The organism is Sphingopyxis sp. PET50 (genome assembly GCF_025244705.1).
Lineage (GTDB): Bacteria > Pseudomonadota > Alphaproteobacteria > Sphingomonadales > Sphingomonadaceae > Sphingopyxis.
In genome coordinates this window covers 3,254,533-3,680,000 of sequence record NZ_CP104207.1, presented here as the reverse complement: position 1 = coordinate 3,680,000, position 425,468 = coordinate 3,254,533, and the positions used below count along the sequence as shown (strand labels likewise).

The window sequence follows — 425,468 nt, the reverse complement described above, 5'->3', positions numbered from 1 at the left end:
TCGGCATGGTGCCCTATGTGCAGATATTGGCGCTCGCGCTGCTGGTGATGACGGTGCAGATTCTCTTCGCCCCCGTCACCAACGCGCTCGGCCGCCCGGCGATCGCGATGAAGGCGTCGCTCTGCGGCGCGATTCTCTTTCCGGTCAGCTTCCTGATCGGCGTCCAGTTCGGGCTGATCGGCCTCGCCTGGGCGTGGCTGGTGGCGATGCCGCTGCTGCTGATCGTCACCGCCAGGCTGTCGGCGCCGGTCATCGGCGTGACCCTCGCCGATATCGGCCGCGCCGTCCTGCCCGGACTGGCGCCGGCGCTGGTCATGGCGGTCGCGGTCGGCCTGATCGAACGCGCGCTGCCCGCGGGCCTTGTCGCGCCGCTGCGGCTCGCGATTCTCGTCGGCGCGGGCGGGCTGATCTACCCCGCCCTGCTCTGGCTGCTCGAAAAGGAAGCGATCGCCGAGATAAAGCGCCTCATATTGCGCCGCCCGGCACCCGCGACTCAGGACGCGATATAGTCACGCATCGCCGCGGCCTCGGCTTCGATCCGGTCGATTCGATATTTGACGAGGTCGCCGATCGACACGAATCCGACCAGCTGGTCGCCATCGACCACGGGCAGGTGGCGGATGCGCTTTTGCGTCATCTGCGACAGCGCGCCCATCACCGCGGTTTTCGATTCGCAGGTCACCGGCGATTTGGTCATCACCTCTTCGAGGCTGCGGTCGAGCGCCTCGGTGCCGTAGGAGGACAGCAGGCGGACAAGATCGCGCTCCGAAAAGATGCCGACGATGACATCATTCTCCATCACCGGCACCGCGCCGATCCGGTTCTGCGCGAGCAGATCGACCACCGCGCGCACGCTGTCTTCCTTGCTCGCCGAAATCACCGCGCCCGTCCGTCCGTGGAGAATCGCTCCGATCGTCATGCCTTGCCGCTCCCCATGTCGCTATTGTCGAGAAAACAATCTATCATGATTCGCGCGCCAAGCGAAACATCCTGCCGCGGCGCATTGCCGCTTGGTCTTGGCGCCGGGCTGGTCCATGGAAGCCGCCATGGTCAAACCCTCGCCGCTCGACAACCGCGATACGTCCAGAATCGCCTGGGGCCGCTACCGCTGCAGCTGATGCTCGGCATGGCGCTGGTGTCGACGCTCGCGGTGATCGGGGCGCTGCTCTATCTGCATTTCAGCCTGCCGCACGGCCTGACCATCCACATGATCATCGCCACCGCCGCGGGGGTCGGGCTGTCGGTGATGCTCGGCGCCGCGCTGATGGGACTCGTCTTCCTGTCGAGCGGCAGCGGCCACGACGAATCGATCGAGGATCCGTTCGAGAATGATCCGGATATGAACCATGACCGATAAGCATCACGACCCCATCCTGCGCGTCGTTCCGGCGCCGGCCGACATCAACAGCAACGGCCATATCTTCGGCGGCTGGGTCCTGTCGCAGATGGACATCGCCGGCGGCATCGTCGCGGCGCGAATCGCGCAGGGGCCGACCGCGACGGTCGCGATCGAGGCGATGGAGTTCATCGCGCCGATCCTGCTGCGCGACATCATCTCGGTCTATGCGCATCTCGAACGGCGCGGCCGCACCTCGATGGGCATCCGCATCGAGGTCGTCGCGAGCCGCGGCCGCGGAGAAGAGCAGGTCAAGGTCACCGAAGGCCTGTTCACCTTCGTCGCGCTCGACGAGAATCACCGGCCGCGGGCGCTGCCGCCGGCCTGACCCGCGTCATCGCCCCCCGTTCGTTCAGTCGCGCTTTTCGCGAAACCGCTCCACCCTGCTGCTATTCGCCGCGACCCTCACGCGCCACACGCGATTCGCGCCGCGCCGCTCGATCCCGCCGGGCTCGGGGTCGAGCGCGAAGGGGATCAGCAATTCGACCTCCGCCGGAGTGTCGCGGTCGTTGGTGACCGTCACCTCCCAGTCGCGCGGCGCCCGGCCCTTCGCGGCCCCGGCGACGACCTTGTATCGCACGCCATTGCTCGGCGCCGAGATCGAAGTCGATCCGCTCATCGATCGCCCTGTCCGCAGCAAAGGCCTCGCCGACCAGCAAGCGCTGCACGCCGGCATTTTCGAACAGCGCGACTTGGCCCGCGGGCAAGGCGAGCCCCAGCCCGTCCGACTTGCGGTTCCACAGCCGTATCACCACGCTGGTCGGCTTCGAACCCGGGATCGCTCCATTCGCTGACCTCGACCGAATAGAGCTGCTCATAGGTTACGCGGTCCTGCACGAGCATAGCCACCTGCTTCTGTTGCTTGGCGGCGACGTCGGTGCGGAACGGGATGCGATAATATTTCAGGTCGCCCAGATTTTCCGACTCGGCCAGATAATCGGCGCTGACCGCCGCGATCGCCAGCGGCACATCCTGCAGCGACTCGCGGCGACGCTGCGCGGTGACGATGATCTCGCCGGCACCGTCATAATAGCCGCCCTCCGACCCGCGAACCGGGATGATCGGCGGCAGGGACCACAGCGGATGCGTGCTGGTGATGTCCATCGGCCAGCATTTTAGCACCAGCGGCCCCGCGTCGTCCTCGGGCGCGCCCATGCTGTCCTGTTTCTCGAGCCGCCCCGCGACGACATTCAGCTGCGCGTCCGGAAAGCCGGTGACGCCGCCGTTGGCGACGGTGATCCACCCGGTCATCGCCAGCGTCTCGCCCTGCTCGCCGCGCTCGGCGACATAGCTCGCCGCCCAGTCGAACCCCTCGGCGAGATAGAGCAGCTGGATCGTCACCGTCCGCGCGACGTCGCTTTCGACCAGCACCGACAGCGTCGGTTTCGCCGACAGGTCCTTCGGCACGCCGCCATAGGTCATGCGCTCGGGCAGCCCCGAACATCCCAGCGCCTCATAACCCTCGGCGGTTTTGAGCAGCACCCCGCCGTTCGGCCCCGCCTGGATGATCGCATCCTGCCGCCGCACCCTGCCCGTCGCGCGGTCGGTGCGCTGCAACGTCACGCTGCGCTTGAGATAGGCGTCGACCAGCCCCGCCGAGCGACAGGATCCGCGCATCGCGATTCTTCTCGATCACCCCGTCGGGAAGCCCGGCTATCACGGCCGTCTCGGGGAGCAGCCCCTCGGCCACGCCCTCGAAGCGTAGCGCGGCGACCCCGGCGGGCAGCGCGACGGTGCGCGTCTCGGCGATGAAGGCGAACCCTTCGGGCCATTCGGAATCAATGCCGCCCGACGATCGTTCGGGCGCGCGATAGACGGTGACCGCGACCTCGTCGATCGCCCGCGAGGGAATGACGGGAATATCGGGCTGCGCCGACGCGGGCGCGCCGCCAGCCGCCAGTGCCAGCGCAAGGAAGAACGCCGTGCCGCGACCCGTCCCCATGGCCGCCTAGCCGCTCTTCAATTTCTGCCGGAAGCTTTGCACGACGCTGTCGTTCGCGGGCACGCGTACCCGCCACACCCAGCTCGATCCGCGACGTTCCCATGCCGCGGGTTCGGGATCGATTGCAAAGGGGATCAGCATCTCGACCTCGGCATCGAAGGGCCGCGCGTTGGTCAGCGTGACCTGCCATGTCTGATATTCGCCCTTGGCGTCGCGCTCGGTGATGACGCTGCCGAACTGCACCGCCGGACTTTGACCGATGTCATAGTCGACGCGCTCGCCGACGGCCTTGTCGCCGATCGCCGCCTCGCCGACGAGCAGGCGGCGGCCCGCCAGCGTCTCGAACACCGCCGCCATGCCCGACGGCAGCGCGAGGCCGAGCCCGTCCTCGCTGCGGTTCTGCATCCGCAGCCGGGTGACCAACGGCTGGGGCGCACTGTTGTAGGATTGATAGAGGGTGCCGAAATAGAGCTGCTCGACCGCGACCTTGTCCTTGATGAGCAGCGCGACCTGCTTCTGCCCCTTCGCCGAAACGTCGACGCGGAACGGCACGCGATAGAATTTGAGGTCGCCCAGATCCTCGGCGGGCGGCGGCGGGGCCGGCAGCCGGCGCGGGAGCGATCATCGCCGACGGCGGGGCCAGGACATGGAGCTTGTCGCCGAGGCGCGCCGCCGTGACCATCACTTCCTCTTCATAGTCGACGGTCGGCTCGATGACCGGCGGCAATTCCCAGAAGGGGTGCGTACTGGTGATGTCCATCGGCCAGCATTTCAGCACCAGCGCCCCCGGCGGGGTGCGCGGCAGCGGCGCGCGATAGCCCTTGTTGAGCCGCCCCGCGATGACGTTGAGTTGCGCCCCCGGAAAGCTCGTCACCCCGCCATTGGCGACGGTGATCCAGCCGGTGATGCCCAGCGCCTTGCCGCCCTCCGCCCGGTCGACGACATAGTTCGCCGCCCAGTCGAAGCCTTCGGACAGATAGACGAGCTGCAAGGTGACCGTGCGCGCCCGCGCGCTCTCGACCAGGATCGACAGCGTCGGTTTCGCCGACAGATCCCTGGGCACGCGGCTGTAGAGCATCCGCTCGGGCAGCCCCGCGCAGCCCAAGGCCTCATATCCCGCGGCGGTCTGCAATATCACGCCGCCGTTCGGCCCCGCCTGGATGATCGCCTGCTGCTCGCGCACCTTGCCCGTCTTGCGGTCGGTGCGGCGCAGGGTGACGCTGCGCTTCAGAAAGGCGTCGACCAGCCCCGCTGGCGACAGCAGCCGCGCGTCGCGATTCTTCTCGCGCACCCCGTCGGGCATCCCCGACACCACCGCCGTCTCGGGCAGCAGCCCTTCGGAAACCCCCTCGAAACGCAGCACCGCCGTGCCCGCGGGCAGCGTCACGACGCGCGTCTCGGTGACCAGCGCGAAACCCTGCGGCCAGTTCGGGTTGATCGGCCCCGCCCCGCGATTGGGCGCGCGATAGACGGTGACCGCGACGTCCTTCAGCGCCGACGACACCACCACCGGGGCATCGGATGGCCGCGCGCCCTGCTGCGCCGCGAGCGGCGGCGCGGCCAGTACGGCCAGTACGGCCGGGATCAGGTGCGCCCAGCGCATGACCCCGGTCTCAGTAGCGCGAATCGAAGGTGGCGGTGACTTCGGTCTTGCCGTTCGCGGGAACCGGAACCTGCCATTCGACGCGGTCGGCGGAAACGCGGTTACTCTTCAGGCTCTCGTCGGTGATCCGCACGTCGCCCCACAGCCCCGATTGCGCGAGGTCGACCGTCACCGCGCCGGGCCGCGCGTTGCTGACGACATATTTCATTTTGGTCAGCCAGCGCGAATCGCCCTTGCGGGTGCGCGACACCACGGTCGACTGTACCTTGACGTCGAAGGCGTCGCCGGTGCGCAGCGTCATCGACGACCCCATCGGGGTATGGCCGATGCTGTTCTCGCCGATGAACTGCGGGTCGCCGCGCGCGTCGCGCATATAGACGCGGATCGTCCCCGCGGGCAGCTGGTCGCCCAGCCCGCCCTTCGCCGAGGTCGAAAAGCGCAGCACGCTCGCCGCGCTCACCGGTTCGGTGGTGCTGCCCAGCCAGCCGTTGACATATTCATAGGTCGAGCGCGCCGGCGCGCCCTTCACATCGAGGAAGCTCACCTGCTTCTGCTGCGCATTGGCGATCGTCGTGCGCTCGGCCAGCGGATAGAGATAATAGTCGCCCAGCCGCTCGCGCGTGCTCGTCTCGGTCCCCGCCTCGTCGAGCGCGCCGGTCAACTGCGAAAATCCGCCCCCGCCGCCCGGACTGCCCGCGACGAGCAACGTACGCGCATTGGAGAAGGTGGTGCCGGTCGAATTGGTCAGCGTCACCCACCCCTGCATGTCCATCGCGCCCTTGGCGGCGTCGAACAAGGCGACATAGTCGGCGGTCCAGCCGAGATTGGGGGTGAGATAGGACAGCCGCGCCGGCACCGTGCCCGCCTGCGCCGCCTGCACCGTCACCGACAGCGTCGGGCGCGCGCGCAGATTGGGGGGCAGCCGGTCGAACACCGCGCGCACCGGCAGGCCGTCGTCGCGCAGCACCTCGATCCGCCCGCCGACGTCGAGCACGATGCCGCCGTTCGCCGCCAGCACCTTGGCGCGCTCGCTGCGTTCGGCGCCCGTCGCGGGATTGGTCCGGACGAGGGTGATCGACTGGCCGACCGCCTTGTCCATCAGCTTGTCGGGGGTGAGCAGGTCGAAGTCGAAATTCTGCTCGACGATCGCCAGGCCGGGCCCCGACAGCGTCACCGTCTCGGGCCGGATGCGCGCCGACACGTCGGGAAATTCGATGCGGTTGCGCCCGGCGCTCACGCCAAGCTGGCGGTCGTCCTGCACCAGCGACTGGCCATTGTTGTAGATGGTGACCGCGACATCGCCCTGCGCCGTGGCGTCGGGGTCCGACTGCGCCGCCGCGGGGACCGCGATCAAGGGAACGGCGGCCGCCCCCAAAAGCCAAGCCCCGGTCCGCCAAGCCTTTGCCAAAGCGCGCATAATCGCTCTCCCCCACATGATTGTGCGGGGAGGCTATGCCATGTCAGGACGCTTGGCTAGGGCGAAATAAGTCATGCGGCGCGTAACGGCTGATGAAACACCGCAGAGCGGCGTGCGTTTAATCTGCAACGCCCCTTGCCCGTTCGTGTCGAGCGAAGTCGAGACACCCATCGGGTTGGCGCAAGGCAGATGGGTGTCTCGACTTCGACCGCAGGTCGAAGTTTATCCTGAGCGCCTGCAAGGCAGTCGAAGGGCTCGACACGAACGGGACGGTGGGTCAGATCTAGGGCTCAGGGCTACGGTCTGAAAGACCTGCTTCGCCAATTATTCGGCGGCTTCGACCCCGGAGTCGCGCGGTGCCAGCGTGCGGCGGGCGCGGCGCGGTTTCGGCGCGGCTTCGGCGGCCTCGTCCGCCTCGTCGTCGGCGACCGGTGCGGGCGCCGGACGGCCGATCGCGGGCGGCAGCACCGCGCTGTCGATCCCGGCGCCGCCTTCGTCCTCGTCGCGCGGGCGGCGCGGGCTGCGGCGCGCGGCGCGGGTCGGCTTCGCCTCTTCGACGGCGACCTCTTCGCTCGCCGCCTCGGTCTCGGCGCGGTCGCGCACCGGCTGGCGGTTGCCGCGATTGTCGTCATTCTCGTCGCGGTCGCGGCGGTTGCCGCGGTCCCGGTTGCGATCGCCGCGATCGTTGCGCTCGTTCCGGTCGCCGCGTTCGTTGCGATTCTCGCGATTGCCGTCCTCGCGGCCCTCGTCCTGCTCGCCCTGGCCCTCGTCGAGGTCGGTCTCGTCATGCGCGTCGAAATCCTCGACGCCGCGGACTTCGCGGTGGCGGTCGTTGCGGTCGTGCTGGCCGCCGTTGCGTTCTTCCTGGCGGGCGCGGAAATCGCTGTGGACGCGGAAATAATGGTCGGCGAACTGCAGATAATATTCGGTCTGCACCCGGTCGCCCGACAACTGCGCGTCGCGCGCCATATTCTTGTATTTCTCGATCATCTGCGCCGCGTTGCCGCGCGCGCGGCTGTCGATGCGATTGGCCTGGTCGGTACCGCCACGGCCGCCGCCCGACTGGGCGCGATTGTTGTTATTGTTGTTGCGGCCGCGACGGCGGCCGTTCTGCCGGTTGTTCATGTTCAACTGAGACATCCTGTCGAAAAGCTCTAAGCTATGCCAACCCCTTATGGCCGACCGCGCTCTTGCGCGTCGTGCCCGCGCTCCCTTGCGCGGCTCTTCCTGTTACAGCTTGCGCCGGACGTTTCGTCCCGCACCAGCATCGCAATTGGGAAGCAGACCCGCCGGACCAGTATCGATGCGCTGCACCGCCAAAGGGACCCTGATCAGGCCTGTGCCCAAGCCCCTAGCCCGCTTTGGGCGCGAAACCAAGCAATTTCTTGGTCGGTTCAGCGCGCGCCGGTCAACAGCAGGGCGCGGTCGCGGCCGCCGAGGTCTTTGCGGCAGCGGACGGCGAAACCGGCATCTTCGGCCAGCTTCGATACAGAGATAAGCTGCGTCGCCCCGATTTCAAGCACCGCCAGCCCATCGGGCGCCAGCAGGCGCGGCAGATCGGGGATGATCCGCCGGTAATCGTCGAGCCCGTCGGCGCCCGCGAACAGGGCTTCCGCCGGTTCGTGATCGGCCACATCGGGCATCAGCATTTCGTCGTCGGCGATATAGGGCGGATTGCAGAGGATCAGGTCGAATTGTTCATCGACACCTTCGCCCCAGTCGCCCGACCGGAACACCGTGCGGCCGGCCAGACCCAGCTCCTCCGCATTGTCGCGCGCATAGGCGAGCGCGAACTCGGATGCATCGACGCCGAGCCCCGTGGCTTGCGGAAACTCGCTCAGCACCGCGAGCAGCAGCGTGCCCGGTCCCGTCCCGAGATCGAGAACCCGCTTCGGCCACCCCGCCTCCCGCTCGCGCCGCGCGAAGTCCAGACACGCTTCCACCAGGGTTTCGCTGTCGGGCCGCGGGATCAGCACCCCCGGCCCCACCTCGATCCGCAGCGTCCAGAAATCGCGATAGCCGAGGATATAGGCCATCGGCGCCTGCCCCATCCGCCGCGCGACGAGGTTCGCATAATGCTCGGGCACCGCGTAGCGCCCCGGATCGAGCAGCAGCGCCTGCCGCTCGATCCCCAGCGCATGCGCCATCAGCAATTCGGCATCGAGCCGCGGCGTATCGCTGGTCGCGGCGAGCAGGTTGGCCGCGGTGCGGATATTGTCGGCAACCTCGCTCACGCCCGTTCACCCACCTGCAATTCCGTTCGTGTCGAGCGAAGTCGAGACACCCACCGGGACAGCGCCCGGCCGAGAGGCATCTCGACTTCGCTCGATGCGAACGGGTTCAAAGGGCCCAGGCTCCTCAGTTCAGTCACCCAGCCCCGCCAGCCGCTGCGCCTGGTCCTCGGCGATCAGCGCGTCGATCAGCTCGTCCATCGCGCCTTCCAAAATCTCGGGCAGGCGGTGGAGCGTCAGGTTGATCCGGTGGTCGGTCACGCGGCCCTGCGGGAAATTATAGGTGCGGATGCGTTCGGACCGGTCGCCCGACCCGACCATCGACCGCCGCGCCGACGCCTCGGCGCTGTGGATCTTCTCACGCTCCAGATCGTAAAGCCGCGCGCGCAGCACCTGCAGCGCCTTGGCCTTGTTCTTGTGCTGGCTGCGCTGGTCCTGCTGGATCACGACAAGGCCGGTCGGGATATGCGTGATGCGGATCGCGCTGTCGGTCGTGTTGACATGCTGCCCGTCGGCGCCGGACGCGCGATAGATGTCGATCTTCAGGTCGCCGTCGGCGATCGCGACATCGACCTCCTCGGCCTCGGGCAGCACCGCGACGGTCGCGGCGCTGGTGTGGATGCGCCCGCCGCTTTCGGTCACCGGCACCCGCTGGACGCGATGCACGCCGCTCTCGAACTTCAGCTTCGCGAACACGCCCTGCCCGCTGACCGACGCGACGACCTCCTTGTAGCCGCCGACCTCGGCCTCGTTCGCCGAGATGATCTCGACCTTCCACCCCTGCGTGTCGGCATAGCGGCTGTACATGCGCAGCAGGTCGCCCGCGAACAGCGCCGCCTCGTCGCCGCCGGTCCCGGCACGGATTTCCAGCATCGCGGCGCGCTCGTCGGCGACGTCCTTGGGAAGCAATTTGACCGCCAGGTCATGCTCGGCGGCGGGCAGCGCCGCCTCGACCGCCGCGAGTTCCTCGGCCGCCATCGCCTTCATCTCGGGATCGGCAAGCATCTCGCCCAGCGCCACCACTTCGCCGCGCAGCCGCACGACCTCGGCCGCCGCCTTGGCGACGGGTTCGAGCTCGGCAAACTCCTTCGACGCCGCGACGAAGTCGGCGGGCGCCATATCCCCCGTCGCCATCCGCGCCTGCAAGGCCGCGTGGCGTTCGATGATGGCGTCGATCTGACGGGCGGAAACGGAGGTCATCAGAGCGCGCGAATGATCGCGCTGATCGTAATCGTCAGTTCACTGTCACCACGAATGTTCGTGTATGATTGGCCGTCGCGCGAACCGATCGCAATGAGGGCGCGCGCCGGAATCTTCCCGGCCTTGTCAAAGCGTTTGCGCGGCGAACCGGTAGCAACGATTTCAGTTGCAAGCCCCTTGCCCCGCATCGCCGCGAGAGTTTTCATCGCGTAAGGAAGCAGCCCGTCGTCTTCGACCGCGATCACCAAGTCGAGCCGGTTGTCGACGGCATCGTCCGCCACCAGCATCGCCAGCCGCTCGATCCCCGCCGCCCAGCCGACCGCCGCGGTCGGCGGGCCGCCGAGCGCCTCGATCAGCCCGTCGTAGCGCCCGCCGCCCAGCACCGTGCCCTGCGCACCGAGCCGGTCGGTGACGAATTCGAACGCGGTGTGGCGGTAATAGTCGAGCCCGCGCACCAGCCGCGCATTGCGCTCCCACGCGACCCCCGCCGCGTCGAGCCCCGCGGTCACCGCGCCGAAGAAATCCTGCGCCTCGCTCGTCAGATACGCGTCGATATCGGGCGCGCTGTCGGCGACCGGCCGGTCGCGCGGGTCCTTGCTGTCGAGGATGCGCAGCGGATTCTTGTCGAGCCGTTCGAGGCTGTCCTCCGACAAATCGCCCTTGTGCCCCTCGAAATGCGCGACCAGCGCCGCGCGCCAGGCATCGCGGCTCGCCGCATCGCCCAGCGTGTTGAGCGTCAGCGTCACGCCTTCCGCGATCCCGAGCTCGCGCAGGAGCTGGTCGGCGAACACCAGCAGCTCGGCATCGGCGAGCGGGCTGTCGCTGCCCAGCACTTCCGCATCCAATTGATGAAACTGGCGGTAACGCCCCTTCTGCGGCCGCTCGTAGCGGAACAGCGGCCCGTGCGTCGCGACCTTCAGCGGCGCATACTGCTGCCAGCCGTTCGTGATATAGGCCCGCGCGATCCCCGCGGTGAACTCGGGGCGCAGCGTCACCGATTCGCCGCCGCGATCCTCGAACGAATACATTTCCTTCGACACCACGTCGGTGGTCTCGCCCAGCGAGCGCGCGAACACCGCGGTCGGCTCGATCACCGGCACCTCGACGCGCTTGTAGCCATAGAGCCGCCGCACACGGTCGAAGCGATCGACGACATGCTGGAACCGGTCGGCGAAGTCGCCGAGCATGTCCTGCGTGCCGCGCACCGGCTGCGGCGTGGCGATCCTGGCGGATTTGTCCTTGCTCATGGCGGCGGCGTCTAGTCGATTTTGCATATTGCGCAAAGTCCCCTCTCCCCTTGCGGGGGCATCGGGTCGGGCATGTCCCCGGCATGCCCTGAACAGCGCGGGGCGCTGTTCGCCCGATGCCGGTTGCGCAGACTTGGCAGCTTGCTGCCTAGTCGAAGCTGGGTGAGGGGTTGCGAGCCCTCGGCTCGCGCGGTCGCCGAGCGACCGCAACCCCTCATCCAACTGCGCCTAGCCACTTCGTGGCAAGGCTTCGTATCCTTCTCCCGCAAGGGGAGAAGGAGTTGTGGGATCGACGATTTCCCGGCAGAAAGCCGTCATGAAAAAAACACGCTTCGTCGCAGCCGCCCTGATCGCCGCTCCGCTCCTTCCGGCCGCCTCCGCCGTCCATGCACAGGAGGGCAACAGCCGCCCGCAGCCCGTGGTGCAGCCGCTCACCATCCCGCTCCCCGCCGACCGGCCGTTTCCGGGCACGATGCTGCTGCGCGTCGATGCGACCGATTTTGCCCGCGGCATCTTCCGCGTCCGCCAGACGATCCCGGTGCCCAGGGCGGGTAAATTCACCCTCCTCTATCCCGAATGGCTGCCCGGCAAGCACGCCCCGCGCGGGGCGATCGCCGAGGTCGCGGGGTTCCGCGCCAGCGCGGGCGGCAAGCCGCTCGTCTGGACGCGCCAGCCGACCGACGTCTACGCCTTCGACATCGAGGTGCCGCAGGGGGTGAAGAGCATCGACATCGCCTTCGACTTCCTGTCGCCGACGCGCACCGCCGAAGGCCGCGTCGTCGTCACCCCGGCGATGATGAACATCCAGTGGGAACAGGTGAGCTTCTATCCCGCTGGCTGGTTCACCCGCCAGATCCCCGTGCAGCCCGAGGTCGTCCTGCCCGACGGCTGGACCGGCGCCGCCGCGCTCGACGGGCTCCAGGTGTCGCGCGGCCGCTACAGCTTCGGCGTCACCAGCTACGAAAATCTGATCGACAGCCCGATGTTCGCGGGCAGATATTTCCGCGCCTGGTCGCTCGGCAACGGCGTGACGCTCAACGTCGTCGCCGACGAGGAGAAATATCTCGCCGCCAGCCCCGACCATATCGCGCGCCACGCCGCGCTGGTGTCCGAAGCCGTCGCGCTGTTCGGCATGCGCCACTACGACCGCTATGAATTTCTGCTCGCGCTTTCCGACGAACTCGGCGGCATCGGGCTCGAGCATCACCGGTCGAGCGAGAACAGCCGCAACCCCGATTATTTCACCAAATGGGACGAGAATGACAGCGAGCGCGGGCTGCTCCCGCATGAATTCGTGCACAGCTGGAACGGCAAATACCGCCGCCCCGACAAGCTCTGGACCCCCGATTTCCGCACCCCGATGCAGGACAATCTGCTCTGGGTCTACGAAGGCCAGACCAGCTTCTGGGACCTCGTGCTCGCTCGACCGCTCGGGCATGCAGTCGAAGGAGATGATCCTCGCCGAATGGGCGACCAACGCCGGCTTCTACAGCGTCCAGCCGGGCCGCGCCTGGCGCTCGGTCGAGGATACGACGCTCGATCCCGTGATCGCGGGCCGCAAGCAACGCGCCTTCCCCAGCGCGACGCGCACCGAGGATTATTACAACGAGGGCTCGCTGATGTGGCTCGAGGCCGACATGCTGATCCGCCAGGCCACGAACAACGCCAAGAGCCTCGACGATTTCGCGCACGCCTTCTTCGGCGGCCGCGAAGGCGACTGGGGCCAGTCGACCTATGATTTCGACGATGTCGTCGCGGCGCTGAACGCGGTCCACCCCTACGACTGGGCGAAATTCCTCCGCGACCGGATGCAGGCGCCCGGCCGCCCCGCCCCGACCGCGGGCATCGAGGCCGCGGGCTACCGCCTCGTCTGGCGCGACGCCCCCAACGTCTACGACCGCGACCGCATGGCGCAGGCGAAGAATGCCGACCTCACCCACAGTCTCGGCCTGGTCATCGACAAGGACGGCGTCGCGGGCAGCATCCTGTGGGACGGGCCCGCGTTCAAAGCCGACATCCTCAATGGCACCAAGATCCTCGCGGTCGACGGGGTGAGCTACAGCCGCGAGCGTATCGAGACCGCGATCCGCGCCGCGACCGACGGCAAGACGCCGGTCCGCCTGCTCGTCGAACGCGGCGGCCGCTATCGCAATGTCGAGATCGCCTACCATGCCGGCCTGCGCTGGCCGCATCTGGAAAAGGCCGGCACCGGACCCGACGCCTTCGACGCGCTCCTCGCCCCGAAACGCGCGCTCTGACCTTATACGCCCTCCCCTTCAGGGGAGGGCAGCGAGACTTGCCAGCTTGCTGGTTAGTCGCAGCGGGTGGGGGCCCGAAGCCTTGCGCAAGGCTTCGGGCCCCCACCCCAACCCCCTCCCCTGAAGGGGAGGGGCTTTAATCGCGCCCCTCCCGCCTTCCCTCCCCCGCCCCCAGCGGCTAAGGCGCGCGCGAATCAATAACCAAAAGGACTGCATCTCCCATGCGCATCGACCTGATCCCGGCCGGCGACAGCCCGCCCGACAGCCTCAACGTGCTGATCGAAGTGCCGATCGGCGGCGAGCCGGTGAAATATGAGTTCGACAAGGCGTCGGGCGCGCTCTTCGTCGACCGCTTCCTGCACACCCCGATGCGCTATCCCGCCAATTACGGTTTCGTGCCGCACACGCTGGGCGAGGACGGCGATCCGCTCGACGCGCTCGTCGTCGCGCGTTCGCCGATCGTCGCGGGCGCGGTGGTCAAATGCCGCCCGATCGGCGTGCTCCTGATGGAGGACGACAGCCAGGCGGCGACGAGAAGCTGCTCTGCGTCCCCGTCAACAAGACCTTCCCCTATTACAAGGATGTCGCCAGCTACACCGACATGCCGCCGATCGTGCTGCAGCAGATCGAGCATTTCTTCACCCACTACAAGGACCTCGAACCCGGCAAATGGGCGAAGCTCAACGGCTGGGGCGACGTCGATGAGGCAAAGCGCATCATCATCGAATGCGTCGAGCGCGCGAAGAAGGTGGGGTTTTAAGTCTCGACGAATGGATCGACCCTCACCCTTCCCACCGGCTCCGTCGGCGGGCCCCTTCCCTCTCCCGCCGGGAGAGGGGAGGGAGGCGCGAAGCGCCGGAAGGGTGAGGGCGGCCTGCCGATAACAAGCGACGGCATCAGGACGAGCGAGACTCGCCCTCCTCCGCCAGCACCCGCACCTCGGTCCGCGGATAGGGAATCCGGATCCCCGCTTCCTTGAACCGGTCCCAGATCGCCAGGAACACCTCGCCCTGGATATTGCCCAGCCCCGCCTCGGGGTCCGAAATCCAGTAGCGCAGCTCATGCTCGACCGCGCGTTCCCCGAATGATGTGATCCACACCACCGGCTCGGGGTCGGACAGGATGCGCGGGTTCGCCTTCGCGGCCTCGACCATGATCGCCTGCGCCAGCCGCAGGTCGCAGTCATAGGCGACCGGGACGCGCATCCGCACCCGCACGTCGCGGCTCGAATAGCTCCAGTTCTCGACCGGCTGGGTCATGAGGAGTTCGTTCGGGATCAGATGCTTCTTGCCGTCGCGCGTCACGACATTGACCGCGCGCACCCCGATCTTGGCGACGCGTCCGACGTTGGGGATCGCCCCCGGCCCCGTCGCGCCGCCCATGCTGCTGCCGTCGCCGACGACGATGACATCGCCGGGCTGGATCGAGCGGTCCATCAGCAGGATGATGCCCGCGATCAGATTGCCGACGGTCTTCTGCAGCCCGAAGCCGATGGCGAGACCCGCGGCGCCCGAAAAGACCGCGAGCGCGGTCAGGTCGATGCCGAGCAGGTCGATGCCGAACAGCATCGCAAAGACGAACAGCGCGATCGCGATCAGCTTCTCGGTCAATATGCGCTGCGCCGCGTCGATCTTGCCGTTGCGGCGCAGCACCCATTTGATCGCGCGCATCGCAAGCCTGACACCCAGATAGAGCAGCACCGCGACGACAATCGTCGATGCCACGCTGTACAGCGACAGGCGGTACTGGCCGACGTCGATGCCGATCGCCCGCATCGTCGCGGCGATGCCCTCGGCGCCCTCGCGCAGGTCGGCCCGGACGCTCATCCCGCCATCGCCGCGAACCCGCGCGCCAGGTCGGCGATCAGATCGGCGGGGTCCTCCAGCCCGATCGACAGCCGCAGCAGCGGATCGGGGTCGGTCCACGGGCAAGCGGTGCGGATGCCCGCGGGATTGCTCGGCACTACCAGACTTTCATAGCCGCCCCAGCTGAAGCCGATGCCGAAATGGTCGAGCGCCTCGATGAAGCGCGTGCGTCCCGCCTCGTCGGCGCCCTTCAGCGTGAAGCCGAACAGCCCGCTCGCGCCCTTGAAGTCGCGGCGCCAGATATCATGCCCTGCATCGCCCGCCAGCGCCGGATGCAGCACGCGCCCGACCTCGGGCCGGCCCGCCAGCCACTCCGCCACCGCGAGCGCATTCGCCTGATGCCGCGCCAGCCGAACGTCGAGCGTGCGCAGGCCGCGCAGGACAGCCGCGCAATCGTCGGGCGAAACCGCCTGCCCCAGCTGGTATGCCGCGCTGCGCAGCTTCGGCCACACCGCCTTCGTCGCGGTCAGCGATCCCATCATCGCGTCGCTGTGTCCGCCGACATATTTGGTCAGGCTCATCATCGCCACGTCGACCCCCCGCGCCAGCGCCGGGAACAGCAAAGGCGTCGCCCAGGTATTGTCGAGCATCGTCAGCACGCCCTTCTCGCGCGCCACCGCGGTGATCGCGGGAATATCCTGCACCTCGAAGGTCAGGCTGCCCGGCGACTCCAGAAAGATCAGCTTCGTCTCGGGCCGGATCAGCTCCGCAATCCCCGCCCCCACCAGCGGATCGTAAAAGCTCGTCTCGACCCCGTATCGCTTGAGCAACCCGCCCACGAAGGCGCGCGTCGGTTCATAGGCGCTGTCGACCATCAGCAGGTGATCGCCCGGCGCCAGCAGCGCGAGCATCCCCGCCGAATTGGCCGCGACCCCCGACGGATAGAGCAGGGTCCCCTCGGCCCCCGGCTCCATGTCGGTCAGCGCATCGGCCAGCGCCCACACCGTCGGCGTCCCGCGCCTAGCCGTAATAAAGCTGGTCGTGCGTCGCGTGCCCGCGCGCCTTCAGGTCGGCGATCGTGTCGTAAAGGATCGTCGAGGCGCGCCACACCGGCGGATTGACGATGCTCCCGCCCAGCCGCGGGTCGCCGGTCCATTCGGGCCGCCGCCCGCCCTGCACCAGTTTCGTCGCGGGGCGGAGGCTGTCATCGTCGCTCTTGCTCATCCGCCCCTGTTAGCGGCGCGCCGGGCAAAATCCAGTGGCGGGGCTATGACCGCCCGCGCAGCGGGCCATTCTTCATCTCACACAAAGACACAAAGAGGGCAGTTCATTCGCGAACGTTGGGCGCGAGAACTGCCCTCTTTGTGTCTTTGTGTGAGTCAAAATGGCGCTCCGCGCGATTTCTAGATCAAATTGCGTGGAATCTGAATCACTCCGCCTCCCCGAGCGAAGACGAGGGGCTCGTTCGAGCGAAGCGAGAACCTGCTCACTGCCTCGACTTCGCTCGGCATAGCCCCTCGTCTTCGCTCGGGGAGGCGGTTCAGGTTTAACGCACTATGCTCTATACCAACGCCGGCAAAGGCCCGCCCGGACCGATCAGCAACCCCAGCACCGAGCAGATCGCCAGCATCGTTATGATCCCCAGCTTGAAGCGGAACAGCAGCACCGCCGCGAGCAGCGCAAGCAGCACCGCCGCCCAGTCGACCGACCCCGGCACCGGCAGATCGAAGCCCCAGCCGCTCGGCGCCAGCCGCCGGAACAGCACATGCAGCGCGAACCACAGCGACAGGTTGGCGATCACGCCCACCACCGCCGCGGTCACCGCCGCCAGCGCGCCCTTCAGCCCCGCCGCGCGTTCGAGCCGGTCGATCCACGGCGCAAAGGCGAAGATCCACAGGAAACAGGGCGCAAAGGTCACCCACAAGGTCAGCCCCGCGCCGAGCAAGGCCGCGACGAAGGGCGTGAACGGCGCCGCGTCGCGGTACGCCGCCAGGAAGCCGACGAACTGCGTCACCAGGATCAGCGGCCCCGGCGTCGTCTCGGCCAGCCCCAGCCCGTCGGCCATCTCGCCCGGCCGCAGCCAGCCGAACCCCGACACCGCCTCCTGCGCCATATAGGCCAGCACCGCATAGGCGCCGCCGAAGGTCACCACCGCGAGCTGCGAAAAGAACGCGCCAATGTCCCACAGCACATGGTCCTTCCCCAGCGTGGCGAGGATCAGCAGCATCGGCGCCGCCCAGATCGCTCCCCACGTCAGCACCGCCGAAACGCTCTGCCGCCACGCCGAGCGCGCGGGCGCCGCGGGGACCGATGGCACCGGTGCCAGCTTCAGCCACTCCGGCCGCCAGCGCCCCGCCGCCCAGCCGGTCAGCAACGCCGCCAGAATCACGAGCGGAAAGGGCAGCGTCAGGATCGCGATGGCGACGAAGGAGGCGATGGCGATACCGCGCTGGAGCGGCGTCTTGAGCGCGCGCCCCGCGATGCGCAGCAGCGCCTGCACGACGATCGCCAGCACCGCCGCCTTGATGCCGAGGAACAGCGCCGCGAACCAGTCGAGCCCCGCCGCCATCACATAGAGCGCCGACAGGCCGAGCATGACCAGCGCGCCGGGGATGATGAACAGCAGCCCCGCGACCAGCCCGCCCTTGAACCCGTGCAGCCGCCAGCCGATCCACGTCGCGAGCTGCTGCGCCTCGGGCCCGGGCAGCAGGTGGCAGAAATTGAGCGCGTGGAGGAAGGCCGCTTCGTCGACCCAGCGCCTCTCGTCGACGAATTCGCGGTGCATCAGCGCGATCTGCCCGGCGGGGCCGCCGAAGCCCAGGCAGCCGACGCGGGCATAGGCGCGCACCGCTTCGGCGAAGGTGGGGCGAAGGGAAAGCGAAAGGTCGGTCATCGTCACGCTTCTCCAGTCGGCAAAGCCGGGTGAAAAAGCAACGCTTGGGCGAACGCCTGACCGGGAGGTTGCCTCGCCCCGATACGACCGGATTACCGCCGCGCGCCCGGAGCGGGCAAGCAAGAAAAAACTGCAAGCCCGGAAAGCCGCGCTTGCACTGACCGCTCGCGCAGCGAGCCAATAAAATCTCACACAAAGACACAAAGACACAAAGATGCCGGCCTTGCACTTCATCGGCGCGCATCGGCTGCCCTCTTCGTGTCTTTGTGTGAGTCCAAAAACACGACCGATCGGCGCAACGCCCACATCGGCATTCAAAATATCTCGCGCAAAGGCGCAAAGAGCCTATAACCTCTTCGCGCCTTTGCGTCTTTGCGCGAAATTTCAGACGCGCTGCGCGCGGAGCCATGCCCCGCGCTTGGGGCTCACGCCGCGCCGGTCGCCTTCGGCGTCGCCGGGTCGGCGCCCCATTCGGTCCAGCTGCCGTCATAGACCGCGACATCCTCCTTGCCGAGCAGGTGCGCGCCGAACGCGACGACGGTCGCGGTCATGCCGCTGCCGCAGGTGGTGACGAGCGGCTTGTCGAGATCGACCCCGGCGGCGTCGAACGCCGCCTGCAAGGCGTCGCCGCGCTTCCAGGTGCCGTCGGCGTTGAACAATTCGCCAAAGGGCAGGCTCTTCGACCCCGGGATATGGCCGGGCGCGACGCCCGGACGCGGGTCGCGGTCCTCGCCGGTGAAGCGCGCCGCCGAGCGCGCGTCGACCAGCTGCTCGGCGCCGCTGTCGATATTCGCCAGCACCTCATCCTTGGTCCGCACCGCCTTGGCGTCGCGCCACACGGTGAAGTGGCGGTGGCGCAAGGTCTGCTTGCCCATCTCCAGCGGACGCCCCTCGGCCTTCCACTTGGCAAGCCCGCCGTCGAGCAGCGCGACGTCGTGCGCGCCGAACAATTTCAGCAGCCACCAGGCACGCGCCGCGCTCTTCAGCGGGCTGTCGTCATAGAGCACGATGCGGCTGCCGTCGCCGAGGCCGAGCGACTGCATGCGGCTCGCGAATTTCTCCGCCGGGGGCGCCATATTGTCGATGCTGCTGTTCGCGTCGGTCAGGTCGGCCAGGTCCATGAACACCGCGCCGGGGATGTGGCCCGCTTCATATTCGGCGCGCGCGTCGCGGTCGGCCTCGATGAATTTCGTCGCATCGACGACCCGCAGGTCCGATGCCCCCAGTTCGCGTTCCAGCCAGTCGGTTGAGACCAAGGCGTCCATGTCATGCTCCTGTTGCGACCCGGCGGCGGACCTGTGCCTGTCCCCTCGTCGGCCATCCTGCACCTTTCCGGGGAACGGCAAGCCTATGCCCCCACCGGCGCCTTTTCAAGCGCCGAGGCGTCCTGCCCCAGTCGATGCTGCACCGCAACAGAAAAGGAGGCGCGCGATGCGCTTATTGGCTCCGCCGCACCGCGGTCGCGCGCGCGCCGGGCCGGTCGACGGCATAGGAGGCGCGATCGAGCGGCAGCGGCGCCAGCTTGTCCCCGCCGCCCGTCCCCGACTCGCGGCCGAGCACGAAGGTCCCCGCATTCTGGCCGAAGGCGTCGGCATCGCCCTCCCAATGATAGGTCACGTCGACCGCCATGACGGGCACCAGCATCGGCTTGCCGCCGATCATCAGCGGTTCGATGACCTGGCGCGGCAGCATCGCCTCGGTGGTCAGCGCCTCGCCCGCGCCGGTCTTCAATTCCATATCGTCGCGCAGCACGCTGCCCCCCGCGCCGTCGAAGAAGCGCGCCAGCACGGGCTCGGTCATCGCCGACCCCTGGTTGAGCGCGACGCGCACCATCAGCCCGGTCGCGTCGGCCGAACCCTGATTCACGATATTGAGCGCAAAGGCGACCGCGACATGCTCGGGCGTGACCCGGATCGCCTTGATCTCGAGCGCCAGCGCGATCACCGGCCGCCGTTCGGCGGCGGGACGGGTGACGAGCGGCGAGGGCGCGCGCCGCGAGGCATCGCCGGCGCCCGTCGCGGGCAGCACCGGTGCCCTGGACGCCGGAGCGGGGGCGGGTGCGGGAACCGGCGCGGCGCGCGGAGCCGGCGGCGGCGAAGGCGTCGCGCGCGGCGCGGCGGGAACCGCGCTGCGCTCGGCCGGCGCATCGCCCGCCGGCACGGGGCGGCGGCGCCAGTACCAGAAACCGGCCGCGCCCGCCGCGAGCAGCGCCAGCAGCCAGGCCCAGATCGGCGTGCCGCTGCCTTGGCCCGGCGCGGCGGCCGGCGCCGCGCCGTCGTCGGCGGGCGCCGCCACGGGATCGTCGGTCGCCGGAACCGCGCCGGTCTCGGGCGCGAAGCCCGGCGCCGCATCGGTCGCCGCAGGCGTCGAAGCGGACGTATCGCCGTCACCCCGTGCCGGGGCCTCCGTCGATGCCGTTGGGGCGGTCGGCGCGGCGGACGCGGCCGGCGCCGCGCGGCGCGTCGTCGCGCCCGTGCCCGCGGGTCCCGCCGCCGGCTGTCCGGGCGCCGCCGGCTGCGTCGGCGTCACGCGCGGCGGGGCGGGCGTCGGCGCGGGGGTCGGGGTCGGGGCCGGCCGCGTCTCGCCCGGCCCGATCGGCGCGATGCCGTTGTTCGCCGGTCCCTGCACGCCGGGCGAACGGCCGTCATTCTCGGGCGGGGGCAGCCGGAAATCGATCGGACGGCCCGTCGACGGGGCGGGTGCCGGCTGTCTCGGCCTGCTGCGCGGCGGCGGGCACGGCGATGCCCGCCGCCAGCGCGGCCGCCAGCGCGATCCGCGCGCCGCCCGTCATCCCGAAGTGCCTGTCCGTCATTCCCGTTACGCGATCCCGAAGTGCCTGTTTCGCGCGCCATCCGCTGAATTGGCGCTGAATGGCCGCCGTCATCGACGGATGACAGGGGCCGCGCGGCTCCCTAGATGGTTTCCATGTCCGATTCCACCCCTCCGCGCCTCGCGCCCAAACATCTCGGCCAGCCGAGCGAACTGCCTGCCTCACCCGGGGCCGCGACCCTCGACTATGTCCCCAACCCGCGCGCGGGCGAGCTCTATCTCGTGCGCTTCGCGGCGCCCGAATTCACCTCGCTCTGCCCGGTGACCGGCCAGCCCGATTTCGCGCATCTCGTCATCGACTATGCCCCCGGCGAGACGATCGTCGAATCGAAGAGCCTCAAGCTCTTCCTCGCCAGCTTCCGCAACCACGCCGGCTTCCACGAGGATTGCACCGTCGGCATCGGCCGCCGCCTGTTCGACGAGATGCAGCCGCAATGGCTGCGCATCGGCGGCTACTGGTATCCGCGCGGCGGCATCCCGATCGACGTCTTCTGGCAATCGGGCCCGCCGCCCGCCGACCTGTGGCTCCCCGACCAGGGCGTCGCCCCCTATCGCGGGCGGGGGTAGCCCGTCAGGACGGATCGGCCGACCGCTCGCCGAGCCTTTCCTCAATACGGGCAGCGAGCCGACGCTGGTGCCGTTCAATCGCTACGATCAGATAGAGGAACATCACCGCCATGAAGGCGAGGAACCACTGCCCGCCCGAAACCAGGGCGCCTTTGCCTTCGGCCTTGCGCTCCAGCGTCGCGGCACGCTGTTCCGCTGCTGCGACCGCCTTGCGCTCGATATCGGCAGCGGCAGTTTCCGCATAGCGCGACACCAGCTCGCCATAAAGGGCGACGGGCCGCTTCAACCTGTCGGGCAGGCGCATCGCACAGGCCCGCGTCGGCGTCGGTTCGCTGATCGAGCGCGTCACCGAACAACCATAGGGATATTCGTACCAATAGGCGCAATCCATGGAATTGCTGTCCCACACCTGGATCTGCTTGGCTACGCGAGACGATTTTGGTCTCGCAGACCTCGACCTTGGACGCGCGCTTATAGGCGCCGAGCTGGCGTTTTATGGCGGGCGCGGCGGCGGCGGCGTCGAGCGCTGTGATGAGCGAGTCAGACAGCCCGCCAAATGTCGCGAGCGGATTGCCCTCCGCGTCGGCCATGCGGCGGATCGGCAAGACATCCAGTGCTTCGATCCGCGTGTCGGGAAAGGCCAGCTCGAAGAACCGATCGCGCGACAGCATCTCTTCGTCGCTCCGGCGCGACGGTTCGAACTTGTCCCTGTAGAGGGTGTAAAACCGCTGCTGCTGCGCCGCACTGAACCTCTGCTTCCATAACGGCACCGGCTTGCCTTCAGCCTTCGGCTTGGCGGCGGCCGTCTCCTTCGGCGCTTCGGGCGGGATCAGGTCATCAAGCGCGACGGTGGCCAGTTCCGGCTGGACATCGCTCGATCCGATCTGCTTCACCGCCCCCATCACGACAAATATTGTGGCTCCGATCAGCAATATCGTTGCCAATGCAAGGCTCGAAACGCGAAGCAGGCCCAGATATCGCGATTCGGCACCTTTCGTCGTACTGTGAATATGCGGTGACCATCGCGCATATATCTGTTTCCAGCGTCCCGGACGGTCCGGGTCGATTTCCACATCATCGTTCATGATTTCTCTCCCCCATGGGCAAGACTATGCCGCCCGGCGAAAAGCGCAATATCTTGTTCGTGAAAGTTCGCCCTGGAGACTGATGCCGAAATCCGCGCCGAGACGGTCCGCTCCGCCGATAATTCTATCGAAACGCTCGATATTTCATCTTTCCGTCACGAACTGTTGACATTAGTGTCAACGATATGACCAGCGCCTCTCTCCCGCACGATCACGCCATCGCCGTCGGCGCCGACCAGATCGACTTCATGGGGCACGTCAACAACGCCCATTATCTCAGCTGGGTGCAGGAGGCGGTGCTGTCGCACTGGCGCCATATCGCGCCGCCCGACGCGGTCGCGGCGCATCTGTGGGTCGCGCTGAAGCACGAGATCACCTATCGCCGCCCCGCCTTCCTCGATGATCAGGTCATCGCGACGGTGATCCTCGAAAAGGTGCAGGGCGCGCGCGCCTTTTACGAAACGATCATCAAGCGCGGCGAGGAGGTGCTCGCCGAGGTCAAGTCGAGCTGGTGCTGCATCGACGCCGAAACGCTGCGCCCCGCGCGCCTCGCGAGCGAGGTCGTCGCGAAATTCTTCCCGGGCGAGAAGGGCTGAAGCCCTAGCTCGCCCCCTCGAGCATCGTATCGACGAGCGTTTCGAGGAATGTGCAGCTTTCGTCGATATCCTGGACCTGCCGGATCATGTCGGGGTCGTCGGGATGTTCGGCGATCCGCGCGAATTTGCCCATCTGCGCGTCGAAGTCGGTCTGGATCTGCGCCTTGTCGTCATCGGCGAGCACGGTCGCGATCGCGAGGAACTTGGTCCCCGATTCGACCATCTTCGGGTCCTCGGCCTCGCCCCCGCTGCCCAGTCCCGCCATGATGCCGAAATAGGCCATGCACTGGATGCTGCTGTCGTAAAGCTCGCGTTCGTCGGCGTCGATCGTCATCGCGGTGGCGGAAGAGGCGGTGCTTAGGCCAGAAGGAGAGCGGTAGCCAGGGTCGGATATTTCATGGTTTCCCCCAAATATCGACCCGGTCCCGCCTTGGCATGGCGCCGCCAAATCGCAAAGCCGAAAGTTGGCGGCGGAAGGCGGCTTTGGGGCGGGGAGCGGACAATCGGCCTCGATTCGCGCCAAAAACGCCGCCAGACCCCCCAGCCCTCACTCATAACTCAGATGCGTCGCCTTCCCCCGGAAGATCCAGTGCGCCAGGATCGAATATCCCAGAATCACCGGCAGCACGAACAGCGCCCCGATCAGGATGATGCTCAGCGCCTCGGGCGACGCCGCTGCCTGCCAGATGTCGATGCGGTCGGCGACCAGATAGGGGTAGAAGCTGTACGCGATGCCGACGAAGCCCAGCGCGAACAATATGCCCGCGGTCGCCAGCGGCACCCACGACAGTTCGTCCTTGTCGCGCAAGGGCTGGCGCAGGAAGATCGCGAGGCCCACGAACAGCGTCGCGGCGGCGATCGGGATCGGCAGCAGCGCGATGATCTCGGGCAGGCGGAACCAGCGCGCGAAAATACGCTCCGACAAGAGCGGCGTCGCGATCGAGATGATCGCCATCGCCAGCGCCGTCAGCCACAGCGTCACCTCGGCCCAGCGCACCGCGCGCTTCTGCAAATCGCCCTCGACCTTGTAGATCAGCCAGCAGGCGCCGACGAACAGATAGCCCGCGACGAGGCCGAGCGCCGCGAGCAGGCAGAAAAGCACCGAGGTGAAGCTCTGGTCGAACCCCAGCACATAGGCGCCGAGCATATAGCCCTGGCACAGCGCGGTGAGCAGCGAACCGAAGAAGAAGGCGGCATCCCAGCGATGCTTCTGCTCGGGCGGCGCCTTGGCGCGGAACTCGAAGCTGACCCCGCGCAGGATCAGCGCGATCAGCATCAGCGCGACGGGCAGATAAAGCTGGGTCAGGATGAAGCCGTGCGCGACCGGAAAGGCGACGAGCAACAGCCCGATGCCGAGCACCAGCCACGTCTCGTTCGCATCCCAGAACGGCCCGATCGAGGCGACCATCAGGTCGCGATTCTCGCCCCTTTCCAGCCGCGTCAGCATGCCGACCCCCAGGTCATAGCCGTCGAGGATGACATAGAGCAGGATCGACAGGCCCATCAGCCCGGCGAAGATCACCGGCAGCCACCACGGATCGATGAACGGCGTCATGGCTTCGCTCCCTCTGCCAGCGGCTCGGCGGGGCCCGGCGCGACGCCGGGGATCGGGAACATCGGCGTCGCCTCGGGCGCCGCCTTGCCGAGCCGGGCGAGGCGGTAGAGCACCGCGACATAGGCGGCGAGCAGCACCACATAGACCGCGAGATAGAGCGTCAGCGAACTCGCGACCATCGCGCTGCCGACCGGCCCGACCGCATCGGCGGTCTTCAGCACGCCGGTCACCAGCCACGGCTGGCGCCCGATCTCGGTCACATACCAGCCAGCGAGCGTCGCCGCCCAGCCCGAGAAGGTCATCGCGACCAGCGCGCGCGCCAACCAGCGCGGCATTCCCGCGACCCCGCGCCGCCGGATCGTCCACGCGGCAAACCACGACAGCGCCAGCATCAGCACGCCCAGCCCCACCATGATCCGGAAACCCCAGAACAGCGGGGCGACCGGCGGATGATTGCCCCGATAATCGTTGAGCCCCGGAACCACGCCCGCCGCCTCATGCTTCAGGATCAGGCTCGCGCCCGAGGGGATGGCCACTTCCAGATGGTTGGTGCGCACCTTCTCGTCGGGGATGGCGAACAGGATCAGCGGCGTGTGCGCCTGCGTCTCCCAATTGGCCTCCATCGCCGCGACCTTCTGCGGCTGATGCTCGAGCGTGTTGAGCCCGTGCTGGTCGCCGACGAAAATCTGCACCGGGATCAGCAGCGCGGCGGCATAGACCGCGGCCTTCAGCGTCCGCTGCACCCCTTCGCCGCCGCCGTCCTTCAGCCAGCGCCACGCCGACATGCCCGCGATCAGGAAGGACACGGTCAGCGCCGAGGCGAGCAGCATATGCGTCAGCCGGTACGGCATCGACGGGTTCAGCAGGATCGCGCCCCAGTCGGTCGCATGGACGACGCCGCCCCGGATCTCGTAGCCGGCGGGGGTCTGCATCCAGCTGTTGAGCACGATGATCCAGAAAGCCGACAGCGTCGTGCCCGCCGCGACGAGGAAGGTCGCCAGCGTGTGCACCCAGCCCGGCACCCGGTTGAAGCCGAACAGCATGATGCCGAGGAACACCGCCTCGAGGAAAAAGGCGGTCAGCACCTCATAGGCGAGCAGCGGGCCCGCGATATTGCCGACCTTTTCCATGAAGCCCGGCCAGTTGGTCCCGAACTGGAAACTCATCGTGATGCCCGACACCACGCCCATGGCAAAGCTCAGCGCGAACACCTTCACCCACAGGCGATAGGCGTCCATCCACGCTTCGTTTTTCGTCCGGTTGTACGCGAGCTTGAAACCCATCAGCGCCCAGCCGAGCGCGATGGTGATCGTCGGAAACAGGATGTGAAAGCTGATGTTCGCCGCGAACTGGATCTCGCGCGAGGATCAGCGGATCAATGGCGTCCATCGTCAGGCCTCCAACCTGTAAACCCGTTCGTGTCGAGCGAAGTCGAGACACCCATCAGGGCGGTGCAAGGCCGATGGGCATCTCGACTTCGCTCGATGCGAACGGAAGAGGGGGTAGGCGATCATGCCCGCTCTTCCAGCGACTGGCCCTTCCCGCGCCCCAGCATGCGGTCCTTGAACTCCAGCGCCTTTACCACACGCTCGCCGAGCCGCAAAAGCTGAAGCAGCCGCTCGGTGTCGAGCCGCCGCATCTCGGCATACCAGTCGGTCAGCAGCTCGATCTGTTCGTGCATCGCCGCGATGCGTTCCTGCGCGAAGCGGTCCGACGCGTCGGTCGCGGGTTCCATCAACAGGGTGCGCAGCGTCGTCAGCGTCGGGTCGATCTCGCGCTTCTTGCGCTCCTCGACGAGGGTGCGGAAGATCGCCCAGACGTCGCGCGGCGTCTCGTAATAGTCGCGCCGGTCGCCGGGCGCATGCCGCAGCTGCACGAGGTTCCAGCTTGCGAGTTCCTTCAGCCCCATCGACACGCTGCCGCGCGACAGGCTCAGCGCCTCGCTGATCTCCTCGGCATGGCGCGGCGCGTCGGCGAGGAACAGCATCGCATAGATCTGCCCCACCGTGCGGTTGATCCCCCAGCGGCTCCCCATCTCGCCGAAATGCAGGACGAACGCCTGCGCGAGCGGGGAGAGCCGGCGCGGCGGCGACGGGGAAGCTGCCGGGGAATCGGGGGCCGGGGACAGATCCATACCGCTTCTATAGCGTGAGTTTCTGAAGTTTCAATAATTATTGAAACTTCATTACAGGGATGGCGCCATGGGGAGCGGACGAGCCGATCCTCCCCCAAGGGGGAGGGGGACCACCCGAAGGGTGGTGGAGGGGCACAGGAGGTTTGCGTGACGCCGGACCGGCAAGTCCTTCCTTTCCGGCAACGTCGCCGTAGCGCACCACCTCTCCGTCAAGGCAAGCCGCCTGTGCCCCTCCACCAGCTTCGCTGGTCCCCCTCCCCGTGCCGGGGAGGATCGCTTCGCCCACTCCCATCCTTCCGCCACCCCCACGCCCATCATTTTCCGCTTTCCTAAAAAACACCCATATGGTTCATTCTGTTCGTTTCAGCCAACCACAGGAGCGACTCGATGGAAAACCAGACCCCAAACCCCGCCGACATCCCCGCACCCGGCAGCTACCACTGGACCCCGGCGCTCCAGCGCAGCTTCCTCGAACATCTCGCCGACAGCGGATCGGTCAAGATCGCCGCCATGCATGTGAAGATGACCTCCTCCGCCGCCTATCAGCTGCGCCAGCGGGCAGAGGGCGCGGCCTTCCGCATCGGCTGGGGCGCCGCGATCCTCATCGCGCGCCAACGCCTCGCCGACGAACTGCTCGACCGCGCGATCTGGGGCTATCAGGAAAGCAGCACGATCATGCGCGAGGACGACCGCAGCTTCGTCCGCCGCCAGCGCGTGGACTCGCGCCTCGGCCTCGCGATGCTCGCGCGGCTCGACCGCATGGTCGAGACCCGCGCGAGGGCGGGCGAGGAGATGCTGGCCCAGATCGTCGCCGGCGACTGGGCGGGTTTCCTGACGCTGTTCGACGCCGCCGAGGCCGCGCGCACCGCCGCGAAGGACGCGACCGGCGAAGCCGCGTCCGAGGCCGCGTCCGAAGAGACCCCCGAAAGCGGCATGGGCGCCGCCCTCGCGCTCTGGCTCGCGGGCCGCGACAACCGGACCAACCCCATCGCCGCGCTGTGGCGCGGCAGTGCGATCGCGAATGAAGTTGCGCAGTTTTCCGGGACTTTCGACACCGGCTTCGACGGGGAGCCCGAGGCCGAACCGACCCCCGAGGAGGAGGCCGAGGCGATGACCGTGTGGCATCATCATGAAACCGGCGAACTGCGCACCAATTTCCCGCCGCCCGCCGGCTTCATCGGCATCGAGGAAGGCCGGTTCGGCGACGAGGATTACGAACGCACCCTCGAACCCGAGGAGGAGGAAGCCTTCGAGGCCGCCATCGCCGAGGCCTGCGCCCCCTTGCGCAAGGCCGGCGAAGCCGCCCGCCGCGCCTTCTTCGGACTCCCCACCCCCGCGAACGACCGCGAGGCCGCGGCAGAAAAGGGTTCGCGCGAAGACGCGAAGACGCGAAGGGGGTGACGCTTGGAGGCCGGCTGTCGGGCGGCAGCGGGCAAGCGCGATCCTCCCCGGCACGGGGAGGGGGACCAGCGAAGCTGGTGGAGGGGCACAGGCGGCTTGCCTTGCCGATGAGGTCGTGCGCCACGGCTCGGTCCTTTGTATTGGGCAGGTGTAATGGGCAGGGCTTTCGGTCCAGTGTGGCGTAAACCGCCTGTGCCCCTCCACCACCCTTCGGGTGGTCCCCCTCCCCCGTTGGGGGAGGATCGGCAATTCCCGCCCTTCGCGCCCCCGAAACCGCCATCCGCGTCCCCGCGCCTCCCTCTTCGCGCCTTCGCGGCTTCGCGTGAACCAAATCGACGACCAAAGGAGACGGCTGCCCGTCGCGAACGACCGCAACGGTGAAGAAGAGAAGAATATCTCGCACAAAGGCACAAAGGCACAAAAGGGCACAAACCCGCGCCGTCAGGCGTCATAATCACTCCGGAAAAGGCGCACCGCATCAGGAGGAAAGCGCTTCGCGCGGGTTCCCCGCCTCCCTCTTCGTGCCTTTGTGCCTTTGTGCGAGAAAAATCAAAAACCGCCCGCGCCGCCCCGCACTCCGCCCAAAGGACAAGCCATGCCCGAACCCGGCCTCCCCCCACAACCCCCCCAGGGGCTTACCGTGTTGCGCCGCAACAGGGCATCTGCTACGGGCGCGACCGATCGCGATGCCCACGCATCGCCCCCTCCCATCAAGGCCCTTTTCCGCATGTCTCTGCGCAATATCGCCATCATCGCGCACGTCGATCATGGCAAGACCACCCTCGTCGACCAGCTGTTCCGCCAGTCGGGCACCTTCCGCGACAACCAGCGCGTCGAGGAGCGCGCGATGGACTCGAACGACCTCGAAAAGGAACGCGGGATCACCATCCTCGCGAAGTGCACCAGCGTCGAATGGGGTGAGGGCGCCGACCTGACGCGCATCAACATCGTCGACACGCCGGGCCACGCCGACTTCGGCGGCGAGGTCGAGCGCATCCTGTCGATGGTCGACGGCGTCATCCTGCTCGTCGACGCCGCCGAAGGCCCGATGCCGCAGACCAAGTTCGTCACCGGCAAGGCGCTGGCGCTCGGTCTGCGTCCGATCGTCGTCGTCAACAAGATCGACCGCAGCGACGCGCGCGCCGCCGAGGTGCTCGACGAGGTGTTCGAACTGTTCCTGACGCTCGAGGCCAATGACGAACAGCTCGACTTCCCGATCCTCTACGCCTCGGGCCGCGGCGGCTATGCCTCCGAAAATCCCGACGCGCGCGAAGGCGACCTGACGCCGCTGTTCGAGACCATCGTCCGCCACGTGCCCGCGCCGGGCCTGCCCGAGGACGCGCCCTTCACCTTCCTCGCGACCCTGCTCGACCGCGACAATTTCATCGGCCGCATCCTCACCGGGCGCGTCCAGTCGGGCACGGTCAAGGTCAACCAGCCGATCCACGCGATCGACATGGACGGCAAGGTCATCGAAACCGGCCGCGCCTCGAAACTGCTCGCCTTCCGCGGGCTCGACCGCGTCCCCGTCGACGAAGCCAGGGCGGGCGACATCGTCGCCATCGCGGGCCTCACCAACGCGACCGTCGCGAACACCATCGCCGACACCAGCGTCAGCGAACCGATCGCCGCGCAGCCGATCGACCCGCCAACGCTGTCGATGCGCTTCGCCGTCAACGACAGCCCGATGGCGGGCCGCGAGGGCAGCAAGGTCACGAGCCGCATGATCCGCGACCGCCTGCTGCGCGAGGCCGAGACCAATGTCGCGATCCGCATCACCGAAAGCGCCGACAAGGACAGCTTCGAGGTCGCGGGCCGCGGCGAGCTCCAGCTCGGCGTGCTGATCGAGACGATGCGCCGCGAAGGCTTCGAACTCGGCATCAGCCGCCCGCGCGTCCTCTATGGCGAGGACGAGGCCGGCAAGCGCACCGAACCCTATGAAACCGTCGTCATCGACGTCGACGACGAGCACAGCGGCACGGTCGTCGAGAAGATGCAGATCCGCAAGGCCGACCTCACCGACATGCGCCCGTCGGGCGGCGGCAAGACCCGCATCACCTTCAGCGGCCCCTCGCGCGGCCTGATCGGCTATCACGGCGAATTCCTGTCGGACACGCGCGGCACCGGCATCATGAACCGCCTGTTCGAAAAATACGGCCCCTACAAGGGCAATATCGCGGGCCGCCAGAACGGCGTCCTCATCTCGAACGGTGCGGGCGAGGCCGTCGCCTACGCGCTCGGCCCGCTCGAAGAGCGCGGCATCCTCTTCGTCTCGCCCGGCGAGGCGCTCTACGAGGGCATGATCATTGGCGAGAATGCGAAGCCCGACGACCTCGAAGTCAACCCGATGAAGTCGAAGCAGCTCACCAATTTCCGCTCGACGGGCAAGGACGACGCGATCCGCCTGACCCCGCCGCGCCGCATGACGCTCGAACAGGCGATCGCCTATATCGACGACGACGAGATGGTCGAGGTGACGCCCAAGAACATCCGCATCCGCAAGGCGATCCTCGACCCGCACGAGCGCAAGAAGGCCTCGCGCAAGAAGGAAATGGCGTAATCCGGACCGGCGGCCCCCAAAGGGCGGCCGCCGGTTCTTCCTTGGCGATGGCGCCGTCCTGCTGCGTCGCAGCATCGCGCTTGCATCACCCGCCGCTTTCGGGGAAGCTGCCGCCTCAGGTTTGAAGGAGGGCCCATGGCGATCGCGGTCGATACGGCACCCGGCGGCGGGGCGAAGGTCACCTTGCCCGCGCGGCCCGAACCGCTGATCGTCGACCCGGCGACCACCGCGGTCGTCGTGATCGACATGCAGAACGCCTATGCGTCGAAGGGCGGCTATGTCGACCTCGCCGGCTTCGACATTGCGGGCGCGGCGGGGGCGATCGGGCGGATCGCCCAGGTACTCACCGTCGCCCGCGGTGCGGGGATGCCGGTCGTCTATCTCCAGAACGGCTGGGACGCCGATTATGTCGAGGCGGGCGGGCCGGGCTCGCCCAACTGGCACAAGTCGAACGCGCTCAAGACGATGCGCGCGCGCCCCGAGCTGGCGGGGCAATTGCTCGCCCGCGGCGGGTGGGACTATGAGCTGGTCGAGGGACTCAGCCCCCAGCCGGGCGACATCCGCCTGCACAAGACGCGCTATTCGGCCTTCTTCAACTCGCAGCTCGACAGCGTGCTGCGATCGCGCGGCATCCGCACGATCGTCTTCGTCGGGATCGCGAGCAACGTCTGCGTCGAATCGACGCTGCGCGACGCCTTCCACCTCGAATATTTTTCGGTGATGCTGGAGGATGCGACGCACCACCTCGGTCCCGATTATGTGCGCGATGCGACGGTGTACAATGTCGAGAAATTCTTCGGCTGGGTTTCGACCGTGGCCGATTTTTGCGGATCGGTGGGCCAGCAGCCCGCCGACGAGATTCCCCACAGCCGTTCGCCCTGAGCTTGTCGAAGGGCCGTTCTTTCTTTCGGGCGTCGAAAAGAAGAACGGTCCTTCGACAAGCTCAGGACAAACGGAAAAAGAAAGAATGATCCGATGCCCTTCGAACCGATCAACCCGCCGCAATTCCCGGCCCCGATCGCGCCCTATTCGGCGGGCGCGAAGGCGGGAAACACGGTCTATGTCTCGGGCGTGCTGGCGCTCGGCGAGGGCGGTGCGGTGCTGCACGTCGGCGACGCGGCGGCGCAGACGCGGCACGTGCTGGACGTCATCCGGATCACGCTGGAAGCCGCGGGCGCGACGCTGGAGGACGTCGCGATGAACCATATCTTCCTCAAGGATTTCGCCGACTATGCGGCGTTCAACGCCGTCTATGCCGAATATTTCCCCGGTGCGAAGCCCGCGCGCTACTGCATCAAGGCCGAACTGGTGAAGCCCGACTGCCTCGTCGAGATCGCGAGCGTCGCGCACATTGGCTGAGGCGGCGGGCCTCTATTATGAAACCCACGGGCCGGAGGACGCGCCGCCGCTGATCCTGTCGTCGGGGCTGGGCGGATCGGCGAGTTACTGGGCGCCTAACCTTGCGGCCTTCGCGGAACATTTCCGCGTCATTTCCTATGATCATCGCGGCACGGGGCGCAGCGACCGCGCGCTGCCCGCGGAGACGTCGGTCGAGGATATGGCCGCCGATGTCGTCGCGCTGATGGATGCGCTGGGGATCGGCGAAGCCGGCTTCATCGGCCATGCGCTCGGCGGGATGATCGGGATCGAACTGGCGATCATGACGACGCGGATCGAGCGGCTCGTCGTGGTCAACGGCTGGCGCACGCTCGACCCGCACACGGCGCGCTGCTTCGACACGCGGCTCCACCTGCTCAGGGACAGCGGGCCCGAGGCTTTCCTCCATGCGCAGCCGCTGTTCCTCTATCCGCCCGACTGGATTTCGGCGCATGACGCCGACCTCGTGGCCGAGGCGGCGCAGCAGCTGGCGCATTTCCCCGGGGCGGCGACGGTCGAGAAGCGCATCGCGGCGGTGCGTGCCTATCGACCCGAACTGATCGACCTGGCCGCGACGCCGGCCTGGCTGGTGATGGCGACGCGCGACGATATGCTCGTGCCGCTCGCAAGCGCGCTCGATGTCGCGGCGCCGGTCGAATGGGCGAAAATCCATCTCTTCGACTGGGGCGGCCACGCCTGCAACGTCACCGATCCCGAAAACTTCAACCGCGTCGTCCTCGATTTCCTCAGGAGATAAGCCCATGCAAGTCGGCGTCTTTGTCCCCATCAACAACAATGGCTGGCTGATCAGCGAAAACGCGCCGCAGTACATGCCGAGTTTCGACCTGAACAAGGCGATCGCACAGGCGGCCGAGCGCCACGGGCTCGATTTCCTCCTGTCGATGATCAAGCTGCGCGGCTTCGGCGGCAAGACAGAATTCTGGGAATATGGTCTGGAGAGTTTCACGCTGATGGCGGGGCTCGCTGCGGTGACCGAGAAGATCAAGATCTACGCGACCTGCCCGACCCTCGTCATCCCGCCGGCGTTCGCGGCGCGCATGTGCAACACGATCGACAGCATCAGCCACGGGCGCTTCGGGCTCAACCTGATCACCGGCTGGCAGCGCCCCGAATACAGCCAGATGGGGCTGTGGCCCGGCGACGAACATTTCCGCAACCGCTACCGGATGCTCGACGAATATGCCCGCATCCTGCGCGAATTGTGGGAAACGGGGCGCAGCGATTTCAAGGGTGACTATTATACGATGGACGATTGCCTCGTCCGGCCCACTCCGCAAGGCGACATGAAGATCATCTGCGCCGGCTCGTCGGACGAGGGGCTCGCCTTCTCCGCCCGGTGGGCCGATTATGCCTTCTGCCTCGGCAAGGGGGTGAACACCCCGACCGCCTTCGCCTTCAACAACGACCGGCTCGCCGCGGCGACCGCGAAGACCGGACGCGACGTGTCGGTGTTCGTGCTGGTGATGATCATCGCCGCCGAAACCGACGAGGAAGCCTTCGCCAAATGGAAGTCGTACAACGACGGGGTCGATGTCGATGCGATCTCGTGGCTCATGGATCAGGGCGCCGCCGACAAGCATAATGCCACGACCAACGTCCGCCAGCTCGCCGCGCCCGAGGGTGCGGTGAACATCAACATGGGGACTTTGGTCGGCAGCTATGAAAATATCGCGCTGATGCTTGACCAGATGGCCGAGGTGCCGAACACCGGCGGCGTCCTACTGACCTTCGACGATTTCATCGAAGGGGTGGAGGCGTTCGGTACCCGCATCCAGCCCCTGATGAAAAGCCGCCGGTAGGGCCGCCGGTCAGAAGTCGATCGACGCCGATGCCTTGAAGGTGCGCGGCGCGCCCTGCAGCAGGTCGGGACTGAAGATTTCGAACGCCGACACCCAGTAGCGCTTGTTCGCGACATTATCGACGCCGAAGCGGAGCGTCAGCGGCTTGTCGGCGACCACCGCGACATAGCGCGCGCCGAGGTCGAAGCGTGTCCAGCTCGGCAATTCGAGCGTGTTCGCCTGGTTCGCCGCCTGCTCGCCGGTGTGGACAACGCGCCCGGTCAGCGTCAGGCCGGGGGCGAAGGGCAGGTCCCATTCGACGTTGGCGTTGATCAGATATTCGGGGACGCCCGGCGCGTCATTGCCCTGGTTCACCCCGTCGAGCGTGCGGCGCAGCTTGGCGTCGATGATCGAGCCGCCCGCGATGAGGCGCAGCCCCTTCGCCAGTTCGCCGTCGAAGCTGAGTTCGATGCCCTTGTTGCGCTGTTCGCCGTTCAGGCCATAGATGACTTGGCCGGGCGTCGCCGGGTCGGTCACGACGCCGGGGCGCGGACGGTCGATCTGGAAGGCGGCGAGCGAGGCGTTGAAGCGGCCGAAGCTGTATTTGGCGCCGAATTCATATTGCTTGGTCTTCACCGGCGCGAAGACCTCGCCAGCGTTGGTGACCGGCAAGGCGCCGACCGCGGCGGGCGCGGCGTCGGGTTTTTCGAACCCTTCCATGCGGTTGAGGTAGAAAGCGAGGCCGTCGGCCGGCTTGACGACCAGGCCGAACACCGGCGTCACCGCATCCTCGTCATAGGTGCCGGTCAGCCCACCGCCGAAATAGTCATAGCTCTTCGTCCGGATCGACTGGACGCGCAGCCCGGCGGTAAGCAGCACGCGGTCGTCCCAGAACCCGATCGTGTCCGAGGCGAAGGCGCTGAGCAGGCGCGTGCGGCTGATCGGAAACGGATTGTCGAGGTCGCCGCCGACCAGCGCCGACGCCGGGATCGGTACTTCGACCGCATTGTACAGATTGGTCGCGAAACCCGCGAAACCCGGGCCATAGAGGAAGTCATAGGCGTTGCGGTTGACCTGCCAGTTCATCGATCCGCCGAAGTTGATCTCATGCGTGATCGCACTGCCCAGCTTGACGCGCAGCCCCGCTTGCGCGGCTTCGTTGTTGTCGGTGCGCGGGACATAGAGCGCATTGCCGTTCGCGGCGCCGGTCGCGGCGTCGAGCACGGTGATGCCGCCATAGATGCCGTCCTCCATGCCGTCGCGCGCACCGAAGCTCGCATAGATCATCGCATTGTCGGCGATGTCATATTCGGCCTTCAGGATGCCGAAGACGTCGCGCATCTCGGTGTAGGTCCAGGGTTGCGAATAGTTCGCGTCGGCCTTGGGCACCTCGGGGATCGCGACGCCCGCAGCCAGCGCGACCTTGTGGCGCAGTCCGCGCACCTTGACGCGCTGATAGGCGAGGTCGAGCGACAGGCGGAAGGGGCCGTTATCATAATCGAACGCGCCGCCGAGCGTATAGGCGCTGCGATATTCGCCGTCGATCGACACATCGCCGGTACGCGCGACGCCGTTGATGCGGACGCCCCATTCGGCATTGTCGCCGAAGCGGCGCGCGGCGTCGAAGCTGCCGCCGAAATGCTCATCCGACGTATAGTTGACGGTGGCGCGGGTCAGGTCGCGTTTCGCGCGCTTGGGCAGCAGGTTGACGCTGCCGCCGAGGCCCGATCCGCCGGGCGCGGCACCGTTGATGAAGGCGCTCGACCCGTTGATGACCTGTACCGAGTCATAAAGCTCGGGCGCGATCAGCTGGCGCGGCGCGATGCCGTAAAGGCCGTCGAGCCCGACATCGTCGCCGGCGAGCGCGAAACCGCGAATGACGAACAGTTCGGCGGCATTGCCGAAGGCAAAGCCGGTGCGCACCGACGGGTCGTTCTCGAGCAGCTGGCCCAATGTCTGCGGCTGCTGGTTCAGGATCAGCGCCTCGTTGTAGCTCTTGATCGTGAAGGGCAGGTCCTCGGCCGCCTTGTCGCCGAACACGCCGCCGCTGCCGCCGCGGGTGACTTCGGTCTGGTTGTTGCGCTGCGCGGTGACGATGATCTCGTCGCTCCCAGCGTCGTCCTGGGCCGCGGCGGGTGCCGCGATGGCGAGCATCGCGGCGCTGGCGGACAGGCCGAGCATCGCGCGGGCGTTGAGAATGTTCACTTTTATTCCCCTTCTGGCGCGGCCCTGTGCCGCGCGTCGGATTCAGGTGCGGCGGGTCTTCATCGCCCAGCCCACGGCGAAAACGGGTATGGCGAGCGCGATCCACGACGCGGCGTCGCGGACGCCGTCGCCGGTGAGCGCGACGATCAGGCCGGCGATGCTGGCGAGCGCGAGCAGCAGCGGGATGGCGAAGACCGCGCGAAGGCCCCGGCGCCGCGTCATTCGGCCGGTGCCAGCGTGCCGCCGGTCTCGACCTCGCGGACCAGCGCATCGGTTCCCGAGCGGCGCTTGCCGAGCCAGAGATAGAGGCCCGACCCGAGGACGATCATCGTGAACAGCGTCAGGACCGCCCACAGGATCTTGAGCGGCAGCCCGCCATAGTCGCCGAAATGCAGCGGCTGCGAAAAGAGCAGCGCCTGCGCATACCAGGGCATCGGCCGCGCGTCGGTGAAGACGCCGGTCTCGGCATCGATCAGCGCCGGCACCAGCATCCGTTCGGTCAGCGGCGTGTCGCCCTGGAAGAAGACGGCATAATGATGCTTGCTGCTGAACGCGCCGCCGGGAAAGGCGATGAACTGCGGATTGTTGCCCGGAATCGCGGCGCGCGCCGATGCCATCGCCTTGTCGATCGAGCCGTAGCGGTCGGGCGGCACCGCGCCCTTTCCGTCATAGGCGCGCGTCATCTCGGCGAGTTCGCTCATTTGCCAGACCTGGATGATCGGCGTCGCGAGCGCGTTGATGACGCCGGTCGCGCCGACGACGGTCATCCAGGCGAGCGCGGTGATGCCGAGCAGATTATGATAGTCGAGCCATTTGACGCGCCGAGCTGCGCGACGTCCGAAGCGTCCCGAAATCGAGCTTCTTCATGAAGGGCGCGTAGAGGACGACGCCCGAGACGATCGCGATTACGAAGAACAGCCCCATCAGTCCCAGGAACAACATGCCGGGCAGGCCGAGGAACATGTCGGTGTGGAGCTGGAGCAGGAAATGCATCACGCCGCCGCCGTCCTCTTCGCCGGTCGTCCGGCCGGTCGAGCGGTCGAAGAGCTGGATCGTCATATCCTCGGCGGGCGAATCGGGGCGCGGCGCGGTGGTGATCGTCATCGACGGCTGGTCGTTGTCGAACGCCATGAACACCGGCACCTCGCCGGGGCGCGCCGCGAGTGCCTTCGCCAGCATCTCGTCGAGCGGCCGAAGGCCGGGCGCCTCGCCCGACGATCCGACCCCGGGCAGACCGAACTGCGGCGCTTCCTCGGTCAGTTCGTCGATTTCGTGGTGAAAGATCAGCGGCAGGCCGGTGATGCAGAGCATCAGCAGGAAGGCGGTGCAGACGATGCTGGTCCATTTGTGGACAAGGAACCAGACCCGGATGGTCGATCGTCGCATGAAGAAAGGCGGCCCTGCCTATTGCAAAATATTATCAATAGCACTCTATGGCTGCGCCGGTGCTTTAGCAACCCGTTTCGCAGCGCGGATCGCGGCGCCCAAGGCGACACAAGGGCTTGGCAAATTGCGGTTAACCCTCTTTTCACGGCGACGCCCTATGGCGGTGGATGAGGGACCACTCGACAGGGATGATCCCATGCATTTGGTCCACGAGATGCGGCGGCTGCGCGCCGAACATGCCGCCCTGACCACCCTCTCGGGCTTTCTGATGGACCTCCTCGCTGCGCCGGAGCTTCCCCGCCCGACCGAACTCGCGGCGGTGCGCAGCATGTTCCGCGACACGCTGGTGCGGCATCTCAAATGCGAGGACTGGATTCTCTATCCGCGGTTGAAGGCCAGCGGCGACGCCGAATTGTCGCGGCTGGCGCGTCAGTTCGTCGGCGAGATGGGACATCTCGCCGAAGATTTTGTCGCTTACGACGCGCGGTGGACCGAAGCGGAGATTGCGGGCGACTGGCCAGGCTTCTGCCGCGAAACCGAAGCAATACTCGATGCGATCGGAATGCGGATCGAGCGCGAGGAAAGCGATCTCTATCCCGCCGCCGAACAGCTCGACAGCTCGCTGGGCGAGATGGCGCGGCACTGACGGCCGGGGCGGCCCGGTTCTTCCGGCCCGGACCGGCTTTGCGGATATTCAGCGGTCGCGGTTGGTCACCAGCGTGAAGGGCGCCCAGCTCGCCGGATGCGCCCAATGCGGTTTCCAGCCCTCGACTGCCGATCCGTCGGCACGTCGGCCGGTACGCACCGCCTCCATCGCCATCGCCAGCGCGGTCGCGGGGGTGGCGTTCTTGTTCGCCAGCGCCTCGACGGTCAGCGCCGCGGTCGCGTCGTCGGCGACGCGCCAGTGGCTCGCGAGCAGATTGCCCGCACCGGCGTAAAGGAAGCTGCGCGCCAGGCTCGACAGCGATTCGCCGCTCGCCCCCGCCTCGGCACCCGGCGTCGCGGTGTTGCACGCCGACAGCACCACCCAGCGCGCCGACAGCGACAGTGCCGCCGCTTCGCTCGCGGTGAGCAGCCCGTCGTCGTCGGCGCTCGCCTTGCCCGGCGGGGTCAGGACGAGGCCGGGTTCGGAACCGGTGCCCATCTCGCCGGGCAACAGGCCGTGGGTCGCGAACACCACCGCGACCGCGCGCGGCAGTTCCTTGTCGGACTTGACCGCCGTTTCGGTCGCGTTGCGGCCGAGCCGGACGCCGCTGCCGCGCGCGATCGCCGCCGACAGCTTGGTGAGTTCGGTGACCGTGCCGGGCAACGGATCGAGTTTGCGCAGCTTGTCGACCGCGGCCATCGTCTTGTCCCCGCTGGCGAGCGTCAACCCGCCGCCGCGCACGCCGATGCCGCCGCGTCGGCGCAAGCTGCCGTCGGCGCTGCGCGCCGCAGCCTGGCCGCTGCCGCGCAGCACGGGCGCGCCATAGGCGACAAGGTCGGGGCGGCGCACGGTCGCCGCCGCCGTATCGTCGCGCCGTGCGAGCGCGAGTGCGCTGACCGAAGGCAAGGTGACGAAGCGATAATGGCTAGGCGAGCCAGTCGGTCGCGGCCAGGTCGGCCTCGGCGCCGCTTTCGGGATCGCCCGCGGGCGCGCTCGCAACGAGCGCGGCAAGCGGTAACCCGGCGACGGGTCCACTCGCGACGGTGTAGATACGGCCCTTCTCGGGCAGCGCGGCGGCGACGGGGGCGACAAGTTGCCGGTAGAGCCGCCACGCCGCGGCGCGGTCGTAGCGCGGATAGCGCTCGTCGATCGCGCTCTTGTCGCCGCGCGCCTCGGCATCGAGCAGCGCATTATAGTCGGGCAGCGAGCAGGTCGCCTCGTCGATCCGGCATTTGAGCCGCGCAACGTCGGCGGCGATGGGCGCGGCGCCGTCGTCGACGCGGTGCCACAGCGCCGCCGTCCGCGATATCGCAAAGGCATAGTGATGCCCTTCCGACGGCAGCAGCATCAGCACCGCCTCGTCGGCGTCGAGCAGGGCCTGTACGGTCGCGACGTCGACCGCCTTGGGAGCGACGAGCGTCGCATAATCGGGAAACTCGGCCGCGATGCGGGCGTCGAGCGGGGCGAGGCGCGCCGCCGCGGCATCGCGCTCGGCGCGCAGCGCGGCGGCTTTCGCTTCGTCGCGGCCGAGCGACTGGTCGCGATAGCGCTGGGTCAGCGACACGACCGCCTGCGCGGCATCCTGACGCTGCCGCACCAGTTCGCCGAGCGGGCCGGTGCCCGCGATCGCGCGCGCCGCCGCCTCGTTGATCGCATCGCCGGCATCGGTCAGCGTCAGATCCTGCGCCGCCAGAAAGGCCGGGTTCAGCGCGCCGGTCTTTCCGCCGCGCGCCGCCCAGCCCGCGAACATCACCATGTCGAACGCTCCCGATTGCGGGTTGCGGCGGGTGCCGCGCGCGACCGCCTTGGCGAGCGCCGCGACCGCGGGATTGGCGTCGTTGCTCGCCAGGCCCGCGTCGCGCTTGGCGCGCAGCCGGTCGGCGGCGTCGATCGCGGCGACCAGCCCGTCCTCCTCGCGCCCCTTCACCTGCGCGCGCGCGCGGGCGAGCGTGGTGAGCAGGATGATCGTGTCGGTCTTGGCATCATACCGGTTGCTGCCGCGCTCGACCGCGAGCTGCAGCGGCAGCGCCTCCTCGAAATAGGGCAGCGCCTCCTCGGCCTTGCCCTGGCCGAGCAGCGCGAGCGCGAAATTATAGCGCGACTTCTGCGTGCCGATGTCGTCGCGGCCGTCGAGCCGTTCGCTTTCGGTCATCGCGATGCGGCCCGGCCCCTCCGCCGCCGCGAACCGGCCGGCGACATTGCGATAATAGCTGATCTGGTTGTTCGCGAACTGGCGCTGGCCATCCGAATAACGGGGAGCCTCCATCATGGCGAGCAGTTCGTCGAAGACGCGGTCGGACTCCTCGTCGCGGCGCACGAGCGTCAGCGCCTCGGCATAGCGCAGCTGCAACTCCCAATTGTCGTTCCGGATTCCGGCGGCCTCGAGCTCGGCAAAGGTATCGTCGAGCGCGCGGGCGACCTCGGCGTACCGCCCCTGTTCGAGCAGGTCGCGGCCATATATTTCGAGCGATACGCGGGCACTTCGCGCCGCGCTGCTGTCCAGCTTGCCATATTCGGCGGCGCGGCGATGGAGCAGGCGTGCGTGCCCCAACCGCTGGTCGAAGGCCAGCCCGATGCCCATAAAGTCGAGGAAATAAAGCTCGCCGTCGATATCCTTGGCCGCCGCGGCGCGCGTGGCATATTCGCGCATCCTGTTCGTCAGCCGCTGATATTCGGCGTCGCCGGGTTCGCGGTCGCTACGGAAATATATCCAGATCGAGGTTTCGGTGTTGGAAAGGGTCCGTTCCGATAGCCGGGTGCGATATTGCGCGACCAGGTCGATTACGCCGAGTGCCGCCTGCACCTGCTCTTCGCCATCGAGCTTTTCGAAGCGGTCGGCCGCGGCGCGCACGATATCAGCGACCGCTTCGTCGCACGGACCGCTGCGGCATCGGGAGGACAGGGAGGCGCTTCGGTCGCAAAGGCGGGCAAGACAACGGTCGCCAGCAGCGCGGCGGAAAGGGCGAGGCTCGCCCGGCGTATCGTCATGACTTTAGTTCCCGATACGCGACCCGAATGCCTTATTGCCGCGCCAGGGGCCGAGCGCAAGAGCGGACGGCGCTTGATTTCGCGGGGCCGCTCGCCTAGCCGCGCGGGCAATAATCTGGAGATTTCAGCATGACCGACACCCCGCCCGACCATCTGTCGACCAATCCGCGCTCGCCCCATTTCGACATGGAGGTGCTGCAGCGCGGCATCGGCATCCGCTTCAAGGGCAAGGAGCGCACCGATGTCGAGGAATATTCGATTTCCGAAGGCTGGATCCGCGTCGCCGCCGGCAAGTCGAAGGACCGCTTCGGACAGCCGATGACGATCAAGCTGTCGGGTGAGGTCGAAGCCTGGTTCGAGGATATCGCCGCTGACGAGACGAAGCCGGAAAACTCCGAAGACTAATTTCCTTCGTCATTGCGAGCGTAGCGAAGCAATCCAGGGCGGTTCGCGCCTGCTCTGGATTGCTTCGCTACGCTCGCAATGACTTGGATTGGGGAACAAGCCCTTGAAGGCTTACTGGCCGAGCGAGGCGACGATCCGTTCGAGGTCGTTGCCCGGCTTCCAGTCGTTGCTGGCCCAGACGGGCGCTTCGAAGCTCGGCGCCTTGCGCGGGGTCGCGCCGCGGCCGGGATAGATGAAACCCTGTACCGGATTGGCGCGCAGGCCGAGGTCGCCGATCGGGGCGTACCAGACGCGGACCATGCTCCAGTCGCCGGCATTGCTGACATCGACGACGCGGACGTCGCGCTCGATCTGGCCACGGCGGCCGCCGATCGGCGACCAGTTGGCATGGTCGATCAGGATTTCGCGGTCGCTGACGATCTTCTTGACCACTGCGACATGGCCGATCGGCATGGCGCGCGTGCCGGCGAAGGCCATGACGGCGCCCTCGCGCGGCTCGCCGCCGCGGTCATATTGCCCCTCGGCCTGCGCCCACCAGGTCCCGGCATTGCCGCGGATCTCGACGCCCGATTCGGCGCGGGCAAAGGGAACGCATTGCAGATAGTCGCGCGCCACGGCGGGGGTAGCGGTCAGCGCGGCGGCGAGCGTCATCAGACATGCGGCAAAGGCTGCTGCGAAGCGGCTGGCTGACATGGAAAGCGACCCCCGTTTGGCTTGTGTTCAAGCGTTGGAGCCTGATTGCCATAACTTGTGCGCCGCAACACCCGCGGCGCGACGAATTGCATCGCGGACGGGGTGAACCGGGGAAGGTTTTGAAAACCCGATCCATTCGTCGATGGACAGGCTCGTTTCGCCGCTCAGGCTGCGGCGGTCACCTGCCCGGCGACGGGCCGGAACAAGGTCAGCACGTCGGCCGCGGGCATCGGCCTAGCCGTAATAATAGCCCTGGATGCTGCGGCAGCCGAGGCTGCGGATCGTCTCCACCTCGACCTCGGTTTCGGCGCCTTCGGCGGTGGTCGACATGCCGAGGCTGTCGGCGAGCGCGACGACGGCGCGGATGATGGCGATCGATTCGGTGACGCCCTTGGCGGCGCCGACGACGAAACTGCGGTCGACCTTGATCGTCGAGAATTGCGTCTTGCGGAGGTATCCGAGCGACGAATAGCCGGTGCCGAAATCATCGAGGCTGAGGCGGATGCCGAGCCCGATGAGCTGGTCGAGCAATTGCGCCGCGCCGCCGCCGTCGCGCAGGAAGACGCTTTCGGTGACCTCGATCTCCAGCCGCTGCGGTGGCAGCCCGCTCTGCGCCAGCGCCGAGACGACGACCGAGGCGAAGGCCGGGTCGGTGAGCTGTTCGGCGGAGACGTTGACCGCGACCTTCAGGTTCGACGGCCAGCGCATCGCCTCGTGGCACGCGGTGCGCAGCACCCATTCGCCGATCGGCGAGATCAGGCGGCTATCCTCGGCGAGCGGGATGAAACGGCCGGGCGAGACATTGCCGAGCTTCTGATTGTTCCAGCGGATCAGCGCCTCGAAACCGTTCAATGTGCCGTCGTCGGCGGTGACGACGGGCTGGTAATAGAGTTCGAACTCGCCGCGCTCGAGCGCGCCGCGCAGCTCCTGCTCCATCACGCGCCGTTCCTCGGCCTGCGCGTGGAGCGACGCGACATAGGCGGCGACGACATTGCCGCCCTTGTCCTTGGATTTATAGAGCGCCAGGTCGGCGTTGCGGGTCAGCGTCTCGACCGTCGCTCCGTCCTGCGGCCCCATGGCGTAACCGATGCTGGCGCCGACGAACAATTGGTGGTTGTCGACGACATAGGGGCGGCTGAGCGCGGCGATGACGCGCTCGGCCGAGCGCCTCGGCTTCTTCGGCGGACTGCACATTGTGGAGGATGATCGCGAATTCGTCGCCGCCCAGCTGGCCGCAGGTCATCCCGCGCTCCATCATGCCCTTCAGCCGGGCCGACACCTGCGCGAGCAATTTGTCGCCGACCGGATGTCCCAGCGTGTCGTTGACCGCCTTGAAGCGATCGAGGTCGAGCATCAGCATCGCGCAGCGCGTCTTGGCGTCGATCGCATGGGTGAGCGCGCGCTGGAGATCCTCATTGAGACTGAGACGGTTCGGCAACCCGGTCAGATTGTCGAAGCGTGCCATCTTGGCGATCTGCTCGGCCGAGGCGCGCTGTTCGGTCACGTCCGATCCGACGCCGCGAAAGCCCAGGAACTTGCCCGCTTCGTCGAGGCGCGGCGAGGCCGACAATTCCCACCAATGCGGCTTGCCGTCGATCGTGACCGGCACGATCAGGTTGGAAAAGCTCTCGCGCCGCTTCATCCGCTCGGCCATTTCGTGCAGGCTCTTGGGGAAATTGCCGGTCGCCCAAGCGTCGCCCGACAGCGCCTGGAGCAGCGGAATGCCCTCGAGTTGCTCGGCTGGCGCGCCGAGCGCGAAAGCGAGCCGCGGCGAGACATGGACCAGGCGGCGGCTGTTGTCGGTCTGCCACAGCCAGTCGGCCGAGGTTTCCTCGAATTCGCGCAGCAACAGGCTGACGGTCTCGGTCTTTTCGTGCAGCACCTCTTCGGAGCGGCGGAAGCGAATATGGCTTTGCGCGAAGCGGATGCAAAAGCCCGACAGCAGCACGCCCGCGGCGACCGCGATTCCGGCCTGCGCAGGCGCCCCTGCCACGACGAGTGCCACCGCCGCCGACAGGCTGACCGGCAGGATGAACAGCAGGCACGCCATCGGCAGCGTATGCACGACGATCGCCAGCGTCAGCATCATCAGCAGCGCGACGGTCCACATCGACAGGATATGGTCGAGCGACGGGTGCAGGCCCTGAAGCCAGAATGGCGCCGACCAGACCGCGGCCGAATAGATGGCGTGGCGATTGCAGAGACTGAATTCGGCGGCGCCCGAATGGTGAATTTCGCCGAGCGGCAGGCGCGAGACGACCATCCACGACCAGAGGCTGAACAGGATCGCAGCGGTGGCCCAGGCCGCGACGATGGTCATCGGCACCGCGCTCACCATGGTCAGCGCGGCGACGATCGTCATGCCGAGACCCATAACGAGCCTCAGCTTGCCGTGTCCGCGCAGCGGCGCGAGCTGAAGCTGCCGCAAGTCGCCGAGTTCCGTGTCGCGCGGCGTCAGTCCCAGCAGCGCGCGCGCCGGAATCCCGTCGGTCGGTATCGGATCGTTCGCCACCCTGGTCACCGGACCGGTCTAGCGACATGGGGTTACCCGAAAGTAACTATCCGGCTGGCGCGTCCGGCTTTTTTCGTCCCGGCGCGGGACGAAAATCAGGCGGCGATGGCAAAGGGTTGGATTTCCCCGGCCAGATATTGGGCGCGCGCCTTCGACCGGCTGAGCTTGCCCGAGCTGGTGCGCGGCAGCGTGCGCGGCGGGATCAGCTCGATCAGGCAGTTCATGCCGGTGATCGCGCGGACGCGCTCGCGGATCGTCTCGCGCAGCGCGGCGCGTTCATCCTCGTCGCTGGTGCGGCACTGGACGAGCACCGCCGGCGTCTCTTCACCGCCCGGCGCGGTGATCGCGAAGGCGGCGATGTCGCCCGACTTGAAGCCCGGCAATTGTTCGACCGCCCACTCGATGTCCTGCGGCCAGTGATTCTTGCCGTTGATGATGATCATGTCCTTGGCGCGGCCGACGATATAGATGTAACCGCCTGACAAATAACCCATATCGCCCGTGTCGAGCCAGCCGTCCTTCATGCAGGCGGCGGTCGCTTCGGGGTCGCGGTAATAGCCGGTCATCAGCGACGGGCCGGTGCACCACACCTTGCCGACGGTCTGGTCGGGCAGGACGTTGCCCGCTTCGTCGCGCACTTCGATGGTCATGTCGCGCGCGGCGCGGCCGCAGTTGACGATCGCACGGTAGCGCGTCGGGCGGCCCGCGTCGTTCGCGGCGCCCGACAATTCGGTTTCCTCGACCAGTTCGACGACGATACCCTCGCCCGGCGGCATGATGCTCACCGCGAGCGTCGCTTCGGCGAGGCCGTAGCTCGGCAGGAAGGCGCTCGCCTTGAAACCCGCATCGGCAAAGGCATCGACGAAATGCTGCATCACGTCGGGGCGGATCATGTCGGCGCCATTGCCCGCGACGCGCCAGCGCGACAGGTCGAAGCGGTCGGCGACATGCGTCTGGCTCGACACGCGGCGCGCGCAGATATCATAGCCGAAGGTCGGCGAATAGCTGAGCGTCGTGCCTTGGTTGCGGCTGATCAGGTCGAGCCAGGCGAGCGGGCGGCGCGCGAAATCCTCGGTCTTCAGATAGTCGACCGACACCTGGTTGGCGACCGGGGACAGCAGGCAGCCGACGAGGCCCATGTCGTGATACCAGGGCAGCCAGCTGACGCAGCGGTCGCTGTCCTGCACATGCATGCCGTGGCTGTGCGCGGCGAGATTGTTGAGCAGGGCGCCATGCGTCACGGCGACGCCGTGCGGGAAGCGCGTCGAGCCGCTGCTGTACTGGAGATAGCAGGTCTCGTCGGTCTTCTGCTCGGGCAGCTCGACCACCGGCGCGGGGCGCGTCTCGAATGCGCTCCAGTCCATCGGCACGACATTCTGCTTTTCGGCGGCCTCGGTCGCCATGGCGGCGATTTCGGGCGGGCAAAAGAGCATCGTCGGATCGCAGCTGGTCAGCTGGACGACAAGCTGGCCGACATAGGAGTCGCGCCCGCCGAAGCTGGTCGGCAACGGCAGCGGCACCGGCCAGGCAGCCGGCATAGATCGTGCCGAAGAACAGCGCGGCGAATTCGGGGCCGGTCTCGGCGATCAGCGCGATGCGGTCGCCGGGCTTCACCCCCGCGGCGATCAGCCGATAGGCGGTCGCGATCGCATCGGCCTTCAGCTCGCTATAGGGATAGGGACGCACCAGCTTCCCGCGCGGATCGTGGAAATTGAGCCCGCGGCTGCCGCTGGCGGCATAGTCGAGCGCTTCGCCGACGGTGGCGAAGTCCGAAAAACGGCGCGGCTGGAAACATTCGGTCGGCGTCGGCACGAGCGCGTCCGCCGCATCTTTGTTGGTATCGGTCATAGGGGCTCCGGCATCCCGCGATGCGGGCCGCGCGGCAACAAGCATGTCATCTTTCTGGGCCATACGTGCTGCGCGATCCCTTTATCGTTGGAACAAATCGCCTGTTTTCAGGCATTGATGCCCGATATGGCGGCGCTGGTCGTTCTCAATCGGGCCCGACTGTGGCATAAACATGGCATGGTCAAAAGCGCGGCGCGATCCGGCCGGGCCAGAAAGCCCCTCGATGCGGCGCGGCTCGACGAGCTGGCGCTGGCCTATGTCGCGCGCTTCGCGACCAGCCGGGCCAAATTGGCGCGCTATCTGGCACGCAAGCTCGGCGAATCCGATTGGACGGATCCGGCCGATCCAGCGACGGCGTGCGAAGCGGTCGTCGCGAAAATGGAACGGCTCGGCTTCGTCGACGACCGGCACTATGCGGCAATGCGGGGCGCCGCGATGACGCGGCGCGGGCTGGGCGTGCGGCGGGTCAAGGCGCAACTCTGGGTCGATGGTATCGACGCCGCCGATTCGGGCGAGGCTGTCGAGGCCGCCGAGGGTGCGGCGCTGTCCGCCGCGCTCGGCTTCGCGCGCCGCCGCCGATTCGGCCCCTATGCAGCCGCCGCGGCGACCGATCCCGCACAGCGCGAGCGGCAGGTTGCGGCCTTTGCCCGCGCCGGCCATTCGCTTGCCCTCGCGCGGCGAATCCTTGCGGCCGCGCCGGGCGATCTGGCCGCGCTGGACGAGGAGGCGGGGCTCGATTAGGAGCGGGCTTTCCGGGGCGGCGAAAGGATGTGGCCGATGCGTGCGTGGATGACCGCTGTCGCTCTTGCGATGGCATTGCCGGTCGCGAGTTGCGGCGATTCGGATGCCGCGCGCCCGGCGACGATTCCGGTCACGATCAAGGCGCCCGACAAGACCCATGTCTTTACCGTCGAGGTCGCGCGCACGCCCGAGGAGCAGGAAAAGGGACTGATGTTCCGCACCAGCCTGCCCGAAAAGGGCGGCATGCTCTTTCCCTTCGCCAAGCCCCGATACGCCAGCTTCTGGATGAAGAACACGCTGATCCCGCTCGACATGGTCTTCATCCGCACCGACGGCAGCATCGACCGCATCGCCGAGAATACCATCCCCGAAAACCTCGAGCCGGTGGTCAGCGGCGGCGAGGTGAGCGCGGTACTCGAACTCGCGGGCGGCACGGCGGCGAAGCTCGGCATCGACGAAAATGCGACCGTGACCTGGAATGACAAATGATCGGGCGCCCGCGCCGCCATTGGCGCTTGCGAAACGCGCCCCGATGCCTGTAAACGCGCGGCCATGGGCATTTTAGGCAAGATTTTCACTTGGTGGGACGGCGCGACCCTCGGCACGCTGCTGAACAGTTGGGCAAACGGCGAAAAGGTCGGCGAGGACGCTCTCGGTAACCGCTATTTCCGCGCGCGCAAGGGCAACCGCCGCTGGGTGCTCTACAACGGATCGAACGACGCCAGCCGGGTACCGCCCGAATGGCACGGCTGGCTGCACGGCACGCTCGACGAATTGCCCCAGGACGCCCTGCCCGCGCCGCGCGCGTGGGAGCGGGAAGCGACGGCGAACCTGACCGGTACCGGTGACGCCTATCGCCCGGAGGGGGCGCTCGAACGCGGCGGCCGACGCGCCGCCGCAACCGGCGATTACGAGGCGTGGCGCCCCGGCGCCGAGTAAGCTTCATGGCGCCCCGCCCGATTCCGACCGCGCTGATGGCGCTTCTGGCCGCGACGGCGCTGACCGCCTGCGACCGCGGGGCGAAAAAAGGCAATGGCAGCGCCACGGTGCAGACGGTCGCCAAGTCCGAACGCGTGCCGGCCGAAGTCGGCGGGATCGAGGGCGCGACCCCGATGGCCGAACGCATTGCCGTCGTCGGCCTGCTCAACAAGCGCAACGGGCTGGTCCGCGAGCTCGAGATGAAGCCCGGCGACACCGCGCGCGTCGGCCGCGCGATCGTGCGCCTGCGCGCCTGCGAACAGACCGCGCCGTGGGAGGACCCGCCCGAAACCGGCGCCTTCGTCCAGCTGACCGTGCAGGATCAGCGCGACGACAAATGGTATCGCGTCTTTTCGGGCTGGATCTTTCGCGAGCGGCCCGAGCGCAATATCATCCAGCACCCGATCTATGACGTGTTCGTCAAAAGCTGTGCGATGACATATCCGGGCGGCGAACCCGTCGCGCGCTCCGCGCCCAAGGCTGCGGCACTCAAGGCATCGAGCGCGCCCCAGTCGCCCGCGACGAACGGCGGCGAAGGCACGCCCGAAACGCCGGCGCCTGCCCCCAAGGCCGCACCGTCGGCGCCGCCACCCGACAACACCGAATAAAGCCGCGCCAGATAATCGCGCTGCGGGATTTCGATCGCCCCCAGGGATGCGAGATGCGGGGTGATGAACTGGCAGTCGAGCAGCCGCCAGCCGCCCGCGCGCAATCGCGCGACGAGATGCGCCAGCGCGACCTTCGATGCGTCGCGCGCCCGGCTGACCATCGATTCGCCGAAAAAGGCGCGGCCCAATGTCACACCATAAAGCCCGCCCACCAGCTCGCCCCGTTGCCAGCATTCGACGCTGTGCGCATGGCCGAGGCGGAACAGCCGGTCATAGCTCGCCTTGATGACCGGGTTGATCCAGGTCGTGGGCCGGTCGTCGGCGGGCTCGGCACACAGCGCGACCATATCGGCAAAGGCGCGGTCGGTGGTGACGTGGAACCGCTCGCCGACGATGATTTTTTTCAGGCTGCGCGACAGGTGGAAGCCGTCGAGCGGCAGAATCGCGCGCAGCCGCGGTTCGACCCAATGGACCGACGGGTCGTCCGCCGCGTCGGCCATCGGGAACAGCCCTTGGGCATAGGCGCTGAGCAGCAGCGCCGGGTCGATGGTCTCGATGTGTTTCAGAGCGCTGAGCTTCACGAATTTCAGCGTCATGCGATCCGATTCGCCGATCGCCAGATATTTGGCTCGGTCAACCTCGCCCTCGCGCAGGGAAGGCGGCAATGTCCAGACGCCCTTGGGATAATCCTTCGTATCTTTCGGGTTGGCATTGATTTCGCTCTTGTCGAGCCAGCTTGAAACCCGCCGCCTCGGCAAAGGCGATGATCGAGCTTTCCTTCATATAGCCCGATTTCTCCTCCTTCGCGGGGTCGTCACTCTCGTCCAGCCGATGTTCCTCGACGCCCAGCACGCCGCCGGGCTTGAGCATCGCATAAATCTGCCGGAAGGCGTCGGCGGTGTTGTCCTTGCCGTCGAAACGCCAGTTGTGGACGTTGCGAAAGGTCAGCACGACATCGGCGCTGCCGTCGGGGACCTTGGGATTGGTGCTAGGCGGCCGGGAATTCGGAGAATTTCAGCGCGCCATAGGTGGCGGCATCCGCCGCCTGCCTGTCCTTGACGCGATCGAGACCCTTGTCCCACGGCGCCGCGACATAGAGAGTGCCGCCGCCCGCCTTGCTGAGCGGGGCAAGGATTTCGGTGTACCAGCCGCCACCGGGCCACAGTTCAACGACCGTATCGCCCGGCTTCACGCCGAAAAAGGCGAGCGTCTCGGCGGGGTGGCGATATTGGTCGCGTGCGACATTGGCCGAGCGTGCGAGTGGGCGCCGCGACCGCGGCGGCGATCGCATCGCCGGGCCTGGCCGCGGCTTCGCCGGCGGTCGCGTCGGACGCAGGGGCGCTGCACGCGGCAACGGCGATCAGCGCTGCACTTGCAACCGCATGGAAATGACGCATATCGGGGCCTCTCTCGGGGATCGGGCCGGTCGGGCCTAGCCCGGTTGGGGGGACGGTCATAGTGCGAAGGGAATGGGTCGGATGCAAGTGTCCTTGCTGTCGGTGAGCATCGGCGCGGTCATCCTGTTCGCCGTCGCCGAATATGCCGGGTGGCGCCGCGACCACCGCCGCGACGTCGACAAGGTCGGTTTCATGCCCTGGCGCGGCATCGCGCTCGCGTCGGCGGGCGTGGCGCTCTTTGCCTTCGCTTTCTGGCTGCTGCGCGGATGATGCTGGCCGCGCGTCTGGATCAGGACGAATCGCTGGGAGACCGGGTGATCAAGGTCGACCATGCGGGCGAGCATGGTGCCATCTGCATCTATCGGGCGCAGCACTGGCTGGCCCGGTGGACGGCGCCCGCCATGCGTACCGAGCTTGACGAGTTCCTTGAGCATGAGCGCGGTCATCGCGCGCTGTTCGGGGCCGAACTGGAACGCCGCGGACGTCGGCGGTGCCGCAGCTATCATCTGTGCGGCATCGGTGGATTCGTACTCGGCACGCTGACGGGTCTGGCGGGAGCCGGCGCCATTGCCGCAACGACGGTGGCGATCGAACGCGTCGTACTGCGGCATATGCACCAGCAGATCGCCATGCTCGACGGCCGCGATGCGGCTGCCGTGGCGACTCTTCGCGCCATCGTTGCCGAGGAACAGGAACATCATGATCGGTCAGTCGATCAACTGGGGAAAAGCCGCGCCTGGTCGGCGGTGATCGCTCCGATCGTGTCCGCTTCGACCGAGGCGGTCATCTGGCTCGGGATGCGCCTGTGACATCGCTGCCCGTCATCGACATCGGCCCGCTGCTGGCGATGGACGATGCCGTCGCGGTGGAGCGCACTGCCGCCGCGATCGGTGCGGCGAGCGCCGAGTACGGTTTCTTCTACGCCGAGGGTCATGGCATCCCCGATGCGTTGTTCGCCCGGCTGGAGGCGGCGGGCCATGCCTTTTTCGCGCTGCCCGAGGCCGACAAGGCGGCGATCGCGATGGCGAAAGGCGGCACGGCCTGGCGCGGTTGGTTCCCGCTCGGCGGCGAGCTCACCTCGGGACGGCCCGACCGCAAGGAGGGGCTGTATCTCGGCGAGGAGTTGGGGCCGGACGATCCGCGCGTCGCGGCGGGCTGGCCGCTGCACGGCGCCAATCTGTGGCCCGGCGACCTGCCTGCGCTGCGCGGGGCGGTGGAGGATTATCTCGCGGCATCGGTCGCGGCGGCGGAGGCGCTGATGCGCGGCATGGCGCTCGCGCTCGGCTTGCCGGCCGACCATTTCGCGGCCGGCATCACCCGGCGCCCGACCTTGCTGTTCCGCATCTTCCACTATCCGCCGGATGGCGCGCCTGACGATCTCGGCGTCGGCGAGCATAGCGATTACGGGCTGCTCACCCTGCTCGGGCAGGATGCGCATGGCGGGCTGGAGGTCCGCGCCGCCGACGGGAGCTGGATCGCGGTGCCGCCGCGCGGCCATGCGCTCGTCGTCAATATCGGCGACATGTTCGAACGGCTGACACGCGGGCGTTTCCGCTCGGCGCCGCACCGGGTGATCAACGCTTCGGGGCGCGAGCGATTGTCGTGGCCGCTCTTCTACGATCCCGATTTCGCGGCATCGGTCGATCCGCTGCCTGTCCCGGCGACAACGCGGCTATTGCCGCGCTGGGACGGCGTCGACGTGCATCAGGCGGGCGGCACCTATGGCGATTATCTGCTCGGCAAGGTGGGCAAGGTGTTTCCCGGCCTCGCCGGGAAAGCACTCGGCGGCTTCGTTTAGAGGCAGGCCTCGAGGAAGGGCTGGTCGAAACCGAACTGGCGGGCCTTTTCCAGCGTATAGGGGCGCAGGCCCATCGCGCGATATTCGCCGATGATCTTGCCGTCCTTGTCCTCGTCCAGATATTCGAACTTGAACAATTCCTGGGTGACGATGACGTCGCCTTCCATGCCGATCACCTCGGTGACATTGGTGACGCGCCGCGAACCGTCGCGCAGGCGCTTGATCTGGACGATCAGGTCGACCGAATCGGCGATCTGCTTCGAGATCGCTTCCTTCGGAATCTTGATGTCGCCCATCAGCACCATATTCTCCATACGGCCGAGGCACTCGCGCGGGCTGTTCGAGTGGAGCGTGCACATCGACCCGTCGTGACCCGTGTTCATCGCGGCGAGGAGGTCGAAACATTCGGCGCCGCGGACCTCACCCATGATGATCCGGTCGGGACGCATACGCAGCGCGTTCTTCACAAGGTCGCCCATGTGGATCGCGCCATTGCCTTCCAGGTTCGCAGGGCGCGTTTCGAGCGGCAGCCAGTGCGGCTGCTGCAGACGCAGTTCGGCGGCGTCCTCGATGGTCAGCACGCGTTCGCCGGGGTCGATCATCTTCGACAGCGCGTTGAGCATGGTGGTCTTGCCCGAGCCTGTGCCGCCTGAGATGACGATATTGAAGCGGCTGGCGCCCGCGATCTTCAGCGCGGTGCACATCTTTTGGCTCATCGCGCCCCACTGGCACAGCATGTCGAGCGTGATCGGCTTGGCTGAGAATTTACGAATCGAGATGGCGGTCCCACGGAGGCTCAGCGGCGGCACGATCACGTTGACGCGGCTGCCGTCCTTCAAGCGGGCGTCGGCGAGCGGTGTGGTCTGGTCGACGCGGCGGCCGACCATGTTGCAGATGCGCTGCGCGATCTGGAACAGATGCTGTTCGTCGCGGAACTGGATCGGGGCGATGACCAGCTGCCCCTTCTTTTCGATATAGGTCTGGTAAGGGCCGTTGACCATGATGTCGCTGATGTCGGGATCGGCGAGAAGCTCTTCCAGCGGCCCGAAACCGAGCAGTTCGTCGACCAGCACCTTTTCGAGCGCGAACTGTTCGCGGCGGTTGAGCGTGATGCGCAGTTCGGCGAGCACTTCGAGGATGATCGGACGGAATTCCTCGGTCAGTTCGTCCTTCGACAGCGTCGCCGCGGCTTCGGGGTCGACGCGTTCGAGCAGGCGCGGCAGCACCTGTTCCTTGATCTTGTGGACGCTGGCTTCGAACCCTTGCGCCTTTTCGGGCTCCATCGCCTCGGCGGTCGAACGCTGGTTCAGCCGCTCCATTGCTTCCATTTCGGGGCTGAGCGGCAACGATGATTCGGGGAGCGGAGCGGTGTCGAGCGCGGGGAACTGACCACCCCCGGCCATCGTGCCGGGCCCGCCCTGCATCGGCTTCGCCACGCCAAAGGCGGGGCGTCCTGCGGTACCGGGTCGGCGTCCGAATGCGCTCATTGCTATATCCTGCTTCCGAATCATATCCATGGGTGTGTCGCAGCCGAAGCGGATGAACCCCCAATCGACAGGGTGAATAGATCGGAAACTTTGACATTCTCCTAATGCGGCGCAGCGCCGGGCCGCGCGCGTTTTAAGCTAGGTTCACGCGGAGGCGCGGAGACGCGGAGAAGAATGAATCGCGCAGAGGCGCAGAGAACGCCGAGATAAAAGAAGCGGCGACGCCGCGCCTGCTCATTTCTCTCCGCGCCTCCTCCTCTCCGCGTGAACCAGATTCTCGACGCCCTCTGCACCTCTGCGCGAATATTTCCCGTCACGACGCCAGACAGGAAAAGGGAGGCCGCGGCCCCCCTTTTGCCATTCGTCATTTGTAGGCGATTCAGCCGGCGGTCACATGCTCGGCGAGCACGGTCAGACCCTGCTCGTTGACCTCGGCAAAGCCGCCTTCGACCTCGACCGTCTCGGGCGCGGCGCCCTGCGAAGCGTAGATGGTCAGCGGGCCGTTGCGCAGCGTCGCCATGAAGGGCGCATGACCTTCGAGCACCGAGAAGTCGCCTTCGCTGCCCGGTACGGTGACCATATAGACGTCGCTCGACCTTTCGAGGCGGGCGGGGGTGACGAGTTCGAACTTCAGAGCCATGGGCTTCGTCCTAAAGCCTCTCCCCTTCAGGGGAGGGGTTGGGGTGGGGGCTGTCGAGCTTGCGCAAGGCCGCCGGCCCTACCCCGCTCGACTAAAGGCCCGGCTATGCCGGACCAAGTCTCTCTGCCCCTCCCCTGAAGGGGAGGGGGTACGCAATTACGCGTCTTCGGCCAGCTTCGCGGCCTTGGCGACCGCTTCGTCGATGCCGCCGACCATGTAGAAGGCCGCTTCGGGGAGGTGGTCATATTCGCCGTCGACGACCGCCTTGAACGACTTCACCGTGTCCTCGATCGCAACGAACTTGCCGGGGATGCCGGTGAAGACTTCGGCGACGTGGAACGGCTGCGACAGGAAGCGCTGGATCTTGCGCGCGCGGGCGACGACCAGCTTGTCCTCTTCCGACAGCTCGTCCATGCCGAGGATCGCGATGATGTCCTGCAGCGACTTGTACTTCTGCAGCGTTTCCTGAACGCGGCGGGCGGTCTCGTAATGCTCCTGGCCGACGGTCGCGGCGGTCAGCACGCGGCTGGTCGAATCGAGCGGATCGACCGCGGGGTAGATGCCGAGTTCCGAAATCGCGCGGCTCAGCGTCGTCGTCGCATCGAGGTGCGCGAAGGAGGTCGCCGGCGCCGGGTCGGTCAAGTCGTCCGCGGGAACGTAGATGGCCTGCACCGAGGTGATCGAGCCCTTGGTGGTCGAAGTGATGCGTTCCTGCAGCGCGCCCATGTCGGTCGACAGGGTCGGCTGATAACCCACCGCCGAGGGAATACGGCCGAGCAGCGCCGACACTTCCGAACCCGCCTGGGTGAAGCGGAAGATGTTGTCGACGAAGAAGAGCACGTCCTGGCCTTCCTGGTCGCGGAAATATTCGGCCATGGTCAGGCCCGAGAGCGCGACGCGGGCGCGGGCGCCCGGGGTTCGTTCATCTGGCCGAACACCAGCGCCACCTTCGAGCCCTCCGGGGTCGGGTTGCCGTCGGCGTCCTTGGCGATAACGCCGGCGTCGAGGAACTCGTGGTAGAGATCATTGCCTTCGCGGGTGCGTTCGCCGACGCCCGCGAACACCGACACGCCGCCGTGGCCCTTGGCGATGTTGTTGATCAGTTCCTGGATGAGAACGGTCTTGCCGACGCCGGCGCCGCCGAACAGGCCGATCTTGCCGCCCTTGGCGTAAGGCGCGATCAAGTCGATGACCTTGATGCCGGTGACGAGGATCGCGGCTTCGGTCGACTGGTCCACGAATTCGGGGGCCTTGGCATGGATCGGCGCGCGCAAGTCGGTGTTGACCGGACCGCGTTCGTCGATCGGCTCGCCGATGACGTTGAGGATGCGGCCGAGCGTCTGCGGGCCGACGGGGACCGAGATCTGCGCGCCGGTGTCGGTCACCGGTTGGCCGCGGGTCAGGCCGTCGGTCGCGTCCATCGCGATCGTGCGGACCGTGTTCTCGCCGAGGTGCTGCGCGACTTCGAGGACGAGGCGGTTGCCGTTATTGTCGGTTTCGAGCGCGTTCAGGATCGCCGGCAGTTCGCCGGTGAACTGGACGTCGACGACGGCGCCGATGACCTGCGCGACGCGGCCCGTCGCGGTGCTGGCCGTCGCGGCGGCCTTCGGAGCAGCAGCCTTCTTGGGCGCAGCGGCCTTTTTGGCCGGGGCCTTCTTCTCGGGGGCGGGAGCGGTTGCCATTGGTTTCTTCCTTGCTGGGATAGCTTACAGCGCTTCCGCGCCAGCGATGATTTCGATGAGTTCGGTGGTGATCGCCGCCTGGCGCGTGCGGTTATACACGATGGTCAGCTTGTTGATCAGGTCGCCCGCGTTGCGCGTCGCATTGTCCATCGCGGTCATCGACGCGCCCTGTTCGGACGCGGCGTTTTCCAGCAGACCCTTGAAGATCTGGATGGTGACGTTGCGCGGCAGCAGGTCGGCGAGGATCGCCTCCTCGTCGGGCTCATATTCGACCGCGGCGCCGCTCGATGCGGGGACGTCGGCGGGCGGCGGGACCGGGATCATCTGCTGGCCGGTCGCGATCTGCAGCAAAGCCGAGCGGAACTTCGAATAGAAGAGATGCGCGACGTCGAAGGCGCCGGCCTCGTAAAGCTCCATCACCTTCGCCGAGATGTCGCTCGCCTGCTCGAAGCCGATGTCGCGGATGCCGGTGGTCTCGTACTGCTCGATGATCTGGCCCGGAAAGAGACGGCTGATCACCGGACGGCCCTTGCGGCCGACGAGGTAGAAGAGAACCTTCTTGCCCTCGGCCTGCAGTTCGAGCGCCTTGTCGCGCGCCGCCTTGACGATGTTCGAGTTGAACGCGCCGGCGAGGCCGCGGTCGCTGTTGAGCACGACCAGCAGGTGCGTGTCGCTCTTGCCGGTGCCCGACAGCAGCTTCGGCGCCGAATCCGACGCGCCGACCTTCGACGCGAGGCTGGCGACGACGCCTTCGAGCCGCTCGGCGTAAGGGCGCGCGGCCTCGGCGGCCGCCTGCGCCTTGCGCAGCTTGGCGGCGGCGACCATCTTCTTGGCCTTGGTGATCTTCTGGGTCGATTTGACCGAGACGATCCGCCCTTTGAGTTCCTTGAGTGATGCCACTCTGTCGGTTCCTCTTTTTTGTCATTCCCGCGAAAGCGGGAACCTAGGGATAGCTTGCGCTGTGTCGCACTGGGTCCCCGCTTTCGCGGGGATGACAAGATAAGTGTTTACGCGAAAATCTTGCCGAAAGCGTCGAGCGCCGCGACCAGAGCCTTCTTGGCATCGTCGCCCAGGTCCTTGGTGTCGCGGATCGTCTTCAGCACGTCGCCATGGTCGCTGCGCAGATAGGCGAGCATCGCCGCTTCATAGCGCGACACATCGGTCGTCGCGACATCGTCGAGATAGCCGTTGGTGCCGGCGAAGATCGATGCGGTCTGTTCCTCGAACGGCATCGGCTGGAACTGCGGCTGCTTCAAGAGCTGCGTCAGGCGCGCGCCGCGGTTCAGCAGCTTCTGCGTCGACGCGTCGAGGTCCGAACCGAACTGCGCGAAGGCTTCCATCTCGCGATACTGCGCGAGCTCGAGCTTGATCGAGCCCGACACCTTCTTCATCGCCTTGGTCTGCGCGGCCGAGCCGACGCGCGACACCGACAGGCCGACGTTGATCGCAGGGCGGATACCGGCGTTGAACAGGTTGGTTTCGAGGAAGATCTGGCCATCGGTGATCGAAATCACGTTGGTCGGGATATAGGCCGACACGTCGCCCGCCTGCGTTTCGATGATCGGCAGCGCGGTGAGCGAGCCCGCGCCATTGTCCTCGTTCATCTTCGCGGCGCGCTCGAGCAAACGCGAGTGCAGATAGAAGACGTCGCCGGGATAGGCTTCGCGGCCCGGCGGGCGGCGGAGCAGCAGCGACATCTGGCGATAGGCGACGGCCTGCTTCGAAAGATCGTCATAGACGATCACGGCGTGCATGCCGTTGTCGCGGAAGAACTCGCCCATGGTGCAGCCGGTGTAGGGCGCGAGGAACTGCAGCGGAGCGGGCTCCGACGCGGTCGCGGCGACGACGATCGAATATTCCATCGCGCCATTTTCTTCGAGCTGGCGGACGATCTGCGCGACGGTCGAACGCTTCTGGCCGACGGCGACGTAGATGCAATAGAGCTTCTTCGATTCGTCGGTGCCGGCGTTCGCCTGCTTCTGGTTGATGAAGGTGTCGATCGCGACGGCGGTCTTGCCGGTCTGGCGGTCGCCGATGATCAGTTCGCGCTGGCCGCGGCCGACGGGGACCAGCGCGTCGAGCGCCTTGAGGCCGGTCTGGACGGGTTCGTGCACCGACGTACGCGGGATGATGCCCGGCGCCTTCACCTCGACGCGCATGCGCTTGTCGGCCTTGATCGGGCCCTTGCCGTCGATCGGATTGCCGAGGCCATCGACGACGCGGCCGAGCAGGCCCTTGCCGACGGGAACGTCGACGATCGTGCCGGTGCGCTTGACGGTGTCGCCTTCCTTGATCTCGGCGTCCGAGCCGAAGATCACGATACCGACGTTGTCGGCTTCGAGGTTGAGCGCCATGCCCTGCACGCCGTTGGCGAATTCGACCATTTCACCGGCCTGGACATTGTCGAGGCCGTGGACGCGGGCGATGCCGTCGCCGACCGAGAGCACCGAGCCGATTTCGCTGACCGTGGCGTCGGTCCCGAAATTGGCGATCTGGTCCTTGATGACCTTGCTGATTTCAGCGGCGCGGATTTCCATTATTCAGCCTTTCATCGCAGTCGCGAAGCTATTGAGACGGGTACGGATGCTGCCGTCGATCAGCTGGCTGCCCAGCTGGACGACGAGGCCGCCGAGGATGGCGGGATCGACGGTCGTCGCGACGGTCACGTCGCGCCCGACACGGGATTTGAGGTTCGCTGTCAGCGTCTTTAACTGATCGGCGGTGAGCGGGTGCGCGCTGGTGACCTTGGCGGTCACTTCGCCGCGATGGTCGGCGACGATCGCGTCATAGGCGTCGATCATCTTGGGCAGGTCGGCGAGGCGGCGGTTCTCTGCGAGCACGCCGAGGAATTTGGCCGTCAGCGAATCGAGTTTCATCGCCTCGGCGACGGCGGCGACCGCCTTGGCGGCATCGCCGCGCCCGACAACGGGGCTTGCGATCAGCGCCGACAGGTCGGCCGATTCGGCCAGGCCCGCACGCAGGTCCGACAGGCTTTTCTGGACGCTGTCGATCGCGTTCGATTCGCGGGCCAGATCGAACAAAGCGACCGCATAGCGGCCCGCGAGGCCCGCCGTGATGTTGCCCTGAATGCCGCCGGAATTCTCCACGCGCGAAAGTCCTTCTCTACGATCCCATGGGGGGATGGCTGCGCGGATTGCATGGCGTCCAGAGACACCCCCGCTGCAAAGTCGCGGCGCGCGTAGCAACGATTGTGACGCAATGCAAGGCGGGGGTGGGGTGAATCCTGCCCTGCTCCCGCTCCCGTTTGCCCCCCGCCTTCGCGGGGGCAGGCTCCGAGCTTGTCGGAGGGCCGTTCTTTCTCCAATGATCGCAAAGAAGAGCGGTGCTTCGACACGCTCTGCACGAACGGATGAGAGGAAGGTTCATGGGCGAGATGATCCGGATGATGATGGACGATGGCGCCGAAATCGCCGTCTATCATGTGCAGCCCGACGGCGAACGCCGCGGCGGGCTGGTGCTGATCCAGGAAATCTTCGGGGTCACCGACCATATCCGCGACCTCTGCGACGAATATGCCGCCGATGGTTATGAAGTGCTCGCCCCCGCGCTGTTCGACCGCGAGCATCCTGGGTTCGAATGCGACTATACCGGCCCCGAGTTCGAGCGCGCGGTCGACCTCGCTCGCAAGCTCCATCCCTTCGAGCAGAGCCTGAAAGACACGCAGACCTGCATCGACGCGCTCAAGGGGAAAGGCCCCGTCTTCATCACCGGCTATTGCTATGGCGGTTCGGTCGCCTGGCGGATGGCGCAGATCAGCCCCGACCTCGCCGCAGCGTCAGCCTATTACGGCAGCCTCGTCCCCACCCAGTTCGCCGACGAAGCGCCGCTATGCGCGACCATCGCCCATTTCGGCCGCTACGATGCTGGCATCCCGATGGAGGGTGTCGAGGCGCTGATCGCGAAGGAGCATCCGACCGCTCAGGTCTTCGTCTACGACGCCAACCACGGCTTCAACAGCGACCGCCGCAAGGATTATCACGAACCGTCGAGCGACCTCGCGCGCGAACGCACGCTGATGCTGTTCAAGGCGTGCGGGGGGTGACGATCCTGCGCGTCGCCCTGTTCGGCGCGCTTGTCATCGCGGCGTTCATCGCGGCTGCCGCCGCGCTGCTCTATTTCAACCAGCAAAGCCTCTTCTATCCCGTGCCGCGTGATTATCCGCGGGAGGCGTTGCCCGGTTACCGGGCGATCCGGACCGAAACGTCCGACGGCCTGCGGCTGTCCGCCCTGTACCGCGCGGCACAGCCGGGGCGGCGGACGGTCGTCTTCTTCCACGGCAATGGCGACAGTCTGGAGGGCGCGGCTCATGCGACGCGCGGGCTTGCCGCCGAAGACTATGGCGTGTTGCTCGTCGAATATCGCGGCTATGGCGGCAATCCGGGGTCGCCCGACGAGGACGGCCTCTATCGCGACGGCGAAGCGGCGCTGGGCTGGCTCGCACGGGAAGGGATCGCGCCGTCGCAGATCATCCTGTTCGGCAATTCGATCGGATCGGGCCCCGCGACCGAAATGGCGGCGCGCCATCCGGTCGCCGCGCTGATCCTCGTCTCGGGCTTTTCCAGCCTGCCCGATGTCGCGGCGAGCCATGTCCGCTGGCTGCCGGTGCGCCGGCTGGTGCGCGACCGGTTCGCCAATGCGGACAAGCTCGGCGCGGTCAGCGGTGCGGTGTTTCTGCTGCACGGCGACCGCGACCGGGTCGTGCCGGTCGCCAATGCGCGCCGGCTTCATGCGGCGCGCCCGGACGCGGCGCTGATGATCGTGCCGGGTGCTGGGCATGAACTGGTTTACGGCGACGCCACGCAGCGGCTGCTTGCCGAATGGGTGGCGACGCTGCCCTGAGCCGAAGCGATGCCGCCGGGCCGCCGGTTCAGGGCGCCGCCGCCGGAATGATCGCCGCGCCCTTCGCGACCTTCTGGCAGGAATAGACCAGCCGCTCGTTCGGCGACGGCGGCAGCACCGAGCGGATCGCATCCTGCTGCGTCGCCAGGGCCGCGAGCTGGTCGGGGGCGACGCTGCAGCCCTTGATCTCGACCCCGGCGCGTACCTGGCGCGCCTTCGCCATCGTCTCGGCGTCGAGCAAGTAGCGGTCGACGCGATAGTCGGTCCCGGCGCCGTCGATCGACGCGATCGTCACCGTCGCTTCCTCATTGGGCACCAGGATGCGCTGCCAGCGGCCGTCGCTGCCTTGCGCATATTGTGTGCGGCCGTTGATGCAGCCCTGTTTGCCGATCGTCACCGGCACGTCGGGGGTTTCCGACACGGTGATGCGGCTGCGGTCGGGGCGGATGGTGCAGAGCAGGTCGCCCTCGGCGAGCGCCGGGGGCAGGTCGGCATTGGCAACGCTTGCCTTGGCGTCGGCGGGCAGGTCGGCGTGTGCGCTGGGGCGGGTGACGAACAGGATCGCGGCGCCCAGAATCAGCGCCCCGCCCGCGCCGCCCGCGATCTTGGCGTTGCGCTCCTTCCTCTGGCCATGGAACATCAGTCCCGCGCCGCCGGCAAGCGCGCCGATCACGAACAGCACCCCGGCGAGCGCGATGCGATTCTCGCGCGCCGCCAGCGCTTCCTCGTCGGCGCGGGTTTCACGCAGCTCGCGGTCGAGCGCCGCCGCCTCGTCCTTCGCCGCATTGGCCTCCGCCTTGGCGCGCGCATCGGCGTCGAGCGCCGCGCGGTCGCGCGCATCGGCCTCGGCCAGCGACAGGCAGGGGGTGCCGATGCTGCTGTAATTCTGTCCGGCTTCGGTCAGGAAGCGCGTCAGCTCGCGGTTGGTGATCGCAAAGGAAAAGGGCGAATCGCCATCGTCGGCGCGCGTCATCGCATTGTTGATCCCGACGATGCGGCCGCAGCCATCGACCAGCGGTCCGCCCGAATTGCCGCGCGCGATCTTGGCGGTGTGGACGAGCATCGCGACCCCGTCGACGCCCTGCGTGTTCGACAGATTGCCTTCGCTGCGCACCGGGGTGCGCGGGGTGATATAATCGCCCGCGCCGCGCGCCGTCGCAGCGTCGACATTGCCCGGATAGCCCAATGCCACCACATCGGCGCCCGATTCGAAGGGCCCCGAATAGATGGCGGCGGCGGGAACGCGCCCCTCGGTCATCTCGATCAATGCCAGGTCGCGCTTGGTGTCGATCGCGATCAGCTTGGCGGCATAGCTTTTCTGTCCCTCCGACGGGACGACGCCGAGCGCGACATTGTCGGGATAGCGCGCCGCCGATTCCACGACATGCGCGTTGGTGACGATGCGGGTGGGCGAGATGGCGATGCCGCTGCCATGGCCGAAACCGACCACTTCGCCATCGACCATCGCGACGGTGACGACGCGCACGACGCTGCGCGACGCGGCGCTGATATCGTCGGCGGCGCGCGCGGACAGGCTGACGGAGAGAAGGGCGAGCAGCAGCGCGAGGAGGCGGGTCATGGCGCGGAACCTAGCCGCTGGCGATGCGAAGGCAAGCTAGAGATAGGGGCTCCACATGATCATCCATGCGCCCGCGCTGCCGGCTGAGGATGACGAGACCGCCGGCTGCATAGCAGCGCCGCGACGCCCTTTCTGGCGAGCGGCGTGCCGTGCGATCCAGCGCGCAGATAGAGCTCGGCGACGGCGAGCGGCAGCAGCGAATTGGCAAAGGCGAGGAACAGGTCGAACGGCCCGTCCATCGCCTTGCCGATGCCCGCGCCGCCGGTCGCGATGCCCCACGCCATATAACCGACGCGCATGAACCACACCGCGCTCGCGACGGCGAACAGCCGGATCGCCCAGCGGCGGTGCTCGGCGAAGCGCCGTTGGCGCGCGGCGCCCCATGCCATCGCCGCGAAACCGAGGATCAGCAGCGCGTCGAGCGTGATGCCGATCCCGCCCGTCAGGTTGAGCCAGGTGCCGCGCCCCCAGGTCATCCACAGCCCGCCGAGCGACAGGATCAGCGCGCTCAGCAGATAGAGCCGCCCGTTCCAACGATGCACGGCGGGCCAGCGGCTGCGGATCGCGGGGATCAGCTGGACCAGCCCGCCGAGCGTGATCGCCGCCGCCATCAGCACATGGACCGCGAAGAACAGGTTGCCGGCGATATCGCCCGGCACGAAGCCCTTGATCAGCGGCTTGTCGTTCCACCCCGCGAAATTGCCGGTCAGTGTCGCGGTGTAATAAAAGAGCAGGATGAAGGCGGTGAACAGCAACTGCCCCGCCGCGATCGTCAGGTAACAAAAGGTCCCGGCGCGGGCGAGCCAGTCGGTCCGGCGCGACGGCGATGTCGAAGAAAGACTTGCGTCGATGGTCGCCATGGTGCCGACTCCCGGTTTGGTGGTCAGTTTGCGGCATCGGCACAAGTGTGTCAATGTAATAATACAGTGATACGGCTTGTGGGGCGCGACGATGGGTTTCCAGCGTTGGCCGACATATCCGACCCGATCCCCCGGCGAAGGTCGGGGAACGGGTGATAGCAGTGCCGGAGAGCGTTGGGATCAGCGATAAATTCCGTTCGTGTCGAGCGAAGTCGAGACACCCCGAAGGTACGCATTACCGATGGGTGTCTCGACTTCGCTCGACACGAACGGAAAGAGAGGACGGTCTGCAATCCAACCCCGGACCGGCCGCTCCGCGCTTTGAACGCAAGCATCGGGACGCGCGCCGCATCGCGGCGTGGCAGGAGGCGCCTGGCCAAGAGAAAGGACGACCAAATGACGTACAAGATCACCGGACTCGACCCCGCGCCCTTCGCCCCGCTGTTCGCGCTGGGCGACGCAGACCTCGCGGCGCGCGGCGCCCGCCGCGTCATCGCCGGTGCCGACCGCGGCTTCCCCTGCCGCGTCAGCCTCGACGATGCGCGCGCGGGCGAGGAGCTGATCCTGTTCCACCATGTCAGCCACGACGTCGATACGCCCTATCGCAGTGCCTATGCCATCTATGTGCGGCAGGGTGTCGAAACCGCGACCTACACCGACAGGACTCCGCCGGTGTTCGAGGGCCGCCCGCTCGCGCTGCGCGCTTTCGACGCCGCGGGCATGCTGCAGGGCGCGCGGCTCGCGGGGCCGGGCGAGGCCGACGGCGCGATCCGCGACCTGTTCGCCGACCCGGCCATATCCTATATCGACGCGCATAATGCCGCGCATGGCTGCTTCGCCGCGCGCGTGACGAGGAATTGAGCCATGGACGCGTTCACCATGACCGACGACGAACGCTGGGACGCGGTGAAGCGCCGCGACAAGGCGCAGGACGGACGCTTCGTCACCGGCGTACTCACCACCGGCATCTATTGCCGCCCGAGCTGCGCCGCGCGCCATCCCAGGCGTGAAAATGTCCGTTTCTTCGCCGACGGCGCGGCGGCGCAGGCCACCGGGCTGCGCCCGTGCAAACGCTGCCTGCCCGACGATGTCGCGCGCGACGAAAGCGCAGTGCTCGCCGCGATCGCCGCGATCAAGGCGAGCGAGGAGCCGCTCGCACTCGCCGACCTTGCGGTGCGAACCGGCTATTCGCCGACGCATTTCCAGCGCGTCTTCACCCGCCACACCGGCCTCTCCCCCGCCGCCTACGCCCGCGCGCTGCGCGAGGAACGCGCGAGGGCTGCGCTGAGCGACGGCGGCCGGGTAACCGACGCGATCTACGACGCGGGCTTTTCGGGGCCGTCGCGTTTTTACGACAATATGGAGGGACGTATGGGCATGACGGCTTCGGTCTGGGTGAACGGCGGCAAGGGTGCGACGATCCACTGGGCGGTGGTGCCGACCAGCCTTGGCGACATGCTCGTCGCCGCGACCGGCAAGGGCGTGTGCCGCCTGAGCTTCGCCGAAGGGCGCGAGGCGCTCGAAAAGCGTTTTCCGGCGGCGACGCTGGTCGAGGGCGGCGCGGATTTCGCCGCACTGCTGAAACAGGTCGTCGATGCGGTCGAGGCGCCGACGGGCGGCTTCGACCATATCCCGCTCGACGTGAAGGGCACCGCCTTCCAGGAAGCCGTGTGGCGCGAATTGCGCAAGATTCCGGCGGGCGAGACGCGCAGCTATGCCGACATCGCCGCCGCGGTCGGCAAGCCCAGGGCGGTGCGTGCCGCGGGGAGCGCCAATGGCGCGAACAACGTCGCGGTGCTCATTCCGTGCCACAGGGTGCTGCGCAGCGACGGCTCGCTCGGCGGCTATGCCTATGGCCTGCCGATCAAGGAAGAATTGCTCAAGCGGGAGAGTGTGTGATGTCCGACAAGATTGCCCGATTCAAGGCGCTGCATGTTCCCGGCGACCCGCTGATCCTCGTCAACATCTGGGACGCGGGCAGCGCCAAAGCCGTTGGGGCCGCCGGTGCCAAAGCCATCGCGACGGGCAGCTATGGCGTTGCGGGCGCCCAGGGTCGGAATGACGGCGAGGATTTTCCGCTGGAGGATGCGCTGGAAAATCTGGCGCGCATCCTGTCGGTCACCGACCTGCCCGTCACGATCGACATGGAATCGGGCTATGGCGCCGATCCTACGGCGGTCGGCGCCTCGGTCGACCGCGCACGGGCCGCGGGCGCGGCGGGTATCAACATGGAGGACCGGCTGCCCGGCCAGACCGTGCTGCTTGCCATAGCGGAGGCGCAGGCGCGCTATCGCGCCGCCGCCGACACCGGCCTTTTCGTCAACGCGCGCTGCGACGTGTTTCGCGGCGCCGATATCGTGCGGGACGGCGAAGCGCTGGTCGCCGCGACGCTCGAACGCGCCCGCGCCTATGCCGATGCCGGGGCGGGGTCGCTCTTCGTGCCCTTCCTGCTCGATCCGAAATGCATCGGCGCGATCTGCGACGCCTCGCCGCTGCCGGTGAACATCTTGCGCGGCAAGGGCGGCCCGACACACAAGGAACTGGCGAGCCTCGGCGTGGCGCGGATCAGCCACGGGCACCAGCCCTGGGCGGCAGCGATGGCGTGGCTGACGGCGCAGGCCGGGCAGGTGCTTGGCGGCGAAGAGCCCGATTATTGAGCCTCAGTCACCGGCCGTTTCTTCGGCGTCGTCGGTGCCGTCGGGTCCGGGCGAAGGCGGTGTGCCGCTGCCGCCGCTCGCCAGCCAGGCGACGAGTTGCTGCGCGCGGCGCTGGGCGCCGCTCGGATGCGGGTCGCTGGCGAGCGGCATCAGCCGGCGCAGCGCACCGCCGAGGTCGCCCTTGCGGATCAAGGCCTCGGATGCCGCGAGGCGGATGCCGTCATTCTGCGGCGCGAGGTCGCTTGCGCGGATGAGCTGGTCGACAGTCGCACCGCCAGGCGCATTGCCAAGCCGCGCCGCGCCCTCGAACTGGCCATAGAGGACAGCGGGATCGTTCGGGGCGAGTTCGAGCGCCCTGTCGAGCGCGGCGCGCGCCTTGTCCTCGTCCGCCGCCTCGCCGTGCGCCAGTGCCAGTCCCTGCGCGAGATGCGCGCGGGCGAGCGCGGGATCGAACGCCACCGCGCGGCCGCAGCGGTTGCGGCGGACTTCGGCCAATCCTCGGCATCGGCATATTGTTCGGCGAGGAACAGTTGCACCGCGGCATCGTCCGGAAACCGCGCGGCTTCGGCTTCGGCGCGTGCGATAATGTCGGCGCGTTCCTTTTCGTCCATCCTCTGGTGCAAGGCTTCGATACGCTCGTCCATGATTGCCGCTTCGCCGGGCCGCAGCGCGCGCGATGACTGGATCGCCATGACCTCGGGCGGCAGCGGCGGCGCCTTGTAGGGAAAGCTGCGCCCGCGCAGATAGGCCCGCACCTCGCGTTCGAGTTCGTCGACGTCGCCGAACGCCTTCCACGCTTCCTCGTCGCTCGCGCCGCGCAGCACGGCCAGCAGATAGGCGCGCAGCTGCCCCGGCCTTTTGTCGGCCAGCGTCAGGTAATGGGCGAGCAGCCAGCTCTGCCCATAATAGGAGCCATAGTCGCGGTTGATGACGTCGCGGTCTTCCTTGCTGCGCCCGATCAGGCTGCGCAGCGGGATCCAGCGCAGATATTCGAGCTCGTTCTGGCGATGGCTCGCCGCCTTGCCGAAGGTGATCGTGCCCTTGCGCTCGAACGAGGCGGTCGAGATCAGCTCGGCCCAGCCTTCGACATACCAGGGCGGATAGGCGCCGGGCTGATATTGCAGCATGAAATGATGGGCATATTCGTGGAACAGCACCGCCTGCGGGTCGAGGCTGCCGCCGTCATTGTTGCGCGGCACGATCGCCGCCGAACCGCGGATCGACGGGATATAGATGCCCGCGACGCTGCTGTTCGGTTTGGCGTCGAGCACGCGGCGCAGTTCGTCGACCGAATAGACATAATAGACGTCGACCTTGTTGACCGGCTTGTCGTCCTTCATGCCGGTCGCGATCTTCATCAGATAATGGACTGCCTCCAGCCGCTCGGCATATTGGACGACGTCCTTTTCCTTGCCCTCGCTATAGATGCGGAAATGCGCGGTCTCGACCTCGCGCCATTCGGCCCGCGCCGTGCCCGCTGTACAAAGCGCCAGCAAGGTTGCGGCGCCCAGCCCCCATATCTTCAGCATCATCGCCCCCCGGCCAGCCATTCTGCCGGACCATGCTGCCAAGCCGTGGCTGCGCTGTAAAGTCCTGACCCGTCAGACGAAACTATAGGGGTCGATGTCGATCGCGAGCCGCGCCTTCGACGGCCAGTCGATACGCCCGACCCATTCGCGGATCGTACCCTGCAGGTCGAAGCTGCGCGGGGCATGAAGCAGCAGGCGGAAACGGTGGCGCCCGCGCAGCATCGCGAGCGGCGCGGGGGCGGGGCCATAGACGGCGAGCCCTTCCGCAACCGGCGCTTTCGCCCCCAGCCGCTGCGCGACGGCGCGCGCGACCTCGATATCTTCCGAAGAGATGATCAGCGCAGCGAAGCGGCCGTAAGGAGGCGCGCCCGCCCGGCGCCGTGCCGCGGCCTCGGCGGCGTAGAAACCGTCGCGGTCTTGTCCGACCAGCGCCGCCATCACCGGCGCTTCGGGTACGCGCGTCTGGATCAGCACCTCGCCCGGCTTTACCCCGCGCCCCGCGCGCCCGGCGACCTGCGCGATCTGCTGAAAGGTGCGCTCCGAGGCGCGCAGGTCGCCGCCGTCGAGGCCGAGGTCGGCGTCGACCACCCCGACGAGGGTCAGGTTCGGAAAATGATAGCCTTTGGTCACGAGCTGCGTCCCGATGATGATATCGACCAGCCCGCCCTCGACATTGCCGACGAACTCCGCCGCCTTCGCCGGCGACCACAGCGTGTCCGACGTGACGATCGCGGTGCGCGCGTCGGGGAAACGCAGCGCCACCTCGTCGGCGACGCGTTCGACACCGGGGCCGCAGGCGACGAGGCTGTCCTCGTCCTCGCATTCGGGACAGAGGCGCGGCGGCGGCATCACATGGCCGCAATGATGGCAGGCGAGGCGGTGGACGAGCCGGTGCTCGACCATCCAGGCGGTGCAGTTCGGGCACTGGATGCGGTGCCCGCACGTGCGGCACAAGGTCAGCGGCGCGAAGCCCCGGCGGTTGAGGAACAGCAGGCTCTGTTCGCCCTTGCGGAGCCGGTCGGCGAGCGCCGCGACCAGGGGCGGCGCGAGCCAGGTGCCGCGGTCGGGCGGGTCGTGCCGCATGTCGATCGCCGCCAGCCCCGGCAGCGTCGCGCCGCCGAAGCGCGCGGGCAGGCGGATATGGCGGTAGCGCCCCGCCTCGACCTGCGCGAGGCTTTCGAGCGCCGGGGTCGCGCTCGCCAGCACCACCGGCAGCCCCTCGAAAGACCCGCGCATCACCGCGACGTCGCGCGCGTGGTAATGGACGCCGTCCTCCTGCTTGAAGCTCGTCTCGTGCGCCTCGTCGACGACGATCAGGCCGAGCTTCGCATAGGGCAGGAACAGCGCGGAGCGCGCCCCGACGACGATCCGTGCCTCGCCCGCCGCGATCGCATGCCAGGCGCGGCGCCGCTCGGCCGAACGCAGCCCCGAATGCCACGCCACCGGCTCGCAGCCGAAGCGCGCGGCGAAGCGCGTCAGCATCGGTTCGGTGAGGGCGATCTCGGGGAGCAGCACCAGCGCCTGTTTTCCCGCGCGGACGGCGGCGGCGATCGCCTCCATATAGACTTCGGTCTTGCCCGACCCGGTGACTCCGTCGAGCAGCAGCGTTTCGAAAACCCCTGCCTCGACCGCCTCGGCCAGCTGCGCCGCCGCGGCGCGCTGTTCGTCGGACAGGTCGGGCGGCGCGAAGCCCGGGGCGGGGTCGGGATAGGGCGCGTCGGCCGACCCCGTCACCGCTTCCAGCGCGCCGGTCTGGACGAGACCCCGGATCACCGCTTCGCTGACCTCGGCGAGCGCGGCGAGTTCGCGCACCGTGCCCTGCGACGGCCCAATCATCTCCAGCGCCACCGTGCGCTGCGGCGTCATCCTTGCAGGCAGGGCGCCGGTGGCGCGATATTCGACGATCGGCCGCCGCGCGTCGGCAAAGGCGACGCCGGGCAGCACCATGCGCAGCACCGCGCCGGGCGGGCTGAGATAATAGTCGCTCGTCCATTCGACCAGCCGGCGCAGCGGCGCCTGCACCGGCGGCACCGGCACCACCTCGAACAGGTTGCGCAGCCGATTGTCGCCGACCGGTTCGGGCGCGCCGAAACTTTCATCCTCCCAGATCACCCCGCCCAGCCGGCGCGGGCCCAGCGGCGCGACGACGACGCTGCCAAGCCCGGCCTCCATGCCGTAGGGAACCCGGTAATCGAGCGGGCCGAGGGCGGCGGTCATAAGGAGGACACGGGCGCGGGTCATGGCGGGGGAGGATATAGGCGCGCGCGTATAATAGGAAAGCGGCGAAGGAAAAATGCGCGCAGAGGCGTAGAACGCGCGGAGGATTTTGGTTCACGCGGAGGCGCGGAGAAGAAGAGGGCATGATGGCGGCTTTGCCGCCTTTTCTTCTCTGCGCGCTCGGCGTCCTCTGCGCGAAATCATTGAAACCGGGCCGCGAAGGCCCTATGCACCTCCGCGTGAGCTTTATGACGCCGCGAGTGCCGCCTTCTTCGCGGGACGCTTCACCGGCTTCGGCCGCCTGAACCAGAAGCTCCAGACCGCGAAGCTGCCGAGCATCGTCATCGCAAGGCCCGAGATCGTCAGCAGGGTGCGCCACGCCCAGCCGCCGACCTTCGACGCGTGGATGGGAAAGGCCATGTTGAACGCCTGCGCGCCCGAAGCCAGCTTGAGCGCGTCGCGCGACCCGAGCACCTCGCCCGTCGCCGCATCGAACGCCAGCGTCGTTCGCCCGTTGGGCAGCCATTCGGCGGGCTGCTTCATGCGCAGGCTGATCGGGTCGCCGGGCTTGCGCGGCAGGCTGAGGATGCGGAATTCGGCGTCGGGGAAACGGCGCCGCGCCTCGGCTAGCATCGCGGTATAGCCGGGCTTCCCGGCGAGCGGCCCGCCCTTATATTTCGGCGGCTCGAGCGCCCTCGCGGTTTCGGCGGGCGATCCGAAGGGTGCGACCATGATCATCGCGAAGGGGCGAAAGATCATCATCGTGCCGGTGACGATCGAGATCAGCAGCAACGGCGCCGCGATGACGCCAAGGTCGCGGTGCTGCATGACGATCGCGGGGCGGCTCATCCGTTTCGGCCACAGGCGGAAGCGGAAGGTCTTTCGCGTGCGCCACCACAGGATGACGCCCGAAATCACGAAGAATAGGCCGGCGAGGCCCGCGATGCCAATCACCCATTCGCCGCTGTCGCCCGCGAAAAGATGATGGTGGAAATCGAAGATCCAGAGCTCGGGCCGCTCCCACTGGCTGGCCCAGCGGGTGACGATATCGCCCGACTGGCTGGCATAGGCGCCCGCCTCCTTGCCGATGCGCAGCTGGTGCAGCCCGAACCGCTCGTCGGCAAAGATGATGCCCTGCGCGCTGGGCGTCGCCATCAGCTTTTCGGTCGCCGCCGCGACGGTGGAAAGGTCGCGGCGCAGCGGGTCGCCCGTTCCCGGCACCCCGATCCACAGATGCTCGTGGAGCAGGATCGTGCCCGACAGCCCCATCAGCGCCAGCACGAGCCCGATCAGGCCGCCGGTCCAGCGGTGCAGCGTGTCGAGCAGTTTCATCATCCGGCTATCATCTCAAGGCATCGTCATTGCGAGCGAAGCGAAGCAATCCAGAGTGGCGTAACCCGCCCTGGATTGCTTCGCTTCGCTTCGCTCGCAATGACGGAGTGAGACATGCGGAAGCATAATCAGAATCGGTAATCCCACCCCAGCGTGAAGGTCCGCCCGCGTCCCGCGAAAAAGGCGAGATTGTCGGTCGGCAGCCGCGTGTCGCTCGAATAGTCGATGTAGAATTTGTCGAACAGATTCTGGACGGAAAGGCTCAGCCCGCCGATCCCCGTCTCGTAGCGCAGGCTCGCATCGGTGATCGTATAGCCGCCGAAATTGTTGCGCGGGTCGGGGTTCGCCTTGCCGTGATACGCCCGCGACAGGAAGACCTGCGTCTGCACCAGCGCCGAGATCGGCCCCTTGTTGTAGCTCGCGTTGAGGTTCAGCCGGTCGGGCGAGATGTTGGTGCCGTCGAGGTCGGTGTCGACGATCCCGTCGGGGTTGGCGCTGTCGCTGTCATATTTGCCCTGGATATGCGCATAGCCGACGCCGAGCTTCAGCCCGTCGACCGGCAGCGCGACGCGCAGGTTGACCTCGAGCCCCTCGATCTCGACGCGCTGGCGCTGGACGTCGAAGATGCGGTCGGGACGCGCGATCAGCAACTGCCCCTTGTCGCTCGACGACCAGAAATAGGTCGCGCTCGCGTCGAGCGGTCCGCGCTTCACCTCAAGGCCGATCTCGCGGTTGTTCGACACGATCGGCGAGATATCGAGGAAATTGTCGATGTCGATGCCGGTGTCCTTCACCGCGCGGGTGATGCGGCCGATGTCGGGAACGGTGAAGCCCTCGGCATAGCTGGCATAGGCGCGGATGCCGTCCCACGGCTCGACGATCACGCCGCCGTTGATCAGCAGGTCGTCGAACTTCGGCTTGCCGTCGGCGACATCGACGCCGCCATAGGTCGATACCCCGCAATTGGTCGTGACCGTCGCCGAACAGGCGACGAAGGTGGTCGAGGCGAGGGTGCGGAAATCGTCGATCTTGATCTGGACATTCTCCCAGCGCACCCCGCCGGCAAGGCGCACGAGCCCATCGAACAATTTGAGGTTCGCCTGGCCGAAGGGCGCGAGGCTGCGGAAATCGCTCGGCGGCACCCAGACGCGGCCCGTTGCGATCAGCGCCTGTTCGGTCCGGTCGACCAGCGCATCGAAGCCGATCGTCAGCGTCAGATCCTCGAAGCCGGGGAGGCCGCGCTCATAGCTGACCTTGGCGCCCAGCTTGCGGCTGCGATTCTGCGACTGGTCGAACAGGGTGCCCACCGGTGCGAGCGCGGGGTCCTGGAAGGTCGCCTGCACCGCGACCTCGCCGCCGAAGGTGTCGCGGCTGCGGTTGAAGAAGATCTGGCTGACGAAATTGCCGCCGCCCAGATCGGTGTCGGTCAGCGACAGGGCGACGCTTTCGGTGCGGTTCTGCGCCGATTCGCCCGGCGGGTTGCCGCGCACCGCACTGGTCGGCACGCCGGTCACGCGGTTGCCGGCAAGCGCGATATAGTCGCCGTCGCCCTTCAGCTCGAAACGGCTGGCAATCAGGTCGAGCCGCGCCGAATCCGACAATTCGTAGCCGAGCCGCGCAAAGAGCGAGAGCGTGTTCGAATCCTGCGTCTCGCCCTGCGTCAGGTTGAGGCCGATGCGGCGCCCCTGCCCGTCGTAAAAGGCGCCGCGCTTTTCGAAGGCCGCGCCGACGGTCGCGTCGAAGCGCCCGGCGCGATATTGGACGAGGCCCGCGATCTTGCCGCCGATCCCGTCCTTGCTGAACCCGTTGTCGGCGGTGCCCTGCAGCAGCGCGCGGCCGCTCAGCCCCTCTTCACGCGGCGCGCCGACGGTGACCTGGTTGACGATGCCGCCGGTGCCGCCGATCCCCTGCAAGGCGTTCGAGCCGTAGATCAGCTCGACCCGGTCGATGAAGAAACCGTCGATGGTGAAGCCGTCGCGGCTGCCGTCGCGCAGCGGCGTCGATTGGGGAATGCCGTTGATCGCATACAGCGGCGACCGCCCGCGCAGCGTCTCGCCCGCGCCCGACAATTTCTGCCGCGTGGGGGAGAAGCTGGGGGTCAGGCTCGACACCGCATCGGTGATCGATCCCGAAATCGCGATCTGCTGGTCGAGGCTGTCCTTGCCGATGATGTCGATCGTCAGCGGCAGCGCATTGGGCGGCAGCACCGTGCGCGCGGCGGTGACGACGATCGCCTCCTCGCCATTCTCCTCGTCGGCGGGGGCGCTGTCCTGTGCGAAGGCGGGGAAGGAAAGCGCACTCGAGAGCAGCGCCGCGACGATCCATTTGCGATTCATTCTCAACTCCTGTTGCGCTGTGCCGCTAGTGCGACACATTCGCAAATGCAAGGGGTTTTGGACGCGGGCCTGGCGGGGCGGGTTTCGGGTGGGAGCGGTCATGCGCGATCCTCCCCCAGCGGGGGAGGGGGACCACCCGAAGGGTGGTGGAGGGGCACAGGAGGCTTACGCGGCGCCGGACCGAAAGAACGCCGTTTTCCGGCAACCGGCCGCAAGCACGACCTCACCGGTAGGGTAAACCGCCTGTGCCCCTCCACCAGCTTCGCTGGTCCCCCTCCCCGTTCCGGGGAGGATCGGCAAGGTCCGCTCCCCACCCCCAAAGCTGAGATCACCCCCGCCAAAGGGTGACGCCGCCCCACAATCCGCGCTATCACCGCGCCCATGCGGGAAAAGGAACTGCGTTTCGCCCTGATTTGCTACGGCGGCATCAGCCTCGCCGTCTATATGCACGGCATCACCAAGGAGGTGTGGCGGCTCGCCGCGGCGTCGCGGGCCTTTCACGACGGCGGCCCGTTGAGCGGCGTCGGCACCGTCTACCGCGACCTGCTGGGCCGCATCGCCGAGCGCGGCAATGTCCGCCTCCGCGTCCTCGCCGATATCGTCGCGGGGGCGAGCGCGGGGGGGATCAATGGCATCTTCCTCGCGCGCGCGCTCGCCACCGGCCAGTCGCTCGACCCGCTGACCGACCTGTGGCTCGACGATGCCGATGTCGACCGGCTGATCGATCCCGACGCGCGGCCGCTGTCGGCGGCGACCAAATTCTGGGCGGTGCCGATCGCCGGCTGGATGATGAAGAAGCGCGGCAATGTCATCGACCGCACCGTGGGAGAGGCCGCGCAGGACGAGGTGCGCGCGAAGTTGTCGCGCTTCGTGCGGGCGCGCTGGTTCGAACCCCCCTTCGGCGGCGAGACCTTTTCGAACCTGCTGTTCGACGCGTTCGACGCGATGGACCGGGGGCCGCGCGGCCCTGTGCTGGTGCCCGCTCGGCCAGCCGGTCGACCTGTTCGTCTCGGTCACCGATTTCGCCGGGCATCGCATATCGCTGTCGCTCAACAGCCCGCCGCGCGTCGTCGAGGACGAGCATCGGCTGATCCTCCATTTTCGCGAGGACGACCGTGCCGGAAAGGCGCTCGACGACGTCCCGGGCCTCGCCGCCGCGGCGCGCGCAACCGCGAGCTTTCCTGGCGCCTTCCCGCCCTTCACGCTGCGCGAACTCGACCGGGTGCTGGGTCAGCGCGGGATCGCCTGGCCCGGCCGCGACGCCTTCATCCGCGCGCAGCTCCCCGCGGGGGGCGAGACCGATCCCGCCGACCGGGTGCTGATCGACGGCTCGGTGCTCGCCAACGCGCCCTTCCGCCCCGCGATCGCGGCGCTCAAGCAGCGCCCGGCGCGGCGCGAGATCGACCGCCGCTTCATCTATATCGACCCGAAACCCGATTATCGCGCGATCAGCTTCGGCAAGCCCGGCGAAAAGGATCGGGGCGACGCCCCGCACCTGCCCGGTTTCCTGCCGACGATCCTCGGCGCCCTGTCCGAAATTCCGCGCGAACAGCCGATCCGTGACAATGTCGAGGCGATCGAGGGCATGTCGCGCCGCATCCGCCGGATGCAGCTTATCGTCGACGCGATGAAGGTCGAGGTCGAGGAACAGGTCGCGGCGCTGTTCGGCACCACCTTCTTCCTCGACACGCCGACCACCGCCCGGCTCCAGAAATGGCGGGCGAAAGCGCAGGACCAGGCCGCCGAACGCGCGGGCTTCGCTTTCTCGCCCTATGGCCATCTCAAATTGTCGGCGATGGTCGAGGAGCTGGTCGCCATCGTCGACCGCCTCGCCCCGCCCGAGGGCGACATCCACCGCAGCATTCGCCGCCAGCACCTCTGGGACGAGGTGCGCGCGCGCGGGCTCGACCGTATTTCGAGCCGGCGCGGCGCGGGGGCGAGCGGCGACGCGGTGACCTTTTTCCGCACCCACGACCTCGGCTTTCGCGTCCGCCGCCTGCGCTTCCTCGCGCGCGAGCTCGACCGCGTGGTCGAGGCGAAGCGCGACGCGCGCGACCCGGCGTGCGACGCGATGCGCGACACCATCTACGCGGCGCTCGGCCTCTATCTCGAACGCGAGGGCGACAGCTGGTTCGCCGACCTCGACGTGCCGGCCGACGCCGACCCCGGGCAATGGATCGACGCGATCGCCGCGCGCCGCGACCTGATCGGTGCCGACGCCGCCGCCGACGCGCTGATCGCCGAGGGGCTGGGCGCCTTGCCGAAGGATGACCGGCGCGCGCTGCTGCTCGCCTATCTCGGCTATCCCTTCTACGACATCGCGACCTTGCCGCTGTTGCAGGGCGAGGGGTTCGACGAGTTCGACCCGATCAAGATCGACCGCATCTCGCCCTCGGACGCGACCGCGATCCGCACCGGCGGCGCGGCCGCGATGCTCAAGGGCATCGAGTTCAACAGCTTCGGCGCCTTCTTCAGCCGCGCCTATCGCGAGAATGACTATCTTTGGGGCCGGCTCCATGGCGCCGACCGGCTGATCGACATCGTGGCATCGAGCGTCACGGGCGACGCGGCGCTGCCCGCCGACGAACTGGTGGCGATCAAGCGCCGGGCGTTCCACGCGATACTGGACGAGGAAGAGGAGCGATTGCCGAAAGTGGCCACGCTGATTGCGGAATTGCGGACGGAGATCGGAACCAACTAACGCTCGTCATTGCGAGCGTAGCGAAGCAATCCAGGGCGGGCTTGCGCTGCTCTGGATTGCCGCGTCGCTTCGCTCCTCGCAATGACGAAGAGAGAAGCGACCAATCAATCGGTCAGATCGTCCCACATTTCCCTGATGCGGCCGAAAAAGCCCTGGCTGGCGGGGCATTCCTCGCCGGTCTCGGTCTCGCGGAATTCGCACAGCAATTCCTTTTGCCGCGCGGTAAGTCTGGTCGGCGTCTCGACGTCGATCTGGACGACGAGGTCGCCGTGCCCGCGCCCGTTGAGCACCGGCATGCCGGCGCCGCGCTGGCGGAGCTGCTTGCCCGACTGGATGCCGGCGGGAATGCGGATGTCGTGCCTGGCGCCGTCGAGGCCGGGAATGCTGATCTCGCCGCCCAGGGCCGCGGTGGTGAAGCTGATCGGCGCGCGGGTGAACAGCGTCGTGCCCTCGCGCTCGAAGACCTTGTGCCGCGCCATATGCAGGAAAATGTAGAGGTCGCCCGGCGCCGCGCCGCGCGCCCCGCTCTCGCCCTCGCCCGACAGGCGGATGCGCGTGCCCTCGTCGACCCCGGCGGGGATATTGACGGTCAGCGTCTTGCGCCGGTCGACGCGGCCTTCGCCGTGGCAGGTGCCGCACGGGTCGGCGATGACCTCGCCCGACCCCTGGCAATGCGGGCAGGTCCGCTCGACCATGAAGAAACCCTGCTGCGCGCGCACCTTGCCGTGGCCGAGCGCAGGTGGTGCAGCGGTGCGTGCTCGTGCCGGGCCTGGCGCCCGAACCGTCGCACGCGTCGCAGCGCGCCGCGACATCGACCTGGATATCGCGGCTGACCCCGGTGAAGGCGTCTTCCAGCCTTATTTCCATGTCGTAGCGCAGGTCGGCACCGCGCGCGGGCCCGCGCTGCTGGCGATTGCCGCCGAAGGCCGAGCCGAAGATCGATTCGAAGATGTCGCCGATGTCGCCGAAATCGGCGTTTCCGCCGAAGCCGCCCTGCGGCATGCTCTTGCCGAACTGGTCGTATGCCGCGCGCTTCTTCGGGTCCTTGAGCACGTCATAGGCTTCGTTGATCGCCTTGAAGCGCGCCTCGCTGTCGTGGCACCCCGGATTCTTGTCGGGGTGATATTTCATCGCCAGCTTGCGATAGCTCGCCTTCAGCGTCGCGTCGTCGGCGGTGCGCTCGCATTCGAGCAGTTCGTAATAATCCATGTCGAGCGACATAAAATAATAGCCCTCTCCCCTTCAGGGGGAGAGGGTTGGGAGAGGGGCCTGTCGCCAGGCTGGCCATCTCTCGTCCCCCTCTCCCCGGCCCTCTCCCCCGAAGGGGAGAGGGAGAAGGGTTCATTCCTTACTTCTTGTCGTCCTCGACTTCCGAGAATTCGGCGTCGACGACGTCTTCGTCGGCTTTCGCGGCCTCGCCATCGGCGCTGGGGGACGCCGCGGCCTGCTGTTCCTTCTCGTAGATCGCCTGCCCGAGCTTCATCGCGATCTGCGCGAGCGCCGCCGACTTTTCGGTCATCGCGGTGGCATCGCCGCCTTCGACCGCCGTCTTGGCTTCGGCGATCGCCGCCTCGATCTCGCCCTTCAGGCCCGCGTCGACCTTGTCGCCATGCTCGGCGATCTGACGCTCGGTCGAGTGGATCAGGCTTTCGGCGTTGTTCTTCGCCTCGGCCGCCTCGCGGCGCTTCTTGTCCTCCTCGGCGAACTGCTCGGCGTCCTTGACCATCTGGTCGATGTCCGCGTCGCTGAGCCCGCCACTGGCCTGGATCTTGATCTGCTGTTCCTTGCCGGTGCCCTTATCCTTGGCGTGGACCGACACGATGCCGTTGGCGTCAATGTCGAAGGTCACCTCGATCTGCGGCACGCCGCGCGGCGCCGGCGGGATGCCCACCAGGTCGAACTGGCCGAGCATCTTGTTGTCGGCGGCCATTTCACGCTCGCCCTGGAACACGCGGATCGTCACCGCCGACTGATTGTCGTCGGCGGTCGAATAGACCTGCGACTTCTTGGTCGGGATGGTGGTGTTGCGGTCGATCATACGCGTGAACACGCCGCCCAGCGTCTCGATGCCGAGGCTCAGCGGCGTGACGTCGAGCAGCAGCACGTCCTTGACGTCGCCCTGCAGCACGCCCGCCTGGATCGCCGCGCCGATCGCGACGACTTCGTCGGGGTTGACGCCGGTGTGCGGTTCCTTGCCGAAGAAATCCTTCACGACTTCGCGGACGCGCGGCATGCGCGTCATGCCGCCGACGAGGACGACCTCGTCGATGTCGCTGGCGCTGATGCCCGCGTCCTTGATCGCCTTCTTGCAGGGTTCAAGGGTGCGCTTGATGAGGTCTTCGACCAGCTTTTCGAGGTCCGAACGGGTGATCGTCTTGACGAGGTGCTTCGGCCCGTTGGCGTCGGCGGTGATGAAGGGCAGGTTGACCTCGGTCGTCGCGGCCGACGACAGCTCGATCTTCGCCTTCTCGGCGGCTTCCTTCAGCCGCTGGAGCGCGAGCTTGTCGCTGCGGAGATCAATGCCTTCGTCCTTCTTGAAGCCGTCGGCGAGATATTCGACGATCTTCGAGTCAAAGTCTTCACCGCCGAGGAAGGTGTCGCCGTTGGTCGACTTCACCTCGAACACGCCGTCGCCGACCTCGAGGATCGAGATGTCGAAAGTGCCGCCGCCAAGGTCATAGACGGCGATCGTCTTGTTCTCGGTCTTGTCGAGGCCATAGGCGAGCGCGGCCGCGGTCGGCTCGTTGATGATGCGCAGCACTTCGAGACCCGCGATCTTGCCGGCATCCTTGGTCGCCTGGCGCTGCGCGTCGTTGAAGTAAGCGGGAACGGTGATGACCGCCTGCTCGACCTTCTCGCCCAGATAGGCCTCGGCGGTTTCCTTCATCTTCTGAAGGATATAGGCCGAGATCTGCGAGGGCGAATAATCCTCGCCGCCCGCCTTGACCCAAGCGTCGCCATTGGTGCCCTTGGCGATGGTATAGGGGACGAGCTCCATGTCCTTCTTGGTCAGGGGGTCGTCGAAGCGGCGGCCGATCAGGCGCTTCACCGCGAAGATGGTGTTTTCGGGATTGGTGACCGCCTGGCGCTTCGCGGGCTGGCCGATCAGCCGCTCGCCGTCCTTGGCGAAGGCGACGATCGACGGTGTCGTGCGCGTGCCTTCCACATTTTCGATTACCTTGGGTTTGCCGGCTTCCATCACCGCCACGCAGCTGTTGGTGGTGCCGAGGTCGATCCCGATCACTTTGGCCATAGTCTTACACGTCCTTCATTGTGTCATTGGCGCCCTGAAAAGGCACGCCCGGATAGGTTTCTGGCCGCGATATAGGTGCGCTAATCCTTGGCACAAGGACTCATAGGGCTTATCGGGGACAGGAAAATTGCCCTGTTCATGGAGTCCTGCGATGAAGAGCTTCGCCCGCCGTTCCGTCCTTGCAACCGCGCTCGCCGCCACGGCGCTGACTCTGGCGGGCTGCGGGGAAAATCTGGGCAAGGGGCAGGTGCTCAATGTGGTCAGCGGCCATATCGTGATGGGCGCGACGCCGGATCGCCCCGCGGTCGGCTATTTCCGCGTCGAGGGCGGCCCCGTCCCGGTCGAACTCGTCGCGGTGACCGCCGACCTCGCCCAGCGCGTCGAGATGCACGAAAGCGTCAAGGAAGACGGCATGATGGTGATGAAGCCGCTGCTCCGCGCCGCGGTTCCGGCGAAGGGCGAGCTGGTCTTCAAGCAGGGCGGCAAGCATCTGATGATCTGGCACATCAACCCGGCCGCGGTGCGCGCGGGCAAGCTGCAGCTGGCGTTCGTCTTCACCAACAACAATAATGAGCGCATCCTGTTCGACATGCCGATCAAGGAAGCCGCCGCGGCGGGCGTCGATGGCAGCGCCGCGGCCGCTCCGGCGGCGATGGATCATGGCGCCGAACCGAAAAAGACCGCTGCCGCGGCACCGGCCAAGACGGCGGCCACGCCCGAGCCCGAAATGGACCATGCCGCCATGGGGCATGGCGAAGCCGGCGACACCGTCAAGAAATAAGCGGTGGCCTTCATCCTGGTCGTCATTGCGAGCGAAGCGGGCCGAAGGCGGCCGCAGGCCAACCAATCCAGGGCGGTTTACGCGCCTCTGGATTGCCGCGTCGCCTTCGGCTCCTCGCAATGACGGAGCGGCAATGACAAGGGGGATGTAATGAACCGCGACGGGCGCCAGCTGACCGAAGGCGAGGTCGCGCTCGCACGCAGCGTTTTCGGCGGTGCGATCGACTATGACGCGGTGCGCATCCGGCACCGCAAATGGATTTTCTTCCAGCCGCGCGGCATCGTGATGGCGCCGATGGGACATCTCCACTTCCACCCGCGCGGCGACGTCTATTGCGACGATTTCTCCTGCCCCGCCGGCGACGGCATGCGCGCGAAGGGCCTGTTCATCCACGAAATGACGCATGTGTGGCAGGCGCAGCAGCGCGGGCGCTGGTATCTCGTCTTCATGCGCCACCCCTTCGCGACCTATGATTACAGCCTGAAGCCCGGCTGGCCCCTCCACCGCTACGGGCTTGAGCAGCAAGCGGAGATCGTGCGCCACTACTGGATGCTGACGCAGGGCATGACGATCGGCGGCGCGCCCGATGTCGCCGCCTATCGTGCGATCCTTCCCTCCGAATGGCGGGCTATATGAGCGATTTCGAATTCGTCTTCGCGCTCTACAGCCTGCTGCTCGGCCTTTCGATGGTCGAGCTGCTCGGCGGGCTCGGCCGCGCGCTCGAGGCGCGCTTTGCGGCAGAGGCGGAGAAGGAACGGTTCGCCATCGGCTGGCTGACCCCGCTGCTCGCGATCTTCGTGATGCTCGACCTCCTGTCCTTCTGGGCATCGGCGTGGCGGGTGCGCGAAGACATCATCGTCTCGTCGACCACGCTGATGGCGGTGGTCGCCTTTGCCGGCGTCTATTTCCTCGCCGCGCGGCTGGTCTTTCCCTCGCATCCGGAGGGGTTCGCGAACCTCGACACCCATTATTTCCGGGTCCGACGGCTGGTGTTCGGGCTGCTGCTCGCGCTGCTCGCGGCGCAGATGGTCTATTATGCCGCGCATCCCGACCTGTCGAAACTTCTCGTCCAGCCGCGCCCGCTGATCATGACGTCGATCTTCGTCGTGCTGATCGCCGCGGCGATATGGGTGAAGGGACGGCGGGCGAGCATCGCCCTCCTGTCGCTGCTCATCGCGCGCTATGTGCTCGCCAATCTGCTATAGCGCCCCGCAAAGGAGCCCATGCCCATGCCCGAAATTCTCGACCGCTTCCGTTCCTCGACCTGGGGCTGGCTGCGCGGGACATTGCTCGGCTGGCTGACCCTGCTGCTCTGTCTCGTCGGCGTCGGCTTCATCATCATCGCCGCCGTCTGGGTGAACAATCTGATCGTCACCTATGAACTGACCCACGACCGGCTGATCCTGCGCAAGGGCATTTTCGTGAAGAGCATCGACGAGATCGAGCTTTATCGCGTCAAGGACGTCCGCATGGATTTCACCCTGATCAACCAGTGGGCGGGGATCGGCACGATCCGCATTGATTCATCGGACGAGACGACCAGGAACGGCGCGCTGGTCATGCCGCATATCGACCGCGCCGCCGAGCGCCGCGAGGAATTGCGCCGCCTCGTCGATACCGCGCGCCAGAAACGCCGCGTGCGCGAACTCGACGTCGCGAGCGACCTGTTCTGATTTTTGCGGCTAGCCAAGCGCGCGCTGTTCGATCTATGTTCCGCGCATGGACATGCCCTCGCTTCTGTTCGCCCTTGTCGCCCTCGCCCTCGGGGGGTTGATCGGCTGGCTCTTCGCGGGGCGGCAGGCGGGGGCGCTCAAGGCCGAACGCGACGGATTGTCCGAGCGGTTCAAGGCGGCGGTGACCGACCTTGCGGCGGAGGCCGAGGCGCGCAAGGCCGCCGACCGCCAGCTCGCCGCCACGCTTGCCGCGCAGGAGGAGCGCGACCGCGCGCACGACGCGCAGATCAAACAGCTTCAGGACGCGCAGGCCGCGCTCACCGCGCAGTTCCGCGAAGTGGGACAGACGATGCTCGGCGAGGCGCAAAAGGCCTTCCTCGAACGCGCCGACGCGCGCTTCCGCGAAAGCGAAGCGACGGCGGGACAGAATCTGAAGGCGCTGCTCCAGCCGGTGCACGAACGGCTCGAAAAATATGAAGTCGAGGTGAAGAAGGTCGAGGCCGAGCGCCAGAGCGCGTTTGGCCTGCTCCACGGCCAGATCGAATCGATGCGCGCGGGCACCGAGCGCGTGTCGAGCGAGGCGGCGAAGCTCGTCAACGCGCTGCGCAACGCCCCCAAGGCGCGCGGACGCTGGGGGGAGCAGCAACTGCGCAACGTTCTCGAAAGCTGCGGCCTGTCCGAACATGCCGATTTCCAGACCGAGGTCAGCGTGACCGACGGCGACGGCGGGCGGCTGCGCCCCGACGTCGTCGTGCGCGTGCCCGGCGGGCAGAATCTGGTGATCGACGCCAAGGTCTCGCTCAACGCCTATCAGGACGCCTTCGGCGCGGTCGACGAGGGCGAAAAGGCGCTGCACCTCGCCGCGCATGCCGCGGCGATGAAGGCGCATGTCAACACGCTCGGTGCCAAATCCTATTGGAACCAGTTCGACGATACCCCCGATTTCGTGGTGATGTTCGTCCCCGGCGAACATTTCCTGGCCGCCGCGCTCGACCAGGACCCGGCGCTGTGGGACCATGCCTTCGAGCGCAAGGTGCTGCTCGCCACCCCGACCAACCTGATCGCGATCGCGCGCACCGTCGCGGCGGTGTGGCGGCAGGAAAAGCTCGCCAACCAGGCGCGCGACATCGCCGCACTGGGCAAGGAACTCTATGCGCGCATGGCGACGATGGGCGCGCATATCGCGCGCGTCGGCAAGAATCTCGACCAGGCAACGGGGGCGTACAACAGCTTCGTCGGCAGCTTCGAATCGCAGGTGCTGACGCAGGCGCGGCGCTTCGAGGCGCTCGATATCGAAACCGGCGACAAGGAGATTCCGGTGCTGCCGGTCGCCGAACAATCGGCACGCCCGCTCGCCAAGCTGGCGAGCGCTCCGGCGGCGGTCAACGACGGGGAGTGAAGACCGTCGCCCCCGCGCAGGCGGGGGCCGCTATCGGCCTTTTTCCTTCAGCGCCGCGTAAACTGCCCGCGGCCCCCGCCTGCGCGGGGGCGACGTGTCAGATCACCCGCTTCAATACCGCCGTCTGCCCTTCCGCACCGGTCAGCACCAGCGTGCCGTCACTCGGAAAGTTCAGACCCACAGGCCCGCGCATCAGCGCAAAGAAAGCATTTTCCTGCGTCATACCGGCTCCCGGACAGGCCATCTTTGTCGCCATCAATGGCCCGGCGGTCAGGGTGCGGTTCTCGACCGTATAGCCGCCCGAAAAACGGTTGCACCCGGCGCTGCCGCTCATCCGGTCGCCCTCGAACGCCAGCGACGCGGGCCGGTCTCCCGCCACGGCGACGCCGCCGATCGAGACGAAGGTCCAGTTCGTGCCCGCGAGTTCCGTCGGCGGCAGCACCCCGCCGCCGCAGCCCTTCACCGTCTTGCCCTCGGCGGTCAGCGTCACCGTGTCGCGATAGCGCCGGTCGCTCATCCCGTCGCTGCATTCGGCGTGGGTTATGTCGATCGTCAGTCGCGGGGTGACATAGCGTTCGCCGTTGAAGCTCGGGCGCGCGCCGGGGTTGGCGACGACGATCTTGGTATCGCCATAATCGCCGTCGTAGTTGAGCATTCCGGGCGTGATCTCCAGCGTCCAGCCGGGTTCGGTACCGAGCGCGAAATAGCTCGCCGCGGGCGGCGTGCCGGATCCTTGCGGCGCCTCGGCGGTGGGCACGCAGCCCGCAAGGACGAGGGGCAGGGTGAGCAGGGATGTCAAACGGACCATGGCAAGCTCCTTGAACCCGCTCGTGTCGGGCGAAGTCGAGACACCTTCGGCATCGCGCAAGGTCGAGGGGCGTCTCGACTTCGCCCGATGCGAACGGGAATCAGGGGGCCAATAATAGCATAAGGCTGGCGTCAGGCTGAACGCCGACGCCGCCCGCGGTTCAGCTTCGCCGCTGGTTCAGCACCTCATAGGCCATCACCGCCGCCGCGACCGCGGCGTTCAGGCTGTCGGCCTTGCCCATCATCGGCATTCTCACGCGCACGTCGGCCGCCGCGGCATAGGCTTCGGGCATACCCTGCGATTCATTGCCGATCAGGATGAAGGTCGGCGCCTGATAGCGCACCGCCTGATAATCCTGCGTATCGTCCCCCAGCCAGGTCGCGACCAGTTGACCCGGCCCCGACCGCAGCCAGGGCAGGAACTCCTCCCACCGCGCCTGCACCAGCGCCTGCGTGAAGATCGCCCCCATGCTCGCGCGCACCGCCTCGACGCCATAGGGGTCGGTGCTCTCGTCGAGCAGGATCAGCCCGCCCGCCCCGACCGCATCGCCGGTGCGCAGCATGGTGCCGAGATTGCCCGGATCGCGCAGCCGCTCGGCGACCAGCCAGATCGGCGCCGCGCCGCGGTCGATGTCGGTCAGCGCGGTCTTCGGCTCCGCATAAATCGCGACGATCGCCTGCGCATTGTCCTTGCCCGACAGTTTCGACAGCACTGCGGGCGTCGTATCGATCACCTCGCCGCCGCCCGCCAGCGTCGCGTCGATCAGCGTCTTCGCGAGCGGATGTCCGGCGCCCTCTTCGGCGAGGAACAGCCATCGGGGCAGCACCCCCGCCTCGCGCGCCTCGGTCGCGATGCGCAGCCCTTCGGCGAGGAACAGCCCTTCGGCGCGCCGGTGCCTTTTCTCGCGCAACAGGCGCATCCGCTTGACCAGCGGGTTCGACAGGCTTTGGATGGTGGAGCGGCGGGCGTGATTCATGGGGGTGGGCGCCACGCCCTCAATCCTCGCCGAAGCTGTCCTTGACCAGCCCCACGAGCTTCAGCAGCGCGGCATCGGCGCCGTCGCCGCGCGTATGGATGGTGATCGAATCGCCCTTCGCGGCGCCGAGCATCATCAGCCCCATGATCGACGTGCCGTTGACCCGGCTGCCGCCCTTTTCGACCTCGACCGACACGGTTTCGGGCAGGCGGCTGACGAAGGTGACGAACTTGGCGCTCGCGCGCGCGTGCAGCCCGCGCTGGTTGGTGATTTCGACCGTCTCGCTCACTTCACTCATGGACCAACCCCCAGCATTTCGGATGCGACGGAGATATATTTCTGGCCCGCCTCTTTCGCGGCGATCACCGCCGGGCGGATGTCCATGGTCTTGCGCGCGCTTTCCAGGCGGATCAGCATCGGCAGATTGACCCCTGCGATCACCTCGGTCCGCCCCGCTTCGAGCAGGCTGATCGCAAGGTTCGACGGGGTGCCGCCGAACAGGTCGGTCAGCATGATGACGCCGCGGCCTTCGTCGACCTTCTCAATCGCGTCGGCGATTTCCTTGCGGCGCATTTCCATATTGTCGTTGGGGCCGATGCACACGGTAGCGATCGCGCGCTGCGGGCCGACGACATGCTCCATCGCGGTCACCATCTCCTCGGCGAAGCCGGCCATGGGTCACGAGAACCATCCCGAGGAGCGGCAGTGCTTTGTCAGTGGGCATGAAGCGCGAGACCCTTATGCTTGTGTGCCGCCGTTTGCGGGAGATGCGGGCGGAGGTTTGCCCTCAAGCCCGTCTTGCGGGGCAGAGTCAAGGTTGCGGTGGGTCACGGTCGGCGCATGACCCGCCGAGCGTAGCGTCCGGGCAACACGTTCGGCGACATGGACCGAGCGATGGCGCCCGCCGGTGCAGCCGAAGGCGATGGTGACATAGCTTTTCCCCTCGGCGCGGTAGCGCGGCAGCAGCGTCAGCAGCAATTGCTCGATCTGCGCGACCGTCGTCTCATAGGCGGGGTCGGCCATGACATAGGCGGAGACATCGGGGTCGAGCCCGGTGCCGGGCTTCAGCTTCGGATCCCAGTGCGGATTGCGCAGATAGCGCATGTCGAACACCAGGTCGGCGTTGCGCGGCAATCCGCGCGCGAAGCCGAAGCTCAGCACGCTCAGCACCGGCTCGTCCTCGCCGCCGTCGCCGAACCGCTGGCGGATTTCCTGCTGCAAGTCGTTGCTGCTGTAATTGGTGGTGTCGACGACATGCTCGGCCCAGCGGCGCAGCGGCTCCATCATCTCGCGCTCGCGCGCGATGCCGTCGGCGGCGGGGCGGTCCTCGGCGAGCGGGTGGCGCCGTCGCGTTTCGGAAAAGCGGCGTTCGAGCTCGGCGCCCGCGCAGTCGAGGAACAGCGTGTCGATGTCGCGTCCCCCCGCGGCGCGCAGCTCCTTCAACCTCCTGACCAGCGGGGCGGGCCTGAACCCGCGGCTGCGGCTGTCGATGCCGACCGCCAGCGGCCGCCCCTCGCGCCCGCGTCCCGCCGGGGCGTCGAGCAGCGCGTCGAACAGCGCGACGGGCAGGTTGTCGACCACCTCCCATCCCAGATCCTCAAGCACTTTGAGCACGGTCGACTTGCCGGCGCCCGACAGGCCGGTGACGAGCAGCAGGCGCGGGTCGCGCACGTCGTTCATGCGCCGGTCCCAAGCCGGTCGAGCGCCATCAATATCTTGATCGGCGCCGAGGCTTCGAAGCCCGAAATCAGCACCGAAGGCAGTTCGACCCCCGCGACGACCTCGACCTGGTTCGCGGGGGGCATGCGCTCGGGGCGCTCCGACAGGCGCACCGCGAGCGCGAGCGGCACCGGCCCGGTGAAGGGCTGCTCGACGATGCCGATCCCGCGCACCTCCAGCTTGCCGGCGAGGTTCGCGGGGGCGCGGCACCACAGCCGGCCGCGGTCGAACCACAGGTCGCAGCGGTCGTCGGCGACCAGCCGCGCGCCGCGGTCGATCAGCCGCAGCGCCAAATCGGACTTGCCCTGCCCCGAATGGCCCAGAATCAGGATGCCCCGGCTCCCCGCCGCGACGCAGCTCGCGTGGATATTGACGATGGCGGGAGCGGTCCGGCGCGGCAACATGGACCGCAGGCTTACCGGCGTGTCAGCGGTGGGGCAAGGCGCACCTTAATAAGCCCCTCCCCTTCAGGGGAGGGGTTGGGGTGGGGTCTCGCGGCGGGGCGCAAGGCGTCAGCCCCCACCCGCTGTGCCCCGGATCAAATCCGGGGCTCGCTGCCCTCCCTTTAAGGAAAGGAATGATCATTTGTCCCCATCCACCGCGTCCGCCGCGGGCAGGGTGATCAGCATGCTCGCGCCCGGCTGGCCGTCGTCGCGGTCGCGTGCCGCGATATGGCCGCTATGCCCCTCGACGATCGTCCGCGCGATCGCGAGGCCCAGCCCGCTGTGCCGCCCGAAGGCGCCCTCGGGGCGCTCGCTGTGGAAACGCCGGAAAATCGCCTCGCGCTGCGCCGGCTCGATGCCCGGACCGTCGTCGTCGACCCCGATATGCACCTCGTTGCCCAGCCGCGTCGCGCGCACGCACACCAGCCCGCCCGGGGGGAGAAGCTGATCGCATTGTCGATGACATTGTCGATCACGCGTTCGAGCCGGTGTCCGTCGCCCTTCACCAGCGTCGCGCCCTTGCGCGGGCGGGCGAAGGCGATGCGCGGACCCGGCGCGTCGCTGCCCTCCGCGCGCGCGGCGCGTGAGGCGAGCATCGATTCGATCATCAGCCCGATGTCGATCGCCTCGAAATTGGCGCGCGACAATTGCGCGTCGATGCGGCTCGCATCGCTGATGTCGGTGACCAGCCGGTCGAGCCGCCGCACATCCTCGTCGGCGATCGCCAGCAGTTGCGCCCGCTGCTCGTCGGTCTTGACGCGCCCCAGCCCCTCGATCGCCGAGCGCATCGAGGCGATCGGATTCTTGAGCTCGTGCGTCACGTCGGCGGCGAAATGCTCGCCCGCGTCGATGCGCTCGCGAAGAGCCTGCGTCATGTCGCTGAGCGCGCGCGCCAGCGTGCCGATCTCGTCGCGGCGGCTCGGCAGGCGCGGCACGACGACCTCGCGCGCGCGCCCCAGCCGCACGCGCACCGCGGCGCGGGCGAGCTTGCGCAAGGGCCGCACGATCGTCCGCGCGAGGAACAGCGACAGCAGCACCGAGGCGAGCAGCACCAGCGCCACCACCACCGCGAGCCGGAAGCGTTCGGCGCGCACCGTCCGCGTGATGTCGCGCGCGTTCAGCGTCATCAGCATCACCTGCGGCATGTCGAGATCGACGACGCGCGTCGCGCTCAGCAAGGGCGTGCGTTCGGGGGCGTAGCGGAAGCGCGTCGCGCCCTGGCCGCTGCGCATCGTTTGTGCGACCTCGGGCCAGGCGGTGCCGCGATCGACCAGCCGGCTCCTCGAAATCGGGATAATTGGGCGCGCCGACGATCCAGTCGATGCCGCGGTCCATCGCGCGCGCCGCGTCGCGCTTCCACGGCTGCAGGTCGGGGTCGCGCAGCGTATAGGTCAGCGGCCCCTGGTCGAAGCTGTCATAGACCCGCCTGCCGTCCGGCGCATAGAAACGCAGCCGCGATTCGGTCGCGCGGGCGAAGGCGTCGATCAGATGCTGGCGCTGATCGGGGCGCGCCGCCTCAAGCGCCTCGTCGAGCATCGCGAGCTGATCCTTCATCACGTCGACGCGCGTATCGACGAGGCGGCTGCGATAGGTGTCGAGATAGAAGAAGCCGCCCGCCAGCAGCGCGATCGCGACGATATTGACCGCCAGGATGCGCGTCGTCAGCGACCAGCGCGCCGACCAGACGAGCGGCTGGTCCTCGGCATCGCGCGCCGCGAGATCAGCTTTCGTCGGCAAAGCGGTATCCCGCGCCATAGAGCGTCGCGATCGCGTCAAATTCCGGATCGACCTCGCGGAACTTGCGGCGCAGGCGCTTGATGTGGCTGTCGATCGTGCGGTCGTCGATATAGACGTCGTCCTGATAGGCGGCGTCCATCAACTGGTTGCGGCTGCGCACGATTCCGGGCTAGCTGGCGAGCGTTTCGAGGATCAGGAATTCGGTGACGGTCAGGGTGACGTCCCTGCCGTCCCATTCGACCTTGTGCCGCGCCGGGTCCATGCGCAGCCGGCCGCGCGTGATCGGCTCGGCGACGGGCTCGTCCTCTTCCCCCGGCGCATTTTTGTTGAGCTCGACGCGGCGCAATATCGCGCGGATGCGCGCGATCACCAGCCGCTGCGAAAAGGGCTTGGCGATATAATCGTCGGCGCCCATCGCGAGCCCCAGCGCCTCGTCGATCTCGTCGTCCTTGCTGGTCAGGAAGATGACGGGCAGCTGGCTCTTCTCGCGCAGCCGGCGCAGCAGCTCGAGCCCGTCCATGCGCGGCATCTTGATGTCGAACACCGCAAGGTCGGGGGGATTGTCGATCAGCGGCTTCAGCGCCGCCTCCCCGTCCGAATAGACGCGCGTGACGAACCCCTCGGCCTGCAGCGCGATCGACAGGGATTGCAGGATGTTGCGGTCGTCGTCGACCAGCGCGATGGTTGCCGTCATGCTCTTTCCATTGGCGGACCCGGTGGGGCCGATTAGCCGATCCGCCGCCCAGCGACAACCGCGTCGCCGCCCATCGGGTTGCGGACCGGCTTCTTGCGGATGGGGGATATCGGGCGGGAGCGGACATAAGCGATCCTCCCCCAACGGGGGAGGGGGACCACCCCGAAGGGTGGTGGAGGGGCACAGGAGGCTTACGCGACGCCAGACCGTAAAGCGCTTAATTTCTGCAACGGAACCGTAGCGCACGACCTCACCGGCCGGGCAAACCGCCTGTGCCCCTCCACCAGCTTCGCTGGTCCCCCTCCCCGTTCCGGGGAGGATCGGCACCGTCCACTCCCCACCCCAAAGCCGACACCAACCGGCGCGTTTGCAATCATCACGCTCACCAATTTTTTTGACCTCACCCTCCAACCCCGCTAACGCGGCCGCAATTTCGGAATCGACGTGACGTCGGCACCCATGCAGATGCGGGCCCAGCGCTTTCGCTTGGAATCCTTTGCATAGGTATGCAGAATGGGCACGGGATATGGGAAAGGCCAAGGCAATGACGGATGTGGTGATCGGTTCGACGACCGTGAAAACGGCGGCGGACGTGGCCGAAAACTGGGGCACGGCGCAGCTGATCGAGGAAGCGGTGCGCCACGGCGAAGGCCGACTCGCCAAGGACGGCCCGCTCGTCGTCGCGACCGGCAAGCACACCGGCCGCAGCGCGAAGGACAAGTTCATCGTCCAGGACGACGAAACCCGCGACACCATCTGGTGGGGCAAGACCAACGTGGCGATGACCCCCGATCATTTTGCCGCGCTCAAGGCGGATTTCTTCGCCTATCTCGCCGAGCGTCCGCGCATCTATCGCCAGCAGCTGTTCGGCGGCTCGCAACCCGAGCATCGCGTCGCGGTGCAGGTCGTCACCGAATATGCCTGGCACAGCCAGTTCATCCGCACCCTGCTCTGCCGCCCGACGGACGATGAGCTCGCGCATTTCGCGGCCGAATATACGATCGTCGCCCTGCCGAGCTTCCGTGCCGACCCGGCGAAGCACGGCACGCGCAGCGAAACCGTCGTCGCGGTCAACTTCACCGAGAAGCTCGTGCTGATCGGCGGCACCGCCTATGCCGGCGAGATGAAGAAGTCGGTGTTCGGCATCCTCAACTATCTTCTGCCCGTGAAGGGCGTGATGCCGATGCACTGTTCGGCGAACATCGGCCCGAACGGCGACACCGCGGTCTTCTTCGGCCTGTCGGGCACCGGCAAGACGACGCTGTCGGCCGACGCCTCGCGCACGCTGATCGGCGACGACGAACATGGCTGGTCGGACACCGCGGTCTTCAACTTCGAAGGCGGCTGCTACGCCAAGATGATCCGCCTGTCCGAAGAGGCCGAGCCTGAAATCTTCGCGACGACGAAGCGCTTCGGCACCGTGCTCGAGAATGTCGTGATGGACGAGGCGACGCGGACGCTCGACTTCGACGATGCCAGCCTCGCCGAGAACAGCCGCGGTTCCTACCCGATCGACTTCATTCCGAACGCCTCGGAAAAGAATATGGGGCCGGTGCCGCAGACCGTCATCATGCTGACCGCCGACGCTTACGGGGTCCTGCCCCCGATCGCCAAGCTGACCCCCGACCAGGCGATGTACCACTTCCTGTCGGGCTATACCGCGCGCGTCGCGGGGACCGAGATCGGTGTGACCGAGCCCGAGGCGACCTTCTCGACCTGCTTCGGCGCCCCCTTCATGCCGCGCCACCCGTCGGTCTACGGCAATTTGCTCAAGGAGCGCATCGCCAGGGGCGGCGTCCAGTGCTGGCTCGTCAACACCGGCTGGACCGGCGGCATGGCGACGATGGACGGCATCAAGCGCATGCCGATCAAGGCGACGCGCGCTTTGCTCAACGCCGCGCTCGACGGCAGCCTCAACGACGCCGAGTTCCGCAAGGATCCGAATTTCGGCTTCTTGGTTCCGGTCGCGGTGCCGGGCGTCGATACGGCGCTGCTCGATCCGCGCGAGGCCTGGGCCGACAAGTCAGCCTATGACCGCACCGCGCAAACGCTGGTCGGCCAGTTCATCGACAATTTCGCGCAATTCGCGGAGCATGTCGACGAAGGCGTCCGCCAGGCCGCGCCGCAGGCCGCCGTTGCAGCATAATTGACCCGGATCGCTTCCGGGTGGCACATCACCCGGAAGGACCGGACCAATGACCACCGAATATAGCCCGCGCCTGTTCGCCCGCGACGAAGACGTACGCGCGCTCGGCGAGGGGTTGCTCGCCTGCGCGCTGCCGCGCGAGGCGTGGACGCACGAGGCGCATCTCGCCGCCTGCCTCTGGCTGCTGACCGAGCGCCCCGATATCGACGTCGATGCCGAGATCGCCGGACTGATCCGCCGCTTCAACGCGAGCGTCGGCGGCGTCAACGACGACACGCAGGGCTACCACGACAGCATCACCCGCGCCTATGTCGCGGGCGTCCGGCTGTTCCTTGCGGAAACGGCGGAGACCGGCCTGACCGCGCGCGTCAACGCGCTGCTGCTCGCCCCGATGGGCCGCCGCGACTGGCCGCTGCGCTTCTACAGCCGCGACCTGCTTTTTTCGGTGCGGGCGCGGCGCGGATTTGTCTCGCCGGACCTCGCGCCGCTGCCGCCGACGTGATAGCCTCGGCCCCGACTTGCAGCGAAGGAGCGCAGCCATGAGCATCTTGGACAATATTCTCGGCCAGATTTCGGGCAACGATACGGTGACGAACCTCGCCGCCAAGGTCGGCCTGTCGCCCGAGCATGTCGAATCGGCGATCGGCTCGCTCGCCAGGCATCACACGATGGAGGGCGACACCGCCGAGGGCGCGGCCGCCGCGACCGGGCTGCCGCTCGAAAAGCTGCAGGAGATTATCGGCCATATCGGCGGCGAAGGTTCGCTCGGCCGCTTCGCGACGATGCTCCAGCAGGACGGCGGCTCGGGCATCCTCGGCGCGCTCGACCGCGACGGCGACGGCAACCCGCTCAACGACCTCGGCGGCCTCGCGGGGTCGCTGTTCGGGAAGAAATAAGAAAATCTTTTCTTCGCTCGTCATTGCGAGGAGCCGACGGCGACGCGGCAATCCAGAGCGAGCGTAAGCCGCCCTGGATTGCTTCCCCGGCTTTCGCTAGGGTCAGCTTTACCCCTTCACCCCCGCCACATATTCCGCGACATTCTGCGCCAGCACGTCGAGCGGGACGTTGCCGCCCTTCACCACGACATCGTTGAAATCGCGCAGGTCGTATTGCGCGCCCAGCGCCTTCTGCGCCAGCCCGCGCTGGCGGACGATCTCGCTGTGCCCGACCTTGTACCCGCACGCCTGCCCCGCCCAGCTGCAATAACGGTCGACCTCGCTCGCGACCTCGAGCGGGTTCGAGCCGTTTTCCCTGACGAAGAATTCGACCCCCTGCTCGCGCGTCCAGCGTTTCGCGTGCAGCCCGGTGTCGACGACGAGGCGGCAGGCGCGGAACGCCAGCGACTGGAGGTAACCCAGCCGCCCGACCTCGAAATCGTCGTAGAGGCCAAGCTCGTCGGCAAGCTGCTCCGCGTACAAGGCCCACCCTTCCGAATAAGCGTTGAACGCCAGCATCGTGCGGATCAGCGGCATCGCGTTGGCATATTCGCCCTGCCAGGCGTGCCCCGGAATCGCCTCGTGCATCGCGAGGTCGGGCAGCGAATATTTGCTGTGCAGCTCGGTCGTGCGCAAATTGATCCACATCCGCCCCGGCGTCGATCCGTCGATCGACCCCGCGCCGCCATAGGCCGCGGGCGCGCCGGGCTCCTCGGCCAGCGGCAGCCGCTTCACCTCGACATTGCCCTTCACCAGCGTGCGGAAGGCGCGCGGCAGCTCGGCGCGGATCTTGCCGAGCCAGCTCTGGATATAGGCGACGATCTCGGCACGGCCCTGGTCGTTGTCGGGGAATTTATATTTGGGGTCTTTGGCGAGCGCATTCATCCGGTCGCCGACCGATCCCTCGGTGTAACCGATCTTGCGCAGGATCGGGTCCATCTGCCCGTGCAGCGCGGCGAGTTCCTCGCGGCCCATCGCATGGACCTCGTCGGGGGTCATGCGCGTCGTCGTGCTGGCGCGCAGCCCCCAAGCATACCATTGGTCGCCGCCCGGCCGCGCCCACATCCCCGCATCCATCGTCGCTTTGGGACGCTGCGCCTTCATCTCGGCAAGCTGGCGGTCGAGCGCCGCGGCGACCGGTCCTGTCACGATCGCCTGCGCGCGTGCCGCCCAGTCGCCCGCGATCCCGGCATCGCGCGCGCGCGTGGCGAGGCTGTCGACCATGGAGCCGCCAGCCTTCGCATCGGTCAGGCTCGCCTCCATCTGCTGGACCGCCTTGTCGATCAGGAAGGCGGGGGCGATCAGCCCCTGTCCGCCCGCCGCCTTCAGCCGCTCGGTCTCGCCGTCGAGCACGCCGGGAAAGGCGTTCAGTCGCGCGAGATAGGCTTCGGCGTCGGCGGCATTCTTCACCGGATGGTCGCTGTCGAGGAATTTGGGGATGTCGAGATAGGCGCCGACATTCTGGATCACGACATAGGGTGTGTTGCGCCAGCCGCCGACCGCGACGTCGCCATAGGGCAAGGCGAAACCGTCGAGCGCGACGCTGTACGCGCTCTCGACCACCGCCAGGCTGGTCCGCGTCGCATGGTCGAGGCCGCTCTTGTCGAACGCCCGGACGCGCGCGAGATCGGCCTTCAGCGTGTCGGCGAGCGCCGTCACCCCCGCCGCCGACCGGTCGCCGAGCTTCGCGCGTTCGCCCGCGCGCTCGCCGGTATCGATGCCGAGCGAGGTCGCCCCCTCGGGCGAATGGGCCAGCAGATTGTCGGCGACCGAGGTCAGCAGCTCTTCCGGCGCCGACACGCGCGGCCCCGTCACGATGGTTTCGGCCGCCGTCGCGCCAGCGAAGGTGAGGCTCGCGGTCCCGGCACCGAGCGCGGCGAGCGTCTGGCGGCGGCTGACGGGGGTGGAAAGCGGATGATGCACGGACGGGCTCCCTTGGCGACCTTGTTTCTTGTGAAACCTGTCTAGGCGGCAGCGCGCACGGGTCAACGAAAAGGGGCCGGGAAAGCCTTGGCTCGCCCGACCCCCGTCGAAAATTATGGCAGGTTTGTCAGTCGGTCAGGTCGGCGGGGACGGTGCCGCCGTTCGCCGCCAGTTCACGCATCACCGCCTTGTGCAGCCAGATGTTCATCTCGGCGCTGCCGTCGAGCGCACCGGTATAGCCGAGCTCGGTCGCCAGCTCCTTGCGGTTGGAAAGGCTCGGGTCGATGCCCACCAGCTTCATCAGATCGACGATCGAGGTGCGCCAGTTGAGTTCCTGCCCGGCGTTCGCCGCCTGGGCGGAAAGGATCGCCTCGACGTCGACCTCGCTGATCGCCACCGGCGCGGCGGGCGCGGCCGGAGCGGCTTCCGTCGCGACGGGGGCGGCGGGAGCGGGCACGGCGGCCTCCGCTTTCTTGCCGAAGATCGCGTCTTTGATCGAACTGAAAATACCCATGATATTGCTCCCACAAATTGCGGCGGCGCGGACTCCGGGGATGGAGTCGCACGGCGGCAGAATAGGCATGGACATGAGGAAATGACAGCCGAATGAACGGCTCGTCCCCTGCCCGCGCGCTGCTATAAGAATCAGCATCGGCGCGTTTCGTTCCATCGCCGTAGTGGGAGCATAAGTCTATGAATTTGAGCGACATTCTCGTGCAGGCCGGCGGCATCGAATCGATGGCGCAACAACTGGGCGTCCCCCCCGCGCTCGCCAAGCAGGGCGCCGAGGCGCTGCTTCCCGCGATCCTCGGCGGTTTCAAGAAACAGGCGCAGGGAAGCGGCGGGGTCGAGGGACTCGGCGGTCTGCTCGGCCAGCTCGGCGGCGGCGGGCTGCTCGACGCGGTGCTCGGTCCGCAGCCGACCCCGGTCGAACAGGGCAACGACGTGCTCGGCCAGATTTTCGGGTCGAAGGACGTCAGCCGCACCGTCGCGGGCGACGCGGCGGCAAAGACCGGCATCGACGTCGGCACGCTCAAGCAGATGCTGCCGATCCTCGCGATGCTCGTCGCGGGCTATATGGCGAAGCAGGGCGGCCAGTCGCAGGGAGGCGGCGGCCTCGGCGACCTGATCGGCGGCGCGCTCGGCGGCGGCGGATCCTCGGGCGGGCTCGGCGGCATTCTGGGCAGCGTGCTCGGCGGCGGTCAGACCAGCGGCACTTCGGGCGGCCTGGGCGGCCTCGGCAGCCTGCTCGACCTCGACGGCGACGGCAATCCGCTCGACGACATCATCGGCATGGCGGGCAAGCTCAGGGGGTAGAGATTCCCCTCCCTGAAAGGGAGGGGCGAGGGGTGGGTGCGAGCGTAGCGAGCCTTTGCTCTTTCCCTCATACCCGCCCCCGCTCCGACTAAGGCAGCAAGCTGCCAAGTCTTCGCACCCCTCCCTTTCAGGGAGGGGAGAAATTCACGCCGCCAGTAATCGCAGTTCCTGGCGGAAATCCTCGTCCACCCCGATGCGGCCGCGCATCGGGGTGACGGCGCCATCGTCGCCGTCCCCTTCCTCGAACAGCGCGCAATCGGCCGCGCCGCCGCGCGCGAGGCTGTAGCGCTGCGTGATACGCCCGGTCGGCCGGAAACCCAGCTTGCGCAGCACCGCGCCCGACGCGGGATTGTCGAGGAAATGCCCCGCCGAGAGCTTCGGCAACTGCATCGCGCGCGCGATGCGCAGCAACTGGCGCCCCGCCTCGGTCGCGAAGCCCAGCCCCCAATAGGGGCGGGCGATCCAGTAACCCATTTCGGGCGCACCATCCGGGCTCGGCGAAATGCCGCAGCCGCCGACGAGCCGCGGCGCGGCGCCGGTGCGGCTGAAGATCAGGAAGCGCGGTTCGGCCGGGTTGATCGGCTTGGCGAGGAATTCCATCGCCTGCTCCTCGCGATAGGGCCAGGGCGCGGTGGCGAGGTTGCGGACCACGCTCTCCTCGCCGATCGCCTTCGCCAGCGCGGGGGCATCTTCGATCCAGCCGGGCCGCAGCAATAATCTTTCGGTACGCGCAAACATTCTTGTCACTCCCAATTGCCTGTCGCCGTGGCGCCAGATGGTGACGCTTTGACGACAGTCGATGGCGAGGGAGATGATCGGCCCCATTTTCGCGCCCGTCCGCCATGTCGCGGAAACCGGGCAAGAAAAAGGGAGACCGGGGGTGACCCGTCTCCCTCTTTTCGAACCTTGTTCCCGCTTTCGCGGAAAGGACGGCTCCGGGTCATCCCTTGGACGACCCGTCGGCGATCGTCCTTATTCGGCGGCTTCGGCCATCATGTCGACCGACACATATTTGCGGCCGAGCTTGCCGTCGTGGAATCGCACGCGGCCGTCCGCGGTCGCGAACAGCGTGTGGTCCTTGCCCATGCCGACGTTGACGCCCGGGTACACCTTGGTACCGCGCTGGCGCACGATGATGTTGCCGCCGATCACTTCCTGACCGCCGAACTTCTTCACGCCAAGGCGACGGCCGACCGAATCGCGACCGTTACGCGACGAACCGCCTGCTTTCTTATGTGCCATGACCTAACTCCTTGTTTCGTTCGGGTGCCGAGCTGCGTGCAAGCGCGCTCAGGCGTCCTTCTTGGGGGCCGCCTTCTTGGCAGCGGGCTTCTTTTCGGCGGCGGTTTCGGCCTTGGGGGCGGCCGCCTTCTTCGGCGCAGCAGCCTTCTTTTCGGCGGCGGGCGCAGCAGCTTCGACAGCCGGAGCGGCTTCGGCCTTCGGCGCGGCTTCCTTCTTCGGCGCGGCCTTCTTGGCTTCGCCGACCGACAGGATGCGCAGCAGCGTCAGCGACTGGCGGTGCCCGTTGCGGCGGCGGTAGTTGTCGCCGGCGGCGCTTCTTGAACACGATGACCTTTTCGCCGCGCGTCTGGGCGATGATCTCGGCCGACACGGTGAGGCCCTTGGCGTCCTTCACCTCGCCGCCGTCGCCGGCCAGCAGGATGTCGCCCAGCGACACGGTGTCGCCAGCTTCGCCTTCGATCTTCTCGACGGCGATCTTGTCTCCGGCGGCGACGCGATACTGCTTGCCGCCCGTGCGCACGATTGCGAACATGGTCTTCCATCCAATCAGAAACTAAAACACCCGCGCTGCCAGTCACCCGCCGAAGCAGGCGATTTTTCCGGCATGCGGGAAAGTCAGCGCCACTAGCGAGTGGGGGGCAAGCTGTCAACCGCATATTTCCGTGCTTTTGCGGCTTTTTCCGGCCTGCGGCCGATTCCTCCGCCGCGCTCCGATTCGGTGCTTGCCGCTGGCTGCTACCGCCCATATCAGGGGCGGCCATGACGCGCACCGCCTTTCTTCTTCCGGCCATCGCCGCCCTGCTGCCGCTTTCGGCCTGCGCCGCGGCGCAGGGCCAGGCGGCTCCATCGCTCGCCAAGCGCCCGGTCGAAGGGCGCCTCAACGTCGCGCCGCCGCTGCCGTTGTCGTGCCGCCCCCCGGCCCGCTTCCCGCCGATCTCGCGGGCCGCCTCGCGCGCTGGGAATCGGACGGCACCGCCGGACAGGCGGCCTTCGCCGCCGAACGCGACACCGCGGTCGGCCTCGTCAACGCCGCTGCGGGCGCGCCGGTCGCCAGCGAGCGGTGGGTGGTGGCGCAGCAAGGCATCTCGCGCCTCGTCGCCGCGCGGGCGCCGCTGACCGCCGCGCTTGCCGACATCGACCGCCTCTATGTCGAACGCAGCATCGACGAGGCGATCGACGGCCTGCCCGACATCTATGCGCTGCGCGATCGCCTTGCCGAAACGGTGTCGGCGCAGGATGCGGTGATCGAGGCGCTGGTAGCGGCAGTTGCCGGGGGAATAGGCTTTCCTCCGACAGGAGGTCGCCCTTCGCGGGGGCGACGGTCCCTAATTCAACCCATGCTTCTTCAGCGCATGGCGAATCTGGTCGTAACTCAGCCCCAGCGCCTCGGCCGCGATCTTCTGGTTGAAGCGGCATCGCGCCATCGTGTCGGACAGGATCTGCTTCTCATAGGAATCGACCGCCGCGCGCAGGTCGCTCACCGTCCCCGACGGCGGCGATGCGGGGACGGGGGCCGCCTCCGGCGCGGGCGCCGGCGTTTCGGCCTTCCCCGCCGTCTTGCGCGACAGCCGGCTGCCAAGGGCTCGCGAAAGGGTCGAAGGTCAGCGCATCGACCGGCTTCGCCGGGTCGGCCCAGCGATAGATGGCGCGTTCGATGACGTTGCGCAGCTCGCGGACATTGCCCGGCCAGTCGTGGCCCTCCATCGCCGCGAGCGCGCGCGGGCCGAAGCCCGGCCATTCGTCCCAGCCGAGCACCGCCGCCATGCGCGTCCCGAAATATTCGGCGAGCACCTCGATGTCGCCCTCGCGCGCGCGCAGCGGGGGCAGGGTGATGACCTCGAACGACAGCCGGTCGAGCAGGTCGGCGCGGAAGCGGTTCTCCTCGACCAGCGCGGGCAGATGTTCGTTGGTCGCCGCGACGATGCGCACGTCGACGCGGACCGGGCGCGACGATCCGACGCGCGTCACCTCGCCATATTCGACCGCGCGCAGCAGCCGTTCCTGTGCGCCCATCGACATGGTGGCAAGCTCGTCGAGGAAGAGCGTGCCGCCGTCGGCCTCCTCGAAGCGCCCGGCTCGCGTGCGCGTCGCGCCGGTGAAGGCGCCGGCCTCATGCCCGAACAGCTCCGATTCGATCAATGTCTCGGGCATCGCGGCGCAGTTCATGATCACATAGGGCTTGTCCCAGCGCGCCGACAGGCGGTGGAGGCGCTCGGCGATCAGCTCCTTGCCCGTCCCGCGCTCGCCGATCACCAGCACCGGCCGGTCGAGTGACGCCGCCTGGCTCGCGCGTTCGACCGCATCCTGAAAGGCCGCCGACTGGCCGATGAACTGCGTTGCGCGCTCCATTCCCAACGATTGGCAAATTTTCCCGCTGATTGGCAAGTCAAATCGGCGAAACTTGCGATTTCAGTGTGAAGTTGGGCGGTTTTCGGCCTTTCGCGGAAATTGGCACGCTCCCTGCAGTGTTTTCGACGAACCGGCGCACGACGCACCGGTGCAGCGAAAAAGGGACGACGATCATGAAGACGATGTTTGCACAAGCCGCCACCCTCGCGCTCAGCGCGGCCGGCGCTCTCGCGATCCTTGTCGGCGTGATCGACCAGCCCAAAGTCGCCTTCGACATCGCCGCTTCCCCGGGCGGGATGGCGCTGGCGGCCGCTGCAGCCACCCCGGCGGTCGGCCGCATGGCTTGACCGGCACTGGTGCCGGGGCACTCTCCCCCCTTGCCCCTGCCCCGGCACCAGCATTTATCCAACGCTCAAGTTTCGATCAGGAGTTTAGTCACATGGGTATCTTTTCACGCACCCGCGACATCATAGCCGCCAACGTCACCGACCTGCTCGACCGGGCGGAAGATCCCGAAAAGATGATCCGCCAGATCATCTTCGAGATGAACGAGACCCTGGTCGAAGTCCGCGCCTCCGCCGCCCGCACCATCGCGGACCAGAAGGAAATGCGCCGCCACATCGCCAAGCTCGAAGGGCTGCAGGACAGCTGGAAGGAAAAGGCCGAACTCGCGCTGTCGAAGGACCGCGAAGATCTCGCCACCGCCGCGCTGGTCGAAAAGCAGAAGGCCGGCGACATGGCCGAAAAGCTGAAGGCCGAGATTTCGGTGCTCGACGACGCGCTCAAGGGCTATGAGAACGACATCGCCAAGCTGCAGAAGAAGCTCAGCGAAGCCCGCGCCCGGCAGTCGAACATCTCGACCCGCCTCGAAAGCGCCGAGAACCGCTACAAGCTGCGCGAAATGACCGGCGGCGACCGCGTCGAGGACGCCTTCTCGCGCTTCGAGATCCTCGAACGCCGCGTCGACGAGGCCGAAGGCCGCGCCGAAGCCGCGGGCCTGGGCTACAAGAAGTCGCTCGACGAGGAATTCGCCGACCTGCAGGCCGCCGACAGGGTCGCCGACGAGCTCGCCGCGCTGAAGGCCGCGCAGGGCAAGAAATAAGGAGCCGGACCGATGGAAGAAGTGATCATTGTACCGATCGTCATCGGCACGCTCTTCCTCGGTCTGCCCTGGCTGATCCTCCACTATGTCACCAAGTGGAAACAGGCCAAGACGCTGACCGGAGAGGATGAGCAGCTGCTCGACGAACTCTACGACACCGCCCGTCGGCTCGAAAACCGGCTCCACACCGTCGAACGCATCATCAGCGCCGACCATCCCGATTTCCGCCCGGCGGTTCGCAGCGATGAAGAACTGGCGCAGCTCGAAAACATCACCAGGAGGAACTGAGATGTCTGCCAGCCGCACGAAATTCTACCTCGACAAGCAGAACGCCAAATGGAGCGGTGTGTGTTCGGGGATCGCCGACTATAGCGGGATCGACGTCATCTGGGTCCGCGTCGGAGCCGTCCTGCTCACCCTGATGGGCGGTTTCCCCTGGACCCTGATCGCTTACTGGATGGTTGCCTGGATGGCCACGCCGAAGCCCTTCGCTCTCTATGGCTCGAACGAGGAAGCGAAATTCTGGCAAGGCGTGCGCTCGAACCCGACCGCATCGACCCGCGACATCCGCTCGCGCTTCCGCGACATCGACCGTGCGGCTCGCCGACATCGAGCTCTACTACACCAGCCACAACCGTCGGCTCGCCGACGAGATCGACAGCTTGCGCTAAGCACGGCTTGAGACGCAACAGGGAGAAGACAGATGAATTTCGGCGGCACGAGCTTCGTCATCGCCATCATCGCCGTGATGACCGTCGGCTGGATGTTCACCACCTGGGTGCGCGCCAAGCATGGCTATCCGATCGAGAATGAATGGGGCGGCACGGTTGATCGAAGCGACCCCGACGCTGATCGAAAAATCAAGCTGCTCGAAGGCGACAATGCCAAGCTCGCGGGTCAGATCGGCCTAGCTGGAAGAGCGGATTGCGGTGCTCGAACGTATCGCGACCGAGACCAACGGCCAGGCGGCGCAACTCGCCGACCAGATCGACCGCCTGCGCTGAGAGGAGCAAGATAATGAATCTCGATGTCCTGAACGCCATAGCCCCCGTCGCCGCGATCATCGGCCTGGCCGGGGTCGGCGGCTGGGTCTTCACCACCTGGCTCCGCGTCAAGAACGGCTATCCGCTCGAAAACAGCTGGGGCAAGGCGGTCTATCCGAAGACCGGCGACGAGGCGATGGAGCGCATCAAGCTGCTCGCCCAGGAAAATGCCCAGCTGCGCGCCGAGCTCGGCTCGGTCAAGGACCGGCTCGCGGTGGTCGAACGCATCGTCACCGACGAGAGCCACCGCGTCGCGGCGGAGATCGAGGCGCTGCGGCGCCCGGCGAACTGAAAGGGACAGGGTCATGAACGCCATCATCATCGTCTTCATCGTGGTCGGCCTGCCGATCATCATGGGCATCGGTTTTGCGGCCTATGAGCGCCATCTGAAGTTCAAGGAAAAGCAGCTCAAGGCGATCAGCAGCGAGACCGCCGAAAAGGCGGCCCAATATGCGGCGCACACCGAACGGCTCGAACAGCGCGTGCGCGTCCTCGAACGCATCGTGACCGACAAGGGCATCGATGTCGCCGACGAGATCGAAAAGCTGCGCGACGCGCCGCTCAACTAAAAGATAGTCGAAAGGATCCCCCCATGAACCCGTTTGAAATGGTCATCGGTATCGTCCTGATCGTGACGATCGGCAGCATCATCCGCGCCAAGCACGGCATCCGGCGCGACAACAAGGGCAATGAATATTTCGCCGGCGCTGTGAAGGACGATGCCGAGACCCGGGCGCTGCAGGCCGAAATCCGCGCCCTCAAGGAGCGCATCCAGGTGCTCGAACGCATCGCCACCGACAACAACCGCGCGGTCCAGCTCGACGAGGAAATCGAAAAGCTGCGCGACCGCAGCAAGATCTGAACGCCTTTCAAGGAGCGAAGCTCATGGCCTTCATCACCCCCGATATGACCTCCGCCGCGGTTGCGCTGACCGCCCTCGCCATCGTCAGCCTCGTCGCGCTGCGCGGCTGGCGCGACTGGATCCAGCTCAAGCGCGAGGAACTCGCCGCGGGCCAGGTCGCGGTCACGCAGGACGCCAGCGTTCCCCACGCCGGATCGCGCATCGAGATCGCCGACCTCAAGGAACGGCTGCGCAAACTGGAAGCGATCGCAGCGGGGGTGGATCTTTGATCGCCCGTCGCCCCCGCGCAGGCGGGGGCCGCCGGCGGCGTTGAGCCGCCAAGCTGGCTGGCGCCGATTACGGCCCCCGCCTGCGCGGGGCGACGGCAAGGCCCCCTCTTCCCACCGCCTGCCAAATCTGCCACTGGCCCCGCCATGCGCAGCCTCGACGACATCTTCGAAGAATATGATTTTCTCGACGGCGACGATCGCTATCGCCTGCTGATCGACCTCGGCCGCACGCTCGACCCGATGCCCGGCGCGCTCAAGACCGACGCCACGCTCGTCCGCGGCTGCAGCGCCAGCGTCTGGGTCTACCCGGTCCCGCGCGAAAACGGCCACCTCCATTTCCTCGCCGACAGCAACGCCGCGATCACCAAGGGCATCGTCGCGCTGGTCCTCGCCGCCGTGCAGGACAAGCCCGCCGCCGAGGTCGCAGCGATGGACGTCGCCGCCGCCCTCGCCCCCTTCGACCTGACGCGCCAGCTCTCGTCGAACCGCACCCAGGGCGTGCCCAACATGATCGCGCTGGTCCAGGACACCGCGCGGCGTATCGCCGCGGGCTGAACACCGCGACGACGCGGCGCATCGGCCGACTCCTGTTTCTCTTCATCGGGCAAGAAAAAGGGCGCGGGAGTTGCCTCCCGCGCCCGATTTCGATCGCGCCGCTTTGCTTAGAAAGCGACCGACAGCGTGCCACTGACCGTGCGCGGCGCGCCGATCTGGGCGAACGGCGGCGACGAGGTGCCCTGCGTCAGCGAAGAGGTGAAGCTGCCGACATAGAGATCGTCGAACAGGTTGTAGACGTTGAGCTGGAAGTAGGTCTTGTCGTTCAGACCCAAGAATTCCAAGTTTACGCGGGCGTCGAGATTGACCAGCCAATAGGCGTTGGTCTTGGCCGGGTAAACTACGACACCGCCTGCCATGATTGGCGTGTTGGTGTCGTAGATATAGCGGCCGCCGGTGCGCTTGGCGGTGACACCCAGCTCGACCGGGCCCAGCGTCCCACGAGCCGAGCCGCCGAAGGTATAGGCCGGAGCCCCTGCCTCGCGCTTGCCCTTGGTCGCGATGAAGACCGGATTGCCGGCGCCGTCGACGCCCGACTGGACATCGTCCTTGATTTCCGACTTCATCCACGAACCGAAGGCATAGAGCGCGAGGTTCGGGATCGGCTGATAGGCGATGCTGCCGTCGATGCCATATTTGTCGACACGGCCGAGGTTGCGATAGACGTTACGTTCGGTCACCGGATCATAGGCCGAAGCCAGACGGTCGTTATATTTGGTGAACCAGCCCGAAAGCTGCGCCTGAACCTTGCTCGTCCGGTAACGAGCGCCGAGGTCGAAGTTGTCCGACGTTTCGGGGTTCGGACGGGCCGAAGCCGTGGTCGGCGCGAAGAAGAACGCATTGTACAGCGCGTCGGTACCCGGAACCTGCAGACCCTTCGAATAGTTGGCGAAGACCGAAATCTGGTTCGTCGGTTTGAACAGCAGGCCGATGTTCGGCAGGATGTCGTCATATTTCAGCACGCGCTGCTGCGGACCCTGACGCACCGAACCGTCCGAGTTGGTCGGGTTGGCCGCCGCATAGACCGCGTTGAGCGCCGCATTCTGGCCGAAGCAATCGACGAAGCCCGAATCGCTGGTGGTGAAGCAATAATTGTTCAGGTCGCGCTTGAACCACGGGGCGCGGATGCCGAGCGTCGTGATCAGGCGGCCATCGGCGAATTCGCCGCGATATTCGCCCGAGAGTTGGGTCAGGATCGCATAGGACAGGCGGTCGCGCTTCTGGACGATCGTACCGGTCGAATCGACCAGCGGATCGTTGACCGGGAAGACATCGAACGGCTCGCCGTTGTATTGCAGCTTGCCGACTTCGCCGGTCTGGCGGTGCCGCGCGCGGTCATATGTGAAGCCGATACGGATCGTGTGTTCGTCGTTGATGTCCCAGCGCAGGTTGGAAATGACGCCATAGCGGTGCGTCTGTGTCTGGCTGGGCGCCATCAGCGTCACGCGATCCAGCGTATCACCATCGCCGTTCAGATCGACGCCGAAATAATAGCTGCCGCTGATGAAGCCGGGGATGTTGGTCCCGCCGACATTGCGCAGACCCTCGATGCCCGTGACCGTGCCGCCGCCATTGGCCTTCACATATTGATAGCTGGGATCGACGGTCAGGACGACGCCTTCGGTCAGCGTGAACTTCGACGAACCGCGGATGTTGCCGGTATTCGACGGGTTGTAGCGGCGGTCGAATTCGGTGCCGCAGCTGGTGGTCGTGTCGGCGACGCCTGGACGCGCTTCGGCGACCGTGCAGGGGAAATTGATGTTATATTCGCGTTCGTCGCTGGTGATCGGGAAGCGGTTGCCCGAGCCCGCGCCAACAACGCGATTCGGATCGAGGCGCAGCGGCAGCGAACCGAAGAAATTGTTGCGATTCTCGTTGTAGTGGCCCGACACCGACACGAAGTCGCCATTGTCGCCGATCGGCTGCCAGATGCGGCCGTTGAACTGCTTCTTGCGGATGCGGCCATAATTGTTGAACGGATTGTCGTTCGACGCGGTCGAAGCCGAGAAAAAGGCGCGCGTGCCCCACGGAGTGAATTCGCCGGTGTTGACGAGGCCAAAGATGCGGAAGAATTTATATTCGCCCGCCGAGCCTGACAGCTTGACGCCAAATTCCTCGGTCGGAACCATCGTGCGATAGTTGACGGTCGAACCGGTCGCGGCTGCGGTCGGGCTGTCGACGTCGGTCGAGCCGAGGTTGACGTTGACCTGCTCGATCAGTTCGGGGTCGAGTTGCTGGTTCGAATAAATGGCATAGTTGCCCGAGTCATTGAGCGGCACGCCGTCGAAGGTCAGGCTGATGCGGTCGGCCGAGAAGCCGCGGATGGTCAGCTGGCCGCCCGACGAACCATAGGCGTCGTTGTTGGTGAAGACGACGCCCGGGATCAGGTTGATCGTGTCGAGAATGGTCTGGCCCGGGTTCTGGCGCTCGATGACTTCCTGACCCAGGACCGACTTCGCCTTCGACGTGTCGGGCGACTGGATGCCGGCGACATCGGTCGCGGCGGTACCGGTGACGACGATCTCGTCGTCGAAGTCCACCGAGCCGGTCGACTGGGCAAAGGCCGGAGTGGTAAGCAGCGCGACCGGAATCAGCGCGACGCTGGCGGCAAGCGTATGACGGAATTTCATGATCAGGATGTCCCCTTGGTGGTGCAGTCGGCAGGCGCGCGACATGGGGCGCGCCAGACCTGCGAGCGCCCCTGAAGCCCGCATGTGGCACGATTGTGACAGCAATTGTGACAGTGCAAGCGGGGCGCCGCGCCCGGATCATGAAAATATCAAAAAAGCGCGAATTTGCGTCGCGCCCGCGGATTTATCCACAGGCGCGATGACGTTTTTCCTCCCGACTGTTGCTGCAATGCAACATCGCTTCGGCGCATTTTCGGGTGTCGCCCCGCGACTCAGGCGGCGTCGCCGGCTTCCTTCGCCTTGTCGGCATAGACGCGCACGGGGTCCTTGCGGCCCTCGACGACATCCTTGTCGACGACGATCTCGACCACGTCGGTCAGGTCGGGCAGGTCGAACATCGTGTCGAGCAGGATCGCCTCGACGATCGAGCGCAGCCCGCGCGCGCCGGTCTTGCGTTCGATCGCCTTCTTGGCGACCGCGATCAGCGCATCGTCGGTGAAGGTGAGCGTCACCTCCTCCAGGTCGAACAGCTTGCGATACTGCTTGATCAGCGCATTCTTGGGCTCGCCCAATATCTTGACCAGCGCATCGACGTCGAGATCCTCGAGCGTCGCGATGACGGGCAGGCGGCCGACGAATTCGGGGATCAGGCCGAATTTCAGCAAATCCTCGGGCTCGATCTGCTTCAGCACCTCGCCCTGGCGGCGTTCGTCGGGGCTCGGCGACATGCGCGCCGAAACCGATCGACTTGCCCTGGAGGCGATCGCCGATGATCTTTTCGAGCCCGCTGAACGCGCCGCCCGCGATGAACAATATGTTCGTCGTATCGACCTGCAGGAATTCCTGCTGCGGGTGCTTGCGCCCGCCCTGCGGCGGCACCGACGCGGTCGTGCCTTCCATCAGCTTGAGCAAAGCCTGCTGCACGCCCTCGCCCGACACGTCGCGGGTGATCGACGGATTCTCGGCCTTGCGGCTGATCTTGTCGATCTCGTCGATATAGACGATGCCGCGCTGCGCCTTCTCGACATTATAGTCGGACGACTGCAGCAGCTTGAGGATGATGTTCTCGACATCCTCGCCGACGTAGCCGGCCTCGGTCAGCGTCGTTGCGTCGGCCATGGTGAAGGGCACGTCGAGGAAGCGCGCGAGCGTCTGCGCGAGCAGGGTCTTGCCGCTGCCGGTCGGGCCGACGAGCAGGATGTTCGACTTCGCCAGTTCGACATCGTCGCCGCGGCCCGAATTGGCGAGGCGCTTGTAATGGTTGTGCACCGCGACCGACAGCACGCGCTTGGCGGTATTCTGGCCTATGACATAATTGTCGAGGTGCTGGCAGATTTCGAGCGGCGTCGGCACCGCGCCATCCTTGCGCGCGGCGACCCCGCCCTTGATCTCCTCGCGGATGATGTCGTTGCACAGTTCGACGCATTCGTCGCAGATGAAGACGGTTGGCCCGGCGATCAGCTTGCGCACTTCGTGCTGCGATTTGCCGCAGAAGGAGCAATAGAGGGTGCTCTTGCTGTCGGAGCCAGAGAGCTTGGTCATAAAATTCCTTTTGGGGCCGGGCGAATCGCCGCCGGGCCCATGCTGGCGCCGCCCCCGCTGGAGACGCCGCCGATCATCCTAGCCGCCGTCACCCCGATTACAATATGGCAATTGGGTGACATGGATACAATGTCCCGGCTAGCGGCAGGCGGCGAACGGGGTGTCAAGAAACGCGGTTACCGTGTCCTTGCCGCCCGTCCACCTGTGCTGGATCAGGGCGTCGGACCCTCGCTCACTTCCTTGGGCGCATCGTCGCCGGGAGCGCCTGGGCGGCGGTCGTAGACATGGTCGACGATGCCGAATTCCTTGGCTTCGTCGGCCTCGAGGAAGGTGTCGCGGTCCATTGCCTTTTCGATCTCTTTCAGCGACTTGCCGGTATATTTGACATAGAGGTCGTTCATCCGCTTGCGGATGCGCAGGATTTCCTTCGCCTGAATCTCGATGTCCGACGCCATGCCGCGGGCGCCGCCCGACGGCTGATGCACCATGACGCGCGCGTTGGTCAGCGCGACGCGCATCCCCGGCTCGCCGGCGGCGAGCAGGAAGCTGCCCATCGACGCCGCCTGGCCGATGCACACGGTGCCGACACGCGGGCGGATATATTGCATCGTGTCGTGAATCGCCATACCCGCGGTGACCACGCCGCCCGGCGAATTGATGTACATGAAGATGTCCTTCTTCGGATTTTCCGATTCGAGGAACAAGAGCTGGGCAGTGATGAGCGAGGCCATATTGTCCTCGACCTCGCCGGTGACGAAGATGATCCGTTCGCGCAGCAGGCGGGAGAAGATGTCGAAGCTGCGTTCGCCGCGGCTCGTCTGCTCGACGACGACGGGAACAAGGGCGGCGAGCGGGTCGATCATGGAAAATTCGTCCTTCATTATCGGGATGCCGCGCCGGAGAATCCGGCGGGCCTAGCCCCTCCGCCGCCTTACATCGGCGGCACGCGGGAAGGTTTCAAGGGGGGATTTGGGCCGATTGCCCTCTCCCCTTGAGGGGAGAAGATAGGGAGGCTAGCGAACTTGTTCGCTAGCCGGAGTTGGAGAGGGGCCTGTCGATGCGATGCGGCGGCGCCCTCTTCAAGCTGCGCTGGTTCCCGTGGAACGAGCTTCGCTATCCTCTCCCCTGAAGGGGAGAAGGCGGGATTGATCAATCCCCTTCGCCGGGCTCGGGCGAGAAATGCGTCTCGAACTTGCCCTCGACGCCCTTGAAATCGTCGGCGTCGGCGGGGGTTTCCTTCTTGACCGTGATGTTCGGCCATTCGGCGCTGAACTTGTTGTTGAGCTCCAGCCACTTCTCAAGTCCGCTCTCGGTGTCGGGGAGGATCGCCTCGGCGGGGCATTCGGGTTCGCACACGCCGCAATCGATGCACTCGTTCGGATTGATGACGAGCATATTCTCGCCCTCATAGAAACAGTCGACCGGGCACACCTCGACGCAGTCCATATATTTGCAGCGGATGCAGGCGTCGGTGACGACATAGGTCATGGGTATCGGCTCCCTTTGAAGGCGGCGTGCTCGCCGTCCGTCAGATGCGTTTCCAGCGCCTCTAAGCCGCACGGCGCGGGCCCGTCAACGCTAAGCGACTGTTGCGAATCACTCTCACCGGATAGCCGCTGCGCGCCGCTTTCGCGGCACAGCTTTTCTGGCGCCGCCGATAGCTCAGCTGGCGGCAGGCACGACGGGATCGAGCCGGACGTAACAGGCCTGTGCCTCGGGCGCGGGGCCGCGGCGCTGTGGCAGCGTCAGCAGGCGGATGACCTCGATCCGCTCGCCGACGGGCAGCACCAATGTCTCGCCGGCATGGACGGCGGCGGAGGCGCGGGTGACGCGGCGCCCGGCGACGCGGATATGCCCCGCCGCGACCATCGCCTGCGCGATGCTGCGCGAGCGCGCGAAACGCAGGTACCAGAGCAGTTTGTCGAGCCTGATGCTCCCTGCCGAACCGGGACTGCTCATCAGTCCTTCCGCGCGTCGGCCAGCATGGCGGCGAGGCCCGCGAAGGGGCTGTGCGGCGACGGCCCGCGCCGGGCCGCGCGCTCGGGCCGGTCCTGCCGCGGCGGCGGGGTACCGGGCTTGGCGCCCTTGCGCCGCTTGTCCTTGCGCGGCTTGCCGGGCGCGGCGACGGGCTGGCCGGTCTTCTCCGGTGTGCCGGGCCGCGCCTGATGCGCCCGCCCGCCCCGCTTGTAGTCCTGCTTCTGCGCCTGTTTATGGCGGGGCTTCTTGTCGCGGCCGCGATGCCCCGACCAGCGCCAGCGGTCGAGCTCGGGTTCGCCGACGCTGCGGAAGCCGAACGCCTGGAGCAGCCCGCGCCGCGCGGCATTGTCGAGCCCCAGCGAGGTGGCGAGCGCGGGGTCGATCGCGAAGCCCGCAAGCGGCGGCATCGCCGCCACCTCGTGCCCGCCATGATCCTCGTCATGCTCGTCGCCGCGCGGCGATCGGCGCCAGCCGGCCTGGCGTCGGCCTGCAGCCTCGCGGCATGCGCCTGGCGCGCCAGCCGCTCGGCCATGTCGATGCGCAGCCAGCCCTCGCCGCAGCGGCGGAACCCCGCGATGCCCAGCCCGGCGGGCGGCCCGTCCTTCTGCCACACCGCGCCGTGCGGCGGCAGCGCGGGCAGGCGTCCGCCCTGCTGCGCCGCGAGCAGCGCGGCACGCCAGCGCACCGCCTCGGGCTTGAGCAACTGCGGATGGAACAGGTCGAGCGAACCGATCGTCAGCCCGATCCTGCGGAGCAGCGGCCTTTCGTCGGGGGCCATCGCGACCAGCTGGTCGTCGACCTCGGCGCGCGCGACGAAGCCGCCGCTGTCGACCAGCGCCGCAAGCAGGGCGCGCACGCGCGGCGGGGTGAACAGGTCGCCCGCCGCCTCGCCCATCGCGGCGAGCGGAGCGGCGTGGCGCGCCAGCTGCGCCGCGACGAAGCGCTGCAGCCGCTCGACGATCGCCTGCACCTGCGGCACCTCGAGCCGGCGCAGCGCGGGTTCGATCAGGATCGCGGGCTGGACCAGCGTCGGCCCCTTGGCGAGCGTCGCGATGACGTCGCCGTTCCACGCGATGCGCGGCGCCTCGCCCGGCGTGCTGACCAGCGCCAGCGCCGCATCCTCGCCCTCGGCGAGCGCCGTCGCGCGCCGGGCCATTTCGGCGCGGAGATGCTTCTCGGCCGCGGCGAGCAACAGCCGATGGTCGCTCGCGCGTGCCTTGGCATCGACCTTGAACTGGAATCCCCTCAGCGTCCCGATCGCCTCGCCGTCGACCGCGACGGTGCCGTCGGCGCCGACCGCGACCGGCAGCGCGGTGTGCCGCTGCCCCGCATCGCGGATCAGCAGCGCGAGGCGGCGGTCGACGAACCGCTGCGCCAGCGCCGCGTGCAGCGCATCGGACAGGCGCGCCTCCAGTGCCTGCGTCTGCGCGGTCCAGCCCGCGGCGTCGGCGATCCAGTCGCCGCGCTGCGCGATGAAACAGAGCGTGCGCACCGCCGCGATCCGGCTCGCGAGCTGGTCGATGTCGCCGTCGGTGCTGTCGAGCCGCGCCAGCCTTTTCGCGAACCAGTCGGGGTCGATCATCCCATCGCCGCTCGTCCGCCATTGCCAGAGGCGCAGCACGGTGCGGCTGTGATGCTCGGCGCCGAGCTGCTCGAAATCGGGCAGCCCGCACGCGTCCCACAGGCGCCCGACGGCGTCGAAATCGCCGCCGTGCGCGCGCACCTCCATGTCGCCCGCCAGATGCTTCAGCACGGCGAGGTCGACCGCCTCGGGCGCCGCGCGCAGCCGCACATGCGCGGGCGGCTGGCCGAGGTCGGAGAGCAATTGGTCGAGCGATCCGAAACGGGGCAGGGGGTTGCGCCAATAGACGCTCTGCAGCGGCGGGAAATGATGCCCCTCGATCGCGTGGATTTCCTCGGGGGTGAAGCCGCCCTGCGGCAGGCCGACGGTGCCGAAGCTGCCGTCCTGCTGATGCCGTCCCGCGCGCCCGGCGATCTGCGCCATCTCCGAAATCGTCAGCCGCCGCAGCCGCCGCCCATCGAATTTCTGCAAGCTTGCGAAGGCGACGTGCTGGACATCAAGGTTTAGCCCCATGCCGATCGCGTCGGTCGCGACCAGATAGTCGACCTCGCCCGCCTGGAACATTTCGACCTGCGCGTTGCGAGTACGCGGGCTCAGCGCCCCCATCACCACCGCGGCGCCGCCCGCGAAGCGGCGCAGCATCTCGGCGATCGCATAGACCTCCTCGGCGGAGAAGGCGACGACCGCCGAGCGTTTCGGCAGCCGCGACAGCTTGCACGTCCCGGCATAGCTGAGCGTCGAGAAACGCGGCCGGGTGACGATCTCGGCCTCGGGCACCAGGTCGCGGACCAGGCCCGTGATGCTCGCCGAGCCGAGGATCATCGTCTCTTCGCGCCCGCGCGCGCGCAGCATGCGGTCGGTGAAGACATGGCCGCGTTCGGGATCGGCGCCGAGCTGCGCCTCGTCGATGCCGACGAAGGCGACCTCGCGGTCCAGCGGCAGCGCCTCCATCGTGCCGAGCAGGTAACGCGCGTCGGGCGGCATGATCCGCTCTTCGCCGGTCACCAGCGCGACCTGTTTCTCGCCCTTGATCGCGACCACCCGGTCGTAAACCTCGCGCGCCAGCAGGCGCAGCGGAAAGCCAATCATGCCGCTCGAATGGGCGGTCAGCCGTTCGACCGCCAAATGGGTTTTGCCGGTGTTGGTGGGGCCAAGGACGGCCTTGACCGGGCTGGAAGAGAAGGACGACATTTTCTTGGGAAACAAGCTGGCATGGCCCGCGCTGCGGTGCAACAGCGGATCGACGGACGGCGGCCCGGAACCGCAATTTTCTTTCGCTTTCACGCCATGTCCCGCCTCCGCCACGGCTCGCCGCAAGGGTCCGCGCACCCCCGCCCATTAAATTGACTTTAACGGTCTTTCTTTACAGACGTGCGGTGGGAAACAACATCGGCGGCGCTCGTGCGGGAGCAGGGGCGGCGATCCGAGCGGGGGTTGCATCTTGTTCCAGCGTCACGAACCCATCGCGGGCATGACCGGCAACGCCGCCGCCCTGTCGATGACGCAGGCGATCCCCTTCGGCCGCAGAGGTCTTGTCGACCCGCTTCCCGAACTCAAATGGCACGAAGGCTGGCGCGACCGGCTCGCGAACCTCGACCTCGCTCCCGACCTTGGCGACGATATCGGCTCGCGCACCTGGTGGCGCGGCCTCGCGACGCTGACCCTGCTCTGCGCCGCGGCGATCTCGACCTTTCCGGGCATTCAGCCGCTGCGTGCCGGCACCCCCGCGCTCGCCGCCGACGATTTCGGCGAAGCGCGCGCACAAATGATCGTGCCGCTCGCGCTCGGCGGCGACACCGGCCGCCACATGGCCGCGACCGACGCCGTGCGCCCGCTGACCCAGACCCCCGAACGGCCGCAGATCGAACTCACCGCCACATTGGGCAGCGGCGACAGCTTCGCGCGCCTGCTCGAACGCTCAGGGGTAGGCAGCGCCGATGCCGCCGCACTGGCGAAACAGGTGTCGAGCGCCGTACCGCTCGCCGACATCGCGCCGGGGACGCGCATCGACCTGATCCTCGGCCGCCGCGCCGCGCGCACCATGCCGCGTCCGGTCGATGCGCTCGCGATGCGCGCGCGCTTCGACCTGCGCATCGAAATGGAGCGGATGAACGGCCAGCTCGTCATGCGCCGCATCCCGATCGCGGTCGACGCGACGCCGCTGCGCATCCGTGGCCGGGTCGGCGAAAGCCTCTATCGCTCGGCGCGCGCCGCCGGCGCCCCGCCCGAGGCGATCCAGGCCTACCTCCGCGTCATCGGCAAGCAGATCTCGGTCGCCAGCGACGTCCGCGCCGGCGACGAATATGACATCATCGTCGACTATCGCCGCGCCGAAACCGGCGAGACCGAGGTCGGGAAGCTGCTCTACGCCGGGCTGATCCGTGGCGGAAAACAGAAACTCTCGATGATCGAATGGACCGTCGACGGCCGCCTGCAATGGTTCGAGGCATCAGGCGCGGGCGAGACGCGCGGCGGCATGGTCCGCCCGTCGAACGGCCGCCAGACCTCGGGCTTCGGCATGCGCCGCCACCCGATCCTCGGCTACAAGCGCATGCACAGCGGCGTCGATTATGGCGGCGGCTATGGCGCGCCAATCTTTGCCGCGACCGACGGCACCGTCACTATCGCGGGGCGCCACGGCGGCTTCGGCAATTTCGTCAAGCTGACCCATGGCGGCGGCATGGGCACCGGCTATGGCCATATGAGCCGCATCGCGGTGCGTCCTGGCCAGCGTGTCAGCGCCGGGCAGGTCATCGGCTATATCGGCTCGACCGGCCTCTCGACCGGCCCGCACCTTCATTTCGAGGTCTATCGCAACGGCGTCGCGGTGAACCCCGCCTCGGTCAGCTTCGTCACCCGCGCCCGGCTCGAGGGCAAGGCGCTCGCCGACTTCCGCGCCCGCATCCGCCAGCTCACCGCGGTCGCCCCCGGCGCCGCGCTGACCCCGGTCGCGGCGAAGCAGGCGGAAGGGCCGAAGCTCGGCAGCCTCGCCGACGTCGCCTCGAAGCGCGCGGGCGGCGGGATGTGACCACTTTACGCCCTCCCCTTCAGGGGAGGGCAGCGAGACTTGCCAGCTTGCTGGTTAGTCGCAGCGGGTGGGGTCCATCGGTCTTGCGCAAGGCCGATGGACCCCACCCCAACCCCTCCCCTGAAGGGGAGGGGTATAGAAGAACCATTTGCCCCTGGCCCCTGCGCCGCTATGCACGCGCCATGACTCACGCTGCCTTTCCCGACCTCCGTCTGCGCCGCACCCGCCGCACCGCATGGAGCCGCGCCATGGTGCGCGAAAATCATCTGACCCCCGCCAACCTCATCTGGCCGTTGTTCGTCTGCGCGGGCGAGGGTGTCGAGGAACCGATCGCCAGCCTGCCCGGCGTCTCGCGCTGGTCGGTCGACCTGATCGTCGCGCGCGCGGCCGACGCGATCGCCGCCGGCATCCCCTGTATCGCGCTCTTTCCCTATACCGAGGCCGACCGGCGCAGCGAAGACGGCACCGAGGCGCTGAACCCCGACAATCTGATGTGCCGCGCGGTGCGCGCGATCAAGGCGGCGCATGGTGATGCGATCGGCGTGCTCACCGACGTCGCGCTCGATCCCTATACCAGTCACGGCCAGGACGGGCTGATCGACGAAGGCGGCTATGTCCTCAACGACGAAACCGTCGAAGTCCTCGTCGGCCAGGCGCTCAACCAGGCACGCGCGGGCGCCGACATCATCGCGCCCAGCGACATGATGGACGGCCGCATCGGCGCGATCCGCTGCGCGCTCGAGGGCGAGGGTTTCGGCCATGTCCAGATCATGAGCTATGCCGCCAAATATGCCTCGGCCTTCTATGGCCCCTTCCGCGACGCGGTGGGCTCGCGCGGGCTGCTCAAGAGCGACAAGAAAAGCTATCAGATGGACCCCGCCAATGCCGAAGAGGCGCTGCGCGAGGTCGCACAGGACCTCGCCGAGGGCGCCGACAGCGTGATGGTCAAGCCCGGCCTGCCCTATCTCGACATCGTGACGCGCGTGAAGGCGGCGTTCGAGGTGCCCGTGTTCGCCTATCAGGTGTCGGGCGAATATGCGATGATCGAGGCCGCGGCGGCGGCGGGCGCGGGCGACCGCGACGCGCTCGTCCTCGAAACCCTGCTCGCCTTCCGCCGCGCCGGGGCGTCGGGCATCCTCACCTATCATGCGCTCCACGCGGCGAGGCTGCTGAATGGCTGACGCATCCGGCGGCGACCGCCGCACCCGAACCGCCCGCCGCGGCCTGTTCGTCGCGACGATCCTGGTCGGCAGCTTCCTGCTCTTCCTCGTCCAGCCGATGGTGGCGCGCATGGTGCTGCCGCGGCTCGGCGGCGCGCCCGCGGTGTGGAACAGCGCGATGCTCGTCTATCAGGCGCTGCTGCTCGGTGGCTATGCCTATGCGCATTGGCTCGGCCGCTTCGCGGTGCGGCGCCAGGCGGTGATCCACCTCGCCTTGCTGTTGCTCGCCGCGTTCTGGCTGCCGATCGGCATCGCCAATATCGGGTCCGCAGCGGCGGGGCAGGAGGCGCTGTGGGTGCCGCTGCTGCTCACCGCCTCGATTGGCCCCGTTTTCTTCGTCGTCGCGGCACAGGCGCCGCTGATGCAGCGCTGGTTCGCCGCCGACCGCGGCGCCGGCGATCCCTATTATCTCTACGCCGCCTCGAACCTCGGCAGTTTCGCGGGGCTCATCTCCTATCCCGCGCTCGTCGAACCGGCGCTGCCGCTTGCCGCGCAAAGCTGGGGCTGGACCGCGAGCTATGCCCTGCTCGTCGCGCTCGTCGCCGCAACCGCCGCCGCGCGCTGGCATGGCGCCGCCGCGATGCGCCCCACCGATGCGCCCGCCGACGAACCACGCCCGACGCTGCGCCGCCAGCTCCACTGGCTGCTGATCGCGGCGGTGCCCTCGGGGCTGATGCTGTCGACGACGACGCATCTCACCACCGACATCGTCGCCATGCCCCTGCTCTGGGTGCTGCCGCTCGGGCTCTACCTGCTCAGCTTCGTGATCGCCTTTTCGACCGCCGACCGGCTGGTGCAGCTCTTCACCTTCATCGCGCCGCCGGTGCTGCTCGCCGCGGGCGGGCTGGCACTGCTCAGCAGCGGCGGCGGCACGATGATCATCGCGATCACCGGCCTTGCAATGCTGTTCGTGGTCGCGGTCGCGCTCCACGGCTATCTTTATCACCTCCGTCCGGCGCCGCGGCACCTGACGCTCTTCTACCTGATCATGTCGGCGGGCGGCGTGCTCGGCGGGCTGTTCGCCGCGCTGTTCGCCCCGCTCGTCTTCGACTGGGTCTACGAACATCCGATCCTGGTGCTCGCCGCGGGGCTGCTGCTTCCGCTGCCCGCGCTGCTGCCGTGGGACAAATGGCTGGGCCTGGCCCCCCGCCCCGGCCGCCTCGCCGCCGCGCTGCTGGCGCTTGTCGCCGTCTATGCCGCCTTTGCCATGGCGGCCGACTGGAACGGCTGGCTCGAGGGCATGGCGCTGTTCTGGGCGGGCACCATCCTCGTCGTCGGCCTGCTCGTCACCGGCTGGCGCTGGGCCTATGTCGCGACCCTCGCCGCGATGATGCTCGGCGTCGGCGGCTGGAGCACGATCCAGGAAAGCTTCACCGGCGATCGCGTGCGCAGCTATTTCGGCGTCTATACCGTCACCGACGACCCCTATCGCCAAGAACGGCGCCTCGCGCACGGCACGACGCTGCACGGGCTGCAGCGCACCGATCCCGGCCAACGGCGTCAACCGACGACCTACTACGGCCATCAGTCGGGGGTCGGGTTGACCCTCGACCGGGCGGCCGACCTTGCCGGCCCCCATGCGGCAATCGGCATCGTCGGCCTCGGGGCGGGCACGCTCGCCTGCTACCGCGAGCCGGGTCAGGACTGGACGATCTTCGAGATCGACCCGGTGATGGTCGACATCGCGCGCGACCCTCGGAAATTCACTTTCCTCTCCGACTGCGCCGGCGACACGCCGATCGTTCTCGGCGATGCGCGGCTGCAGATCGCAAAGCAGCCCGCCGGCCGGTTCGATATCCTGGTCATCGACGCCTTTTCGTCCGACGCCATCCCGCTGCACCTGCTGACCGCGGAGGCGATCGGCGTCTATGCACGGGCGCTGAAGCCCGACGGGATTTTGCTCATCCACATCTCAAACCGCTTCTTCGACCTCGAACCGGTGCTGGCCGCCGAAGCGAAGGCGCGCGGCTGGAGCGCGGCGCTGCGTTCCGATCCTGGCGGCGCGACCGACGTGACCAATGCGCTCACGGGGTCGAACTGGGTCGCGCTGACGGCGACCGGCGCGCGCATGAAGGAACTCACCGACGGGCTGGTCCCGCACGAAAGGGGCTATGACGACGGCGCCTGGGTGCCGCTGGAGGCCCGGCCCGGCTTTTCGCGCTGGACCGACGATTATGCCTCGACCTTGCCGATCCTCTTGTGGAAACATGTCATCGGCGGCCGCCAGGCGGAAGAAGAAGACGAATGACCCGAACCGACATCAGCATCATCACCGTGAACGGCAAGACGCCGCAAATCGACCCCAGCGCCTTCATCGCTCCCGGCTGCCGCATCATCGGCGACGTGACGATCGGGCCCGACGTCAGCATCTGGTATAATTGCGTGCTGCGCGCCGACGTCAGCCACATCGTCGTCGGCGCACGATCGAACATCCAGGACGGCAGCGTCGTCCATTGCGACGGCCCGATGCCGCACCGCCCCGACGGCTTTCCGACGATCATCGGCGAGGATGTGCTGATCGGCCATCTCGCAATGGTCCACGGCTGCACGCTCGCCGACCGGGCGTTCGTGGGGCTGAAGGCGACGGTGATGAACGGCTGCCGCATCGGCAGCGACGCGATGCTCGCCGCGGGCGCGCTGCTCACCGAGAACAAGGAAATCCCCGGCCGCGAACTCTGGGCGGGCTCGCCGGCGCGCCGCGTGCGCGAAATCGGCGACGAACAGGCCGCGGGCATGCAGGCCGGCGTCGCGCACTATGTGATGAACGGCCGTATGCACAAGGCGGCGGTCGAGGGGTAGTCTCCCCTCCCGCTTGCGGGAGGGGTCGGGGGAGGGCCTGTTTCAGCTCAGGCCCGTCCTCGACATGCCCTCCCCCAGCCCCTCCCGCAAGCGGGAGGGGAATTGATCCTCAGCTGAAATTCACCATCGCATAGAGCATCGGGATCGACAGCAGGGTGTTGGTCCGCGAAAAGATCATCGCGGTTTTCGCCGCCTTCGCCTTGGTCGCATCGTCGGCCTCGACCAGGCCCAGCGCCTTCTTCTGGTTCGGCCAGATCACGAACCACACGTTGAACGCCATGATCAGCCCCAGCCACATGCCCGCGCCGATCAGCTTGTACGGGTCCTGAAAGCCGAGCGCCGGAAGCGCATATTTGGCGTGGAAGGCGATGCCGAGGCCCAGCAGCACGGTGATCGCCGCCGCCCAGCGGAACCAGAAAAGCGCGGCGGGCGCGATATGCTTCGACACGCCGGGTTTCAGCTCGGCCGGAATCTTGGGCAAGGTCGGGATCTGGACGAAATTGAAATAATAGAGCAGCCCGATCCACAGCACGCCGAAGAAAGTGTGCAGCCAGCGCATGATCGCATTGCCCGCCGCGATGCCGTCGTCGAAATTCTGGCCGTTGAGGCCGAGCATCAGGATGATCGCGAGCACCAGCCCCGCGCCCAGCACGGCGTGCAGATTACCGAAAAACTTGTCCATGGCAGTTCCCCCTCGCTTGTTGTGGGGCGCGGCGCGACCCGGTGCCCGCGCGCAGCTATGCCAGCGACGGAGGGAGGGTTCAACTTTTGTCGGTTGCGGGCTCTTCGGGCAGCGCGAGCCCGTTCTTCATCATCACCGGCAACTGCGTCAGCGTGAACAGGAAGGAGAGGGCGGTGATGCCCCACACCTTGATCGTCAGCCACAGGTCGAAGCTCATCTGCTTCGCCTGGATCAGTTCGTACATCACATGGTTCGCCACGCCGAGCGCGGCGAAGAACAGCCCCCAGTTGCGCGACAGCAGCATCCAGCCGCGCTGGGTGATCCCGTCGAGCGCCGACTGGAGCAGATATTTCAGCATCGGCCGCCCCGCCGCCCAGCCGCCGAGCAGCAGCGCGGCAAAGGCGGCATAGATGATCGTCGGCTTCATCACGATGAAGCGCGTGTCATGGAGATAGACGGTCAGCGCGCCGAAGCCGATGACGAGGATGCTCGACAGCCACAGCATCGGCGAAATCCTGCCGAGCTTCCATTTCGACACGGCCATCGCGATGACGATCGCGACCATGAAGGCGACCGTGCCCTTGATCGCCGCCGTCGTCGCCGCGAACGCGCCCTGGCCGCCCGAGGTGAATTTATAGGTCAGGAAAAAGACCAGCAGCGGCCCGAAATCGATCGCGAAATTCAGCCAGCCGTGTTTGGCGGGCGGCGGCGCGGGGACGGCTTCGGGGCCACCCGGAAGTTGATCAATCTGGTCGTTCATCTGATATTTCCGGCAATGATGCCCGCGATCTCGTCGGCATCGAACGGGCGAAGGTCGTCGATGGTTTCACCGATGCCGATCGCATGGATGGGCAACCCGTGGCGCTCGGCCGCGGCGACGAGCACGCCGCCGCGCGCGGTGCCGTCGAGCTTGGTCATGACGAGTCCGGTGACCCCCGCGACCTCGCGGAACACGTCGATCTGCGACAGCGCATTCTGCCCCGTGGTCGCGTCGAGCACCAGCACGACGTCGTGCGGCGCCGCGGGGTTGAGCCGGCCGAGCACGCGCTTGATCTTCTCGAGCTCGTCCATCAGCTCGCGCTTGTTCTGCAGCCGCCCGGCGGTGTCGACGATCAGCACGTCAATGCCGGTCGCGGTCGCCTGCTTCACCGCGTCGAACACGATCCCCGCCGCGTCGCCGCCCTCGGGCCCCGCCATGATCGGCACCCCCAGCCGCTCGGCCCAGACCTTCAATTGGCCGATCGCGGCGGCGCGGAAGGTGTCGCCTGCGACCAGCATCACGCCATAATCCTGCTCCTGGAACAGATGCGCGAGCTTGGCGATGGTGGTGGTCTTGCCCGACCCGTTGACGCCGATGACGAGGATGACCTGCGGGCGCGGGAAGGCGTCGATCTCCAGCGGCTCGGCGACCGGGCGCAGCACCGCGGCGATTTCGTCGGCGACGATCTTGCGCAATTCCTCGGTCCCGCTCGCCACAGCATCGCGCCGCGCGGCAAGCCGGTCGCGAATGCGCGCCGCCATCGCCGGCCCCAGGTCGGCGGTGATCAGCGCCTCCTCGATGCGGTCGAGGTCCTCCTCGTCGAGCCGCGCCTTGCCTGTCAGCCCGGCGAGATTCTCGCCCAGCCGTTCCGATGTGCGGCGAAGGCCGCCGAACAGCCGCTCGCTCCAGCTCGCGCCGCTCATTGCGCCAGTTCCGCCGCCAGGCGGTCGCCGTCGCGCGCGCCGATCCGCACCGGGACGATGCTTCCGGGGGCAGCGGCCGCGGTCAGCGCGAGGCTGGCGAAATTCTCGCCATGCCCTGTCCGCCCGTCGCGCTCGACGAGCATGTTGGTCGTCGTGCCCTCTTGTGCATCCATCCATTGATGCCGCCGCCGCGCATTGGCCTCGCGCAGCATCGCGGCACGTTCGCGCGCAATGCCGCGCCCGACCTGCGGCATCCGCGCGGCGGGCGTCCCGGCGCGCGCGCTGTAGGGAAAGATATGGCCGAAGACGATGTCGCACTCGTCGATCAGGGCCAGCGTATTGGCAAACATGGTGTCGTCCTCGGTGGGAAATCCGGCGATCAGGTCGGCGCCGATCGCGATCGCGGGCCGCGCCGCCTTCAATCGTGCGACAAGGTCGACCACCTCAGCCCGGCGATGCCGCCGCTTCATCCGCGTCAGTACCATATCGTCGCCCGCCTGCAGTGACAGATGGACATGCGGCATCACCCGCGGCTCAGTGGTCAGCAGCGCGAACAGTGCGTCGTCAATGCGGTTTGGATCGAGCGACGACAGCCGCAACCTTTCGACGGGCAGCGCCAGCAACGCCTCGACCAGCGCGGCGAGGCTCGCCCCGCTGTCGTCGCCATAGCTCGCGAGATCGACCCCGGTCAGCACGATCTCGCGCTGGCCGCGATCCAGGGCGATGCGCGCGCAGTCCGTGACGGCGTCGATAGTCGCCGACCGCGCGCTCCCGCGCGCAATCACCGTCGCGCAAAAGGTGCAGCTGTGCGAACAGCCCGTCTGCACGCCGAGGAACGCCCGCGCATGGTCGGCGCCCGACAGGGCGGGCTGGTAGGAAAGACGGCCCTTCGACAAGCTCAGGGCAAACGGATGAAGAAGTGAGCCCTCTTCAAAAACCGTTTGTGCTGAGCTTGTCGAAGCACCGTTCTTGACGTCGAGACCATAGCTCTCGACCAGCCCCTTGGCGTCATTCCTGACCATCCGCGCACCCAGCGCCGCGAAGGCATCGTGTTCCAGCTCCGCCGCGCACCCGGTCACCACGACTTCGGCCCCTGGCCGCTCGCGCAGTGCGCGCCGCACCGCCTGCCGTGCCTGCCGCACCGCCTCGTCGGTCACCGCGCAGCTGTTGAAGATGATCGTGTCGCGTGCCCCCGCCGCCGTCGCTGCGGCGCGGACCGCCTCGCCCTCGGCGATATTCAGCTCGGCACCCGAAATTGACGACCGCCGGGCCGTCCAAAACTTGGGCGCTCATCCGAACTGCGCCCAGTCGGTCTCGCCCTCATACACGCGCGTCGCGGCGCCGCTCATCACGATCGGCTCGCCGGGCGCCCAGCGGATGATCAGGTCGCCGCCGGGCAGCGACACCGTCACCGGCGAGGCGACCTTGCCGGCGCGGATCGCCGCGACCGCGGTCGCGCACGCGCCGGTGCCGCAAGCCTGCGTCAGCCCGACACCGCGCTCCCACACCCGCAATTGCAGCCGGTCGGGGCCGTCGAGGCTCGCGACATTGACGTTGACGCGCTCGGGGAACAGCGGGTCGGTCTCGATCCGCGGCCCCAGTTCGTCGAGCGCCACCGCATCGGCCTCGGGCACGAAGAAGACGATGTGCGGATTGCCGACATTGACCGCGGCGCCATGCTCCAGCTCGTCCCACGCGACGGGCATGTCGCGCGTGTCCATCGGCATCGCGAGCGGAATATGCTCCCAGTCGAATTGCGGCTCGCCCAGCACCACCTCGGCGCCGCCGTCGGCGGGCGTGACGCGCAGCATCCCGCCCAAAGTCTCGATCACCGCGGGCTGGCCGAGCAATGTCGCGACACAGCGCGTCGCATTGCCGCACGCCTCGACCTCGCTGCCGTCGGCGTTGAAGATGCGCATCCTCACATCGGCATGGGCCGAGGGTTCGAGCAGGATCAGCTGGTCGCATCCGATGCCGAAACGCCGGTCGGCGATCGCATGCGCGCGCCCCGGGGTCATCGCCACGGGCGCCTCGCGCGCGTCGATCACGACAAAGTCGTTGCCCAGCCCGTGCATCTTGGTGAAGCGATCCGCCATATCCCGCGCATGTAGGGCGGCGGACCGGCGAAGTCTAGCGAGGCGGGGGCTCTTGCGCGACGGGGTTTCCTCGCTCTCCCCTCCCTGGAAGGGAGGGGCTGGGGGTGGGTGTCGCCGAGGCACTCGGCGACGTGCGCCAGCACGGTCTTTGCCGCGCCTTCGGGATTGCCGAGAACGTCGCTGTTCCAGAGCCGGACCACCCGCCAGCCATTCGCTTCCAGATAGGCCGTTCGTTCGGCATCATAATCTTGCTGGTCGACATGCTGGCTGCCGTCGAGTTCGACCGCCAGCTTCGCCTCGCGGCACGCCAGATCGACGATGTAATTCCCGACGACCAGTTGCCGGGTGAAGGCGGGCCGATATCTCGATAGCAATCGCCATAACTTGCGCTCAGCCGGCATGTGGACTCGCGCCGCAATCGGCGCGCGCGTTCGGTCATCTCGGGCGGCACGCGATGCATAGGATAGAGAATAGAACGGCGAGCTGCGCTCGCCAACCCACCCCCAACCCCTCCCTGAAGAAGGGAGGGGAGAAGCTATGCCGATCGCCTCCGCTCTTCCTCGACCACGGCGCCTTCGTCCAGCACCAGCGGCGTCCGCAGCAGCCCGCGTTCCGCGAGCAGCTTTGCCGTCACCGCCGCCGATGCCGGCTTGCCATAGAACCAGCCCTGCGCCTTGGCGCAACCGAGCCGCGTCAGTTCGATCGCGGTCGCCTCGTCCTCGACGCCTTCGGCGGTGATCGGCATGGCCAGGCTTTCGCCCAGCCGCACGATCGCGACGACGATCGCCTGCGCGTCGGGGCTGCCCTGCATCGCGGCGATGAAACTCTTGTCAATCTTGATCCGGTCGAACGGCAGCGCGCGCAGGTGCGACAGCGAGCTGTAGCCGGTGCCGAAATCGTCGAGCGAGAGCGACACGCCCTGATTCTTCAGGCTGGTGACGATCGAGCGCACCAGCGGCAAATTCTCGAACAGCGAACTTTCGGTGATCTCGACCTCGAGCTGGCTCGCCGGAAAACCCGTCTCGACCAGCAGCTTGGTCAGCTTCTGGCTGAACCAGGGGTCTTTGAGCTGCTGCGGCGAGATGTTGACCGCCAGCGTGATCGACGGGTCCCAGCCCTTGGCGATTTCCATCGCGTGCCGCACGACGCGTAGCGACAGCTCGCCGATCAGCCCGCTATCCTCGGCGACCGGGATGAAGCGGTCGGGCTCGATCATGCCATGCTCGGGCGAATCCCAGCGCATCAGCATTTCGAAGCCGACGAGCCGACCCGTCGCGATGTCGACCTGCGGTTCGAAAAAGGGCACGAACTCGTCGCGCGGCATGCCGCTGCGGATGCCGGTCTCGATCTGGTTGCGGACCTGCACCGCCATTTCCATGCCGGCCTCGAACCAGCAGAAGCGGTTCCGCCCTTCGTCCTTGCAATGATACATGGCGATGTCGGCCTGGCGCACCAGCGTGTCCATCGTTACCTCGGCGGTCGTCGCCAGCGCCAGCCCGATCGAGGCGCCGATGCGGATCTGCTGCGCATCGTGCGTCACCGGCTCTTCGAGCACGGTGACCAGCTCGGCCGCGAGCGCTTCGATATGCGGCGTGCCGCTGGGCTCGAACATCTGCATCGCGACGAATTCGTCGCCGCCCAGCCGCGCCATCAGCGCGCTCGGCGGCAGCACGCTTGCGATCCGTTCGGCGGCGACCCTCAGCATCCGGTCGCCCGCGGCATGGCCGTGAATGTCGTTGACGGTCTTGAAATGGTCGAGGTCGAGCAGGAACAGCGCGACATGGCGATGCCCGGCGGCGGCCTCGGCGACCAGCGCCTGCCCCTGTTCGATCATCGCGCGCCGGTTCAGGAAGTCGGTCAGCGGATCGGTATCGGCCAGATAGCGGGCGCGCTGTTCGGCTTCGGTGCGCTCGCGGATTTCGCGGTGCAGATCGTTATAGCGGCGCCAGCCGAACAGGATCAGCGCGATGTTCAGGATCAGCGTCGCCGCCAGCACCTGGTCGGTGCCGCCGCCGATGCCCGACAGCGCGCGCACGACCGATTGCATGACGCTGCTGCCGGTGCCGATGAACAGGATGATCGCCGCAACGACGATGCCCCCGGCGACGACATCGCGCTTCGCACTTTCGGCGCGGTCGGGTGTTTTGGGCGGAACGGCTGTCCCCATATTTCGAATGTCCCCACAGTCAGCCGCCCTTCTGCGCCTGAAGCGGTGAAATTTGCGTTAAGTGTGGGGGAGCGTTCGCTTGCCTTTCCTCCCCATTTCCCGTACAGGCGCCTCCGTCCGGCGGCATCTCGCGGCCGGGCATATCGACATCCGCGACGGAAAACCTGTCCACGGATACCGCTGGTTGGCGAGGTTTCGCTCACCGGCGTGTTTTGCGTTGCGGGCGTCGAAAGCAAGGATTTGGCTGTGTTCGATAGTCTGAGCAACCGGCTTGGCGATGTTTTCGGAAAGCTCCGCGGTCGCGGTGCGCTGACCGAGGCCGACGTGCGCGCCGCGATGCGCGAAGTGCGAATCGCCCTGCTCGAGGCCGACGTCGCGCTGCCCGTCGTGCGCAGCTTCGTCGATCAGGTCACCGAACTCGCGGTCGGCCAGAACGTCCTGCGCTCGGTTACCCCGGGGCAGCAGGTGGTCAAGATCGTCAGCGACGCGCTTACCGAAATGCTCGGCTCCGAAACCGCCGAGCTGAACCTCGCCGTCACTCCCCCCGCCGTCATCATGATGGTCGGGCTTCAGGGTTCGGGCAAGACGACGACGACCGCGAAGATCGCCAAGCGGCTGAAGGACAAGGAGCGCAAGAAGGTGCTGATGGCGTCGCTCGACGTCAACCGGCCCGCAGCGCAGGAACAGCTTGCGGTTCTCGGCCAACAGATCGACGTCGCAACGTTGCCGATCATTGCCGGGCAACAGCCGGTCGAGATCGCACAGCGCGCGCTGCAGGCCGCGAAGCTTCAGGGCTATGACGTGCTGATGCTCGACACCGCGGGCCGCCTCCACGTCGACCAGCAACTGATGGACGAGATGCAGGCGGTGTCGCGCGCGGCAAACCCGGCCGAAACCCTGCTCGTCGTCGACAGCCTGACCGGCCAGGACGCGGTGCAGGTGGCGCAGCGCTTCACCGACCAGGTGCCGCTGACCGGCGTCGTGCTGACCCGCATGGACGGCGACGCGCGCGGCGGCGCCGCGCTGTCGATGCGCGCGGTCACCGGCAAGCCGATCAAGTTCGCGGGCACCGGCGAAAAGCTCGACGGGCTCGAACTCTTCCAGCCGTCGCGCATCGCGGGCCGCATCCTCGGCATGGGCGACGTCGTCAGCCTCGTCGAACGCGCCGCCGAGACGATCCAGGCCGAAGAGGCCGAGGCGATGGCGGCGAAGATGGCCAAGGGCCAGTTCGACCTCAACGACCTGCGCACCCAGCTCAACCAGATGCGCCGCATGGGCGGCCTCGGCGCGCTCGCCGGCATGATCCCGGGCATCAAGAAGGCGCAGGTCGCGATGGCGCAGGGCGGCGCCGACGACAAGATGCTGATCCATTTCGACGCGATCATGGGCTCGATGACGCCGAAGGAGCGCGCCAAGCCCGAAATCCTGACCGCGAAGCGCAAGATCCGCATCGCCAACGGCTCGGGCACCAATGTCCAGATGGTCAACCGCGTGCTCAAGATGCACCAGGAAATGTCCACCGCGATGAAGAAGATCCGCAAGATGGGCGGCTTGAAAGGCCTCGGCGCGCTGTTCGGCAAGGGCGGCGGCATTCCCGGAATGGGCGGCGGCGGCGGCCTCGGCGGCCTGCCCGGTCTCGGCGGCGGGGCGATCCCGCCCGAACTCGCCAATCTGATGAACAAGAAGAAATGACGGCCCAGACAGGCCGTCATCCCGGCGCAGGCCGGGATCCAGTGAATAAAAAACGACCTTGAATTTGAATTAGAAAGAAGGACTTACACCATGGCTACCTCCATTCGCCTGTCGCGCGGCGGTTCGAAAAAGCGCCCCTATTACAAGATCGTCGTCGCCGATTCGCGGTCCCCTCGCGACGGTCGCTTCATCGAGCGCATCGGCAGCTACAACCCGCTGCTCGCCAAGGACAATCCGGAGCGCGTGAAGCTCGACGCCGAGCGTGCGAAGCACTGGATCTCGGTCGGCGCGCAGCCGACCGACCGCGTCGCCCGTTTCCTCGACGCCGCCGGCGTCAAGGAACGCGCCGCGCGCAACAACCCGAACAAGGCTGTCCCGGGCGAAAAGGCCAAGGAACGCGCCGAAGAGAAGGCCGCCAAGATCGCCGAGGCCGAAGAGGCCGCGAAGGAAGCCGCCGCCGCTCCCGCTCCCGAAGTCGAAGCACCGGCCGAAGAATCGCCTGCTGAAGAGGTCGTGGCCGAAGCGGCGCCCGCCGCCGAAGAAGCCGCCGCTCCCGAAGTCGCGGAATCGGACGCCACTGGCTCGGTGAAGAGTGAAGCGACGGCCGAAGCCGTGGCCGAAGCCGTCGCCGACGAAGTTCCCGCCGATGCGACCGCCGAGGACGCGACCGCGATCGCCGAGGAAGTCGCCGAGGGCGGCCCGGTCGCTCCCGAAGCCGAAGAAAAGGCCGAAGGCTAAATCTTGGCCGACGCGAACCGCCCCGTCACCCTCGCCGCCATCGCCGGCGCGCATGGGGTGCGGGGCGAGGTGCGGCTGAAACTGTTCGGAGAAGGCGCGGAGAGCCTCCGCGCCTTCTCCGCCCTGAATGCAGGCGAGCGCACGCTGACGCTGAAATCGGTCCGCCCCGCCAACCAGGGCGCGGTCGCCAGCTTCGCCGAGGTGACCGACCGCAGCGCCGCCGAGGCGCTCCGCGGCACCCTGCTCACCGTCCCGCGCTCGGCGCTGCCGCCTTTGGGCGAGGGCGAATATTATCATCACGACCTGATCGGCCTACCCTGCGTCTCGACCGACGGCGGTGCGATCGGCACGATCGTCGCGGTCGAGAATTTCGGCGCCGGCGACATCCTCGAAATCGAAAAGCCCGACCGCAAACGCTTCATGGTGCCGATGACCGCAAAAGCGGTTCCCGCATGGGACGCCGATGGCGTGACCATCGCCGCCGCTTTCGTCGAATAACCATCCGTCCCGCCAAAATCCGTTCGCCCTGAGCTTGTCGAAGGGCCGTTCTTCCTCTCTATGTCGGCATGGAGAATAGTGCTTCGACAAGCTCAGCACGAACGGAGGTTTTGATGCGCTCAGGATTGGCTCTTCTGCTGGCGACCGCGCTGGCCATTCCGCTCCCCGCCTTCGCCCAGGACGCCGCCCCGCAGACCTTCGATCAGCTCGCCCCCGAAATCGACGCGCTATTCGCCCTCTACCAAGCCGATGCCCATGTCCCCGGCCTCGTCTATGGCATCGTCAAGGACGGCAAGCTCGCCTATGTGAACGGCGTCGGGGTGCAGGACCTCGACGCGAAGCGCCCCGTCACCCCCGACAGCCTGTTCCGCATCGCCTCGATGACCAAGGCCTTCACCGCGCTGTCGATCCTGAAGCTGCGCGACGACGGCAAGCTCCGCCTCGACGACCTCGCCGAGGACTATATTCCCGAAATGAAGGGCTGGACCTATCCGACAAAGGACAGCCCGCGAATCCGCATCCGCGATCTGCTCCAGCACGTCGGCGGCCTCGTCACCGACGATCCGTGGGGCGACCGGCAGCAAGTGCTGCCGCAGGAGGATTTCACGAACATGATCGCGGCGGGCGTGCCCTTCAGCCGCGTACCGCAAAGCAGCCACGAATATTCGAACTTCGGCTACGCCCTGCTCGGCCGCATCGTGACCAACGCGTCGGGCATGCCCTACACCGACTATGTCCGGCAGACGATCCTGACCCCGCTCGGCATGACCGCTAGCGGCTATGATGTGACCAAAGCGCCGAAGGAGCGTTACGCCCGCGGTTATCGCTGGGAAAACGAAGCCTGGTCGCCCGAGCCCGAAATGATCGACGGCGCCTTCAACGCGATGGGCGGGCTTCAGGTCAGCGCCAACGATTATGCGAAATGGGTCGCGTTCCTCCTGTCCGCCTGGCCCGCGCGCGACGATCCCGACACCGGGCCGGTCAAAAGATCGACGGTGCGCGAAATCGCGCAGGGATTGAATTTCACGTCGGTGGCGAACCGCATCGGATCGACCGGCGCCGACGCCTGCAAGCAAAGCCTCGCCTATGGCATGGGCTGGCGCGTCGCGCAGGACTGCGACCTCGGCCTCACTCTCGCGCATGGCGGCGGCTATCCCGGCTATGGCAGCCATGTGATGCTGATGCCCGACCATGGCGTCGGCATTTTCGCACTCGCGAACCGCACCTATGCCGGGCCGTCGGGACCAGCCTGGGACACGGCGGTGGCGATGGACAAGGCGGGCCTGCTCGAAAGCCGGACGGTGCCCGTGTCGCCCGCAGTGGCCGACGCCTTCGTCGCGGTGCGCGCCGCTTATGCGGCGGGCAGCCTCGCGCCGCTCGACGGTCGGCTCGCGATGAATTTCCTGCTCGATCGTTCGGCGGAAAACTGGGCCGCCGAACTCGCGCAGCTCAGGCGCGCGGTCGGCGAATGCCCTGATGCACAGCCGCTCGCGCCGATGGGCGCGATGTCGACGGCCTTCCGCCTCGACTGCGAAAAGGGCAAGCTCGACGGCATGCTGCTGCTTGCGCCGACCACCCCCGCGACGATTCAGGCGCTCCGCCTGCGCGCCGTGCCGCCACCGGCGCCATAGGGCTCGGGGGTCGCGCCCATGCCTCCTCATGGGCCGCAGCCGCTATCGAACGTCGCGCGCCCGGCGAGGGACCACCGGGCGCGCGAAGGGGCTGGCCAGGCTCGAGATTTCAGCCCAGCCCAAGGCGTCCGCGCACGCTGGCGTCGCGGCTGTCGCGCCGCCGCCGCAGCCGCGCGATGGCGCCCGCCAGCGCGGCGATGCCGCGATCGATATCGGCGCTGAACCGCTCGTGATTTTCGGCCCAGCCGCGCATCCATTGTTCGTCTTGCATCGAATGTCTCCTGTCTCTGCGATGCCCGTCAGATGCGCCTTCGCGTGCCGCGCCGCCAACAAAAGCTTTGCGCCCTCTCATAAGCTGAGCTTATATAATGCCATGCCCAAGCTGCCGCCCCTTGCCGCCGTCCGGACCTTCGAGGCCGTCGGCCGTCTGCAGAATTTCTCGCGCGCCGCGCAGGAACTGGGGATGACGCAGGCGGCGGTCAGCTATCAGGTCCGCCAATTGGAGGACCGGCTCGGCCGCGCGTTGTTCGTCCGCGAAAAGGGGCGGGTGCGTCTCTCCGAAACCGGGCAGCGGCTGCTCCCCGCGATCAGCCAGGCCTTCGCCGCCATGGGCGACGCCTTCGCGGCGCTGGACAACGACGAGGCCGAGGTGCTGACGATCAGCGCGATGACGACCTTCGGCGGCGCCTGGCTGAGCGCGCGCATCGGCGGGTTCCAGATCGCCTACCCCGACCTCGCGGTGCGCATGTCGATGAGCAACGAGCTGGTCGATTTCGATGCGACCAACGTCGACGTCGCGATTCGCGTCGGCCATGGCCGCTGGCCGGGCCTGCGCGCCGACTTCCTCTATCGCAGCCATGTGACGCCGATCTGCGCGCCCTCCTTTCGCGATGCCAACCGCATCGAACGGCCCGAGGATCTGCTGCGCGTCGAACGGCTCGCGCCGAACGACCCCTGGTGGGCGGGCTGGCTCGCCGCCGCCGGGGTCGACGTCGTCCCGCCGCCCCAGCGCCGCGGCATCGAACTCGACAGCCAGTTGCAGGAAGCGAGCGCGGTGCAGGGCGGTTACGGCATCGCGATGATGACGCCGCTGCTCTGGCGCGCCGAACTTGACGCCGGACGTCTCGTCCAGCCCTTTGCCACGCTGTACCAGCCGGGAAGCGCGCATTTCCTCGTCCACCGCGAAAACCGCATCGGGGTGCGCAAGATCGAACGCTTCCGCGAATGGCTGCACGCCGAGATGGACAAGGATCGCCACCTGCTGCCCGATGAACTGTGGGAGCCCTTGGCTTGACCACGATCAGCCTCGTATATACATGACGTATATACGGGAGCAAGCCATGACGAAGCGCGATGAAGTGAACGAAGACAGGCGCCTGTTCGCCTTGAATCGGGTCTTCGGCTCCGCCCCTTGGTTGAAGCCCTCCGACAACACGCGGCACAAGGTAAAGGTCTTCAAATCGGGAAATTCGCTGGCGGTACGAATCCCGGCGGGCACCAGATTGACGGCGGGAACCGAAATGGAGTTGATCGTCGAAGACGGACAATTCCTCTCCTACGAACCCGCCAATCAACCCAAACGCAAATTCAACATCGCCAAGGTGGCGGGATCGGCCACCGGCCTGCATCTGATCGCGCCTGAGGATAGGCTGTTCGAGGACCGTGCCCTGCTGGTGGGCAAGGACGATGGGAATGAGGGCGCGTGAAATATCTGCTCGACAGCAACGCCATCATCGCGCTTGTCATGAACCTCGACGCCCGATTGGTGTCGCGCGCGGGGGAATGCGACGAGGGCGACCTTGTCACCTCCGCCATCGCCTATGCCGAGGTCGCACATGGCGCGACGCGCGGCAAGGCGCCGGCTTTCGATCAGCTTCGAGCCTTCGTCGAAGAGGTCCGGGTGCTCGATTTCGACTATAAGGCTGCGCAGGCATACGCAGCGCTGCCCTTCAGACGGGGAAGCTATGACCGGCTGATCGCAGCCCACGCGCTATCCCAAGGCATCGCCCTCGTCACCGCAAACGAAACCGACTTCACCGATGTGCCTGGCTTGGTGGTCGAGAATTGGACGCTGCCTTGACCTTCGCCGCCGTCCCCCTGACCCTCTATCCCGACATGTTCCCCGGTCCGCTGGGGCACAGCATGGCGGGCCGCGCCCTCGAAGCCGGGGTGTGGTCGTGCGTCCCGCTGCAGATCCGCGACTTCGCGGCCGACAAACACCGCACCGTCGACGACACCCCGGCGGGCGGCGGCGCGGGCATGGTGCTGAAGGCCGACATATTGGCCGCGGCTCTCGATCACGCCGCCGCCGCGCACCCCGACCTGCCGATCCTCGCCATGACCCCGCGCGGGACGCCGGTCACCCAGTCCCGCGTGCGCGACCTTGCGGCCGGGCCGGGCGCCATCATCCTCTGTGGCCGGTTCGAGGGATTCGACGAACGTATCTTCGACGCGCGGCCAATCGAACAGGTGTCGATGGGCGACATCATCCTGTCGGGCGGCGAGATGGGGGCGCTGATGCTCCTCGACGCTTGCATTCGGCTGATTCCCGGCGTAATGGGCGCCACTTCCAGTGGGGACGACGAATCGTTCGAGAACGGTTTATTGGAATATCCGCACTACACCCGACCTGTGACATGGGAAGGGCGCACGATCCCCGAAGTGCTGCGATCGGGGGATCATGCGAAGATCGCCGCCTGGCGGAAACAACAGGCGGAGGATATCACACGGTTACGCAGGCCGGACCTTTGGGAGCGTCATGTCGATGCTCGGGACCGACCTGCCTCTGGCGCGCGGCGAAAGAAGAAGGACTAGAGGACATGAACCTCATCCAGACGATCGAAGCCGAAGAAATCGCCAAGGCCGGCAAGACGATCCCCGAATTCCGCCCCGGCGACACGCTGAAGGTCGGCGTGAAGGTGGTCGAAGGCGAACGCACCCGCGTGCAGAATTTCGAAGGCGTGTGCATCGCGCGCTCGAACAAGGGCATGGGCTCCAACTTCACCGTGCGCAAGATGTCGTTCGGCGAAGGCGTCGAGCGCGTCTTCCCGCTCTACTCGCCGAACATCGACAGCATTACCGTCGTCCGCAAGGGCGCCGTTCGCCGTGCGAAGCTTTACTATCTGCGTGGCCGCACCGGTAAATCGGCGCGTATTGCGGAACGCCGCGATTACCGGTCGGAAGCCGGCGAAGGCTAAGGAGAGCTTCTCCAACCCAAAGCCGAAACAGCTTTCCAAAACGACCGGTTCCGCCAAAGCGCGAAACCGGTCGTTTTTCATTTGGGCAACGCAAATCCGATGCATCAGTGCCTGTCCCCTCAGCCATCAAGGCGCGCCGTCCTCGGCGCGGGGCTGTGCTTTGGGGCGTTCGGCCTCGCGGGCGGGGCGTGGGCGGAGACAACCGCCGGGCGGCTGGTCGCTGCGGCGCGGCGGCAGGTCGGCATCACGCTCGCCTATGACCCCGCCTATACGGTGCTGCCCTTTCCGAACGGCGACGTCCCGCGCGCCAAGGGCGTGTGTACCGACGTCGTCATCCGCGCCTATCGCGATGCGTTCGGCATCGATCTGCAGGCCCTTGTAAATGCCGACATGAAGGGCGATTTCGGGGCCTATCCGAAGAATTGGGGACTACGCCGTCCCGACCGCAACATCGACCACCGCCGCGTGCCCAATCTCGCGACCTATTGGACGCGCCAGCGCGCGCGGCTTCCCGTCTCCGCCGATCCCGCCGACTGGCGGCCGGGCGACATCTTTACCGCGATGACCGGCGGGCGCTTCCCGCACACGGGCATCGTCTCGGACCGAACCAGCGCGGCGGGGCGCCCGCTTGTGATCCACAATATCGGCCGCGGCGCGCGCGAGGAAGACGCGCTGTTCGACCATCCGCTGACCGGCCATTTCCGCTGGAAAGTCTGAGTTTCAACCAAGTTCTGCACCGAGGAGTGAATAGATGGGTTATCGTATCGTTGTCGCCGGCGCGACGGGCAATGTCGGGCGCGAAGTGCTCGCCATCCTCGCCGAACGCGAATTCCCCTATGACGAGCTGGCCGCGGTCGCCTCGTCGCGCAGCCAGGGCGACGAGGTCGAGATCGGCGATACCGGCAAGACCGTGAAGTGCCAGAATATCGAGAATTTCGACTGGGCCGGCTGGGACATGGCGATCTTCGCGATCGGCAGCGACGCCACCGCGATCCACGCGCCCAAGGCGGCCGCGGCGGGCTGCGTGGTGATCGACAACTCGTCGCTTTACCGCATGGACCCCGACGTGCCGCTGATCGTGCCCGAGGTGAACCCCGACGCGATCGACGGCTATAAGAGGCGCAACATCATCGCGAACCCCAATTGCTCGACCGCGCAGATGGTCGTCGCGCTCAAGCCGCTGCACGACGCCGCAACGATCAAGCGCGTCGTCGTCTCGACCTACCAGTCGGTGTCGGGCGCGGGCAAGGCGGGCATGGACGAGCTGTGGAACCAGACGCGCCAGATCTTCGTCGGCGACGAAAAGGACGTGCAGAAGTTTACCAAGCAGATCGCCTTCAACGTCATCCCGCACATCGACAAATTCCTCGACGACGGTTCGACCAAGGAGGAATGGAAGATGGTCGTCGAGACCAAGAAGATCCTCGATCCGAAGATCAAGGTCACCGCGACCTGCGTCCGCGTCCCCGTCTTCGTCGGCCATAGCGAGGCGATCAACATCGAGATGGAGAAGGAACTGTCGGCCGAGGACGCGCAGCGCATCCTGCGCGAGGCGCCGGGCGTCGTGCTCCACGACAAGCGCGAGGACGGCGGCTACATCACCCCCGTCGAGAGCGTCGGCGACTTCGCGACCTTCGTCAGCCGCGTCCGCGAGGACCCGACGGTCGAAAACGGCCTCAATCTGTGGTGCGTGTCGGACAACCTCCGCAAGGGCGCGGCGCTCAACGCGGTGCAGATCGCCGAACTGCTCGGGCGCCGGCATCTGAAGAAGGGCTAGCATAGGTTCCGCCCTCCCCTTCAGGGGAGGGCAGCGAGACTTGGCGGCTTGCCGCCTAGTCGCAGCGGGTGGGGGCCAGAAACCTTGCGCTATCTCGAGGCCCCCACCCCAACCCCTCCCCTGAAGGGGAGGGGCTTTATGCATCCGCGCAAACGGATAAGAGGGGGTATGACCAGTTCGGCCCCTTATCACTTCACCCACGCCATCGTCCGCACCCCTGCCCCCTCGGCGATCCACGGCATCCGCGCCGACGGCGGGCCCGATCCCGATTTCGCCGGCCTCGCTGCCGAGCATGACGCCCATCTCGCCACTCTCCGCGACCTCAGGCTGACCGTCACCGTCCTCCCCCCACTCGACGCCTTCCCCGACGCGCTGTTCGTCGAGGATGTCGCGCTGACCTTTCCCGAAGGCGCGATCCTGCTCCGCCCCGGCGCCCCCAGCCGCGCGGGCGAGGTCGCGCATATCCGCGAAGCCCTCGCCGCGCAGCACCCCCGCCTGCTCGAAATGACTTCGGGCCATGTCGACGGCGGCGACGTGCTGCGCCTCGCCGACCGCGTCGTGATCGGCCTGTCGGCACGCACCGACCGCGCGGGCGCCGAACAACTCGCCGCCCTGCTCGCCGAACTGGGTTACAAGACCGAAATCGCCGGCACCCCGCCCGTCGTGCTTCATTTCAAGACCGGCTGCGGGCTGATCGACACCGGCACCATCTTCGCGGTCCCCGCACTCGCCGACTGCCCGCAGTTCGCCGGGCTCGAGGTCGTCGTCACGCCGCCCGGCGAAGAGGAGGCCGCCAACCTGCTGCGTGTGGGCGACACCATCCTCGTCGGCGACCGCTGGACCGCGACCCGCGCCCTGCTCGAAGCGCGCGGCCTTTCCATCCGCCCGCTCCCGACGACTCAGATCGCGCGCATCGATGCGGGGCTCAGCTGCATGTCGCTGCGCTGGTGATCGCGTCCCCGTCACCCTCCCGCGCACCAAAATCTTCGCGGCCCTCCGGAGCGCCGTTGCCGTTCTGCCAGCACATCGCCTTGCCGTGGCAGGTCAGCAGCTCCTGATCACGATATCCTCGGCCCGCAGGGAGCGGTCCGGATCGCATATGGTCACAAGCCGCGTCTCGTCGGGCGCCATGTCGAAATAATTGTCGCTGACCCGCACCGTTTCCGACGGCACGAGCAGATGGACGAAAAAGAGATAGGCGGGCGCCTTCAGCGTCACCCGCAGCTCGCTTGCGCCGACCCGCTCGATCGCGCATTCGGGCTGCGCGCCCCGTGACCGGTCGAGGTCCTTGATCGCCGCGAAGAAGTGACGGTTTGCCGGAAACGCATCGTCGACGGCGCGGACGGTCAGGACATGGTTCGGCAGCGCGGCGATGCAGGCGGCGTTTCCGCGCCACACCGGCTGGCTGCCGTTGTCGGGAACCGCATAGGGCACTTCGTCCCGCCAGACGGTGGCGCCCCGCATGTCGAGCAGTTTGACGATGAGGCCGCCCGACGCATTGCGCGCCAGATCGTTGGTAATCCAGAGTTCGACCGACCCGTCCGCAAGCGGCTTGAACGAGGCCATCAGCGGCGAATAGGCGCGGCGGACATAATGATAGCCCGCCTTGGCGAAGCCGTAGAAGTCGAGCAGGCTCCAGCTGACGCCAGGCCAGCAATCGTTGAGCTGCCAGATCAGGGTGCCCGAACAGTGCGGTTTGCGGCGGCGGAAATGCTCGATGCCGAACTTCAGCCCCTCGGCCTGGGTGATCTGGGTGAAGTCGACATAGTCTTCCATGGTGGAGGGCAGGCCGGTCACGGACACGAGCATCGCGTCGACCTTGTTCTTCGGCGTGTCCTTGATCCGGTTCTCCATCGCCGGGCTCTTGAGACCGAGCTGGTCGGCGGGCACTGCGCGGCGCAGTGTTTCCATGACCGGCGACGCCTGGATACCGAACTCGCTGATAAAGCGGCCCATATCCTCGGCATAGCGCTGATAGGCGACCCCTTCGGGGCTGCGGTCGACAGCGCCGGTGGACTTGTCGTCGGGAACCGGAGGCAGGCCGTGCCAGACGGTCCAGTTATGCAGATCGCCCGATTTCATGCTGTTCGCGTGCGGTCCGCCGAACGGGCTGCCCGGCCGATAGGGCACCGCGGGATCATGTTTCGCGACCGCGTCGGGGATGATCCTGTCATAGAAGAGCGCGCCTTCGAGCGGCAGCTTCGTCCCGACCGCCTCGTTGACGAAATCCTGGATGAACTGATTCTCGTTGTTGCCGCACCACAGCGCGAGCGATGGATGATGGCGCAGGCGCCGCACCTGATAGGCGGCTTCCGCTGCGATGCTATCGACAAGGTCTGGATAGTTTTCGGGATAGGGCGAGCAGGCGAACATGAAGTCCTGCCACACGAGCAGCCCCTGCTCGTCGCACAGGTCATAGAAGTCGTCATGCTCATAGATGCCGCCGCCCCAGACCCGCAGCATGTTCATGCCACCGCGCACCCCCGCTTCGATGAGCGGGCGGTAATGGTTGCGGGTCAGTACGCCGACCAGCGAATGCGCCGGAATCCAGCAGGCCCCCTTGGCAAAAATCGGTCGGCCGTTGAGCAGGAAGCGGAAGAAATCGCTGCCTGGCTCGTCCGGATCGGGCGATGTGTCGAGTTCGATGGTGCGGATGCCGACGCGCAACTCCTTGCGGTCCACCTCCCCGGCCCCGTTCCGCAGCCTCGCGGTCACCCGGTACAGGGGCTGTTCGCCGAGATCGGCGGTCCACCACAGTTGCGCGTCGGCGATGCGCGCGTTCAGCTCGGCGACTTCGCGGTCACCGCGGCACCCGAGGATGCACGATTGCGACAGCAAAATCCCGCCGCCGGGATCCGCAACCTCGATATCGAGCGTTGGGAGCGGAACGCCTGCAAAGGCCTCGATCTCGGCATCGATGCGAATGTCGGCGCTGCCGTCGGGATTCAGCCCGAGGGTGCGAAACTGCAGCGCGTCGATCAACGCCATCCGCTGCCGAAGCAATTCGACCGGGCGCCAGATGCCGACGGTCGGCAGGACAGGACCCCAGTCCCAGCCCCAGCAGAATTGCGCCTTGCGGACCAGGTTGCGCTTGCTGACGTCCGCACCGCCGGCGCCGACACCCGGCCAGACGGTGGCGCTTCGTCCCGCGACCCGAAGCGCCACCGGATCGAAACGGATTGCCAGCAGGTTCGGGCCGAGCAACCACTTTGTCGGTGACGTCGATGTCGAGCCCAAGGAACATATTCTCGGGACGCCCGATCTCGGTGCCGTTGAGATAGATGGTCGCGAAGGTGTCGAGTCCCTGCAGACGCAGGACCAGCCGCTCGCTGGCGACGGCAGGGGCGGCCTCGAAGCCGTGGCGCCACCACCACTCCTTTGCCGAAATCCACTGGCAGGTCTCCTCGCCGCCTTCGCCATGGAAGTCGCAGATATCTCCTGCGGCGAACAGCGCGGCGTGGATGTCGTCTGGCAAGCGGACCTCGCGCCAATTTCCGGCTAAGCTGCACTGCGGCGTGGGCGCCGTCCCTTTCCCCCACGCCCGGTTCGTAATCGGCGACCATCCAGTTCGATAACGCCACCCGATATCCTCCTGCCCATCGCGGCCCGGGCAAATTCGGACCGGAGTGCCCCGAGCCCATTATCATCTCACATAGATTATTCTATGATTGTATATCAACTGCTATTGTGGCAGTCGAAAACGGCCCTGCGGCGGCGCCTGGCACCCCGCAATCAAGATCGAGGGAGAAGATCATGAACCAGATCACCGGGGGCGCGCTGCTCGCCCGCACTTTGCAGGCCGCGGGGGTCGAGGACGTCTTCTCGCTGCACGGCGGCCATCTCGACGCCTTTCTGATCGCCTGCGCCGACCACGGCATTCGTCTGACCGACACCCGGCACGAAGCTTCGGCGGGTCACGCTGCCGAGGCCTATGCACGCGCGACGGGCAGGATCGGCGTTGCGGTACTGACCGCCGGACCCGGTTTCACCAACGCCTATACCGCGCTCGCCAACGCCTATCTCGACCGCATGCCGGTGCTGTTCGTCGTCGGAGCGCCATCGACGCGCGAGGGCGACCTCAACACGCTGCAGGGCGGGATCGACCAGATCGCCGCGGCGAGTCACGTCACCAAATGGGCCTATCGCATCGGCAACGGCGCGCGCATTCCCGAGGTCGTCGAACAGGCGATCCGCCGCGCGATGACCGGCACGCCGGGGCCGGTGCTGCTCGAAATCCCGATCGAAGTGATGTTCACGCCGATCAAGGCGCCGCCGCGGATCGAGGAACTCGGCAATTTCGCGCTGACCGACGGCGGCCCCGCGCCGAGCGCCAGGCAGATCGACGCGCTGATCGGCCTCCTGTCGAAGGCGGAGCGCCCCGTCGTCATCGCCGGCGGCGGCGCGACGCTGTCGCGCAGCGCCGAAGCGCTCGTCGCCTTCGCCGAAAGGACAGGCGTGCCGGTCACCACCGGCGTGAAGGGCGAGGGGCTGATGCCGCAGGACCATGCCCTGTATGGCGGCAGCATGGTGAGCGTCCCCGTCGCCGCAGCGATGGGTGCGCCCGCCGATCTCGTTGTGCTGCTCGGTCAGCGCATCGGGCTTTTTACGGGCGGCCGCTATGGCATCGTTCCCGCGGGTGCGCAGGTGGTGCAGGTCGACATCGACGGCACCGAGCCGGGGCGCGGAGGGCCGATCGACCTTTCGATCATGGCCGACTGCCGTGAGACCCTGCTTGCGCTGATCGAAGCTGCGGAGAACCGCGACTGGCCCGACCGCGGCGAATGGGCGGCAACGCTGAAGGGCGCGCGCACCCTTCCGGGCCGGCAATGGCTCGACGCGCCGGTGACCGGCGAAGCGGGCCTGCTTCACCCCTTCCATGCGTGCAAGGCGCTTGCCGATGCGCTACCCGGGGATGCGGTGATCGTCTGCGACGGCGGCGAATCCTCGGTCTGGGTGCGCGATCATATCCGGCCCCGCGGCACCGGCTCGTTCCACATCACCGGCTATCTCGGCACATTGGGGGTGGGGCAGGGTTTCGCGATCGGCGCCGCCCGGGCCTTTCCCGATCGTCCGGTCTTCCTGTTCGCGGGCGACGGCGGTGTCGGCTTCCATATCCAGGAATTCGACACGATGGTGCGGCACTGCCTCAATGTCCACATGATCGTCCTCAACAACGCCTGCTGGGGCATGTCCCAGAACGGTCAGGACCTGATCTATGGCAAGGACAAGCGGTCGATCGTCGAACTCGCCGACAGCGCATATGAAAAGGTTGCCGAAGCATTCGGCGGCAAGGGCAGGCGCGCGGACACGATCGAACAGATCGGTGCCGCGATGAAGGCCGCGGCCGAAGGCGGGACGCCAAGCTGCATCAACGTCCGCATCGACGGCGCGATCATCAACCCCGTGACGATGAACATGGTCGGCATCAAGCCGGGCGAGAAGCCCAAAGCGTCCCCTGCGGCCGACCTCGCCCCGGCAAAAGGCGAAAGCGAAAAGGTCGTCATGCCCTATTACGACAATGTCGAATAAGGTGCCGCGATGAGTTTTGCCCTTATCGAGGCTGCAGGTGCGCTGACGCGTCCCGCGGTCGTCGGCGTGATCGGCTGCGGCAATATCAGCCATGTCTATCTGCGGACGATCAACCAGTCCTCGCTGCTCGATCTCAAGGCCTGTTCGGGCCGGAACGCCGCGACCAATGCGGCGCAGGCGGCGCTGTATGGCGGGGTGGCCATGTCGATCGACGAGCTGCTCGCCGACCCGGAGATCGATATTGTCGTGAATCTGACCCCGCCGCTGGTCCACCATGAAATCGGGCGCCGGGTGCTCGAAGCGGGCAAGCATCTCTACAATGAAAAGCCTCTGACCCATAGGCTGGGCGAGGCGCGCGACCTGATCGCGCTCGCAAAGGCGCGCGGCCTTGTGCTCGGTAGCGCGCCCGATACCTGGTTCGGCCGCCCGCACCAGGCGGCGCGGCGCGCGATCGATACGGGGCTGATCGGCCGTCCGGTCGGCGGATCGGTGGCGATGGCCTCGCACGGGATGGAGCATTGGCACCCGACCCCCGAATTTTTCTATCGTCGGGGCGGTGGTCCGATGCTCGACGTCGCGCCCTATTATCTGACGCAACTCCTCAATCTGCTCGGTCCGATCGCGCGGGTCATCGCTTTCGCCTCCATGCCGTTTGCGACCCGCCGCGTCACCAGCTCGACCGGGCCCACTCCGCGAGATTCCGGTCGACGTCGCGACCAGCGTGAATGGCGCGCTGCTGATGGAGAGCGGAGCGAATGTCGCCTTCACCATGTCGTGGGACGTATGGAAGCATCGTCGCTCGACGATGGAAATCTATGGCACCGAAGGCAGCCTGATCAGCCCCGATGCCAATTTCTTCATCGGCGGATATCTGCAGGCCGAAAAGGCCCGGTACAGCGTGCGCGACGGCGAATGGCAGGATGTGCCCGGCCAGGCGGACGAAGACGAAGTCGATATGGGGTTCGCGCCGCTCGGCGGTCCGCGCGGCCTGGGGGTCGCCGACATGGCGCTGGCGATCGCCGAGGGCCGCGCCCCGCGTGCGAGCGCCGAACTCGCGCTCCACATACTCGAGGTAATCCTGGCGATCGAGGTTTCGGCGCGCGAGGGCCGCGCGGTCGAGGTCGAATCGCGCGCGCCGAGGCCGCTGCCGCTATGACCAGGGAATTTCAGGAGATCGACGAATGACCAGGGTCGGGCGTCTGCGGGACAAGGTGGCGGTCGTGACGGGCGGCGCATCGGGAATTGGCCTGGCGGTGGTCGAACGCTTCGTGGCTGAAGGCGCGCGTCTGGTCTTTTGCGATCTCGCACCCGAGGCGGGCCGCGAAATGGTGGTCCGCCTGGGCGAAGAGGCCGCACGTCTGCACCATAGCAAGCGGGCGGCGGGCGGGCCGAACGACGGCGCCGCGATCGCCGAGCGGCTTGGCCCTGCGGCGATCTTCATGCCCGCCGACGTCACCGACGAAGCATCGCTTGGCGCCGTGATCGGCCGGGCGGTCGACGAATTCGGCGGGCTCGACATCCTGGTCAACAATGCCGGGGTCGGGGGTCCCGAAGGCGCTCTCGAAAAGACGTCGGATGCAATCTTCGATCGGATGATCGGGGTCAATCTGCGTGGACCCTGGCTGGGTATCAAGCTCGCCTTTCCGCATCTGAAGGCGCGTGGCGGCGGGTCGATCGTCACCACCTCTTCGATCTCCGCTCTCGTCGGCATGGCCGGACAGACGACTTATGGCGCTGCCAAGGCCGGCGTCCTGCAGATGAGCCGCGTCGCTGCGATCGAGGGAGCCGCGTCCTTCATCCGCGTCAACAGCGTATGCCCCGGCGGGATCGTGACGCCGCTGATCTACGAGAATCCGTTGATCGGCCTCGAACTGACGGCGGAGTCCATTTCCGCCGCCTTCGATCAGGCTCAGCCCATTCCGCGTGCCTAGCCAGCCCGACGATATCGCCAATGCCATCCTCTGGCTCGCGTCGGACGAAAGCAGCTTCGTGACGGGGCAGGCGATCGTCGTCGACGGCGGACTGTCGATCGGGACCGGCGGTCAACGCCGGGATGCGGAGCGCACGAAGCGGTGACAGCCGGCACTTGCCGGGCAATTGAAAAATGCACCGCTGCAGGCCTGGTGCATCGTGCCCTACGACAGCGCGCAGCGTAGCCCGTCAGAGCGCGCGGCGATGCTGCGGAAGCTGGGGATAAAGCGGCTCGCCTATGACTGGCGATACAAGGACCTCGACCATATGGACCTCGAGGTCGCGGCTTTGCGCGGCGAGGGACTCGAGATGAGCGCGCTTTGGGCGCTTAGCCAGTCTGACGCCGCAGCGACCGACGCCCATCTGGCGATCATTTTTGACTTCGTCGCGCGCAACGAACTCGGCATACCCCTTTGGGTCACACTGATGGCGCCGCCCGACTATGACATATGGGGGGCGTCGAAAAGGCTGGCGCATACGGTGGAGGCGATGGCGGAGATGGCCGACCGCGCCGCGGATGTAGGATGCAGCGTCGCCCTGTACAATCATGGCGGCTGGTTCGGGGAGCCGGCTTCGCAGGCGGCGATCGTGAAGGAGGCTGCGCGCGCGAACCTGGGCATCGTCTATAATTTCCGTCACGGGCACGCGCATATCGCCGACTTCGCGGACCATGCCGCGGCGATGCTGCCGTATCTGCATGCGGTGAACCTCAACGGCATGCGCGTCGGAGGCCCGAAGACACTGCCCTTCGGTAGCGGCGATCATGAATTCGACATGCTGCTGACCCTGCTCCGCGGAGGGTATGCCGGTCCGCTGGGTCTCATCAACCATCAGGAGACGGTCGATGCCGAACAGGCGTTGCGCCTGAACCTCAACGGGCTGGCGCGGTTGAAGCGCTGGCTGAAGGATGCATGAGTTCCGGCGCGAAAATCAGACACGATCGGTCGTCTCGGCAAAAGGGAGCCGGTCCGCTGGATCGGCTCCCTGCTGGCTCCCGAGCTAGATCTTGAACTGGAACTGCACCCCATAGGTTCGCGGCGGCAGCATATTGGTCTTGCGTTCCACCGAAAAGGCGGGATCAAGCGGCAAGCCATAGACGTCGAAGTCCGAGAGGCCGTCGAAGTCGGTCTTGTCGAACAGATTCTTGACGAACAGCGTCACACGGTAGCGGTCATCGCGACCCGTCCAAAGCAGGCGGGCATCGACCTGTTCGCTCGACGGCAGCTCGGTATAATAGCGGTTGAACACGCTGCCATACATTTTGTCGCGCCATGTGTAGGTCGCAGACAAGGTGAGGCTGCCCGGGCCGAGGTCGACGGTGTAATTGGCATTGGCCGTGATCTTGTGCCGCGGCAGGTGCGGCAGGCGTTCGCCATCGAGGCTTTGGGGCTGGCGGCCGCCGGGCAGCGGCGCGCCCGAAGGCTGGGCGCCGGGCTGCGTCGCCATCGGGTCTGCAATATCGATGAAGCAGCAGGACGATCTGATCTCCGAATCGGCATAGCTATAGTTCAGCAGCAGATTGAGACCGCTGGCAACGCGCCATTGCGCCTCGGCTTCGACGCCATAAGAGCGCGAATCTTCGAGATTGAAAAATTCAGTGAGATCGACCCCTGCCGCCTGCGGCACCACGAGCGGGATCTGGAGATTTTCATATTTGTAATAATAACCCGCGACATTGAGCTGGAGTGGCCCGAGCCCCTTTTTGACGCCGACTTCGAAGGCGTCGACATGCTCGGAATCGGTTTCGGGAAAGGCGCTGATGCCGCCCGCGTTGAAACCGCCCGCCTTGTAGCCGCGGCCATAGCTGCCATAAACGAGCGTATCGCCGTCAGGGCGCCACTGGATGCCGGCGGTGCCGGTCACGGCCGACCAGCCGCCCTGCAGGACCCGGCGGGCGCGGCCGGTCACGGGATCGAAGGTGACTGTCCCTTGAACGCCAGGGGCCGGCAAAAGCGAGGATGCGCTGCTCGTGATGTCGATGGTCGAGCGTGAAGGAGCCGAGCTGATCGGGCGACGTGTCGGGCGCGCAACCAAGGCACACGACGCGAAATCCTTCGATCGCCTGTTTCTCGTCATAGGTGTAGCGAAGGCCGCCGGTCAGGCGCAGCGTTTCGGTGACATCCCAGTCGATCTGGCCGAACGCGGCATAGGACGACATCTTCAGGCGCGTCCCGGCATAGACGAAATCACCGCCCGGGTTGGCCGGGCCGTTCGCCGGCGCACGCATCTGCGGTTGATCCTCGGCGGTGAAGCGCGATTCCTGTTTCAACTCCTCGGCAAAATAATAGAGGCCGGCGATCCAGTTCAGATTGCCGGTGCCCTTGGACAGGAAGTTGATCTCCGCGCTGCCGTACGAGCGGTCTTCGAGATAGTTGAACGTCGATGAGGGCTGGACGCGCAGCGGCGTACAACCGGGGATGAAGCCACAGACGGCGCCAGGCGACAGCGGGAAATCATAGGCGCGCATCGCCGTGTTATCGAGATCGGCGGTGCTGTCGAAGCGATATTCGCGATAGCCGCCAAGAATGCGGATATCGAAGGGGTCGAGGCGAACATCGAGCTGCGCCGAACCGCCGAAGTTTCCGCGCAGGCGCGAACGCGAGACTGTGTCGGTGCTGAACTCGCGCGGATTGTCGGCGCCGGGGTTGGCGGTGGCGGTACCGAGCGCTTGATAGCCCGGAAGCAGATAGCCAAAGGCCGCGCCCGGAACGACGTCCGAATAGGGTTCATAATCATAGGGAGTCAGGAAATTCGCCGACCGCGGCCTGCTCGTCGAGCGCCCTGTGAAAGCCTTCAGCCAGAGCGTGGCGTCGGGGCCGAGGTCGGCCTCGACCTGCCCTTCGACATAGAGGTTGTTGCCGACGCCGCCCTCGCTCGGGCCGCCGGCTATATTGCGGAAATAGCCTTTATTCTGATCGCTCCAGCTAGCGGCGAGACGCGCGCGCAGGCCGCCCGTCACCGGGCCGGAGATCGCACCCTCGAGGACGTAGGCGTCGTAATTCCCATAGGTCCCACGCCCCTCGATCGTCAGCGTGTCGGACGGCCGCCTCGAAATCGCATTGAGCGCTCCGCCGATCGAGTTGCGCCCGTAAAGCGTGCCTTGCGGACCGCGAAGAACCTCGACGCGCTCGATGAAAAAGTCGCTGTTGGAGAGGCCGACGGTGCTCGAATCGTAGATGCCATCGACATAGGTCGCGACCCCCGGATCGCTGCCCGCAGTGTTGGTCTGACGCCCGATACCGCGCAGGAAGACGCGATCCGCGCCGGCATCATAGGACAGGCCTGGGGTGAATTTGGCGAAATCGGACAGGCCATCGATACCGATCTTCTGCCGCGCTTCGGCCGTGAAGGCGGTGACCGACGATGCCACATCATTGATGCTCTCGCTCCGTTTCTGGGCTGTCACCACGATTTCGTCATTGCGATAGGTAGCCGGTTCGTCGTCCGCAGGCGCGGTCGGACTTGTCTGCGCATAAGCGGCGGGCGTGAGGCCCATCAGCGCGGTCGATAGCAGAATCCGTGTTCGCAGGCGCATTTCCCTCTCCCTTGCTTCCCTCCGCTGGCGGGAGGGTCAACCAATCTCGCTTCGGGTCTTCGCCCGGCGTAATCATGCTATCGAATAAAATTCTATTCGTATAGTATAATCGTTGATCGTAGGAGTTTGATTCTTGGCGGTGCGGTAAGGGGGGCGAATGCACACGCCATCATGGCGGCCTATGAAGCACAGGCCGACTTCGTCGGGGGGTTTGGCGGCAACCTGGTCACGACCGGCCCGACGCAAACAAATGAGGACAATTTTCGCGCTATCCTGATCGATTCCGCCTGAGACTGGAGCGGCGGGAGGCGCCTTTCACTGCGGTTCGAACCTTCGCGAGGCCTCGATGTCCTCCTTGTCCCCGGTCGCGAGGGCGGCGGCGCTATCTCAAGCCGCGGCCCGGTCGACGCCGGTGATGATGCGCTCGGCCATGCGGTCGGCGACCAGCGCGGGCGACAGGCGGCAGCTGGCCGCTTCTTCGAGCAGTGCCGCGACGCGCGGGCCGATCTGCGCGACGCGCGCGACGACATGGGCGCGATTCTCGCCCAGATATTCGGCGGTGACGCTGACGATGCCGCCGGCATTGGCGACATAGTCGGGGACATAGGCGATGCCGCGCCGCAGCAGCAGGTCGGCGACTTCGGGCGAAGCGAGCTGGTTGTTGGCGCCGCCGCAGACGAGCTTCGCCTTCATCGCCGCGACACTCGCCGGGGTCAGCGCGCCGCCGAGCGCGCAGGGGGCGAAGATGTCGGCCTCCACACTGGCGATCGCATCGGGCTCAACGACGCGCGCGCCGAGGATTTTCTCCAGCCGGTCGCGGCGCCCGGGATCGACGTCGGCGATCACCAGTTCGGCGCCTGCATCGGCGAGGCGGCGGCACAGTTCGGCGCCGACATTGCCGGTGCCCTGCACCGCGACCGTCATCCCCTTCAGGCTCGACCCGAAAGCGTGGCGCGCGCCCGCCTCCATCGCGTTGAACACGCCCTGCGCGGTCCACGGCGACGGGTCGCCGCCCGCGCGCTGGCCGTCGCTCGCGAGGCCCGCGACGTGGCGCGTCTCTTCGGCGACATGGTGCATGTCGGCGACGGTCGTGCCGACATCCTCGGCGGTGACATAGGCGCCGCCGAGGCCGGCGACCGCGCGGCCGAAGGCGCGGAACAGCGCTTCGCGGTCGAAATCGCCCGCCGGGCGGCGCAGCACCGCCTTGGCGCCGCCGAAGGGCAGCCCCGCCATCGCATTCTTGTAGCTCATCCCTTCGGCGAGGCGGAAGGCGTCGGTCGTCGCGGCGGCGATGTCGGGATAATGCCAGAAACGGCATCCGCCCGCGCCGGGGCCGAGGCGGGTCGAATGGATGACGATGACCCCGTCGAGGCCCACGGCCTCGTCCTCGAGGCGCACGACCTCGGCGGCGGGGGTCAGGCGGGAAACTTGTGCGACCATCGGAAACTCCTCCTTGCGCGCCGCTTATCGCCCGGCGCGCGGGGAGAAACTTGCCTCAATTCGCTGGGCGAATCCGCCATATTGAGTTAAATCATCTCAGAATATCCAGATTGTGAGTTGATATGACCGATCTTGATCCGTTCGAGAAGAAAATCCTCCGCGAATTGCAGCGCGACGCCAGCCTGACCACCGCCGAGTTGGCCGAGCGCGTCGGGCTGTCGGCGACGCCGTGCTGGCGGCGGATCAACCGGCTCGAGCAGGAGGGCTATATCCGCGCCCGCGTCGCGCTGGTCGACCGGCGCAAGGTCGGGCTCAACGCGCATATCTTCGCGCAGGTGAAGCTCAACGCACACGGCCGCGCCAACCTCGACGAGTTCGGCGCTGCGATCCGCGATTTTCCGGAGGTGCTCGACTGTTTCGTGCTGATGGGCAGCACCGATTTCATGCTGCGCATCGTCGCGAAGGATATCGACGCCTATGAAAAATTCTTCTTCGACCGGTTGAGCAAGCTGCCGGGCGTTCAGGAGATCAACTCGACCGTCGCGCTGTCGGAAATCAAGTCGACGAGCGCGCTGCCGATCGCCTGACCCGCGACCATACCGCCGTCACTTTTAGCGGCCGGTCGCGCATAGCGCGCGGACTGTCGCGTTCCTCTTGTCAATTAATCTAGTTGAGTTATGTGTCACGGGCATCGGGACGCGACGACTCGACCGATCCGCCGTCGTATCGACAAAAGAGGATCGCACCATGGCCACGCTGCCGCAAACCGCCGACATTTTCGACACCGCCCGCTCGCTGGGCGTCGCCATCTCGCCGTCGACCCCGACGCTCGGCGCCGAGATTTCGGGGCTCGACCTCGACCGTCCGCTGACCGGTGCCGAGGCCGATCTGCTGCGCGCCGCCTGGCTGCGCTTCAAGGTGATCTTCTTCCGCGACCAGGACATCAGCCACGAAAGCCATGTCCGGCTCGGCACCTTGTTCGGCGAACTCGAAGGCCATCCGGTGATCCCGCATGTCGAGGGCTATCCCGAAATATTGCGCATCGAAGGCGTCGAGGGCGTGCAGCTCACCGCCGAGACGCTGGCGCCCTTTCAGGCCTACAACAAGTGGCACACCGACGTGACCTTCCGGCAGAAGCCGTCGATCGCCTCGATCCTGCGCGCGCGGGTGCTGCCGCCACTCGGCGGCGACACGATGTGGGCCGATACGGTCGCCGCCTATGCGGGGCTGCCACAACCAGTGAAGGACCGGATCGAGGGACTGGAGGCCGAACATGACATCGTGCGCAGTTTCGGCGGCCGCGTCAGCGAGGAAAAGCGCGCCCAACTCGCGCGCGACTTCCCGCCCGTCCGCCACCCGGTCGTGCGCACCCACCCCGAAACGGGCGAGAAGATCCTCTATGTCAACTATACCTTCACCAGCCGCATCGTCGGGGTGAGCGAGGAGGAGAGCGACAGCCTGCTCCGCCTGCTCTTCGACCGGATCAAGGTGCCCGAATATCAGGTGCGCTTCCGCTGGACGCCGAACGCGATCGGCATCTGGGACAATCGCTCGACCCAGCATTATGCGGTCGGCGACTATTGGCCCGAATATCGTCTGCTCGAACGGGTGACCGTGGCGGGCGATGTGGTGACGCGGTGAAGTTCGACGGCACCATGTTGCAGGGTCCGCGCCCGCGCTTTCGCACCGCCACGCGCGTCGCCATCGTCGGCGCCGGCTTTTCGGGCACCTTGCTCGCGATCAACCTGCTCGAACAGGAGGATGTCGAGGTCCTGCTGATCGAGCGCGACCGGCGGCGCATCGGCGCCGGGGTCGCCTACAGCAGCTTCGACCAGACGCATCTGCTCAACGTCCGCGCGGGCAATATGAGCGCCTTTCCCGATCGCCCCGGCCATTTCTGCGACTGGCTGGCGGCGCGGGGGCTGGGCTGCGACCTCAGCCGAAATGGGGCGTTCGTCAGCCGCGCGACCTATGGCCAATATCTGCGCGAGACGCTCGCCGCGGCGATGGAGAAATATGGCCGCAGCGGCTGCAGCTGATCGACGACGAGGTGCTCGATATCGAGGAGCGCGGCGGCAAGGTCACGCTCGGCCTTGTCAACGGCGGGCTGGTCGAGGCCGACAAGGCGGTGCTCGCGATCGGCAACCTGCCGCCGCACGATCATCCCGCGATCGCTGGCGCCGGGCTGACCCCCTGGCGCTATGTCGGCGATCCCTGGGCCAGCCCGCTCGCCGAAGGGCTGCGGCCGCACCAGGCAGTGCTCGTCGTCGGCACCGGGCTCACCGCGATCGACGTCATCCTGCGGCTCACCTCGAACGGTTTCGGCGGCCGGATCGTCGCCATGTCGCGCCGCGGCCTGCGCCCGCATCGCCATGTCGACGGCCTTGCGCCCGTGCGCCCGGTGCTCGCCAAGCCCGCGCCTGAACTGTCCGAACTGGTGCGCTGGGCGCGGCAGGAGGCGAAGGCGAGCGACTGGCGCCTCGCGGTCGATTCGATCCGCCCGATCACCCAGATGATGTGGGCGTCGGCCGATGCGGAGAAGCGCGCGCGCTTCCTGCGCCACCTGCGCCCCTTCTGGGACGTCCACCGCCACCGCCTCGCGCCCGAGGTCGCCGACCGCATCGAGGGCCTGATTCGCAGCCGCCAGCTCGTCTTTCGCGCCGGCAAGATCGAGGATGTCGTCAGCGAGCCCGAATCGGTCGCGGTCCATTGGCGCCCGCGCGGCGAAGAGGAGCGCCAGCGGCTCGACGTCGCGCGGATCATCAACTGCACCGGGCCGCAGGGCGACCTACTCCGCGCCAGCGACCCGCTCGTGCGCCGCCTGCTCAAGCAGGGGCTGATCCGTCCCGACGCGCTGCGCCTCGGCCTCGATATCGACCGCGACGGTCATATCGTCGGCCAGACCGGCCGCCCGTCCGAACATATCCTCGCGATCGGCCCGATGACGCGCGGCGATCTGTGGGAGGTGGTGGCGGTCCCCGACATCCGCACCCAGGTCGCCGCGCTCGCCCGCCGGCTGGTCAATGCGCATTGGACGGGGGGCGAGGGTCTTTAAGACTAGTGTCGGAGGGATAAACGGATATCCCCTCCCGCCTGCGGGAGGGGAGCCGACGTTAGCTGTGCCCCTCTGGACTTTCGCGGGAGGCATATTATATACCGACCGTTATGGAACAGGAAGTCATCCCCGCCCCGGCCGCTGCGCAAAAGGGCCGCCCGCGCGAATTTTGCGTCGACAAGGCGCTCGCCGAGGCGCTCCACGTCTTTTGGTCGAAGGGCTATGACGGCGCGTCGATGACCGACCTGACCGAGGCGATGGGCATCACCAAGCCCAGCCTCTACGCCGCCTTCGGCAACAAGGAGGCCCTGTTTCACAAGGCGCTCGACCTCTATGAGCAGGAAAAGCTCGAATATACGCGCGCCGCGCTCGAACAGCCGACCGCGCGCGGCGTCGCCGAATATTATCTGCGCGGCGGGGTCGACGTCCACGCCGCGGAGGGCGAGCCGCACGGCTGCATGGGGCTGATCAGTTCGCTCGCCTGCAGCCCCGAGGCCGAATCGATCAGGGCCGACGTCATCCGCCGCCGCGCCTCGTCGCAGCACGCGCTCGTCGAACGATTCGAACGCGCCAGGGCCGAGGGCGACATCCCGGCGCATATCGACCCCGAAGGGCTGACCAGCCTGCTCTACGCTATCCTCCAGGGGATCACGGTCCAGGCCGACGCCGGCGCGTCGCGCGAAGAACTCGAACGGCTGGTCGACACCAGCCTCGCGCTCTGGCCGAGTGCCTGAACGGCGGATTAAAAATATTTCGTACCGTACGGTATAAAACTCTTGACGCGACTCCGATTCAAGTTATATACCGCATAGTACAGAAGGTGGCTGGACGGTTTGACCGGCTGCGACGAAGCGAAGGGAACGCCGATGCGCACCAGGACATGTAAAACCGCCTAGGGACCACCCGGGCAAACAATCAGATATCATCGGCAGGTGACGGACCCCGTTTTGACACGGCGGCCGGACCCTTCCGTTCATCCATAATCTCCCCTCGCCGGGCGCAAGCGTCCCGGGGCGTAAGCCCCCTTGTGCCCGGCATTCCCGTCCAAGGAGGATCCGCCATGGCCTATCTTGCCGTCAACGAAGCGCTCGATTTCGCGCTTGCTCCCTCCCGGGTCGCCGCCCTTGCCCCCGTGGCGGCCCCCGCAGCGCCCAAAGCCAAACCCGCTGGCTTTTCGGCGCTCGAATGGTCGGTCGTGATGCTCGCTCGTCACGACCGGCCATCATCGCTCCGCGAGCCCGGCCGGCTCGGCAAGCTGCTCGGCGCGATCTTCGGCGAAAGCTATAGCCGCCGCTTGGCCGACCCGAGGCTGGAGGCGCTGCGCCGCATGGCGGTGCTGACCTGGCACTATGGCTATGCGGTGACCAGCGCCCAGATCGACGACTTCCTCGCCGCCGGTTTCACCCCCGACCATTATGACATGCTCGGCCGCCGCGTCGCCGAAGTGCTCAGCGCGCGCCTCTTCCGAAAGTAACGATAATGAACATGCTCTCCCCCTTCGACCGGACCAAGGCGCGCGAAGTCGGCCACGTCCCCGGTGCCGGCCCCGCCAGAAAGCCCGGCCGCTGGCACCGCGGCGCGCTGATCGGCCTGCCGCTCGCGCTCCTCGTCGCCGGCGGTTACACGCTCGCCAGCCGCACCAACGAAGCGGTCGCCGCGCCGCCAGTCCCGATCGTCACCGTCGCCGCGCCGCTGGTGCGCGACATTACCGAATGGGACGATTATGTCGGCCGCTTCGAGGCGAGCCGTGCGGTCGAGGTGCGCCCGCGCGTCTCGGGCGAACTTGTCGGCGTCCACTTCACCGACGGCCAGATCGTCCGCAAGGGCCAATTGCTCTTCACCCTCGACGCGCGGCCCTTCAATGCCGCGCTCGCCGAAGCACGCGCCGATGCCGCGAGCGCGCGCAGCGACCTCGAACTCGCGCGCGTCAACCTCGCCCGCGCCAACCGGCTGATCGCCGACGAGGCGGTGTCGCAGAGCGATCTCGACCAGTTGAACGCGCGCGTCCGCGCCGCTTCGGCGGCGCTCGCGGCGGCCGATGCCCGGGTTCGCTCGCGCTCGCTCGACGTCGAATTCACCCAGGTGCGCGCGCCGATCAGCGGCCGCATATCCGACCGCCGCGTCGATGCGGGCAACCTCGTCGCCGCGGGCGAAGGACAGGGCGGCAGCCTGCTCACGACGATCAACGCGCTCGACCCGATCTATTTCGGCTTCAACGGCTCCGAAGGCCTGTTCCTGAAGGCCAAGCGCGCCGAGGCCGAAGGCAGCCGGCGGCGCGACGGTCGAGGTCAAGTTGCAGGACGAGACGGGCTACAGCCGCACCGGCAGGCTCGACTTTACCGACAACGGCATCGACCCGCGCTCGGGCACGATCCGCGGCCGCGCGGTGCTGTCGAACCCCGACCTCTTCCTGTCGCCCGGCATGTTCGGCAACATGCGTCTGTCGACCGGCGCCAAGGAACGCGCGCTGCTCGTCCCCGACGCCGCGATCCAGACCGACCAGGCGCGCAAGATCGCGCTGGTCGTCGCCAAGGACGGCCAGGTCGCGGCGCGCGAGGTGACGCTCGGCCCCGTCGTCGACGGCCTGCGCGTCGTGCGATCGGGCCTCGCTCCCACCGACCGCATCGTCATCACCGGCACCCAGCTCGCGGCGCCGGGAACGAAGGTGCAGACCAAGCCCGGCAAGATCGCGCCGACCGCCGCTGCGGAGGCGCCGCCAAGCACCGCGTTGATCGGCGACGCGACCTTCGCAAGGTAACGCCTAAAGCCCCTCCCCTTCAGGGGGGGTGGGGGCCTGCGGCATAGCGCAAGGCCCTGGCCCCCACCCGCTGCGACTAGGGCGCAAGCGCCCAAGTCTCGCTGCCCTCCCCTGAAGGGGAGGGAGATCAGATATTATTCTTCCGATCCTCCACAGGGGAGCCCGTCATGCGCCTGTCGCGTTTCTTCATCACCCGGCCGATCTTCGCCGCGGTCATCGCGGTGATCATCACCCTCGTCGGCGCGATCGCCTATTGGTCGCTGCCCGTCTCGCAATATCCCGACATCGTGCCGCCGACGGTCACGGTCACCGCCAACTATCCCGGCGCCTCGGCCGAAACCGTCGCCGAAACCGTGGCGGCGCCGATTGAGCAGGAGATCAACGGAGTCGACAACATGCTCTATCAGTCGAGCCAGTCGACCGGCGACGGCAACCTCACCATCACCGTGACTTTCAGGATCGGCACCGACCTCGACGCCGCGCAGGTGCTGGTGCAGAACCGCGTCGCCATCGCCGTCCCGCGCCTGCCCGAACAGGTGCAGCGGCTCGGCGTCGTCACGCGCAAGACCTCGCCCGACTTCCTGACCGTCGTCAATCTCGTCTCGCCCGACAAGTCGCTCGATCGCGGCTATATCTCCAACTATGCGCTGACCCAGGTCCGCGACCGGCTGAGCCGTATCGACGGGGTCGGCGACGTGCGGCTGTTCGGCGCGCGCGACTATGCGATGCGCGTGTGGATCGACCCCGGCCGCGCCGCGCAGCTCGACCTGACCGCGGGCGAGATCGTCGCGGCGCTGCGCGCGCAGAATGTCCAGGTCGCGTCGGGCTCGCTCGGCCAGCCGCCCTATGCCAGCGGCGGCGCCTATCAGCTCAACGTCGAAACGCAGGGCCGCCTCGTCGACCCGCAGCAATTCGCCGAAGTCGTGATCCGCACCGACGCCGACGGGCGCCAGGTCCGCGTCGCCGACGTCGCGCGCGTCGAGCTCGGCGCGTCGGATTACAACAGCAACACCTATCTGTCGGGCGACCCGACGGTGATCGTCGCGGTGTTCCAGCGTCCCGGCTCGAACGCGCTCGCCGCCGCCGAGGCGGTCGAGGCCGAGATGCAGGCGATGGCGAAGGATTTCCCGAAGGGCCTCGAATATCGCGTCATCTACAACCCCACCAAATTCATCGAGCAGTCGATCGACGCGGTGAAGGACACGCTGATCGAGGCGATGATCCTCGTCGTGCTCGTCATCCTCGTCTTCCTCCAGAAATGGCGTGCCGCGGTGATCCCGATCGTCGCGATCCCGATCTCGCTCGTCGGCACCTTCGCGGTGCTCGCCGCCTTCGGCTACAGCCTCAACAACCTGTCGCTCTTCGGGCTGGTGCTCGCGATCGGCATCGTCGTCGACGACGCGATCGTCGTGGTCGAGAATGTCGAGCGCAACCTCGAACGCGGCCTCTCCGCGCTCGAAGCGGCGAAGACCTCGATGGACGAGGTGTCGGGCGCGCTCGTCGCGATCGTCCTCGTGCTCTGCGCCGTGTTCGTGCCCACCCTGTTCCTCACCGGCCTGTCGGGCGCCTTCTATCAGCAGTTCGCGGTGACCATCTCGACAGCGACGATCATCTCGCTGGTCGTCTCGCTCACCCTGTCGCCCGCGCTCGCCGCGATCCTGCTGAAGCCGCACGCGCCGCGCGGGCGAGGGCAACCGCGTCCAGCAACTCGTCCGGCGCGCCGGCGATGCCTTCAACCGCGGCTTCGAACGGCTGGGCGAGACCTATGCCGCGCTCACCGCGAAATTCGTCCGCGCGCCGAAAAAGATGATGGCGACCTACGCGGGGCTGATCGCAGCGACCGCTCGGCCTGTTCTGGGCGACGCCCACGGGTTTCATCCCGGCGCAGGACCAGGGTTATTTCCTCGCGGTCGTCCAGCTCCCCTCGGGCGCCTCGGTCGAGCGCACCGACGCGGTGCTGCGCAAGGTCGCGGGGCGCATCCTGCCCAACGACGGCATATTGGGATCGGTGATGCTCGCGGGCTTCGACGGCCCATCGCAGACGCTCGCCCCCAACGCCGCCGCCGCCTATTTCCCGCTCAAGAGCTTCGAGGAAAGGAAGAAGCTCGGTGTCAGCTTCGAGCAGATCATGGAGGAGGCGCGGGCCGACGTCGCCGACATCACCGAAGCGCGCGTGATCGTCATCCCGCCGCCGCTGATCCAGGGCATCGGCTCGGCGGGCGGTTACCGCATGATGGTGCAGGACCGCGGCGGCCACGGCTATCAGAAGCTCGCCGAGGAAAGCGGCAAGCTGATCGGTCAGGCGAACCAGACCGAAGGGCTGGCGCAGGTCTTCACCTTCTTCGACACCACTAGTCCGCGCGTCTATGCCGACATCGACCGCGCCAAGGCGAACCTGCTCGGCGTCCCCCCCGAACGCGTGTTCGAGGCGTTGCAGGTCTATCTCGGCTCGGCCTTCGTCAACGATTTCAACCTGCTCGGCCGCACCTATCGCGTCACCGCGCAGGCCGACGCCCCCTATCGCCGCACCGTCGCCGATATCGCCAATCTCCAGACCCGCTCGAACTCGGGCCAGATGGTGCCGATCGGCTCGGTCGCGACCTTCAGGGACAAAACGGGGCCATACCGCGTCGTGCGCTACAACCTCTTCCCGGCGGTCGAGGTCGATGGCGACACCGCGCCGGGGTACAGCTCGGGCGCCTCGCTGACGACGATGGAAAAGCTCGCGGCGGAAACGCTGCCCGAGGGTTACGGCACCGAATGGACCGGCATCGCCTTCCAGGAAAAGGCGGCGGGCAGCACCGCGGCTTTGGTCTTCGGCCTCGCGGTGGTCTTCGTCTTTCTCGTGCTCGCGGCGCAATATGAAAGCGTCACCCTGCCGCTGTCGATCATCCTGATCGTGCCGATGTGCCTGTTCGCGGCGATGGCCGGGGTGAACCTGCGCGGCATGGACAATAATGTCCTGACGCAGATCGGGCTCGTCGTGCTCATCGCGCTTGCGGCGAAGAATGCGATCCTGATCGTCGAATTCGCCAAACAGGCCGAGGAACAGGACGGGCTGTCGCCGGTCGAGGCGGCGGTGCGCGCCGCGCGCGACCGTCTGCGCCCGATCCTGATGACCAGCTTTGCCTTCATCCTCGGCGCGGTGCCGCTGCTGATCGCGAGCGGGGCGGGGGCGGAGCTGCGCCAGGCGCTCGGCACCGCGGTCTTCTTCGGGATGATCGGAGTCACCGCCTTCGGCCTGCTCTTCACCCCCACCTTCTATGTCGTCTGCCGCACGCTTGGCGACCGCATCGCGGCCCTCCGGGGCCGCGGCGGTCATGCCGAACCCGCGCTGCAGCCCGCCGAGTGACACCCCGTGTCCCCAAGGCGGGGACCCATCACCGGCCCGTGCAAGGCGGAACCGACCGGTGATGGGCCCCTGCCTACGCAGGGGCACAGGGCTGCTTTTGAGATACAAGAAAGGAGATCCCCGATGATCCTTCGCACCATGCTCACCACCCTATCCGCGTTCGCGCTCGCCGCGTGCGCGGTCGGGCCGGACTTCGTCGCCCCTCCCTCCCCCGTGACGGCGTCCGGCCCCTTCCTCTCGACCAGGGCAGGCGTCACCAGCACCGCGCCCGCCGACGCCAACTGGTGGCGGCTCTACAACGACCCGGTGCTCGACACCCTGATCGCCGACGCACTCGCCGCCAACACCGACGTCCGCGTCGCGGCGGCACGCATCGCCAAGGCGCGCGCGAGCCTGCGCGAAGTGCGCGGCGACCGGCTGCCCAGCACCAACCTCGGCGCCGAGCGCCACCTATGGCCGCGCCAGCGAAGGCGCGGTGCCCCCGGGCGCCGACCGCGAGGGGTGGCAGGTCGATGCCGGGCTGACCGTCGGATATGAGGTCGATCTGTTCGGGCGCGTCAGCCGCGGGGTCGAGGCGGCGCGCGGCGACGTCGCGGCGGCGGAGGCCGATGCCGATGCTGTCCGGGTGACCGTCGCCGCCGAAACCGCGCGCGCCTATGCCGATGCCGCTTCGTCGGCCGAACGGCTCGGCGTTGCGGAAAGGATCGTCGCGCTGCTCGACCAGTCGGTGAAACTCACCGCGCGCCGCGCCGAGGTAGGCCTCACCACCCGCCTCGACACCGCGCGCGTCGCCGCCTTGCGCAACCAGCGCGCCGCCGACATCCCCGCGATCGCCGCCGAACGCGACGCGGCGCTCTTCCGCCTCGCGACGCTCACCGGGCGGACCCCCGCCGACCTGCCGCCGATTGCCGCCGCGCGCACGACGACCTTGCGCCTCGACCAGCCGATCCCGGTCGGCGACGGCGCCGCGCTGCTCGCGCGGCGGCCTGACGTGGCCGCCGCCGAACGCCGCCTCGCCGCCGCCACCGCGCGCATCGGCGTCGCGACCGCCGACCTTTACCCCAAGGTCACGCTCGGCGCCTCGGTAGGCCAGACCAGCTCGGGCCTCGGCGATCTCTTTGGCGGCGGGCCGCTGCGCTGGTTGCTCGGCCCCCTGATCAGCTGGAATTTCCTCAACCAGGAAGCGGCGCGGGCGCGCATCGACGGGGCGGAGGCCGACAGCCAGGCCGCGCTTGCGACCTTCGACGGCACGGTGCTGCGCGCGCTCGAGGAAACCGAGACCGCGCTGTCGTCCTACGCGCACATGCTCGACCGACGCACCGCGCTGCAATCGGCGCGCGACGAGGCCGGGATCGCGGTGAAGATCACCCGCGCCCAGCAGCGCGAAGGCGCGATCGACGGCCTCGCGGCGCTCGACGCCGAACGCACCTTCGCCGAGGCCGAAGGCGCGCTGGCGCTGGCCGATGCACGGATCGCCGATGCGCAGGTCGACCTGTTCCGCGCGCTCGGGGGGCGGTGGAATGCAAGCTAAAAGCCCCTCCCCTTCAGGGGAGGGGTTGGGGTGGGGTCCGGCGGCCTTGCGCGAGGCCGATGGACCCCACCTGCTGCGACTAACGAACAAGTTCGTAAGTCTCGCTGCCCTCCCCTGAAGGGGAGGGCGAAAAAATTCGCTCCCCCGCATCCAAACCCCATCCCCGCACCGTCTACTCCCTGACCGGCCCTGACAGCCGGTCCTTGCGGCGACCGCGACGCGGTTCCCGGCCGGTCCTCCGCTCTCCCCGGGGCGGCCCGGTCAAGCGGCCTTGCCCGCGGTCGCCGCCTGTGGTTTCACCATGCCCCCGGGGCATGCAGGGAGAAAGACGATGTTCCATATCCTGGCCGCGACCCAGGCTGCCGCCACCGCCGCGCCGTCCGCGGCCCCGCCCGCCGCCGCCGTGGCGACCGTCCCGTTGACGGTGCCTGGCGCAGTCGATCAGCCCGTCCGACGTCGCCGCCTATATCGACCCGCGCGATATCGCCGCTTTCATGCCGCCGCCGCCGCCGACCACCGAACTGGTCGCGATCAGCGACAGCTTCTTCCGCCTGCTCGACAATCTCACGATGCTCGCGCTGTTCGTCGTCGGTTTCTTCCTGCTCGCGCGACTGATCCATGCGTGGATGATGCACCGCTCGATCCGCCGCGCGCTCGAGGCGAAGTCCGACGCGGTCTCCCCGCTGATCGAAAAGCTCAACAAGCCCTATGAGCATCTCGGCCCATGGACGGCGGGCGGCGCGACCGCGAACGCCAGCAACGAGGACCGCAACGGCCTCGTACTGCTCGCGATCGGCCTCGCGATGGCGGGTTTCGGGCTGATCCAGGGGCACGAACAGGTGATCCGCGCCGCCGCTCGGCGCCGCGCTCTTCCCCGCCTTCGTCGGCATCGCCCTGCTCGTCCGCCGCCGCCTCGCGCGCGCCGCGGCTGCCGAGGATCGGGCCGCTGAACTCGGATGAGGATTGGGCCCTCAACCAGCGCGTTGCCGGGGGAGATCGCGCCGCTTTCCAGCTCCTCGTGCTGCGGCACGAGGGGCGGCTGCGCGCCTTCCTGTCGCGCGCCGCGGGCAGCGAGGCCGACGGCGACGATCTGGCGCAGGAGGCCTTCGTCCGCGCGTGGAGCCATGCGCGGGATTATCGCGGGCAGGGGAGCTATGCGGCGTGGGTCATGGGGATCGGCTGGCGCCTGTTCCTCGACCAGCGGCGCACGGCGAAGCGGCGCGAAACCCTCGCGCTGCGCGGCGACGACGCGCCGGCCGCCAGCAACCCGCACCCCGCGACCGACGCCGCGATCGACGCCGACCGGCTGCTCGCCGGCCTGTCGGCGCAGGAACGCGCCGCGCTCACCCTCTGCTTCGGCCATAGCTGGTCGCACGGCGAGGCCGCCGAGATCATGGGGGTGCCGCTCGGCACGCTCAAATCCCTGGTCTTGCGCGGGCGCGCCAAGGCGCAGAAACTGATCGGCGAAGGAGGCGCGGCATGACCGGACCCGACGACAGTGCGATGGATGCGATGCCCGACGCCTTTTTGGCCGCGATGCTCGCGCCGCCCGAGCGCGCCAGCGACCGCGCCTTCGCGCTTCAGGTCGACCGCGCGATCGACGCGCGGGCCGCCTATGCCCGCGCCCGGTCGCGCTTCTGGACCAGCTTCGCGTTCGAGGCGCTGGCGGTCGCGGCGCTGCTGGCGGGGCTATGGCTGCTCTCGGCCACCCCCTTGCTCGCCCCGCTCGCCGGCCCGGCGCAATGGGGGCTGGCGCCGCCGCTGCTGCTGATCCTGCTGCTGTGGTTCGGCGGCACGCAGCGGTGGCGCGGGGTTTAGCGGAAGGTTTGGGCGGAGGGGGACGTTGAAAGGCTGAACCGATCTCCCCTCCCGCAGGCGGGAGGGGCAGCGAGACTTGCGAGCTTGCTCGTTAGTCGCAGCGGGGTGGGCGTCTGCGACGTCGCTGCCCACCCCCAGCCCCTCCCGCCTGCGGGAGGGGAGATCAACGTCCGATCCGCCCTACCGCCCGCAAACCTCGCGCGTGCCCCAGATCGCGCCAATCAGCGGATCGCCGGCGCGTTCGTCGATGCTGAAACGCTGTGCTTCCGGCGCGAGCCGGCTGCACGCCGCGCGGGCGAGCAGCTCGAACGAGGTAAAGACCGGGTCCAGATACCACAACCGCACCTCGCCATCGTTGGTTGCGGTGGCAAGCAGGCGGTTGTCGGGGCTCAACCCCAGCGCCGAAATCGACGCCTTGTGCGCCGTGAAGTCGGCCAGTGGCTGGCGCGTGGCAATGTCCCACAGCACGACATGGCCGTCGGTCCGCCCTACTGCGACAAAGCGCGAATCGTCACTGATCACGAATGCGCCGCGTGCGACATCGCCCGTCTCCAGCTTCACCTCGGTCTCGCCATCGGCCATGCGCGACAGACGGATGACGCCGGCCTCGTCGATCTCGATTGCCCGGAGGCCATCGGCGGTGATCGCCAGCGCCCCTTTGTTCGCATCACGATTGGGCAGGCTCGCTACGGATTTACCGTCGCGCCACAGCTGCAACCCCTGTTCGATCGACATGGAGACGATGCCATTGCCCTCCGGCGCCCAGGCCGCGGATCGAAGCTTCGGCACTTCGATCCGGGCCTCCATGATTTCCCGTTCGTCCGCCAGAGACCAGACACGCACGGTGTCGTCGAGCGAACCGGTCAGTACGCGCTCGCCATCCGGGCTGAAGCTTGCCGAGAGGACGGCTTCGGCATGCCCGGGGATGCGTTGCATCATCGCGCCCGTATCGGCATCTCGAAGCTCGAACGTGCCGTCCGACAGCGTCATCAGGAAGCGCTTCGAATCGGCGCTGAACCAGTTATTGGTCAGCCGCGTTCCGCCAATCGTCGGATCCGCGTTCAACGCGCGAGAATTTGCGGCTTTCATGGCGGCGCCCCGCTGAAAAATGCGCTTGCCGCTTGTCGAGTCAAACAGGCGCGCGACCTTGTCGAGGCCAGACGTCATCACGCGGCGCCCATCGGGACTGATCGCCAGAAAACCGACCGAATTGGTCGTAATCTTTATCGTGGCACCCGGCTGCGGCGCGCTCGTCAGCCGCGCGAGCAAGACCCGCTGCTGAGCCGGTGCTGGCGGGCGAAATCTGCGCCCCCGCCAGCGCATAGCGCAGCGCAAGCTCGGTCTTGCCGCCGTCGGCCGCCGCCAGCCCGCGCTGCGCGAAACTGTCGGCGAGCGCGCCCTGTGCGCGGGCATATTGCGCCTCGGCGCGGGCGGCGTTGCTGCGCGCGATCCCTGCCTGCCGCTGCGCCTCCGCGGCGTTGGCGAGCGCCAGCGCGCGCTGCTGTTCGGCCAGCCTGCGTTGCTCGTCGGCCAGCTTTCGCGCCGCGCTCTCGCGCGAGCGGGCCAGCGCCTCGGCCTCGGCGCGCTGCCGCGCCAGCGCTTCGCCCTTCTGCGCGCGCACCGCCTGCTGCTCGGCGATCACGCGTTGCCGTTCGGCCTCGCGCGCGCTGCTCCGCGCGGCGAACCCCAGCACCGTCGCGACTCCGGCCAGTCCGACGAACAGCACCAGCGCCGCGGCCATTGCGCCCATCTGCCGCCGCCGCCGCGCTTCCTCGCGGCGCCGCAATTGATCGAGGTCGAGCCCGAGCAGCCCGGCGAGCAGTTTCTGCCGCCCGCCCGCGGCGCCGTCGCCGACGATATGCCCCGTTTCCTTGCGGATATCGCGCAGGTCGGCCGCGAGCACCGATGTTTCGCGCAGCGCCGGCGGCATGCACTGGACGTCGGGATCGTCGCTGTCGGGGTCGCCGTCGCCGATGACGGGAAAGATTGCGTCATTGCCGTTCTTGGCGCGGAACAGGCGGATTTCCTCGTCGACCCAATGGCTCCGCGCCGAATGGGGGGTGCAGAGGACGATCAGCGCCTCGCTCGATTCGAGCGCCGCGCGCAGCCGGTCGCCCAGTTCCCCGCCGCCGGCCAGATCCTCGCGGTCGCGAAAGATCGGGTGCAGCGTCGCGGGCACCGGCCCGCGCTTGCCCGCCATGCCCTGCAGGGCCTTTGGCACCTTGTAACTGTCGAGAAAGCGGTGGAGTTTCGCCGCCAGCTTGCCGTCGGCGCGGGCATAGCTGAAGAAGGCGCGATAGCGCGCTCCTTCACCTATGTCGCTCGTCGCTGTCGTCATGACCGTCCCCGCCGCGCGACGCTATGCCAGGCGGCGGGGATTGAAAAGCCCAAGAAAGATCAGCTTTCCTCGTCGTCGCTCGCCGCCGCGCGCGGGCGCCGCGGCGCGGACTTCGCGGGGGCTTCGTCGGCGGGCAACGGCGCCTGTTCGGCCGCGCCCCGGACCAGCGCGTCGAGCGAGCCGCCGTCGAAACCCAGTTCCTTCATCAAGCCGTCGATCACCGGCGCCTGCGCGCGATAGGCGAGCGCGGCGGAGACCGCGTTGCTGGCGAGGTTGCCGCCCCCCACCACCAGCGTCGCCGCCGCCGTCGGCCGCGCCGCCGCTCCCCTGCGTGATGCCGTCGACTTGGACGATCTTGATCGAATCGATCGCCTCCATCGGCTTGGCGGCTTCGCGTACCACCTCGGGCAGCACTTTCAGCAGCGCCATCTTGGTCTGCAGCGAAATCTGGTTCGACGACAGGATGTTCGCCGCCTCGTTGATCGCGCGCTGGCCCGCCGCCTCGACCTCGAAGCGCACGCGCGCGGCCTCGGCACGCAATTTCTCGGCGTCGGCCTCGCCCTCGGCCTCGAAGCGCAGCGCGGCGGCGCGGTTCGATGCCGCCTCCTTCTCGGCCTCGGCCTGGACCTTCACCGAAATCGCCTGCCGCTCGGCCTCCTTCGCCGCCTCGATCAGCTCGATGCGCTTCGAACGCTCGGCGATCTCGGTCTCGCGCGCGGTCGACACCTGTTCCTCGGCGGCGACCGCGATCGCGCGCGCCGCGTCGGCCTCGCCGCGCGCCTGGCTTTCCTCGCGGCTCTTGTTCTGGATCAGGATCTGCTGTTCCTGCCGCGCGAGTTCGACCGCCTGCTCCTGCGCGATCCGGGCTTCCTCGATCGCGCGGTCGGCCTCGATCTGCTTGGCATCGACGAGCTGCTTGGCCTGAATGCGCGCGCCCTCGGCCTCCTGGTTGCGCTGCGCCTGTTCGCGCGCGATTTCGGCCGCCTGGACGGCGCGCCGCATCTCGACCTCGCGTTCCTGCTCCAGCCGCGCGAATTCATTGTCGCGGCTGATTTCGAAGCTGCGCTTGTCGGCCTCCAGATTCTTGGTCTCGATCTGGACGCGCGTGTCCTGTTCGATGTCGTTGCGCGTCTTCTTGCGCAGCTCGATCTGCTCGGTGAGCTTGGTCAGACCCTCGGCATCGAACGCGTTGTTGGCGTTGAAATGCTCGATCGAGGTCTGGTCGAGCCCGGTCAGCGACACCGATTCGAGCTCGAGCCCGTTCATCGACAAATCGTTCGAGCTGACCTGCTGCACCTTCTGGACGAAATCGGCGCGCTGTTCGTGGAGCTGGTTCATCGTCATGCCCGCCGCGACCGAGCGCAGCGCGTCGACGAACTTGCCCTCGACCAGATCCTTCAGCGCCTCGGGGTTCATCGTGCGCAGGCCCAAAGTCTGCGCCGCCATCGCGATCGACCCGCCATCGGGACGCACGCGGACGTAGAATTCGGCCTTCACGTCGATGCGCAGCCGGTCGAGCGTGATGAGGGCATCGACATTCTTGCGCTCGACCGCGAGGCGCACCGTGTTCATGTTCACCGGCATCGTCTCGTGGAGCACCGGCAGCACCAGCGCGCCGCCGTTCATGATCACCCGCTCGCCGCGGAATCCGGTGCGGACAAAGGCGATCTCCTTGGTCGCGCGGCGATAGAGCCGCGTGATGATGAGGCCGAGGATGAGGAGGACGGCCAGGCCGATGCCGGCGTAAATACCAATTTCGATCATGGATTTGGAACTGCCCCGTTTCTGCGATTCGGCTTCCGGAGTCGGAAGTCTCCCGCGGCGATATTAGGGTCAGTCGAGACGGGGTAAATAGAAATCGCCGTTGGAAAATCCCTTGAAGGTCTCGCCCTCGCGCCCCACCAGCAGCACCGTCTCGCCGGTCTGGAAGCTCTGGCCGGGGCTGTCGGGTTCGACCATGATCTGGTGCGGCTGGCCGTGGCGGTCGATGCATTTGGCCGGGGCGGGGCTGCCCGGCGAGGCGGTGCCGACGGTGATCGTCGCGCGCGTGCCGATCAATTCGTCGCGGTCGATCGCGGTAGTCTCGATGCCCGGAAACACCCGCGCGATCACCCGCGCCGCGGTGCCGGTCGGGGGCAGCGCGGCGACCGCGGTCACCGGCACCGCCAGCAGGTTGGATCCCGGCCCGCCGGTCAGCGCGGTGAGCAATTGCTGCAACCCCAGTCCGATCCCGCCGAAAAAGGCGAGGAAGACGACAAGCCACATCAGGAAAGGCACGCGCCCGATGCCGGCCCAGGCGAGCAGCGCCTCGGCCGCGCCGATGTCGCCGTCGTGGTCGCCGACATCGGCGCCGTCGACATCGCCGACGACCCCCAGCGCCTGCACCGCGCCGATCAGCAGCATCAGCAGCAGCGCGGCGCTGAACACCGCATTTTCGGGGGCGAGAAGCTGGTCGAGCATGCCGCTCCTTGTGGCGCCGGTCCCGGCGCTTGGCAAGCGACGCGCGCGGGGCGGCGGGTCGAGCTCGGCCAGCGCGACGGGGTCGTGCCGCGCGACTTCGACCCGGTCCCGCCCGGCGCCCTTCGCGCGATAGAGCGCGGCATCGGCCGCGGCGAACAGGGGCTCCAGTGCCGCGCGGGGACCGTCCATCGACAAAGGCGATGCCGATGCTGGCGGTCAGGGCGATCGCGCGATCGCCGTCCGCCACGAAGGGATCGTCGCGCAGCGTACCGAGGATGCGCGCGGCGATCTCGCACGCCGCGGCCTGGGTGGTCGCGGGCAGGAACAGGGCGAACTCCTCGCCGCCCATGCGGCCGAAATGGTCGCTCGCGCGCAGGCAGGACCGCACGCGGTCGGCGAAGGACTGGAGCAGCCGGTCGCCGCGCGGCATGACCATGATTGTCGTTGATCGCCTTGAAATGATCGATGTCGACCATCAGCACCGCCGCCGGTCCGCGCGCGTTGGCCAATGCGGTCCGGACATCGTCGAGAAAGGCGCCGCGCGCCCGCGTCCCGGTCAGATGGTCGTGCGCGGCGATGTGGCGCAGCCGGCCGAGCAATTCGTTGCGGCTTTCGGCGATGCTGGCGACGGTGACCGGGGCGATGGCGACGAGGGCGGCGCCCAGCCGGATCGAGATCATCGTCATTTCGGCATCGGCGCCGGTTCCGCCGGCGAGCACGACCAGCGCCCAATTGCCATAGAGAAAGGTCAACAGGGCGGCGCCAAAGACGCGATAGGTCAGACCGCACCACAGCAGGGCCGGAACCGGAAAGGCGATCGCGCCGGGTCCGCCGACGATCGCCGCGAGCAGGCAGGACAGCGCCAGCGCGACGACCGGCAGGACGCCCGCCATGCGGCAGCGCGCGCAGCCCGTCGCGGACGGCGGCGCGAAACGCGCCCGGCGCCGGTGCCGACAGCAGCAGGGGCAGGATCGTCACATAGTTGACGAATTCGGTCGCGAACCAGAAAATCCACCCCGACAGCAAGGACCGCCCGAACAGCCACGGATTGGCGACCGCCCCGATCAGGCCGGCCATGGCGCTGCCTATCGCGACCGCGAAGACGAGATAGAGCATCGATGCGGGCTGCCGCAGCCGGATCATGTCGGCGGGCAGGCGCGCGTAAACGGCGGCGGCGGACGCGATGCCGGCCAGATTCGCGCTGTTGAGCAGCAGCGCCTTGGCGAGCGTCGCCCCGGTCAGCAGGTCGGCGGCCAGATAGGCGGCGGCGCCCGCCAACCAGCTCAGCCAGCCCCGACTCTCCGGATTGCGGAGCAGGAAGGCGAGCATGATCGCATTGGCGGGCCACAGATTGGCGAGGAAACCGAGCGGGCGGGTATAGATGCCGAACAGGCAGGCGACGAAGACCAGCAGGAAAAGGACGAACGCGGCGCGGCCCCGGCCGCCTTCCGTCGCGCCCTCGCTGCCGCCGCCGATTCGCGGCCCGTCCGTGATCTCGTCCAACTGCGCCTCCCGAAACCCGGTTCCGGAAAGCCTGTTCCTATAGGGTCACAGCGTTAACCGCCAGTAAGCCGCACACAATTTGGCGATGATCCCCTTGCGACACGCACGTGTTTGCTCCCCGGCGCAAGCCGGGACCCATGACGGGTGGCGCTCTGCCATCTGGACCCCGGCTTGCGCCGGGGAACAATGACCTGCCCGAAGGGGACAATCGGATGTCAGAGCGCCGCGGAGCCGTCCTCGTCGCCGACGCCCTGATATTTGAGCTGCAGATAGCGTTCGCGCGTCGCCAGCTTGTCGAGCTCGCCCGCCGCCAGGCTGCGCGCGGCATGGCCGATCTCGCTCTCCAGCGTCTTGAGCCCGCCGAGCAGCGTCTCGTCGGGCGTCCGCCCCGCATGCGCCTCGCCGCGCAGGCCCGCGGGGATGCGCTGATAACCCGCCACCAGTTCAGGCAAATCCTCGCCGACCAGCTTGCGGATATTCGCCGCCGCCGGGCTCGACGCGTCGAGCGTCTGGAGCTGCGGCGCGAGCAGGTCGAGCTGCACCCCGATGCCGTCGACGAGCTGGCGCGCCAGCGCGGGCAGCGCGGGGCGCTGCGCCTCCAGCCAGATTTCGGTGCGTCCGGCGAGCTGCTTCAGGTCGGCCTTGGGCAGATCGGCCTGGCGCGGCTCGGGAAAGGGCGTGCGCCCGAACAGCACCGCGACGCCGATCAGCAGCACGAACAGCGCGAGCAATCCGGTGAAGCCGAGCGGCTGGATCAGCGCCCCGAACAGCGCGGCGCCGAGCAGCACCACCCCACCCGCGATCAGCACCCGGCCCAGCTTTTTGAACAGATGCTGGCGGCGCAGCGCGACGCTCTTGGTCCCGATCGGGCGGCGGCGCTCGCGCGACCGCTCGATCGCGGCATTGCCGAGCAGGCGGACCTTGTCGACCTCGCTCATCGTCATCGTCGTCATGCTTCGAGCGAGGCGAGCGGGCTGTCGGCCCCGCCGACGCTCGCCTGCGCCTGGCTCGCGCCCTCGGCGCGCGCGATATAGCCCTTGGACTTCGCGACTTCGCCCTCCAGCGACTGGACGGTGGTCTTCATGCTGTCGAGCGCCTTCAGCTTGAAGGTGTCGATCGCGTCCATCGTGTCATAGATATTCTGGAAGGCGCGGCTCAGCGTCTCCATCGGGATGGTGCTCGACGCCGCCTGCTCGTGGATGCGCGCGGTATTGTCCTTCAGCATCTTCGACGTGCCGTCGATGATGTTCGCGGTCGTCGTGTTGAGCGCCGTGATCTGTTCGAGCACCAGCTTCTGGTTGGTCATCGCCTGCGCGACGGTGATCGCGGTCTTCAGCGCGCCGACGGTGGTCGTGCTGGCACGATCGACCCCCTTCACCAGCTCGATATTATTCTTCTTGACCAGGTCGAGCGCGAGATAGCCCTGCACCGTCACCGCCATTTGCGTCAGCAAATCCTGCGTTCGCTGGCGGGCGTAAAAGAGCGCGTTTTCGCGCAGCACCTTCGCCTTGGCGGGGTTGGTCGTGTCGAGCTCGATCGCCTTCGATTCGAGCCGTTCGTCGAGCGTCCGGGCAATGTGGATCATCTGTTCCAGCTTGCCCATCGCCTCCCACAGCTTGCGCCGCTCGACGTCGATCGCGGCATTGTCCATCAGCAATTCGTCCTTGCCGTTGGACAGGGCGGTCAGCACGCCGCTGATATGCGTCTGCGCGCTGCGATATTGCGCGAAATAATTGGTGACGCTGCTCCCGAAGATCTTGTCGAGGAAACCGCGCTTCGACAGCAATTTGCCGTTCGCCGACGGGTCGAGCCGTTCGACGGTGTTGCGCAGTTCGATCAGGTTCATGCCGATGTCGCTGTCGCGGTCCATCGCCTTGATCGGCCGGTCGAGGAAGCGGTTCGACTGGTTCGCCGCCTCCAGCATCTCCTTGCGGCCCATATTGGTGATCTGGTCGATGCGCTGGCCGAATTCGGGGCTGTTCTCGTCCTGCGCGACCAGATCGTCGATGAAGCCGTCGACGCGTTCCTCCAGCTTCGATTTCTGCTCGGTCGACAGCGACACCAGCCCCGCGGCCTTTTCGGGGGACACCACGGGCACCGGATCGGGCGGGGTCAGCTTCAGTTCGTCGGTCGCCGTCGCGGTGGCGGTCTGCTCGCTCATTCCTGTTCCTTTCAGGCCCCGTGCCGGCCCCTATATGGCATGCGGCACTGTGTTATTCAAGCATTACACTTGATCCGACCCCTTCAGCACCGGCGCCAGCCAGGCCGACAGGATCAGCTGCGCCATATGATAGACAAGGATCGGCACCAGTACCATGCCCGCGATGGCGGGCGGAAACAGCGTCGCGGCGAGCGGCGCGCCGACCGCGATGCTCTTTTGCGCGCCCGAAAAGAGCAGGGTGATGCGGTCGGCGCGCGCCAGCTTCAGCAGCGCGCCGAAGGCCCACGCACCGCCGAAGGCCAGCCCGAGCAGCACGCCCACGATGCCGAACACGATGGCGATCTCGCGCGCGTCGAGCAGCGCCCAGATGCCCGCGACGACGGCGGCCGAAAAGGCGACATAGACTGCGATCGCGATCGCGCTGCGGTCCATGACGGTCGCCAGCCCCTTGTGCGCCAGCACCCACGGCCGCAGCCATGTCTGCACGCACTGGCCGGCGATGAAGGGCAGCAGCAGGATCGCGACGATGCGCAGCACCGCCTCGCCGTGAATCTCGCCCGCGCTTCCGGCGAGGCCCGCGAAGAGCAGGGGCGAGGCGACCACCCCGGTCAGGTTGAGCAGCGCCGCCGCGACGACGCTCGCCGCGACATTGCCGCCCGCGAGCCCGCTCGCGGCGGTCGCCGACTGCACGGTCGAGGGCAGGATGCCGAGAAACAGGAAACCGAGCGCCAGCGTCGCGGGCAGGAAAGGCGCGGCCGCCGCCTGCGCGCCCAGCCCCAACAGCGCCATGATCCCGAGAGAGAAGGCCAGCGCGCCGCCCTGCAATTTCCAGTTGCGGATGCCGTGCAGCACCTCGTGGCGCGGTAGCCGTACACCGTTGAGGAAAAAGAGAAAAACGACCGCCGCGGTCGAAATCCCCTGCGCAACGGGCACCGCCGCGCCGCGCACCGGCAGCAGGCTGGCGAGCAGGATCGTCGCGAGCAGCAAGGGCACGAAGCGGTCGGGAAAGATACGCGAAAGCATGGAGGGGGCGATGGCGGGGTGGAGCGAGCTTGGCAAGTCAACAAGGTCCTCCCCATCGCGAAGCGTTGGGGAGGGGGAACGCTCGCGAAGCGAGTGGTGGAGGGGTCGGCGACGTCGCTTTACCAAACAAACCTTGGCAATCGTTCACGCGGAGACGCGGAGGGGCTTATCCTCTCCGTTCGTGCTGAGCTTGTCGAAGCACCGTTCTTTCTGCGGCGCCAAAAGGGAAGAACGGCCCTTCGACAAGCTCAGGGCAAACGGTTCTTGCTAGGCTCAGGACCTATTAAAATGCTTGCGCGTTAGGTTCGGGTTTGATTCAAGGTGGCCGGAGGTGCTGCCATGAGTGACTTGTTGCTGCTGAGTGAGGCGCAGATGCGCCGGATCGAGGGGTATTTTCCGCTGTCGCATGGAGTGCCGCGGGTCGATGACCGTCGGATATTGAGCGGGATCTTGTTCGTGATCCGCAACGGTCTGCGCTGGCGCGACGCGCCGACGGGCTACGGGCCGCACAAGACGATCTACAACCGCTTCATCCGCTGGAGCCGGTTAGGGGTGTTCAACCGTATCTTCGCCGAACTGGCCAGGGATGGCGACGGGGTTCTGATGATCGACGCGACCCACCTCAAGGCGCATCGCACCGCCGCCAGCCTGCTCAAAAAGGGGCTCTACCCCGATGTATCGGACGCAGCCGGGGCGGGCTGACCACCAAGCTGCATGTGCTGTGCGATGGCCGGGGACGTCCCTTGCGGCTCCACCTCACCGAAGGCCAGCGCAGCGACCACAAAGGTGCGGAGGCTCTGGTCAAGATCATGCCCGAAGCCGAACGCCTCATCGGCGATCGAGCCTATGCTTCGCGCTGGTTCCGCAAAACTCTCGCCGACAGGGGCATCGCGGCCTGCATCCCGCCCCATCGCAGCCATAAGGTCCAGAACTGCTACGATAAAAGTCTCTATCGCCAGAGACATAAAATCGAAAACCTCTTCGCTCGCCTCAAGGACTGGCGCCGCATCCACACCCGCTACGACCGATGTGCCGACATCTTCCTCGCAGCCATCACCTTCGCCGCCATCTTCCTCTTTTGGATTTAATGAGTCCTGAGCCTAACGAGCAAGCTCGTAAGTCTCGCTGCCCCTCCCGCTTGCGGGAGGGGAGGCCAGTTCATTCCTCAATTGTCCGCTCCCCACCCCGATCTCCTCAGCCCGCTTGAGTTTGCAACGGTATAATCGCCACAGGAAAAGCCCTCCCGCCGGGGTCGCTGCGGCGGAAGGGCTTCCCTGGACCCGGACCGGACGGAGGGCCGGAACCGGGGACGAAAATCGTCTTTCCATGTCATCGGTTCTCCGGTAGGCCCGATTGCTAGGCCGGGGCCCGGGGGTGTCACTTCATGCGCGCGGCGGCTTCGCGGACCTTCTGGACGGCGGGGAGCAGCAGGCCGATCAGCACATTCACCGGGCCGTTGGTAATCGTCATGCCGCATCGGCGGCGGGCTGTGCCGACTGGGCCATGGCGGAGGTCGCCGACAGCGCGACGGTGAGCGCGAGGACGGGGGCGAGGATCAGCTTCCTGGTCATGTCATTCTTCCTTCCGTTCGGTTCAAACTTGGGTGTTTCGGTCGAATAGGTGTCCGGGTCTTTCCCGATGGCCCGCTTATGAACGCGCACCCGGGCGCGCGCCGTGATCGTCGTCACTGGCAGGAAAAAATTTCGCGAGGCGCCGACGCGGCGAAAAAAAGGCCCGGCGCGGGTTCGCCGGGCGTCAGGCCGCCATCGTCCAGCGGTTGCGGCCATCGCCTTTTGCGTCGTAGAGCGCGGCGTCGGCGCGCCGGAGCAATGGCGCGATCGTCGCGCCGGTGCCGGTCGCGACGCCGATGCTGACCGTCATTGCGATCATCTGGCCGTCATAGTCGCACGGGCTGTTCGCGACTGCGGCGCAAACCCCGTCGGCGAGACGAAGCCGATCGTCCCAGTCGCACAGCATCGCGAATTCCTCGCCGCCCCAGCGCGCGACCGACGCGCCCTCCGGCGCCATACGCTCCAGCACCGCCGCGACATGGCGCAGCGCCGTGTCGCCGGCGTCATGGCCATAGCCGTCGTTGACGCGCTTGAAATGATCGACATCGATCAGCAGCAGGGTCACGAACTGCGGCGCCCGCGCGGCAAGCCGCGCATCGGCCGCCTCGCGAAAGGCGCGCCGGTTGAGCAGGCCGGTCAGATCGTCGCGATGCGCCAGATATTCGACGGTGCGAAGCAATTGATGGTGGCGATAGCTCAGCCGTCCGACGATGATCATCGTGACGCTGGCGACCAGCAGCGGGATCAGCAGCGCCATCCAGTAGGCAATCGTCGGCCGTCGCCCGGCATGTCGTCGGCTCCGCTGAGATAGGTGATCGCGAGCGACGAGAAGACCGCAAAGCCGACCACGGCCACCGACAGGCGAATCTGGCCGAGCAGAAAGGTGCGATTGCGGAGCGGCATAACGCCTCCTTGCGCCAACAGGGGTTAAGATAGCGGCTAAATTGCGCGTTTCAGCCGCACCAGCGCGGTGTCGAGCGCCTGCAGGAAGTTCGAGCGGTCGCTTTTGGAGAAGGGCGGCGGTCCGCCGATGCCGTCGCCCATCCCCGACCGCAGGTCGGCCATGATCGCGCGCGTGGCGATGGCGGGGCCGATCGAGGCGGGGGTGAAGGGCTTGCCCGTCGGCGCAAGCACCGTGGCCCCGGCCTTCAGCGCGCGGTCGGCGAGCAGGATGTCGGCGGTGACGACGATGCTGCGCGCCGTCGCCGCCCCGGCGATCCAGTCGTCGGCGGCATCGAAGCCGTCCGAGACGACCACGCGCTCGATCAGCCCATGCTCGGGCACGCGCAGTCGAGCTGTTGCTCACCACCTTGACCGCGACCTCGTGCCGCCACGCGACCCTGTAGATTTCGTCCTTCACCGGACAGGCGTCGGCGTCGACGAGGATGACGGGCGGGGCCGTCACGCCGCTTTCCTCCGCCGACACCGCCGCCTTATTTCTTCATATTGTCGAGCCCCGCAACCACCCCGGCCTTGGTCGACGGGTTGCTCGCGTTGGACTTTTTGGGCTTTTCGGCCTTGGGTTTGCGGGCTTCGCGGTTCGTTTTCTTCTGGCCTTTGGCCATCATCAATACCTTCGAGAGGGAAGACGCCTGTGTCCATGCTGGCCGCGACCATAGGCGCAAGACGCGCGCGCGTCGCCTGTTTCCGGCCGGCGCGCTCATGCCGAGACCCCGTCCCACAGCAGTTTCGCGCCGAGCAGCACCATCAGGACGTAGACGATCACATAGAAGCGCGCGGGGTCCATCCGCTTCAGCCAGCGCACCGTGACCAGCGTGCTGACGATCGCGAGCGGCATCAGCAGCAGCGCCGCGACCACCACCTCGTGCGGGAAGGCGCCGAGCGCGAGATAGGCGGGCACCTTCATCCAGTTGACGATCGCGAACAGGATCGCGCTGGTGCCGATGAAGGTCAGGTGCGGCAGCTGGCGCGGCGTCACCCACATCTGGAACGGCGGCCCGCCGGCGTGGGCGATCTGGCTGACGAAGCCCATCGCGGCGCCGAACAGGGTGCCGACCCAGCCCGGCGACCGCGACGCCGCGACGATGCGCCCGCCGCGTTCGACCCACAGGCGATAGAGCCCGAAGGCCAGGGTGATCGCGCCGAGCGCCGCCATCAGCTGCGCCTCGTTCACGCGGTCGGCATAGAACCAGCCCGCCGCGACTCCGGCGGCCGCGCCGGGCAGCATCCAGCCGATGATCCAGCCGTCCCACGTCTTGCGGAACGCCCACACGCTGACGACATCCTGCACGATCAGGATCGGCAGCAGCAGCGCCGCCGCCGTCGCGGGCGGCAGGACGAGGGCGGCGAGCGGGGTCGCGAGCGCGCCGACCCCGGCCAGCCCGCCCTTCGCCATGCCGAGCAGGATCACCGCGACGACCAGCACCGCGAGCGTCGCCGGATCGGCCAGCAGGCTCATGCGTCCGGAACGTCGGGCAATCGCCAGTCGATCGTCCCGCGGCCGTGCGCGCCGAGAAATTCATTGGCCTGGCTGAACGGTTTCGACCCGAAAAAGCCATTGTGCGCCGACAGCGGCGAGGGGTGCGGCGCGCGTAGGATCAGGTGCGGGCCGCCGCGGCCGAGCCCCGGCACGTCGGCGGCCTTGCGCTGCGCGTGGCTGCCCCACAGGATGAAGACCTTGGGCGCCGGATCGGCGGCGACCGCCGCGACCGCGGCGTCGGTGAACCGCTCCCACCCGCGCTTCTGGTGCGACGCCGCCTGCCCCGCCTCGACCGTCAGCACGGCATTGAGCAGCAGCACGCCCTGCTCCGCCCAATGCTTGAGATAGCCGTGCCGTGCGGGCGGAATGCCGAGGTCGTCCTGCAATTCCTTGTAGATGTTGACGAGGCTCGGGGGCGGGCGCACGCCCGGCTGGACCGAAAAGCACAGGCCGTGCGCCTGGCCGGGGCCGTGATAGGGATCCTGCCCCAGGATCACGACGCGCACGTCCTGCGGCGGCGTGGCATCGAGCGCCGCGAACCAGTCGCGCGGGCGCGGATAGATCTTCTTGCCCTTCGCGCGCTCGGCGGCGAGGAACGCCTTCAATTCGCCCATATAGGGCTGCTCGAACTCGCCGCCGATGCGCGCGAGCCAATCGGGATGGAGCTTGATCTCGGCCATCCGCGCCTTTGACCGAAGCCGGCGTGCCTTGTCCAGCGGCTTTCCCGCCGCTAGGCCATCGCGCAACTTCTCGTCCGTTCGTGCTGAGCTTGTCGAAGCACCGTTCTTTCTTTCCGGCGCCCGAAAGAAAGGACAGCCCTTCGACAAGCTCAGGGCAAACGGGGTATTTTGCGGCCAAAGGATTTCTGCATGGCGATCGGCGAAGCATTGACACGGCTCGAAGCGGTGGTGAACGACCGGCTCGCCGCTGCAGCGACGGCGAGGCCTCCTATGTCGCGAGCCTCGCGGCGAAAGGCCGCCGCAAGATCGCGCAGAAGGTCGGCGAGGAAGCGACCGAGACGGTGATCGCCGCGCTGACCGAGGATGACGCGGCGCTGGCTCGACGAGGCCGCCGACCTCGTCTTCCACCTCACCATCCTGCTCGCCGACCGCGGCCTGTCGTGGAACGATATCGCCGCCGAACTCGACCGCCGCCACGGCACCTCGGGCCACGCCGAAAAGGCGAACCGGAACCAATAGGAGCTCCCCCATGCCGATCGACGCCACGCTTCCCTATGACGAGACCAATATCTTCGCGCGCATCCTGCGCGGCGAGCTGCCGTCGAAGACCGTCTACGAGGATGATTACGCCCTCGCCTTTCACGATATCAATCCGCAGGCGCCGCTGCACATATTGGTGATCCCCAAGGGTCCCTATGTCAGCTGGGACGATTTTTCGGAGCGCGCCGACGATGCCGAAATCGCCGGCTTCATCCGCGCCGTGGGGCTGGTCGCACGCGAGCTGGGGCTGGTCGCGCCGGGATACCGCCTGCTCGCCAATGTCGGACTCGACAGCCATCAGGAGATCCCGCATCTGCATGTCCATATTTTCGCGGGCAAAAAATTGGGGCCGATGCTGGTCCGGTAAGACAGGCGAACGCTTCGCCGCACCAGAATCTACGACGAGCCGTTTCATTTTATCGACGAAGCGTTGACAGATCGGACGCGATTCGGCACATAAGAAGGCGGGTCTTTGGGAGGCAGCGATGGCGCGTTTTTGGCAAGGACTCGGAGTGCGATTCGCGGCGAAGGTCCGCCTCGCGCTGATCCTCCCGCTCGCAATGGCCGCGGCCGCCGCGAGCGGCGACACCGTCCCGCAGGTCATCCTCGCCACCCCCGGCAGCGCCGGGACCGGCGACGGCACGATCAGCCGCTTCACGCTGCGCTTTTCCGAAGACATCGTGCCGCTCGGCGACCCGCGCGCCAGGGCGCCCGCCACCAACGACTGCAAGGTCGCCTCGACCGGCCGCTGGGTCGACACGCGCACCTGGGTGCTCGAATTCGACAAGTCGCTGCCCGGCGGCATGACCTGCGCGGTCGAGCTGCGCCCCGACCTCAAGACGGCGAGCGGCGTCGCGGTCGGCGGCAACGCCCGCTTCGAGATCGATTCGGGCGGTCCCTCGGCGCGCGCCGTCCTCGTCGGCGGCACTTACGATGGCATCGAGGAGGATCAGATTTTCCTCGTCGCGACCAATGTCGCCGCCGACCGCGCCTCGGTCGGCCGCTTCGCCTATTGCGCGGTCGACGGCATCGGCGAGAAGATTCCGGTCGATGTGCTGGGGAGCGACACCGCGAGCGCGATTCTCGACGGGCTCGGCGACGGCAATTGGGACCGGCTGGAGTTCGCCTATAACGGCAATCTGCCGCTGCGCCTCGCCAAGGGCGCCGACCGCGCCGCCGCGATGGAGCGCATCGTGCCGGTCAAGTGCCGCCGCCCGCTGCCCCCCGGCCGCGAGATGGCGCTGGTGTGGGACGCGCGCATCCAGCAGGCGGGCGCGCTCTCGCGCACCGCCGGGCGCGACCAGCGCTTCGACTATGACGTGCGCCCCGCCTTCACCGCCAAGATGTCGTGCAGCCGCGTCAATCCGCAGGCGGGCTGCAACCCGATCAAGGACATCACACTCAGCTTCGCCTCGCCGGTGGCGCGCGAGGTCGCGCTTGCCGCGACGCTGAACACCGCCGACGGCAAAAGGCTGACCCCCAGGGTCGACGATGACGACAGGAACGACGCGCACGTTACCTATGTCCGCTTCAAGGGGCCGCTGCCGCAGAATGTCGACGCGACGCTCGTCCTGCCCGCCGACGTCACCGACCAGAGCGGCCGCAAGCTGCAGAACCAGTCGAACTTCCCGCTGAAATTCCACATCGACCGCGCCCCGCCGCTGGTCAAATTCGCCGCCGAATTCGGCATCCTCGAGGCAGGCGAGGGCGGCGTGCTGCCCGTCACCGTGCGCGGGGTCGAGGCGTCGCTGGCGCAGGCGAACCTCAAGATGCCAGCGACCGCGCTCAAGGTCGGCGGCGACGATGCCGCGATCGCGCGCTGGCTGAAGCGCGTCGATGAGGCCGACAACAGCGACTATCGCGAGGAGCGCGACGCGACCGGCAAGGAAGTGACGGTCAATTACACCGGCAGCAAGTCGGTATTCGACGGCGCCCCGGCTGGCGGCGAACGCCGCGACCTGCAGCTCAGCCCCGCCGCGGGCGGCAAGGAGTTCGAGGTCGTCGGCATCCCGCTCGGCGAGAAAGGCTTCCACGTCGTCGAAATCGCCAGCCCCGAGCTCGGCGCCGCGCTGCTCGGGCGCAAGGCGACGCGCTATGTCGCGACCGCCGCGCTGGTCACCAACATGGCGGTGCATTTCAAATGGGGCCGCGAAAATTCGCTCGCCTGGGTGACGTCGCTCGACACCGGCCTGCCCGTCGCGGGCGCCGAAATCCGCGTCACCGACAGCTGTACCGGGCGCCAGCTCGCGCGCGGCATCGCCGACAAGCAGGGCCGCCTCGCCTTCCCGGCCGGGTTGCCGCAACCCGAAACCTACGCGGGCTGCGAAGACGACCCCGATCCGGCGGTCAGCGAGGGCCATGCGCTGATGGTCAGCGCGCGCAGCGGCGACGATTTCAGCTTCACCCTCACCGACTGGGGCGACGGCATCCGTCCCTATGATTTCGACCTTCCTTACGGTTGGTCCGAGCGCGACGACATCCTCCACACGATCTTCGACCGCGCGCTGGTCAAGGCGGGCGAGAGCGTCAACATGAAGCATGTGCTGCGCCGCCCGGTCGGCACCGGCTTCGCGACGCCCAAGCCGATGGCGGGCAAGCTGCGCCTCGTCCATCGCGGGTCGGACACCGAGTTCGAGATGCCGTTCAGCATCGACGCGTCGGGTAGCGGCGAGAATGTCTGGAACGTCCCCGCATCGGCCCCGATGGGCGACTACGACCTCGTCTTCGTCACCAAGGACAAGGATGGCGAGGACAAGACGATCTGGTCGTCGCAATCGGTCAAGGTCGACGAATATCGCCTGCCGACGATGAAGGCGACGGTGACCGGGCCGAAACTGCCCCCGGTGCGCCCGACGCAGGTGCCGCTGTCGCTGTTCGTCGGTTACCTCTCGGGCGGCCCCGCCCCGAACCTGCCGGTCGAGATGCGCACCAGCTTCTCGCCGAGCTGGTCGCCGCCGGAGGATTATCGCGACTGGGACTTCGACGGCCAGCCTGTGAAGGAGGGCGTCATCCAGCTCGACGACAGCGGCGAGGAGCCCGAGGCCGAGCTGCCGCTCGCGCGTTCGGTGCCGCTGGTGCTCGACGCCAATGGCGCGGCGACGACCAATGTCATGGTCGACCAGCCGATCACCGAGCCGACCCAGATGGCGGTCGAAATGGACTATGAGGACGCCAATGGCGAGACGCTGACGTCGAGCCGCCGCATCACCCTCTTCCCCTCCGCCGTCCGCCTCGGCCTCAAGACCGACGGCTGGCTGATGCGCGACAACGACCTGCGGCTCAATTTCGTCGCGCTCGACCTCGACGGCAAGCCGATCGCGGGCCAGCGCGTCCAGGTCGCGCTCTACAGCCGCGAGATCATCACCGCGCGGCGGCGCCTGATCGGCGGCTTCTACGCCTATGACAACCAGATGCGCACGACGCGTCTCGGCGCGACCTGCGCCGCGACGACCGACAGGCTCGGCCGCGCGCGCTGCGCGATGGCGCCGGGCGTCTCGGGCGAGGTCACCGTCGTCGCGACCACGGTCGATGCCGACGGCAACGAAGCCCGCGCGGTCCGCTCGGTCTGGCTCGCGGGCGACGACGACTGGTGGTTCGGCGGCGACAATGGCGACCGCATGGACGTGATCGCCGAAAAGCCGCGCTACGCCGCGGGCGACACCGCGAACTTCCAGGTCCGCATGCCCTTCCGCGAGGCGACCGCGCTGGTCACCGTCGAGCGCGAGGGCGTGCTGTCGAGCTTCGTCGTGCCGCTGAAGGGCACCGATCCGGTGGTCAAGGTGCCGCTGCCCGCGACCTATGCGCCCGACGTCTATGTCTCGGTCATGGCGGTGCGCGGGCGCGTCACCGGCAACGAAAGCTGGTTCCGCAAGCTGAAGCGCGCCGCGGGTTTCCAGATCGAGAATAGTGAGGGCGCCCCGCCGACCGCGCTCGTCGACCTCGCCAAGCCGAGCTACCGCATGGGCATCGCGCGCATCAAGGTCGGCTGGGAAGGCCATCAGCTCGGCGTCAAGGTGAGTGCCGACAAGGCCAAATATGCGGTGCGCGAAACCGCGAAGGCGAGCATCGAGGTCAAGGCGCCGAACGGCAAGGCGCCCGCCAACGCCGACGTCGCCTTCGTCGCGGTCGACGAGGCGCTGCTGCAGCTCGCGCCCAACGAAAGCTGGAAGCTGATCGACGCGATGATGGGCGAACGCACGCTCGACGTGCTGACCTCGACCGCGCAGATGCAGGTGGTCGGCAAGCGCCACTATGGCCGCAAGGCGCTCGAACCGGGCGGCGGCGGTGGCGGCGACCTCTCCGGCCTGACGCGCGAGGATTTCCGTCCGGTGCTGCTGTGGAAGGGCCGCGTCCCGCTCGACGCCAAGGGGCGCGCCACGGTCGACGTACCGCTCAGCGACAATCTGTCGGCCTTCCGCCTCGTCGCGATCGCGACCGACGGATCGCAATATTTCGGCACCGGCGAAACGAGCGTCCGCACCGTGCAGGACCTCGGCGTCTTCGCGGGGCTGCCCGAGCTCGTCCGCACCGGCGACGTCTATGACGCGCGCTTCACGCTGCGCAACGGCACCGACAAGCCGATGGAGGTCACCGCGACCCCGACGCTGTCGCCGGCGATCGCGACCGCGCCGCCGCTGACCGTCACCATCCCGGCGGGCGGCGCGATGCCGGTGAGCTGGTCGGTGACCGCGCCCGATGTCGCCGGGCCGATCGAATGGACCGTCGAAGCGGTGGCGAAGGGCGGCAAGGCGCGCGACCGGCTGGTGTTCCAGCAGCTCGTCGAGCCCGCCGTGCCGATCGAGACCTGGGCCGCCAGCCTGTTCCGCGTCGGCCCCGACACCAGCCTGCCCATCGCCGTTCCCGAAGGCGCGCTCGCCGGCGGCTATGTCGACATCGCGCTCGCCGGCACGCTCGCGCCGCCGCTCGCCGGGGTGCGCGACTATATGGGCGTCTATCCGTACAACTGCTTCGAACAGTCGACCTCGCGCGCCATCGCGCTGAACGATCTCGCGCGCTGGCAGGCGCTGGCGGGGGCGATCCCGACCTATCTCGATAAGGACGGGCTGCTCCGCTACTGGCCGAGCGACCGGATCGAAGGGTCGCCCGAACTCACCGCCTATGTGCTCGCGGTGACCGCCGCCAACGGCTTCCCGATCCCCGAGGATTCGAAAGCGAAGATGGTCAAGGCGCTGCAGGCGGTGGTCGAGGGACGGCTCAGCCGCAAGGGTTACGGCCCCTATGACATCCGTCCGGTCCGCGTCGCCGCGCTCGCCGCGCTCGCCCGCAACAATGCGTCCAATGCGAAGCTTGTCGCCGCGATCGACATGGCGCCGGTCGACATGGCCACCGGCACGCTGGCCGACTGGCTCGTCGCGATCGAACGCACCCCGAACGTGCGGAACGCCCCGGCGCTGCGCACCGCGGCGGAGGCCGAGCTCCGGAAGCGCCTCGTCTATGAAGGCACGCGCGTCGATCTGGTCGACGATGCCAGGGCCCCCTGGTGGATGATGGTCAGCGGCGACGAAATGGCGATCAAGGCGCTCGACGCGGTTCTCGGCCGCAAGGGCTGGGAGGACGATGCGGGCAAGCTGATGGTCGGCATCGCGCAGCGCCAGCGCCGCGGCCATTGGGACACCACCCCGGCCAACGCCTGGGGCGCGACCGTCGTCCGCCGCTTCGCCGAGCTGTATCCGGCGGCCGCGATCACCGGGGTCACCCGCGTCGGCCTGGCCGAGGCGAGCGCGGCGCAAAGCTGGCCCCTGCCCGATGCGGCCAGCCCGCTGCGCGTGCCGCTGGTCACCGGCAAGATGAGCCTGAACCACGAAGGCACGGGCGCGCCCTGGGCGGTGGTCAGCGTCAAGGCTCCGGTCCCGCTCAAGGAACCGCTCAACGCCGGCTACCGGATCAAGCGCTCGGTGAGCGTCGTCAAGGCCGCCGACCCGAACCGCCTCGTCCGCGGCGATGTGATCAAGGTGCGGATCGAGGTGATCGCCGCCGCCGGCCGCACCTGGGTCGTCGTCAACGATCCGATCCCGCCCGGCGCGACGATCGTCGGCAATCTCGGCGGCCAGTCGCAGATGCTGGCGGCGCAGGCCGGGGGCGAGGGCGTGTGGCCGAGCTATGTCGAACGCGGCAAGGACAGCTGGCGCGGCTATTTCGGCTGGATGCCCGCGGGCACCCACGCGGTCGAATATGTCGTGCGTTTGAACGGCTCGGGCCGCTTCACCCTGCCGCCCACCCGCGTCGAGGCGATGTATTCGCCCGCGATCCGCGGCCAGTGGCCGAACGGCGCGCTGACCGTGGCGAGCGCGGCGGAGTGATGGTGGACAATCGCCGCTTCCAATCCGTGTGTCCCCGCGAAGGCGGGGACCCATCTCCGGTCGGCTCAAACTCAAACCGGCAGATGATGGGCCCCCGCCTTCGCGGGGGCGCGCATTAATCCTGGCGATGAGTTCGCCACCGAAACGCCGCCTGTTCGACGCCCTCGCCTGGACGGCGCTCGCGCTCCTCATCCTCACCACCATCGCGCACCTGGTCACCAAACCACCCGCGATGCCCGACTACGAGACCGTGCGCGCCGGCTGGAAGCCCAGCGAGGCGTGGCTCTACGACCGCGACGGCCGGCTGCTCGACAGCGAGCGCGTCGATTTCGCGCGGCGCCGCATGGCGTGGGTGCCGCTCGCCGATATCAGCCCCGCGGTCCGCGCCGCCGTCGTCGCCAGCGAGGACAAGAGATACTGGTCGCACGGCGGGGTCGACTGGCTGGCGATCGCCAGCGCCGCCCGGACGCGCCTGAATTTGGGGGGGACCGGCGGGCGCTCGCGCGGCGCCTCGACGCTGCCGATGCAGCTCGCGGGATTCCTGTCGCCCGACCTCGCGCTGCCCGGCCAGCGCGGCTGGCTGAACAAGATCCGCCAGATGCGCGCCGCGCAGGCGCTCGCCTCGGGCTGGACGCGCGAGCAGATGCTCGAGGCCTATTTCAACCTCGTTCCCCTGCGCGGCGAGACGCAGGGCATCGGCGCCGGCGCGCGCGCGCTGTTCGGCAAAGCCCCCGCCGACATGGACCGCACCGACGCGGCGCTCTTCGCGGGGCTGCTCCCCAATCCCGCCGCGAATGCCGAAACGCTGGGGCTTCGCGCCTGCCGCGCGGCGCAGGCCAGGGACTGCGCGCCGCTCCGCGCCGCCGCCGCGACGCTCGTCTCGGGCGAACGGATCGCACAGCTCGACCCGGCGCTCGCCCCCCACCTCGCGGTGCGCCTGCTCGACAAGCCGGGCAAACGCGTCACCACGACGATCGACCGCCGCATCCAGGAGGCGGCAATCGTCGCGCTGCGCCGCCAATTGTCGGGCCTCGGCGCCGACCGGGTACGCGATGGCGCGGTCGTCGTGCTCGACAATCAGACCGGCGAGGTGCTCGCCTATGTCGGCGGCGTCGGCCTCAAATCGACCGCGGCGCAGGTCGACGGCGCGAATGCGCGGCGGCAGGCGGGTTCGACGCTGAAGCCGCATCTCTATGCGCAGGTGATCGAGCATCGCTGGCTCACCGCGGCGTCGATCCTCGACGACAGCCCGGTCCAGCTCGACACCGCCTCGGGCCTCTATGTACCCAAGAATTACGACCACAGCTTCAAGGGGCCGGTCAGCGTCCGCCACGCGCTCGCCTCGTCGCTCAACGTCCCCGCCGTGCGCGCGCTCGTCATCGACGACGTCCAGCAGTTCCGCGACCGCCTCTGGGCGCTCGGCTACCACGGCCTCGTCGAGGACGGCGAATATTACGGCTTCTCCCTCGCCCTCGGCTCGGCCGAAGTCAGCCTCGTCGAACAGGCCAACGCCTTTCGCACCTTCGCCAATGCCGGGCGCTGGACGCCGGTGCGCTTCAGCCCGTCGGACAAGGGCGAGGCGGCGCGCCAGATCGTCAGCCCCGCCGCCGCCTTCATCGTCGGCGACATCCTCGCCGATGCCTCCGCCCGCACCGACGCCTTCGGCGCCGACAGCGCGCTGCGCCTGCCCTTCTGGGCCGCCGCCAAGACCGGCACGTCGAAGGGGATGCGCGACAATTGGTGCATCGGCTGGTCCGACCGCTTCACCGTCGCGGTGTGGGTCGGCAATCTGGAGGGCGATTCGATGCGCGCCGTGTCGGGCACCTCGGGCGCCGCGCCGGTGTGGCGCGACGTGATGCTGGCCCTCCACGCCGGCCGCCCCGGCAAGGCCCCCGCGATGCCCGCCGAGGTCGAGACCCGCCAGATCGCCCTTCCCGGCACGCGCGAACCGCCGCGCCGCGAGGTCTTTATCCGCGGCACCGGCCAGGCCGAAATGGCCGCCGCCCCCGCCGCGTCGCGCCGCCCGCGCATCACCAGCCCGGTCAGCGGCAGCGTCTATGCGCTCGACCCCGACATCCCGCTCGACCGCCAGCGGCTGGGCATCGCGGTGAGCGGCGAGGTGACGGGCTATCGCCTGATCCTCGACAAGGCGCCGCTCGGCGACGCCGACGCGGGACAGCAGATCCTGCCGCGCCCCGGAAGCCATATGCTCGCGCTCGTCGATCCCGGCGGACGCATGGTCGATCGGGTCCGCTTCACGGTACGATAAAGCGCCTGTCACGCGCCTGAAATTAAGTTGCGCTGACGGGAGGAGCGGCTAGTCTGCCCCCAATTCAATTTCTGGGGAGCGTTTGACATGGCGACACGTCCATCGGGGGGCTTTTTGGGTCGGATCATGGCCCGAAAGAGCGTGGCCCAGGTTCAGCGGGAAACCGAACATAGCGAATTGAAACGAACCCTCGGGCCGTGGAACCTGCTGTTCCTCGGCATCGGCTGCATCATCGGCGCGGGCATTTTCGTCCGCACCGGCAATGCCGCGGCGCTGCACGCCGGCCCCGCGGTCCTGCTCTCCTTCCTCGTCGCTGGCGTCGTTTGCGCCCTGGCGGGGCTTTGCTACGCCGAACTGTCGTCGACCCTGCCGGTTTCCGGATCGGCCTACACCTATAGCTACACCACCCTCGGCGAGTTCGCCGCGTGGATCATGGGGGCGCTGCTGCTGCTCGAATATGGCCTTGCCGCGTCGGTGGTCGCGGTCGGCTGGTCGGGTTATGTGGTCAGTCTGCTCGGCGACTATGGCGTCGTCATCCCGCCCGAATATACCGGCGCGATGGGGCATGCGATCATGCGCGACGGCGCGCAGCTCGTCCAGAATGGCGTGCCGGTGGTCGGCGTCGTCAACCTCCCTGCGGTTCTGGTCTGCCTGGTTCTGGCCGTGCTGCTGGTCGTCGGCGTGTCCGAATCGGCGAAGTTCAACAATGCGATCGTCGCGATCAAGGTCAGCGTGATCGTCGCCTTCATCATCATCGGCGGCGCGATCGCGATCTCCAATTTCGGCGAGCTCAAGGCCAATTGGGACCCGTTCATTCCGGCGGCGACGGGCAAGGACGGCGAGTTCGGCTGGGGCGGCATCCTGCGCGCCGCGTCGATCGTCTTCTTCGCCTATATCGGCTTCGAGGCGGTCTCGACCGCGGGGCAGGAAGCCAAGAATCCGGCCAAGGACATGCCCTTCGGCCTGCTCGGCAGCCTTTTCGTCTGCACCCTGCTCTATATCCTCGTGTCGGTCGTGCTGACGCTCGTCGTCAACTACAAGAACCTCAACGTGCCCGATCCGGTGGCGGTGGCGGTCGACGCGTTCGGGCCGCAATGGGCCTGGTTCGCCAAGATCATCAAGGCCGGCGCGATCATCGGCCTGACCTCGGTCGTGCTGGTGCTGATGTACGGCCAGACGCGCATTTTCTATACGATGGCGCGCGACGGCCTGTTGCCGCGGGTCTTCTCGACCGTCCACAAACGGTTCCAGACGCCCTATATCAACACGATCCTGGTCGGCGCGGTGACCGCGCTCGCCGCGGGCCTGTTCGACATCAACACGCTGGGCGACATGACGTCGGTGGGCACGCTGGCGGCCTTCGGCATCGTCTGTCTCAGCGTGATCTGGCTGCGCGCGACGCATCCGGACTTGCCACGCGGCTTCAGGGTGCCCTTCTATCCCGTGCTTCCAGCGCTCGGCATCCTGTCCTGCTTCGCGCTGATCTTCACCGTCGAACAGCGCGTGTTGATCTTCTTCGCCTGGTTCATGCTGGCGGCGATCATCCTCTATTTCGTCTATGGCATGCACAATTCGCGCCTCGCCCGCGGCGAGGATACGGTGGATGCGCCCGAGATGACCGAACTGCCCGGCCCGGTCGTCGACTGACCCGAGCGTCGGGGGATTGGAAAGGGGGCTTCGGCCCCCTTTTCTTTTCCGGTCAGAACGGGCTCTTCGGCGCCGTGCCCGGCCGGGTGAAGAGCTTGCCGCGCTCGGCCCACAGCACCAGCACCAGCCCGGTGACCGCGCAGCCGACGAAGGCGTAGGCCAGCGGGAGGGTCGATCCGTCGAACCGCTGCCCGATGAAGGCGCCGGTGGCCGCCGCGAGCAAGGTCTTGGCGAAGCTCTGGTAGGAGGAGGCGACGCCCGCCATATGGCCGAAATCCTCCATCGCGATCGACCCGAAATTGCTGCCGATAAAGCCGATCAGCCCGACATTGACCATCATCAGCACCGTGAAGACGACCAGCGTCTCGGCGCCGCTCAGCGCGGCGACGATCTGGGCCATCGCGGTCGCCATGAAGGCGAAGACCGCGGTCTGCGACACGCGCCGCGCGCCGAAGCGCTCGACGATCGCGGCGTTGGAGAAATTGGCGATGGCGATGCCGACCGCGACGCAGGCGAAGACCAGCGGGAAGAGCGTCTGCGCGTCGAACACCTCGGCGATGATCTGTTCGCTGCTGTTGAGATAGCCGAACAGCGCGCCCTGCATCACGCCCGAGGCCAGCATATAGCCCGCGGCGCGGCGATGCCGCGTCACCGTCGCCCAGCCCGCGACCATCGTCCGCCAGTCGAGCGGGCGGACGTCGGCGGGATCGAGCGTTTCGGGCAGGCGGCGCAGCCACAGCAGCATGACGATCGCCATCGCCGCCAGCACGAGGAAGATCGCGCGCCACCCGGCGAGCGCCGCGACCCCGGCGCCGATCGTCGGCGCGATGATCGGCACGATCATGAAGACGAGGAAGATCAAGGACAGCCGCTTCGCCATCGCGTCGCCCGCGAACAGGTCGCGGATCACCGCGACGACGACGACGCCGAGCGCGGCGCTGACCAGGCCGTGCCCGAAGCGCAGCGCCAGCAGCATCGGAAAGCTGGTCGCCAGCCCGCAGCCGATCGCGAAGATCGTGTAGGCGATCAGCGCCGGCGACGAACACGCCCTTGCGCCCGAAACGGTCGGCGAGCGGGCCATAGATCAGCGCGCCGAGCGCGGTGCCGAGCAGATAGACCGAGATCACGAACTGGCGGTCGTTGGCGACCGTCACCCCCAGCCCCTTGCCGATCGCGGGCAGCGCGGGGAGCATCGCGTCGATGGCGAGCGCGTTGAGCGCCATCACCATCGCCATCATCGCGACCATCTCGCGCGGTCCCGGCAGGCGGGGGCGGGACGTTTCGGGCTGGGGGGAGGAGTCCTTGTGCATTGCAGCGGCGCTATGCCCCCGCGCCCGCGCTTTGGCCACCCCCCAACGGAGAGGCAAAGCTATGCAAAGCGAAAGGCAACATATCGACTGTCCACCCGCGCGAGGTAGGCGGTTCCGGGGTGGTTAGCGGACGGTGCCGATCCTCCCCGGCACGGGGAGGGGGACCAGCGAAGCTGGTGGAGGGGCACAGGCGGTTTGCCTTGCCGGTGAGGTCGTGCGCTACGGCTCCGTTGCAGAAATGAGGGCTTTACGGTCTGGCGTCACGCAAACCTCCCGTGCCCCTCCACCACCCTTCGGGTGGTCCCCCTCCCCCGTTGGGGGAGGATCGCTCATGACCGCAACCGTCCGCAACCCGCCATTTATCCGTCCGCGTTTGCAAGGGACATAATCGCCAAAGCAAAAGGGCCGCCCCGCGGGACGGCCCTTCGCCTGTTCGAAAGCGGCGGCGGATCAGCCCTGGCGGGTGCCGGTCATCGCCATCGAACCGAAGGCGCCGGCCTTGATCGTGCCGGTCAGCGTGTCGCCGTCGATCACCGCCTCGGCTTCGAGCGTCATCGGCATCGGCACCTTCATGTTCATGGTCCAGGTCAGCTTGTTGCCGTCGACCTTGCCGTTTTCGACATCGAGCGACCCCATCGCGCCGGCATTCTGGCCGGTGAAGCTGTCGCCGTCGGTCTTGACGGTGAAAACCGACTTCTGGTCGCCCATCGGCGACTTGGTGACGCAATCGTAGCTGCCATCGACTTGGGACATCTGGGCTCTCCTACTGAAACTGATGTTAATTAGTGAGAGTCACCGTTTCCACCGGCAAACCCAATCCGTCAAGCTGTGGTTTGACCGTCGCCGCATCGCCGACGACGACATAGACGAGATCGCCGGTGCTGAGCGCCTTGCGGGCCGCCGCATCGACCTCGGCGGTGGTCATCGCTTCATAGGTCGCGGGCAGTTTTTCGTAATAATCGTCGGGGCGGCCGAACTTCGAGATCGCGCGCAGCCCGGCGAGGACGTCGCCCGAGGTTTCGAAGCTGCCCGGCAATTCGCGGACGCTGCCGTTGATCGTGCGCTGCAATTCCTCCTGCGTGACGCCCTTGTCGCCGAGGAAGGCGGTGAGGTCGCTCTGCAGTTCCTTGATCGAATCGCCGGTGCGGTCGGCCTGCACCGGCGCCGCGGCGACCCAGGCGATGCGGTCCTTGTCGCCCGAGATGCGGCTGCGCACGCCATAGGACCAGCCCTTGGTCTCGCGCAGATTGGTGTTGAAGCGCGACAGGAAATTGCCGCCGAAAATGTCGTTCGCCGAGCGCAGCACCTCCAGATCGTCGGTGCCTTTGGCGTCGAGCACCTTGCCCGCAAGGATCACCGACTGCGGCGATTTCGGCCGGTCGAAGAGCAGGATGCGCGGCTGCGGGGCGGGAATCGCGACCTCGAAATGTTTGACCGGCTTCGCCGTCGCCGGCGACTTCCAGTTGCCGAACGCGGTGTCGAGCTGCTTCGTCACCTCCTTCAGCGTCGTGTCGCCGACGACGAAGATGCGCGCGGTGTCGGGCCGGATCCAGGTCGCGTGGAAGCCGGCGAGCTGGTCGCGCGTCGCCGCCGCGACCGCCTTGGCATCGCCGAGGCCCGAGGGCGGGATGCCATAGGGATGCTCGGCGCCGTACAGCACCGGCATCAGCACCCGGTTGGCGATGGCATTGGGATTGTTGAGTTCGGCCTTCAGCCGGTTGAGCTGCTGCGCGCGCACCCGCTCGAGCTCCTTCGCGTCGAAGGCGGGGTTGCGGATATAATCGGCGAGCAAGGTCAGCGACGGCGCGAGGTTGGGTTTCAGCGCGAACAGCTCGAACACGGTTTCGTCGGCATTGGCCGATCCGTCGATCTGCGCGCCGAGCCGTTCCTTGGCTTCGGCAAAGGCGATCGAATCGAGGCTCGTCGTGCCTTCGTCCATCAGGTTGAGCATCAGCGACTGGGTGCCGAGCGCGCTGTGCGGATCGGCGGCATAGCCGGCGTCGAAGCTGACCGCGACATTGACCGTGGGCACCGCGGTGCGCTTCGCGAAGACGACCTCGATGCCGTTCTTGAGCTTCGCGCGCTCGATCGCGGGGAATTCGAGCGCCTTGAGATCGGCGACCGAGGGCAATTTCGAGCGGTCGGCGAACGCGCTGCCGAACCCCGTATCGGGACCGACGTCGCCGAGCGCGGGGTTCCAGTAGCGGTCGGGTGCGACCGCTGCCGCGACCTTGCCGGCCGTCACCGCGCCGCCGCGGTTCTCGCCGCCCTCGGTGCGCTCGCCGGGCGTGTAGGTGAGCGAGAAGGCCGGACGCGACAGCCATTTGTTGGCGACCGCCTTCACCTGTTCGGGGGTCGCCTTCGCCATGCGGTCGAGCTCGACCTTGTAATAGCCGGGATCGTTCGAATAGAGCGCGCCCTCGGCGAGCGCGACCGCCTTGCCGCCGAAGCCGCCGACCGATTCGAGCCCCGCAATCGCGCCGCCGAGATAGCTGGCCGCCGCGCGCTGCAATTCGTCGGCAGTGGGTCCGCTGGCGAGGAAGTTCGCGACTTCCTCGTCGAGCCGCTGGCCGACGAGCGCGGGTTCGACCCCCGGCTTCACATCGGCCTGGACGAGCAGGATGCCGGCATCCTCGAACGGCTGGGCAAAGGCCGAGACGCTGACCGCGACCGGATCCTTGCGCACCAGCGCATTGTCGAGCCGCGACGACGACAGGCCGCCGAGCACCGACATGCCCATCTGCAGCGGAATCGCGTCCTCGTCGTTGAGGCCGGGGATCGCCCACATGCGATAGATGCGCGTCGTCGGGATCAGGTCCTTGACCTCTTTCGCGAGCGGCGCGGGCAGCGTCGGGACCGAGGTCGCCGGGGCCTTCACCTCGGGGCCGCGCGGGATGTCGCCGAACCAATCCTGCACCTTCGCCTTGGCGGTCGCGACGTCGATGTCGCCCGCCAGCACCAGAACCGCATTGTTCGGGCCGTAATTGTCGGTGAACCACTTCTTCACATCGTCGAGGCTGGCCGAATTGAGGTCGTCCATCGAACCGATGGTGCTGTGATGATAGGGGTGGCCGGTGGGGAAGAGATTCTCGAAAATCTCGTAGCGGAGCAGGCCATAGGGGTTGTTGTCGCCCTGGCGCTTTTCGTTCTGGACGACGCCGCGCTGGTTATCGAGCTTTTCCTGCGTCACCGCGCCGAGCAGATGCCCCATGCGGTCGCTTTCGAGGAACAGCGCCATGTCGAGCGCGCCGGTCGGCACCGTCTCGAAATAATTGGTGCGGTCGACGCTGGTCGTCCCGTTCTCGTCGGTCGCGCCGACCTGTTGCAGCGGTTCGAAGAAGTCGCCGGGCGCGTTTTCCGACCCGTTGAACATCAGATGCTCGAACAGATGCGCAAAGCCCGTCTTGCCCTTGGGCTCATGCTTCGACCCGACGCGGTACCACACCGACACCGCGATCACCGGCGCCTTGCGATCCTCATGGACGATCACGCGCAGGCCGTTGTCGAGCGTGAAGGCTTCATAGGGAATATCGACCGCCTTGACGAGATCGGCGATCGGCGCGGGGTCGGCCGCCCTGGTCTTGGCGAGCGCCGGGCCGGCGGCGACGAGCGCGGTCGACAGGGCGAGGGCGACGGCGAAGCGATGGAAACGGGGCATGGATATCCTCTTGGTTCAGGAACGGGCGGATGGCCCGATGCGACCGGGTGCCGGACGGCACTGTATCAGCGGTTTAGGACGGCGTGGCGCCGCGTTCAAGGCCGATAGACGCGCGGCTTGGTCGCCCACAGCGCCGCGGGGTCGAACAGCACCGGCTTGAGCTGGTGCCGCACGAACAGCGGTGCCTGGTCGTTGTAGTGCGGGCTGTCGGGGCGCGTCGTCGCCGATCCGAAGGGCTGGATCGATTCGGAGGTCAGGCGGCCGTCACGGGTCCAGGTCACGAACAGGATGAAGCTGTCGCCGTGGCGCACCTTCAGGCGGCCGTCGGGCTCGGCATCCCACAGCGTCGAGGCGCGCACCGTGTCGTTGCCGCCGTCGAGCGGCAGGTCGATGCGGCGGTCGCCCTCGCCGTGGCGCAGCCGCAGCACCGTGCCGAGCCTGGGATCGAGCGTGCCGAAATATTTCGTCAGATGATCGGCGGCTTCCTTGAGCGTCGCGCGCGGGTCGGGGCCGTCGGCGGTGCGCTGATAATGCTGCCTGTTCGCGGGACGCAGCAGCATCAGCGCCAGCGCGTCGCCCTGCCCCTTGCCGTCGAGGTTCCAGTCCCAGGCGCGGAGCAGCGTCTGCGCCCGCGCCAGTGCGGGATCGTCCTTCAGGTCGAGCGCCAGGATGCGGTCGATCCACGCCTTGGCATAGCCCGAGCGCGCATAGGCGGTGTCATATTTGATCGCCTTCAGCCGCGCCGCGTCGATCTGTCCCGATGCCTCGAACAGCTCGATCAGCCGCGTCGAGCGGTTGGTGATATCGTCCTCGATCCCGAGCAGGGGCGAAAAGGCGGCGGCGTCGAGTTCGTCGCCCGGCCCCGCCGCGACCCACGGCGTGTTGTTGGCGTTCATCACATAGCCCGAGCGCGGATTGACGAGCGCCGGGGCGCGGTCGAACGGCAGCGTCTTGGTCCACAGGTCGGCCGAGGTGTCGCCCGGCAGGATGCCGCGCCAATTATAGCCCGCGGGCCGGTCGGGGAACATCGCGTTATAGAACATGCCGATATTGCCCGCCGCATCGGCATAGATGAAATTGGTCGCGGGCACGCCCTGCCCCGCCATCGCGGCGCGCCATTCGGCGAAATTCCTCGCCTTGTTCAGCCGGTAATATTGGGTGACCATATTCGCCTGGTCGATCCCGGCGTAGCGGATCGCGAAGGCGCCGCTGTCGTTCTTGACCACCGGTCCGTGCACCGAGCGATAGACGGTCCGCGGGATCGGGAGCACGAACGGCCCGAATTTGACCTTGAGCCACACGCGCTTCGCCTCGAGCGGGCGCCACTGGCCGTCGAAGCGGTAATTCTCGCCGCTTTCGTCGAGCACCAGCCGGTAGATGTCGATCAGGTCGGGCCGGTTCACCGTATTGGTCCAGCCGAGATATTTATTGTGGCCGAGGAAGGGGTAGGGCGAGCCGGGAAAATTGGCGCCCGCGAAATCCCAACCCTCCTGACTGTGCACCACCAGCTCGTACCAGGCGACGCCGCCGGTCCACGGCTGGTGCGAGTTGGAGACGAGCCGCGTCGCGCCATCGGCCGAGCGCGACGGCGCGACCGCCATGGCGTTCGAGCCGTTGGCGGCGGGATCGCTGCCGAACGGCGTGTCCTTGCGCGGGACCAGCTTGCCCGTGGCGTCGAGTTCGGGCCCGCCCTCGCGCGCCAGCGGCTTGTCCTCGACCAGCGCGCCGAGCGTCGAATCGAGCCCGAAGAAGAAGGGCGAGCGCAGCACGAAGCCCGCGACGACATCCTCGCCGGTCACCGGGAACAGCTTCGACAGCCGGACCTCGCCCGGATGCTTGTCGGCATAATGGTTGAGCCCCGCCGCATAGGCGGTGAACAGCGCCCGCACATCCGCCGGAAGGCGCGGCCAGTCGCGCGCCGTCGTCGCGCGGATATCGAGCAGGGCCGCCGCATAGTCGATCTGCGCGCCGTCCGCGCCGAGCATCGCCCCGGCGCGCCCGCGCGTCATCGCCAGCACCTCCTGCAGCGTCGCGAAATCATCCTCGGCATGGGCATAGGCGACGCCATAGGCGACATCGGCGTCGGTCTTGCCGAAGATATGGGGGACGCCGAACTTGTCGCGCGCGATGCGGACGTCGGCGGGCTTGAAGCTGGGCGCCGCGGGCGCTTCGGCGGTCAGCGGCTCCCAGACCGCGAGCGAGACGCCGGCCAGCAGCAGCAACAGCAGCAATCCGATTCCCAATTTGCGCAGCATCCTGGTCCCTTTGCGTCGGCTCGCGAATGCGACTGTCTGACGGCGCGCGGGTCCGATGGCAAGCGGCTGTCGTTCGTCGAGTGGAGATTGCGGGGCGGACCGCAGCTGTTAGACCCGGAACAGGACCAAGACCGGCCGAATAACAGGGAGTTCCGCTTCGATGCCTCGCAAAAGCCTGCTGCTTGCCGCCTGCCTGTCGCTTGCTCCGCTGACCGCGCTCGGCCGCGACAGCCCAGACCGTCACCGGTTCGGGCGTCGTGCCCGCCACCGCCCTCAACAGCGCCGAACGCCCGATCGGCTTTGCCGCGAGCGCACCGGCAAAGGGCGTGCTGGTCGTGCTGATGGCCGATGCGGCGCTGCCGGCGCTCGATGCGGTCGGCGTCGGCGCGGGCGAGCGCGCGGCGATCGAGGCGGCGATCGCCAATGCGAAATTCGAGGGCAAGGCCAACGCCACGCTGTCGCTGCGCGGAATCGGGGCGCACAGCCGCATCCTGCTCGTCGGCACCGGCGCCGCGCCGGCGATGCTCGCGCTCGCCGAAGCGGGCGGCAAGGCGGCGCAGGAGGTCAGGTCCGACGCGCAGCCGGTGACGCTGACCGGCGCCTTCAGCGGCGCGCAGGGCGCCGAGGCGGGCTATGGCTTCGCGCTCGGCCAGTACCGCTTCGACCGCTACAAGACCGTCGACCGCAAGGCGCCCGCGACCGACGCGGTGACCATCGTCGGCGGCGACCGCGCCGCGGCGGAGACGGCCTTCGCGGCGCGCTGGCGCCCGCTCGCCGACGGCGTGCGCCTGTCGCGCGACCTCGCCAGTGAACCCGCCAATGTCGTCTATCCCGAAAGCTTCGTCGCCGAGGTGCGCCGGGCCTTTGCCGGCGTCCCCGGCGTGACGATCGAGGTGCTCGACGAAGCCGCGATGCGGCGGCTCGGCATGGGCACGCTCGTGGGAGTCGGCCAGGGCAGCCCGCGCGGCTCGCGCCTGCTCGCGGTGCGCTATCGCGGCGGCGGCGCCGACGGCGCGCCGCTCGCCTTCGTCGGCAAGGGGATCACCTTCGATTCGGGCGGCATCTCGCTCAAGCCCGGCACCGGCATGTGGGACATGAAGGGCGATATGTCGGGCGCCGCCTCGGCGATGGGCGCGGCGCTCTCGCTCGCCAAATCGCAGGCGCCGGTGCACGTCGTCGCGGTCGCGGCGCTCGCCGAGAATATGCCCGACGGCAACGCCCAGCGCCCCGGCGATATCGTGCGCACCCTGTCGGGCAAGACGATCGAGATGCTCAACGCCGACGCCGAGGGCCGGCTCGTGCTGGCCGACGCCAATGAATATGTCGCCGACCGCTACAAGCCGCGCGCGATCGTCAACATCGCGACGCTGACCGGTGCGATCGTCGGCGCGCTCGACGACCAATATGCCGGGCTGTTCGCGCGCGACGAGACGCTGGCGGCGCAGCTGCTGGCGGCGGGCAAGGCGAGCGGCGAGGAATTGTGGCGCATGCCGTTGCACAGGAATTACGCCAAAAAGATCGAATCGGACATCGCCGACGTGCGCAACATCGCACCCGGCGGCGGTCCGGGCGCGAGCATCGGCGCGCATTTCATCGGCTATTTCGTCGACGAGGCGACCCCCTGGGCGCATCTCGACATCGCCGGGGTCAACCAGGCCGACACGGCGTCGCCGCTGGTGCCCAAGGGCATGTCGGGCTTCGGCGTGCGCCTGCTTGACCAGTTGGCGCGCGGCGGGGAATAGGGGATTCGCGCAGAGAACGCACAGATCGCAGAGATCGCAGAGATCGCAGAGATCGCAGAGATTCTGGTTCACGCAAAGACGCGGAGGAAAAGGGGAAAGAAAGAATATTGGCAGCTTTGCTGCCCTTTCCTCCTTCTCTCTGCGTCCTCTGCGTTCTCTGCGCGAATATTTCTCCTCCGCGTCTCCGCGTGAAGCCTTATTCCATTCGCCGCGGCCCTCTTGTGTTGTAAAATGGCAACACTATCTCTGACGGCGAGAAAGGGGCTTATCCACAATGAACCTCGAAAAATTCACCGACCGCGCCAAGGGCTTTCTGCAGGCGGCGCAGACGATCGCGATCCGCATGAACCATCAGCGGATCTCGCCCGAGCATATCGCCAAGGCGCTGCTCGAAGACAATCAGGGCATGGCCATCGGCCTGATCGCCGCGAGCGGCGGCGATGCCGCGCGCGCGGTGCAGGGCATCGACGCGCTGCTCGCCAAGGTGCCCGCCGTGTCGGGATCGGGCGCGCAAGCAACGCCGGGGCTCGACAATGACGCCGTGCGCCTGCTCGACCAGGCCGAACGGGTCGCCGCGAAAGCGGGGAGCGAGTTCGTCGCCGTCCAGAATATCCTGCTCGCGATGGTACTCGCGCCGAGCACGCCGGTGGGCAAGGTCTTCGCCGACGCGGGCGTCAAGCCCGACGCGCTGAACGCCGCCATCGCCAAGCTGACCGGCGGCCGCACCGCCGACACGGCATCGGCCGAAGACCGCTATGACGCGCTGAAGAAATTCGCTCGCGACCTCACCGAAGTCGCGCGCGAGGGCAAGCTCGACCCGGTCATCGGCCGCGACGAGGAAATCCGCCGCACCGTGCAGATCCTCGCGCGCCGGACCAAGAACAACCCGGTGCTGATCGGCGAGCCCGGCGTCGGCAAGACCGCGATCGCCGAGGGCCTGGCGCTACGCATCGTCAACGGCGACGTGCCCGACAGCCTGAAGGACCGCCACCTGCTCGCGCTCGACATGGGCGCGCTGATCGCGGGCGCCAAATATCGCGGCGAGTTCGAGGAGCGGCTGAAGGGCGTGCTCGACGATGTGAAGGCCGCCGAGGGCGAGATCATCCTGTTCATCGACGAGATGCACACGCTGGTCGGCGCGGGCAAGTCCGAGGGCGCGATGGACGCCTCGAACCTGCTGAAGCCGGCGCTCGCGCGCGGCGAATTGCACTGCATCGGCGCAACCACGCTCGACGAATATCGCAAGCATGTCGAAAAGGACCCCGCGCTCCAGCGGCGGTTCCAGCCGGTGTTCGTCGGCGAACCAACGGTCGAGGATTCGATCTCGATCCTGCGCGGCATCAAGGAGAAGTACGAGCTGCATCACGGCGTGCGGATCACCGACGGCGCGATCGTCGCCGCGGCGACGCTGTCGAACCGCTATATCTCCGATCGTTTCCTGCCCGACAAGGCGATCGACCTGATGGACGAGGCCGCGAGCCGCATCCGCATGGAGGTCGAATCGAAGCCCGAGGAAATCGAGAGCCTCGACCGCCGCATCATCCAGATGAAGATCGAGGAAGCCGCGCTGTCGAAGGAAAGCGACGCCGCGTCGAAAGACCGGCTCGCGACGCTGCGCGCCGAACTCGCCAACCTCGAACAGCAGTCGGCCGAGCTCACCCAGAAGTGGCAGGGCGAAAAGGACAAGATCCACGCCGAGGCGAAGATCAAGGAAGAGCTGGACGCCGCACGCTCGGCGCTCGACCAGGCGCAGCGCGCGGGCGATCTCGCGAAGGCGGGCGAGCTATCCTACGGCACCATTCCGGGGCTCGAAAAGCAGCTCGCCGACGCCCAGGCGGCGACGGGCAATGCGATGCTGCGCGAGGAAGTCACCGCCGACGATATCGCCGCGGTGGTCAGCAAATGGACCGGCATCCCCGTCGACCGGATGATGGAGGGCGAGCGCGAGAAATTGCTGTCGATGGAATCGACGCTCGAAAAGCGGGTGATCGGCCAGGACGAGGCCGTCCGCGCCGTCTCGACCGCCGTCCGCCGCGCGCGCGCGGGCCTTCCAGGACCCGAACCGGCCGCTGGGGTCCTTCCTGTTCCTCGGCCCCACGGGCGTCGGCAAGACCGAGCTGACCAAGGCGCTCGCGCGCTTCCTGTTCGACGACGACAATGCGATGGTCCGCATCGACATGTCGGAGTTCATGGAGAAGCACAGCGTCGCCCGGCTCGTCGGCGCGCCGCCGGGCTATGTCGGCTATGAAGAGGGCGGCACGCTCACCGAAGCGGTGCGGCGGCGCCCCTATCAGGTCGTGCTGTTCGACGAGGTCGAAAAGGCGCATGCCGACGTGTTTAACATCCTGCTGCAGGTGCTCGACGACGGGCGGCTGACCGACGGACAGGGGCGCACGGTCGACTTCACCAACACGCTGATCATCCTGACCTCGAACCTCGGCAGCCAGGCGATCGCCGCGCTGCCCGACGACGCGCCGGTCGAACAGGCCGAGCCCGCGGTGATGGAGGTGGTGCGCGCGCATTTCCGGCCCGAGTTCCTGAACCGGCTCGACGAGATCGTGCTCTTCAACCGCCTCGGCCAGCAGCATATGGGCGGCATCGTCGATATCCAGGTCGCGCGGGTGCAGAAACTGCTGACCGACCGCAAGGTGACGCTCGACCTCACCGATGCGGCGCGCGCGTGGCTCGGGCGGGTCGGTTACGACCCCGTCTATGGCGCGCGGCCGCTGAAGCGCGCGGTGCAGAAATATCTGCAGGACCCGCTCGCCGACCTGATCCTGAAGGGCGAGGTCCGCGACGGATCGACGATCCGGGTCGATGAAGGCGACGGCGCGCTGAAGCTGACGGCGGTGTAAAAGCTCGTACCCTCCCCTTCAGGGGAGGGTAGCGAGACTTGCCAGCTTGCCGGTTAGCCGCAGCGGGTGGGGTCCATCGGCCTTGCGCAAGGCCGAAAGACCCCACCCCAATCCGGGAGGGGCTTTCTTACAGCCCCAGGCTCGCCAGATTCACCTTCACCCCCGCATAGACATAACGCCCGCGGAAGCTCGACGGATAGTTGAGCTCGCCGACGTCGGGGTCGCGCCCGAAGATGTTGTTCACGCTCGGCATAGAATTGGAACCGCTCGTCGTCGGTCTTGAAACCGAGCTGGACGTCATGCTCCCATTTCTCGCGGTAGAAGATGTAATTCGGATCGACGAGATCGGGGTTCGCCTCGATCTGCTCGGTGGTGAAGCGCCGCGTCTTGCTGAAATAATTGACGCCATAGTTCAGCGACCAATTGTCCTTCACCCAGGTGATGTCGAGCGTGCCGTTCCATTTCGGCGCGAAGGCCTCGGTGCGGTCGTTGTCGACCTCTGCCCCCGGAGTCGGGATGAAGGTCAGCGTGTCGAGATAACCGCCCGCGAGTCGCAGGTTGAAGCGGCCGAGGCTGTCGCTGGGGCTGAAGGCATAGTTGATCGTGAAGTCGGCGCCCGACGTGGCGAACTGCGACACGTTGAGCGGCCGCAGCAGATAGTCCGACACGAAGCCGGTGGTCGGATCGCGCGTGACGAGGTCGCAGAACTGGTTGTCGAGCGTCGGCTGATCGACGCACGCATCGGTCAGGTCCTGCGCGGTCGCGGTCGTGATCGCATTCCTGATCTTGATGTCGTACCAGTCGACCGTCGCGACCAGCCCCGGGATGAAGCTCGGCCGCAACACCACGCCCGCGGTCCACGTCTTCGCCGTTTCCTCGTCGAGGAAGGGGGTGCCGATCGTGCGGCCCGGCAGCGACGCTGTCGCCTGCGGATCGTTCGCCGGGTTGAAGGTCGCGGGGTCGATACCGAAGCCCGCCAGGATCGCGTTGCAGTTGGCGACGCGGAACGAGGTGCCCTCGGCGAGATTGCTCGGATCGCACGGATCGTCGATGAACGAGAAGGCGCCGTTCTGCGGCGCGAACAGCTCGGTCAGGTTGGGCGCGCGCACGGCTTCCGAATAGGTGCCGCGGAAGCGGATGTCGCGCACCGGACCCCAGGTGCCGTCGACCTTCCACGTCGTCGTGCTGCCGATCGTCGAATAGTCCGACAGGCGGATCGCCGCCCCGAACTGCAGGATATCGGCAAAGGGCATGTCGCGCAGCACCGGGATGTTGATCTCGGCAAAGACCTCCTTGACGTCGAAGCTGCCGCTTTCGGGAAATTGCGGCGCGAGGTCGGAGAGCGCGTCCTGGACGAGGAAGGGGTCGGGGACGAAATTCGACTTTTCCTTGCGGTACTCGGCACCGAACGCGAAGCCGACCGGGCCGCCGGGCAGTTCGAACACCGCGCCGGTGTCGCCCGACACCGACGCGCTGACGACATGCTGCTGCACCTTCACCCGGTTTTCGAGATCGACGTTGATCCAGTCGAGCGCCGCCTGGCTGGGCGCGCCGTTGCCGAAGATGTTGAGCGGCACGCAGCCGCTGTTCGCCCCCGGCGTGAAGGTGATCGGCGTCGTGTCGGCCCCGATGATGATGCCGTTCGGATCGTTGAACGGCGCGTCGGGATCGAGCGACGAACGGCAGACGATATTGCCGTTCGGCGTGCCGGTATTGAACGCGCCCTCGTCGACGGCGTCGAGCGCCGCGAAATAGCGGTCGCGCAGGCGGTAGTTGGTGCTGAGAAACCGGGTCCTGGTCTGGCCATAGACATAGCTCACCTCATAGGTGAGATTGTCGGTCAGCCGCCCGTCGAAGCCGAGCACCCCGCGATAGGTGTCGCGCTCGGCATATTCGCCGCGCACGCCCAGATCGAAATTGTCGCGGCTGACGAGAACGCCATCGGGAAGGAAGCCGGGATCGCCGAAGATTCCGAGCGACAGCGCATCGGGTACGATGGCGTTCCGGATCGACGTCCACCGCGCCGCCCGGCGAGCTGTCGGCATAGCGGATGTCGTTATAGAGGATGCGGTCGACGATGTTCGGATCGTCGGGGAAGTCGGCGAGGTTGCGGCGGAAGCTGAACAGGTCGAGATTGCGCCCCGACTTGCGCGCGCTGGCGGAGACCCGCGCGTCGCGGTTATATTCGTAGGACAGCGCGATATTGCCGCGATCCTCCGAAAAATTGGTCCCGACGGTCAGCGAGCCATAGATGTTGTTCGCATCGCCGCGCGACGAGATGCCGGTCTGGAAGCGCGCGTCGATGCCCTCGAAATCGCGCTTGAGCACGAAGTTGACGACGCCCGAGACGCCGTCGGCGCCATAGACCGCCGAGACGCCGCCGGTCAGCACGTCGATGCGGTCGATCAGCGCGTTGGGGATGGTGTTGATGTCGACCGACGCGGTGCCGGTGATGCCCGAAATATGGCGGCGGCCGTTGACGAGCACGAGCGTGCGTTCGGTGCCGAGGTTGCGCAGGTTGAGCAGGTTGACGCCGACCCCGCCGAACAGCGCGGTCGACCCGCCCGCGTCGGCGGTCGTGCTCGACCCGAGCAGCGCCGGGTTCTGGACGAGCAGGTCGGTGAGGTTGGTGAGGCCCGACTGCTGGATCGTGTCGCTGCTGATCGAGGTCACGGGATTGGGCGAATCGGCCTCGGGACGCGCGATGCGCGATCCGGTCACGACGATCGCTGCGCCGTCGTCGGCCGCGGCCTCGTCGGCGGGGACCTCCTGCGCAAAGGCGGGCGCGGCGGAGAGGGCCAGGGCGATGGCAAGCGGCGCGGCACCGCGGCGCAGGCTTTCCGAAGCGGCGAATTTGTTCACGGACAGACTCCCTTATTATGACGATGGGCCTGTCGCGTGGGGCGGGCGCAGCGATGCGGCGCGCGCCGGTTTCCCGACATGCCCACCCCGGTTGCGCAATGGGGAAAACGCCTTAATTATCCGCTATTTCTGCGGATCCCCGGTGCAGGAACGAGCATGGGGGGCGGCGGTTGCAAGGCAAGCCTGGACCGGCCAAACGCCATCGGGTTTCGACGAACGGCGCGCCCGCACGCGGCGATTGTCCGCTGGCGAACGCGCGTTGCGCGCAAGCGTTATTTAGTTGCTGTGGTTGACCGGCGCGCGCGTCATCGCCTCGGTCGTGTCGCGGGCGTCCTGATTTTCCTTCGCCCACACCGACTTCCATTGTTCGTTGGTGTGGCAGACGCGGTTCTTCTTCACCAGCGAGCCGATCTCGAGCGTCTTGCGGCATTTGATATAATAGGGGTGGGTCGGCGCCAGCCCTTCGTTGAACGCCTTGATCTCGGTCGGGGTCATCGTCGACGGCATCTGCGTCGGTGGGGCACGATCGGCGGCAGCATCGGTCGCCCCGGCCGCAACAGCGGCCGATGCGGTGAGCGCCAGTGCAAGCATCATCTTCAACATCGTCACGACCCTTCTTCGATCATCGTGGCGCCGGTCCTTATGGAGGGCGGTTGTTGGTCGGTACCACCTGGTCCGCGGGTTCGCGCGAATTGCTCCAGCCGCGCGCCAGCGTCTCCATCGAATCGCGGGCGTCCTGGTTGCCCTTGTCGGCGATTTTCCGCCACTGCGCATTGGTGTTGCAGACGCGGATCTTCTTCACCAGCGAGCCGACTTCCTCGATCTTGCGGCATTTGATGTAATCGGGATCGGCAAAGGCGAGACCCTGATTATGCGCGTCGATCTCGGCCCCCGTCATCTCCGACGGCGCGCGCGCCAGCGGAAGCGCCTCGTCGGCCAGGGCCGCAACCGGCGCCCCGGCGAGGAGCAGCAGCATCATGGCAGGAACGGCGCGCATCACCCTCTCCCTTCCATTCCGATCAGTTCGAACCGCTCGGCCGCCTTGCTGGTCATCGCCTCGGCGGTGTCGCGGGCGTCCTGGTTGCCCTTCGCCGACACTTCCTTCCACTGCTCGTTGGTGTGGCAGACGCGGTTCTTCTTCACCAGCGAGCCGATCTCGAGCGTCTTGCGGCATTTGATATAATAGGGATGGGTCTGGGCCAGCCCCTCGTTATAGGCCTTGATCTCGGTCGGGGTCATCGCCGACGGGGCCTTGACCGGCGGCGCGCGGTCGGCGGCGGCCTCTTCGGCCACGGCGGCGGCGGGCGCGACGGCCAGCGACACGGCCACGAGCGCGGTCCAATAGTTACGCATCTCCATTCTCCTCGGCGCCGATGACATCGGCGGCATCAGGCCCGCATCATACGGCGCGGCCAGGCCCTTCGCCAAGCGGAATTTCGGCCAAAGACCGACACTTGCCGACGAGCGGCGAGTCAGCGCGGAATCGCGAATCCGGTGGCGTCGGCGGCGGCGAAATAGCGCGTCAGCAACTGCTGTTCGCGCGGGCTGAGATGCGGGTTCCAGACGTCGAAAATCAGCACCGCGCGCAGCTCGCCGCTGTCGTTCCACGCCTCATGCTCGATCGTGTCGTCGAAGGCGAAGGCCTTGCCCTCCTCCCACATCCGCGTCTCGCCCCCGACGCGAAAGCCGCAGCCCGGCGGCACGATCAGCGGCAGGTGGACGATCGCGCGCGTGTTGGTCACCCCGGTGTGCGGCGGAATGCGGGTATGCGGGCGCAGCAGCGAGAAAAAGGCGCTCGGCGCGCGGCCGGGGATATGCGCGCCGGGAACCTCCGCGAGCGCCGCCGCGGTCGCGGGGCAGCAATCGAGCACCGCCTGGTTCGGCTCGCCATATTCCCACAGGAAACAGGCGCCCCAGTCGAGCTTGTTGTCGAGCGGCGTCCAGATCGTATCGGGCGAGCCGGCTTCCATCCGCACATAGGGGCGCAGCGCCTCGCCCGGATCGTCGAGCAGCGCCGTCAGTTCGGCGCGGATCGCATCGGTCCGGGCCTCGATCTTCGCCATCCACGGGAAATGGTGGCGGTCGAAAAACTCGTCGGCGGGCAGGAAGGGATAGTAGCTGCCGGCGCACTCGTTCCGATAGATGGCGCGGCGGCCGAGCGCGCTGGCGACAAAGGCTTCGCCGCGCCGGACTTCGGTTTCCGACATCGACCCGCGCATCGGCGTCAGCGCAGCCGTCGCGGCGTCGAACAATGTATCGGTGGCGCCGGCGACAAAGGCCCGGCCCTGCGCCAGCAGGGGTGCCAGCGGCAGCCGGCACCGGATCGAGCTGGCCGCCGAGCGCGGTGGCGGCGCTCCACGCGCCGAGCGCGGCGCCGAGTTCGCCGCGCGCCTCATGCCGTTCGGCCTTGCGGATCCACGCCATCAGGTCGCGCCGGTCGATCGCGAGCGCCGCGTCGAGCGCGGCAAGTTCGGCCAGATCGTCGCCAAGCGCCCGCCAGGCCGAGGCGAGATTGCGCTGAAGCGCCCCCGAATGCGGATCGGCGGCGATCGCGGCAGCGAAATGACCGGCGGCCGCGGCGGCATCGCCGCTCGCGAGCGCGGCCAGACCGGCGCGGTTGGCCTCGACAGCGGGGACGGGCGGAGAGGTGGTGGCCATGGGCCGTGCTTGCCATCGGCCGGGGCAATCGGCAAGGTCGTTCGATGACCGGCCCCGCGACCGTCCCCGATAGCACCCCCGGCGCGGCGATCGTCCGCGACGCCGAATGGCTCGCGCACCGGTACGATCCCGATCACGACGCCTTCCATTTCCGCCGCGTGGCGCGGGCCGAACGCGCGGCCATCCCCTTTCTGACCGACGAGCATCTGGGCGGGCCGGGCGAGCCCGTGGTCCTTCGCCGCGCCGATTGCGCGCCGGTCCAATCGGGCGGAGCGCCGCTGCATTTCCTCTTCCATTCGGCCTATTGCGCCTCGACGATGCTGGCGCAGGCCCTCGACCAGCCGGGCGTCGCGACCAGCCTCTCGGAGCCGGTGCTGCTCAACGACATGGTCGGCTGGCGGCGGCGCGGTGCCGACCCGCGCGCGCATGGGCGTGTCATGAATGACGCGCTGGCGCTGCTCGGCCGCGGTTTCGAGGCCAGCGAGGCGGTGGTGGTCAAGCCGTCCAATATCTTCAACCCGCTCGCGCGCGGCGCGCTGCTACTGCGCCCCGACGCGCGCGCGCTGCTGCTCTATGCGCCGCTCCGCGACTTTCTGCTGTCGGTCGCGCGCAAGGGATTGTGGTGCTGGCTCTGGTGCCGCGAACTGCTCGAACACTATCTCGCCGACGGGTTCGTCGGGCTGGGGTTCGAGGCGCGCGACTATTTTCGCCAGTCGGACCTGCAGGTCGCCGCGGTCGGCTGGCTGGCGCAACAGCAGGCCTTCGCCACGCTGACCGCCTGGGCGCCAGGCCGCATCGCGACGCTCGACAGCGAGACGCTGACCGCCGATCCGGCGGCGGCGGTCATGGCGACGATGCGGCATTTCGGCCTGGCGGTCGAGGCCGGCGGCGTCGCCGCGCACCCGGCGCTGACCCGCAACAGCAAATCGGGCGCCGCCTTCATGCCCGGCGAACGGCAGCGCGATCTCGCCGCCGCGCAGGCCGCCTATGGCGAAGAGATCGACCAGGTCGTCGGCTGGGCCGAGGCGGTGGCGGACCAGGCGGCCATCCCGCTGACGCTGCCGCGCGCGCTGACCATCGGGTAAGGTCTGTGCCGGGTCATCGTATTATAGTCATATCCTCCGCGCATTCGATGGCCGACCGGTATGGGCGAAACGCGACACCTATGGCATCGTCACCCCGGACTTGAGCGGCGATTATGCCTTTCCGACAAGTAAGTGTTCCCCGGCGAAGGCCGGGGCCCAGAGCGTCACAGCGCAACGTCGGCTTTCTGTCGCTCTGGACCCCGGCCTTCGCCGGGGAACGGGTTATGGCCCACAGTCCGCTCCCCACCCCGATCCAGACCCACCGCCCGCGTTTGCAAAGCATATAATCGCCAAAAGAAAAAGGGGCGGACATTGCTGTCCGCCCCCCATTTCTTGCGTCGATGCAGCCGATCAGAAGCGCAGCTTCGCCGACACCGCATAACGGCGACCAATCGCGTCGTAGGTCGACGGGAAGGTGTTGCCGCTGTTGTAGGTGGTCGAACCGATCGAGTTGCCGACGATCGGCGGCTTCTGGTCGAGCAGGTTCTGCACGGTCGCGGTGAAGACCAGATTCTCGCTGACGTTGAAACGGGTCGTCAGGTCGAAATAATGCTTCGCCTTGATCTTGCGGAACTGCGGGTCAACGACGCAGCCGTCGGGATCGGCACCCGTCGGATCGGCGCAACCACCGTCGATCGCGGCGTCAATGTCGTCCTGCAGCTGCTGCGGTTCGAACTGAACCCCATCGACCCAGCGCCACAGCAGCGACACGTCGACGGCATCGAAGCCGAACGTGAAGCGGTTCGAGAACTGGAACTCGGGCTGGATCGAACCCGTGAACGAGCAGTTCACGCTGTAGTAGCCGACGCATTCGCGGTTCAGGTCGAGCCGGATCGGCCGCATTCGCCTTGAACTTCGAGCTGTGCGTCCAGTTGCCGACGAACGACCAGTCGAGGCTCGCGAAGCCCAGATCGGTGTTCCAGTTCATCAGCAGGTCGACGCCGTCGGTGAACAGCCGGCCCTGGTTGTTCGTGGTGCCGAACAGACCGCCGGTCGTCGCCGGGTCGCCGTCGAGGCCGCCGGTGATCGGGTTGCGGCGGATCGAGGTACAGGCCGGATCGGTCGCGCTCGACCCATCGAGCCCGTCGAAACAGGCCGCGATGATGTCACCCGGCAGCGGAGTGCCGAGAACGTCGTTGATCTTGATGTTGTAATAGTCGAGCGACAGGTTGAAGCGCGGCAGGAATTCGGGCTGCCACACGACGCCGAGCGTCCAGGTGTCGGCCTTTTCCGGCTGCAGGTTCAGGTTGCCGCCAACGGTGATGTTGGCCTGGGCCGCCGTCGGGTTGAGGATCGAACCGATCGTGCCGGCCGGAGCGCCCTGCGCGATACAGACCGCGCGGAGGTTGGCGTTGCCGACCGGAGCGGCACCGGCGCAGGGGTCGATGCCGAGGTTGGTCAGGCCGACCGTCTGCGGCGTGAACAGCTCGCCGATGTTCGGTGCGCGCACCGCGCGGCTGTAGTTGCCGCGGAACTTGACGCCCGCACCCGGTTCCCAGCTGCCGTCGGCTTTCCAGGTCCAGGTGTCGTAACCGCCACCGCCACGGATGCTGTAGTCCGAATAGCGGATACCGGCTTCGATGGTCAGGCTCTCGAAGAAGGGCTTGTCCTCGATCAGCGGCGCGACGAGTTCGCCATAGGCTTCGTAGACGTCATACTGGCCGTCGATGTCCGGAGCCGCACCGCCGGCACCGCCGAGCTCGCCCGGCGTCTTGGCGAGAAGGTCCGACGCCTGCTGCGCACGATATTTGCGATATTCGCCGCCGATCGCGAAGCCGATCGGCTGCACCGCGCCCGGCGAGGTGAAGCCGAGGTCGCCCGACACGATGCCGCGAACCTGCGCGAGCGAGGTGCGGTTCACCGACGTGCTGTTTTCCTGGAGGTAATTGGCCATTTCGGGCGTGATCGAGCCTTCGGGACCAAAGATGTTGACGGGGACGCAATCGGGATTGCCGCTGATGCAGGTCACGCCGTCATTCGACAGCGACGCTTCGCGGAAGCGCGACTGCAGCGTGTAGCCCTTGATCGTCTGGATATTTTCCGATTCGCCATAGGCGCCCTCGATGTTCCAGTCGATCGAGTCGGTGATGCCGCCGCGGGCGCCGACACGATAGTCGAAGAAGGTCGTCTGATAGTCGCTGATGCGCGGTCCGACTTCCGGAGTACGGCGCGACAGGGCGGTGGTGACCGTGCGATAGTTCGGGTCGCTCGGGCCGGTCGCGGTTGCGGCCGCGGCGCATTCTGCCGGAGTGTAGAGCGGCGTATAGGCCGTCTGACCCGAAATGGGGTCGCCGTTGGCATCGACGCCGTTGACGAGCGGCGCATTGTTCAGCGCACAGAACTGGTTGCGCAGCGCCGCGGGCAGGAAGGGGTTGTTGAGGTTGATCGTCACCGTCCCGCCGAACGAACCCGAGGCCGCGATGATCGTCGACACGGTCTGCTTCGAGAACATGCCGCGCGCATAGACCTCGACCGCGTCGGACACTTCATAATTGGCCTGGCCATAGATGTTGAAGCGCTCGAACGGCGTCTGGAAGATGTTCGCCGGGTTGAAGTTGAAGGTCGAGAAGGGCGTCAGCGCCGCGCCGGTGACGGGATCGATCTGGCGCACGCCGCCGTTGGCCGCGCCGCCGGGACGCAGTTCGAGGATCGGATTGCCGTCGGCGTCGGTACCCGTCTGGATATATTGCGCGATGGTGTTGGGCGCGCCGCCGGTCAGCGGACGGGTGCCCGAGAAGCGCGACGGAACCGCGGTGCCCGAACCGAGGAAGGTGTTCGAATAGCTGTCGAGCGTGTTGTCCGAGAAGGGACGCGCGCCCTGATAGATGGCGTCGGCCTGCTGATAGCCGATGCTCAGCACGGCGTTGCCGCGGCCGTCGTCGAAGTTGGCGCCGATCGTGGCATCGACGCGGAAGACGTTGCCGTCGCCCTGTTCGCTGATCTGTTCCGAAGCGGTGGCCTCGAAACCGGCGAAATCGCGCTTGGTGATGAAGTTGACGACGCCGGTGATCGCGTCGGCGCCATAGGTGGTCACCGCCGCGCCGGTCAGCGCGTCGACGCGCTCGATCAGCGCGAGCGGGATGTTGTTGAGGTCGACGCGGCCGTTGACGTCCGACGGCGCGACGCGGTTGCCGTTCAGCAGGACGATGTTGCGGGTCGAGCCGAGACCGCGAAGGTCGACGTAGGAAGCGCCGCCATTGCCGTTGTTCACGGCCGAACCGATGTTGGCGACGACACCCGGCAGTTCGCGCAGAACTTCCTCGGCGGTGTTCGACTGCTTCAGCTCGATCGTGTCGGCGGTGGTCACGTTGACCGGCGTCGACTGTTCGAGGTTCGGGTTGCGGATCAGCGTACCGGTGACGACGATTTCGGATTCGGTCGTCGTACCTTCCTCTGCGTCCTGCGCGAAGGCAGGGGCCGAAACGAGCGCAACGCTCAGCACCAGCGGCGCGGCGCCCAGTTTCAGCTTCGAATATTGGGTTTTCTTCACAGTGCAGTCCCTTGCTACTGGATGGATAAGATACCCGGACCCCGTTGAGCAGGCGAACGCCAGCGCACAGATGCCCCGATAGCGTGCGGGATGATCCTTCCTTCCTGTGGAGTAAAGGGAATTTCCGGGGCTTCCAGCGGTTTCACCGGCCATTGTGACGTATTTGCAACAACCGCGAGACGGCATGAAATTCCATGACGCGCTGCAACATCGCTACGATATAAAGTTTCGCCGGTTACGATTTCGCCCCGCGCCTCAGCGCCCCATCGGCCCTGCCAGCTTGGCGGGGTCGAGCCGGGCATCGCGCCACTTCATGCCCCAATGCATATGCGGCCCGGTCGCCCGTCCGGTCTGCCCCACCGTCCCCAGCACCTGCCCCTGGACGACGCGGTCGCCGGCCTTCACGTCGAGCCGCTGGCAATGGAGAAAGGCGCTGTTCAGACCCATGCCATGGTCGACGATCAGCAGATTGCCTTCGAGCGTGAACGGCGCCGATGCCGCAAGCACGACGACGCCGTCGGCGGGCGCGACGAAGGGCGTGCCCGCCGGAACCGCGATATCGGCGCCGCTGTGATAGCTGCCCGGCTTGCCCTGGTAGACGCGCTGCGACCCGAAGAAGCCCGACCGCCGCCCGGTCACCGGCCAGATGAAGCTCTGGCGCCAGCCGTCCGAAACATGGTCGGTCCGGCGCGCCTCGGCGATCTGCGCGAGCTCGGCGGGCCGCCGCCGTTCGAAGTCGGCATCGCTCGCGGCGCTGCCGCGATAGGGCGCGTTGACATGTTCGATCCGCCAGCTGCCCGGCGCGACCGCCAGCACGCGCTCGACCTTTTCCCCATTGGCAAAGCGCGCGACGAGCCGCGCTTCGGGGCCGGCGTCGCGGTCGAAGGCGATCAGGAACCAGCCGTCGGCGGTCAATGCCACCGGCTGGCCGTCGAGGGTCAGGCCGGCGGCGCCGCTCGGCGCCTGCCCGACCATCGCCGCGCCCTGTTCGGCAAGCCCGCGCAGCGTGAAGTCGCGGCGCAGCGGGGCGATCGGGCCGACCACGATCGGCCGGGGCGGGGTGACCGGCTCGGCCTTGGGCGGCGGAGGCGGGGGAGGCGCCGCCGCTTCGCTGGCCGGGGCCGCGCGGCACGCAGCTCGCCGCGACGAGCAGCAGCGGCAGCGCCGCGCCGTAACGCATCGCTCGCCTCGCCCGCGTCATGCCCGCTGGTCGAGCGCCGCCTGCACCGAAATCGCCGCCGTCGCATAGGGCTCCTGCCGCGCAACCGACCAGTAGCGCAGCTCGTCGAGCCCGATCGGCACCCCGGTCACCGCGCACAGCACATGGTCGCCGGGCGACAGGATGCGAAAGCCGTTCGGCCCGTAGTGGAGGCGGGCGAGGCGGTTGCGGCTGGCGATCAACATGGCGGACTGTCCGGAAAATTGGCTTTGAACGACGGGTATAGCAGCATCGCGGGCTCGGCGACACCCCCGGCGGCGTCAGAAAAGCTCGCCCTGTCCCCGTTTGGCCTCGGGCGGCGGCGGCTTGCGCGCCGGTCTGGGCGGCGGCATGCCCGTCCCCTCCACCGCGACCGGCACCTCGCCGTCGGCGAATAGCAGCCGCAGATGCCCGGCGCCGCGCGCCGTGCCGGCGCTGGTCACGATCGCGCCGCCCGCGTCGCGGACCATCGCATAGCCGCGCGACAGCAGCGCGCGCGGGTCGAGGCTGTCGAGCAAGCGCCCCAGCCCTTCGAGCCGCGCCCGGTCGCGGTCCCAGCGCCGCGCCAGCAGCGCCGGGCGCAGCGCGGCGCCCCGCGTCGCGAGCCGTTCGGCGGTCATCGCCAGCCGCTGCCGCTGGCTGCGGTCCAGCCGGTCGCCCGCATCGTCGAGCCGCTGGCGCTGCGGCGCATAGAGCCCCTCGCGCTTCGGCAGATGCCGTGCCAGCGCCGCCAGCCTTTCGCCCGCCAGCACCTGGTGCCGGTTCGCCGCCGCGATCATCCGCCCGGCGCGCTGGAGCAGCAGTTCCTGCAGCTCGGCGCGGACCGGCACCGCGATTTCGGCGGCGGCGGTCGGGGTCGGCGCGCGGCGGTCGGCGGCATAATCGGCGAGCGTCGTGTCGGTCTCGTGTCCGACCGCGCTGATCGTCGGGATGCGGCAATCGGCGATCGCGCGCACGACGACCTCCTCGTTGAACGCCCACAGATCCTCGATCGACCCGCCGCCGCGCGCGACGATGACGAGGTCGGGGCGCGGCACCGGCCCGCCGGGCGCGAGCGCGTCGAAACCCCGGACCGCGTTCGCGACCTGCGCCGCCGCGCCCTCGCCCTGCACCAGCACCGGCCAGACGATCACATGCATCGGGAAACGGTCGGCAAGCCGGTGGAGAATGTCGCGAATCACCGCGCCGGTCGGCGAGGTGACGACGCCGATCACGCGCGGCAGGCGCGGCAGGTCCTGCTTGCGCTCCTGGTCGAACAGCCCCTCGGCGCCGAGCCGGGCCTTGAGCTTCTCGAACAGCAGCATCAGGGCGCCCTCGCCCGCCACCTCGAGCGTGTCGACGACGAGCTGATATTTCGACCGCCCCGGATAGGTGGTGAGCTTGCCGGTCGCGATCACCTCGATCCCGTCCTCGGGCCGGAACGCGAGGCGCGCCGCCTGTCCCTTCCACATCACCATGTCGATCAGCGCATTATCGTCCTTGAGCGCCGCATAGAAATGCCCCGACGCCGCGCGCTTCGCCCCCGACAGCTCGCCGCGCACGCGGACGCGCGAAAAACCGTCCTCGACCGTCCGCTTGATCGCCGCCGACAATTGGCTGACCGACAGCGGCGGTACATTGTCGCCGGGCGCCGCCTCGGCTAACAGCCGCGCCGCGGGGTCGGTTTCGGACGCCGGATCGGGAAAAGGAACGGTCATGAATATCCTGCTGGTCGGCTCGGGCGGCCGCGAACATGCGCTCAGCTGGCAACTGGCACAATCGCCGTCGTGCGCCAAGCTCTATGCCGCGCCGGGCGGCCCCGGGATCGAGGCCTATGCCGAATGCGTGGGCGTTGGCGTCGACGATCTCGACGGGCTTGTCGCCTTCTGCGCCGCGCACGGCATCGACTTCGTCGTCGTCGGCCCCGAAGCGCCGCTCGTCGCGGGCCTCGCCGACCGGCTGCGCGCGCGCGGCATCGCGGCCTTCGGTCCCGGCGCGGCGGCGGCGCGGCTCGAAGGCAGCAAGGGTTTCACCAAGGACCTGTGCGCCCGCGCGGCGATTCCCACCGCCGCCTACGCCCGCTGCACCTCCGCCGAGGAAGCGCATGCGGTGCTCGAAGGCTTCGAGATCCCCGTCGTGATCAAGGCCGACGGCCTCGCCGCGGGCAAGGGCGTGATCATCGCGGAGACCGCCGGCGAAGCAGCGGCGGCGGTCGACGATATGTTCGACGGTGCCTTCGGCGGCGCGGGCGCCGAGGTGGTGATCGAGGAATTTATGACCGGCGAGGAAGCGAGCTTCTTCGCCCTCTCCGACGGCACGAACGTCATGGCCTTCGGCAGCGCGCAGGACCACAAGCGCGTCGGCGACGGCGACACCGGCCCGAATACCGGCGGCATGGGCGCCTACAGCCCGGCGCCGGTGCTCACCCCCGGCCTCGAAGCGCAGGTCATGGACCGCATCATCCGCCCGACCGTCGCGACGCTCGCCGCCGAGGGCACGCCCTATGTCGGGGTGCTGTTCGCCGGGCTGATGCTGACGAGCGAAGGGCCGAAGCTGATCGAATATAATTGCCGCTTCGGCGATCCCGAATGCCAGGTGCTGATGATGCGCTTCACCGGCGACCTTGCCGCGCTGCTCCATGCCGCGGCGACCGGCGCGCTGGCGAACGCGACCCCGCCCGCCTTCACCACCGACTATGCGCTGACCGTGGTGATGGCCGCGAACGGCTATCCGGCCGCCCCCGAAAAGGGCGGTGCGATCCGCGGCATCGCCGATGCCGAGAGCGGCGGCGTGCGCGTCTTCCACGCCGGCACCGCGCGCGACGGCGGCGCGATCGTCGCCGCGGGCGGGCGGGTGCTCAACGTCACCGCGACCGGCCGCAGCGTCACCGAGGCCCAGGCGCGCGCCTATGCCGCGGTCGACCGGATCGACTTCCCGACCGGCTTCTGCCGCCGCGACATCGGCTGGCGCGAAGTCGCGCGCGAGGCGCGCTAGGGGGCTGGCGCGAGGTCGCGCTAGGCCGAACAGGTCTCTTTTGTCGTCAGGCTGGACGGCCATCGGGACAGCCGATATCTGAACCTTTCCGTGTCCCCGCGAAGGCGGGAGCCATCAGATATGGGAGACTATCATGGCGTGGCTTCAGGAAAATTACGTCATCGCGGTCGTCGGGCTCGTCGTCGCGATCGTCCTGCTGTGGTTCCTGTTCGGCCGCAAGAAGGCCGGGGACGTTGCGCCGACGGCCGCACCGCCCGCCGAACCGCGCAAACCGCTCGAAGCGGCGAAGCCGGAGATCGTCGCGGCCGAACCGGCGCGCTTCAAGCCAAAGGAAGCGGCCCCCGCGCCGGTCGCCGCGCCGCCCCCTCCCTCGGCGCCCGAGCCCGTTGCAGCGCCGGCGCCGATACCGGAGGCACAAGCAGAGCCTGCTGCGGCACCCGAAGAACCCGCCGCGCCGCCGCCCGCCGCCGAAGCGGCGCCCCCTCCCGCCCCTGAACCGGCTCCGGCTCCGGCTCCGGCTCCCGAGGCAAAGACCGACAATCTGCAACTGATCAAGGGACTCGGCCCCAAACTCGCGGGCCTGCTCAACGGCCTCGGCGTCACCAGCTTCCGGCAGATCGCCGGCTGGACCGACGCCGACATCGCAGCGATCGACCCGCAACTCGGCGCCTTCCAGGGCCGCATCGCGCGCGACAATTTCGTCGACCAAGCGGGCTATCTGGCACGCGGCGACAAGGCCGGCTTCGAAGCGAAATATGGCGCGCTCGGTGGCGAACTTTAGGGCGGGTTTGGGAGGTAAGCGGACATATCAATCTGTTCCCCGGCGAAAGCCGGGGTCCAGAGTTTACAACGAAACGTCGGCTCTACGCCGCTATGGGCCCCGGCCTTCGCCGGGGAACACCATCCCCCGTCACGTCGCGCTCATGCTCCGCAACGTCGGCGAAATAGATTTCACGCAAAGGCGCAAAGGCACAAAGAAGAGGCCTGCGACCGCAAGGTCGCCTTTCCATCATTGCAGCATCATGCCGCAGCGTCGAAGGAGCAGGCGCCTTCGCAGCTATCGCAACATCTTCGCGCCTTTGCGTGAAACAAAATAGCCAAGCCTATCGGCACCGCCCCGGCGGAACGTCAGCAAGCGACCGGTTGCGGTCATAGGGATCCTCCCCGGAACGGGGAGGGGGACCACCAAAGGTGGTGGAGGGGTACCATCGGTCGAACGCGGCGTATGCGGGCCTGTACCCCTCCACCATGCTTCGCATGGTCCCCCTCCCCCTGCGGGGGAGGATCGGCAAGGTCCGCTTCCCGCCCCAAAGCCGTCCTTCCTCCGCCTCCGAAAAACTCCTTTCCTAAATTACTTCGCTATGTTCCAAACTGGCAGATGGAACATCCCGACTCGCCTGCCCTGTTGCTTGCCGACAGCTGCCTCGCCTTCGCCCCCGTGCCGCAACAGCGCCATCGCGCCGACGGCTGGACGCCCGAAACCCAAGCCAATTTCATCCGCGCGCTCGAGGCGATGGGTTCGGTGGGCAAGGCCGCGCGCGCCGTCGGCATGGGCCGCGCTTCGGCCTATCGCCTGCGCGAGCGGCCCGACGCCGCCAGCTTCGCCGCCGCGTGGGACCGCGCGATATCGATGGGCCGCACGCACCAGTTCAGTATCGCGATGGACCGTGCGCTCAACGGCGTCACCACCGTCCGTGTCCTGAAGGGCGGCGCGATCGACGTCAGTGGCGGCCCCGACATGGCGGTCGTCCATGCCGCGCTCCGCGACGAAGTCGTGCCGCCCCTCCGCCGTTAAAGCGACAAAGGAGACAATATGGCGGCGTGCATCCGTATCTTTTGTCGCTTTAAGCCAGGCAGGAGAAGGTCAATCGGCCGCGTCGGCCTTCGGCTTGACGATCTCGCTGACCAGCAATTTGTCGATCTTGCGCCCGTCCATGTCGACGATCTCGAAGCGCCAGCCATGGTCGGTGAAGCGCTCGCCCTCCTTCGGCAGATGCTTCAATATCGCGAGCGCGTGGTAGAGCGGCGGTCGCATAGTCGCGGTCCTCGCCCAGCTCGATCCCCAGCCGTTCGGCCATCTGGTCGGCGGGCATCGAACCCGCGATCAGCAGGCTGCCGTCGTCGCGTTCGACCACGAAGGGTTCGCTGCCGATGTCCTGGTCCGAGGCAAATTCGCCGGCGATCGCCGACAACAGGTCGGCGGGGGTCACCAGCCCTTCGAAATGCCCATATTCGTCGTGGACGAGCAGCATCGGCACCTCGGCGGCGCGCAGATTTTCGAGCGCGTCCATCGCGTCGATCTGGTCGTGGATGACCTTGGCCGATCGCGTCAGCAATTCGAGGTCGAGCGTCTCGCCGCGGAACAGCGCCCCCGCGATGTCGCGCGCCTGCACCACGCCGACGATATCGTCGACCGAGCCGCGCGCCACCGGCAGCCGGGTATGCGGGCTTTCGAGCAATTTCGCGCGCACCGCGTCGGCGTCCGACGCGATGTCGATCCAGTCGACCTCGATGCGCGGCGTCATCACCTCGCGCACCGGGCGATCGGCGAGGCGCACGACGCCCGAGATGATCGCGCGCTCGCTCTCCTCGATCACCCCCGATTTCGACGCCTCGGCGACGATCAGATGCAGTTCCTCGGCGGTCACCCGGTCTTCGGATTCGCGGCTGAGGCCGAGCAGGCGGAAGACGAGTCCCGAGCTGTTGTTGAGCAGCCAGACGAGCGGCGCGGCGACGCGCGACAGCCACAGCATCGGCACCGCCATGACGATGGCGATGCGTTCGGGCGCGCGCAGCGCGAACTGCTTGGGCACCAGCTCGCCCGCGATCAGCGAAAAATAGGTGGTCAGCGCGATGACGACGGCGAAGGCGACGGTCAGCGCCGTCTCATCGTCGAAACCGAAGACCGGCTGCAGCCGTTCGGCCACCGGCTGGCCCAGGCTGGCGCCCGAATAGGCGCCGGTGAGCACCCCGATCAGGGTGATGCCGACCTGCACCGTCGACAGGAAGCGGCCGGGGTCGGCGGCAAGCTGGCGCGCGATCCGGGCGCCGCGGCTGCCGCGCTTTTCGGCCGCCTGCAGCCGCGGGTCGCGCGCCGAGACGATGGCCAGTTCGGACATGGCGAAAACGCCGTTGAGAAGGACGAGGATCGCGATGATCACGACGTCGCCCCAGGGAAAAGGGGTCATCGGGCGGTCATGCGGCGCCTATGCGCCCGGCCCCTGTCAGCTTCGGTCATGCCCGTCCTATAGGCGAAAGCGGCCGCCGGGCACAATGGCATCGCGGACCGCGCGCTCAGCGGGCGTTCAGGCGAGGGATGGAACCACCCGTGCGGCCGGATGTTATCGGCACACGACATGCGCGGCCGGGACCAGCCGGCCGAAAGACAAGGGAGCGCACCATGAAGATTCAGACCATCAAGCTCACTGCCCTCGCCAGCCTCGTCGCCGTGGGCCTGTCCGCCTGCGTCACCGACCCCGAAACCGGCGAGCGCCGGATTTCCAAGGCCGCGATCGGCGGCGTCGGCGGCGCGCTCGGCGGCTATCTGCTCGGCGACCTGATCGGCGGCCGGAACAGCCGCACCGAGGAAATCGTCGGCGCGGGCATCGGCGCGGTCGCCGGCGCGGGCGTGGGTTACTATATGGACCAGCAGGAAAAGAAATTGCGCGAGCGCACTGCGGGCACCGGCATCGACGTCGAGCGCCAGGGCGACCAGCTGGTGCTCAACATGCCCGGCGACGTGACCTTCGATTACAACAGCGCGCTGGTGAAGGCGCAGTTCCGCGGCGCGCTCGACAGCGTCGCCTCGACGCTGGCCGAATATCCCAGCACCTATATCGACGTCTATGGTCACACCGATTCGACCGGCAGCGACAGCTATAACCAGGGCCTGTCCGAACGCCGCGCCGCGTCGGTTGCCGACTATCTCGCGGGCCGCGGCATCCAGCGCGCGCGCATGGCGACGCTGGGTTATGGCGAATCGCAGCTGAAATGCGCGCCCGAACGCAGCGAGGCCGACTATCAGTGCAACCGCCGCGTCGAGATCCGCATCGCGCCGGTGACGCAGAACGACGTCAACGCCGCGCGCTGACACGCAATTCCAGTGGATGGAAGGAGGGCGTCGCCGTCAGGCGGCGCCCTTTTTCGTCCCTGGCCTCAGCCGAGGTTGAAGCTGGCCTTGACCCCGTCGATCACGAATTGCGCCGCGAGCGCTGCGAGCAGGACGCCGAGCAGGCGGGTGATCACCGCCTCGCCCTTGTTGCCGACCAGCCGCATCAGCGGCCCCGCCGCGAGCAAGGCGGCCAGCGTCAGCAGCAGCACGACCAGCAGCGCGCCGAAGATGACGAAGGCGCGGTCGAGCCCGCTGTTCTGCGACACCAGCAGCATCACCGAAGCGATCGAGCCCGGCCCCGCGAGCATCGGCATCGCCATCGGGAAGACCGAAACATCCTCGACCTCCGGCGTCGCCTTGACCTTCTCCGCCCGCTGCTCGCGCCGCTCGGTGCGTTTTTCGAACACCATGTCGATCGCGATGATGAACAGCATCAGCCCGCCGGCGATACGGAAACTGTCGAGGTCGATGTGAAGGAAGCTGAGCAAGGCCTCGCCGAACATCGCGAAGAAGACCAGGATGCCGCCCGCGATCAAGGTCGCGCGGATCGCCATCGACCGGCGCTGCGCCACGCTCGCGCCGGCCGTCAGGCTGGCATAGATCGGCGCGCAGCCCGGCGGGTCGATCACCACGAACAGCGTGACGAAGGCCGAGATGAAGAGGTCGATCACGGCCGTTGCGGCGCCGCGACCCGGTCGTCGATCACCGGCTGCATCGCGGTCCCGTCCCACAGGCGGACGGTCACCCGCCGCGCGCCGCCGGGCTGGACGGCCGAGGTCCAGCTCAAGGTCTGGTCGGGCGACAGGCCCACCGCACGATCCTCGCCCTCTTCGCCGGCTGTCCACCGCGACGCCGGGCCGCGAGCCGCATTTCGCCTGTTTCGACTCGATGAAATCGGGGGCTTCGCGCGGCGTCGCCAGCGCGTCGCCATGATCGAGGACCCAGGCCATCTTGCCCTTCCTGGGATCGCGCAGCCAGACGGTCGTGAAATAACCGTGCGCCGGCCCCTTCTGCCACGCGCCCGTCGTCACCCCGACATTGCCGTCGCAGCTGACATAGACGGCATGGGCTTGCCACTTCACCGCCTCTGCCGGATCCTTCTGCGACTTGAGCCAGTCGCGCGCCTTCACCCGCTGCGGCACGAACATCACCGCCTCGGGCGCCGCGGTTTCGCGGAAGGCCGTCCATTGCCCCTTTTCCTGCGCCAGCCGGGCAAAGGCGATTTCGGCGGCGATAAAGCCGCTGGGATTGGCGGCGAGCGGCCGGTCGCGCTCGCGTGCCGACACCGCGCCACTCGCGACGACCGCCAGCGCAGCGGCGGCTATCAGCGTCCGGCGCATCAGAAACCCTCCGGATCGGCAAGGCCCGCGCGGCGATGGGCGGCGACGAGCGTGTTGCGCAGCAGGCAGGCGATGGTCATCGGCCCGACCCCGCCCGGCACCGGCGTGATCGCCGAGGCTAGCGGCAGCACCGAGGCATAATCGACGTCGCCGACGAGCCGCCCCCTGGTCTCGCCCTCGGCGGGCGCGAGCCGGTTGATCCCGACGTCGATGACGACCGCGCCGGGCTTGATCCAGTCGCCCTTGACCATTTCGGCGCGCCCGACCGCGGCGACGACGATATCGGCGCGGCGCACGGCATCGGCGAGGTTCCGCGTCCGGCTGTGCGCCATGGTGACGGTGCAGTTCGCGCCGAGCAGCAGCGCCGCCATCGGCTTGCCGACGAGGATCGAGCGCCCGACGACGATCGCATCCTTGCCCGACAGGTCGCCGAGCCGGTCCTGCAGCAGCAGCAGGCAGCCATAGGGGGTGCAGGGCACCATGCCCGGAATGCCCAAGGCGAGCCGCCCGGCGCTGACCGGGGTCAGGCCATCGACATCCTTGTCGGGATCGATCGTCGCGACCGCGGCCTGTTCGTCGAGATGACGGGGCAGCGGGAGCTGGAGCAAGATGCCGTCGACGGCCTCGTCGGCATTGAGCGTCGCCAGCAGCGCCTCGACCTCGGCCTGCGTCGCGGTCGCGGGCAAGCGGTGCTCGAAGCTCGCCATGCCGGCTGGCGACCGTCGCCTTGCCCTTCGACCCGACGTAGACGGCGCTCGCCGGATCGTCGCCGACCAGCACCACCGCGAGGCCGGGCACGCGGCCCGTCGCGGCGGCAAAGGCCGGGACCGCATCGGCGATCCGGGCACGCAGGCCGGCAGCAAAAGCCTTGCCGTCGATCACCCGGTCCCGGTCGAGGGTAGCCGTCATATCAGGCCCGCGTTTCGACCGACGGCATAGAGATAGTCCAGCACCGGCCCGCGGATGATGATGAGCAGGATCAGCACGACCATCGGCGTCAGGTCGATGCCGCCGAAATCGGGCATGATCCGCCGGATCGGGCGATAGAGCGGCTCGGTGATGCGTTCGAGCACCAGCCACAATTGCCGCACGAATTCATTGTGGGTGTTGATGACGTTGAAGGCGAGCAGCCACGACATCACCGCCTGCACGATGATGATCCACCACAGGATGTTGAGGAGGATCGACAGGATCTGAAGGATCATCAAATACATGAAAAGCTCCGGCCGGAAGGTCGAGGGCGTGTGGGAACGGACCCCCAATCTAGCGATGAATGAGCGTGCCCGCACCCCTTGCGGTGAAAATTTCGAGCAGCATCGCGTGCGGGACGCGCCCGTCGAGGATGACCGCCGCCTCGACCCCGGAATCGACCGCCGCGATGCAGGTATCGACCTTGGGAATCATGCCGCCGGTGATCGTCGCGTCGGCCTTGAGCGCGTCGATCGCGGTGCGGTCGAGGTCGGTCAGCAGGTCGCCGCGCTTGTCGAGCACGCCGGCGACGTCGGTGAGCAGGAAGAAACGTTTCGCCCCCAGCGCCCCGGCGATCGCCCCCGCCATCGTGTCGGCGTTGATATTGTAGGTCGCGCCATCGGCGCCGAGCGCGACCGGCGCGACAATCGGGATGAAATTGTCTTTCGTCAGATTCTGGAGGATCGTCGGGTCGACCGCGACGGGTTCGCCGACGAAGCCCAGGTCGACGTGGCGCTCGATCCCCGAATTGGGGTCGGGTTCGCTGCGGCCGACCTTCTCGGCGAGCACCAGATTGGCGTCCTTGCCCGAAATGCCGACCGCGCGGCCGCCGAGCGCAGCGAGCCAGCCGACGATTTCCTTGTTGATCTTGCCCGCCAGCACCATCTCGGCGACCTCGGCGGTCGCGGCGTCGGTGACGCGGAGGCCGCCGACGAAGGTCGATTCGATGCCGAGCTGTTTCAGCATCGCACCGATCTGCGGCCCGCCGCCGTGGACGACGACCGGGTTGATCCCGACCGCCTTCAGCAGCACGACATCCTCGGCGAAATCGCGCTGCGCCTCAGGGTCGCCCATGGCGTGGCCGCCATATTTGATGACGAAGGTCTGGCTAGGCGTAACGCTGCAGATAGGGCAGCGCCTCGACGAGCGTTTCGGCCTTGGCGAGCATCGCGGGGTCGGGGGCGTGGTTCATGCGGCGGCACTCGCCTCGCCGGTGCCGTCGAGGCGGCGGCCGATCGCGACCACCGCCATCACCAGCAGCGGCACCATCACCGCCGACAGCACGACCTTGGCCAGCATCTGGCCCAGCATCAGGTCGGCGATCGGGCGCACGCCATAGAAGCTGATCGTGATGAAGATCAGCGTGTCGACGATCTGGCTGAGCGCCGCGGCGATGAAACCGCGGATCGGGAGCAGCTGGCCGTTGTTCGCGGTCATCCGCGAAAAGATCCAGACGTTGAGGCTGACCGACACGCCATAGGCGAGAATGCCCGCCGCCATCATCCGCCAGCCCTGTCCGACGATGATCGGGAAGGCTTCCTTGGCTGAGCTCGTACATGCCCTCGTCGGTCGGCAGCTGCAGGACGAAGACGGTCAGGATGATCGCGATGACGAGCGGGATGAAACCAAGGCGCACCAGCTTGTCGGCGACAACGCGGCCATGGAGTTCCGCGATGGCGCTGGATATGGCGATCAGCGTCAGGAAAGGGAAAATCCCCGCTTCGACGGCCAGCGGCCCGAGCGCGACCTGTTTCGCACCCAGAAAGCCGCCGAGCGGAACCATGCCGCCGTACAGGATCGCGAAGAGAAACAGGGAAGGGGCGATAGCGCGCGAAGAGGATTGTTCCATCGGCGCGCGATAGTCGGTTTTGCCGGTGCTGGAAAGTCCGAGAAACGCGCCGCGCCGCGCGCCCCTTGCCCCACCGCCAAAGCCCGCTAGACAGGGCGCAAGAAACTTGCGGGGGACGCACGCATATTATGGAAAGCCTGATCGGTCTGCTCGGCATCGTCGCATTGCTTGCGATCGCCCTGCTGTTTTCGTCGAACCGCCGCTGGATCCGCCCGCGTGTCGTCGTGCCCGCCTTCCTGCTCCAGGCCGGTTTTGCGCTGCTGGTGATCGGCACGCCGTGGGGCCGCGCGGTCATCCAGGCGATGTCGAACGGCGTGTCGAACCTGCTCGGCTATGCGTCGAAGGGGACCGAATTCCTGTTTGGCGACCTCGCCAGAAATGTCTGCCTGATCGGCGTGCCCGATGAGGGCGTCAGGCCGATCACGGCGGAAAGCGTCGCGGCGGCGGCGAGTTTCGAATGCACCAACACCGCGCACGCTTTCGCCATCGCCGCCCTGCCCGTGATCATCTTCTTCGCCTCGCTGATCTCGGTGCTCTATTATCTGGGCGTCATGCAGCAGATCATCAAATGGGTCGGCGGCGCGATTCAGAAGGTCACCGGCATCACCAAGGTCGAGAGCCTGGGCGCCGCGGCGAACATCTTCGTCGGGCAAAGCGAAAGCCCGCTCGTCATTCGCCCCTATCTGGCGGGACTGACCCCGTCGCAGCTCTTCACGGTGATGACGGTCGGTATGGCGGGCGTCGCAGGGACCATCCTCGGCGCCTATGCCAGCATGATCGGCGAACAATTGCTGCCCTATCTGCTCGCCGCGAGCTTCATGTCGGCGCCCGGCGGCATCCTGATGGCCAAGATCATGATGCCCGACGATCCCAAGGATATCGGCATCGAGCCGATCGTGATGCCCGAAGCGAGCCATGACGAGGAAAAGCCCGCCAACATCATCATGGCGGCGGCGCAGGGGGCGCAGACCGGCGTCAAGCTGGCCGTCGCCGTCGGCGCGATGGTGCTCGCCTTCGTCGCGCTCGTCGCGCTGGCCAACGGCATATTGGCCGGGGTCGGCGGCTGGTTCGGTTACGACCACCTGTCGTTCCAGGCGATCATCGGCGCGGTCTTTCGCCCGTTGATGTGGCTGATGGGCGTGCCGTGGGACGAAAGCGCGCTGGTCGGCGGGCTGTTCGGCAGCAAGATCGTGCTCAACGAATTCGTCGCCTTCATCGACCTCGGCAAGGTGCAGGGCGACATGTCGCTAGCGGCGGTCGCCATCGCCACCTTTGCGCTGTGCGGGTTCGCCAATTTCAGCTCGATCGCGATTCAGATGGCGGTGACCGGCAGCCTGGCGCCGAACCAGCGCCCGATGATCGCCAAGCTGGGGCTGAAGGCGCTGCTCGCGGGCAGCCTGTCGAACCTGATGTCGGCGGCGCTCGCCGGGCTGATCCTCAGCGTCACGCCGCCGCTGACCACCCCCAAGCCCGCAGCGCCGGCGCCCGCCGCAGAAGCCCCCAAGGCCCCGGCGGGCGAAGCCGCCCCCGCTGCCGAAACCGCCGCTGCCGCGCCTAAAGCGCCATAAGCGCGAAGGCGGCGCGGACCTCGGCGGCGAACAGCTCGGGCTGTTCCCACGCCGCGAAATGGCCGCCGCGCGGCAGTTCGTTCCAATAGACGATGTTCTTGTACCGGCCCGCGGCCCAGCGCCGCGACAGGCGCATGATCTCGAGCGGGAAGAGGCTGCATCCCGCCGGCGACATGGATTTCGCCGAAGGCGAATTGCGCAAAGCTGTGCCAATAGAGCCGCGCCGACGACGCGGCGCTGTTGGTCAGCCAGTACAGGCTGACGGTGTCGAGCATCGCGTCCCTGGTCAGCGCCTTTTCCGGATGGCCGCCGATCGACTGGCCGCCGGGTTCATGGCCGCAATCGGTCCAGCCATGGCATTTCTCGACGATCCAGCACATCTGCCCGACGGGCGAATCGGCGAGAGCATAGCCGATGGTCTGCGGCCGCGTCGCCTGCTGGGTCGAATAGCCATTGTCCTTGGCGCGGTACCACCCGAAACGCGCAAGATAGGCCTTTTCGTCTTCGCTGAGGTCGGTCATCGTCGCCGGATCGGGCTAGGCCGACGATCATGTTGACATGGATGCCGGCACAACGGTCGGCGTGACGGCCGCCAATCGCGCAGGTCACCGCGCTGCCCCAGTCGCCGCCCTGCGCGAAATAGCGGCCGTAACCGAGCGCGACCATCAGCGCATTCCATGCAGCCGCGATCTGCTCGACGCCCCATTTGGCCTCGACGGGCTTGCCCGAAAAGCCGTAGCCGGGAAGCGACGGGATGACGAGATGATAGTCGGCCGACAGCGGCTCGACGACGTCGAGGAACTCGATCACCGACCCCGGCCAGCCGTGGGTCAGGACGAGCGGGCGCGCGGCGGGGTTGTCCGAGCGGATGTGGAGGAAATGGATGTCGAGGCCGTCGATCGTCGCGAGAAAATTGGGATGGCTGTTGAGCCGCGCCTCGATGCGGCGCCAGTCATAATGATCGCGCCACCAGGCCGCGAGTTCCTGCGCATAGGCCAGCGGGACGCCCTGGTCCCAGTCGTCGACCGTTTCCTTCTCCGGCCAGCGCGTATTCGCGAGCCGCGTCTTCAGATCGTCGAGCGCCGCCTGCGGCACGTCGATGGTGAAGGGCCGGATATCATCGACCTGCATGACCCTCTCCACCCTCTCCCCTGTCGGTCATTCGAGGCTATGGCCGCGCCGGGGCCTTGCAACCGCGCTCCAGCCCGACACCCTTCAGGAAGCCGCGGCGGACCGTGCCGGCATAGATCGCCATCGCATAGCGCCGCCGTTCGGCATTGGCGCCGGTGACCTCGCCGATCAGGCCGCCGAAGGGGATGAAGGACCCGGCGACATTGCCCGCGACGCGCCCGGCGGTCTTTTCGCGCTTCTTGTCGCGGCTTTGTTCGACCTGGGCGTTGACGTCGGGGCCGAGCACCGCGTCGAGTTCGGTGATTTCCTGGATGATCGCGGCGCATTTGCCGAGGCCCGCGAGCGAATAGGGGTCGTCCTGGACCGCCAATAATTTGGCGGGGACTTCCTTGCCGTCGAAGGGCTCGGTCACCGAATTGGCGGTGTCCTTGATCGTCGAGTCTTCTTCGGGCGAGCCCTTCTGGGCGTGGGCCGCGGGCGACAGGATCAGGGCGCCGATCGCGCAGGCGACGAGGGATTTGCGTTGCATCACAGGCTCTCCGTTCTTCGGACGCGCGGCATGCGTCCTCTCGCTAACGTCCGGAACCGCGATCGGCTCCCAAAAACCCAAAACAATCCGCGATATAGCCGCTGGCAACCGCCTCGCCGCCGACGCCGGACAGGCATCGGCGCGGCCCCGGACCAGCATCGCATCGCAGGCCCCCAACGGCCCATCGCGCCGACCCGCCTGGTTTTGCGCCCCGGCGCGGCGTCCGTCCAGCCGAAAATCGCGGCCTCAGCCGCCGGACATCAACGCCGCGGCGGCCAGCAGCGCGGCGACGCTCGGATAGAAGGTCAGCCCGAAACCGAAGGCCCGCCCCGGCCCGCCGCGGGCATAGCCGAGCCGCGAAGGCGATCCGGCCGGCGACGAACAGCAGCACGAGCGCCGCGATCACCGCCATCCGCCCGGGCGGCAGGAGCAGCGCGAGCGCCAGATGAACGGGCACCGCCAGCACGACCTGTTCGAGCGTGTTCTGCAGCACCGCCCGGGATTCGCGGATGGCCGCGCTCTCGGTGGGCGACGCACCGCCGCCGATATCCTCGGCGGAGTGGAAGCGCTGGCTGGCGACACGGCCGATCGCCATGGCAAGGCAGACGAGCAGCGCGAGGTCGAGCCGCAGCGCAAGCGACAGCCGCGCCATCGGGTCACCGGCGCGCGGGACCAGCGCATCACCCGACAGCCAGGCGAGGGTCAGGACGATCAGGCCGGTGACCGCCGCCGCCGCCGCGCCGCGGGCGACGCCGCGCTGCTCGCGGGCGAGGTCGACCGGCGGCGGCGTCACCGCGTCGGCACGGGCGCCTCGCCCGTCCAGTCGTAGAAGCCGCGCCCGGCCTTCCTGCCGACCCAGCCCGCCTCGACATATTGGACGAGCAAGGGCGCGGGGCGGAATTTGGGATCGCCGGTGCCCGACTGCAGCACGCGGATGATTTCGAGGCAGGTGTCGAGGCCGATGAAGTCGGCGAGGGTGATCGGCCCCATCGGATGGTTGAGGCCCAAGCGGCAGCCGGTGTCGATGTCCTGCATCGTCGCGACGCCCTCGCCGAGCGCAAAAATGGCTTCGTTGATCAGCGGCATCAGCACGCGGTTGACGATGAAGCCCGGCGCGTCGTTGGCGTGGACGATTTCCTTGCCGAGCCCGCGGCCATAGGCCTCGACCGCGGCGAGCGTGGCGTCGCTGGTCGCGAGGCCGCGGATCAGCTCGATCAGCCCCATCACCGGCACCGGGTTGAAGAAATGGACGCCGATGAAGCGCGCCGGGTCGGGCGCCGCCTGCGCGAGGCGGGTGATCGGGATCGAACTGGTGTTGCTGGCGAGGATCGCCGTCGCGGAGAGATGCGGACCGACGCTGGCGAAGATCGCGCGCTTGATCTCCTCGCGCTCGGTCGCGGCCTCGATGACGAGGTCGGCGGGGGCGAAGGCGGCGTGGTCGGCGACGGGGGTGATCCGGCCGAGCAGCGCATCGGCGTCGGCCTGTGTCATCTTTTCCTTCGACACGAGGCGGCCGAGCGCCTTGGCGATGCCCGCCTTGCCCGCTTCGGCGCGGGCGAGGTCGATGTCGGAGAGCAGCACGTCGTGGCCCGCGCCCGCCGACACCTGCGCGATGCCCGCGCCCATTTGCCCTGCCCCGATGACGCCGACGATCATATTTCCATTCCTTGCTGCCGGACATTCGCCGCCGCGAATAATCCCAAAACACCCCTGTCTCCGTTCGCCCTGAGCTTGTCGAAGGGCTGTTTTTTTGCCGCCGAAAAGAAAGAACGGTCCTTCGACAAGCTCAGGACAAACGGAAGAGGAAGGACCGTTGCTCTAGATTCTGAAACCCGCGCGTCAAGGGGCCGAGCGGAACTCGGTCGCCTGCGCGAGGATCAGCGCGAAGGCGGGATCGGCGTCGTCCCAGGTCGCAAGCGGTGTCCAACCGCCCGCGCGGAGCAGCAGGTTCGCGTCGCGCGGGCCATATTTGTGGCTGTTCTCGCTGTGGATCGTCTCGCCCTTCGCCATATGATAGGCGCGGCCGTCGACGGTGAAGTCCATGTCGCAGGCGGCGACGAGATGCATTTCGATGCGGGCGTGGACATCGTTCCACACCGCGCGATGGATGAAATTGTCGACCGGAATATCGCCGCCGAGCTCGCGGTTGATCCGGTCGAGCAGGTTGAGGTTGAACGCCGCGGTGACTCCCGCCGGATCGTCATAGGCGCGTTCGAGGATGCCGATATCCTTGATCCGGTCGATGCCGATCAGGAGGAGCGATCCGTCGCCGAGCGCCTCGCGCCAGCTGCGCAGGAGGTCGACCGCGGTGCGCGCGACCATATTGCCGATCGTCGAGCCCGGGAAGAAACCGAGCTTGGGCAACGGGCAGATTTCGCGCGGCAGCGCGACGCGCTGGGTGAAGTCGGCCTCGACCGGATAGATGGGCAGGCCCGGAAAGCGCGCCGCGAGCGCCGCCGCGCTGTCGCGCAGGAAATCGCCGGAGATGTCGACCGGGACATAGGCCGACGGAGTGATCGCTTCGAGCAGCAAAGGCGTCTTGGTCGAGCTGCCCGAGCCGAGTTCGACCACCGCGCGGCCGGGGCCGATCGCCGCGGCCATCTCGCCCGCATGGCGTTTCAGGAGGTCGGTTTCGCTGCGCGTCGGATAATATTCGGGGAGCGCGGTGATATCCTCGAACAGGGCCGAGCCGGTCGTGTCGTAGAACCAGCGCGCGGGCACCGCCTTTTGCGCCTGCGACAGCCCGGCGTGGACGTCGGCGCGAAAGGCGGTGTCGACGCCCGCATCGTCCGCGGAAATCTGCCGAAGTTGACGCACAACACCCATGGTCACAGATCCTTCGCGAGCCGCACGCCGGTGAACTGCCAGCGCTGGTGAGGGTAGAAGAAATTGCGGTACGACGCCCGCAGATGGCCGCGCGGGGTCGCGACGCTGCCGCCGCGCAGCACGAACTGGCCGCTCATGAACTTGCCATTATATTCGCCGACCGCGCCGGGGGCGGCGCGGAAGCCGGGATAGGGGCGATAGGCGCTGCCGGTCCATTCCCACACGCTGCCGAACATCTGTTGCGGTTCGGTGTCGCCGGTGGGCGCGGCGGCGGGCTGGACCGGTCCGGCGGCGTCGAGCTGGTCGCCCGAAGCGGAATCGAACGCCGCCGCGGCCGCCTCCCATTCCATCTCGGTCGGCAGGCGGGCGCTAGGCCCATGTCGCGAAAGCGTCGGCCTCGAAAAAGCTGATATGGGTGACGGGCGCCGCCGGGTCGATTTCCCGCCAGCCCGAAAGCGTGAACTGCCGCCCGTCGTGCCAGTAAGCGGGCGCCTCGACATCCTCGCCCTGCACCCACGCCCAGCCGTCGCTGAGCCAGAGCGCGGGGGTGTGATAACCGCCGTCGGCGATGAATTGCCGCCACTCGCCATTGGTGACCGGACGGCTGGCCAGGGCGTGCGGGGTGAGAAGCGCGGAAAAGCGCGGAAGTTCACAGTCGAATGCGAAAGTGTCGCCGCCATGGCCGATGTCGACGACGCCTTCGGCGCCCCGGATCCAGCGCATCGGGCTGGCCTTGTCCCCTTCGGCGGAAGCCGCGGAAAACCGCGCAACTTCATTCGCGATCGCAGTTTTTTCCCACACCGCCGGGCCGAGTGGATTCTGGGCGAAGAGATGCTTGATGTCGGTGAGCAGCAATTCCTGATGCTGCTGTTCGTGATGGATGCCGAGCTCGACCAGCGCCAGCGCGGCGCGCGGCAGGCCGGGGATCGCGCTTTGCACCGCGGTATCGACATGCGCGCGCCAGACGCGCACCTCGTCGAGCGACGGCCGCGTCAGCAATCCGCGCCGCGGGCGGGCATGGCGCGGCCCCTCCGCCTCATAATAGCTGTTGAAGAGGAAGGGATAGCGCGCGTCGAACAATTGATAGCCCGGCACATGGTCGCGCAGCACGAAGGTTTCGAAGAACCAGCTCGTGTGCGCGAGGTGCCATTTGGCGGGCGACGCGTCGGGCATCGACTGCGCGCTCGCGTCGGCGTCGGAGAGGGTCGCGACGAGATCGAGCGTCAGCCGGCGCGTCGCGGCGAAACGCCGGGCGAGCCGCGCGGCGTCCTCGGCGCTTTCGGTGATCGGCGAAGCATCGGTGCGGCTGGCCATGGCAAGACAATCCCCCGGACGGCGATTCGGTTTCGCGATGGCGCCGAATATGGTTACAGGCGGGACGAATGTCTAGAACATTTGGGGAACGATAATCCGCGCGGCGGTTGTCTTGTCGTCACCGCAGGAAACCCCGTCGCTTCGCTCGCAATGACGAAAATAGGGATGTCGGGGAGTCTGTCTCAGCGCGTGGCGCCGGGCTTCCACAAGATGTCGCCGCCCGCTGCGGCGTTGAGGTGGCGGGTCAGCACGAAGAGATGGTCCGACAGGCGGTTGAGATAGGTCAGCGCGATCGGGTTGAGCTCGCGCTCCCCCGCGGCGGTCACCGCGGCGCGCTCGGCGCGGCGCGCGATGGCGCGGGCGAGGTGGAGGCGCGCCGCCGCCTCGGTCCCGCCGGGCAGGATGAAGCTCCTGAGCGCCTCCAGCCCTTCGTTCATCGCGTCGATCTCGTCCTCGAGCCGCGCGATCTGGCTGGGCACGATGCGCAGCGCCATTTCACTGGGCCCGAAGCCGAACTGGATGTCGGGCGGGGTCGCAAGGTCGGCGCCGAGGTCGAACAGCTCGTTCTGGATGCGCGACAGCATCCTGGCCGCGTCGCCGCCCGCGTCGAGCGCCGCCGCCGCGACGCCGATCGCGCTGTTCGCCTCATCGACATCGCCGATCGCCGCCATCAAAGCGTCCGACTTGGCGACGCGCGATCCGTCGACAAGGCCCGTTGTGCCGTCGTCGCCGGTGCGCGTGTAGATCTTGTTGAGCTTGACCATGGGTCGGGGGCTATTGCCCGGCGGCGAGGAAGCCGATCAGGATCAGCAGGATGATGGTGATCGCCTGCCACTTCACGCGCGCCATCATCATCCTGTTCTGCATCACCTGATTCTCGTGGAGGGTGCCGTCCATCGCGGCGCGATGCCCCTGCGAGAAATAGAAGAGCCCCCGCGCGAGCGAAAAGAGCACGAAGCCGGCGGCCACAACCACGCCGAGGACAAGCAGGATGTTCATGCGTCCTATCTAGGGCATTCGCAGCGAATATCCAGTGGGAAGCCGCCCGCCGAGCAGATCGGCGGCGAGCGCGCGCCCGTCGATCCCCGCCGCGCGCAGCGCGGCGAGCGAGGCCGCCGCGTCGCGCTTCGCGAGCCTTTTGCCGTCGGGGCCGCAGACGAGCGCATGATGGCGATAGCGCGGCACCGGCAGGCCGAGCAGCGCCTGGAGCAGGCGATGGACGTCGGTCGCGGCGATCAGGTCGGCGCCGCGGATGACGTGCGTCACCCCCATCGCCGCATCGTCGAGCGTGCTGGCGAGGTGATAGCTGGCGGGGGCGTCCTTGCGCGCGAGCACGACATCGCCATGCGCGCGGGGGTCGGCAAGGCGCGGGCCCTGCCCCTCCTCCTCCCATTGGAGGTCGCCGGCGAGACCGGCCGCCCGGTCCATGTCGAGCCGCCAGCAATGCGGCTCGGTCGCAAGGCGGCGCTCGCGTTCGGCCTCCTCGATGATAAACTCCGTGGTAGCAAAATCTTGCCGATTCCCCGAGCGAAGCCGAGGGGCCATGCCGAGCGAAGTCGAGGCAGCAACGTCGAAGCTTCTCGCTCCGCTCGAAGGAGCCCCTCGGCTTCGCTCGGGGAGGCGGGTTATATGTGTTGCCCGACCCTGCGAAGGGCGGCAGGTGCCGGGGTAGATGGCTCCCGATGGCCCGTGCGGGGCGGCAAGGCTCGCCGCGATATCGGCGCGGGTGCAGAAACAGGGGTAGATCAGGCCGCGCGCGCGCAGATCGTCGAGCGCCGCCTGATAGCTGCCCAACCGCTGCGACTGGCGCACCGGGTCGCCGTCCCAAGCGATGCCGAGCCATCGGAGGTCCGCCAGCGAAGCGACGACATAGGCCTCGCGCGAGCGGCCGCCGTCGATATCGTCGATGCGGAGCCGGAAGCGCCCGCCCGCGCGCCGCGCCGCGTCACAGGCGAGCAGCGCGCTATAGGCATGGCCGAGGTGCAGCTCGCCGGTCGGGCTGGGCGCGAAGCGGGTCAGCATGGGGCGCGTTTTGAATCCATATGCTGTGGGACTCGTTCGTAAATCTTCCCACATGTTGCGGCAGATGCCCCCTTGACGTCAGATTCTGATGCGTCATGTAATGCGCCTGTCACGTCGGGACGGCAGTGGCGCGTCATCCCGAGCAGCACAGGGGGCAGCGTTACCAAGCCATGTTTCATCCCGATCTTGCCCGGCATCCCGATTCCTGTCCGGCCCTCGTCCTCAATGCAGACTATACGCCGCTGAGTTATTACCCGCTGAGCCTGTGGCCGTGGCAGACCGCGGTCAAGGCGGTATTCCTCGACCGCGTCACCATCGTCGAGAATTACGAGCGCGAAATCCATTCGCCGACGCGGACGATGCCGATCCCCAGCGTGATCGCGCTCCGGCAATATGTGAAGCCGTCGCAATATCCGGCCTTCACGCGCTTCAACCTGTTCCTGCGCGACCGTTTTTCGTGCCAATATTGCGGGTCGGGCAAGGACCTGACCTTCGACCATGTCGTGCCGCGGCGCCTCGGCGGGCGCACGACGTGGGAGAATGTCGCGACTGCCTGCGCGCCGTGCAACCTCAAAAAGGGGGCCGCACGCCGCAGCAGGCGCATATGCCGCTGCACCAGCAGCCGTGGCGCCCGACGTCGTGGCAGCTGCAGGACAATGGCCGCGCCTTTCCGCCGGGTTATCTGCACGAAAGCTGGATCGACTGGCTGTACTGGGACGTCGAGCTGGAGGGGTAGAAGCCCCGCCAGCGCCAGCTATAATGTGTTTCCCCGCGAAGACGGGGATCCATCTCCCGCCGGTTCCACATTGTGCTGACCGGAGATGGGCCCCCCGCCTTCGCGGGGGCGCACGGCTTGGTCAGGAGAAGAGGATGCTCCGTTTCGCCGCACCGATCGCCCTCGGCCTGTCGCTCGCCGCGTGCGCCACGATGATGCCGGGCGAAAAGCCCGTCACGGTCACCGGCGCCATCGCCTATCGCGAGCGCATGGCGCTGCCCCCGACCGCGCAGGTCGAGGTGCAGATCGCCGACGTCAGCCTGGCCGATGCGCCGTCGCGCACGATCGCGCAGCAGAGCTTCACCGCCGACGGGCGGCAGGTGCCGCTCGCCTTTTCGCTGACCGTCGACGAGCGCCGGCTCGACCCGCGGCACCGCTATGCGGTGTCGGCGCGCATCACCGACGCGTCGGGCAAGCTGATGTTCATCACCGACACGCACAACGGCGTGGCGTTCGACGGGCGGCCGCGGATCGACATGGGGACGCTGATGCTGGTGAAGACGCGCTGATCCCGATTCCGGGGCGCCCGGACCGGCGTCCCTGGTTTGGAAGCAGGCACGGGCGGCCGTTTCGGGCGGTAGCGGACGTTGATCTCCCCTCCCGCAGGCGGGAGGGGTCGGGGGTGGGCAGCGACGTTGCCACGGCCCACCCCGCTGCGACTAACGAACAAGTTCGTAAGTCTCGCTGCCCCTCCCGCTTGCGGGAGGGGAAACCGGTTCATTCCTCAAATGTCCGCCGCCCCGCAATCGTCATCCGCCGTTCCTGTCGTCGGGCCGGGCCGGACGCATAGCTATGCCTCCCACCGCCGCGCTTGACCCTGCCCCTTCGCAGGTGCAGCATCGCCGTCCATGGGCCCGCCGATCCAGATCTCGCAGAATCCCGACATCCGCTATCTGGGGCGGATTCTCGGCGACGTGATCCGCGCCTATGGCGGCGAGAAACTGTTCCGGCAGACCGAATATATCCGCTCGGCGAGCGTCGACCGGCACCGCGGGGTCGCGGGGGCCGAGGCGATCGATCCGGGGCTCGATGCGCTCAGCCTCGACGACACCATCGCCTTCGTGCGCGGTTTCATGCTGTTTTCGATGCTCGCCAACCTCGCCGAGGACCGGCAGGGGGTGGCGGCCGAGCCCGAGGCGACGGTCGCGGCGGCGCTGGACCGGCTGCGGCAGGACGGGATCGACGGCGATGCGGTCGCGGCGCTGATGGACGCGGCGCTCGTCGCGCCGGTGCTGACCGCGCACCCGACCGAGGTGCGGCGCAAGTCGATGCTCGACCACAAGAACCGTATCGCCGAGCTGATGCTGCTGCGCGACGCGGGGGCCGAGGAGACGGCGGAAGGCGACATCGTCGAGGAAGCGATCCGGCGGCAGATCGTACTGCTGTGGCAGACGCGCCCGCTGCGCACCGAAAAACTCTTCGTCGCCGACGAGATCGACAATGCGCTGACCTATTTGCAGGGCGTCTTCCTGCCGGTGGTGCCCAAGCTTTATGCACGCTGGGAGAAGGAGCTGGGGCGGCGCCCCGCGAGTTTCCTGCGCGTCGGCAGCTGGATCGGCGGCGACCGCGACGGCAATCCCTTCGTCACCGCCGAGACGCTGACCATGGCGACCGGCCGCAACGCCGCCGCGGTGCTCGGCCATTATGCCGACGCGGTGCACGCGCTGGGCGCCGAACTGTCGGTATCGGCGGGGCTGGCGCCGGTTCCGCAAGCCGTCGAGGCGCTGGCCGAGGCCAGCGGCGACAATGCGCCGAGCCGCCGCGACGAACCCTATCGCCGCGCGCTGTCGGGCATCTATGCGCGGCTGACCGCCACCTATGCCGCGATCACCGGCAAGGCGCCGCCGCGCCCGTCGGCGCTGGCGGGCGAAGCCTATGCGGCCCCCGACGAATTCCGCCGCGACCTCGTCACGCTCGCCGACGGACTGGCGGCGGGCGGCGAGGGCCAGCTCGTCGGGATCGGCGCGCTCGGGCGGCTGATCCGCGCCGTGGAGGTCTTCGGCTTCCACCTCGCGACGCTCGACATGCGGCAGAACAGCGCGGTGCACGAACGCGTGCTGGCGGAAGTGCTGCGCGTCGCGGGGGTGTGCGCGGATTATGCGGCGCTGGACGAGGAGGCGCGCGTCGCGCTGCTCACGCGCGAACTGGCGAGCGACCGGCCGCTGGCGGCGTCGTGGCATCGATGGAGCGAGGAGACGGCGGGCGAGCTCGCGATCGTCCGCGCCGCCGCCGACATCCGCGCGCGGCTGGGCGAGGACGCGATCTGCCAGTGGATCATCAGCATGGCGCAGACGCTGTCCGATCTGCTCGAGGTCCATGTGCTGGCGCGCGAGGCGGGGCTGTGGCGGAGCGGCGAAGCGGCGGGCAAATCGAACCTGATGGTCGTGCCCTTGTTCGAGACGATCGCCGACCTCGTGCACGCGCCCGCGATCATGGCGCGCTATTTCGCGATGCCCGAAATCGGCCCGCAGGTCGCGGCGCGCGGGCATCAGGAAGTGATGATCGGCTACTCCGATTCGAACAAGGACGGCGGCTATCTGACCTCGACCTGGGGGCTGCACCAGGCGTCGCAGGCGCTGACCCCGGTGTTCGCGGCGGCGGGGCCGAGGATGCAGCTTTTTCATGGCCGCGGCGGCGCGGTCGGGCGCGGCGGCGGCAGCGCCTTCGCCGCGATCCGCGCCCAGCCCGCGGGCACGGTGCAGGGCCGCATCCGCATCACCGAACAGGGCGAGGTGATCGCCGCCAAATATGGCACGCCCGACAGCGCGGCGAACAATCTGGAGGCGATGGTGTCGGCGAGCCTGCTCGCCAGCCTCGAGCCCGAGGCGCTGGGCGCGGCCGACGCCGCGCGCTTCACGGCGGCGATGGATGCGCTGTCCGACAGCGCCTTCGCCGCCTATCGCGGGCTGGTTTACGAGACGCCGAGCTTCAAGGATTTCTTCCGCGCGATGACGCCGATCGCCGAGATCGCGACGCTGAAGATCGGGTCGCGCCCGTCGAGCCGCACCAGGTCGACCGCGATCGAGGATCTGCGCGCCATCCCCTGGGTGTTCAGCTGGGCGCAGGCGCGCACGATGCTGCCGGGATGGTACGGAACGGGCGAGGCGTTCGCGGCCTTTGCCGACAAGGCGTTGCTCGCCGACATGGCGCAGAGCTGGCCGTTTTTCGCCGCCTTGCTCGGCAATATGGAGATGGTGCTCGCGAAGTCCGACATGGGGATCGCGGCGCGCTATGCCGAGCTGGCGGGCCATGTCGAGGGGCATGATGCCATCTTCACGGCGATCCGCGACGGATGGAACCGCGCGCATGACGGGTTGCTGACGATCACCGGCCAGACGCGGCTGCTCGACAGGAATCCGGCGCTCGAGGCGTCGATCCGGCTGCGGCTGCCCTATATCGAACCGCTCAACCTGCTCCAGATCGAGCTGATGAAGCGCCACCGCGCGGGCGAGACCGATGCGCGCATCGCGGAAGGGATACAGCTGACGATCAACGCGATCGCGACGGCGCTGCGGAACAGCGGGTAAAGGCTGTTCCCCGGCGAAAGCCGGGGTCCATTTGGGGAGAGATGCGCTGACCATCTGGGCCCCGGCTTTCGCCGGGGAGCAGTTCTCAACTCTTGACGATCAGCACCTCGCCCTTGCTGTTGGCGCCGTCGGGCCCGAAGCGGATGGTGAAATCGTCGCCATCCTTGTCCTTGCCCGCCAGCGTGTCGCCGGTGCGGGTGATCTCGATGCTCTTTTTGGCGAATTCGGCCGCCATCCAGTCGGCCACCTTCTTGGGCGCCGCCGGCGAGGTGAAGCCGAGCTTGACCGTCGCCTTGTCGGCGCCGTTCCTGTCGGTCGCGTCGACGTCGACCTTGGTGACCTGGCTGCCGGGGTAAAGTTCGACCCCGTCGATGTCGAAATCGCCGGTGACGTCGAGGTCGACGAAATCGGGGACGTTGATGTCGATGCTCGGCGCCGTCGCCGCCGATCTTGACCTTGCCGCCGCCGTCCTTGCTGGTGGTGATCCGGACCCCGCCATGTTCGTCGCCGGCGTTGATCGAGATTTCGGTCTGGTCCTTTTTCTCCTCCTGCCCGCAGGCGGCGAGGAGCAGGACCGGAGGAATCAGGAAAGCGAAACGCATGGGGCTTCTCCTTGGTGCATTAGTTGCGTAATACACCTTGGCGCGCGGCGAGTCAATTTCCCTTCCTCGTCATGCCGGACCTGATCCGGCATCCCGCTTTTCGACGTCCATAGCGGAACCCCGGATCAGGTCGGCGTATATACCCTCAGAACAAGGAGAGAGCCTGTTCCCCGGCGAAAGCCGGGGTCCACGAGGAATGGCGCTGCCCCATCTGGACCCCGGCTTTCGCCGGGGAACACCTACTTGTCGGAAAGGAATAATCGCCGATCAAGTCCGGGGTGACGACAAAAGAAGCGCCGGGTTACGCGTCGATGCTGGTCTTCAGGTCGCCGTGCACCAGCCCGCCATCGACCGCGATCGTCTCGCCGACGACATAGTCGCCCGCCTTCGATGCGAGGAAGATCGCGGCGCCCGCCATATCCTCGGGCACGCCGATGCGCTTCACCGGAATGCTCTTCGCGACCGCGTCGCCATGGTCGCGCGCGGCCTTGTTCATGTCCGACTGGAAGGCGCCCGGCGCGATCGCGGTGACGATGATGTTGTCGGTCACCAGCCGCGCCGCGAGGCGCTTCGTGAGGTAGAGGATCGCCGCCTTCGACGCATGATAGCTGTAGGTTTCCCAGGGATTGAGGCGCATCCCGTCGATCGAGCCGATGTTGATCACCTTCGCCGGACGCTCGGGCGTCCCCGCAGCCTTGAGCAGGCCGTGCAGCGCCTGGGTCAGGAAGAAGGGCGATTTGACGTTGATGTCCATCACCTTGTCCCAGCCCGCCTCGGGGAAGCCCTCGAACGGCTCGCCCCAGGCGGCGCCGGCATTGTTGACGAGAATGTCGAGCCGTTCCTCGCGCGCTTCGAGTTCCTTGGCGAGCGCGCGGCAGCCCTCGACGGTCGCGAGATCGACGGGCAGGCCGACGACCTTGCCCGGATAGCGCGTTTCGAAATCGGCGACCGCTTCCTCGACCTGCGCACTCTTGCGCGCCGAGATATAGACGCGCGCCGCGCCTGCGGCGAGAAAGCCCTCGACGATCATCTTGCCGATCCCGCGCGAGCCGCCGGTGACGAGCGCGATGCGGCCGTCGAGGCCGAACATGTTTTGGAGGTTCATGAGTCTGCTCCTTTAAAGCCCCTCCCCTTCAGGGGAGGGGTTGGGGTGGGGGCTCGCGGCGTAGTGCAAGGCTTCTGGCCCCCACCCGCTGCGACTAAGCCAGCAAGCTGGCAAGTCTCGCTGCCCTCCCCTGAAGGGGAGGGCGTAACCAGATCAATATCCGTTCATCCGCGCGACCTGGTCGATGTGGTAATGCACGTCGCCCATATATTCGGCGAGCGCGCGGTCGCGTTTCATGTAGAGGCCGATGTCATATTCGTCGGTCATGCCGATGCCGCCGTGCATCTGCACGCCTTCGCGCACCGCGAGGTTGGCGGCGCGGCCGGCCTTCGCCTTGGCGACCGAGACCATCAGCTTCGCGCCCTCGCTGCCCTCGTCGAGCAATTGCTGCGCCTTCATCACCGTGGCGCGCGCGACTTCCATCTCGCCGTAGAGATGTGCGGCGCGGTGCTGGAGCCCCTGGAACTCGCCGATCAGCTTGCCGAACTGCTTGCGTTCCTTGAGGTAGGTGACGGTCATGTCCATCGCGCCCTGCCCGACGCCGACCATTTCGGCGGCGGCCCCGGTGCGGGTGGCCGCGAGCAAAGCGTCGAGGATGTCGCCGCCGGCGTCGACCTCGCCGATCACCGCGTCGGCATCGACCTCGACGCCGTCGAGCGTGACATGACTCGCGAGGCTGGAATCAACGAGGCGTCGCGGGTCGGCGGTCAGCCCCTTCGCGTCCTTGGGCACCGCGAACAGGGTGATGCCGCCGTCGGTCTTCGCCGCGACGATGCTCATGTCGGCGACATGGCCGTGGAGCACGAAGCTTTTCTTGCCGTCGAGACGGAAGCCGTTGCCGGCGCGCGTCGCGCTGGTCGCGATACGGTCGGGGCGGTGCTTGGCGCCCTCGTCGATCGCGAGCGCGATGATCGCCTCGCCGCCCGCAATCGCGGGGAGCCAGCGCTCGGCCTGCGTGCCGCCCGCCTTCGCCAGCGCGGCGACCGCGCCGACGCCGGTCGACAGGAAAGGCGACGGGGTCAGGTTGCGGCCGATTTCCTCGAGCACGATGCCCGCCTCGATATGCCCCATGCCGAGCCCGCCGTGCGCCTCGGGAACGAGCATGCCGGGCAGGCCCATTTTGGTGAACTGGGCCCAGAGCTCGCGCGAGAAGCCGGTGGCGTCGGCGCTGTCGCGAAGCTGGCGGAGATGCGACACCGGCGCCTGTTCGGCGACGAAGGGCGCGACGCTGTCTTTGAGCATCGTCTGGTCGTCATTGTGGTAAAGCGGCATATTGTCTCTCCGAAAGCCCCTCCCCTTCAGGGGAGGGGTTGGGGTGGGGGCTGTCGAGGTTGCGCAAGGCCGATGGCCCCCACCCCGCTCGACTAAGGCCCGGCTGTCGCCGGACCAAGTCTCACTGCCCCTCCCCTGAAGGGGAGGGGCGATTGATGTCACGCCCCCGGCAAATCCAGGATCCGCTTGGCGATGACGTTGAGCATGACTTCGCTCGTCCCGCCTTCGATCGAATTGGCCTTGGTGCGCAGCCAGGTGCGTGCGCGGGCGCCGCCCTTGCTCTCTTCGCTGTCCCATTCGAGCGCTTCGCTGCCGCCGCCCGCCATGACAAGCTCGTGGCGGCGCTTGTTGAGTTCGGTGCCGACATATTTCATCATGTTCGAGCTGGCCGGATGCGCGCGGCCGGTCTTCCACATGTCCATGAAGCGCTCGCCCATCGCGCGGTACGCGAAGACGTCGACGTCGAAGGCCGCCATTTCGGCGCGCAGGATGGGGTCGTCGAGTTCGCCCGCGGCGTTCTTGCCGAATGTCTTGGCGAAGGCGCCGCCGATGCTGACCATGTCGCCGCCCGCGCCGCCCCCCGAGATCATCTCGCGCTCGTGGCCGAGCAGATATTTGGCGACGTCCCAGCCGCGGTTGACCTGTCCCACGAACTGCGTCTTGGGCACCTCGACATCGTCGAAGAAGGTTTCGCAGAAGGGCGAGTTGCCCGAGATGAGGAGGATCGGCTTGGTGGTGACGCCCTTGCTCTCCATGTCGAAGAGCATGAAGGTGATGCCCTGATATTTGTTCGCCTTGTCGGTGCGGACGAGGCAGAAGATCCAGTCGGCCTTGTCGGCATAGCTGGTCCAGATCTTCGACCCGTTGACGACCCAGTGGTCGCCCCTGTCCTCGCCGAAGGTCTGCAAGCTGACGAGGTCGCTGCCCGAGCCGGGCTCCGAATAGCCCTGGCACCAGCGGATTTCGCCGCGGGCGATCTGGTTCAGATAATGGACCTTCTGTTCTTCGGTCCCGAACTGCAGCAGCGCGGGGCCGAGCATCCAGATGCCGAAGCTGTCGAGCGGCGAGCGCGCGTTGATGCGCTTCATTTCCTGCCTGAGGATCTTGGTCTCTTCGGGGCTCAGCCCCGCCCCGCCATAGGGCTTCGGCCAGTCGGGCACGGTATAGCCCTTCGCCACGCAGGCTTCGAGCCACGCCTTCTGCGCGCCGTTCTTGAACACCCATTTGCGCCCGCCCCAGCAGACGTCGCCCTCGTCGCGGACGGGTTCGCGCATTTCGGGGGGGCAATTGGCTTCCAGCCAGGCGCGCACGTCGGCGCGGAAAGCGTCAAGATCGCTCATCGTCGGGGCTCCTCTTCCGGCGCGCAAACTAGGGGGATTCGGCTGCTTTACGCAAGCGTCAACTTGGCCGCGCCGACCTGCCGCTACGGCGCCGTAGCGTCCATTTGCTCGCCGTTGACGCGCCTAGCTGCGCGCCTAAGCTGGGTCGCAAAATAAAACGGGAGCAGAGAATATGCGATTCGCAGGCAAGGTCGCCGTGGTCACCGGCGCGGCATCGGGCATCGGCAAGGCGGCGGTGCTGAAGCTCGCCGCCGAGGGCGCGCATGTCTTTGCCGCCGACATCGACGAGGCGGGCGGCCGCGCGCTCGCCGAACAGTCGAACGGCACGATCGACTTCGTCCGCTGCGACGTGACCGTGCCCGCCGACATCGAGGCGCTGATGAACACCGCCGCGGCAAAGGCGGGCGGGATCGACATCGTCTTCAACAACGCCGCCGCGGGCGGCGACCGCGCCCCGATCGACGAGATCACGCCCGAGGGCTGGGACCGGTCGATGGACCTGATCCTGAAATCGGTCGCGATGGGAATCCGCTACGCCGCGCCGCATATGAAGGGCCGTCCCTCGACCCGCTCGGGAGGCGCGAGCATCGTCAACACCGCGAGCGTCGCGGCGCTGGGCGCGGGCTATTCGCCGACCGCCTATGCCGTCGCCAAGGCCGGGGTGCTGCACCTGACCAAGGTCGCGGCGACCGACCTCGCCCGATATGGCATCCGCGTGAACGCGATCTGCCCGGGCTTCATCAACACCAATATCTTCACCGCGTCGCTCGAGGTGCCCGCTGCCATGAAGGCGCAGGCGAATGCGGTGATCGCGCAGATGAGCGCCGCGGCGCAGCCGGTGGCGCGCGGCGGCCAGCCCGAGGATATCGCCAACGCCGTCGCCTACCTCGCCAGCGAGGAATCGTCGTTCATGACCGGCACGCACATGCTGGTCGACGGCGGACTGACGATCGGCGAGCGCCACGCCTGGGACCCCGAAGCGCCGGGGATGTTCGACGCGCTGGTCGCGATGGAGGAGGCGGCGAAGGCGGGAGCACCGGCGTGACCGCCGCCATGGCGAGCGCCCTTCCGCCCTCCGAAAAGCTGCCGCTGCGGATCAGGCTGGGCAACGGCTTCGGGTCGATCGCCTATGGCGTGAAGGACAACGGCTTCGCCACGCTGCTGATGCTGCTCTATAACCAGGTGCTGGGGCTCGACGCGCGGATCGTCGGCCTGGTCCTGCTGCTGGCGCTGTTCATGGACGCGATCATCGACCCGATGGTCGGTTACTGGAGCGACAAGACACACAGCCGCTGGGGCAAGAGGCATCCGTGGATGTACGGCTCGATCCTGCCGATGGCCTTTGCCTGGATCATGCTCTGGCACCCGCTCGGCGCTCGGCCAGCAATGGCTCTATGGCTATCTGCTGCTGTTCGCCTTTCTGATGCGCGCCGCGGTGTCCTGCTACGAAATCCCCGCGCTGTCGGTCGTGCCGGCACTGTCGAGCGATTATGACGAGCGAACCTCGCTGACGCGCTGGCGCTTCGTCTTCGGCTGGGCGGGCGGGCTGGTCATGCTGACGCTGGCCTTCGGTTTCTTCCTCGTCCCCAGCGCAGAATATCCCGTCGGCCAGCTCAACCTCGACGGCTATCAGCTCTATGGCTGGACCGGCGCGGTGCTGATGATCCTCGCGACCAGCGTGTCGGCGTGGACCACGCACCGGCGCCTCGCCCACCCCGATGCCGCGCCGCCGACGCACCTGCCGCTCGGTCCGACCCTGCGCAAGATCCGGGCGATCCTGTCGAACAGGGCCTTTCTGGTCCTGCTCGGCAGTTCGGTCTTTGCCTATGTCAACCAGGGGCTGACCTTTTCGATCACCGCCTATCTGCTCACCTATTACTGGCAGATGCCGCAGGCGGGGTTCATCGCCTATTCGGCGACCTTGTTCGTCGGGGTCGTCGGCGCCTTCCTGGTCGTCGGGCTGCTGCAGAAACGGATGGAAAAGCGCACCGGCGCGGTGGCGGCGGGGATATTCGCGCTGGGCTTCGCCATCGCCCCCTATCTGCTGCGCTTCGCCGGCCTCTTCCCCGCCAACGGCGATCCGGCCCTAATCCCGGTGCTGTTCACGCTGGTCACCATCTCCAACGCCTTTTCGGTGGCGGCGATGATGCTCGCGCAGTCGATGGCGTCCGATATCGTCGAAGCGTCGCAGGAAGAGACGGGCGAGCGGTCCGAGGGCATTTTCTTCTCGGCCTATTTCTTCGTCCAGAAATGCGCGACCGGCATCGGCCTGTTCCTGACCGGCCAGATCATCGGTGCGGCCAATTTCCCCGCCCAGGCGCAGCCCGGACAGATCGCCCAGTCGATCCTCGACAATCTGGCGACCTATTTCCTGGGCGTACTCGTCCTGTTCGCGGTCGCGAGCATCTGGTTCATTTCGCGCTTTCCGATTTCGCGCGCCGACCATGAAGCGCGGGTGGCGGCACTGGCGGCGGCGGCGGAAGCGGCGCGACCGCATCCGTAACGGAAAAATACGGCGCGCGACGGAAAGGCGTAATTTTCGGGCCGCAGGGCTTGGCAAGCGGGGCCGAATCGGTCCATGGGCTTACGTAAACGTAAAGGGAAGGATGCGAAGATGGATTTCGACCTCACCGACCGGCAGGTCTATTGGCGCGACCGCGTGCGCGACTTCATCGACCGCAAGGTCCGCCCGGCCGTCCCCACCTATGACGAGCAGGACAAGGCGGGCGACCGCTGGAAGGTCATCCAGGTCGTCGAGGATCTGAAGGCCGAGGCGAAGGAAGCCGGCATCTGGAACCTGTTCATGCCGCCGCGCAGCGGCGCGCACCATCATGTCGACGAGACGTTCGAATTCGAGGGGCCGGGCCTCACAAACCTCGAATATGCCTTGTGCGCCGAGGAAATGGGCCGCGTCGGCTTTGCCAGCGAAGTGTTCAACTGCTCGGCGCCCGACACCGGCAACATGGAGGTGTTGCACCGCTACGGCACGCGCGCGCAGAAGGAGACATATCTCGGCCCGCTGATGAACGGCGAGATCCGCTCGGCCTTCCTGATGACCGAACCCGCGGTCGCCTCGTCCGACGCGACCAATATCGAGACGCGGATCGAGCGCGATGGCGACGACTATGTCATAAACGGCACCAAATGGTGGTCGTCTGGCGCGGGCGACCCGCGCTGCAAGGTCGCGATCGTGATGGGCAAGACCGATTTCGGCGCCAAGCGCCACGCGCAGCAGTCGATGCTCGCGGTGCCGATGGATGCGCCGGGCATCCACATCAAGCGCCACCTGCCCGTCTTCGGTTATGACGATGCGCCGCACGGCCATATGGAAATCGAGTTGAAGGATGTGCGCGTCAATGCCGAGGAGGCGATGCTGCTCGGCGAGGGGCGCGGCTTCGAGATCGCGCAGGGCCGTCTGGGGCCGGGCCGCATCCATCACTGCATGCGCACGATCGGCGTCGCCGAGGAAGCGATCGGCAAGATGGCGAAGCGGCTGCAGTCGCGCGTCGCATTCGGCCGCAAGGTCGCCGAATACAGCATCTGGGAGCATCGCCTGGCGCGCGCGCGGATCGACATCGAAATGACGCGCCTGCTGTGCCTGAAGGCCGCCGACATGATGGACAAGGTCGGCAACAAGGCGGCGGCGGCCGAAATCGCGATGATCAAGGTACAGGCGCCGGGCATGGCGCTGAAGATCATCGACGATGCGATCCAGGCGCACGGCGGCGGCGGGGTGTCGGAAGACTTCGGCCTTGCCAGGGCCTATGCGCACCAACGGACGCTGCGGCTTGCCGACGGGCCCGACGAGGTGCACGAACGCGCGGTCGCGCGCATCGAATTCGCCAAGCATAGCGAAGCGAGCGATCCCGGCTTTTCGTCGGGCGACATCGGGGTTTCGCGCTAAGACATAACCCGTTCGTGCCGAGCTTGTCGAAGCACCGTCCTTCCTTGTCCCGAAGAAAGAACGGCCCTTCGACAGGCTCAGGGCGAACGGCCTGAAAGGACAGTCCATGACCAAAGCCGCCATCCTGATCGAAGCCGGCCAGCCGCTGTCGATCGAGACCGTCCAGATCGCCGATTGCGGCCCGCACGAGGTGCGCATCCGCACCGCCGCCTGCGGTCTGTGCCATTCGGACCTGCATTTCATCGAGGGCACCTATCCGCACCCGCTGCCCGCGATCCCCGGCCATGAGGCGGCGGGGATCGTCGAGGCGGTCGGCAGCGAGGTGCGCACGGTGAAGGTCGGCGACGCGGTCGTCACCTGCCTGTCGGCCTTTTGCGGGCATTGCGAATTTTGCGTCTCGGGCCGCATGTCGCTGTGCATGGGCGGCGACACGCGGCGCCCGGCGGGGCAGCCGCCGCGCATCACGCGGCCCGACGGGTCGCCGGTGGGCCAGATGCTCAACCTCAGCGCCTTTGCTGAGACGATGCTGGTCCACGAACATGCGTGCGTCGCGATCGACCCCGACATGCCGCTCGACCGCGCGGCGGTGATCGGCTGCGCGGTGACGACGGGCGCGGGGACGATCTTCAACGCGTGCAAGGTGACGCCGGGCGAGACGGTCGCGGTCGTCGGTTGCGGCGGCGTCGGGCTCGCGACGATCAACGCCGCGAAGATCGCGGGCGCCGGACGGATCATTGCCGCCGACCCGGTTCCCGAAAAGCGCGAGCTCGCCAGGAAGCTGGGCGCGACCGACGTCGTCGACGCGCTCGCCGACGATGCCGCGAAGCAGATTCTCGAAATCTCGAAGGGCGGCGTCGACCATGCGATCGAGGCGGTCGGGCGCCCCGCCTCGGCGAGCCTCGCGGTCGCGTCGCTGCGCCGCGGCGGCACCGCGACGATCCTGGGCATGATGCCGCTCAGCGAAAAGGTCGGGCTCGGCGCGATGGATTTGCTCAGCGGCAAGAAATTGCAGGGCGCGATCATGGGCGGCAACCGCTTCCCCGTCGATATCCCGCGCCTCGTCGATTTCTACCTGCGCGGGCTGCTCGATCTCGACTCCATCGTGGCCGAGACGATCCCGCTCGAAAAGGTCAACGAAGGATTCGAAGCGATGAAGAAGGGCGACGCCGCACGGTCGGTGATCGTGTTCGACCAGTGATCGTCATCCCAACCCCGTTCGCCCTGAGCTTGTCGAAGGGCCGTTCTTTCTTTCCAGGGTCGAAAGAAGGAAGGACGGGGCTTCGACAAGCTCAGCCCGAACGGGAAAAGAGGTTCGTATGACCGCTGCTATGGACGCGCAGAAGCTGTTTTCGGGCACGGTCGCGCCCGAAGGCGCCGATCGGCTCGACGAGGCGAAGCTCACCGCGTGGATGGAGGCCAATGTCGAGGGCTTTCAGGGTCCGCTGACGCAGAGCAAGTTCGCCGGCGGCCAGTCGAACCCGACCTACAAGATCAGCGCGCCGTCGGGCAATTATGTGCTGCGGCGCAAGCCCTTCGGCCCGCTGCTCCCCTCGGCGCATGCGGTCGATCGCGAGTATAAGGTGCAGGCGGGGCTCCATAAGACCGGCTTTCCCGTCGCGCGCCAATATGGCCTGTGCACCGACGACAATGTCCTCGGCAGCTGGTTCTATGTCATGGCCATGGTCGACGGGCAGACGATCTGGGACGGGTCGATGCCGGGCTCGACCCCCGGGAACCGCCGCGCGACCTATTTCGCGATGATCGACACGCTGGCGGCGCTGCACAATGTCGATGTCGAGGCGGCGGGCCTCAGCGACTATGGCAAGCCCGGCAATTATTTCGGCCGCCAGGTCGACCGCTGGACCAAGCAGTACCGCCTGTCCGAAACCGAGACGATGGACGAGATGGAGCGGCTGATCGCCTGGCTGCCCGCGACCTTGCCCGAGCAGACGCTCACCAGCGTCGTCCATGGCGATTACCGCATCGACAATATGATCTTCGCGAAGGACCGCGCGCAAGTGCTCGCGGTGCTCGACTGGGAGCTGTCGACGCTCGGCGATCCGCTCGCCGATTTCACCTATGTCGCGATGGCGTGGGTGACCGAGAATGGCGGGCGATCGGGAGTCATGGACCTCGACCGCGCCAGCCTCGGCATTCCCGAACTCGACGAGGTGGTCGAACGCTATTGCGCGGCGACGGGCCGCGACGGCGTGCCCGACATGAACTGGTATTTCGCGTATAATTTCTTCCGCCTCGCGGGGATCATGCAGGGGATCAAGAAGCGCGTCATCGACGGCACCGCATCGTCGAGCCATGCCAAGGAAATGTCCGAGCGCGTGCGGCCGCTGGCACAAAAGGCGTGGGATTTCGCGCAGAAGGCCGAGCGCATGAACCTGTTCGACATGACCGGCGAGGTCGCGCTGATCACCGGATCGTCGCGCGGCATCGGCAAGGCGATCGCCGAAGCGATGGCCTGGCATGGCGCCAAGGTCGTGATTTCGAGCCGCAAGCAGGATGCGTGCGACGCGGTCGCCGCCGAGCTCAATGCGAAATATGGCGCGGGTACCGCGGTCGCCATCGCCGCGAACATTTCGTCGAAGGAAAATCTGCAGAATCTGGTCGACGAAACGGCCGCCGCTTTCGGCCCGGTGACCGCGCTCGTCTGCAACGCCGCGTCGAACCCCTATTACGGGCCGTCGGCGGGGATCAGCGACGACCAGTTCCGCAAGATCATGGAAAACAACATCCTGTCGAACCATTGGCTGGCTCATATGTGTGCGTCCGCGATGCTGGTGGCGGGCAAGGGGTCGATCACGATCATCAGCTCGATCGGCGGCCTGAAAGGATCGTCGATCCTTGGCGCCTATGCGATTTCCAAGGCCGCCGACATGCAGATGGCGCGCAACCTGGCCGACGAATTCGGACCGCAGGGCGTGCGCGTGAACTGCATCGCGCCGGGTCTGATCAAGACCGATTTCGCGCGGGCTTTGTGGGAAAATCCGGAAAATCTGGAGGTTTCGACGCGGCGATCGTCGCTGCGCCGGATCGGCGAGCCCGAGGAGATTGCGGGAGCCGCGGTGTTCCTCGCCAGCCGCGCCGGCGGCTTCACCACCGGCCAGACGATCGTCATCGATGGCGGCAACACTTCGAGCGGAGGATAGGATCATGGGCGCATTGGACGGCAAGATCGCGATCATCACGGGCGCGGGCAGCGGCATCGGCCGCGCGAGCGCGCTGCGCTTCGCCGCCGAGGGCGCGAAGCTGGTGCTCGGCGACAAGACCGCGGCGGTGCACGATACCGCGCAGGCGGTGAAGGATGCGGGCGGCGAAGCGGTGGCGCTGGAGATCGACGCGGGCGTCGAGGGCGACGTCGCAAAGCTCGTGGCGACCGCGAAGGACAGTTACGGCGGCCTCGACGTCGCCTTCGCCAACGCCGGGATCATCGGCGACATGGGCGGCATTTTCGACTTCGACCCCGCCGCCTGGGCGGAGACGCTGCGCGTCAACCTGATCGGCCCGGCGCTGATGGTGAAGCACGCCGGCAAGGCGATGGTCGATCAGGGGCGCGGCGGCGCGATCGTCCTTACGGCAAGCGTCGCGGGGATCAATTCGGGCGCGGGTCCGGGCGCCTATTCGGCGTCGAAGGCGGGCGTCATCAACCTCGCCAAGGTCGCGGCGCAGCAGCTGTCGACGAGCGGCGTGCGCGTCAACGCGGTGTGCCCGGGCCTCACCGAAACGGGCATGACCAAGCCGACCTTCGATTATGCCAAGGCCAAGGAGGTGACGCACAAGCTGGGCCAGCTCAATCCCCTCCGTCGCGCCGCGCAGCCCGAGGAACTCGCGAATGTCGCGCTGTTTCTCGCCAGCGACCAGGCCAGCTATGTCAACGGACAGGCGATCGCGGTCGATGGCGGGCTCACCAGTTCGCATCCGGTGACGCGCCAGCTCTTGGGGCAGACCTCGCACTGAGGAGACACGACATGCAGTATCGGCAGCTTGGCGACAGCGGGATCGAGGTTTCGGAAATCTGCCTCGGCAGCTGGCTCACTTACGGGGTCGGGGTCGACGACAGCGCGGGGCGCGAATGCCTGGACGCCGCGTTCGACGCCGGGATCAATTTCATCGACACCGCGAACGTCTATGGCCGCGGCGCCGCCGAGAGCTTTCTGGGCGAGGCACTGAAGAGCCGCGCGCGCGATAGCTATATCCTCGCGACCAAGGTCTTCTTTCCGATGTCGGACAGCGACAGGGGGCTGAGCGCCGCGCAGATCGCCAAGCAGATCGACGCCAGCCTGACGCGGCTCCAGACCGACTATGTCGACCTGTATCAATGCCATCGTTACGATCCCGAAACGCCGCTCGAGGAAACGATGGCGGCGCTGAGCGAGGTGGTGCGCAGCGGCAAGGCGCGCGCGATCGGCTTTTCCGAATGGGCGCCCGAGAATATCGAGGCGGCGCTGGCACTCTGCCCGCCGAACGTCAAATTCGTATCGAGCCAGCCGCAGTACAGCCTGCTCTATCGCCGGGCCGAAGCGAAGGTGATCCCGATCAGCATCGCGAACGGCATCGGCCAGATCGTCTGGTCGCCGCTCGCCATGGGGGTGCTGAGCGGCAAATATCTGCCTGGCACACCGCTGCCCGAGGGCAGCCGCGCGTCGGGCGAGGACGCGCATTTCATGGGGCGCTATCTCGCCGAACCGGTGCTCGAGGCGGTGCAGAAGCTGCGGCCGCTCGCCGAACAGGCGGGGTGCAGCATGGCGCAGCTCGCGGTCGCCTGGCTGCTCGCCCAGCCCGGCATGACGAGCGTCATCATCGGCGCGAGCCGCGCGAGCCAGGTGCGGGACAATGCCGCCGCGAGCGGGCTCGCCATCGATCCGGCGCTGCTGAACGAAGCCGCCGCCATCCTCGAAGGAGTGCGTATTTCGTGAGTGGTTCGAAGAATTCGGGTTTCGACGCCGCGCGGCTGGGCCGCATCCCCGCCTTCCTCAAGGCCAAATATGTCGATGCCGGCCGCCTGCCGCATGCCGCGACTCTGGTGTCGCGCGGCGGCGAGATCGCGCATCTGTCGCTCGTCGGCGAGGGGCGGCCCGGCGAGGCGCTGAAGGAGGATGCGATCTTCCGCATCGCCAGCATGACCAAGCCGGTCACCAGCATCGCCTTCATGATGCTCGTCGAGGAGGGCAAGGTCGCGCTGTCCGATCCGCTGGTGAAGTTCTGCCCCGAGTTCCGTGATACCGGCGTCTTCGTCGCGGGCGGCGGCAACGTGCCCTTCCTGACGCGGCCATGCGGCGCAGCCGATCCGCATGGTCGACCTGCTGCGCCACACATCGGGCCTGACCTATGGCTTTCAGGAGCGCACGCCGGTCGACGCCGCCTATCGCAAGGCGCGGATCGACGATTTCGACGCCGATTACACGATGGACAGCTTCATCGCGGGGCTGGCGAAGATCCCGCTGCAGTTCGACCCCGGCGCGCACTGGAATTATTCGATGGCGACCGACGTGCTCGGCGCGGTCATCGAGCGCATCGAGGGCAAGCCCTTTGCACAGGTTCTGCAGGAGCGCATCTTCGCTCCCCTCGGCATGGTCGACACCGGATTCAAGGTTCCGGCCGACCAGCAGCATCGCCTCACCGACTGTTATATGTTCGACCCGCAAGCGAAGATGAAACCGTTCGACAGCGGCGCCAAAAGCCGCTGGGCCAAGGACCGCAGCTTCCATTCGGGCGGCGGCGGGCTCGTCTCGACGCTGGCCGACTATCATCGTTTCTGCCTGATGCTGCTCGGCGGCGGGATGCTGGGCGGCGTGCGGATCATCAGCCGCAAGACGCTCGCGCTGATGACCGCGAACCATCTCGTCGGCGGCGGCGACCTCGTCCAGCATAGCGTCGGCATCTTTTCGGAAGCCGAGAATGCCGGGGTCGGTTTCGGGCTCGGCTTCGCGGTGACCGAGCATCCGGCGCAGACGCTGACCCCCGGGTCGGCGGGCGATTTCTACTGGGGCGGCATGTTCTCGACCGGCTTCTTCGTCGATCCGGTCGAGGAGATCGCGATGGTCTTCATGACCCAGCTCATGCCCTCCTCCACCTATCCCGTGCGGCGCGAGGTCAAGACCTTGATCCACGCCGCGCTCGACGATTGAAAATGCGAACCCCTCTTCCCGTTCGTGTCGAGCGAAGTCGAGACACCCAGAAGGCATGCGCCAACGATGGGCATCTCGACTTCGCTCGATGCGAACGGGGGAAGATTTAAGGAGCCTATCATGTCCGAAGAAACCCCGAACAGCGTCACGCTGGAAAAAGACGGCAATGTCGCCGTCGTCATCGTCAACAATCCGCCGGTCAACGCGCTGAGCTGGCACGTCCGCGAAGGGCTCGCCAATCACTTCGCGGCCGCGCTCGCCGATGACAGCGTCGAGGCGATCGTGCTGCGCTGCGACGGGAGCACCTTCATCGCGGGCGCCGACATCAGCGAATTCGGCAAGCCGCCGCGCGGCCCCGATTTCAACGCGGTTCTGAACAGCATCGAAGCCGCGACCAAGCCGGTCATTGCCGCGATCCACGGCACCGCGCTCGGCGGCGGGCTGGAGACAGCGCTCGTCTGCCACTATCGCGTCGCCGTCCCCTCGGCGAAGCTCGGCGTGCCCGAGGTGAAGCTGGGCCTGCTGCCCGGCGCCGGCGGCACCCAGCGCCTGCCGCGCGTCGTCGGGGTCGAGGCCGCCGCGACGATGACCTCGCTCGGCGAGCCGGTCCCCGCGCCCAAGGCGAAGGAAATGGGGCTGGTCGATGCGCTCGCGGGCGAGGACAGCCTGGCCGCCGACGCGATCGCCTTTGCGCGCGAGAAGATCGCCGATGGCCCGCGCCCGACGCGCGAGCGCGCGGTGTTCGGCGACGTCGGCGTGATCGAGCAATTGAAGGCCGCCAACGCCAAGCGCTGGCGCGGTTTCGAGGCGCCCTATGCCAACCTCGCCTGCGTCGAGGCGGCGACGCGGCTGCCCTTCGAGGAAGGGCTCGCCTTCGAGCGCCAGGAATTCACCAAGCTGATGTTCGGCAGCCAGTCGGCGGCGCAGCGCCACATCTTCTTCGCCGAGCGCCAGGCCGCGAAGATCGACGGCCTGCCCAAGGATACCGCGCTGCGCGACGTCAAGAAGGTCGGCGTGATCGGTGCCGGCACCATGGGCGGCGGCATTTCGATGAACTTCCTGCAGAAGGGCATTCCCGTCACCATCGTCGAGACCGCGCAGGAGGCGCTCGACCGCGGTGTGGGCGTGATCCGCAAGAATTATGACGCCAGCGCCGCCAAGGGCCGCTTCAAGCCCGAACAGGTCGAGGCGATGATGGGCCTGCTGACGCCGACGCTGAACATCGAGGATCTGGCCGACTGCGACCTGATCATCGAGGCGGTCTATGAGAATATGGACGTGAAGAAGGACATCTTCGCGAAGCTCGACAGCATCGCCAAGCCCGGCGCGATCCTGGCGTCGAACACCTCCTATCTCGACATCGACGAGATCGCGAGCGCGACCAGCCGCCCCGGCGACGTGCTGGGCATGCACTTCTTCTCGCCCGCCAATGTCATGAAATTGCTCGAGGTCGTGCGCGGCGACAAGACCGCGCCCGATGCTCTCGCCACGGCGATGGCGATCGGCAAGAAGATCGGCAAGGTCGCCGTGGTCGCGGGGGTTTGCGACGGCTTCATCGGCAACCGGATGCTCAAGCCGCGCCAGGTCGAGGCGATGAATCTCCTCATGGAAGGCGCGACGCCGCAGCAGATCGACAAGGTCCATGTCGAATTCGGCATGCCGATGGGGCCGTTCCAGATGAGCGACCTCGCCGGGGTCGACATCGGCTGGCACCGCGACCCGACGCGCATCGAAAGCATCCGCGACGCGCTCGCCGCGGCGGGCCGCTGGGGCCAGAAGACCGGCAAGGGCTTCTACGACTATGACGAGAAGCGCAATCCGTCGCCCAGCGCCGAAACCGCCGCGATCATCGAGGATTTCCGCCAGCAGTCGAACAAGGCGAAGCGCGAGATCAGCGATCAGGAAATCATCGAGCGCACGCTGTATCCGATGGTCAACGAGGGCGCGCTGATCCTTGCCGAGGGCAAGGCGCAGCGCGCGTCGGACATCGATGTCGTGTGGATCTATGGCTATGGCTGGCCGGTCTATCGCGGCGGCCCGATGTTCTGGGCGGGGCTGGAAGGCACCGACAAGATCGTCGCGGCGCTGGAGAAGCACGGCTTCGCGGTCGCGCCGCTGCTGAAGGAAAAGGCCGAGGCCAAGAGCGGGTTCTGAGCCGCTCCACGAAATGCCCGTGTCCCCGCCCTTCGACGCCGCCGCCTGCGGCGGCGCTCAGGATAAACTGCCCCTTTGGGGCAGGCGGGGATCCATCTCCGGCCGGTTCAAACTGGCACCGGCAGAAGATGGGCTCCCGCCTTCGCGGGAGCGCGGCGGTTTATGAAACGCCGGGCCGTCTGTTCCACTGCGGAACAGGCGGCCTTTCTTTTGCCCCAAGCGCGCCGCAGGCATGAGCGAAGACTTGCGATTCAGGGTTAAAGCACTGGCAAGAGCTGCCGTCAGGGCAGAACATGAACGCCATGTCCGCCCTTGCCGCCCTGATGCTCGCCGGCAGCGCGCCCGTCGCCGCACCAGCGCCGCAGGCGACCGCGGAGGGCATCGCGCGCGCGCGCATCATCGCGCCGGTCGAGCTGCGGCGTGTGGATGGGCGGCTGGAAGTCCGCGCGGGCGACCGCAAGGCGCCAACGCAGGTGCACCGGACCGAACGCAAGGACGGCGGCGAGACGGCGGATTTTTACTAGGCAATCAAAACCCGTTCGCCCCGAGCTTGTCGAAGGGCTGTCCTTTCTTTCGGGCGCCGGAAAGAAAGAACGGTGCTTCGACAAGCTCAGCACGAACGAAGATAGGTGGGTCAGCCCTGCAGCGTCTGGATGATCGCCGAAAAGTCGCGGCCGTCCTTGTCCGCCGCGACGAACGCCTCATACAGTTCGCGCGCCTTCGATCCCATCGGGACGTCGGCGCCGACGCTCGCCGCCGCCTCCATCGCGAGGCGCAGGTCCTTGAGCATCAGCGCAGCGGCGAAGCCGCCCGCATAGCCGTTGTCGGCGGGGGTCACCGGGCCGACGCCGGGGAGCGGCGCATAGCTGGTCAGCGACCAGCATTGCCCCGACGAGACGCTCGCGATGTCGAAGAAGGTCTGCGGATCGAGCCCGAGCTTCTGCGCGAGCGCGAGCGTTTCGCAGGTCGCGATCATCGAGGCGCCGAGCAGCATGTTGTTGCAGATCTTCGCCCCCTGCCCCGCGCCCGCGCCGCCGGCATGAATGACCGCCTTGCCCATCGCGGCGAGGATCGGCTCGGCGCGGACGAAGGCGTCGCCGGTGCCGCCGACCATGAAGGTCAGCGTCCCGGCGTTCGCCGCCGCGATGCCGCCCGACACCGGCGCATCGACCGCGGCGAGGCCCCTGGCGGTCGCGGCTTCGATGTTCGCGCGCGCGGTCGCGACGTCGATCGTCGAGCAGTCGAGCAGCAGCGTATCCGGCGCGGCGTTCGGGAAGACGTCGCCTGTATAGACGCCCGCGACATGCTTGCCCGCCGGAAGCATCGTCACCACCGCCTCGGCGCCGGTCACCGCTTCGGCGGCCGATGCGGCGCGGCGGCAGCCGGCTTCGACGGCGCGCGCGAGGGCTTCTTCGCTGAGGTCGAAGGCGCGCATCTCATGCCCCGCCTTCGCGAGATTCGCGGCCATTCCGCCGCCCATATTCCCGAGTCCGATGAATGCGATTTTCATTTTCTCCCCTCCCGCTTGCGGGAGGGGCCGGGGAGGGCCTGTCCCGAATGTTGCACTGATCGGGAGGAAACAGGCCCTCCCCTGACCCCTCCCGCAAGCGGGAGGGGGATTTGGGCTCACCGCCCCTTCCACACGCCTTCGCGCTTCTCGATGAAGGCGGCCATGCCTTCGGCCTTGTCCTCGGTCGCGGCGAGGATCTGGAACAGGCGGCGTTCGTAGATCAGCCCCTGGTCGAGGGTGGTTTCGAAGGCGGCGTTGACCATGTCCTTGTTCACCATCGCCGCCATCGGCGGCATCGAGGCGATCAGAGCCGCGGTCTTCACCGCTTCCTCGACGAGGCTTTCATGCGGAACGACGCGCGCGACGAGGCCCGAACGTTCGGCCTCGGCGGCGTCCATCATCCGGCCGGTGAGGCACATTTCCATCGCCTTCGCCTTGCCGACCGCGCGCGTCAGCCGCTGCGACCCGCCCATGCCCGGCGCGACGCCGAGCTTGATTTCGGGCTGGCCGAATTTCGCCTTGTCCGACGCGATGATGAAGTCGGCCATCATCGCGAGCTCGCAGCCGCCGCCGAGCGCGAAGCCGTTCACCGCGGCGATCCACGGCTTGCGCACCTTCTTCACGAAGTCGCTCGTCCATTTCGAGAAGAAATCCTGAAGGTAGAAATCGGCGGCGGGCTTGTCGGCCATTTCCTTGATGTCGGCGCCCGCGGCGAAGGCCTTGTCGCCCGACCCGGTGAGGACGGCGCAACGCTGGCTGGCGTCGGCTTCGAAGGCGGCGAAGGACGCGATCAGATCGTCGAGCACCGACGAGTTGAGCGCGTTCAATGCCTGCGGGCGGTTGAGCGTGACGAGCGTGACGGCGCCCTGCTGTTCGACGAGGATGGTTTCGTATGTCATCTTGTTCTCCGTCGCCCCCGCGAAGGCGGGGCCGTTGGCGTCAAATTCGAGCGGCCCCCGCCTGCGCGGGGGCGACGATCAGGTGAGCGGTTTCCATTCTTCTTCGGCCGGCAGCGGCGCGAAGATCGAGGCGATCAGGTCGTCGCCTACCCCCTCCGCCGTCGCCGGATTCCATTGCGGCGCATTGTCCTTTTCGACGATCACCGCGCGCACGCCCTCGGCGAAGTCGGGGCGCGTCAGCACGCGGCTGCCGATGCGATATTCCATCGCCATGTTCGCGGCGAAATCTGGGAGGCCCAAGCTATCGGCGAGCTGGCGCAGCGCGACCTTGCACGTCTGCGGCGATTTGGTGCGCAGCGCGGCGAGCTCCTTCGCCGCCCATTCGCCCGGATCGGCTTCGAGCGCCGCGAAGATATCCTCGAGCCGGTCGGAGGCGAAGAGCCGGTTGATGTCGGCGATATGCGCCAGAATCTTCGCCTCGGGCGGGGTCGCCGACAGCTCGCCGAGGATGCCGCCGATGCGATCCGGATGCTCGGCGATGCGCGCCTTGGCCTCGGCGAGCCTGCCCGACGGCAGATAATGGGTGGCAAGGCCGAGCGCGAGGCATTCGGCGCCGTCGAGCCGCGCGCCGGTGAGTGCGAGATATTGCCCGACGCGCCCTTCGAGCCGCGAGAGATACCAGCCGCCGCCGACGTCGGGGAACAGGCCGATGCCCGTTTCGGGCATGGCGAGACGGCTATTTTCGGTCGCGATGCGATATTTGGTAGGCAGCGAAATGCCCACCCCGCCGCCCATGGTGATGCCGTCCATGAAGGCGACCACCGGCTTCGCATAGGTGAAGAGCAGATGGTTGAGCCGATATTCGTCGTGGAAGAAGCGGCGGCCCGACACCCCCTCATCGGTCAGCGCCGAATTGCGGAGGAAAGCGATGTCGCCCATGCGGCGCAGAAGCCGCGGCCCTCGCTATGGTCGATCAGCACCGCCTGCACCGCGTCGTCATCGCGCCACGCGAGGAGCGCGTCGGCCATGGCGTGAACCATGTCGAGGTTGAGCGCGTGGATCGCCTTGGGGCGGTTGAGCGACAGGCGGCCGATTGAGCCTGTGGTCGTAACGAGGACGTCTTCGGTCATAAACCCTCTCAAACCTTCTCCCACCGGGAGAAGGATATGGAGCCTTACCGGCTTGCCGGTTAGGCGGAGTTGGATGAGGGGTTTCGCCCTGTCGAGAGCGAGCCACCCCTCACCCAGCTACGACTAGTCGGCAAGCCGACAAGTCTTCGCAACCCTCTCCCGACGGGAGAGGGGAACATCTTACTGCCGCAACAAATCCCTTCCGACGATCATCCGCATCACCTGGTTGGTGCCTTCGAGGATCGAATGGACGCGCAGATCGCGCCAGAAACGCTCGATCGGATAGTCGCGCAAATAGCCGTAGCCGCCGAACAGCTGAAGCGCGTCGTTGACGATCCTGCTGCCATTGTCGGTCGCGAGCCGTTTCGCCATCGCCGAGAAGCGCGACTTGTCGGGCGCGTTCGCGGTGACCTTCGCCGCCGCGAGATAGAGCAAGGCGCGCGACGCTTCGAGGTCGGTCGCCATGTCGGCGAGCGTGAACTGCGTGTTCTGGAAATCGGCGATCGGCTGCCCGAACTGCTGGCGGTCCTTGGTATAGGCGATCGCCTCGTCGAGGCAGCGCTGCGCGCCGCCGAGCGAGCAGGCGCCGATGTTGAGCTGGCCGCCGTCGAGCCCCGCCATCGCGAAGCGGAAGCCGTCGCCCTCGGCCCCGACCAGATTTTCTATCGGAACGCGGCAATCCTCGAAGATCACTTGCGCGGTGGGCGAGGCGTTCCATCCGAGCTTTTTCTCCGGCGCGCCGAAGCTCAAACCCGCCGTACCCTTTTCGATGATGAGGCAGCTGATGCCTTTCGACTTTTCCTCGCTCGTGCGCACCATGCAGACATAGATGTCGTTATAGCCGGCGCCCGAGATGAACTGCTTGGTGCCGTTCAGCACATAATGGTCGCCATCCTTCCTCGCCGTGGTCTTGAGCGCCGCGGCGTCCGATCCCGAGCCCGGCTCGGTCAGGCAATAGCTCGCGATCTTCTCCATGCTCACGAGCTGGGGCAGGAAGCGCGCCTTGATCTCGGCGCCGCCGAAACGGTCGATCATCCAGGTCGCCATATTGTGGATCGAGACATAGGCGCTGGTCGCGGGGCAGCCATAGGCCATCGCCTCCATGATCAGCGCCGCCTCGAGCTCGGCCGAGCCCGATGCCGCCCGATTCCTCGGCGACGTAAATGGCGCCGAAGCCGAGCTCGCCCGCCGCCTTCCACACATCGACGGGATAATGATGCGTCTCGTCCCATTCGGCCGCGAAGGGCGTGATGCGGTCGGCGGTGAACTTGCGCGCCATGTCCTGGATGGCGAGCTGGTCGTCGGTAAGCTGGAACTGGTCGGTCATATTTCTTCTCTGCGGTTCACTGCGCGGCCCCAAGAACCGCTTCGGCCTCGATTTCGACTTTCCACTCGGGACGGATCAGCGCGGGGATGACGAGCATCGTCGCGGCGGGACGGATGTCGCCGAACATCGCGCCATGCGCGCGCCCGACAAGGTCGGCGTCGGCGGGGTCGGTGATATACATGCGCGTGCGCACGACATCGGCGGGCGAACCGCCGAGCGCTTCGAGCGATTCCCTGATGATAGCCAGGCAGCGCGTGGCCTGTTTCCCGGCGTCACCGACCGTCGACGATCCGTCGGGCTCGATCGGGGCGCAGCCCGCGACGTCGATGCGATTGCCGACGCGCACCGCGCGGCTGTAGCCGTAGACGGGTTCGAAGGGGGATGCCGACGCATGGTTGCGGCGCCCTTTCACCGCCGCACCGGCATCAGCCACAGCTGACCCGTTCGATCTTGTAGGCGTCGTCGTACATGACATTCACCCGGTCCTGCCGGTAATCCATCGTCATCGCCGAGCGCGGCGGCCCCCAGCGCAGCGTGCGGGCGCCGGTCGCCTTCAGGATCGCGGCGCCGACATCGGGCGTCACGGTCTGGCCGACGAAGCCCTGCGCGGCATCGGCGCTGCACGTCGTTTCGGCGGGCGGCGGCGGGAGCGATTCGACGGGCTCCTTGTCGCCCGAACAGGCGGCAAGCGGCAGCGCGGCGGCGATTGCGATCATGCGAATGTCCATCTTTCGTCTCCCTTTCATCGCGTCAACTGCAGCGCGTATAGCGCATCGCGCCGGGCGCGGCACCCTCGCCCTGGTCGCGGCGGACGAGCGCCTTGCCGCCATCCTCTACGGTCAGCACCATCGACTGGTCCCATTCCATGCCCTCGCCACTGAATTTATAGTCGGCGACAATGCGGGCCGCGTCGCGTTCGCGCACCCGCGCCAGTTCCCCGTGCGATTCGTGGAAGCGCAGATCAGCGGCGTCGATCACCAGCGCGGTGAGGTCGGTGCCCGGCTTTTTGGCGCAGTCGGCGGCATCGAGCGCCCAGCGGCCCCGGATCGCGGCGGGGATCGTCTTGTCGTCGTTGTCAGCCCCGACCGCAGCAGGGGGCGCGGCTTTGGGCGGCGGCGCCACGCTGGCCTTTTCCTCGGGCGCGGGCGCCTTGTCCTCAGCATTGCCGCACCCGGCGAGCAGCAGCAGCGCCGCGGGCATCGTCCATCGCATCATGGTCTTTCTCCTTTGCGAGGAGAAATGTTCGACCCCATGCACGGGTTGCCCGATCAGCCCATCGTCGGGATGACGAAGGCGTTGCCGCCGTCAGGCGATCCGTCGGGCCAGCGCGCGGTGACGGTCTTGACCTTGGTCCAGAATTTCACGCCTTCCATGCCGTGCTGGTTGGTGTCGCCGAACGCCGACCGCTTCCAGCCGCCGAAGCTGTGATAGGCGACCGGCACCGGGATCGGCACGTTGATGCCGACCATGCCGACATTGACCCGCGCCGCGAATTCGCGCGCGGCATGGCCGTTGCGCGTGAAGATCGCGACGCCGTTGCCGTACTGGTGCTTCGACGGCAGCGACAGCGCGGTCTCGAAATCGGGGGCGCGGACGATCTGCAGGACGGGTCCGAAAATCTCTTCCCTGTAGCTTTCCATGTCGGTGGTGACATGGTCGAACAGGGTCGGGCCGATGAAGAAGCCTTTCTCATGCCCCTGAAGCGTGAAGCCGCGGCCGTCGATCACCAGTTCGGCACCCTCGTCGGCGCATTTCGCGATCCAGCCCTCGACCTTTTCCTTGTGCGCCTGCGTCACCACCGGGCCGTAATGCGCCTCGGCATCGGTCGACACGCCGACGCGCAGCGCCGCGATCGCGGGGATCAGCTTTTCGCGCAGGCGGTTCGCGGTATCGTCACCCACCGGCACCACCACGGGCAGCGCCATGCAGCGTTCGCCCGCCGAGCCGAAGGCGGCGCCGGCGAGGTCGTTCACCACCTGGTCGAGATCGGCGTCGGGCATGACGATGCCGTGATTCTTCGCGCCGCCCATCGCCTGCACGCGCTTTCCGTTGGCGACGCCGCGGTTGTAGACATAATGCGCGATGTCCGACGAGCCGACGAAGCTGACCGCGCCGATGTCGGGATGGTCGAGGATCGCGTCGACCATTTCCTTGTCACCGTGAACGACCTGGCAGATGCCCGCGGGCAAGCCGGCTTCGAGGAAGAGTTCGGCGAGGCGCACCGGCACGCTGGGGTCGCGCTCGCTCGGCTTGATGAGGAAGGCGTTGCCGGTGGCGATCGCTACCCCCGACATCCACAGCGGAATCATCGCGGGAAAGTTGAACGGCGTGATGCCGGCGCCGATGCCGATCGGCTGACGCATCGAATAGACGTCGATGCCCGGCCCCGCGCCTTGCGTATATTCGCCCTTCAGCACATGCGGGATGCCGCAGCAGAATTCGATGACCTCCAGCCCGCGCTGGATGTCACCCTTCGAATCGGCGATCACCTTGCCATGCTCGGATGAGAGCAGATGCGCGAGTTCGTCCATATTCGCCTCGACGAGGCGCTTGAATTCGAACATCACGCGCGCGCGGCGCTGCGGGTTGGTCGCGGCCCAGGCGGGCTGCGCCGCCTTCGCCGCCGCGACCGCCTTTTCGAGGAGCACGGCGTCGCCGAGTGCGACCTCGGCCTGCACGCCGCCGTTGTTGGGGTCGAACACCGGGCCGGTGCGGCCGCCACCGCCGGCGCCGCCGACGATAAGATGGTCGATCTGTCGCATGAAAGGACTCCTTTCCCTATTCCCGCTTCCCCGAGCGAAGACGAGGGGCCATGCCGAGCGCAGTCGAGGCAGCAACTTTGCTGGTTCTCGCTTCGCTCGAACGAGCCCCTCGTCTTCGCTCGGGGAAGCGGAGGACTTTATTCGCAGCGGTCTCTCAAACCAATCCGCCCCGATTGCAAGGGATAGACTTGCAGGGCGATGCTGCATATTTGCAGGCAAATGGACTGGGATAAGCTGCAATATTTCCTGACCGTCGCGCAGCAGGGCACGCTCGCGCGCGCCGGCGCGGCGCTGCAGGTCGATGCGACGACGGTGAGCCGAGCAGGTGAGCGCGCTCGAGACGGCGTTGCAACAGACCTTGTTCGAACGCGCGCCGGGCGGTTTCCTGCTCACGGCGGCGGGCCGCGCGCTCGTCCCGCATGCCGAGGCGATGGCGGCGGCAGCGGCGCGCATCCGCTCGGCCGGCGACGGCGGCGCGGCCTTGTCGGGGCAACTCCGCGTCAGTGTGTCCGAGGGATTCGGGGGCAGCTTCATCGCGCCGCGCCTCGCGGGCTTCGTCGCCGCGCATCCCGAGCTCGAGATCGACCTCGTCGCTTCGTCGGGATTTTTGAATCCGTCGCGGCGCGAGGCCGATATGGCGGTGCTGCTCGCGCGGCCGCGCAAGGGCCCGCTGATCACGCGCAAATTATCCGACTACAGCCTCGGCCTTTATGCGCCCGCGAATCGGACCGACTGGCAGGAAGCGGTCGCCGCGATGCCGCTGTCGCGGGCCGGGGTGCCGGTGATCGGCTATGTCCCCGACATTCTCTACGCGCCCGAACTCGATTATCTGGGCGAGATCGAGCCGGGGCTGCGCGCCGGGGTACGATCGTCGAGCATCCTCGCGCAAAGGCGGATGATCGCGGGCGGCGCCGGGATCGGCGTGCTCCCCTGCTTCCTCGCGGCGGGCGACGCGGCGCTGGTGCGGGTGCGGCCCGAGCAGGTCATCGCGCGCGCCTTCTGGCTGGCGCTCCACCGCGACGTCGCGCCGCAACCCCGCATCCGCGCCTTCATCGACTGGCTCGACGCCGAGGTGCGCGAGAGCCGGGGGTTGTTCGTGCCGGGATAGATTGGGACCAAACAAAGGCCTTTCACCCTCACCCTTCCGGCGCTTCGCGCCTCCCTCCCTCTCCCGCCGGGAGAGGGAAGGGGCCCGTCGGCGAAGCCGGTGGGAAGGGTGAGGGAGATCAGGCCAAGGAATCCCATCCCTGACTCGTCTTGACAAGCGCAGGACGGAAGGCACTAATAGAACAAATCAGGAACATCATGCCCCACGAGTCGCACCCTCATATCGCCGGCCTGCGCCGGCGTCTCGCCCGGATCACCGGCGAGGCCGCACCGCGTGGCACGGCCGCGGGGTGGCTGGCGAGCGGCCATGCGGGGTTCGATGCCGCGCTCCGTGGCGGGCTCGCGACGGGCCGCGTGCATGAATTTTTCGCTGCCGACGCGCTCGACGCGACCAGCGCCGCCGCCTTTGCCGCGCTGCTCGCGCTGCGCACGCCGGGACCGGCACCGCTCGTCTGGCTGCGCACCGCCGACGCCGCGCGGCGCGGCGGGCATATCTACGCCCCCGGCATCGCCGAACTCGGCGGCGACCCCGACCGGCTGCTGCTGATCGAGGCGCCCGATCCGAAACTGCTGCTCGCCTGCGCCAATGACGCGATCCGCTGCGCGGGATCGGCGGCGGTGATCGTCGAAAGCTGGGGCCGATGGCCCGCGCTCGACCTCACCGCCGGGCGGCGGCTCGCGCTCGGTGCGCGCGATGCCGGCACGACGCTGCTGATGCTGCGTCTCGCCGCGGCGCCGAGCCCGAGCGTCGCCGAAACGCGCTGGAGCGTCGCCGCCGCGCCGTCGCGCGCGCTCGAAGCCAATGCGCCGGGGGCGCCCGCTTTCGACCTCGAACTGCTGCGCTGGCGTGGGGGCGCCGCGGGCGGGCGCTGGCAACTGGAATGGCACCATGACGAAAACGCCTTCGGGGACCCGGCGCTATCTGGCGCTGTTCTTCCCGTGGCTGCCCGCCGAGCGGCTCTGCCGCACGGCGCCGCGGCCGCCTGACGCCCCGCTCGTCTTCGCCGAAAAGCAACGCGGCGCGCTCCGCCTCGCGAGCGTCGACCGCGCGGCGCGGGCGGTCGGGCTCGCCCCCGGCATGCCGCTCGCCGACGCGCGCGCGCGGGTGCCCGGGCTGCTCGTCGTCCAGCACGACCCGGTCGCCGACGCCGCCTGGCTCGACCGGCTCGCGCTCGGTTGCAACCGCTACACGCCGCTGGTGGCGATCGACGCGCCCGACGGGCTGATCCTCGACATCGCCGGAGCCGGGCATCTACTGGGCGGCGAGGCGGCGCTGATCGACGATCTGGAGGCCCGCCTCGCCCGTCTCGGCATGACCGTCCGTCCCGCCCTCGGCCCGACCGCCGACGCGGCGCGCGCGCTCGCGCGCTACCAGACGCGCCCCGCCCCCGACGAGGCGCAGGCGGTCCGCCGCCTGCCCGTCGCGGCGCTCGAACTCGATCCCGAGGCGACGACCGCGCTGGTCCGCGCCGGACTCAAGACGATCGGCGATCTCGCGAGCCGCCCGATGGCGAATATCGCCGCGCGCTTCGGCGCCGACGCCGCGAACGCGCTGCGCCGCATCCTCGGCGATGCGCCGAGTCCGCTCGACCCGCGTATCGCGCCGCCGCCCGTCACGGCCGAACGCCGCTTCGCCGAGCCGCTCGGCAGCACGGCGCATGCGACCAAGGTGCTGGCCGAACTGGTGGGCGAGGCGATGGTCGAGCTGGGCGAGCGCGGCAAGGGCGGGCGCCATTTCCGCGCGACCTTCTTTCGCAGCGACGGGCTGGCGCGGAGCATCGCGATCGAGACCGGCCATCCGACGCGCGACACCGCGCTCGTGATGCGCCTCTTCGCCGAGCGGATGGATGGACTCGCCGATCCGCTCGACCCCGGTTTCGGCTTCGACATGATCCGCCTCGCGGTGCCGCGGCTCGAAGCGCTCGGCGCGACGCAGCTCAAGCTCGAAGGCGGCGCGGTGCGCGACGCCAAGATGGACGAGCTGGTCGACCGGATGACGACGCGGCTGGGGCGCGGGCGCGTCCGGCGGCTGATCGCCGCCGACACGCATATCCCCGAACAGGCGCAGCTCGCGCTGCCCGCGATCGACGCGCCGCCGCCCGAACCCTGGCAGGCACCCGAGCCCGGCGAGCCGCTGCAGCGCGTCCCTTCCACCTCTTCGACCCGCCGCAGCCGATCGAGGTGGTCGCCGAAGTCCCCGACGGTCCGCCGCACCAGTTCCGCTGGCGGCGGCAGGCGCATGCGGTGCGCCGCTACGAAGGCCCCGAACGCATCGCCGCCGAATGGTGGCGCCGCCGCGACAATGGCGGGCTGACGCGCGACTATTACCGCGTCGAGGATGCGCAGGGCCGCCGTTTCTGGCTGTTCCGCCACGGGCTGTACGAGGAGAAGGGTCACCCGCGCTGGTATATCCACGGGGTGTTCGCATGAGCGAGGCGCCCGCCCCCGAAGCGCCGCCCGGACCCGGCTTCGCCGAGTTGGTCGCCGCGACCAACTACAGCTTCCTGCGCGGCGCCTCGCACCCCGCCGACATGGTGGCCGAAGCGATCGCGCTCGGCATGAGCGGCATCGGCATCGCCGACCGCAACAGCGTCGCGGGGGTGGTGCGGGCGTGGGCCTTTCTGAAAGATCTGCAGGTCAAGGAGCCCGAAAGCGTCGCGCACTTCCGGCTGGTCGTCGGCGCAAGGCTCGTCTTCGCCGACGGCACCCCCGACATCGTCGCCTATCCGGTCAGCCGCCATGGCTGGGGGCGGCTGACGCGCCTGCTGTCGACCGGGAACCTGCGCGCGGAGAAAGGCGACTGCATCCTCCATCTCGAAGACCTGCTGGAGCATTGCGACGACCTGCTGCTGATCGCGATGGAGGGCAATGAAACGCTGCTCCGCACGCTCAAGCGGGCGAGACCGAAGTCGGTGTGGCTGGCGGCGACGATGCCGCGGTCGGGAGCCGATGCCCGGCGGCTGGCCGCCCTCCGACAAGTGACGGCCGCCACCGGCGTGCCGCTGCTCGCCACCAACGATGCGCTCTATGCGACCGCCGCGCAGCGTCCGCTGCACGACATCGTCACCTGTATCCGCGAGGGCGTGACGGTCTGCAAGGCAGGCCGGCTGCTTCGCGCCAATGGCGAACGCCATCTGAAAGCGCCCGCTGAAATGAAACGTCTGTTCGGCGATTATCCCAAGGCTGTTGGGGAAAGCGCGAAATTGCTCGCCCGCATCCGCTTCGACCTTGCCGACCTGCGCTACGAATATCCGCACGAACCCGTGCCGCCGGGCTGGAAGCCCTTTCCCTATCTCCACCATCTGGTGAAGACCGCAGCGGAAGCGCGTTACAGGACGCCCCTGCCGCCCAGGGTCCGCAAGCTGCTCGCCGACGAGCTGCGGCTGATCAAGAAGCGGCGCTACGTCTATTATTTCCTGACCGTCTACGACCTCGTCCGCTACGCGCGCGCGCAAGAGCCGCCGATCTTGTGCCAGGGGCGCGGCTCGGCGGCCAATTCAATCGTCTGCTTCCTGCTCGGCGTGACCTCGGTCGACCCGATGAAGCACGATCTGCTCTTCTCGCGCTTCGTCTCGGCCGAACGCGACGAGCCGCCCGACATCGACGTCGATTTCGAGCATGAGCGGCGCGAGGAAGTCATTCAGCATATTTATCAGCGCTATGGTCAGGATCGTGCCGCGATCGCCGCGACTGTCATCCATTATCGCCCGCGCAGCACGATCCGCGAGGTCGGCAAGGCATTGGGTCTCAGCGAGGACGTCACCGCGCGGCTCGCCGATACGAGCTGGGGAAGCTGGGGCGACGAGGTGCCGGTCGAACGGCTCGCCGAAGCCGGGCTCAACCCGCATAATGGCGAGATCGGGCGGCTGCACCGCTTCGTCGGGGAACTGCTGAAAGCGCCTCGCCATCTGTCGCAGCATGTCGGCGGTTTTGTGCTCACCGAAGGGCGGCTCGACGAGCTGGTGCCGATCCACAACGCCGCGATGGAGGACCGCACCTTCATCGAATGGGACAAGGACGATATCGACGCGCTTGGCCTGATGAAAGTCGATGTACTCGCGCTCGGCATGCTGACCTGCATCCGCAAATGTTTCGACCTGATGCGCGCGCATGGACTCGGCGACCACACACTCGAAGTCGATATCGATTGCGACGATCCCGAAGTGTACGCCATGCTGCAAAAAGGCGACAGCATCGGCGTTTTTCAGGTCGAAAGCCGGGCGCAGATCAACATGCTCCCGCGCCTGAAACCCGAAATCTTCTACGACCTGGTCGTGCAGGTGGCGATTGTCCGCCCCGGGCCGATCGAGGGCGACATGGTCCATCCCTATTTGCGGCGGCGATGCGGGGAGGAAGCGGTGGAATTCCCCAAACCCGCCGCGCCGCATCCACCCGATGAATTGCACGACGTCCTCGGCAAGACCTACGGCGTTCCCCTGTTCCAGGAGCAGGCGATGAAGCTGGCCATGGTCGCCGCGGATTTCAGCCCCGAAGAAGCGAACGGCCTGCGCCGAGCGATGGCGACATTCCGCAACGTCGGGACGATCGAGAATTTCCGCGAGAAGATGATCGGCGGCATGGTCGCCCGAGGCTATGAGCAGGATTTCGCCGAACGTTGCTTCAAGCAGATCGAGGGCTTCGGCAGCTATGGCTTTCCCGAGAGCCACGCCCAGTCCTTCGCGCGGCTCGTCTATGTCTCGTCATGGATCAAGCATTATCACCCCGCGGTCTTCGCCTGCGGAATCCTGAACTCGCAGCCGATGGGTTTTTATGCGCCCGCGCAACTCGTGCGCGACGCGCGCGAGCATGGAGTCGAGGTGCGCGAGGTCGATGTCAATTTCAGCACATGGGACAACAGCCTCGAACGGCGCGACGACGGCGCGCTCGCGCTGCGGCTCGGGTTCCGGCAGGTCGACGGGTTTCGCGAGGATTGGGCGGAGCAGATTGCCGATGCGCGCACCGCGCCCTTCGCTTCGGTCGAGGAGCTCGCGCGCCGCGCGAAGCTGCCGTCGCGCGCGCTGCGGCTGCTCGCCGAGGCCGATGCGTGCCGGTCGATGGGGCTCGAACGCCGCCCGGCCTTGTGGGACGCGCGGCGGGTTCGGCAGGGGGTGCTGCCCTTGTTCGGCGCCGCCGAAGCCGACGAACTCGGCGCCGAGGCGGACGCGCAGCTGCCCCCCACCCCGCTCGTCGAGCATGTGGTGACCGATTATCAGACGACGCGCCTGTCGCTGAAAGGGCATCCGATGGCTTTCCTGCGCCGCCGCCTCGCCGGCGAGGGCATAGCGAGCTGCCTTCAGGTCGGCGCCGCGAAGAACGGCGCGCTCGTGCGCGCCGCCGGCTGTCGTCCTCATCCGCCAGCGGCCGGGCAAGGGCAATGCGATCTTCATCACGCTTGAGGACGAGGGCGGGATCGTCAACGTGCTCTTGTGGGCGCGGCAATTCGAACGCTATCGCCGCGCCGTCATGGCGTCGCGGCTGATGGAGGTCGCGGGCGAGGTGCAGCGGAGCAGGGAGGGCGTCGTCCATCTGATGGCGAACCGCGTCGTCGACCGCACCGCGCTGCTCGACACGCTCGGCGACACGCCCGTCCACCCCGACCTGTGCCGCGCCGACGAGGTCGCGCATCCACAGCAGCCGCGGGGTTATGCCCAGCGTCACGGCCATCCGCGCAACGTGCGCATCCTGCCCAAATCGCGGGATTTCCACTGATGCGCGGGGCCGCCCGCTCAGCAGGTCAGCGCCGCCGCGAACAGGCAGCGGAAGCGTTCGGTGCATTCGGCGATATCGTCATCGTCCGCGAAGCCATCGACCATCATGATCGTGCGCACCACCCCGACACCCATCAGGATCGCCAGCAGCATGGTGGCGCGCAGCTCGCCATGCTCGCCGCCGATCAGTTCGGTCAGCGGGCCGAGCACGTCATGATGGGCAAGCTCGCGGATGATCTCGCCCGCCTTGGGCGACGAGGCCGAACGGAGCATGATGATGAACATCTCCATCCGTTGCTGGAGATTCTCGTCGGCATCCTCGACAACGAGTTTCGCGAGGAAACCGGGCAGTTCCTCGACGCTCTTGGGTTCGCGGAACATGTCGGGCTTGTCGTCATGCTGGACGACGGCGCGGAACAGGCCTTCCTTGCCGCCGAAATAGCGGCTGATCAGCGCGACATCGACCCCCGCGTCGCCGGCGATATCGCGCAGGCCGACGCCATCGTAGCTTTCGCGCAGAAAACGCTGGTGCGCCGCCGCCAGGATCGCCGCGCGGGTCGCGACGGCGTCGCGCCTCTTGATGATGATCTCTCTCTTCATGGACCGACCATATCGACACCGAAAATTAAATCAACACCTGTTGACTTGGCAATGAACGCGGATTAATCGGCAAAGTCTGGCATCGCGCGGCGCCTCCCCCCTCCCTGCCGCGCGATGCCGGACCGCCCTGACAAGAAAAGATATAACGCCATGCCCTTGCGCCTCTCCCTTGCGCTCCCGCTATTCGTGTCGCTGATGCTCGCCGCCTGTTCGGGCGGCGGCGAGGCGCAGGGCGGGCCGCCGCAACTGCCCGTCACCACCGCCGCGCCGCTGGTCCGCGAGATCACCGAATGGGACGATTATGTCGGCCGGTTCGAGGCGATCGACAGCGTCGAGGTACGCCCGCGCGCCTCGGGCTATCTGCAGCGCAGCCATTTCACCGACGGCCAGTACGTCCGCGCCGGGCAGTTGCTCTTCACCATCGACGCGCGCCCGGCCCAGGCCGCGCTCGACCAGGCGCGCGCGCAACTCGCCCGGGCACAGGCGACGCTGGCCAATGCGAAGACCGAACTCGCGCGTTCGACAACGCTCGCCGCGTCGCAGGCGGCGAGCCAGGAAGAGGTCGAGCAGCGCCGCGCCGCGGTGCGCACCGGCGAGGCCGATGTCGCCGCCGCCAATGCGGCGATTCGCGCCGCCGCGCTCAACGTCGGCTTCACCCGCGTCACCGCGCCGATTTCGGGCCGCGTGTCGCAGCGGCTGGTCGATCCGGGCAATGCGGTGACCGCCGACCAGACGATCCTGACCACGATCGTGTCGACCAGCCCGATCCACTTCAGCTTCCAGGGGTCGGAGGCGAACCTGCTCGATTACGAGCGGCGCGGCGACACGCTGCAGGGCGCGCCGGTGCGCATCAAGCTGCAGGGCGCCGACGATTACAGCCTCGGCGGCCGGATCGATTTCGTCGACAACGCCCTGTCCAACGGGTCGGGCACGATCACCGTGCGCGCGGTGGTCCAGAACCCCGACGGCAAGCTGCGCCCCGGCCTGTTCGGCCAGCTCCAGCTCGCCGCCTCGGCGCCGCGCCCCGCCTTCCTGCTCCCCGACACCGCGATCGTCACCGACGGCCCGCGCCGCATCGTCTATGCCATCGGACCCAAGGATGTGGTGCAGGCGCGCCCGGTGACGCTCGGCACGCTCGTCGGCGGACTGCGCGTCATCAAGAGCGGCGTGAGTGCGAAGGACCGCATCATCGTCGGCGGCATCCAGCGCGCGATGCCGGGCAAGCCCGCCAAGGTGCAGGCGGGCACCATCGCCCCCGACGGCAAGGTGCTGACACCGAAGGCGGCGCCCGCCGCGAAGACCAAGGCTGAAGGCCAAGGGGCGGCCAAGTGAATTTCAGCCGTTTCTTCGTCGACCGCCCGATCTTCGCGGCGGTCATCGCGATCTTCATCACGCTGATCGGCGCCTTTGCCTATCCGCAGCTGCCGCTCGCCCAATATCCCGAGATCGCGCCGCCGACGATCAATGTCACCGCCGCCTATCCCGGCGCCTCGTCCGAAACGATCGCCGAGACGGTCGCCTCGACGCTGGAGCAGGAGATCAACGGCGTCGAGGACATGCTCTATCTGCAGAGCAGTTCGACGCAGGGGCAGGTGCAGATCACCGTCACCTTCCAGCCCGGCACCGACCTCGATGCCGCGCAGGTGCTGGTGCAGAACCGCGTCGCGCTCGCCGAGCCGCGCCTGCCCGAACAGGTGCGCCAGATCGGCGTGCAGGTGAACAAGCAGGAATCGGGCTTCCTGATGATCGTCGCGCTGACTTCGAGCGACCCCGCGATCGACGTCGATTATGTCGGCAATTACGCAAATTCGACGCTGCGCGACCGGCTGCTGCGTCTCGAAGGTGTCGGCGGCGTGCAGATTTTCGGCGGCGGTTTCTATTCGATGCGGATCTGGATCGACCCCGACAAGGCGGCGGCGCGGGGCCTGACCGCGCCCGAAATCGTCGCGGCGCTGCAGAGCCAGAACGTTCAGGTCGCCGAGCGGGTCGGTCGGCGCGCCGCCCTATGGCAAGGGCAATCCCGCCTTCGAGCTTCCCGTCCAGGTTCCCGGCCGCCTCGTCAGCCCCGACCAGTTCGCCAATGTCGTGATCAAGACCGACACGGCGAACGGCGCGATCACCCGGGTCAAGGACATCGGCCGCGTCGAGCTCGGCGCGCAGGATTATGGCATCCGCGGCCGCTTCAACGGCCAGCAGGGCGTCGGCATGGCGGTGATCCAGCAGCCGGGCGCCAACGCGCTCGACGCCGCGAACCTCGTGCTCCAGGAGGTCGAGGCGGCGTCGAAGGATTTCCCGCCGGGGCTCGAATATTCGATTCCCTACAACCCGACCGAATATGTCGAGGCGTCGGTCGAGGCGGTGCAGGAGACGCTGGTCGAGGCGATCTTCCTCGTCGTGCTCGTCGTGCTCGTCTTCCTGCAGACCTGGCGCGCCGCGATCATCCCGATCATCGCGATCCCGGTCGCGCTCGTCGGTACCTTCGCCGTCCTGCTCGCGCTCGGCTTCTCGATCAATTCGCTGTCGCTGTTCGCGCTGGTGCTCGCGGTCGGCATCGTCGTCGACGACGCGATCGTCGTCGTCGAGGCGGTCGAAAAGCATATCCGCGAGGGGCTGACCCCGCGCGAGGCCGCGCACCGGACGATGGACGAGGTGTCGGGCGCGCTGGTCGCGATCGGGCTGGTGCTCGTCGCGGTGTTCGTGCCGACCGCCTTCGTCCCCGGCATCCCCGGCATCTTCTATCAGCAGTTCGCGGTGACGATCGCCGCCGCGACGGTCTTTTCGCTGCTCACCTCGCTGACGCTGTCGCCCGCGATGGCGGCGCTGCTGCTGCAACCGCACGAGGAGCATCACGAACCGCCGAAGAACCCGGTCATGCGCTTCATCCGCAGCGCCGCCGACAGGTTCAACCGCGGCTTCGACACATTGTCCGACCGTTACGGCCGCACCACCGCGTCGCTGGTCCGCAAGACGACGGTCATGCTCGCCATCTATGCGGTGCTGCTCGCGGCGACCGGCTGGCGCCTCACCGCGACCCCGACCGGCTTCATTCCCGACCAGGACCAGGGCATCCTGATCGGCGTCGTCCAGCTGCCCCCCGGCGCCTCGCTCGACCGCACCAGCGAGGTGCTCGAACGCGCGCAGAAGGAAGTCGCCAAGGTCGAGGGCGTGAGCAATATCGCGACCTTCGCCGGGCTCGACGGCGCCAGCTTCTCGGCTGCGTCGAACAGCCGGCACGATGTTCGTGCGGCTGACCGACTGGGACGAGCGCGGCAAAAAATTGAGCGCCGCCGCGCTGTCGCAGCAATTGTCGGGCGTGCTCGCGAATGCGCTGCCCGAAGCGCAGGCCTTCGTCATCGCGCCGCCCGCGGTGCAGGGGCTTGGCAATGGCAACGGCTTCACGATGATGCTGCAGGCGCGCGACGGGCAAAGCTACAAGGAGCTCGAACAGGTCACCGGCGCGATGATGGGCGGCGCGGCGCAGATGCAGGACGTGAGCCAAGTCTTCTCGCTGTTCAACACCGGAAGCCCGCGCATCTTCGCCGATGTCGACCGCGACAAGGCGCAGATATTGGGTGTCGACCCGAGCCAGGTCTATGCCGCGCTCGGCACCTATCTGGCGTCGACCTATGTCAACGACTTCAACTTCCTCGGCCGCACCTTCCGCGTCACCGCACAGGCCGAACCGACATCGCGCGCCGGCATCGAGGATGTCGGGCGGCTGCAGGTGCGCTCAACCTCGGGCGAGATGGTGCCGCTGTCGTCGGTCGCGACCTTCCGCGACGACAGCGGGCCGACGCGTGTCGTGCGCTACAACCTCTTCCCCGCGGTCGAGCTGCAGGGACAGGCGGCGCCGGGGGTCTCGTCGGGCACCGCGCTCACCGCGATGGAGGGCCTCGCCGACAGGACGCTGGCGAATGGCTTCGCCTATGAATGGACCGGCCTCGCCTATCAGCAGAAGGCGGCGGGCAGCAGCTCGGCGCTGATCTTCCTGCTCGCGGTGGTGTTCGTCTTCCTCGTGCTCGCGGCGCAATATGAATCGCTGCCGCTGCCGCTCGCGGTGATCCTGATCGTGCCGATGTGCATCCTCGCCGCGATGATCGGGGTCAATCTGCGCGGCATGGACAATAATATCCTGACCCAGGTCGGGCTGGTCGTGCTGATCGCGCTCGCCGCGAAGAATGCGATCCTGATCGTCGAATTCGCCAAGCAGGCCGAGGAAGCCGACGGCATGAACATCTACGACGCCGCGGTCCACGCCGCGCGCTCGCGCCTGCGGCCGATCCTGATGACCAGCTTCGCCTTCATCTTCGGCGTCATCCCGCTCGCCACCGCGTCGGGACCGGGGCAGGAGATGCGCCAGTCGCTCGGCACCGCGGTGACCTTCGGCATGCTCGGCGTGACGATCTTCGGGCTGATCTTCACCCCGCTCTTCTACGTCCTCTCCCGCCGCCTCGGCGACCGGGCGACCCGTTATTTCCGGCGCGGCCGGGACCGGAGCGGCGCGACGCCGGTGGAGACGCTGTGATGATCCGCACCCCGCTCATCGCCGCCGCGAGCGCGCTCGCGCTCTCGGCCTGCACCGTCGGCCCCGCCTATGTCTCGCCGGTCCCCGCCGCGCCGTCGCAGGCGCCCTTTCTCGAAGCGGGCAAGTCGCCCGCCTTTTCGGGCGAGCAGCCGCCGGGCGCGTGGTGGAGCCTGTTCGGCGACCCCTTGCTCGACGACCTGGTGAAGCAGGCGCTGACCGCGAACACCGACCTGCGCGTCGCCGCCGCCAATCTGGCGCAGGCGCGCGCGGTGCTGCGCGAATCGCGCGCCGGACGGCTGCCGACGACGACGGTGGGCGCCGGCGGCACCTATGCGCGCCAGCCGCTCACCAGGGCGAGCGCCGATATTCCGGGTGCGCGCGCGTTCGAGGGCGAAACCTATGACGTCGGGCTCGACGTCGGCTATCAGCTCGACCTGTTCGGCCGCGTCGAAAGCGCGATCCGCGCCGCCCGCGCCGATGCCGAAGCGGTGCAGGCGGCGTTCGACCTCACCCGCATCACCGTCGCCGCCGAAACGACGCGCGCCTATGCCGACACCTGTTCCTATAACCGCCAGATCGCGGTCGCCGAGGAAACGCTGCGCATCCAGGAGGCGACCTTCGACCTCACGCGCCAGGCTGTTCGAGGGCGGGCGCGCGACGCGGCTCGAAACCGGGCAGGCGGGGGCCTTGCTCGAACAGACGCGCGCGACGATCCCGACGCTGACCGCGCAGCGCGCGGCGGCGCTCTATCGCCTCGCCGTGCTCACCGGCAAGCCGCCGGCCGAGGCGCCGCAGGCGGTGCTCGCCTGTCAGGCGCCGCCCGAACTCGCCCGCCCGATCCCGGTCGGCGACGGCGCGGCGCTGCTCGCGCGGCGCCCCGACATCCGCCGCGCCGAGCGCCAGCTCGCTGCCGCCGCGGCGCGGGTCAATGTCGCGACCGCCGACCTCTATCCCAGCATCAGCCTCGGCGGCTCGGTCGGCACGACCGCGAGCGCGATCGGGGGACTCGGCACCTCGGACAGCTTCCGCTTCTCGCTCGGCCCGCTCATCTCGTGGAGCTTCCCCAATATGGAGGTCGCGCGGTCGCGGCTGAAACAGGCCGAGGCCGGCGCCGACGCCGCGCTCGCGACCTTCGACGGCACCTGGCTCACCGCGTTGCAGGAAAGCGAAAGCGCGCTCGCCAATTATGCGGGCGAGCTCGACCGGCTGGCGGCGCTGCGCCGCGCGGCGGGCGAAGCCGGCGAGGCGGCACGCATCGCGCGGCTGCGCTATCAGGCGGGGCGCGAGAATTTCCAGGTCGTGCTCGACGCCGAACGCTCGCTCGCGGCGATCAACGCGAGCATCGCCCAGTCGGAACAGGCGCGCGCGACGAATCTGGTGGCGCTGTTCCTCGCGCTGGGGGGCGGGTGGCAGGAACCGGCGGCTTAGGGCGGCGTGCGTTAAATATGAACCGTTCGCCCTGAGCTTGTCGAAGGGCCGTTCTTTCTTTCAGCGTCGAAGAGAAGGGCGGTGCTTCGACAAGCTCAGCACGAACGGGTTTGGGTAATGATGCAGATTTAACGCACGCCGGTCTAAAAACACCGTGCCCCTGCGAAGGCAGGGGCCCATCATGTGCCGGATCGGCTTGGAACGACCGGCTGTGGAGACGGAGGGCCCAGGAGATGGGCCCCTGCCTTCGCAGGGGCACAGCTTGCTTGTCCTTTCGGCTAACCCGCGATTTTCGCGCGGACCGCCTCCGCCTGCGCCATGATGTTCGCCACCAGCTCGGCGCAGGTCGGGATGTCGTGGATCAGCGCCTGGCTCTGGCCGCTGGTCCAGATGCCGCCGTCGACATCGCCATCGCGCAGCACATTCTCGCGCCCGCGCACGCCCGCCATCAGATGCTTGACGTCGTCGAAGGTCTTGGCCGGGTCGCGCTGGATCTCCGCCACCTCGACCGACACCGCATTCTTCGCGACGCGCGCGGTGTTGCGCAGCGTGCGGCCGACGAGGACGGTGTCGAGTTCGCTGGCATCGACGATGCGCTGCTTCACATTCTGGTGGATCTGCGCCTCGACCGTCGCGCAGAAGCGCGTGCCCATGTTGACCGCATCGGCGCCGAGCGCGAGCGCGGCGATCAGGCTGCGCCCGTCGGCCATGCCGCCCGAGGCGACGATCGGGGTGTCGGGCAGGGCATCGACCGTCGCGGGCAGCAGCACGACCAGCCCGACATCGTCCTCGCCGGGATGCCCCGCGCATTCGAAGCCGTCGATGCTGATCATGTCGACGCCCTTGTTCACCGCCGACACCGAATGGCGGACCGAGGTGCATTTGTGGATCACCGTGACGCCCGCCTCCTTGAACCGGGGCAGGTGATCGGTCGGCGCGCGGCCCGCGGTCTCGACGATCGTGATCCCGCTCGCGATGATCGCCTCGCGATATTCGTCATAGGGGATGGGGTTGATCGACGGCAGCAGGGTCAGGTTCACACCGAAGGGCTTGTCGGTCAGCTTGCGCGTCGCCTCGATCTCGTCGAAGAGCGCCTGGCCGGTCGGATACATATGCGCGGTGATGAAACCGAGCGCCCCGGCGTTGGCGACCGCGGCGACGAGCGGACCGTAACCGACGCCGGTCATGCCGCCCATCAGGATCGGGGTCTCGATGCCGAATTTCTCGGTGATGCGCGTCTTGATCAAGGCTTCCTCCCGTCGTTTGTCGCGACGGCCTTGGCGCGGCGGCGGCCCGCGATCAAGCCGGTAAATGCGATAGGCAAGCGCATCGCGCTCGGGCAGGATGCGGCATCGGCCGGACAGCGGGAGACGAAGGATGACGGGGAAGCAGCGGTTCGGACGATCGCTCCTGCTGGCCGCAGGCTGGCTCGCGCTGCCGCGCGGCGAGCGCCGAACCCGCCTATGACATCGTCATTCGCGGCGGCACCCTCTACGACGGATCGGGCGCAGCGCCGGTCACCGGCGACGTGGCGATCGAGGACGACCGCATCGTCGCGGTCGGCACCGTCGCGGGCAAGGGCCGCAGCGAAATCTCCGCCGCCGGCATGGCGGTCGCGCCGGGCTTCATCAACATGCTGAGCTGGGCCACCGAATCGCTGATCGCCGACCCGCGCAGCCAGAGCGACATAAGGCAGGGCGTGACGCTCGAGGTGATGGGCGAGGGCTGGTCGATGGGGCCGATGAACGCCGAAATGAAGCGGCAGGAAACCGAGCGGCAGGGCGACATCAAATATAGGATCGAATGGACCAGCCTCGGCGACTATCTCGGCTGGCTGGAAAAGCGCGGCGTCGCCACCAATGTCGCGAGCTTCGTCGGCGCCGCGACGGTGCGCGTCCACGAACTGGGCGAAGGCGATGTCGACCCGGCCCCCGAACAGCTCGCGCGGATGCGGGCGCTGGTGCGGCAGGCGATGGACGAGGGCGCGCTCGGCGTCGGCAGCTCGCTGATCTACGCCCCCGGTTCCTATGCCGAGACCGGCGAGCTGGTGGCGCTGACCAGCGAAGCGGCGCGGTGCGGCGGCCTGTACATCAGCCACATGCGTTCGGAGGGCGACCGGCTGGAGGAAGCGGTCGACGAACTGATCGAGATTTCGCGCCGCTCGGGCGCGCCGGCCGAAATCTATCACCTCAAGATGGCGGGCCGCGACAATTGGGGCAAGCTCGACGCGGTCGTCGGGAAGATCGAGGCGGCGCGGGCGGCGGGGCAGCGCATCACCGCCGACATGTACACCTACACCGCCGGCGCCACCGGGCTCGACGCCGCGATGCCGACTTGGGTGCAGGCGGGCGGGCTCGAGGCGTGGATCGAGCGGCTGAAGGACCCCGCGACCCGCAAGCGCGTCGCCGCCGAAATGCGCAAACCCGGCAGCGATTGGGAAAATCTCTACATCGGCGCGGGCGCCGACAAGATGATCCTCACCGGCTTCAAGAGCGAGAAACTGAAACCGCTCACCGGCAGGACGCTCGCGGAGGTCGCGGCGATGCGCGGCAAGAGCCCCGAGGAAACCGCGATGGACCTGGTGATCGAGGACGGCTCGCGCGTCGGCACCGTCTATTTCCTGATGTCCGAGGATAATGTGCGGAAGCAGGTGCAATTGCCGTGGATGAGCTTCGGCTCCGACGCCGCGTCGCAATCGGCCGAGGGGGTGTTCCTGAAATCGGGCGCCCACCCGCGCACCTACGGCAATTTCGCGCGGCTGCTCGGCCGCTATGTCCGCGACGAGAAGCTGATCCCGCTCGAACAGGCGGTGTACCGGCTGACGATGCTCCCCGCGACCAACCTCGGCATCGCGGAACGCGGCGCGCTGAAGCCCGGCTATTATGCCGATGTCGTGATCTTCGACCCGGCGGCGATCGCCGACCGCGCAACCTTCGAAAATCCGCACCAATATGCGACCGGCGTCCGCGACGTCTTCGTCAACGGCGCCGCGGTGCTCAAGGACGGCGAACCGACCGGCGCCACCCCCGGCCCGCGCGGTGCGCGGGGCGGGCTATGGAAAATGCCGCTGAGAGGGAAAATGGCGCACCCGAAGGGATTCGAACCCCTGGCCTCTGCCTTCGGAGGGCAGCGCTCTATCCAGCTGAGCTACGGGTGCCGGTAGAGCGCGGCCTCTAGCAAGCATGCGGGCCGCCAGCAATGGCCTATCGACGCTGCGGCGACGATGTGCGAAGCGGAGCGCCGTGCGCATGGGGAAGCAGGCGTGAAGGCATCCGAATACGACTGGCCGATGGCCGCCGATCTGTACGGCGAGATGCAGCTCGAGGCGGATCCGCCGGCGCGGCACGGCTGGCGCGACTATCTGCCCGGCGTGCTCGTCACCGGCATCGCGGCGCTCGCCGCCGCCTGGCTCGCCGACCATTATGCCGCGCCGATCGTCCTGATGGGGCTGCTGATCGGGCTGGCGCTCAGCTTCCTGTCGCAGGACAGGCGCACCCACGCCGGGCTCGACCTGATGTCGCAGACCGCGCTGCGCGCCGGCATCGTGCTTGTCGGGGCGCGGATCACCGCCGGACAGCTCGTCGACCTCGGGCCCTTGCCCTTCGCGATGCTGGTGCTGATCATGCTCGCGGTCATCGCGGTCACCGTCGCCAGCGCCGGGCTGTTCCGGCAGGACCGCCACGCGGCGCTGCTCGCGGGCGGAGCGACCGCGATCTGCGGCGCGTCCGCCGCGCTCGCGCTCTGGTCGCTGATCGGCGACCGCCGCGTCGATCAGGCGCGCTTCACGCTGACGCTCGTCGGCATCACCGTCGCGAGCGCGCTCGCGATGACGCTCTACCCCGTCCTCGCCGCGCAGCTCGGGCTGACCGACGCGCAGGCGGGGTTCCTGATCGGCGCGTCGATCCACGACGTCGCGCAGGCGATCGGCGGCGGCTTTTCCTTCTCGGCGCCCGCGGGCGAGGTCGCGACGATCGTCAAGCTGACCCGCGTCGCGCTGCTCGCGCCGATGCTGATGCTCGTCGGGCTGTGGCTGGCGAAGGGCGAGGGCGGGACCGGCACGACGCGCATCCCGCTGCGACTGCCCTGGTTCATCCTCGGCTTTCTCGCGCTTGCGGCGATCAACTCCTTCGTCGCGATCCCGCCGCCGGTCACCGCCGCCGCCGCCAAACTTGCGCAGGCGCTGCTGCTGCTCGCGATCGTCGCGACCGCGATGAAGGCGCGGCTGCACCTGCTGCTCGATCAGGGCTGGCGCAGCTTCGCGCCGATCATCGTCGCGACGGTGACGAGTTTCCTGCTGTCGCTGGGAGCGGCGCTGCTGTTGTGACGGCGTGACGTCGCGGCAGCAAAGCTCCTCCCCTGAAGGGGAGGGCGAATATCGTTCATCCTTTCGGCAGCGCCCAGCTCACCGTCAGCTGCGTCGCGCGGCGCGGGATGTCGAGCTTGGCCTCGCTGAAATTGACCTTCTCGTTCGGCGGCAGTGTCCGCACCGGCGGCTTGATCGTCCAGCTGTAGACGATCGTCCCCTGCGCATCGCGCAGTTCGGCGAGGATCGGCGGCACGCGCTGTTCGCGGTCGGTCGGGTTGATGATGACGCCCGAGGCGGCGAAATAGATGGTGCCGTCGGCCAGTTCGCGATGATCCTGGTTCGGCGGCAGTTCGATGACGAGGTCGGGCTCGTCGTTCATTCCCGGAATGCCCAGCCCCTGCGCCCAGCCCGGCAGGCCGAACCAATAGAGGCCGGCGGTCGCCGCGATCATCAGCACCGCGGCGGCGGCGGCGATCATCGTCAGCCGTTTCGCCGGATTGCGGCGCGGGCGGCGGTGCGGCAGCGGCGCGTCGCTTTCGGTGACCGTCACCTTTTGTTCGGCCGGCTGGCGCGGCAAAGGCCGCAGGCGGCGGCGTTTCGGCGGTTTCGCGCGCGACCGGTTCGGGTCGCGGCGGCGGAGGGGGCGGAGCGGGCGGCGTTTCCGGAGCCTTCTGCTCCACGCCCGGCGCGGTTTCGGTCAGCGTCAGCTCGCCCGCCGCGGCGGGTTCCTGAAACCAGCTGTGGCGGCAATTGGCGCAGCGTACGGTACGCCCGTTGGCACCGATCGCCGTATCGGGAACGACGTAGCGGGTGTGGCAGGCGGGGCAGGCAAGGATCATGACCCCCTCTAAACACGGCGATTCGCGCGTGGCAAGCGCCGCGTCGCCCCGCCCGGCCCACTCGCCGCTTGTCCTTGTGGAGAAGCCGTGCGACAGGCGGGCGCATGGGCGCCGACGCTGCACCTTTGCCACGGCTTTTCGGGGGCGCGCGCCGCGCCGCGGTGACGCCATGACGGATAGCGCCGGTCCGCGTCCCGGCGGCGCGATGGTCGAGTTCGACCGCGTCGGGCTGCGCTATGGGCCCGATGCCGAAGTGCTCGCCGACATCAGCTTCAACCTCCAGCCCGGCAGCTTCTATTTCCTCACCGGCCCGTCGGGGGCGGGCAAGACCTCGCTGCTCAAGATGCTCTATCTCGCGCAGCGGCCGAGCCGCGGGCTGGTGCGCCTGTTCGGCGAGGATCTGGTCAGCATGCCGCGCCACCGCCTGCCCGGCTTTCGCCGCCGCATCGGGGTCGTGTTCCAGGACTTCCGGCTGATCCCGCACCTGTCGGCGCGCGACAATATCGCGCTCCCCTTGCGCATCGCCGGGGTCAGCGAGGAGGATCTGGCGGGCCCGGTCGGCGAGATGCTGAGCTGGATCGGGCTCGACGACCGCGCCCACGCCTTTCCGCCGACGCTGTCGGGCGGCGAACAGCAGCGCGTCGCGATCGCGCGCGCGGTGATCGCGCGCCCGCAACTGCTCGTCGCCGACGAACCCACCGGCAACGTCGACCCGGAGATGGCGATGCGCCTCCTTGGCCTGTTCGAGGCGCTCAACCGGCTCGGCACCACCGTAGTGGTCGCGACGCACGACATCCATCTGATCAGCCGCATCGACAATGCGCAGATGATGCGGCTCGAAAAAGGCCGCCTCGCCGACCCGACCGGCGCGCTGCGCTATCCGCCGGCGAACAGGGTCTAGCGGATGGCCGGTTTTGCAGGAAATGCCGGTGCGACGCCCATAAATAGGGACAGTCCCTATTTAATTGGCGGAACAACCGAGGGCGCTCTGCTCTGCGGATTAAATGGGGACTGTCCCTATTTATGGGCCATCTCCCGATGATCATCCCGCGCGTCCCCGTCCAGCACCGCCGCCTGCTCCCCGACCGCCGCCTGTCGGGGCCGACGCCGTGGGTGATCGCGATCTTGATGATGCTGACCCTGCTCGCCGCCGCCGCCGGCATCGGGCTGGCGCGCGCCGCGAACAATATCGGCGACGCGATCGCCGGGCGGGTGACGGTGCAGATCGTCACCGCCAATCCGGTGACGCGCGCCGAACAGGCCGCCGCGCTCACCCGCCGCGCCGGCGCCGCACCCTACGTGCGCGGCGCGCGCCAGGTCGGGCAGGACGAACTGCTCGCGACGCTCGGCCAGTGGCTCGGCAGCGCGGGCGGCGACGACCCGGTGCTGCGTTCGCTGCCTTTGCCCGCGCTGGTCGACGTCGATTTCGTCGGCGGCGAGCGCGCGGGCCAGCTTGCCCAGCTTCGCGCGCTGGTCGCCGAGGTCGCGCCGGGCGCGCGCGTCATCCCGCACGCCGAATGGCTGGGCCCGGTCGCGCGGCTGATCCGCAGCCTCGCCTGGGTTGCGGGCGCGCTCGTGCTGCTGATGACGCTCGCCAGCGCGGCGGTGGTCATCATGACCGCGCGCGCCGCGCTCGGCACCCATTATGCGACGATCGAGATGCTGCACCTGATCGGCGCCACCGACCGCCAGATCACCCGCCTGTTCCAGCGCCGCATCGCGATCGACACCGCCTACGGCATCGCGCTCGGCAGCGTCGTCGCGGCGGCGATCATGCTGCTGATCGGCTGGCAATGGTCGGGGGTCACATCGGGACTCGCCGCGACCGCCTCGCTCGGCGCCGCGGGCTGGCTGCTCTTGCTGGCGCTGCCGCTATTGGCTATCGCGCTCGCAGCCCTGACCGCGCGGTTGACCCTGCTCGCCGCGCTCAAGAAGATTCTATGATCAAGCGCCTCCTCTCCCTCCTGTTCCTGGCCTGGGTGCTGGGCTTCGCCTGGTTCGCGCTGCTGCCGCCGCTGCCCGCCGGCGACCAGAAGACCGACGCGATCGTCGTGCTGACCGGCGGGCCGGGGCGCATCGACCGCGCGCTCGAACGGCTCGAGGCGGGCGATGCCAAGCGCCTGCTCATCAGCGGCGTCGCGCGCGAGGTGAAGCCCAAGGAACTCGCCGCCGAGTACAAGCGCCCCGAGGAACTGTTCGATTGCTGCATCGCGCTGGGGTTCGAGGCCGAGGATACCCGCTCGAACGCGACCGAGGTCGCGACCTGGGTTGCGCGGCGCAACTACAAGAGCGTGCGGCTGATCACCACCGACTGGCACATGCGCCGCGCCGAATATGAACTCGGCCGCGCGGTCGGCGACAAGGTGACGATCGTCCCCGACGCGGTGCACAGCGAACCGAGCTTCGCGACGCTGTTCCGCGAATATCACAAATATCTGGCGGGGCTGGCGGGCGGCCTGCTGGGGCTTTGATGCGCTACACCGTCGCCCTGTTCCGTTCGATCCTCTTCTGGCTGCTCTTCGTCCTGATGAGCAGCTTCAGCTCGATCGGCGCGGTGATCGCGCTGCCGGTCTCGCACAAGGCGACGATCTGGTTCGTGCGCATCTGGGCGCAGTTCCACCGGCTGATCTGCCGCTTCGTGCTCGGCCACCGGATCGTCGTCGAGGGCCAGATGCCCGACACGCCGGTGCTGTACGTCTTCAAGCATGAGGGCGCGTTCGAGACGATCGAGCAGCCGATGCTGTTCCGGCATCCCGCGGTCTTCGCCAAGGAGCAATTGTTCAACATTCCCGTCTGGGGCCAGGCGGCGCGTTTCTATGGCCTGATCCCGGTCGATCGCGACGGCGGGAGCAAGGCGATGCGCGCGATGCTGGGCGCCGCCAGGGCCGCGCTCGCCGCCGGGCGCCCGCTGGTGCTGTTCGCCGAGGGGACGCGCGTGCCGCATGGCAAGGCGCCGCCGCTGCGCGCGGGCTTCGCCGGCGTCTATCGCATGCTCGGGGTGCCGGTGATCCCGGTCGCGGTGAACAGCGGCCTGGCCTATCCGCCGCGACGCTGGGTCAAATGGCCGGGCACGATCACCTACAGGGTCGGCGAAACCGTCCCCGCCGGCCTGCCGCGCGAGGAAGCGGAGGAGCGCGTGTGGCGCGCGATCAATGCGCTGAACCCGCCCGAAGCGTTGCTGGAAGGCCGACCCGATTGAAGAAGATCGTCGCCCCCGCAAAGGCGGGGGCCGTTATCGGGGTGGCGCAAGGTTGCCAGCGGCCCCCGCCTTCGCGGGGGCGACGAATCGCCCCTAATGCTTCCGCCCGAAATCGGGCGCGGCATCGTCCTGGCCCTGTTCGATGATCGAGCGCCGGATCGCCCGCGTGCGCGTGAACCAGTCCTCGAGCTTCGCGCCGTCGCCGCGGCGGATCGCCTGCTGCAGGACGGTCAGATCCTCGTTGAACCGCTGCAAGGTCGCGAGCACCGCATCGCGGTTCGCGAGGAAGACGTCGCGCCACATCACCGGGTCGCTCGCCGCGATGCGGGTGAAGTCGCGGAAACCGCCCGCCGAATATTTGATCACCTCGCTCTCGGTGACCTCTTCGAGTTCGCTCGCGGTGCCGACGATCGTATAGGCGATGAGGTGCGGCAGATGGCTCGTCACCGCGAGCACCATATCGTGATGCGCGGCGTCCATGACGTCGACCCTGGCGCCGAGCGCCTCCCAGAAGCCCGTCAGCGCGGCCACCGCCTCGGCCTGTGCATCGGCACCCGGCGTGACGATGCACCAGCGTCCCGCGAACAGGCTGGCGAAGCCCGCCGCCGGGCCGCTGTTCTCGGTCCCCGCGACCGGGTGCGCCGGAATGACGGCATGACCGGGCAGCGCCTTCGCCAGCGCCTCGGCAACGCTCGTCTTCGACGATCCGACGTCCGAAATGATCGCATCGGACTTCAGCCCCGGCGCGAGCGCTGCGGCGGCATCGGCCATCCGCCCGACAGGCACCGCCAGAATCACCAGATCGGCATCGGCAACCGCTTCGGCCGGGTCGTCGATGATGGCATCGCACAGCCCCAATGCGCGCGCCTCTTCGCGCACCGCATCGCTGGCGTCATGGCCGGTCACCGTCACGGCGGGCAGCCTTTCGGCGATGGCGCGCGCGATCGACGAGCCGATCAGGCCCAGGCCGACGATCGCGACCCTTTCGATGCTTGACGTTTCGGGCATCAGCCTTCGACCGCGGCGCGGATGGCGGCCGCGAGGCCGCGCGTCTCGTCTTCGGTGCCGATCGTCATGCGCAGCGCATGGGGCAGCCCCTGTCCCGGCAGCCAGCGCACGATATAGCCCGCGTCCATCAGCCGGTTGTAGACGGTCTCGGCGCTGACCGCGCCCTCGAACAGCACAAGCAGGAAATTGCATGCCGACGGCACGACGCGCAGGCCGTGGTTGCCGAGGCCCTCGATCTCGCCCGCGAGCCAGGCGCGCCATTTGGCATTATGGTCGCGGCTGCGCGTCACGAACTCCTCGTCGCCGAGCGCCGCGACCGCCGCCGCCTGCCCGGCGCGGGTGACGTTGAAAGGCAGGCGGATGCGGTGCAGCGCCGAAATCACCTCGGCACTCGCATAGCCCCAGCCGATCCGCTCGGCGGCGAGGCCGTGGATCTTCGAGAAGGTGCGCGTGACGAAGACATTGGGCTGCGTCTTCGCGAGTTCGAGCCCGCCGTCGTCCTCTTCTTCCGACAGATATTCGCTATAGGCCTGGTCGATCACGAACAGCACATCCCTGGGCAGGCCCGCGTAGAGCCGCGCCACTTCCTCGCGCGTCGCGAGCGTGCCGGTCGGATTGTTCGGATTGGCGAGATAGACGACGCGCGTCCGCTCGGTCACCGCCGCGAGCAGCGCATCGACGTCGGTCGCATAGTCGCGGTCGTCGGCCTCGACCGGCACCGCGCCCACGCGGCGCGCCGCGATTTCATAAACCGCGAAGCCGTAGCGCACATAGAGAATCTCGTCGCCCGCCCCGGCATAGGTGCCGGCAGCGAGGTGAAGCAGTTCGTCCGACCCGTTGCCGCAGATGACGCGCGCCGGATCGAGCCCGAACTTCGCGGCGATCGCCGCGCGCAGCTCGTTCGAACCCGGATCGGGATAGCGCGACAGCGCGTCGGCCGCGCCCTGCGCCGCCGCAAAGGCCGCCCGCGCCTTTTCGCCCGTGCCGAGCGGATTTTCATTCGCGCTCAGTTTGATGAGCGGGCGTCCGTCGGCCCCCGCCGACTTGCCGGGAACATAGGGAGCGATGCCGCTGATCCACGGCTTGGGGGTGAGGGTCGGGGTCGTGTCGGTCATGCGGCGGCGTTTAGCGTGTGGGCGCGGCGAGTCCAGTTTGTTGACGCGGGCTCGCGCCAAAAGATCGAGGAAGACAAGGTTCACGCGAAGACGCGAAGACGCGAAGGGTTCTTGGCCGAAGGCCACGATCTTCGGCAACGGCGCGATCAAAGCGATCGTCCAGGAAGAGGGCCGCTTCGCGGCGGACACATCCTCTTCGCGCCTTCGCGTCTTCGCGTGAAACAAATCAATACAACTGGCGCGCCGCTACCCATCGTTGACACTCCCCCTGCACCCGCTTAGCCCCGCGCGCATCATGGCGAGCGCGCTCCATCAGATTCAGCACCAGAGCGTGACCATCCCCGCGCCGCTGCCGCTCGACAGCGGCCAGTCGCTGCCGTCGGTGACGATCGCCTGGCAAAGCTATGGCGCGCTCAATGCCGACAGGTCGAACGCGATCCTGCTCTGCCACGCGCTGACCGGCGACCAATATGTCGCGAGCGACCATCCCGCGACGGGCAAGCCCGGCTGGTGGGCGCGCATGGTCGGCCCCGGCAAGCCGATCGACACCGACCGTTTCCACGTCATCTGCGCCAATGTGCTCGGCAGCTGCATGGGGTCGAGCGGGCCAGCGACCCCCGACCCGGTGACCGGCGCCCCGCTCGGCATGGCGTTCCCGGTGATCACCATCGGCGACATGGTGCGCGCGCAGGCGATGCTGCTCGACCATCTCGGCATTGACCGGCTCCACGCGGTGGTCGGCGGCTCGATGGGCGGCATGCAGACGCTCGCCTGGGCGGCGCACTATCCCGAACGCTTGGGCACGGCGCTGGTGATCGCCAGCGCGGCGCGCCATTCGGCGCAGAACATCGCGTTCCACGAGGTCGGGCGGCAGGCGATCATGGCCGACCCCGACTGGCAGGACGGCAATTATTACGACAAGTTCTGCATGCCCACCAAAGGCCTCGCGGTCGCGCGCATGGCGGCGCATATCACCTATCTCTCCGAAGCCGGGCTGACCGAGAAATTCGGCCGCCGGCTGCAGGCGCGCGACATCAAGAGCTTCGGCTTCGACGCCGATTTCCAGATCGAATCCTATCTGCGGCACCAGGGCCTCGCCTTTACCGACCGCTTCGACGCCAACGCCTATCTCTACATCACGCGCGCGATGGATTATTTCGACCTCGCCGAACCGCACGACGGCCGCCTCGCGGGCGCCTTCGCAAAGGCGAAGGATGTGCGCTTCACGCTCGTCAGCTTCGACACCGACTGGCTCTATCCGACCGCCGAATCGCGCCGCATCGTCCAGGCGCTGCAGAGCGTCGGCGCCGCGGCGAGCTTCGTCGAACTGTCGGCGCCCTTCGGCCACGACAGCTTCCTCCTCGACGTCCCCGCGCTCGACCGGATCGTCGCGGGCGCGCTCGGGGCCGGTTTCTGATGGCGCTGCGCCCCGACCTCGCGATCATCGCCGACGCCGTGCCGTCATCGGCGCGCGTGCTCGACGTGGGCTGCGGCGACGGCGAGCTGATGGAGGCGCTGCGCGCCAAGGGCGTCGACGCGCGCGGGCTGGAGATCGACCCGGCGAACGTCACCGCGGCGATCGCGCGCGGCCAGTCGGTGGTGCAGGGCGACGCGAACCGCGACCTCGCCGATTATCCCGATAACGCTTTCGACTATGCGATATTGTCGCAGACGCTACAGACCACCGAGCGGCCCGACCGCGTCGTCGGCGAGTTGCTGCGCATCGCGCCGCGCGCCTTCGTCAGCTTCCCCAATTTCGCGCACTGGCGCGTGCGGCTCGCGCTGCTCTGGGGCGGGCGCATGCCGGTGACGCGGCTGCTCCCCGTCGCCTGGTACGAGACGCCGAACATCCACCATGTCACGGTCAGCGATTTCCGCGACCTGATCGGCGCCAAGGGCATCGGCGTCGAAGCCGCCTGGTATCTGTCGGGCGACAAGCCGACGAGCGACGCCGCCGCGAGCTGGCGGGCGGAACATGCGATCTTCCTGATAGCGCGCGGCTGACCTTTCGTCGGTCGTCCCGGCCTTCGCGGGCGCGGCGCGATCAATCCTTCTTCGCGAGCCCGTTCGCGAGCAGGTCGTTGGCGATGCGCGCAATCTCCTCGATATCGACGCCCTCGTCCCACAGCCCATAGCGCATGCCGAGAAAGACGTTCATGCCGCCGATCGCCCAGGCGTGGACCTCGCCGACGTCGGCACGCAGCTCGCCGCGCGCCGCCCCGGCCTCGAGTCGCTGGCGGACCCGCGCGACGGTGGTTTCATAATGGCGGCGATAGCTGGCGTAATCGACGAATTCGGCCTCGTCGATGATCCGGTAGATTTCCTTGTGCTCGCGCACGAAGCGCAGGAAGGATTCGAGCCCGATGCGTTCGGCGGCGATGCCGTCGGGCGCCGCCTGCACGACCGGGGTCACATAGTCGCGCAATTGCTCGCTCATATAGCGGACCAGCGCCCGGAAGATTTCGTCCTTCGAATCGAAATAGGTATAGAAGCTGCCGAGCGCAGTGCCGGCGCGGCGGGTGATCGCACTGATCGAGGCCTCGTGAAAGCCGCGCTCGCCGAACTCGATCGCCGCGGCGTCGAGCAGCTTGCGCAAGGTCCGCCGCCCGCGCTCGGTCCGCGGGGTCTTGTCGCGCGCGGTGCCGTCGCCGGCCTCCGGTGCTGATCGCGGCTGATCCATCGCTGCCTTTCCATTCCCCCATGCCGTTCGGCCCTGCCCGTGCATCGTGGCTTTTCGGCACCAGTGGCAAGCAAAAAACGACGTCTTCATATTCCAAGTTGAAACTTGGTTCATGTTTCATTATTGGAGGATGCGCGGCTTGGCAAGCACCGGGCCCAAGAAAATCCGCCGGGCGGCGAGGGGCCGCCCGCGACATGGGAGAGACAATCATGCGTCCGTTCGCTCGCCGCTTTCGCCGTGCCGTCTGCGCCACCAGCGCCCTCGGTCTTCTCGCTTTCGCCCCGCCGGTCCTTGCGCAGGAGGAAGGCGCGAGCAGCGACGCCGGGAGCGACGAGATCGTCGTCACCGCGCGCCGCCGCGACGAGCGGCTGATCGACGTGCCGATCGCGGTCACCGCCTATTCGGGCGAAGCGCTCGAAAAGGCCGGCGCGATCGACATCACCGAAATCGGCCAGACCACCCCCAACACCACGCTCGAAGTGTCGCGCGGGTCGAACTCGACGCTGACCGCCTTCATCCGCGGGGTCGGCCAGCAGGATCCGGTGTCGGGGTTCGAACAGGGCGTCGGCCTCTATCTCGACGATGTCTATCTCAACCGCCCGCAGGCCGCGGTGCTCGACATCTACGACGTCGAACGGATCGAGATCCTGCGCGGGCCGCAGGGCACGCTCTATGGCCGCAACACCATCGGCGGCGCGGTCAAATATGTCACCGCGCCGCTGCCGCAGGATTTCTCGCTCAAGATCAAGGGAACCTACGGCACCTATGACCAGGCCGACCTGATCGTCACCGCCAGCGCCCCGATCGGCGACCTGCTCCGCGTCGGCGGCTCGGTCGCGCGTCTGTCGCGCGGCGGCTTCGGCGACAATCTGACCACCGGCCTCGAAAATTACAACAAGGACGTCTGGGCCGGCCGCGGCACGATCGAACTCGGCGGCTATGGCGAACCGGTGCTGATCCGGATCTCGGGCGACTACAGCAAGGACAAGAGCGATCCGCGCGGCGGCCACCGCCTGATCCCCAGCCTCGCGACGAACGCCCCGGTGCTGGACAGCGTCTATGACAGCCGCGGCGCGCTCGTCGATCCGAAGCAGGAGATTGAGGCTTACGGCTTGGCGATGAACGTCACCGCCGAACTCAGCGACACGGTGACGCTGCGGTCGATCAGCGCCTGGCGCAAGGACAAGTCGGCGACCCCGATCGATTTCGACGCCCTGCCCGCGGTCGACGTCGACGTTCCCGGTTTCTATTTCAACGAACAGATCAGCCAGGAATTCCAGCTGCTCTATGAGGGCGACCGGCTCAAGGGCCTGCTCGGCTTCTATTATCTCGACGCGACCGCCGACACCTTGTTCGACGTGCGCATCTTCAACACCTTCGCCGGGCTGACCGCCTTCACCGAGGCCGATGTCGACACCACCACCTTTGCCGTGTTCGGCGACGCGACCTTCGACTTCAGCGACCAGCTCAGCCTGTCGGTCGGCGGCCGCTATACCTGGGACAAGCGCGAAGCGTCGATCCTGCGCCAGAATTACCTCGGCGGCGGCTCGCCGGTGTTCGGCGGGGCCGGCGTGCCCTTCGGCACGCCCGGCACCGATTTCGAGGGCAGCCGCAACTTCAACAAATTCACCCCGCGCGCCTCGCTGACCTTCAAGCCGACCCCCGACCACACGCTCTACGCCAGCTATTCGCAGGGCTTCAAGGGCGGCGGCTTCGACCCGCGCGGCGTCGGCGCCAATGCGCCGACCACCAACCCGGGCGGGATTCCGAGCGATGCCGAAGTCGCCGCCTTCCTGAGCTTCCGCCCCGAAAAGGTCGAAAGCTACGAACTGGGCTACAAGGGCAGCCTGTTCGACGGCGCGGTGAATATCGCGATCGCCGGTTTCTATGCCGATTATACCGACGTCCAGATTCCGGGCTCGGTCGCCTGCTCCGTCGGCGGCCTGCCGAGCTTCTGCGGGATCGTCTCGAACAGCCGGCAAGGCGACCTTCAAGGGCCTCGAATTCGAAGGCCGCGCCCGGCTGGGCGAAGATTTCGCGGCCGCGGGCGACCGGCTGACGCTGTCGACCGCGCTCGGCTATATCGACGCGCAGTACAAGGAATTCATCACCAACATCGTGGTGAACGGGGTCAATACCCCCACCGATGTCGCGCAATTCCGCGAGGTGCAGAACACGCCCAAATGGACCGCGAGCGGCACGCTGGCCTATCAGGTCCCGATCGGCGACGGCGACATCAGCGCCGCGACGACCTTGTCGTACCGCAGCAAGACCTATCAGTTCGAGATTCCCAACCCCTATATCGACCAGGACGGCTTCGCCTTGTGGGACGCCAGCCTCGTCTACACCGCGCCCGAAGGCCGGTGGAGCCTGGGCGTCTTCGGCAAGAATCTGACCAACAAGCATTACAAGACGTCGGGCTATACCTTCATCAACGTCGATCCGGTCACCGGCGTGCCGGTCATCGGGGGCAACGGCCTGCCGACCTCGGCGCTCGGCACCGAAGGCACGCTGACCGCCTTCTACGGCAATCCGCGCCAGGTCTTCGTGACGGGGACGGTGAAGTTCTGACGCCGGATTTTCGGTAATAGGGGAAAGGGGTGCTGGCGACGGCGCCCCTTTTCTTTGGGCGAGAGGATGACCGGTTCGGGGTGGATAGCGGACATAAAGCCCCTCCCCTTCAGGGGAGGGGTTGGGGTGGGGTCCATCGGCCTTGCGCAAGGCCGATGGACCCCACCCGCTGCGACTAACGAACAAGTTCGTAAGTCTCGCTGCCCTCCCCTGAAGGGGAGGGCCTGATCTATTCCAACGTCCGCTCCCGCCCGACTCAGCCCCCCAGCGCCGGCGCCCCGCCCGGCGCGACCATGCGTTCGCCGTCGATCACGATCGGGCTCGCCAGTCCGTCGACAAACGCGCCCTCGGGCCGGAAACGCATCCCGCGCGCGATCACCTGCGGGTCGGCGAACACGCCCGCGAGGTCGTTGATCGGCCCCGCGGGCACATCCTCCGCCTCGAGCGCGAGCGACAGGGGCTGCGCCTCCCAGGCCGCGATCTTCGCCGCGAGCAGCGGGATCAGTTCGCCGCGGTTCGCCAGCCGCGCCGCATTGGTCGCGAAGCGCGGGTCGTCGACCCAGCCCGGCTCGCCCAGCACCGCGCACAGCTTGCGGAACTGCCCGTCGTTGCCGACCGCGATCACCAGCTGGCCGTCGGCGGTCGCGAAGGCCTGATAGGGCACGACATTGGCGTGGCCGTTGCCCATGCGCCAGGGCGACACGCCGCTCGCCAGATAATTGGCCGCCTGGTTGGCGAGCACGCCGACCTGGCAATCGAGCAAGGCCATGTCGATATGCGCGCCGGCACCGGTGACGTCACGGCGCCGCAGCGCGGCGAGGATCGCGACAGCGGAATACATGCCGGTGAAGATGTCGGCATAGGCGATTCCGGCCTTTTGCGGCGCGCCGTCGGGCTCGCCGGTCAGCGACATCGCGCCGCCCATCGCCTGGATGATGAAATCATAGCCCGCGCGGTGCGCATAGGGCCCGGTCTGGCCGAAGCCGGTGATCGAGCAGACGATCAGCCGCGGGAAATCGGCGCGCAGCGTCGCGGGATCGAGCCCATATTTGGCGAGTCCGCCAAGCTTGTAATTCTCGATCACCACATCGGCACCGGCGATCAGCGCGCGGACCTCGGCCTGCCCCTCGGCGGTCGCGATGTCGATCGCCACCCCCCGCTTTCCGCGGTTGGTGCTGTGATAATAGGCCGCACCGAGATTTTCGCCCCCGGCCCCCGTAATGAAGGGCGGCCCCCACGCGCGCGTGTCGTCGCCGGTGCCCGGCCGCTCGACCTTGACCACCTCGGCGCCCAGATCGGCGAGCAATTGCCCGCACCACGGCCCCGCGAGCACCCGCGCCAGCTCGACGACGCGGATACCTTCCAGCGGTTCAGGCAAAGGCCGAAATGCCCGTGATCGCGCGGCCGAGGATCAGCGCATGGACGTCGTGCGTGCCCTCATAGGTGTTCACCGTTTCGAGGTTCACCGCGTGGCGGATGACATGATAGTCCGCCGAAATGCCGTTGCCGCCGTGCATATCGCGCGCGACGCGCGCGATATCGAGCGCCTTGCCGCAATTGTTGCGCTTGAGCAGGCTGATCATGTCGGGGGCGACGTGCCCCTCGTCGATCAGCCAGCCCACACGAAGGGCAGTCTGCAACCCGAGCGCGATTTCGGTGAGCATGTTGGCGAGCTTGAGCTGTACGATCTGGTTCGCCGCGAGCGGGCGTCCGAACTGCTTGCGCTCGAGCGTGTAGCTCCGTGCCGCCTCGTAGCAGAACTCCGCCGCGCCCATCGCGCCCCAGCCGATGCCGTAGCGCGCGCGGTTGAGACAGCCGAAGGGCCCCTTGAGCCCCGACACATGCGGCAGCAGCGCATCCTCGCCGACCTCGACCCCGTCCATCACGATCTCGCCGGTGATCGAGGCGCGAAGGCTGACCTTGCCCTCGATCTTGGGCGCCGACAGCCCCTTCATGCCCTTTTCGAGCAGGAAGCCGCGGATCGCGCCGTCGTGCGCGTCGGACTTCGCCCACACCACGAAGACGTCGGCGATCGGCGAATTGGTGATCCACATCTTCGCACCCTTCAGGCGGTATCCGCCCGCGATCTTCTCGGCGCGGGTGCGCATCCCGCCGGGGTCGCTGCCCGCATCGGGTTCGGTCAGCCCGAAGCATCCGACCAGCTCGCCCGACGTCAGGCCGGGCAGATATTTGCGCTTCTGCTCCTCGCTGCCATAGGCGTTGATCGGATGAATCACGAGGCTGCTCTGCACCGAACAGGCCGACCGGTACCCCGAATCGATCCGCTCGACCTCGCGCGCGATCAGGCCGTAGCTGACATAGCTCAGCCCCGCGCCGCCATATTCGGGGTCGATCGTCGCGCCGAGCAGCCCGAGCGCGCCCATCTCCGACATGATCTCGCGGTCGAAACGCTCGTTGAGAAAGGCCGAGGTCACGCGCGGCAGCAATTCGCCGGTCGCATAGGCGCGCGCGGCATCGCGGATCATCCGCTCCTCCTCGCTCAGCTGCGCGTCGAGCAGCAGGGGATCGAGCGGGTCGAGCGCGGCGACGCGCTGCGGATCGGCGAGGGCCATGGTCGGGCTTTCTCTTTATGCGAACGCCCGGAACCGGATCGCGCGCTAGGGGGTGGTCGCGGCCGGGACTTTTCCGGCCGTCGCGGCGGGCTGGCCGCCGCGCGGCTCCAATATCGCCGCGGTCTCGATCAGGTCAAGCGCGCGCCGCGCCTCGTGATAGCGGCGCGCGTCGATGAGCCATTCGCCCGCCGCCGCCGCGCCGGGCATCGCCTCGACCTCGGCGATCGCCTTGTCGGCCATGCCGCCCGCCAGGTAGCGGCGCGCGCGTTCGAGCCGTTCGTTCGCGCGCGGCGACTGGGTGCCGGCGGCGCGGACGACGAACAATTCGCCGAGCTCGCGGCGCAATCCGGTCCACAGGCTGCCATTGTCGCCGCTGCGCCCCACCAGATTCGGCGCGATCGCATCGAGTTCGGCGCGCAATTGTTCGAGCGTGACCGGGTCGCGCGAGGTTTCGATGATCGTCTTCACCGCATTGGGCTGGTCGTCGCCGAAGCGCAGGCGCAGCTGGGCATCGAGATAGCCGAGCGGGAGCCCGCGATCGAGCGCGCGGCGCACCGCGAAGGCGACGAGCAGCCCTTCGGCGCGCGAGGCGTTGCCCGAGGCCGAGGCGGCCTCGAGCGTGATCCGCGACAGGCGCTGTTCGAGTTCGGCGACGCGCTCGGGCAGCGTCGAAGGATCGCCCGGCAGCGCCGCGGCGGGCGCGGCAACGCCCGCCGGCGCTTCGGCGGCCGCCCTCGCCGCGAGCAGCCGGTCGGTCGCCGCCGTATCGACCACCGTCGGCGCCGCGGCTTCGCCGCCGGCCAGCCAGCGGTTCATCGCCCAGCCGCCCCCGACGACGCCGATCAGCAACAACAGCAGCGCGGCGATCGCCAGGCTGCGGAACGATGGCCCCTTGCTCGATGGCTCCGCACCCAGACGGGCGGGGGTCTCGCTGCTTTCGATTGCCATGTGTCTCTTTCAAACGACCTTATTTTTGCGCCTTTTGGCACAAAGCATGAGCCGCTGTCACCATCGCCGCGTCGTCGGGCCGGTCCGTAACGGTAACAGCGGCCCAGCCGGCACCGCCCGCCTCGGCCGCCGCCGGACTGATCGCGACGAGCGACAGGCGGTCGCGCCGTCCTTCGGTGAGCGTCGCGATCCGCGCCGCGCCGCGCGCCGAATGGGCGAGCAGGACGGCGGGCCCGGCGATCAGCCTGTCCCAGCCCGCAGGCGGATCGACCGGATCGACCGCATAGCAGGGCAGCGGCACGAGGCGCGCGCCCTTCGCGTCGAGGTCCGACCGTTCGCGTCCGCAAAGCCATAATATCCGGGGCTTTTCCGATGACGTCATGGCGTCGACCAGAGCCTGTGCATCGCTCGCGCCGGTCGCGACCACCCGCAATCCCACCGCTTCCGCCGCCGCCGCGGTGGCCGCCCCGACGGCATGAACGGGCAGCGACACCAGCCCTGCGAGTTCGCCGCCCGCAAGCCGCGCCGCCTGCGCGCTGGTCAGCAGCAGGACGTCATAATCGCGTGGATCGGGAGCGTGCCAGGCCAGCGGCACCGCCGCGAACAAGGGCATCGCACGGGCGTCGAGCCCTGCCGCCTTTGCCCGGTCGACCGTCGCCGCATTGCCCGGCTCGGCGCGCGTCACGATGACGGACGGCGATTCGGTCATGCCCCGAACAGGCGGCGGACCGCATCGGGGGCTTCGTCCAGCAGCTGGCGTGCCAATGTCGCTGCCGCATCGGGGCCCTCGATCAGCACATGGCTTAGCCACATGCTCCGCCCCATCCTCTGAATAAAGCTCGGCATCGAGCCGCAGCACTCCATCGTCCGTAAAATGCGCATAAGCCGCGACCGGCGAGCGGCAATCGCCGCCGAGCGCCGAAAGAAAGGCGCGTTCGGCCGCGACCGCGCGGTGCGTCGGCCGATGATCGACCGCCGCGAGCAGGCCGCGGATCGCAGCATCGTCGCTGCGGCATTCGATCCCGATCGCACCCTGCGATGCCGCGCGGCAGCAGCGCCGCGGCCTCCTGCACCGTCCCGATATCGTCCATGCCCAGCCGGTCGAGCCCCGCCGCCGCCAGCAAGGTCGCATCGACCTCGCCCGCCGCAAGCCGCGCGAGCCGCGTCTGGACATTGCCGCGCAGCAGCAGTGTTTCGATATCGCGCCGCAGCCTTTTCACCTGCGCCGCGCGGCGCGGGCTGCTCGTCCCCAGCCTTGCTCCCGTCGGCAGTGCTTCGATCGTCGTCGCGACGATCCCGTCGCGGACGACCAGCCGGTCGCGCGGATCGGCGCGTTCGAGCATCGCGCCCAGAAAGAAGCGCGCCTCGCGCAGCGTCTCGACATCCTTCAAACTATGCACCGCGATATCGATCGTCCCCGCGTCGAGCGCCGCGTCGAGTTCGCGCGTCCACAGCGCCTTGCCGCCGACATCGGCCAGCGCCCGGTCCTGGATGCGGTCGCCCGTCGCGGTCATCGGCACGATTTCGAGCGCCGCCGGGTCGAGCCCATGGGCGCGCACCAGCGCCGCCGCCGCCATATCGGCCTGCGCACGCGCGAGCGGCGAGGCGCGCGTGCCGATGCGCAGCGGGTTCGCGGGGGTCGGAAGCGGGATGGAAGCCATGCGCCGCTGCTAGGGCGTCGCGGCGCGAAAGGGAAGACAAGGGGCTTCAGGCAAAGATTTTGTTCACGCGGAGACGCGGAGGAGAAGATTCGGGCCGAAAGGCCCCTTTTTATCGGGGCTATGCCATGGCGCAACGTGCGATGAGAAAGCCGCTTCGCGGCGATCACAATCTCTCCGCGTCTCCGCGCGAACAAAATTCTCCTTTCCTCGGCGCGCTCTGCGATCTCTGCGCGAACCCCCGGATCAACCACGCTTGCCCCCTTGCGCCTCGCGCGCGTAAAGGGCGCGCAAGATTATGTCTCTTATCCTCGGCCTCGAATCGAGCTGCGACGAAACCGCGGCGGCGCTCGTCGATAGCGACCGGCGCATCCTCGCGCACCGCGTCGCGGGACAGGAGGCCGATCATGCGCCCTATGGCGGCGTCGTGCCCGAGATCGCGGCGCGCGCCCACGTCGACCGGCTGGCGCCCATTGTGGAACGCGTGCTCGCCGATGCCGGAAAGACGCTCGCCGACGTCGATGCCATCGCCGCGACCGCCGGGCCGGGGCTGATCGGCGGCGTCATGGTCGGGCTCGTCACCGGCAAGGCGCTCGCGCATGCGGCGAACAAGCCGCTGATCGCGGTCAACCATCTCGAGGGCCATGCGCTGAGCCCGCGCCTCGCCGATCCCGACCTTCAATTCCCCTATCTGCTGCTGCTCGTCTCGGGCGGCCATTGCCAGCTGCTGCTCGTCAGGGGCGTCGGCGATTACCGCCGCCTCGCCACCACGATCGACGACGCGGCGGGCGAAGCGTTCGACAAGACCGCGAAGCTGCTCGGCCTCGGCTATCCCGGCGGCCCCGCGGTCGAGCGCGTCGCCAGCGACGGCGATCCGAAAGCCGTGCCCCTCCCTCGCCCGCTCGTCGGAAGCGCCGAGCCGCATTTCTCCTTCGCGGGCCTCAAGAGCGCGGTGGCGCGTGCAGCGACGAGCGGCGAGTACAGCACCCCCGACCTCGCCGCCTCCTTCCAGCAGGCGGTGGTCGACTGCCTCGTCGACCGCAGCCGCATCGCGCTCGCCGCCTGCCCGGACGCCACCGCCTTCGTCGTCGCGGGCGGGGTCGCCGCCAATGGCGCGATCCGCGGCGCGCTTACCGATCTCGCCGCGCAGCATGGCAAGCCCTTCGTCGCTCCGCCCTTGTGGCTGTGCACCGACAATGGCGCGATGATCGCCTGGGCGGGCGCCGAACGCTTCGCCGCGGGGCTCACCGATCCGCTGGGCATCCCCGCGCGACCGCGCTGGCCGCTCGACCCCGAAGCCGAGGCGGTGCGCGGCGCCGGAGTCAAGGCATGACGCGTGAAGGCATGACGTCACGCTTCGGCATCGTCGGCGGCGGCGCCTGGGGCACCGCGCTGGCGCAATTGCTCGCGGCGGACGGCGCCCCCGTCCGGCTCTGGGCGCGCGAGGCGGAGGTCGTGACGGCAATCAACACGGAGCATCGCAACCCCGTCTTCCTGCCCGGCGCGGCACTGTCGCCTTCGCTCGCCGCGACCGACGACCTCGCCGACCTCGCCGCCTGCGACGCGCTGCTGATCGTCGTTCCCGTCCCCTATATGCGCGCCGTCCTCGCCGGGCTGCCACCGGGCGAGGCGCCGCTGATCCTGTGCAGCAAGGGCATGGAGGCGGAGAGCTTCGCCTTTCCGGTCGATATCGCGCGCGAGGTCGCGCCCGCGCGCCCGGTCGCGGTGCTGTCGGGGCCGACCTTCGCGCACGAGGTCGCCGCCGGCCTGCCCACCGCGATCACCCTCGCCGCCACCGATCCCGCGCTCGGCGACGCCCTCGCCCGCGCGCTCGCGCGCCCGCATTTCCGCCCCTATGCCAGCACCGACGTGATCGGGGCCGAGATCGGCGGCGCGGTGAAGAATATCCTCGCCGTCGCCTGCGGCATCGTCGACGGCGCCGGGCTCGGCCTCAACGCGCGCGCGGCGCTGATCAGCCGCGGTTTCGCCGAAATGACGCGCTTCGGCCTGTCGCGCGGCGCCCAGGCCGAAACGCTGGCGGGCCTCGCCGGGCTCGGCGACCTCGTGCTCACCTGCACCTCGAGCAATTCGCGCAACTTCTCGCTCGGCCAGGGACTCGGGCGCGGCGAGGATGTGCGCGCGCTGATGGCCGACCGCCGCACCGTCGCCGAGGGCGCGTTCAGCGCGCCCGTGGTCGCCGCCGCGGCGCGCGCCGACGGCATCGACATGCCGATCACCGGCGCGGTGGCGCGGCTCGTCGCGGGCGAAATCCGCGCTTCCGAGGCCATTCAGGCCCTGCTCAGCCGCCCGCTGCGACGCGAAGGCCGGTGACACGCGCGACACGATTGCCTGCCCCCCGCCGCCGCGCTAGTCTGCCCGCCGGGGAGAAGCAGAAGGGGCGCCAGGCTTGAGCCAGACGGACAGCGCGGCGCCGCCCGCATCGCCCGACGCCGCGCCTTCGCGCGATGCCGACACCGCCGCGCTCGCCAAGGGCGGACGCACCAACTTCCTCGGCTTCATCCTGCGCCTCGTCGCGCGCCTGCCCTTCCTTTACGTCGCCGGCCGCTGGTACGGGCCCGAGGCGGTCGGACGCTTCGCCTTCGCCGTGCTCGTCATCGAACTGGTCGCGCAGCTGTCGACGCTCGGGCTCAAGCGCGGCCTCGCCGAGCAATTGAGCGCGCCCGGCGCCGATCCGCGGATCACCGTGTGGGACGGCATGTTCGTCGCCTTCCTCGCCTCGGCGCTCGGCTCGGCGGCGCTGCTCCTCTTTCCGCAGTTCATGTTCCCGAGCGGGTCGATCAGCGCGTCGGACCGCGCCATGGCGCTCCTCGTCTTCGCGATCGCGGGGACCGAGATCGCGCTCGCCGCCTGCGCCTATCGCTTCGATATCGGTGCCACGGTGCGCGCGCGCGCGGTGGTCGAACCCTGGGTGATCAGCCTCGGCGCCGCCGCCTTCTGGTACGTGTCGCCGCCCGACGGGCTGATGCTGTCCTATGCCGCGGCGATGCTCGGCGCCTTCGCCACTGCGCTGTGGCCGATGATCCGCCATTATGGCGGACCCGGCGTCTGGCGCCCGCATCCCGCGCACCTGATCTCGCTCGCGCGCCGCAACGCGCCGCTCGCCGCCGCCGACGCGATCGAATGGGGCACGCGCCGCCTCGACCTGTTCATCCTCGGCCAGTTCACCTCGCCGACCATCTACGGCATCTATTATATGGCGCAGCAGGTCGCCTCGCTGCCGCAGAAGCTGAAGACCAGCTTCGAACCGATCCTCGGCCCGGTCATCACGCGCAACCTCGCCGAGAATCGCCTGGCGGCCGTCGCCTCGCAGGTCAGCCAGGTCGGTTTCTGGATCATCGCCGCGCAGGCCGGGGTCGCGCTCGCCCTCGGCATCCCGGGGGAGGCGGTGATGGGCCTCGTCGGCCCCGAGTTCGTCAGCGGCACGCCCGCGCTCGCCTTCCTGCTCGCCGCCGAGGTCGTCGCGGCCACCGCCGTGGTCAGCGAGGCGGCGCTCGTCTATGTCGCGCGCCACCGCAACCTGCTGATCAGCCTCGCGACGCTCGGCCTGCAGGCGCTGCTCAGCGTCGCCCTGATCCTGATCGCAAGGTCGATGGGCCTGCCGCCGATCACATATGCGGCGGCGGTCGCGCTCGCGCTGATGCTGGCGCTCGGCTTCGCCTCGGTGGTCAAGGCGCGGCTGCTCTCGCGGATTCTCGACGCGCCGGTGAACAGCCTGCGCTGGGCGCTCGTCTGGGCGACCGCGGGCGCCGCGGTGCTCGGCTGGGGCGCGACGCGGCTCCCCGAATGGGCCGAACTGCTGATCGGCGTTCCGGTGATCCTCGGCATCTATGGCTGGCTGATCTGGACGCGCGGCTTCGGCCCCGCCGACCGCGCCTTGTTTCGCAAACATCCCGAACCGGCAGCGGGCTGACCCCGCCCCGGCCTGGCCGCCGCACCTTATCCGAGGCGTTCGGCGACCTTCGCCTTGAGGTCGGTCTGCGCGCGCGGGCCGACCTGCGCGATGATCTCGCGCGCGCACACCGCGCCCATCGTCAGGCAGTCGGCGATGCCGCGCCCTTCGGCGAGACCCGACAGGAATCCCGCGGCGAACAGGTCGCCGGCGCCCGTCGTGTCGACCACCGTGTCGATCGGCTCGGCGGCGACTTCACTGCGCTCGCCGTTCGTCACCGCGACCGCGCCATGCGCGCCGCGCGTCGCGACGAGCAGGGGCACGTCGGCGGCGACCTTTGCCAGCGCGGTCTCGAAATCGCCCTCCTGCGCCAGTTCGAGCAGTTCGGCCTCATTGGCGAAGAGGATGTCGATCTCGCGCGCCGCCATCATGCGCCGGAAATCCTCGCCATGGCCGGCGACGACGAAGGTGTCCGACAGGGTGAAGGCGACGCGGCCGCCCGCGGCGCGCGCCAGCGCGATCGCCTCCGCCATCGCCGCGCGCGAGGCGTCGGCGTTCCACAAATAGCCTTCGAGATAGAGGATGTCGGCATCGGCGATCAGCGCGGCGTCGAGCGATTCGCGGCCCAGATTCTGCGACGCGCCGAGGAAGGTGTTCATCGTCCGCTGCCCGTCGGGGGTGACGAGGATCAGGCAGCGCGCGGTCGGCGCGCCGCCGTCCTGCGCCGGCGTGTCGAAGGCGACGCCGAGCGAGGTCAGGTCGTGGGTGAAGACCTGGCCGAGCTGGTCCTTCGCCACCTGGCCGATGAAGCCGCAGCGGCGCCCGAGCGCCGCCATGCCCGCGAGCGTGTTCGCCGCGCTGCCGCCCGACATTTCGACCGTCGGCCCCATCGCCGCATAAAGTCTGGTCGCCTCCTCGGCGTCGATCAGCCGCATCGACCCCTTGACCAGTTTCTCGCGCTCGATCAGCGCGTCGTCGGCGCGGGCAAGGACGTCGACGATCGCATTGCCGATGGCGACAACGTCGAAACGGGCGGTGGAGGCCATGAAGATTCCTGTCGGTGATGGGAAAGATTGCGCGCGGCTTTAGGGACGGCGGCGCGCCAAGGCAAGCGCGACGCTTGACGCAGCCCCCGCACCCGCGCCATCCCGCGACCATGGCCCGCGCGATCCATGCCCTGATGCTCGCCCTGCAGGATCTGCCGCGCCGCCCGGTGCTCGCCGTGCTCGCACAAAGCCTCGCCCTCACGCTGCTGATCTTCGTCGCGGCGGGCGCGGCGATCTTCTTCGCCGCGCGCTGGGCGCTGTCGCACTGGCAATGGCTCGGCGCGGTCGAACGCGACATGGCGGGCATATTGATCCTTCTCGCGCTGCTCGGGGTGAGCTGGCTGCTGTTCCGCGCCGTCGCGATCGCCGTCGTCGGCCTGTTCGCAGACGGCATCGTCGCCGAGGTCGAGGGGCGCCGCTATCCCGGCGCGGCGACGCGCGCGGTGCCGGTCAGCCTGGGCAGGAGCCTTCGCCTCGGCCTGGTGTCGGTGGCCCGGCTGATCGCCGTCAATCTGGTCGCGCTGCCCCTCTATATCCCGCTGCTGTTCACCGCGGTCGGCGCGCCCCTGCTCGCCTTCGCGATCAACGCCGCCCTGCTCGGCCGCGATCTCGAGGCGATGGTGCTGGCGCGCCATCCCGGCCATCCGCGCCTGACGCGCGGCGCGCGCTGGTCGCTCGGCGCGCTGTCCGCCGCGACTTTCCTGGTGCCCGTCGTCAACCTGTTGGCGCCGATCGCCGGCGCGGCTATGGCCGTCCACCTGATCCACCTGCCGAACAGGGACCCCGCATGATCCGCGCCTTTGCCGCCGCCCTGACCCTTGCCGCGCTCGGCGGCTGCGCATCGGCGGTCCCGCCGCCGCGCGGCAATCCGCCGCCGGTGACCGCCGCCCCCGCACCGGCGATCGTCAAGCCGGTCCAGAACAACAGCCTGATCGGGTACAGCGCCGACGCGGTTGGCTCGGCTGTTCGGCAAGCCGCGCCTCGACGTCACCGAAGGCGCCGCGCGCAAGCTGCAGTTCGAGGGACCGGCGTGCGTCGTCGACATCTATTTCTACGCCCCGCGCGCCGGCGCGCCGCCGGTCGCGACGCATGTCGACGCCCGAACGCCCGACGGGCGCAACGCCGAGGTCGACAGCTGCGTGGAGACGCTGCGGCGCTGACCGGCACCTCTCCCGTTCAAAGAAGGGGTACGGCATTGAGCCCCAAGCTGATCCGATTCCCCGAGCGAAGACGAGGGGCTCCTTCGAGCGGAGCGAGAAGCTGCACCGTCGCTGCCTCGACTTCGCTCGGGGAATCGGTTGATTCGGATTTCGTGCAATCCGCCATAAGCCTTTCGCGACGTCAGGACGCCAGTTCGGCCAGCGCCCATGCCGCCGCTTCCGCCACCACCGCCGATTCGTCGCTCTTCAGCCGTTCGAGCATCGGCGCGAACCGGACATCGCCGCTGTTCCCCGCCGCGATCGCGGCGTTGCGCACCATCCGGTTCCGCCCGATGCGCTTGATCGGCGAGCCCGCGAAGACCTGCCGGAATGCGGCGTCGTCGAGCGCCAGCAGATCGCCGAGCGACGGCGCCGCCAGCTCGGCGCGCGGCAGGAAGGCGCGGTGGCGCGCCGCGCGGTCGGCGAACTTGTTCCACGGGCAGACGGCGAGGCAATCGTCGCAGCCATAGATGCGGTTGCCCATCGCGCGGCGGAACTCGGCCGGGATCGGCCCCGCATGTTCGATCGTGAGGTAGGAGATGCAGCGCCGCGCATCGAGCCGGTAGGGCGCCGGAAAGGCCTGCGTCGGGCAGGCGTCCTGGCACGCCGTGCAACTGCCGCACCGATCGCGCCCCGGCGCCGACGGCGCGAGGTCGAGCGTCGTGTAGATCGCCCCCAGGAACAGCCAGCTGCCATGATCGCGGCTGACCATGTTCGTATGCTTGCCCTGCCAGCCGAGTCCCGCCGCCGCCGCCAGCGGCTTTTCCATCACCGGCGCGGTGTCGACGAACACCTTGACCTGCGCGTCGCTCGCCTCGCCGACGAGCCAGCGCGCAACATGCTTCAGCGCCTTTTTCACGACGTCATGATAATCGGCCCCCTGCGCATAGACCGAAATCCGCCCGCGCCCGGGATGCTCGGCGAGCGCCAGCGGATCGGTATCGGGCGCATAGCTCATCCCCAGCGCGATCACCGATTTGACCTCGGGCCACAGCCCCCGCGGCGATCCGCGCTGCCCGGCGCGGCTTTCCATCCAGATCATCTCGCCGTGCCGCCCCTCGGCCAGCCACTGGTTCAGCCGCGCCGCGGTCTGCGGCGCCGCATCGGCGTGCGCGATGCCGAACGCGACGAAGCCGTGCGCGCGCGCGGCCGCTTCGAGGCGCTGCTCGATCGTCGCATCGGGAGAAGACAAGGCTTCGGCAACCATATGCGCGCTATACGGCAAGTAGGCAGCCATGCCATATGACTGTCTCCACCCCGTTCGTCCTGAGGAGGGGCTGAGCGAAGTCGAAGACCCGTCTCGAAGGATCCGGCGCCGCGCGGGGTCCTTCGAGATGCCATTTCGACAAGCTCAATGGCTCCTCAGGACGAACGGAAATATTGCGTCAAGGACCCGCTTTTGACCGATCTCGCCGTCGAGGCCCTTGGCCTCACCAAATATTATGAAGCGTTTAAAGCTGTCGATGACGTCAGCCTCCAGGTCCCGACCGGCAGCATCTATGGCGTGCTCGGCCCCAATGGCGCGGGCAAGACCACCAGCCTGCGCATGACGCTGGGCATCATCGACCCCGACGAAGGCGAAAGCCGCCTGCTCGGCGGCCACAAGCCGCAATCGGTGCGCCATCGCATCGGCTATCTGCCCGAGGAGCGCGGGCTTTATCCCGGCATGAAGGCGCGCGAGGCGATCGCCTTCATGGGTGCGCTGCGCGGGCTCGACTGGTCGGAGGGCCGCCGCCGCGCCGCCGCCTTCATGACCGAGCTGGGGCTCGAACGCGTGATCGACGAGAAGATCCGCAAGATGTCGAAGGGCATGGCGCAGATGGTCCAGCTGATCGGTTCGATCGTCCACGCCCCCGACCTGATCGTGCTCGACGAGCCCTTCTCGGGCCTCGACCCGGTCAACCAGGAACGGCTCGAAACGCTCGTCCGCCGCGAACGCGACCGCGGCGCGACGATCCTCTTTTCGACCCATGTCATGGCGCATGCCGAGCGATTGTGCGACCGGCTGGCGATCATCGCGCGGTCGCAGCGCCATTTCGAGGGCACGGTCGACGAGGCCCGCGCGCTGCTGCCGATGCAGGTGCGTTATACGCCGCGCGCCGAGGTCGGCGCCGATGCGGTCGCCGCGCTCCTCCCCGCGGACGCCGAATTGCGCGGCGAGGCCTGGCACTTCGCGATCGACGACCGGGATGTCGAGCCCCTGCTCTCGCGCATCACCGCGAGCCACTTCGGCGTCACCGGCCTGTCGATCAGCCGCCCGGCGCTCCACGACGCCTTCGTCCATATCGTGCGGCAGGTCGATGCGAGCTTCACCGCCGACGCCGCGGTCGAAGCCGGCGAGGAGGCCGCGGCATGAAGGCCTTCCTCAGGAATATGATCGTCGTCGCGCGCCGCGATTTCCTCGCCATCGTCGCCACCCCGACCTTCCTGCTCTTCCTGCTCGCGCCGCTGTTCATGGTCGGCATGGGGCTGGCCGGCGGGATGGGCGCGTCGCAGCTCGCCGACAGCGCGCGCGGCGCCGGTCGCCTCGTCGTCGTCGCTGACCAGGCCGATATCGAGGATTTCCGGACCGCCGACGCCCGGCTGCGCACCGCGATGCCGCGCGAACCCGCTATGCTCGTCCTGCGCGTCGCACACCCCGCGACCGACGATCCGGTGGCGGTCGCGCGCGAAAAGGGCAGCGACACCTATGCGGTGCTCAGCGGCCCGCTCGCCACGCCGCGCATCGTCGAGCGCGAACCCGACAGCAGCGCGGGCCGCTATCTCGCCTTGCTCGCGGGCGAGGTCCTCCGCGCCCGTGCCGCCGGACCGTTGCCGCCGGTCGCCGCGAAATTCGAGAATCTGTCGCGCGGCGGCACCAGCATCGCTGCGCAGCAATCGCTGGGCTTTGGCGCAGTCTTCGTCATCTTCCTGCTCACCTTGCTCCTCGCCGGGCAGACCGTCAGTTCGCTTGCCGAGGAAAAGGGCAACAAGGTCATCGAAATCCTCGCCGCCGCGGTACCGCTCGAAAGCGTCTTCCTCGGTAAATTGCTCGGTTTCCTCGGCGTCGCTGTCCTCTTCATCGCCTTCTGGATCATGATGGCCCTCGCCGGCGGCTTCGTCGCGGCGACGCAGATGGACCCGGCGCAGATCGCCGCGGCAGGCGGGACGAGCAAGGCGATGGCGACCCTCGCCGCCACGCCCGCGGTCGGCTGGCCTTTCTTCCTCGGCATCGGCTTTGCCTATTTCGTCCTGTCCTTCCTGCTGCTTGGCGCGGTATTCCTCGGCGTCGGGGCGCAGGCGGCGACGGTGCGCGAGATCCAGATGCTCAGCCTGCCGATCACCATTTTCCAGGTCGCCATGTTCAGCCTGTGCGCGGCATCGGCGAGCGCGCCGGGCAGCGGGCTTGCGGCCTTCGCGCAGATATTCCCCTTCTCCTCGCCGCTCGCCATGGCGGCGCGCGCGGCGACCGACGATGCGGTCGGCGTCCACCTGCTCGCGCTCGGCTGGCAGGCGATCTGGGTCGCGCTCGTCGTTTATCTCTCGGTCCGCCTCTTCCGCGCCGGCGTGCTCGGCGGCCGCCGCGACTGGCGCTTCTGGAAAAGGAAGCGGGCTTAAGAATCTTCCAGGCGAACGCCGCCCGACCCGCCAGCGGCCGCCGGAATATTTCACGCGAAGACGCGAAGGCGCGAAGAGCCTGTGCCCGCCGCGAAGCGGCTCTTCAATTCGACATCGCGGCAACCCCTATGGTGATGGATAATAGGGCCTATCGGCCCGAAGCTTCTTCTTCGCGTCTTCGCGTGAACCAAAAAAATCCCAAACCATCCGGCGTGCACGAAGCTCGAGATGAATCGCGGTCGTCCCGTCATTGACAAAGCTGTAAATAGTGGCATTCTGCAACTGAATCGGCCGCGCCAGACGGCCTTCCAGAGGAGCAGCCCATGGCCACCCAGATCCGCGTAGCCCCCGAAACTCCCCATCCGCTCGACGTTTCCCGTGCCGAATTGTGGAGCGAGGATCGCTGGCAGGAACCGATGCGCCAGCTGCGCGCCGAATCGCCGATCCACTATGTCGAGGATTCGAAATTCGGCCCCTATTGGTCGGTGACCACATACAAGCCGATCCAGCATATCGAGGCGCTGCCCAAGATCTTCTCCTCCAGCTGGGAATATGGCGGCATCACCGTCGCCGGCGACGGCATCGAGCATCTGCAGGAGGGCGAAATCCCGATGCCGATGTTCATCGCGATGGACCCGCCGCAGCACACCGCGCAGCGGCGCACCGTCGCCCCCGCCTTCGGCCCGTCGGAGATCGAGCGCATGCGCGCCGATACCCAGGCGCGCACCGCGGCGCTGATCGACACGCTGCCGGTCGGCCAGCCCTTCGACTGGGTCGAGCGGCTGTCGATCGAGCTCACCACCGACATGCTCGCGATCCTGTTCGATTTCCCGTGGGAGGATCGCCACAATCTGACCCGCTGGTCCGACGCGCTCGGCGACATCGAAAGCTTCGACACGCTCGAAAAGCGCCAGGCGCGGCTCGCCACCGCCTTCGAGATGGGCGCCGCCTTCAAGCAATTGTGGGACGCCAAGGCGCAGAATCCCGGCGAGCACGACCTGATCTCGATCATGCTCCAGTCCGACGCGATGAAGCATATGAGCGAGCATGAGTTCATGGGGAACCTGATCCTGCTCATCGTCGGCGGCAACGACACGACGCGCAATTCGATGTCGGCCTATGCCTATGGCCTGCACTGCTTCCCCGAGGAGCGCGCGAAGCTGGAGGCCGACCATTCGCCCGACCTCGCGGTCAATGCGATGCACGAGATCATCCGCTGGCAGACCCCGCTCGCGCATATGCGCCGCACCGCGACCGAGGATACCGAACTGTTCGGCCACCAGATCAAAAAGCGCGACAAGCTCGCGCTCTGGTACGCCTCGGCGAACCGCGACGAGAGCGTCTTCCCCGACGGCGAGCGCATCATCGTCGATCGCGAGAATGCCCGCCGCCACCTCGCCTTCGGTTACGGCATCCACCGCTGCGTCGGCGCGCGCGTCGCCGAGCTCCAGCTCACGACCTTGATCTCCGAGATGCAGAAGCGCCGCCTGCGCGTGAACGTGCTCGCCGAGCCCGAGCGCGTCCATGCGAGCTTCGTCCACGGCTATCGCCATATGCAGGTCGAGCTCGAAAAATATTGAACCCCTCCTCTCCCTCCCCGAAAGGGAAGGGGCTTGCTATATTGGGCGAACCGGCATGAGGAGCCCATCATGATCGAACGACGCTATCTCATCGGCGGCCTCGCGCTCGGCGGCGCGCTCATCGCCGCGCCGATGCTCTTCGCCAGGAATTCGGCGCGCCCCAAGGGCCAGCCGGGCTGGCAGCTCAGCGAGGCCGAGTGGAAGCGGCGCCTGAGCCCCTTTCAGTACAAGATATTGCGCGAGGCGGGGACCGAGCGCCCCTTCACCAGCAAGCTCAACGACGAACATCGCGCCGGCACCTTCCTCTGCGCCGCCTGCGCGCTGCCGCTCTATTCGAGCAAGACCAAATATGACAGCAAGACCGGCTGGCCGAGCTTCTGGGAGCCGCTGAAGGGCGCGGTCGCGACGATGACCGACCATGAGCTCGGCTATCCGCGCACCGAGGTGCATTGCAAACGCTGCGGCGGCCACCTCGGCCATGTCTTCGACGACGGGCCGAAGCCGACCGGCAAGCGTTATTGCATGAACGGCGCCGCGCTCAGTTTCCGTCCCGCCTGACGCGGTAGAGCAGCGCCGCCGAGCCCTGCGGCAGTGGCACGGGTTCGAGCCAGGCGGGCGGGCGACCGGCGGTCAGCGCGGCGGCGAGGCTGGCGGGATAGGTTTCGGCGATATTGGCGATCTCGGGCTTGCCGGGACAGAGGAACAGCCAGTCGCCGCGCGTCGCGGCGACGATCCTTTCGGCATCGGCGGGCGCCGCGACGAAGCTGCCGATCACCCGGTTCATCGCGGCGTGATTGCGGTGATGCCCGGTCGCGACGACGCTGTGCGGGGTGTGGACGAGGATCATCGGCGCGATGTCGATCGCCGACAGGACAAGGCCCGGCCGCTGCCGCGCCAGCAGCGCGAGATCGGCATTGGTCGGGCACGGCCGCTCCGCCGCGGCCGAGGGCGCGCGGGGGGAAGGACGGCGGTCGTCGCGGTCGCCGCGAACTGGCCGAGAACCGCCGGGAGGACCAGCAGTACCGCGAGCGAACCGAGGATGCGCGCCAAAGCGCTTTTGCGCGACTGGCCGTGACGCCAGAGCGCCACCCCCGCCGCCGCGAGCGCGGGCAGCGCATAGATATGCGTCACCGCGGTCGTCCGCATGACGAGCAGCGACAGCAGGGTGCTGGCGGCGAGGACCAGCAGCATCGCCTCCCACCGCGCCTTCATCGGCCCGGGGGCCTTGCGGCGCCAGATCGCGAAGGTCAGCGCCAGCCCGGCGAGCGACGGCGCGAGCAGCAGCCCGATCTGCTCCGGTTTCTGCCGCCACAAAGGCTGGCCCTCGGCGACGTCGCGATACCAGTGATCGCGCACCAGCGGTTCGAGCGACCCGAAGGGCCCCGCAAGGCAGGCGGGCGCGGCCCAGGCGAGCACCAGCGCCCCGGCGGCGCCGGCGATGCCGAGCAGGACGAGCCTGGCGCGCCAATCCTTTTGCATGATCGCCGCACGCGATCCGGCGAGCAGCATCGCCGCCGCGACGGCGGCACCGAGCAGATAGGGCCGCGACCAGGCGTCGCACCAGTCGCCGGCGATCCCGTCCCAGCCGCGCGTCGCGAGCAGGAGCAAGGGCGCGCAGAGCGCCAGCGCCGCGACGAAAGCGAAGAGGCGCGCGCCCGCCGCCGCGTCGCGTAGCCACGCCAGCGCAAAGATGCCGCCGAAGATCAGCAGATAGGGCAGCGCCTCGAGCGAGATCGCGAGGTGCAGGCTCATCACCGCCCCGGCGAGCAGCCCGTGCCGCCAATCCGCCTTGCCGAGCGCGGCAGCGAGCATCGCGACCGACAATATCGTCTGCCAATTATGATGGTCGATACGCAGCGGCACGAAATAATGAAGGAAGGTCACCGTCGTCGCGGCGAGCAGCAGCCCGGCGGCGACCACCGCGCGGTCGTCCGACAGCCGCCGCATCACGCACGCGAAAATCAGGAACAGCGGGAGCAGCAGCAGCGGGGGATAGAGCGCCACCGCCCATTGTTCGGCAGCCGCTTTGCCAAGCAGGGGCTGGAGCAGCAGGATCAGCCCGGCGATCTGCACGTCGATCAGCCGCGACCAGTGCATCAGGCCGCCGGTGGGCGGATTGATCCGGTGCTGGCTGGCATCGAACCAGCCCTGCCCGCCGATCAGATCGCGCACCTGCACCAGCCGCAGCGCGTCGTCGCCGTCGCGAAACGCCATCGCCTGGATCGCCGGCCAATAGAGCGCGAGCATGACCGCCATGACGCCACAGGCGAGGACGGCCGCGAGCCACAGGTCGCGGCGCAGGCTTGCCGGAGAGGACGCGCGCCCCATCACGCGTCAGCGCGCGGCGAAGACCAAAGTCTTGCGCAGCACATAGGTGGCGACGAAGGACACGCCGATCGCGGCGAGCTTCGCGACATTGGCGTCGAGCCCGGCACGGTCGCCCGTCCAGACGATGGCGACGGTCAGCCCCAGCCCGACGAAGGCCGAACCGAGGAACAGCCCCTTCTGCCGCACCCGGTCCATGCCCGCCGTGCGCGCCCCCTCGACGAAGACGAGGCGCGAGCTGATGAGCCAGTGGATCACGATCCCCGCGGCATAGCTCGCGGCCGCCGCGGCGGCGGGCGCCCAGCCCGCGATCAGGAACAGGTTGAACAGCGCCATGTCGCCCGCGAGCGCGGCGGCGCTCGCGCCGATATAGCGCAGGAAGGTCAGCTCCAGCAGCCGGCGCGCAAAAGGCGGAAGCGCGGCGATCACGGCCTCAGGCGGCCTTGCCGAGACGCGCGGGCACCTCGCGCACCGACGCCAGCGCCGCCTGTTCGCCCTCGGTGCCGCTCTCATGATATTCGGCGTCCTCGTTGACGCCCCAGATGTCGTACAGCCGCTCGCCCGCGACGATGTTGCGCACCGTCAGCATCGCGGTCATCATCGCATGATCCTGGTTGTTGTAGCGGTGCATGCCGTTGCGCCCGACCATGTGCAGCGACGGATAGCGCGCTTCGAGTTCCTCGCGCATCGTCTCGACATGCGCGGCGTAGTCGTCGTCATAGACCGGATAGGCCTTTTCCTGCCGCACCACCGCGCCGCCGACCACATCCTTCGGGTCGCACAGGCCGAGGATCGCCATTTCCTTCGTCGCGAGCGCGATCAGATCCTCGTCGCTCGACGTCCACAGCCCATCGCCCTCGAAACAGAAATATTCGAGGCCGACGCAGGCGAGTTCGGGATCGGGCACCATTTCGGGCGACCAGCTGCGGAAATTCTGCACCCGCCCGACCTGCACCTTGCTGTCGTGGATATAGATCCAGTTGTCGGGGAACAGATCCGCCGACCGGATCTTCAAGGCGACGGTCAGGAAGTCGCGATATTTGAGGTTGGGCGCGGCGTTCAGCGCGCACGCCGAGCAGCGGATGGATGCGCGCCGCCAGCTCGCGCATCGGCGCCGAGCTGATGACATGGGCGGCGTCGATCACGACATCGCCGTCGGGTCCGGTGGCGGTCAGCCGCCAGCGCCCGCTGACCTGATCCTGCGTCAATTGCTTGAAGGCGTGACCCATCAGCACATGATTGCCGCCTGCGACCACGTGCCCGCGCGCCGCCTCCCACATCATGCCCGGCCCCAGCCGCGGATAGCGGAAGGTTTCGAGCAGGGTCTTGGTCGCCATGCCGTCATTGGGGCGCTTGTTCAGCCCCAGGCTGCGCTTCAGCCCGTCGAGCACCGCGGCGCCGAGCGAAAGCCCCTTGATGCGCTGCGCCGCCCAGTCGGCCGACATCTCGTCGCACGGCATGCCCCACACCTTCTCGGTATAGGTCTTGAAGAAGATCGAATAGAGCTTGCGTCCGAACTGGTTGATCGTCCAGTCCTCGAAGCTGCGGACCGTCTTGTTCGGAAACAGCTTCGCCCGCGCATAGCTCGCCATGCACAGGGCCGAGCGCACGATCCCGAGGTTCCACAGCGCCTCGAACGCGCGCAGCGGATAGGAATAGAATTTGCCCTCATAATAGATGCGGCTCATCCGCGGGCGCTGGATGAAGTCGTCGGGCAATATCTCGTTCCACAGGTCGACGACCTCCTGGCTTTTCGAGAAGAAGCGGTGCCCGCCGATGTCGAAGCGGAATCCCTCATGCTCGACCGTGCGGCTGATCCCGCCGACATAGACGGGGTCTTTCTCGATCACGGTGACCGAAAAGCCCTCCCTGGTCAGCAGATAGGCGGCGGTCAGCCCCGCCGGCCCCGCCCCGATGATCGCGACATCGGCGCTGGTCGGACGGTTCTCGGGCACTTCGGACATAGACGGATTCCCCACGCAGCAAGTCATTGCTCGCCACCGCTCTGGGCAATCATGGCTAAGAAATGATTAACAGCGCGGCTTTCGGCGCGTTTCGGCGGCGATTTACTCGCATCGGGCGGCGCGTTAAGCAGGCTGATGGTCGGGCGCCGTCTCCTGCCGTGGTTCATCGCGCCGCTGGCGGCGATCGCGTCGCCGGCAGCGGCGCAATTCGTCCCGCGCGACGTCATGATCCCGGCCGAGCGCGCGGCGCAATCCCTGCCCCCCGACCGCGCCGCACCGACCCCGGCCGAGCGCGGGCAGATCACGGCGCTCGAAAAGCAGGCGCGCATCGACGATGCATGCAACACGGCCTGGCAGCCCGAGCTCGAAGCCCCGCGGCGCGCGCTGCTCGCGCTCTACGAGGCCAGCTACGGCCCCGGCCATCCCGCGACCGCACGTCCGCTGCTCTCCTTGCTCTGCCACTTCGCCTATAACGACAAGAGCTCGGCCGAGCCCGACGCCATCGTCGCGCGCCTCGTCGCGATCGGGCGCGACCGCGGCCAGCCGCTCGCGCTCTACGCCGGGCTTTCGGCGCGCGCACAGCGGCTGCGCGAACAGGGCAAACCGCAGGCCGCCGTCGCCGATGCCGAAGAGGCGCTCGCGCTCGCCCGCCGGCATCTCGCCGCGCACCCGGCGATCGTCGCATCGGCGGCGGGAAGCCTCGCCGCGATGCTCGAAGGCGCGGGCCGCCCCGTCGATGCCGAACCCCTGCTTCACGAGGCGGCGGCGCTGCGCCAGGCGATCCCCGGCGGCGACCGCTTCGAGCTCGCCGCCGCCTATGAGGCGCTCGGCAACAACCTCGCCGCCCAGATGCGCGCCGAAGATGCGCGGCTCTGGTACGCGCGCGAACTCGACATTTTCGAGGCCGCGCTCCCCGGTGCCGACGCGGCGACCCTCGGCACCATCATCCTCTATTCGCAGCGGGTTTTCACGGCCGACCCCGCGCGCGTCGATGCGCTCTATCGCGCCGTGCTCGCGCGGCAGGAAGCGCAACCGGGCAGCAGCGACGCGCGCAACTGGATGACCTTGTGGAACCTCGCCAAATCCTCGTCGCTGCGCCTCGACCTGCCGAACGCCGCCTTTCGCGACGACCTGTCGGAGGCGATCGCCTACCAGCGCCGCGTCATCGCCGCGGTCGGCACTGGTCCGGGCGACTGGCACGAGCTCGATCTCGCGCGGCTTCTCGCGCAGCGCGCCGAGACCGCGCCCGAGGCCGAGCACATCTATCGAAAGCACCTCGCCGCCAATCCCGGCAATATCCAGTGGGTCGAGATGCTCGGCGATACGTTATGGATGCTCGGCCGCTACGACGAGGCGCTGCCGCTGCGCGAGCGCAGCATCGCCGAGACCCGCGCGCGCCTCGGCGCCAGCCATCGCGAAACGCTGCGCCAGACCTACAATCTGGGGGTCACGCTGTGGGGCGTGCGGCGTCCCGCCGAAGCGCGCCCCTATTATGAGGATGTGCTGGCGGGCTATCGCGCCGAGCTGTCGGCGCTGCCCGAAACCGCCAACGCCGCCTACCGGCTCAATCTGGCGAATTTCATCAGCGGCCGCGCGATCGACCTCCTCCGCCTCACCTGGACGACACGCGCGGCGGACGGCCCGGGCGGCGAGGCCGCCAGCCGCACCAGGGGCTTCGCGGTCGCCCAGCTCGCCCATCCCTCGGCATCGGGCGCGGCGATCAGCGAAACCGCCGCGCGCGCGCTCGCCGAACGCGCCGGCAAGGGCGAGCTGTTCCGGCGCTGGACGGCGGCCCGCGACCGCGTCGTCGCGCTCGACAAGGCCATCGACGCGGCCGCGCTGCGCGGCAGCGCGGGCGACGCCGACCGGGCCCGGCTGCTCGGCGAGCGCGCCGCCGCGGGCGAGGCGCTCGCCGCCGAAGCCGCCGCGCTCAAGGACGCTCTGCCCCCGGTCTTCGCGACCCTCCGCCCCGAACCCGTGCCGCTGGCCGAGGTGACGGGCGCGAAGGGCGCGGCGCCGCTGCTCCGCAAGGACGAGGCGCTGATCCTGCTCTACCCCGGAATGCCCGAAGCCCGCTCCGAGATGAGCCGCGGCATCGTCTTCGCCGCGACGCGCGAGGGGTCGGCCTGGGCCGAAATCCCGATCGACGGCGCCGACCTCGCGGCGCTGGTCGCCACGCTCCACGGCCAGCTTTCGGATTCGCGATATTCGGGAGCGACGAAACGCTCCCCGAACAGGAGCCCGACGACTTCCTGCGCTACGATCGCGCCGCCGCCTGGCGCGTCCATCAGGCGCTGTTCGGCGACCCGGCGATCGCCGCGCTGCTCGCCGGCAAGCCGCGCTGGATCCTCGTTCCCGAAGGGCCGCTGCTCTCGCTCAATTTCGCCGCGCTCGTCTCGGCGGCGCCCGAGGGCGGCGCGCGCGGCGACGTCGATCCCGACACGCTGCGCAAGACGCACTGGCTCGGCCTCGAACGCGTCCTCGCGGTGCTGCCGTCGGTCGAGGCGCTACGCACCGCGCGGCGCGGACCGGCGCGCGCGGCGAGCGGCGGAAAATTCTACGGTCTCGGCGACCCGGCCTTTCGCGGCGAGGCCGATCCGCCCGTCGTCGCCGCTCCCGGCGAGACGCGCGGCAACCCGCTCGGCCGCCTCGCCCCCGCCTCGACCGACGTCCCGGCCGAGCAGGGTCGGGCTGATCCCCCGGCAGGGGCTGTACCGCGACGGCATCGCCGACCCCGCCAAGCTCGCGCAGCTGCGCCGCCTGTCCTACAGCGGCGTCGAGGTCCGGCGGATGGCGCAATATTTCGGCGCCCCGCCCGAGCGCCAGCTGCTCCAGCTCGACGCGACGCAGGCGCGCCTCGACCGGAGCAATGCCGAAGGGATGCTCGCCGACAGCCAGGTCGTGCTGTTCGCCACCCACGCGCTGCTCGGCGGGCGCTTCGACGGGACGATCGCCGAACCCGCGCTCGCGCTCACCCCCGGCGCGCGCCCGCCCGGCATCGCCGCCACCGCCGCGAACGACGGGCTGCTCACCGCTTCCGAGGTCGCGCAGCTGCGCTTCAACGCCGCGCTCGTCATCCTCTCGGCTTGCGATACCGCCGCCGGGTCGGGCGGCGGCGACGGCTTCAGCGGGCTGACCCGCGCCTTCCTCCTCGCCGGCGCACGCGCCGTGCTCGCGACTTACACCCCCGTGCTCGACGATGTCGGCGAGCGGATCACGACCACGACCGTTGCGGGGCTCAAGGGCGAGCGCGGCGACATCGCGGCGGCGCTGCAGGGTGCGATGCGCGACATGGCAATCGACCCGTCGAAAGATGCCGCTCGGCGCCTCGCTCGCGCACCCCGCCGCCTGGGCGGTCTACGTCGCGATCGACCCGTCCTGAACGCAGAAACAGGCGTCGGGAGCTATGGCATCGGCTCCGCCCCGATCGCGTCTTGCCCCGGCGGCCCTCGTGCGCCATGGCCTTCGCCCGTCGGCGCGGCGGCGGCGGCGACGTCGCGGCGCAAAGGCTTTAATGCCAGCGTGCCGAGCCGGATGCGCGGGGCCGCCTTGCCCGGCGACGCACTGATCGCAAAGGCGCCGTCGAGGCGCAGGAGCTGCGCCGAATTTTTCGCGATCCGCACGGTATATCGCCCGTAAGCGACGCTTTCGAACAGGAAATAGCCATCGAACTCGGTCAGCGTCGTCGCGCGCACGCGCCCCTCGGCATCGACGAGTTCGAGCGTCAGCCCCTCGATCGCGTTGCCGCCGTCGCGGATGATCGTCCCTTCGATCTCGCCCGCCGCGGTCATCGGCAGCATCACCTTCGTCGCGACGCCGGGGCGCGGGGTGACGACCACGCCGGGCAAGGCCGGCTGGACATAGGGGTCGGGCAGGCTGCCGGCGTCGATGCCGATCATCACGGCCCGAAAGGGTTCGAGCCCGTCGACCGTCGCGCGACCGCCCTTGTCGGTCGCCGCGTCGACGAAGGCATGGCCCGCAGTGATCGGCACGTCGGGCAGCGCGGCCTCGCCCGGCTGGCGGATGCCGTCGCCATTGTCGTCCATCCACACCTCGGCCATCACCTGGCCGCGGCTGGCAAGCTTCTCGCTCGACACGCGCCAGCCGCCGCCCTGCGGCTTGGGCCCGAAGCTGAAGGCGAGCGACAGCGATGCGGCGACCGAGCCGTCGCTCGCCACCTCACCGAACCCCGTCAGCTGCACCTTGTCGAAACGGCGCGTATAACCAAGGCCCGCCCGCGCACGGTCGAGCCCCTTGTCGTAACCGAGTTCGGCGCGCCATTCGGCGTCGCCTCCCCCGAATTGACCAGCGCCCGCCCATTCGGCGATCACCGTCGCGCGCGAATCGGCCGCCGCGCCCGACAGCGCGAAGCGCGCCTCGCCGCGCAGACGCACGCGCCCGATGCGGGCGTTGGCGAGCAAGGTCGCACTCAGATTGTCGGGCGGGTCGGGACCGATCGGCACCTTGCTGCGCGTCCAGTCGAGCTGGCCGGTGAAGGTCAAGGCGCGGAAGCTCGCGGAGGCGCGCGCCGACGCCTCGAGGCTCTGCACCCCCGACGTCCGGTCGACCTGGCGCAGGTCGAGGTGCAGCGGCAGCACCGTCCGCCCGAGCTTGACCGACTGGTCGATCGAGACCTGATACAGACCGTTGATATTATTGATGAATCGGTCCGATACGAAACCGCCGAAACCGCGCATCGCGTCGGCGCGCACATAAGTCTCGCCGAACGCCGCGAGCCAGCTCGCGCGCAGCGCCCCGCCGCCATCATCGGCATAGGCCCCCGACACTTCGAGCAAGGTCGGGCCGATCGAGCGGCGCAGCGCGACCTCGCCATAGTTGCGCCGGACATTCTCGATCATCAGGCTGTGGGCATAGCCGGCAATCGAGGTGCGGGTGTCGAGCCCGCGTTCGAGGCCCAGCGTGCCGCGCCAGCCGCGGCGGAAGGTCTGGCGCCGGTCGCCAAAGGAAATCAGGTCGGCATTTTCCTGCGCGAAACCCGCCCAATAATAGGTCTGCTGCGGCGGGATCGAATCGAGCCCCACCTGCAACTGCTTGATCTCGCGCCTGATCTGCCCCTGCGGGCCGTACAGCACGATCTCGAAGCGGTTCGACCCATATTGCAGCGGCACGTCGAGGAATTCGTAGCGCCCGTCGCCATTGGGGCTGGTGAAAGCGAGCAACTGGCCGTTGCGATAGAGTTCGGCGTCCCATCCGGCGGGCAGGTCGCCGCGAAAATCGGTCCTGTCGAAGGCATCGGGGCGCTCGACCGGCCGGTTGGTAAGCACCGCGCCACGCCCCGGCGCCGAGCCCGCGACGATCCCGGTCGAGAGCAGGCCGACATCGCCGGCCGCATAATGGGTCGCCTTCAGCGGGCCGAGCAGATTGCCCTGCGGGTCGGTGCGATAGAGCCGCATCCGCAGGCTGTCGGGCACACCTTCATTGTCCGACGACAGACGCGCGTCGAAACTCTGCCCGAGCACTTCGCCCGCCGCGAACACCTCGTAGCGCGCCTGGACATAGGAACCGCCGCGCTTGTCGTTCACGAATCCCGCCGAGGCGACGACATCGACCGACGGGGTCGCCCAGTTCCGGTACGGGCGTGTCGCCTGCGGCAGGCTGGCAAGGTCGAAATTCGCCTGCGGACGCAGCCCCGCGCCGCGCGCGCGCCGCTCGGCGGCGAGCTGGAACGGCAATTTCTCCTGCGAATCGATCCGCAGCACCGCGTTCGACAGGTCGGACACGAGCGGCAGTTCGAACCAGACCGAAAGCTGCTTCACATCGACGCACCAGCCCGCCGCGGTGTCGCGGATCGCGGTGGCGCCGATGCCATGGCTGCGGCTGCCGAGCCGCACCTCGCCCGCGTCGCGGTCGATCGTCAGGCTGCGCCGTTCGTCGAACACCCAGCCGGTTGCGCGGCGCAACTTCCTGTCGACGCGGATCGGCAGGTCGAGCGCGAGCACCATGTCGGCGAGGTCGACGCACACGCCCGTCGGGGTCTGATACCCGCGAATCCCGTCGCCGAGGCGATACTGCCCCGACCGCAGGTCGAACAGCCAGCTGTCGTCCTCATTGGGTTTCCACCCGTCGGAAACCTCCGCTTTTTCAGCGGCATGGGCGCCGGTGGGGACGAACCCCGCCAGCGCCAGCCCGGCCACGACGACCGGGAACATCCGTGTCAGAAGTGCGCGAAGCACCGCTGCTTCCCGCTTGGCGCTCGCGGCCTAGCTCATTGCACCACCCGATCGGCCTCGTCGATCGTGCCGCCGCCGACCTCGCGGTCCTCGGTATAGCGGATGCGCACCGGACCTTTCAGCTTCGCCGCGAGGTCGGCGGGCACGCGGAGCTGGACCTGGCGCTGGCCGACCTCGGGATAGACCGCGATGCCGCGCGCGAGCAGCAAGGGTTCGGCGACCCCCGGCCGCGTCACTTCGATATCGCCATAGACCGAGCGATTGCCGCTGCGCGACAGGGCGAAGGCAAAGGCCGAGCCCGTCGGCGGTATCGACCACCCGCGCCTCGCCGATGCGCGCCTCGGCGCCCAGGTCGCCGACGCGCACGATCACCGGGATGGTGATGCCATAGATCGGGGTCAGCGCGATCGACACCCCGCCCGTCGTCGCGGGCTTCGCCGGATCGGCGGCGGGAGCGGCATCGGGCACCGCGCGGAACAGCATATGCGCGCGATATTCGCCCGGCGGCGTCCCCTCGGGCACGCGCACCCCGACGCGGATCACCTGTGGCTGGTTCGGCGGCAGCGTGACGCGGCGGGGGCTGAAACTGATCATGTCGAGCGCCGCCTTCTCGGCGTCGTTGGCGTCGGCCTCGTCGATCTCGTCGAGCCCGCCGAGCGCGGTCATGCGCTTGATCTCGAGGCTGATGCGATAGGTCGCGGGCTCGGCGCCGATATTGTTCAGCACCACCTCGGTCCCGCGCGACCCGTCGAGCACGACGCGTGTCGGCGCGACGAGCAGGTCGCCCGCCGCCTGGACAGGCACAGCCGCCGCGCCGAGCACGACAGCCGAAAGCAGGCCGAAGCCCTTCAAGAATCGCAGCATGGAAATGGTCCCCACCATTCAGGAAACCGGGCGGCCCACACCGCCCGGCGGTCCGCTTCCTGTTGCGCCAACATGGTTGATATTTTGCTAACCATGAGAGTTCTCGTCGCCCCCGCGCAGGCGGGGGCCGCTGGAGGCCCTTTCGGCATTGCTGCGTGAACCGATAGCGGCCCCCGCCTGCGCGGGGGCGACGGTTCCAACGCAGGCCCCGCGCTACAAAAAAAGGGCCGCCGGGGGCTGGTACCCCGACGACCCTTTTGCGGCACGGCGGACGCGAACGCCCGCCGGTCCCCCCACCGATAAACGCTTATTGATAGTTGGCGGTGACGTTGAACGTCCCCGAATAGTCGCCCGCGGCCTGGTTGGCGCCGACGCTCAGCGTGCCGCCGACCTGGAAGCTGCCGCCCGTCGCGCTCAGCGTGACGTTCGTCGCCGAATAGGTCAGCGTCGAGGTCATCGTGCCGCCGAGCGAGCCGTTGAGCGTCACCGACGAATCGCCGCCGACGAGCACCACCGCACCCGAGGTGCCGGCGATGTTGAAGTTCGCGGCGGTCGTGGTGCCGGTGCAGGTCAGGCCCGAACCGCAGGTCGCGGCGCTCGGCGGTCGACACGGCGACGGTCGAAGCGGTCGCGCCGCTGATGATCGTCGCATATTGCAGGTCGCTGGTGTTGGCGAGCGTGATCTGGCGCAGGATCTTGGCCTTCGCCGTACCGGTGGCCGACGCCGCCTGCGCCGCCGAGGCGTTCATGGCGAGAGCGGCAATAGCGGCGCCCATCAGGGCGCGCTTCAGTGCAATGTTGCGCATAATGATTTGGTCCCTTGGTCAAACGGAAGCGACCGGAAATCCCACTCCGTCGCTGCCGCCCTTCTACGCACCACCCGTTCAGCCTTTGCCCAACAACCATGGTAAACAGCGCATTAGGGATTGGCCCGCGTTTCGCATGGAAAGCAGGATAAATCAGCGCTTTGGCGTAAAAATATCGCGACGGCGGGGACCGTCTTTTTCCTATAACGGCCCGCTTCGGCACAAATTGAGCCCGGTCCGCCAACATCGATTCGAACCGCAGAATCGGATTCGCGCAAAGGACGCAGAGCGGTTAGGCGGACCGATTGCTCGGCGCACTCTGCGTCCTCTGCGCGAATCAATTCATGCCTTCGGCAGCTATCAGATCGATTCGCCGCTCAGCCGCTGGCAGATCATGTCGAGCTGGTCGAGCGAGGCGAATTTCAGCGTCAGCGCCCCCTTGCCCCCGCCGGCATATTGGATCGCGACGCCGATCCCCAGCAGTTCGGACAGATGGCGCTCGACCGCGACGATGTCGGGGTCGCGCCCGCCGTCGAGGCTCTTATATTCCATCGGCGCCTTGCGCCCGCCGCCCTTGCCCGCGCGCGCCAGCGCCTCGACCGCGCGCACCGACAGCCCGTCCTTCACCACCTTGCGCGCGATCGCTTCGGCGTCCGGCGCCCCGATCAGCGCGCGCGCATGCCCCATCGTCAGGCTGCCGTCGCCGACCATCGCCTGCACCGCGGCGGGCAGGTCGAGCAGCCGCATCAGGTTCGCGACATGGCTGCGCGACTTGCCGACCAGCTTCGCCAGCGCCTCCTGATTGTGCCCGAAATCCTCGATCAGCTTGCGATAGGCGCCCGCTTCCTCGATCGCGTTGAGGTCCTGGCGCTGGATATTCTCGACCAGCGCGATCTCATAGGTCGCCGCATCGTCGAGCGCGCGCACGAGCGCCGGGATCGCGTGCAGCCCCGCGCGCTGCGCCGCGCGCCAGCGCCGCTCGCCCGCGACGAGCTGGTACCCCTGCCCGTCGGGCGCGGCGCGCACGATGATCGGCTGGAGCAGACCCCGCGCGGCGATCGAATCGGCGAGCTCGGCGATCGCCCCCTCGTCGAAATGGCGGCGCGGCTGGCCGGGCAGCGGGCGGATCGCGCCCACCGCGACATGCTGCACCGAATCGCCGCTCGCCGGCATGCCGGCGACGCGCCGCCGGGCGACGCCAGCACCGGCGCCTCGACCGCGGCATCGCCGAACAGCGCGTTGAGCCCGCGCCCCAGTCCCGACGGCCGCCTTTTCGCCGGAGTCACCGGCACGGAGGAATTTTCGTTTTTATTATCAGACATTTAAGCGGCCTTGCGGACATTGGGTAGCCGGTCAATCAGCTCGCGCGCGAGCGCGATATAGGCCGCCGACCCGGCGCAGCGGTGATCGTAGATCAGCGCCGGCAGGCCGTGGCTCGGCGCCTCCGACAGCCGCACATTGCGCGGGATCACCGTCTCGAACACCACCGGCCCCAGCACTTCGCGGACATCGTCCGAGACCTGGTCAGTCAGCCGGTTGCGCCGGTCGAACATGGTGAGCGCAACCCCCAGGATCGACAGATTCTGGTTGAACTTGCCGCGCACACGCTCGACCGTGGTGAGCAGCTGGCTCAGCCCCTCGAGCGCGAAAAATTCGCACTGCAGCGGCACGATCAGCGATTCGGCGGCGATCAGCGCGTTGAGCGTCAGCATCCCCAGCGACGGCGGGCAATCGATCAGGCAGATGTCCCACTGCCCCGCCTCGGCGCCCGACAGCGCCTGCTGCAGCTTGTGCAGCCGGTCCTTATATTCGATCAACTCGATCTCGGCGCCCGACAGATCGACCGTCGCGGTGACGATGTCGAGCCGCGGCACCGCGGTCGCAATCGCGCATTCGGCGAGCGTCGCCTCGCCGCGCAGCAGGTCGTAGCTCGACAAAATGCGCTGCGCCTGCCCGATGCCGAGCCCGGTCGAGGCGTTGCCCTGCGGATCGAGGTCGATGATCAGCGTGCGCCAGCCGGTCGCCGCGAGCGCGGTCGCCAGATTGATCGCGGTCGTCGTCTTGCCGACCCCGCCCTTCTGGTTCGCTACGGCAATGCGGATCATGCTTTTCCTCGCTTTTCGGGCGTGATCGCCCCCCGGCCCACCAATATCCGGCTCTCGGCGTCGGTGCGGCTCTGTTCCACGTGAAACATTCTCTGCCACGCGCGGCGGCAGCAACGCCAGTTCCTTAACCGCGTTTCGCCCCTTTGGCAGCAGCCATCGCGTCGATTCGGTGGAAAAACGCGCGGACAAGTCGATCAGCCGGTCGAGCGGCGCAAAGGCGCGCGCGCTGATCGTCCCCGCCGCGCGCGTTTCGACGCGTTCGAGCGGGGCCTCGGCAACCTCGACATGCCCCAGCCCCAGCTCGTCCGCCACCGCGCGCAAAAATTCGCACCGCCGCTTGCGCGATTCGACGAGCAGCATCGGCCGCTCCGACAGGATCGCGACGACGAGCCCCGGCAGCCCCGGCCCGCTCCCCAGATCGACCCAAAGCCCCTCGCCGTCCTTATCGAGCGCCAGCAATTGCGCACTGTCGGCAATATGCCGCACCCACAAGGTCGGAATCGTCGACGCCGCGATCAGATTCTGCCGCTCATTCTCGGCGACCAGCATCTCCGCAAAGCGCTCGAGCCGCGCCCATTGGTCAGGTGTCGGAGAGAGCGCATCCGCAATCCAGCCCCGCGCGGCCGCCTCATCGTTCAATATATCGGCGTCCGCCACGTCGCTCTTTCACCTTCCCCGCGAAGCGGGCTTTCACCCTTCTTCGTGCCTTTGCGCCTTTGCGCGAGATTTTAAAAGCCTCACGCAAAGGCGCAAAGGCACGAAGAATCCTTCCAGACGGTCACCCAATAATTTCTCACACAAAGACACAAAGAGGGCAGCGAGCCACGCCAGACGAACATTCGACCGTGAGCGCCGTACCATTCCCCGTCACCCCGGACTTGATCGGGGTTTATATCCTTGGAACGAGTAGCGACCCTGTTCCCCGGCGAAAGCCGGGGTCCACGAGGAATGGCGCTGCCCCATCTGGACCCCGGCTTTCGCCGGGGAACACCTACTTGTCGGAAAGGAATAACCACCGACTTGATCCGGGGTCCCGCTTTCCGCTCAAACACCGGACGGCAAGAATATCCCTCGCCTTCTTGCACTGCCCTCTTCGTGTCTTTGTGTGAGATTTTAACAACACCAAGGACTCTGACCGCGCCGAGGTCAGCGAGCGCCGCAACCCCGAATCTCGCTCCAATATTCGTTTTGGACATCCGCATCTATTTCGACCGCCATCGAACTCGACGGATAGAGCCGATCGCGACCATCCTTCCGAGGACCTGAAATCCAGTAATGATCACCGGTCTCGGCGTCGTAATAGTTCGCCTTGAACCCGTCGCCACCCAGCCGCTGGAAAAGGCGGCCTCCATAGTGGATCGACTGCCCCGATTTCGAGAAAGTCACGCGCCCGATTCGGGCCGGACCGTTCAGCCCGGCCGACTTGTCCTCAATATACATGATCCGGGTTTTCTTGCCGCTCATCGCCCGTCCCCGCCTCAAGCCGCCCGCCGCTTGCTATGCACCAGGATCGCGGTGAGCGCCGCCGGGGTCACCCCGTCGATCCGCCCCGCCTGCCCCAGCGTCTCGGGCCGCGCCTTGCTCAGCCGTTCGACCATCTCGCGCGACAGGCCGCCGATCGCGGCATAGTCGAGCGCCGGGTCGAGCAATATCGCCTCGTTCGCCGCCAGCGACCGCAACTCGGCCTCCTGCCGTGCGATATAGGGCGCATAATGCGCATCCTCGGCGAGTTCGGCGAGGATGCTTTCGTCGATCGCCACGAGTTCGGGGGCGAGCATTGTCAGCGCCGCCATCGTCACGCCGGAAAAGCGCAGCAGGTCGATCCGCCGCCGCGCCGCGCCGTCGCCGGGCAGCGCCAGCCCGATCGCCGCATAGTCGGCGGTCGTCGCCGGCGCTTCGAGCAATGCCCCCGCCCGCGCCCGCTCGGCCATCCGCGCGTCGAACAGCGCGGCGGTCGCCGGCCGCACCAGCCCGAGCGCGATCCCCTTCGGCGTCAGCCGCGTCGCCGCATTGTCGGCGCGCAGCCGCAGCCGATATTCGGCGCGCGCGGTGAGCATCCGGTAGGGTTCGGTCACTCCCTGCAGCACCAGGTCGTCGACCATCACCCCGATATAGGATTCGGACCGGTCGAGGATCAACGGATCGCGCCCCTGCACGGCGAGCGCCGCATTCGCGCCCGCGACCAGCCCCTGCGCCGCCGCTTCCTCATAGCCGGTGGTGCCGTTGATCTGCCCTGCGCACCAGAGTCCGGAAATCGCGCGGACCTGCAACGTCCGGTCGAGCGCGCGCGGGTCGATATGGTCATATTCGACCGCATAGCCGGGAACGGTCATCTCGACCGCCTCGAGCCCCTCCATCGTGCGCAGCATGCTAAGCTGCACATCGGCGGGAAGCGAGGTCGAAATGCCGTTCGGATAGACGAGCACCGAATCGAGCCCCTCGGGTTCGAGAAACACCTGATGCCCGTCGCGGTCGGCGAAGCGGTGGATCTTGTCCTCGATCGACGGACAATAGCGCGGCCCCGCCGCCCCGATCGCCCCGGTGAACAGCGGCGAGCGGTCGAGATTCGCCGCGATGATCGCGTGGGATTCGGCATTGGTGCGCGTGATCGCGCAGAAAATCTGCGGCACCGTACGCCCATTGTTCCACGTGGAACAGGTCCAGTTCGCCCCCTCGACGCTGTCCGACGGTTGCTCGGCGAGCCGCGCCCAGTCGATCGTGCGTCCGTCGAGCCGCGGCGGCGTCCCCGTCTTGAGTCGCGCCATCGGGAGGTCGGCGCCGCGGAGCTGCTCCGCCAGCCGGTGCGCCCCGGCCTCGCCGATGCGCCCGCCTTCCATCCGCTCCTCGCCGCGGAACAGCCGCCCGCCGAGGAAGGTCCCCGTCGCAAGCACCACCGCCCCCGCCCCGAGCTTGGTCCCGTCGCCGAGTTCGAGCCCTTCAACGCGCGCACCATTGTCGGACAGGATCAGCGCCGCCGCCTCGCCCTCGACGACGGTGATGCCCTCTTCGGCGGCGAGCAGATCCTGGATCGCCTGCCGATAGAGTTTGCGATCGGCCTGGATGCGCGGCCCCTGCACCGCCGCGCCCTTCGACGCGTTGAGCATCCGGTAATGGATCGCCGCCGCGTCGGCGGCGCGCGCCATCCATCCGTCGAGCGCATCGACCTCGCGCATCAGATGCCCCTTGCCGAGCCCCCCGATCGCCGGGTTGCACGACATCGTCCCGATCAGTGCGGGGTCGAAATTGACGAGCGCGACGCGCGCGCCGAGCCGAGCCGCGGCGGCAGCGGCCTCGGTCCCGGCATGCCCACCGCCGACGACGATGACATCAAATATTGCGCTGCTGTGCATGATTGTGGCGGCGCATAGCGGAAACCGCCGGTCAAATCCATCCGCGCGTAGCGCCAAAAAATATCTCACGCAAAGGCGCAAAGAGGGCGCATCGGCCCGCAAGCGAACGCGCCATCTTTGTGTCTTTGTGTGAAAAAAAAGGCTTACGCCCAATCTTACCGAAATCGCTGTTCCACGTGGAACATCATTTTCCGATGCAGAATCGTCCGAACAGCGTGTCGAGCATTTCCTCGACCCCTGCCCGCCCGGTGATCCGGTCGAGCGCACCGCCCGCGAGCCGCAACCGCTCGGCGAGCAGGATCAGATCGCCCGCCTCGCGCGATTCCGCCTCGACTTCCAGCCAGGCCTTCGCCTCCGCCAGCGCGTCGCGCTGGCGCCGGCGCAGCGCCACCTCGCCCTCGCGCGGCAGCAATGTGCGCGCCATCTCGACGATCATGCGGTGCAGCCTGTCCATCCCCTCGCCCGTCGCCGCCGACAGGGTCAGGTCGCAGCCGGCGGCCTCGGCTTCGGCCGCCGCATCGCCCTTCCAGCGGTCGGCCTGCGCCGCGATCCGGATCGCGCACGGGTGGTCGGGGACCTCCTTCGGCGGGCCCAGCCACAGCAATATATCCGCCGCCGCGACCGCCGCCTTCGCGCGGCCGATCCCGATCGTCTCGATCGCATCGGCACTTTCGGCGCGCAGCCCCGCCGTATCCGAAAAGCGCATCGCGATCCCGTCGAGCGCCAGCGCGGTCTCGATCACGTCGCGCGTCGTCCCCGCCACCGGCGACACGATCGCCAGCTCTCGATTAGCTAAAGCATTGATAAGTGTGGATTTACCGGCATTGGGTGGCCCCGCGATGACGACCGACAGCCCCTCGGCGATCACCTCCGCCGCCGGCCGCGCCAGCCACTGGCCCATGTCCGCCGCCAAAGACGCCATGCCGTCACGCAACCGCTGCGCGACACTTTCGCCAACTTCCACATCCTCCTCATCGGCGAAATTGAGTTCCGCCTCCGCCCCCGCCATCAGCCCGAGCAACCGGTCCTGCCATCCCGCCACCACGCGCGACACATGCCCGCTCGCCATGCCCAGCGCCTGCACCCGCTGGCTCTCGGTCTCGGCCGCGAGCAGGTCGGCGAGCCCCTCGGCCTCGGCCAGGTCGATGCGCCCGTTTTCGAACGCCCGCCGCGTGAACTCGCCCGGCGCGGCGCGGCGGAGTCCCGGCATCGCGCCCAGCGCCGTCTCGACCGCCGCCACCACCGCGCGGCCGCCGTGGAGATGCAGCTCGGCCAGATCCTCGCCCGTCGCGGTCGCTCAGCCCCGGAAACCACAGGATGAGGGCGCGGTCGAGCGCGGCGCCAGCGTCATCGCGGAGATTCGCCAGCGCCGCGCGGCGCGGTTCGGGCAACCGCCCCGCCAGCGCCTGCAACGCCGCGCCGGCCCGCGGCCCGCTGACGCGCACGACGCCGATCGCCGCCGCAGCGGCATCCCGCTCGACAGCGCGAAGATCGTCTCGCGGCTTTCGTCTTGGCTCAGCTCTTGCGTCCTCGCGGCGGTTTGTCGTCGCCATCGCCGGTCTTGCCCGCGCCGCCCATCAGCCCGCCGCCGAACTGGCTCATCAGCGACTGGATCAGCCCCAGCCCGCTTTCGCCCATCGGCACCCAGCTCTTGACCATCGTCTGCACCATGTCGGGGGTGATGCCCTTGGCCATCAGTTCCTTGACGCGGTCGAGATAGATTTCGTGCAGCGGCTCGAGATCGGGCAGTCCGACCAGCCGCCGTGCCTCCTCGGGGGTGCAATCGATCTCGATATTGAATTTCATCACCCGTCTCCGCCCCTTTACGCGCTTGAGCCGCGCTCGCGCGACCGCTAGCTTCGCGCTTTCACCGCCAAGAAGCAAGAGTCAGGAGAGACCCCTCATGCCCGCGACCAACACGACGATTCCCGCGCTCGACGGCGAAGGCGACATCCCCGCCTATGTCGCGCGCCCCGATGCCGACAGCTCGCGCGCGATCGTCGTCATCCCCGAAATCTTCGGGGTGAACGCGGGCATCCGCCAGAAATGCGACGACTGGGCGGCGGAGGGCTATCTGGCGATCGCGCCCGACATCTTCTGGCGCTTCGCCCCCGGGGTCGAACTCGACCCCGATGTCGAGGCCGAACTGCAGGAGGCCTTCGGCTATTTCGGCCAATATGACGCCGACGACGGGGTCAAGGATATCGAGGCGGCGATCCGCTGGGCGCGCAGCCAGGGTGCGAGCAAGGTCGGCGCGGTCGGCTTCTGCCTCGGCGGCCGCCTCGCCTATATGACCGCGGCGCGCACCGACGTGAACGCCTCGGTCGGCTATTATGGCGTGATGATCGACCAGATGCTGAACGAAAGCCACGCGATCGCGCACCCGCTGATGCTCCATATCCCGACCGGCGATCATCTTGTAGGCCCCGAGGCGCAGGCGAAGATGCACGAAGGGCTGGGTCCGCTGCCCAAGGTCACGCTCCACGACTATGAGGGCCTCGACCATGGTTTCGCCGCGACCAGCGGCAACCGCCGCAACGAGGCGGGCGCGCAGCTCGCCGACAGCCGCACCCGCGCCTTTTTCGCCGAGCATCTGGCATGAACGGCGCCAAAGCCGGCGTCGCCGCCTGGCACGCCTATATGGCGGGCGGCGGCGATCCGCAGGCGCTGCGCGCGATGCTGGCCGAGGATGCGGTCTTTCACTCGCCCGTCGTCCACACGCCGCAGGAGGGGCGGGACAAGGTCTTCGCCTATCTGCACGCGGCGAGCCATGCGCTGGGCGGCGACGATTTCCGCTATCTGCGCGAAATCGTCGATGGCGACCAGGCTTGCCTCGAGTTCGCCACGACGCTCGACGATATCCGGATCAACGGCGTCGACATCATCCGCTGGAACGGCGAGGGCAAGATCGTCGATTTCAAGGTGATGGTCCGCCCCTTGAAGGCGATCAACAAGGTGTGGGAGAAAATGGCCGCGATGCTCGCCGCACAGGCGGGTTAGGGCGCGAAGTCCCGGCCGATGCTTCGCCTGATCGTCTTTCCGGTCCTGATCGCCGCGATCCTGCTCTCGGGCGGGTGGCCGCCGGCGCGCTGGCTGCTGCTGCTGTGGGTGCCGCTGCTCCTCGTCGCCCTCTACGACGCGCTGCAGCGGCACCACACGCTCCGGCGCAACTATCCGCTGATCGCGCGTATCCGCTGGCTGTTCGAGGACCTGCGGCCGTTCCTCTATTCCTATGTCGTCGAGGGCCCGCTCGACGGACGCCCCTTCGCGCGCACCGAACGCGACATCGTCTATGCGCGCGCCAAGGGCGAACTCGACAGCCATCCCTTCGGAACCGAGCTCGACGTCTATTCGGACGAATATGAATGGATGAGCCACAGCATCGCGCCGCATGGCCGGTGTCGATCGGACCCGGCGGGTTCATGTCGGCAACGGACAATGCGCCAGGCCCTATGACGTCGCGCTGCTCAACATTTCGGCGATGAGCTTCGGCTCGCTCGGCGCCAATGCGATCGAGGCGCTGAATCTGGGCGCGAAACTCGGCAATTTCTATCATGATACCGGCGAAGGCGGGTTCAGCCCCTATCACCGCATCCACGGCGGCGACATCGTCTGGGAACTCGGCAGCGGCTATTTCGGGTGCCGCGACGCGGCCTACCATTTCGACCCCCACCGCTTTCGCGACCGCGCGCAGGACGATCAGATCCGGATGATCGAGATCAAGCTCAGCCAGGGTGCGAAACCCGGCCATGGCGGCGTCCTGCCCGGCGCCAAGGTCAGCGCCGAAATCGCCGCGACGCGCGGGGTGCCGGAGGGCCGGGATTGCATCTCGCCGGCCGCGCATTCGGCCTTTTCCACGCCGGTCGAGCTGCTGGCGTGGGCCGCCAAGCTGCGCGAGCTGTCGGGCGGCAAGCCCGTCGGCATCAAGCTGTGCGTCGGTCAGCCGCACGAAATCTATGCCGTCATGAAGGCGATGATCGAGACGGGCGTCCGGCTCGACTATATCGTCGTCGATGGCGCCGAAGGCGGGACCGGCGCGGCGCCCGTCGAATTTTCCAACAGCCTCGGCATGCCGCTCAGGGAAGGCCTCATTTTCGTGCGCAACGCGCTCGTCGGCTGCGGACTCAAGGAAGAGGTGCGGCTCGCCGCGTCGGGCAAGGTCCATTCGGGCGCGGGCCTCGCGGTCAATTGCGCGCTCGGCGCCGACTGGTCGAACGCCGCGCGCGCCTTCATGTTCACGCTCGGCTGCGTCCAGTCGCTCAAATGCCATACCGACAAATGCCCGACCGGGGTGGCGACGCAGGATCCGGGCCGCCAGCGCGGGCTGGTCGTCGCCGACAAGGCCGAACGCGTGCGCCGCTTCCAGGCGGCGACCGTCCATGCGCTGTGGGATATCAGCTGCGCGATGGGGCTCGAAACGCCGTGGCAGATCAGGCCGCATCACCTGCACGAACGGCTCAACTCGGCGCGTTCGGATTCGATCGACCGCATCTATAAATTCTACGAGCGCGGCGTGCTGCTCGACGATCCGGGATCGGTCGCCAGCGCGCGCTATTGGGCGATGGCGCGCGCCGACAGTTTCCGCGCGGCGCTCTAGGCTGTATCGACATTCAGCTCTGGCGCCCTGCAAATGGCGGCTTTCCGCGCTTTCGGTGCTCACGCACATCGAGTGCGCTGCGCTCCGGGTCACGGAAAACCAGCATTTTCGGCTCGCCATCTTCTGAATGTCGATACAGCCTAGGGCGGCGTGCGTTAAATATGAACCGTTCGCCCTGAGCTTGTCGAAGGGCCGTTCTTTCTTTCAGCGTCGAAGAGAAGGGCGGTGCTTCGACAAGCTCAGCACGAACGGGTTTGGGTAATGATGCAGATTTAACGCACGCCGGTCTAGATCAGGCTGAGTTCGGCGAGCTCGCGATAGAGCTGGGTCGGCAAGTCACCGATCCCGTCGCCCTCGTCGACGCTTTTCGGTGCATCGGCGTCGGCCAGATAACGCCATCCCTGATGCGCGCGTTTCGGCCGCGGGTGGATACGCTCGAGCAGGTCGGCGCAGACGATATCGATCCGCCCGTCCTCACGCTCCTCGAAACGCAGGATTTCGACCCGCCCGACCAGCGTGTGTTTGACGATGAAATGCAGCCTGCCGCCGATCAACTCGCCGGCGCGCTTCGGCCTGAACCGCGTCGTGAAACGCACCTCGCCACCCTCCGCGCGCGCGGCGATCCGCGCCGCAAGCGAGGGATAGTCGGGACAGCCGACGGCGACACGGGTTATATGGAGCTGGGACATATCTGTCAGATAGCACGGGAGGGCTTGCTTCAAGTGCAAACGACGTTCGGCCCTAGGCATCGAGTTTCAAAAATCGATCGACCAACGTTCGTGATCAACAACCAGCTTGCACTGCTTGAGAATGTCCATGCCAAGAATAACATCGAAATTTCGGTCCATCGGCCATCCAAATCCCTCACACTCGCCCACTATGTAAGGGAACGGATGAGCTTCAAGCGCGCTGCTGAGCTGATCGGTATCTTAGAAACCCGAGCCGAAAGAAGTAATAGGGCATCATGCGTTCTTCGGTCGCGGAACCGAGAGGGCGCTTTCCATAGCTGTTGAGTCCGAGCTGAACCACCATGGACGGCCCTATGCCGCTGCTCGTAGCACCTGTATCGATCAGCGCACGACCTATAACGTGACTTAAATCTGCCGGATTTTCGGCCCCCAGGACGGCGATATCCGCGATGATCCGACGACCATCATGACGACCGTCAATCGATGGCAAGCGACAAAAATCCGAGATCCAATGGTTCGTCTATGACTTGCTGGATCGAAAAAATACGGTCAGGAAACTTTGCTAACGCTGAGCGAAATGCTTCCCCAGGAGAACCAAAAAACCCCAGCACGGTCTGATCACGCAAAACTGCGTACTCTCCATCATGCTCGATACGGAGAACGCCAAGATTACGCTGGAACCAGTCGTAGTTTCGATCAACCTCAGCTTGCAGTTGGCTCATCATTCCAACCTCCTTCGGCTAACGAATCTTGGCACATTAGAAGTAAAAAAGAATCCCAAATCCGCGGATCAAATCCATTTTTGAATCGAACTGTGACCAAAAAGACTCAATCCACCGCATAGACTTAGCCGAACAGCGTCCCGATGCCGACGCCGGGATCGACCCAGCCTTCGTAGATCATCTTGACCGCGACATAGAGGATCACCGCGAGGCCGATATAGGCGATCCAGCGGTACCGCTCGATATATTTGGCGATGATGTTCGCCGCGACGCCCATCAGCGCGACCGCGAAGATCAGCCCGACGATCAGGATTCCCGGATGCTCGCGCGCCGCGCCGGCGACCGCGAGCACATTGTCCAGGCTCATGCTGACGTCGGCGACCGCGACCGCCCAGGCGGCGCCGAGCGAAGCTCTTGGCGGGCTTCAGCCCCGAATGTTCGTCGCCCTCGATCTCGGGCGAGCCGTGCGACTGGTAGGCGTGGCGCAGCTCGCGCCACATTTTCCAGGCCACCCAGATCAGCAGCAGCCCGCCGACGAAGATCAGTCCGACGATCTGCATCAGCTGGGTCACGACGAGCGCGAAGGCGATGCGCAGCACCAGCGCCGCGAGCACGCCGATCAGGATCACCTTCTTGCGCTGTTCGGCGGGCAGGCCCGCGGCGAGCGCGCCCACGACGATCGCATTGTCCCCGGCGAGCACCAGGTCGATCATCAGCACCTGAAGGAAGGCGGCAAAGGCCGCGGGTTCGGCGATGTTCGAGAAATCCTTGACGATCGCGTCCCAGATTCCCGCAGGACCACCGAAACCGCACGGCATGGGCGCCGAGCCTGAATCAAGATATCAAGCATGTTCGCTCAACCCGCCCCGCGCCTATTGGTTCATCGAATCGAAGAAATCCTCGTTGGTCTTCGAATCCTTGATCTTGTCGAGCAGGAATTCCATTGCGTCGATGGTGCCCATCTGCATGAGGATGCGGCGCAGCACCCACATTTTCGACAGCTTGTCCTTTTCGACGAGCAGTTCTTCCTTGCGCGTGCCCGACTTGCCGACATCGAGGCTGGGGAAGATGCGCTTGTCGGCAACCTTGCGGTCGAGGACGATTTCGCTGTTACCCGTGCCCTTGAATTCCTCGAAGATGACTTCGTCCATGCGGCTGCCGGTGTCGATCAGCGCGGTCGCGATGATCGACAGCGATCCGCCTTCCTCGATGTTGCGCGCGGCGCCGAAGAAGCGCTTCGGACGCTGCAGCGCGTTGGCGTCGACACCGCCGGTCAGCACCTTGCCCGACGAGGGAACGACGGTGTTGTAGGCGCGCCCCAGGCGCGTGATCGAATCGAGCAGGATGACGACATCCTTCTTGTGCTCGACGAGGCGCTTGGCCTTCTCGATCACCATTTCGGCGACCTGGACGTGGCGCGTCGCGGGTTCGTCGAAGGTCGAGGAGACGACCTCGCCCTTCACGCTGCGCTGCATGTCGGTGACTTCCTCGGGCCGTTCGTCGACGAGGAGGACGATCAGATAGACCTCGGGGTGGTTGTCGGTGATCGCCTTGGCGATATTCTGCAGCAGCACCGTCTTGCCGGTGCGCGGCGGCGCGACGATCAGCGCGCGCTGGCCCTTGCCCTGCGGGCTGACAAGGTCGATGACGCGCGCCGACTTGTCCTTGACGGTCGGATCGACGGTGTCGAGCGACAGTTTCTGGTTCGGATAGAGCGGCGTGAGGTTGTCGAAATTGACGCGGTGGCGCACCGCCTCCGGATCGTCGAAATTGACGCTGATCAGCTTGGTCAGCGCGAAATAGCGTTCGCCGTCCTTCGGCGCGCGGATTTCGCCCTCGACCGTGTCGCCGGTGCGCAGGCCATATTTGCGGACCTGGTTCGGCGAGACATAGATGTCGTCGGGACCGGCGAGATAATTGGCCTCGGACGAACGCAGGAAGCCGAAGCTGTCGGGAAGGACCTCGATCGTGCCCGATCCGATGATTTCCTCGCCCTCTTCGGCGAGTTCCTTCAGGATCGAGAACATCAGGTCCTGCTTGCGCAGCGTCGACGCGCCCTCGACGCCCAGTTCCTCGGCCATTTCGACGAGTTGGGCGGGCGCCTTGGTTTTGAGTTCTTTAAGATGCATGGGATGGATTCCGGGTATAAAATTCTGGAGAGATTTGTCTTAAATTCGTTGCACCGGCTGGTGCCTATCCGGCCGTGGGACGGCCGTTACCGATAGCATCGGCGCGGAAAGCGCCGCCCGCAGGAAGCGGGGTTGACCGGCCCCTATAACCGGCATGCCCGCAAGTCAATCGGGGCTGCGTTCGGCCGATGGGTCAGAAGGGGCGGACAACCACCAGGATCACGATGACCGCCGCGGCGACGCCGGGAACTTCGTTGAGCATCCGGAGCGCCTTTTCGCTCAGCGGGCGCTGCCCTTTGGCGAGTTTCCTCACATAGCCCGCGATCCAGCCATGATAGCCCGACAGGCCGATCACGATCAGGAATTTGGCGAGAAACCAGGCCTCGCTCCAATAAGCGCCGTTGAAGGCCAGCGCGAGGCCGAGGATCCAGACGATGATCAGCGACGGGTCGAGGATGATGCGGAGCAGCCGCCGTTCGCGGTCGATCCATTTCGCATCCTCATCCGATCCCACCGCGCATTGATGGTGATAGACGAAAAAGCGCGGCAGCATGAACAGCCCGGCCATCAGGAAGATCACGAAGATGATGTGCGCGGCCTTCACCCACAGCATCGCCGACCCCAGAAATCCCGCCAATTCCATCGCCGAGCCTATCCCCGCACGCGTTTGATCAGATGCTCGACATGCGCGATCGGCGTATCGGGCACGATGCCATGGCCGAGATTGAAGATATGGGGACGCGAGGCGAAGGCTGCAAGAATGCGGTCGATCGCCGCGTCGAGCCCCTCGCCGCTCGGCGACGAGCGCGAGCGGGTCGAGATTGCCCTGCACCGGCAGATGCGCCGGCAGGGCGGCGTCGGCCCAAGCCGGATCGACCGTTTCGTCGAGTCCGATCGCGTCGGCGCCGACCTCATCGGCATAGGCGCGAAGCTTGCCGTCGGCCCCCTTGGGAAAGCCGATCACCGGCGTCTCGGGGTGCAGCGCCTTCAGCTCGGCGCACGATCGCGGCATTGGGCGCGATCACCCAGCGTTCGAATTGCGCGGGGCTGAGGCTCCCCGCCCAGCTGTCGAACAATTGCACCGCCTCGACGCCCTGTTCGATCTGGCCCGACAGGTAAGTGACGGTGAGGTCGACGATCGCGTCGACGATCGCCTGGAACGCCGCCGGATCGCCGAATGCCATGCGGCGCGCCGCCGCCTGGTCCTTCGACCCCTGCCCCGCCACCATATAGGTCGCGACGGTCCAGGGGCTTCCCGCAAAGCCGAGGAAGGTCGTCTCGGCCGGCAGGGCGCCCGCGACGCGCGCGACGGTCGCATAGACCGGGTCGAGCCGCTGGTGCGCCGCCTCGAGCGAGGCGAGCGCGCCGTCGACCAGCGGCGGCGCCAGCCGCGGCCCTTCGCCGGCCTCGAACCACAGATTCTGCCCCAGAGCATGCGGGATGACGAGAATGTCCGAAAAGAGGATCGCGCCGTCGAAGCCGAAGCGCCGGATCGGCTGCAGCGTCACCTCGGCCGCGGCTTCGGGATCGTAGCAGAGTTCGAGGAAACCGCCCTTGGTCTCCCTGAGCGCCCGATATTCGGGAAGATAGCGTCCCGCCTGACGCATGAGCCACAGCGCGGGCCGCTCCTGCCGGGTCCCGCGCAGCGTCGCGAGCAGGCGCTTGTGTGACGTCATGGCGCGGACCTCTTTCTCTTCCATTATATTTATAAGAATATGGTGGTGGTTTGTTGGCGGGCGAAGAAGGCGGCTTTAGGCAGGCGCGCCGTCTTTGCCAACAGCTTGACTCGCCGCCGGGCGATCTTCGCCGCGGAGTCGCGGGCCGTCATCCCCGCTATTCACAGCCTGTGGACAAAAACCGCGCGCTGTGGACAAGCGATGGAGCGGAATCGGCAGCGCCGGGGATGAATCCACCGTGCCGATTTTGTCCCGGCGGCTATCCCGAAACTTATCCACAGCCGCCCGAATTCGTGTCGGCACTTGCCTTTTTCCGGGGCCTTCCGCCATGGTGCCGCGATGGGCTAGCTCCACTTGCACCTCATATCCGATTCCACGGGCGAAACGCTCGAAAATATCGCCAAGGCGGCGATCGCGCAGTTCGACGATGTCGAGGTGGTGCGCCATTTCTGGCCGATGGTGCGCTCGGAATCGCATCTCGACCGGATCATGGCCGAGGTCGAGGCCAGTCCCGGCATGATCCTCTTCACGCTCGTCAACGGCGACCTGCGCGTCAGCCTCGAACGCCGCGCGCGCGCGCGCGACCTGCCGCTCGTCGCCGCGCTCGATGCGGTGACCGACGCGCTGTCGCAGATGCTGGGCCAGCAGGCGAAGGCGCGGCCCGGGCGCCAGCACCAGCTCGACGCCGCCTATTTCGCGCGCGTCGAGGCGATCCAGTTCACCGTCGCGCACGACGACGGCATCGGCTGGGAAAATTGGGAACAGGCCGACATCGTGCTCGCGGGCGTGTCGCGCACCTCGAAGACCCCGACGAGCATCTACCTCGCCAACCGCGGTTTCAAGACCGCGAACATCCCGATCGTTCCCGAATCGCCGCCGCCCGACGCGCTCTACCAGCTCAGGAAGCCGCTCGTCGTCGGGCTCACCACCGGGCTCGACCGGCTGGTGCAGGTGCGGCGCAACCGGCTGCTGTCGCTCAACCAGGCGCCCGAGACCGCCTATGTCGACGACGAGCGTGTCAAGGCCGAGCTCGCCTATGCGCGGCGCATGTTCGCCGACAATGGCTGGCCGGTGATCGACGTGACGCGCCGTTCGATCGAGGAAACCGCGGCGGCGGTGATCAAGCTGGTCGAGGACCGCGGCGCGGCATGACGCTCCTCCTCGCTTCGCAAAGCAGCGGCCGCGCCGCGATGCTCCGCGCCGCCGGGCTGCGCTTCGAGACGAGCGCCGCGCATGTCGACGAGGAGGCGCTCACCGCGGCATTGCAGGCCGAGGGGCAGGGCGCGCGCAACATCGCCGACGCGCTGGCGGAGGCGAAGGCGATCAAGATTTCGTCGCGGCTCCCCGGCGTCACCGTGCTCGGCGCCGATTCCACGCTCGCGCTCGACGACGGGTCGATGCTGTCGAAACCGGCGGATCCCGGGGAGGCCGCATCGCATCTGCACCGCATGGCGGGTACGCGCCACCGCCTGTTCAGCGCCGTCGTCGCCGCGCGCGACGGGGCGCCGGTGTGGCGCGCGGTCGGCGAGGCGAAGCTGTGGATGCGCCCCTTGTCCGACGCCTTCATCGCCGACTATGTCGCGCGGAATTGGGACAGCATCCGCTGGACCGTCGGCTGTTACGAAATCGAGGGAGCGGGCGTGCAATTGTTCGACCGGGTCGAGGGCGACCCCTGGACCATCATCGGCATGCCGATGCTCCCCCTGCTCGCCTGGCTGCGCGCGGCCGGACTGGCGCCGTCATGAGCGGTCCTTCGGCGCCCCCTATGCCGAAGTGATCGGCGACCCGATCGCGCACAGCAAATCGCCGCTGATCCATGGGTTCTGGCTCGAGGCGCTCGGCCTCAGCGGCGAGTATCGCCGCGCGCATGTAAGGCCCGCGGAGCTTGCCGGCTTCATCGCCGGACGCCGCGACGATCCCGACTGGCGCGGCTGCAACGTCACCATCCCGCACAAGGTCGCGGTGATGGATCTGGTCGACGACCCCGGCGACATCCGCGGCACGATCGGCGCGATGAACACGGTGGTGCGCCAGCCCGACGGCGCGCTGATCGGCACCAACACCGATGCCGCGGGCTTCTATGCGCCGCTCGCCGAGCTCGATCTGGAGGGCGCGCCGGTCGCGGTCGTCGGCGCGGGCGGCGCGGCGCGCGCGGTGCTGTTCGCGCTCGCCCGCGCCAAGGTCGGGCATGTCACCATCCTCAACCGTTCGCCGCTGAAAGCCATGGGCCTGCTCGCGACCTTCGGCCTGAAGGGCGACGCCGTCGCGCTCGATGCGCCCCTGCCCCCGGCGGCCCTGCTGGTGAACGGCAGCAGCCTCGGCATGAAGGGCCAGCCGCCGCTCGGCCTCGACCTGTCGCCGCTGCCCGGGGATGCGATCGTCTATGACCTCGTCTATGCGCCGCTGCGCACCGGCCTGCTCGCCGCCGCCGAGTCGCGCGGGCTCGACACGGTCGACGGGCTCGACATGCTGATCGGTCAGGCCGCGCTCGCCTTCGAGCTTTTCTTCGGCAAGCCGCCCCCCGAGGGGCGCGACGAGGAATTGCGGGCGTTGCTGACGGCATGAGCCACTATAAGCGCCCCGCCTCGCGGCTTCGCCGTCCCTTCCTGCTCGGCCTCACCGGCTCGATCGGCATGGGCAAGTCGACCGCCGCGGCGATGTTCGAACGCGAGGGGATTCCGGTGTTCGACGCCGATGCCGAGGTGCACCGGCTGCAGGGTCCCGGCGGCGCGCTGGTCGCGGCGATCGAGGCGCGCTTTCCCGGCACCACCGGGCCGCAGGGGGTCGACCGGCAGAAACTCGGCGCGCAAGTGCTTGGCAACACGCACGAACTGGCCGCGCTCGAAGCGATCGTCCATCCCGCGGTCGGTCGCGCGCAGAAACGCTTTCTCGCCCAAAATCGCGCCCGCGCGGTCGTCGTGCTCGACATTCCGCTGTTGTTCGAAAAGGGCGGCTGGCGCCGCGTCGGGGCGATCGCGGTGGTCTCGGCGCCCGCCTGGATACAACGCAAGCGCGTGCTGCGGCGGCCGGGGATGACGTTCGCCAAATTGAAGGCGATCCGCCGTCTTCAGGTGCCCGACCGCGTCAAGCGCGCGCGCGCCGATTTCGTCATCGAAACGGGCCGCCCCAAAAGCGTGACGCATCGCCAGATTCGCGCCATCGCCTCTTGTTTCCGCGCCCGATAGGGTCCAGATTGAATCTTCGATGCGTGAGATTATCTTCGATACGGAAACCACGGGGCTCGACCCGAAGGCCGGGGACAGGCTGGTCGAAATCGGGTGCATCGAACTGGTCGACCGCCGCGAGACGGGCCAGACCTTCCACGCCTATTTCAACCCCGAACGCGACATGCCCGCCGCCGCCGAGGCGGTGCATGGCCTGTCGATCCAGTTCCTGTCGGACAAGCCGCTGTTCGCCAGCCGCGTCGACGATCTGCTCGCCTTTCTGGGCGATGCGCCGCTGATCGCGCATAATGCCGCCTTCGACTTCGGTTTCGTCAACGCCGAGCTCGCGCGGGCCGGGCGCCCGGCGCTCGACATGGCGCGGATGTGCTGCACGGTGCAGATGGCGCGGAGGCTCCATCCCGGCGCCAAGCACAGCCTCGACGCGCTCTGCACCCGCTATGGCATCGACCGCAGCCACCGCGTCAAGCATGGTGCTCTGCTCGACGCCGAACTGCTCGCGCATCTCTATATCGAGATGACCGGCGGACGGCAGATCGGGCTCGGACTCGCCGCCACTCCGGCGTTGCAGGCGGCGTCGCCCGCTGCGGCCGCCCCGGCCCGTGCCCCCGACCGGCCATGGCGCGAACCCCGCCCGCATGCGGCTTCGGCGGCCGAACTGGCGCGCCATGCCGAGTTTGTCGCAGGGCTCAACCAGCCGCTGTGGCTCGATACGGTGTGATGGCCTCTCCCTGACCATCGCCCCGGCCTTAGAAGGAGAAGAAAAATGGAAATCCGCGTCTCTGGCCACCAGATCGAAACCGGCGAAGCGCTGCAGTCGCATGTGTCGGACCGGATGAACGCGATTGCCGACAAATATTTCTCCCGCGCGATCGGCGCGCATGCGACCTTCGGCAAGGGGCCGCACGACAGTTTCCAGTGCGACATCGTCGCGCATGTGATGCAGGGCCTGGTGCTCAAGGGCCACGGCCAGGCGCAGGACGCGCATGTCGCCTTCGAAGGCGCGGCCGAGCGCATCGAAAAGCAGCTCAGGCGCTACATGCGCCGCTTGAAGGACCGCAACGGCGCCAGCGCGCCGTCGCCGTCGGTCGACGAGATCCAGGACAATGCCAGCTACACCGTGTTCGACGCGGGCAGCGAGGAAGAGGATGCCGGCGACGCCCCCGCGATCATCGCCGAAACGCGCGTCGATATCCCGAACAGCAGCGTGTCCGACGCGGTGATGATGCTCGACCTTCGCAACACCAACGCCCTGCTTTTCGTCAACAGCAAGACCGGCGCGCACAACATGGTCTATCGGCGGAGCGACGGCACGATCGGCTGGGTCGAGCCGCAATAGGGCTGGATTTTGTCCGCCATCCGGCCTAAGGGCCGCGCCCAGCAACACCCGTAACGATACCCGGGGCCGGGATGGCGGGGGCCGTCACGACGATATGGATCGCACGCCAATTGGGGCGATCCCGGCGGCAGCGCCGGGTTGTTTGAGATTTGACCAAAGCCATGAACCTATCTTCCCTTCTCTATCCGGCGACCGTCCGCGCGCACGTCCAGCTTGATTCGAAAAAGGCGCTTTTCCCCTTCGTCGGCGATCTTGCCGCGCGCTCGCTCGGGCTCGATTCGGGCGAGGTCAGCGAGGCGCTGCTCGAACGCGAGCGCCTCGGCTCGACCGGTTTCGGGCGCGGAATCGCGCTGCCGCACGCCAAGATGGCCGATTTGACCGGCGTGCGCGGCCTGTTCCTGCAGCTCGCGCGGCCGATCGATTTCCAGGCCGTCGACGGGCTGCCGGTCGATCTGCTGTTCATCCTGCTCTCGCCGCTCGACGCCGGCGCCGACCATCTGAAGGCGCTTGCGGGCGTGTCGCGCATGCTGCGCAACGAGGCGATCGCCGACCGGCTGCGCGGCGCCAAGAGCGACGAGGCGCTCTATGCGCTGCTCGTCGACGGCGAAGCGCGTGACGCGGCCTGACGCCGCGACCTCATTTTTCCCATGACGCGGTTCACCAGCCGCTTCCTCGTCGACCTGCTGCTGCGCCGCACCGAAGCGGCGGGCGGTTTTGCGGCCGTCCTTGCGTCGGGCGATGCGCAATCGGGGGTGATTCTCGTCCAGTGCCGCGACCGCGGCACGATCGGGCCTTTGCTCGAACGGCGCTTTTCGCCGCGCGGCGATTATGTCTGGGAGGATATCGGCCCGTCGGCTGGGGAAGACGAAGCCGCCCGCGCCGCCTATCTCGACCGGCGCAAAAAGGGCGATCCCGACCTGTGGATCGTCGAACTGGATATCGCAGATGCGCCACGGCTCGTCGCCGAGTGGGCGATGCTGGGTTGACATTGCTGCGCTGCACAATAAATGGCGCCGCACAGATTAACGCGTAGGTCGTCCCGCGGGTTGCATCGGCTTCGGTCGAAACGCCCGGTCGAACGGTTCGGACACGCAGTCGGATGACAGCCGCAGGCGGGTACAGGAATACGTCCCCCGCCTGTTTTCTTTTGGCCGGTCAGCCGCCCTTTTGACGGATTATATGAGTCGTATCTTGAACGTCGCCAGCGTGGCGGCCGTCGGCATGACAGTCGCCGCCATGCTGGTCATGGCGGAACCCGGTTTCGCCAACGATCTGGCCGAAGCGGCCAGCCTGCCCATGACGAGCCAGCCGGACGCCGAAGCGCCGGAATCGCTCCACAAGGCGGACCTTTCGACCGAAACGACGGTTGAAACCCCCAAGACCATCGCAGATCAGCCCGCCGCCGAGCCGGTCCCGGCGCCGGTAACCGCCGAATCGCTTGCCGCGCTCGTCGCCGCGACTCCGGTTCCGGCGACGCTCGATCCCGAACTGCGCTGCCTCGCCGGCGCGGTCTATTTCGAATCGCGCGGCGAATCGCTCACCGGCCAGCTCGCGGTGGCGCATGTCGTGATCAACCGCGCCCAGTCGGGCCGCTTTCCCAAGAGCCTGTGCGGCGTCGTCCACCAGCCGAGCCAGTTCAGCTTCGTGCGCGGCGGCAAGATGCCCGCGATCCGCGAATCCTCGACCCTCTGGTCGAACGCGGTCGCGATCGCGCAGATCGCGCGCGAGGGCAGCTGGAAGAATCAGGCGCCCGGCGCGCTCTATTTCCACGCCCGCCACGTCTCGCCTGGCTGGCGCAAGACGCGCATCGCGCAGATCGACAACCACATCTTCTATCGCTGATCCATATCCTCCCTGTCGCGTAGCGATGGGGGGTGGCAGCCCCGCAGGGGCTGACGGAGGGGCATTTGCGCAACGCCATCGGCCCCTCCACCGCCGCTTCGCGGCGGTCCCCCTCCCCATGCCTTCGGCACAGGGAGGATTCTTGCCGCATCCCGTTCATTGCCAAGCCAGTTTCGCTGGCGCATGATGCGGCCATGAAGCTTCATCACACTGCCGCCCTGCTCTGCGCAGCGGCGCTGGCGCTCGGCGGTTGTGCAACCGCGGTGCCGCCGGTCGAGGTCACGCGGTTCCACAACATCGTTCCCGGCTGGGCGCCCGGCACGCGCTACGCGATCGACGGCGAGCCGCTTGGCGATCCCGCCGCGATGGCCGGCGCGACTGCGCCGTCGCTCGAATGGAACAGCTATCGCACGGCGGTCGAGCAGCAATTGCAGCGTCAGGGGCTTGTCGCGGCGGGTTCCGGCGATCGCGCCCCGCTCCGCGTCCGCATCGGCTTCGACCGCGTCGAACGGGTGAGCGGCGGAGGCAATTCGCCCGTCTCGGTCGGCGTCGGCGGCTCGACGGGCGGCTACCGCTCGGGTGTCGGGCTCGGCATCGGCTTCAGCCTCGGCGGCGGTCCGCGCCGGCTATACGATCTCCAGCTGTCGGTGCGCATCGACGATGCCGCCAGCGGCAATGCGCTGTGGGAAGGCCGCGCGCTGGCCGCGGTTCCGGCGAAGGCGCCCGCGGCGCAGCCGTCGCTCGCGGCGGCAAAATTGGCCGAGGCCCTATTCAAGGACTTCCCCGGCGAATCGGGACGCACTATCAGCGTCCCATGACCATCAGCATCGACGCCGCGTTCGACAGCGGCAATATCGTCGTGGAGTCGCTCGCCGGCACCACCGCCCGGCTTTCGATCCGCAAGGATCGCGAATCCGATTTCTTTCAATGGTTCCACTTCCGCGTCGGCTGCGCAGCCGGCGACGCGCTGGAACTGACGATCACCGGGCTCGCCGCTTCGGCCTATCCCGACGGCTGGCCCGATTATGCGGTCTGCGCCAGCACCGACCGCGAGCATTGGTTCCGCCTCGACACGCGCTACGACCCGGATGCCGACGGCGGCTCGCTGATCGTCCGGCACACCGCCGAAAGCCCGATATTGTGGGTCGCCTATTTCGCGCCCTATTCGATGGAGCGGCACCACGACCTGATCGCGTCGGTCGCCGAATGCGAGGGGGTGACCTATCGCCGCCTCGGCCACAGCCTCGAAGGCCAGCCGATCGACTGCCTCGAAATGGGCACCGGCGACACGCAGGTCTGGCTCTACGCGCGCCAGCATCCGGGCGAGAGCATGGCCGAATGGTGGATGGAGGGCGCGCTCGAAAAGCTCACCGATCCCGCCGATCCGCACGCGCGCTCGCTCCTGCGGAAATGCCGCTTCCATATCGTGCCGAACATGAATCCCGACGGCTCGCGCCGCGGCCATCTGCGCACCAACTATGCGGGCGTGAATCTCAACCGCGAATGGCACGCGCCGACCGCCGAGCGCAGCCCCGAAGTGCTCTGCGTGCGCAACGCGATGGACGAAACCGGGGTCGACTGGGCGATGGACGTCCATGGCGACGAGGCGATCCCCGCGGTCTTCTTCGCGGGCTTCGAGGGCATCCCCTCGCTCCAGCCCGGGCAGATGGACAAGTATAAGCGGTTTCAGAATGCGCTCGCCGCCGCGACGCCCGATTTCCAGGTCGATCTCGGCTATGTCGAATCGGCGCCGGGTCAGGCGAACTTGACGATGTCGACGACTCAGCTAGCCGAACGCCACGGCGCGATCTCGATGACGCTCGAAATGCCGTTCAAGGACAATCGCGACCTGCCCGACCCGGTGCAGGGCTGGTCACCCGAGCGGTCGAAGCTGCTCGCCCACGCGTGTCTCGCGACGCTGGACCAGATTCTTTGAGACCGGACGGGGATGGCTGGCGGATCGTCGAGGACGATCTGTCGGGCGCCCCGATCCGTGCGCTGCTGGAACAGCATTTCGCGGGCATGCTTGCCAATTCGCCGGCGGGCAGCTGCCATTTCCTCGATTTCGACGGGCTGCGCGCCGGCGGTGTGACCTTCTGGTCGATCCACCGCGGTGATGACCTCGCGGGCTGCGGCGCGCTCAAGCTGCTGGGTGCCGCACAGGGCGAGATCAAGTCGATGCGCACCCATGACGCGTTTCTCCGGCAGGGCGTCGCGGCGCGGATGCTCGACCATATCGTCGCCGAAGCGCGGTCGCGCGGGTTGGAAAGGCTCAGCCTCGAAACCGGATCGGGCCCGGCGTTCGAACCCGCGCTGGCGCTTTATCGCCGCTATGGTTTCGCCGATTGCGAACCCTTCGCCGACTACAAGCCCGACCCCTTCAGCCGCTTCATGACGCGCGCGCTTTGAAAGGGTTTCGCGCAAAGACGCAAAGACACGAAGAGGTCGTGCCTGCCGCGAAGCGGCCTTTTCCGGCAGCGTAGCGCCAAACGCATCGTTGAAGAGGGAAAAGGGCCTATCGGCCCAGAGCATCTTCTTTGTGTCTTTGCGTCTTTGCGCGAAACAAAAAACAGGACGCTTGCGCCGCGTATAGTCCGGCGAGCAAGCCGCTAAAACGAAAACGGGGTCCGGGGGGATTCCGGACCCCGCTCATGGGGCCCGAGGGGCTAGGACGATCGGGCGCGTTACGCGGCCTTCTTGTCCTCGATCACCGGCGTGGTGCCGCCGATCGCGATCTTGTGCGGCTTCATCGCCTCTGGCACTTCACGCACCAGGTCGATGGCGAGCAGCCCGTCGGACAGATCGGCCCTTTCCACCCGCACGAAGTCGGCGAGCTGGAAGCGGCGCTCGAACGCGCGCGTCGCGATGCCGCTATAGAGCAGCTTGCGTTCGCCGCCCTCGGCGACCGGCGCCTTGCGGCCGCTGACGGTCAGCATGTTCTGCTGCGCGGTGATGTCGATCTCGTCCTGCTTGAAGCCGGCGACCGCGACGGTGATGCGGAAATGGTCGTCGGCGACCTTTTCGATGTCGAAGGGCGGATAATTTTCGGCGCCCGAACCGCCGGTTTCGAGGAAATCGAACAATCGGTCGAAACCGACGGTCGAACGGCGATAGGGGGTCCAGTCGAAGCTGTTACGCATGGGTCATTCCTTCCTTTCAAAAGCGAAGTCACAGGACCGCGGCGGGCATGCCGCGATCACCACCCGGCCCCTTCCTGGCGACCGGATGAGGCGAATCTGGTGGCGGTGGAAACCATTTCAAGAGGGGCGTTGGCCTTCGCGCGAAAGCCGCGCTAAGGGGGCCGCGAATCGTCGCTAGAAGGACCGTCCATGCCGCAGCTCATCCTCATCCGTCACGGCCAGTCGCAGTGGAATCTCGAGAACCGCTTTACCGGCTGGTGGGACGTCGATGTGACCGAAAAGGGCGCGGCCGAGGCCTGGGCGGCGGGCGAGCTGATGAAGGAAAGGGGCATTGCCCCCGACACCGCCTTCACTTCGGTCCAGACGCGCGCGATCAAGACGCTCAACCTCGCGCTGGAGGCGATGGGGCGCTTGTGGCTGCCGGTGACCAAGGACTGGCGCCTCAACGAGCGCCATTATGGCGGGCTCACCGGGCTCGACAAGGCCGAGACCGCGGCGAAGCACGGCGACGAGCAGGTTAAGATCTGGCGCCGCAGCTTTGACATCCCGCCCCCGCCGCTCGAAGCCGGCTCGCGCTACGACCTCGCGAGCGATCCGCGCTACGCGGGCATCGCCATTCCTTCGACCGAGAGCCTGAAGGACACGATCGCGCGCGTCCTGCCCTATTATCGCGCCGAAATCGAACCGCAGCTTGCCGCCGGCAAGACCGTGCTGATCTCCGCCCACGGCAACAGCCTGCGCGCGCTGGTCAAGCATCTGTCGGGCATTTCGGACGCCGACATCACCGGCCTCGAAATCCCGACCGGCCAGCCGATCGTCTATGACCTGAACGACGACCTGACCGCGTGGGAGCGTTATTATCTGAGTGAGCGGTAACAGGCTGTTCCCCGGCGAAAGCCGGGGTCCATGCGGTGAACGCTGTCCGTTCCATCTGGACCCCGGCTTTCGCCGGGGACCGAGTTTACAGCGTCCCCGTTACCGTCAGCTGGAAATATTGCCCGAACCCCCGCCGGCGCGATTCCGAAAAGGCGATTGGCCCGTCGCGGCGGTCGACGAAGACGGTGCGGTCGAAGCCGTCCTTCATCCCCGCCAGATTGCGGTACGACAGCTTCACCGTGAAACCCGCGACATTCTTGTGCTCGATGAAGGCGGTGACGAAGGGCCCGACCGTATATTCCTTCTCGATCGCATCGAGCCTGAGGCCCGGCGAATAACGCTCGTCGAAATAACCGCCGCCCCAGGCGAAGTTGGTGCCGGGCACGTCGTGCCGCAGGCTGAGGTCGGCGATATAGTCCTGCCCGAAGCTCTGGTCGCGCCACAGGCCGGTCAGCGGATCGCGGACGCGGTTGCGGCGCCAGGTGACGTTGGCGTTGATCCGCGCCCCTTTCCACCCCAGCGGGTCGAGGAGCAGCGTTCCCTTGGTCGTCACGCGATAGAGATGCGCGCCGGGCAGATTGCCGCGCCCCTCCTCGGTCGGCGACAGCGGGATCTGGTCGACCAGATCCTGGGCATAGCCGTAAGCGAACGCGATCGAGGCGTTGCCCCAGCGCCCTATGTCCTGCACCAGTTCCAGCTCGCTGCGGTTGACCACCGGCGGCACGAGCCGGCCGTTGCCGGTGTTGCCCTGATTGTTCGCGACATCGACCGAGCTGGCGAAATCGAAGAAGGACAGCTGATCGACGCGGCGTTGCAGGAACCAGTTGATCGTCGTCTTCGGTCCCACCTTCCAGGCGAGCGCGAGCTTGCCCTTGGGCCGGATGAAGCTGCGGGTGAGTCCGCCCGGACCCGACGAGCTGAGCTCGCTATATTCGGCGGCGAGGTTGAACTGCGCGGTCAGGTTCGGGGCCAGCGCGCGGCCCCAGGTCAGTGACGCTTCGCCGCGCTTTTCCTCGACCTTGGTCCGCTCGCCGCCGAAGACGACGGGCAGGAAGTCGCCGTTCGGCTGCAGCACCGCATATTCGGCATTGACGTCAAGCGTGTTGTACGCGCCCTCCAATGCGACCTGCCAGTCGGTGCCGCCCGCGGTGCGCCAGCTATATTCGCCGCGCAGGATCGATTCGCCTTCGTCGGCGGTCTGGCTGAAGCGCTCGCCGCTGCGCCCGCCGACCTCGCGGTCGACGATGAACGTATCGACGAAGGGACTATGCTCGAAGCGGTAGAGCGAGATCAGCTTAAGCCAGCCCTTGCTCAGCCCCATTTCATAATCGCCGCCGATGTCGAAATTATGCTCATCCTCGGTGACGGTGAACAGCTCGCTGACCCGGCCAAAGTCCGGCTGGACCGATTCGCCGCGGGTGCGATTGTCGATCATCTGGAGCTGCCCACCCAGATTCAGATTCCACCTGTTGCCGTTCGCCGTCGTGCGGGCCAGCGCCGCCGACAGCCGGGGTGGGTCGTTCGAATAGCTTGCATGCTCGTCGCGGACGAATCGCAGCTGGCCCGCGCCGTCGAAGCGCTGCTCGGGTCCCCAATGGCCCTGCCGCGTCGCTTCGTTCTTCAGGCTCAGCGTGACCTGAGTCCCGCCGATCTTGCCGGTGGTCGAAATCTCGCCGTTCAGCCAATTGTCCGCAAGCCGCGGGCGCCATTCGGGCTGCCAGCGGATCGTCGTCCTGAACCCGCCGCCGGCGCTCGCGCCCCCGACCAGCACGACATTGGCGACCTGCCCCGTCAGGCCGGGAACGTTCAGGCTGGCGCCGTCGACGATGTCGATATAGGCGACCTGCGCCGAGGTGATCCGCGCCAGCGCGGTGCGCGCGTCGGTCGTCTTGCTCGCGATGCGCTCGCCGTTGATCAGCACATTCTCGGTCGCCTGCCCCAGCCCGCGGTCGCCGCCGTTGGTGCCGGTGATGATCAGGAAACCGGGAACCTTTTCCACCATGTCGAGCGCGGTGCGCGGCGCGAAGCGCGCGAAGCCGGCATGGGGTGTAGCGCTCGGCGCCGTTGACCGGCGCGGGGATGGCGGGCGGCGCATCGCCGCTCGGCTCCTGCGCCCAAAGCGGCACCGCCGACGACAGCAGGATCGCCGCGAACGACGTGCGGAAAGCAAAGGCCGACATGACTCCCCCTCATCGCGCCGCGATCGAGATGCAGCCCGTCCCTTATGCGAATAATTCGCAATAATGAATTTTGGTTATATTGTCTACCAACGGGCCGCCGGGCTCGACGAGCGGCGGACGGCGATCAGTCGCGCAGCAGTTCGTTGATGCCGGTCTTCGCCCGCGTCTGCGCATCGACGCGCTTGACGATCACCGCGCAATAGAGCGACGGCCCCGGTGTGCCGTCGGGCAGCGGCTTGCCCGGCAGCGATCCGGGCACGACCACCGCATAGGGGGGGACTTCGCCGATGAAGACCTCGCCCGTCGCGCGGTCGACGATCTTGGTCGAGGCGCCGAGATAGACGCCCATCGACAGCACCGCGCCCTCGCGCACGATCACGCCCTCGGCGACCTCGGCACGCGCGCCGATGAAGGCGCCGTCCTCGATCACCACGGGCCCGGCCTGCAGCGGTTCGAGCACCCCGCCGATCCCGGCGCCGCCCGACAGATGGACGTTGGCGCCGATCTGCGCGCAGCTGCCGACCGTCGCCCAGGCGTCGACCATCGACCCCTCGCCGACCCGGGCGCCGATATTGACGAAGCTCGGCATCAGCACCGCGCCCTTGCTGATGAAGGCGCCGCGGCGGACGATCGAGCCCGGCACGGCGCGGAAGCCCGCGTCGCGAAAGCGGTTTGCGCCCCAGCCGCGCGAATTTCGACGGCACCTTGTCCCACCAGGTCGCGCCGCCGGCACCGCCCTCGATGATCTCCATGTCGTTGAGGCGGAAGGACAGCAGCACCGCCTTCTTCAGCCACTGGTTGACCTGCCAGGTGCCGCCCGCGTCGCGCTCGGCGACGCGATAGGTGCCGTCGTCGAGTCCGGCGATCGCGGCCTCGACCGCGTCGCGCACCGGTCCCTGCGTGGTCAGCCCCAACGTGTCGCGCGCGTCCCAGGCGGCTTCGATCGTCGATTGCAGGTCGCTACTCATGAAATCCCCCAGGGTGTCGGCAAGGTATCGAGCCAGTCGGCGATGTCGCTGACGTGAAAGTCGACATGCTCCGGCAGGTGGTCGCGATGGCCGCTTTCGCTGCCATTGTCCAGCCACACGGTGGTCATTCCCAGCGCCTTCGCCGGGGTCAGGTTGCGCGCCATATCCTCGACGAACAGGCTGCGGCCGGGATCGATGGCGAGGTGATCGACCATCATCGCATAGGCGGCGGGATCGGGCTTGGGAGTATAGTGGGTGACGCGGATGTCGCAGATGCCGTCGAACAGGTCGGCGATGCCGCGCGCATCGAGCACGCGCGCGGCATAATCGGCATCGGCGTTGGTGAAGATCAGCTTGCGCCCCGGCAGCCGCTCGAGTCCGCTACGCAGCCGCGGATCGGGCGCGATGCGATCAAGCGCGATATCATGGACGTCGACCAGGAAATCCTCGGGCGCGACGCCATGATGGCGCATCAGCCCCGCCATCGTCGTGCCATGGTCGTGGAAATATTGCTTCTGCACCCGCCGCGCCTCGGCCGCGTCGACGTCCAGCAGCCGCATGATGAAGCCGCCCATGCGTTCGTCGATCAGGTCGAACAGCTTCGCCGACGGCGGATAGAGCGTGTTGTCGAGATCGAAGATCCACGTGTCGATATCGGCAAGGCGCTGGGGCATGCGGCGGCGCTTACCGGTGCGGCATGGCGAGAGCAAGCGGCACGCGGGGTTCTGCGCTTCCTCACCCCGGCCTTGATCAGGCCGCGCTTTGCTTTCAATCAGGGCGCGGATGATAAGGCTGCGGCATAGCCTATGGCGTCGCAATAGGGGAAAGTGATCGAATGAAGCGTTTCGTGCTTGCGCCGTTCCTTCTTCTGACGGGAATCCCGTCGGCCTTCGCCGACGAGGCCGGTTTTCGCATTGAAATGATTGCGGCGTTCGAGAAGGCGCATCCGGGCGTTGCTTTTGTCCCCGGCGACGAGGCGTTGGTGGTCAATGCCAAGGGTGGCGACTGGGACGGACGGATCATCAACCTCCATCGCATCTACCTCTATTGCCAGAATGCGGCGGCCGATGATTGCGACATGGTGAAGCGGGGCGACGACAATTGCCACCATCAGTGTGGAAACGCTGGGTGACATGGGCTTGTCTCCCGAAGATGCCTGGAATCGGGGCTGGCGCCAGACGGTCGCCATCCTGCCGGTGTTTCCAGATCCCGAAAAATTCCGAGAACAGGCGATGGCGTTCGAAAGCGATCAGTATCTTGCAAGCCTCACCGCCGATCTCGCGACATGGCAAAAGGTGTCCGACGCGGTCGGGCCCGACCTGTTCATGACCGTGGTATCCGACCAGTTCGTCTTTGCCGGGCCTATGCCCGACGGACCGGGATTCGAGAAGTTTCGGCAGACGGTCGAGGAGGATTGCCGGGCCCAGCCGCGCTGCGTCTCGCCCAACATCTATCGCTTTCGCGACGGGCGTTGGGTGATTGCGCCCTAGATGGCAGCGAGCGCCTGCCGGAGCGTGAGCCACTGTTCCAGCTTTGCCGGATAGCCGCGCGTATTCGCGGCGCTGCTCGACGGCAGGTCAACGACCGCCAAACCCTGCTGCGGCAACTGCCGCCGCCCGATCGCCGCCGCCTTGCCGCCGTTAAACGCGATCATGCGCAGGTCGGGCAGCGTCGCGACCAGCGCGGCCAGATCATGCGCTTCGACCTCGCGAATCTCGCTGTCGCTGCTCGACCGCCGCTCGGCGGTGCGGATCACGTCCCACAGGCCGATCCTTGCTTCGCGCAGCGCCGCCAGCCGGTCCTCATAGGCCATTGCCGCCAGCGGCTGGCCGATCGCCTCGCCCACCAGCCGCCAGAACTGGTTCGTCGGATGCGCATAATAGCGCCGCTCGGCGAGCGATCTGGCGCCCGGCAGGCTGCCGAGGATCAGCAGGCGCGTGCCGGCGTGGACGTGCGGGGCGAAGCTGGCGTGACGGACGGCGGGCATGGCCCAACCGATAGCCCGCCTGACGCGGCGCAACAATCTTGCTCGCCCCTTGACCGCCGGGGGAATCGGGGCTAGGGGCGCGCTCGACCGAAAAGGGCGGTTTGCTGCCTCTTTCAGTTGCAACAGCGCTTGAACATTGCTGGCGCGGATGGAGCCTCCGGGGATCAATTGCGATCGACCGGGGTCTTTTGCTGTTACAGGGTCGCCCGTTTTCCTCGGTTTTCCGCGGGGTCCGGACCGATGCTTCATCCACCGCGGTACAGTAACCGTTCGCTTTGATGGGCGGACATTTAAAGGTGAAGCATTCATGCCCACGATCAACCAGCTGGTCCGCAAGGGCCGGACTCCCCAGAAGGTGAAGTCCAAGGTCCCGGCGATGGAGGCGAACCCGCAGAAGCGCGGCGTTTGCACCCGTGTCTACACGACGACCCCGAAAAAGCCGAACTCGGCGCTCCGCAAGGTTGCGAAGGTCCGCCTGACCAACAGCCGCGAAGTCATCACCTATATCCCCGGCGAAGGCCACAACCTCCAGGAACACAGCGTCGTGCTGATCCGCGGCGGCCGTGTGCGCGACCTTCCCGGCGTGCGTTACCACGTCCTGCGCGGCGTGCTTGATACGCAGGGTGTGAAGGACCGCAAGCAGAGCCGTTCGAAATACGGAGCGAAGCGTCCGAAGTAAGGACCGCTTTTCGGCATTTGATCATCCCGCGAGCGCCCAGGCGCCGGGATGCTGTTGTAAAAGGAAATACCTATGGCTCGTCGTCGTCGTCCCGAACGCCGCGAAATCCTGCCCGATCCCCGTTTCGGGGATGTCGTGCTGTCGAAATTCATGAACAGCGTCATGCTGGACGGGAAGAAGTCCGTCGCCGAAAGCATCGTTTATGGTGCGCTCGAGTCGGTCGAAGCCCGTGCCAAGAAGGAACCGCTCGGCGTGTTCCACGAAGCTCTGGCGAACATCCGCCCGAACATCGAAGTCCGCAGCCGCCGCGTCGGCGGTGCGACCTATCAGGTTCCGGTCGAAGTCCGCCCCGACCGCGCGCAGGCGCTGGCGATCCGCTGGCTGATCACCGCCGCGCGCAACCGCAGCGAAACCACGATGGCCGCGCGTCTGTCGGGCGAACTGCTCGACGCGTCGAACAACCGCGGCAACGCGGTCAAGAAGCGCGAAGACACGCACCGCATGGCCGAAGCGAACCGCGCTTTCAGCCACTACCGCTGGTAATTTGCCGGACGCCCCGGCGTCTCGCAATCGTAACAAGACTTCCTATATCGGGGGCGGCCCCAAAGGCCTCCCCCAAAACCCAAGGAAAAGACCATGGCACGCAGCCATCCGCTCGAACGCTATCGCAATTTCGGTATCATGGCGCACATCGACGCCGGCAAGACCACGACGACCGAGCGCATCCTCTATTACACCGGCAAGTCCTACAAGATCGGCGAAGTCCATGACGGCGCCGCCACGATGGACTGGATGGAACAGGAACAGGAACGCGGCATCACGATCACGTCGGCTGCGACCACCTGCCTGTGGAAGGCCGACGAGGGCCAGGGCCCCGAGCATCGCCTGAACATCATCGACACCCCCGGACACGTCGACTTCACCATCGAAGTCGAGCGCTCGCTGCGCGTCCTCGACGGCGCGGTCGCGGCGTTCGACGGCGTGGCCGGCGTCGAGCCGCAGTCGGAAACCGTGTGGCGCCAGGCGGACAAGTACAAGGTTCCGCGGATGTGCTTCATCAACAAGCTCGACCGCACCGGCGCCAATTTCTATTATTGCGTCCAGACGATCATCGACCGCCTGGGTGCGGTGCCGGCCGTCCTCTATCTGCCCATCGGTGCGGAATCGGACTTCAAGGGCCTCGTCGACCTCGTCAACGAGCGTGCGATCATCTGGAAGGACGAAAGCCTCGGCGCCGAATTCTTCTATGAGCCGATCCCCGACGACCTGAAGGACAAGGCCGCCGAATATCGCGAAAAGCTCGTCGAGCTCGCCGTCGAACAGGACGACGATGCGATGGAGGCCTATCTCGAAGGCACGCTGCCCGACGTCGCGACGCTGAAGGCGCTGATTCGCAAGGGCACGCTCGGCCAGGCGTTCGTGCCCGTGCTCTGCGGCTCGGCGTTCAAGAACAAGGGCGTTCAGACCTTGCTCGACGCGGTCGTCGACTATCTGCCGTCGCCGCTCGACATCGAGGACGTCCAGGGCATCAACCCCGACACCAACGAACCCGATTCTGCGCGCGACCTCGGACTCGGCGCCGCTGTCGATGCTCGCGTTCAAGATCATGAACGACCCGTTCGTCGGCTCGCTCACCTTCGCCCGCATCTATTCGGGTACCCTGACCAAGGGCAGCTATCTGAACTCGGTCAAGGACAAGAAGGAAAAGATCGGCCGTATGCTCCTCATGCATGCGAACAGCCGCGAGGACATCGAGGAAGCGTTCGCGGGCGACATCGTTGCGCTCGCCGACCTTAAGGAAACCACCACCGGGGACACGCTCTGCGCCACCAACGCGCCGATCATCCTCGAACGGATGGAATTCCCCGAGCCGGTCATCGAGCTGTCGGTGGAACCCAAGACCAAGGCCGATCAGGAAAAGATGGGCATCGCGCTCAGCCGCCTGGCCGCCGAGGATCCCTCGTTCCGCGTGTCGACCGACCATGAATCGGGCCAGACGATCATCAAGGGCATGGGCGAGCTTCACCTCGACATCCTCGTCGATCGCATGAAGCGCGAGTTCAAGGTCGAGGCGAACGTCGGCGCGCCGCAGGTGGCGTACCGCGAATCGCTCGCGAAGCCGGTCGACGTTGACTACACCCACAAGAAGCAGTCGGGCGGCTCGGGCCAGTTCGGCCGCGTCAAGGTCAGCGTCGCCCCCGGCGAACGCGGTTCGGGCATCACCTTCATCGACGAGATCAAGGGCGGGAACATTCCGCGCGAATATATCCCGTCGGTCGAAAAGGGCATGCGCGAGAGCGCCGAAAACGGTCACATGATCGGCTTCCCGATCATCGACTTCGAGATCAAGCTCACCGACGGCGCCTACCACGACGTCGACTCGTCGGCGCTGGCGTTCGAGATCGCGGGCCGTGCGGCGATGCGCGAAGTGGCGGCGAAGGCCGGCATCAAGCTGCTCGAACCGGTGATGAAGGTCGAGGTCGTGACTCCCGAGGAGTTCATGGGCGACGTCATCGGCGACCTCAACAGCCGCCGCGGCCAGATCCAGGGCACCGACAGCCGGGGCAACGCCCAAGTGGTTGAAGCCATGGTGCCGCTTGCCAATATGTTTGGTTACGTCAACCAGCTGCGCTCGTTCACCCAGGGCCGTGCGCAATACTCCATGCAGTTCTCGCACTATGAAGAAGTGCCGAACAACGTGGCGGAAGAAGTGAAGGCCAAGATGGCCTGATAGGTCGAAACCGCGCGGGCTTGCACCGCGCGGCAAGACCCTCTAAGGGCGGCGCCTGATTCAGCGGGCTCGTCCAGGACTGATCAACGGAAACATCGAACAAGAAGGTTCTTAAATCATGGCTAAGGCTAAATTTGAGCGGACGAAGCCGCACTGCAACATCGGCACCATCGGTCACGTCGACCATGGCAAGACCTCGCTGACCGCTGCCATCACCAAGGTGCTGGCCGAAAACGTCGCGGGTAACGCCGCCGTCGACTTCGCCAACATCGACAAGGCGCCCGAAGAGCGCGAGCGCGGCATCACCATTTCGACCGCCCACGTCGAATATGAAACCGACGGCCGCCACTATGCGCACGTCGACTGCCCGGGCCACGCCGACTATGTGAAGAACATGATCACTGGTGCCGCCCAGATGGACGGCGCGATCCTCGTCGTGTCGGCCGCCGACGGCCCGATGCCGCAGACCAAGGAGCACATCCTGCTCGCGAAGCAGGTCGGCGTGCCGACCATGGTCGTCTTCCTGAACAAGGTCGACCAGCTGGACGATCCCGAGCTGCTCGAACTCGTCGAACTCGAAATCCGCGAAGAACTGTCGAAGCGCGACTTCGACGGCGACAATATTCCGATCATCCCGGGTTCGGCTCTCGCCGCCCTCGAAGGTCGCGACGACAACATCGGCAAGGACGCGATCCTGAAGCTGATGGCCGCCGTCGACGAGTGGATTCCGCAGCCGGAACGTCCGCTCGACAAGCCCTTCCTGATGCCGATCGAAGACGTGTTCTCGATCTCGGGCCGCGGCACGGTCGTCACCGGCCGCGTCGAAACTGGCATCGTCAAGGTGGGCGAGGAAGTCGAGATCGTCGGCATCAAGGACACCAAGAAGACCGTCGTCACCGGCGTCGAAATGTTCCGCAAGCTGCTCGACCAGGGCCAGGCCGGCGACAACATCGGCGCGCTGATCCGCGGCGTCGGCCGTGAAGAAGTCGAGCGTGGCCAGGTTCTGGCGAAGCCCGGCTCGATCACGCCGCACACCGAGTTCACCTCGGAAGTGTACGTTCTGTCGAAGGACGAAGGCGGCCGCCACACGCCGTTCTTCGCCAACTATCGTCCGCAGTTCTACTTCCGCACCACCGACGTCACCGGCGAGGTCATCCTCCCCGAGGGCACCGAGATGGTCATGCCGGGCGACAACGTCCAGCTGTCGGTCAAGCTGATCGCCCCGATCGCCATGGACCCGGGTCTGCGCTTCGCGATTCGCGAAGGCGGCCGCACGGTCGGCGCAGGGGTTGTCGCGACGATCACAAAGTAATATAGGGCCGCGAGCCGCGCGATTCGGACCGATTCGCGCGGCTCGTAGCTTAAAGGTTTTTGATGGCCGGGCCGGCTTCCTGATGGGGGCCGGTACAGGCCATTTCGGCTCTTTCGCATCGTTAGACGGGATTCGACTGGAACAGTCATGGAAACGCAGAATATTCGCATTCGCCTGAAGGCCTTTGATCATCGCGTGCTCGATCAGGCCACCACCGACATCGCCGACACGGCACGTCGTACGGGCGCTCTCATTCGCGGTCCGATCCCGCTTCCGACGCGTATTGAAAAATTCACCGTGAACCGCGGCCCGCATGTCGACAAGAAGTCGCGCGAGCAGTTCGAGGTGCGTACCCACAAAAGGCTGCTCGACATTGTGCAGCCCACCCCGCAGACCGTCGATGCGCTGATGAAGCTCGACCTTGCCGCGGGCGTGAATGTTGAGATCAAGTTGGCCTAAAGGCTAACGCAGCCCCCCGCGAAGGCGGGGGTCTCTATCGGCAGGACGGTTCGCCGCCTGCACCACGATAGGGTGGATACCGCCGGACCGCTTCTTTCGAAGCACCATGGTCCGGGCTGCGTCCCCCGTCTCGCCGCTTCTCTCCGGAGGTGCGGCACCTCAGCCCGGACGGGGCGATGCATCGAAATTTTGGGCTGGGAGGGTTCCATCGGGGCAATGCCTTTGTGGGTCCCGCAAGCCGTGCGGAATGGTCCGCCCGGCCTCTGTTGAGGAGTATGGATCATGCGGACTGGCGTGATCGCGAAGAAAATGGGGATGACCCGCCTGTTTCAGGACGACGGCCGCCACGTGCCCGTCACGGTCCTGAGCCTCGAAGGCTGCCAGGTCATTTCCGTGCGCGAACAGGAACGCGACGGCTATGTCGCCGTCCAGCTCGGTGCCGGCTCGGCGAAGGCGAAGAATGTCGCCAAGCCGCAGCGCGGCGCCTTCGGCAAGGCCGAAGTCGAACCCAAGGCGAAGGTCGTCGAATTCCGCGTCGCCGACGACGCGACGCTCGACGTCGGCGCCGAACTGTCGGCCGACCATTTCGTCGCCGGCCAGATCGTCGACATCCAGGGCGTCACGCAGGGCAAGGGTTTTGCCGGTGCGATGAAGCGCTGGGGTTTCGGAGGCATGCGCGCCACCCACGGCGTGTCGATCAGCCACCGTGCCCATGGTTCGACGGGTAACCGCCAGGATCCGGGCCGCGTCTTCAAGAACAAGAAGATGGCCTAGCCATATGGGCGCGCGCAACCGCACCCAGCAGAATCTCGAAATCGTCCGCACCGACGCCGAGCGCGGCCTTCTCTTCGTCAAGGGCTCGGTCCCTGGCTCGAAGGGCGGCTGGCTGCTCGTCCGCGACGCGGTGAAACTGCCCCGCCACCCCGAAGCCCCCTATCCGGCGGGCATCAAGAGCGCGGCCAACAGCAACGATGCCCCGGCTGACGCGTCGGTCGAAACGCCGGTCGAAGAAACCGTCGTCGTCGACACCGCGGCCACCGACGGCGCGCAGGAGTCCTGAACATGAAGGTCAAGGTTCAGACCATCGACGGCAAGACCGGCAGCGACATCGACCTCAACGACGACGTCTTCGGCGTCGATCCGCGCGCCGACATCCTGCACCGCGTTGTCAGCTGGCAGCTCGAAAAGCGCCGCGGCCCGGCTCGCGCCGCGCGTGAACGCAGCGACGTCGCCCGCACCGGCAAGAAGTTCGGTCGCCAGAAGGGCGGCGGTACCGCGCGTCACGGCGATCGCAAGGCGCCGATCTTCATCGGCGGCGGCAAGGCGCACGGCCCGCGGGCCCGCACCTTCGGCCACTCGCTGAACAAGAAGATCCGCGCGCTCGGCCTGAAGATGGCGCTCAGCGACAAGGCGAAGGGCGGCAAGATCGTCGTTCTCGACACGCTCGAGCTCAAGGATGCCAAGACCAAGGCGCTCGCTCGGCAAGCTCGGCAAGCTCGAGCTTGGCAACCGCGCGCTCTTCATCGACGGCGATGCGGTCCATGAAAGCTTCGCCCTGGCCTCGGCCAACCTGGTCGGCATCGATTCGATGCCGGCGGCTGGTGCCAACGTCTATGACATCATTCGCGCCGACACGCTGGTCCTGACCCGCGCGGCGGTCGAAAAGCTGGAGGCCCGTTTCCATGGCTAAGGCAAAAACTGTCGACGCGCGTCACTATGACGTGATCCTCGCTCCGGTGATCACCGAAAAGTCGACCCTGCTCAGCGAGAATAACGCGGTGGTGTTCAAGGTCGCGAACGATGCGACCAAGCCCGCCATCAAGGCCGCCGTCGAGGCGCTGTTCGATGTCAAGGTGATCGGCGTGAACACGCTCGTGACCAAGGGCAAGACCAAGCGCTGGAAGGGCAAGCCCTACACCCGCAGCGACGTGAAGAAGGCGATCGTCCGCCTGGCCGAAGGCCAGTCGATCGACGTCACCACGGGCGTCTGATTGTAGGAAAAGGCAAGAACAATGGCACTCAAATCCTATAATCCGACCAGCCCCGCGCAGCGCGGCCTGATCCTCGTCGACAAGTCGTCGCTGTGGAAGGGCAAGCCCGTCAAGGCGCTGACCGAAGGCAAGCGCAAGACCGGTGGCCGCAACAACAAGGGCCATGTGACCTCGCGCGGCATCGCCGGTGGCCACAAGCAGAAATACCGCTTCATCGACTTCAAGCGTCGCAAGTGGGACATGCTCGGCCACCGTCGAGCGTCTGGAATATGACCCCAACCGCACGGCGTTCATCGCGCTCGTCAAGTACGAAGATGGTGAGCAGAGCTACATCCTGGCGCCGCAGCGTCTGGCGGTCGGCGACACCGTCGTCGCGGGCAAGAAGACCGACGTGAAGCCGGGCAATGCGATGGAACTGTCGCAGATGCCGGTCGGCACGATCGTCCACAATATCGAGATGAAGCCGGGCAAGGGCGGCCAGATCGCCCGCTCGGCCGGCACCTATGCCCAGGTCGTCGGTCGTGACCGCGGTCTCGTCATCGTGCGTCTCGGTTCGGGCGAACAGCGTTACATTCGCGGCGAGTGCATGGGCACGGTCGGTGCGGTGTCGAACCCCGACAACCAGAACACCAACCTGGGCAAGGCCGGCCGCAACCGCTGGCTCGGCAAGCGTCCGCTGACCCGCGGCGTCGCCAAGAACCCGGTCGATCACCCGCACGGCGGCGGCGAAGGCCGCACCTCGGGCGGCCGCCACCCGGTCACTCCGTGGGGCAAGCCGACCAAGGGCGCCCGTACCCGTCACAACAAGTCGACCGACAAGATGATCATCCGGTCGCGTCACGCGAAGAAGAAGAGGTAAGCCATGGCTCGCTCGGTCTGGAAGGGTCCGTTTGTGGACCTTCATCTCCTCAAGAAAGCCGAAACGGCCCAGGACGGCGGCAGCACTGCCCCGATCAAGACCTGGTCGCGTCGGTCCACCATCCTGCCGCAGTTCGTCGGGCTGACCTTCAACGTCTACAACGGCCGCAAGTTCGTGCCGGTGTCGGTGAACGAGGACATGGTCGGCATGAAGCTGGGTGAATTTGCGCCGACGCGCTTCTTCCCCGGGCACGCGGCCGACAAGAAGGGCAAACGCTAATGGGCAAGGCCAAATCCCCCCGCCGCGTTGCGGACAATGAGGCGCTGTCGGTCGGCACGCAGATTCGCGGTTCGGCGCAGAAGCTGAACCTCGTCGCCGCGCTGATCCGCGGCCGCAAGGTCGAAGACGCGATGAACGTCCTCGCCTTCTCGAAGAAGGCGATGGCCGTCGACGTGCGCAAGGTTCTCGCCAGCGCCGTCGCCAATGCGGAAAACAACCACAACCTCGACGTCGATGCGCTGGTGATCAAGGAAGCCAGCGTCGGCAAGTCGATCTCGATGAAGCGTTGGCACGCGCGCGGCCGCGGCAAGTCGACCCGGATCGTCAAGCCGTTCAGCCGCATCCGCATCGTCGTGCGCGAACAGGAAGAAGAGGCGTAAGATGGGCCAGAAGAGCAATCCGATCGGCCTGCGCCTGCAGGTCAACCGCACCTGGGACAGCCGCTGGTTCGCCGAGGGCCAGGACTATGGCCGCATGCTCGTCGAGGATCTCAAGATCCGCAACTTCATCTTCAAGACGCTGCCGCAGGCCGCGATCTCGAAGGTGGTGATCGAGCGTCCCGCGAAGCTGTGCCGCGTGTCGATCTATGCCGCCCGCCCGGGCGTCATCATCGGCAAGAAGGGCGCCGACATCGAAAAGCTGCGCAAGCAGCTCGGCGCGCTGACCGGCAGCGACGTGTCGCTGAACATCGTCGAAATCCGCAAGCCCGAAGTCGACGCCAAGCTCGTCGCGCAGGGCATTGCCGACCAGCTCGAGCGTCGCGTGGCCTTCCGCCGTGCGATGAAGCGCGCGGTGCAGTCGGCGATGCGTCTCGGCGCCGAAGGCATCCGCATCAACTGCGCCGGCCGTCTGGGCGGCGCGGAAATCGCGCGCACCGAATGGTATCGCGAAGGCCGCGTGCCGCTGCACACGCTGCGCGCCAACGTCGATTATGCCGAAGCCGAAGCCCACACCGCCTATGGCGTGTGCGGGATCAAGGTGTGGATCTTCAAGGGCGAAATCCTGGGTCACGACCCGATGGCGACCGACCGGTTGATGCTCGACGCGCAGACGTCGGGCGTGCGCCCGGCGCGCGATGATCGCCGCTAAGGACTGCTGACATGCTGCAACCGAAAAAAACCAAGTTCCGCAAGGCGTTCAAGGGCCGCATCCACGGCAACGCCAAGGGCGGCACCGCGCTGAACTTCGGCTCCTACGGGCTGAAGGCACTGGAACCCGAGCGCATCACCGCGCGCCAGATCGAAGCGGCCCGCCGCGCGATCAGCCGTGCGATCAAGCGTCAGGGCCGCCTCTGGATCCGCATCTTCCCCGACGTCCCCGTGTCGTCGAAGCCCGCCGAAGTCCGCATGGGCAAGGGCAAGGGTTCGCCGGAATTCTGGGCCGCGCGCGTCAAGCCGGGCCGCATCCTGTTCGAACTCGACGGCGTTCCGGGCCCCGTGGCCGCGCTGGCGTTCGAACGCGCCGCGATGAAGCTGCCGATCAAGACCAAGGTCGTTGCCCGCCTCGGCGACACGACCCACCTGGAGGGTTAAGGACATGGCCAAGACCGAAGATTTTAAGGCCAAGACCGACGACCAGCTCGCCGAACAGCTTGGCGAACTGAAGCGCGAGGCGTTCAACCTGCGTTTCCAGGCCGCCACCGGCCAGCTCGAAAAGGCATCGCGCGTCAAGGAAGTGCGGCGCTCGATCGCCCGCATCAAGACGCAGCAGACCGAGCGTGCGCGCTCGGCCGCGAAGTAAGGAGACTGACGATGCCGAAGCGCATATTGACCGGCACCGTGGTGTCCGACAAGGGCGACAAGACCGTCGTGGTGAAAGTGGAGCGCAAGGTGAAGCACCCGCTCTATGGCAAGATCATCCGCCGTTCGAAGAAATATCACGCCCATGATGAGGACAACAGCTTCAAGGCTGGCGAAACCGTCCGCATCGAGGAAACCAAGCCGATTTCGAAGCTGAAGACCTGGAAGGTGCTCGACAAGGTCGACACCCACAGCAAGCTCGGCCACGGCCGCCGCTGCTCCGGTCGAAGGCTGAAGCCAGTTCACGGAACCGCCGGGATTGCCCGGTAGGCCAAGCAAGAAGGAAATGCATCGATGATCCAGATGCAGTCACAATTGGAAGTCGCCGACAACAGCGGCGCGAAGCGCGTCCAGTGCATCAAGGTGCTGGGCGGGTCGAAGCGCCGCGTCGCCGGCGTCGGCGATGTCATCGTCGTGTCAATCAAGGAAGCCCAGCCGCGCGGCAAGGTGAAGAAGGGCGACGTGCATCGCGCCGTCATCGTCCGCACCGCGAAGGATGTGCGCCGCGCCGACGGCTCGGTGATCCGTTTCGACAGCAACGCCGCCGTGCTCGTCAACAAGAATGAGGAGCCGATCGGCACCCGTATCTTCGGCCCCGTCGTCCGCGAACTGCGTGGGCGTGGCTATATGAAGATCATCAGCCTGGCGCCGGAGGTGCTCTGACCATGGCGAACAAGATCAAGAAGGGTGACACCGTCGTCGTCCTGTCCGGCAAGGACAAGGGCAAGACCGGCGAAGTGACGCAGGCGCTGCCGAAGGACGGCAAGCTCGTCGTCGCCGGCGTCAACGTCATCACCCGCCACCGCAAGCCGACCCAGACCAACCCGCAGGGCGGTCTGGAACGCAAGGAAGCGCCGCTCTTCGCGAGCAAGGTCGCGCTTGCCGATCCCAAGACCGGCAAGCCGACGCGCGTCCGCTTTGAAACCAGGGACGGCAAGAAGGTCCGCGTGGCCGTGAAGTCCGGGGAGACGATCAATGGCTGACACCTACACCCCGCGCATGCGCAAGCGCTATGACGATTTGATCGTCAAAGCGATGACCGAGAAATTCGGTTACAAGAATGTGATGGAAGTGCCGAAGATCGAGAAGATCACGCTCAACATGGGCGTCGGCGAAGCCACGCAGGACAAGAAGAAGGTCGAGACCGCGGCGGCCGAAATGGAACTGATCGCCGAGCCAGAAGCCTGTCGTGACCCGCGCGAAGAAGTCGATCGCCCAGTTCAAGCTGCGCGAAGGCATGCCGATCGGCTGCAAGGTCACCCTGCGCCGCGAACGCATGTACGAGTTTCTCGATCGCCTGATCACCATCGCGATGCCGCGTATCCGCGACTTCCGCGGCGTGTCGGCGACCAGCTTCGACGGCCGCGGCAACTATGCCATGGGCCTGAAGGAACAGATCATCTTCCCCGAGATCAACTATGACCGCATCGACACGGTGCGCGGCATGGACGTGATCGTCACCACCACCGCTCGCACCGACGAAGAGGCGCGCGAACTGCTCAAGCTGTTCGGCTTCCCCTTCCCGATCGAAGCGCAGGAAAAGGCAGCCGCCTGATCCCGCAAGGGACGCAGGCAGGCTCTTTCAAGAAGGAAAGAGAACTTAAGTCATGGCGAAACTGAGTTCCGTGAACAAGAATGAGCGTCGCAAGAAGCTGGTGAAGAAATATGCCGGCCGCTATGCGAAGCTGAAGGCGATCGCGGCGGACACGTCGCTCGACGAAGGCGAGCGTCTGATCGCGCGCCTCAAGATGGCGGAAGTACCGCGCAACGGCAATCCGACCCGCATCCGCAACCGCTGCGAGATGACTGGGCGTCCGCGCGCCTATTATCGCAAGTTCCGGCTTTGCCGTATCCAGCTCCGCGATCTGGCCAACAAGGGCCTGATCCCCGGTGTTGTGAAGTCGAGCTGGTAAGGAAGACCAAGATGGCAATGACCGATCCTCTGGGTGATATGCTCACCCGCATCCGCAACGGCCAGCAGGCGAAGAAGGACAGCGTCCTGACTCCCGCCTCGACCCTGCGCGTCCGCGTCCTCGATGTGCTCCAGCGCGAAGGCTATATCCGCGGCTACAGCGAGGAATCGCTGGGCGCGAAGGGCCAGCACAAGGGCATCCGCATCGAGCTCAAATATTTCGAAGGCCAGCCGGCGATCCGCCACGTGGCCCGCGTCTCGAAGCCGGGCCGCCGCGTCTATTCGGGTTCGAAAGAGCTGCCGATCGTGCGCAACGGCCTGGGCATCACCATCGTGTCGACCCCGCGCGGCGTTCTGTCGGATGCCGAGGCCCGCGAGGCTAATGTCGGCGGCGAAGTGCTGGCGGAGGTGTTCTGATGTCGCGTATCGGTAAAAAGGCGGTCGCCATCCCTTCGGGGGTCACGGCCAGCATCGACGGCGGCCTGCTGTCGGTCAAGGGTCCCAAGGGTACCCTGGCCCTCGCGCTCGCCGACGACATCGCCTATGAGGTCAAGGAAGGCGAGATTTCGGTCCAGCCCGCCAATGCCACCAAGCAGGCGCGCGCCTTCTGGGGCATGCAGCGGACCCTGGTCCAGAACCTCGTCACCGGCGTCACCGACGGCTTCACCAAGGTGCTCGAAATCACCGGTGTCGGCTATCGCGCCAACGCCCAGGGCAAGACGCTGAAGCTGCAGCTCGGTTACAGCCACGACGTCGACTTCGACGTGCCCGAGGGCATCGAGATCAAGACGCCGGACAACACGACGATCGAGATCAGCGGCATCGACAAGCAGAAGGTCGGCCAGGTCGCGGCGGAAATCCGCCGCTGGCGCAAGCCGGAGCCCTACAAGGGCAAGGGCATCAAATATCGCGGCGAGTATATCTTCCGCAAAGAAGGCAAGAAGAAGTAAGCCATGGCACATCTTACCCCTTTCCAGAAGCGCCGCCAGCGCGTCCGCACCGCCCTTCGCCAGCGCACCGCCGGGCGTCCGCGCCTGTCGGTGCACCGTTCGGGCCGCCACATCTATGCGCAGCTCATCGATGACGCCGCCGGCAAGACGCTGGCTGCGGCCTCGACGCTCGACAAGGATGGCCGCGGCAAGACCGGCGCCACCACCGCAGCTGCCGCCGATGTCGGCAAGCGCCTCGCCGACGCCGCCAAGAAGGCCGGCGTGACCCAGGTCGTGTTCGACCGCGGCGGTTTCCTGTTCCACGGGCGCATCAAGGCGCTGGCCGACGCGGCTCGCGAAGGCGGATTGGAGTTCTGATTATGGCTGACGAAGTACAGAACGTCGAAGGCGCCCCCGAGGCGGCCCCCACCGAAGGCCAGGCCCCGCGCCGCGGCCGTGGCGGCGGCCGCGATGGCGGCCGTGGCGGACGCGACGGTGGCCGTGGCCGCCGCGACGATCGCCGTCCGCGCGACGAGGATGGCGGCGAAGAGCTGATCGAAAAGCTCGTCCACATCAACCGCGTCTCGAAGACCGTGAAGGGCGGCAAGCGCTTCGGTTTCGCCGCGCTCGTCGTCGTCGGCGACGGCAAGGGCCGCGCCGGTTTCGGTCATGGCAAGGCGCGCGAAGTGCCCGAAGCCATTTCGAAGGCGACCGCCGCCGCGAAGAAGGCGATGATCCGCGTTCCGCTGCGCGACGGCCGCACGCTGCACCATGACGGCCTCGGCCATTTCGGCGCCGGCAAGGTGACCGTCCGCTCGGCGCCCGCCGGTACCGGCATCATCGCCGGTGGCCCGATGCGCGCCGTGTTCGAATCGCTCGGCGTTGCCGACGTGGTGACCAAGTCGAACGGCACCTCGAACCCCTACAACATGATCCGCGCGACCTTCGAGGCGCTGGGCGAGCAGACCAGCCCGAAGTCGGTGGCGCAGCGTCGCGGCAAGAAGGTGTCGGACCTCATCAAACGCGGCGGGGCGTCCGACCGTGCCGCCGAGGCCGAAGCCGCCGCGGTGACGGAGTAAGACCATGGCTGACAAGAAGATCAAGATCCGCCAGATCGGCTCGCCGATCCGTCGTCCCAAGGGCCAGCGCGCCATCCTGACCGGCCTCGGCCTGGGCAAGATGCACCGCGAGGTCGAGTTGGTCGACACCCCGGAAGTGCGCGGCATGATCCGCAAGCTTCCGCACATGGTGGAAGTGATCGAGGGCTAAGGGCCTTGAAGCTCTACCGCTTGTTGACCGGTCCCGACGATGCCGCCTTCTGCGCGCGGGTCGAAGGACTGCTCAACCGGGGGTGGCAGCTTCACGGCAGCCCGTCGATTACCCAGGTCGATGGCCGCGGCTATGTCGCCCAAGCCATCGTGATGGACAAGGCCGGACCCTATCCCGGCTTTCAGCCATCGAGTGAAATCGAACCGGACTAAGCCCCGGTTCCCAGCGCGAACACAGCGAAAGCGAGTGCAACTATGACTATCAAGCTTAACGATCTTCGTGACAATGCCGGTGCCCGCAAGGGCCGGATGCGCGTCGGACGCGGCATCGGCTCGGGCAAGGGCAAGACCGCGGGCCGCGGCCAGAAGGGCCAGAAGGCCCGCAGCGGCGTCGCGATCAACGGCTTCGAGGGCGGCCAGATGCCGCTCCACATGCGCATCCCGAAGCGCGGCTTCAACAATATCTTCGCCAAGGATTACGCCATCGTGAACCTCGGCATGGTCCAGAAGCTGGTCGACGCCAAGAAGCTCGATCCGAAGGCGACCGTCGATCATGCCGCGCTCAAGGCGGCCGGCGTCGCGCGCGGCGGCAAGGACGGCGTCCGCCTCCTCGCCAAGGGCGAACTGACCGCCAAGCTGACCTTCGCGGTCGCCGGGGCGTCGCAGGGCGCGATCGCGGCGGTCGAAAAGGCCGGCGGCAAGGTCGAACTGCCCGCCAAGGCTGAGGAAGCCAAGGCCGAGTAAGACTCTCCCAAGAGGCGGTTCCCGAAGGAACCGCCTCTTGTCATTTGACCGATTATATATCCCGTTCGTGTCGAGCGAAGTCGAGACACCCTTCGGGACGGCGTCAGGTCGAGGGGCATCTCGACTTCAACCAGAAGTTGAAGTTTACCCTGAGCGTCTGCAAAGGCAGTCTAAGGGCTCGATGCGAACGGAAAAAGAACGGACAAAGAAAGCGGCGTTCGGCACGAGCCTGCCGCTTTAACAGGGCCTTTCCCCTTGCGCTTCGGCACCTGCGAACGCACATAGGCGCCGGGTCGCGGGGGGCGCGGTCCGCCACTGAGGAAAGATTTTATGGCCTCTCGCGCCGACCAGCTTGCTTCCAACCTGAACTTCTCGAAATTCGGTCAGGCGACCGAACTCAAGAACCGCATCTGGTTCACGATCGGCGCGCTGATCGTCTTCCGCTTCCTGTCCTTCGTGCCGCTGCCGGGGGTCGATCCCGTCGCGCTGGCGCAGGCCTATCAGCAGGCGGCTTCGGGCGGCGTCCTAGACATCTTCAACACCTTCTCGGGCGGCAGCCTCGAGCGCCTCAGCATCATCGCGCTCGGCGTCATGCCCTATATCACCGCGTCGATCGTGGTGCAGCTCGCCGCGGCGCTGGCCCCCAGCCTCGCTGCGCTCAAGAAAGAGGGCGAAAGCGGGCGCAAGAAGCTCAATCAGTACACGCGCTACGGCACCGTCGTGCTCACCGCGGTCCAGGCCTATTTCCTCGCGCTCACCGCCGAAGCGTCGACGGGGGCGCAGGGCATCACCGTCGTGCTCGACCCGGGCATGTTGTTCCGCATCACCACCGTGATCAGCATCGTCGGCGGCACGCTCTTCCTGATGTGGCTCGGCGAACAGATCACCAGCCGCGGCATCGGCAATGGCGTCTCGCTCATCATCATGGCGGGCATTCTCGCGCAATTGCCGCGCAGCTTCGCGCAGATGTTCAGCCAGGTCCGCGAAGGCTCGATGGGCGGCGGCACCGTCTTCGCCGTGATTCTCGGTGCGATCGTGATCATCGCCTTCATCAGCTTCATGGAACGCGCGCAGCGGCGTGTGCTCGTCCAATATCCGAAACGCGCGACCCAGCGCGGGGTGATGCAGGCCGACCGCAGCCATTTGCCGCTGAAGGTCAACACCGCGGGCGTGATTCCGCCGATCTTCGCCTCGTCGCTGCTGCTGATGCCGCTGACGATCACCCAGTTCATGGGCAATAATGTCCAGAACGACAGCGCGACGGGCAATTTCCTGATCACGCTCAACCAGTATCTCGCGCACGGCCAGCCGCTCTATATGGCGCTCTATGCAGCGGGCATCATCTTCTTCTGTTTCTTCTACGTCGCGGTGGTCTTCAATCCCGAGGAAACCGCCGACAATCTGAAGCGCCAGAACGGCTTCATCCCCGGCATCCGCCCGGGCAAGAACACCGCCGCCTATCTCGACCATGTGCTGACGCGCATCACCGTGATCGGCGCGGCCTATCTGGCGGCGATCTGCCTGGTGCCCGAATATTTCATCGCGCGGTCGGGCCTGCCCTTCCAGCTCGGCGGCACCAGCCTGCTGATCATCGTCAACGTCACGATCGACACGATCAGCCAGATCCAGAGCCACATGCTCGCGCATCAATATGGCGACCTGATCAAGAAGGCGAAATTGAAAGGCGGCGTTGCGCGGCGCTGATACGCCCGCTAGGCCAATCCCGATTCGGTGAACGGGGAACAGGGGCTTTCATGACGCTCAACATCATTTTGCTGGGTCCGCCGGGGGCGGGCAAGGGAACGCAGGCCTCGCGGCTCGAGGACGAGCATGGCATGATCCAGCTGTCGACCGGCGACATGCTGCGCGCCGCGGTCAAGGCGGGCACGCCTACGGGCAAGCAGGCGAAGGCGGTGATGGACGCGGGCGAACTGGTCTCGGACGAGATCGTCTCGGGCCTCATCGGCGAGCGGCTCGACGAACTCGGCCCCGATGTCTCGGTGATCTTCGACGGCTATCCGCGCACCGGGGCGCAGGCCGAATCGCTCGACGAGATTCTCGCCGCGCGCGGGCGCAAGCTCGACCATGTCATCGAACTGCTGGTGCAGGAGGACGCGCTCGTTGACCGCATCACCGGCCGCTTCTCCTGCGCCCAGTGCGGCGAAGGCTATCACGACCGCTACAAGCAGCCCAAGGTCGCCGGGACCTGCGACGTGTGCGGCAGCCACGAGTTCAAGCGCCGCCCCGACGACAATGAGGAAACCGTGCGTACGCGCATGGCCGAATATCGGGCGAAGACCGCGCCGATCCTGCCAATCTACGAAGCGCGCGGCATCGTCACGCATGTCGACGGCATGGCCGACATCGACGTCGTCAACGACGCGATCGAAACGATCCTCAGCGCCGCGACGACCGGCTGAGCTAAGCCCCTCTGAATCGTCATTGCGAGGGGCGTAGCCCCGTGGCAATCCAGAGCGGTAGAACGCCGCCTTGGATTGCTTCGCTAGCTTGCAATGACGGAGCCGTCGGGTGGAAGGGGGATACCGGGCTATGACGTTCAGACATGTTTCCTGCGCCGCGCTGCTTTCGGCTGCTGCGTTCATCGCTGTTCCGGCGAACGCGAAGGTCATCGACCAGAGCGAGCTCGGCTTCACCGTCGCGCACACCGCGCAGGTCGCGGCGGCGCCCGAGGATGTGTGGAAAATGCTCCGCATGCCGCAGAAATGGTGGTCGAAGGACCATAGCTGGTCGGGCGACGCCGCCAATTTCTGGCTCGATTCGCAGGCGGGCGGCTGCTTCTGCGAAAAATTGCCGGGCACGGGGGAGGGCGGTACGACCGGGCAGGGCAGTGTCCAGCACGCCCGCATCCTGTTCGCCAAGCCCGACGAACTGCTCCGCCTGTCGGGCGCCTTCGGTCCGCTGCAGGGCGAGGCGGTCACCGGCACGCTGACGATCCAGATCAAGGCGACTCCGACCGGGGCGGCGATCCGCTTCGACTATGTCGTCGGCGGCTATATGCGCTTCAAGCAGGCCGAGATCGCGCCGGCGGTCGACAAGGTGATCGGCGAACAGCTCGTCGGCCTTGCGAAAGCGCTCGGCGGCAGCCTGCCGCCGACGCGCGACGAGAAGGCGGCGGCCGAAGCCGCGGACGACGAACCGGAGAAGCCGGGGAAGGCCGAGCCCGCCGCGAAGCGCAAGACGGACCTCGACGACGCGGTGTCCGACCTGCTCGCCGACCCGCCGAAACCCGACGACGAGGCGAAGGACGAGGAGGAAGCGCCCGAAGCGCCCTAGGCCTTTGGCTTGCCCTTCAGCGCCGCCAGCGCCGCGAAGGGCCCCGCCTGTTCCTCGCTCAGCACGCCCTTTTCGGCGAGGATGCGGTCCGCGTCCGGATGGCGCGGAAAGGGGTTGAGCGCGAGCGACAGCGTCTGCACCGCCACCTCGCCCAGGTCGACCCGGTCATGCTCGAGCGGCAGCACGTCGATATCCTCGGCGCCCAGCTCGATCTCGGCATCCTCGCCGTCCCCCGGCGGCATCTCGCGCAGAAATTTGAGGTCGAAGGGTTCGGCGATCGTCGCCGGCACCGGCAGGTCGGTCGCGGCGCAGCTTTGTACCAGCTTCGCGCGCACCTCGCCGCGCACGCCGACGCCGCCTGCGACCGCGCGCACGTCGACCGCCGCCTCGAACCGGTCGAGGGCGACGAGGCGCAGCCTTTCAGCGATCGCCGCGCGCGCCGCCGCGCCGGCTTCCAGCGCGACGGTCTTGCTCGGCCCGGCCTCGGCCAGCGTGATGACATGGGAAAATTCGGGCGTGATCATGCCGCGTCCGGCAGATGGTCGGCGGTGATCAGGTCCGCCACCGGCATCGCCGCCAGCGCGCCGCGCAGCCGCGTGACCCCTGCCATCACATGCGCGAGTTCGGCATCGGCGGGGGCGTTGCCGCGCCACAGGTTACGCACCAGCGCGGTGCGCAGCTCGTCCGACCCGTCAGCGGCGCGATAGGCGCCCAGCCGCCCGCCGAGCGCACCGACCATCCGGCCGACCTGCTTGCCGACGACCATGTCGCCGAAACCGATCTGGCGCATCTGGCCGTCCATGTCGGTGACGAACAGCTCGGTCAGCTGGACCCCGGCGAGCGTCTGGTCGGGGTCGGCTTCGATGCGGTGGAGGACGAGCGCCATCATCAGGCTGATCATGTCGAACCGCCCGTCGAGCGTGTCGGGGACGCCGCCCGCCTGGTACCAGTGCGGCGCGCGCGCGGCGGCGACCACTGCGTTCCACAGCGGGCGCCGCGCCTCACGCGGGTCGGGATCGGGTCGGAAGAATTTGCGGAGCGAGATCATCCGCCCCGCTTAGGCTGTTTCAGGCGCGCCGAAAAGGGGCCGCCGATCATCCTGGGTCAAGCTTTGCCGCGCCACAAGCGGCTTGTGCGCCGCGCCTGCTTGGCGCTAAGAGGCGCGGGCAATATGCGCAGACCGCGGGGGCGAGCGGCAGGGCATGCGCAACGGAGACCATTTTGATGCCGCATATCACGACCTATTTTTCGGCCCGCCGGGCGGCCCTGATCCTCGGCGGCATCGCCATGGCGGCCACCGCCGGAGGCTGCGCCCAGCTCAAGGGGCGGCAGGGCTATGTCGCCGACCCGCTGCTGACCGACGCCATCACGCCCGGCGTCGACAACCGCGAATCGGTGGAAAAGACGCTCGGCCGCCCGACCTTCGTCGGCCAGTTCAGCGACAATGAATATTATTATGTCTCGCGCGAGACGCGCCAGCTGGCCTTCGCCACGCCGCGCCCGGTCGCGCAGCAGGTGCTGCGCGTGCGCTTCGACGCCGCGGGCAATGTCGCCGCGGTCGACCGCACCGGTCTCGAACTGGTCAGCAAGATCAATCCCGAAGGCGACAAGACCCCGACGCTGGGCCGCGAGCGCAGCTTCTTCGAGGATATCTTCGGCAATATCGGCGCCGTCGGCGCGCCGGGCGCGGGCGCACCCGGCGGCAACGGTCCGTAATCAAGCCGTCGCCCCCGCGCAGGCGGGGGCAACGCCAATGCGTACTTATTCCGCGATCCCGCCCGCCGCGAGCACCGCCAGCGTCACCAGATCGGACGCGGTCGACGCCATCGTCGCGACCTGCACCGGCTTTTCCATGCCGACGAGCATCGGTCCGATCACCGCGCTGCCGCCGAGTTCGCGCAGCAGCTTCGCCGACAGATTGCCCGACTGCAGCCCCGGCATGACCAGCACATTGGCGGGACCCGACAGGCGGCAGAAGGGATAGTTCGCCATCACCTTGGCGTTCAGCGCGACATCGGGCGACATTTCGCCTTCATATTCGAAGCCCGGTGCCCGCGCGTCGAGGATCGACACCGCCTCGCGAATATTGTCGAGCCACGAACCCGGCGGGTTGCCGAAGGTCGAATAGGAGAGAAAGGCGACGCGCGGTTCGTGCCCCATGCGCCGCGCGACCTGCGCGGTGCGTTCGGCGATGTCGGCGAGCTGCTGCGCCGACGGGCGTTCGTTGACCGTCGTGTCGGCCATGAACACGGTGTGATGCTGGCCGACCAGCACATGGATGCCGAAATTGGTCTGCCCCTCGGCGGGGTCGATCACGCGGCGCACCTCGCGCATCGTCTGCGCATAGGTGCGCGTCGTGCCGGTGATCATCGCATCGCCCAGCCCCAATTGGAGGAGCAGCGAACCGAAGATGTTGCGGTCGCGGTTCACCATCCGCTCGACGTCGCGGCGCAGATAGCCGCGGCGCTGCAGCCGCTCATAGAGCATGTCGACCATCTGCGGCACATGCGGCGAATTGACGCTGTTGTGGATTTCGAAGCTTTCGGGGTCGGGCACGCCCATCTCGCGAAGCTGGTCGTGCAATCCCTCGCGCCCGACGAGCACCGGAATGCCATAGCCGCCGTCGCGGAACTGGATCGCGGCGCGCAGCACCACCTCCTCCTCGCCCTCGGCAAAGACGACGCGCTTCGGATTGGCGCGCGCCGCTTCATAGGCCAGCGTCAGCACCGAGGTCGTCGGGTTGAGCCGCGCCTTCAGGCTGTCGCGATAGGCCGCCATATCCTCGATCGGCTGCTGCGCGACGCCGGTGTCCATCGCCGCCTTGGCGACCGCCGCCGGCACGATTTCCATCAGTCTCGGGTCGAAGGGCGAGGGGATGATATATTCGGGGCCAAAGCTCGACGCCCGCCCGCCATAGGCCGCCGCGACCTCCTCGGGCACCTGCTGGCGCGCGAGGTCGGCAATGGCGTAGGCCGCCGCGATCTTCATCTCCTCGTTGATCGCGGTCGCGCGCACGTCGAGCGCGCCGCGGAAGATGAAGGGGAAGCACAGGACATTGTTGACCTGGTTCGGATAATCCGACCGCCCGGTCGCGATGATCGCGTCGGGCCGCGCCGCGCGCGCGTCGGGGGGCGAGATTTCGGGGTCGGGGTTCGCCATCGCGAAGATGATCGGCGCGGGCTTCATGTCCTTGACCATCTCGGGCTTCAGCGCCCCCGCCGCCGACAGGCCCAGGAACACGTCGGCGCCGACCAGCGCCTCGGTCAGCGTGCGCGCCTCGGTCGGCACCGCGTGCGCCGATTTCCACTGGTCCATGCCCTCGGTGCGGCCTTGCCAGATCGTGCCCTTGCGGTCGCACATGACCACATTTTCGTGCCGCACGCCCATCGCCTTCATCAGCGCGGTGCAGGCGATCGCCGCCGCGCCCGCGCCGTTGACGACGACCTTGACCGTGGAAAGGTCGCGCCCGGTCAGGTGACAGGCGTTGATCAGCCCCGCGGCGGTGATGATCGCGGTGCCATGCTGGTCGTCGTGGAACACCGGAATGTTCATCTTTTCCTTGAGCGCCGCCTCGATGATGAAGCAGTTCGGCGCCGCGATATCCTCGAGGTTGATGCCGCCGAAGCTCGGCCCCATCAGTTCGACCGCTTCGATGAACCGCTGGGGGTCTTCGGTATCGAGTTCGAGGTCGATCGAATCGACGTCGGCGAAGCGCTTGAACAGCACCGCCTTGCCTTCCATCACCGGTTTCGAGGCGAGCGCGCCGAGATTGCCGAGGCCCAGGATCGCGGTGCCGTTGGAGATGACGGCGACGAGGTTGCCCTTGACCGTATAGTCATAGGCGGTCGCGGGATCCTCGGCGATCGCGCGCACCGGCACCGCGACGCCGGGCGAATAGGCGAGTGACAGGTCGCGCTGCGTCGCCATCGGTTTCGACGCGATGATCTCGATTTTCCCCGGGCGCCCATATTCGTGGTAGAGCAGGGCCTCGCGATCCGAAAATTGTATCTTGCTGCCGCTGTCCATTGATTTGTCCCCTCAGTTCGATTCCACAGACGCGCGCCCATTGCGCTGATCCCTAGCGTCACCCTGCGGCGATTGGTACCGCCAATGTTGGGCAATCTGACGTCCGAGTCAGCTTTTGACCGTCGGCTCGCCACATTTGGTCATCGCTCCGGACTTGATCCGTGGCCTTCTTCTTCGGCGTCAGCGAAATATATTTCACGCAAAGGCGCAAAGGCACGAAGAGGCGAGCCTGCGACCGCAAGGTCGCCTTTCCATCATCGGTGCGTCATGCCGCAGCGTCGAAGGAAGAAGCCGCTTCACGGTCAGCGCTACATCTTCGTGCCTTTGCGTGAAACAAAATAGCCGGACCTCTCGGCATCGCGCTAGCGGGACGTCAGCAGACGACCGGTAGCGGACGTTGTCGGCGGCCGCTAAGACCGTTGACTATGAAACCCACCGAAGCCTTTCCCGCTTTCGCTAACTCGCTAACCGGCTTGCCAATCAGCCACATCTGGCGTGGACATGGTTCGGCGATTTTTATCGAGTGTGGCAAACTGACTCCCGTCACCAAGCGGGACGGCTCGGCTAAGCAATCCCCACGGCGAAGTATCATTCGGAGTCGAATGGAGTTGGCGTATCGAGGATCGAACCGCCATCAGATGTGGGAGCTGGAGCGAACAAGAGTTATGGGAACCCGCGCTCAATATGTTGCGTGATGCGCGAATTGCGCGATGTGATCTATTTGGTATCCTGCCCGAAGTCGCGATCACGACCGACAACGATATGCGATTTCTCTCGTTCTCAACGACCGATGGCCAGCCGCGATGGCATTTCGTTGATCGGCGTGACGGCCTGTCTTGCTGGTTTACCGTGCGCGAGGGACAACTGCACCTCGGCAACGGGAGCGAGCGGTCGTTCTGAACATCCGCTCTCCACCCCATTTCAGTCGTTCGCTATCGTCGCCGATGTGATGACGGATAACGGGTGGGAGCAGTCTCCATATCCTCCCTGTGGCGCAGCCATGGGAAGGTGGCAGTGGCGCGGCCGCTGACGGCGGGGCAAGAATGCGACGTTGCTGGCCCCTCCACCATTCGCTTCGCGAACGGTCCCCCTCCCCGTCGCTTCGCGACAGGGAGGATTTCTAAGCGCCGCCTCCCACGCCAAAGCCGACATTCGCCACCCGCAGCTTGCCATGTGCCCCCCAATCACTAAGCAGGGCGCGATGTCCGCGACCGCCGCCCTTCCGGCCAACAGGCCTTCCGCCCCCACGCCGATGATGGCGCAATATTGGGCGCTCAAGGAAAAGGCGGGCGACTGCCTGCTCTTCTATCGCATGGGCGACTTCTTCGAGCTCTTCTTCGACGACGCCAAGGCCGCGGCGGCGACGCTCGATATCGCGCTCACCGCGCGCGGCGAACATGGCGGCGAGCCGGTGCCGATGTGCGGCGTGCCCGTCCATGCCGCCGAATCCTATCTCGCGCGGCTGATCAGGGCGGGACACCGCGTCGCCATCGCCGAACAGGTCGAAAGCCCCGCCGAGGCCAAGGCGCGCGGCGGGTCGAAGGCGCTCGTCCAGCGCGCCATCGTGCGCTTCGTCACAGCGGGCACGCTGACCGAGGAAAGCCTGCTCGAAGGGCGCAGCGCCAACCGGCTCGCCGCACTGGCCGAGGTCGGCAGCGAGGGCGAGGTCGCGATCGCCGCCGCCGACATCTCGACCGGGCGGTTCGAGGTCGTCGCGGTGCCGCGCGAGGCGGTTGATGCCGAACTTGCGCGCCTCGTGCCGTCCGAACTGCTGGTCAGCGAAGGGCTGGGCGATTTGCCGGCGTGGAGCGTGCGCCAGGTCGTGCGCCGCCCGCAGGGCGATTTCTCCAGCGCCGCCGGACAGAAGCGCCTCGAAGCCCTGTTCGGCGTCCAGACCCTCGACGGCTTCGGCCAGTTCAGCCGCGGCGAGATCGCCGCCATGGGCGCCATTGCCGCCTATCTCGACCATGTCGGCACCGGCGCCGGCGTCTTCCTCCAGCCGCCGGTCCGCCATCTTGCCTCGGGCCGCATGGCGATCGACGCCGCGACGCGCGAAAGCCTCGAACTCGTGCGCACCATGGCGGGCAGCCGCGACGGCAGCCTGCTCGGCACCATCGACCGCACCGTCACCGCCGCGGGCGCGCGGCTGCTCGCCGACGATCTCGCGAGCCCGCTCACCGACAAGGGCGCGATCCTCGACCGGCTCGACCTCGTCGATTCGCTCGCGCGCGATGCGCTGTGGCGCGGCGAACTGCGCGCCGAGCTGCGCGCGCTCCCCGATGCCGGGCGCGCGCTCGGGCGCCTCGTCGCGGGGCGCGGAGGGCCGCGCGACCTTGCCCAGCTTCGCGACGCGCTCGGCGGCGCGCGCATCCTGCGCGAACGGCTCGGACGCCGCGCCGACCTGCCGCCCTTGCTGGCGCGCCTGCTCCCCGGCCTCGACGGCCATGGCGCGCTCGTCGACGAACTGTCGCGGGCCCTGATCGAGACCCCGCCGGTCGATGCCGCGCAGGGCGGCTATATCGCCGAAGGCTACGACCATGCGCTCGACGCGCTGCGCGAAACCGCGCGCGACGGGCGCAAGGCGATCGCCGCGCTCGAAGCCGACTATCGCGACCGCACCGGCATCGCCTCGCTCAAGATCCGCCACAATGGCGTGCTCGGCTATCATGTCGAGGTGCCCGCGAAGCATGCCGACGCGCTGATGCTGCCCGAATCGGGCTTCACCCACCGCCAGACGCTCGCCGGGGTGGTGCGCTTCAACTCCTCCGACCTGCACGAAGCCGCGGGCCGCGTCACACAGGCGGGCGTCCACGCCGTCGCCGCCGAGGCCGCGCATCTGGAGGCGCTGACCGATGCCGCCGTCGCGCGGCGCGAGGCGATCGCCGCGTCGTGCGACGTGCTCGCGCGCCTCGACGTCGCGGCGGCGCTCGCCGACCATGCAATGAGCCACAATTGGTGCCGCCCCGACCTCGCCGACGCGCCGTGCCTCGACGTGACCGGCGGCCGCCACCCGGTGGTCGAGGCGGCGCTCGCAAAGGCGGGCGAACGTTTCGTTCCCAACGATGTGTCGCTGTCGGAGACCGACCGGCTGTGGCTCGTCACCGGCCCCAACATGGGCGGCAAATCGACCTTCCTGCGCCAGAACGCGCTGATCGTCGTCCTCGCGCAGGCGGGCGGTTTCGTCCCCGCCGCCGCGGCGCGGCTCGGGCTCGTCGACCGGCTGTTCAGCCGCGTCGGCGCCAGCGACAATCTGGCGCGCGGGCGTTCGACCTTCATGGTCGAAATGGTCGAAACCGCCGCGATCCTCGCGCAGGCGACCCCGCAGAGCTTCGTCATCCTCGACGAGGTCGGGCGCGGCACCTCGACCTATGACGGGCTCGCACTCGCCTGGGCGGTTGTCGAGGCGGTGCACGAGGTGAACCGCTGCCGCTGCCTGTTCGCGACCCACTATCACGAACTCACGCGGCTCGCCGAAAGCCTCGATGCGCTGTCGCTCCACCATGTCCGCGCGCGCGAATGGCAGGGCGACCTCGTCCTCCTCCACGAGCTCGCCGACGGCCCCGCCGACCGCAGCTACGGCCTCGCGGTCGCGCGCCTCGCGGGCGTCCCGCCCAAGGTGGTGAAACGCGCCGAAGCGGTGCTCGCCAAGCTCGAAGCCGGGCGCCAGGCCACCGGCGGCCTCGCCGCGGGGCTCGACGACCTGCCGCTGTTCGCCGCCACGCTCGCCGCCGAACCCGCGCCCGCGAAGGACGCGCTGCGCGAAGCGCTCGCCGCCCTAGATCCCGACGCGCTCACCCCGCGCGAGGCGCTCGACGCGCTCTACCGATTGAAAGCGGTCGAGGGCGAGGGATGAGCGATATCTTCGCCCATCTCGACGACCGCCGCGCGATCATCGACCGCCGCGCGCTAGCCGAACGGCTCGAAGCCGTCGCGACCGAGACGGGCGATCCGGGCAAGCGCCGCCGCGCGCTCGTCGACCTGCTCAAGGGCGCGCTCGAACAGGGCCGGGCCGAGATCGGCCGCCGCCTGCTCGCCAAGCCGTCGGACGGACTGGTCGCGGCGCAGGCGACCGCCTTCCTGATCGACCAGATCATCCGCCTCTCGTACGACTTCACCGTCGATCATCTTTATCCCGCGGGCAATCGCTCGGCGGGGGAGCGCATCACGATCATCGCGGTCGGCGGGTACGGCCGCGCCGAAATGGCGCCGTTCAGCGACATCGACATCGGCTTTCTGACCCCGTTCAAGCAGACGAGCTGGACCGAACAGGTGATCGAGGCGCAGCTCTATACCTTGTGGGACCTCGGGCTGAAGGTCGGGCACAGCAGCCGCTCGCTCGACGAGATGGTCCGCGCCGCGAAGGACGATCTCACCATCCGCACCGCGCTGCTCGAAGGGCGCTTCATCTGGGGCGACCGTACCCTCTACGACCAGGCGTCGGCGCGCTTCGATGCCGAGGTCGTCGCGGGCAATGCGCGCGCCTTCGTAGCAGAAAAGCTCGCCGAACGCGACGAGCGACACAAGCGCATGGGCGATTCGCGCTACGTCGTCGAACCCAATGTGAAGGAAGGCAAGGGCGGCCTCCGCGACCTCCACACGCTGTTCTGGATCGGCAAGTTCATCCACCGCGTGCGCACCGTGCCCGAGCTGGTCGGCGCCGGCCTGCTCTCGACCCGCGAGCTTCGGCAATTCGCGCGCGCCGAGAATTTCCTGCTCGCGGTGCGCTGCCACCTCCACACGCTGGCGGGCCGCGCCGAGGACCGGCTGACCTTCGATTTCCAGCGCGAGATCGCGGCGCGCATGCATTTCGCCGACCGCCCGGGCAAAAGCTCGGTCGAGCGCTTCATGCAGCTCTATTTCCTCCATGTGAAAAGCGTCGGCGACGTCACCGGCACTTTCCTCGCGCATCTCGACGACCAGATGGCGGCGCGCGGGCGGCGCTTCCTGCCGACGATCCGGCGGCGGCCCGGCAAGCTCCACGGCTTCGTCCTCGACCGCGGCCGGCTCGCGCTGCCGTCGGACGATTTTTTCCAGCGCGACCCGGTACGCCTCATCGAAATCTTTGCGCTCGCCGACAAGCACGGTCTCGAAATCCACCCGCTCGCGATGCGCCAGGCGCGCCACGACGCGAAACTGATCGAGACGCAGGGGGTGCGCCGCCAGCCGCGCGCCAACGAACTGTTCCTCGACGTGCTCACCTCGCCGCGCGATCCCGAAACCGTGCTGCGCTGGATGAACGAGGCCGGGGTGTTCGGACGCTTCGTGCCCGATTTCGGCCGCGTCGTCGCGCAGATGCAGTTCGACATGTATCATCACTACACCGTCGATGAGCACACCATCCGCGCCATCGGCCTCCTCTCGGATATCGAGCAGGACCGGCTGAAGGACGATCATCCGCTGTCGACCGCGATCATGGGCCAGATTCATTCGCGCCGGGTCATCTATGTCGCGGTGCTGCTGCACGACATCGCCAAGGGCCGCGGCGGCGACCACAGCGTGCTTGGCGCCGAACTCGCGCTGCGCGTCTGCCCGCGGCTGGGGCTCAGCGCGGCGGAGACCGAGACCGTCTCGTGGCTCGTGCGCTATCACCTCCTCATGTCGGCGACCGCCTTCAAGCGCGACCTCGCCGATTTCAAGACGATCCTCGACTTCGCCCAGATCGTGCAGAGCCCCGAGCGCCTGCGCCTGCTCCTCGTGCTCACCGTCGTCGACATCCGCGCCGTCGGCCCCGGCGTATGGAACAGCTGGAAACGGCAATTGCTCACCGAACTCTTCGACGCGGCCGAGGAGGTGCTCCGCCTCGGCCACAAGCAGAAGAACCGCGAGGCGCGGATCGCTGCGAAGAAAGAGGATGCGCAGGCGCTGCTCGGCCTCGACGAGAAGGCGTTCACCCGGCTCGCGCAGCGCCTCCCCGAAAGCTACTGGATCGCCGAACCGGTCGAGGTCATCGCCGCCAACCTCACCCATATGCAGGCCGCGGGCACCAGCCCGCTCCACATCGCCGCGGTGCCCGACGACGATCGCGGCGCGACGCTCGTCATGGTGCTCGCCGCCGACCACCCCGGGCTTTTCTATCGCATCGCCGGCGGCATCCACCTGGCCGGCGGCAACATCATCGACGCGCGCATCCACACGACGCGCGACGGGCTCGCGCTCGACAATTTCCTCGTCCAGGACCCGCTCGGCCAGCCCTTCGCGGAGGCGGGCCAGATCGGCCGGCTGACCCGCGCGATCGAGGACGCGCTCGCCAACCGCCAGAAATTGTTGCCCAAGCTCGAGGCGCGCGCCCTCCCCCGCACGCGCGCCGAGGCCTTCCGCATCGCCCCCAGCGTCTTCATCGACAACAAGGCGTCGAACCGCTTCACCGTGATCGAAGTCAACGCGCAGGACCGCCCCGCGCTCCTCAACCAGCTCGCCTATGCGCTCTTCCAGTCGAAGGTGACGGTGCATTCGGCGCACGTCGCCACCTATGGCGAACGCGCGGTCGACACCTTCTATGTGACCGACCTGCTCGGCGACAAGATCGACAGCGCGTCGCGGGTGAAGTCGCTGGAGAAGCGGCTGCTGGAGGCGGCGGGGAGCCGCAGCGAGGAGGCGGTGGCAGCCTAGAGCGGCCCTCCCGTCGCCCGGGTCTCACCCGGTATAGCGCGCCTCCATCAGGTCGATCTCGCGCACCAGCTTGCGCGCCGCTTCGCTCCCCAGCGTCCCGCTGCGCGCCATGCCGAATATCGCATCGCGTTCAGCCTTGAGCGCGGCCAGCCGAAGGTCGCGTTCGATGCGCTCGATCCTCGCGGTCGCCGCGCGGGCTTCCACGCCGCCCTCGCGGCTCTCGATCCGTTGCCGGTAGAGGTCCATGATCCGCGCCGCCGCGGTGACATAAAGGTCGGCGTCGGCCTTGCCTTCGGCCATGCCGTGCCCGTCGCGCTCGATCGCGGCGATCGCCGCCTCGGCGGCGGCCACGCGGGCCTTGTCCTCTTCGGCAAGGTAGGAGGGTTCGGGCGGCATCTCGAGTCCGCGCAGCAGCAGCGGAAGGCCGAGGCTTGCCGCGATGAGCGACAGGATGATCACGCCCATGGCGAGGAAGATGGCGAGATCGCGCGCCGGAAAGGCGCTGCCGTCGGTCATGGCGAGCGGCAGCGTCAGCACGCCGGCGAGCGTGATCGCGCCGCGCACGCCGGCAAGGACATCGCTCCCACGATCCGCCAGTTCGGCGTCGTCCGCCAGTCGCCGGCCCGGAACAGGGTGAGGCGGAACGACACCCATACCCAGAGGAAGCGCAGTGCCGCGAGGCCCAAGCTGATGGCCAGGATATAGATGCCGAGCCACCAGGGCTCGTGATGGCCCGTCAGCCGCACCGTTTCGGCGGCGCCTGAGAGGATCGCGGGAAGCTGCTCTCCCAGCAGGACGAAGATGATGCCGTTGGCGGCGAACTGGATCGTGTCCCACACCGTATTGCGCCGGATCCGGGTCGCCCCGGCGATGTCGCCGGTGGTCTCCACGAACCCCATCGTCAGCCCGGCGGCGACCGCGGCCAGGATGCCCGAACAATGGAGATGTTCGGCGGCGAGATAGGAGCCGAAGGGGATGAGCAGGCTGATCAGGATCTGCGCCCCGCCATCCTCGCCATAATGGCGCGAAACCCAGCTTTTGGCGCGCGACACCGCCCAGGTCACGCCGACGCCGACCGCGATGCCGCCCAGCGCGACCCACAGGAAGTTGAGCGCGGCGTCCTGAATCGAGAAGGTGCCGGTGAGCGCCGCCGCGATCGCGAAGCGCAGGCAGACGAGGCCCGACGCGTCGTTGAGCAGCGATTCGCCCTCCAGAATGTGCATCATCCGCTTCGGGATCGGCACGCGCTGCGCGATCGCCGACACCGCAATCGGATCGGTCGGCGACACCACCGCGGCGAGCGCGAAGGCGATGGCAAGCGGCATCGACGGGATCATCCAGTGGATGAACAAACCCATGCCGACGACGGTGAAGACGACCAGCCCGAGCGCGAGCTCGAGCACGGTCTTGCCGTCCTTGAACAATTCCTCGCGCGGGATGCGCCAGCCGTCGAGGAAGAGCAGCGGCGGCAGGAACAGCAGAAAGAAGATTTCGGGGTCGAGCGTCACGCGCCAGTCGGCGACCAGACCGATCGCCGCGCCCAGCGCGATCTGGAACAGCGGGCGCGGCAACGGCAGCGGAATCACCCGCGACACGATGCCGCTCACGATGACCGCGAGCAGCAGCAGCAGGATGATGGTGATGCTTTCCAAGGCGCGTATCCGGATGAAGGAGCGGAGCGGGCGAGATGTCCCCTTGAAGGACCTTGACCGTCCAGGTCAACCCGCCACCGTGGGTGAAGCGCGTCGATGGCCCCTCCCGCAGGCGGGAGGGGCAGCGAGACTTACGAGCTTGCTCGTTAGTCGCAGCGGGGTGGGCAAGGCCGACCGTTCGGAAGCGAGCCTGTGGCTTCGCTGCCCACCCTCGACCCCTCCCGCCTGCGGGAGGGGAGATTTGGCAGCACGCGCGAGAGCGGCGTGCCCGAAATCCGAACCGACCTGATATCTGCCCAAGGCTTTGCTTCCCTCCGCCAGGCTGCGCCGCTAAGGCGCATCCATGCAGGATGGCATGACAGGCGCGGTGGCATCGGAGTCGGCAGCGACGCCGGTTGACGGCTTCGTCCCCGAATCTCCTTCGCCCGTCGCCCTCCCCGCCAGCGCGTGGGAGGCGATGTTCCGCGGCGCGCGCGGCCGTTGCCCGCGATGCGGCGAGGCAAAGCTGTTCCGGCGCTATCTGAAACCGGTGGCGCATTGCCCGTCCTGCGCGCAGGACTGGACGCACCAGCAGGCCGACGATTTTCCGGCCTATGTGTCGATCCTGCTGACCGGCCATATCATGGCGCCGGTCATCATCGCGCTGATCAAGGACGCCCGGCTTTCGACCGCCGCCGCCGCCGCCATCATCCTGCCGATGATGATCGGCCTGATGATCGCCCTGCTCCAGCTGCGGCCAAGGGAGCGATCATCGCGGTCCAATGGTGGTTCGGCATGCACGGCTTCGAAAAGGAACGGCCGCCGTACGGCTCGGCCTAGAATCTGTCCTGGGAACAGGCTCTGGCGCATGGTGACGCCGGTTCGACCCTTTGGCATTGTTGCGAGGTGTGCGGCGGCGAAGCGATCTCCGGCTTTCGGCCCGGACGGTTGCGGACGTTGGAATAGATCAGGCCCTCCCCTTCAGGGGAGGGCAGCGAGACTTACGAACTTGTTCGTTAGTCGCAGCGGGTGGGGTTTCGCGGCCTTGCGCTATCTCGCAAGCCCCCACCCCAACCCCTCCCCTGAAGGGGAGGGGCTTTATGGCCGCTCCCCACCCCGAAACCGACAGGCCGCTTGGGTTTGCAAAGAATATGATCGCCAATCAAAAACGATTCCTGCCCCGGCGCGGCCATTCTCCGTCCGCGTCGCCGGTAGAACCGGATCGCCTGACAGCGACACCTACCCCCGCAATACCGCCCCGACCCTCGCCGCGGCGGCCACCACCTTGTCGGCGATCGCCTTCAGCTCGGCCTCGGCAAAGCTCTTCTCCGCCGGTTGCAGCATGACTTCGACCGCCAGGCTCACCTGCCCCTCGGGCACGCCCTGCCCCGCGAAGCGGTCGAACAGGCGCGCGTCGGTGATGATCGCCTTGTCGGCGCCCTTTACCGCGCGGACTAGGTCGGCGGCCGCCAGCGTTTCGGGCGCGAGGAAGGCGAAGTCGCGGCGCACCGGTTGCAGCGCGGGCGGGGTGAAGGCGCTGCGCGCCGGGCCGCTCGCGCGCTTCGCGGGGATCGCATCGAGGAATATCTGCACCGCCATCACCGCGCCGTCGACGTCATAATGACGCGCCAGCGACGGGTGCAGCGCGCCGAACTCGGCGAGTACCGCCTTGGGGCCGAGCCGCAGCGTCGCCGCCTGTCCGGGGTGCCAGATGCCCGCCTCGGCAACCGGTTCCATCACCTGCAACCGGTCGGCTGGCGCGCCCGCAGCATCGAGCAAAGCCAGCGCCGCGGCCTTGGCGTCGAACGCGTCGAAGGGCTGCGCCTTGCCCGCTTGCCAGCCGCGCGGCGTCTTGTCGCCCGCCATCACGAGGCACAGGGTCGGGTGCTCGGCGTCGGTCAGGTAGCGGCGCCCGATCTCGAACAGGCGGATGCTGTCGGCGCCGCGATTCTGGTTGCGCGCCGCCGCGGCGAGCAACCCGGGCAGCAGCGACGGGCGCATGACCTTCAAATCCTCGCTGATCGGATTGGCGAGGCTCCACGCGCCGCCGCCGAAGGGCGCGGCCTCGCGGTCGGAAACGAAGCTCCACGTCACCGCCTCGTGATAGCCCGCCGCCGCCGCGGCTCGGCGCAGCCGCGCGCTCGAGCAGTTGTTCGGGGGTCACGGTCGGCTTGGCGACCCCGTCGCTCCGCGGCAGCGCCACCGATTCGACCGCGTCGAAACCGGTGATGCGCGTCACCTCCTCGACGATGTCGGGCGCGGCGTCGACATCGCGGCGCCAGCTCGGCACCGCGATGCGCCAGGGGCTGCCCTCGGTCACCCCGAAACCCAGCGACTCCAGAATAACCTTCTGCCGCTCGGCCGGTATCGCGATCCCGCCGAGCGTCGCCGACAGCGCCGGGTCGTAATCGACCGTCCTCGTTTCGGTCGGCGGGGTGCCCGCGCGGGTCATCGCCGACGGGGTGCCGCCGCAGATGTCGAGGATCAGCCGCGTCACGATCGCCGTCGCGTCGTCCAGGAACGCCGGATCGACCCCCCGCTCGAAACGGCTGCGCGCGTCGCTGGTCAGCGCCAGCGCCTGCCCGGTCAGCGCGATCCGCTCGGGGGTGAAATAGGCGATTTCGACGAGCACGTCGGTCGTCGTCTCGCTGCATCCGCTATGCTCGCCGCCCATGATGCCCGCGATGTCGTGGACGCCCGCGTCGTCGGCGATCACCGTCATGCTGTCGGTGAGGCTATACGCCTTGCCGTTGAGCGCGGTGACCGTCTCGCCCTGCTTCGCGCGCCGCGCGGCGAGCGCGCCGGTCAGCTTCGCGCGGTCATAGATATGGCTCGGGCGGCCGAGGTCGAACATGACATAGTTGCTGATATCGACGAGTGCCGAGATCGAGCGCTGGCCGATCGCTTCGAGACGGCGGCGCATCCATTCGGGCGTGGCGACGCGGTTGTCGACCCCCGCGATGGTGCGGCCATAGAAGGCGGGGCAGGCTTCGATATCGTCGGTGCGGATTTCGGTCGCCATCGGCCCCTGCCCGTCGATCGCGGGAACGGCGAGCGGCTTGAGCGTGCCGAGCCCCGCGGCGGCGAGGTCGCGCGCGATGCCGCGCACGCCCATGCAATCCTGCCGGTTCGGGGTGATCGAGATATCGACCACCGGATCGTTCGCGCCCGCATAATCGGCGAAGGGGGTGCCGACGGGCGCGTCGCCGGGCAATTCGATGATGCCGTCATGATCGTCGCCGAGTTCGAGCTCGCGCGTCGAGCACATCATGCCGTTCGACTCGACCCCGCGCACTGCCGCGACCTTCAGCTCCATGCCGTTCGCGGGCACCACCGCGCCGGGCAGGCCGAGCACGCCGACCAGGCCGGCGCGCGCATTGGGGGCGCCGCACACGACGGTCAGCGGCGCGCCGGCTGTTGATGTCCGGGCCGGCCTCGACGGTCAGCACCTGCAACTTGTCGGCCTGCGGATGTTTCTCCGCGGTCAGCACGCGCGCGATACGGAAACCCGCGAGCTTCTCGGCCGGATTCTCGACGCCTTCGACCTCGTGACCGATGCGGTTGAGCGTCGCGACAACATCGGCGACGCTATAGTCGCCTTCGATATGCTCGCGGAGCCAGTCGAGGGTGATCTTCATGCCGAAATCCCCCCGCTCAGCGTCGGGACCGACAGCGCGCCGAACCCGTAATGCGCCAGCCACCTGAGGTCGCCGTCGAAGAAGGCGCGCAGATCGTCCATGCCATATTTGAGCATCGCCAGCCGGTCGACCCCGACCCCGAAGGCGAAGCCCTGCCACACGTCGGGATCGAGCCCGCAATTCGCGATCACGCGGCGGTTGACCATGCCGCTGCCGAGCAGTTCCATCCAGCTATGCCCCGCGTCGTCGCCATGGCCGCCGACGATTCTGCGTCCCTTTTCATGCTTGTAGCCGACATCGACCTCCGCCGAGGGCTCGGTGAAGGGGAAATAGGAGGGCCGCAGCCGCAGCACGATGTCGTCGGTTTCGAAATAGGCCTTGAGGAACGTCTCGAGCGTCCATTTGAGGTGCCCCATATGGATGCCGCGGTCGATGACCAGCCCCTCGACCTGGTGGAACATCGGGGTGTGCGTCGCATCGCTGTCGCTGCGATACACCCGCCCCGGGGCGATGATCCGGATCGGAGGCCCCTCGCTCATCATCGTGCGGATCTGCACCGGCGACGTATGCGTGCGCAGCAACATGCGTTGCGCGGCACTTTCGGAACTTTCCGGAAAATAGAAAGTATCGTGCATCGCCCGCGCCGGATGCGTCTCGGGAATGTTAAGCGCGGTGAAATTGTGCCAGTCGTCCTCGATCTCGGGACCCGTCGCGACCGCGAAGCCCATGTCGGCGAAGATTTCGGCGAGCTCGTCCATCACCTGGCTGACCGGATGCACGCTGCCGCGCGGGGCGGCGGCGGCGGGGAGGGTCATGTCGAGCCGTTCGCCCGCGAGCTTCACCTCGAGCGCGGCACCCTCCAGCGCGGCCTTGCGCTCCGCCAGCGCCGCGGTGACGCCCTCGCGCAGCGCGTGGATCTGCGGGCCGACCGTCTGGCGTTCCTCCGGCGTCAGGCTGCCCAGCGTCTTCAGAAGGCCGGTGACGCTGCCCGCCTTGCCGAGCGCGGCGACGCGCAGCGCTTCCAGCGCGTCGAGATCGGTCGCGGCGGCGATCGCGCCGGTCAGTTCGGCCTGCATGGCCTGATAATCGCTCATTGTCGGTCTTCCTGCGGCGGCGAAATGCCGCGCTTTATCGCGGCGCCGCTTGCACCGAACGGGGTACGGGGGTCAAGCCCGCTGGCCTAATTTGCGGGCCGGTGCAGCCCCTGCACCGCGGCGTCGGCGGCCGCAGCGCGGGCGAAGGCCGCGGCGCCGAGGATCGGCTTGGGCCGCGCGGCATAGGCGCGCGGACTCATGCCCATGAAGCGCTGGAAGTCGCGGGTGAACTGCGCCTGATCATAATATTGATAGTCGAGCGTATCGATCCAAGCCGTCGACGGGTCGAGCATGAAGCGTGCGAGGCTGCGCAGGAAACGCTGGCGGCGCAGCAGCAATTTGGGCGGGAAGCCGAAGGCGCGGCGGCACAGCCGCTCGACCGAGCGTTCGGACAGGCCGAGCTTTTCGGCGAGGTCGGCGACGCTGGCGAGGTCGGCGTCGACGAGCGCGCTGTGCGCCGCCAGGATTGTGGGGTCGTCGCGCGGCGCGCCGTCGAGCAGCGCCGCGAAATGGTCATCGATCGCCCGCGCCGCCGCTTCGATATCATTCGTCCGCCGCAGTTTTTCGACCAGCGGGGCGAGCGCGGCAAAGGCAGGATGCTTCGCCCCGTCGACAAAACGGTCGGCCATATCCTCGGCGGGGAGCGCAAAGAATTTTGCCCAGCCCATCGGGAGGATACCGATACCCCAGGCGCGCATATTGCCTGCCGAAAAATAGCCCGCCTTGCTCGTCGGTCCGGTGGCAATGAAGGGCGGCGCCGGTTCCGGCGTATTGCCACCGATCGCCACATGCATCGCATCGCCCTCGACGAAGCGCATATTCGCCCATTCGGGGTGCAGATAATCGTCGATGCGAACGCCGGGCGGTGCCGCGACCTCGGTCAGGTAGATGATGCTCGCATAGGCGCGCAGCGCTTCCGAAACCGGAAAGAAACGCGTCATGACCCGCACGCTGCGGCGTCCGTCCCCGGAATCTGGATCTGGTCTGTCATGACGCCACGTCCATGGGGAATGGAACGTAAAAAAACAACAGCCTAAGCGATTCAACTGTCGGGTTTTTACAATTTTTATCGTGCAGACGACCGCATATGTCGCGTCAGGGAACATCTTCCACCGGCTGCAGCGGCTTTCTGCGACCCACGGCTATTCGGTACGGAGGGAGGGGGCGATGCGTCGTTTACGATCATCGTCGAAACGGCGCGAAGGCCTTGCCTTCGCGCCGTTTCTGGTTGGCGGACACGAAAAGGGCGGCCCCTGGCGGGACCGCCCTTTTGGTTGTTCAGCACTATGCCCCGGAGCTTTAGGCCGCTTCGGGAAGCGCCGCCTTCGCCTGCGCGATGACAGCCGAGAAGACGCCGCCTTCGTTCATCGCGAGGTCGGCCATGACCTTGCGGTCGAGGTCGATCCCGGCCAGCTTCACGCCGTGCATGAACTGCGAATAGGTCAGGCCTTCGGCGCGGACCGCGGCGTTGATGCGCTGGATCCACAGGGCGCGGAAGCTCCGCTTCTTCACCTTGCGGTCGCGATAGGCGTACTGGCTAGGCCTTTTCGACCGCCTGCTTGGCGATGCGGATGGTGTTCTTGCGACGGCCGTAAAAGCCCTTCGCCTGTTCCAATACGCGCTTGTGCTTGGCGCGCGTGGTGACGCCGCGTTTGATGCGTGACATGGGTCCGCGCTCCTTACTTCAGGCCGTAGGGCGCCCAGAGGCGCACATGGGCCGCGTCCGAATCGCTGAGCACGCTGGTGCCGCGGTTGGTGCGGATATATTTGGCATTATGCGAAATCAGGCGGTGGCGCTTGCTGAGCGACGCCGTGCTTCACCTTGCCCGAGGCGGTGAATTTGAAGCGTTTCTTCACACCGCTCTTGGTCTTCAGCTTGGGCATTTTGGTCTCCTTTTGAAGTCCGCTTTGGTACCGGCCTGGCAGCCCTTTCAGCCAGCCGGTACAATCGGAAGCGGCGCGCTTAGCGGCGCGGGCGCCGAAAAGCAAGCGATTCGGTGCATCAGAAACTTGCCCCATCGACCTTCTGGATCGTCAGCGCGTCGAGATCGGCGGCGGGGACGCAGCGCAGGTTGACCGCCGCCATCTTCGCGCCGCCGGGGCCGGTGCCGACCGCAAAGCCCTGGCAGCCGCAGCCGGTGCAGAATTGATGGTCGATATTGTGCTTGTGGAATTGATAGGATTTGAGCTTGTCGGCGCCGCCGGTCAGCCGGAACCGGTCGATCGGCACGAAGGCGAGCAGGAACCCCTTGCGCTCGGCAATGCGAGCAGTTGCAGCTCATCGCCGTCGCCGGAATGTCGCCTTCGACCGTGTAGGTCACCGCGCCGCAATGGCAGCTACCCTCGAACGCCATGACATGCTCCCTTCGTCAGTGGTGGCAGGCAAGCCCTTCTATCACATCCTCGAGCCGCGCGGGGTCGCCCAGGGCGATCACATGGCCGTCGCTGTCGGCGTTGAGCGGATCGCCGTTCCAGTCGCTCATCGTCCCGCCCGCGCCTTCGACGACCGGAACGAGCGCCGCGAAATCGTGAAGCTTCAGCCCCGCCTCGACCACCAGGTCGATATGGCCGCTGCTGAGCAGCCCGTAATTATAGCAGTCGCCGCCGAAGACCATGCGCTTGTGCGACGTCTGCGCGGCGAGCGCCATGAAATGCCCGCCGTCATGGTCGCTGAAATATTGCGGGCCGGTCGTCGCGAGCACCGCGTCGGACAGGCTGCGGCAGGTCCGGGTCGCCGCCGGGCGGCCGTTGAACAGGGTCGGCTGTCCCGCCGCGCCGACCCAGCGTTCGCCGGCGACCGGCTGGTCGATGATGCCGATCAAGGGCCAGCCGTCCTGGAGCAGCGCGATCAGGGTGCCGAAGATCGGGCGGCCCGCCATGAAGCTGACCGTGCCGTCGATCGGGTCGAGCACCCATTGGCGCGATGCTTCCGGCCGTTCGCTGCCATATTCCTCGCCGATGATGCCGTCGCGCGGCGCCTCGGCACCCAGCAGGCGGCGCATCGCGGCTTCGGCGGCGCGGTCGGCCTCGGTCACCGGCGAGGCATCGGCCTTGGCTTCGTGGCCGTATGCGGCGCGGAACAGCGGCCGGATCGCGGCGCCGGCGGCATCGGCGAGGCGGTGGGCAAGGGCGAGATCGGATTCGAGGCTCATTTAATTTCCCGAGCCGAGCACTAGGCTGTGCGTCCCCGCGAAGGCGGGGACCCATCGTCTGCCGGTTTCATCTTGCACCCACCGGAGATGGGCCCCCGCCTTCGCGGGGGAACAGTGTTTTCTGGAGTCGGCGCCACGATCTGCTACCTCAATCGAACAGCGACGACACGCTGGTTTCGTCGGCGATGCGCTTGATCGCCTCGCCGAGCAGCGGCGCGACGGTCAGCGCGCGGACCTTGGCGCTGTCGTTGACCGCGTCGGTCGGCTGGATCGAATCGGTGATCACCAGTTCGGTGAGCTCGCTCGCCTCGACGCGCGCGACCGCGCCGCCGGACAGCACGCCGTGGGTGCAATAGGCGACGACGCCTTCGGCCCCCGCGGCCTTCAGCGCGGCGGCGGCGTTGCAGAGCGTGCCCGCCGAATCGACGATATCGTCGATCAGGATGCAGAAGCGCCCGGCGACGTCGCCGATGATGTTCATCACTTCGGACTCGCCGGCGCGTTCGCGGCGCTTGTCGACGATCGCCAGCGGGGCGTTGTCGAGCCGCTTGGCGAGCGCGCGGGCGCGCACCACGCCGCCGACGTCGGGCGACACGACCATCAGATTCCTGTCCGCGAAGCGCGCCTGGATGTCGGCGCTCATCACCGGCGCGGCGTAGAGATTGTCGGTCGGGATATCGAAGAAGCCCTGGATCTGCCCGGCGTGCAGGTCGATCGCGAGCACGCGGTCGGCGCCCGAGGTGGTGATGAGGTTGGCGACGAGCTTCGCCGAGATCGGGGTGCGCGGGCCGGGCTTGCGGTCCTGCCGGGCATAGCCGAAATAGGGGACGACCGCGGTGATCCGCTTCGCCGAGGCGCGGCGGAGCGCGTCGGTGATGATCAGCAGCTCCATCAGATTGTCGTTCGCCGGGAAATTGGTCGGCTGGACGACGAACACATCCTGGCCGCGGACATTCTCGTGGATTTCGACGAACACCTCCTCGTCGGCGAAGCGGCGGACGCTGGTGTCGGTCAGCGGCAGCTCCAGATAATCGGCGATGGCGCGGGCCAGCGGCAGGTTGCTGTTGCCGGAGATCAGTTTCATGGGGTGCGACGCCCTTTCGCGCGGGGATGATGCGCGCCCCTTAGCCAGCGCGGGCGCGGAGGGGAAGAGGTAAAGCCATCGGGCGGCGGCGGTCGGGCGATTGCAGGCATGGCTTCTCCATTGGCGGGCGTGTTGGCGGCGCGGGCGGGTCTGATCTGGTTCACGCGAAGACGCGAAGAGGGAGGCGCGGGGACGCGGATGGCGATATGGGGAGCGGACGAGCCGATCCTCCCCCAAGGGGGAGGGGGACCACCCGAAGGGTGGTGGAGGGGCACGGGAGGTTTGCGTGGCGCCGGACCGGCAAGTTCTTCCTTTCCGGCAACGTCGCCGTAGCGCACCACCTCTCCGTCAAGGCAAGCCGCCTGTGCCCCTCCACCAGCTTCGCTGGTCCCCCTCCCCGTGCCGGGGAGGATCGGCAACGTCCGCTTCCCATCCCAATCCCGACAGGCCGCTCGGGTTTGAAGGACATGATCGCCTTCTCCATTGGCCGCGCGTGTTGGCGGCGCGGGCGGTTCTGATTTTTCTCGCACGAAGGCACAAAGGCACGAAGAGGGAAGCGCGGGGCCCGCGCGAAGCGCTTTCCTCCTGATGCGGTGCGGCCTTTTCCGGAGTGATCATGGCGCCTGACGGCGCGGGTTGGCTTCCCTTTGTGCCTTTGTGCCTTTGTGCGAGATATTCTTCTCTTCTTCACCCTCGCGGTCGTTCGCGGGGGTGGGGAGTCCGAAGAAGGCGCGGCGGGCGGCTTCGCCGGCCTTGCGCAAGGGGGCGCAGGCCTCGGCGATGGCGGCCTCGAAGGCTTCCTCCTCCTCGGGTTCGAGGGTGCGTTCGTAATCCTCGTCGCCGAACCGGCCTTCCTCGATGCCGATGAAGCCGGCATGGGCGGCGGGAAATTGGTGCGCAGTTCGCCGGTTTCATGATGATGCCACACGGTCATCGCCTCGGCCTCCTCCTCGGGGGTCGGTTCGGCCTCGGGCTCCCCGTCGAAGCCGGTGTCGAAAGTCCCGGAAAACTGCGCAACTTCATTCGCGATCGCACTGCCGCGCCACAGCGCGGCGATGGGGTTGGTCCGGTTGTCGCGGCCCGCGAGCCAGAGCGCGAGGGCGGCGCCCATGCCGCTTTCGGGGGTCTCTTCGGACGCGGCCTCGGACGCGGCTTCGCCGGTCGCGTCCTTCGCGGCGGTGCGCGCGGCCTCGGCGGCGTCGAACAGCGTCAGGAAACCCGCCCAGTCGCCGGCGACGATCTGGGCCAGCATCTCCTCGCCCGCCCTCGCGCGGGTCTCGACCATGCGGTCGAGCCGCGCGAGCATCGCGAGGCCGAGGCGCGAGTCCACGCGCTGGCGGCGGACGAAGCTGCGGTCGTCCTCGCGCATGATCGTGCTGCTTTCCTGATAGCCCCAGATCGCGCGGTCGAGCAGTTCGTCGGCGAGGCGTTGGCGCGCGATGAGGATCGCGGCGCCCCAGCCGATGCGGAAGGCCGCGCCCTCTGCCCGCTGGCGCAGCTGATAGGCGGCGGAGGAGGTCATCTTCACATGCATGGCGGCGATCTTGACCGATCCGCTGTCGGCGAGATGTTCGAGGAAGCTGCGCTGGAGCGCCGGGGTCCAGTGGTAGCTGCCGGGTGCGGGGATGTCGGCGGGGTTTGGGGTCTGGTTTTCCATCGAGTCGCTCCTGTGGTTGGCTGAAACGAACAGAATGAACCATATGGGTGTTTTTTAGGAAAGCGGAAAATGCGACCTATACCCGCGCCGGCTGATGCGGCCGGTTATGCGCGAAACGGAGGTCTGGAAACGGACGGGAGCGGTCATAAAGCCCCTCCCCTTCAGGGGAGGGGTTGGGGTGGGGTCCATCGGCCTTGCGCGAGGCCGATGGACCCCACCCGCTGCGACTAGGCAGCAAGCTGCCAAGTCTCGCTGCCCTCCCCTGAAGGGGAGGGCGTGACAGAATCCCCCATCCACCTTCCAGCCCGATGCCGCCGCACGGCACGCCCTCACTCGCAAGGCAAACCGCCTGTACCCCTCCACCAGCTTCGCTGGTCCCCCTCCCCGTGCCGGGGAGGATCGGCAAGGTCCGCTATCTGCCCCGAAGCCGCCTTGCCGCGGGTGCCCGGTTGAAATCGCGCCGGTTGGGCCTAAACCGCTGGACATGACCCAGCAGCTTACCATCGTCCTGTCGCAGATGACCCAGGCGGTCGGCGACCTTGCCGCCAATGCCGAGGCGATGCGCGGCGTGCGGGCGCGCCACGCCGACGCCGACCTGATCCTCTATCCCGAGCTGCAGCTGATCGGCTATCCGCCCGAGGATCTGGTGCTCAAGCCCGCACTGGCCGAGCGGGCCGCGATGCTGCTTGCCGAACTCGCCGCCGAGACCGCCGATGGCGGCCCGGCGATGCTCGTCGGGTCGGTCGAGCGCGATGCCGGGGGCAAGCTCTACAATATCGTCGCGCTGCTCGACGGCGGGCGCATCGTCGCGACGCGAAGGAAGCACGAGCTTCCCAATTACGGCACCTTCGACGAAAAGCGCGTCTTCGTTCCCGGCCCGCTCCCCGACGTGGTCGAATGGCGCGGGATCAGGCTCGGTCTGCCGATCTGCGAGGACGGCTGGTTCCCCGCGGTGTGCGCGCATCTCGCGGGCCGGGGCGCCGAGCTGCTGATCTCGGTCAACGGCAGCCCCTATGAGATCGACAAGGACGACCGGCGGCTCTCCCAGGTCTTCGCGGGGCGCGTCGCCGAAACGGGCCTGCCGCTGGTCTTCCTCAACCGCATCGGCGGGCAGGACGAGCTGGTCTTCGACGGCTGCTCGTTCGTGCTCAACGGCGACGGGACCACGGCGCACCGGCTGACCGACTGGGAGGCCGAGGAACGCGTCACGCATTGGGCCAAGGGCGATGGCGGCTGGACCTGCGACGCGGGCGCGATCGCCGCGTGGGAGGCGCATCCCGCCGACATCTACAGCGCGATGATCGTCAGCTTGCGCGACTATGTGGAACGCAACCGCTTCCCCGGCGTCGTGCTCGGCCTGTCGGGCGGGATCGATTCGGCGATCTGCGCGGCGATCGCCGCCGACGCGCTGGGTGCGGACAAAGTGTGGTGCGTGATGCTGCCCAGCCGCTTCACGAGCCGGGACAGCCTCGACGATGCGAGGGGCTGCGCCGGCATGATCGGCTGCCGTCTCGATACGATCCCTATCGTCCCGGCGGTCGAGGCGTTCGATGCGATGCTGGCGGACAGTTTCGCCGACCGGACGGTCGACACCACCGAGGAAAATGTCCAGTCGCGCATCCGCGGGGTCACGCTGATGGCGCTGAGCAACAAATTCGGCCCGATGCTGATGACCACGGGCAACAAGAGCGAGATGAGCGTCGGTTATGCGACCATTTATGGCGACATGGCGGGCGGCTACAACCCGCTGAAGGACGCCTACAAGACCACGGTGTTCGCGGTGGCGAAGTGGCGCAACGCGCATGTGCCGCGGCTGTCGCGCAACCCGGTGACCCCGGTGATGCCCGAGCGGATCATCACCAAGCCGCCGAGCGCCGAGCTGCGCCCCGACCAGAAGGACGAGGACAGCCTGCCGCCCTATGCCGATCTCGACCGGATGCTCCACATGCTCGTCGAGGAAGAGGCGAGCGTCGACGATGTCGTGGCGCGCTACGGTTTCGACCGCGACGCCGTGGCGCGGATCGAGCGGCTGCTGTCGATCGCCGAGTACAAGCGCCGCCAGGCGCCGCCGGGGGTCAAGCTGTCGACGCGCAATTTCGGGCGCGACCGCCGCTATCCGATCACCCACGGGTTTCGCACCGCCTGAGCGCTATCGGCGCATCGCCCTCGATCGCCGCGGCCGCGCGGCGGCGGCGGACGGCAGCGCGCTGACCGCGACGGCCTCGCTCGCGTCGCGCCGCGGCTTGGCGGCATAAAGCGCGGCGTCGGCGCTGCGCAGCAGCTCGAGCAGGGCGCCGCCGTCGTCGGGCGCCCGCGCAAGGCCGGCGGTGGCGCCGATGCGGATCGGCCGGCCGTCGATCGGGAAGGGCGCGGCGAGCGCCGCGAGCATCGCGCTGGCGCGCATGGCGAGCGACTCGGCGTCGCAAGCGGGGAGCAATATCGCGAATTCGTCGCCGCCGATGCGCGCGACGGTCGCGCTCTCGCCGGCGTGCGCGCGCAGGCGGCCGCCGATCGCGATCAGCAGCGCGTCGCCCGCGGCATGGCCGTGGCGGTCGTTGACCGGCTTGAAACCATCGAGATCGAGCAGGATCAGCGCCGGTCCGGCGCCGCCGAGGGCAAAATGCTCCTCCGCCGCCCTGTGCAGCGCGCGCCGGTTGGCGAGCCCGGTCAGCGGGTCGGTCATGGCCTGGCGCTGCAACCGGTGGCGCAGGGTCAGCATCTCGACCTGCTGGTCGTGCTGGTCGAGGATCAGGCGCGCCAGAAAGGCGGTCGCGAGCAGGACGATGGCGGCGGCGATCTGGTCCATGCGGTTGCCGGCGAGCAGCAGCGCCGCGATCACGGGGGCGATTCCCGCCGCCAGCACGGCGAGGGTCGCGCCGCGCACCGAGGCCAGGCAGAAGGCGGTCGTCAAGGTCCCGAGCGCCATGAACATCGGATAATAGCTGCGCTGGCCGGGCTCGGACAGCCACCAGCTCACCGCGGCCCAGGTCCCGCACAAGGCGGCGATCGGCACGGCGATCGCATACAGGCGGCCGACCAGCCGGTGCGCCGCCTGCGCCGACACCGGGGCCGCCGAAGGGCGCAGCCAATGCGCCATCCGCATCGCGGATATCGCGACGGCGGCGAGCGGCATGCCGTAACGGATCGCCCAATGCGCCTCGCGGTTGGCGGCGAGCATCGCGGTCAGCACCACGGCGATCAGCGTCGCATAGAGGATCGGAACGACGACCTTCAGCCGGGCGACGCGCAGCAGCGCGAGGTCGTCGGCGACCGCCGCCGGAACGCGCGGCCACAGCCGCGTCAGCCATCCTCCATCGCCCTCCATGGCACGGGTTTAGGAAGAAAGCGGAAAAAAGCCGTTAACCCTCGACGCGCCGCGCCGCCAAGATGAAGGTCGCCATGCGGGGCGCGTTGCGGCTATAGGCGCGTCGCCATGACCGTCATCACGCGCTTCGCTCCCTCGCCGACCGGCCAGCTCCATGTCGGCAATGTCCGCACCGCGCTCCACAACTGGATGTGGGCGCGCAAACATGGCGGACGTTTCCTGCTGCGCATCGACGACACCGATCGCGACCGGTCGAGGGAGGAATATGTCGACGCCATCCGCGCCGATCTCGCCTGGCTCGGCCTCGACGTCGATGGCGAGGCGCGGCAGTCGGCGCGTTTCGAACTGTACGAGCGCGAATTCGAGGCGCTGAAGGCGGCGGGGCGCGTCTACGCCTGCTACGAAACGCCCGAGGAACTCGACATCCGGCGCAAGATACTGCTGTCGCGCGGGCTGCCCCCGGTTTACGAGCGCAAGCCCGCCGATGCGCCGGTGCCCGACGGTGTCGCGCCGCACTGGCGCTTTCGCCTCGACCATGACGCGCCGATCGTCTGGACCGATATGGTTCGTGGAGATCAGAGTTTCGATCCAAAATCCATGTCCGACCCGGTCGTGCGCCGCGCCGACGGCAGCTGGCTCTACCTGCTGCCCAGCGTGATCGACGATATCGACATGGGGATCAGCCATGTCGTGCGCGGCGAGGACCATGTGTCGAACACCGCGGCGCAGATCCAGATGTTCGCGGCGCTCGGCGCCGCGCCGCCGGCCTTTGCGCATGAGGCGCTGCTCGTCGGGACCGAGGGCAAATTGTCGAAGCGGCTCGGCTCGCTCGGCATGGCGGCGCTGCGCGAGCAGGGCATCGAGGCCGCCGCGCTGGTCGCGCTGCTCGCGCGGCTCGGCACCAGCGACCCGGTCGAGCCGGTGACCGACCCCGCGCCGCTGGTCGCGGCGATCGACTTCGCCCATTTCGGCCGCGCGCCCGCGCGCTTCGACGAAGCCGAACTGGCGCTCGTCAACCAGAAGATCGTCCACCAGCTCGATCACGCCGCGGTGGCGGATCGCCTGCCCGCCGCGATCGACGCCGCGCGCTGGCAGGCGATTCGCCCGAACCTGACGACGGTGGCCGAGGCGGCCGACTGGGTGGCGGTGTTCGACGGCCCCTTCGCGCCGCCGCCCGCTGCCGAAGAGGATCGCGCGGTGCTCGCGGCCGGGGCGGCGGCGGCGTCCGGCATCGACGACTGGAGCGCCGACCCGTGGCACGCGCTGACGAGCGCGGTGAAAGAGGCGACCGGGGCCAAGGGGCGTGCGCTGTTCCTGCCGCTGCGCCGCGCGCTCACGGGGCGCGACCATGGTCCCGACATGGCGGAGCTCCTGCCGCTGATCGCCAGGGATCGGGTTGTGGAACGGCTTTCGGTCTAGGCTGTATCGACATTCAGCCCTGGCGGCCTGCAAATGGCGGCTTTCCGCGCTTCCGGTGCTCACGCACATGGAGTGCGCTGCGCTCCGGGTCGCGGAAAACCACCATTTTCGGCTCGCCATCTTCTGAATGTCGATACAGCCTAGCCGCGCCGATCGGCGATGGCGGGTATCGGGTGGAGGCGGTCATAAGCGATCCTCCCCCAACGGGGGAGGGGGACCACCCGAAGGGTGGTGGAGGGGCGCAGGCGGTTTACGCGGCGCCAGACCGAAAGAACGTCGTTTTCCGACAACCCGGCCGTAGCACACGACCTCACCGGCAAGGCAAACCGCCTGTGCCCCTCCACCAGCTTCGCTGGTCCCCCTCCCCGTTCCGGGGAGGATCGGTGAGGTCCACTCCCCGCCTCCGAACGGCCATACGCCCGCTTGCCGACTCGCGCGCTTGACAATTGGAGTAATGATATATTATTACTTCGTTCCGACCTGACCGGATAGCGCGGACAATGAGCGGGCGGCTTCGGGTCGGACTGGCAAGGAGAGAGGCCATGACCCTGATACCGATGATTTCGTCCGTCCTGTCGTCGCGCCGTACCGCTCGGCCGGGTTCCCGCCGGGGCCGAATCCTTGCTGATTCGCGGCAGCTACGATCCCGGCGCCGGGCATCGCCCGCTCGCCGCCGTGCTGGCGGTCGGCCTGCCCACGGCGCTGGTCGTCGCGGTCGCGCTGTCGCCGATGATCGGGGTTATCAAGGACAAGCTCGACCCGACGGTCGTCAACACGATCCCGTTGCCGACGGTGCCCGAGCCGCCCGCCGATCCCGAGCCCCAGCAGCGGCAGCCGACGCAGAACCCGCCGGTGACGGTGACGCAATCACCCTTGCCGCCGATCGCGCAGGACCCGCCGGTCTTCAACCCGTTGCCGCCCTATACGCCGCCGCGCGGGCAGCGGAACCGGACCCACGGTCGCCGACCCGCCCGTCCAGACGCCGCCCGTCCCCAAACTGGTCCTCGCGCAGCTCGACCAGCGCTATCTGGGCAGCTTTCAGCCCGATTATCCGCCGCGCGAGCAGCATGGCGGGATCGAGGGCGTGGCGAAGGTCCGCGTGCTGATCGGCACCGACGGCCGCGTCAAGCAGGTCGAACTGGTCAGCACCGACAGCCCCGGTTTCTTCGAGGCGACCAAGCGCCGCGCGCTCGCCAAATGGCGCTTCAAGCCCGCGACGCGCGGCGGCGTGCCGGAGGAAAGCTGGAAGGAGATGACGGTGCGCTTCGAGATCAGGAATGGCTGACCGCTCTCCCGGGCGGGCGGCCTTCCGGCCCTGACACGCGAAGGCCGTCCGTTCCTTTTGCTTGACAGAAGCGCCGAATCCCGTCAGAGGCGCGCGGATTGATGGGGGCGGCGCCATGGCGCGGCCCTCTTGTTTTTCAAACCCACCGCCGGGGCATGAAGTCCCGCCACATGGGCCGGACCTTCCGGCGGATGTGCAGTCATTTCGAGGAACAGGGCCATGGCCAAGCCGACGACCGTCAAGATCAAGCTGGTGAGCACCGCCGACACCGGCTTCTTCTATGTCACCAAGAAGAACCCGCGCACGATGACCGACAAGATGGCGCAGCGCAAATATGACCCCGTCGTGCGCAAGCATGTCGAGTTCAAGGAAGCCAAGATCAAGTGACGTTTTGACCCGTTTCGCGACGCGAAACGGTGAGGCAAAACGTCATCCCCGCGAAAGCGGGGATCCAGAAGGGCGGCCTTTGCGCCGCCCTTTTTCGTGCGCGGATGAAAGACGGCTTTGTGGGTGCCTAGCTGCCCGTCCGCACTTTCCCGTTCCCCGGCGAAAGCCGGGGTCCAGATGGCGAGCGCAGTCTTCTCCTCATGGACCCCGGCTTTCGCCGGGGAGCGGCTAGAGCGGCGTGCGTTAAATCTGCATCATTACCCAAACCCGTTCGTGCTGAGCTTGTCGAAGCACGGCCCTTCTCTTCGACGCTGATAGAAAGAACGACCCTTCGACAAGCTCAGAGCGAACGGTTCATATTTAACGCACGCTGCTCTAGCCGGTCAGGCGAACGCCCCGACGCTCTCGATGAACTTGATCACCGAAATCGGCTTCGACACATAGGCTTCGGCGCCCGCGGCGCGGATCTGGTCCTCGTCGCCCTTGCCCGCATAGGCGGTGACCGCCATGATCGGCACTTCGCGCAGCATCAGGTCGGCCTTCATCTGGCCGATCAGGTCGAGCCCGCTGACGTGCGGCAACTGGATGTCCATGATGATCAGGTCGGGGGTCAGCTCGCGCGCCTTCGCCAGCGCGTCGCGGCCGTCGCGCACCGGATGCGCGCTGTAGCCATGGGCGTTAAGCAGGTCGCAGAACAGGCGCAGGTTGAGCTCATTATCCTCGACGACCAATATGGTCTTGCCCATGATTTTTCCCGTCCCCACCTTGCGTTCGCGGCCGGTTTAGGCGAATCGGCGCGCCGAGACAATCGCCGCGACCATGAAGCCCGGGAAGGAAGGACGCGCCCTTGCACGATGCCGACGAAGCGCTGGCGCTGAACGCGCTGGGCTGGATCCTGACCGACGAGCCGCGCGCCGAACGGCTGCTCGCGCTCACCGGCCTGTCGCCCGAAACCCTGCGCGAATCGCTGGGGCAAAGGGCGACGCTGGCCGCGATCCTGTCGTTCCTGACCGCGCACGAGGCCGACCTTGTCGCCTGCGCGGTGGGCCTCGACATCAGGCCCGAAGATATTGCCGCGGCGGCGCATCGCCTGTCGGGCGACGAAAGGATAGACGCATGACCCGCCCGCTCGTCATCACCGACTGCGACGAGGTGCTGATGCACATGGTCGTCCCCTTCGCCCAGTGGGTCGACGAGGCGCACGGCGTGCTGTTCCGCATCGAGGACGCGAGCTTCGCCGGCGCGCTGAAGCGCAAGGAATGCGGCACGCCGCTGGAGGCGGCCGAGGTCTGGCCGCTGCTCGACGGTTTCTTCACCAGCGAGATGACGCGGCAATATCCGATCCCCGGCGCGCTCGCCGCGATGGCCGAGATCGCGCGGCACGCCGATATCGTCGTGCTCACCAATGTCGGGCCCGAGCATCAGCAGCGCCGCATCGACCAGCTCGCGCTCCACGATTTCCACGCCCCGGTGATCGGCAGCCGCGGCGGCAAGGGCGAGCCGGTGCGCCGCCTGATCGAGGAACGCCAGCCCCGGTCGCGGTCTTCATCGACGACCTCGGCGGGCATCACACGTCGGTGGCGCAGGAAGCGCCCGACGTGTGGCGGCTCCATCTGGTCGGCGAGCCCGCGATCGCGCGGCAAGATCGCGCCCGCGAAGCATGCCCATGCAAGGATTGATGACTGGACCGAGGCGAAGGACTGGATATTGGCGCGGCTTGCCGAAAATATTCCCGCGCCCGCGCCCGTGGTCGTCTAAAAAGGTCCATCAACCGCTTTCCATGCCCCAGCCATGTCAGGAAGAACCGCATATGGATATCGCCGCCAAGCTCGCCGAACTCGGCCTCGAACTGCCCAAGGCCGCCGCGCCGGTCGCCGCCTATGTGCCGGTCGTCGAACAGGGCGGGATGCTCTATGTCAGCGGCCAGTTGCCGTTCGACGACGGCAAGGTCGTCACCGGCCGCCTCGGCGCCGGTGTCGATGTCGCGAGCGGCTATGACGCCGCGCGGCGCTGTGCGCTGATGCTGCTGGCGCAGATCGGCCATGCGCTCGGCGGCGACTGGTCGCGCGTCGAGAAGGTCGTGAAGCTGGGCGTGTTCGTCAACAGCGCGCCCGACTTCACCGATCAGGCGAAGGTCGCCAACGGCGCGTCGGACCTGTTCGAATCGCTGTTCGGCGAGGCGGGCCGCCACGCGCGCGCGGCGGTCGGCGTCGCGGTGCTGCCCTTGGGCGCGGCGGTCGAGGCCGACGCGATCATTGCGGTGAAGCCGGCCTGAGACGCTTGTGACAATAACGGCTTCCAATAATATCCCCGTTTGTCCTGAGGAGCCATTGAGCTTGTCGAAATGGCGTCTCGAAGGACGCTGGCTCGGCGGTCCTTCGAGACGGGCCTTCGCCGAGCTCAGTCCCTCCTCAGGACGAACGGAGAAAGCTGGAGGCTTCTAGATGGCCGAAGCCGACCCGCCCGCCCGGACGATTTCGCTCGGCGCCGGCGTCGATGCGATCGACGCGGCGGCGTGGGACGCGCTCCACGGTGGCGGCAACCCCTTCGTCGCGCACCGCTTTCTGTCGCTGCTCGAACGATCGGGCAGCGTCGGGCCGGGGACGGGGTGGCAGGCGGCGCCGCTGCTGGCCCGCGACGAGGCCGGGGCGCTCGTCGCCGCGGCGCCCGCCTATCTGAAGTCGCACAGCCAGGGCGAATATGTCTTCGACCACGCCTGGGCCGATGCCTGGGCGCGCGCCGGGGGCGATTATTATCCGAAGCTGCAGATCGCCGTGCCCTTCACGCCGGTGCCGGGGCCGCGCCTGCTGGCGGACGGCGATGACGACGCGGCGCTGCTTATCCGCGCCGCCGAGGCGGTGGTGCGGCAGAACCGCCTGTCGTCGGCGCACGCGACTTTCGTGGCGCCCGAACAGATGGTGCTGTTCGAAGAGGCGGGCTGGCTCGTCCGCCGCGATATCCAGTTTCATTTCGCCAATGCCGGCTATGGCGGTTTCGACGATTTCCTGGGCACGCTGACCTCGATGAAGCGCAAGCAGCTGCGCAAGGAGCGCGCGCGCGCGGTCGAGGGGCTGCGCATCGAGGAGGTGACCGGCGCCGCGATCCGTCCCGAGCATTGGGACGCGATGTGGCTTTTCTATCAGGACACCGGGGCGCGCAAATGGGGCCAGCCCTATCTCACGCGCGCCGCCTTCGACCTGATGGGGGCGACGATGGCGGACGATATCATCCTGGTGCTGGCCTTCGATGCCGACGAGCGCGCGGTGGCGGGGGCGATGCATTTTCTCGGCGCCGATACGCTCTACGGCCGCTACTGGGGCTGCCTCGCCGACATCCCCTATCTGCATTTCGAGCTCTGCTATTATCGCGCGATCGACATCGCGATCGAACGCGGGCTGAAGCGCGTCGAGGCGGGGGCGCAAGGAGGGCACAAGCTGGCGCGCGGCTATGGGCCGGTCGCGACCTGGTCGGCGCACTTCATCGCCGACCCGGGGTTCCGGCGCGCGGTCGCCGGGTTTCTGGAGCAGGAGCGCCGGGCGGAGGAAGCCGAAATGGACTGGCTCGAAGGGCATATGCCCTTTCGGCGGTCAGTTTGAAGGGTTTCGCGCAAAGACGCAAAGACACAAAGAAGCCAGTTCGTGCCGAGAGGCACCTTTTCCCATCGGCGATGCGGCAGGCCCAGCTGTTCAGGACAAGGCCGCTTCGCGGCAAGCGCAACATCTTTGCGTCTTTGCGCGAAACAAAAATCGCGACGTTGCCGGTCTGAGTGATCGTCAGGCTGCAAAGCGCCGCGCGGCCGGGCGGCGGGCGGTTTCGTCGAGCCAGGCGCGGGCCTGGCGCTGCGCTTCGGCGATTTCCTCGCGGCTCATTTCGCCCGACAGGTCGGCGCGGCATTGCTGCGCTTCGCGGTTGCCGCCGAGCGCTGCGAGATTGAACCATTTGTGCGCCTGGATCAGGTCGGCGTCGACGCCGCCGGTGCCGGTCGAGAAAGCGATGCCGAGATCGAAATAGGCGTTGGCGTCGCCGCGCGCCGCATCGAGCAGGCGGCTTTCGATCAGATATTGCGCGGACTTCAGACTGTTGGCCATGAGTAACCCCCTGTCGCCTCCCCCCACCGGGAAGCTTCGAGGGCGAACCTTGCGGATCATGGTCAACAAAGCGTTAACGGCGATTCGATTTTTTCGGGGATAAGTCGCGAAACCTCGGAAAAATGCGGTTTAATTCGTGCCGATTTATCAAAATGCGTCGCCCCCGCGAAGGCGGGGGCCGCCGTCGGTTTACGCAGCGGCGTTGAGAAAGGCGGCCAGCGGCCCCCGCCTTCGCGGGGGCGACGGCCTTTGGTCAGCCTACCGGATAATTGTCGATAAGCCGCGTCTTGCCGATTCGCGCAGCGGCCAGCAGCCGCGCGGGGGGGCGAAAGGCCGTCAGCCGTTCGAGGCTGTCGGCGTCGGTGAGCGCGACATAGTCGACGCTGTCGAAGCCGCCCGCGACGATCGCCTTCTCCGCCGCCGCGAGGCTTTCGGCGACGTCGGCGCCGCCCGCGATCGCCGCGGCCGCGGCCTTCAGCGCGTCGGGAAAGGCGGTCGCCGCCACGCGCTGGCTTTCGCTCAGATAGGCGTTGCGCGACGACAGCGCGAGCCCGTCGGCATCGCGCGCGATCGGCGCCCCCAATATGTCGAGCTTGAAATCGAGGTCGCGCGCCATGCGGCGGATGATCGCCAGCTGCTGCCAGTCCTTCTCGCCGAAGATCGCGACGTCGGGGCGCACCTGGTTGAACAATTTGGCGACGACGGTCGCGACCCCGTCGAAATGGCCCGGCCGCGCCGCGCCGCAATAGTCGGCGCCGAGCTCGGCGACCTCGATATGCGTGCTGTGCCCGGCGGGGTACATGACCGCGGCATCGGGCGCCCACAGCAGCGCGACCCCCTGTTCGACCAGCAGCGCGGCGTCGCGCGCCTCGTCGCGCGGATAGGCGGCATAATCCTCGTTCGGGCCGAACTGCGTCGGGTTGACGAAGATCGACACCACGACATGGTCGGCGACGCGCGTGCCCATGCGCACCAGCGACAGGTGTCCGTCGTGCAGCGCGCCCATGGTGGGGACCAGCGCGACGCTTTTTCCGTCGCGTTTCAGGGCATCGACGGCGCGGTGCAGGGTGGCGATGTCACGGATGATTTGCACGGCTGCCCCGCCTCCGATAATGGCGGCTGAGACGCCACCCCATGCGGCCCCCATGCGCCGCCGACAGGAAAATCGCAACGCTCATGACGACAACCGCGCCGCACCATATCATCTTTGCCAATGAAAAGGGCGGGACCGGCAAATCGACCTGCGCGGTGCATTTCGCGGTCGCGCTGGCGGCGCAGGGGTGGAAGGTCGCGGGGCTCGATCTCGACCCGCGCCAGCGCACCTTTCACCGCTATCTCGAAAACCGCGCCGCGACCGCGAAGCGCCGCGACATCGCGCTGCCGACCCCCGATTTCGAGGTGTTCACCGGCACGACGATCGCGGAACTCGACGAACAGGTCGCGCGCCTGTCCGAAGGCGCCGATTATTTCGTCGCCGACACGCCGGGCCGCGACGATGTCTTCGCGCGCCACCTTGCGACCGGGGCCGATACGCTGGTCACCCCGATCAACGACAGCTTCATCGATTTCGACCTGATCGGCCAGGTCGATCCCGAAAGCTTTCAGGTCACGCGTCCGAGCTTCTATTCCGAACTCATCTGGGACGCCCGCAAGGCGCGCGCGAAGAGCGACGGGCGGACGATCGACTGGATCATCCTGCGCAACCGCCTCCAGCATGTCGATGCGCACAATATGCGCCGCGTCGGCGAGGCGCTGACGCAATTGTCGCGCCGCGTCGGCTTCCGCGTCATTCCGGGGCTCGGCGAGCGCGTCATCTATCGCGAGCTGTTCCCCGCCGGGCTCACCCTGCTCGACAAGGCGCATCTCGGCGGCATGGGCATCGGCCATGTCGTCGCGCGGCAGGAATTGCGCGAGGCGATGGCGGGATTGAACCTTCCCGCGCGCGAACGGTTGCATCCGGACGGGGATCTGTTCGCCGCTGCCTGATGCTGGATGGAATGAATATAAATCCAACTTCACTCCGATTCCCCGAGCGAAGCCGAGGGGCCCCTTCGAGCGAAGCGAGAACCCGCACCGTCGCGGCCTCGACTTCGCTCGGCATAGCCCCTCGGCTTCGCTCGGGGAATCGGAAGTGGTTTGGCGCGCGCCCGATTTTTCCGCTTCTGAAAAGAGATCGACCATGACCCACCAATTCCACCCGACGATGCTGCGCGAATATGACATCCGCGGGGTCGTCGGCGACACGCTGTCCGCCGCCGACGCCACCGCCATCGGACGCAGCTTCGCGACGCTGATCGCCCGCGCGGGCGGCAAGTCGGTCGCGGTGGGTTATGACGGGCGGCTGTCGTCGCCGATGCTCGCCGAGGCGCTGGTCGAGGGGATCACGGCCGCGGGCGTCGACGCGCTCAACGTCGGGCTCGGGCCGACGCCGATGCTCTATTACGCCGCGTCAACGCAGCCAGTCGATGGCGGCATACAGATAACCGGCAGCCACAATCCCCCCGATTACAACGGCTTCAAGATGGTGTTTCAGGGCCGCCCCTTTTACGGCGCCGATATCCAGGCGATCGGCACGATGGCGGCGGCGGGCGACTGGGAAGTTGCCAGTCTTGGGGCAGAGGGATCGTCGCAGAGCATCGACATCGTCGACGCCTATGTCGACCGGCTGGTCGAGGGTTTCGTCGGCGGGGCCTACCGCGTCGGCTGGGACGCCGGCAACGGCGCCGCGGGCACCGTCATCGAGAAATTGACCGCGCGCCTGCCCGGCGAGCATTTCCTGCTGTTTACCGACATCGACGGCCATTTCCCGAACCACCATCCCGATCCGACCGAGGAGAAGAATCTGGCGGATCTGCGCAAGCTCGTCGCCGAGAGGAATCTCGATTTCGGCGTCGCTTTCGATGGAGATGGCGACCGCATCGGCGCGATCGACGGCGAGGGCCGGGTGATCTGGGGCGACCAGCTCCTCCAGATCTATGCCGCCGCGGTGCTCAAGGACCGTCCGGGCGCGACGGTGATCGCCGATGTGAAGGCGAGCCAGGCGCTGTTCGACCGCGTCGCCGAACTGGGCGGCCAGCCGCTGATGTGGAAGACCGGCCACAGCCTGATCAAGGCGAAGATGAAGGAAACCGGTAGCCCGCTGGCGGGCGAGATGAGCGGCCATATCTTCTTCGCCGACCGCTATTACGGCTATGACGACGCGCCCTATGCCGCGGTGCGGCTGATCGAGGCGGCGACGAAGCTCGGGCAGAGCGTCACCACATTGCGCGGCGCGATGGCGCCGATGGTCAACACCCCCGAACTGCGCTTCCAGGTCGACGAGGTGCGAAAATTCGCCATTGTGGATGAGGTTCTGGCGCGGCTCGCCGCGTCGGGGGCGAAGGTCGACCGCACCGACGGCGCGCGGGTGCTGACCGACGACGGCTGGTGGCTGCTCCGCGCCTCGAACACGCAGGACGTGCTGGTGGCGCGCGCCGAGGCGAAGGACGCGGCGGCGCTCGAACGGCTGATGGCGGCGATCGACGAACAGCTCGCGCTGTCGGGGGTGGCGCGCGGGGAAACGGCGGGGCATTGAGCCTTTTAGCCCCTCCCCTTCAGGGGAGGGGTTGGGGTGGGGTCCATCGGCCTTGCGCGAGGCCGATGGCCCCCACCCGCTGCGACTAACGAACAAGTTCGTAAGTCTCGCTGCCCTCCCCTGAAGGGGAGGGCGTGGCTTTGATGCAAAAATCTTGCCAGATTGACCTTGCCGCCGCTCCTCGGGTAACGGAGCGCAAGTTTTGAACGGACAGCGATGCCACTATGACCGACGATACCTCTCTCGCGACCCCGCCGCCCAGCGACGACCATGGCGTCGCCGAGCATGTCGCGCATGTCCAGGAGGAAGCCGCGGCGGGCAACGGGCTCGCGGTGGTGTCGATCGCCAAAAGCTATGACAAGCGCGTCGTGCTGTCCGACGTGTCGCTGTCGGTGGGCAAGGGCGAGGTCGTCGGGCTGCTCGGCCCGAACGGCGCGGGCAAGACGACCTGCTTCTATTCGATCATGGGGCTGGTGAAGCCCGACGCGGGGCGCATCATGCTCGACGGCGCCGACATCACCGCGCTGCCGATGTACCGCCGCGCGATCCTCGGCCTCGGCTATCTGCCGCAGGAAACCTCGATCTTTCGCGGCATGACGGTGGCGCAGAATATCGAGGCGGTGCTCGAACTCAGCGAGCCCGACAAGGTGGCGCGCGAACAGCCGGCTCGAGGAACTGCTCGACGAATTCGGCCTCACCCGCCTGCGCGATGCCGCCGCGATGGCGCTGTCGGGCGGCGAACGGCGCCGCGCCGAAATCGCCCGCGCGCTCGCTGCCAACCCGTCGATCATGCTGCTCGACGAGCCGTTCGCGGGCATCGACCCGCTGTCGATCTCGGACATTCGCGACCTTGTCGCCGATTTGAAGACGCGCGGCATCGGGGTGCTGATCACCGATCACAATGTCCGCGAAACGCTCGACCTCGTCGATCGCGCCTGCATCATCTACGACGGCAAGGTGCTGCTCGCGGGCTCGCCCGCCGAACTCGTCGCCGACCCCGAGGTGCGGCGGCTGTATCTGGGCGAGGGTTTCTCGCTGTGATCTTCGCGGCCTGCCGCCATAAAAATGTTCCTGTGTCCCCGCGAAGGCGGGGACCCATCTCCCGAGGGTTCAAGATCGAACCGGCAGGCGATGGGCTCCCGCCTTCGCGGGAGCACGCAGAATAGTGAATTAATCGCCGATGGCGTTGGGTCCGCGCCTCGATCTTCGCCAGTCGCAATCGCTGGTGATGACGCCGCAGCTGCAGCAGGCGATCAAGCTGCTGGCGCTGTCGAACCTCGAACTCGACGCCTATCTGGCCGAGGCGCTGGAGGGCAATCCCCTGCTCGACACCGCCGCGCCCGACAGCGAGGCCGCCGGCGATGACGCGCCCGAGGGCGAGGCCGCACCGGTCGAGGCGGCATCGCTCGACGCCGATCAGGCTTTGTCCTCCGACAGCGCCGCCGCCGCCGATCTCGACGTCGACCTCACCGCCGAAAGCTTCCACCACGACAGCGCGAGCGACAGCGTCGGCCTGTCGGGCGACGGCGAAGGGATAGACTTCGACAGCTTCGCCGGCGAGGCCGACAGCCTCTACGAGCATCTGCTCGCGCAGGTCGGCGAGCGGTTCTCGGGGCTGGAGGCGCTGATCGCCGAACAGCTCGTCGCGATGATCGACGAGGCGGGCTATCTGCGCGCCGACCTGTCCGACCTAGCGCAGCGGCTCGGCGTGCCGCTCGCGCTCGTCGAGAGCGTGCTCGCGGGGGTGCAATTGTTCGATCCGTCGGGGGTCGGCGGCCGCGACCTCGCCGAATGCATCGCGATCCAGGCGCGCGAGGCCGACCGCTACGACCCCGCGATGGCGACGATGATCGCGCATCTCGACCTCGTCGCCAAGGGCGCCTTCCCGCAATTGAAGCGCATCTGCGGCGTCGACGACGAGGATCTGGCCGACATGATCCGCGAGCTGCGCGGCTATGATCCCAAGCCGGGGCTGCGCTTCGGCGGGTCGCCGACGCAGGCGGTGGTCCCCGACCTCTATGTGCGCCAGACCGCGAAGGGCTGGGCGGTCGAGATCAACAGCGGGACGCTGCCGCGGCTGCTCGTCAACCGCCGCTATTACAGCGAACTCGCGGCGGGTGCGGCGGCGAAGAGCAAGGCATGGCTTTCCGAACAGCTCGCCGGCGCCAACTGGCTGGTGCGTGCTCTCGACCAGCGCCAGCGCACGATCGTCAAGGTCGCGAGCGCGATCGTGAAGCAGCAGGAGGGGTTTTTCCTGCACGGCGTCGCGCATATGCGCCCGCTGACGCTGCGCCAGGTCGCCGAGGAGATCGGCATGCACGAATCGACCGTCAGCCGGGTGACGAGCAACAAATATCTGAGCTGTGCGCGCGGGCTGTTCGAGCTCAAATATTTCTTCTCGTCGGGCATTTCGGCGGTCGAGGGCGACGGCGCGGTGTCGGCCGAGGCGGTGAAGGCGCGGATCAGGGCGATGATCGAGGGCGAGGACGCCAAGGCGATCCTCTCCGACGAGACGATCGCGCAGCGGCTGTCGGCCGAGGGCCACGACATCGCGCGGCGCACGGTGGTGAAGTACCGCGAGGCGATGGGCTATGGCTCGTCGGTGCAAAGGCGGCGGCAGAAGGCGCTGGCAGGGTAGCGCCGATCCTCCCCCAACGGGGGAGGGGGACCATGCGCAGCATGGCGGAGGGGCACAGGAGGTTTGCCTTGCCGCTTGCAGGTCGCGTAAACCGACGGTGCCCCTCCACCACCCTTCGGGTGGTCCCCCTCCCCGTTTTCGGGGAGGATCCTCCTGCTAACCAATTCCTAACCATGTCGCGGCTAGCGTTCGGGCCAAAGGAGCCGACCGCCCGTGACCTCTGCGCCGCCGCATCCCTTCACCGTGCTCGTGACCGGCGGCGCCGGCTATATCGGCAGCCATGCGGTGCTGGCGCTGCTCGATGCGGGCTGGCGTGTCGCGGTGCTCGACAATCTCGTCACGGGCTTCCGCTGGGCGGTGCCGAAGGGCGCGGCCTTCTACGAGGGCGATATCGCCGACGCGGCGCTCGTCACGCGGATCGTCGCCGAGCAGGATGTCGGCGCGATCATGCATTTCGCGGGATCGGTCGTGGTGCCCGAATCGGTGACCAACCCGCTCAAATATTACGACAACAACAGCGCGCGCAGCCGGACGCTGATCGACACCGCGGTGCACGCCGGGGTGCGCCATTTCATCTTTTCCTCGACCGCCGCCACCTATGGCATCCCCGACGCCATCCCGGTGCGCGAGGATGCGCCGCAGCGGCCGATCAACCCCTATGGCATGTCGAAGCTGATGACCGAGGCGATGCTCGCCGATGTCGCCGCGGCGCATGATTTCAACTATATCGCGCTGCGCTATTTCAACGTCGCCGGTGCTGATCCCGAGGCGCGCGGCGGCCAGTCGACCGCCGGCGCGACGCATCTGATCAAGGTCGCGGTCGAGGCGGCGCTCGGGCAGCGCGGCCACGTCGATGTGTTCGGCACCGACTTCGCGACCCCCGACGGCACCGGGGTGCGCGACTATATCCATGTCAGCGACCTTGCCGCGGCGCATCTGCTCGCGCTCGACGCGCTGATCGCCGCGCCCGATACGAGCCACAAGCTCAACTGCGGTTATGGCCGGGGTTTTTCGGTGCTCGAAGTGCTCGACGCGGTCGACAAGGCGACGAATCGCAAGATCGAACGCCGCATGGGGCCGCGCCGGGCGGGCGACCCCGATGCGCTGATCGCCGACAATGGCGCGATTCGCAGCGTCCTCGGCTGGGAACCGCGCTACGCCGACCTCGACACGATCGTCGCGCACGCGCTGGCGTGGGAACGCGCGCTGGTCGAGCGGCGGCTCGCGGCGTGATCCTTTGACAGGATTCGCGCAGAGGACGCAGAGGGCGCAGAGATTTTTGATTCTCGCGGAGACGCGGAGAAGTAGAGAGAAGATTGGCGGCTTTGCCGCCTTTTTCTTTCTCCTCTGCGATCTCTGCGATCTCTGCGCGAAAATTTCTTCTCCGCGTCTCCGCGCCTCCGCGTGAACCCGTTCCACGGCGCGGCATATCCGCAGCAAACGCCGCCAAGCCGGTTGACTTTTGGCCCGCATCCCCATAGGTGCGCCGCTTCGCGTTACCGCCAGAGTTTTTACGGACACAAGATCATGAAGATTCGCAACAGCCTGAAGTCGCTGAAGGACCGCCACCGGGACAACCGCGTGATCCGCCGTCGCGGCCGGACCTATGTGATCAACAAGACCAACCGCCGCTTCAAGGCGCGCCAGGGCTGATGCCCCTGCGCGGGGCGATTTTGCCCCGTTTGCTTTTGCTGAAACGCGTCACGCCGTCGGATGCTTCCGGCGGCGCTTTCGCGTGTCCGGTGTCCGCATGATCCCCCGCTGCGTCATCTTCGACGTCGGCCGCGTGCTGTTCGAATGGGATTTGCGGCACCTGTTCGCCAAACTGATCGCCGACGGGGACGAACTCGAATGGTTCGTCGCCAACGTCGTCACGCCGAGCTTGGCATTTCCAGCACGACGCCGTGCTAGCCGATCGCCGAGATGGTCGCCGAACGGAAGGCCGAATTTCCCGGCCATGCCGCGCTGATCGACGCTTATGCGGCGCGCTTCAACGAATCGATTCCCGGACCGGTGCCGGGCAGCCTCGAACTGGTGGAGCGATTGGATGCCGCGGGTGTGCCGCTGTTCGCGATCACCAATTTCGGCCATGATTTCTGGCAGGGTTTTCGCCCGACCCAACCGGTGTTCGACCGCTTCCGGGGCATCATCGTGTCGGGCACCGAGAAAATGATGAAGCCCGACCCCGCGATCTATGCCCTCGCGATCGAGCGATTCGGTATCGACCCGGCGGGGGCCTTCTTCATCGACGATGTGACGGCGAATGTCGCGGGCGCCGAGTCGGTGGGCATCGCGGGGCACCGGTTCGTCGATGCGGAGACGCTGGAAGCCGAACTGGCGAGACGGGGGTTTCTGGCCGATTAAGCGGGGAAATGCCGCGGACTTCGGTGCGATTTGTTTCACGCGAAGACGCGAAGGCGCGAAGGGTTTACCCTACTCCGTTCGCCCTGAGCCTGTCGAAGGGCCGTTCTTTCTTTTGACGCCGCAAGAAGAAGGACGGTGCTTCGACAAGCTCAGCACGAACGGATGTCAGGAAATTCTTCGCGCCTTCGCGTCTTCGCGTGAACCCGAAAAAACTATTTCTCCACCCCGAGCTGCGTCAGCACGAAGGCGAATTCCTCGGCGTCCTCGCGCAGGGCGCCCCAGCGGCCCGATTTGCCGGCGTGGCCCGCGCCCATGTTGGTGCGCAGCAGCAGGGTCGCATCGTTGGTCCGCGTCGCGCGCAGCTTGGCGACCCATTTGGCGGGTTCCCAATAGGTCACGCGCGGGTCGTTGAGGCCCGCCGACACCAGCATCGGCGGATAGGCCTTCGCGGTGACGTTGTCGTAGGGGCTGTAGCTCAGCATATAGTCGAACGCGGCCTTGTCGGTGATCGGGTTGCCCCATTCGGGCCATTCGCCCGGCGTCAGCGGCAGCGTTTCGTCGACCATCGTGTTGATGACGTCGACGAAGGGCACCCCCGCCAGCACCGCGCCCCACAGTTCGGGCGCCTCATTGTAGATGACGCCCATCACCTGCCCGCCCGCCGAGCGGCCTTCGACCGAAATCCTGCTCGGCGCTGGTGTAGTTCTTGGCGATCAGCCCCCTGGCGACGTCGATGAAGTCGTTGAAGGTGTTCTTGCGCTCGAAGGTCTTGCCCGCGAGATACCAGGCGCGCCCCAGATCGTCGCCGCCGCGGACATGCGCGATGGCGTAGATCATGCCGCGATCGACGAGGCTGAGCCGCGTCGTCGAAAAGCCCGGCGGCACGCGGTAGCCGTAGCTGCCATAGGCATAGAGGTGCATCGGCGCGCTGCCGTCGAGCTTCGTCCCCTTCTTGTAGACGAGCGAGGCGGGGATCATCGTCTTGCCGTCGCGGCTCGGCAGGTTAACCCTTTCGGTTACATATTGCGTGGCATCGTAACCCGAAGGGATTTCCTGCACCTTCAGCGTCTCGAGCTTGCCGCTCGCGATGTCATAATCATAGACGGTGTCGGGGGTGACCATCGATTCATAGTCGAGCCGGAGCTTGTCCTGATGATATTCGGGATTGTCGCCGAGTCCCGCCACATAAGTGGCCTCGGGAAATTTGATCCGGCCGGGGGTCAGCGGCGCGTCGTATCGGCGGACATCGACCTGATCGAGCCCGTCCTCGCGCGCCTCCAGCACGAAATAGTCGCGGAACACCGAGACGCCGGTGATATAGCTGTGGTCCGATCCGGGGATCAGCGTCTTCCAATCGCCGGGCTTTTTGATGCTCGCGGTGGCGACGCGGAAGTTCGGATGCTCGTCGTTGGTGTGGATGTAGAGCGTGCCGTTCCGCTCATCGACGCTGTATTCGCGGCCCTTCTTGCGGGCCGAGACCAGTTGCATCGGCGCTTCGGGGTTGTCGGCGGGGAGCAGATAGACCTCGCTCGTTTCGTTGTCGCCCGTCGCGATCACGATATAATTGTCGGCGGCGGTCTTGCCGATGCCGACCCCGAAACCGATGTCGGGCTCCTTGTAGAGCAGTTTGTCGGTGTCCACCGGCGTGCCGAGCTTGTGCAGCCGGACATTGTCGGTGCGCCAATTCTCGTTGGCGAGGCCGTAGAGCAGCGCGTCGTTGTTCGCGGTCCACACCAGCGACGACAGCGTGCCCGGAATGACGTCGGACAGCATCTCGCCGGTTTCGAGGTTGCGGATGCGCACCTCGAAGCGTTCGGAGCCATTGTCGTCGAACGAATAGGCCATCAGCTTGCCGTTCGGGCTGACCGACACTTCGGCGAGGCGGAAATAATCCTTGCCCTCGGCCATCGCGACCTCGTCGAGGATCAGCGCCGCATCACCGCCCGCGGCGGGCCTGCGATACCATTTCTTGTACTCGGCGCCTTCCTCATACTCGACCCAATAGCTCCAGTCGCCGTCCTTCTGCGGCACGCTCGAATCGGCTTCCTTGATCCGGCCCTTCATCTCCTGGAACAGCGTTTCGACAAGGGCTTCGTGCGGCTTCATCGCCGCGTCGAAATAGGCATTTTCGGCCTTCACATAGTCGAGCACGTCCTCGTCATCGACCACCGGATAGCTTTCGTCCCTCAGCCAGTGATACGGATCGGAGAGGGTCTTGCCGTGCAGCACCGTCTCGTGCGGGCGCTTGTCCGCGATCGGGGCGGCGGGCAGGGCAGAGGTCTTGTCGGTCAAGGCTGTGTCTTTCTCTTCGGCGAAAGCGCCGGGGGCCGCGACAAGCGGGGTGGCAATTGCCGCCAGAAACATCCAAATAGCGCGCATCACTAAAACCCCCGCGGTGTCGCCCCGATGGGCGGGATGGCCGCGATGTAGGAACAAGGAAGCCGTCATGTCCAGCCCCGTCCCAAGTCAGGCCCACGCCGACCGCCTGACCCGCCTGCGCGCCGAACTGGCGAAGCGCGGGCTCGACGGCTTCGTCGTGCCGATCAGCGACGAGCATATGAGCGAATATGTCGGCGCCTATGCGCAGCGCATGGCGTGGCTGACCGGCTTCGGCGGCTCGGCGGGGACGGCGGCGGTGCTGCCGGCAAAGGCGGCGGTGTTCGTCGACGGGCGCTACACGGTGCAGGTGCGCGACCAGGTCGACGGGACGCTGTTCGACTATGTCGGCGTGCCGCAGTCGAGCGTCGCCGAATGGCTCGGCGCGAACGTCGCCGCGGGGCAGAAGGTCGGTTACGATCCCTGGCTCCACGGCATCGACTGGGCGGTCGCGACCGCGAAGGCGCTCGCGGCGAAGGGCGCCGAACTCGTCGCGGTCACGTCGAACCCGATCGACGCGGTGTGGGACGATCAGCCCGCGCCGAGCGACGCGCCGGTCGCGGTCCACGACGTCAGGCTGGCGGGGCAGAGCGCGGTCGAAAAAAGGCAGGCGATCGCCGACTGGCTGAAGGCGAAGGGGCTCGACACCAGCGTGATGACCGCGCTCGATTCGATCGCCTGGACCTTCAACATCCGCGGGGCGGACGTCAGCCACACGCCGGTCGGGCTCGCCTTCGCGCTGCTCCACGCCGACGCCACCGCCGACCTGTTCATCGCGCCCGGGAAGGTCACCGACGCGGTGCGGACGCATCTCGGCAACAGCGTGCGCATCCACGACCGCAGCGCCTTCGAGGCGGCGCTTGCCGCGCTGAAGGACAGGAAGGTCGCGGTCGATCCGGGCAGCGCGGTCGCGGCGATCTTCACCGCGCTCGAGGCGGCGGGCGCGAAGGTCGAACGCCACCGCGATCCGGCGGTGCTGCCCAAGGCGATCAAGAACGACACCGAGCTCGACGGCACGCGCGCCGCGCACGTCCGCGACGGCGTCGCGGTCGCGCGCTTCCTGCAATGGATGGAGGATGTCGCGCCGCAGGGCGGGCTCGACGAACTCGGCGCGGCGGCCAAGCTGCGCGAATTTCGCGAGGCGAACGGCGGGCTCGTCGACCTGAGCTTCGACACCATCTCGGCCGCGGGGCCCAATGGCGCGCTGCCGCATTACAAGGTCGACGCGACGACGAACCGCCGCATCGAGACCGGCACGCTCTATCTGGTCGATTCGGGCGGCCAATATGCCGACGGCACCACCGATATCACGCGCACCATCGCAATCGGCACGCCGACCGCCGAAATGCGCCGCCGCTTCACCCAGGTGCTGAAGGGCCATATCGCGCTCGCGACGGCGCGCTTTCCCAAGGGGACGCGCGGTAGCCAGCTCGACATTCTCGCGCGCCAATATCTGTGGGCCGACGGGGTCGACTATGCGCATGGCACCGGGCACGGCGTCGGCACCTATCTGGCGGTCCACGAAGGGCCGCAGCGCATCGCCAAGCCCGCCGGGGGGCAGGCGGGGACCGAGGAGCCGCTGCACGCGGGCATGATCCTGTCGAACGAGCCCGGCTATTACAAGGCGGGGCATTTCGGCATCCGCATCGAAAATCTGGTGATCGTCGTGCCGCAGCGCATCGACGGCGCCGAGGAGGAGATGCTGGGGTTCGAGACGATCACCTTTGCGCCGATCGCGCAGAACCTGGTCGACGTCGCGCTGCTGTCGCCCGGCGAGGCCGACTGGCTCGACGTCTATCATGCCGCGGTGTTCGCGAAATTGTCGCCGGGGATGGAGGGCGCGGACCGCGAATGGCTCGCGGCCGCCTGCGCGCCGCTCGACCGCAGCCCCGCCGCGCTCGCCGCCTGAGCGTGGACATGGAACAGGTTCCGCTTGGCGATTTTCGCGTCCACGAGGTGGTGCGCGTGCGCTTCAACGAGATCGACGGGCAGAATATCGTCTTCAACGGCAATTATCTGGTCTATGCCGACATCGGCGTGACCGAATATTTCCGCGCGCTCGGCGAGGGGCAGCCGGGACCCTATTTTCACCAATATGGCACCGACATCCGCGAGGTGCGCTGCGAAATCGACTATCACGCGCCCGCGCGGCTCGACGAACGGATCACCATCGCGGCGCGGATCAGCCGGTTCGGGCGCGACCATTTCACGCTCCATTGCGCGATTTTCCGGGGCGAGGAGCGGCTGACCGATATCGAAATCCGCTATCAGCATATCGACCGCGACAGCGGCCAGCCGACGCCGCTGCCCGGCAGCTTCATCGCCGAAGTCCGGCGATTCGAATCGCGGACCCCGGTTCAGGACTGATTCGCTTTTCGCCGGATCGGCCCTCTCAACCAAAAAGGTCGAAAAAAAGGGCCACCCGAAGGTGGCCCGTGAAAGTTTTGGGAGAGGATGCCTAAAAGGCATGCTCATATTGCAGCGCACAAAAAATGTTGCAACTGCGAAATGAGCATTTGCAGTTGCATTTTTTGCAATCGTAATGCCGAGCGGACGTGCGCCGCGCGCCATCGCTATCCCCTCGCAAATCGGCGCGACATCGCCTAAATTGGCGCCATGCGCATGTTCACCACTCCCGATCTCGGCGGCGGCCTGTCCGATTTCTGGGCCTATATCCGCGAGCCGCGCCCGCACCGCTGGGCCATATGGGGCGTCGCGATCGTGCTGACCTGGCTGGTCTTCAACGGCGTGTCGAAATATCTGATCCCTTATGAAAAGCCCAAGGCGCAGATCATCTATTTCGAGAATTGGACCGCCAAGCGCGGCGATGCGGAGATTCGCGCCGACTGGGTAGCGCGCGCCAGGGAAACCACGCTGCGCAACGCCGAAAAGCGCGCCGAATATCAGCGGCTGGCCGACATGATGGGGGTCGACTATGATTCGGCCGAGGCGGACAGGATCACGCGCGAAACGCTCGGCGCCGAAGCCGCCGCGGCGGCGAAGAAAAAGCCCGAGCCGCCCAAACGCTCGACGCTCGCCGAACGCGCCGCGCGCGGCCCGCAGCCGGCGCCCGGCCCGCAACCGGCGCCCGCCGCTCCCCCCGCGACCGCTCGCTGACCGATGCGGCGCCCGCCCGCCGATGCCGACTGGATGGCGGCGGCGATCGCCCTGTCGCAGCGCGGCCGCCCCGCGTCGGCGCCCAATCCCAACGTCGGCTGCATCCTGGTGCGCGACGGCCGCGTCGCCGGGCGCGGCTGGACGCAGGCCGGCGGCCGCCCGCACGCCGAGGCGATGGCGCTGGCGGTGGCGGGCGAAGCGGCGCGCGGCGCCACCGCCTATGTCAGCCTCGAACCCTGCGCGCACGCGAGCCCGCGCGGCCCCTGCTGCACCGATTCGCTGATCGGCGCTCGGCGTCGCGCGGGTCGTCGTCGCCGCGGAGGACCCCGATCCGCGCACCAATGGCCAGGGCATCGCCCGGCTGCGCGGCGCGGGGATCGACGTCCTGTTCAATGTCCTGCTCGGCCGAGGCGCGGCGCGCGATGGCGCCATGGTGGACGCGGCGGGCGTCGGGCCGTCCGTTCGTCACGCTCAAGCTGGCGACCTCGCTCGATGGCTGTATCGCGCGCGCCGACGGGTCGAGCCGCTGGATTACCGGTCCGCGCGCGCGCGCGCACGGCCATCTCGAACGCGCGCGGCATCAGGCGATCCTCGTCGGGCGCGGCACTTTCGACGCCGACGCGCCGCAGCTCGACGTGCGGCTGCCCGGCCTCGAAGATCGCAGCCCCCGCAAATATCTGCTCACGCGCGGCGCGGCGCCCGCCGGCTGGACCGCCGCCGCCGCGCCCGAAGCGGTCGAGGGCGTCGATTCGCTGCTCGTCGAGGGCGGCGCCGGCGCGGCGTCGGCCTTTCTCGCCGCCGACCGCGTCGACCGGCTGCTGCTCTATCGCGCGCCGATCCTGATCGGCGCCGTACGACCCGCGCTCGGCGATATCGGCCTCGCCGACCTGGCCGCCGCGCACGGGCGCTGGCGCCTCGCCGACAGCCGCCTGCTTGGCAGCGACCGGCTCGACGTCTACGAGCGGGTCAGAGAAGGACCTTAGACCCCATGTTCACCGGCATCATCACCGACATCGGCACCGTGCGCGCGCGCGAGGATCGCGGCGACACGCGGCTGGTCATCGGCACGAGTTACGACACCGACACGATCGACCTCGGCGCCTCGATCGCCTGTTCGGGCGCCTGCCTGACCGTCGTCGACAAGGGCCGGGACGCGGACGGCGACTGGTTCGCGATCGACGCCAGCGCCGAAACCGTCGCGCGCACGGCGGGCGGCATGTGGGACGTCGGGCGCCGCCTCAACCTCGAACGCGCGCTCAAGGTCGGCGACGAGCTCGGCGGCCATATCGTCACCGGCCATGTCGATGCGGTAGGAACGATCGTCTCGGTCACCCCGGTCGGCGACAGCTGGGGCCTCGTCGTGTCGGCGCCCGCCAGCCTTGCGCCGCATATCGCCGCCAAGGGCTCGATCACCGTCGAGGGCGTCTCGCTGACCGTCAACGAGGTGACCGACCAGGCGGACGGAGCCGCGCATTTCACGCTCAACATCATCCCGCACACCCGCGCGATGACAACGCTTGACGAGGCGGCGGCTGGGCGCCCGGTGAACCTCGAAATCGACATCCTCGCGCGCTATCTGGCGCGGATGCAGGCGCGCGGATGACGGAGAGTTCGAGGCTCCTGCTCTGGCTTCGCTGGGGCGCCTTGGCGCTGGCGGCGGTGCTGATCGCCGCGCGCGTGGCGACCCACGGGCTCGATCGGTTCATCCTGGTGTCGGCCGCGCTTTTCGTGCTGGTCGGCCTGATGTTCCAATATGTCGAGCGGCAGACGCGGCGGCCGCTGAAAACGCATCTGCGCTGGGCGCTTGCCAGCTTTGCCCTCGGGCTGGTGCTGGTCCTCCTGCCCCTCGCTCTCGGCGCCGACCTGCTCGTCGGGGCGATCCTCTGGGCCGGGCTTTCGGCGGCGGGGCTCGTCTGGAGCCTCCACTACGAGCGCACCGAGCCGCTCTAACCTTCGTTCCACCCCATCGCCAGTTCGGGGTCGCTGGCGATCATCGACCGCCGCATCGCCAGCCGCCCGATCCGCAGCAGTTCGGCCTTGCGCCGCGCGGGGGCGAGGTGGCAGCTCGCCGCCTCGCGCACCACCGCCGCGCCATAGCGGTCGGCGACGATCAGCCCCGACGTCTCGGGACGATAGGGTTCGGTTTCGAGGATCGCGGGGTCGAGTCCCGCCGCGAGCGCCCAATAGAAACGGTCGCACCAGTCGCAGTAATCGGGCCATTTGCCGTCGCCGTGCAGGTCGGCGCGGCTGACCTTGATCTCGACGATGGTGATCTGCCCCCTGGCGTCGATCGCGGTCAGGTCGGTGCGCCGCCCGTTGGGCAAGGGCACCTCGGGAATCGCGACCAGCCCGGCTTGCGCGAACAGCCGGCACACGCCGCGCGCGACGTCGGCGGCGATCACGGCTCGGTCAAGGTCGGTACGCGCCATGGGGTTTCGCTCATCCCTCTAAGCCGTTTGTCCTGAGCTTGTCGAAGGACCGTTTTTCCTTTCGGTCGCCGCAACAGGGAAGGACGGTGCTTCGACAAGCTCAGCACGAACGGATGCGGGGTGGAATGCCTCAGAAGGGAACGTCGTCGTCGAGATCGTCGTCGAACGGCGGGCGTCCGCCGCCGCCCGTGCCGCCGCCAAAGCCGCCACCCGAGCCGCCGCCCGGCGAACCGCCGCCCTGGTTCCAGCCGCCGCCGCTGCCGCCGCCATTGTCCCAGTCGCCGCCGCCGCCGCCGCGCGATCCGCCGCCGCCGCCGGGCGCGCCGTCGAGCATGGTGAGGTTGCCGCCGAGCCCCGCGATCACCACCTCGGTCGTGTAGCGGTCGTTGCCGTCGCGGTCCTGCCACTTGCGGGTGCGCAGCGAGCCTTCGATATAAACCTTCGATCCCTTTTTCAGATAACGCTCGACCACGCCGACCAGCCCTTCGCCGTTGATCACGACATTATGCCATTCGGTGCGCTCCTTACGCTCGCCGGTCATGCGGTCCTTCCAGTTCTCGGAGGTCGCGATGCGGATATTGGCGATCTTGCCGCCGTTCTGGAACGACTTGATCTCCGGGTCCGCGCCCAGATTGCCGATGAGAATTACCTTGTTGACGCTGCCAGCCATCCGCCGCTCCGCTTGAAAGTTGGGAGGATCAGCCGAGTCCGAAGGCGACGGCCGTCCAGTAAGTGATACCAGCAGCGGCATAGGCGAGCAGGAACAAATAGCCAACCATGAACATGGGCCATTTCCACCCGTTGGTCTCGCGCCGCGTGATCGCGATCGTCGAGATGCACTGCGGCGCGAACACGAACCAGGCGAGGAAGGCGAGCGCGGTGGCGAGGCTCCATTTGCCCTGCAGCGCGGAGCCGAGCTGTTCGGACATCTTCTCCTCGTCGTCGCCCGCGTCGATCGCGTTGGCGGTGGCCATCGCCGACACCGCGACCTCGCGCGCCGCCATCGCCGGGATCAGCGCGACCGCGATGTCGTGGTTGAAACCGATCGGCGCGACAAGGACCTCGAGCCCGCTCGCGATGCGGCCGCCGACGCTATATTCGACCTGGCTGAGCGCGCTGTCCCCGGGCACCTTGGGAAAGCTCAGCAGCAGCCACAGGATGACCGTGGTCGCGGCGATGATCGTGCCCGCGCGGCGCAGGAAGATCCACGCGCGCTGCCACAGCGCGATGGCGATGTCGGCGGCACGCGGCCATTGATAACGCGGCATTTCCATCATGAAGCCGGCGGCATTGCCTTTGGTCACCGACCGGCGCAGCACGAGCGCGACGGCCAGCGCGCCGACGATGCCGCTGAGGAACAGCCCGAACAGGACGAGGCCCTGCAGCCCGATCGGCGTGCCGCCGACGTTTCGCGCCGGGATGAAGGCGCCGATGATCAGCGTATAGACCGGCATGCGCGCCGAACAGGTCATCAGCGGCGCGATCAGGATCGTCGTCAGCCGGTCCTTTTCGTCGGGGATCGCGCGCGTCGCCATGATGCCGGGCACCGCGCAGGCGAAGCTGGAGAGCAGCGGGATGAAGCCGCGCCCCGACAGCCCGACCTTGCCCATCAGCCCGTCCATCAGGAAGGCGGCGCGCGCCATATAGCCCGACGCCTCGAGCAGCAGGATGAAGAGGAAGAGGATCAGGATCTGCGGCAGGAAGACGACGACCGCGCCGACGCCCGCGAGCAGCCCCTCGACGACGAGGTCGCGGAAGAAGTTTGCGGGAACGGTCTCGACCACCCAGCTCTGGACCGCGCCGACCGCGGCTTCGAGCCCGTCGGCAAAGGGCGTCGCCCAGGAAAAGACCGCCTGGAACATCACGAACATCAGCACGACGAGCAGGATCAGGCCGCCGACCGGGTGGAGCACGACCTGGTCGACGCGCTGCGTCCAGCGGCGCACCGGGGTTTCGTCGACCGTCGCGGCGCGCGCGATCGCGCGCGCGCGCTGGTGCAGCGCGGCGTCGTTCTGCGGCGGCGCGACGGCTTCGCGCGGCCGGTGCGAGCGAATCGCGCCGTCGATCGCTTCGAGCAGTTCGGCCAGCCCGCGCTTGCGCACCGCGACGGTCGGGACCACCGGCACGCCGAGCTCGCGCGACAGCCGTTCGGGATCGAGCGTCAGCCCGTCGCGCTCCGCGAGGTCGAGCATGTTGAGCGCGACCACCGTCGGCAGGCCGAGCGCCAGCAGTTCGAGCGCGAAGCAGAGATGATTGTCGAGATTGGCGGCATCGACGACGACGATCAGCGCGTCGGGGCGCTTCTCGCCCGCCTGGCGGCCGAGAACGACGTCGCGCGTCACCGCCTCGTCGAGGCTCGCGGGGGTCAGGCTGTAGGTGCCGGGCAGGTCGATCAGCGACAGCGGGCGGCCGTCGGCGAAGCTGGCGTGCCCCGCCTTGCGCTCGACGGTGACGCCGGGATAGTTGGCGATCTTCTGCCGCGCGCCGGTCAGCGCGTTGAACAGGCTCGACTTGCCGGCATTGGGATTGCCGACCAGCGCGATCGAGGGGATGGGACCGGTCATGCCGCGCCCGTCCCGTCTGCAACGGCTTCGACGGCGATCGCCGCGGCCTGCCGCGCGCGGATGATGACCTTCATGCGCCCGACCGTCAGCGCGAGTGGGTCGCGCGAGAAGATGCTGCCGCGATGGCGCGGGGTGACTTCGCACCCCTCCATCAGCCCGAATTCGCGCAGGCGCCGGCCCTCGTCGTCGGACATCGCGGTCCAGTCGATCCGCGCGATCCGCACCGCGACCCCCAGCGGCGCCCTGTCGAGCGAAGTTTCGAGCAAGCCAGTCATTTGCGAGCGATTATCAATATCGCTCGCGCGGCGCCAGTCCTTTATCGGTCAGGAGTTTCGGCGATTCAGTCGCGGCGCTTGCCCAGCTTCTTTTGCGCCGCCTTGATCTCGGCGATGTCGCGATCCGCGCGCTCGTGACGCAGTCGCTTCTGCGCTGCCTTGAACGTCGCATATTCGCGTTCGACATGTTGTATTGCTTCGGCCATCGACACGCTTCCGCCGGAACGCAGCACGGCGCGGCCCAGATTGGATAATTGCGCATCCAAAAGCGTTGCCGCATCGCTCATCAGGGTCAGGCGTCCGATGTCCATCTGGTCCTCGAAGATATCGAGCAAAATGGTCGTGAGCCGGTTCAATTCCCTGATTTCCCGCTCCGCCAGATAGTTTTTCGATGTCGCCGGCATCGGCCTTGCGGATATTCTCGTTCGGCCAGCTTTGCAGGCCCATATTGGGTTGTTCCGCGTCGGCGCGAAGGCGCAGCACTTCGGCGGGCGTGTTCGAGCAGACGGCGTAGATCAGCTTCGCCTGCGTGTTCCTGTAGAAATCCCGCCAGGTCGGCGATGCGCCGTCATAATCCTGGCACATGGCGCAGATCGAGCGAAGCTCGCGATAGACATTCGCCTCGTCGGACCGAATGTCGCGGACGATCTCCTTGAGTTCGGCGATGCGGTCGCGGTTGTCGGGATTTTTCAGCCGCACCGCATCAATAACGAAGCCCTTGGTCGCGAATTGCACCAGCTTTTCGGTCGCCCATTTACGGAACAGCGTGGCTTGCTTGGACGAGACCCGGTAGCCGACCGAGATGACCATATCGAGGTTGTAGAGGGTGGTGGGCCTGCCGAGACTTTTTTGCATTTTTTGCAAAGAAGTCGCCTCGTCGAGTTCGCCTTCTTCCAATATGCTCGCGATATGGCGCGATATCACGGACACATCGCGCCCAAAAAGCTCGGCAATCTGCGCCTGCGTCATCCAGAGCTGGTCGCCGTCATAGCTGAGTTCGACGTGAAGGCCCGTGCCGTCGCCATAGACGAGGAAGCGGTCGCCCGTCGTTTCATCCTCCTGCAGACGCACCGGTTCAAGATTCGGCATATGGCGGAGCCCCGATTCGAACAGAAAGTGAACAAGGCTAACAGAAGGTCGGCGGATATGCCAGCGAAGATGGCCCGGTGCCAAGCCCGCTCAGCGTCCCGGGTAGCGCAGCTGGCCGACGAAGCGCGCGACGCTGGGGCGTTCGGTGCGGGTGGCGGCGCGGCGGTGCTTCCAGCCCTCGAAGCGCATCACCTCGCCGATCCGCCGCGCGAGGAAGGCGCTGGTGTCGGCATGATCCCCGCTCTCGTCGTTCAGATACACCGCCATCGTCGCGGCATAGACGCCGGCGAGGATCGCGCGCTTGCTGTAGTGATTATAGTCGGTCGCCGTATCCCCCGCGAGCCGCCACATCAGGTCGGCGGCGCGCCAGCCGAGCCGGGCCGCGAACGGCACGTTCGTCGGCAGCGCGAGCAGCGCCAGCGCGCGGCGCAGCGCCTCGCGGTTCGGCGCGATCAGGTCGATGCGCGCCTCGACCAGCGCCGTGATCCGATCGCGAATCTTGAGCGTGGCGAGTTTTTCGGCGGGCCATTTCGCCGCCATGGCCGCGTCGATGCCGGCGAACCAGGCATCGACCATGTCGCGCCCGCCGCCGGGAAAGGCGAGCCGCGCGACATCGGCATCGACCCCGCCGCGCGCCGCGGCATCGACGAGGGCGGCGTCGCCGAAGCCGTCGAAGGCGGCATTTTGCGCGATCAGCGGCGCGAGCGCGGCGCGAATCTCTTCGAGCGTGGGATCGGCGGGCAGGGCGTCGGAAGACATGGGGGCCATGGGCGTCAGATAGGCCGTTCGCGGCGGCTGGGCAACCGGATCAGCGCCAGCGCCGCGCCGACCATCGCGCCGCCGAGCAGGTCGACCGGGCCGAGCAGCTCGCCGAACATGATCCAGCCCGCGAGCGCGGCGATCGCCGGCTGGACGAGCAAAGTCAGCCCGATGACGAGCGGGCTGAAGCGCGGCAGCGACCAGATCATCAGCCCCTGGCCGACGATCTGGCTGGTCAGCGCGAGCAGCAGCAGCGGGGTCCAGTCGTGCGGGAGGATGACCTCGCCGAGCGCGAAGGCGACCGCGAGGAGGATCGGCGGACAGACCAGCGAGGCGATGGCGAGCGCCGACCAGGAACCGATCGTGCCGCGCACCCGCTGCATCAGGATGACGTAGCCGGTGTAGAGCACCCCGGCGAGCAGGCTGAGCAGGTCGCCGACCAGATAGTCGGGCGAGAGTTCGTAGCTTTGCCCCATCAGCAGCGCCGACCCCGCGAAGGCGAGCAGGATCGCGGCCGCCTGCCACCCGCGGGGCAGGGTGCGGGTCAGGAAGATGCTCCAGATGACGAGCAGCAGGCTGGCGCAATTGCCGAACAAAGTCGCATTGGCGACCTTGGTCTGGAGGATGCCGATGTGCCAGGCGGCGAGGTCGAGGGCGAAGAAGATGCCCGCGGCGGCGGCGACCAGCACCGCGGGACGCGGCGGCATTCGCCCGCCGGTCTCGCGCCAGGCGAAGGCGAGCAGGACGGGCGCCGCCAGCGTCATGCGCCAGAAGCCGGAGGCGGTCGGGCCGGTATCGGCCAGCCGCACCAGCATCGCGCCGATCGACAGCGCGACATTGCCGCCGAGCAGCGCGGCAAAGGCCCAGCGTCCCGGCGTCTCTGCTGTGCCTGCCTCGTTCACCCTTGCCTCGTCGTTAGATTTTCTTTTGCTACCCATGCTTGCGCCGGGGCATCGCTGTCCATAGCTTCGGTGCCCATAGCGGCGGCCCCGGGGGCGTCGCTCAAAAAGATGCCAAGGAGACCCGAATGTCCGCATCGCTTCTCGATCCGATCCAGCTGGGCGCCATCGCGGCGCCGAACCGTATCATCATGGCGCCGCTCACGCGCGGCCGCGCCGGGCCGGGCTTCGTGCCGAACGAGCTGGCGCGCGAATATTATCGCCAGCGCGCTTCCGCCGGGCTGATCATTTCGGAAGCCACCGGCATTTCGCAGGAAGGCCTCGGCTGGCCGTCGGCGCCGGGCCTCTGGACCGACGCGCAGGTCGAGGGCTGGAAGCCGGTGACCGAAGCCGTGCATGAAGCGGGCGGGCGCATCGTCGCGCAGCTGTGGCACATGGGCCGCCTCGTCCATTCGGTGTTCAACGACGGCAAGCCGCCGGTCTCGGCCTCGGCGACGAAGGGCGAGGGCCGCGCGCACACCCCGGTCGGCCGCCTCGACCTCGAAACCGCGCGCCCGCTCGAGCTGAACGAGATTCCGCGCGTGATCGCCGATTATGCGAAGGCGGCCGAAAATGCGAAGCGCGCGGGCTTCGACGGCGTCCAGCTCCACGGCGCCAACGGTTATCTGATCGACCAGTTCCTGCGCGACAATTCGAACCTGCGCGACGATGATTATGGCGGCTCGATCGACAACCGCATCCGCCTGCTGCGCGAAGTCACCGAGGCGCTGATCGGCGTGTGGGGCAAGGACCGCGTCGCGGTGCGCCTGTCGCCCAACGGCGCCACCCAGGGCGTCGACGACAGCGCGCCGGACAAGCTGTTCCCCGCCGCCGCCGCGGCGCTCGATGCTCTCGGCATCGCCTTCCTCGAACTGCGCGAGCCCGGACCCGACGGCACCTTCGGGAAAACCGACGTGCCCAAGCAGTCGCCGGCTATTCGCCGGCTGTTCAGGGGCCGCTGATCCTCAACAGCGATTATGACGTCGCGAAGGCCGAGGCGGCGCTCGCCAGCGGCGGCGCCGACGCGATCGCCTTCGGCCGCCCCTTCATCGGCAACCCCGACCTGGTCGAACGCATCCGCACCGGCGCGGCCTGGGCCGCCGACGATCCGCAGACCTGGTACGCGCCGGGGCCAGAGGGCTATATCGACTATCCGGCGTTGCAGGTGGCGTAAAAGGCTTCGTCCCTGCGACCCCGGCTTTCGCCGGGGTCGCAGGGACGATGTGTCTGCCTTGAGCGGCTAGAGCATCGAGCCTTAAATCCGACCCACCGTCCCGTTCGCATCGAGCGAAGTCGAGATGCCCCTCAGCCTCGCGCCGGCTCGAAGGGTGTCTCGACTTCGCTCGACACGAACGGGCAAGGGGCGTTGCGGATTAAACGCACGCCACTCTAATTCCGCTCGGCCAGCGCCTTGTCGACGATCCCCGCGCCGATCGGGCCGATGACGCCGCCGCCGAAGCGGAACAGCAGGAAGGCGGCGACGAACAGGATGATCGGCTGGATGATCAGCGCGACGACCGCCGCGATCAGCATCACGAAAAACAGCGTGACGAAGCCGCCGCTCAGCACCTGCTGACCCTTGGCGCCGAGCTCGATCGTGCGCGGGCCCTTGGCGTCCCACCATTTTCCGGTGACGATCGTCTTGCGGCCGGACGCGGCCGGGGCCGGGCGGTCGGGGATGCGCGCGGGGGCGGGGGCGGCCTTGGGCGCCGGGCGCTCGGCCGCGGCCTGTTTCCATGGGCGGTTCCGCGCGTCGGCGGCCTTTGCCGCCCCACGCGCGCTGGCGGGCGCGGGGCTGGCGGGCGCGGATTTCGGGGCCTGTTGCTTCGGGGCCTAGCCGGGCGCTCAGCCCCGATTCGGCGCGCGCGGCGGCGGAGAGGTCGGGGTCGGCGCTGGTGCGCGCGGGGCGGATCGGTTCGACCCCCATCGCGCGGTCGTGCACGTCCATGCGCTCGGCGGCGGTCGGCGGGGTCTGGCCGGTCGTCCGGTCGATCACCACCAGCCGCCCGCCGCGTTCGACGACGGAGTATCGGCTGGGGGGCGGGCGATCAACCAATGCCGAATTGTTCCTTCAGGGCCAGCATGGCGATTGCGGCCTTCGCCGCCTCGCCGCCCTTATCCTTGCGCGTCTTGTCGGCGCGCGCAAGCGCCTGTTCCTCATTTTCGACGGTCAATATGCCGTTGCCGATCGCGAGCCCGTCGAGCGTCAGCGCCATGATGCCGCGCGCGCTCTCGTTCGACACCACCTCGAAATGATAGGTTTCGCCGCGGATCACCACGCCGAGCGCGACAAACGCGTCGTAACGTCCGCTGTCGGCGGCGAGCGAGATCGCCGCCGGAACCTCGAGCGCGCCGGGCACCGTCACCGTGTCGTGGCTGTGCCCCGCCGCGTCGAGCGCGCCGCGCGCGCCGTCGAGCAGCATGTCGTTGAGATGGGAATAGAAACGGGCTTCGACGATCAGGATATGGGCCATGGCGGTCTCCTTAGGCGGACGGGGAAAGATGCGAAAGCAGCAAAAGCAAAGTGCCCGTGGCAATCACAATGGCGGCGGTGAGGCTGTGGAGCGTGACACGCTCCTTCAACCCGGCCCACGCGATCAGGATGCTGACAAGGATACAGGTTTCCCGAAGCGCGCTGACGGTGGCGACAGGCGCGTAGCGCAAGGCGACGAGGGTCGATCCGAAACTGACGATGGCGAGAAGGCCCGCCGCCACGCCCGGCCGCAGATTGCGCCGCATGCGCGCGCCCGCGTCCGGTCCCGCGGACAGCCGGGCCTGGATCATCAGCGCCAGCCCGGTCGCGAAGAAGAACCAGCATAGAAAGGGCAGGACGCCATTGCTGACGCGCATCCCGCCTGCGTCGACGACTGTGTAGGCGGCCGTCAGGACGCCCGCCCCCAGCGCGGCGATCAGCCCGGCGCGGCCGATGCCCCCGCCCGCCGACAGCGACACGATGCCCGCGCTGATCGCGATCACGCCTGCCATCGCACCCAAACCGGGAATCTCGCCGAACAGCAGCACGCCGGCCGCCGTCGCGATGACCGGCGCGGTGCCCCTCGCAATCGGAAAGGCGACCGAAAAGTCGTTCAGCGTGTAGGAACGCGTCAACAGCATCGAATACACGCTATGCAGGATCACCGCGCCGGCGAGCCACGGCAACATCGCCGGCGCGGGCGGGCCCAAGATCGCCAGTGGAACGGCGGCGACCGCCGCCCATGTCGCACCGCACAGCGCGCGCACCGCCGCCTGATCCTCGCCCGCCTTGAGCAGGGCATGAGAGGAGGCGGTGGTCAGCGCGGCGACGATCGCAAAGCCGATGCCGAGCGACTGGGTCACCGCGCGGTCAGGCTTCTCCGGGAATCGAGCGTTCGCCGACGACCGACAGGCCATAGCCCTCCAGCCCGACGAGATTGTTGTGCGACGGCGTCAGCAATTCCATCGCGTGGACGCCGAGGTCGGCGAGAATCTGCGCACCGATGCCATAGGTGCGCAGGTCCATGCCCCCCGACGGCGGCGGGATTTCCTCGGCCGCCGCCGATCCCGGCAGCGGCCGCATCAGCATGACGATGACGCCTGCACCCGCCTCGCCGATCGCGTCCATCGACCGCTGCAGGCGGCGCTTCTTCGGCCCCGGCTAGCCCATGATGTCGTCGAAGATCGACACGGGGTGCATGCGCACCAGCGTGACGCCGCCGGGATCGATCGCGCCCTTCTGCAGCACCAGATTGACGCTGCCGTCGATCCTGTTGCGATAGGATTTGAGCCGCCAGTCGCCGCCATAATCCGATTCGAACGGCTCGTCGGACACGCATTCGACCAGCCGGTCGTTGCGGTGGCGATAGGCGATCAGGTCGGCGATCGTGCCGATCTTGAGCCCGTGGCGCCGCGCGAAGGGGATCAGGTCGTCGAGTCGGGCCATCGACCCGTCGTCGTTCATGATCTCGCAGATCACCCCCGACGGGTTGAGCCCGGCGAGCCGGGCGATGTCGACCGACGCCTCGGTATGGCCGGCGCGCACCAGCACGCCGCCGTCGCGCGCGATCAGCGGAAAGACATGGCCGGGGGTGACGATGTCGTCGCGGCCCTTCGACGCGTCGATCGCGACCGACACGGTGCGCGCGCGGTCGGCGGCGGAGATGCCGGTGGTGACCCCCTCGCGCGCCTCGATCGAGGTGGTGAAGGCGGTTTCGTGCCGCGTCCCGTTCTGGCGGCTCATCAGTTCGAGCCCCAGTTGCTCGACCCGCGCCTTGGTCAGCGTCAGGCAGATCAGCCCGCGGCCGTGGGTCGCCATGAAATTGACCGCATCGGGGGTCGCCATCTGCGCCGGGATGACGAGGTCGCCCTCATTCTCGCGGTCCTCGTCGTCGACGAGGATGAACATGCGGCCGTTGCGCGCCTCGGCGATGATCTCCTCGGGGGTCGCCATCGGCGACAGGTCGCTGCCGTGCGCGAGCCAGTTCTCGAGCTTGCGCAGCGTGTCGGCGGTGGGGTTCCAGCCCGGCGATTCGAGGTCGCGCAGGCTGTTGGCGTGGAGACCGGCGGCGCGCGCGAGCCCCGAGCGGGACATGGCGCCGTCATCGACGATGGCGCGGATGCGCTCGATGAGTTGCGTGGACATGCGTCCAAAAATCACATCATGATGTGATTGTCAATATCAATATCACATTCCATGCCGATATTCGGTCATTTCGGTCCGAAAACGGCGCTGCTGTCGCGGAGCGGCGTGTCGGGTTTGGCGTCGAGCAGCGCCAGCAGCTGCCCGCTGCGGTCGTCGCGCGTCGCATAGTCGCGCGCCGACATGCCCGCGACATGGTCGGCCTTGTCGGGATTGGCGCCATTGCGCACCAGCAGCCGCACCATCGCGCTGTTCTTCGCCTGCACCGCCAGGATCAGCGCGGTTTCGCCGCGCCGGTTCGCCTGGTCGACCGGCGCCTTTTTCTTCAGCAATTCGTCGGCGGCGTCGGCGAAGTTCAAGAGGGCGGCGTGCATCAGCGGCGTGGTGCCCTGCCTGTCGCCGATCGACGGGTCGGCGCCCTTGTCGAGCATGAAGCGCACCCACACGGCATCGCGGCGCTTGGTGACGATGATCAGCGCGGTTTCGCCGGTGTCGGGATGGCGCGTGTTGATCAGCGTCGCGTCGTCCTTCAGCGCGTCGGTCGCCTTGGTGCCGTCGCGGCTCTCGACCGCCTGCAGAAAGGCATAGCCGCCGCGGAACTGCGCGTGGGCGGCGGGCACGGCGGCCAGCGCGACGACGGCGGTCGCCAGCGACAGCGAGGCGAGACGGAAAGCGGCGCGACGAAACATTGTCATGGACCCTGCGGATATGGCCGCCGTGCGGCGCGGCGACGACAAAGGTTGATTTTCGGCGCCTAGCCCAGCAAGGCTGGCCCGATGATGAATATCGCAAATACCGGACAAAAGCTTGCCCGCGCAAGCCTCCTCCTGCTCGGTGCCGCGGCGCTGGCCGGCTGCGGCGCGCCCGCGGACCAACCGGCGCCAGCCGCCGCCGAACCGCCGCTGAAGGGCGCCCGCATCGGCGGCCCCTTCGCCCTCACCGACCAGGACGGCAAAACGGTCAAGGACACCGACTTCGCCGGCCGATACCGGATCGTCTATTTCGGCTACAGCTTCTGCCCCGACATCTGCCCGGTCGATGTCCAGAAACTGATGCGCGGCCTCGCCGCGTTCGAAAAGGCCGACCCCGCGCGCGGCGCCAAAGTGGTGCCGATCTTCATCACCGTCGATCCCGAACGCGACACGCCGGCGGCGCTCAAGCCCTTTGTGTCGCGCTATCATCCGCGCCTGATCGGCCTGACCGGCCCGCTCGACCGGATCACCGAGGTCGCGCGCAGCTATGCCGTCAGTTTCCGCAAGGTCGAAGGGTCGGCGCCCGACCGCTATCTGGTCGGCCACACCCAGATCGCCTTTCTGATGGGGCCGAAGGGTGAGCCGATCGCGCCGCTGCCGCTCGACGATCCCACGACCGATCCCGACGAGGGCGCGCCCGGCAAGGTCGCCGCCGACCTTGCGAAATGGGTGAAGTGAGCGCCGTCAGTCCTTTCTGGGAAGCCCCGCTCGCCACCCTCGACGCCGGCGAGTGGGAGGCGCTGTGCGACGGCTGCGGCAAATGCTGCCTGCACAAGATCGAGGACGAGGATACGGGCCGCATCTATCCGACCAATGTCGCGTGCCGCCTGCTCGACCTCGCGACCGCGCGCTGCGGCGATTACAAGCACCGCCGCCGTCACGTTCCCGACTGCCTGACGCTGACGAAAGCCAAGGTCGCCGATATCGAATGGCTGCCGCAGAGCTGTGCCTATCGCCTGCGCGCCGAGGACCGGCCGCTGCCCGAATGGCATTATCTGATCTCGGGCGACCGCGATGCCGTCCACCGCGCCGGTCAGTCGATCGTCGGCTGGACGGTCAGCGAGGATGTCGCCGGGCCGCTGGAAAACCATCTTGTCGAACGCATTGTTTGATCGCGCGGCGCCTTTGGCGAGCGACATGCCGCGGATTCTGGTCGATGGCGAAGCCTGGCCGGTGCGCCTCGTCCATCACGCGCGCTCGCGCCGCTATCGCCTCGTCTTCGACGCCGCGCGCGCCGAGCTTCGCCTCACCCTGCCGCAGCGGGGCAGCGCGGCCAAGGCATTGCGCTGGGCCAGCGAGCAGCAGGACTGGCTGACCGAGCAGGTCGGCAAGGCGGTGGTGCCGGTCGAGATCGGACCCGGCGCGCTGGTGCCGCTGTTCGGGATCGACCGGCGCATCGAATGGAACCCCGCGCTGCCGCGCGCGGTCCGCCTCGACGGCGACACCATGCACCTCGGCGGCCCTGCCGACGGCGTCGGCCGCCGCGTCGAACGCTGGCTGAAGGCGCAGGCGCTCGATCT

General features: G+C 67.5%; 350 protein-coding genes, 1 tRNA gene and 77 pseudogenes (2 of these 428 only partly in view). 217 read left to right on the top strand and 211 right to left on the bottom strand.

What is annotated here, in order from left to right; genetic code table 11:
- On the top strand, positions 1-509 hold the final stretch of the coding sequence (locus tag N0A20_RS19305; protein ID WP_260581875.1) for a lipopolysaccharide biosynthesis protein. Its footprint begins 1,009 nt before the window's first position; only the last 509 of its 1,518 coding nucleotides appear in the window; the start codon falls outside the window, past its left edge; its stop codon occupies positions 507-509.
- Here N0A20_RS19305 and N0A20_RS19300 read toward each other — a convergent pair.
- The gene (locus N0A20_RS19300) at positions 494-919 is read right to left on the bottom strand and encodes a CBS domain-containing protein (protein WP_260581874.1); all 426 of its coding nucleotides are present in this window, start codon (positions 917-919) and stop codon (positions 494-496) included. The two genes, N0A20_RS19305 and N0A20_RS19300, sit on opposite strands and share 16 nt — an antisense overlap.
- 45 nt (positions 920-964) lie before the next feature.
- Between N0A20_RS19300 and N0A20_RS19295 the strand changes: the two genes are divergently transcribed.
- Together N0A20_RS19295 and N0A20_RS19290 are read left to right on the top strand one after the other, a co-directional pair.
- Complete coding sequence (locus N0A20_RS19295; RefSeq protein WP_260581873.1) at positions 965-1,357, top strand: hypothetical protein; 393 nt, start codon at positions 965-967, stop codon at positions 1,355-1,357.
- Positions 1,347-1,724, top strand: coding sequence for an acyl-CoA thioesterase (locus N0A20_RS19290; RefSeq protein ID WP_260581872.1), 378 nt, complete (start codon positions 1,347-1,349; stop codon positions 1,722-1,724). Before N0A20_RS19295 ends, N0A20_RS19290 begins: the two co-directional genes overlap by 11 nt.
- Positions 1,725-1,748: 24 nt before the next feature.
- Here N0A20_RS19290 and N0A20_RS19285 read toward each other — a convergent pair whose 3' ends face one another.
- The 9 genes from N0A20_RS19285 to hisS all read right to left on the bottom strand — a co-directional run bounded on the left by N0A20_RS19285 (position 1,749) and on the right by hisS (position 11,036).
- Positions 1,749-2,015: a hypothetical protein gene (locus N0A20_RS19285; RefSeq protein WP_260581871.1), complete on the bottom strand. Its 267-nt coding sequence runs from the start codon at positions 2,013-2,015 to the stop codon at positions 1,749-1,751.
- A complete protein-coding gene (locus N0A20_RS19280) occupies positions 2,012-3,013 on the bottom strand; it encodes a hypothetical protein (protein ID WP_260581870.1) in 1,002 nt (333 codons plus the stop codon). The genes N0A20_RS19285 and N0A20_RS19280 overlap by 4 nt, the downstream gene beginning before the upstream one ends.
- A 331-nt stretch (positions 3,014-3,344) precedes the next feature.
- Positions 3,345-3,695, bottom strand: a complete 351-nt coding sequence (locus tag N0A20_RS19275; protein ID WP_260581869.1) for a hypothetical protein — start codon at positions 3,693-3,695, stop codon at positions 3,345-3,347.
- Positions 3,601-4,941 (bottom strand): DUF4139 domain-containing protein, encoded by a 1,341-nt coding sequence (locus N0A20_RS19270; RefSeq protein WP_260581868.1) that lies wholly within the window; start codon positions 4,939-4,941, stop codon positions 3,601-3,603. Before N0A20_RS19270 ends, N0A20_RS19275 begins: the two co-directional genes overlap by 95 nt.
- A gap of 10 nt (positions 4,942-4,951) precedes the next feature.
- Positions 4,952-6,295 (bottom strand): DUF4139 domain-containing protein, encoded by a 1,344-nt coding sequence (locus tag N0A20_RS19265; RefSeq protein ID WP_260581867.1) that lies wholly within the window; start codon positions 6,293-6,295, stop codon positions 4,952-4,954.
- 387 nt (positions 6,296-6,682) lie between these two features.
- Positions 6,683-7,483: a DUF4167 domain-containing protein gene (locus N0A20_RS19260; RefSeq protein WP_260583964.1), complete on the bottom strand. Its 801-nt coding sequence runs from the start codon at positions 7,481-7,483 to the stop codon at positions 6,683-6,685.
- Positions 7,484-7,752: 269 nt separating this feature from the next.
- The gene (prmC, locus tag N0A20_RS19255; RefSeq protein WP_260581866.1) at positions 7,753-8,592 is read right to left on the bottom strand and encodes a peptide chain release factor N(5)-glutamine methyltransferase; all 840 of its coding nucleotides are present in this window, start codon (positions 8,590-8,592) and stop codon (positions 7,753-7,755) included.
- Positions 8,593-8,721: 129 nt separating this feature from the next.
- Complete coding sequence (gene prfA, locus N0A20_RS19250; RefSeq protein WP_260581865.1) at positions 8,722-9,789, bottom strand: peptide chain release factor 1; 1,068 nt, start codon at positions 9,787-9,789, stop codon at positions 8,722-8,724.
- The gene (gene hisS / locus N0A20_RS19245; protein WP_260581864.1) at positions 9,789-11,036 is read right to left on the bottom strand and encodes a histidine--tRNA ligase; all 1,248 of its coding nucleotides are present in this window, start codon (positions 11,034-11,036) and stop codon (positions 9,789-9,791) included. The genes prfA and hisS overlap by 1 nt, the downstream gene beginning before the upstream one ends.
- A 316-nt stretch (positions 11,037-11,352) precedes the next feature.
- On the opposite strand from hisS, the pseudogene N0A20_RS20890 reads away from it, so the two are divergent.
- Together N0A20_RS20890 and ppa are read left to right on the top strand one after the other, a co-directional pair.
- Positions 11,353-13,294, top strand: a pseudogene (locus N0A20_RS20890) (M61 family metallopeptidase).
- 221 nt (positions 13,295-13,515) lie between these two features.
- Positions 13,516-14,054: pseudogene (gene ppa / locus N0A20_RS19225) on the top strand (inorganic diphosphatase).
- A gap of 136 nt (positions 14,055-14,190) precedes the next feature.
- On the opposite strand, the gene N0A20_RS19220 reads toward ppa, so the two are convergent.
- The 6 genes and pseudogenes from N0A20_RS19220 to N0A20_RS19195 all read right to left on the bottom strand — a co-directional run bounded on the left by N0A20_RS19220 (position 14,191) and on the right by N0A20_RS19195 (position 20,804).
- Positions 14,191-15,120 (bottom strand): mechanosensitive ion channel family protein, encoded by a 930-nt coding sequence (locus N0A20_RS19220; protein WP_260581863.1) that lies wholly within the window; start codon positions 15,118-15,120, stop codon positions 14,191-14,193.
- Positions 15,117-16,323 (bottom strand): annotated as a pseudogene (gene metC / locus N0A20_RS19215) (cystathionine beta-lyase). Before metC ends, N0A20_RS19220 begins: the two are co-directional and overlap by 4 nt.
- A gap of 337 nt (positions 16,324-16,660) precedes the next feature.
- Positions 16,661-17,992 carry a chromate efflux transporter gene (gene chrA / locus N0A20_RS19210; RefSeq protein ID WP_260581862.1) on the bottom strand — a complete coding sequence of 444 codons (1,332 nt, stop codon included), beginning with the start codon at positions 17,990-17,992 and terminating at the stop codon, positions 16,661-16,663.
- A gap of 425 nt (positions 17,993-18,417) precedes the next feature.
- On the bottom strand, positions 18,418-19,257 hold the full coding sequence (gene sseA, locus N0A20_RS19205; protein ID WP_260581861.1) for a 3-mercaptopyruvate sulfurtransferase: 840 nt from the start codon (positions 19,255-19,257) through the stop codon (positions 18,418-18,420).
- Between the two features lie 172 nt (positions 19,258-19,429).
- Positions 19,430-20,620 (bottom strand): hypothetical protein, encoded by a 1,191-nt coding sequence (locus N0A20_RS19200; protein WP_260581860.1) that lies wholly within the window; start codon positions 20,618-20,620, stop codon positions 19,430-19,432.
- 16 nt (positions 20,621-20,636) lie between these two features.
- The gene (locus N0A20_RS19195; RefSeq protein WP_260581859.1) at positions 20,637-20,804 is read right to left on the bottom strand and encodes a hypothetical protein; all 168 of its coding nucleotides are present in this window, start codon (positions 20,802-20,804) and stop codon (positions 20,637-20,639) included.
- Positions 20,805-20,917: 113 nt separating this feature from the next.
- Here N0A20_RS19195 and queF point away from each other — a divergent pair, with 113 nt between their 5' ends.
- Positions 20,918-21,388: a preQ(1) synthase gene (gene queF, locus N0A20_RS19190; RefSeq protein ID WP_260581858.1), complete on the top strand. Its 471-nt coding sequence runs from the start codon at positions 20,918-20,920 to the stop codon at positions 21,386-21,388.
- Positions 21,389-21,462: 74 nt separating this feature from the next.
- On the opposite strand, the gene N0A20_RS19185 is transcribed toward queF, so the two are convergent.
- Positions 21,463-22,473: a hypothetical protein gene (locus N0A20_RS19185; protein WP_260581857.1), complete on the bottom strand. Its 1,011-nt coding sequence runs from the start codon at positions 22,471-22,473 to the stop codon at positions 21,463-21,465.
- 185 nt (positions 22,474-22,658) lie between these two features.
- On the opposite strand from N0A20_RS19185, the gene N0A20_RS19180 reads away from it, so the two are divergent.
- The gene (locus N0A20_RS19180) at positions 22,659-23,069 is read left to right on the top strand and encodes a thioesterase family protein (protein ID WP_260581856.1); all 411 of its coding nucleotides are present in this window, start codon (positions 22,659-22,661) and stop codon (positions 23,067-23,069) included.
- Between the two features lie 4 nt (positions 23,070-23,073).
- Here the strand turns inward: N0A20_RS19180 and N0A20_RS19175 are convergent, their stop codons facing one another.
- From N0A20_RS19175 to N0A20_RS19160, 4 genes are all read right to left on the bottom strand, one after another.
- Positions 23,074-23,403: a hypothetical protein gene (locus N0A20_RS19175; RefSeq protein ID WP_260581855.1), complete on the bottom strand. Its 330-nt coding sequence runs from the start codon at positions 23,401-23,403 to the stop codon at positions 23,074-23,076.
- A 213-nt stretch (positions 23,404-23,616) separates the two neighbouring features.
- Entirely contained in the window at positions 23,617-24,624 is a 1,008-nt protein-coding gene (locus tag N0A20_RS19170; RefSeq protein WP_260581854.1) for a cytochrome d ubiquinol oxidase subunit II, read from the bottom strand.
- On the bottom strand, positions 24,621-25,979 hold the full coding sequence (locus N0A20_RS19165) for a cytochrome ubiquinol oxidase subunit I (RefSeq protein ID WP_260583963.1): 1,359 nt from the start codon (positions 25,977-25,979) through the stop codon (positions 24,621-24,623). Before N0A20_RS19165 ends, N0A20_RS19170 begins: the two co-directional genes overlap by 4 nt.
- Positions 25,980-26,134: 155 nt before the next feature.
- Positions 26,135-26,758: a GbsR/MarR family transcriptional regulator gene (locus tag N0A20_RS19160; RefSeq protein WP_260581853.1), complete on the bottom strand. Its 624-nt coding sequence runs from the start codon at positions 26,756-26,758 to the stop codon at positions 26,135-26,137.
- A 387-nt stretch (positions 26,759-27,145) separates the two neighbouring features.
- Between N0A20_RS19160 and N0A20_RS19155 the strand changes: the two genes are divergently transcribed.
- The 6 genes from N0A20_RS19155 to rutA all read left to right on the top strand — a co-directional run bounded on the left by N0A20_RS19155 (position 27,146) and on the right by rutA (position 33,916).
- The gene (locus tag N0A20_RS19155) at positions 27,146-28,159 is read left to right on the top strand and encodes a hypothetical protein (RefSeq protein WP_260581852.1); all 1,014 of its coding nucleotides are present in this window, start codon (positions 27,146-27,148) and stop codon (positions 28,157-28,159) included.
- 727 nt (positions 28,160-28,886) lie between these two features.
- A complete protein-coding gene (gene typA, locus N0A20_RS19150) occupies positions 28,887-30,719 on the top strand; it encodes a translational GTPase TypA (RefSeq protein WP_260581851.1) in 1,833 nt (610 codons plus the stop codon).
- Positions 30,720-30,854: 135 nt separating this feature from the next.
- Complete coding sequence (rutB, locus tag N0A20_RS19145; protein ID WP_260581850.1) at positions 30,855-31,601, top strand: pyrimidine utilization protein B; 747 nt, start codon at positions 30,855-30,857, stop codon at positions 31,599-31,601.
- A gap of 93 nt (positions 31,602-31,694) precedes the next feature.
- Positions 31,695-32,078: a pyrimidine utilization protein C gene (gene rutC / locus N0A20_RS19140; RefSeq protein ID WP_260581849.1), complete on the top strand. Its 384-nt coding sequence runs from the start codon at positions 31,695-31,697 to the stop codon at positions 32,076-32,078.
- Entirely contained in the window at positions 32,071-32,853 is a 783-nt protein-coding gene (gene rutD / locus N0A20_RS19135; protein ID WP_260581848.1) for a pyrimidine utilization protein D, read from the top strand. Before rutC ends, rutD begins: the two co-directional genes overlap by 8 nt.
- Before the next feature lie 4 nt (positions 32,854-32,857).
- On the top strand, positions 32,858-33,916 hold the full coding sequence (gene rutA / locus N0A20_RS19130) for a pyrimidine utilization protein A (RefSeq protein WP_260581847.1): 1,059 nt from the start codon (positions 32,858-32,860) through the stop codon (positions 33,914-33,916).
- Between the two features lie 9 nt (positions 33,917-33,925).
- Here the strand turns inward: rutA and N0A20_RS19125 are convergent, their stop codons facing one another.
- The 4 genes from N0A20_RS19125 to N0A20_RS19110 are packed head-to-tail and all read right to left on the bottom strand — an operon-like array spanning position 33,926 to position 37,486.
- Entirely contained in the window at positions 33,926-36,100 is a 2,175-nt protein-coding gene (locus N0A20_RS19125) for a TonB-dependent receptor (RefSeq protein WP_312846576.1), read from the bottom strand.
- 42 nt (positions 36,101-36,142) lie between these two features.
- Positions 36,143-36,322 carry a hypothetical protein gene (locus tag N0A20_RS19120; RefSeq protein WP_260581846.1) on the bottom strand — a complete coding sequence of 60 codons (180 nt, stop codon included), beginning with the start codon at positions 36,320-36,322 and terminating at the stop codon, positions 36,143-36,145.
- Positions 36,319-36,885, bottom strand: coding sequence for a PepSY domain-containing protein (locus tag N0A20_RS19115; protein ID WP_260583961.1), 567 nt, complete (start codon positions 36,883-36,885; stop codon positions 36,319-36,321). The genes N0A20_RS19120 and N0A20_RS19115 overlap by 4 nt, the downstream gene beginning before the upstream one ends.
- Before the next feature lie 10 nt (positions 36,886-36,895).
- A complete protein-coding gene (locus tag N0A20_RS19110; RefSeq protein WP_260581845.1) occupies positions 36,896-37,486 on the bottom strand; it encodes a PepSY domain-containing protein in 591 nt (196 codons plus the stop codon).
- Positions 37,487-37,682: 196 nt separating this feature from the next.
- On the opposite strand from N0A20_RS19110, the gene N0A20_RS19105 reads away from it, so the two are divergent.
- Positions 37,683-38,132: a hemerythrin domain-containing protein gene (locus N0A20_RS19105; protein WP_260581844.1), complete on the top strand. Its 450-nt coding sequence runs from the start codon at positions 37,683-37,685 to the stop codon at positions 38,130-38,132.
- Between the two features lie 48 nt (positions 38,133-38,180).
- On the opposite strand, the gene N0A20_RS19100 is transcribed toward N0A20_RS19105, so the two are convergent.
- Positions 38,181-39,038 (bottom strand): CHAT domain-containing protein, encoded by an 858-nt coding sequence (locus N0A20_RS19100; protein ID WP_409574700.1) that lies wholly within the window; start codon positions 39,036-39,038, stop codon positions 38,181-38,183.
- Positions 39,039-39,057: 19 nt separating this feature from the next.
- The gene (locus N0A20_RS19095) at positions 39,058-40,983 is read right to left on the bottom strand and encodes a hypothetical protein (protein WP_260581842.1); all 1,926 of its coding nucleotides are present in this window, start codon (positions 40,981-40,983) and stop codon (positions 39,058-39,060) included.
- Positions 40,984-41,249: 266 nt separating this feature from the next.
- Between N0A20_RS19095 and N0A20_RS19090 the strand changes: the two genes are divergently transcribed.
- A complete protein-coding gene (locus tag N0A20_RS19090; RefSeq protein WP_260581841.1) occupies positions 41,250-41,525 on the top strand; it encodes a DUF3297 family protein in 276 nt (91 codons plus the stop codon).
- A gap of 111 nt (positions 41,526-41,636) precedes the next feature.
- Here N0A20_RS19090 and N0A20_RS19085 read toward each other — a convergent pair whose 3' ends face one another.
- The 4 genes and pseudogenes from N0A20_RS19085 to N0A20_RS20880 all read right to left on the bottom strand — a co-directional run.
- Positions 41,637-42,218 carry a CHAP domain-containing protein gene (locus N0A20_RS19085; RefSeq protein WP_260581840.1) on the bottom strand — a complete coding sequence of 194 codons (582 nt, stop codon included), beginning with the start codon at positions 42,216-42,218 and terminating at the stop codon, positions 41,637-41,639.
- A gap of 237 nt (positions 42,219-42,455) precedes the next feature.
- A pseudogene (locus tag N0A20_RS20885) lies at positions 42,456-44,004 on the bottom strand (diguanylate cyclase domain-containing protein); the annotation flags it as partial.
- A gap of 821 nt (positions 44,005-44,825) precedes the next feature.
- Positions 44,826-46,268 (bottom strand): fatty acyl-AMP ligase, encoded by a 1,443-nt coding sequence (locus N0A20_RS19075; RefSeq protein ID WP_409574699.1) that lies wholly within the window; start codon positions 46,266-46,268, stop codon positions 44,826-44,828.
- Positions 46,269-46,314: 46 nt separating this feature from the next.
- Positions 46,315-46,578, bottom strand: a pseudogene (locus N0A20_RS20880) (fatty acyl-AMP ligase); the annotation flags it as partial.
- Between the two features lie 177 nt (positions 46,579-46,755).
- Here N0A20_RS20880 and N0A20_RS19070 point away from each other — a divergent pair.
- The 4 genes and pseudogenes from N0A20_RS19070 to N0A20_RS20330 form a co-directional block, all read left to right on the top strand.
- Positions 46,756-47,319 carry a RecX family transcriptional regulator gene (locus N0A20_RS19070; RefSeq protein WP_260581839.1) on the top strand — a complete coding sequence of 188 codons (564 nt, stop codon included), beginning with the start codon at positions 46,756-46,758 and terminating at the stop codon, positions 47,317-47,319.
- A gap of 48 nt (positions 47,320-47,367) precedes the next feature.
- Positions 47,368-47,808: a DUF192 domain-containing protein gene (locus N0A20_RS19065; protein ID WP_260581838.1), complete on the top strand. Its 441-nt coding sequence runs from the start codon at positions 47,368-47,370 to the stop codon at positions 47,806-47,808.
- A gap of 63 nt (positions 47,809-47,871) precedes the next feature.
- Entirely contained in the window at positions 47,872-48,258 is a 387-nt protein-coding gene (locus tag N0A20_RS19060; protein WP_260581837.1) for an NADH:ubiquinone oxidoreductase subunit NDUFA12, read from the top strand.
- 5 nt (positions 48,259-48,263) lie between these two features.
- Positions 48,264-48,668 (top strand): annotated as a pseudogene (locus N0A20_RS20330) (DUF2155 domain-containing protein); the annotation flags it as partial.
- A gap of 35 nt (positions 48,669-48,703) precedes the next feature.
- Here the strand turns inward: N0A20_RS20330 and aat are convergent.
- Positions 48,704-49,462 carry a leucyl/phenylalanyl-tRNA--protein transferase gene (aat, locus tag N0A20_RS19050; protein ID WP_260583960.1) on the bottom strand — a complete coding sequence of 253 codons (759 nt, stop codon included), beginning with the start codon at positions 49,460-49,462 and terminating at the stop codon, positions 48,704-48,706.
- Between the two features lie 18 nt (positions 49,463-49,480).
- Positions 49,481-50,302 (bottom strand): annotated as a pseudogene (locus N0A20_RS20875) (class I SAM-dependent methyltransferase); the annotation flags it as partial.
- 81 nt (positions 50,303-50,383) lie between these two features.
- On the opposite strand from N0A20_RS20875, the gene N0A20_RS19035 reads away from it, so the two are divergent.
- The 3 genes from N0A20_RS19035 to N0A20_RS19025 are packed head-to-tail and all read left to right on the top strand — an operon-like array spanning position 50,384 to position 52,100.
- Entirely contained in the window at positions 50,384-50,572 is a 189-nt protein-coding gene (locus N0A20_RS19035; RefSeq protein ID WP_260581834.1) for a hypothetical protein, read from the top strand.
- Positions 50,569-51,111, top strand: a complete 543-nt coding sequence (locus N0A20_RS19030) for a demethoxyubiquinone hydroxylase family protein (RefSeq protein WP_260581833.1) — start codon at positions 50,569-50,571, stop codon at positions 51,109-51,111. Before N0A20_RS19035 ends, N0A20_RS19030 begins: the two co-directional genes overlap by 4 nt.
- Positions 51,108-52,100 carry an isopenicillin N synthase family dioxygenase gene (locus N0A20_RS19025; RefSeq protein WP_260581832.1) on the top strand — a complete coding sequence of 331 codons (993 nt, stop codon included), beginning with the start codon at positions 51,108-51,110 and terminating at the stop codon, positions 52,098-52,100. Before N0A20_RS19030 ends, N0A20_RS19025 begins: the two co-directional genes overlap by 4 nt.
- Here N0A20_RS19025 and N0A20_RS19020 read toward each other — a convergent pair.
- The 6 genes and pseudogenes from N0A20_RS19020 to N0A20_RS18995 form a co-directional block, all read right to left on the bottom strand.
- Entirely contained in the window at positions 52,097-53,587 is a 1,491-nt protein-coding gene (locus tag N0A20_RS19020; protein WP_260581831.1) for a CpaF family protein, read from the bottom strand. The genes N0A20_RS19025 and N0A20_RS19020 overlap by 4 nt on opposite strands.
- 379 nt (positions 53,588-53,966) lie before the next feature.
- Positions 53,967-54,227: an ATP synthase F1 subunit epsilon gene (locus N0A20_RS19015; RefSeq protein WP_260581830.1), complete on the bottom strand. Its 261-nt coding sequence runs from the start codon at positions 54,225-54,227 to the stop codon at positions 53,967-53,969.
- A 156-nt stretch (positions 54,228-54,383) separates the two neighbouring features.
- A pseudogene (gene atpD, locus N0A20_RS19010) lies at positions 54,384-55,909 on the bottom strand (F0F1 ATP synthase subunit beta).
- Between the two features lie 24 nt (positions 55,910-55,933).
- Complete coding sequence (locus N0A20_RS19005; RefSeq protein WP_260581829.1) at positions 55,934-56,809, bottom strand: F0F1 ATP synthase subunit gamma; 876 nt, start codon at positions 56,807-56,809, stop codon at positions 55,934-55,936.
- 107 nt (positions 56,810-56,916) lie between these two features.
- Complete coding sequence (gene atpA, locus N0A20_RS19000) at positions 56,917-58,446, bottom strand: F0F1 ATP synthase subunit alpha (protein ID WP_260581828.1); 1,530 nt, start codon at positions 58,444-58,446, stop codon at positions 56,917-56,919.
- Positions 58,447-58,449: 3 nt separating this feature from the next.
- Complete coding sequence (locus N0A20_RS18995; protein WP_260581827.1) at positions 58,450-59,016, bottom strand: F0F1 ATP synthase subunit delta; 567 nt, start codon at positions 59,014-59,016, stop codon at positions 58,450-58,452.
- A 278-nt stretch (positions 59,017-59,294) separates the two neighbouring features.
- On the opposite strand from N0A20_RS18995, the gene N0A20_RS18990 reads away from it, so the two are divergent.
- A complete protein-coding gene (locus N0A20_RS18990; protein WP_260581826.1) occupies positions 59,295-59,972 on the top strand; it encodes a dienelactone hydrolase family protein in 678 nt (225 codons plus the stop codon).
- A complete protein-coding gene (locus N0A20_RS18985) occupies positions 59,969-60,769 on the top strand; it encodes an alpha/beta hydrolase (RefSeq protein ID WP_260581825.1) in 801 nt (266 codons plus the stop codon). Before N0A20_RS18990 ends, N0A20_RS18985 begins: the two co-directional genes overlap by 4 nt.
- A 28-nt stretch (positions 60,770-60,797) precedes the next feature.
- On the opposite strand, the gene N0A20_RS18980 is transcribed toward N0A20_RS18985, so the two are convergent.
- Both N0A20_RS18980 and N0A20_RS18975 read right to left on the bottom strand, forming a co-directional pair.
- The gene (locus N0A20_RS18980; protein WP_260581824.1) at positions 60,798-62,348 is read right to left on the bottom strand and encodes a S1C family serine protease; all 1,551 of its coding nucleotides are present in this window, start codon (positions 62,346-62,348) and stop codon (positions 60,798-60,800) included.
- A 59-nt stretch (positions 62,349-62,407) separates the two neighbouring features.
- On the bottom strand, positions 62,408-63,208 hold the full coding sequence (locus N0A20_RS18975) for a DUF2306 domain-containing protein (RefSeq protein ID WP_260581823.1): 801 nt from the start codon (positions 63,206-63,208) through the stop codon (positions 62,408-62,410).
- A 396-nt stretch (positions 63,209-63,604) separates the two neighbouring features.
- Here N0A20_RS18975 and N0A20_RS18970 point away from each other — a divergent pair, with 396 nt between their 5' ends.
- The 3 genes from N0A20_RS18970 to N0A20_RS18960 are packed head-to-tail and all read left to right on the top strand — an operon-like array spanning position 63,605 to position 65,865.
- Positions 63,605-64,069 (top strand): DUF1203 domain-containing protein, encoded by a 465-nt coding sequence (locus N0A20_RS18970; RefSeq protein ID WP_260581822.1) that lies wholly within the window; start codon positions 63,605-63,607, stop codon positions 64,067-64,069.
- 3 nt (positions 64,070-64,072) lie between these two features.
- On the top strand, positions 64,073-65,107 hold the full coding sequence (gene ada, locus N0A20_RS18965; protein ID WP_260581821.1) for a bifunctional DNA-binding transcriptional regulator/O6-methylguanine-DNA methyltransferase Ada: 1,035 nt from the start codon (positions 64,073-64,075) through the stop codon (positions 65,105-65,107).
- Entirely contained in the window at positions 65,107-65,865 is a 759-nt protein-coding gene (locus N0A20_RS18960) for an isocitrate lyase/phosphoenolpyruvate mutase family protein (protein ID WP_260581820.1), read from the top strand. Before ada ends, N0A20_RS18960 begins: the two co-directional genes overlap by 1 nt.
- Positions 65,866-65,868: 3 nt before the next feature.
- Here N0A20_RS18960 and N0A20_RS18955 read toward each other — a convergent pair whose 3' ends face one another.
- The 5 genes from N0A20_RS18955 to N0A20_RS18935 form a co-directional block, all read right to left on the bottom strand.
- The gene (locus tag N0A20_RS18955; RefSeq protein WP_260581819.1) at positions 65,869-66,057 is read right to left on the bottom strand and encodes a hypothetical protein; all 189 of its coding nucleotides are present in this window, start codon (positions 66,055-66,057) and stop codon (positions 65,869-65,871) included.
- Complete coding sequence (locus tag N0A20_RS18950) at positions 66,054-67,394, bottom strand: hypothetical protein (protein ID WP_260581818.1); 1,341 nt, start codon at positions 67,392-67,394, stop codon at positions 66,054-66,056. The genes N0A20_RS18955 and N0A20_RS18950 overlap by 4 nt, the downstream gene beginning before the upstream one ends.
- A 72-nt stretch (positions 67,395-67,466) precedes the next feature.
- Complete coding sequence (locus N0A20_RS18945; RefSeq protein WP_260581817.1) at positions 67,467-69,635, bottom strand: primosomal protein N'; 2,169 nt, start codon at positions 69,633-69,635, stop codon at positions 67,467-67,469.
- Between the two features lie 222 nt (positions 69,636-69,857).
- Complete coding sequence (locus tag N0A20_RS18940; RefSeq protein ID WP_260583959.1) at positions 69,858-70,943, bottom strand: PepSY-associated TM helix domain-containing protein; 1,086 nt, start codon at positions 70,941-70,943, stop codon at positions 69,858-69,860.
- Positions 70,944-71,071: 128 nt separating this feature from the next.
- Positions 71,072-73,279 carry a TonB-dependent receptor gene (locus N0A20_RS18935; protein ID WP_260581816.1) on the bottom strand — a complete coding sequence of 736 codons (2,208 nt, stop codon included), beginning with the start codon at positions 73,277-73,279 and terminating at the stop codon, positions 71,072-71,074.
- A 381-nt stretch (positions 73,280-73,660) separates the two neighbouring features.
- Between N0A20_RS18935 and N0A20_RS18930 the strand changes: the two are divergent.
- Positions 73,661-75,980: pseudogene (locus N0A20_RS18930) on the top strand (patatin-like protein).
- 104 nt (positions 75,981-76,084) lie between these two features.
- On the opposite strand, the pseudogene dnaJ reads toward N0A20_RS18930, so the two are convergent.
- Positions 76,085-77,201: pseudogene (gene dnaJ / locus N0A20_RS18925) on the bottom strand (molecular chaperone DnaJ).
- A 127-nt stretch (positions 77,202-77,328) separates the two neighbouring features.
- On the bottom strand, positions 77,329-79,233 hold the full coding sequence (gene dnaK / locus N0A20_RS18920; RefSeq protein ID WP_260581815.1) for a molecular chaperone DnaK: 1,905 nt from the start codon (positions 79,231-79,233) through the stop codon (positions 77,329-77,331).
- 151 nt (positions 79,234-79,384) lie between these two features.
- Here dnaK and N0A20_RS18915 point away from each other — a divergent pair, with 151 nt between their 5' ends.
- The 5 genes from N0A20_RS18915 (at position 79,385) to N0A20_RS18895 (ending at position 83,086) form a co-directional block, all read left to right on the top strand.
- Entirely contained in the window at positions 79,385-80,014 is a 630-nt protein-coding gene (locus N0A20_RS18915; protein WP_260581814.1) for a copper chaperone PCu(A)C, read from the top strand.
- Positions 80,015-80,164: 150 nt separating this feature from the next.
- Positions 80,165-80,650, top strand: a complete 486-nt coding sequence (locus N0A20_RS18910; protein ID WP_260581813.1) for a vgr related protein — start codon at positions 80,165-80,167, stop codon at positions 80,648-80,650.
- A complete protein-coding gene (locus N0A20_RS18905) occupies positions 80,647-81,219 on the top strand; it encodes a hypothetical protein (RefSeq protein ID WP_260581812.1) in 573 nt (190 codons plus the stop codon). The genes N0A20_RS18910 and N0A20_RS18905 overlap by 4 nt, the downstream gene beginning before the upstream one ends.
- Positions 81,220-81,243: 24 nt before the next feature.
- Complete coding sequence (locus N0A20_RS18900; RefSeq protein WP_260581811.1) at positions 81,244-81,687, top strand: PH domain-containing protein; 444 nt, start codon at positions 81,244-81,246, stop codon at positions 81,685-81,687.
- A gap of 46 nt (positions 81,688-81,733) precedes the next feature.
- A complete protein-coding gene (locus tag N0A20_RS18895; protein ID WP_260581810.1) occupies positions 81,734-83,086 on the top strand; it encodes a DNA recombination protein RmuC in 1,353 nt (450 codons plus the stop codon).
- A gap of 97 nt (positions 83,087-83,183) precedes the next feature.
- On the opposite strand, the gene N0A20_RS18890 is transcribed toward N0A20_RS18895, so the two are convergent.
- The 8 genes and pseudogenes from N0A20_RS18890 to N0A20_RS18855 all read right to left on the bottom strand — a co-directional run bounded on the left by N0A20_RS18890 (position 83,184) and on the right by N0A20_RS18855 (position 89,463).
- Complete coding sequence (locus N0A20_RS18890; protein ID WP_260581809.1) at positions 83,184-83,894, bottom strand: META domain-containing protein; 711 nt, start codon at positions 83,892-83,894, stop codon at positions 83,184-83,186.
- 160 nt (positions 83,895-84,054) lie between these two features.
- Entirely contained in the window at positions 84,055-84,870 is an 816-nt protein-coding gene (locus tag N0A20_RS18885; RefSeq protein ID WP_260583958.1) for an RNA methyltransferase, read from the bottom strand.
- 19 nt (positions 84,871-84,889) lie between these two features.
- Positions 84,890-85,168, bottom strand: coding sequence for an HPr family phosphocarrier protein (locus tag N0A20_RS18880; RefSeq protein WP_260581808.1), 279 nt, complete (start codon positions 85,166-85,168; stop codon positions 84,890-84,892).
- Positions 85,165-85,594: pseudogene (locus N0A20_RS18875) on the bottom strand (PTS sugar transporter subunit IIA). Before N0A20_RS18875 ends, N0A20_RS18880 begins: the two are co-directional and overlap by 4 nt.
- A gap of 14 nt (positions 85,595-85,608) precedes the next feature.
- Positions 85,609-86,550, bottom strand: coding sequence for an RNase adapter RapZ (gene rapZ / locus N0A20_RS18870; RefSeq protein WP_260581807.1), 942 nt, complete (start codon positions 86,548-86,550; stop codon positions 85,609-85,611).
- The gene (locus N0A20_RS18865) at positions 86,547-86,993 is read right to left on the bottom strand and encodes an HPr kinase/phosphorylase (RefSeq protein ID WP_260581806.1); all 447 of its coding nucleotides are present in this window, start codon (positions 86,991-86,993) and stop codon (positions 86,547-86,549) included. Before N0A20_RS18865 ends, rapZ begins: the two co-directional genes overlap by 4 nt.
- A gap of 177 nt (positions 86,994-87,170) precedes the next feature.
- Positions 87,171-88,787, bottom strand: a pseudogene (locus tag N0A20_RS18860) (ATP-binding protein).
- Positions 88,753-89,463, bottom strand: a pseudogene (locus N0A20_RS18855) (response regulator). Before N0A20_RS18855 ends, N0A20_RS18860 begins: the two co-directional pseudogenes overlap by 35 nt.
- A gap of 544 nt (positions 89,464-90,007) precedes the next feature.
- Here N0A20_RS18855 and N0A20_RS18850 point away from each other — a divergent pair.
- From N0A20_RS18850 to N0A20_RS18840, 3 genes are read left to right on the top strand one after another with little or no spacing between them, the layout of a single operon-like run.
- Entirely contained in the window at positions 90,008-91,609 is a 1,602-nt protein-coding gene (locus N0A20_RS18850; RefSeq protein ID WP_260581805.1) for a phosphoenolpyruvate carboxykinase, read from the top strand.
- Positions 91,610-91,658: 49 nt separating this feature from the next.
- Positions 91,659-92,111: a hypothetical protein gene (locus N0A20_RS18845; RefSeq protein ID WP_260581804.1), complete on the top strand. Its 453-nt coding sequence runs from the start codon at positions 91,659-91,661 to the stop codon at positions 92,109-92,111.
- A gap of 37 nt (positions 92,112-92,148) precedes the next feature.
- The gene (locus N0A20_RS18840; protein WP_260581803.1) at positions 92,149-92,505 is read left to right on the top strand and encodes a hypothetical protein; all 357 of its coding nucleotides are present in this window, start codon (positions 92,149-92,151) and stop codon (positions 92,503-92,505) included.
- Between the two features lie 108 nt (positions 92,506-92,613).
- Here N0A20_RS18840 and N0A20_RS18835 read toward each other — a convergent pair whose 3' ends face one another.
- Entirely contained in the window at positions 92,614-94,467 is a 1,854-nt protein-coding gene (locus tag N0A20_RS18835; protein WP_260581802.1) for a DUF885 domain-containing protein, read from the bottom strand.
- A gap of 127 nt (positions 94,468-94,594) precedes the next feature.
- Positions 94,595-94,981, bottom strand: a complete 387-nt coding sequence (locus N0A20_RS18830) for a DUF3597 domain-containing protein (RefSeq protein ID WP_260581801.1) — start codon at positions 94,979-94,981, stop codon at positions 94,595-94,597.
- Between the two features lie 179 nt (positions 94,982-95,160).
- Here N0A20_RS18830 and N0A20_RS18825 point away from each other — a divergent pair, with 179 nt between their 5' ends.
- On the top strand, positions 95,161-95,784 hold the full coding sequence (locus N0A20_RS18825; protein ID WP_260581800.1) for a DUF937 domain-containing protein: 624 nt from the start codon (positions 95,161-95,163) through the stop codon (positions 95,782-95,784).
- Between the two features lie 144 nt (positions 95,785-95,928).
- Here N0A20_RS18825 and N0A20_RS18820 read toward each other — a convergent pair whose 3' ends face one another.
- The 4 genes and pseudogenes from N0A20_RS18820 to pspF form a co-directional block, all read right to left on the bottom strand.
- On the bottom strand, positions 95,929-96,522 hold the full coding sequence (locus tag N0A20_RS18820) for a GNAT family N-acetyltransferase (RefSeq protein ID WP_260581799.1): 594 nt from the start codon (positions 96,520-96,522) through the stop codon (positions 95,929-95,931).
- A gap of 234 nt (positions 96,523-96,756) precedes the next feature.
- Positions 96,757-97,026 carry a 50S ribosomal protein L27 gene (gene rpmA, locus N0A20_RS18815; protein ID WP_260581798.1) on the bottom strand — a complete coding sequence of 90 codons (270 nt, stop codon included), beginning with the start codon at positions 97,024-97,026 and terminating at the stop codon, positions 96,757-96,759.
- Positions 97,027-97,194: 168 nt separating this feature from the next.
- Positions 97,195-97,558, bottom strand: a pseudogene (gene rplU, locus N0A20_RS18810) (50S ribosomal protein L21); the annotation flags it as partial.
- 793 nt (positions 97,559-98,351) lie between these two features.
- Positions 98,352-99,375: pseudogene (gene pspF / locus N0A20_RS18805) on the bottom strand (phage shock protein operon transcriptional activator).
- A gap of 173 nt (positions 99,376-99,548) precedes the next feature.
- On the opposite strand from pspF, the gene N0A20_RS18800 reads away from it, so the two are divergent.
- The 10 genes and pseudogenes from N0A20_RS18800 (at position 99,549) to N0A20_RS18755 (ending at position 103,206) form a co-directional block, all read left to right on the top strand.
- A complete protein-coding gene (locus N0A20_RS18800; protein ID WP_260581797.1) occupies positions 99,549-99,722 on the top strand; it encodes a hypothetical protein in 174 nt (57 codons plus the stop codon).
- Positions 99,723-99,814: 92 nt separating this feature from the next.
- Positions 99,815-100,477 (top strand): phage shock protein PspA, encoded by a 663-nt coding sequence (gene pspA / locus N0A20_RS18795; RefSeq protein WP_260581796.1) that lies wholly within the window; start codon positions 99,815-99,817, stop codon positions 100,475-100,477.
- Positions 100,478-100,489: 12 nt separating this feature from the next.
- Positions 100,490-100,765 carry an envelope stress response membrane protein PspB gene (gene pspB, locus N0A20_RS18790; RefSeq protein WP_260581795.1) on the top strand — a complete coding sequence of 92 codons (276 nt, stop codon included), beginning with the start codon at positions 100,490-100,492 and terminating at the stop codon, positions 100,763-100,765.
- Between the two features lies 1 nt (position 100,766).
- A pseudogene (gene pspC, locus N0A20_RS18785) lies at positions 100,767-101,148 on the top strand (envelope stress response membrane protein PspC).
- A 32-nt stretch (positions 101,149-101,180) separates the two neighbouring features.
- A pseudogene (locus N0A20_RS18780) lies at positions 101,181-101,481 on the top strand (hypothetical protein).
- Between the two features lie 13 nt (positions 101,482-101,494).
- Entirely contained in the window at positions 101,495-101,812 is a 318-nt protein-coding gene (locus tag N0A20_RS18775; protein WP_260581794.1) for a hypothetical protein, read from the top strand.
- Between the two features lie 13 nt (positions 101,813-101,825).
- Positions 101,826-102,089: a hypothetical protein gene (locus N0A20_RS18770; RefSeq protein ID WP_260581793.1), complete on the top strand. Its 264-nt coding sequence runs from the start codon at positions 101,826-101,828 to the stop codon at positions 102,087-102,089.
- 23 nt (positions 102,090-102,112) lie between these two features.
- Positions 102,113-102,382 carry a hypothetical protein gene (locus N0A20_RS18765; RefSeq protein WP_260581792.1) on the top strand — a complete coding sequence of 90 codons (270 nt, stop codon included), beginning with the start codon at positions 102,113-102,115 and terminating at the stop codon, positions 102,380-102,382.
- A gap of 23 nt (positions 102,383-102,405) precedes the next feature.
- Positions 102,406-102,651 carry a hypothetical protein gene (locus tag N0A20_RS18760; RefSeq protein WP_260581791.1) on the top strand — a complete coding sequence of 82 codons (246 nt, stop codon included), beginning with the start codon at positions 102,406-102,408 and terminating at the stop codon, positions 102,649-102,651.
- 144 nt (positions 102,652-102,795) lie between these two features.
- The gene (locus N0A20_RS18755) at positions 102,796-103,206 is read left to right on the top strand and encodes a SufE family protein (protein ID WP_260581790.1); all 411 of its coding nucleotides are present in this window, start codon (positions 102,796-102,798) and stop codon (positions 103,204-103,206) included.
- 107 nt (positions 103,207-103,313) lie between these two features.
- On the opposite strand, the gene N0A20_RS18750 is transcribed toward N0A20_RS18755, so the two are convergent.
- The 6 genes and pseudogenes from N0A20_RS18750 to N0A20_RS20870 form a co-directional block, all read right to left on the bottom strand.
- Complete coding sequence (locus N0A20_RS18750; RefSeq protein WP_260581789.1) at positions 103,314-105,836, bottom strand: TonB-dependent receptor; 2,523 nt, start codon at positions 105,834-105,836, stop codon at positions 103,314-103,316.
- Positions 105,837-106,108: 272 nt separating this feature from the next.
- Positions 106,109-107,378: pseudogene (clpX, locus tag N0A20_RS18745) on the bottom strand (ATP-dependent Clp protease ATP-binding subunit ClpX).
- A 212-nt stretch (positions 107,379-107,590) separates the two neighbouring features.
- Complete coding sequence (locus N0A20_RS18740) at positions 107,591-108,241, bottom strand: ATP-dependent Clp protease proteolytic subunit (RefSeq protein ID WP_312846573.1); 651 nt, start codon at positions 108,239-108,241, stop codon at positions 107,591-107,593.
- A 286-nt stretch (positions 108,242-108,527) separates the two neighbouring features.
- Complete coding sequence (gene fdxA / locus N0A20_RS18735; protein WP_260581787.1) at positions 108,528-108,866, bottom strand: ferredoxin FdxA; 339 nt, start codon at positions 108,864-108,866, stop codon at positions 108,528-108,530.
- A 174-nt stretch (positions 108,867-109,040) separates the two neighbouring features.
- Entirely contained in the window at positions 109,041-109,247 is a 207-nt protein-coding gene (locus N0A20_RS18730) for an RNA-binding S4 domain-containing protein (RefSeq protein WP_312846657.1), read from the bottom strand.
- A gap of 2,140 nt (positions 109,248-111,387) precedes the next feature.
- A pseudogene (locus tag N0A20_RS20870) lies at positions 111,388-112,128 on the bottom strand (helicase-related protein); the annotation flags it as partial.
- A gap of 280 nt (positions 112,129-112,408) precedes the next feature.
- On the opposite strand from N0A20_RS20870, the gene N0A20_RS18720 reads away from it, so the two are divergent.
- From N0A20_RS18720 to N0A20_RS18705, 4 genes are all read left to right on the top strand, one after another.
- Positions 112,409-113,965, top strand: a complete 1,557-nt coding sequence (locus N0A20_RS18720; RefSeq protein WP_260583956.1) for a M23 family metallopeptidase — start codon at positions 112,409-112,411, stop codon at positions 113,963-113,965.
- Between the two features lie 182 nt (positions 113,966-114,147).
- Positions 114,148-115,146 carry a porphobilinogen synthase gene (gene hemB / locus N0A20_RS18715; RefSeq protein WP_260581786.1) on the top strand — a complete coding sequence of 333 codons (999 nt, stop codon included), beginning with the start codon at positions 114,148-114,150 and terminating at the stop codon, positions 115,144-115,146.
- On the top strand, positions 115,139-117,433 hold the full coding sequence (locus tag N0A20_RS18710) for a fused MFS/spermidine synthase (protein WP_260581785.1): 2,295 nt from the start codon (positions 115,139-115,141) through the stop codon (positions 117,431-117,433). Before hemB ends, N0A20_RS18710 begins: the two co-directional genes overlap by 8 nt.
- Positions 117,430-117,984: a gamma carbonic anhydrase family protein gene (locus tag N0A20_RS18705; RefSeq protein WP_260581784.1), complete on the top strand. Its 555-nt coding sequence runs from the start codon at positions 117,430-117,432 to the stop codon at positions 117,982-117,984. The genes N0A20_RS18710 and N0A20_RS18705 overlap by 4 nt, the downstream gene beginning before the upstream one ends.
- Positions 117,985-118,093: 109 nt before the next feature.
- Here N0A20_RS18705 and N0A20_RS18700 read toward each other — a convergent pair whose 3' ends face one another.
- From N0A20_RS18700 to N0A20_RS18670, 7 genes are all read right to left on the bottom strand, one after another.
- Positions 118,094-118,666: a urate hydroxylase PuuD gene (locus N0A20_RS18700; RefSeq protein ID WP_260581783.1), complete on the bottom strand. Its 573-nt coding sequence runs from the start codon at positions 118,664-118,666 to the stop codon at positions 118,094-118,096.
- A gap of 79 nt (positions 118,667-118,745) precedes the next feature.
- Positions 118,746-119,426, bottom strand: a complete 681-nt coding sequence (locus tag N0A20_RS18695) for an inner membrane-spanning protein YciB (RefSeq protein ID WP_260581782.1) — start codon at positions 119,424-119,426, stop codon at positions 118,746-118,748.
- Positions 119,423-120,349 (bottom strand): signal recognition particle-docking protein FtsY, encoded by a 927-nt coding sequence (ftsY, locus tag N0A20_RS18690; protein ID WP_260581781.1) that lies wholly within the window; start codon positions 120,347-120,349, stop codon positions 119,423-119,425. The genes N0A20_RS18695 and ftsY overlap by 4 nt, the downstream gene beginning before the upstream one ends.
- The gene (locus tag N0A20_RS18685) at positions 120,346-121,506 is read right to left on the bottom strand and encodes a radical SAM protein (RefSeq protein WP_260581780.1); all 1,161 of its coding nucleotides are present in this window, start codon (positions 121,504-121,506) and stop codon (positions 120,346-120,348) included. Before N0A20_RS18685 ends, ftsY begins: the two co-directional genes overlap by 4 nt.
- A 132-nt stretch (positions 121,507-121,638) precedes the next feature.
- Positions 121,639-122,445: a diaminopimelate epimerase gene (gene dapF / locus N0A20_RS18680; RefSeq protein WP_260581779.1), complete on the bottom strand. Its 807-nt coding sequence runs from the start codon at positions 122,443-122,445 to the stop codon at positions 121,639-121,641.
- Positions 122,394-122,846, bottom strand: coding sequence for an endonuclease domain-containing protein (locus tag N0A20_RS18675; RefSeq protein WP_312846571.1), 453 nt, complete (start codon positions 122,844-122,846; stop codon positions 122,394-122,396). The genes dapF and N0A20_RS18675 overlap by 52 nt, the downstream gene beginning before the upstream one ends.
- Positions 122,847-122,980: 134 nt before the next feature.
- On the bottom strand, positions 122,981-124,612 hold the full coding sequence (locus tag N0A20_RS18670; protein ID WP_260581778.1) for a bifunctional diguanylate cyclase/phosphodiesterase: 1,632 nt from the start codon (positions 124,610-124,612) through the stop codon (positions 122,981-122,983).
- Between the two features lie 246 nt (positions 124,613-124,858).
- Here N0A20_RS18670 and ffh point away from each other — a divergent pair, with 246 nt between their 5' ends.
- The 4 genes and pseudogenes from ffh to N0A20_RS18650 all read left to right on the top strand — a co-directional run bounded on the left by ffh (position 124,859) and on the right by N0A20_RS18650 (position 129,171).
- Positions 124,859-126,304, top strand: a complete 1,446-nt coding sequence (gene ffh / locus N0A20_RS18665) for a signal recognition particle protein (RefSeq protein WP_260581777.1) — start codon at positions 124,859-124,861, stop codon at positions 126,302-126,304.
- 90 nt (positions 126,305-126,394) lie between these two features.
- Positions 126,395-126,874, top strand: a pseudogene (gene rpsP / locus N0A20_RS18660) (30S ribosomal protein S16); the annotation flags it as partial.
- A gap of 171 nt (positions 126,875-127,045) precedes the next feature.
- Entirely contained in the window at positions 127,046-127,540 is a 495-nt protein-coding gene (gene rimM, locus N0A20_RS18655; RefSeq protein WP_260581776.1) for a ribosome maturation factor RimM, read from the top strand.
- 113 nt (positions 127,541-127,653) lie between these two features.
- Positions 127,654-129,171 carry a serine hydrolase domain-containing protein gene (locus N0A20_RS18650; RefSeq protein WP_260581775.1) on the top strand — a complete coding sequence of 506 codons (1,518 nt, stop codon included), beginning with the start codon at positions 127,654-127,656 and terminating at the stop codon, positions 129,169-129,171.
- A 109-nt stretch (positions 129,172-129,280) separates the two neighbouring features.
- Here N0A20_RS18650 and N0A20_RS18645 read toward each other — a convergent pair whose 3' ends face one another.
- Positions 129,281-129,442, bottom strand: coding sequence for a hypothetical protein (locus N0A20_RS18645; protein ID WP_260581774.1), 162 nt, complete (start codon positions 129,440-129,442; stop codon positions 129,281-129,283).
- Positions 129,443-129,544: 102 nt separating this feature from the next.
- Between N0A20_RS18645 and N0A20_RS18640 the strand changes: the two genes are divergently transcribed.
- The 8 genes from N0A20_RS18640 to N0A20_RS18605 all read left to right on the top strand — a co-directional run bounded on the left by N0A20_RS18640 (position 129,545) and on the right by N0A20_RS18605 (position 135,096).
- Positions 129,545-130,465, top strand: coding sequence for a LysR substrate-binding domain-containing protein (locus N0A20_RS18640; protein ID WP_260581773.1), 921 nt, complete (start codon positions 129,545-129,547; stop codon positions 130,463-130,465).
- A gap of 46 nt (positions 130,466-130,511) precedes the next feature.
- Entirely contained in the window at positions 130,512-130,877 is a 366-nt protein-coding gene (locus N0A20_RS18635) for an AbrB/MazE/SpoVT family DNA-binding domain-containing protein (RefSeq protein WP_260581772.1), read from the top strand.
- Complete coding sequence (locus N0A20_RS18630) at positions 130,874-131,251, top strand: type II toxin-antitoxin system VapC family toxin (protein WP_260581771.1); 378 nt, start codon at positions 130,874-130,876, stop codon at positions 131,249-131,251. Before N0A20_RS18635 ends, N0A20_RS18630 begins: the two co-directional genes overlap by 4 nt.
- Entirely contained in the window at positions 131,248-131,985 is a 738-nt protein-coding gene (trmD, locus tag N0A20_RS18625; protein WP_260581770.1) for a tRNA (guanosine(37)-N1)-methyltransferase TrmD, read from the top strand. Before N0A20_RS18630 ends, trmD begins: the two co-directional genes overlap by 4 nt.
- A gap of 5 nt (positions 131,986-131,990) precedes the next feature.
- Positions 131,991-132,368 (top strand): 50S ribosomal protein L19, encoded by a 378-nt coding sequence (gene rplS / locus N0A20_RS18620; protein WP_058455038.1) that lies wholly within the window; start codon positions 131,991-131,993, stop codon positions 132,366-132,368.
- Positions 132,369-132,467: 99 nt separating this feature from the next.
- Positions 132,468-133,085 carry a DUF1287 domain-containing protein gene (locus tag N0A20_RS18615; protein ID WP_260581769.1) on the top strand — a complete coding sequence of 206 codons (618 nt, stop codon included), beginning with the start codon at positions 132,468-132,470 and terminating at the stop codon, positions 133,083-133,085.
- A 34-nt stretch (positions 133,086-133,119) separates the two neighbouring features.
- Positions 133,120-134,145 (top strand): aspartate-semialdehyde dehydrogenase, encoded by a 1,026-nt coding sequence (locus N0A20_RS18610; RefSeq protein ID WP_260581768.1) that lies wholly within the window; start codon positions 133,120-133,122, stop codon positions 134,143-134,145.
- A gap of 168 nt (positions 134,146-134,313) precedes the next feature.
- On the top strand, positions 134,314-135,096 hold the full coding sequence (locus N0A20_RS18605) for a dimethylarginine dimethylaminohydrolase family protein (protein WP_260581767.1): 783 nt from the start codon (positions 134,314-134,316) through the stop codon (positions 135,094-135,096).
- 93 nt (positions 135,097-135,189) lie between these two features.
- Here N0A20_RS18605 and N0A20_RS18600 read toward each other — a convergent pair whose 3' ends face one another.
- Both N0A20_RS18600 and N0A20_RS20865 read right to left on the bottom strand, forming a co-directional pair.
- Positions 135,190-137,349 (bottom strand): beta-mannosidase, encoded by a 2,160-nt coding sequence (locus N0A20_RS18600; protein WP_260581766.1) that lies wholly within the window; start codon positions 137,347-137,349, stop codon positions 135,190-135,192.
- Between the two features lie 58 nt (positions 137,350-137,407).
- Positions 137,408-137,620 (bottom strand): annotated as a pseudogene (locus tag N0A20_RS20865) (glycosyl hydrolase 2 galactose-binding domain-containing protein); the annotation flags it as partial.
- Between the two features lie 278 nt (positions 137,621-137,898).
- Here N0A20_RS20865 and N0A20_RS18595 point away from each other — a divergent pair.
- The 6 genes and pseudogenes from N0A20_RS18595 (at position 137,899) to N0A20_RS18575 (ending at position 142,560) form a co-directional block, all read left to right on the top strand.
- Positions 137,899-139,674, top strand: coding sequence for a thiamine pyrophosphate-binding protein (locus tag N0A20_RS18595; protein WP_260581765.1), 1,776 nt, complete (start codon positions 137,899-137,901; stop codon positions 139,672-139,674).
- 9 nt (positions 139,675-139,683) lie between these two features.
- A pseudogene (locus N0A20_RS20860) lies at positions 139,684-140,262 on the top strand (Gfo/Idh/MocA family protein); the annotation flags it as partial.
- Between the two features lie 133 nt (positions 140,263-140,395).
- Positions 140,396-140,830, top strand: coding sequence for a hypothetical protein (locus tag N0A20_RS18590; RefSeq protein ID WP_409574698.1), 435 nt, complete (start codon positions 140,396-140,398; stop codon positions 140,828-140,830).
- A 25-nt stretch (positions 140,831-140,855) separates the two neighbouring features.
- Entirely contained in the window at positions 140,856-141,605 is a 750-nt protein-coding gene (locus tag N0A20_RS18585) for an SDR family NAD(P)-dependent oxidoreductase (RefSeq protein WP_260581763.1), read from the top strand.
- Entirely contained in the window at positions 141,598-141,750 is a 153-nt protein-coding gene (locus tag N0A20_RS18580) for an SDR family oxidoreductase (protein WP_260581762.1), read from the top strand. The genes N0A20_RS18585 and N0A20_RS18580 overlap by 8 nt, the downstream gene beginning before the upstream one ends.
- Positions 141,751-141,771: 21 nt before the next feature.
- On the top strand, positions 141,772-142,560 hold the full coding sequence (locus tag N0A20_RS18575) for a sugar phosphate isomerase/epimerase family protein (RefSeq protein ID WP_260581761.1): 789 nt from the start codon (positions 141,772-141,774) through the stop codon (positions 142,558-142,560).
- A gap of 84 nt (positions 142,561-142,644) precedes the next feature.
- Here the strand turns inward: N0A20_RS18575 and N0A20_RS18570 are convergent, their stop codons facing one another.
- From N0A20_RS18570 to N0A20_RS18560, 3 genes are all read right to left on the bottom strand, one after another.
- Positions 142,645-143,508, bottom strand: coding sequence for a TonB-dependent receptor domain-containing protein (locus N0A20_RS18570; RefSeq protein ID WP_260581760.1), 864 nt, complete (start codon positions 143,506-143,508; stop codon positions 142,645-142,647).
- Positions 143,474-145,180: a TonB-dependent receptor gene (locus tag N0A20_RS18565; protein WP_260581759.1), complete on the bottom strand. Its 1,707-nt coding sequence runs from the start codon at positions 145,178-145,180 to the stop codon at positions 143,474-143,476. Before N0A20_RS18565 ends, N0A20_RS18570 begins: the two co-directional genes overlap by 35 nt.
- A 387-nt stretch (positions 145,181-145,567) precedes the next feature.
- The gene (locus N0A20_RS18560; RefSeq protein ID WP_260581758.1) at positions 145,568-146,620 is read right to left on the bottom strand and encodes a Glu/Leu/Phe/Val dehydrogenase dimerization domain-containing protein; all 1,053 of its coding nucleotides are present in this window, start codon (positions 146,618-146,620) and stop codon (positions 145,568-145,570) included.
- A 122-nt stretch (positions 146,621-146,742) separates the two neighbouring features.
- Between N0A20_RS18560 and N0A20_RS18555 the strand changes: the two genes are divergently transcribed.
- The 12 genes and pseudogenes from N0A20_RS18555 (at position 146,743) to N0A20_RS18505 (ending at position 159,134) form a co-directional block, all read left to right on the top strand.
- Positions 146,743-147,207: an Lrp/AsnC family transcriptional regulator gene (locus tag N0A20_RS18555; RefSeq protein WP_260581757.1), complete on the top strand. Its 465-nt coding sequence runs from the start codon at positions 146,743-146,745 to the stop codon at positions 147,205-147,207.
- Positions 147,208-147,367: 160 nt separating this feature from the next.
- The gene (locus tag N0A20_RS18550) at positions 147,368-148,261 is read left to right on the top strand and encodes a TauD/TfdA dioxygenase family protein (RefSeq protein WP_260581756.1); all 894 of its coding nucleotides are present in this window, start codon (positions 147,368-147,370) and stop codon (positions 148,259-148,261) included.
- Positions 148,258-148,659, top strand: coding sequence for an FAD/NAD(P)-binding protein (locus N0A20_RS20325; RefSeq protein WP_312846570.1), 402 nt, complete (start codon positions 148,258-148,260; stop codon positions 148,657-148,659). Before N0A20_RS18550 ends, N0A20_RS20325 begins: the two co-directional genes overlap by 4 nt.
- 11 nt (positions 148,660-148,670) lie before the next feature.
- A complete protein-coding gene (locus tag N0A20_RS18545) occupies positions 148,671-149,675 on the top strand; it encodes an FAD-dependent oxidoreductase (protein ID WP_312846569.1) in 1,005 nt (334 codons plus the stop codon).
- A 110-nt stretch (positions 149,676-149,785) separates the two neighbouring features.
- Positions 149,786-150,409: a TetR/AcrR family transcriptional regulator gene (locus N0A20_RS18540; RefSeq protein ID WP_260581755.1), complete on the top strand. Its 624-nt coding sequence runs from the start codon at positions 149,786-149,788 to the stop codon at positions 150,407-150,409.
- Between the two features lie 326 nt (positions 150,410-150,735).
- Positions 150,736-151,149, top strand: a complete 414-nt coding sequence (locus N0A20_RS18535; RefSeq protein ID WP_260581754.1) for a hypothetical protein — start codon at positions 150,736-150,738, stop codon at positions 151,147-151,149.
- A 5-nt stretch (positions 151,150-151,154) separates the two neighbouring features.
- Positions 151,155-152,433 (top strand): annotated as a pseudogene (locus N0A20_RS18530) (efflux RND transporter periplasmic adaptor subunit).
- A gap of 167 nt (positions 152,434-152,600) precedes the next feature.
- Positions 152,601-155,785: pseudogene (locus N0A20_RS18525) on the top strand (efflux RND transporter permease subunit).
- Positions 155,786-155,908: 123 nt separating this feature from the next.
- Positions 155,909-157,316: pseudogene (locus tag N0A20_RS18520) on the top strand (efflux transporter outer membrane subunit).
- Between the two features lie 494 nt (positions 157,317-157,810).
- The gene (locus tag N0A20_RS18515) at positions 157,811-158,266 is read left to right on the top strand and encodes a hypothetical protein (protein WP_260581753.1); all 456 of its coding nucleotides are present in this window, start codon (positions 157,811-157,813) and stop codon (positions 158,264-158,266) included.
- Between the two features lie 68 nt (positions 158,267-158,334).
- The gene (locus N0A20_RS18510) at positions 158,335-158,799 is read left to right on the top strand and encodes an RNA polymerase sigma factor (RefSeq protein ID WP_409574697.1); all 465 of its coding nucleotides are present in this window, start codon (positions 158,335-158,337) and stop codon (positions 158,797-158,799) included.
- The gene (locus N0A20_RS18505) at positions 158,796-159,134 is read left to right on the top strand and encodes a hypothetical protein (RefSeq protein WP_260581752.1); all 339 of its coding nucleotides are present in this window, start codon (positions 158,796-158,798) and stop codon (positions 159,132-159,134) included. Before N0A20_RS18510 ends, N0A20_RS18505 begins: the two co-directional genes overlap by 4 nt.
- Before the next feature lie 180 nt (positions 159,135-159,314).
- Here the strand turns inward: N0A20_RS18505 and N0A20_RS18500 are convergent, their stop codons facing one another.
- From N0A20_RS18500 to N0A20_RS20850, 6 genes and pseudogenes are all read right to left on the bottom strand, one after another.
- A complete protein-coding gene (locus N0A20_RS18500) occupies positions 159,315-160,301 on the bottom strand; it encodes a WD40 repeat domain-containing protein (RefSeq protein ID WP_260581751.1) in 987 nt (328 codons plus the stop codon).
- Positions 160,264-161,472, bottom strand: a complete 1,209-nt coding sequence (locus tag N0A20_RS18495) for a toll/interleukin-1 receptor domain-containing protein (RefSeq protein WP_260581750.1) — start codon at positions 161,470-161,472, stop codon at positions 160,264-160,266. The genes N0A20_RS18500 and N0A20_RS18495 overlap by 38 nt, the downstream gene beginning before the upstream one ends.
- Positions 161,473-161,531: 59 nt before the next feature.
- A pseudogene (locus tag N0A20_RS18490) lies at positions 161,532-163,236 on the bottom strand (flotillin family protein).
- Positions 163,237-163,305: 69 nt separating this feature from the next.
- A complete protein-coding gene (locus tag N0A20_RS18485) occupies positions 163,306-163,932 on the bottom strand; it encodes a YqiJ family protein (protein ID WP_260583954.1) in 627 nt (208 codons plus the stop codon).
- Positions 163,933-164,176: 244 nt separating this feature from the next.
- Positions 164,177-164,362 (bottom strand): annotated as a pseudogene (locus tag N0A20_RS20855) (diguanylate cyclase domain-containing protein); the annotation flags it as partial.
- A gap of 4 nt (positions 164,363-164,366) precedes the next feature.
- Positions 164,367-164,612: pseudogene (locus N0A20_RS20850) on the bottom strand (GGDEF domain-containing protein); the annotation flags it as partial.
- A gap of 211 nt (positions 164,613-164,823) precedes the next feature.
- Here N0A20_RS20850 and N0A20_RS18470 point away from each other — a divergent pair.
- Positions 164,824-165,492 (top strand): hypothetical protein, encoded by a 669-nt coding sequence (locus N0A20_RS18470; protein ID WP_260581749.1) that lies wholly within the window; start codon positions 164,824-164,826, stop codon positions 165,490-165,492.
- Positions 165,493-165,650: 158 nt separating this feature from the next.
- Here the strand turns inward: N0A20_RS18470 and N0A20_RS18465 are convergent, their stop codons facing one another.
- The 3 genes from N0A20_RS18465 to N0A20_RS18455 form a co-directional block, all read right to left on the bottom strand.
- A complete protein-coding gene (locus tag N0A20_RS18465) occupies positions 165,651-166,388 on the bottom strand; it encodes a hypothetical protein (RefSeq protein ID WP_260581748.1) in 738 nt (245 codons plus the stop codon).
- The gene (locus N0A20_RS18460) at positions 166,385-167,596 is read right to left on the bottom strand and encodes a toxic anion resistance protein (RefSeq protein WP_260581747.1); all 1,212 of its coding nucleotides are present in this window, start codon (positions 167,594-167,596) and stop codon (positions 166,385-166,387) included. The genes N0A20_RS18465 and N0A20_RS18460 overlap by 4 nt, the downstream gene beginning before the upstream one ends.
- Before the next feature lie 63 nt (positions 167,597-167,659).
- Positions 167,660-168,619 (bottom strand): bile acid:sodium symporter family protein, encoded by a 960-nt coding sequence (locus N0A20_RS18455; RefSeq protein ID WP_260581746.1) that lies wholly within the window; start codon positions 168,617-168,619, stop codon positions 167,660-167,662.
- A 339-nt stretch (positions 168,620-168,958) separates the two neighbouring features.
- On the opposite strand from N0A20_RS18455, the gene N0A20_RS18450 reads away from it, so the two are divergent.
- A protein-coding gene (locus tag N0A20_RS18450; RefSeq protein WP_260581745.1) for an IS5 family transposase occupies positions 168,959-169,707 on the top strand; the annotation gives its coding sequence in 2 pieces (ribosomal slippage) (positions 168,959-169,286 and positions 169,286-169,707; 750 coding nt in all).
- A 667-nt stretch (positions 169,708-170,374) separates the two neighbouring features.
- Here N0A20_RS18450 and N0A20_RS18445 read toward each other — a convergent pair.
- The 6 genes and pseudogenes from N0A20_RS18445 to ung all read right to left on the bottom strand — a co-directional run bounded on the left by N0A20_RS18445 (position 170,375) and on the right by ung (position 173,310).
- Positions 170,375-170,947: a GGDEF domain-containing protein gene (locus N0A20_RS18445; protein ID WP_260581744.1), complete on the bottom strand. Its 573-nt coding sequence runs from the start codon at positions 170,945-170,947 to the stop codon at positions 170,375-170,377.
- Positions 170,935-171,093: a hypothetical protein gene (locus tag N0A20_RS18440; RefSeq protein ID WP_260581743.1), complete on the bottom strand. Its 159-nt coding sequence runs from the start codon at positions 171,091-171,093 to the stop codon at positions 170,935-170,937. The genes N0A20_RS18445 and N0A20_RS18440 overlap by 13 nt, the downstream gene beginning before the upstream one ends.
- A gap of 36 nt (positions 171,094-171,129) precedes the next feature.
- A pseudogene (locus tag N0A20_RS18435) lies at positions 171,130-171,595 on the bottom strand (YaiI/YqxD family protein).
- A gap of 28 nt (positions 171,596-171,623) precedes the next feature.
- A complete protein-coding gene (locus tag N0A20_RS18430) occupies positions 171,624-171,854 on the bottom strand; it encodes a hypothetical protein (RefSeq protein ID WP_260581742.1) in 231 nt (76 codons plus the stop codon).
- Positions 171,851-172,609, bottom strand: coding sequence for a sulfite exporter TauE/SafE family protein (locus tag N0A20_RS18425; RefSeq protein WP_260581741.1), 759 nt, complete (start codon positions 172,607-172,609; stop codon positions 171,851-171,853). The genes N0A20_RS18430 and N0A20_RS18425 overlap by 4 nt, the downstream gene beginning before the upstream one ends.
- Entirely contained in the window at positions 172,606-173,310 is a 705-nt protein-coding gene (gene ung, locus N0A20_RS18420) for a uracil-DNA glycosylase (protein ID WP_260581740.1), read from the bottom strand. Before ung ends, N0A20_RS18425 begins: the two co-directional genes overlap by 4 nt.
- 206 nt (positions 173,311-173,516) lie before the next feature.
- Between ung and N0A20_RS18415 the strand changes: the two are divergent.
- The 5 genes and pseudogenes from N0A20_RS18415 to N0A20_RS18395 all read left to right on the top strand — a co-directional run bounded on the left by N0A20_RS18415 (position 173,517) and on the right by N0A20_RS18395 (position 184,086).
- A pseudogene (locus tag N0A20_RS18415) lies at positions 173,517-173,829 on the top strand (phosphoribosyl-ATP diphosphatase).
- A gap of 10 nt (positions 173,830-173,839) precedes the next feature.
- Positions 173,840-174,217, top strand: a complete 378-nt coding sequence (locus tag N0A20_RS18410) for a histidine triad nucleotide-binding protein (RefSeq protein ID WP_260581739.1) — start codon at positions 173,840-173,842, stop codon at positions 174,215-174,217.
- Positions 174,218-174,335: 118 nt separating this feature from the next.
- Positions 174,336-180,170, top strand: coding sequence for an alpha-2-macroglobulin family protein (locus tag N0A20_RS18405; protein ID WP_260581738.1), 5,835 nt, complete (start codon positions 174,336-174,338; stop codon positions 180,168-180,170).
- A gap of 127 nt (positions 180,171-180,297) precedes the next feature.
- The gene (gene pbpC, locus N0A20_RS18400; protein ID WP_260581737.1) at positions 180,298-182,439 is read left to right on the top strand and encodes a penicillin-binding protein 1C; all 2,142 of its coding nucleotides are present in this window, start codon (positions 180,298-180,300) and stop codon (positions 182,437-182,439) included.
- A 177-nt stretch (positions 182,440-182,616) separates the two neighbouring features.
- The gene (locus N0A20_RS18395) at positions 182,617-184,086 is read left to right on the top strand and encodes an amino acid permease (RefSeq protein WP_260581736.1); all 1,470 of its coding nucleotides are present in this window, start codon (positions 182,617-182,619) and stop codon (positions 184,084-184,086) included.
- A 52-nt stretch (positions 184,087-184,138) separates the two neighbouring features.
- Here the strand turns inward: N0A20_RS18395 and N0A20_RS18390 are convergent, their stop codons facing one another.
- The 4 genes from N0A20_RS18390 to N0A20_RS18375 all read right to left on the bottom strand — a co-directional run bounded on the left by N0A20_RS18390 (position 184,139) and on the right by N0A20_RS18375 (position 191,309).
- Positions 184,139-185,167, bottom strand: coding sequence for an MFS transporter (locus N0A20_RS18390; RefSeq protein ID WP_260581735.1), 1,029 nt, complete (start codon positions 185,165-185,167; stop codon positions 184,139-184,141).
- Positions 185,168-185,846: 679 nt separating this feature from the next.
- Positions 185,847-186,149 (bottom strand): hypothetical protein, encoded by a 303-nt coding sequence (locus N0A20_RS18385; protein ID WP_260581734.1) that lies wholly within the window; start codon positions 186,147-186,149, stop codon positions 185,847-185,849.
- Between the two features lie 25 nt (positions 186,150-186,174).
- The gene (locus N0A20_RS18380) at positions 186,175-189,054 is read right to left on the bottom strand and encodes a M16 family metallopeptidase (RefSeq protein ID WP_260581733.1); all 2,880 of its coding nucleotides are present in this window, start codon (positions 189,052-189,054) and stop codon (positions 186,175-186,177) included.
- A 95-nt stretch (positions 189,055-189,149) separates the two neighbouring features.
- Positions 189,150-191,309 (bottom strand): acylase, encoded by a 2,160-nt coding sequence (locus N0A20_RS18375; RefSeq protein WP_260581732.1) that lies wholly within the window; start codon positions 191,307-191,309, stop codon positions 189,150-189,152.
- A gap of 257 nt (positions 191,310-191,566) precedes the next feature.
- On the opposite strand from N0A20_RS18375, the gene N0A20_RS18370 reads away from it, so the two are divergent.
- Together N0A20_RS18370 and clpB are read left to right on the top strand one after the other, a co-directional pair.
- Entirely contained in the window at positions 191,567-193,051 is a 1,485-nt protein-coding gene (locus tag N0A20_RS18370) for a leucyl aminopeptidase (RefSeq protein ID WP_260581731.1), read from the top strand.
- Between the two features lie 274 nt (positions 193,052-193,325).
- Positions 193,326-195,906: pseudogene (clpB, locus tag N0A20_RS18365) on the top strand (ATP-dependent chaperone ClpB).
- A gap of 53 nt (positions 195,907-195,959) precedes the next feature.
- Here the strand turns inward: clpB and N0A20_RS18360 are convergent.
- From N0A20_RS18360 to N0A20_RS18335, 6 genes are all read right to left on the bottom strand, one after another.
- Positions 195,960-197,771: a TonB-dependent receptor domain-containing protein gene (locus N0A20_RS18360; RefSeq protein WP_409574803.1), complete on the bottom strand. Its 1,812-nt coding sequence runs from the start codon at positions 197,769-197,771 to the stop codon at positions 195,960-195,962.
- Positions 197,728-198,768: a TonB-dependent receptor gene (locus N0A20_RS18355; protein ID WP_260581730.1), complete on the bottom strand. Its 1,041-nt coding sequence runs from the start codon at positions 198,766-198,768 to the stop codon at positions 197,728-197,730. Before N0A20_RS18355 ends, N0A20_RS18360 begins: the two co-directional genes overlap by 44 nt.
- Before the next feature lie 276 nt (positions 198,769-199,044).
- Positions 199,045-199,371 carry a hypothetical protein gene (locus tag N0A20_RS18350; RefSeq protein ID WP_260583952.1) on the bottom strand — a complete coding sequence of 109 codons (327 nt, stop codon included), beginning with the start codon at positions 199,369-199,371 and terminating at the stop codon, positions 199,045-199,047.
- Between the two features lie 37 nt (positions 199,372-199,408).
- A complete protein-coding gene (locus tag N0A20_RS18345) occupies positions 199,409-199,765 on the bottom strand; it encodes a hypothetical protein (protein ID WP_260581729.1) in 357 nt (118 codons plus the stop codon).
- Complete coding sequence (locus tag N0A20_RS18340) at positions 199,765-200,121, bottom strand: hypothetical protein (protein ID WP_260581728.1); 357 nt, start codon at positions 200,119-200,121, stop codon at positions 199,765-199,767. The genes N0A20_RS18345 and N0A20_RS18340 overlap by 1 nt, the downstream gene beginning before the upstream one ends.
- Before the next feature lie 119 nt (positions 200,122-200,240).
- A complete protein-coding gene (locus N0A20_RS18335; RefSeq protein ID WP_312846567.1) occupies positions 200,241-201,164 on the bottom strand; it encodes an aspartyl/asparaginyl beta-hydroxylase domain-containing protein in 924 nt (307 codons plus the stop codon).
- On the opposite strand from N0A20_RS18335, the gene N0A20_RS18330 reads away from it, so the two are divergent.
- Entirely contained in the window at positions 201,163-201,474 is a 312-nt protein-coding gene (locus N0A20_RS18330; protein ID WP_260581727.1) for a hypothetical protein, read from the top strand. The two genes, N0A20_RS18335 and N0A20_RS18330, sit on opposite strands and share 2 nt — an antisense overlap.
- Entirely contained in the window at positions 201,471-202,511 is a 1,041-nt protein-coding gene (locus tag N0A20_RS18325) for a hypothetical protein (RefSeq protein WP_260581726.1), read from the top strand. The genes N0A20_RS18330 and N0A20_RS18325 overlap by 4 nt, the downstream gene beginning before the upstream one ends.
- A 351-nt stretch (positions 202,512-202,862) precedes the next feature.
- Here the strand turns inward: N0A20_RS18325 and N0A20_RS18320 are convergent.
- The 4 genes and pseudogenes from N0A20_RS18320 to xseA all read right to left on the bottom strand — a co-directional run bounded on the left by N0A20_RS18320 (position 202,863) and on the right by xseA (position 208,896).
- Positions 202,863-206,001: pseudogene (locus N0A20_RS18320) on the bottom strand (TonB-dependent receptor domain-containing protein).
- 255 nt (positions 206,002-206,256) lie between these two features.
- On the bottom strand, positions 206,257-207,045 hold the full coding sequence (locus N0A20_RS18315) for a M23 family metallopeptidase (RefSeq protein ID WP_260581725.1): 789 nt from the start codon (positions 207,043-207,045) through the stop codon (positions 206,257-206,259).
- A 153-nt stretch (positions 207,046-207,198) separates the two neighbouring features.
- On the bottom strand, positions 207,199-207,405 hold the full coding sequence (locus N0A20_RS18310) for a DUF2093 domain-containing protein (protein ID WP_260581724.1): 207 nt from the start codon (positions 207,403-207,405) through the stop codon (positions 207,199-207,201).
- Positions 207,406-207,480: 75 nt separating this feature from the next.
- Positions 207,481-208,896: an exodeoxyribonuclease VII large subunit gene (xseA, locus tag N0A20_RS18305; protein ID WP_260581723.1), complete on the bottom strand. Its 1,416-nt coding sequence runs from the start codon at positions 208,894-208,896 to the stop codon at positions 207,481-207,483.
- Here xseA and purD point away from each other — a divergent pair.
- The 3 genes from purD (at position 208,895) to N0A20_RS18290 (ending at position 211,967) form a co-directional block, all read left to right on the top strand.
- A complete protein-coding gene (gene purD, locus N0A20_RS18300) occupies positions 208,895-210,172 on the top strand; it encodes a phosphoribosylamine--glycine ligase (RefSeq protein ID WP_260581722.1) in 1,278 nt (425 codons plus the stop codon). The genes xseA and purD overlap by 2 nt on opposite strands.
- A gap of 133 nt (positions 210,173-210,305) precedes the next feature.
- Positions 210,306-210,953 (top strand): hypothetical protein, encoded by a 648-nt coding sequence (locus tag N0A20_RS18295; RefSeq protein WP_260581721.1) that lies wholly within the window; start codon positions 210,306-210,308, stop codon positions 210,951-210,953.
- Positions 210,954-211,550: 597 nt separating this feature from the next.
- On the top strand, positions 211,551-211,967 hold the full coding sequence (locus N0A20_RS18290) for a hypothetical protein (protein WP_260581720.1): 417 nt from the start codon (positions 211,551-211,553) through the stop codon (positions 211,965-211,967).
- 69 nt (positions 211,968-212,036) lie between these two features.
- On the opposite strand, the pseudogene N0A20_RS18285 reads toward N0A20_RS18290, so the two are convergent.
- A pseudogene (locus N0A20_RS18285) lies at positions 212,037-213,360 on the bottom strand (hemolysin family protein).
- Between the two features lie 212 nt (positions 213,361-213,572).
- On the opposite strand from N0A20_RS18285, the gene N0A20_RS18280 reads away from it, so the two are divergent.
- Entirely contained in the window at positions 213,573-214,262 is a 690-nt protein-coding gene (locus N0A20_RS18280; RefSeq protein WP_260581719.1) for an OmpA family protein, read from the top strand.
- Between the two features lie 65 nt (positions 214,263-214,327).
- On the opposite strand, the gene N0A20_RS18275 is transcribed toward N0A20_RS18280, so the two are convergent.
- The 5 genes and pseudogenes from N0A20_RS18275 to N0A20_RS18255 form a co-directional block, all read right to left on the bottom strand.
- Positions 214,328-214,954 (bottom strand): MarC family protein, encoded by a 627-nt coding sequence (locus tag N0A20_RS18275; RefSeq protein WP_260583951.1) that lies wholly within the window; start codon positions 214,952-214,954, stop codon positions 214,328-214,330.
- Between the two features lie 668 nt (positions 214,955-215,622).
- Positions 215,623-216,532: pseudogene (gene folD / locus N0A20_RS18270) on the bottom strand (bifunctional methylenetetrahydrofolate dehydrogenase/methenyltetrahydrofolate cyclohydrolase FolD).
- A complete protein-coding gene (locus N0A20_RS18265) occupies positions 216,529-216,837 on the bottom strand; it encodes a YggT family protein (RefSeq protein ID WP_260581718.1) in 309 nt (102 codons plus the stop codon). The pseudogene folD and the gene N0A20_RS18265 overlap by 4 nt, the downstream one beginning before the upstream one ends.
- Before the next feature lie 49 nt (positions 216,838-216,886).
- A pseudogene (gene argB / locus N0A20_RS18260) lies at positions 216,887-217,784 on the bottom strand (acetylglutamate kinase).
- Positions 217,781-218,441, bottom strand: a pseudogene (locus tag N0A20_RS18255) (queuosine precursor transporter). The pseudogenes argB and N0A20_RS18255 overlap by 4 nt, the downstream one beginning before the upstream one ends.
- Before the next feature lie 128 nt (positions 218,442-218,569).
- Between N0A20_RS18255 and N0A20_RS18250 the strand changes: the two are divergent.
- Complete coding sequence (locus tag N0A20_RS18250) at positions 218,570-220,009, top strand: NupC/NupG family nucleoside CNT transporter (protein ID WP_260581717.1); 1,440 nt, start codon at positions 218,570-218,572, stop codon at positions 220,007-220,009.
- Here the strand turns inward: N0A20_RS18250 and N0A20_RS20315 are convergent.
- From N0A20_RS20315 to N0A20_RS18205, 10 genes and pseudogenes are all read right to left on the bottom strand, one after another.
- A complete protein-coding gene (locus N0A20_RS20315) occupies positions 219,996-220,184 on the bottom strand; it encodes a hypothetical protein (protein WP_312846566.1) in 189 nt (62 codons plus the stop codon). The two genes, N0A20_RS18250 and N0A20_RS20315, sit on opposite strands and share 14 nt — an antisense overlap.
- Before the next feature lie 155 nt (positions 220,185-220,339).
- Complete coding sequence (locus tag N0A20_RS18245; RefSeq protein WP_312846565.1) at positions 220,340-221,140, bottom strand: epoxide hydrolase; 801 nt, start codon at positions 221,138-221,140, stop codon at positions 220,340-220,342.
- 37 nt (positions 221,141-221,177) lie between these two features.
- Entirely contained in the window at positions 221,178-221,669 is a 492-nt protein-coding gene (locus tag N0A20_RS18240) for a hypothetical protein (RefSeq protein WP_260581716.1), read from the bottom strand.
- A 43-nt stretch (positions 221,670-221,712) separates the two neighbouring features.
- Positions 221,713-222,462, bottom strand: coding sequence for an MAPEG family protein (locus tag N0A20_RS18235; RefSeq protein WP_260581715.1), 750 nt, complete (start codon positions 222,460-222,462; stop codon positions 221,713-221,715).
- The gene (locus tag N0A20_RS18230; protein WP_260581714.1) at positions 222,459-223,325 is read right to left on the bottom strand and encodes a 3-hydroxyacyl-CoA dehydrogenase NAD-binding domain-containing protein; all 867 of its coding nucleotides are present in this window, start codon (positions 223,323-223,325) and stop codon (positions 222,459-222,461) included. The genes N0A20_RS18235 and N0A20_RS18230 overlap by 4 nt, the downstream gene beginning before the upstream one ends.
- Positions 223,326-223,508: 183 nt before the next feature.
- The gene (gene egtD, locus N0A20_RS18225; protein ID WP_260581713.1) at positions 223,509-224,495 is read right to left on the bottom strand and encodes an L-histidine N(alpha)-methyltransferase; all 987 of its coding nucleotides are present in this window, start codon (positions 224,493-224,495) and stop codon (positions 223,509-223,511) included.
- Between the two features lie 2 nt (positions 224,496-224,497).
- A pseudogene (gene egtB / locus N0A20_RS18220) lies at positions 224,498-225,809 on the bottom strand (ergothioneine biosynthesis protein EgtB).
- 182 nt (positions 225,810-225,991) lie between these two features.
- Positions 225,992-226,573, bottom strand: coding sequence for a cob(I)yrinic acid a,c-diamide adenosyltransferase (locus N0A20_RS18215; protein WP_260581712.1), 582 nt, complete (start codon positions 226,571-226,573; stop codon positions 225,992-225,994).
- Between the two features lie 10 nt (positions 226,574-226,583).
- Positions 226,584-226,808: an HIG1 domain-containing protein gene (locus N0A20_RS18210; RefSeq protein ID WP_260581711.1), complete on the bottom strand. Its 225-nt coding sequence runs from the start codon at positions 226,806-226,808 to the stop codon at positions 226,584-226,586.
- A gap of 9 nt (positions 226,809-226,817) precedes the next feature.
- Positions 226,818-227,831, bottom strand: a complete 1,014-nt coding sequence (locus tag N0A20_RS18205; protein ID WP_260581710.1) for a glutamate--tRNA ligase family protein — start codon at positions 227,829-227,831, stop codon at positions 226,818-226,820.
- A 170-nt stretch (positions 227,832-228,001) separates the two neighbouring features.
- Between N0A20_RS18205 and N0A20_RS18200 the strand changes: the two are divergent.
- From N0A20_RS18200 to ppc, 3 genes and pseudogenes are all read left to right on the top strand, one after another.
- Positions 228,002-228,567, top strand: a pseudogene (locus N0A20_RS18200) (HNH endonuclease).
- Positions 228,568-228,701: 134 nt separating this feature from the next.
- The gene (locus tag N0A20_RS18195) at positions 228,702-229,115 is read left to right on the top strand and encodes a YbaY family lipoprotein (RefSeq protein WP_260581709.1); all 414 of its coding nucleotides are present in this window, start codon (positions 228,702-228,704) and stop codon (positions 229,113-229,115) included.
- 339 nt (positions 229,116-229,454) lie between these two features.
- Positions 229,455-232,133, top strand: coding sequence for a phosphoenolpyruvate carboxylase (gene ppc / locus N0A20_RS18190; RefSeq protein ID WP_260581708.1), 2,679 nt, complete (start codon positions 229,455-229,457; stop codon positions 232,131-232,133).
- 85 nt (positions 232,134-232,218) lie between these two features.
- Here the strand turns inward: ppc and N0A20_RS18185 are convergent, their stop codons facing one another.
- The 4 genes from N0A20_RS18185 to N0A20_RS18170 all read right to left on the bottom strand — a co-directional run bounded on the left by N0A20_RS18185 (position 232,219) and on the right by N0A20_RS18170 (position 236,452).
- Positions 232,219-232,632: a hypothetical protein gene (locus tag N0A20_RS18185; RefSeq protein ID WP_260581707.1), complete on the bottom strand. Its 414-nt coding sequence runs from the start codon at positions 232,630-232,632 to the stop codon at positions 232,219-232,221.
- 404 nt (positions 232,633-233,036) lie between these two features.
- Entirely contained in the window at positions 233,037-233,840 is an 804-nt protein-coding gene (locus N0A20_RS18180) for an SDR family oxidoreductase (RefSeq protein ID WP_260581706.1), read from the bottom strand.
- A 153-nt stretch (positions 233,841-233,993) separates the two neighbouring features.
- Positions 233,994-235,112, bottom strand: a complete 1,119-nt coding sequence (locus N0A20_RS18175; RefSeq protein ID WP_260581705.1) for an acyl-CoA dehydrogenase family protein — start codon at positions 235,110-235,112, stop codon at positions 233,994-233,996.
- 158 nt (positions 235,113-235,270) lie between these two features.
- Complete coding sequence (locus N0A20_RS18170; RefSeq protein WP_260581704.1) at positions 235,271-236,452, bottom strand: acyl-CoA dehydrogenase family protein; 1,182 nt, start codon at positions 236,450-236,452, stop codon at positions 235,271-235,273.
- Positions 236,453-236,624: 172 nt separating this feature from the next.
- Between N0A20_RS18170 and N0A20_RS18165 the strand changes: the two genes are divergently transcribed.
- From N0A20_RS18165 to N0A20_RS18110, 12 genes and pseudogenes are all read left to right on the top strand, one after another.
- A complete protein-coding gene (locus tag N0A20_RS18165; RefSeq protein ID WP_260581703.1) occupies positions 236,625-237,497 on the top strand; it encodes an SDR family NAD(P)-dependent oxidoreductase in 873 nt (290 codons plus the stop codon).
- Entirely contained in the window at positions 237,494-237,946 is a 453-nt protein-coding gene (locus N0A20_RS18160; protein WP_260581702.1) for an MFS transporter, read from the top strand. The genes N0A20_RS18165 and N0A20_RS18160 overlap by 4 nt, the downstream gene beginning before the upstream one ends.
- Entirely contained in the window at positions 237,876-238,955 is a 1,080-nt protein-coding gene (locus N0A20_RS18155; protein ID WP_260581701.1) for an MFS transporter, read from the top strand. Before N0A20_RS18160 ends, N0A20_RS18155 begins: the two co-directional genes overlap by 71 nt.
- Before the next feature lie 111 nt (positions 238,956-239,066).
- Positions 239,067-240,356, top strand: a complete 1,290-nt coding sequence (locus N0A20_RS18150) for an acyl-CoA dehydrogenase family protein (RefSeq protein ID WP_260581700.1) — start codon at positions 239,067-239,069, stop codon at positions 240,354-240,356.
- Positions 240,357-240,462: 106 nt separating this feature from the next.
- Positions 240,463-241,554, top strand: coding sequence for a Zn-dependent alcohol dehydrogenase (locus N0A20_RS18145; RefSeq protein ID WP_260581699.1), 1,092 nt, complete (start codon positions 240,463-240,465; stop codon positions 241,552-241,554).
- 118 nt (positions 241,555-241,672) lie between these two features.
- Positions 241,673-242,737 (top strand): annotated as a pseudogene (locus N0A20_RS18140) (phosphotransferase family protein); the annotation flags it as partial.
- A gap of 6 nt (positions 242,738-242,743) precedes the next feature.
- Entirely contained in the window at positions 242,744-243,517 is a 774-nt protein-coding gene (locus N0A20_RS18135) for an SDR family NAD(P)-dependent oxidoreductase (protein ID WP_260583950.1), read from the top strand.
- 4 nt (positions 243,518-243,521) lie between these two features.
- Positions 243,522-244,325, top strand: a complete 804-nt coding sequence (locus N0A20_RS18130; protein ID WP_260581698.1) for an SDR family NAD(P)-dependent oxidoreductase — start codon at positions 243,522-243,524, stop codon at positions 244,323-244,325.
- Positions 244,326-244,336: 11 nt separating this feature from the next.
- Positions 244,337-245,284, top strand: coding sequence for an aldo/keto reductase family protein (locus tag N0A20_RS18125; protein WP_260581697.1), 948 nt, complete (start codon positions 244,337-244,339; stop codon positions 245,282-245,284).
- A pseudogene (locus tag N0A20_RS18120) lies at positions 245,281-246,496 on the top strand (serine hydrolase domain-containing protein). Before N0A20_RS18125 ends, N0A20_RS18120 begins: the two are co-directional and overlap by 4 nt.
- Before the next feature lie 120 nt (positions 246,497-246,616).
- Complete coding sequence (locus N0A20_RS18115) at positions 246,617-248,650, top strand: 3-hydroxyacyl-CoA dehydrogenase NAD-binding domain-containing protein (protein WP_260581696.1); 2,034 nt, start codon at positions 246,617-246,619, stop codon at positions 248,648-248,650.
- A 293-nt stretch (positions 248,651-248,943) separates the two neighbouring features.
- The gene (locus N0A20_RS18110; RefSeq protein ID WP_260581695.1) at positions 248,944-249,174 is read left to right on the top strand and encodes a hypothetical protein; all 231 of its coding nucleotides are present in this window, start codon (positions 248,944-248,946) and stop codon (positions 249,172-249,174) included.
- A gap of 110 nt (positions 249,175-249,284) precedes the next feature.
- Here N0A20_RS18110 and mmsB read toward each other — a convergent pair whose 3' ends face one another.
- The 8 genes and pseudogenes from mmsB to N0A20_RS18070 form a co-directional block, all read right to left on the bottom strand.
- A complete protein-coding gene (gene mmsB / locus N0A20_RS18105) occupies positions 249,285-250,160 on the bottom strand; it encodes a 3-hydroxyisobutyrate dehydrogenase (RefSeq protein WP_260581694.1) in 876 nt (291 codons plus the stop codon).
- A 116-nt stretch (positions 250,161-250,276) separates the two neighbouring features.
- Entirely contained in the window at positions 250,277-251,059 is a 783-nt protein-coding gene (locus N0A20_RS18100; RefSeq protein WP_260581693.1) for an enoyl-CoA hydratase-related protein, read from the bottom strand.
- Between the two features lie 78 nt (positions 251,060-251,137).
- Positions 251,138-252,189 (bottom strand): annotated as a pseudogene (locus N0A20_RS18095) (enoyl-CoA hydratase/isomerase family protein).
- A 180-nt stretch (positions 252,190-252,369) separates the two neighbouring features.
- Positions 252,370-253,516, bottom strand: a pseudogene (locus tag N0A20_RS18090) (acyl-CoA dehydrogenase family protein).
- A 16-nt stretch (positions 253,517-253,532) separates the two neighbouring features.
- A complete protein-coding gene (locus tag N0A20_RS18085; protein WP_260581692.1) occupies positions 253,533-253,949 on the bottom strand; it encodes a RidA family protein in 417 nt (138 codons plus the stop codon).
- The gene (locus N0A20_RS18080; protein ID WP_260581691.1) at positions 253,942-254,232 is read right to left on the bottom strand and encodes an I78 family peptidase inhibitor; all 291 of its coding nucleotides are present in this window, start codon (positions 254,230-254,232) and stop codon (positions 253,942-253,944) included. Before N0A20_RS18080 ends, N0A20_RS18085 begins: the two co-directional genes overlap by 8 nt.
- 34 nt (positions 254,233-254,266) lie before the next feature.
- Positions 254,267-254,731, bottom strand: a complete 465-nt coding sequence (locus tag N0A20_RS18075) for a hypothetical protein (protein ID WP_260581690.1) — start codon at positions 254,729-254,731, stop codon at positions 254,267-254,269.
- Positions 254,732-254,784: 53 nt separating this feature from the next.
- Positions 254,785-256,278, bottom strand: coding sequence for a CoA-acylating methylmalonate-semialdehyde dehydrogenase (locus N0A20_RS18070; protein WP_260581689.1), 1,494 nt, complete (start codon positions 256,276-256,278; stop codon positions 254,785-254,787).
- A 325-nt stretch (positions 256,279-256,603) separates the two neighbouring features.
- On the opposite strand from N0A20_RS18070, the gene N0A20_RS18065 reads away from it, so the two are divergent.
- The 4 genes and pseudogenes from N0A20_RS18065 to N0A20_RS18050 all read left to right on the top strand — a co-directional run bounded on the left by N0A20_RS18065 (position 256,604) and on the right by N0A20_RS18050 (position 263,094).
- Complete coding sequence (locus N0A20_RS18065) at positions 256,604-257,386, top strand: LysR family transcriptional regulator (protein ID WP_312846564.1); 783 nt, start codon at positions 256,604-256,606, stop codon at positions 257,384-257,386.
- Between the two features lie 197 nt (positions 257,387-257,583).
- Positions 257,584-258,372 (top strand): ImuA family protein, encoded by a 789-nt coding sequence (locus tag N0A20_RS18060; protein WP_260581688.1) that lies wholly within the window; start codon positions 257,584-257,586, stop codon positions 258,370-258,372.
- Positions 258,275-259,815: pseudogene (locus N0A20_RS18055) on the top strand (Y-family DNA polymerase). The gene N0A20_RS18060 and the pseudogene N0A20_RS18055 overlap by 98 nt, the downstream one beginning before the upstream one ends.
- Positions 259,812-263,094: pseudogene (locus N0A20_RS18050) on the top strand (error-prone DNA polymerase). Before N0A20_RS18055 ends, N0A20_RS18050 begins: the two co-directional pseudogenes overlap by 4 nt.
- A 17-nt stretch (positions 263,095-263,111) precedes the next feature.
- Here N0A20_RS18050 and N0A20_RS18045 read toward each other — a convergent pair.
- Positions 263,112-263,693: a TetR family transcriptional regulator gene (locus N0A20_RS18045; RefSeq protein WP_260581687.1), complete on the bottom strand. Its 582-nt coding sequence runs from the start codon at positions 263,691-263,693 to the stop codon at positions 263,112-263,114.
- A 150-nt stretch (positions 263,694-263,843) separates the two neighbouring features.
- On the opposite strand from N0A20_RS18045, the gene N0A20_RS18040 reads away from it, so the two are divergent.
- Both N0A20_RS18040 and N0A20_RS18035 read left to right on the top strand, forming a co-directional pair.
- Positions 263,844-265,025 (top strand): efflux RND transporter periplasmic adaptor subunit, encoded by a 1,182-nt coding sequence (locus N0A20_RS18040; RefSeq protein WP_260581686.1) that lies wholly within the window; start codon positions 263,844-263,846, stop codon positions 265,023-265,025.
- A pseudogene (locus tag N0A20_RS18035) lies at positions 265,022-268,218 on the top strand (efflux RND transporter permease subunit). Before N0A20_RS18040 ends, N0A20_RS18035 begins: the two are co-directional and overlap by 4 nt.
- A 67-nt stretch (positions 268,219-268,285) precedes the next feature.
- Here N0A20_RS18035 and N0A20_RS20310 read toward each other — a convergent pair.
- A complete protein-coding gene (locus tag N0A20_RS20310) occupies positions 268,286-268,546 on the bottom strand; it encodes a hypothetical protein (protein ID WP_312846563.1) in 261 nt (86 codons plus the stop codon).
- On the opposite strand from N0A20_RS20310, the pseudogene N0A20_RS20305 reads away from it, so the two are divergent.
- Positions 268,431-268,814, top strand: a pseudogene (locus N0A20_RS20305) (TolC family protein); the annotation flags it as partial. The gene N0A20_RS20310 and the pseudogene N0A20_RS20305 sit on opposite strands and share 116 nt — an antisense overlap.
- A 91-nt stretch (positions 268,815-268,905) precedes the next feature.
- Positions 268,906-269,646, top strand: coding sequence for a TolC family protein (locus N0A20_RS20300; RefSeq protein WP_312846562.1), 741 nt, complete (start codon positions 268,906-268,908; stop codon positions 269,644-269,646).
- Positions 269,647-269,924: 278 nt separating this feature from the next.
- Here N0A20_RS20300 and N0A20_RS18025 read toward each other — a convergent pair whose 3' ends face one another.
- Positions 269,925-270,893 (bottom strand): NAD(P)H-dependent flavin oxidoreductase, encoded by a 969-nt coding sequence (locus tag N0A20_RS18025; RefSeq protein WP_260581685.1) that lies wholly within the window; start codon positions 270,891-270,893, stop codon positions 269,925-269,927.
- A gap of 359 nt (positions 270,894-271,252) precedes the next feature.
- Here N0A20_RS18025 and N0A20_RS18020 point away from each other — a divergent pair.
- Positions 271,253-272,581, top strand: a pseudogene (locus N0A20_RS18020) (N-acyl-D-amino-acid deacylase family protein); the annotation flags it as partial.
- Positions 272,582-272,726: 145 nt separating this feature from the next.
- Here N0A20_RS18020 and N0A20_RS18015 read toward each other — a convergent pair.
- Positions 272,727-272,803 (bottom strand) — tRNA-Arg (locus tag N0A20_RS18015).
- A 132-nt stretch (positions 272,804-272,935) separates the two neighbouring features.
- On the opposite strand from N0A20_RS18015, the gene N0A20_RS18010 reads away from it, so the two are divergent.
- Positions 272,936-273,970 carry a putative sulfate exporter family transporter gene (locus N0A20_RS18010; RefSeq protein WP_260583949.1) on the top strand — a complete coding sequence of 345 codons (1,035 nt, stop codon included), beginning with the start codon at positions 272,936-272,938 and terminating at the stop codon, positions 273,968-273,970.
- A gap of 55 nt (positions 273,971-274,025) precedes the next feature.
- Here the strand turns inward: N0A20_RS18010 and N0A20_RS18005 are convergent, their stop codons facing one another.
- Positions 274,026-274,502, bottom strand: a complete 477-nt coding sequence (locus N0A20_RS18005; protein ID WP_260581684.1) for a hypothetical protein — start codon at positions 274,500-274,502, stop codon at positions 274,026-274,028.
- Between the two features lie 232 nt (positions 274,503-274,734).
- Positions 274,735-274,791 (bottom strand): annotated as a pseudogene (locus tag N0A20_RS18000) (MJ0042-type zinc finger domain-containing protein); the annotation flags it as partial.
- 169 nt (positions 274,792-274,960) lie between these two features.
- Between N0A20_RS18000 and ftsE the strand changes: the two are divergent.
- The 4 genes from ftsE to N0A20_RS17980 all read left to right on the top strand — a co-directional run bounded on the left by ftsE (position 274,961) and on the right by N0A20_RS17980 (position 277,990).
- On the top strand, positions 274,961-275,692 hold the full coding sequence (gene ftsE, locus N0A20_RS17995) for a cell division ATP-binding protein FtsE (protein ID WP_260581683.1): 732 nt from the start codon (positions 274,961-274,963) through the stop codon (positions 275,690-275,692).
- Between the two features lie 122 nt (positions 275,693-275,814).
- Positions 275,815-276,735: a cell division protein FtsX gene (locus tag N0A20_RS17990; RefSeq protein ID WP_260581682.1), complete on the top strand. Its 921-nt coding sequence runs from the start codon at positions 275,815-275,817 to the stop codon at positions 276,733-276,735.
- Positions 276,732-277,262, top strand: a complete 531-nt coding sequence (locus N0A20_RS17985; RefSeq protein ID WP_260581681.1) for a YdcF family protein — start codon at positions 276,732-276,734, stop codon at positions 277,260-277,262. Before N0A20_RS17990 ends, N0A20_RS17985 begins: the two co-directional genes overlap by 4 nt.
- Positions 277,262-277,990 carry a 1-acyl-sn-glycerol-3-phosphate acyltransferase gene (locus N0A20_RS17980; protein ID WP_260581680.1) on the top strand — a complete coding sequence of 243 codons (729 nt, stop codon included), beginning with the start codon at positions 277,262-277,264 and terminating at the stop codon, positions 277,988-277,990. The genes N0A20_RS17985 and N0A20_RS17980 overlap by 1 nt, the downstream gene beginning before the upstream one ends.
- A gap of 93 nt (positions 277,991-278,083) precedes the next feature.
- Here N0A20_RS17980 and N0A20_RS17975 read toward each other — a convergent pair whose 3' ends face one another.
- A complete protein-coding gene (locus N0A20_RS17975) occupies positions 278,084-278,998 on the bottom strand; it encodes a prephenate/arogenate dehydrogenase family protein (protein ID WP_260581679.1) in 915 nt (304 codons plus the stop codon).
- Positions 278,998-280,113: a histidinol-phosphate transaminase gene (hisC, locus tag N0A20_RS17970; protein ID WP_260581678.1), complete on the bottom strand. Its 1,116-nt coding sequence runs from the start codon at positions 280,111-280,113 to the stop codon at positions 278,998-279,000. Before hisC ends, N0A20_RS17975 begins: the two co-directional genes overlap by 1 nt.
- 295 nt (positions 280,114-280,408) lie before the next feature.
- Between hisC and N0A20_RS17965 the strand changes: the two genes are divergently transcribed.
- Both N0A20_RS17965 and metW read left to right on the top strand, forming a co-directional pair.
- On the top strand, positions 280,409-281,530 hold the full coding sequence (locus N0A20_RS17965) for a homoserine O-acetyltransferase (RefSeq protein ID WP_260581677.1): 1,122 nt from the start codon (positions 280,409-280,411) through the stop codon (positions 281,528-281,530).
- On the top strand, positions 281,530-282,117 hold the full coding sequence (gene metW, locus N0A20_RS17960) for a methionine biosynthesis protein MetW (protein WP_260581676.1): 588 nt from the start codon (positions 281,530-281,532) through the stop codon (positions 282,115-282,117). Before N0A20_RS17965 ends, metW begins: the two co-directional genes overlap by 1 nt.
- Positions 282,118-282,157: 40 nt before the next feature.
- Here the strand turns inward: metW and N0A20_RS17955 are convergent, their stop codons facing one another.
- Positions 282,158-282,793, bottom strand: a complete 636-nt coding sequence (locus N0A20_RS17955) for a TetR/AcrR family transcriptional regulator (RefSeq protein ID WP_260581675.1) — start codon at positions 282,791-282,793, stop codon at positions 282,158-282,160.
- 209 nt (positions 282,794-283,002) lie between these two features.
- Between N0A20_RS17955 and N0A20_RS17950 the strand changes: the two are divergent.
- Positions 283,003-285,364, top strand: a pseudogene (locus tag N0A20_RS17950) (TonB-dependent receptor).
- Between the two features lie 256 nt (positions 285,365-285,620).
- On the opposite strand, the gene N0A20_RS17945 reads toward N0A20_RS17950, so the two are convergent.
- From N0A20_RS17945 to hemC, 5 genes and pseudogenes are all read right to left on the bottom strand, one after another.
- Complete coding sequence (locus N0A20_RS17945) at positions 285,621-286,742, bottom strand: CaiB/BaiF CoA transferase family protein (protein WP_260581674.1); 1,122 nt, start codon at positions 286,740-286,742, stop codon at positions 285,621-285,623.
- Positions 286,735-287,937 (bottom strand): acyl-CoA dehydrogenase, encoded by a 1,203-nt coding sequence (locus N0A20_RS17940; protein WP_260581673.1) that lies wholly within the window; start codon positions 287,935-287,937, stop codon positions 286,735-286,737. The genes N0A20_RS17945 and N0A20_RS17940 overlap by 8 nt, the downstream gene beginning before the upstream one ends.
- Positions 287,938-287,982: 45 nt before the next feature.
- A complete protein-coding gene (locus tag N0A20_RS17935; RefSeq protein WP_260581672.1) occupies positions 287,983-288,885 on the bottom strand; it encodes an MICOS complex subunit MIC60 in 903 nt (300 codons plus the stop codon).
- Between the two features lie 19 nt (positions 288,886-288,904).
- Entirely contained in the window at positions 288,905-289,594 is a 690-nt protein-coding gene (locus tag N0A20_RS17930; protein ID WP_260581671.1) for a uroporphyrinogen-III synthase, read from the bottom strand.
- Positions 289,591-290,546: pseudogene (gene hemC, locus N0A20_RS17925) on the bottom strand (hydroxymethylbilane synthase). Before hemC ends, N0A20_RS17930 begins: the two are co-directional and overlap by 4 nt.
- Before the next feature lie 295 nt (positions 290,547-290,841).
- Between hemC and tsaD the strand changes: the two are divergent.
- The 3 genes from tsaD to N0A20_RS17910 all read left to right on the top strand — a co-directional run bounded on the left by tsaD (position 290,842) and on the right by N0A20_RS17910 (position 294,474).
- Positions 290,842-291,876: a tRNA (adenosine(37)-N6)-threonylcarbamoyltransferase complex transferase subunit TsaD gene (tsaD, locus tag N0A20_RS17920; RefSeq protein WP_260581670.1), complete on the top strand. Its 1,035-nt coding sequence runs from the start codon at positions 290,842-290,844 to the stop codon at positions 291,874-291,876.
- Entirely contained in the window at positions 291,873-292,874 is a 1,002-nt protein-coding gene (locus N0A20_RS17915) for an NAD(P)H-dependent glycerol-3-phosphate dehydrogenase (RefSeq protein WP_260581669.1), read from the top strand. The genes tsaD and N0A20_RS17915 overlap by 4 nt, the downstream gene beginning before the upstream one ends.
- Before the next feature lie 76 nt (positions 292,875-292,950).
- On the top strand, positions 292,951-294,474 hold the full coding sequence (locus N0A20_RS17910; protein WP_260581668.1) for a lipopolysaccharide biosynthesis protein: 1,524 nt from the start codon (positions 292,951-292,953) through the stop codon (positions 294,472-294,474).
- Between the two features lie 26 nt (positions 294,475-294,500).
- Here the strand turns inward: N0A20_RS17910 and N0A20_RS17905 are convergent, their stop codons facing one another.
- Positions 294,501-295,499, bottom strand: coding sequence for an adenosine kinase (locus N0A20_RS17905; protein ID WP_260581667.1), 999 nt, complete (start codon positions 295,497-295,499; stop codon positions 294,501-294,503).
- Positions 295,500-295,573: 74 nt separating this feature from the next.
- Between N0A20_RS17905 and N0A20_RS17900 the strand changes: the two genes are divergently transcribed.
- Both N0A20_RS17900 and N0A20_RS17895 read left to right on the top strand, forming a co-directional pair.
- Positions 295,574-296,290, top strand: a complete 717-nt coding sequence (locus N0A20_RS17900; RefSeq protein WP_260581666.1) for an EI24 domain-containing protein — start codon at positions 295,574-295,576, stop codon at positions 296,288-296,290.
- 162 nt (positions 296,291-296,452) lie between these two features.
- Complete coding sequence (locus tag N0A20_RS17895; protein ID WP_260581664.1) at positions 296,453-296,659, top strand: hypothetical protein; 207 nt, start codon at positions 296,453-296,455, stop codon at positions 296,657-296,659.
- Positions 296,660-296,840: 181 nt separating this feature from the next.
- On the opposite strand, the gene queG is transcribed toward N0A20_RS17895, so the two are convergent.
- On the bottom strand, positions 296,841-297,905 hold the full coding sequence (gene queG, locus N0A20_RS17890; RefSeq protein WP_260583948.1) for a tRNA epoxyqueuosine(34) reductase QueG: 1,065 nt from the start codon (positions 297,903-297,905) through the stop codon (positions 296,841-296,843).
- A gap of 147 nt (positions 297,906-298,052) precedes the next feature.
- On the opposite strand from queG, the gene N0A20_RS17885 reads away from it, so the two are divergent.
- The 4 genes from N0A20_RS17885 to msrB all read left to right on the top strand — a co-directional run bounded on the left by N0A20_RS17885 (position 298,053) and on the right by msrB (position 302,433).
- On the top strand, positions 298,053-299,054 hold the full coding sequence (locus N0A20_RS17885; RefSeq protein WP_409574696.1) for an ABC transporter ATP-binding protein: 1,002 nt from the start codon (positions 298,053-298,055) through the stop codon (positions 299,052-299,054).
- Positions 299,051-300,295 carry an ABC transporter permease gene (locus tag N0A20_RS17880; protein WP_260581661.1) on the top strand — a complete coding sequence of 415 codons (1,245 nt, stop codon included), beginning with the start codon at positions 299,051-299,053 and terminating at the stop codon, positions 300,293-300,295. Before N0A20_RS17885 ends, N0A20_RS17880 begins: the two co-directional genes overlap by 4 nt.
- A 323-nt stretch (positions 300,296-300,618) precedes the next feature.
- Positions 300,619-301,875, top strand: coding sequence for a cytochrome P450 (locus tag N0A20_RS17875; protein WP_260581660.1), 1,257 nt, complete (start codon positions 300,619-300,621; stop codon positions 301,873-301,875).
- 69 nt (positions 301,876-301,944) lie between these two features.
- Entirely contained in the window at positions 301,945-302,433 is a 489-nt protein-coding gene (gene msrB, locus N0A20_RS17870; protein WP_260581659.1) for a peptide-methionine (R)-S-oxide reductase MsrB, read from the top strand.
- On the opposite strand, the gene N0A20_RS17865 is transcribed toward msrB, so the two are convergent.
- From N0A20_RS17865 to N0A20_RS17850, 4 genes and pseudogenes are all read right to left on the bottom strand, one after another.
- Positions 302,414-302,722 carry a hypothetical protein gene (locus N0A20_RS17865; RefSeq protein ID WP_260581658.1) on the bottom strand — a complete coding sequence of 103 codons (309 nt, stop codon included), beginning with the start codon at positions 302,720-302,722 and terminating at the stop codon, positions 302,414-302,416. The two genes, msrB and N0A20_RS17865, sit on opposite strands and share 20 nt — an antisense overlap.
- Positions 302,719-304,206: a hypothetical protein gene (locus N0A20_RS17860; protein WP_260581657.1), complete on the bottom strand. Its 1,488-nt coding sequence runs from the start codon at positions 304,204-304,206 to the stop codon at positions 302,719-302,721. The genes N0A20_RS17865 and N0A20_RS17860 overlap by 4 nt, the downstream gene beginning before the upstream one ends.
- Before the next feature lie 3 nt (positions 304,207-304,209).
- Positions 304,210-304,629, bottom strand: coding sequence for a GtrA family protein (locus N0A20_RS17855; RefSeq protein WP_260581656.1), 420 nt, complete (start codon positions 304,627-304,629; stop codon positions 304,210-304,212).
- A gap of 4 nt (positions 304,630-304,633) precedes the next feature.
- A pseudogene (locus N0A20_RS17850) lies at positions 304,634-306,164 on the bottom strand (NAD(P)/FAD-dependent oxidoreductase).
- A gap of 135 nt (positions 306,165-306,299) precedes the next feature.
- On the opposite strand from N0A20_RS17850, the pseudogene N0A20_RS17845 reads away from it, so the two are divergent.
- Positions 306,300-309,419: pseudogene (locus N0A20_RS17845) on the top strand (CHAT domain-containing protein); the annotation flags it as partial.
- A 149-nt stretch (positions 309,420-309,568) separates the two neighbouring features.
- Here N0A20_RS17845 and N0A20_RS17840 read toward each other — a convergent pair.
- The 10 genes and pseudogenes from N0A20_RS17840 to N0A20_RS17795 all read right to left on the bottom strand — a co-directional run bounded on the left by N0A20_RS17840 (position 309,569) and on the right by N0A20_RS17795 (position 321,286).
- Positions 309,569-312,358 (bottom strand): collagen binding domain-containing protein, encoded by a 2,790-nt coding sequence (locus N0A20_RS17840; RefSeq protein WP_260581655.1) that lies wholly within the window; start codon positions 312,356-312,358, stop codon positions 309,569-309,571.
- Positions 312,359-312,385: 27 nt separating this feature from the next.
- Positions 312,386-313,219 carry a hypothetical protein gene (locus N0A20_RS17835; protein ID WP_260581654.1) on the bottom strand — a complete coding sequence of 278 codons (834 nt, stop codon included), beginning with the start codon at positions 313,217-313,219 and terminating at the stop codon, positions 312,386-312,388.
- A gap of 307 nt (positions 313,220-313,526) precedes the next feature.
- Positions 313,527-313,871, bottom strand: a complete 345-nt coding sequence (locus N0A20_RS17830; protein ID WP_260581653.1) for a DUF4402 domain-containing protein — start codon at positions 313,869-313,871, stop codon at positions 313,527-313,529.
- 514 nt (positions 313,872-314,385) lie between these two features.
- Positions 314,386-315,347, bottom strand: a pseudogene (locus tag N0A20_RS17825) (ParB/RepB/Spo0J family partition protein).
- Positions 315,348-316,130 carry a ParA family protein gene (locus tag N0A20_RS17820; protein WP_260581652.1) on the bottom strand — a complete coding sequence of 261 codons (783 nt, stop codon included), beginning with the start codon at positions 316,128-316,130 and terminating at the stop codon, positions 315,348-315,350.
- Between the two features lie 168 nt (positions 316,131-316,298).
- Positions 316,299-316,679 (bottom strand): annotated as a pseudogene (locus N0A20_RS20845) (16S rRNA (guanine(527)-N(7))-methyltransferase RsmG); the annotation flags it as partial.
- 597 nt (positions 316,680-317,276) lie between these two features.
- The gene (locus N0A20_RS17810) at positions 317,277-317,594 is read right to left on the bottom strand and encodes a 1-deoxy-D-xylulose-5-phosphate synthase (protein WP_260581651.1); all 318 of its coding nucleotides are present in this window, start codon (positions 317,592-317,594) and stop codon (positions 317,277-317,279) included.
- Between the two features lie 14 nt (positions 317,595-317,608).
- Positions 317,609-319,480 carry a tRNA uridine-5-carboxymethylaminomethyl(34) synthesis enzyme MnmG gene (gene mnmG, locus N0A20_RS17805; protein ID WP_260581650.1) on the bottom strand — a complete coding sequence of 624 codons (1,872 nt, stop codon included), beginning with the start codon at positions 319,478-319,480 and terminating at the stop codon, positions 317,609-317,611.
- A 184-nt stretch (positions 319,481-319,664) separates the two neighbouring features.
- Positions 319,665-320,951 (bottom strand): annotated as a pseudogene (gene mnmE / locus N0A20_RS17800) (tRNA uridine-5-carboxymethylaminomethyl(34) synthesis GTPase MnmE).
- 44 nt (positions 320,952-320,995) lie between these two features.
- Positions 320,996-321,286 (bottom strand): DUF6489 family protein, encoded by a 291-nt coding sequence (locus N0A20_RS17795; RefSeq protein WP_260581649.1) that lies wholly within the window; start codon positions 321,284-321,286, stop codon positions 320,996-320,998.
- Between the two features lie 97 nt (positions 321,287-321,383).
- On the opposite strand from N0A20_RS17795, the gene N0A20_RS17790 reads away from it, so the two are divergent.
- The 3 genes and pseudogenes from N0A20_RS17790 (at position 321,384) to N0A20_RS17780 (ending at position 324,077) form a co-directional block, all read left to right on the top strand.
- Entirely contained in the window at positions 321,384-322,082 is a 699-nt protein-coding gene (locus tag N0A20_RS17790; protein ID WP_260581648.1) for a dienelactone hydrolase family protein, read from the top strand.
- On the top strand, positions 322,079-322,480 hold the full coding sequence (locus tag N0A20_RS17785; protein ID WP_260581647.1) for a nuclear transport factor 2 family protein: 402 nt from the start codon (positions 322,079-322,081) through the stop codon (positions 322,478-322,480). Before N0A20_RS17790 ends, N0A20_RS17785 begins: the two co-directional genes overlap by 4 nt.
- An 18-nt stretch (positions 322,481-322,498) precedes the next feature.
- Positions 322,499-324,077, top strand: a pseudogene (locus N0A20_RS17780) (FMN-binding glutamate synthase family protein).
- Between the two features lie 287 nt (positions 324,078-324,364).
- Here N0A20_RS17780 and N0A20_RS17775 read toward each other — a convergent pair.
- The 6 genes and pseudogenes from N0A20_RS17775 to hemE form a co-directional block, all read right to left on the bottom strand.
- The gene (locus tag N0A20_RS17775) at positions 324,365-324,766 is read right to left on the bottom strand and encodes a DUF1489 domain-containing protein (protein ID WP_260581646.1); all 402 of its coding nucleotides are present in this window, start codon (positions 324,764-324,766) and stop codon (positions 324,365-324,367) included.
- Positions 324,767-325,242: 476 nt separating this feature from the next.
- Entirely contained in the window at positions 325,243-325,491 is a 249-nt protein-coding gene (locus N0A20_RS17770; protein ID WP_260581645.1) for a hypothetical protein, read from the bottom strand.
- 121 nt (positions 325,492-325,612) lie between these two features.
- A pseudogene (locus N0A20_RS17765) lies at positions 325,613-326,306 on the bottom strand (TerC family protein).
- Between the two features lie 54 nt (positions 326,307-326,360).
- Positions 326,361-327,617 (bottom strand): transcription termination factor Rho, encoded by a 1,257-nt coding sequence (gene rho / locus N0A20_RS17760; RefSeq protein ID WP_260581644.1) that lies wholly within the window; start codon positions 327,615-327,617, stop codon positions 326,361-326,363.
- Positions 327,618-327,810: 193 nt separating this feature from the next.
- Positions 327,811-328,260, bottom strand: a complete 450-nt coding sequence (locus N0A20_RS17755) for a CopD family protein (protein ID WP_260581643.1) — start codon at positions 328,258-328,260, stop codon at positions 327,811-327,813.
- A gap of 8 nt (positions 328,261-328,268) precedes the next feature.
- Positions 328,269-329,293 (bottom strand): annotated as a pseudogene (hemE, locus tag N0A20_RS17750) (uroporphyrinogen decarboxylase).
- Between the two features lie 354 nt (positions 329,294-329,647).
- On the opposite strand from hemE, the gene N0A20_RS17745 reads away from it, so the two are divergent.
- From N0A20_RS17745 to N0A20_RS17690, 12 genes are all read left to right on the top strand, one after another.
- Entirely contained in the window at positions 329,648-330,445 is a 798-nt protein-coding gene (locus N0A20_RS17745; protein WP_260581642.1) for a pyruvate, water dikinase regulatory protein, read from the top strand.
- Positions 330,442-331,038: a Maf family protein gene (locus tag N0A20_RS17740; RefSeq protein WP_260581641.1), complete on the top strand. Its 597-nt coding sequence runs from the start codon at positions 330,442-330,444 to the stop codon at positions 331,036-331,038. Before N0A20_RS17745 ends, N0A20_RS17740 begins: the two co-directional genes overlap by 4 nt.
- 28 nt (positions 331,039-331,066) lie before the next feature.
- Positions 331,067-331,858 carry a shikimate dehydrogenase family protein gene (locus tag N0A20_RS17735; RefSeq protein WP_260581640.1) on the top strand — a complete coding sequence of 264 codons (792 nt, stop codon included), beginning with the start codon at positions 331,067-331,069 and terminating at the stop codon, positions 331,856-331,858.
- Positions 331,855-332,478 (top strand): dephospho-CoA kinase, encoded by a 624-nt coding sequence (coaE, locus tag N0A20_RS17730; protein ID WP_260581639.1) that lies wholly within the window; start codon positions 331,855-331,857, stop codon positions 332,476-332,478. Before N0A20_RS17735 ends, coaE begins: the two co-directional genes overlap by 4 nt.
- A 19-nt stretch (positions 332,479-332,497) precedes the next feature.
- Positions 332,498-333,196 carry a DNA polymerase III subunit epsilon gene (dnaQ, locus tag N0A20_RS17725; protein WP_260581638.1) on the top strand — a complete coding sequence of 233 codons (699 nt, stop codon included), beginning with the start codon at positions 332,498-332,500 and terminating at the stop codon, positions 333,194-333,196.
- 45 nt (positions 333,197-333,241) lie between these two features.
- Entirely contained in the window at positions 333,242-333,814 is a 573-nt protein-coding gene (hpf, locus tag N0A20_RS17720) for a ribosome hibernation-promoting factor, HPF/YfiA family (RefSeq protein WP_260581637.1), read from the top strand.
- Between the two features lie 161 nt (positions 333,815-333,975).
- Positions 333,976-334,440, top strand: a complete 465-nt coding sequence (locus N0A20_RS17715; protein ID WP_260581636.1) for a PTS sugar transporter subunit IIA — start codon at positions 333,976-333,978, stop codon at positions 334,438-334,440.
- 21 nt (positions 334,441-334,461) lie between these two features.
- Positions 334,462-334,800 carry a DUF1491 family protein gene (locus tag N0A20_RS17710; RefSeq protein WP_260581635.1) on the top strand — a complete coding sequence of 113 codons (339 nt, stop codon included), beginning with the start codon at positions 334,462-334,464 and terminating at the stop codon, positions 334,798-334,800.
- Between the two features lie 193 nt (positions 334,801-334,993).
- Positions 334,994-335,656 carry a cell wall hydrolase gene (locus N0A20_RS17705; RefSeq protein ID WP_260581634.1) on the top strand — a complete coding sequence of 221 codons (663 nt, stop codon included), beginning with the start codon at positions 334,994-334,996 and terminating at the stop codon, positions 335,654-335,656.
- A 194-nt stretch (positions 335,657-335,850) separates the two neighbouring features.
- Positions 335,851-336,474 (top strand): DUF4136 domain-containing protein, encoded by a 624-nt coding sequence (locus N0A20_RS17700; protein WP_260581633.1) that lies wholly within the window; start codon positions 335,851-335,853, stop codon positions 336,472-336,474.
- Complete coding sequence (locus N0A20_RS17695) at positions 336,471-337,592, top strand: M14-type cytosolic carboxypeptidase (RefSeq protein WP_260581632.1); 1,122 nt, start codon at positions 336,471-336,473, stop codon at positions 337,590-337,592. Before N0A20_RS17700 ends, N0A20_RS17695 begins: the two co-directional genes overlap by 4 nt.
- Positions 337,589-338,065, top strand: a complete 477-nt coding sequence (locus N0A20_RS17690; protein WP_260581631.1) for a GNAT family N-acetyltransferase — start codon at positions 337,589-337,591, stop codon at positions 338,063-338,065. Before N0A20_RS17695 ends, N0A20_RS17690 begins: the two co-directional genes overlap by 4 nt.
- Before the next feature lie 275 nt (positions 338,066-338,340).
- On the opposite strand, the gene N0A20_RS17685 is transcribed toward N0A20_RS17690, so the two are convergent.
- Positions 338,341-338,796 carry an Hsp20 family protein gene (locus N0A20_RS17685; RefSeq protein WP_260581630.1) on the bottom strand — a complete coding sequence of 152 codons (456 nt, stop codon included), beginning with the start codon at positions 338,794-338,796 and terminating at the stop codon, positions 338,341-338,343.
- Positions 338,797-338,985: 189 nt separating this feature from the next.
- On the opposite strand from N0A20_RS17685, the gene gpmA reads away from it, so the two are divergent.
- Complete coding sequence (gene gpmA / locus N0A20_RS17680; protein WP_260581629.1) at positions 338,986-339,672, top strand: 2,3-diphosphoglycerate-dependent phosphoglycerate mutase; 687 nt, start codon at positions 338,986-338,988, stop codon at positions 339,670-339,672.
- 85 nt (positions 339,673-339,757) lie between these two features.
- Here the strand turns inward: gpmA and N0A20_RS17675 are convergent, their stop codons facing one another.
- The 3 genes and pseudogenes from N0A20_RS17675 to N0A20_RS17665 form a co-directional block, all read right to left on the bottom strand.
- Positions 339,758-341,767 carry a TonB-dependent receptor gene (locus N0A20_RS17675; protein WP_260581628.1) on the bottom strand — a complete coding sequence of 670 codons (2,010 nt, stop codon included), beginning with the start codon at positions 341,765-341,767 and terminating at the stop codon, positions 339,758-339,760.
- A 209-nt stretch (positions 341,768-341,976) separates the two neighbouring features.
- A pseudogene (gene dapD, locus N0A20_RS17670) lies at positions 341,977-342,820 on the bottom strand (2,3,4,5-tetrahydropyridine-2,6-dicarboxylate N-succinyltransferase).
- A complete protein-coding gene (locus tag N0A20_RS17665; protein ID WP_260581627.1) occupies positions 342,817-343,494 on the bottom strand; it encodes a pyrimidine 5'-nucleotidase in 678 nt (225 codons plus the stop codon). The pseudogene dapD and the gene N0A20_RS17665 overlap by 4 nt, the downstream one beginning before the upstream one ends.
- A 161-nt stretch (positions 343,495-343,655) precedes the next feature.
- On the opposite strand from N0A20_RS17665, the gene N0A20_RS17660 reads away from it, so the two are divergent.
- Positions 343,656-343,952, top strand: coding sequence for a hypothetical protein (locus tag N0A20_RS17660; RefSeq protein ID WP_260581626.1), 297 nt, complete (start codon positions 343,656-343,658; stop codon positions 343,950-343,952).
- A 1-nt stretch (position 343,953) separates the two neighbouring features.
- A complete protein-coding gene (locus N0A20_RS17655) occupies positions 343,954-344,310 on the top strand; it encodes a hypothetical protein (protein ID WP_260581625.1) in 357 nt (118 codons plus the stop codon).
- Here N0A20_RS17655 and N0A20_RS17650 read toward each other — a convergent pair.
- On the bottom strand, positions 344,307-344,807 hold the full coding sequence (locus tag N0A20_RS17650; RefSeq protein WP_260581624.1) for a DNA-deoxyinosine glycosylase: 501 nt from the start codon (positions 344,805-344,807) through the stop codon (positions 344,307-344,309). The two genes, N0A20_RS17655 and N0A20_RS17650, sit on opposite strands and share 4 nt — an antisense overlap.
- A gap of 307 nt (positions 344,808-345,114) precedes the next feature.
- Here N0A20_RS17650 and rpsL point away from each other — a divergent pair, with 307 nt between their 5' ends.
- The 29 genes and pseudogenes from rpsL to N0A20_RS17505 all read left to right on the top strand — a co-directional run bounded on the left by rpsL (position 345,115) and on the right by N0A20_RS17505 (position 363,063).
- Positions 345,115-345,486: a 30S ribosomal protein S12 gene (gene rpsL / locus N0A20_RS17645; RefSeq protein ID WP_053555852.1), complete on the top strand. Its 372-nt coding sequence runs from the start codon at positions 345,115-345,117 to the stop codon at positions 345,484-345,486.
- A gap of 72 nt (positions 345,487-345,558) precedes the next feature.
- Entirely contained in the window at positions 345,559-346,029 is a 471-nt protein-coding gene (rpsG, locus tag N0A20_RS17640) for a 30S ribosomal protein S7 (protein ID WP_033074359.1), read from the top strand.
- Positions 346,030-346,122: 93 nt separating this feature from the next.
- Positions 346,123-348,217: pseudogene (gene fusA, locus N0A20_RS17635) on the top strand (elongation factor G).
- 118 nt (positions 348,218-348,335) lie between these two features.
- On the top strand, positions 348,336-349,529 hold the full coding sequence (gene tuf, locus N0A20_RS17630) for an elongation factor Tu (protein ID WP_260581622.1): 1,194 nt from the start codon (positions 348,336-348,338) through the stop codon (positions 349,527-349,529).
- A 147-nt stretch (positions 349,530-349,676) separates the two neighbouring features.
- Positions 349,677-349,988, top strand: coding sequence for a 30S ribosomal protein S10 (gene rpsJ / locus N0A20_RS17625; RefSeq protein WP_003042199.1), 312 nt, complete (start codon positions 349,677-349,679; stop codon positions 349,986-349,988).
- Positions 349,989-350,270: 282 nt separating this feature from the next.
- Positions 350,271-351,048: pseudogene (gene rplC, locus N0A20_RS17620) on the top strand (50S ribosomal protein L3).
- Between the two features lie 2 nt (positions 351,049-351,050).
- A pseudogene (gene rplD, locus N0A20_RS17615) lies at positions 351,051-351,678 on the top strand (50S ribosomal protein L4).
- Entirely contained in the window at positions 351,671-351,979 is a 309-nt protein-coding gene (locus N0A20_RS17610; RefSeq protein WP_058806667.1) for a 50S ribosomal protein L23, read from the top strand. The pseudogene rplD and the gene N0A20_RS17610 overlap by 8 nt, the downstream one beginning before the upstream one ends.
- 21 nt (positions 351,980-352,000) lie before the next feature.
- Positions 352,001-352,838 (top strand): annotated as a pseudogene (gene rplB / locus N0A20_RS17605) (50S ribosomal protein L2).
- A gap of 3 nt (positions 352,839-352,841) precedes the next feature.
- Entirely contained in the window at positions 352,842-353,117 is a 276-nt protein-coding gene (gene rpsS / locus N0A20_RS17600) for a 30S ribosomal protein S19 (RefSeq protein WP_120221708.1), read from the top strand.
- Positions 353,117-353,497, top strand: a complete 381-nt coding sequence (rplV, locus tag N0A20_RS17595) for a 50S ribosomal protein L22 (RefSeq protein WP_194953100.1) — start codon at positions 353,117-353,119, stop codon at positions 353,495-353,497. The genes rpsS and rplV overlap by 1 nt, the downstream gene beginning before the upstream one ends.
- 1 nt (position 353,498) lies before the next feature.
- Positions 353,499-354,206 (top strand): 30S ribosomal protein S3, encoded by a 708-nt coding sequence (rpsC, locus tag N0A20_RS17590; protein WP_260581621.1) that lies wholly within the window; start codon positions 353,499-353,501, stop codon positions 354,204-354,206.
- 11 nt (positions 354,207-354,217) lie between these two features.
- A complete protein-coding gene (rplP, locus tag N0A20_RS17585) occupies positions 354,218-354,649 on the top strand; it encodes a 50S ribosomal protein L16 (RefSeq protein WP_260581620.1) in 432 nt (143 codons plus the stop codon).
- A 4-nt stretch (positions 354,650-354,653) separates the two neighbouring features.
- A complete protein-coding gene (rpmC, locus tag N0A20_RS17580) occupies positions 354,654-354,857 on the top strand; it encodes a 50S ribosomal protein L29 (protein WP_037556372.1) in 204 nt (67 codons plus the stop codon).
- 11 nt (positions 354,858-354,868) lie between these two features.
- Positions 354,869-355,186: a 30S ribosomal protein S17 gene (gene rpsQ / locus N0A20_RS17575; protein ID WP_260581619.1), complete on the top strand. Its 318-nt coding sequence runs from the start codon at positions 354,869-354,871 to the stop codon at positions 355,184-355,186.
- 24 nt (positions 355,187-355,210) lie between these two features.
- Complete coding sequence (gene rplN, locus N0A20_RS17570; protein WP_056341829.1) at positions 355,211-355,579, top strand: 50S ribosomal protein L14; 369 nt, start codon at positions 355,211-355,213, stop codon at positions 355,577-355,579.
- 2 nt (positions 355,580-355,581) lie between these two features.
- Positions 355,582-355,899: a 50S ribosomal protein L24 gene (rplX, locus tag N0A20_RS17565; RefSeq protein ID WP_260581617.1), complete on the top strand. Its 318-nt coding sequence runs from the start codon at positions 355,582-355,584 to the stop codon at positions 355,897-355,899.
- Positions 355,892-356,471, top strand: a pseudogene (gene rplE / locus N0A20_RS17560) (50S ribosomal protein L5). The gene rplX and the pseudogene rplE overlap by 8 nt, the downstream one beginning before the upstream one ends.
- 52 nt (positions 356,472-356,523) lie before the next feature.
- Complete coding sequence (gene rpsN / locus N0A20_RS17555) at positions 356,524-356,829, top strand: 30S ribosomal protein S14 (RefSeq protein WP_058806659.1); 306 nt, start codon at positions 356,524-356,526, stop codon at positions 356,827-356,829.
- A gap of 11 nt (positions 356,830-356,840) precedes the next feature.
- Positions 356,841-357,245 (top strand): 30S ribosomal protein S8, encoded by a 405-nt coding sequence (rpsH, locus tag N0A20_RS17550; RefSeq protein WP_260581616.1) that lies wholly within the window; start codon positions 356,841-356,843, stop codon positions 357,243-357,245.
- Complete coding sequence (rplF, locus tag N0A20_RS17545) at positions 357,245-357,778, top strand: 50S ribosomal protein L6 (RefSeq protein ID WP_260581615.1); 534 nt, start codon at positions 357,245-357,247, stop codon at positions 357,776-357,778. The genes rpsH and rplF overlap by 1 nt, the downstream gene beginning before the upstream one ends.
- 3 nt (positions 357,779-357,781) lie before the next feature.
- Positions 357,782-358,135, top strand: a complete 354-nt coding sequence (gene rplR / locus N0A20_RS17540) for a 50S ribosomal protein L18 (protein ID WP_260581614.1) — start codon at positions 357,782-357,784, stop codon at positions 358,133-358,135.
- A gap of 2 nt (positions 358,136-358,137) precedes the next feature.
- Positions 358,138-358,836 carry a 30S ribosomal protein S5 gene (gene rpsE / locus N0A20_RS17535; RefSeq protein WP_260581613.1) on the top strand — a complete coding sequence of 233 codons (699 nt, stop codon included), beginning with the start codon at positions 358,138-358,140 and terminating at the stop codon, positions 358,834-358,836.
- Positions 358,837-358,840: 4 nt separating this feature from the next.
- Positions 358,841-359,026 (top strand): 50S ribosomal protein L30, encoded by a 186-nt coding sequence (gene rpmD / locus N0A20_RS17530; protein ID WP_237835816.1) that lies wholly within the window; start codon positions 358,841-358,843, stop codon positions 359,024-359,026.
- Positions 359,027-359,031: 5 nt separating this feature from the next.
- Positions 359,032-359,238, top strand: coding sequence for a DUF1737 domain-containing protein (locus N0A20_RS17525; RefSeq protein ID WP_260581612.1), 207 nt, complete (start codon positions 359,032-359,034; stop codon positions 359,236-359,238).
- A gap of 42 nt (positions 359,239-359,280) precedes the next feature.
- The gene (gene rplO, locus N0A20_RS17520; RefSeq protein WP_260581611.1) at positions 359,281-359,769 is read left to right on the top strand and encodes a 50S ribosomal protein L15; all 489 of its coding nucleotides are present in this window, start codon (positions 359,281-359,283) and stop codon (positions 359,767-359,769) included.
- A gap of 330 nt (positions 359,770-360,099) precedes the next feature.
- On the top strand, positions 360,100-361,473 hold the full coding sequence (secY, locus tag N0A20_RS17515; RefSeq protein ID WP_260581610.1) for a preprotein translocase subunit SecY: 1,374 nt from the start codon (positions 360,100-360,102) through the stop codon (positions 361,471-361,473).
- Positions 361,474-361,523: 50 nt separating this feature from the next.
- Positions 361,524-362,189, top strand: a complete 666-nt coding sequence (locus tag N0A20_RS17510; RefSeq protein ID WP_260581609.1) for an adenylate kinase — start codon at positions 361,524-361,526, stop codon at positions 362,187-362,189.
- A 130-nt stretch (positions 362,190-362,319) separates the two neighbouring features.
- Complete coding sequence (locus tag N0A20_RS17505; protein WP_260581608.1) at positions 362,320-363,063, top strand: hypothetical protein; 744 nt, start codon at positions 362,320-362,322, stop codon at positions 363,061-363,063.
- Here N0A20_RS17505 and N0A20_RS17500 read toward each other — a convergent pair.
- Both N0A20_RS17500 and N0A20_RS17495 read right to left on the bottom strand, forming a co-directional pair.
- Positions 363,060-363,587 carry a YceD family protein gene (locus tag N0A20_RS17500; RefSeq protein WP_260581607.1) on the bottom strand — a complete coding sequence of 176 codons (528 nt, stop codon included), beginning with the start codon at positions 363,585-363,587 and terminating at the stop codon, positions 363,060-363,062. The genes N0A20_RS17505 and N0A20_RS17500 overlap by 4 nt on opposite strands.
- Complete coding sequence (locus tag N0A20_RS17495) at positions 363,584-364,111, bottom strand: ubiquinol-cytochrome C chaperone family protein (RefSeq protein WP_260581606.1); 528 nt, start codon at positions 364,109-364,111, stop codon at positions 363,584-363,586. Before N0A20_RS17495 ends, N0A20_RS17500 begins: the two co-directional genes overlap by 4 nt.
- A 176-nt stretch (positions 364,112-364,287) precedes the next feature.
- Between N0A20_RS17495 and N0A20_RS17490 the strand changes: the two genes are divergently transcribed.
- Positions 364,288-364,779, top strand: coding sequence for an outer membrane protein assembly factor BamE (locus tag N0A20_RS17490; RefSeq protein WP_260581605.1), 492 nt, complete (start codon positions 364,288-364,290; stop codon positions 364,777-364,779).
- A 45-nt stretch (positions 364,780-364,824) separates the two neighbouring features.
- Here the strand turns inward: N0A20_RS17490 and N0A20_RS17485 are convergent, their stop codons facing one another.
- Positions 364,825-367,089 carry an NADP-dependent malic enzyme gene (locus tag N0A20_RS17485; RefSeq protein WP_260581604.1) on the bottom strand — a complete coding sequence of 755 codons (2,265 nt, stop codon included), beginning with the start codon at positions 367,087-367,089 and terminating at the stop codon, positions 364,825-364,827.
- A gap of 1,201 nt (positions 367,090-368,290) precedes the next feature.
- Between N0A20_RS17485 and mutS the strand changes: the two genes are divergently transcribed.
- Positions 368,291-370,942 carry a DNA mismatch repair protein MutS gene (mutS, locus tag N0A20_RS17480; protein WP_260581603.1) on the top strand — a complete coding sequence of 884 codons (2,652 nt, stop codon included), beginning with the start codon at positions 368,291-368,293 and terminating at the stop codon, positions 370,940-370,942.
- A complete protein-coding gene (locus tag N0A20_RS17475) occupies positions 370,939-373,698 on the top strand; it encodes a [protein-PII] uridylyltransferase (RefSeq protein WP_260581602.1) in 2,760 nt (919 codons plus the stop codon). The genes mutS and N0A20_RS17475 overlap by 4 nt, the downstream gene beginning before the upstream one ends.
- Before the next feature lie 24 nt (positions 373,699-373,722).
- Here the strand turns inward: N0A20_RS17475 and N0A20_RS17470 are convergent.
- Positions 373,723-375,350: pseudogene (locus N0A20_RS17470) on the bottom strand (Na+/H+ antiporter).
- Between the two features lie 343 nt (positions 375,351-375,693).
- Between N0A20_RS17470 and N0A20_RS20295 the strand changes: the two are divergent.
- Positions 375,694-376,020 (top strand): annotated as a pseudogene (locus tag N0A20_RS20295) (DUF983 domain-containing protein); the annotation flags it as partial.
- Here the strand turns inward: N0A20_RS20295 and N0A20_RS20290 are convergent.
- From N0A20_RS20290 to N0A20_RS17425, 9 genes and pseudogenes are all read right to left on the bottom strand, one after another.
- Positions 375,942-376,112 carry a hypothetical protein gene (locus N0A20_RS20290; protein ID WP_312846667.1) on the bottom strand — a complete coding sequence of 57 codons (171 nt, stop codon included), beginning with the start codon at positions 376,110-376,112 and terminating at the stop codon, positions 375,942-375,944. The pseudogene N0A20_RS20295 and the gene N0A20_RS20290 overlap by 79 nt on opposite strands.
- 456 nt (positions 376,113-376,568) lie before the next feature.
- A pseudogene (pheT, locus tag N0A20_RS17460) lies at positions 376,569-378,967 on the bottom strand (phenylalanine--tRNA ligase subunit beta).
- A complete protein-coding gene (pheS, locus tag N0A20_RS17455; protein ID WP_260581601.1) occupies positions 378,964-380,061 on the bottom strand; it encodes a phenylalanine--tRNA ligase subunit alpha in 1,098 nt (365 codons plus the stop codon). Before pheS ends, pheT begins: the two are co-directional and overlap by 4 nt.
- An 86-nt stretch (positions 380,062-380,147) precedes the next feature.
- Entirely contained in the window at positions 380,148-381,002 is an 855-nt protein-coding gene (locus tag N0A20_RS17450) for a helix-turn-helix domain-containing protein (protein ID WP_260581600.1), read from the bottom strand.
- Between the two features lie 358 nt (positions 381,003-381,360).
- Positions 381,361-381,727, bottom strand: a pseudogene (gene rplT, locus N0A20_RS17445) (50S ribosomal protein L20).
- A gap of 13 nt (positions 381,728-381,740) precedes the next feature.
- A pseudogene (gene rpmI / locus N0A20_RS17440) lies at positions 381,741-381,945 on the bottom strand (50S ribosomal protein L35).
- Positions 381,946-382,063: 118 nt separating this feature from the next.
- Positions 382,064-382,291, bottom strand: coding sequence for a glutathione-dependent formaldehyde-activating protein (locus N0A20_RS20840; RefSeq protein WP_260581599.1), 228 nt, complete (start codon positions 382,289-382,291; stop codon positions 382,064-382,066).
- Between the two features lie 139 nt (positions 382,292-382,430).
- Positions 382,431-383,213 (bottom strand): histidinol-phosphatase, encoded by a 783-nt coding sequence (gene hisN / locus N0A20_RS17430; protein WP_260581598.1) that lies wholly within the window; start codon positions 383,211-383,213, stop codon positions 382,431-382,433.
- Between the two features lie 148 nt (positions 383,214-383,361).
- The gene (locus N0A20_RS17425) at positions 383,362-384,297 is read right to left on the bottom strand and encodes a ribose-phosphate pyrophosphokinase (RefSeq protein ID WP_260581597.1); all 936 of its coding nucleotides are present in this window, start codon (positions 384,295-384,297) and stop codon (positions 383,362-383,364) included.
- A 647-nt stretch (positions 384,298-384,944) separates the two neighbouring features.
- On the opposite strand from N0A20_RS17425, the gene N0A20_RS17420 reads away from it, so the two are divergent.
- The 3 genes from N0A20_RS17420 (at position 384,945) to N0A20_RS17410 (ending at position 388,100) form a co-directional block, all read left to right on the top strand.
- Complete coding sequence (locus N0A20_RS17420) at positions 384,945-385,214, top strand: hypothetical protein (RefSeq protein WP_260581596.1); 270 nt, start codon at positions 384,945-384,947, stop codon at positions 385,212-385,214.
- On the top strand, positions 385,211-385,978 hold the full coding sequence (locus N0A20_RS17415; protein ID WP_260581595.1) for a hypothetical protein: 768 nt from the start codon (positions 385,211-385,213) through the stop codon (positions 385,976-385,978). Before N0A20_RS17420 ends, N0A20_RS17415 begins: the two co-directional genes overlap by 4 nt.
- A 460-nt stretch (positions 385,979-386,438) precedes the next feature.
- Positions 386,439-388,100 carry an NAD+ synthase gene (locus N0A20_RS17410; RefSeq protein WP_260581594.1) on the top strand — a complete coding sequence of 554 codons (1,662 nt, stop codon included), beginning with the start codon at positions 386,439-386,441 and terminating at the stop codon, positions 388,098-388,100.
- 3 nt (positions 388,101-388,103) lie between these two features.
- Here N0A20_RS17410 and N0A20_RS17405 read toward each other — a convergent pair whose 3' ends face one another.
- Entirely contained in the window at positions 388,104-389,279 is a 1,176-nt protein-coding gene (locus N0A20_RS17405) for a diguanylate cyclase (RefSeq protein ID WP_260581593.1), read from the bottom strand.
- A 108-nt stretch (positions 389,280-389,387) separates the two neighbouring features.
- Between N0A20_RS17405 and N0A20_RS17400 the strand changes: the two genes are divergently transcribed.
- Positions 389,388-390,698 (top strand): glutamate--tRNA ligase, encoded by a 1,311-nt coding sequence (locus tag N0A20_RS17400; RefSeq protein WP_260581592.1) that lies wholly within the window; start codon positions 389,388-389,390, stop codon positions 390,696-390,698.
- 638 nt (positions 390,699-391,336) lie between these two features.
- On the opposite strand, the gene N0A20_RS17395 is transcribed toward N0A20_RS17400, so the two are convergent.
- Positions 391,337-391,606, bottom strand: a complete 270-nt coding sequence (locus N0A20_RS17395; RefSeq protein WP_260581591.1) for a hypothetical protein — start codon at positions 391,604-391,606, stop codon at positions 391,337-391,339.
- Positions 391,607-391,782: 176 nt separating this feature from the next.
- Between N0A20_RS17395 and N0A20_RS17390 the strand changes: the two genes are divergently transcribed.
- Together N0A20_RS17390 and rpmG are read left to right on the top strand one after the other, a co-directional pair.
- Complete coding sequence (locus N0A20_RS17390) at positions 391,783-391,983, top strand: energy transducer TonB (protein WP_260581590.1); 201 nt, start codon at positions 391,783-391,785, stop codon at positions 391,981-391,983.
- Positions 391,984-392,202: 219 nt separating this feature from the next.
- Entirely contained in the window at positions 392,203-392,370 is a 168-nt protein-coding gene (gene rpmG, locus N0A20_RS17385) for a 50S ribosomal protein L33 (protein ID WP_056341677.1), read from the top strand.
- A 383-nt stretch (positions 392,371-392,753) separates the two neighbouring features.
- Here the strand turns inward: rpmG and N0A20_RS17380 are convergent, their stop codons facing one another.
- Positions 392,754-393,116, bottom strand: a complete 363-nt coding sequence (locus tag N0A20_RS17380) for a response regulator (RefSeq protein WP_260583947.1) — start codon at positions 393,114-393,116, stop codon at positions 392,754-392,756.
- Between the two features lie 101 nt (positions 393,117-393,217).
- Between N0A20_RS17380 and N0A20_RS17375 the strand changes: the two genes are divergently transcribed.
- From N0A20_RS17375 to N0A20_RS17360, 4 genes and pseudogenes are all read left to right on the top strand, one after another.
- Positions 393,218-393,490: a DUF3572 domain-containing protein gene (locus N0A20_RS17375; RefSeq protein ID WP_260581589.1), complete on the top strand. Its 273-nt coding sequence runs from the start codon at positions 393,218-393,220 to the stop codon at positions 393,488-393,490.
- Positions 393,487-394,128 (top strand): annotated as a pseudogene (locus tag N0A20_RS17370) (HAD family hydrolase). Before N0A20_RS17375 ends, N0A20_RS17370 begins: the two are co-directional and overlap by 4 nt.
- A 52-nt stretch (positions 394,129-394,180) precedes the next feature.
- A complete protein-coding gene (locus N0A20_RS17365) occupies positions 394,181-394,645 on the top strand; it encodes a RidA family protein (protein ID WP_260581588.1) in 465 nt (154 codons plus the stop codon).
- 169 nt (positions 394,646-394,814) lie between these two features.
- On the top strand, positions 394,815-395,966 hold the full coding sequence (locus tag N0A20_RS17360; RefSeq protein WP_260581587.1) for a GNAT family N-acetyltransferase: 1,152 nt from the start codon (positions 394,815-394,817) through the stop codon (positions 395,964-395,966).
- A gap of 177 nt (positions 395,967-396,143) precedes the next feature.
- Here N0A20_RS17360 and N0A20_RS17355 read toward each other — a convergent pair whose 3' ends face one another.
- On the bottom strand, positions 396,144-396,458 hold the full coding sequence (locus N0A20_RS17355; RefSeq protein WP_260581586.1) for a hypothetical protein: 315 nt from the start codon (positions 396,456-396,458) through the stop codon (positions 396,144-396,146).
- Between the two features lie 253 nt (positions 396,459-396,711).
- The gene (panC, locus tag N0A20_RS17350; protein WP_260581585.1) at positions 396,712-397,551 is read right to left on the bottom strand and encodes a pantoate--beta-alanine ligase; all 840 of its coding nucleotides are present in this window, start codon (positions 397,549-397,551) and stop codon (positions 396,712-396,714) included.
- Positions 397,552-397,634: 83 nt separating this feature from the next.
- Between panC and N0A20_RS17345 the strand changes: the two genes are divergently transcribed.
- From N0A20_RS17345 to N0A20_RS17315, 7 genes and pseudogenes are all read left to right on the top strand, one after another.
- A complete protein-coding gene (locus N0A20_RS17345) occupies positions 397,635-398,444 on the top strand; it encodes a division plane positioning ATPase MipZ (protein ID WP_260581584.1) in 810 nt (269 codons plus the stop codon).
- A gap of 193 nt (positions 398,445-398,637) precedes the next feature.
- Positions 398,638-400,032: a phosphoglucomutase/phosphomannomutase PgmG gene (pgmG, locus tag N0A20_RS17340; RefSeq protein WP_260581583.1), complete on the top strand. Its 1,395-nt coding sequence runs from the start codon at positions 398,638-398,640 to the stop codon at positions 400,030-400,032.
- 224 nt (positions 400,033-400,256) lie between these two features.
- Positions 400,257-401,073, top strand: a pseudogene (gene lptB / locus N0A20_RS17335) (LPS export ABC transporter ATP-binding protein).
- A gap of 139 nt (positions 401,074-401,212) precedes the next feature.
- A complete protein-coding gene (gene rpoN / locus N0A20_RS17330) occupies positions 401,213-402,670 on the top strand; it encodes an RNA polymerase factor sigma-54 (protein ID WP_260581582.1) in 1,458 nt (485 codons plus the stop codon).
- Positions 402,671-402,883: 213 nt separating this feature from the next.
- Complete coding sequence (gene galE, locus N0A20_RS17325) at positions 402,884-403,903, top strand: UDP-glucose 4-epimerase GalE (RefSeq protein ID WP_260581581.1); 1,020 nt, start codon at positions 402,884-402,886, stop codon at positions 403,901-403,903.
- 294 nt (positions 403,904-404,197) lie between these two features.
- A complete protein-coding gene (gene ykgO / locus N0A20_RS17320) occupies positions 404,198-404,323 on the top strand; it encodes a type B 50S ribosomal protein L36 (protein ID WP_003046794.1) in 126 nt (41 codons plus the stop codon).
- Between the two features lie 97 nt (positions 404,324-404,420).
- Positions 404,421-405,034 (top strand): annotated as a pseudogene (locus N0A20_RS17315) (HAD family hydrolase).
- A gap of 212 nt (positions 405,035-405,246) precedes the next feature.
- On the opposite strand, the pseudogene N0A20_RS17310 reads toward N0A20_RS17315, so the two are convergent.
- Positions 405,247-407,398: pseudogene (locus N0A20_RS17310) on the bottom strand (S9 family peptidase).
- 82 nt (positions 407,399-407,480) lie between these two features.
- On the opposite strand from N0A20_RS17310, the gene N0A20_RS17305 reads away from it, so the two are divergent.
- From N0A20_RS17305 to N0A20_RS17280, 6 genes and pseudogenes are all read left to right on the top strand, one after another.
- Positions 407,481-409,319: an aminopeptidase P family protein gene (locus N0A20_RS17305; RefSeq protein WP_260581580.1), complete on the top strand. Its 1,839-nt coding sequence runs from the start codon at positions 407,481-407,483 to the stop codon at positions 409,317-409,319.
- Between the two features lie 8 nt (positions 409,320-409,327).
- Positions 409,328-409,777 (top strand): acyl-CoA thioesterase, encoded by a 450-nt coding sequence (locus N0A20_RS17300; RefSeq protein WP_260581579.1) that lies wholly within the window; start codon positions 409,328-409,330, stop codon positions 409,775-409,777.
- A 255-nt stretch (positions 409,778-410,032) separates the two neighbouring features.
- Entirely contained in the window at positions 410,033-410,527 is a 495-nt protein-coding gene (locus N0A20_RS17295; protein ID WP_260581578.1) for a hypothetical protein, read from the top strand.
- Between the two features lie 33 nt (positions 410,528-410,560).
- Positions 410,561-411,510: pseudogene (ribD, locus tag N0A20_RS17290) on the top strand (bifunctional diaminohydroxyphosphoribosylaminopyrimidine deaminase/5-amino-6-(5-phosphoribosylamino)uracil reductase RibD).
- A gap of 5 nt (positions 411,511-411,515) precedes the next feature.
- Positions 411,516-412,130, top strand: a complete 615-nt coding sequence (locus N0A20_RS17285; RefSeq protein WP_260581577.1) for a riboflavin synthase — start codon at positions 411,516-411,518, stop codon at positions 412,128-412,130.
- Positions 412,127-412,477, top strand: a complete 351-nt coding sequence (locus N0A20_RS17280; protein WP_260581576.1) for a hypothetical protein — start codon at positions 412,127-412,129, stop codon at positions 412,475-412,477. The genes N0A20_RS17285 and N0A20_RS17280 overlap by 4 nt, the downstream gene beginning before the upstream one ends.
- On the opposite strand, the gene N0A20_RS17275 is transcribed toward N0A20_RS17280, so the two are convergent.
- The 8 genes and pseudogenes from N0A20_RS17275 to N0A20_RS17245 all read right to left on the bottom strand — a co-directional run bounded on the left by N0A20_RS17275 (position 412,474) and on the right by N0A20_RS17245 (position 418,545).
- On the bottom strand, positions 412,474-412,956 hold the full coding sequence (locus N0A20_RS17275) for an MmcB family DNA repair protein (RefSeq protein WP_260581575.1): 483 nt from the start codon (positions 412,954-412,956) through the stop codon (positions 412,474-412,476). The genes N0A20_RS17280 and N0A20_RS17275 overlap by 4 nt on opposite strands.
- 130 nt (positions 412,957-413,086) lie before the next feature.
- Positions 413,087-413,626, bottom strand: coding sequence for a single-stranded DNA-binding protein (gene ssb / locus N0A20_RS17270; RefSeq protein WP_260581574.1), 540 nt, complete (start codon positions 413,624-413,626; stop codon positions 413,087-413,089).
- 28 nt (positions 413,627-413,654) lie between these two features.
- Complete coding sequence (locus N0A20_RS17265) at positions 413,655-415,520, bottom strand: ferrous iron transporter B (protein WP_260581573.1); 1,866 nt, start codon at positions 415,518-415,520, stop codon at positions 413,655-413,657.
- A complete protein-coding gene (locus N0A20_RS17260; RefSeq protein ID WP_260581572.1) occupies positions 415,517-415,795 on the bottom strand; it encodes a ferrous iron transport protein A in 279 nt (92 codons plus the stop codon). Before N0A20_RS17260 ends, N0A20_RS17265 begins: the two co-directional genes overlap by 4 nt.
- Before the next feature lie 65 nt (positions 415,796-415,860).
- Positions 415,861-416,199, bottom strand: coding sequence for a RhuM family protein (gene rhuM, locus N0A20_RS20835; protein WP_409574802.1), 339 nt, complete (start codon positions 416,197-416,199; stop codon positions 415,861-415,863).
- Positions 416,200-416,254: 55 nt separating this feature from the next.
- Positions 416,255-416,605 (bottom strand): annotated as a pseudogene (rhuM, locus tag N0A20_RS20830) (RhuM family protein); the annotation flags it as partial.
- A 369-nt stretch (positions 416,606-416,974) separates the two neighbouring features.
- Positions 416,975-417,643, bottom strand: a complete 669-nt coding sequence (locus N0A20_RS17250) for a COQ9 family protein (RefSeq protein WP_260581570.1) — start codon at positions 417,641-417,643, stop codon at positions 416,975-416,977.
- Positions 417,644-417,657: 14 nt separating this feature from the next.
- Entirely contained in the window at positions 417,658-418,545 is an 888-nt protein-coding gene (locus tag N0A20_RS17245; protein ID WP_260581569.1) for a DMT family transporter, read from the bottom strand.
- A gap of 125 nt (positions 418,546-418,670) precedes the next feature.
- Between N0A20_RS17245 and N0A20_RS17240 the strand changes: the two are divergent.
- Positions 418,671-419,755: pseudogene (locus tag N0A20_RS17240) on the top strand (alkene reductase).
- A gap of 215 nt (positions 419,756-419,970) precedes the next feature.
- On the opposite strand, the gene N0A20_RS17235 reads toward N0A20_RS17240, so the two are convergent.
- The 5 genes and pseudogenes from N0A20_RS17235 to N0A20_RS17215 form a co-directional block, all read right to left on the bottom strand.
- Positions 419,971-420,150 carry a hypothetical protein gene (locus N0A20_RS17235; RefSeq protein ID WP_260581568.1) on the bottom strand — a complete coding sequence of 60 codons (180 nt, stop codon included), beginning with the start codon at positions 420,148-420,150 and terminating at the stop codon, positions 419,971-419,973.
- 479 nt (positions 420,151-420,629) lie between these two features.
- Positions 420,630-421,055, bottom strand: coding sequence for a 6,7-dimethyl-8-ribityllumazine synthase (ribH, locus tag N0A20_RS17230; RefSeq protein ID WP_260581567.1), 426 nt, complete (start codon positions 421,053-421,055; stop codon positions 420,630-420,632).
- Positions 421,056-421,065: 10 nt separating this feature from the next.
- Positions 421,066-421,917 (bottom strand): DMT family transporter, encoded by an 852-nt coding sequence (locus N0A20_RS17225; protein ID WP_260581566.1) that lies wholly within the window; start codon positions 421,915-421,917, stop codon positions 421,066-421,068.
- A gap of 7 nt (positions 421,918-421,924) precedes the next feature.
- Positions 421,925-423,199, bottom strand: a pseudogene (ribB, locus tag N0A20_RS17220) (3,4-dihydroxy-2-butanone-4-phosphate synthase).
- Positions 423,200-423,264: 65 nt separating this feature from the next.
- Positions 423,265-423,891 (bottom strand): ankyrin repeat domain-containing protein, encoded by a 627-nt coding sequence (locus N0A20_RS17215; protein WP_312846560.1) that lies wholly within the window; start codon positions 423,889-423,891, stop codon positions 423,265-423,267.
- A gap of 81 nt (positions 423,892-423,972) precedes the next feature.
- On the opposite strand from N0A20_RS17215, the gene N0A20_RS17210 reads away from it, so the two are divergent.
- The 3 genes in view from N0A20_RS17210 to N0A20_RS17200 are tightly spaced (at most 25 nt apart) and all read left to right on the top strand, a layout consistent with a single transcriptional unit that may run on beyond the window.
- A complete protein-coding gene (locus N0A20_RS17210) occupies positions 423,973-424,626 on the top strand; it encodes an SCO family protein (protein WP_260581565.1) in 654 nt (217 codons plus the stop codon).
- Positions 424,614-425,060: a YcgN family cysteine cluster protein gene (locus N0A20_RS17205; protein WP_260581564.1), complete on the top strand. Its 447-nt coding sequence runs from the start codon at positions 424,614-424,616 to the stop codon at positions 425,058-425,060. The genes N0A20_RS17210 and N0A20_RS17205 overlap by 13 nt, the downstream gene beginning before the upstream one ends.
- Before the next feature lie 25 nt (positions 425,061-425,085).
- A protein-coding gene (locus tag N0A20_RS17200; RefSeq protein WP_260581563.1) for a M48 family metallopeptidase crosses the window boundary here: on the top strand, positions 425,086-425,468 show its 5' portion. It continues 313 nt past the right edge of the window; 383 of the gene's 696 nt are visible here — the first part of the coding sequence; it begins with the start codon at positions 425,086-425,088; its stop codon lies beyond the right edge, outside the window.

Excerpts from the sequence above, each read along its gene's own strand:
- N0A20_RS19300 (WP_260581874.1), bottom strand. The coding sequence starts at position 919 with ATGACGATCGGAGCGATTCTCCACGGACGGACGGGCGCGGTGATTTCG.
- N0A20_RS19295 (WP_260581873.1), top strand. The coding sequence starts at position 965 with ATGATTCGCGCGCCAAGCGAAACATCCTGCCGCGGCGCATTGCCGCTT.
- N0A20_RS19290 (WP_260581872.1), top strand. The coding sequence starts at position 1,347 with ATGACCGATAAGCATCACGACCCCATCCTGCGCGTCGTTCCGGCGCCG.
- N0A20_RS19285 (WP_260581871.1), bottom strand. The coding sequence starts at position 2,015 with ATGAGCGGATCGACTTCGATCTCGGCGCCGAGCAATGGCGTGCGATAC.
- N0A20_RS19280 (WP_260581870.1), bottom strand. The coding sequence starts at position 3,013 with ATGCGCGGATCCTGTCGCTCGGCGGGGCTGGTCGACGCCTATCTCAAG.
- N0A20_RS19275 (WP_260581869.1), bottom strand. The coding sequence starts at position 3,695 with ATGGCGGCGGTGTTCGAGACGCTGGCGGGCCGCCGCCTGCTCGTCGGC.
- N0A20_RS19270 (WP_260581868.1), bottom strand. The coding sequence starts at position 4,941 with ATGCGCTGGGCGCACCTGATCCCGGCCGTACTGGCCGTACTGGCCGCG.
- N0A20_RS19260 (WP_260583964.1), bottom strand. The coding sequence starts at position 7,483 with ATGAACAACCGGCAGAACGGCCGCCGTCGCGGCCGCAACAACAATAAC.
- prfA (WP_260581865.1), bottom strand. The coding sequence starts at position 9,789 with ATGACCTCCGTTTCCGCCCGTCAGATCGACGCCATCATCGAACGCCAC.
- hisS (WP_260581864.1), bottom strand. The coding sequence starts at position 11,036 with ATGAGCAAGGACAAATCCGCCAGGATCGCCACGCCGCAGCCGGTGCGC.
- N0A20_RS19220 (WP_260581863.1), bottom strand. The coding sequence starts at position 15,120 with ATGAGCGTCCGGGCCGACCTGCGCGAGGGCGCCGAGGGCATCGCCGCG.
- chrA (WP_260581862.1), bottom strand. The coding sequence starts at position 17,992 with ATGACCGACCTTTCGCTTTCCCTTCGCCCCACCTTCGCCGAAGCGGTG.
- sseA (WP_260581861.1), bottom strand. The coding sequence starts at position 19,257 with ATGGACGCCTTGGTCTCAACCGACTGGCTGGAACGCGAACTGGGGGCA.
- N0A20_RS19195 (WP_260581859.1), bottom strand. The coding sequence starts at position 20,804 with ATGACGGACAGGCACTTCGGGATGACGGGCGGCGCGCGGATCGCGCTG.
- queF (WP_260581858.1), top strand. The coding sequence starts at position 20,918 with ATGTCCGATTCCACCCCTCCGCGCCTCGCGCCCAAACATCTCGGCCAG.
- N0A20_RS19185 (WP_260581857.1), bottom strand. The coding sequence starts at position 22,473 with ATGAACGATGATGTGGAAATCGACCCGGACCGTCCGGGACGCTGGAAA.
- N0A20_RS19180 (WP_260581856.1), top strand. The coding sequence starts at position 22,659 with ATGACCAGCGCCTCTCTCCCGCACGATCACGCCATCGCCGTCGGCGCC.
- N0A20_RS19175 (WP_260581855.1), bottom strand. The coding sequence starts at position 23,403 with ATGACGATCGACGCCGACGAACGCGAGCTTTACGACAGCAGCATCCAG.
- N0A20_RS19170 (WP_260581854.1), bottom strand. The coding sequence starts at position 24,624 with ATGACGCCGTTCATCGATCCGTGGTGGCTGCCGGTGATCTTCGCCGGG.
- N0A20_RS19160 (WP_260581853.1), bottom strand. The coding sequence starts at position 26,758 with ATGGATCTGTCCCCGGCCCCCGATTCCCCGGCAGCTTCCCCGTCGCCG.
- N0A20_RS19155 (WP_260581852.1), top strand. The coding sequence starts at position 27,146 with ATGGAAAACCAGACCCCAAACCCCGCCGACATCCCCGCACCCGGCAGC.
- typA (WP_260581851.1), top strand. The coding sequence starts at position 28,887 with ATGTCTCTGCGCAATATCGCCATCATCGCGCACGTCGATCATGGCAAG.
- rutB (WP_260581850.1), top strand. The coding sequence starts at position 30,855 with ATGGCGATCGCGGTCGATACGGCACCCGGCGGCGGGGCGAAGGTCACC.
- rutC (WP_260581849.1), top strand. The coding sequence starts at position 31,695 with ATGCCCTTCGAACCGATCAACCCGCCGCAATTCCCGGCCCCGATCGCG.
- rutA (WP_260581847.1), top strand. The coding sequence starts at position 32,858 with ATGCAAGTCGGCGTCTTTGTCCCCATCAACAACAATGGCTGGCTGATC.
- N0A20_RS19120 (WP_260581846.1), bottom strand. The coding sequence starts at position 36,322 with ATGACGCGGCGCCGGGGCCTTCGCGCGGTCTTCGCCATCCCGCTGCTG.
- N0A20_RS19110 (WP_260581845.1), bottom strand. The coding sequence starts at position 37,486 with ATGCGACGATCGACCATCCGGGTCTGGTTCCTTGTCCACAAATGGACC.
- N0A20_RS19105 (WP_260581844.1), top strand. The coding sequence starts at position 37,683 with ATGCATTTGGTCCACGAGATGCGGCGGCTGCGCGCCGAACATGCCGCC.
- N0A20_RS19090 (WP_260581841.1), top strand. The coding sequence starts at position 41,250 with ATGACCGACACCCCGCCCGACCATCTGTCGACCAATCCGCGCTCGCCC.
- N0A20_RS19085 (WP_260581840.1), bottom strand. The coding sequence starts at position 42,218 with ATGTCAGCCAGCCGCTTCGCAGCAGCCTTTGCCGCATGTCTGATGACG.
- N0A20_RS19075 (WP_409574699.1), bottom strand. The coding sequence starts at position 46,268 with ATGCCGGCTGCCTGGCCGGTGCCGCTGCCGTTGCCGACCAGCTTCGGC.
- N0A20_RS19070 (WP_260581839.1), top strand. The coding sequence starts at position 46,756 with ATGGTCAAAAGCGCGGCGCGATCCGGCCGGGCCAGAAAGCCCCTCGAT.
- N0A20_RS19065 (WP_260581838.1), top strand. The coding sequence starts at position 47,368 with ATGACCGCTGTCGCTCTTGCGATGGCATTGCCGGTCGCGAGTTGCGGC.
- N0A20_RS19060 (WP_260581837.1), top strand. The coding sequence starts at position 47,872 with ATGGGCATTTTAGGCAAGATTTTCACTTGGTGGGACGGCGCGACCCTC.
- N0A20_RS19035 (WP_260581834.1), top strand. The coding sequence starts at position 50,384 with ATGCAAGTGTCCTTGCTGTCGGTGAGCATCGGCGCGGTCATCCTGTTC.
- N0A20_RS19030 (WP_260581833.1), top strand. The coding sequence starts at position 50,569 with ATGATGCTGGCCGCGCGTCTGGATCAGGACGAATCGCTGGGAGACCGG.
- N0A20_RS19020 (WP_260581831.1), bottom strand. The coding sequence starts at position 53,587 with ATGAGCGCATTCGGACGCCGACCCGGTACCGCAGGACGCCCCGCCTTT.
- N0A20_RS19015 (WP_260581830.1), bottom strand. The coding sequence starts at position 54,227 with ATGGCTCTGAAGTTCGAACTCGTCACCCCCGCCCGCCTCGAAAGGTCG.
- atpA (WP_260581828.1), bottom strand. The coding sequence starts at position 58,446 with ATGGAAATCCGCGCCGCTGAAATCAGCAAGGTCATCAAGGACCAGATC.
- N0A20_RS18990 (WP_260581826.1), top strand. The coding sequence starts at position 59,295 with ATGGGCGAGATGATCCGGATGATGATGGACGATGGCGCCGAAATCGCC.
- N0A20_RS18980 (WP_260581824.1), bottom strand. The coding sequence starts at position 62,348 with ATGACCCGCCTCCTCGCGCTGCTGCTCGCCCTTCTCTCCGTCAGCCTG.
- N0A20_RS18975 (WP_260581823.1), bottom strand. The coding sequence starts at position 63,208 with ATGGCGACCATCGACGCAAGTCTTTCTTCGACATCGCCGTCGCGCCGG.
- N0A20_RS18970 (WP_260581822.1), top strand. The coding sequence starts at position 63,605 with ATGACGTACAAGATCACCGGACTCGACCCCGCGCCCTTCGCCCCGCTG.
- ada (WP_260581821.1), top strand. The coding sequence starts at position 64,073 with ATGGACGCGTTCACCATGACCGACGACGAACGCTGGGACGCGGTGAAG.
- N0A20_RS18960 (WP_260581820.1), top strand. The coding sequence starts at position 65,107 with ATGTCCGACAAGATTGCCCGATTCAAGGCGCTGCATGTTCCCGGCGAC.
- N0A20_RS18950 (WP_260581818.1), bottom strand. The coding sequence starts at position 67,394 with ATGCTGAAGATATGGGGGCTGGGCGCCGCAACCTTGCTGGCGCTTTGT.
- N0A20_RS18945 (WP_260581817.1), bottom strand. The coding sequence starts at position 69,635 with ATGACCCGCGCCCGTGTCCTCCTTATGACCGCCGCCCTCGGCCCGCTC.
- N0A20_RS18940 (WP_260583959.1), bottom strand. The coding sequence starts at position 70,943 with ATGAAACTGCTCGACACGCTGCACCGCTGGACCGGCGGCCTGATCGGG.
- N0A20_RS18935 (WP_260581816.1), bottom strand. The coding sequence starts at position 73,279 with ATGAATCGCAAATGGATCGTCGCGGCGCTGCTCTCGAGTGCGCTTTCC.
- dnaK (WP_260581815.1), bottom strand. The coding sequence starts at position 79,233 with ATGGCCAAAGTGATCGGGATCGACCTCGGCACCACCAACAGCTGCGTG.
- N0A20_RS18915 (WP_260581814.1), top strand. The coding sequence starts at position 79,385 with ATGAAGAGCTTCGCCCGCCGTTCCGTCCTTGCAACCGCGCTCGCCGCC.
- N0A20_RS18910 (WP_260581813.1), top strand. The coding sequence starts at position 80,165 with ATGAACCGCGACGGGCGCCAGCTGACCGAAGGCGAGGTCGCGCTCGCA.
- N0A20_RS18905 (WP_260581812.1), top strand. The coding sequence starts at position 80,647 with ATGAGCGATTTCGAATTCGTCTTCGCGCTCTACAGCCTGCTGCTCGGC.
- N0A20_RS18900 (WP_260581811.1), top strand. The coding sequence starts at position 81,244 with ATGCCCGAAATTCTCGACCGCTTCCGTTCCTCGACCTGGGGCTGGCTG.
- N0A20_RS18895 (WP_260581810.1), top strand. The coding sequence starts at position 81,734 with ATGGACATGCCCTCGCTTCTGTTCGCCCTTGTCGCCCTCGCCCTCGGG.
- N0A20_RS18890 (WP_260581809.1), bottom strand. The coding sequence starts at position 83,894 with ATGGTCCGTTTGACATCCCTGCTCACCCTGCCCCTCGTCCTTGCGGGC.
- N0A20_RS18885 (WP_260583958.1), bottom strand. The coding sequence starts at position 84,870 with ATGAATCACGCCCGCCGCTCCACCATCCAAAGCCTGTCGAACCCGCTG.
- N0A20_RS18880 (WP_260581808.1), bottom strand. The coding sequence starts at position 85,168 with ATGAGTGAAGTGAGCGAGACGGTCGAAATCACCAACCAGCGCGGGCTG.
- rapZ (WP_260581807.1), bottom strand. The coding sequence starts at position 86,550 with ATGAACGACGTGCGCGACCCGCGCCTGCTGCTCGTCACCGGCCTGTCG.
- N0A20_RS18865 (WP_260581806.1), bottom strand. The coding sequence starts at position 86,993 with ATGTTGCCGCGCCGGACCGCTCCCGCCATCGTCAATATCCACGCGAGC.
- N0A20_RS18850 (WP_260581805.1), top strand. The coding sequence starts at position 90,008 with ATGACGGATGTGGTGATCGGTTCGACGACCGTGAAAACGGCGGCGGAC.
- N0A20_RS18845 (WP_260581804.1), top strand. The coding sequence starts at position 91,659 with ATGACCACCGAATATAGCCCGCGCCTGTTCGCCCGCGACGAAGACGTA.
- N0A20_RS18840 (WP_260581803.1), top strand. The coding sequence starts at position 92,149 with ATGAGCATCTTGGACAATATTCTCGGCCAGATTTCGGGCAACGATACG.
- N0A20_RS18830 (WP_260581801.1), bottom strand. The coding sequence starts at position 94,981 with ATGGGTATTTTCAGTTCGATCAAAGACGCGATCTTCGGCAAGAAAGCG.
- N0A20_RS18825 (WP_260581800.1), top strand. The coding sequence starts at position 95,161 with ATGAATTTGAGCGACATTCTCGTGCAGGCCGGCGGCATCGAATCGATG.
- N0A20_RS18820 (WP_260581799.1), bottom strand. The coding sequence starts at position 96,522 with ATGTTTGCGCGTACCGAAAGATTATTGCTGCGGCCCGGCTGGATCGAA.
- rpmA (WP_260581798.1), bottom strand. The coding sequence starts at position 97,026 with ATGGCACATAAGAAAGCAGGCGGTTCGTCGCGTAACGGTCGCGATTCG.
- N0A20_RS18800 (WP_260581797.1), top strand. The coding sequence starts at position 99,549 with ATGAAGACGATGTTTGCACAAGCCGCCACCCTCGCGCTCAGCGCGGCC.
- pspA (WP_260581796.1), top strand. The coding sequence starts at position 99,815 with ATGGGTATCTTTTCACGCACCCGCGACATCATAGCCGCCAACGTCACC.
- pspB (WP_260581795.1), top strand. The coding sequence starts at position 100,490 with ATGGAAGAAGTGATCATTGTACCGATCGTCATCGGCACGCTCTTCCTC.
- N0A20_RS18775 (WP_260581794.1), top strand. The coding sequence starts at position 101,495 with ATGAATCTCGATGTCCTGAACGCCATAGCCCCCGTCGCCGCGATCATC.
- N0A20_RS18770 (WP_260581793.1), top strand. The coding sequence starts at position 101,826 with ATGAACGCCATCATCATCGTCTTCATCGTGGTCGGCCTGCCGATCATC.
- N0A20_RS18765 (WP_260581792.1), top strand. The coding sequence starts at position 102,113 with ATGAACCCGTTTGAAATGGTCATCGGTATCGTCCTGATCGTGACGATC.
- N0A20_RS18760 (WP_260581791.1), top strand. The coding sequence starts at position 102,406 with ATGGCCTTCATCACCCCCGATATGACCTCCGCCGCGGTTGCGCTGACC.
- N0A20_RS18755 (WP_260581790.1), top strand. The coding sequence starts at position 102,796 with ATGCGCAGCCTCGACGACATCTTCGAAGAATATGATTTTCTCGACGGC.
- N0A20_RS18750 (WP_260581789.1), bottom strand. The coding sequence starts at position 105,836 with ATGAAATTCCGTCATACGCTTGCCGCCAGCGTCGCGCTGATTCCGGTC.
- N0A20_RS18740 (WP_312846573.1), bottom strand. The coding sequence starts at position 108,241 with ATGATCGACCCGCTCGCCGCCCTTGTTCCCGTCGTCGTCGAGCAGACG.
- fdxA (WP_260581787.1), bottom strand. The coding sequence starts at position 108,866 with ATGACCTATGTCGTCACCGACGCCTGCATCCGCTGCAAATATATGGAC.
- N0A20_RS18730 (WP_312846657.1), bottom strand. The coding sequence starts at position 109,247 with ATGGTCGCGGCGGGGCATATCCGCGTCGCCGGGCGCCGCGTCACCCGC.
- N0A20_RS18720 (WP_260583956.1), top strand. The coding sequence starts at position 112,409 with ATGACCGGCAACGCCGCCGCCCTGTCGATGACGCAGGCGATCCCCTTC.
- hemB (WP_260581786.1), top strand. The coding sequence starts at position 114,148 with ATGACTCACGCTGCCTTTCCCGACCTCCGTCTGCGCCGCACCCGCCGC.
- N0A20_RS18710 (WP_260581785.1), top strand. The coding sequence starts at position 115,139 with ATGGCTGACGCATCCGGCGGCGACCGCCGCACCCGAACCGCCCGCCGC.
- N0A20_RS18705 (WP_260581784.1), top strand. The coding sequence starts at position 117,430 with ATGACCCGAACCGACATCAGCATCATCACCGTGAACGGCAAGACGCCG.
- N0A20_RS18700 (WP_260581783.1), bottom strand. The coding sequence starts at position 118,666 with ATGGACAAGTTTTTCGGTAATCTGCACGCCGTGCTGGGCGCGGGGCTG.
- N0A20_RS18695 (WP_260581782.1), bottom strand. The coding sequence starts at position 119,426 with ATGAACGACCAGATTGATCAACTTCCGGGTGGCCCCGAAGCCGTCCCC.
- ftsY (WP_260581781.1), bottom strand. The coding sequence starts at position 120,349 with ATGAGCGGCGCGAGCTGGAGCGAGCGGCTGTTCGGCGGCCTTCGCCGC.
- dapF (WP_260581779.1), bottom strand. The coding sequence starts at position 122,445 with ATGGCGGATCGCTTCACCAAGATGCACGGGCTGGGCAACGACTTTGTC.
- N0A20_RS18675 (WP_312846571.1), bottom strand. The coding sequence starts at position 122,846 with ATGCCGGCTGAGCGCAAGTTATGGCGATTGCTATCGAGATATCGGCCC.
- N0A20_RS18670 (WP_260581778.1), bottom strand. The coding sequence starts at position 124,612 with ATGGGGACAGCCGTTCCGCCCAAAACACCCGACCGCGCCGAAAGTGCG.
- N0A20_RS18650 (WP_260581775.1), top strand. The coding sequence starts at position 127,654 with ATGCGCTCAGGATTGGCTCTTCTGCTGGCGACCGCGCTGGCCATTCCG.
- N0A20_RS18645 (WP_260581774.1), bottom strand. The coding sequence starts at position 129,442 with ATGCAAGACGAACAATGGATGCGCGGCTGGGCCGAAAATCACGAGCGG.
- N0A20_RS18640 (WP_260581773.1), top strand. The coding sequence starts at position 129,545 with ATGCCCAAGCTGCCGCCCCTTGCCGCCGTCCGGACCTTCGAGGCCGTC.
- N0A20_RS18635 (WP_260581772.1), top strand. The coding sequence starts at position 130,512 with ATGACGAAGCGCGATGAAGTGAACGAAGACAGGCGCCTGTTCGCCTTG.
- rplS (WP_058455038.1), top strand. The coding sequence starts at position 131,991 with ATGAACCTCATCCAGACGATCGAAGCCGAAGAAATCGCCAAGGCCGGC.
- N0A20_RS18615 (WP_260581769.1), top strand. The coding sequence starts at position 132,468 with ATGCATCAGTGCCTGTCCCCTCAGCCATCAAGGCGCGCCGTCCTCGGC.
- N0A20_RS18610 (WP_260581768.1), top strand. The coding sequence starts at position 133,120 with ATGGGTTATCGTATCGTTGTCGCCGGCGCGACGGGCAATGTCGGGCGC.
- N0A20_RS18605 (WP_260581767.1), top strand. The coding sequence starts at position 134,314 with ATGACCAGTTCGGCCCCTTATCACTTCACCCACGCCATCGTCCGCACC.
- N0A20_RS18595 (WP_260581765.1), top strand. The coding sequence starts at position 137,899 with ATGAACCAGATCACCGGGGGCGCGCTGCTCGCCCGCACTTTGCAGGCC.
- N0A20_RS18585 (WP_260581763.1), top strand. The coding sequence starts at position 140,856 with ATGACCAGGGTCGGGCGTCTGCGGGACAAGGTGGCGGTCGTGACGGGC.
- N0A20_RS18565 (WP_260581759.1), bottom strand. The coding sequence starts at position 145,180 with ATGCGCCTGCGAACACGGATTCTGCTATCGACCGCGCTGATGGGCCTC.
- N0A20_RS18560 (WP_260581758.1), bottom strand. The coding sequence starts at position 146,620 with ATGGTCGCACAAGTTTCCCGCCTGACCCCCGCCGCCGAGGTCGTGCGC.
- N0A20_RS18555 (WP_260581757.1), top strand. The coding sequence starts at position 146,743 with ATGACCGATCTTGATCCGTTCGAGAAGAAAATCCTCCGCGAATTGCAG.
- N0A20_RS18550 (WP_260581756.1), top strand. The coding sequence starts at position 147,368 with ATGGCCACGCTGCCGCAAACCGCCGACATTTTCGACACCGCCCGCTCG.
- N0A20_RS18540 (WP_260581755.1), top strand. The coding sequence starts at position 149,786 with ATGGAACAGGAAGTCATCCCCGCCCCGGCCGCTGCGCAAAAGGGCCGC.
- N0A20_RS18535 (WP_260581754.1), top strand. The coding sequence starts at position 150,736 with ATGGCCTATCTTGCCGTCAACGAAGCGCTCGATTTCGCGCTTGCTCCC.
- N0A20_RS18515 (WP_260581753.1), top strand. The coding sequence starts at position 157,811 with ATGCCGCCGCCGCCGCCGACCACCGAACTGGTCGCGATCAGCGACAGC.
- N0A20_RS18505 (WP_260581752.1), top strand. The coding sequence starts at position 158,796 with ATGACCGGACCCGACGACAGTGCGATGGATGCGATGCCCGACGCCTTT.
- N0A20_RS18500 (WP_260581751.1), bottom strand. The coding sequence starts at position 160,301 with ATGACGTCTGGCCTCGACAAGGTCGCGCGCCTGTTTGACTCGACAAGC.
- N0A20_RS18495 (WP_260581750.1), bottom strand. The coding sequence starts at position 161,472 with ATGACGACAGCGACGAGCGACATAGGTGAAGGAGCGCGCTATCGCGCC.
- N0A20_RS18485 (WP_260583954.1), bottom strand. The coding sequence starts at position 163,932 with ATGCTCGACCAGCTTCTCGCCCCCGAAAATGCGGTGTTCAGCGCCGCG.
- N0A20_RS18470 (WP_260581749.1), top strand. The coding sequence starts at position 164,824 with ATGCGGCAGCGCGCGCAGCCCGTCGCGGACGGCGGCGCGAAACGCGCC.
- N0A20_RS18465 (WP_260581748.1), bottom strand. The coding sequence starts at position 166,388 with ATGACGACGATGACGATGAGCGAGGTCGACAAGGTCCGCCTGCTCGGC.
- N0A20_RS18460 (WP_260581747.1), bottom strand. The coding sequence starts at position 167,596 with ATGAGCGAGCAGACCGCCACCGCGACGGCGACCGACGAACTGAAGCTG.
- N0A20_RS18455 (WP_260581746.1), bottom strand. The coding sequence starts at position 168,619 with ATGCTTTCGCGTATCTTTCCCGACCGCTTCGTGCCCTTGCTGCTCGCG.
- N0A20_RS18445 (WP_260581744.1), bottom strand. The coding sequence starts at position 170,947 with ATGGCGCTGCTGATCCCGCTGCTGGTCGCCAGCGTCACGATGATCATC.
- N0A20_RS18440 (WP_260581743.1), bottom strand. The coding sequence starts at position 171,093 with ATGCCGCTCCGCAATCGCACCTTTCTGCTCGGCCAGATTCGCCTGTCG.
- N0A20_RS18430 (WP_260581742.1), bottom strand. The coding sequence starts at position 171,854 with ATGAGCGCGCCGGCCGGAAACAGGCGACGCGCGCGCGTCTTGCGCCTA.
- N0A20_RS18425 (WP_260581741.1), bottom strand. The coding sequence starts at position 172,609 with ATGAGCCTGCTGGCCGATCCGGCGACGCTCGCGGTGCTGGTCGTCGCG.
- ung (WP_260581740.1), bottom strand. The coding sequence starts at position 173,310 with ATGGCCGAGATCAAGCTCCATCCCGATTGGCTCGCGCGCATCGGCGGC.
- N0A20_RS18410 (WP_260581739.1), top strand. The coding sequence starts at position 173,840 with ATGCCGATCGACGCCACGCTTCCCTATGACGAGACCAATATCTTCGCG.
- N0A20_RS18405 (WP_260581738.1), top strand. The coding sequence starts at position 174,336 with ATGGCGCGTTTTTGGCAAGGACTCGGAGTGCGATTCGCGGCGAAGGTC.
- pbpC (WP_260581737.1), top strand. The coding sequence starts at position 180,298 with ATGAGTTCGCCACCGAAACGCCGCCTGTTCGACGCCCTCGCCTGGACG.
- N0A20_RS18390 (WP_260581735.1), bottom strand. The coding sequence starts at position 185,167 with ATGGCCCGCTCGCCGACCGTTTCGGGCGCAAGGGCGTGTTCGTCGCCG.
- N0A20_RS18385 (WP_260581734.1), bottom strand. The coding sequence starts at position 186,149 with ATGTCCCAAGTCGATGGCAGCTACGATTGCGTCACCAAGTCGCCGATG.
- N0A20_RS18380 (WP_260581733.1), bottom strand. The coding sequence starts at position 189,054 with ATGCCCCGTTTCCATCGCTTCGCCGTCGCCCTCGCCCTGTCGACCGCG.
- N0A20_RS18375 (WP_260581732.1), bottom strand. The coding sequence starts at position 191,309 with ATGCTGCGCAAATTGGGAATCGGATTGCTGCTGTTGCTGCTGCTGGCC.
- N0A20_RS18350 (WP_260583952.1), bottom strand. The coding sequence starts at position 199,371 with ATGTTGAAGATGATGCTTGCACTGGCGCTCACCGCATCGGCCGCTGTT.
- N0A20_RS18345 (WP_260581729.1), bottom strand. The coding sequence starts at position 199,765 with ATGCGCGCCGTTCCTGCCATGATGCTGCTGCTCCTCGCCGGGGCGCCG.
- N0A20_RS18340 (WP_260581728.1), bottom strand. The coding sequence starts at position 200,121 with ATGCGTAACTATTGGACCGCGCTCGTGGCCGTGTCGCTGGCCGTCGCG.
- N0A20_RS18330 (WP_260581727.1), top strand. The coding sequence starts at position 201,163 with ATGCCGTTCGGCCTTGCGGATCCACGCCATCAGGTCGCGCCGGTCGAT.
- N0A20_RS18335 (WP_312846567.1), bottom strand. The coding sequence starts at position 201,164 with ATGAGGCGCGCGGCGAACTCGGCGCCGCGCTCGGCGCGTGGAGCGCCG.
- N0A20_RS18325 (WP_260581726.1), top strand. The coding sequence starts at position 201,471 with ATGACCGGCCCCGCGACCGTCCCCGATAGCACCCCCGGCGCGGCGATC.
- N0A20_RS18310 (WP_260581724.1), bottom strand. The coding sequence starts at position 207,405 with ATGTTGATCGCCAGCCGCAACCGCCTCGCCCGCCTCCACTACGGGCCG.
- purD (WP_260581722.1), top strand. The coding sequence starts at position 208,895 with ATGAATATCCTGCTGGTCGGCTCGGGCGGCCGCGAACATGCGCTCAGC.
- xseA (WP_260581723.1), bottom strand. The coding sequence starts at position 208,896 with ATGACCGTTCCTTTTCCCGATCCGGCGTCCGAAACCGACCCCGCGGCG.
- N0A20_RS18295 (WP_260581721.1), top strand. The coding sequence starts at position 210,306 with ATGGCGTGGCTTCAGGAAAATTACGTCATCGCGGTCGTCGGGCTCGTC.
- N0A20_RS18290 (WP_260581720.1), top strand. The coding sequence starts at position 211,551 with ATGGAACATCCCGACTCGCCTGCCCTGTTGCTTGCCGACAGCTGCCTC.
- N0A20_RS18280 (WP_260581719.1), top strand. The coding sequence starts at position 213,573 with ATGAAGATTCAGACCATCAAGCTCACTGCCCTCGCCAGCCTCGTCGCC.
- N0A20_RS18265 (WP_260581718.1), bottom strand. The coding sequence starts at position 216,837 with ATGTATTTGATGATCCTTCAGATCCTGTCGATCCTCCTCAACATCCTG.
- N0A20_RS18250 (WP_260581717.1), top strand. The coding sequence starts at position 218,570 with ATGGAAAGCCTGATCGGTCTGCTCGGCATCGTCGCATTGCTTGCGATC.
- N0A20_RS20315 (WP_312846566.1), bottom strand. The coding sequence starts at position 220,184 with ATGTCGCCGGCGGGATGCAGCCTCTTCCCGCTCGAGATCATGCGCCTG.
- N0A20_RS18245 (WP_312846565.1), bottom strand. The coding sequence starts at position 221,140 with ATGCAGGTCGATGATATCCGGCCCTTCACCATCGACGTGCCGCAGGCG.
- N0A20_RS18240 (WP_260581716.1), bottom strand. The coding sequence starts at position 221,669 with ATGCAACGCAAATCCCTCGTCGCCTGCGCGATCGGCGCCCTGATCCTG.
- N0A20_RS18230 (WP_260581714.1), bottom strand. The coding sequence starts at position 223,325 with ATGATCGTCGGCGTCATCGGGGCAGGGCAAATGGGCGCGGGCATCGCG.
- egtD (WP_260581713.1), bottom strand. The coding sequence starts at position 224,495 with ATGGGTGTTGTGCGTCAACTTCGGCAGATTTCCGCGGACGATGCGGGC.
- N0A20_RS18215 (WP_260581712.1), bottom strand. The coding sequence starts at position 226,573 with ATGGTCAAGCTCAACAAGATCTACACGCGCACCGGCGACGACGGCACA.
- N0A20_RS18210 (WP_260581711.1), bottom strand. The coding sequence starts at position 226,808 with ATGAACATCCTGCTTGTCCTCGGCGTGGTTGTGGCCGCCGGCTTCGTG.
- N0A20_RS18205 (WP_260581710.1), bottom strand. The coding sequence starts at position 227,831 with ATGCTGACCCGCTTCGCGCCCAGCCCGACCGGCGAGCTGCACCTCGGC.
- N0A20_RS18195 (WP_260581709.1), top strand. The coding sequence starts at position 228,702 with ATGCTCCGTTTCGCCGCACCGATCGCCCTCGGCCTGTCGCTCGCCGCG.
- ppc (WP_260581708.1), top strand. The coding sequence starts at position 229,455 with ATGGGCCCGCCGATCCAGATCTCGCAGAATCCCGACATCCGCTATCTG.
- N0A20_RS18185 (WP_260581707.1), bottom strand. The coding sequence starts at position 232,632 with ATGGCGGGGTCCGGATCACCACCAGCAAGGACGGCGGCGGCAAGGTCA.
- N0A20_RS18180 (WP_260581706.1), bottom strand. The coding sequence starts at position 233,840 with ATGAACCTCCAAAACATGTTCGGCCTCGACGGCCGCATCGCGCTCGTC.
- N0A20_RS18175 (WP_260581705.1), bottom strand. The coding sequence starts at position 235,112 with ATGCCGCTTTACCACAATGACGACCAGACGATGCTCAAAGACAGCGTC.
- N0A20_RS18170 (WP_260581704.1), bottom strand. The coding sequence starts at position 236,452 with ATGAGCGATCTTGACGCTTTCCGCGCCGACGTGCGCGCCTGGCTGGAA.
- N0A20_RS18165 (WP_260581703.1), top strand. The coding sequence starts at position 236,625 with ATGCGATTCGCAGGCAAGGTCGCCGTGGTCACCGGCGCGGCATCGGGC.
- N0A20_RS18155 (WP_260581701.1), top strand. The coding sequence starts at position 237,876 with ATGCGCGCCGCGGTGTCCTGCTACGAAATCCCCGCGCTGTCGGTCGTG.
- N0A20_RS18150 (WP_260581700.1), top strand. The coding sequence starts at position 239,067 with ATGGATTTCGACCTCACCGACCGGCAGGTCTATTGGCGCGACCGCGTG.
- N0A20_RS18145 (WP_260581699.1), top strand. The coding sequence starts at position 240,463 with ATGACCAAAGCCGCCATCCTGATCGAAGCCGGCCAGCCGCTGTCGATC.
- N0A20_RS18135 (WP_260583950.1), top strand. The coding sequence starts at position 242,744 with ATGAACCTGTTCGACATGACCGGCGAGGTCGCGCTGATCACCGGATCG.
- N0A20_RS18130 (WP_260581698.1), top strand. The coding sequence starts at position 243,522 with ATGGGCGCATTGGACGGCAAGATCGCGATCATCACGGGCGCGGGCAGC.
- N0A20_RS18125 (WP_260581697.1), top strand. The coding sequence starts at position 244,337 with ATGCAGTATCGGCAGCTTGGCGACAGCGGGATCGAGGTTTCGGAAATC.
- N0A20_RS18115 (WP_260581696.1), top strand. The coding sequence starts at position 246,617 with ATGTCCGAAGAAACCCCGAACAGCGTCACGCTGGAAAAAGACGGCAAT.
- N0A20_RS18110 (WP_260581695.1), top strand. The coding sequence starts at position 248,944 with ATGAACGCCATGTCCGCCCTTGCCGCCCTGATGCTCGCCGGCAGCGCG.
- mmsB (WP_260581694.1), bottom strand. The coding sequence starts at position 250,160 with ATGAAAATCGCATTCATCGGACTCGGGAATATGGGCGGCGGAATGGCC.
- N0A20_RS18100 (WP_260581693.1), bottom strand. The coding sequence starts at position 251,059 with ATGACATACGAAACCATCCTCGTCGAACAGCAGGGCGCCGTCACGCTC.
- N0A20_RS18080 (WP_260581691.1), bottom strand. The coding sequence starts at position 254,232 with ATGATCGCAATCGCCGCCGCGCTGCCGCTTGCCGCCTGTTCGGGCGAC.
- N0A20_RS18075 (WP_260581690.1), bottom strand. The coding sequence starts at position 254,731 with ATGATGCGATGGACGATGCCCGCGGCGCTGCTGCTGCTCGCCGGGTGC.
- N0A20_RS18070 (WP_260581689.1), bottom strand. The coding sequence starts at position 256,278 with ATGCGACAGATCGACCATCTTATCGTCGGCGGCGCCGGCGGTGGCGGC.
- N0A20_RS18060 (WP_260581688.1), top strand. The coding sequence starts at position 257,584 with ATGCCCCACGAGTCGCACCCTCATATCGCCGGCCTGCGCCGGCGTCTC.
- N0A20_RS18045 (WP_260581687.1), bottom strand. The coding sequence starts at position 263,693 with ATGAAGAGAGAGATCATCATCAAGAGGCGCGACGCCGTCGCGACCCGC.
- N0A20_RS18040 (WP_260581686.1), top strand. The coding sequence starts at position 263,844 with ATGCCCTTGCGCCTCTCCCTTGCGCTCCCGCTATTCGTGTCGCTGATG.
- N0A20_RS18010 (WP_260583949.1), top strand. The coding sequence starts at position 272,936 with ATGGCCGCCGATCTGTACGGCGAGATGCAGCTCGAGGCGGATCCGCCG.
- ftsE (WP_260581683.1), top strand. The coding sequence starts at position 274,961 with ATGACGGATAGCGCCGGTCCGCGTCCCGGCGGCGCGATGGTCGAGTTC.
- N0A20_RS17990 (WP_260581682.1), top strand. The coding sequence starts at position 275,815 with ATGGGCCATCTCCCGATGATCATCCCGCGCGTCCCCGTCCAGCACCGC.
- N0A20_RS17985 (WP_260581681.1), top strand. The coding sequence starts at position 276,732 with ATGATCAAGCGCCTCCTCTCCCTCCTGTTCCTGGCCTGGGTGCTGGGC.
- N0A20_RS17980 (WP_260581680.1), top strand. The coding sequence starts at position 277,262 with ATGCGCTACACCGTCGCCCTGTTCCGTTCGATCCTCTTCTGGCTGCTC.
- N0A20_RS17975 (WP_260581679.1), bottom strand. The coding sequence starts at position 278,998 with ATGCCCGAAACGTCAAGCATCGAAAGGGTCGCGATCGTCGGCCTGGGC.
- hisC (WP_260581678.1), bottom strand. The coding sequence starts at position 280,113 with ATGACCGACACGACCCCGACCCTCACCCCCAAGCCGTGGATCAGCGGC.
- N0A20_RS17965 (WP_260581677.1), top strand. The coding sequence starts at position 280,409 with ATGGCGAGCGCGCTCCATCAGATTCAGCACCAGAGCGTGACCATCCCC.
- metW (WP_260581676.1), top strand. The coding sequence starts at position 281,530 with ATGGCGCTGCGCCCCGACCTCGCGATCATCGCCGACGCCGTGCCGTCA.
- N0A20_RS17955 (WP_260581675.1), bottom strand. The coding sequence starts at position 282,793 with ATGGATCAGCCGCGATCAGCACCGGAGGCCGGCGACGGCACCGCGCGC.
- N0A20_RS17940 (WP_260581673.1), bottom strand. The coding sequence starts at position 287,937 with ATGGCCCTCGCCGATCCGCAGCGCGTCGCCGCGCTCGACCCGCTCGAT.
- N0A20_RS17935 (WP_260581672.1), bottom strand. The coding sequence starts at position 288,885 with ATGGCAATCGAAAGCAGCGAGACCCCCGCCCGTCTGGGTGCGGAGCCA.
- N0A20_RS17930 (WP_260581671.1), bottom strand. The coding sequence starts at position 289,594 with ATGACCGAATCGCCGTCCGTCATCGTGACGCGCGCCGAGCCGGGCAAT.
- tsaD (WP_260581670.1), top strand. The coding sequence starts at position 290,842 with ATGTCTCTTATCCTCGGCCTCGAATCGAGCTGCGACGAAACCGCGGCG.
- N0A20_RS17915 (WP_260581669.1), top strand. The coding sequence starts at position 291,873 with ATGACGCGTGAAGGCATGACGTCACGCTTCGGCATCGTCGGCGGCGGC.
- N0A20_RS17905 (WP_260581667.1), bottom strand. The coding sequence starts at position 295,499 with ATGGCCTCCACCGCCCGTTTCGACGTTGTCGCCATCGGCAATGCGATC.
- queG (WP_260583948.1), bottom strand. The coding sequence starts at position 297,905 with ATGGTTGCCGAAGCCTTGTCTTCTCCCGATGCGACGATCGAGCAGCGC.
- N0A20_RS17885 (WP_409574696.1), top strand. The coding sequence starts at position 298,053 with ATGGCTCCTCAGGACGAACGGAAATATTGCGTCAAGGACCCGCTTTTG.
- N0A20_RS17880 (WP_260581661.1), top strand. The coding sequence starts at position 299,051 with ATGAAGGCCTTCCTCAGGAATATGATCGTCGTCGCGCGCCGCGATTTC.
- N0A20_RS17875 (WP_260581660.1), top strand. The coding sequence starts at position 300,619 with ATGGCCACCCAGATCCGCGTAGCCCCCGAAACTCCCCATCCGCTCGAC.
- msrB (WP_260581659.1), top strand. The coding sequence starts at position 301,945 with ATGATCGAACGACGCTATCTCATCGGCGGCCTCGCGCTCGGCGGCGCG.
- N0A20_RS17865 (WP_260581658.1), bottom strand. The coding sequence starts at position 302,722 with ATGATCCTCGTCCACACCCCGCACAGCGTCGTCGCGACCGGGCATCAC.
- N0A20_RS17835 (WP_260581654.1), bottom strand. The coding sequence starts at position 313,219 with ATGCTGCGATTCTTGAAGGGCTTCGGCCTGCTTTCGGCTGTCGTGCTC.
- N0A20_RS17830 (WP_260581653.1), bottom strand. The coding sequence starts at position 313,871 with ATGCGACGATCATCAGCGGCGCGACCGCTTCGACCGTCGCCGTGTCGA.
- N0A20_RS17820 (WP_260581652.1), bottom strand. The coding sequence starts at position 316,130 with ATGATCCGCATTGCCGTAGCGAACCAGAAGGGCGGGGTCGGCAAGACG.
- N0A20_RS17810 (WP_260581651.1), bottom strand. The coding sequence starts at position 317,594 with ATGAGCGGCAAGAAAACCCGGATCATGTATATTGAGGACAAGTCGGCC.
- mnmG (WP_260581650.1), bottom strand. The coding sequence starts at position 319,480 with ATGCACAGCAGCGCAATATTTGATGTCATCGTCGTCGGCGGTGGGCAT.
- N0A20_RS17795 (WP_260581649.1), bottom strand. The coding sequence starts at position 321,286 with ATGAAATTCAATATCGAGATCGATTGCACCCCCGAGGAGGCACGGCGG.
- N0A20_RS17790 (WP_260581648.1), top strand. The coding sequence starts at position 321,384 with ATGCCCGCGACCAACACGACGATTCCCGCGCTCGACGGCGAAGGCGAC.
- N0A20_RS17785 (WP_260581647.1), top strand. The coding sequence starts at position 322,079 with ATGAACGGCGCCAAAGCCGGCGTCGCCGCCTGGCACGCCTATATGGCG.
- N0A20_RS17775 (WP_260581646.1), bottom strand. The coding sequence starts at position 324,766 with ATGTCCCAGCTCCATATAACCCGTGTCGCCGTCGGCTGTCCCGACTAT.
- N0A20_RS17770 (WP_260581645.1), bottom strand. The coding sequence starts at position 325,491 with ATGATGAGCCAACTGCAAGCTGAGGTTGATCGAAACTACGACTGGTTC.
- rho (WP_260581644.1), bottom strand. The coding sequence starts at position 327,617 with ATGCATCTTAAAGAACTCAAAACCAAGGCGCCCGCCCAACTCGTCGAA.
- N0A20_RS17755 (WP_260581643.1), bottom strand. The coding sequence starts at position 328,260 with ATGGAATTGGCGGGATTTCTGGGGTCGGCGATGCTGTGGGTGAAGGCC.
- N0A20_RS17740 (WP_260581641.1), top strand. The coding sequence starts at position 330,442 with ATGACGCTCCTCCTCGCTTCGCAAAGCAGCGGCCGCGCCGCGATGCTC.
- coaE (WP_260581639.1), top strand. The coding sequence starts at position 331,855 with ATGAGCCACTATAAGCGCCCCGCCTCGCGGCTTCGCCGTCCCTTCCTG.
- dnaQ (WP_260581638.1), top strand. The coding sequence starts at position 332,498 with ATGCGTGAGATTATCTTCGATACGGAAACCACGGGGCTCGACCCGAAG.
- hpf (WP_260581637.1), top strand. The coding sequence starts at position 333,242 with ATGGAAATCCGCGTCTCTGGCCACCAGATCGAAACCGGCGAAGCGCTG.
- N0A20_RS17715 (WP_260581636.1), top strand. The coding sequence starts at position 333,976 with ATGAACCTATCTTCCCTTCTCTATCCGGCGACCGTCCGCGCGCACGTC.
- N0A20_RS17710 (WP_260581635.1), top strand. The coding sequence starts at position 334,462 with ATGACGCGGTTCACCAGCCGCTTCCTCGTCGACCTGCTGCTGCGCCGC.
- N0A20_RS17705 (WP_260581634.1), top strand. The coding sequence starts at position 334,994 with ATGAGTCGTATCTTGAACGTCGCCAGCGTGGCGGCCGTCGGCATGACA.
- N0A20_RS17700 (WP_260581633.1), top strand. The coding sequence starts at position 335,851 with ATGAAGCTTCATCACACTGCCGCCCTGCTCTGCGCAGCGGCGCTGGCG.
- N0A20_RS17695 (WP_260581632.1), top strand. The coding sequence starts at position 336,471 with ATGACCATCAGCATCGACGCCGCGTTCGACAGCGGCAATATCGTCGTG.
- N0A20_RS17685 (WP_260581630.1), bottom strand. The coding sequence starts at position 338,796 with ATGCGTAACAGCTTCGACTGGACCCCCTATCGCCGTTCGACCGTCGGT.
- gpmA (WP_260581629.1), top strand. The coding sequence starts at position 338,986 with ATGCCGCAGCTCATCCTCATCCGTCACGGCCAGTCGCAGTGGAATCTC.
- N0A20_RS17675 (WP_260581628.1), bottom strand. The coding sequence starts at position 341,767 with ATGCGCCGCCCGCCATCCCCGCGCCGGTCAACGGCGCCGAGCGCTACA.
- N0A20_RS17665 (WP_260581627.1), bottom strand. The coding sequence starts at position 343,494 with ATGCCCCAGCGCCTTGCCGATATCGACACGTGGATCTTCGATCTCGAC.
- N0A20_RS17660 (WP_260581626.1), top strand. The coding sequence starts at position 343,656 with ATGAAGCGTTTCGTGCTTGCGCCGTTCCTTCTTCTGACGGGAATCCCG.
- N0A20_RS17655 (WP_260581625.1), top strand. The coding sequence starts at position 343,954 with ATGGGCTTGTCTCCCGAAGATGCCTGGAATCGGGGCTGGCGCCAGACG.
- N0A20_RS17650 (WP_260581624.1), bottom strand. The coding sequence starts at position 344,807 with ATGCCCGCCGTCCGTCACGCCAGCTTCGCCCCGCACGTCCACGCCGGC.
- rpsL (WP_053555852.1), top strand. The coding sequence starts at position 345,115 with ATGCCCACGATCAACCAGCTGGTCCGCAAGGGCCGGACTCCCCAGAAG.
- rpsG (WP_033074359.1), top strand. The coding sequence starts at position 345,559 with ATGGCTCGTCGTCGTCGTCCCGAACGCCGCGAAATCCTGCCCGATCCC.
- tuf (WP_260581622.1), top strand. The coding sequence starts at position 348,336 with ATGGCTAAGGCTAAATTTGAGCGGACGAAGCCGCACTGCAACATCGGC.
- rpsJ (WP_003042199.1), top strand. The coding sequence starts at position 349,677 with ATGGAAACGCAGAATATTCGCATTCGCCTGAAGGCCTTTGATCATCGC.
- N0A20_RS17610 (WP_058806667.1), top strand. The coding sequence starts at position 351,671 with ATGGCTAAGGCAAAAACTGTCGACGCGCGTCACTATGACGTGATCCTC.
- rpsS (WP_120221708.1), top strand. The coding sequence starts at position 352,842 with ATGGCTCGCTCGGTCTGGAAGGGTCCGTTTGTGGACCTTCATCTCCTC.
- rplV (WP_194953100.1), top strand. The coding sequence starts at position 353,117 with ATGGGCAAGGCCAAATCCCCCCGCCGCGTTGCGGACAATGAGGCGCTG.
- rpsC (WP_260581621.1), top strand. The coding sequence starts at position 353,499 with ATGGGCCAGAAGAGCAATCCGATCGGCCTGCGCCTGCAGGTCAACCGC.
- rplP (WP_260581620.1), top strand. The coding sequence starts at position 354,218 with ATGCTGCAACCGAAAAAAACCAAGTTCCGCAAGGCGTTCAAGGGCCGC.
- rpmC (WP_037556372.1), top strand. The coding sequence starts at position 354,654 with ATGGCCAAGACCGAAGATTTTAAGGCCAAGACCGACGACCAGCTCGCC.
- rpsQ (WP_260581619.1), top strand. The coding sequence starts at position 354,869 with ATGCCGAAGCGCATATTGACCGGCACCGTGGTGTCCGACAAGGGCGAC.
- rplN (WP_056341829.1), top strand. The coding sequence starts at position 355,211 with ATGATCCAGATGCAGTCACAATTGGAAGTCGCCGACAACAGCGGCGCG.
- rplX (WP_260581617.1), top strand. The coding sequence starts at position 355,582 with ATGGCGAACAAGATCAAGAAGGGTGACACCGTCGTCGTCCTGTCCGGC.
- rpsN (WP_058806659.1), top strand. The coding sequence starts at position 356,524 with ATGGCGAAACTGAGTTCCGTGAACAAGAATGAGCGTCGCAAGAAGCTG.
- rpsH (WP_260581616.1), top strand. The coding sequence starts at position 356,841 with ATGGCAATGACCGATCCTCTGGGTGATATGCTCACCCGCATCCGCAAC.
- rplF (WP_260581615.1), top strand. The coding sequence starts at position 357,245 with ATGTCGCGTATCGGTAAAAAGGCGGTCGCCATCCCTTCGGGGGTCACG.
- rplR (WP_260581614.1), top strand. The coding sequence starts at position 357,782 with ATGGCACATCTTACCCCTTTCCAGAAGCGCCGCCAGCGCGTCCGCACC.
- rpsE (WP_260581613.1), top strand. The coding sequence starts at position 358,138 with ATGGCTGACGAAGTACAGAACGTCGAAGGCGCCCCCGAGGCGGCCCCC.
- rpmD (WP_237835816.1), top strand. The coding sequence starts at position 358,841 with ATGGCTGACAAGAAGATCAAGATCCGCCAGATCGGCTCGCCGATCCGT.
- rplO (WP_260581611.1), top strand. The coding sequence starts at position 359,281 with ATGACTATCAAGCTTAACGATCTTCGTGACAATGCCGGTGCCCGCAAG.
- secY (WP_260581610.1), top strand. The coding sequence starts at position 360,100 with ATGGCCTCTCGCGCCGACCAGCTTGCTTCCAACCTGAACTTCTCGAAA.
- N0A20_RS17510 (WP_260581609.1), top strand. The coding sequence starts at position 361,524 with ATGACGCTCAACATCATTTTGCTGGGTCCGCCGGGGGCGGGCAAGGGA.
- N0A20_RS17505 (WP_260581608.1), top strand. The coding sequence starts at position 362,320 with ATGACGTTCAGACATGTTTCCTGCGCCGCGCTGCTTTCGGCTGCTGCG.
- N0A20_RS17500 (WP_260581607.1), bottom strand. The coding sequence starts at position 363,587 with ATGATCACGCCCGAATTTTCCCATGTCATCACGCTGGCCGAGGCCGGG.
- N0A20_RS17495 (WP_260581606.1), bottom strand. The coding sequence starts at position 364,111 with ATGATCTCGCTCCGCAAATTCTTCCGACCCGATCCCGACCCGCGTGAG.
- N0A20_RS17490 (WP_260581605.1), top strand. The coding sequence starts at position 364,288 with ATGCCGCATATCACGACCTATTTTTCGGCCCGCCGGGCGGCCCTGATC.
- N0A20_RS17485 (WP_260581604.1), bottom strand. The coding sequence starts at position 367,089 with ATGGACAGCGGCAGCAAGATACAATTTTCGGATCGCGAGGCCCTGCTC.
- mutS (WP_260581603.1), top strand. The coding sequence starts at position 368,291 with ATGTCCGCGACCGCCGCCCTTCCGGCCAACAGGCCTTCCGCCCCCACG.
- N0A20_RS17475 (WP_260581602.1), top strand. The coding sequence starts at position 370,939 with ATGAGCGATATCTTCGCCCATCTCGACGACCGCCGCGCGATCATCGAC.
- pheS (WP_260581601.1), bottom strand. The coding sequence starts at position 380,061 with ATGAGCGATTATCAGGCCATGCAGGCCGAACTGACCGGCGCGATCGCC.
- N0A20_RS17450 (WP_260581600.1), bottom strand. The coding sequence starts at position 381,002 with ATGACGCGTTTCTTTCCGGTTTCGGAAGCGCTGCGCGCCTATGCGAGC.
- hisN (WP_260581598.1), bottom strand. The coding sequence starts at position 383,213 with ATGAGCCTCGAATCCGATCTCGCCCTTGCCCACCGCCTCGCCGATGCC.
- N0A20_RS17425 (WP_260581597.1), bottom strand. The coding sequence starts at position 384,297 with ATGAAACTGATCTCCGGCAACAGCAACCTGCCGCTGGCCCGCGCCATC.
- N0A20_RS17415 (WP_260581595.1), top strand. The coding sequence starts at position 385,211 with ATGATGATGCCACACGGTCATCGCCTCGGCCTCCTCCTCGGGGGTCGG.
- N0A20_RS17410 (WP_260581594.1), top strand. The coding sequence starts at position 386,439 with ATGACCCAGCAGCTTACCATCGTCCTGTCGCAGATGACCCAGGCGGTC.
- N0A20_RS17405 (WP_260581593.1), bottom strand. The coding sequence starts at position 389,279 with ATGGAGGGCGATGGAGGATGGCTGACGCGGCTGTGGCCGCGCGTTCCG.
- N0A20_RS17400 (WP_260581592.1), top strand. The coding sequence starts at position 389,388 with ATGACCGTCATCACGCGCTTCGCTCCCTCGCCGACCGGCCAGCTCCAT.
- rpmG (WP_056341677.1), top strand. The coding sequence starts at position 392,203 with ATGGCCAAGCCGACGACCGTCAAGATCAAGCTGGTGAGCACCGCCGAC.
- N0A20_RS17380 (WP_260583947.1), bottom strand. The coding sequence starts at position 393,116 with ATGGGCAAGACCATATTGGTCGTCGAGGATAATGAGCTCAACCTGCGC.
- N0A20_RS17365 (WP_260581588.1), top strand. The coding sequence starts at position 394,181 with ATGGATATCGCCGCCAAGCTCGCCGAACTCGGCCTCGAACTGCCCAAG.
- N0A20_RS17360 (WP_260581587.1), top strand. The coding sequence starts at position 394,815 with ATGGCCGAAGCCGACCCGCCCGCCCGGACGATTTCGCTCGGCGCCGGC.
- N0A20_RS17355 (WP_260581586.1), bottom strand. The coding sequence starts at position 396,458 with ATGGCCAACAGTCTGAAGTCCGCGCAATATCTGATCGAAAGCCGCCTG.
- N0A20_RS17345 (WP_260581584.1), top strand. The coding sequence starts at position 397,635 with ATGACGACAACCGCGCCGCACCATATCATCTTTGCCAATGAAAAGGGC.
- pgmG (WP_260581583.1), top strand. The coding sequence starts at position 398,638 with ATGACCCACCAATTCCACCCGACGATGCTGCGCGAATATGACATCCGC.
- rpoN (WP_260581582.1), top strand. The coding sequence starts at position 401,213 with ATGGCGTTGGGTCCGCGCCTCGATCTTCGCCAGTCGCAATCGCTGGTG.
- ykgO (WP_003046794.1), top strand. The coding sequence starts at position 404,198 with ATGAAGATTCGCAACAGCCTGAAGTCGCTGAAGGACCGCCACCGGGAC.
- N0A20_RS17305 (WP_260581580.1), top strand. The coding sequence starts at position 407,481 with ATGTCCAGCCCCGTCCCAAGTCAGGCCCACGCCGACCGCCTGACCCGC.
- N0A20_RS17300 (WP_260581579.1), top strand. The coding sequence starts at position 409,328 with ATGGAACAGGTTCCGCTTGGCGATTTTCGCGTCCACGAGGTGGTGCGC.
- N0A20_RS17295 (WP_260581578.1), top strand. The coding sequence starts at position 410,033 with ATGTTCACCACTCCCGATCTCGGCGGCGGCCTGTCCGATTTCTGGGCC.
- N0A20_RS17285 (WP_260581577.1), top strand. The coding sequence starts at position 411,516 with ATGTTCACCGGCATCATCACCGACATCGGCACCGTGCGCGCGCGCGAG.
- N0A20_RS17280 (WP_260581576.1), top strand. The coding sequence starts at position 412,127 with ATGACGGAGAGTTCGAGGCTCCTGCTCTGGCTTCGCTGGGGCGCCTTG.
- N0A20_RS17275 (WP_260581575.1), bottom strand. The coding sequence starts at position 412,956 with ATGGCGCGTACCGACCTTGACCGAGCCGTGATCGCCGCCGACGTCGCG.
- ssb (WP_260581574.1), bottom strand. The coding sequence starts at position 413,626 with ATGGCTGGCAGCGTCAACAAGGTAATTCTCATCGGCAATCTGGGCGCG.
- N0A20_RS17265 (WP_260581573.1), bottom strand. The coding sequence starts at position 415,520 with ATGACCGGTCCCATCCCCTCGATCGCGCTGGTCGGCAATCCCAATGCC.
- N0A20_RS17260 (WP_260581572.1), bottom strand. The coding sequence starts at position 415,795 with ATGACTGGCTTGCTCGAAACTTCGCTCGACAGGGCGCCGCTGGGGGTC.
- rhuM (WP_409574802.1), bottom strand. The coding sequence starts at position 416,199 with ATGCCGGCGACATCGAAAAACTATCTGGCGGAGCGGGAAATCAGGGAA.
- N0A20_RS17250 (WP_260581570.1), bottom strand. The coding sequence starts at position 417,643 with ATGTCTTCCGACGCCCTGCCCGCCGATCCCACGCTCGAAGAGATTCGC.
- ribH (WP_260581567.1), bottom strand. The coding sequence starts at position 421,055 with ATGGCCCATATCCTGATCGTCGAAGCCCGTTTCTATTCCCATCTCAAC.
- N0A20_RS17215 (WP_312846560.1), bottom strand. The coding sequence starts at position 423,891 with ATGACAATGTTTCGTCGCGCCGCTTTCCGTCTCGCCTCGCTGTCGCTG.
- N0A20_RS17210 (WP_260581565.1), top strand. The coding sequence starts at position 423,973 with ATGATGAATATCGCAAATACCGGACAAAAGCTTGCCCGCGCAAGCCTC.
- N0A20_RS17205 (WP_260581564.1), top strand. The coding sequence starts at position 424,614 with ATGGGTGAAGTGAGCGCCGTCAGTCCTTTCTGGGAAGCCCCGCTCGCC.